The sequence below is a fragment of the Luteibacter anthropi genome (assembly GCF_023699965.1).
In the GTDB taxonomy this organism is placed as follows: domain Bacteria; phylum Pseudomonadota; class Gammaproteobacteria; order Xanthomonadales; family Rhodanobacteraceae; genus Luteibacter; species Luteibacter anthropi.
Window position 1 is genome coordinate 2,703,708 of the sequence record NZ_CP077072.1, and the last position, 461,373, is coordinate 3,165,080.

A 461,373-nucleotide genomic window follows, 5' to 3' on the forward strand; every position below is an offset into this window, starting at 1 on the left:
CGTGAGTAGTGCTGGGTCTGCGTGAATCGCGAACGAATTGATAGGCAATGCGGAAACCGGGTGTGTCGGCGAAAGCACCTGGCCCGCGCTAAGTCGCGGTCAATTTTTCGATGGCTGTATCACTACATCTTGTTTCAGTGTAGGTGTCCACGCTTCCGTGCGTGGAGAAATACGAACGATTTAATAAACTCAACGATGTCTTTTCATTTTTGATAGGTGACCGGCAAATCCTACGCAGAATGTCGAGAAGCCTAGTGCAAAAACGCCAACTCCAAGAATCATGAGGCCTAATGCTGCAACCGAAAAAGCCAGTGCTCCAAGAGAAAAGCCAATCAATGCTATGCGAAGGCCAAGTAAGCGAGGATCTTTTAGGGTTACGGAGATATCATGGGTAGACCCCCTGTGCCAGGGGTGCCCACAAAGCCAGCGCCAATGCCGACGAGTCAGCTTCGCCGGGATGTCCAAGTTGGTTGACTTGCCCCTGATTCATCGCTACTCAATCGTTGCCGCTTTTAACCTCATGACGGGAAATTTTTCCGTATTCGTCGTAGACATCCAAGATGCGGTGCTGCTTATCAGCATCGAAATTTTCCACAGAAAAAATACGGCCCCATTCTGCAGCCATGAATGTGCCAGCGATCTTTCCATCAGCGTCTACGCATGACTTCGACAATCCTACCTGTCCCCAGGAGGCATATACCGTTCTTGCGGGTTGTTGACAGACGTACCCACTCTGATGATCTAGTGCGTATTTGTTGTCCGCTCCAGAGCAGGATGCGATCGAAAGTGTTGCAATGACTAGTGATGTGAGGATTAGTTTCATTTGTATGGATCGGCCATATAGGGGCTAGGGATGGGCGATTGGCGGTCAAATGGGTCTGCTCCATTTGATGCATCGAGTGTGTCGCGAACGAAGGAATGGCAGTAGTTCATCGGTGGAATGAAGCGGCCTAGTGGTCGCCCTGGTGATATGAGTCTATTTACATTCGCTTCATCGGCGCCAGGTGCAAGTCGGCACTCCGCGCTTCTTCCGGCGCTACGAGTTCCATGGTCCACGGTTTCCACTGGTGATCCAATAAAGTCATATTGATTGCCCGCATTTGCTCCTGCCTTTGCGGTGCCCATTCCAGCTTCCTGCGTGTCCGTCTTCAGCCAGTAGTGATCGATAGGGCCGAGCTTTCCATCAAATGCGGGATCGCGGCAAACCCAAACGGACAAGCCTAAAGTATCGCTGTAGGTCAGTGGGTCGTTAATTCCATACGTGTATGTACTTTTCCCCCCAGAAAGGCCTAAGGGGTCGCTCTGTATATATCGGCCTGCAAGCGCATCATAGTCACGGTGCAAGTTGTAGGCCTTGCCCGCTTCCTTGTCGTAGTATTGCCCCGGAAAGCGCAGGTTAAGCGCGTAGCCTGTCGTCGATACCGGCCTTGCTTCGCCAAACGGATTGCTGGTGTAAGACCAATGCCAAGCCATTGCACCGGCGTTTGTTGTAACCACACGTGGCGATCCGAGCGCATCGGCATGCACATAGTTCAATGATGCGGCGCCGCCGTTGTCCAGCACGCCCACAGGAATGCCGCCGAGCCACAGATAGTCACGCGCCGCACTCTCGGTCGCCTCCGAGAGCAACTGACTCCCCTCGTCATACGCAAAGCGCGTCGTCGTCCCGTCCGCCGTCTTGCTCGTGCGCTGCTCCAGGCTGTTGTACACGTAACTGCCCACGATCTGGCCGTTACGCTGCACTACCGTCATCCGGTTACGGCCGTTATAGCCATAGCCCCATGCATCACCTGCAAAGGCGTTGCCTGTCGTATTGCCGTTGGCGTCATAGGTCCGCGATGCCGTGCCGATGCTCGTCAGCCAGTGGGTGCCGGGCTGATAACCGTAGTTGCCGGTCGCTAGACCATTGCCCGTCTTGCTGAGGCGGTCACCGGTCTTGTTGTATGTATAGGCCTCGATGGCCTGCCCAGCCGGGTCGTCCACGCTGGCGAGGCGGTATAGCGGATCGTAGCGATAGCTCTCCGAGCCAGTGCCCGCCTCACTCACCCCCGTGATGTTGCCCATCGCATCGCGGATGAAGTGCAATTCCAGGGCCGGGCTGACGATGTCGGTGATGCGGTAGTTGGCGTCGTAGGTGCGGCTGATCGTCTGGCCGTTGCCCAGCGTATAGGACTGGATCGGGCCGAACGGCAGGTAGGTCGCGTTACTGACGACGGCCTGTGTGGTGCCGCCCGGCGGCGTGACCGTGAGCCCGCTGATCTGGCCGAGGGCGTCATAGCTGTAGGTCACCACGGCGCCGCTGGGGCGGGTCTCGGTGTGGATGCGGTCGGCCAGGGTATAGCTGTACGCCACGGTGTCCGTCGCATCGCCCTGGGTCTGGCGCTTCTGGATGACGTTGCCCCGGGCGTCGTAGCAGTAGGTCGTGGTGACGGCCTGCTCCACGATGCGGGTCAGGCGGCCGACGGGAGCGGATGCGGCGCAGCCGGTGACCGTATTGGCCTCGTCGTAGTGATAGCTGGCGTTGAGGCTGGTATCGGCATAGCTGGCCGAGGTGCGCCGGTTCAGGGCGTCGTAGGCGTAGGTGGTGGTGATCCCCTTGGCATCGGTCTGGGTCAGGCGATTGCCGGCGGCATCGACGGTGAAGGTCGTGGTGCCGGTGTCCGGGCTGTGGATGCCGGTCAGGTCGCCCAGGCCGTTGTGGTCGTAGAGGGTGTTGAGGCCATCCGGGTCGCTGATGCCGGTGACGTTGTCGCTGGCGTCGTGACTGGAGATGGAGGTCGTGTTGGCGGTGGCGGGGTTCGCGCCGTTGTAGTCGTCGATGGTGCTGACCAGGCGGTTCAGTGCATCGTAGCCCTGCTTTCGCTGCATGCCCTTGGCATCGGCCGAATGCACCGGATGGCCTTCGGCGTCGTAGCCGTCGGTGGTGTCGAAGGACAGCACCGTGCGGTTGAGGGCATCGGTGACGGTCAGCAGCTGGCTGAGGCTGTTGAAGGTGCGCGAGAGCGAGCGGCGGACCGTGCCGCTGGCATCGAAGGTTTCTTCCTTCGTGCGGTTGCCGGCGGCATCCAGGGTGTAGTGCACCCGGTTGCCCTGCCCGTCGGTGATGTCGGTCAGGCGGCTGGCGTCGTCGAAGGTGTACTTGAGCGTCATGCCATCGGCATCGGTGGTCTGGATGATGTTGCCGACGGCGTCGTAGGTGAGCGTGGTGACCGACGGGGTGCCGTTGGCATCCCGGGTGGTGGTCGCCAGCCAGCCTTCGGGGGTGTAGGTCATCAGGGTCACGATGCCGTTGGCATCGGTGAGCTTGCCCGGATGGCCGTACAGGTCGTAGGCGTCGTAGCTGGTGACGTGGCCCAGGGCATCGGTGGCCGTGGCAAGGCGGCCCTGGGCGTTATAGGTGTAACGGGTGATGTCGGCCACGTCGGTACGCGGGCCGTCTACCGTTTCGACGAGGCCGGCGGCGTTGTAGGTCATGGTCGCGACGCGGTCGGCCGTGGCGGCGTGGGTCAGCGCGGAAACAAGAGCGAGCGCGAGCGGTGTCCAGCGAAGTCCTTTGGTCATCGGTCAGTCCTTGAGCGAGCGAACGGTGGTCGAGAGCGGGCGGCCATTAGCGTCGTAGGTGTACGACGTGACCCTATCGGCCGTGGTCACGGTTGCTGGGCGGAAGCTGGTGCCGTCCCAGGTCGTGGTGATCGTGCGCTCTTCGGGGGTGCTCTTCGCTTCGGTTTTCGTCGTGATGCGTCCCTGGGGGTCGTAGGTGAACGCGGTGATCCTGCCCAGTGCATTGGTTTGCGTGGCGATCTGTCCGCGTGCGTCGTAAGTGAAGGATGAGTTGCTGATGGGGCAGCCGGGCACCGGTTCGCCGGATACCGAGGTCATCCGGCGTGTACCGCCCACCGTGCCGTAGGTGTAGGTCACCACGTGTCCCAGGGGATTGGTGACCGTGGTGGTGGCGTCGTCGACGTAGGCAATGACGGTCTTGTCGGCGCCACCGGCGTGCTCGCTGGAGATCGCCCGGCCTTGGCTGTCGTAGGTCCAGGTCGCGGCGCGCACGCCCCGCTCGTCGAACAGGCCGGTGAGGAAGCGCGGGTGCTCGACATCCTCATACACGTAGCGCCGCGACGTGGTCTTGCCCTGCACTTTACGTGTCGCCTGCTGCAATTGTCCTTCGTCGCTATACGTATAGGTCACGCTTACGCCCGTCGAGGACAGCGAGACCAGCTGTTCGGAGAAGCCCTTGGTGAAGACCAGCGTATGGCCACGAGAATCCTTGACGGTGACCTTGATATTGAAGTTGGCATCGAAGCCATAGGTCAGGGTCTGGGTCAGGCCGTTGGCGCCGCGGTAGCTGGTGAGCTGGCCCTGGCCATTGAAGGTATAGACATCGTTCGCCGGAGAGCTGTAGATCCATTTCGATCCGGAACGGCTGAGGCTGCCGCGCTCCGACGACTCGCCGGTCGCCACGCTGCCCGTGACCGCGAATAGCGAGGCTCGCCCATCGTCCAAGGTCAGCGAGGCCACGCCCATGCCTACGATCAGATTCGCGCTGTACGTATGGCGCCAGCGGCCATCGGCACTGTTGTAGAACCGAGTGAAGGCCAGCTCGCCATCGGCATCCGCGAAGTCGCTCTCGCGCTGGAACTTGTTGCCGATGGCGGCGTTGATCGGATTACCCTGGCAGTCGTTCGGATCGTTGTTGGGATCGTCATCGGGATCGCCAAACTGCTTGCGAGCGAGCGCATCACCATCCAGGACGCATTCACCGGTGACGAAGTCGAAGACCTTATCGACGTCGCAGGGGCCTTCGACGACGGCGATGATGTGGGGAATGTGTTGCGGCGCTCCCTCGCCCACCCGCGCCAAGGTGTCGCAATTGTATAGATACGGGTTTCCCGACATCGGTGCGAAGGTGGGTGCCACATAGGCAAGGACGTGTGAGTTGCCCGAATTGTACTTGGCCACATCGGCCTTGTAGGCCGCCTGGCAGGCGGCATCGGCGGACGGGTAATGCGCCATGTCGTCGGCGGGTGGGAAGGATGGGGAATCCAGTGCGAACCACACCTCATCGGCATGCGCCACGTTGGCGAGTGACAGAATGATGGATACGGCGATTGCTGTGGTCTTCATGACCTCTCCCTGATGATTCGGTATCCGTGGATCAGAAGAATGATGGTGGCATCTTGGATCCGATGAAGGGCCTGCATGGGCAGGCCGGCGTGATGATTCCTGGCTGGCTGTCGTTCTGGCAGTGGAAGATGGCTAGTTTCGCAGTGATGATTTTAGTGAGTCACGCGAAAACGGCAGATTGAATGCTTATCTCTGCCCATTGCGTCCATGCGGGCGAGCCCGCACGGCGGGGCTCGCATGAGATCACGCGTGATGGGTTTTCGTCTTGAGAAAGATGGACAGGAAACGTGTCGTTGTTGAGGCGATCGTGTGTCGTTGATGAGGTGGTAGCGCGATACCGATCACATCAAGCGCAGTTGCAGGTGCGCGCCTCGCGCGCGACATGTGCGAGGCGATACGTGCGGAATGATCGATGCATCGCGATGGTGATGATGCGATGCGCTTGGAGTCATCGCTGTGTTGATGCGTGGCCGGTCGCGCGCGAGGCGCGCTCCTACAGGGGTGCGTGCAACTTGGGGTGGTTTTTCGGACTCGATCCTACAGACATGATGGAATTGATCTGATAGGGTGCGTTCGTTGCCTGTGGATCGGACGCAAGAGAAGAAGCACAGGCAACCGTCACTCACCATTGCGGTGAGAAGCATGGCCGCCCGGGTGCTGGAAACACCCGAACGGCCACTGACTCCAACCTTGCAGCAACAAGGACCAGAGCTATGTCGAAGTTTACGGCATTCCCACCCCCTCCGCTTTTATGCGGGCACCCTCACGGTAGCGATCGCGCGTTCCGGAGCGCTTCCGGCCGCGTCTGACCCCACGCGACGTCCGCCGTGTCCATGAGAAGGTTCCTCGCCGTTGCCACCCGGCGCGTAGCCGTGTGGCCGGTCCCGGCCGGCTGACGCCGCTTTCATACGCTGTCCCTGACGCCCGATCGTTCCGTGGAGGAACGGCCGTGGGAAACGCTTCCCATCGTTCGAGTGACGAGGGGTATGCCGGGAGGCATGCCCCGCCTCGATACGGGCGCACCACAAGGAGTGTCTTCATGATTGACTCGAACAGCAGCATGGGCATCGGCATGGCCCCGTTTTGTCCCGACCCGCAGGCCACGGTGGAATCCCTGCTCGACCTCATCGGCGACTGGCTCACGTATGTGGGTGGCATGCATGAGGTGCTGGCTGACATGGCGGCCGATCCCGAACCGCCGGATCGTCATCAGCTGGCTTGCATGCTGGGTACGGTGGCGTTGCTGATCCGGCAGAGTGAAAGTTGCATACGGCAGGTGAAGTGTCGCTATGTGCGACAGGCCGGCGAGATGACGGGAGGTGATTGATGGATCTGCCTGTCACTGCCATTACGGGTGCCGGGCTTGGTCTGCTGGCCGTGAACGTGGCGGTTTACCTCGATCGCATGCATGGGGTTACCCATGCCTGTCGCAGCGCGCGTGAGTTCTGTGTGGTGTCGTTTGGTTTTGCGCTGGTGGCAGCGGTGGCGTTGCTGGACCTTGTGACTGAGGTGTGGATTGATCCGCAGGAGAGTGTGGCCTTGGGTGTGCTGATGTCGGCCGGGATCGGGTTGTCGCTTACGACTTCGGCGGCGTTGGGGTTTTGTCTGGTTTCCCGGTTGTAGGTGGGGTGGCTGGGGCAATACGGTTTTATTGGGGCGGTCGCGCGCGAGGCGCGCTCCTACAAAAGCGGGGTTCGACCATGGTCCATAGGCGGGCGTGATCTCTGTGGGCTACCCTCGGGATTCTTATCCTGTAGCGGAGGCGGCGCATGGGTTACGAGGAGAGCTGGCGGCGGTCGGTGGATGAGCCCGAGGCGTTCTGGGCGGAGCAGACCCGGCTCATCGACTGGAAGGAGCCGCCCCGGCAGATACTCGATGCTTCGCGCCCACCGTTTCGCCGTTGGTTTGTTGGTGGCACCACCAATCTCTGCCATAACGCGGTGGATCGCCACCTTGCGACGCGGCCCGACCAGCTCGCCATCGTGGCGGTGTCCACGGAAACGCAGGTCACCCGTGAGATCAGCTATCGCGAACTGCATCGTGAGGTGAATGCATTTGCCGCGACGCTGCTTGCACTGGGTGTGAAGCGGGGCGATCGTGTGGTGATCTATATGCCGAATATCGCCGAGGCAGTGTTCGCGATGCTGGCCTGTGCGCGGATCGGGGCGATTCATTCCGTCGTGTTTGGTGGCTTTGCCGCGCATAACCTCGCCATGCGCATCGACGATGCCGAGCCCGTAGTGCTGATCTGTGCCGATGCGGGTATGCGCGGTGGCAAGGTCATTCCTTACAAGCCGCTGGTGGATGCGGCACTGGCTGAGGCGAATACACCGCCGGCCCATGTGCTGGTGGTGGATCGTGGACTGGATGCCGGCATGCAGATGACCGGGGGCAGGGATGTGCTCTACGTGCCACTTCGCGAGATGCATCTTGATGCCGTTGTGCCGGTGGAATGGCTTGAATCGAACGAGCCGAGCTATCTGCTTTACACGTCGGGTACGACGGGGCGGCCCAAGGGTGTGCAACGCGATGTCGGTGGTTACGCCGTGGCGCTGGCGTTGTCCATGACCACGATCTTCGATCTGCAACCCGGGCAGGCGATTTTGTGTACGTCGGATGTGGGCTGGGCCGTCGGGCATTCGTATAACGTGTATGGGCCGCTGATCGGTGGTTGTACCGCGATTCTTTATGAAGGCCTGCCTACGAATCCTGACCCCGGCATCTGGTGGCGCCTGTGCGAAACCTATGGCGTGCGCACGGTATTTTCGTCGCCGACGGGGATACGCATCCTGAAGAAGCAGGACGAGGCGTGGTTGCGCAGGTACGACCTGTCGGCGTTGCGGTGGATCTTTCTTGCGGGTGAGCCGCTGGACCAGCCGACGTATGACTGGCTGACTGAAGGCACGGGCAAGACGGTTATCGATAACTACTGGCAGACCGAGACAGGGTGGCCGGCGTTGTCTTTGATGCCGGGATTGGATTTGAAGCCGGTCAGGTCTGGTTCGCCGGGTTTTCCCACGTTCGGTTACCGCATGCGGGTGATCGACGATGCCACCGGTGAAGATAAGGCGCCGGGCGAGAAGGGTGTGCTGGTGATCGAGCCGCCGTTGCCGCCGGGTTGTCTCACGACGATCTGGCGTGATGACGAGCGTTACGTACGCAGTTACTTCGGGCATTTCAAGGAGCTGCTGTACAGCTCACTGGACTGGGCGGTGCGCGATGCCGACGGGTACATTTTCATCCTGGGGCGCACGGACGATGTCATCAACGTGGCGGGGCATCGGTTGGGGACACGGGAAATCGAGGAATCGGTGGCGACCTTGCCAGCGGTGGCCGAGGTGGCGGTGGTGGGCGTGGCCGATGGGTTGAAGGGGCAGGTGCCGGCCGTGTTCGCGACGTTGAAGCAGGATGTCGGTGGCGATGCGGGCGAGGCGGCGAGGGCCATGGAGCAGCGGGTGGTGGAGTTGCTGGGGGCTCTGGCCCGGCCGGGGTGTATCTATGTGGTGGGTGCGTTGCCCAAGACGCGCTCGGGGAAACTGCTGCGGCGCGCCTTGCAGGCGGTCGTTGAGGGGAGGGAGGCGGGAGATCTTTCGACACTGGATGATCCGGGGGCGTTGGAGGGGATTCGGCGGGCGGTGGAGGCGGGGCCGCATTGTGGGCAGCGTCGGTAGGTGTTCGGCTTCGCCGGTCGCGCGCAAGGTGCGCTCCTACAGGACGGCGTGTGCGCGATCACGCCCGGGCACGACGGCATGTGCGCGACCACGCCCGGGCAGGGCAGCTTGTGTAGGAGCGCGCCTCGCGCGCGACCGTCCGGGCGGCGACTCTCCATCTGCCCGTGCCTCCCAAGGCTTAGCCGCACCGCAACAAGGCTTAAACACTCCTTCGCGCTAAAATGGCGGTCTTTACGCGGAGAGTTCCATGGCACAGCAAACCTCGCCCGGCGCCCGTTTCCGCGCCGCGCTGGCGGAAGAGAAGCCGCTGCAGGTGATCGGCGCGATCAACGCCAACCACGCCCTGCTGGCCAGGCGGGCCGGTTACCGTGCCATCTACCTCTCCGGCGGCGGCGTGGCCGCCGGCTCGCTGGGCCTGCCGGATCTCGGCATCAACACCCTCGACGACGTGCTCACCGACGTGCGCCGCATCACCGATGTGTGTGACCTGCCGCTGCTGGTGGATATCGACACCGGCTTCGGCCCCAGCGCCTTCAACATCGCGCGCACGGTGAAGAGCCTCATCAAGTTTGGGGCCGCGGCCTGCCACATCGAGGACCAGGTGGGCGCCAAGCGCTGCGGTCACCGGCCGGGCAAGGAAATCGTCAGCGCCGGCGAGATGGCCGACCGCGTCAAGGCGGCCGCCGATGCGAAGACCGATCCGGACTTCTTCCTCATCGCCCGCACCGATGCCATCGCCGTGGACGGCGTGGAAGCCGCCATCGAGCGCGCCATCGCCTGCGCCGAGGCCGGTGCCGATGCGATTTTCGTCGAGGCCGCCTACGACCTGCCCACCTACAAGCGCTTCACCGATGCGTTGAAGGTGCCGGTGCTGGCCAACATCACCGAATTCGGCCAGACCCCGCTGTTCAGCACCGAAGAGCTCGGCAGCGTCGGTGTCGGCATCGTGCTTTATCCGCTGTCTGCCTTCCGCGCCATGAACAAGGCCGCGGAAAACGTCTACACCGCCATCCGCCGCGACGGTCACCAGCGCAACGTCATCGACACGATGCAGACGCGCGAAGAGCTCTACGACCGGATCGGTTACCACGAATACGAGCGTCGTCTCGACGCTCTTTTCTCGAAGAAGGGTTAAGGAGAGTCACGCATGAGCGACACCACCACCCAGCCGAAGGCGAAGAAGTCGGTCGCCCTCTCCGGCGTGGCAGCCGGCAACACCGCGCTGTGCACCGTCGGCCGCAGCGGCAACGATCTTCACTACCGTGGCTATGACATCCACGACCTCGCGGCCAAGGGTTCGTTCGAAGAGGTGGCCTACCTGCTCGTCCACGGCGTGCTGCCGAACTGGATGGAGCTGAACGCCTATCGTGCCAAGCTCAAGCGCTTGCGCGGCCTGCCGGCCCCGGTGAAGGGCGCGCTGGAACTGCTTCCGGCCGCGACCCACCCGATGGACGTGATGCGCACCGGTGCCTCGGTGCTGGGCACCGTGCTTCCGGAGAAGGAAGACCACAACCTCACTGGCGCGCGCGATATTGCCGACCGCCTGATGGCCAGCTTCGGCTCCATGCTGCTGTACTGGTACCACTTCAGCCACAACGGCAAGCGCATCGAGACGGAAACCGACGACGATTCCATCGCTGCGCACTTCCTGCACCTGCTGCACGGCAAGAAGCCGAGCGACCTGCATTCGCATGCGCTGGATCGCTCGCTGGTGCTGTATGCCGAGCACGAGTTCAACGCCAGCACGTTCACCGCGCGCGTCATCGCCGGTACCGGTTCCGACATGTATTCGGCCATCACGGGCGCCATCGGTGCGCTGCGTGGTCCGAAGCATGGCGGTGCTAACGAAGTGGCGATGGAAATCATTGCCCGTTACCGCGATGCGGCCGAGGCGGAAGCCGATATCCGTGCGCGCGTGGAGCGCAAGGAAATCATTATCGGCTTCGGTCATCCGGTGTATACCGTGTCCGATCCGCGTAACGAGATCATCAAGGAAGTCTCGCGCAAGCTCTGCACCGATGGTGGTAACCCGCGTCTGTTCGAGGTGTCGGAGAAGATCGAGAAGCTGATGTGGGAACTGAAGAAGATGTTCCCGAACCTCGACTGGTTCTCGGCATCGGCCTATCACATGATGGGTGTGCCCACGGCCATGTTCACGCCGCTCTTTGTCATTGCGCGTACGTCGGGCTGGAGTGCGCATGTGATCGAGCAGCGCCAGGATGGCAAGATCATTCGTCCGAGCGCGAATTACACGGGGCCGGAAGATCAGGTTTACGTGCCGATCGAGAAGCGTTGATTCGCTAGCGAGCGCACGGATCAGGGTGCGCTCTGGACCGGTCGCGCGCAAGGCGCGCTCCTACAAGGTAACCCTGTAGGAGCGCGCCTCGCGCGCGACCGGATTCAGATCGAAGCCGCCAGCCTCGTCGCCTGGTCGATCGCCCGCTTCGCATCCAGCTCCGCCGCCACATCGGCGCCACCAATCAGGCGCACGTCCATCCCACGCCCCGCCAGCGCATCATGCAGCTCGCGGTTCGGCTCCTGCCCCGCGCAGACGATCACGTTATCCACCGGCAGCACGTGCTTCTGCCCATCCATGCTCACATGCAGGCCGTCGTCGTCGATGCGCTCGTAGGTGACACCACCGAACATCTGCACCTTCTTGTTCTTCAGCGTGGCACGATGCACCCAGCCTGAGGTCTTGTTGAGCCGCGCACCGGGACGCCCCGCCGTGCGCTGGAGCAACCATACCTGGCGCTCCGGCTTCTCCGGGTGCGCCGGCATGAGGCCGCCCGGCGTCGCCATCGTCATGTCCACGCCCCATTCCTTCGTCCAACGCGTGACGTCGGTGGTGGGAGAGGGCGCGGCCTCCGTGAGGAACTCGGCAATGTCGAAGCCAATGCCACCGGCACCGATCACGGCCACCTTATGGCCGACCGGCGCGTTGCCATGCAGGACATCGAGGTAAGAGAGCACCTTGGGATGCGTTGCTCCCTCGATGTCGAGCGCACGCGGCAACACGCCCGTGGCGAGCAATACCGTGTCGTAACCGGCCAGTGTCTCGGGCGTGGCGGTGGTGCCCAGGCGCACATCCACGCCCGTGGCATCGAGACGATGGCGGAAATAACGCAGTGTCTCGTGGAATTCTTCCTTGCCCGGCACACGCTTGGCCATGTTGAACTGGCCGCCGATCTCGTTGGCGCGGTCGATCAGCGTCACGGCGTGTCCGCGCTCGGCCAACGTCGTGGAAGCGGCCAGTCCGGCCGGGCCGGCGCCCACCACGGCGATCCGCTTCTTCGCGGTCGCCGGCACGATGGTGATCTCGGTTTCATGGCACGCACGCGGATTCACCAGGCACGAGGCGCGGCGATTCTCGAACACATGATCGAGGCAGGCCTGGTTGCAGGCGATGCAGGTGTTGATGGCCTGCGGCGTGTTTGCGCGGGCCTTGTTCACCCATTCCGGATCGGCGAGCAGCGGCCGCGCCATGGACACCATGTCGGCATCGCCGTTGGCGAGGATGCGCTCGGCGACATCCGGCATGTTGATGCGGTTGGTGGTGACCAGGGGAATGCCCACTTCGCCCTTCAGTCGTCGGGTGACCCAGCTGAAGGCACCACGCGGCACGCTGGTGACGATGGTGGGTACGCGGGCTTCGTGCCAGCCAATACCGGTGTTGATGATGGTGGCGCCGGCCGCTTCGATCTTCTTGCCGAGGGTGACGATGTCGTCCCAAGGCTGGGCGTTGTCCACCAGGTCGAGCATCGACAGGCGGTAGACGATGATGAAGTCCTTGCCCACCGCCTCGCGCATGCGGCGCACGATTTCCACGGGGAAACGCATGCGGTTTTCGGCCGAACCGCCCCAGCGGTCCGTGCGCAGGTTGGTGCGCGGCGCCAGGAACTGGTTGATGAGGTAGCCCTCGGAGCCCATCACTTCCACGCCGTCGTAGCCGGCATCGCGGGCCAGCTTCGCGCTGCGCACGAAGGCGTTGATGGTGCCTTCGACACCGCGGCCGCTCAGTTCGCGTGGCGTGAACGGCGTGATGGGCGACTTGATCCGCGACGGCGCCACGGACAGCGGGTGATAGCCGTAACGGCCTGCATGCAGGATCTGCATGCAGATCTTGCCGCCTTCGGCGTGCACGGCGCGGGTGACCTTGCGGTGGCGCGCCACCTGCCAGGGCATGGCCAGCGTGCCCGACATCGGCTTCAGCCAGCCGCGCAGGTTGGGCGCGATGCCACCGGTGACGATGAGGCCCACGCCGCCACGGGCACGTTCGGCGAAGAACGCGGCGAGCTTGTCGTAGTCAGCGGCCTTGTCTTCCAGGCCCGTGTGCATGGAGCCCATGAGCACACGGTTGCGCAGGGTGGTGAAACCCAGGTCGAGCGGAGCGAGCAGGTTTGGGTAGGCCACGGGACGGATCCGGTTCAAACGATCGTTCGAATGATCCCCGTAACCGGTCGCCGGGGCAAGGGCGGCCGCAGCACGGGCGTTACGCGCTGTATCGGGGCGTTAACAGGGCGGGGGGCCGCCATGGCATGCAAAGGGCGCTCTGGCGCGGGTGCAGCGGCTTCCTGCGAAAGGCATGCAACTTGCTCGGTTGGCTCAACCGGCGCGTCGGCAGGGCACCCGGCCATTCGAAACAGGGGATTCGCATCGCTCACAGGAGACTCTTCCATGCGTAAGACGCTTATTGCCTCGGCGATTCTGCTCGCCATCGGTTTTGCCTTGCCGGCCATGGCCGACGATACCCAGACGGGATCGTCCGGTGCATCTGCCCAGCGCAAGTCCATCGCCGTGCAGTACACGGACAACTCCACGTCTACTCCGACGACGACCAATACCACCACGAACACCACCAGCGATTCGTTCAACTCCACCACGGCCGTGGCGAACAGCACGCTCAACGGCACGGTGTCCAACATCACGGTCAATCCCACGGGTAACGTCGCCACCAATGCCGGCAACGCCAGCGGCGGACGCGGCGGTGCAGGCGGCGCCGGCTACGGTGCGAAGGGCACGGGCGGCGACGGCGGCAACGGCGGCAGCAGCGGCCGGGCCGGGGCACGTGGCGCGGTGGGCGGCGATGGTTCGAGCAGCAGCGGCGATGCCGGATCGCTGACGGCATCGGCAGGCGGCAACGCCTCCGGCAACGGTGGCGCGGCCTCCGGCGACGGCGGTGGCGCTCGTTCGCGCGGCGCAGGCGGTGGCGCGCCCTCGGGTGGTGCATCGGCCAGCACGGGTGGCGCGAGCGCCAGCAGCGGCGGCGCGGGCACGTCAGGCGATGCCACGGCGACCGCGACCGGTGGCGCAGCCAACGGCGGTGCGGGTGGCGAAGCCACGGCCAGTTCCGGTGCAGCCGGTGCCGGCGCGGCGGGCGGCAACGGCTCGGGTGGTTCGGGCAGCGGCGCCAGCGGTGGTGCGGGCGGTGCCGGTGGTTCGGCCTCGGCGGCAGCCGGTGCGTTCACCGTGACCAACAACGCCGGCAGCGCGGGTACCGGTGCGGCGGGCATCTTCAATCTTGCCCAGAACAGCGGCGCGGCCTCGCTCATCCAGCAGAGCGTGAACGTGCAGGCCAACGTCAACGCCCACTGAAACCCTGATCACGAAACCACGGGGCGCATGCCGCCCCGTGGCGACGTGGAGGTAGGTATGCCATGCCAAGGTTCCGCGAAGCATGCACCGCCGTGCTGGCCCTGTTCGCCATGGGTGCGGCAGCAGGCCAGAGCCCTCCGCCCGTCACGCTGGGCTCGCCGGTACCGGTGAGCCAGTTGGCAACGATGTGCGGCGGCAGCGATACCACGAACAACATCAACACCCAGGCGCTTACCGGCGCGGTGAACGACAACCAGGCGAACAACACGGTCAGCGGGGGCAACCTGGTTTCCGGCAGCGCCTTCGGCGGGGCAGCCGGCCTGCCTACGGTGATCCAGAATTCGGGCAACAACGTACTGATCCAGAACGCGACCATCGTGACGGTGAGGATGGTCCCGTGAAAGCGAAGGGCATGCTCGGCCTGGCCCTGCTGATGGTGGCGACCGCCAGCCATGCAGGGCGGGCCGAGGTGCAGACCTCGCCGGGCACGTCGTATCCGCTGCACCTGACCAGCCTGAAAGAAGCGCGTTTCCGCAACACCATCCGGCAGAAATACGACTTCAGCTGCGGCTCTGCTGCCGTCGCGACCTTGCTCACCTATCAGTACGCGTATCCCGTCGACGAGCAGGCGGCGTTCGACATGATGTACGAGAACGGCGACCGGGCGAAAATCGGACGGGAAGGGTTCTCGTTGCTGGACATCAAGCGTTTCCTCGCCTCGCGCGGCTTCGATGCCGATGGTTTCGCCGTGCCATTGCAGAAGCTCGACGACGAGGGCATGCCGGCCATCGTCCTCATCGACGAACGCGGCTACCACCATTTCGTGGTGGTGAAGGGCTACCGCAACGGGCGCGTGCTCATCGGCGATCCGGCGCGCGGCACACGCTCGATGTCGCAGCGTCGCTTTGACGACCTGTGGAAGAACCGCATCGTCTTCGTGATCCACAACCAGCGCGACCGCGCCATTTTCAACAGCCCTCGCGACTGGGCGGTGGCGCCTGCCGCGCCGCTGGGCGAGGGCATCGAACGCAACGGTCTCGCTCCCATCGTGATGCCCAAGCGTGGACCGGGGGATATATGAACAGGCGCGTGCTCGTCGTCGGTGTCGTGCTGGTGGCGTCAAGCCTGCCGTTGCGGGCCGCCGATTTCACTCGTCAGGAGGCCTTGCCGGATGCGGCGCTCGACCAGGTGCGCGGCGGCATGGACCTGGGAAACGATGTACTCGCGTCGCTCTCACTCCAGCGCACCGTGCTCGTCAACGGCATGGAAGTGATACAGAACAGCGTATCGATCCCGGATATCGCCCACATCACCACGGATCAGGCCACGGCACTGTCCGATGCACTACGGGCCACCACGATCACCACCGGCATCGGTGGCGTATCCACCGACCTGGGCAGTTCCAGCGGTGCGCTGGTCATCCAGAACTCACTCAACAACCAGGCCATCTCGGCCACCACATCGATCGACGCATCGGTGAACAGTGCACGCATGCTGCAGAACCTGCGGCTCGGCGAGGCCATACAGGACGCGACGATCCAGTTCCGGGGGAACTAACCCATGTATCGCAATGGCAGGGTGATGCAGGCGGGCAGGCGCGCGGGCGTGTTTTCGCTTGCGGTACTGCCCATGTGGATCGGCGCATGTCTTGCGCAGGACGCCAGTATCGATCCGGCGCTGCGCGAGAAGATCGAGGCGCAGGGGCGCAAGCTCGATGCCATGCGAAGTCGCATGGCCGAGCAGTTGGCCGAGCTGGAGCAGATGAAGCGGGATCTTTCCGCGCAGGAGGCACAGTACGCCGACCTGCGCAAGGCGGTGGGCCTGAATGCATTGGACGATGCGCGCGGTGGTTCGGCCGCCGTGGCAACGGCGTCAGGTGATCCTCCGCCGGTCGGATCGCCTGTACAGGCCGTTGCAGCCAGTCCTGTTGGCAGGCGGCCTGAGCAAGACGAGCGACCGCCCGAGGTGGCGCCGATCTTCGACCAGCCCGGCGTGCTCACGCCGCGCGGCAAGCTGATCGTCGAGCCTTCCTACCAGTACGGCTATTCATCGGCCGACCGCGTGGCGCTGGTGGGCTATACGGTGATCCCGGCCATTCTTATCGGCCTCATCGACGTGCGTCAGGTGAAGACCACCACGCAGACGGCGGCGGTGGCATTTCGCTATGGCCTCACCCATCGCATGGAGCTTGAGGTTCGCATCCCGTATGTGGATACGCATACCGACACGATCAGCCGTGAGATCTTCACCGGTACGGCGCAGGACAGTCTCTACACCACCAGCAGCAAGGGCATCGGCGATATCGAGGCGACGCTGCGCTACCAGCTGAACGATGGCGGGGCCGACAAGCCGTACTACGTGGGTTGGTTGCGTGCCAAGTCGCGAACCGGTCGCGATCCATTCGAGGTGACGACCGATTGCATCACGCGGTGCCTGGAGAACTTCACCGGCACGGGCCTGCCTGTCCAGAGTCCCACGGGTAGCGGATTTTATTCGGCACAGGCGGGTGTGACGTGGCTTTACCCGTCTGATCCGGTCGTGTTCTTCGGCAACGTGAGTTATCTGCACAACTTCGAACGCCACAACGTGAGCCGCAACGTGTTGCTGGAGGGCAAGCAGTTCCTCGGCAATGTCAAGGCGGGCGATATTGCCGATGTGAGCGTCGGCATGGGGCTTTCGCTGAACGAGAAGGCCTCGATCAGTATCGGTTACGACCAGAGTTTCGTCGGCCGCACCACGCAGAACGGAAATTCCGTGCCCGGTTCGGCACGCGTGACGCTCGGTTCGTTGCTGCTTGGTGGCTCCTATCGATTCAACGACAAGGAAACACTGAACGTGACGCTAGGCGTTGGCGTGACTCGCGATACGCCGGATTCCACGGTGACGGTGCGCTTGCCTATAACGTTGTGAATGCATCTGCGCAATGTTTTCACAATGTATTCACTGAACGATTTTGCAACACTCGCAAGTTCCCGTGCACGTCTTGCACACATAAGGGCTCGTTAAGATTTCAAACGGGGGTTCGAACACACACTATAAAAACCTGCAGGGAGTTTTCTTACATGCGCACTCGTCACCATCGTTTCGGCAAGGCCACGGCTGGCCTCGCATTCGCTTCACTCGCTGTCTTCGGTGCCGCTGCGCATGCGCAGGACAGTGGTTACGCCAAGAAGTCCCAGTCCCCCGCGCTGGACAATATCAGCCTGTGGGTGGGTGGTTACTACACCAACAACGACACGAACATCGGTGCCCACACCGATATCCTCAACTCGCGCGGCAACCTGAATCTAGAGCACGACCTCGACTTCAAGAAGCACAAGACCGTGCCGCGCGTGCGTCTCGACTTCCTCATCGGTGAGCACCAGGGCTTCTCGTTCGACTACTACGAAGTCGATCGCGACCACTCCAAGACCCTCTCCGATGGCATCAACTTTCTCGGCACGCCGATCGAAGCCACCGCTCGCGTGAAGGGCGATCTCAAGTTCACCTTCGGCAGCGCCGCGTACAAGTGGTGGTTCGGTACCGGCAACGACGTGTTCGGCGTCGGCCTGGGTGCGGCTTACTACAAGGTGCACGCGAGCATCTACGGTTCGGCCACCGTCAATGGCGACGGTTTTGCCGATGGTGCCAGCGCCAACGAAAGCGCCTGGGCGCCGAACCTGCAACTGGGCTGGCGTCACGCGTTCAACGACCAGTGGCGCATGTATGTGAATGCGTCGGGCGTGAAGAAGAACGGTGGCAGCCTGAATGGCCACATCTACGACGCCGCCATCGGTCTTGAGTGGTTCCCGTGGCAGAACGTGGGCTTCGGTGCGGAGTACGCGTACACGAAGATCAAGCTCAACCAGGACAAGCGTCGTTACGACCTCGACCTGGACATGAAGCTCACCGGTCCGGCTGCTTACGTCCGCCTGCGCTTCTGATTGCCTCGTTTGCTGGATACAAAAAGGCCGCCTTCGGGCGGCCTTTTTTCTGCGTCGCGCGGACCGGATACCGCTGACCTGTAGGAGCGCGCCTGCGCGCGACAAGGTTTTCGCAGCGACCCGCCTACCGAAGGGCGAGCCAACCGTGCCGGCGATTCCTGCGGAGCGATGGATGCGTTTTCGCGAGCACCCATCGCGGATGCGATCCGCTCCCACACCTCCGGTAGCACCGTTGCATTGTAGGAGCGTGCTTGCGCGCGACCGTTGGTATCGAAACGATAATGATGTTCGCGATGACCGGTCGCGCGCAGGCGCGCTCCTACAGGGGTGCGGGCTTCTTGCGGGTGGTCAGCCAGCCGCCGCCGCATACCGCGGCTATCAGGAGTGCATCCAGCGACCAGGCGGCCCAGGGGCGTGCGTCGAACCAGGGCGCCGTCAGGTGATCGTGCGCGATCATCCTTGCCGCCGTCCAGGCGATGGCGCCGGCGCCGATGTAGACGATCACCGGGAAGCGGTTGATGAGCTTCAGGATCAACGTGGACCCCCACACCACCAGCGGCACGCTGATCGCCAGGCCGAGCACTACCAGCACCATGTGGCCCTTGGCGGCACCGGCGATGGCCAGCACGTTGTCCAGGCCCATCAGCGCATCGGCGACCACGATGGTGCGGATGGCGGCCCAGAAGCCCGGGGCCGGCGCGATAGCGGGGTCGTGGTCGTCCTGCTTCAGCAGCTTCCAGGCAATGGGCAGCAGCAGCAGGCCGCCCGCCAGCATCAGGCCCGGGAGCTTCAGCAGCCAGATCACCACGAAGGTGAGGGCGATGCGTATGGCGATGGCGCCGAAGGTGCCCCAGAACACGGCCTTGGTCTGGAGGTGCTTCGGGAGATTGCGGGCCGCCAGCGCGATGACGATGGCGTTGTCCCCGGCCAGCACCAGGTCCAGCAGCACGATGGCCGCCAGGCCGGAGAAGAATTCGGGGGTGAGGAAATCCATGGGGCAGGTCCTTCGCGCGCTGAAGACAAATGCGGCGGCGACGGGTACGCGCGCCCGTCGTCACCGCAAAAGTCTCGTTCCCGGCGCGAAAGCCGCTGCGACGACCGGGACGCGATGGAGCGTCCGTACTGACGATCGGCGCACACGAGGCAGGATGCCTCGCGGAACTACTCCCTCTTGGGCTGTAGTGGGCGGCATTGTCCTCCGTCGGTTGCGGCGCGGCAAGACTGTCTGCAAGGGGACCGGCTAAAATCGTGGGCTTTCCCAACCCCTCACGAGTGAAGTCCATGAGCGCACACGATATCCGTTCCGCCACGCGTCCCGATCCGGACCAGCCGCTGGTGGACATCGCCAACTACGTGGCCGACTACAAAATCGACTCGCAGGAGGCCTACGACACCGCGCGCTACATGCTCCTCGACTCGCTGGCCTGCTCGGCCCTGGCGATGAAGTTCCCGGACTGCGTGAAGCACCTCGGCCCCATCGTGCCGGGCGCCACCCTGGAAGACGGCGTCCGCGTGCCGTTCACCTCGCATGTCCTCGATCCGGTCCAGGCCGCCTTCGCCATTGGCACCCAGATCCGCTACCTCGACTTCAACGACACCTGGCTGGCGGCCGAGTGGGGCCACCCGTCCGACAACCTGGGCGCCATCCTCTCGGTGGCCGATTACCTCTCCCGCAAGGCGGTGAAGGAAGGCGGCAAGGCCCTGACCGTCCGTGACGTGCTGGGCTACGCCATCAAGGCCCACGAGATCCAGGGCTGCTACGCCCTCCAGAACAGCTTCAACCGCGTGGGCCAGGACCACGTGATCCTGGTGCGCCTGGCCTCCACGGCGGTCACCACGGCGATGCTGGGCGGCAACAAGGACCAGGTCACCACGGCCGTCTCGCACAGCTGGATCGACAACGGCGCCCTGCGCACCTACCGCCACGCCCCGAACACCGGCCCGCGCAAGAGCTGGGCTGCCGGCGATGCCTGCCGCCGCGCCGTCACCCATGCCATCAATGCCGTCTACCGCAACGTGGTGGGCTATCCCTCGGCCCTGTCGGCCAAGACCTGGGGCTATTACGACGTGGCCTTCAAGGGCAACGCCTTCCAGTTCGAGCGCCCCTTCGGCAGCTACGTCATGGAGAACGTGCTCTTCAAGATCAGCTTCCCGGCCGAGTTCCACGCCCAGACGGCCGTGGAGTGCGCCATGAAGCTGCACGCCCAGGTCGGCTCGCGCATCGACGAGATCGAGAAGGTGGTCATCGAGACCCAGGAAGCCGGCGTCCGCATCATCGACAAGACCGGCCCGCTGGCCAATTACGCCGACCGTGACCACTGCATCCAGTACATGGTGGCCGTGCCCCTGATCTTCGGCCGCCTCACCGCCGACGATTACAACGACAACGTGGCCGCCGATCCGCGTATCGACGCCCTCCGCGACAAAATGACCGTGGTCGAAAATCCCCAGTTCACCAAGGATTATTTCGATGCCGAAAAACGCTATATCGGCAATTCGGTTCAGGTGTTCTTCAAGGACGGTTCCAGCACGGAAAAGGTTTCCATCGATTTCCCCATTGGCCACCGCAAGCGCCGCGCCGAAGGTATCCCCGTGTTGCTGAAGAAGTTTGAGGCCGCGCTGCGGGCCGAGCTCCCGGCGGATCGGGTTGAAAAGATCCTGGCCCTTACTTCTTCTCCGGAAAATCTTGACTCAACCCCCATTCACGAATTCATGACGCTCTTCACGGCTTGATAATGGCTGTGACTCAAGTATGAACGGCGGTTTTTAGCACGTGTTCAATTGTTTGATTTTTGCTAAACTGCCGCCGCCCGTTGAAGGGGTATCAAAGCGAGGGACGGCCGAAGTCCCCGGATTCGATAAGAGTTCTACGCGCGATTTCCGTCTGGGGTGGAGCGCGGACGCGAATACCAATAATGAGGAGACACCGATGAAACGTAAGGGCTTGTTTTTGCTGATTGGTTTGGCCCTGGGCGGCGTGGGTGCCGTTCACGCGCAGGAATCCGCCGACACGGCGGGTAACGGCTATGACGGCCGCTGGTACATCGCCCCGACGGTTGGCGGTTACTACAACGACACCGACCGGAACACCAACAGCCGGCAGGTCTATTACGGCCTGGGCTTCGGTAAGTTCATCTCCAACAACGCTTCGATCGACATCTTCGCCGATCGCACCAAGCGTGATAACGATGGCAATGGCCACTGGGCCAACAACAGCTACGGCGTTGCCGCTCGCTTCTACGCTGGTGCGTGGGACAGCTGGCGTCCGTACCTGCTCGCCGGCGTGATGGGCTCGTACCACCACAACCCGTCGAACAATGGCTGGTCCCCGGCCGCTGAGCTCGGCGTCGGCGTGTCCAAGACCATCACCGACAGCTCGGACTTCCGCGTGGAAGCCGGCTACCGTTACGACTGGGACGACAAGACCGTCCGCAGCGAGAACGGCTACGGCGACTGGTTCCTGGGCTTCTCGATCGTCTCGCGCTTCGGCGAGCCGCCGGCAGCTCCGGCCCCGGCCGTTGCTCCGGCCCCGGCTGCTCCGGACTGCTCGACCCTCGACAGCGACGGCGACGGCGTGAACGATTGCGACGACAAGTGCCCGGGTACCCCGGCTGGCACGATCGTCGGCCCGGATGGTTGCCCGCAGAAGGTCGTCATCGACCTGCGCGGCGTCAACTTCAAGTTCGACCGTCCGAAGAAGGGCGAGACGAACATCGGTCCGTCGCTCCAGGAGCCGACCAGCGAGTCGCTGGGCGTCCTCGACCAGGCTGTCGACACCCTGCAGCGTTACCCGCAGGTCAAGGTCACGGTTGCCGGTTACACGGATAGCGTTGGTAAGGACGCCTACAACCAGGGCCTGTCCGAGCGTCGCGCCAAGATCGTGTTCGACTACCTGACCTCGCACGGCATCTCGGCTGACCGCCTGGAAGGCCCGATCGGTCACGGCAAGAACAACCCGATCGACACCAACGACACGGCCGAAGGTCGTTCGCGTAACCGTCGCACGGAACTGCAGGTTCAGCAGTAATCCAGGCACGATCGGTAGCTACATAAAAGAGCCCGGCGAAAGCCGGGCTCTTTTTTTGCGCCCTATCTTCTGTAGGAGCGCGCCTCGCGCGCGACCGGATACACAGCAGAAATGAACCCGCCACCCCTTCTGTAGGAGCGCGCCTTGCGCGCGACCGGGCGAGCGGGAATGTCCCATCGGTACGGCACGTCCGGTCGCGCGCGAGGCGCGCTCCTACAGGGGGATATGGTTACCAGGCGTAGCGCAGGCGGCCGTACCAGTAGGCGCCGTTGGTGCCGATGGGGGAGATCACGTCGTAGGGGAAGTTGCCGGCATAGGCGATTTCCGGGATCGACCTGCGCGGGTACTGGTCGGTGATGTTCTGCCCGCCCAGGGCCACCGAGAAGCGCTCGGTCACATGCCACTCGGCCTCGGCATCCAGCTGCCAGCGGGCGCCATAGGTCTGCGTCGGCACGTCGCCACCGCCGAAATCGAACACGCGGGTGGTCGCGCCCTGGCGGGTGAGCCGGCCCAGCAGCGACCAGTGGGGGCTGTCCCATTTCGCCATGAAGGCACCGCGCTGGCGGGGCGCCGCGCTGGTGAGCGTGTTGCGTTCTTCTAGCCCGAACAACACCGCATCGGCACCCAGGGCCGCCAGTTCCGGCGGGGTGTCCTGCACATGCCGGATGGTGTTCTTGTTGTAGCTGTACGTTGCGGTCAGTGTCAGGTTGCCGCCATAGGCTGCCTGGCGATAGTTGGTCACCAGTTCGGCCCCACGGGTGCGGGTATCCACCGCATTGGTGAAGAACGAGACGCTCTGGATGCCCTGCACGCCGAAGCGGGAGGCGATGTAGTCCTCCAGGCCATCGGGAGCGATCTTCTCGGACAGCGTGATCCGGTGGTTCACGTCGATCTGGTAGATATCCAGCGAGGCATCGAAGCCCTGGCCCAACTGGGCGGTGAGGCCCAGGCTGAAGTTGCGCGACTTCTCCGGGCGCAGCGGCCTGGCCCCCAGTCCCTGGGCCACGGGGTCGTTGACCGAAAGCACCCGGCTCTCCACCAGCTTGCCGTCGGCCCCATAACCGGTGCCGGTAGATTCGAACCCTTCCTGGCTCAGCGAGGGGGCGCGGATATTGCTGGAGATGGCGCCGCGGATGGCGAGGGCGTCGGTCAGGGCGTAGCGGCCACTGAGCTTGCCCGTCCAGGCCGAACCGAAGTCGTTGTAATGCTCGTAGCGGGCAGCGGCGTCGGCAAAGAAGCGATCCGTGACGTCACCCGAGAGATCGACATAGGCCGCGCCGACATTGCGATGCAGGTTGGCCGTGTCCTGCGGCGTGATGCCACCGCCGGCCTGGGCACCGGTCGGAGCGCCGACGGCCGGCCCTACCGCATACGATGCCGGATCGCCCGCATAGGTATTGAAACCCTCGCGGCGGAACTCGGCGCCGGTGGCCAGGGTAAACAGCTTCGAGCCCCATTCGACGGAGCGGCTGAGGTCCAGGTTGGCCGTGCCCTGGGTACTCTCGTACTTGCCGACGTGGAAGAAGGTGGGGCTGGCCGTACCCAGGGAGGCATTCACCGAGTCGCGCAGGTCGTAGTCGAAGCTGTTGCTGCCCCAGGTCAGGCTCCCATCGATGTCCCACTCGCCCAGCCGACCACGCGCACCGGCCGTCAGGTTGAGGTCGCGGTTATAGCCGAGGGACTCCGGGCGGTAGCCGTTGGGGTAGATGGACGGCACGTTGGCAGGGTCGTCCGGATAGCGGAAGTAGTTGTCGCCGATGGTGCGGCGCTGGGTATAGGTGCCGAAGGCATAGCCCTTCACGGTGTCGCCGAAAGGCAGCTCGGCATTGAACCAGCCGCTGTAGCTCTCGTTCTGGGGGTCACCCGCGGCGTAGTTGCGCTTGCCCTGCAAGGCCAGGTTGGCCGGGCTCTGGTTCTCCCAGGGCGGAATCTGGTCCGGGCCGGCGCGGTTGGTCGCATCGTGGTTGTTGCTCTCGATACCCGAGCGGAGGAATCCGCCATCGCCGCCCAGCTTCGTGCCCGCCTTGGCGCTGACGAAGCTGCTCTGGCCGTCCGTGATCTCACGCCCCAGCGGGCGGAAATTGGTGTGGAAGGCGCCGTAGCTGGTGGTCACCTCGCCGCCCTCGGGGGCGTCATCGAGGATGATGTTGATCACGCCCGCGATGGCATCGGAGCCGTACTGGGCGCCTGCGCCATCGCGCAGCACCTCGATGCGCTTGATCGCGCTGATGGGGATGGCGTTGAAATCCACGGGCGTGGTGCCGCGCCCGACCTTGGTGTCGCTGTTGACCAGGGCCGAGGTGTGGAAGCGCTTGCCGTTGACCAGCACCAGTACCTGGTCGGGACTCATGCCACGCAACTGGGCCGCGCGCACGTGATCGGAGCCGCCCGAGTTGGACTGGCGGGGGAAATTGAACGAGGGCAGCAGGTTGGTGAGAGCCTGGCCCAGCTCGCCGTTCACGGCACCGGCGGAGCGCAGGTCCTCCGGGGTCAGGACGTCCACCGGCACCGGGGAGTCGAGAACGGTGCGATCCTTCGCGTGCGTGCCGGTGACCACGACCTGCTCGAGGGTGGAGGCATGGATGGGCTCGGCCTGCTGTGCAACGACGCTCGAAGCGGGCAGGGCGAGGGCCAGGGCGAAGAAAAGACGGGTGTGACGCATGGGTGTTCCTGACAATACGGGGCCTGCGCCGCCCCGCTAAAAGGGGGGCGGCGACATGGATGGGTACGATGATTGGCGCGGCGGGTCAGCCGCGCAGGAGGGCATCCGGCCGACATCGACCGGCCACGAAACGGCCGGTGCTGATGTTTTGACGGACAGGATGCGGAATCACGTTAAGGCCCCTGTGGCGGGTATGCGTCGCGCCACTTTTCCTATTTGTTGCATTGCGGTGTACGCTGTGTCAATACATCGGACACATAGCCGTATGGACGTCCGTTTGAAATATGCAGGTGCAGAGGTTTCGATGAAGCGTTTCCGTGGTGTTCTTCTCGCCGCCGTCATGGTGGCAACATCGGCCTGCGCCGCCACGGCGCCCCAGGCAACCCATACCGCCCAGGTCGCCACCTTGAGCGGCGATGCCGCCCATCCGGGTGCCACCCAGGGCTGGGTACGCACGGAGCTGTACTTTGGTCTGGGGTTGGAAAGCGGTGGCGGTATCGATGAGGCGGGCTGGCGCGAGTTCCTCGATCGTGAGGTCACCCCGCGATTTCCTGACGGCCTGAGCGTGGTGGACGTCTACGGACAGTGGCAGGGCAAGGATCAGGCGGCACCTGAGCGGCTACGTTCGAAACTGATCGTGCTGCTCTACCCGGATTCGCCGGCGCATCGCGCCGATGTCGATGCCATCCGCGTGGCCTGGAAAACAAAGACGGGCGACCAGTCGGTGTTGCGGGTGACCCAGCCGGCCGAGGTGTCGTTCTGATGAACACGGCAGTTGCCCCGCGCCGCCGTTTCGGCGGCGGTGATCTCAATGGCGTGCTAGGTCTCGTCGTAGACAACCTCTCCCTGCTGGCCTTTCTGTCCGTCGCCCTGATCGGCATCTTCGGCATGCCGGCCGACCTGGTGTTCCGTCGCATGTTCCCGGGCACGGCCTTTGGCGTGCTTCTGGGTAACCTCGCCTATACATGGATGGCTCGTCGTCTGGCCGCCCGAACGGGTCGCGAAGACGTGACCGCCATGCCGCTGGGTATCGACGCACCCACAACCATCGGCATGGCACTTCTGGTGCTGGGCCCGGCGTTTGCGGGCTACCGCCAGTCGGGCATGGATGCCGTCGCGGCGGGCGAGGCCACCTGGCACCTGGGCATGGCGTCCCTCGTGGTGATGGGCGTGCTCAAGTTCGTGCTGTCGTTCTTCGGTGCCTGGGTCCAGCGTTCCGTACCGCGGGCCGGCCTGCTCGGTTCCATCGCGGGCATCGCCCTGGTGCTCATGGGCCTGCTGCCCCTGATCGAAATCCTGCGCGTACCGGTGGTGGGTTTCGCCGGCCTGGGCATCGTCCTCTATGCGCTGGTAGCGAAGCGGCGACTGCCGTTCGGACTGCCCGGCGTGCTTGCCGCGTTCATCGTGGGTGTCGCACTGTATTACGGCCTGGGCCCGTCGGGCCTGCTCGGCAGTGGCTACCACGCCCCCGCCGCGTGGACGTGGCGCCTGGGCCTGCCGCTGCCCAGCCTGGGCTTCCTCGATGGCCTGCCGGCCACCGTGCCCTATCTGCCGCTGATCCTGCCCTTCGGCCTGCTGATGGTGGTCGGCGGCATCAACGTCACCGAGAGTGCCCGTGCGGCCGGTGACGACTACTCCACCCGCGACATCCTGCTGGTGGAGGCACTTGCCACCCTGGTGGCGGGTATCTGCGGCGGCGTGGCGCAGACCACGCCCTATATCGGCCAGCCGGCCTACAAGGCCATGGGCGCACGCTCGGGCTATACGCTGGCGACAGGCCTCATCATTGGCCTGGGCGGTGTATTCGGCTATCTCTCCAACCTGGTCGAGCTGCTGCCGGTGGCCGTGCTGGCGCCCATCCTGGTGTTCGTATCCATCAGCATCACGACGCAGGCTTTCGAAGCGACGCCGGTGCGTTATACGGCCGCGGTGGTTTTCAGCTTTTTCCCCGCCATAGCGCGACTGCTGGCGATCAAGCTCGGCGATCCGTCCATCGTCGATCCGGCGCATTTCGCTTCGCTGTACGCGCAGAACGGGCAGGGCGTATCCGACATGGCGGTGATCGTCATCCTCGGCAACGGCTTCATCATCACCTCGATGGTGTGGGCAAGTTTCGTCGTGGCGATGATTGACGGACACGTACGCAAGGCGGCGGGCATCGTTGCGTTCGGCGGCGTGCTCACGGCGTTCGGCATCATCCACTCCGTGCAGCCGATCGGCTCGGTGTACCTGCCGTGGCTGCTCGATGCCACGTCACGGTCACTGGTATGGCAGTTCGTGTCGGCGTATGCGGCTCTGGCCGTGGTGCTGCTTGGCCTGTCGTTCGCTCCGAAACGGCATTGAGCCCGCCACACCACCAACACGCACCCATGTAGGAGCGCGCCTTGCGCGCGACCGGTTGAATCGAAACGATGATGATGTTCGCGACAACCGGTCGCGCGCAGGCGCGCTCCTACAACAGCCTGCGATCACGTTCGACAGAGGCGGCGGGGGCGGCCCTTGGCGCGACTTGATGGAGGTGAGGGGAGTGGGCGGAAAAGGCCGTAAAGCGGGGCCGGCCAGGAAGGCCGGCCGTTTTCGCCGAGGCACGGAGGCCGAGTCGAAAAGCCCCGCCCGCTCCCCGGGCCCGAAGGGGCGCAAGCCATCAAAACACTGAGCCGCGCAGCGGCTCCTCCTTTCCCGAGGGACACCGCAGGCCGGAGCGACAAGGGCCGCCCCCGCCGCCTCTGCAACGCCACGCCACAGGCGCCGAGCGCGAGGCTGATAGGCGAGCCCTTCCTACGGAGCGAAACACCACACGGGCTGCGTTTGTACGGAGCGGAACATCGCCAATGCGATCGGTTCCCATCCCTTCGGTAGGGACGGCTTTGCTTACTACGGAGCGTTACGTGTCAAACGGTCGCGCGCGAGGCGCGCTCCTACAGGGGTGGGGTTGATTTGGGGGTGGGGTGGGCCCATGGTCTGGGGTTTGCACTGGAGACTTTTCATGGCGCTTTCCGATCTCACGTCCTTGCCGGGTGTTACGGCCAAACCCGATGCGGTGACACACGGTTATGTGTTCAACCATACGATGATCCGTGTGCGCGATCTCGATGTATCGCTGGATTTCTACACACGCGTGCTCGGCTTTACGCCGGTCTACAAGAACGTGTTCGACGAAGCCGCGTTCACCATCGTCTACCTCGTGCTGGTCGGCGATACCTCGGTCATTCCCGACGACGATGCCGCGCGTCGCGAATGGGTGCTGCGCCAGCCGGGTGTGCTGGAACTCACCCATAACCATGGCACCGAAAAAGAAGCCAAGACTCCTTACCACAACGGCAACACCGAGCCGCGTGGCTTCGGCCACCTGTGCGTCAGCGTGCCGGACGTGAACGAGGCCTGCGCCCGTTTCGAAGCGCTGGGTGTTACCTTCCAGAAGCGCCTCACCGACGGGCGCATGCGCCATATCGCCTTCATCCGTGATCCGGATGAATACTGGATCGAAATCCTCCAGCCGACCCCGCTGGCGGTCTGAAGGAGCTGTATCGATGCTGTCACGCCTGTTGCCAGTGACCCGTGCCCTGCTGGTGGCGAACATCCTGGTGTATGTCCTGCAATGGCTGCTGGGTGACGACCAGACGCTGGCGCTCACGCGCTGGTTTGCCCTGTGGCCGCTCGGGCCCGATGTAGTTTTCTCCAATGCGGGCGATACGCTGGGTTTCCGCCCGTGGCAGGTGATCACCTACGGCTTCATGCATGGCAGCATCATGCACATCGTGCTGAACATGTACGCGCTGTACATGTTCGGCAGTCTGCTCGAAGGCGTGATGGGCGCGCGCCGTTTCACCATCTACTACTTCACCTGCCTGGTGGCTGCGGCTTTGGCCCAGCTGGCGGTGGTGTACTTCTTCGAACAGGGGCGCATGTACCCGACGGTAGGTGCCTCGGGTGCCATCTTCGGCCTGCTCGGTGCTTTTGCGATGCTCTTCCCGCGGGAAAAGCTGATGCTGATCCCGATCCCCGTGCCTATTTCGGCGTGGTTGTTCGTGGCGCTCTATGGTGCCGCGGAGCTGATCTTCGGCATCACCGGCACGGTGGCCGGCGTGGCGCATTTCGCCCACCTGGGTGGGCTTATCGCGGGGCTCGCATTGCTCTGGGCGTGGGGCGTGCGACCGCCGCCACGCCAGAGCGCCTGACTCCGGTCAGCGCATCGCCAGGAAGTCGGGGCTGACCACGAAGCGCACGGCGTCCAGGCGCACCCGGGCTTCGGGAATGGCCGCCAGCAGGGCATCGCGTTCCGCGGCCACGGCTTCCACTTCGGCCGCCGTGATCGACGGATTCACCGCGCGCAGGGCGAGCAGGCGGGTGTACTCGGCACCCAGTTCCTGCGTGGCCAGTTCGGCCGCTTCGTACTTGAGCACTTCCGCACGGCCTTCGGCGAGGTCCTTCGCCTGTTCCAGCATGGGCGGCACGAGCTTCGACAGAAACTTGCGGTAGCGCGCCACGTCGATGTTGCGATCCGGCGCACGACGAAGCGCCACGTCGCTGGGGCGGAAGCCCGGGCGTTCGTTGAGGCGGGTGTCCACGGTGAGCACGAGCGGCGTGGCGGGCAGGAAGCGCTCGGCATCGAGCTTGCGGTCGGCCACCACTTCCACCACGAACACCGTCTGCAACAGCACGGTGCGTACCGGAATGGCATCGTCCACGAGGAAGGCCGCATTGCCGGCCTCACCCGAAACCAGGAGATCGACCGCCGCGCTCACCATCGGATGGTCGATGCGCAGCAGGGGGAGATCCTCACGGGCCAGCGCCACCTCACGCGAGAACGTGACCGACAGCGGGCCATCCGCGAAGCCCGGCAGGCCATCGGTGGAGAGATACTGCGGATCGAGCAGCACGATATCGCGGCTGAGCTCTTCCGTATGCACGCCGTAGCCTTCGAACAGGCGCTGGATAAAGGCATCGCGGCCCGGATCGTTGTCCTCGCGCGCGAAGCTGCCGGCAAGGTCATCGGCGTGGGAATCGCGGCTGGCGGCCAGTTCGAGCAGGTGGTCGCGACCGGCATGGATCAGGGCCGACAGTTCCTCATGCGCACCGCGCGTTTCGGCGATGAGCGAGTCCAGTTCCTGGTCGCGGTCGTCGTCGCCCCGTGCGTGCTCATCGGCAAGACGCGACAGCAGTTCACCGAAGCGACGCAGCAGTTCGCGGCCATCGGCCGGGCTGCCACGGAATGCGTCGAGGCCCTCGTCGTACCAGCGCGCGAGCACGTGCTGGGCTGTCTGCGCCACCACGGGCACATGGATCGAGATGTCGTGGCGCTGGCCGATGCGGTCCAGACGGCCGATGCGCTGCTCCAGGAGATCCGGATCGAGCGGGAGATCCCACATGACCAGGCGGTGCGCGAACTGGAAGTTGCGACCTTCGGAGCCGATTTCCGAACAGATCAGCAGGCGGGCACCATCGGGTTGTGCAAAGAACGCCGCGTTGCGGTCGCGCTGGATGATGCCAAGGCCTTCATGGAAGCGGGCCACGCCCACGCCACTCTTCGTGCGCAGGGCGTCCTCGATGGCGAGCACCTTGGCCTGGCTGCGGCAAAGAAGCAGGAATTTGTCGGACGGATGGGCATCCAGCAGATCGATCAGTGCCTGGAGGCGGGGATCGTCGTTGTAGTCGAATTCGAGCGGCGATGGCGGCTGCTGGATGTCCGAGCGGAACTCGGCCAGCAGGGCATCGCGACGGCCCGGGGCAAGCACGCCCGGATCGATCGCGAGGATCTCCGGCACGCGACGCGGAAACCCACCGATGCCGGCACGGCGGTTACGGAACATCGCACGCCCGGTGCCATGACGGTCGATAAGCGCGGCCAGCAGGGCATCACCCGAACCGGGACGGTCGAGCAGGTGGGCCAGTTCGCGGTCGCCCTTGAAGCGCTCGGCAAGCAGGGCGCGCTGGTCGGCATCGAGGCTCTTGCCTTCGGCCAGCGCGCTGGCGAGGTCGGACAATGGGCCGTAGCTGGCCGATTCGGCCAGATAGGCGTCCAGGTCGCTGTAGCGCTGCGGATCGAGCAGGCGCAGGCGGGCGAAATGCCCGGCACGGCCGAGCTGTTCGGGCGTGGCGGTGAGCAGGATCACACCGGGCGTGGCTGCTGCCAGTTCTTCGACGAGGCGGTAGCGGGGGCTGGCGCCCTCGGGCGTCCATTCCAGGTGATGGGCCTCGTCGACCACGATGAGGTCCCAGCCGGCTTCCACGATCTGCTGCGCGCGGCGCGGCGCGCCCTGCAGGAAGGCGAAGTCGGCGATGACGAGTTGTTCGTCCTCGAAGGGATTACGCCCGTCGCTGGCCTGTTCGATGGCCTCGCAGCGCTCTTCGTCGAAGATGGAGAACGACAGGTTGAAGCGGCGCAGCAGCTCCACGAACCACTGGTAGACCAGCGTCTCGGGCAGCAGCACGAGCACGCGACCGGCGCGGCCCGTTGCCAGTTGGCGGGCGAGGATCATGCCGGCTTCGATGGTCTTGCCCAGGCCTACTTCGTCGGCAAGCAGCACGCGGGGCGGACGGCGGGCGGCCGCGATGCCTGCGACGCGCAACTGGTGCGGCACCAGGCCGATACGGGCCGATTCCAGGCCCCAGGCGGCCGAACGACGTGCGTCGGCGCGGCGGCGCAGGGCCTCCAGGCGCAGGTCGAAGCGTTCGTTGGTTTCCGTGCGGCCGCCGATCAGGCGGTCGTCGGCCTGGGACATGGCCTGCTCGTCGTCGAGCTGGCCTTCTTCCAGTTCGCGGCCTTCGCCACGGTAGACCAGCAGGCCCTCGCGCTCTTCCACGCGTTCCACGAGGAAGGCGATGCCCTTGCCGGACACGCGCTGGCCGGCGCGGAATTCGGCTCGTACCAGCGGGGCGCTGTCGACGGCGTAGGGACGCAACACCCCGGCCTTGGCGAAAAGCACCTGCACGCCGCGTCCTTCGACGCGAAGAATGGTACCGAGACCGAGCTCGGGCTCGGCAGTGGAAATCCAGCGTTGACCGGGTTGGAACATGCTTTGGGGGCGCCGCTACGTACAAGGGGCGCTAATTATCCGCCCCGGAGGGGGCTGTGCATACCTTTGGATGCGTTTTGCGCGTCTGGGCCGGTGAACTTGAGGGGACGGGTGGTCGCGCGCGAGGCGCGCTCCTACAGGAGGCGATGCCCAAAAGGTGATGCCCAAAAAAAGACGCCGCACTTTCGTGCGGCGCCTTCGGCGGTCAATCGCTTAACGCGCAGTTACCAGATCTTTACCTGCTTGTCGCCTTCGCGAATCATCTTCGAGCCCGGCTTGCACTGGAAGGCCGTGGCGAAGGCTTCCATGTTCGACGGGGCACCGATGGCGCGCAGCGAGGCCGGTGCGTGCGGATCGACGTTGAGGTAAAGCATCGCCTGCTTCTCGCGGACGCTGCCGCGCCACACGCGGGCCCAGTTGAGGAAGAAGCGCTGGTCCTGGGTGTAGCCGTCGATCTTCTCTTCGGCTTCCTTCGGATTCTTCTTCAGGGCTTCCTGCAGGGCGTCGTAGGCAACGTTGATGCCGCCCAGGTCGGCGATGTTCTCGCCCAGGGTCAGCTTGCCGTTGACGTGCAGGTCCGGGTGGTCCTTGAGCGGGGCATACTCGTCGAACTGGGCCACGAGCTTCGCGGTACGGGCCTCGAACTTCTCGCGGTCGTCCTTGGTCCACCAGTTCTTGTTGTTGCCCTCGCCATCGAACTGGCTGCCTTCGTCGTCGAAGCCGTGGCTGGCTTCGTGACCGATCACAGCGCCGATACCGCCGTAGTTGATCGCATCGTCACCGTTGGCGTCGAAGAACGGCGGCTGCAGGATCGCGGCCGGGAAGTTGATCGTGTTGTCGGTGGGGTTGTAGTACGCGTTCACCGTCTGCGGGGTCATGCCCCAGTCGAGGCGGTCGGTCGGCTTGCCGATCTTGGCGATGTCGTAGTGGTAGTTGAACTTGCCGGCCGCCTGCACGTTGGCGAAGAAGTTGTCGCCGCTGACTTCAAGGCCCGACCAGTCACGCCACTTGTCCGGGTAGCCGATCTTCGGCAGGAAGGTGTTCCACTTGGCGATGGCCTTCTGCTTGGTCTCGTCGCTCATCCAGTCGAGCTTCTCGAGGCGTGCCTTCAGGGCGTTGCGCACGTTGTCCACCAGCTCGTTGGCGCGCTGCTTGGCTTCCGGCTTGAACACCTTGGCAACGTACAGCTGGCCCAGGGCTTCACCCATGGAGCTGTTCACGGTGCCGAGCACGCGCTTCCAGCGCGGCTTCTGCTGCGGCTGGCCGGCGAGGGTCTTGCCATAGAAGTCGAACTTGTTGTCCTGGAAGGCCTTCGAGAGGTACGGCGAGGCGCTGTCCAGGGCGTGGAAGCGCAGGTAGGCCTGCCACGTGGACACGGGCGTGCTGGCCAGCATCTTGTCGAACTGCTTGAAGAAGCCCGGCTGCGAGAGCGAGAAGCCCTTGTCGATGGTCACGCCCTGGGCGGCGAAGAACTTCTCCCAGTTGAAGTGCGGGGTGATCTTGTCGGCATCGGCAACGGCGACGAAGTGGTACTGGTTTTCCGGCTTGCGCAGGTCCACCGGGGCCAGCGAGGCCGCGGCGAGTTCGGTTTCGAACTTCATGACCGCATCGGCCTGCTTCTTCGCGTCGGCCTCGGCCACGCCACCGAGGGTGAGCGTCTTGGCGATGTAGTCGACGTAGGCCTTGCGGTTGTCGGCCTGCTTCGGATCGGTGTAGTAATCCTTGGTGGGCAGGCCCAGGCCGTCCTGGTTCGCGTAGGCGATCTGCACCTTGGCGTTCTGGAAGTCGGCACCGGAGCCGAACGAGAACACATAGCCGTCGCCATCGTTGAAGCTGGCGTCGAGGAAATCGGCGATGTCCTTGGCGGACTTCAGCGCGTCGATCTTGGCCAGTTCCGGCTTGAGCGGATCGACGCCGGCCTTTTCGATGGCGTCTTCGTTCATGCCCGAGCGGTACAGCAGGCCGATCTTTTGTTCGATCGTGCCGGCCTTGGCGGCGTCGGCGCCCTTGTCGGCGGCATCGACGATGTCGTGCTGCGTGTTCAGGCTGTTTTCGGCGAGCTGGTCGAATGCGCCCCAGCGGGTGCGGTCGTCCGGAATCGGGTTGGCGGCCACCCACTTGGCGTTGACGAAGCCGTTGAAGTCGTTGCAGGCGTCGATGCCGGTGTCGAGGTCGGCCACGTTGAACGTGGGCGCGGCGGGCTTGGCGGCGACGGTGCTGGCGGCGGCCGGAGCGGCACTGCCGGTGGCGGCGGGCTGGTTGCCGGCGGGCGCGGTCTCCGCGTCGTTCTGCTTGCTGCATGCCGTGCCGGCCAGCGCGATGCTCAGGGCCAGCGCGAGCGGCTTCAGGTACTGCTTGGTCATGTATGTCCCTCTGTGCGTATTGCGGTTGGTACGGCGCCCCCGGCACCGGTGGGCTCCGAGCATAGCCCGGCAGGCCGTCGGGAAGGAGAATCCGTGACGAAAGTCATGGATTGGTGGCCTGTGCAGGTTTTCGCGTGTTTTGTCCTGCACCTGTCATAACGCAGGCCTAGCCTCGCCCCCACCGCATGACAGGGGATGCGGGCAAGCCATTCGGTCGACCACGTTCCGAGGAGCCATGTCATGCGCAAGCTACTGGCCGCAGGTATCGCCTGCGTGCTCACCCTGTCTGCCGCGTCCATTGCGGCGCAGCAACTCGCCCCGGCCGAATCGGCCAGTGCCCTGGGCTTCTGGCCCGGCCACGACCGCGGCCCCCACACCGCCACCCCGATCCGCCACCTGGTGGTGATCTTCCAGGAGAACGTCTCCTTCGATCACTACTTCGGCACGTATCCGTACGCTGCCAACCCGAAGGGCGAACCGGCGTTCTATGCGCGCCCGTTCACCCCGCCGGTCAACGGTTTCGACGGTCGCCTGCTGACGAAGAACCCCAACGCGCTCAACAGCGGCAACGGCGACGGTGCCATCAATCCGTTCCGCCTGGCCCGCGCACAGGCCGCCACGGCGGACCAGGACCACGGCTATACCTCGGAACAGCGCGCCTTCGACGGCGGCAGGATGGATCTGTTCCCGAAATACACCGGCCATGGCGAAGACCTGCCCGGCGCCGATCCCTCGCAGGAGGGCAAGGGCCAGGTGATGGGCTACTACGACGGCAACACCGTCACGGCGTTCTGGAACTACGCACAGAACTACGCCCTCAACGACAACAGCTACGGCACCGTCTTCGGTCCGTCCACGCCGGGTGCGATCAACCTGATCTCCGGGCAGACCGCGGGCGTGGTCGACACGCTCAACGGCACGGGTGCCGAAACCGACGATGGTCATGGCGGCCTCACCATGATCGGCGATCCCGATCCCATCGGTGACGTCTGCTCGTCGCCCACCGCGAACCAGGTCACCATGGGTGGCCACAACGTGGGTGACCTGCTCAACGACCAGAACATCACCTGGGGCTGGTTCCAGGGTGGTTTCGACCTGACACGCAGCAATGCGGACGGCAGCACGGGCTGCACGCGGCGCACGCTGTCGGCGGTGACCAAGACCACCTCCAACGATTACAGCCCGCACCACCAGCCGTTCCAGTACTACCCGTCCACGGCCAATCCGACGCATGCGCGTCCGACCTCGGTGGCGATGATTGGCAAGACCGACCAGGCCAACCATCAGTACGACATCGAGGACTTCTACGATGCCATCGACGGCGGCAGCCTGCCGGCCGTGAGCTTCCTCAAGGCACCCGCTTACCAGGACGGCCACGCGGGCTATTCGGACCCGCTGGACGAACAGGCCTTCGTGGTGCACGTGATCAACGCGTTGCAGCAGAACGGCCAGTGGAAAGATACGGCCGTGGTGATCGCTTATGACGATTCCGACGGCTGGTACGACCACCAGGAGCCGCCGCATGTGAATGCTTCGGTGGGCAATACCGATGCGCTCAATGGCGCAGGTGTCTGCAGCGGCCGCGCAACGCTGCCGGGCCTGGATGGCAAGACGCCGGCGCAGGGTCGCTGCGGCTTCGGTCCGCGCCTGCCGCTGCTGGTGGTTTCGCCATGGGCTCGGGAGAACATGGTCGATCACACGCTCACCGACCAGAGCTCGATCACCCGTTTCATCGAAGACAACTGGCTGGGCGGCAAGCGTATCGGTGGCGGTTCGGCAGATGCGCAGGCGGGTAGCCTCGGCAACATGTTCGATTTCTTCCTGCCGCGCCTGTTCGATCGTAAGCTGATCCTCGACGAATCCACGGGGCAGCCGAAGCGTCCGAACTGGCCGCACTGGCCCTTCGGGAACGGTGGGCATGGTTGATCGCCGTCGTTTCCTGACGGCGGCAGGCTGGGCAGCCGCGGCGGGATGGATCCCGTCGCGGCTGTTCGCGCATGACATGAAAGCGATGAAGACGATGCCGGCAGGACAGGTCGGTAACGGCCTGTGCATGCATGCGATGGGCGATACCACGCATATGCCGGGCCTTGTCGATCCTGCGAAGCTCGCGCCGTTTGTCGATGTGCTGCCGTTGCCGCCCGTGTTGCGCCCCGGCAAGGGACAGGTGTTGCAGGTTCGCATGGGGCAGAGCACGCAGAAGCTGCATCGCGACCTGCCGCCTACGACGTTGTGGACGTATGGGGGGCATTTCCCTGGGCCCACCATCGAAGCGCATGCGGGCGTGCCGTTCGATGTGGTCTGGGACAACGGCCTGCCGACGAAGCATTTCCTGCCGGTGGATCACGCCATCTGCGGTGCGGAGGCCGACAAGCCCGAGGTGCGCGCCATCGTTCATTTGCATGGTGCAAAGGTGCCGCACAAGGATGACGGTTATCCCGAAGACTGGTATGTGCCCGGTAAGTCGCGGCGCCACCATTACCCGAATGGGCAGGAAGCGGCCACGCTCTGGTACCACGACCACGCGATGGGCATCAACCGGCTCAACATGTATGCGGGGCTGATGGGCTTGTACCTGCTTCGTGACGAGCACGAGCTGTCGCTGGGGTTGCCCTCGGGGGAGTTCGAGTTGCCGCTGGTGCTGGCAGACCGCTGGCTTCATGCGGATGGCCGGCTTTATTACCCGGATTCGGGTGATCCGAAGGCACCCTGGGTGCCGGAGGTGTTCGGCAACCTGACGCTGGTCAATGGCGCCATCCTGCCGCGTGCTGACGTGCAGCCGCGCCGCTATCGCCTGCGCGTGCTCAATGCGGCGAACGGGCGGTTTTACCATCTGCGGTTTCGCGACGGCCGGCCGTTCCAGGTGATTGGCTCCGATCAGGGGTTGCTGGCTTCGCCGGCGACGGTGAAGTCGTTGTTCCTTGCGCCGGGTGAGCGGGCGGATCTCGTCGTGGAGTTTGCGTCTGCGCGAGGCGCCGACCTTGAGTTGATGAACGATGCGTTGCCGCTGATGCGTTTTGCCGTGGGCAAGGGCGAGGTGAAGGACGATAGCCGCGTGCCGGCGGTGCTACGGGATGTGGTGCGGTTCACCGAGGCTAGCGCCGCGAAGACGCGTGAGCTGACGCTGGATGAATACAGCGATTGTGTCGCGACGCCGATGCTGATGCTGCTCAACGGCAAGCGCTGGCACGAGCCGGTGACGGAGCGGGTAAAGCTGGGTAGTACCGAGATGTGGAACCTGGTGAACCTCACCGAGGACACGCATCCGATCCACCTGCATCTGGTGCGTTTCCAGATACTCGACCGGCGTCCTTATGACGTCGACGAGTACATGGAGAAGAAGACGATCCGCTATGTCGGGCCGGCACAAGAGCCACCGCCGCATGAGCGTGGGTGGAAGGATGTGGTGCAGGCGTATCCGGGGATGGTGACGCGTATCGTGGCGACGTTCGATGGGTATGCGGGGCGTTATGCCTGGCATTGTCATCTGGCCGAGCACGAGGCCAACGAGATGATGCGTCCCTTTGAAGTCTTCGCCTGAACGTGCGGGAGGGTGCTTTGCGCGTGACCGCTCTGGCTGGGCGCCTGTCGCGCGCGAGGCGCGCTCCTACAGGTGGGTGAGGGCTTCGGTGTCGAGGCGCAGGACGGGGTAGTCGCCTACCTTTTGCGCTGTGTACCAGGGGCTGCGTTCGAAGAAGAATGCCAGGCGTGCGCGCGGGCTGGCGGCGAAGGTGGCGTCGCTCTTCACCTTTGCGTCGAACTCGGCCTTGAGTGCCGGATTCTCCGCGATCATCTTCCTCGCCAGCGCCTCGACCACGCGAGGCTCTCCATATTCCTTCGGCTCGAAGATCGCATCCAGATACCCCCAGCGAAGCAGGGAATCCGGCGCGCGGGCATCGAGAAGATTCAACGCGAGCACGGCATCGGCATCATTGGCGCGCACGATGACCGTGCCTGCCGGCAGTTCGACATCTTCCCGGGCCGGTACGATGTTCACATCCTTCAACAGATGATGACCTTCGAACGGCTTCTCGGCCCATGCCGGCTGGGTCAGCTGGTCGTGCGTCACGCTGACCTTCGTCGCCCGGGCGATGCGTGTATAGGCAATGCCATGGGCATCGAGTCGATCGATGACCTGGGTCCACTGCGGGGGAATGGCCCAGGCCGCCGGAACCGGTGCGGACACATCCGGCAGCAGCCCCAGCCAGCTCTGGATGGCGTAGTTCTTCTTCACCGCCGGGTTGTACTGCACCCAGGTGTCGCCCGAGATATCGCTGGCGGTCTGCGTGAACGCGAAGCCTTTGAGCGTGAACGGCGAGGGCGTCGGATCTTCCTTGAAGGTCACCGGCAGCGATGCATCCGGCTTCGACGCGAGCGATGCTGCCCATGTGTCGGCGTCCTTCGACGCCCGAAGCAGGGCGGCCGGATCACTATCCACCCGCTCCAGCACGCTGCGCACGATGTCATAGGTGGCACGCACACGCACCGCATACGGCTTCAGCATATGCGTTTCGACCAGCAGGCCTGCGCGGTTGCGGATAGCGGCGTATCCGGTGGAAAAGCGCGGCCCGGAGCCAAAGTTGGCAATACCCTTGGTGATGTCGCGCCCGTCGCGGAATTCGAGATACGGCGAAGCGAGATGTCCCAGCTTCTCGTAGCGCGCGACGGCATCCTTCGCGATGGCGTCCCGCTGCCACGCGGCTATCGACGGCGGCAGCTTGTGCGCGTCCTCGGTGTACCAGGTGAGGTCGTACTGGTAGTCGGCGCCATCGGTGGTGTGGATATCGATGAGCAGGTCGGGGCGCCAGGTGTTCCACAGTTTCAGCCATGCGCGCGTTTCAGGCGCATCCGCCTTCACGTAATCCCGGTTGAGGTTGAGGTACTGCGACTGGCCGCGAAAGCCCATTTCCTTCGGGCCGTTCTGGTTGATGCGGAAATACGGCCCCGAATTCTCGTGACCATCGACGCTGTAGACGGGAATGAAGACAAGCACCGCGTGGTCGAGCAGGTGTGGCAGTCGGCCGGTGACGGCGATGTCGCGCAACAGCATCAGCCCCGCGTCCTTGCCTTCGATTTCGCCGGGATGGATACCGGCCTGGAGCAGGACGATGGGCTTGCCGGCCGCGCGCGCCTGCCCGGGCGTCAGATCACCGTCCCTTGCCGCGACCACCACCGTCATGGGGCGTCCCTCGGGCGTGGTGCCGAAGGTTTCCACACGGAGCGTGCCGGGCGCGGCGTCCGCCAGGCGATGCAGCCAGGCCAGCGTATCCGCATAGGACGGCGTGGTGCGGAAGCCGGCCGTCTCCGCTGGCGTGGTCCAGGCATCCCTGGCGGGCGCGGCAAAGGGCGCCGCGCAGAGCAGGGCCAGCAGGAGGCGGGAAGGCAGCGTCACGGTCATGGGGATATCCGGCAGGGAAACCGGCCCATTGTGTGACGTCTGGCAGGGGGTGCGCATAGGGCATCAGTTGGTTGCGGCCCGCGCATTGGCGCATCCCTAAGCAGACGCTAAGCTGGCCCCACCGATAATTCCGCGTCCCGAACGCACAGGTAGGACGCCCTTGCACATCATCCTCGTCGAAGACGACGCCCAGCTTGGCGATGCCATCCGCCGCGCCCTGGAGCGGCTGGCCTATACGATCAGCTGGTTCCGCGACGGCAACGAGGCCCTGGCTGCCCTGCGCGACCACGACGCCGACCTGGTGCTGCTGGACCTCGGACTGCCCGGCAAGGACGGCTTCGACGTACTCACCGAGGCGCGCCGCCAGCGGGTCACCACGCCGGTGATCGTGATGTCCGCGCGTGACCAGCTCGATGCCCGCATCCTGGCCCTCGATGCCGGTGCCGACGATTACCTGGTGAAGCCTTTCCACCTCGACGAACTGGCGGCGCGTATCCGCTCGCTTGCCCGACGCGTTCGCGGTGCCGCCGTGAACCGGCTGGAAGCCGGCGCCCTGTGCCTGGACCTGGGTACGTTCGAAGTGCTGTGGCACGGCAACAAGGTGGACCTGACACGCCGCGAGTTCTCCCTGTTGCAGGCGCTCATGGAGCGTGCCGGGCGTATCGTGCGCCGTGAGGTGCTGGAGAATTCCCTGTACGGGCCCGACAGCGCCATGAGCACGAGCGCACTGGAAGTGCTGGTGCACTCGTTGCGTCGCAAGCTCAGCCACGATGCCATCCAGACCGTGCGTGGCTTCGGCTACATGGTGCCGCGGGAGCCGAAGTGAGGGCGATCAGCCTGCGCACCCGCCTGCTGGCGCTCATCGTGCTGGTGCTGGCGGCCGTATTGCTTCCGCTGGGCATCCTGAGTGCCATGCGCACGCTGGAAGAAGTGGACGAACTGTCCGACGGTCGCCTCGCACAGGCGGCGCGTACGCTGGAAGTGCTGGTCGGGCGGATCGGCGTGGAGCAGTTGCGCAACCAGCGCGCCACGCCGGCACTGGTGCCCAGCTATTCGAACCATCCGCAGGAGCTGACCATCCAGGGCCGCACCTTCGAATCGGAAGTGGGCTTCCAGGTCTTCGACCGCGATGGCAGCCTGCTGCTGGCGACGGAAAACCTCTCCGGCGTGCCTCGTACGCATGCCCCCGATGGTCGATTCGAGGACGTGAGCAGCGGTCGCTACCAGTGGCGCATCTTCACGCTGATCATGGAGAACAAGGGCATCACGATCCGTGCCGGCGAGCGCTACGACAGCCGCCACGAGATCACCCATGCACTGTGGATCGAGCATGGCCTGCCCACCCTCCTGGGTCTGCCGCTGCTCGCGGTGCTGGTGGGGTGGGCGATTCACAGGGGCCTGCGGCCGCTCGGCGCGCTGGCCGAGGCGTTGGCGCGGCGCGAGCCGGGAAGCCGCGAGCCGATTCATCTGCCCGATGCGCCGACCGAGTTGAAACCCGTACTGGTGGCATTGAACGACCAGATTGGACGGCTCGAAAGCGCGCTGGAACGCGAACGACGCTTCAGCGCCGACGTGGCTCACGAACTACGCACGCCGCTGGCATCCACGATGATCAATCTGGAAAGCGCCATGGTTTCAGCGCGCCCCGACGAGGCGCAGCTGGCACTGGAAGCGGCGCGGGAATGCCTGGTATCGCTGGCGCGACGCACGGAGCAATTGCTTGCGTTGGCGCGACTGGAAGTCGGTGCCGCATCGGGACCGCGCGGGCGCGTCGATCTCGTCGAGCTGGCGCTGGATGTCATCGAAGAGCTGGCTACCGCGATCGGTGCGGGCGGTGTCGAGCTGGAACTGGTCGAGCTGCCTGAACACGTGTGGCTGGAGGGTTACGCTGTCGCCCTGGCCGCGTTGCTGCGCAACCTGCTGGAAAATGCCTTCCGGCATGTGCCGCGAGGCGGCCACGTCGGACTTTCCATTCGCGGCGATGACGCGGGCTTCGCCGTGATCGAGGTGGTAGACGACGGCCCGGGCATTCCGGCCGAACGTCGCGCAGGCATGTTTACGCGATTCCAGCGTGGCCTCGATACCCAAGGCGAAGGCTATGGCCTGGGCCTGTCCATCGTGCAGCGCGCTGCCGAACTGCACGGCGCCACCATCGAATTGCTCGATCGCGATGAAGGCACGGGGCTGCGCGTGGTCGTGCGCATTCCCCGTGCCTCCGTGGCCTGACGCTTCGCTCAGGGCGTGGGCGGAATCACGAGACAGGCGCCCGGGCCATTCGCGGGCGGGGTGGTGGGGTAGCTGCCTTCCGGCAGGATCGACACCGGCGTGGTAGCGATGAATCCGTCCGCAAAGCGGAACTCCACGAAGGTGGCGCCCCAGCCGGTATCCGGCGTTTCTTCTGTCACTTCAAGCTCGCGTTTGCCCGCGTCCAGCGGCGTGGACTGGTAACGGATGCCGCAGGCGTAGCGGAAGTCGCGGGAGGCCGGGTTCACCGCATGCCACACGGTGGCCGACACCGGCGTCTCGCTCAATGCAATGGACAGTACCGCCTTGCCATCGCGGTGCACCGTGGTGGTGTTCACGCGCGGCAGCGGCACATGCTTGTCCCAGCGCACCAGGAAAGGCAGCAAGGTGTCGTGCACGGCATTGCGGATGCCGCCATGGTCGCTGTTCGGTGCCACGCGCAGCGTTGTGCTGCCCGGCAGGTCATCCACGTACAAGTCGGTGGCATCCGGTGGGAAGAAATCGTCGCCGCTGGCGTTGACCAGGTATTTCGGTACGGCGAGGCGCCTGCGCGACGGACCATCGAGGTAGGTGTAGGGGTCTTCGATGTGCATCAGCCAGGCGAAGGCCGGGCTGCGGTACACGTCGGGACCGATGCCCTGTTTCTGGTAAGGCAGCAGGGCGATGGGATAGTCGCCGCCGTAGACCTTCTGGATGTGCTCGATCAGTGGCTGGATATGCATGGCGATCACGTAGGGCACGATTGCCGCGATGCGATCGTCGCCGACGGTGGTGAGCCACGCGGCCCAGGCGCGCTTGGACGAGCCGGTCACGATGAAGCGGGTGTTGGCAGGCAGCTTGAGTTCGCTGGTGGCCAGGTCCATCGCGCGTGTCGCGGCGGCAGCCATCGGCACATGCAGCGGCAGGGTGGATTCCGTCGTACGCATGCTGCGTACCCAGGTGGCGGCAACGAGGTCGTCTTCCTTGCGCGGTACGTCACCGGCCAGGGTCAGGTACTGGTTGGGCGCATCGCCCACGGACACCACGGCGCGGTGGGTGGTGGTGGCCACCTCGCTCAGCAGCGCATCGTCCATGTCGGACGGCGGACGTGCCGGGTCCTTGCCATTGCCTTGCAGCGTGCCGTTGTTGATGACGAGTAGCGGCGTGCCCGAGGCATCGCCGTCGGGCTGGTAGATCGTCACCCGGTGATGCCATGCGGTGGCGGCCGGATCGTTTTCCGGCCAGGTCTGCGATACAAGGTCGTACTGGCAGCGACGGCCTCCGGTGATCGGCTCGCAGCCTTGCGCTGTGTACTGCACGGGCGTGGCATGCAGGCGGTCGCGATAGGCGGGCCACGCACCTTTCGGCACGTCGCGGGCGCCGGCCCCGATCGCCACGAAACCCAGCAGGGCGGCGATGATGGCGCGTTGCAACGGTGTCGTGCGTTGGGCCTTCTGGCTAAGCATGCTTTGTCGCTCCGGGGCTGGCGTGGAGCGGCAGGATAACTTGCGATTCACTGTCACAACTTAGTAGTAAATCGCAGGAATGATCCAAAGCAATCGTAGAATCGTAATAAACCCCGGGCTTATTTCACGCTGCCCGTCGTCGATACCTTCGGCCGAGTTTCACCGGATTCATGTAGGAGCGCGCCTTGCGCGCGACCGGGGGTAACGGTATCTCCCGGTCGCGCGCGAGGCGCGCTCCTACAGGGCGTGATGTGGCGTGTGGAGGGTTATTTCAGCGGGGTGGCGATGGCGCCGATCAGGTCCTTGCCATCGCCGCGCACGAGGTGCGGGTACTTCAGGCCGTCGTGGTAGTTCACCGTGACGTGGCGGTAGTCGTCCACATCCTTGATCAGGAAGTCGATGGGCGCCGTGGTGCCCTTGGCCTCGGTGATGGCGTCCTTGAGGCCCTGGCCCGAGAAGTCCTTGCCGTTGACGGCCACGATGGTCACGCCGGGCACGAGGCCGGCCCTGGCTGCCAGGCCCTCCCATTGCGCGTCGCGCACTTCACCCTTGGCACTCACCGAAATACCCAGCGAATAGCTGAGATTGATGTTGCCGCGGGTCTTCTCCGACGTCTTGGCGAAGGCCGACGGCTTGTCGTCGTAGACCAGCTTCCAGCCGCCGCCTTCGATGCCGTGCTCCGGAAGCGCATTGCCGTGGTCGTCCAGGCGCTGACGCAGGAAGCTCTTCCAGTCGTACGGTTGCACGCTGTTGAGCGTGTTCACCACATCGTCGAAGGTATAGGTCTTCGGCACGTAGCTGCCGTTGTCCACACCATGGAATGCACGCGCGAATTCATCCAGCGTGTGCTTGCCACCGGAGAGTTCGCGGATCTTCGTATCGACGTCGAGCCAGAGCATCTGGCCTTCGGGGTAGTAGTCGGAGCTGCGGCGGTAGTTCGTCCAACCGGGGCTGGAACCGCGCGACGACAGCGGGATGCCATCGGCGGTGTCCTGCAGCGAGCGCCACGAGCGACCCGTGCGGGCGGTCATGTCGGCAGCGATACCGGCGAGCGAATCGCGCCACTGGTCCGGTGTCCAGATGCCGGAGCGCGCGGTGAGCACGCCCGACCAGTAATCGGTGAGGCCTTCGTACACCCATAGCAGGTCGTCCTGCATGGGCTCGGCAAAGGTCGGCGTCCACAGGTCGGCGGGGCGACGGAACTTGCCGTTCCACGAATGGATGTATTCGTGTGGCAGCAGCGAGCCGGCGGCGACGTTCACGTCTGCGTCGGTAAGGAAATTGGCGGGCAGGCGATCGTCGCTGGACTGGTGGTGCTCCAGACCGAAGTGGCCCGTGTGGTCGGAGGTGACCAGCAGGAAATCGTAGTGATCGTAATGGTGGGCGCCGAACAGCTTGTTGGCCTGCACGACAAGCGCACGCTGGAGCTCCACCTGCTTGTCGGTGGGCTTCACGCCGGTGGCCGAATCGCCCGTAATATCCAGGTGCACGGGAACCTTCTGTCCCGGTGCCAGATCGACGCGGGTGAAATACTTGCCCGTCATCAGAGGCGAGTCGACCAGGTTCTCGAAGCTCACCGGCTTGAAGCTGACGGTGTCGCCGCTCTGGCCCGTGGTTTCCAGGGCACTGGCGAACTTCCATCCGGAAGGCAGCTTCACGGTCGGTTCGACGGTGATCTGGCTTACGTAGTGGCCTGCCGGGTAGAACGCCACTTCGTTGAACGACAGCGGTACGTAGTTCGGCGTGGCCGGGGCAAGGTATTCGAACTGGAGATCCAGCGTGCCGACGCCGGCCGGGATGTCGAGATGGAAGGCGTACATGTCCTTCAGGTCGCGACGCCACGGGATGCGCTGGCCGTTGCCGGTGGCAATCAGGCCGGCCACGTTGGCGAGCGGACCCGCAGGGCCATGCACGCCGGGAATCCACTGCGGGTAGTAGATCGTCAGCGCGCCCTGGGTGACGGGGATGCTCTCGCGCACATGGAAGATGTGGCGCGGTGCATCGCTCAGGTCGACATTGAGCTTCAGGTTGCCGGGGTAGGGCTGGTCGACGGGTGCCGGAATGTCCTGGGCAAATGCCGGAGCGGCGAGCGCCATGGCCAGGGAAGACGCGAGTAGGGCACGGCGGAGCGGGAAGCGCATGGCTCGGATTCCGGCAAAAGAGGGAATCCCGATCTTCATGAACGATCGTTCAGCCAGCCTGTGCCAGAGGTCACGGGCCGACCACGTTTGAAACGGGGGACTACGCGGCCGTGGAGGGCATGGCTAGCATGGTGGCCGGTTTCCGCTACACGTCGTGACTTCCATGAAAGCACCCACCCTGCGCCGCTTCCTCAATGCGTGGCCTCCGTTTTTCTTCACCGGCATACGCGTGGTGAAGCTCGACGATTACCGGCATGCGCGGGTGCGCCTGAAGCTGGCCTGGTACAACCGGAACTACGTGCGCACGCAGTTCGGCGGCAATCTGTTTTCGATGACCGATCCGTTCTGGATGATCATGGTGCTGAAGAGCCTGGGCAACGATTACATCGTGTGGGACCAGGCGGGGGAGATCCGTTTCGTGGCGCCAGGGCGAGAGGATGTCTACGCGGAGTTTCACGTTGACGATGCGTTGCTGGATGAAATCCGCGCGGCGACGGCGGGTGGAGAGAAGTATCTGCGCTGGTTTGATACGGACATCCGCACCGCCTCGGGCGAGCTGGTGGCGACGGTACGCAAGCAGTTGTATGTGAGGCGCAAGAAGCGCTGAACGAGGGGGCGATTCCCCCACCCGTATACTCCACGTCGATCCTGTGAAAACGAGAACCCAGCGCCCCGGTCTACGCATGATGCGATGGTGTCGCATCGGCCTTTACGTAGGTGATGCTGTCGCGACAACCGGTTGCATCGCGCTGGGTTCCTGCGTACGCAGGAACGACGAAGGGGAGGGTGTCGCACGCAGCGACACCCGGGGCTCAGAACACCAGCGAGGCCATCTTGCGGCGGTAGGTGCCTACCAGTTCCGCATTGTCCAGCGTGGCGAAGGCGGCGAGCAGGCGCTTCTTTGCCTGGCCTTCGTTCCAGTCGCGCTGGCGCTTCAGGACATCGAGGAACTGGTCGAGACCGGCGGCTTCCTCGCCTTCGATGAGCAGACGCACGCCGAGCAGGTCACGGGCTTCCCAGTCGTCGCCGTTCGTCTCGATGCGCTGGCGCAGCTCGGCCAGTGACGGGGCGCCGGCGAGGGCACGGGCCAGTTCGAGCTGGCTGCGCAGGCGGACGGCGCGGGCATCGGTGGCGAGGTTGGCGGGCAGGGCGTCGAGTTCGGCCTGGGCCGGCTCCACGCGACCGGCGCGCATCAGCGCCAGGGCAAGATCGAGCTTGAGTTCGGCGCGCTCAGGCTCGGCCGCGATGTCCTGCTGGATGCGGTTGATTGCGTCTTCCGGGGTTTCAACGGCGGCCGGGGCCTCTTCTTCCGTACCGGCTTCGCCGGCCACGATCCCATTACGGGCGAGGAACTCACGGATCTGCCCCTCCGGCTGCGCACCGGCGAAGCCGTCGGCCATCTGGCCATCCTTGATGAGGATGACCGTGGGGATGCTGCGGACGCCGAACATGGCGGCGAGCTGCTGCTCGGCATCGACGTCGATCTTGGCAAGGCGGAACGCGCCGTTGAACTCGATGGCGAGCTTTTCGAGGATGGGGCCCAGCGATTTGCAGGGGCCGCACCACTCGGCCCACAGGTCGACCAGGACCGGGGTTTGCATCGACGCCTGGACGACCTCGCTCTCGAACCCTGCCGTGGTCGCGTCGAAGATGTGTTCGCTGGTGCTCGGGGCGCTGCTCACGGGAAAACTCCTGGGTACGATGGCTATGTGCGGAAAATCGGGTAAGCCCGCAAGCATATCAAGGCCCTGACAGCCCATCAGCGACCCGGTTGGGGGCTTCGTCATGCGCCGTTTACGCGGATTTGCGATCATACGCCACCGGGCCAGTGCGGCCTCGCGCCACTGGAACGCATGGACAAGGCCCCCTCCCTCATCGTCTGCGAACACTGCGATACCGTGTATCAGCGGCGACACCTTGCCCGGGGTGAGGTGGCCCGTTGCAGCGTCTGCGGCGCCGTCCTCGAACGGCATCAATGGCTTGGCGTCGACGGGCAGCTGGCGCTCATCCTCTCCGCGCTCATCGTGTTCGTCATCGCCAACGTGTCGCCCATCGTCACCCTGGGCCTTTCCGGCATGCTGGCCGATACCACGCTATGGGGTGCCGTCATCGCCATGTGGCAGGACGACGCCCAGGTCGTGGCGGTGCTGACGGCGCTGACCCTGTTCTTCTTTCCGCTGTCGCAGATCCTGCTGTTCGGCTGGGTGCTGTGGTTCGCCCGCCAGGGGCGCCGCGCGCCCGGATTCCGCGAGGCCATGTCGGCGCTGGTGAGGCTGAAGCCCTGGAGCATGATCGAGGTCTTCATGCTGGGCGTGCTGGTGGCGGTGGTAAAGGCCCACACCTATTTCGACGTGATTCCCGGTGCTGGCATCTGGGCCTTCGGCTTTCTCACCATCCTGATCACGGTGTTCGCGAGCCACGATCCGCGCAACCTGTGGGATATCACCCGCGAGGACGCCCGATGAGCGCGCTGCCTAGGGCCCGTGAGCTGGGCATGATGAGCTGCCATGTGTGCCGGCTGGTCACCACGTATTCGGAAGACCCGCATGCCTGCTGCCCGCGTTGCGGCAACGCCCTGCACATCCGCAAGCGCGGCAGCCTGGGGCGGGCCTGGGCGCTGCTGATCGCCGCGGCCATCTTCTACCTGCCGGCCAACCTGTTTCCGATCATGCGGACGCAGAGCCTGTTCAGCAAGGACGACAACACGATCCTGAGCGGCATCGTGGAGCTATGGCGGGCCGGTTCGCCCGACCTGGCGATCATCGTCTTCACGGCGAGCATCGTGGTGCCCATGCTCAAATTCATCATCCTGGGCTACCTGCTGGTGTCCGTGCAGCGGTCCAGCAACTGGGGTTCGCGCCAGCGGGCGAAGCTTTATCGCTTCGTGGAGCTGGTGGGGTACTGGTCGATGCTCGATGTCTTCGTCGTCGCCATTCTCTCCGCCCTGGTGCATTTCAAGGTGCTTTCCCGCGTCGAGCCGCTGCCCGGCGTGGTGTATTTCGGCATGGTCGTCGTCCTGACGATGTTTTCGGCCATGAGCTTCGATCCCCGGCTTATCTGGGACAACAGGAAATCGCAATGAGCGACACCAACCAAGGAAACTCGCCGCGCGAGGACGAGCTGCCCCAGCCGGAAGTGCGTCGCTCGAAAATCGGCATCTCGCTGATCTGGCTGGTGCCCATCGTGGCGGCCGCGGTCGGCATCTCACTGCTGGTAAGCCATTACCTGTCGGCGGGGCCGCGCATCACCGTCACCTTCCTCACGGCCGAAGGCATCGAGGCAGGCAAGACCCAGGTCAAGTACAAGAACGTGGTGATCGGCAAGGTCACCAACATGCGCCTGTCGAAAGACCGCACGCACGTCTCGGTGATGATCGACCTGGAGAAAGACGCCCACGGCTTCGCCACCAAGGGCACGCGCTACTGGGTGGTGCGGCCGCGCGTGGGTGCCAGCGGCGTGTCGGGTATCGATACCTTGCTGTCGGGTGCCTTCATCGGTGCCGATGCGGGGGCTTCCGACGATGAGCAGGACGACTTCACCGGACTGGAAACGCCGCCTGCGGTAACGCATGGCGCACCGGGTCGTCGCTTCACGCTGCATGCCGCCGATCTGGGCTCGCTGGATATCGGCTCGCCCGTCTATTACCGCCGCATCCAGGTAGGTCGCATCGTGTCCTACCAGCTCGACGAAGACGGCAAGGGCGTGTCGCTGCAGCTGTTTGTCGATGGCCCCAACGACCGCTTCGTCACCAAGGACACGCGCTTCTGGAATGCCAGTGGCGTCGACGTGTCGCTGGGTGCCGACGGCCTGAAGTTGAATACGCAGTCGCTGGCAACCGTGATTGCAGGCGGCGTGGCGTTCCAGAGCCCTGCGGGTCCGCAGCATGATGAAACGCCTGCGCCGGAGATGAACGAATTCACCCTGTTCGGCGACCAGACCACGGCGCTCGCGCCGCCGGATGGCAAAGCGCGTTATATCCGCATGCGTTTCGCGCACTCGCTGCGCGGGCTCAACGTCGATGCGCCGGTGGAACTGCTGGGCATGAAGATCGGTCGCGTCGTCTCCGTCAACCTCGACTACGACCCGAAGAGCCAGACCTTCCCGGTCATCGTGGGCGCCGTGGTCTATCCGCAGCGCCTCGGCCAGGCGGCCGACAAGCTCGCCAAGGCCGTGGGCGGTGACGAAGACCAGGCCTTCCCGAAGATCATGAGCGGCCTCGTGGCCCATGGCCTGCGTGCGCAGGCGCGTAACGGCAACCTGCTCACCGGCCAGTTGTACATCGCCCTCGACTTCGACCCGAAGGCGCCCAAGGCCACGCTCGACCCGAATGCCAAGCCGGTGGAGATCCCGACCACGCCGGGCGATTTCGATCACCTGCAGGAGCAGCTGTCGAGCATCATCGACAAGGTGCAGAAGATTCCCTTCGACTCCATCGGCAAGAACCTCGACGGCAGCCTGAAGGAGCTTCACGGCACGCTCAAGCAGGTCAACAGCGACCTGCTGCCGGAGGCGAAGAAGACGCTTCAGGGCGTGAATACCACGATGGGCACGGCCAACCAGGCGTTGTCGGAGGACTCCCCGCTGCAGCAGAACATCGGCAACACGATGGAAGAACTGCAGCGCACGATCCGTTCGGTTCGCATCTTCACCGATTACCTCGGTCGCCATCCGGAAGCCTTGCTGCGCGGTCGCGGTGCCGATGCGCCCGCACCGAAGCTCACCGCACCGTCGACCTCCAAGCAGGGCAAGGAAGAACAGCCATGACCACCATCCTCCGCCTTGTCGGCGCCACCACCCTGCTCACCGCCCTGGCGGCGTGCTCATCGGCGCCGACGCATTTCCACACGCTGGTGCCGCGCTCGGTGTCGCCCGTGACCACGGCAGCACCGTTCAACATCGATGTACAGGCGGTCAATGTGCCGCCTCAGGTGGACCAGCCGGCGATGGTATTGCGTCAGGGCGTCAGCACCATCGCGGTGATGGATGGCGAGCGCTGGGCGTCGCCGCTGGGTGACGAGATCCGCGGGGCTCTGTCGGCCGATCTGGCGGCACGCCTAGGTACCCACGACGTGCACGGCCTGCCGCGCGGCAAGGAGCCCACGGTGCGGGTACAGGTGGATGTGCGCCGCTTCGACTCCGAGCTGGGTGGCGATGCCACGCTGGAAGCCGCCTGGTCGGTCCGTGGCAAGGATCAGGCCGCCACCTGCACCTCCCGGGTGGTCCAGCCGGCCGGTGGCAGCTACGACACCCTGGTGGACGCTCACCAGCGGGCCCTGGGTCAGCTCTCCGACGAGATCGCCATCGCCGTGCGGGCGGTGGCCAACGGGCAGGCTTCGGCCTGCCGCTGATCGCCTCGGTCGTCGCTCCGCGTCTGTCGCGGTCGGGACGCCGTGCCTGTGTAGGAGCGCGCCTTGCGCGCGACCGGTTGGATCGGAAGGCATCAGCACCCCGCATCACCGGTCGCGCGCGAGGCGCGCTCCTACACCAGCCAGTCGGGCACCGGGATGCCCTTGCCGCGCAGGAAGCCGGGATTGAACAGCTTCGCCTGATAGCGCATCCCGCCATCGCATAGCACCGTCACGATGGTGTGCCCCGGCCCCAGCTCCCGCGCCAGGCGGATCGCCCCGGCCACGTTCACTCCGCTGGAGCCGCCTACGCAGTAGCCCTCGTCCCGTAGCAAGGCGTGAAGCAGGGGCACCGATTCCGTATCCTCGATTGACCAGGCCAGGTCCACGGGCGCATCGGCGAAGTTGGCCGTGATCCGGCTGCTGCCGATGCCCTCGCTGATCGACGAGCCTTCGGCCACCAGCTCACCGGTGTTGATGAAGCGCGCCAGGGCGGAGCCCGCCGGATCGGCCAGGGCCACCCGTAGCGCCGGATTCCGGGCCTTCAGCGCCCGTCCGACTCCCGCCAGGGTGCCCCCGGTGCCGGCTGCGCAGACGAAGCCGTCCACGTTCCCCGAGGTCTGCTCCCAGATATCAGGCCCCGTGTGCGCCTCGTGCCAGTCGCGGTTGGCCGTGTTGTCGAACTGGTTGGCGAACCACGCACTGCCGGGGGAGGTGGCGTTCAGCTCCCCGGCCAGCGCCCGGGCGATGTGGACGTAGTGCTTCGGGTCCTTGAATGGCACTGCAGGCACCAGCCGTACCTCGGCGCCCGTGACCCGCAGGGCATCGATCTTCTCCCGGCTCTGGGTGTCGGGCATCACGATGACCGTGCGATAGCCCCGGCTGTTGCCCAGCAGGGCCAGGCCGATACCCGTATTGCCCGCCGTCCCCTCCACGATGCTGCCACCGGGCCGGATCAGGCCACGTCGTTCGGCGTCATCCAGCAAGCCCAGGGCTGTGCGGTCCTTGACCGAGCCGCCGGGGCTGAGGAACTCGGCCTTGGCGAGGATCTCGCAGCCGGTGGCTTCCGATGCCTGGCGCAGGCGGACGAGGGGAGTGTGGCCGATGCCGGCGGAGAAGGTGGCGTGGGTGGTCATGGCGGCATGGTAAAGGGCCGGGGCGCCCGCGATAACCCGTCATCTCACATGGAGGCTGGGGCTGCCCCGGCAGGTCGCGGATTCCTGCGATGCCCATGCCTACCGGCTGGATGCCTGTGAATGGACGGATAGCAGGGTTTGGACGTCCATATGAATAATGCCCGGAAATCGCCTTAAGGCAGTGGTGCGTACAGCGCGTGGCAGCCCTCCAGGGCTTGATTCCGGGCGTGAGGTTGTCGGCATGATGGATGTATAGACGTCTAAACGGCTGTTGACACCCCATGGATCGAGGCGTATCGTCGGCTCCACTCATCGAGACCGGCTGAGGGACAGGCCCTTTGAAGCCGGGGCAACCTGCGGATTTCCGCGACGGTGCCAACTCCTGCGGGGCGTGTCGTTCACGTCAGCCGATAGATGGGATGTCCGTTACGGGCGTGCATTCGCGCACCCGCCGCGCCGACAGTCCGTATGCCGGTTCCTCGCAGGGCTCGACCCTTCACGCAGGAACCGCATGACATGTCAGCCGAGCCCGTCACCGTGATCCCTCTCTCTGAAGCGACCGTCGTCGCGGCGCCGCGTTGTGCCGCCGACCTCACCGAGCAGCGGGGCACGCGCCGCGTCTCCTTCGTTCCCAAGTACGGCAGCGACGCCGTGGCCGTGGACGTGCGCTACCTCTGGTGTGGCGCTCCCCATGCACCGACAGTGATTATCCAGGGCGGCATCTCGGCCGACCGCGATGTCTGCGCCGGGCGCGAGCGTCGCACGGGGTGGTGGCAGGAGTTGGTGGGGCATGGCGCGGCCATCGACCTGGCGCATTGCCGCGTGCTCTCCATCGACTGGCTCGTGCCGTCGGATCTGGGCGACGTGCCCTCGGTATCCAGTGAAGATCAGGCCGCCGCACTTGCGGCGCTGGTAGATGAGCTTGGCATCGGTCGTGTGCATGCCTTCGTCGGATCGTCCTACGGTGCGATGACCGGCCTGGCATTCGCCGCCAATCACGCTGACAAGCTCAAGTCGCTGGTGCTGCTGGCCGGTGCACATCGTCCGCATCCGCTGGCGACGGCGCAGCGTTCGATCCAGCGCAGCATCGTTCGCATGGGCATCGAGTCGGGGCGCACCGACGAAGCCCTGGCCCTGGCCCGCCAGCTCGCCATGACCACCTATCGCGGCAGCGAGGAATTCTCGCGTCGCTTCGCAGCAGGCCCCGAACTGCGCGACGGTCGCTTTCATTTCCCGGTGGAGGATTACCTGGAGCATGCGGGGCGTCGTTTTGTCGAACGCTTCGATGCGTCGCGCTTCCTCGTGCTGTCCGAATCCATCGACCTGCATGACGTATCGCCGGAAGCCATCTCGGTCACCACGACGCTGGTCGGCTTTCCCTCTGATCGTCTCGTGCCGCTGGCCGACCTGTGTGAGTTGCAGCGTCGCCTCGGCGGCACCGCCACGCTTGAAGTCGTGGATTCGCCCTACGGCCACGACGCCTTCCTTAAAGAAACCGCGCAGCTCGCTCCCGTGCTGCGTCACGCCATCAACGACTGTCGCGGAGACTGTTGAGCCATGACCGATTCCCGTCTTTGTACCCGTGCCGTTCGTGCCGGTATTGAATCCGATACGCAGCATGGCGCGGTCGTGCCGCCGCTGCATCTGTCCACGAACTATGCGTTTGAAGGCTTCGGTCGCAAGCGCACCTACGATTACTCGCGCAGCGGCAATCCCACTCGCGACCTGCTGGCAGAAGCACTGACCGAACTGGAAGAAGGTGCCGGCGCGGTCGTGACCAACACGGGCATGTCTGCCGTGGCGCTGGCGCTGGAACTCGTGCCGGCCGGTGCGCTGGTTCTCGCGGCGCATGATTGCTATGGCGGCACCTGGCGCCTGCTCGATGCATGGGCGAAGAAGGGTCGCTTCCAGCTGCGTTTCGTCGACTTCACCGATCCGACGGCGCTGGCCGATGGCCTTGCCGCGAAGCCGGCGCTGGTGTGGGTGGAGACGCCGTCGAATCCTCTGCTGCGCATTACCGACGTGCGTCATGTCGCCCAGGCGGCCCATGCGGTGGGTGCGCTGGTCGTAGTGGACAACACCTTCCTCTCGCCTGCGTTGCAGCAGCCGCTCACGCTCGGTGCCGACGTGGTGCTGCATTCCACCACCAAGTACATCAACGGCCACAGCGATGTGGTGGGTGGTGCGGTCATTGCTGCCGATCCCGCCGTCGCGGAGCAGCTGAAGTGGTGGGGCAACTGCAACGGACAGACCGGTTCGCCGTTCGACAGCTTCCTGACCTTGCGCGGTGTGCGCACGCTGGCCGTGCGACTGCGCGCACACGAAGAGAATGCCCGTCGCATCGCCGACCTGCTCGATGCGCACGAAGCCGTCGGCCGCATCTACTATCCGGGCCTGGCCTCCCATACAGGCCATGCGCTTGCGCAGCGTCAGCAGAAGGGCTTCGGCGCGATGCTCAGCTTCGAGGTGAATGGCGGCACGGACGCGATCGAAGCGTTCATCGATGGCCTTCGTTACTTCTCGCTGGCCGAATCGCTGGGTGGTGTCGAGAGCCTCGTCGCGCATCCAGCCACGATGACTCATGCGGCCATGACGCCGGAAGCCCGCCGCATCGCCGGTATTTCGGACAGTCTGCTGCGTCTTTCCGTGGGCATCGAGGATGGTGACGACCTGCTGGAAGATATCGGTGCGGCGCTCGATCGTGCAGCCGACGTCGCCTCGGCAGGTTCGAAACGGAAAGTCGGCGCATGAGCGCGGTGGTCGCCGTTCCCGTGGTGCCGGTCCAGCCGCATACCGCCGCCGTGCTCCTGGGCACGGGCGTCGTGGGCCGGGCATTGCTTACGTTGCTTGCCAGCGGCGCGGCGCGGGATATCCGTCTGGTGGGTGCGGCGAACTCGAAGCGCCAGCATGCGGCCGCGGAGGGTGTATCGCTGGCCGAGATATCGCAGCGGCTGACCTCCAATCGCGAGGGCAGGGACAACGCCCTGCTGCTGGCGGAGCTGGATCGCAGCGGTGCGTCGCGCAAGGTGGTGATCGATGCGACGGCCTGTACGACCGAGGCAGGGCGGCATGCCGAATGGCTTGCCGCCGGCTATCACGTCGTGACGGCGAACAAGGCGCTGGCAGGCGGGCATCTTTCCGGCTGGCGCGCGCTTCAGGCGGCTTCGGCCAGTGGCGCCGTCTATGGTGATGCCGCTACGGTCGGCGCCGGACTACCGGTGCTATCCACGCTGCGCCGCCTGCGTCGCTGTGGCGACAGCCTGCTGACGCTGGAGGGCGTGTTCTCCGGGTCGCTCTCCTGGCTGTTCAATCAGTACGACGGATCGAAGCCGTTTTCCGAGCTGCTGCTCGACGCGCGCCGGCTGGGTTTTACCGAACCGGACCCGCGTTCCGACCTTTCGGGCGAGGATGTCGCGCGCAAGTTGTTGATCATTGCGCGTAACGCGGGCTTTTCGCTGGGCAGCGACGAGGTGGAGATTGAAAGCCTCGTGCCCGAGGCTTTGCGTGAAGTCGATACGAAAACCTTCCTGGCACGAGCGAAAGAGCTTGATGCACCGCTGCGTGCACGTCACGAGCAGGCGAAGGCAAACGGGCGTGTGCTGCGTTATCTGGCCCGTCTCAATCAGCGCGGTCGTGCACGCGTGGGGCTGGTGGAGGTCGAGGCATCGCATCCGGCCGCGCGCCTGTCGGGCACGGACAACCAGTTCGCCCTGACCACCACGCGCTATCACGCCACGCCACTGGTCATCCAGGGCCCGGGTGCCGGACCGGAAATCACGGCCCAGGCCCTGCTGGGCGACGTGCTCTCGATCTGAAACGGCGCCAGATACCCCTGTAGGAGCGCGCCTTGCGCGCGACCAGTCATCGCGAAGAGCGGTCGCGCGCAAGGCGCGCTCCTACAGGAGGCACGAATCACGCCATAAAAAAGCCGCTCATGAGAGCGGCTTTTTCGTTCAACGATGCCCGGTCACTTTCGCGGCTTCATCCGCACTGGGCGGAAGATCCGGTCCGCCGTGCTCGTCGTCGTGATGGAAGCGCGCGGCCTCCACCATCGGCGTGCGCCAGCCCGTGCGGATGCCCCAGAAGTAGAACACCGCGCCGATCACGGCGATGAGCGCCAGGTCGTAGCCATACGGGATGTAGTCATGGCCACCGAAGGTCTTGCTACCTGCCCACGATACGAAGGCGATGACCGGCAGGTAGACGATCAACCACAGCGCGCCCTTGAGGTGGCGGCCGAAGTCTTCGAAACCTGTCTTGGCGGTGTAGTAGAAGTAGATCGGCAGCGCCACGACCATCAGCAGGATGATCTCGCCGGTGAGCGGCCACTTGGCCCAGTACAGCAGCTCGGTGGCGAAGATGAAGGCGAGAGCGGCCAGCACCGGCAGGCCCGGGATGCGCAGCGGGCGCTTCAGCTCCGGCGCCGTGCGACGCAGCGTCATGACGCTGATCGGGCCGGTGAGGTAGGAGATGATCGTGGAGACCGAGATCACCGCCGCCAGCGTGCCCCAGCCACGGAAGCAGAACAGGAAGATGAAGCTCACCACGAGGTTGAGCCACATCGCAGGACGCGGGATGCCGAAGCGCGGGTGGATGTGGCCGAAGATCTTCGGCAGGTGCCCGTTGCGCTCCATCGCGTAGATCATGCGCGCGGTGGTGGCGGTGTAGGTGGCACCGGTGCCGCTGGGGCTCACGAAGGCGTCGGCGTACAGCAGGATGGCCAGCCAGTTGATCATGAGCGCCGTGGCGAGCTGTGCGAACGGCGAGGCGTACTGCAGGCCTGCCCAGCCCTGGCCGAGCTGGTCGGGCGGTACGGAGCCGATGAAGGCGATCTGCAGCAGCACATAGACCACGGCGGCGAGCAGGATCGAGCCGATCACCGCGAAGGGAACGCTGCGTCCGGGGTTGCGCGCTTCGCCGGCGAGATTCACCGGACTCTGGAAACCGTTGAAGCTGAAGACGATGCCCGAGATGGCTACCGCGGTGAGGATCGACGAGATATCTATCGCGTGCGTGCCGCCCTGCGCGCCGATGTGGAAGTTCTCGGGGTGGAAGCTGGTGGAGATGAGTGCGATGGCGGTAGCTGCCGGCACCACGAGCTTGAAGATGGTGATCGCCGTGTTGCTCTTGGCGAACAGCTTCACGCTCCAGAAATTGAGGAAGAAGTACACGAACACGAGCACCACGGCGATCGCGAGGCCCGGCGGCGTCAGCTCGCCGTGGCCGTTGGTGACGACGTAGAGCTCCTTGGTCCAGGCTGCCCATTCCCACGGCCAGGAGGCCATGTACTGCACCGAGGCCTCCGCTTCGACGGGAATCACGGAGACGATGGCGATCCAGTTGGCCCAGCCGGCGATGAAGCCGACGAGTGAGCCGTGGGAGTAGTGGCCGTAGCGAACCATGCCGCCGGACTCGGGAAACATCGCGCCCAGTTCGGCGTAGCTGAGGGCGATGAACAGGATGATGACGGCGCCGATGATCCAGGCGTAGATCGCGCCAGGGCCCGCCAGCTGGGCGGCGTGCCAGGCGCCGAACAGCCAGCCCGAGCCGATGATGGAGCCGAGGCCGGTCAGCATCAGGGCGAAGGCGCCGACGTCGCGGCGGATATGGTGGTGGGACATGGAAACTCCGGTCGGACGGACCGGAAAGACCCGGCCCAGGGCGGCACAAGGGCCGGATAATGACAGCCCGGGGCTCGCCTGTCAGCCGTCCACCCCCTACGCAAACGAACGCTGGCACGATATACACTGGCCGACGCGGTAGGGCGAAAGGGGTTCGGATGCGTTCAATGAGGGTCGTCGGCGGCGTGTTGTTCATTGCCATTCTGGTATGCGGCAATGCCGCAGCCGAAGAGCAATGGAGCGACAACGGCCGCGTGGTCGATTCCGAGTCGTACGACCGTACTGCCAAGGGTTTCTACTTCACGCTGCACCCGGGTGAAGACCCGGTGGAGGCCGTGCGGCGCTGCGCCATAACCATGCGCGAACTGGGGCACCTGGCCTCGGTTTCGTGCTTTGCGTATACGAGCAAGCAGCGGTTCGATACCCGCCAGGGGAAGTTGAGAATCTGCTACACGGCCGTCGCCAACTGGTGGGGACAGGACGAGCCGGTGAGGGTCGAGACGGTAGACCGGCTGCCGCGGGCCTGTCCGATGCGGTGATTCGTAGAGGGACGCGCGACCTCATCCGAAGCGGCGAGCGGGAATGCCCGTCCCGCCGCCTGGTGTTCTCAGCACTCGATCACGTTGACGGCCAGGCCGCCACGCGAGGTTTCCTTGTATTTGTCCTTCATGTCGCGGCCCGTGTCGCGCATGGTGGCGATGACCTTGTCGAGCGACACGTGGTGCTTGCCGTCGCTCTTGAGCGCCATGCGGCTGGCGTTGATCGCCTTCACCGAGCCCATGGCGTTGCGCTCGATGCAGGGGATCTGCACGAGGCCGCCGATCGGGTCGCAGGTGAGTCCGAGATTGTGTTCCATGCCGATCTCGGCCGCGTTCTCCACCTGGGTGACGCTGCCACCCAGCGCGGCGGCCAGGCCACCGGCGGCCATGGAGCAGGCCACGCCCACTTCGCCCTGGCAGCCCACTTCGGCGCCGGAAATCGAGGCGTTTTCCTTGTAGAGGATGCCGATGGCGCCCGCCGTGAGCAGGAACTCGATCACGCCGTTCTCCGAGGAGCCCGGGCAGAAGTGCTTGTAGTAGTGCAGCACGGCGGGGACGATGCCGGCCGCGCCGTTCGTGGGCGCCGTGACGACGCTGCCGCCGGCGGCGTTTTCCTCGTTGACGGCTAGGGCGTAGAGATTGACCCAGTCGAGGATGGTGAGCGGATCGCGCAGGGCGGCTTCCGGCTGCGAGCGCAGCTCGGCGGCCATGGCCGGCGCGCGGCGATTCACCTTGAGACCGCCGGGCAGCACGCCGGGCGAGCGCAGCCCGCGGGCGACGCAGTCCTGCATGGCCTTCCAGATTTTCAGCAGGCCGCTGCGGGTTTCTTCCTCGCTGCGCCAGATGCTCTCGTTACGCATCATCAGCTGGGCGATGGTGAGGTTGTGCTCCTTGCACAGCGCCAGCAGCTGGTCGCCGGTGGAGAACGGATACGGCTGCTCGCTTGTGTCCGCCACGATACGGTCTTCGGCCGCTTCGTCCGGGTTCACCACGAAGCCGCCGCCGACCGAGTAGTAGTCGCGCGTGGCCAGTTCGTTGCCCTGGGCATCGTAGGCCGAGAAACGCATGCCGTTGGTGTGGTACGGCAGTTTCTGGCGCTTGTTGAAGACCAGGTCGGCCTTCTCGTCGAAATCGATCTCATGGCGACCCAGCACGCGAATGCGCTTCGTGCTGCGGATGCGCTCGAGCGTGGCCGGGATGGTGTCCGGGTCCACCTTGTCGGGCCACTCGCCTTCGAAGCCCAGCAGCACGGCCTTGTCGGTGCCATGGCCGCGACCGGTCATGGCCAGCGAGCCGAACAGCTCGCAGCGCACGCGGGCGACGCGGTCAAGCACGCCTTTTTCTTCCAGCCAGTGTTCGGCGAACCGTGCGCCGGCGCGCATCGGGCCGACCGTATGCGACGAGGAAGGACCGATACCGATCTTGAAGAGGTCGAAAACGCTGACTGCCATGGCTGCGAGGGGACGTTGGCTACGGGGAATAGCCGGCTATTCTACGCCTTGCCTTCCGCCAACCCCATACACCTGCGCATGTCTGCCTTCACTTTGTTCCAGCGTGACGATTGCCACCTCTGCGACCAGGCGCTTGATGTGCTGGCCTTGGCGCGTTTTCCCGATTTTTCCTCGGTATTCATCGATGATGACGAGGTGCTGGAGGCCCGCTATGGCGCGCGCGTTCCCGTGTTGCGGCGCAGCGATGGCGTGGAAATCGACTGGCCGTTCGACCCGGCAGCCCTGCAATCGATGCTCTTGTAGGAGCGCGCCTTGCGCGCGATCTGCGAGGGGCCAACCGTATCGGCGATGACAGCGGAGCGATAGATGCGGTGTCGCGATTACCCATCGCCGATGCGATCGGCCCTCCCTTCGGTAGGGGGTTTCCTCATTCGGAGACGTCACGTTGCAAACGGTCGCGCGCGAGGCGCGCTCCTACAGGGGGCGGGTTATTTGTGGAGGCGCTTCAGGATTTCCTCGCGTGCTTCGCGAAGGATCGAATCGCGGTCGAGGCCGGCCACGATATCGGCTACGGCGCGCTTGGCGCCGTGCTCGCCCCAGGATTTGCCGGCGACCAGATAGTGCTCGGCGGCGCGGCCGATGAGTACGGTGGCATACCAGCCCAGCGCCCCTTGCGCGGCAGCGGTGACCACCACCGACAGCCCGCCGCTCAGCCCCTTCAACGCGGAAGCCGCCAGCTGCATACCCCAGACGGCGCCCATGAGCGCGGCCAGCTGGGTACTGATGACGGCGACGAGGCGGCCCGATTCACTGCGGGTGAGGGGTAGGCCGTATACCCGGCTCAACTGCACGACCATGGCGGCATCCAGGCCGCCGGCCAGCAGCAGGTCGGCTACCGGGATGGGATTGAGCGCCACGGCGACGGCCTTGGCGATGCAGTACTGGCGGATGACCCCGCTGGCGACTTCACGACGCGTCGCGGCGATGCGCGCCGTGACCTGGTCGGTGAGGCGGCCGGCGAACAGGCCGGCATTGATGGCCGACAGGGCCTTGCCTTCGCGTTCGGCGATGGCGAGCAGCCGTGACTTCAGTGCGGCGACATCGGGGGCGACTTCTTCGGAAATGCGCCGTTCGTTGCCCTGGTTATCGACTTCCACGACATCGCGCGCGGCCGGCCGGGCAGCTACCGCGAGCACATCTTCGCGACGGACGAGACCCTCGGCGTGTTCGCGCAGTCGCTCGATGAGGCCATCGCGTTCGTCGTCCGAATAACGGTCGGCCTTGTTGAGCACCAGCAGCAGCGGCCGTCGCGTGCTGGCCAGCGTGCGCAAGGCGTCGCGTTCTTCACGGGTAAGATCGCCGTCGGCGACGAAGACGATGAGGTCGCTGACTTCCGCCACTTCAAAGGCGAGTTTTTCGCGATCTTCGCCACCGAGTTCGTTGATGCCCGGTGTGTCGATCAGCACGAGGCCTGCGTTGCTGGCTTCGTCGAGCTTCGCCGCATCGGCTTCCGTCGTGGTTCCGTGCAATACGCCTACGACGAAGGCATCGCGCCCGAGCAGGGCATTGCCCAGCGCGGATTTACCCGCCGACACGCGGCCGAACACGGCGACGTGCAGTTCTTCGTTCTCCAGACGGTCGAGCATGTGCTCCACGCGACGGAAATCGCCGGCCATCGCCGCGCGGACGTCGGCCGGGATCGAGGGATCGTCGAGCAGGCCACGCAGGCTCACCGCCACGGCGCCTCCGCGTTCGTCCGTCACCCCGGAGGATGACGGACGGCGGAAACGGTCGGTGAGGCCACGCAGTCGCTCGCGGAATCCCGCCATGCGGTGATTACTTCGGCTGCAGGTTCAGGTTGCCGTTGACCTCTACCTCGTTCGGAATGACCGAGGTGTCCTTGTAGTCGCCGCTGCCCACGCCGAAGTCCAGGCGCTTCACCGTGCCGGACACCGCGAGGCTTGCACCACCGGCGCTGGGCTTGAACACCACCTTGAGCTGCACCGGCTTGGTGACGCCATGGAGGGTGAGGTTGCCGTTGGCAATGACGTCACCCTTGGCATCCTTGGTGAAGCCGGTGGTGACATAGTGCGCGGTGGCGAACTTCTTGGCATCGAAGAAATCCGGGCCGGGCAGCGCGCCGTCACGATCGTTGTCGCCGGTCTTCGCCGTGGCGACGTCGACTGTTACGTCGAATTTCGAGGTGGCGAGGTTGGCCGGGTCATAGCTGATGGCGGCGTCGAACTTGCCGAACGAGCCGTCGAACTGCTGGCCCTGGAACTTGCTGCTGAAGCCCAGGACGCTGCCGGGGGCAACCTTGTAGTTCGCAGCGGAAGCTGCGAAGGGGAGCGCCAGGGCGACGGCGAGCGCAGTCAGGCGGCGGATGGACGAAGTCATGGCGTATCTCCGGGAGGGGTGGGGGTGCTCCGACGCGGGCGGCCGAAGGGCAGCATGCGGCGCAAGGTGTCGTCACGATCGATGAGATGGTGCTTCAGTGCGCCGCCGATATGTGCGACGAGCACGAGAAGAAGGAACCAGAACAGGTATACGTGCACGGTGCCCAGCGTCTGCGAAAGCTCGTCGTTCTTCTCGAACAGCGCCGGCAGGTTGAACTGCTTGAAGTACTGCAACGGGAAACCGTGCGCGGAATTGAACGCCCAGCCCGAGAGCGGAATGGCGACGATGAGCAGGTAAAGCAGGCCATGCACGGCGTGCGCGGCGAGCTGCTGCCAGCGCGGTGCGGCGTCTTCCGCCGGCCGGCGGTCCATGGCACGCCATAGCAGGCGCAGCAGGAACAGTGCCAGCACGGTAAGGCCGATCGACTTGTGCAGGGCAAACATGTTGATCTTCTGCATCGACGGCTTGAGGCCGTCCATCCAGAAGGCGAAGGCACCGTTGCCTAGGATCAGCAGCGCCGTGACCCAGTGGAAGGTCTTGGCGACGGCGCCCCAGCGGCTGGGTTCACTGCGCAGGGGCATCGGAGGTTTCCTTGTCGGAGGTGGAGCGGGCATCGCCGCCGCGGATGGCTTCGATCTCCAGCCAGACGGAGACATCGGTGCCGATTGAGTTGAGGTTGGACTTCATGCCGTAGGCCGTGCGGTCGAGCGACACCCGGGCCGAGAATCCGGCGACGGTGTGCAGGCCGTAGATGGTGCGACCGATGCGGTTCACCCGGAACGGAATATCGAGAGGCAGGGTCACGCCGCGCAGGGTCAGCTTGCCGTGGACGATGCCGTCGCTGTCGCCACGCTTTTCCACCGACTCACTGGTGAAGCGGGCCGTGGGGGCGTGGCCGGTATCGAGCAGGCTGCTGCCGCGCACGGCCTTGTCCCAGCTGGCGTCACCCATGTCCACCGAGGTGGTGTCGATGGTGGCGTCGACGGACGAGGCGGCCCAGTTGTCGGGGTCGAACCGGAGGGTGCCTTCGGTGACGCGCAGGCGGCCGAACGAACGCGAATAGCCGTTGTGGTCCACGTTGAAGACGACCTGGCTGTGCACCGGATCGAGGCGGTACGTCTGCGGCTCGGCAAAAGCCGCAAACGAAACCACGGCCAGCACGGCGGGGAGAAGGTATCGCGCGTAACGCATGCGGGGAGGGCCTGCTCCGGAAAGGGCCGCCTTGCGGCCGGTGAAGGGCAGTTTCGCCCACCGCAGGGGCCTTGTCAGCACGTTCGCGGCGAACGCATTGTTCACCTCAGCGATCCCGCAAGACCTCACGGGTGAGTTCGGTGAGCCGTTGCAGCCTTGAAGCGCTGCCATCGGCAAGCAAGGCACGCAGTTTCTGGCCGGCTTCCTCGCCATCGAGCCGGCCCCGCTCGGCCAGGGTGGCCGCCAGCGCGTGACCGAGGCTGTCAAAAATGAGGGCGTAGGCAATGGCGTGAAGCACGCCGCCGCCCAGGGTGCCCAGGCCCGGAAATGCCTTGAGCCCGTTGCCGGCAATGGCTAGGACGACAGTAGTGCCGGTGCGCACAGTCATGCGCGCCTCGCGCAGCAGCGCTTCGATCTCGATGTCGCCCACCGTGACCTCGTAGAGCCTTGCGAGGTCACGGACCAGTCCGGCAGCGAGTGCGCCCTGGACGATCAGGTCGGTACCCGGGGCCACGGCGGCCATTGCACCCACGATGGCCCGGCGCGAGTAGCGGGTGACGATGCGTTCGGCCTCGGCCGTGCGGAATGCCGATTCGCTTTCGGTGGTGCGCTCGTGCAACCCGGCCAGCACGGCGTTGGCACGCTGGGCTTCGAGGCCGTCGGCACCTTGCCTTGCAAGGCGTTCAATGGCTTCACGCAGGGCGTCGATGTCGGGTTTTCTCTGACGGCGGACATCTTCCGCCGAACCATCGGGCAGGCGGCGCGTGAAGCGCTCCTCGCCACCGGCGCTGGTGGCGACCACCGCGTCCGGCATGCCGTCGGCATGTTCGCGGACGCGGACCAGGATGGCGTCGCGTTCTGTCGTGGTCCACTGGTCGGCCTTGTTGACGGCGACGACCAGGGGCTTGCCGAAGTAGCCGAGCCAGTGAAGTTCTTCTGCCTGGCTGCGGGTGAGGTCGCCGGCACATACATACACCACGGCGTGTGCCCGCAGCGCTTCGTCACGGGCCAGGCGTTCATGGGCCTCGCCCCCGGCCTCGGCCGAGCCGGGGACATCCGCCACCACCCACTCCTGTCCGTCGGGTGAACTGCCTTCATAAAGGGTGACTTCGCGCGTCGTGCCGCCGCGTGCGTCGCTGCGGGCGGGGGCGCCGGGAACCAGCGCCGAGATGAGGGCCGATTTGCCGACGGAAATCTCGCCGAACACGGCCAGGTGGATGCGGCCGGAAAGCTGACGCCGGTCAAGTTCTGTCAGCTCGCTCAGAAGGGTCTCAACATTGACGTCACGCCCGCGCAGGCCTTCGATCCGTTCCTCGAGGGACAACCGGTTGGGCGCCTTGGCCTGTGGGCGCGGTTTCCTCGGACGTAACCAGTACAGCCCGGCGATGAGACTGCCTGCCGCGATAATCGCCAGCACCACACCGATCAGCCAGCGGATGCCGAGAGGCAACGTCATGAACCGCTGGGCCATCGAAAGCGCGCGCTCGAGCGTGGCCAGCAACAGCCATGCGAGGGCGGTGATGCCGATGGCGGCGACCAGGAGGCGGAATCGACGTGACATGCCGGCCATCTTAAGGCCAAGCGTGTCAGCTTGCGCCTACGCGCAGCCCCGTCCATGGCCGACTCTTGGCGTCCGTATCGGCGTGTGATGATGATGCTGATCGATGGGAAGAGTGGTAATGCCATACACATGCATGGCGAGATGGATTCTCGTATTCGCGGCGTTCATCGTCGCCAGGGCCCAGGCAGGCACGCCGTTGCCTCCGGTGCCCACGCCACAGTTCCGCAATTACGGCCTGCTGGAAGGCCTGCCTGGCAGCCATGTACAGGCGGTCGCCCAGGACTCCAAGGGCTTCATCTGGATCGCCACCTCCGCGGGTCTCGTACGCTTCGACGGCGTGGAGTTTTCCGTGCCACGGATCGGCGGTGAAGCCGAGCATTCCCTGGCCGTCGGCGGGGCGGTCACGATGATGATCGACCGCGACGATCGTGTCTGGATCGGTGGGAGCGGCTTTGGAGTGGGGCGATACGATCCGCTCAGCGGTTCGTTCGTCCAGTGGCGTGACGGGCTGGCCGACGACGACGTGCGCTCCATCGCCCAGACGCTCGATGGTTCGGTCTGGGTGGGCACCTCGGGCGGGCTCGACCGCATTCTTTCCAGTGGCGTCGTCGAGCATCACAGCACCACGTCGGACACGCTGAGTTCGTCCTCCATCCATGCGCTGCACGCCACAGACGATGGATTCCTGTGGATCGGCAGCTCGGGCGGCGTGGATGCCATCGATCCCCGTGGCCGGCTGATCCGCGTGCATTTCGCCGACGACACCGCTCCCACCGTGATGCATATCGACGGCCGTCCGGGTGATCTGCTGTTTTCCACCGACAAGGGCATTTTCCGTGCAGGCGTCGACAGCCGCCTGCGTCGCGATACACGGTTTCCGGCGGCACTCACGTTCGGTTCGCTGGCCGACAGTCACGGCAACCTGTGGGTGGCGACCATCGATGGCCTCAGCATGCTGGATCGCCACGGGCGGCTGAATACGATCCGTGGGGCATGGGTTGCCTCGGGCGGCCTGCCTGGCCGCAGTGTCCGCAGCATGATGGAAGACGACGAACATGGCCTCTGGTTCGGGTTGCTCGACGGCGGCCTGTCCTATCTGGGCCCGGGCTGGGAAGACTTCACGCGCTTCACCCATGTGGCGACGGATGCGGACAGCCTGCCCGCGCGTGCGGTCACGGCCGTTGCGTCACGCCGCGAATCGTCATTGTGGGTCGGCGGCTATCGCGGCTGGATCCGGGCCTTCGATCCGGCGACAGGCAAGACTTCCTCTGGGTTCGACATCGGGCCCTCCCGTATCCAGTCACTGCTGGAAACGGCGCAGGACGACCTGCTCATCGGCACGGTCGATGGCCTCTCCCAGGCCAGTCACGGTCGCGTGCGTCCCGTTGCAAGGCAGCAGATCCACCGGCCGGTCGTGGCGATGAGTCCATCACCGGACGGCCGGGTCTACGTGGCAGCGATGGGGCAGGGGCTTTTCCTGGTCGATCCCCGGACCGCGTCGGTGACGGCCGTTCCCTTTGACACCCCGTGTCGTGGCGTACTGGACACGCGACAGATGGACATCGTCGAAGGTGAGCTGTGGCAGGCCAGCGTGGCGGGCCTGTCCCGGCGCGATCATGCAACGGGAAAGATGCGTCCGGTCACCGGCGTGGCGCCGGGCCGCATCAATGCATTCGAGCCTGGCGACGAAGGATTCTGGGTCGTGCGTCCCGAGGTGATGGAGCACTACACCTGGGCCGACAATCACGCCACCCTCGATCGCAGCATCGGCGGCGCGGAAGGATTTCCGGCTCATGACATCCTCAACATCCGGCGCGACATCGCTGGCCGCCTGTGGTTGTACGGCCAGACAGGGGTATGGCGTTTTGATCCCGATCCCGGCGTGTTCCGACGTTTCGGGCTGGCCGACGGACTGGCTACGGGTGAATTCACCAATGCCGTCACAGTGCAGCTCGCCGACGGAACCATGTACGGCGCCACCCTGGGCGGTGTCGTCGGCTTTCGTCCTGACCGGCAGCGTGACCACTCCCATCGGCCATCCATCGTCGTGCTGGGTGCCAGCGTGATGCGCGACGGCGCGCGCCAGCCGCTGCCAGCCACCGATGAGGTGCTGCACATCGACTGGAGCGACAGGGATCTGGAAATCCGCGCCCGGGCCCTTTCCTACGTGGATCCCGAACGAAACCGGCTTGAACTCAATCTTGAGCATGAAAGCGGAGCGAGCCGGACAATTACGGGTACGGAAGGCACGTATCGTTTCGGCGTGCTGGCGCCCGGAAGTTATCGCCTGCTGATCGCCGGTGCTGAACGCGATCGTTTCGGTGGTGCGTCGATGGTGCCCCTGCGTTTGCAGGTTGATGCGCCGCCCTGGTTGCGCTGGTGGGCCTGGGCCGCCTATGCATCGATGATTGCCCTGATCGTCGCCCTTGTCGTACACGGCACGCGACGACGGGTACGGCAGACGATGCGGCTGAAGCTTGCCGAGCAGGAGCGCCAGCTTGCCGAACAGGCGAACTCGGCGAAGACCGAATTCATGGCGACGCTGGGTCACGAGATCCGAACGCCCATGACCGGCGTCCTTGGCATGGCGGAACTGATGGCGCAGACATCCCTGGATGATACGCAGCGCTCCTATGTCGAAGCCGTGCGACGGTCGGGAACCACGTTGCTGCGGCTCATCAACGATGCCCTGGATATCAGTCGTATCGAATCCCGCCAGCTGATCCTCGAATCCGAGGCCGTGCCGGTGCGCCCGCTGGCCGACGAAGTGGTGGCCCTGGCCTCGGCCAATGCATGCCGCAAGCAGTTGTCGCTCTCGGCGGCGGTGGACGTGGATGTGCCGGAGGCCGTGCGTGGCGACCCCGTGCGCCTGCGCCAGATACTGCAGAACCTCGTCAACAATGCGGTGAAATTCACCGAGCGTGGCGGCGTGTCGATACACATCGCGTGGGAGTGCGCCGCACTGGTGCTCATCGTGAAGGACACCGGGCCGGGCATGCCCGACGAACTGAAGACGCGCCTCTTCTCGCGCTTCTCGCAAGGTGGCTCGCCTCAGCGCGGCGAAGGGTCAGGCCTGGGGCTCGCGATCTGCCACGAGCTGTGCGTGCTGATGGGTGGAAGCATTGCCGTGGACAGCGAAGTGGGGCGTGGAAGCGCTTTCACGGTGCGCCTGCCGCTGGAAGCCTGCCCTTCGGACTTCGCACCGATGGTCGCGGCGCACCCCGCGCCCATGCGGGAGCAGCGGTTGCTGGTGGTGGAAGACGATCCGATGGTGGCCGACGTCATGCTCGGCCTGCTGCGCCAGCGCGGCTATGACGTCACGGTAGTGGGCGACGGCCTGTGTGCCATGACGGAGCTATCCCGGGCCGCTTTCGATGTGCTGTTGCTGGATCTCGACCTGCCGCTGGTCGATGGGTTTCAGGTGGCGCGGATGGTGCGCCGGCTCGAACACCTGTCGGGCCTGCCTATCGTGGCAGTCACGGCCCGCTCGGAGGGTGATGAAACGGCGGCCATTCGCGAGGCGGGCATGGATGCACTGGTGCGCAAGCCCATGACCGGCGCCGATCTTGATGCGGTGCTCGACACGCTGGCGCACTGACGACGTACGGGCGTCCTCCCGGACGCCCGCGGCTCAGCCGAATCGTCGGAAATACGCTATCGCGCCGACCACCAGGATGGACGTAGGCAACAGATTGGCAAGTAGCGGCGGCAAGCCGTACACGGTACCGAAGTTGACCATGGCGCCCTGCAGGAAGTACCAGCCGATGGCCAGCAGCACGCCGATGAACAGGCGCTTGCCGAAGCCACCGGAACGCAGCGAGCCAAACGCAAAGGGCATGGCGCAAAGCACCAGCACCAGCGTATTGAGGGCGAACAGGGCGCGGCCCCAGAAGGCCACCGCATACGCCCCGGGATTCTGTCCGTTGGCTTCCAGATAGCGCATATTGCGGCGCAGATCGGCCATGGACAGGTATTCGGGATGGATCACCGACTGCTCAAGCACGTGCGGGTTGAGGTGGGAGGTCCAGGTCTGCGTGGGCTGCTGCGTGGCATGCACGGCGGCATCGTCGATCGTGGTGGTGCGCACGTTGGACATGATCCACTTGTTGCCATCGTGGATCGCGCTGTCGCCGTGCGAGAACTCCTGCACCTGGCCTTCCGGCGTGAAGGTGAACACGCGTACGTCCACCAGTTTCACGGTAGTGCGATCGCCATCCTGCACGGCGATGGCGGATTTGGCGTTGATGATCTTGCCGGCATCGCGTGCCCACAGGCCACTGCTGGTGGCACCCAGGTTGCTCGAACGCATGCGGACCTGGATGGCCTGCGCATGCTGGTCGCCGTAAGGGCCGGCGGTTTCGCCCATGACCACCACGGCGAAGGTCATCACGGCGATGACGCCGGCCGCCGAAGCGGCGATGCGAAGCTTGGACATGCCGGCCGCGCGCAGTGCCGTGAGCTCGCCCGTGGCCGCGAGGCTGCCCAGGCCCAGCAGGCCGCCGATGAGGGCCGCATTGCTGAACATCTGGTACAGGCGACGGGGAATCGTCAGCGCGATATAGGCGATGGCGTCGTACAGCGTGAAGCCGTTCTTGCCGATGTTGCCGAGCTGGCGCACGAACTGGGTGAGGGCGTCGAAGCCCGTCAGTACCAGCCACACCAGCAGCAGGGTGCCCAGTACACTCACGCCGATGAGCCGGTCGGCGCGCTTGATCGTAAGGACGCTCATCGGGTGGCCTCCTTCGCGCGGCGCGGCGAGTTTTGTCGCCAGAACACCCAGGCCGCGATGGCGAACACGATGATGTGCAGCACCCAGATAGGTATGGGTGTGTGCAGGCGTTCCTTGATGATCTGGGCGCGGGCGATCAGCTGCCAGATCACGTAGAGGAAGTAAGCCAGCACGGCCACGAGCAGGCGGCCGTAGCGGGCATCACGCGGCGCCTGCCGAGACATGGGCAGCACCATCATCATGAGCACCAGGGTGCTCACGGGGGCCGCGAAACGGGACACCAGTTCGCCGAGCGCGTCGGCGTCGGTCGCCTTGAACAGGGCCGGCGTGGTGAGTTCGTGCGCCGGATCTTCGTCGTCATCGTCGGCGATGCTCGACAGCGAGGCGTCGTTGCGCTCGTACTTCATGCGGCGCCAGTTGTCGGTGCCCAGCGGAATTTCATACTGCCAGCCGTCGTAGAGGGCGAGGAAGCGGTTTTGCCCGTCGGCTTCCTGATACATGCGGCCGCTCTTTGCGTTGACCACGCGCACAGAGGTGCGGCCCTGGCTGTCGACATGGTCGGAGGCAAGGAAGGTCTTGCCCAGTACCGTGCCGTCGCGGCTCAGGGCATCCACGAAGATGATGCCGCCCTTGCCGGGCAGTTCGGTGAAGCGCCCGGCGTCCAGGCCCGCAGCGATGACGGACTTGTTGGCCACGGCGATGACCTGGTCGGCCTTGCGGGCGGACCACGGACCCAGCCAGAGGGACACCGTGCCCACGACGAGGGTGGCCACCACCGTCAGCATGATGACCGGGCGCAGCATGCCGCGCGGGCCCATGCCCGATGAGGCCAGCACGTGCATTTCGCTCTCGCGGTACATGCGGCCCAAGGCGATCAGGGTGCCCAGGAAGGCGGCCATCGGCAGCAGGGTGGAGAGCAGGTCGACCATCTGCAGCCCCAGCACCTCGAACATCACGCTGGGCTGGATACTGCCGTTGGCGACCTTCTGCAGGACGGTCGCAAACGCACCGCCGGCGAAGATCACCAGCAGCACGACGGCCGTCGCAATGACGCCGTAGGCAAGTTCACGCAGGAAATAGCGGTCTAGGATGCTGAGCATTTGGTAGAATTGGCGGTTCGTGCCGCGTCAGTCCTGGCCGGCAATCCTTTAGTCTAGCCTGTCCGGGCCCCGGCGGGCTTTCGCAAGGCAGTTTGCTATGACGGTTCAGTTCAGCCTCGGTTCCAACGCTCCCGAAACCACCACGACCCCCGTGGCGGTGGTCGGTGTCTACGAAGGCGGCATCCTCACCAGCGCCGCCGCGCGCATCGATACGGCCGCCAACGGCGCCATCAAGCGCCTGGTGGAAGCCGGCGACGTCACCGGCAAGGTCGGCAACGTCGTCACCCTGCTGCAGCCGGCCGGTGTTGCCGCCGCCCGCGTGCTCATCGTGGGTCTCGGCGCCCAGAAGGGCTTCGACGCCGCCCGCTACCAGCGCGTCACCCTGGAAGCGGCCCGTGCCATCGGCCGCCTGCCCGTCGCCGAGGCCGTCAGCTGGCTGGCCGAGATCGAGGTCCCGGGCCGCGACGCCGCCTGGCGCGTGCGCGTCGGCGCCCTCGCCATCGACCACGCCGCTTACCGCTACACGGCCACCGTGAAGCCTCGCGACAAGGCCCAGCCGGAGCTGACCTCGGTCACCATCGTGGCCCCGGCCGACGCCGAGCACGGCCTCACCGAGGCACGCGCCATTGCCGAGGGCGTGCGTTATGCCCGCGAGCTGGCCAACCTGCCCCCGAACATCTGCAACCCGGCCTACATCGCCAAGCAGGCCCGCGCCTTCGCCGATGCCACCGACGGCGTCACCTGCGAAGTGCTCGAGCGCGACGACATGGAACGCGAGGGCTTCGGCTCCCTGCTCGCCGTGGGCCGCGGCTCGGCCAACCCGCCGCACCTGGTTATCCTGCAGTGGAACGGCGGCAAGGAGGGCGACCGCCCCTACGCCTTCGTCGGCAAGGGCATCACCTTCGACACCGGCGGCATCAGCCTCAAGCCCGGCCCGGGCATGGAAGAAATGAAATTCGACATGGGCGGTGCGGCCGGCGTGCTGGGCGCCTTCGTGTCTGCCGTGCGCCTGAAGCTGCCGGTGAACCTGGTCTGCGTGGTGCCGGCCGTCGAGAACATGCCGGACGGTGACAGCTACCGCCCGGGCGACGTGCTCACCAGCCTTGCCGGCATCACCATCGAAGTGCTCAACACCGATGCCGAAGGCCGCCTGATCCTCTGCGATGCGCTCACCTACACGGGCAAGCGCTTCGACCCGCACACCATCATCGACGCCGCCACCCTCACCGGTGCCTGCGTGGTCGCCCTGGGCAAGCACGCCAGCGGCCTGATGACCAAGGACGAAACCCTCTCGGCCGAACTGCTCTCGGCCGGTGAGACCACTCTCGACCGTGCCTGGCGCCTGCCGCTGTGGGACGACTACCAGAGCCAGCTCGACTCCGTGTTCGCCGACGTGGCGAACATCGGCGGCAAGTATGCCGGTGCCATCACGGCCGGCTGCTTCCTGGCCCGCTTCACCGAGGGCCGTCGCTGGGCGCATCTGGATATCGCCGGCACGGCATGGGACGAAGGCCGCAAGGGTCTGGCCACGGGCCGCCCGGTGCCGCTGCTGACCCAGTGGTTGCTCGACCGCGTAGCGGCAGGCTGATCGTCGCCCGATGCCGCGCGCCGACTTCTACCTGATCGACAAACCGCGGTTCCGTGAGGATCCGATCCTGCTGGTCTGCGAACTCGCCAAGCGCGCGTTCGCGGCCCAGAAGCCCACGCTGATCCTCACGCGCGACTTCGAACAGGCCGAGGCCATCGACGAGCGCCTGTGGGACTTCGACGAAGATGCCTATGTCCCGCACCAGCTGGCTGGTGACGAAGATGACGGCAATATCGCCGTGCTCATCGTGCCCCCCGGCGTCGACACGCCGGATCGCCCCATGGTGATCAACCTGCGTGATGTATGCGCGCCGGGAGTCTTCGAACGGGTGCTGGAAGTAGTGGCTGCCGACCCGGCAGAACGCGAAGGCTCGCGAACGCGCTGGACGGAGTACAAGCGCGGCGGGTTCGAGGTGAACAAGCACGATATGTAGCAAGAGGCCGGCATTGCCGGCCTCGTCATTTCCGGCGACTGACCAGCCCTTCTGTAGGAGCGCGCCTCGCGTGCGACCGGTCGTTGCGATAACAGGAGGTCGCGCGCAGGCGCGCTCCTACATGGGAAGCGGTGCGTTTCCCGGTGGCGATGACCTGATTTGTAGGAGCGCGCCTTGCGCGCGACCGGCGTTGCGATCATGCCGGTCGCGCGCGAGGCGCGCTCCTACACGAGCGGGGCTTAGCTGCCCAGCTTGCGGGCCTGTTCCTTCAGCGCATCGACCTGGCGCGTCCAGTCGCTGATGCGCTGGCGCTCCTGATCCACGACTTCCGCTGGTGCGTTGGCGACGAAGCTGGCGTTGCCCAGCTTGCCTTCGCACTTGCGGATCTCGCCTTCGACGCGGGCGATTTCCTTGGCGAGGCGCGTCTTTTCCGCACCGACGTCGATCAGGCCTTCGAGCGGGATCAGCGCACGCATGCCACCGACCACTGCCACGGCGGCTGCCGGCTCGTCACCGTCGACCCACACCGGCGATTCGACACGGCCGAGGAAGGCGATCTGCGCGGCGAACTTCGCCGCACGGGCACGATCGGCGGCGTCGCCATCGGCGAACAGCAGCGGAATGACCTTGCCCGGTGCGATGTTCATCTCCGCACGGATGCGGCGCACGCCCGTGAGCACGCCCTTGACCCATTCGATCTCGGCCGTTGCCGTGGCATCGGCCGGCACTTCGTCGGCTTCGGGGTAGGGGCGCAGCATGATCGTCTCGCCTTCGATGCCGAGCACCGGACGCACGTTCTGCCAGATTTCTTCCGTGACGAACGGAATCAGCGGGTGCAGCGCGCGCAACAGCGTTTCCAGCACATGCACCAGCGTATAGCGCGTGGAAGCGACGGCCGCGGCATCGTTGCTGTTGAGTGCCGGCTTGGACAGTTCGAGGAACCAGTCGCAGAACTCGTTCCAGGTGAACTCGTAAAGCGCCTGGGCTGCGAGGTCGAAACGATAAGTTGCCAGCTGTTCCTTCACGGTGGCAAGCGTGTCGCGCAGGCGGGTGAGGATCCAGCGCTCGGCTTCCGTCGTGGGTGCAACCTTCTCGACCGGGCCATCGCCAAGATTCATCAGCACGAAGCGCGAGGCGTTCCAGAGCTTGTTGACGAAGGCCTTGTAGCCGCCGCAACGCTCAAGGTCGAACTTGATGTCACGGCCATGCGTGGCGAGCGAGGCGAAGGTGAAGCGCAGGGCATCGGCACCGAAGGCGGGGATGCCTTCGGCGAACTCCTTGCGGGTGGCCTTTTCGATCTTCTCGGCCATCTTCGGCTGCATCAGCCCGCGCGTGCGCTTGGCGAGCAGTTCGTCGAGCGTGATGCCATCGATGAGGTCGAGCGGGTCGAGCACGTTGCCCTTCGACTTGGACATCTTCTGGCCGTCCTTGTCGCGGATCAGGCCCGTCATGTAGATGTCCTTGAAGGGCACCTGGCCGGTGAAATGGTCGGTCATCATGATCATCCGGGCCACCCAGAAGAAGATGATGTCGAAGCCCGTGACCAGCACGTTGGTGGGCAGGTAGCGGTCGAAACCGCGCTCGGCCTGCGCCTGTGGGTCGGGCCAGCCCAGCGTGGAATGGCTCCACAGCGACGACGAGAACCAGGTCTCCAGCACGTCGTCGTCGCGGCGCAGCTTGCCGGTGTAGCCCTGCTGCGCGGCCAGCGTCGCCGCTTCCGCGTCGTCGTGCGCCACGATGATGCGGCCGTCGTCGGTGTACCACGCGGGGATCTGGTGGCCCCAGGTGAGCTGGCGGCTGATGCACCAGTCCTGGATGTTGCCGAGCCAGTGGCGGTAGGTGTTGATCCAGTTCTCGGGCACGAACTTCACGTGGCCCTGCTCGACCAGTTCGAGGCCACGCGGGGCGAGGGTGTCCATTTTCACGAACCACTGCCAGGTCAGGTAGGGTTCGATCACCTGGCCGGTGCGGTCGCCGCGCGGCACCTGGAGCTTGTGCTTCTTCGTCTCGACGAGCAGGCCCTGATCTTCCAGATCGGCCAGCACGGCCTTGCGGGCGACGTAGCGATCCATGCCGCGATACTTCTCCGGCGCCGCGTCGTTGATCTGCGCGTCGTCCGTGAGGATGTTGATCATCGGCAGGTTGTGGCGCTGGCCGATGGCATAGTCGTTGAAGTCATGTGCCGGGGTGATCTTCACGCAGCCCGTGCCGAAATCCTTCTCGACGTAATCGTCGGCGATGATCGGGATCTCGCGATCGGACAATGGCAGCTTGAGCGTGCGGCCGACGAGGTGCGCGTAGCGTTCGTCTTCCGGATGCACGGCCACGGCGACGTCGCCCAGCATGGTTTCCGGGCGCGTGGTGGCGACGACGAGCTCACCCGAGCCGTCGGCCAGCGGGTAGCGGATGGACCATAGCGAGCCGTCTTCCTCTTCGCTGAGCACTTCGAGATCGGAGATGGCGGTCTTCAGCACCGGATCCCAGTTGACCAGCTTCTGGCCGCGGTAGATCAGGCCTTCCTCGTGCAGGCGCACGAAGGTTTCGACGACGGCCTTCGACGGGCCCTCGTCCATGGTGAAGACCTCGCGGCTCCAGTCACCCGACACGCCGAGGCGGCGCATCTGGCGGCCGATGGTGCCACCAGATTCCTTCTTCCACTGCCACACGCGCTCGATGAACGACTCGCGGTCGAAGTCCGAGCGCTGCTTGCCTTCGGCATTGAGCTGGCGGGTAACCACCATCTCGGTGGCGATGCCCGCGTGGTCGGTGCCGAGCTGCCACAGGGTGTCGTAGCCGCGCATGCGGTGGTAGCGGACCAGCGTGTCCATGATGGTGTGCTGGAACGCATGGCCCATGTGCAGCGTGCCCGTTACGTTGGGCGGCGGCAGCATGATCGTGTAGGGGGTGCCCTTGCCGGACGGCTTGAAGTAGCCGTTGGCCTCCCACTGGGCGTACCACTTCGACTCGATCTGGCTGGGCTCGAAACTCTTGTCCATGCGTTGGCTCTCGGTTCGCGCCGGCAACGGCGCGCAATGACAGGCGAAAAGACGGCCATTGTAGGCGATACTGGCCGGATGACTGAACACGAAGTGGCCGCGATCCTCGGCGCGGAAGGTCCGTTTGCCCGTGAAGTACCCGGTTTCGCGCCGCGCGAGGCCCAGCAGCGCATGGCGGCGGCCGTGGCGGAGGCCATCGACGAGCGCGACCTGCTGATCGCCGAGGCCGGCACGGGCACCGGCAAGACCTTCGCCTACCTCGTACCTGCCCTGATGTCGGGGCGCAAGGTCATCGTTTCCACCGGCACCAAGGCCTTGCAGGACCAGCTGTTCTTTCGCGACCTGCCCCGGGTGCGCTCGGTGCTGGGCAGCCGCGCCAAGGTCAGCCTGCTGAAAGGGCGCGCCAATTATCTCTGCCTGCACCGGCTCGACCAGGCCGTCCGCGAGGGCAACCCGGACCGCAAAGTCGCAGGTCAGCTCTCGGCGATCCGTGCCTGGTCGGCGCGCACCCGCTATGGCGACAAGTCGGAAATGGTCGAGGTGCCGGAAGATTCCGCCCTCTGGCCACGGGTGACTTCCACGCCGGAGAACTGCCTCGGCGTGGAATGTGCGTTCTTCGACGACTGCCACGTCGTGAAGGCCCGCCGCGAGGCCATGGATGCCGACGTGGTGGTGGTCAACCACCACCTGCTGATGGCCGACCTGGCGTTGAAGCAGGAAGGTTTTGGCGAAATCCTGCCCGGCGCGGATGCCTTCATCCTCGACGAGGCGCATCAGATTCCCGAGCTGGCGGGCCAGTTCTTTTCGCAGAGCGTCAGTTCGCGACAGCTGACCGAGCTGGCGCAGGACGCCTTGACCGAAGCGCAGGGCGTGACCGGTGCCACCAGCCAGCTGCTGGAGCCGGTGGACGTGGTGCAGGACCTGGTCCGGCGCCTGCGCCTGGCGATGGACCCGTTGCCCGAGCGCGGCCCCATCGGGGCGCTCGACCGCCACGAGGCCGTGCATGCACTGCTGACCGAGCTTCGCGATGTCGTGGCGGCGCTGGCGGATCTTCTGGCAGGGCTGGGCGAACGCTCGCGCGGCCTGGCGAATGTGCATGAGCGCGCGCAGATGCTGAGCCTGCGCCTGGATCGCATCGCCGAAGAGCATTCGGTGTCGGATGTCCGCTGGTACGAGACCTGGCCACGTGGCTTCGCGCTGCACGCTACGCCCCTGGATCTCTCGGCACCATTGCGCGCCATGCGCATGTCGACGGATGCGGCGTGGATCCACACGTCGGCCACGCTCTCCATCGCCGGTGACTTCCAGCATTTTGCCCGCCAGCTGGGCATTGAAGACCCGCGCACGCTGCATGTGGAAAGCCCTTTCGATTACGGCCGCCAGGCGCTGGCCTATCTGCCGAAGGATCTCCCCGAACCCGCCGCCCGCGATTACACGGACAAGGTCGTGGCTGCGATCCGGCCGATCCTGGACGCATCCGACGGCCGCGCCTTTTTGCTATTCACCTCTCATCGCGCCTTGCGCCGTGCCGCCGAACTGATGGAGGGGCGGGTGCCCTGGCCGCTGTTCGTGCAGGGCACGGCACCTCGTCACCGCCTGCTGGAGGAATTCCGCCAGAGCGGGCGAGGCGTGCTGCTGGGCGCGGCCAGCTTCTGGGAGGGCGTGGATGTGGCAGGCGATGCCCTTGGCGTGGTGGTGATCGACAAGCTCCCGTTCGCCATGCCCGACGACCCGGTGCTCCAGGCGCGCCTGGAGGCCCTTGAGGCGGCCGGAATCAACCCCTTCATGGGCTGGCAGGTGCCTACGGCGGTGATCGCGCTCAAGCAGGGTGTGGGGCGCCTTATCCGTGACGTGCATGATCGCGGCGTGCTGGTGCTTTGCGATCCGCGCCTGTCCAGCAAGGGCTACGGCCGCTTGTTTCTGGCGAGCCTGCCGCCGATGCCGAGGACGCGCGAACTGGCGGAAGCCGTGGCCTTCCTGCAAGCCGGGCACGCGCCGGACTGAGCGGGGCATCAGGCCTCTTTCGCGTAGAAGACGATGACCGTGGCGCCCCGCGGACCGGCAGAACCCATGCTGGCAACGTCCAGGCGCTCGGCCAGCGCATCGCCCGGGCGAATCACGGTCTCGCTGCCATCCCGCTCCACCAGCCATAGCTCGCCCTCGACCAGATAGCCCGAGTCGGGCAAGGCGTCGCGATGCCAGGGCAGCGAGGCTCCGGGACCGATGGATATCCGCAGCATGCGCATCGGTGGCTGGTCGTCCAGGTAGGCGGGTGCAAGCAGCCGCTGCCGGAGTAGAAACGCATCTCCCGGCGCGGGCGACATGGCCAGGGCGAGCAGGGCACCGAGAAGGATGGCAAGAGGGATCGCAAGCTGGGCGGGCGGCATGACGGGGCCTCGCATGTGGACTGCCCCGATGCTCGCCATGAAAGCGTCCTCCTGTCATGAGAACACTCTCACGAAAACCTGCGAAGTTGCTCAGGTCTTCGCCTCTTTTCGCCCTCGATTGCCCGCGCATCGCCATTCGCGCCGCCGCACGGCAACAGGAGCAACCCACAGCATCCGGGGCGACTACCTACGAAAGGACACCGCCGATGCTTCGCTGGACGCAATCCATTACCGCCAAGGTTCTTGGCATCGGACTGCTCGCCTTGCTCATGCTGATTCCGTTGTCGCAGTCGGACGGACTCGTGCGCGAGAGACAACAGATGCGCCATAACGCATCCACCCGCGTGGCCGAAGGCTGGGGCGGGGCACAGACCCTTGGTGGCCTCGTGCTGTCGGTGCCGACGCGTACGGAGGTTCGCAGCAGCGACGGCAAGTCGCTGGGCGTGCGGGAATCCTCGGAGATCGTGCTTGCCGACGAACTGGATACCGTGGCGGACCTCGCCGTGGATCGTCGCCGGGTGGGCATGTACGAGGTGCCCATCTACACGGGGGAGGTGGCCGTCCGTGGTCGTATCCAGCCGGCGGATATCCGGCGCCTTGCCACGGGAAGCGATACGCGATGGGACAGCGACAAGGCAGAACTTCGCCTGCTGATTGCAGACACGCGAGGCCTGCAAGGCATTACATCGTTCACGGTCGACGGGCATCCGGCGCGGCTGGCGTCGTCCACGGCGCGCATGGGGCCCTATACGGTGCTGTCGGTGCCCATGCCTGTCGATCCCGAGCGCGATACACCCGTGGATTTCGCGCTGAACCTGCGTATTGCAGGTACCGAATCGTTTTCCGTACTGCCCCTGGCGCGCTCGAACAGCGTGCGCATCCGCTCGCCGTGGGTTGATCCGAGTTTCATCGGCGCCTTGTTGCCAGGCACCCGATCGGTGACGGCCAGGGGTTTCGACGCCGACTGGCGGGTGCTGGATCTCAATCGCTCCTATGGGCAGCATTGGGACGCAGGGGATCGCGACGTCTCCGAGCGACTGGAACCCTCGTCGTTCGGCGTCACGCTGTACCAGCCCGGCAGTGTCTACCAGCAGAACGACCGTGCGGGTAAATACGGCTTGCTGTTCATCGCGCTGACCTTCGTGGCGTTCTTCCTGTTCGAGGTACTGAAGGGCTTGCGCCTGCATCCGGTGCAGTACCTGCTGGTGGGGGCGGCGATGGCGAGCTTCTATGTGCTCCTTCTGGCGTTGTCCGAGCAGATCGGCTTTGGCTGGGCCTATGTCGTGGCCGCGGCCGCGGTGGTGCTGATCGTGGGTGGCTATGCCACGGCGGTGCTGCGGGCGCGCCGGGCCGGCCTGTTGCTGGGCGGCGTGCTGGCCCTGGTTTACGCCATACTGTATGGCCTGATCGGTGCGGAGCAGTACGCCCTGCTGATCGGCTCGGTCGTGCTCGTGGCAGTGGTTGCGCTCCTCATGTACCTGACCCGCCGCATCGATTGGTACGCCTATGGCGTGCCGTTCAACCCAACGCCGGAAACGCCATGAATTACCTCGCCATCGAAACCTCCACCGAAGCCTGCTCCGTCGCCCTCGTGCACGGCGATGAAGTGATCGAGCGCAGCGAGATCGCCCCCCGCAGACACGCCGAGCTGGTGCTGCCGATGGCGGACGAACTGCTGGCAGAAGCCGGGCTGAAGCGCGAGGCCTTGCAGGGCATCGCCGTGGGCCGTGGGCCGGGTGCGTTCACGGGCGTGCGCCTGGGCGTGTCACTGGCGCAAGGCATGGCGCTGGCACTGGATATCCCGGTGGTCACGGTGTCGTCGCTGGAGGCGCTGGCGCTGGAAGCCCCTGAGGACGACGCGGCCATTCTTTCCGTGATCGATGCGCGCATGGGCGAGATCTACGTGGCTGCGTGGAAGCGCGAGAACGACGGCAGCGTGACGCTGCTGGATCGCGAACGCGTGGATACCGCCGCCGCACTCATCCTGCCGGAAGCCTCGGCATGGCATGTGGTCGGCACGGGCTGGGAGACCTACGCCTCCGTGTTGCGCGAGCGTATTCATGCGCCTGTCCGCTCGTCGGAGGGCTTGCGCTATCCACAGGCACGCCACGTGGCGGAAATCGCGGCAAAGCGCTTCCGCGCCGGCGAGGCGGTGGCCCCGGAACTGGCGCTGCCGGTCTACCTGCGCGACAAGGTCGCCCTCACCCTGGTAGAACAAGGCAAAGCCTGACCCGCCGTTGTAGGAGCGCGCCTCGCGCGCGACCGTTTGATACGTGGCGTCGCCAGTTGAAAAGGGGCTCACCTACCGAAGGTGTGGGAGCCGATCACATCGGCAATTTCGCGCTCCGTAGTAAAGCAGCCCGTGTGGTGCGTCGCTCCGTAGGAAGGGCTCGCCTAACGGCCTCGCACTCGGCGCTGGCACGTGGCGGCTTAGAGGCGACGGGTGCGGCCCTTGTCGCTCCGGCCTGCGGTGTCCCTCGGGAAAGGAGGAGCCGCTGCGCGGCTCAGTGTCTTATGGCTTGCGCCCCTTCGGGCACGGGGAGCGGGCGGGGTTTTTCGACTCGGCTCCTGCCTCGGCGAAAAAGGCCGGCCTTCCTGGCCGGCCCCGCTACGCGGCCTTTTCCGCCCACTCCCCTCACCTCCGTCAAGTCGCGCCAAGGGCCGCCCCCGCCGCCTCTCCCAACGTGATCGCGGCTTGCTGTAGGAGCGCGCCTGCGCGCGACCGGTTGTCGCGAATGTCGTCAACGTCTCGCCTGGCCGGTCGCGCGCAAGGCGAGCTCCTACAGGGTGTGTGTCAGGAGAGGGCTACGGTGGCTTCGATGACGGCGCATACGTGTTCGAATGCTACGTCGTCGAGCCAGGGGCTGTTGGTGATGGTGAGCGTGCGCGCCGCGAAGTCGCGGGCGTGGGGGACGTTATCGCCACCGGGCATGCTGCCGAGGTAGTCGTAGTCGGGCAGGGCGTGGATGAACATGCGTGCCACGCCGTATCGTGATGCCCATAACCGTGCGAGCACCGCATCGCGTGTGCGTTCGTCGGGCATGCGCAACATCAGGTAAGGCCAGGTGCCGCCTTCGTCGGAGAACGCGTGCACGCCGGGGATCGATGCCAGTCGCGGCAATCGCGCGCGAGATTGCGCCGTGGTGATGTCGATGAATTGCGCCAGTCGCGGGAAGGCCCTGGCGCCGACGGCGCGGCGCCAGCGTCCCACGGTGTGCAGGGGAAAATCGGCGCTGAAGTGTTCGCCTGCCGCGCCGATGAGGTCGCCCTTGCGCAGCGAGCGGCGCATGTCGTTGCCATAGGCGAGGGCCATGCCGCGTGGGCGATACAGTGCCGTGTAGCCGAGCAGTTCGAGCGTGCGGCGCAACTCCCAGCCGGGATGCCAGCGGGCGATGCGCTTGCTGGCACGGCGAAAACGCGCGCGCCACGCCTCGTCCTGCGCGACCAGCAGGCCGCCTTCGAAGATGGACAGGCCTTTGCCGGCTGCCAGGCTGAAGAAACCGATATCACCCCGTGTGCCCGCGAAGCCGCCGTCGAGACGTGCGCCCAGCGCCTGCGCAGCGTCTTCGATGGTGAGCGCGCCGGCAGGGTGGGCGATGGCATTGGCCGTGGCGACATCAGCCAGGCGGCCGCCGAGATGGGTGGGCACCACGGCCAGTGTCTGTTCGCCGCAGGCCTCGGCGAGGCGCTGCGGGTCCATGTCGAAGTGACCGGGAAGCAGGTCGACCAGGCGGGGCACGAGACCCGCGCGGCGCACTGCCAGGGGCACCAGTGGACACGTATAGGCGGGGATGGCGACCTCCCGGCGGGAGGGCGCGTGTTCCGACAAGGCGGTCAGCGCTACCGTGAGCGCCGCCGTCCCCGAGCATTCCAGTTGGACTTCTTCAACGCCCAGCCATGTCGCCGCCTGCGCGGTGAGCGGCGCGGCGACGGAGCCGGCGAGGTCGTGCAGGCCTAGCGGCAGGCCGGCAGTGGGCGGCGATTCGCGCTCAGGCCGTAACCGCATCGCTGCTGGTCTCGTCGTCGCTCTCGGCGAAGGCCAGGCAGACGATGCCGGCGATGATCGCCACGGCGCCGATGATCTGCGGCATGCCGATCGGCTCGTGGAAGACCCACCACGACAGCACCATCACGCTGATCACTTCCAGGTGCGACGCCGCGAATGCCGGCCCGATGGGCGCGTGCTTGAGCAGGCTCATCCAGGTGAGGAAAGCGCCGATATAGCCGACCACCGCACCGTAGATCCACGGATGGGAGAACACGCGCATCACCCACTCGGTGCTCATCTCTACGGGCAGCGCATGGCTGCCGGCCATCTTGAAGCAGACGAGGTTCAGCGTGTCGAACGCCATGAGCATGGCGAAGCCGATGAGATAGAAGCGCTTCATGTACCCACACCCACGATGGCCACGCCCGCGGCCACCAGCAGGATGCCGGTGACCCGCAGCGGGCTCAGTTTTTCGTTGAACAGGAAGCGGCCCGCGACCATGATCGCCACGATGTTGATCGAGCCCAGCAGCACGCCCTCGGAGAGCGGTACCAGCGAGAGGAAGGCGATCCACACGAGGAATTCGGCGACATAACAGCCGATGCCTGTCCAGATCCACGGGCGGGCCAGCATGTACTTCCAGCGGGCGAGGCCATCGCCCGCGCGTTCATCGCTGGCGGCGGCCTTGAAGGCCAGCTGGCCACCGGTATCGAGTACGACGTTCGCGATCCACAACGCGACAACCAGACCATTCATGCGGTCAGGCTGCCATGCGTGTGGGACGTGCGTCGCGCGCGATCCGGCTGAAGAAGTCGGCGGTGCGCTCGATCAGCAGGCGACGTTCGCGGTCGACCGTGATCATGTGATAGCTGTCGCCAAGCAGAAGAATCTCAATGGGGCCGCTGACCCGGCGCGCGACGAGGTCGGCATTGCTACGGACGCTCGCGATGTCGTCGTCTACCGCATGGGCGATGAAGCACGGTGCGGTGACCTGCGGCAGGCGACGGCGCGTGTCGCGTGCCAGGGCCATCATCTCGGCCACGGCGAACCAGGGATTGCCCGGCAGGCCGGCGCTCTTGCTGTCGCCCGAGAGCATGGCCGAGCTGATCTGCGCGCGCAGGCGCTCGTCACGGATGCCGTAGGGCGGTTTTTCCTGGAAGCTCACTTTCTTGCCGATGCCCAGCGACTTGAGGATGGGCAGCAGGAAGTTGAAGCGACGCTCGATCCAGGGCATGGACCAGCCGTCGTAGCGGAACGTGGCGCCGAACACGCCCACGCCCGAGACCCACTCCGGCCGCGTGGCGGCAAGGCGCAGCGCCAGCACGGCGCCCATGGACAGGCCGGCCACGAACAGGCGGTCGACCTTGCCGCGCAGCTGCTCGGCAGCCTTCTCCACGCTGTCGTACCAATCCTGCCAGGTGGTGGCCAGAAGATCGTCTTCGGTGCCGCAATGACCCGCCAACTGCACGCCCACGACGGTGAAACCCGCGCGGTTCAGCCCCTTGCCGACGAGTCGCATCTCGGTGGGGGTGCCGGTCAGGCCATGGATGAGGAGGACGCCATCGCGCCCGCCTTCGAACTGGAATTCCGCCGTCTCGCTCACTGGACGCCTCTGCCCTTCAGGGACTTTCAATGATGACATGGTGCCATGCCTCCGGTTTCATGTGGCTTTCCGGGGCTGGGCGGGGCCTGTCAGGTGCTGTGGTGCGGCCCCGGGGCAGGGAAACGGATCTCGACACGCAGGCCACCCACCTCGCCGTGCATGAATTCCACGCGTGCGGAGTGGCGTTCGGCGATGCTCTCGACGATGGCAAGGCCAAGGCCCGTGCCGTCTTCATCGCTGCCGGGCACGCGGAAGAAGCGCTCGCCCAGCTGGGCCAGGAAGGCATCGGGTACGCCGGGGCCATCGTCTTCCACCGCCAGCACGATATCGCCGACGGCGTCTTCCACCGACACGGTGACGCTATGGCCGCGACCGGCGTAGTGGAAGGCGTTGTCCACGAGGTTGTCGATGGTTTCCTGGATCTGCAACGCATCGCCACGGATGAAGCACGGGCGTTCGAGCCCTTCGTAGCCGAGGTCCACGCCCTGCGCGATGGCCTGGTGGACGCGCATCGACACGGCCTCGGGCACGACCTGGCTGAGGTCGATGAGGGCCATGCCATCGTGGTCGGGCAGATCGGGCGACTGCGTGCGGGTGAGCGCCAGCAGCTGTGCCGAGGTGCGCGCCGCACGGGCAGCCAGGCGATGCACGTGGCGCATGGCTTCGATGCGCTGGGCGGGGTCTTCCATGCCCTCGTAGCGTTCGACATGCATCTGGATGCCGGCCAGCGGCGTGCGCAACTGATGCGCGGCATCGGCGATGAATCGCTCCTGCAGGCCGATCATGTTGCGCATGCGGGCGAACAGGTCGTCGATGGTGCGTGTGAGCGGCAGGATTTCGATGGGCACGTCTTCCTCGCCGATCGGCCCCAGGTCGTGGCCGCGCCGTCCGAGTCGCGTGGTCAGCGGTTCCAGCACGCCCAGGCCGTGGCTCACGCCGAACCACACCAGCAGCAGCACGGCGGCAATCAGCAGGGCCTGCATCGGCAGGGTGAGAAACAGGATCTCGCGGGCACGGATGTGGCGGTCGCGCAGGTTTTCCGCCACGGTGATCGTCAGGATGTCGCCGTCTTCGTGGCGGTTGGGCACGCGCATGATCGCAGCGCGCAAGGGGCGACGGCCGAGCGTGGTGTCATAGAGGCGCGGCGGCGCGTCCACGTGCACGTTGCGTTCGGGGCCGTCCAGCTCGGCGTTGCCCACAATCCGGCCGTGCCGGTCGCTGACCACCGTGTAGTAATTGCGGCCGTCGGGATCGTATTCGAGCAGGAACCGGGCCTGTTCCGAGAGCTCGCCGCTGAGTGCATCGTTGCCGATCAGCTCTGACAGGGTGAGAGCCTGGTCGGACAGGTCGGTGTCGTGGATGTGGTTGGAATACGCCAGCGCGATGAAATAGCCGATCACCGTATCGAGCACGAGCACGACCAGCACGGGCACCAGCAGGAAGGTGAGCAGGCGGCGGCGCAGGCTGGGCCGCGGCGGCCGCTGGGCCGCGTGACGGCGGTCAGGCATCCGCGGTTTCTTCGAGCAGGTAGCCCAGGCCGCGGATGGTGCGCACGCTGGTGCCGGAGCCCTGGAGCTTCTTGCGCAGGCGGTGCAGGGCGATGTCCAGGCCGTTGTCCGTGAGGTCTTCGTCCCAGTTGCACAGCGCCTCGACGAGCTGGGCGCGGCTGGTCACCTTGTCGACCCGGGTGGCCAGGGCTTCGATAAGGCCGAACTCACGTGCCGTGAGGTCGAGCGGCAGGTCGCCGATCCAGGCGCGATGACCGGGTATATCCAGGCGCAGGCGGGCGATACGGAACTCCGGCGTGCCATTGCTGGTGCGACGGCGGAGCAGTGCGCGCACGCGCGCGTCGAACTCCACCAGCGCGAACGGTTTCAGCAGGTAATCGTCGGCACCCAGGTCGAGCACGCGCACGCGCTCCTTCAGGCCCTCGCGGGCCGTCACCACCAGCACGGGTAGGCTGTTGCCGCGTTTTCGCGCGCGCGCAAGGACGTCGCTGCCGTCGAGCTTGGGCAGGCCCAGGTCGAGTACGAGCAGGTCGTATTCGTGGTCACGCAGCGCGTTGTCGGCGGTCACCCCGTCGGTCACGTGGTCCACGGCGTGACCACTTTGTTCGAGCGAGGAGCGTACGGCGGCGGCGATCGATGTGTCGTCTTCGGCGAGAAGGATGCGCATGGTGCCAAGCATACGCCGGGGCAGGGCAGGGACGCATGCGCTGGCGGCACGCTTACGGCAGGTTCGCAGGAAAGCGTTAAGTCATTAATTGCGAACGATTCGCGTTTATTTTAACATTCGCATGTTTTTGCCAATTGCCCCCGGGGACCTTCCAGCTATGCGCGACACCGTGGACCGGCAACGCCGCGCTTTCTGGATCAAACACTTGCATCGCTGGCACTGGATCAGTTCCGCCGTGTCGCTGGTGGTCTTGCTGCTGTTTTCCGTAACCGGCTTCACGCTGAATCATGCGGCCCGCATCGAGGCCGCGCCCCGGGTGGAACAGAAGGACGCCCTCCTCCCGGAGGGCCTGCGCGGCCAGCTCGTGGCACCCCAGGACACGAAGTCCGCACCGTTGGCACCTGCGATCGCGACCTTCGTCGCGGAGCGCACCGGCGCCGATGTCGCAAACAAGCCGGGCGACTGGAGCAACGACGAGGTGTACGTCTCGCTGCCGCGCCCCGGCGGCGATGGCTGGGTGAGCATCGACCGTGAAACCGGTGACGTTCACTACGAGGTCACCGACCGCGGCTGGCTCGCCTATCTCAACGACCTGCACAAGGGCCGCAATACGGGCCCGGTGTGGAGCTGGTTCATCGACGTGTTCGCGCTGGCCTGCGTGGTCTTCGCGCTCACCGGCCTGCTGCTGCTCAAGATGCATGCCGGCCAGCGCGGCATGACCTGGCCGATGGTGGCCCTCGGGTTCGTGCTGCCGCTGCTTGTCGCCCTTCTTTTCATCCACTGACGGGACATTCCATGCGTCGTTTCCTGTTCCTGGCCCTCGGGCTTGCCGCTGCACCGGCCTTTGCCGCCGACATGAATCTCACGGTGGAGATCCCCACGCTGAAGGTTGCGGAATATCACCGCCCTTACGTGGCCGTGTGGATCGAGCGCGAAGACCACAGCGTCGCCGCCAATCTGGCCGTCTGGTACGACGTGAAAAAGGCCGACGGCGAAGGCACCAAGTGGCTGAAGGACATGCGCCAGTGGTGGCGCCGCAGTGGTCGCGAACAGGCGATGCCGATCGACGGCGTCTCCGGCGCGACGCGCCCCGCCGGCCAGCACCAGCTGCGCTTCACCGGCGGCAAGCCGCCGCTGGGCACGCTGGCACCGGGACATTACGAACTGGTGGTGGAAGCGGCGCGTGAAGTCGGCGGCCGCGAAGCCCAGCGCATCGCGTTCGACTGGCCGGCCACGGCGCCGGTGCACCTTTCGGCCAAGGGTTCCGAAGAACTCGGCCAGATCAGCCTCGATATCAATCCGTAAAGGGAGACTCCGATGAAGCACGCCCTCGTTCGTGCCGCGCTGTGTGCGGCCCTCGTCCTGCCCTTCGCTGCGCAGGCGCACAAGATGTGGATGGTCCCTTCCGCCACGGTCGTCTCCAGCGACGATGCGTGGGTGACTGTCGATGCCGCGATTTCCAACGATCTCTACTACCCGGATCACTTCCCCGCACAGCTCGACCAGCTGGTCATCACCGCACCGGACGGCTCGCAGGTGAAGCCGGAGAATCCGTGGACCGGCAAATATCGCAGCGCCTTCGACCTGCCCGTGCCGCAGAAGGGCACGTATCGCCTTGCGATGGTCAACCAGGGCCTGTTCGCGAGCTACGAAGCGGACGGCCAGAAAAAGCGCTGGCGCGGCAAGGCCGACGAACTCAGGACAGGTATCCCGGCCAACGCGAAGAACGTGCAGGTGAGCGAGATGGCTTCGCGCGTCGAAACCTTCGTCACCCAGGGCAAGCCCGGCGGCGTAGCGCTGAAGCCCACCGGCAAGGGGCTGGAACTCGTGCCGGTGACGCAGCCCAATGATCTGGTGGCGGGGGAAAAGGCCAGCTTCCAGCTGCTGCTCGATGGCAAGCCCGCCGCGAACCTGAAGGTGGTTGCCGTGGCCGGTGCCACGCGTTATCGCGATGCGCAGGACGAGATGGACACCACGACCGATGCCGACGGCAAGTTCGGCTTCGCCTTCCCGAAGGCCGGCATGTACTGGGTGAACGCATCCACCGAAGACAACAAGACCACGGTCAAGGAAGCGAAGACCCGCCGCGCGGCCTACACCGCCACGCTGGAAGTGCTGCCGCAATGACAAGCGGCACTACCTCTTGTAGGAGCGCGCCTTGCGCGCGACCGGTTATCACGAGAATTCTCGGCGTTCTCGCCATGCCGGTCGCGCGCAAGGCGCGCTCCTACAGGGGGGCTGTGTTCCTTCTGCTCTTTCTCCCCGTCATCACCCTTGCCACCGAAGTGCGCCGCTTCGAAGGCGAAACCATGGGCAGCACCTGGTCCGTCAACGCGGTGCTTCCCGACGGCGCGAACGACACCGCCATCCGCAACGGCATCCAGGCCGAAGTGGATCGCGTCGTCGCGCAGATGAGCACCTACGAAGCCGAGTCCGACCTCAGCCGCTTCAACCGTGCTCCCGCAGGTACCTGGCAAACCCTGCCACCCGAGTTCTATACGGTACTCAGCTACGCGCTGTCGCTCGCAAAAGACTCCGGCGGTGCCTACGATCCGACCGTTGGCCCCCTGGTAAACCTCTGGGGGTTCGGCCCCGACAAACACCCACACGAAGCCCCGGACCCCAGCACCGTCGAAGCCGCACGCGCACGCGTCGGCTGGTCACGCATCCGCCTGGATGACGCCACCCACCGCGCCTTTCAGCCGGGCGGTATCTACGTGGATCTTTCCTCCGTGGCCAAAGGCTTCGGCGTAGACCAGGTCGCACGCTTCCTGGATCGCTCGGGCATCCGGGCCTATCTGGTGGAAGTGGGTGGCGAGTTGCGCGGCAAGGGCCGCAAACCCGGCGGCAGCCCATGGCACGTCGGCATCGAACGCCCTGGCGCGGCGGCAGGTGCCGTTGACGACCCGGATGAGGTACAGCGCGTCATCGCGCTGACCGACAAAGCCATCGCCACATCCGGCGACTACCGCCACTTCTTCGAAAGCGGCGGGCGTTTTTACTCGCACCATATCGATCCACGCACCGGCTATCCGGTGGCCCATCGTGTCGCCTCCGTCAGCATCCTTGCCGACGACTGCATGCATGCCGATTCGATGGGCACCACGATGACCGTGCTGGGGCCCGAGCAAGGCATGGCCTACGCAAAGGCCCACCATGTAGCCGTGATGTTCATCCTCTACGGCAAGGACGGACGTTTCGAAGAACGCATGTCACCGGCCTTCGCCGCTGCGTTGAAACAGGCCAGCCCATGAAGTCGGTTACAGGGCAGGCGCTTATCGGCCTTGCGCTCATGGCGGTGGTGCTGGGTTTCAGCACTCTCCACGACTTTCACGGTGCGCGCCTTGCCACGCCGGAACGCATAGCACTCGCCGCCGTCGTGGCGCTGGCATGGGGCGCATACACCTGGCGGTCCGCACGTCGCGGACTTGCGCGCCCGCCCTCGTTACCGGCATCCGGTGCGATCATGGTCATCCATGCATCGCAGACGGGTTTCGCGACAGAACTCGCAGAGCGCACGGCAAACAGCCTGCGCTCCGCAGGCAGGCAGGTCGACCTGTTATCACTCTCGCAGGTCGACGAAAAGCGCCTGCTCGCCGTCCAGCAGGCACTTTTCATCGTCAGCACCACGGGCGAAGGCGACGCTCCCGACCTTGCCACGGGTTTTCGCCGTAACGTCATGTCCACCCATCCGGCGCTTCAGGGATTGCGCTACGCCGTACTGGCACTCGGCGACCGCGACTACGAAGATTTCTGCGCCTTCGGCCACGAACTCGACCGCTGGCTGCGCGAAAGCGGCGCCAGCACCTGGTTCGATCTCGTCGAAGTAAACAACGGCGACGACGGCGCGTTACGCCACTGGCAGCACCAGCTGACGCATGTGGCAGGGGCCAGCGACAGCGCCGACTGGAAGCGCCCGGACTACGCCCTCTGGACACTGCGCGAGCGTCGCCTGCTCAACCCCGGCAGCGCCGGGCAGCCCTGCTTCCACCTCGCACTGGTTCCCGATGATCCCACCCGACTTGCCTGGGCTGCGGGAGACATCGCAGAAATCGGCCCCCGCAAAACCAGGGACGACGAGCTAACACTGCCTCACCGCGAATACTCCATCGCCTCCATCCCCGCCGACGGTGAACTCCACCTCGTCGTACGTCAGATGCGCGACGAAGGCGGGCGACTTGGCCAGGGCTCTGGCTGGCTCACCGCCATAGCCGCCGAAGGCGACACGATCGACCTGCGCATCCGCAGTAACCCCGGTTTCCATGCCCCCGACGACGCATGCCCCCTGCTGCTCATCGGCAACGGCACCGGCATCGCAGGCCTGCGCGCATTGATGAAAACGCGCATCACGCGAGGCCATCACCGCAACTGGCTGCTCTATGGGGAGCGCCACGCGGCGATCGATCGTCTGCATGTCGACGAACTGGAGCGCTGGAAGGCGACAGGCTGCATCGAACGCCTGGACCTCATCTGGTCACGCGACGCCGAAGGTCCCCGCTACGTACAAGATCATCTGCGCCAGTGCGCAGGCCACCTGCGCCATTGGATCAACCAAGGCGCATCCATCTACGTCTGCGGCAGCCTCGCCGGCATGGCGCCCGGTGTAGACAGCGCACTACGCGACATCCTGGGCCATTCCGCCGTAGAACACCTGCTAACCACCACCCGCTACCGCCGCGACGTCTACTGACCCCCACTGTAGGAGCGTGCTTGCGCGCGACCGGTTGAATCGAAACGATGATGGTGTTCGCTACAACCGGTCGCGCGCAGGCGCGCTCCTACAACAGCCTGCGATCACGTGGGGAGAGGCGGCGGGGGCGGCCCTTGGCGCGACTTGATGGAGGTGAGGGGAGCGGGCGGATAAGGCCGCGTAGCGGGGCCGGCCAGGAAGGCCGGCCTTTCCTGCCGAGGCAGGAGCCGAGTCAGGAAACCCCGCCCGCTCCCCGCGCCCGAAGGGGCGAAGCCATAAGACACCGAGCCGCGAAGCGGCTCCTCCTTTCCCGAGGGACACCGCAGGCCGGAGCGACAAGGGCCGCCCCCGTCGCCTCTGCACCGCCACGTATGAGCGCCGATGCGAGGGCGACAGGCGAGCCCACCCTACGGAGCGACGCACCACACGGGCTGCTTTACTACGGAGCGCAACATCGCCGATGCGATCGGCTCCCACACCTTCGGTAGGGGCTCCCTCAGTCGGAGACGCCACGTATCAAACGGTCGCGCGCAGGCGCGCTCCTACAGGACGTGGAGGTGGATTTTGCCGTTGTGCGTGCCGGCGTAGCGCAGGGTGGTGAGGTCGGTCACCCATTCCACGTTGTCCGGCACTTCCTCCGGGTGGTCGCCTGCGATGGCGATGACGCGGCCACCGGCCGCCAGGCCGGAGTCGATGCCGGCGCGGGCGTCCTCGAAGACGAGGAAGTCCTTCGTGTCGTTCATGCGGCTGGCGCCCAGCAGGTAGGGCTCAGGATGCGGCTTGCCGTTGGCGACCATTTCGCCAGCGACCATGCGTGGGGGAGCCTTGATACCGGCGGCGCCGAGGCGTGCGAGGGCCAGTGGCGTGTCGGCGGAGGTGACGATGGTCCATGCATCCGGCGGCAGGGATGCCAGCAGTTCGACGGCGCCGGGGATGGGGACGATGCCGTCTACATCTTCAAGCTCTTCCTTGTAGAGCTTCTCGAATTCGGCCTCGACATCGTAACCGGCCGGGGTGAATTCCTTCACCGAGTCGTACATGCGCACGCCGTGCAGGCGGGGCAGGACGTAATCCCAGTCGAGGCCGTGCGCGTCGCACCAGCGCTTCCAGATTTTCTCGACCACCACGCGGGAATCCACCAGCGTGCCATCCATGTCGAAGAGCAGCGCGGTCGTCTCGATGACCGTGCCCGATTCAAGTCGCATATTGCCTCCGGGGAAGGGGACGTTTCGCGGTATCCCGCGAAAACGCCCACGATACCGGAGTGCAGGTGAATCGTCAGTGGGCTTCCACCGCCACGTGGTTGCGCACCGCGTCGGCGAGGATCTGGTTCACCTCGCGGGTGGCCGATTCGGCCGCCTGTTGCTGGCGCTGGTTCTGCTCGGCCAGCTTGCGGGCTTCCACGGCGCGCTCACGGGCCAGGTTGCCCATCTTGAGGCCGATGAGAGCCTGCTCCTGGGCGATGGTGGCGTGGCCCTGTGCGAAGCCGGCAGCGCTTTCCGGGCTGGCAGGGTTGCTGTTGCGTTCGGCCAGTTCGGACTGTCGTTCCGACAGCTTGGACATCTGCTCGTTCAGGGCTTCCTGTTCGCGATCCAGTCGCTGCTGGCGGTCGGCTGTCTGCTGGGGCAGGTCGGTGGCCTTCGATGCCCGTGCGTAGGCATCGTGGATACGCTTCAGGTAAGCCGGGTCGCGCAACACCCATGCCTTGTTGCCGTCGCGATACCACGCGAAGTATCCGTTGTCCTTGCGCAGGGCATCGGCACGCTCGAAGTCGTGGGAGCTGCCGCTCATCACACTGATGTCGTTGTCGCGATAGATGAAGGCATTTTTCGGATCATCCGTGACGGTCACGATGTTGACGTTGCTCGACGAGGTCGTCATGACGTGAGGCGTCCTCGGTGCAGCAGGTGCCCGCGGTACGGCGGGTGCTGGCCTCGGGGCAGGGGTTGCCAGGGCCGCAGGTGCAGGGGGCGGCGGCGGTGCAGGCGCCATGGGCGGAGCAGGGGGCGCCGGAGGCACCGTCACGAACGTTGGCGTGTTGTCCGTGGCAGACACGATGCGCCAGGGGAGGGCGGCGGCCATCGTGACGACGCACACCATGGCAAGGGTCAGCGCGCGGGGCGGCGCTTCGTGGATACGACCGAGCATGACGAGCCTCCTCTTGAGGTTCAGGAAGGTGGGGGACGCCCCGGGCAGGGCGTGATGCGGGTGAGGTGACACACCCAGGCGAAGCAGCAGGCGGCCGTAGTTCTGCGCGGGACGCTGGCCACGCGACACGACCATTGCATCGCATGCGGCCTCGCGGCACAGCGCGTATTCACGTACGGCCAGGTGAGCGGCGGGATGGAAGAAGAAGATGGCGCGTGCGAGCGCGGGTACCCAGCCCAGATACAGGTCGCCCCGGCGCACATGCGCCAGTTCGTGCATGAGGGCCATGTCCAGTTCGTCCGGTGCTAGCGTGTCGTCGGCCGGCAGCAGGATCGTGTGACGGAGCAGGCCCACCACCTGGGGCGAGACGACTTCGTCGGAGACGATGAGCCGGGGGGATCGACGCAGGCCCAGTTCCCGTGCGCGTCGCGCGCAGAGAGCTTCCACGCGCACATCGTCGTGGGGCGTGGCGCGGCGAAGCAGGCCGGGCAGATGGCGGCTGCGCCAGAGCGCAAAAACGAGTTGTCCGACAATAGCCACGACCCAGCCCGTGAGCAGTGCGGTCTGCCAGGACAGCGTCGACGGCTCGCTCGTGACGGCAAGGCTGCCGATGTCCGGCATGGCGCTCATGTCGACGGGCGCGGTGACGGTGCGGGCGACCTGCTGCGCAGGAAGCAGGCGCAGGGTGAACAGGTCGGGGCAGGCGATGCCAGCCACCATCTGCGCCGACACCAGCCACCACAGCCATGCGCGCAGCGAGGCGGACAGGGAAGGAATGGCCCGGCACAGGGCGAACACGAGTGCAGCAAGCAGGAACGACTGGAGCGATGCGTGGAGCGTGCGGTGCAGGAGGGCGTCGACAAAGGCGTCCATATCAGCGCTCCTTCCGGCGTGACTGCAGGGTGCCTACGAGGGCTTCCAGTTCCGCCAGTTCGGTGTCGCTGACCTGGCCACGCTCGGCCATCCAGGCGACGAAGGGGGAGACGGATCCTTGCAGGGTCTTTTCGACGAAACGGGCGACGGCACCGGTCATCACTTCGCCGGTTTCATTGGTGGCGTTGTAGCGGAACGCGCCGTCGTGCTTGCGGCGCGTGAGGTAACCCTTGGCGCGCAGGCGTTCCATCATCGTCAGCACGGTGGAGCGTGCCAGCCCGCGCGGCTCGCCGTAGCCGGCGCAGACGTCGGCCACCGAGCTTCGCGGGGTTTCTTCGATGTACTGCAGGAGGGCGAGTTCCTGGTCGCCGATACTCTTGCGGTTCATGGCCTATCCTCTGACTACAGATGTAGGCAGAGTGCGCCTGACGACAACTGTAGTCAAGCATGACCTTCGGCACACCGGCTGTTGTAGGAGCGCGCCTCGCGCGCGACCGGTCAAGGCGAAAATCCTGACGCACTCGAAACCAGGCTGTCGCGCGCGAGGCGCGCTCCTACATGGCATGAAAAAAGCCCCCGCCAGGGGCGGGGGCTTTCAGGTGCGCCTCGATCACGCGGCGGACGAACCACCGCGGAAAGATCAGGCAGCAGCGTCCTTCAGCTTCTTGAGCGGACGGACCTTGACCTTCACCGAAGCGGGCTTGGCAGCGAAAACCTGCTCTTCACCGGTGAACGGATTCTTGCCCTTGCGCTTCGGCTTGGCCGGAACGTTGACGGCAGTGATCTTCAGCAGACCCGGCAGCGTGAAGGCGCCAGCGCCCTTCTTGTGGATCGACGCATGGATGGCGCTCTCGAGGGAGGCCAGCACGGCGGCGACGTCCTTCTTCACCACGCCGGTGGCTTCGACGAGATGCGCGACGAGCGACGACTTGGTGAAGGTTTCCTTGATCGGCTTGACGGCGACCGAGGCCTTGGCAGCCTTTACGGTCTTGGCAGCCTTGGCGGGGGCCTTCTTGGCGGTTTTCTTTGCCGGCTTCTTGGTAGTGGCCATGGTTATCCTTGTCACGTGATTCGAATGAGGCGGCCGTTCCGGCCGGTGCCCAGCGGGCGACTCACTCTAGCGTTGGTTTCGTCCGCTGAAAATAGGGTCCATGAAGTTTTTTTCCGATTTCGGTCCTTTTTTTTCGGCCTTTGTGTGACGCGTTGCGGAAAAGTCAGCTTCAGGCACCCTCGCGGGCATGTCATGCTCCTTTCTGGCGAGAACTCTGGCACGATGCATCCACGGGCGCGACGCGCCCGCAACGCCCGCCTTACACCCGACGTGTTTCGCTATGGCCATGATGCTCCCACTCGCCGACAGTCATGGTCGTACCAAGCGAAAGCTGCGGATATCGCTTACCGACCGCTGCAACTTCCGCTGCACCTATTGCATGCCCGAGCATCCGGCCTGGCTGCCGCGCGCGAGCCTGCTGGAGCGACACGAGGTGCTCAGGCTCGCCCGGCTGTTCGTCGGGCAAGGCATTACGCATATCCGGCTGACCGGTGGCGAACCCCTGCTGCGGCGCGATCTCCAGGCCTGCGTGGAAGACCTTTCCGCACTGAAGGCGCAAGGGCTGCAGCGGCTTTCCATGACGACCAATGCGTCGCTCATCGCGCCGCAGGCGGCAGCGCTGGTGGCGGCCGGCATCGACGACTTCAACGTGAGCCTGGATGCCCTGGATGCGGATACCTTCGGGCGCATGACACGCCGCGAGGTGGCGCCGGTCCTGGCTGGCATCGACGCACTGATGGCCACGGGGGCACGGATAAAGCTCAATGCGGTCGTGGTCCGTGGCGACAACGAGTCCCAGCTGCGTCCCTTGCTGTCCTGGGCCATGGCGCGGGGATTACCGCTGCGATTCATCGAATACATGCCGCTGGATGCACCCGGCCACTGGCAAAAGGATGCCGTGGTGACGGAAGCGGAAATCATCGCTGGCCTGCGTGAGGAACATCGTGTGGAGCGACAGGTGCGCAGTAGTGATCCGGCCACGCCATACCTTGTCGATGGCCATTACCCGCTCGGCATCATCTCCACGGTGTCGCAGCCGTTCTGCGCCAGCTGCGACCGGTTGCGGATCACCGCCACGGGCGAACTGTTCACCTGCCTGTTTTCGGCTACCGGAACGCCCCTCGGCATGCGTATGCGCGAAGGCGCCGATGACACGGCACTGGAGGCACTGGTACGCACGGCGGTGTGGCGCAAGGATGCCGGTTACGCGTCCCGTCCCGGTCCGGTGGACAGGGCGACCACCATGCATGCAATGGGTGGCTGAAGGCCGCCCACGGATATCTTTCGATCATGATCGTTTTCGAATTCTTCGCCAGCCTGGAGCGGCTGGCCGGCGCAAGGGAACTGCCGTTCGATGGTGTTTACGCCACCGTCGGAGAGGCGCTGGGCGCACTGGCGGCTGCACGCCCAGAACTCGCTTCCCTCGTAGAGCGATGTGCATGCGCCTCGGGGGATGTGATCGTGCGGCGTGCCGATCCGGTACCGGCTGACGGGCGCATCGCGCTGCTTCCACCCGTGGCGGGAGGTTGATGATGGAGGTTCTTTTTCATACGCCCCTGGCCGTCGAGCCCATGCTTGAGCTGCATGCCCATCCGGAATGCGGTGGCCTGGCCCTTTTCGTGGGCACCGTACGTGACCATCACGAGGGTCGTCAGGTATGGCGTCTGCGCTACACGGCCTACGAACCGGTCGCGACCAGGGTCATCCGCGAGGTGGAGGCCTCCACGAAAGAGCGCTTCGGCGTGCCGTACGTGCGCATCGCACACCGGCTCGGCGACCTCATCATTGGCGATGTGGCCATCGTCTGCGTGGTGAGGGCACCGCATCGCGCGGAAGCCTTCGAAGCCTGCCGGTATGCGGTGGATGCCGTGAAGCACGGGGCCCCGATCTGGAAGGAGGAGTTCTACGCAGACGGAAGCAGTGCCTTCGTCGAAGGTTGCTGCATCAGGGACGACGGGCACGACGTCCCTCACGTTTTACCTCGCCACCCCACGCATACGAGTCACGGATGAAAGACGTCAGCCAGAAACCGGATTCCCTTCGCGTTGCACGCGCCACGGCCACCCTGCATGCGCCAGCGGACTGCATCGACCTGCTGCGCAGCGGCGAGACGGAAAAGGGCGATGCCCTGAAGACGGCGCGCGTCGCCGGCATCCTTGCGGCCAAGCGCACCGACGAGTTGATCCCGCTGTGCCATCCGCTGCCCATCCACCGGGCTGAGGTTACCTACGAACTGGCGGAGGCCTCCGTGCGTGTCATTGCGGAGGTGCAGACCATCGGGCCGACGGGCGTCGAGATGGAGGCGCTCACGGCCGCTAGCATCGCGGCGCTCACGCTCTATGACATGCTCAAGCCGTATGCGGAGCCCGAGGAACTGCATATCGAAGCCTGCCACCTTGAACGCAAGACTGGCGGCAAATCCCAGCATCGGCGCCGGTTGTCGCAGCCACGCCAGGCGGCGGTGATCGTTCTTTCCGATACAGTGGCGGCGGGGCAGGCGCGGGACACGGCCGGTGCTTTCGTGCGCGATGCGCTGGGCGAGGCCGGGTTCACGCCGGTGGCTTACCGGGTCATCGCCGACGATGCGCAGGTGCTGCAGGGTGCCCTGCGGGGATACATATCGGAAGGCACCCCGCTGGTCATCACCGTGGGCGGCACCGGTCTTGGTCCGCGCGATGTCACCGTCGATACCGTCCGCCCCCTGATCGATACCGAGATACCGGGCATCATGGAGGCCGCGCGCGCCTTCGGCCAGCGGCGCATGCCATTTGCCATGCTCTCGCGCGGTGTGGCCGGTTACGCAGGCAACACCTTGCTCATCACCTTTCCCGGCAGTCGGGGCGGCGCCTCGGAGTCGCTCGCGGCAACGCTTCCCGGCATCGTGCACCTGCTCGATACGGTTCGCCCTGGCGAACGCCACCCGGGCGGTTATGGCGGGGAGTCCTGACGATGGCCTTGCTTCCCCTCGGACAGGCATTCGAACACTACGCGCGCACGCTGGCTCCCTTGTCCGTGCAACGTGTGCCACTGGAACTGGCACTGGGATCGGTGCTTGCGGAATCACCGAAGGCGCGCATCGCGCTGCCACGCTTTACCCAAAGTGCCATGGACGGTTACGCGGTTCGTGCCGCAGACGGCGTGGCGTCCCGCCAGCTCATTGGCACGGCCGCCGCCGGTTCCCCGGCTGGCGTGCATGTAGGCCCGGGGCAGGCCGTGCGCATCCTTACCGGAGGGATGCTGCCGGATGGCGCCGATGCGGTGGCGCGCCAGGAGATCGTCGAACGTGATGGACACGGCATCTGCCTGCGCCAGGCAGTGCGCGTCGGGGACGAAGTGCGTCGCGAGGGTGAGGAATTGCTCGCAGGCACGGTGCTGGCTCATGCCGGCCAGCGCGTCACCTCCGGCCTCGTGGCGGCGTTGGCCATGGCAGGTGTCGATACGCTGGACGTTCATCGGCGGCCGCGCATTGCCGTCCTCGTGACGGGCGACGAGGTGCTGCGCGTGGGGCACCCGCTGGGACCGGGGCAGATCTACGATGCCAACGGTCCCTTGCTGCGTTCATGGTTCGTCGAGCATGGCTATGGCGAACCGGTGGTGGCTTACGTGCCCGATGACGAAGCGGCGCTCGAAGAGGCGCTGAGTGCGGCACTGGATAGCGCTGACCTGGTGGTCACCAGCGGCGGCGTGTCGGTGGGCGATCGCGATTACGTGCCCGCCGTGGCCGATCGCCTGGGCGTGCGCGCCTCCTTCTGGAAAGTGGCGCAGAAGCCCGGCAAGCCGCTCTGGTATGGCGTGCGCGACGGCAAGGCGCTACTGGGCATGCCGGGTAACCCGGCCGCCGTGCTGGTCTGCCTGGTGGTGCACGCCCGGGCGGTGCTATCGCACCTGGAAGGCGAAACGGCTGTCCAGCCGGTATGGAGCCAGGGTGTGCTGACGGAATCGATGGACGCGGATGCCCAGCGCGACCGGCTGGTGCGCATGCGTCTGGATCTGGGCGATGGTACGGCGAGGCTGCATCTTCTGCCGAAGCAGGAGTCGCACATGCTCAGCAACCTGGCATCGGCGCACGTGCTTGCGTGGCTGCCGGCAAGGGATGAGGCGTTCAAGGCGGGCGAGCGCGTGGCCTGGGTGCCTATCTGAAACGATGCGCGGCCGGCGGCCGCGCATCGCGAAAACACGACTTACCAGGCTTTGACGTCGGAAACGACGACGGTGTAGTCCTGCATGTCAGCCGAGTAACGGAACAGGCGGCCGAGGTCGAAATCGACGCTCTTGCCCGGTTCGATGTTGGAGGTGCCGGCCGGCCAGCCCTGCTTGCTGGCGATGACCTTGCCGGAGGCATCCTTCGCGTCGATGCGGATCTGGGCAGCGGCCGCTTCCGGGCACTTGTTGACGAGCTCGCCCTTCATGCTGAAACGCGGCTGGCCAGCACCCTGCTGGATCTTGACGGCGAAGCCTTCGATGCTGAAATCCTTGGCGGCGCAGGCGGCATGCGCCGAGAACGGAGCCGCGGCGAGCAGCGCCGTGGCAATAACGAACTTCTTCATGGTTAGTCCCTGTAAGCAATGAGCAAGACATACGCCCAAAGATGGAGGGCGTTGGCAGGCGTATCGGCGGGATCAACCAGAACTTTAGGACGTTTGTGACAGGGCTTCGGCAAAGAGATCGGCAACCGGAGGCGTTTCCGGTTCGAACCAGCGCTTTACCGGGGCAAAACTGCGCCGATGGGCCTCGCAGGGCCCCAGCCGGCCCAAGGCATCGAGATGCTCGGGCACGCCGTAGCCCTTGTGCCGGGCAAAGCCATAGCCGGGGAAACGCTCGTCGAGCGCGTGCATATGCCGGTCGCGGCTGACCTTGGCCAGGATGGAGGCGGCGCTGATGGCCGGCTCGGTGGCGTCGCCGCCAATCACGGCGCGGGCCTCGCAAGGCAGGGTACGCGGCAGGCGGTTGCCGTCGATCAGCGCCATCTGCGGGGCGATGGACAAGCCCATGAGCGAGCGGGTCATGCCCGTCATGGTGGCCTGGAAGATGTTGATCCGGTCGATTTCCTCGCGCTCGACGAAGATCACGGTATAGGCCAGGGCACGTTCGACGATGCGGCCGTACAGTTTTTCGCGGGTGTCTTCGTTGAGCTGTTTGGAGTCGTTGAGCCCGCGGATGGGCCGCGCCGGGTCGAGGATCACCGCAGCCACCACCACGGGTCCGGCCAGCGGGCCGCGCCCGGCTTCATCCACCCCGGCGATGATGAGATCGCGGGCGAGCTGGCGGGTGACGTTGGGCTTGCGGGGCATCAGCGGCGGATCAGGTCGGCTATGGCATCGGCGGCACGGTCGGCCGCCTGGCCTTCCAGTCCGCCACGCAGTTCCTTGTGCAGCACTTCGAACGCTGCCACCACGGTGCCCCGTCGCTCGCTGTCGCCGAGCATCCGCAGCGTGGCCTGCGCGAGATTGTCGGCCGTGCAATCGTCCTGCATGAACTCGGGAACCAGCAGCTCATTGCCGAGGCCACAGGCACGGGCAAGGATATTGGGCAGGCTGTAGACGTCGGTCTTGAGCATGCGCAGCGCCTTGGCGATGCGGTAGCTCGTGGGCGACACGCGGTAGCCGACCACCATGGGGCGCTTGGCCAGCATCGCTTCGAGCGTGGCCGTGCCTGACGCGAGCAGCACGACGTCCGCAGCCAGCATGGCCTCGTGGGAATGGCCATCGGTAAGCAGCGGCGGCGTGCCCGGGAAGCCGGCCAGCAGCTCCTTCAGGCGCGCATGCACGCGCTCGTTGGCCGAGGGCACCACGATCCGCAGCGCCGGCATGGCACTGGCAATCTGGCGTGCCGCCTGCACGAAGATGGCGCCGATCCGTTCGATCTCGCTGGGCCGGCTGCCGGGCAGCACGGCGAGCACCGGTGCGTCCTGGGGCAGGCCCAGCGCGTCGCGTGCCGGTGCGCGGTCGGACACCATCGGAAAACGGTCGGCCAGCGGATGACCCACGAAGCGGGCGTCGATGCCGTGCCTGGCGTAGATCGGGGGCTCCATGGGAAACAGGCACAGCACGCGTTCGGCCGAGCGGCCGATCTTCTCCGCACGCTTCTCACGCCAGGCCCATACCGAGGGGCTGACGTAGTGCACAGTGGTGAGTCCGGCGTCCTTCAGGCGCTTTTCCACGCCCAGGTTGAAGTCGGGTGCATCGATGCCGACGACGATATCGGGTCGCTCGGCCAGCAGCCGCTGCACGAGCGACTTGCGTAGCCGTAGCAGGCGCGGAAGATGCTTCACCACTTCGGCGAAACCCATGACCGAGAGTTCGCGGATGTCGTGCCAGGAGTCGAAACCCCTGGCGAGCATGCGTGCCCCGCCAATGCCGACGAAGCGCGCATCGGGAAAGCGCTGGCGCAGGGCCTCGATGAGATCGGCGCCAAGCTGGTCGCCGGAATCCTCACCTGCAATCAGGGCGATGAGGGGAGAGGGGCGGGTCGGGGACATGCGGACGGGCCTCCCTGGGAAAGTATCGGGGACCGGCGCGGGTGGGCGCCGGTCCGTCGGATCAGCGGGCGATGGCGCGCTCGCTACGATCGAGGAATTCGAGCAACTGGCGCACGTCGTCGCTGGCCTCGGCCTGCGACTGCAACTGCTCGCGGGCTTCGGCCAGCGGCAGGCCCTGCATGTACAGGGTGCGGTAGGCGCGCTTGATGGCGGCGATGCGGCCGGTGTCGAAGCCGCGGCGCTTCAGGCCCTCGCTGTTGATGCCACGCGGACGGCCACGCGTTTCGTTGGCCATCATCACGAACGGAGGCACATCGGAACCCACGAGGCAGCCCATGCCGAGGAAGGCATGGGCGCCCACCTTGCAGAACTGGTGCACACCCGAATAGCCCGACAGGATGGTCCAGTCGCCGATTTCCGCGTGGCCGGCCAGGGCCGAATAGTTGGAGAACACGATGTTGTTGCCCACCTGGCAGTCGTGCGCGATGTGCACGTAGGCAAGCAGCCAGTTGTCGTTGCCGATGCGGGTTACGCCGCCGCCGTCGCCGGTGCCACGGTTGATGGTGACGAATTCACGGACGAGGTTGCGGTCGCCGATGATCACTTCCGTGCGCTCGCCCTTCCATTTCTTGTCCTGCGGCGGACCGCCGATGGAGGCGAACTGGTGGATGCGGTTGTCACGGCCGATGGTGGCAGGCCCTTCGATCACCACGTGCGGACCGATCGTGGTGCCTTCGCCAATGACGACGTCGGCACCGATGACGCTGAACGCACCGATGCTGACGTTGTCCGCGATGCGCGCGGAAGGATCGATCTGCGCGGTGGGATGAATCATTTGTCGCTCCTTGCGGCGCACATGAGTTCGCAGCTGGCAACCACGTCGCCGTCGACGAACGCCTTGGCCTCGAACAGGCCCATGCCGCGGATCAGGCGCTTCAGGGACACCTTCATGACCAGCTGGTCGCCCGGCGCCACCACGGCGGAGAAGCGGGCGTTGTCGACCTTCACCAGGTAGAACAGGGGGCTGCCGCCCTGGCCTTCGGCCTGGCTGGTGATCTGGGTGAGCAGGCCGGCCGTCTGGGCCATGGCCTCGACGATGAGCACGCCCGGCATGACGGGGTGGCCGGGGAAATGACCCTGGAAGAACGGTTCGTTGATGGTGACGTTCTTGATCGCCGTGATGGTCTTGCCCAGGTCGATCTCGGTCACCCGATCCACCAGCAGGAACGGATAGCGATGCGGCAGCAGCTGCTGGATCTGCTCGACGTCCACCGGGAGCTTCACGGCGGCATTGTGTTCGGTCATTGCCCTTTGTCCTTTTCCAACGCCGCGAGGCGGCGCGCGTACTCGTCTAGGTGTTTCATGCGTGCCGCATTGCGGCGCCACTGGCGGTTTTCCTGCAGGGGCGAGCCGGACGAGTATTCGCCCGGTTCCTTGATGGATGCCGTCACGAGGCTTTTCGCGGTGATGGTAACCCGGTCAGCCAGTTCGAGGTGTCCGAGCACGCCTGCGTTGCCGCCGATGAGGCAGTAGCGGCCGATCTTCGCGCTGCCGGCCACGGCCGAGCAGCCCGCCATGGCGGTGTGGGCGCCGATGTAGACGTTGTGGGCGATCTGGATCTGGTTGTCGAGGCGCACGTCCTCTTCCAGTACGGTGTCTTCCAGCGCGCCACGGTCGATGGTGGTGTTGGCGCCGATCTCGCAGTCGTCGCCGATGCGCACGCCGCCCAGCTGGGGCAGCTTCACCCAGTGGTCGCGGTCGAAGGCGAGGCCGAAGCCGTCGGAGCCGATCACGGCACCCGGATGAACCAGGACGCGCTTGCCGAGGGTGACGCGGATCACCAGGGTCACCCGGGCAACCAGGCGCGACTGTGCGCCCACGACGCAGCCCGGGCCGATCGTGCAATGCGGGCCCAGGATGGCGCCTTCCTCGATGACGGCGCCGTCTTCCACCACGCAGCACGGGCCGACGCTGGCGGTGGCATGCACGCGCGCGGACGGCGACACCACGGCGCTGGGGTGGATGCCACGCGGTGCGGCGGGATGTTTCTCGAACAGCGATGCGATCTTCGCGTAGGCGACGTAGGGATCTTTCGCCACCAGGGCAGCGCCCTTGCGCAGCGGCAGCGCGTCGGCATGGAGCACGACGATGCCGGCCTGCGTATCGGCCAGCTGCGAGGTGTACTTCGTATTGGACAGGAAGGTGAACTGCGACGGCGTGGCGGCGGCGAGCGTGCCTACGCCGTCCACGGTGGTGGACGGGTCGCCATGTGCTTCCAGCCCGAACCGCTCGGCCAGTTCGCCAAGCGTGAATTGCGGATTCCCGCTCACAAAGAACTCCCAAAAGAAAAGGGGTGGCAAAGGATCGCTCCCTGCCACCCCCGTGATTCTACTTACTGTTCAAGCCCTGCGCTTCACGCTCTTAGAACGTGTTGCCGAAGGTGAACTGGATGCGCTCGACGAAGCGGCTGTCGGAATCCTGCTTACGGAACGGCACGGCGAAGTTGATGATCAGCGGACCGATCGGCGCCTGCCACTGCAGCGAGAGACCCGTCGAGGCACGCAGTTCGCTGGCCTTGAACGCCTGGTAGTTGGCGTAGACGTTACCCACGTCCACGAACCAGGACACGCGGGCGGTGTTGACGTCCTTCAGGAAGGGCAGGGGCAGGAAGACCTGCGCGGTACCCAGCACCTTGAACGCGCCACCGACCGGCTGGCCGTAGGTGTAGTAACCGCCCGTGCATCGACCGTGGCTGTCCGGCACCGACGAGGCGCTGCCGCCGTCGCAGAGACGGGGACCCAGGGTGTTGTCCTGGAAGCCGCGGACGTCGCGCACACCACCGGCGTAGTAGTTTTCCCAGAATGGGAAGTCGATGCTCTGGCCTTTGGCGTAAACCTGGATCGGCTTGCCGTTCGGATCCGGATTGGGAATGTAGCCGTCTTCCTTATACGTCTGCCCGTAGGTCTTGCCGTAGCCGACCTGGCCGTCGAGGTAGAGCACGAAGCCCTTGCCGATGGGCCAGTAGTGGTTGGCTTCGCCGAAGATCTTGTAGAACTGCACGGTGGAACCCGGCAGCGCACCCTCGATGGACGCGGTGAGCTGGCCGCCGCGGGTGGGAGCCCAGTAGCTGTTGCGGGTGTCGTGCGTATAGCCGAGGCTGGACGTCCACGAATGGATGGTCTTGTTGCCCACGGCGTTCTGGTATGCCTGCAGCACGGATGGCGTGAGGCTCGACGTGTTGATCAGGTTGGAGCTGATGCCCAGGCTGGTCGACAGCGAGTCGTAATCCGAGATCGGCACCGACAGCGTCGTCTGGAACGACTTGGTGCTGTAGGTGTAGTTCGCCAGATCGGTATCGCCGTAGTCGAGCTTGCTGTAGCTGAGGTTGTAACCCAGTTGGATGCCCGAGTCGGTGAGGTACGGATTCACGTAGCTGGCGTTGACGCGCTTGTAGAACGTGCTGGTTTCAGCGCCGATCGAGAAGCGGTCGCCCGTGCCCAGGAAGTTGTTCTGGGACACCGAGGCCGACAGGATGATGCCGTTGTACTGCGAGTAACCCACGCCGAACATCAGCGAGCCGGCGGACTGTTCTTCCACCTTCACCGTGAGGTCGACCTGGTCGACCGTGCCCGGCACGAGCTGCTTGTCGATGTCGACGGTCTTGAAGTAACCCAGGCGCTGCAGACGGGTCTTCGAGCGGTCGATGGCGCCCTGGGCGTACCAGGCGCCTTCGAGCTGGCGCATTTCACGGCGCAGCACTTCGTCTTCCGTGCGGGTGTTGCCCTGGAAGACCACGCGACGCACGTACACGCGCTTGCCCGGTTCGATGAACAGGGTGACGTCGGCGGTGCGCTTGTCCTTGTCGAGCTTCGGCACCGGGGTGACCTTCGCGAAGGCGTAGCCGATGTTGGCCAGGATGCCCTTGATCGCGTCGTCGCTGGCCTCGATGGCCGCGCGGTTGAAGGTGTCGCCCTTGTGGATGAAGACGAGCTTGCGCAGGGTCTCTTCCGGCAGGATCAGCTCACCGAGCAGCTTCACGTCGGAGACGGTGTAGACCTCGCCTTCCTTCACGCTCGCATCGACGTACATGGTGCGCTTGTCCGGGCTGATCGACACCTGGGTGGAGTCGATGCCGAAGTCGGCGTAGCCGCGGTTCATGTAGTAATTGCCGAGCTTCTCCAGGTCGCCGGAGAGCTTCTCGCGCGAGTACTGGTCGTCCTTGGAGTACCAGGACAGCCAGTTGCTGGTGTTGGATTCGAATTCCTTGCGGATCGGCTTATCCGGGAAGGCCTTGTTGCCGATGATGTTGATCTCTTTGATCTTCGCGGCCTTGCCTTCGCGAATTTCAATGTCGATCGCCACGCGGTTACGGTCGAGGCGGGTCACGTGCGGATCGACCGACACGTTGTACTTGCCGCGGTTGTAGTACTGGCGGATCAGCTCCTGCTGCACGCGGTCGAGCGACAGGCGGTCGAAGGTTTCACCTTCGGCCAGGCCGATTTCCTTCAGGCCCTTGCGGAGATCGTCTTCCTTGATGTCCTTGTTGCCACGCAGGGTGAGCTTGGCGATGGCGGGACGCTCGACGACCTTGATGACCAGGATGCTGCCCTGGCGGTCGAGTTCCACATCGCTGAAGAATTTGGTCTGGTACAGGGCGCGAATCGCTGCCTGCGCCTTGTCGTCGCTGAGCGTATCGCCCTTCTCGACGGGCAGGTAGCTCAGCACTGTACCCTGCGCAATGCGGGTCAGGCCGTCGACGCGGATGTCGGAAACGACAAACGGCTCGAAGGCAAGCGCATTGGCGGACAGGGAGGCAAGCAGGATCAGGGCGGCGATACGCTTCATCGTCGATTCCGTTGGGTTAATTCCAGTCGCCGGCGGACGAGGCCGGAGACCGAAGAGGAGCACGCGCCTGGCTCATGCCCGGCGTCGTTCGGCCATGGGCGCGTGAGCGTCCAGGGCCTGGGTGATACGGATGCGCCCGATCAGGGCGCTCACGTGAGTCCGGTCCGCGCGGCGCGTGGACCCTCCTCACGAGACGAGCATTCGCTGTATGTCGTTGAAGAATGCCAGCCCCATCAGTGTGAACAGCAAGGCGAGACCCACATACTGGCCGGCGATCATGGTGCGTTCGCTGACCGGGCTGCCTTTGACCAACTCGATAAGGTAATACAGCAGGTGGCCGCCATCCAACACCGGGATGGGCAGCAGGTTCAGGATGGCGAGGCTGAGCGACACCAGGGCGAGGAAGTTGAGGAACCACCCCAGGCCGCGGTTGGCCGAGTCGTTGGCCACCTGAGCGATGCCGATGACACCGGAAAGATTCTTGGTGGAGGCCTCGCCGGAGAGCATCTTGCCGATCAGGCCGACCGTGTTGCGTGCGCCGTTCCAGGTGGCGGAGAGCGATTCGGTGAAGGCACGCACCGGGCCGTAGCGCAGCGTGGCGGCCTCGGGCGGCAGGGCGGCCACGCCGATCTGCCAGCGGGCCGGCTGGCCTTGCTCGGACGCCATGCGCGCGGTCAGCGAGATATTCATGGGCTTGCCGTCGCGCTCGATGACCAGCGCAAGCTGCGGCGACACCTTGGCCTGCTCGGAGACGAGCTTGCTGAAAGCCTCGAAGGTGGTGACTGGCTGCCCGTTGACGCTGACGATGCGGTCGTTGGCGCGCAGGCCGGCCAGCGAGGCGGGGGCGCCCTTGAGCACGCTGCCGATCACCGGGGGCATGGGAGCCATGGCGAGGCCCAGCTGCACGAAGCGCTGGCCGATGTCGCCGGAGTTGTCGAGCTTCTGCAGCGGCAGCACCACGTCGCGCTGGGCGCCGTCGGTGCCCGTCACCCGGACCGGCAGCGGCGAGGTGCCGAGCAGGGCATTGGCGAGGACGTTCATGGCGTCGCTCCAGGTGCTCACCGGCTCGCCGTCCATCGCCACGATGCGATCACCCGGGCGGATGCCTGCCTGGGCTGCGATGGTGGTGGGAGCGGCGGTGACCAGCGGGGCGACATCGGGCTTGCCCACGATGTACATCGCCCAGAAGGCGGCGATGGTGAAGATCAGGTTGAACGCCGGGCCGGCGGCCACGATGGCGATGCGCTGCCACACCGGCTTGGCCGTGAATTCCTCGCCGAGCTGGGACGGATCGACGTCGCCCTCGCGGGCGTCGAGCATCTTCACGTACCCGCCCAGCGGGATGGCGGCGATCTGGTATTCGGTGCCGTCCTTCGCCACGCGCCGCCACAGCGGCCGGCCGAAGCCTACGGAGAAGCGCAGCACGCGCACGCCACAGCGGCGCGCGACCCAGTAGTGGCCGAATTCATGGAAGGTCACCAGGACGCCGAGCGTCACCAGCAGCCAGAACACGGAACCAAGGACAGGGCTCATCAGGGAGGGTGGGTCTCGAGAAAAACGTTTAGGTGGAACGAGTTTAGCAGTAAGCGCGACGGAGAACGTCCCGCGCTGCGTGCCTTGCTTCGTCGTCGCGTCCCCTGAGGGTCTGGACATCGACCACGGGTTTGGCCGGCAGTTCCTCAAGAACGCGCTCGACGACCTCCGCGATGCCGAGGAATGGCAGGGTGCCGGCGAGGAATGCCTCGACCGCCACTTCGTTGGCGGCGTTCAGGATCGCGGTGGCGTCGCCGCCGGCACGCAGGGCCTCGAAGGCCAGCGCCAGGCAGCGGAAGGTGTCGGTGTCGGGGGCTTCGAAGTCCAGGCGGGCGTGGGCGGCGAGGTCCAGCGGGGCCACGCCTGCGCCGATGCGCTCGGGCCACGCCAGCCCGCAGGCGATGGCGGTGCGCATGTCGGGGTTGCCCAGCTGGGCAAGCATGGAGCCGTCCACGTAGTCGACCAGGGAGTGGATGAGGCTCTGCGGATGCACCACGACCTCGATGGCGTCCACCGGGGCGTTGAACAGGTGGTGCGCCTCGATGACTTCAAGGCCCTTGTTCATCAGCGTGGCGGAGTCGACCGAGATCTTCCGGCCCATGGACCACTTGGGGTGGGCACAGGCCTGGTCGGGTGTCACGGTGCCCAGGTCGGTCCTGCGCCTGCCGCGGAACGGGCCACCGGAGGCGGTCAGCACGAGGCGGCGCACGCCGGCGCCGGCCAGGTCGGGGCGGCCGCCGGGCAGGCATTGGAAGATGGCGTTGTGTTCGGAGTCGATCGGGATGAGGTCGCCGCCGCCTTCGCGCAGCGCCTGGAGCAGCAGCTCGCCGCCCATCACGATGGATTCCTTGTTGGCCAGTAGAAGACGCTTGCCGGCACGGGCGGCGGCAAGCGTGGAATCCAGGCCGGCGGCACCGACGATGGCCGCCACCACGGTGTCGCAAAGCGTGCCGGCCGCCGCTGCCGTGACCGCATCGGGGCCGGAAGCCACCTCGCAGCGTACGTTGGCGCTAGCGAGACGCCGGGCGAGATCGGCCTCCATGGAGGGATCGGCGACGATGGCCAGGTCGGGCCGGAAGCGCTCGCAGAGCCGCGCCAGCGCCTCGGTGTCCCGGTTGGCGGCCAGCACGCTGGCCCGGAAACGCTCCGGGTGTCGGGCGATGACGTCGAGGGTACTGGTGCCGATGGAGCCGGTAGCGCCCAGCACCGCGACCTGCCGCAGCGCCATGTTCAGAGCCCCAGGAGGATCTTGCCTGCCGCAAACACGGGCAGGGCGGCGAAGACGCTGTCCAGGCGGTCCAGCAGGCCGCCGTGGCCCGGGAACAGGTTGCCGGAGTCTTTCACTTCGGCATGGCGCTTGAGCAGGCTTTCGAAGAGGTCGCCCACGACGGCGGCAGCCACGGCGAGCACGCCGAGCACGAGCAGGCCGATGAGCTGGCCACCGTCACGCACGCCGAGCAGGTAGCCGCCGAGCAGGGCGACAAAGCCGCCGGAGAGCACGGCGCCATATACGCCCGCCCAGGTTTTTCCCGGGCTGATCCGCGGAGCCAGCTTGCGACGGCCGAGGAAACGACCGCTGAAGTAGGCGCCGGTATCGGCCGCCCAGACGATGACCAGGGCCAGCAGGGTCCACCAGTTGCCGTGGTCGCTGTCGTGCAGCGAGATGGCGGCGGCGAGCGTGGGAATGACCACCAGCACGCCGGCACCGAGCTTCAGCAGGCGGTTTTCGCTGTTGGGGGCCGCGGCGAAGGTGAAGTGACGCAGCCAGAAGCAGCAGCCGATCCACCAGGCCACGCCCACGAAGCTGAGCACCGTGAGCACGCCTGGCGTGCGCACGATGACCAGCGCGGCCAGGATGGCGGCGGCAAAGGCCACCACGATGCCGCGTCCCAGGGGCGTGCGGCAGCCGGCGAGCTGGCTCCACTCCCATGCGGCGCCCACGAAGACGAGGGCGACCACGGCGGCGAAAAAGCCCGTGGGCGGCACCAGGATGAGTGCCAGGACGACCGGAAGGAGGATCGCGGCGGTGATGATGCGTTGCTTGAGCATGTATGTCCGGCGTCAGCCTGTGGCGACCTGTTCGCCGGTGCGCCCGTAACGGCGCTCGCGGCGGGCGTAGTCGTCGATGGCCTCGGCGAGGCTGTCCTGGTCGACGTCGGGCCACAGGGTGTCGGTGAAATACAGCTCGGCGTAGGCGAGCTGCCAGAGAAGGAAGTTGCTGACCCGGCGCTCGCCACCCGTGCGGATGAACAGGTCGAGCGGCGGCTGGTCGGCGAGGCAGGTGAAGCCGTGCAGGCGATGCTCGTCGAGCTCGTCGGCGCTGAATTCACCGCGGGCGATGGCCTCGGCGGCGCGGCGCGCTGCCTGGGCGATATCCCAGCGGCCGCCGTAGTTGACGGCCACGTTCATGTTGAGGGCGGTGTTGCCCTCGGTGTGTTCCATGGCGGCCAGCATGCGCTTGCGCAGCTCGGGGGCGAAGGCGTCGAGATCGCCCACGAAGCGGATGCGTACGCCGTTGCCGTGCAGCTCCTTTACTTCCTTGTCGAGCGCCTTGAGGAACAGTTCCATCAGTGCCGACACCTCGGTGGGCGGGCGCTGCCAGTTTTCGCTGGAAAATGCGAACAGGGTGAGCGAGGCGATGCCGCGACGCAGGCAGAACTCCACGGCCTCCCGGACGGCTTTCTGTCCGGCATGGTGACCGAACGTGCGCGGGCGAAGACGCTGCTTCGCCCAGCGACCGTTGCCATCCATGACGATGGCCAGGTGGCGGGGAACCCGGGCTTCGGGCCTCGCTGCCATGGGTGTGGACCGATGGCGCGTCAGAGCGCCATCAGCTCCTGTTCCTTGGTCTTGACCACGTCGTCGACTTCCTTGACGTACTTGTCGGTCAGCTTCTGGATGTCGTTGTCGGCGCCTTTCTTGTCGTCTTCCGTGATCGCCTTGTCTTTCAGCAGCTTGTCGACATGCTGGATGGCGTCGCGGCGGACGTTGCGGATGGCGATCTTGGCGGCTTCGCCTTCCTTCGCCACGCTCTTGGCGAGCTCCTTGCGGCGCTCCTCGGTCGGGGGCGGGAAGTTGAGGCGGATGTCCATGCCCATGGTGGTGGGCGTGATGCCGAGGTCGGAAGCCATGATGGCCTTCTCGATCGGGCCGACCATGCTCTTGTCGAAGGGCTTCACGGAAAGCGAGCGCGCATCGGGCGTGGTGACGTTGGCCACCTGGGCCAGCGGAGTCGGCGAGCCGTAGTAGGGCACGACGATGTTGTCGAGGATGGAGGCGTTGGCGCGACCGGTGCGGATCGATTTCAGGTCGTGCTTGAGCGAGTCGATGCTCTTGCCCATGCGGGTCTCAGCATCTTTCTTGATGTCGTTGATCATGGGCTTGTTTCCGGTGGAACTGGTCAGCAGACGAGTATAGCAGGGAGCGCGGTCCGGCCTTGCCGCACCGCGCCAGGGCGCCCCTGGGAGGGGCGGGCCGGATCAGCCGGCGTCGACCAGGGTGCCTACCGGTTCGCCCTTCATGATCTTCATGAGGTTGCCCGGCTGGGTCATGTCGTAGATGCGCAGGGGCAGCTTGTTCTCGCGGCACAGGGCGATGGCGGCGGTGTCCATCACTTCGAGGCGGCGCTCGATCACCTGGTTGTAGGTGAGGTGCTCGTAGCGGGTGGCGTCCGCATGGCGCTTGGGATCGGCGCTGTAGACGCCATCGACCTTGGTGGCCTTGAGCAGCAGGTCGGCACCGATTTCCACGGCGCGCAGGGCGGCGGCGGAGTCGGTGGTGAAGAACGGGTTGCCGATGCCGGCGGCGAACAGGGCGACACGGCCCTTTTCGAGGTGGCGGATGGCGCGGCGACGGATGAAGTCTTCGCAGACTTCGTTGATCTTGATGGCGCTCATGGTGCGGGCTTCGCCGCCGAGCTTCTCGATGGCGTCCTGCATGGCAAGGGCGTTCATCACGGTGGCCAGCATGCCCATGTGGTCGCCGGTGACGCGGTCCATGCCGGACGCAGCCAGGCCAGCGCCGCGGAAGATGTTTCCGCCACCGATGACGACACCGACCTGCACGCCGGCGGCGATGACTTCGAGGATTTCCTTGGCAAGGCGGCCGATCACCTTCGGATCGATGCCGTAGTCCTCGCTACCCATGAGGGCTTCTCCGGAGAGCTTGAGCAGGATGCGGCGGTGGTTCAGCTGGTTGCTCATGTGGGGTCTCCAGATTGTGTGGGGCAAAACGCGCGTAGTGTAGCGCGCGTTCTTTGTTACAGGAACGTGAAAAACTGTCGCGGGGTTTGGTGGGGGCTTCGCTTCGTAGGGTGGGCTCGCCTGTCGGCCTCGCGCTCGGCGCGTGGGGCGTGGCGGCGGACGAGGCGACGGGTGCGGCCCTTGGCGCTCCGGCCTGCGGTGTCCCTCGGGAAAGGAGGAGCCGCTGCGCGGCTCAGTGTCTTATGGCTTACGCCCCTTCGGGCACGGGTAGCGTGCGGGGCTTTTCGACTCGGCCTCCGTGCCTCGGCGAAAAGGGCCGGCCTTCCTGGCCGGCCCCGCTACGCGGCCTTGTCCGCCCGTTCCCCTCACCCCCATCAAGTCGCGCCAAGGGCCGCCCCCGCCGCCTCTCCCAACGTAATCGCGGCGTGCTGTAGGAGCGCGCCTGCGCGCGACCGTTCATGGCGCGGCCCATCACCGTTCCCGTCCCACCGGTCGCGCGCAAGCACGCTCCTACAGTGATGCGGGGGCGTGGTGAAATACGTTGTAGGAGCGCGCCTGCGCGCGACCGTTCATGGCGCGGCCCATCACCGTTCCCGTTCCACCGGTCGCGCGCAAGCACGCTCCTACAGTGATGCGGGGGCGTGGTGAAATACGTTGTAGAAGCGCGCCTGCGCGCGACCGTTCACGGCGCAACCCATCATCGTTCCCGTTCCACCGGTCGCGCGCAAGCACGCTCCTACACGGGGGGGGGCGGGTATTCGGAGGGCGCGATCTCTCGCGGCCCTCCGGTGCTTATCGCATCAGGGGATGCTGTACGAATCCCCATAGACCTTCCAGCGCAGTGGTGTATCGAGCCCGAAGTTGCCTGCTTTCAGGAATACGCGCTGTGCCGTTTCCACGCGCGACGTGTCGGCGTGGGCTTCTTCCTGCTTCATCACTTTTACGCGTGCATCGAGAAATGCATTGAGATAGGTGGTTTCATTGCCGCCTTGCGCGGGCGTTTTTGCAACTTTCATTGCTGCCTTGCGGATGCCGCCGAAGCTGTCGGATGACGTGCCGGGGCCGTGCATCACGATGGCGTCGTAGTAGATGAACTGGCCAAGCGTGCGCAGGCCATCGGCCTTGGCCTGATTTACGGCCGGAGTGAAATACTGCTCGTCGCGGACGTTGTCCTGCGCCACCTGGAATGCGACATCCTTTGCGGCGGCACGCCAGTCGCCCGGGAAGCCGGGATCAAGGCCTGCGTGCGAGGCGGAGTTCTGGTTTGCGAGCTTTTGCAGGGCGGGAATGTATTTGGCGAGGCGATTGCCCGGCGACACGGCCTGGTAATCCTTCACCAGATCCAGCATGTCGCCGGTGCCGGAACAGAAACCGATGATGCCGGCGGTGTAGCCGCGGCCGTCCTGGATGTCTTCGATGTACGAGTACTGCGCACGCCAGTCGAGGCTGGAGTTTTCGGCACTGGAGACCAGTTGCATCGCGATCTCTTTCTTCGCGGGCGTATCGAGGTCGGCGGCGAAGACGGGGGCGGCGACGAGCGTGGCCAGGAGTGCGGCGAAAAGACGTCGTGTACGGCGAACGTGCATGGTGGCTTCCTTGTGATTTGCGCCGGGAATCGGCTCGCAAGTTATTGCGCTTGCGTGGCCTTGCGGACGCGACGGCGCTCACAGGAAATTGGTTGCGGTTCGAAGTATCGCGCTTCGTGCCGTTTTTCGCTTTTCACCTGTAACGAAGGCCGCGATGAGTGCGGCCTTCGGATTTGATCCGTGGGATCAGGGGATGTGGAAGTGCCCCTTGTTGACCGTCCAGTCGAGCGGCGTGTCGAGGTTGAGGTTTCCAGCGTTCAGGAACAAACGCTGCTCCGTATCGATGCGATCGACGTTGCCCTTGTGATCCGGTTCTTTCAGCATGATGGCTTCGCGCGCATTGAGGAATGCGGTGAGGTAGGCGGTTTCATCGCCACCTTGCGCCGGCGGCAGCGCGTTGGTGAGCGCTGCCTTGCGGATGCCGCCGAAGCTGTGGGCATCGTCGCCTTCGCCGTGCATGACGTACGCGTCGTAGTAGATGAACTGGCCGAGGATGCCGAGGCCGTCGGCCTTTGCCTGGTTCAGTGCCGGATTGAAGTAGATGTCGTTGAGTGCCTGATCCTGCGCGCCCTGGAATACCGGGTCGGCGGCCGCCGTGCGCCAGTCCTGCTTGAAGGGGTTGCCAAGGTTTTTCACCGATGACGAGTGTCGCTTCGACAGGTCGGCCAGTGTCGGCAGGTATTTGGAGAGGACATTGCCGGGTTCCAGGCTGTCGTACAGCTGGACGAGCGCGAGCATGTCGTCTTCGGCCGAGGTGAAACCGACCAGGCCGGCGGTATAGCCACGACCGTCCTCGAGATTCTGGATGTAGCCGTATTCGGCACGCCAGTTGAGGGTGGTGTTTTCCGCGCTGGAGACGAGTTCCATCGCGATTTCGCGCTTGGCTGGAGTGTTCAGGTCATCGGCGTGGGCGGCGAAGGCCCCGAACAGACCGAGGGCGAGAAGCGAGGTCTTCAGGAGCGAGGTGCTGCGTAAATGCATGTGGTTCTCCCTGTCGTTGGCGCCCGGGTTGGGCGCCCGCAAATTCTTGTGATTGCAGGCAGGGGGTGGCGCGATGGATTTCGCAGGAAATTTCTTTCGGTTCGAAGATCGGTGTTTCGGCGTGTTTTGCGATTTGGGTGCAAAGTCGCCATGAATTGTAGGAGCGCGCCTGCGCGCGACCGGATGATTCGAAACGATGTAGATGCTCGCGATCGCCGGTCGCGCGCAAGCACGCTCCTACAGATGGGGCATAAAAAAAAGGCCGCGATTGCTCGCGGCCTTTTTCTTTCAGCGGGGGAGGGTGGCTTACGCCAGGCCTGCCTGCTTCATCACTTCGGCGGCGAAGTCGTCCACCACCTTTTCGATGCCTTCGCCGACAGCGAGACGCTGCACGGCGACGATCTCGGCACCGCCCTTCTTGAGGGCTTCGGCAACGGTGACGTCCTGGTCGAGAACGTACTGCTGACCAACGAGGGTGGCTTCGGCGAGGATCTTGTTGACCTTGCCCGAGACGATCTTGTCCAGGATGTCGGCCGGCTTGGCCTTTTCCTTGTCGGACATCTTCGACAGCTCGATTTCCTTTTCCTTCTCGAGGAAGTCGGCCGGGACGTCTTCGACCTTGATGAACTTGGGGTTCATCGCGGCGACGTGCATGGCAATGCCCTTGGCCAGTTCTTCCGAGCCGCCCTTGAGGGCCACCAGCACGCCGATGCGGCCGCCGTGCGAGTAGGCGCCGATCGGGCCATCGTTGGCCACGCGGGCCATGCGGCGCACGTCGAACTTCTCGCCGATGGTGAGGGTGAGGGCCTTGGCGCCTTCCTCGACCGTGGTGTCGCCGAGCTTCGTGGCCTTCAGGGCGTCGATATCGGCGGCGCCGGATTCGAGGCCGACGTTGGCGACGTCCTTGGTGAACTGGATAAAGCCTTCGTTGCGCGACGAGAAGTCGGTTTCGCTGTTGACTTCGACAAGGAAGGCGTGGCCCGGCTTGCTGGCAACGGCGATGAGGCCTTCGGCAGCGACGCGGTCAGCCTTCTTATCAGCCTTGGCGAGGCCGTTCTTGCGCAGCCATTCCATTGCCGCTTCGATGTCGCCGTTGTTTTCGACGAGTGCCTTCTTGCACTCCATCATGCCAACGCCGGAACGCTCACGCAGTTCCTTGACGAGGCCCGCGGTGATCTCAGCCATGGTAAATCCTCAAAGGTTTGATGGGCGCCGCGGCGGTGTTGCCGCGGCGCCGGATGAAACGGAAGAGCGGTTTACGGGGTGGGGCGCTTACGCGCGGCCACGACCACCGTCACGGCCGCCTTCGCGACGCGGTGCACCCTTCTTGGCCGGGGCGCCGCGGTCGTTGCGACGCTCGCCGCGCGGGGCTTCGTCCTTGGCGACCGGGTTGCCGGCTTCGTCGAGCTCGACGAACTCGTTGGCATCGCCGCGGGCGGCGTGCTGCGGAGCGGCGGCCTTGCCTTCCAGGATGGAGTCGGCGGCGGCGCGGGCGTAGAGCTGGATGGCGCGGATGGCGTCGTCGTTACCCGGGATGGCGTAGTCGACGAGGGCCGGGTCGTAGTTGGTATCGACGACGGCGACGACCGGGATGCCGAGCTTGCGGGCTTCCTGAACGGCGATGTCTTCGTGGCCGATGTCCACGATGAACAGGGCGTCCGGCAGGCGGTTCATGTCCTTGATGCCGCCCAGCGAGTTCTGCAGCTTGTCGCGCTCGCGGCGACGGGCCAGCACTTCGTGCTTGACCAGGCGATCGAACGAACCGTCGGTTTCGGCGGCTTCGAGTTCCTTCAGGCGGGCAACCGACTGCTTCACGGTGCGGAAGTTGGTCAGCATGCCGCCGAGCCAGCGGGCGGTGACGAACGGCTGGTTGGCGCGGCCGGCTTCTTCAGCCAGGGCTTCGCGGGCCGAACGCTTGGTGCCGACGAACAGGATGGTGCCGCCCTTCTGGGCCAGGCCCGAGAGGAAGTTCATCGCGTCGTTGAAGAGCGGGAGGGTCTTCTCGAGGTTGATGATGTGGATCTTGCCGCGGGCGCCGAAGATGTACGGAGCCATCTTGGGGTTCCAGTAACGGGTCTGGTGGCCGAAATGGACGCCGGCTTCCAGCATCTCGCGCATGGTGACTTGTGCCATGGAATTACTCCTGGGCGAACCGCTTCGAGGCGGTTCTATGGGGGTTGGGACCTCCACGCATCCCCGGCTTCGACCCGGCCTGACCGCGGAGCCTTTCGCTCGGCGACGGTCTGGCAGGGCACCCCGAAGGCGGTGCCGATGCGTGTGTGGCGTTAAAAGCGAATGCCTTGCGCCCGGGCCAAGGATGGCCTCGTGCGGTTACAATCGCGCTTCGATTTGCCGCCGTGGCCACATGAAAGTGGCTTCGCCGGACAGCAAAACTCGCTAATTGTAGCCTTCACGGCCGGTCGCCCGCAAGCCGGGGTGGATTTCCGGACCGGGTGCCGCCACCTTTCAGGCTGGGCCCAATTCCCTGAGGGCAAAAGGAAAAGAGAGAAACCACCATGGCAGTCGTACCGAAGACCCCCGAAGAGATCCAGTCCATGCGCGAGGCCGGCCGCCTGGCCGCCGAAGTGCTCGCCATGCTGGTCCCGCACGTGAAGCCGGGCGTCACCACCGAAGAGCTCGACAAGCTGGCGCACGATCACATCGTGGACGTGCAGAAGGCGATTCCGGCCAACGTGGGCTACCGGGGCTTCCCCAAGACGGTCTGTACCTCGGTCAACCATGTGATCTGCCACGGCATCCCCAGCCCTTCCAAGGTGCTGAAGGACGGCGACATCATCAATATCGACGTCACCGTCATCAAGGACGGCTGGCACGGCGACACCAGCCGCATGTACTTCGTGGGCACGCCGAGCGTGCTGGCCAAGCGCCTGGTGGAAACCACCTACGAAGCCATGATGAAGGGCATCGAGGCCGTGAAGCCGGGGGCTACCCTGGGCGACGTGGGCGCCGCCATCCAGAAGCACGCCGAGGCAGCGGGTTTCTCGGTGGTCCGCGAATATTGCGGCCATGGCATCGGCAAGGTCTACCACGACGAGCCCCAGGTGCTGCACTACGGCCGCCAGGGCACGGGCCTGGAGCTGAAGCCGGGCATGACCTTCACCGTGGAGCCGATGATCAACGCCGGCAAGCCGCAGACCAAGTCGCTGCCCGACGGCTGGACGGTGGTCACGAAGGACCACTCGCTGTCTGCCCAGTGGGAGCACACCATCGCGGTTACCGACGACGGCTTCGAGATTCTCACGCCCTGGCCGGACGCCGCCTGACGATTCCCGGCGAAGGCTTCCGGGTCTTCGCCCGTTCCACCGATCCAGCCACCGAGGGGTCCTGTCGTGACGCTTCCACCGCTTCCGCGCCTGCCCGCCGTGGTTCCCCGCTCGGGCGTGTCGCCCGAAGCGCGGCGTTCGCTCCGCCAGCTGCTGGACGACGCCGATCGTGCGCTCGCCGTTGCCTTCCGCGACGGCGAGGATGCCTCGGAGCTCGCGCGGCGCCGGGCGGAGATTGTCGGCCGGGTGGTGGTCCACACCTGGGGCGCCTGTCTGGGCGACATGGCCGCCGCCACCTTGTTTGCCGTGGGCGGCTTCGGCCGCGGCATGCTTTTTCCGTATTCCGACGTCGACCTGCTGGCGATGGTCGGCGAAAGCTCGCCGCCGCTTTATCGCGCGCTTGAACACTTCTTCGCCTGTCTGTGGGACATCGGCCTGAAGCCGGGTCACGCCGTGCGCACGGTGGAGCAGTGCAGGGACCTCGCGGCGAGGGATACCAGCGTCTTCACCAGCCTGCTCGATGCGCGCCGGCTGGCCGGCTGGCCCATCCTCTCCGACGAACTGCGTGGCATCCTCGAAGACCCGGCGCTCTGGCCGCCCCGCCAGTACCTGGCTGCGCGGCTTGCCGAGCGCGATGCGCGTCACGCACGCTACGACGATACGGCGCAGAACCTGGAGCCCAACCTCAAGGACGGTCCCGGTGGCCTGCGCACTCTCGACTCCCTGCGCTGGCTGGGCCGGCGGCTTGCGAATGCGCCGGATTTCGACGAGATGGTGGCCGAAGGGCTGCTTGAACCCGTTGAAGCCGCTCGACTTGAACGCGCCGAGGAAACCCTGCGTCGCTACCGCTATGCGCTGCATCTGGAAGCCGGGCGGGCCGAAGAGCGCCTGTTGTTCGACTACCAGCGCGCCCTGGCGGCGAACCTGGGCTTCGAGGACGAGCACGCCAAGAACCTCGGCGTAGAGCAGTTCATGCAGGGCTATTACCGGGCGGCGACCCAGATCGAGCGTTCGGGGACGCAACTGGTCGAACGTTTCGAGGAAATGCTCGACCCCGATACCGAGCCACAGCCGGTCGGCGTCGATTACGTGAGGCATGGCTCGCGCATCGCCCCGCGCAATCCGAAGCTGTTCGCCCGTCGCCCCGCAGCCCTGGTGGAAATCTTCATCGCACGCCTCGACGAGCCGGGCATCACGGGTTTCACGGCCGAGACGATGCGGCGCATCCAGCATGCGGTATCGCTGCACGGCGAGGCGCTGGCGGACGATCCGCAGGTGCTGGCCGCCTTCCTGAGCCTGCTGCGTCGTGGTGCGCCGGCCGTGGATGCCCTGTGGCGGATGAACCGCCACGGCTTGCTGGCTGCCATCCTGCCCGCCTTCGGCAAGGTCGTGGGGCGGATGCAGTACGACCTGTTCCATGTGTACACGGTCGACGAGCACACGCTGCGCGTACTGCGCAACGTGGCCCGCTTTGCCGATCCGGCCGCACGGCGTGAGTTTCCCGTGGGGTGCGAAATCTGGCCCCATATCGAACGGCCCGAACGCATGCTGCTGGCCGCGCTGTTCCATGACATCGCCAAGGGGCGCGGTGGCGACCACTCCGTGCTTGGCGAGGAAGACGCCCGAGCGTTCTGTACCAAGGTGGGCCTGCCTGAAGAAGACGTCGATCTGGTCGCGTGGCTGGTTCGGCAGCACCTGCTGATGAGCACCACCGCCCAACGCCAGGACATCACCGACCCCGAAGTGGTGCATCGCTTTGCCGGCACGGTGGGTGACTGGGAACACCTGGATCATCTCTACCTGTTGACCATTGCCGACATCATCGGCACCAGTCCGAAGCTGTGGAACGCGTGGAAGGACCGCCTGCTGGCAGACCTCTATACGTCCACCCGCTTTGCCTTGCGCAGTGACGCCGCGCTGCCCGTGCATGCGGGAACGCGTGTGCGCGAATGCCGGGAGCGTGCGCTGGCGATGCTGGCCACCGACAAGGTTCAGGCCGACGATATCGCGCGGATCTGGGCCGAGTTTCCCGATTCGAGCTTCCTGCGCCATCGTCCGGAACAGATCGCCTGGCAGACCTCCGCCATCCTGCGCTCCCGTGGCGTGACGCCGCTGGTCGAAGTGCATCCCTTCTCGGTGCGTGGAAGCACCGAGCTTTTCATCTATACCTCCGACCGCGACGGCCTGTTCGCCACGGTCACGGCCATGCTCGACCGGCTGCGTTTTTCCGTGGTCGAGGCTCGCGTGCTGGTATCGACCTCCGGCATGGCGCTGGATACGTTTCTGCTGCTGGAATCCGATTCGCAGGCGCCGGCCTCGCTCCAGCGCGCCGACGAACTGCGGACCCGCATGCTGCGCGCACTGGACCAGCCTGCAGGGCAGCCACCGCCGAAGCGCAGCCTGTCGCGCCATCTTCGCCATTTCCAGATGGCACCCCGCATCGAATTCGTAGACACCGGCGAGCGCACGCAGCTGGCGCTCGTGTGCACCGACCGGCCCGGCCTGCTCGCCGCCGTGGCGCAGGCGCTGGCCGAAGCGGAGGTGCGCGTGCATGATGCGCGTATCGCCACGTTCGGTGAACGCGTCGAAGACTTTTTCCAACTGACCGATCGCAGCAATGCGCCGCTGTCTTCCGAGCACCGGGAGATCCTGCGGGCATGCCTGCTCCGCCACATCGGTTCCGACCTCCCCAGGAATGCCGTACATGCAGATGCAAACGCTTGAATCCGTCATCGAAGCCGCCTTCGATCGCCGCGCCGACCTCACCCAGAACGAAATCGAGGGTGGTCTGCGCGAGGCCGTCGACCAGGTGCTCAACCTTCTCGAATCCGGCGAGCGCCGCGTAGCCGAGCCAGACGGCAAGGGCGGCTGGACCGTCAATGCCTGGCTGAAGAAAGCCGTGCTGCTGTACTTCCGCATGAATGGCAATCGCGTGATGGATGGCGGTCCGTCGAGCGCCTTCGACAAGGTGCCGCTGCGCTTTACCGATGGCGACACCAGCGAATACGCCAACCTCGGTGCCCGCGTGGTGCCTGGCGCGCTCGTGCGCCGTGGTGCACACATCGCGAAGGATGCCGTGCTGATGCCGAGCTACACCAACATCGGTGCCTACGTCGGCGCCGGCACCATGGTCGATACCTGGGCCACCGTGGGCTCCTGCGCGCAGATCGGTGCCAACGTGCACCTGTCGGGCGGCGTGGGCATCGGCGGCGTGCTGGAGCCGCTGCAGGCCAATCCCACCATCATTGAAGACAACTGCTTCATCGGCGCGCGCTCCGAAGTGGTGGAAGGCGTGGTGGTGGAGAAGGGTTCGGTGATCGGCATGGGCGTGTTCCTGGGCCAGTCCACCCGCATCTACAACCGAGCCACGGGTGAGGTCAGCTATGGTCGCGTGCCGGCTGGCAGCGTGGTCGTTGCGGGCAACCTGCCTGCGAAGGATGGCAGCCACAGCCTGTACGCCGCGATCATCGTGAAGCAGGTGGACGAAAAGACCCGCTCCAAGACCGGCATCAACGAACTGCTGCGCAGCGGCGAGTGATCCCATGACCGTCACCCTCTACGGCCTGCCCACCTGCGATACCTGCAAGAAGGCGCGCAACTGGCTCACCCGCTTCGAGGTGGCCCATGAGTTCGTCGATTACCGCGCCAACCCAGTCCCTCCGGCCACGCTCAAGGCGTGGGCGGAGACACTGGGTGGCTGGGAGAAGCTGATCAACAAGGCGTCCACCACGTGGCGCACGCTGCTGCCCCAGCGCAAGGATCCGCGCACCGACCCCGAGTGGACCCTGTTGCTCAAGGAATATCCGGCGCTTATCAAGCGCCCGGTGGTCGTCGCGGGCGATGACGTTTCAGTAGGTTTTTCCGACAACGCCTTCAAGAAACGCTTCATGTAGGAGCGCGCCTCGCGCGCGACCCGTGGGTGCCATTTCGCCGGGTTGCGAGGCGGCGTTTTGCTGATGCGTGCCGTCGGTATCCGGTCGCGCGCAAGGCGCGCTCCTACAGGGGTATTGGTGCCGTATGGGGTGGCGGAGGGGTATGCTTTCTGTCCGCCACTCCATGACCACCGCCATGTCCGCCGTTCTCGATCTTACCCGCGACCTCATCGCCCGCCGTTCCGTCACGCCTGAGGATGCGGGCTGCCTGCCCCTCATCGCCGGTCGCCTGGCGAAGCTCGGTTTCCGGATCGAGCATCTTCGATTCGGTGACGTCGACAACCTGTGGGCCACGCATGGTACGGGCGGCCCGGTCCTGGCCTTCCTCGGTCATACCGATGTGGTACCTACGGGTCCTGAAGATCATTGGGCTTCGCCTCCGTTCGAACCGACCGAGCGCGACGGCATGCTCTATGGCCGTGGCACGGCCGACATGAAGGGTTCCGTCGCCGCCATGGTCGTGGCGCTGGAGCGCTTCGTCGCGGCTCGTCCAGCTCATCCGGGCACGGTCGGCCTGCTGCTCACCAGCGACGAAGAAGGCGTGGCATTGCACGGCGTGCGTGAAGTCGTGGAGCACTTCGAAAAAGTGGGCCAGCGTATCGATGCCTGCGTGGTCGGCGAGCCATCCGCCAAAGCGAAGCTTGGCGACCTGATTCGTGTCGGCCGGCGCGGTTCGCTCTCCGGTACGCTCACGGTGCGGGGTGTGCAGGGGCATGTGGCCTATCCGGAGAAAGCGAAGAATCCTATCCACACCTTTGCACCGGCACTTGCCGAACTGGCGGCGGAGCGCTGGGATGAAGGCAATGCGGATTTTCCACCCACGTCGTTCCAGGTCTCCAACCTCAACGCAGGCACCGGCGCGAACAACGTCATTCCGGGCGAACTCGTCGCGCTGATCAATTTCCGGTTCTCCACAGCCAGCACGGCCGATGGCCTGCGCGAACGCACCGAAGCCATCCTGGCGGCGCATGGCGTGGATTTCGGCATCGACTGGCATCTATCCGGACACCCGTTCCTGGCCACGCCCGGAGGACGTCTGCGTGAGGTCGTGGTCGGCGTGTGCCGCGAGCTGTGCGGCATCGATCCGGAGCAGAGCACGGGCGGCGGCACGAGCGATGGTCGTTTCATCGCGCCCATGGGGGCCGAGGTGATCGAGCTGGGCCCCGTGAATGCCACCATCCACAAGGTGGACGAGTGCGTCAGCATCGCGGACCTGGAAAAGCTCCCCGATCTCTACGAGGCCATCTGCGAGCGGATGCTGGCCTGACGGCTCCGCACTGCCCGACACGAGGGCGAGTCCGCCAGGCATGGTGACGCCCTGACGAAATTGCGAGCCTGTGCGGCCCGGATTTCGTCAGGAGCGTCATGAAAAGGAACCTGTTCTCCCTGGCCGTGCTTTTCGCGCTGCCCGTCGCATCCGCCGCGGCGTTTTCCGTCGACGCTACCAGCACGGCTGCCGTGACCATCGTGAATGTCGATGAGACTGATGACGTCGCCGCGGTACAACAGCGGCTGCGCGATCTGCTTGATCAAGGACGCCGCACCGTCATTCGTGGCGATCGGGCGGTTGTTGCGCGCATGCGCCCAGACTTTGTCGGCGCATGGCCAGCGACCAATACGATCCTCCTGGATCCCGCCGCAGGGCTGGGTATCCATGGCGTCGATACACAGGACATGCAAGCCGCGCACTCGATCGCTTCAGCATGGCGGTGGAGCGATGACGCTTTCGTATCAGCGGAGACACGCCAGCGCCGCGATACCCCTTCTCGCGGGCACGCGCGACACTTCAGCTTCAGCATTGCGGCTGCCTCGCCGGCGATTACATGCAGGCACATCGTTCACCAGCTCGGCACCGCCTTGTTCAGCGAATGGTTGCCGTCAGACGGCGAGCAACGCGCGCTGCGCAGGGAGGCCCGGCGCTGGTGCCAGTACGGCACGTTGCCGACGCATGTCGCCGAGCCACCGCAGTTCACCATCGCATCGGCCTGGAACCGTAACTATGGGGTACTTTCGCTGGTGTCGGAGTGGGTCCTGATCCGCAACGAAGATGCTGCGCATTCGTCCAGGACGCGCTACCTGTTCTGGGTAAAAACCGTCGGGGAAGGCGACGCCATCGGGTTTTCCCGTGAAGCCGGCAGGGACGGGGGCATCGGTGCAGATGATCGATTGCACGACATGGTGGATGCAGCCGTCCACGCCGGCTGGGGGCCGTTGCATCCGCGCGGCGTCGCCCGTGCCTGGCCGCTCGAATCGGCATTTCCGTATGCAGGGAACGTAAAGGTATTCCGCTGCGAAGCTCCCGAAGCAGCCAGGCCTGCGGGTTGTCCCATCATGCCCATCCTGCGCAAGCTTTATCCCGAAGATTCTTCAGATGGTTCTATCCCTGTGTCGCCGGGCGAAAGCATGGACATCGCGGGCGAGGCCCTGCTAGAGAAAGCCGTCGGGAGAGATGACACGCTCTCCCTGGGGATGGCCATGATTCGCCATGGACTTCGCACCCAGACGGTGAGCATGCCTTTCGTTCGTACCTTGAGCAATGCGGACACGCAGTTCTTTCGCACTACGCGCTGGACACCGGACTATCCCGCGCTTTATCGCTGGGCCACGACCGGAAGCTACGCTGGAAGCCTTGCATCGGTCACGCCGCTGGCATCGACACTCAATCCGCGATACGAGGCCATCTGGGAATTGCCCTTGGAGGGCAATGCAGCCCGCGACCTTCCCTTCCATCTGGTCTATGAGCTCGGCTGGAATGCATGCGCGAATCGCTCCGCATGTCTTGAAAGGGAAGGTAATGGCCAGATCCGGCGCCAGGCGAAAACGCGAATGGGGTGGTCGGACCACCTCGTACTGCACATTCCTGTGCAATGAAGCCTGTGATCCGGCCTTGCACCCTTACCATTCATGGAGGATTGACCGATGAAAACGAAGCTGTGGCTGGCGATGGCCGGTTTGATGGGATGTTCGGCAGCGGGCGCCGTGAGCCGGGACAACGATAGCGTTCCCGGACTGCCGATACTCAGGGTCGTCGATGGAGACGATAGCGCAGCCATACAACGTGCGGTGAACCGCTTGATCGATGCGAGCACGCCTTTTGCACTGGTGGGCGATAGCCAGATCATCGGCGAGGCGATGAAGGAGGAAATGCACGCGTGGCCGTCGACGGGCGCGTGGGTGATTGATCCGCGTGAAGGGCTTGGCGTGCATGCTATCCAGGCGGAGGACGAGCAGGCGCGTTTCGACGCATTTGCCGCGTGGATGCGAACGAAGGGCGGTGATGCGGACCCGACTGTACGTTCGGAGCGCGCCCGGTTTCACTTTCCTGGCAAGCGAAACGTGGCGCTGGAGTTTTCCGCCGGGACGCCAGGCACGGTCTGCCGTTCGTTCAGCAGGCAGATGTACGATGCACTGTTCGGCAACTCCTTGCCGGATACCATCGAGCGCAGGGCCTTCAACTCGGAGGTGCGTCGCTGGTGTCAGTATGGCGACCTCTCCTATTACGCCGGAACGACTCGCGCATTCGTGATCGAGCCATTCCAGGACACGAGGGATGCACTCCTTACGCTCAGCACCGAATGGGCTTTCATTCGAAGCGAAGACCATGCCAATCCGTCGCGAGTGTCGTATCTCATGTGGACCAAGACCGTCGGGGAGGGAGCCGGCTTCGGGTTTACCCATCGTGCGGGCAAAGATGGATACATCGACGATCGTGGATATGTCCATAATCTTTTCGACGTTGCCATTCATTCGGGTTGGGGTGGCCTGGCGGATCGACGGACGATAACGGCCTGGCCGCTGAACTCGACCTTTCCAGGCATGGCCAACACCTTTGTGTACGAATGCGATGGCCTGGATTCACACCTGCGTTACGATTGCCCCGCGCAGCCACGAGTGCGGAAACTGTATCCGCAGGATACCCATGACGGGGCCATCCTTGCCTCCAAGAGCACCAAGTTCGAGGTGGTAGGCAACGCGCGCATGTCGGTTGGGGAGAAGTCCGCTTCGCCCAAGGTGACCTTCGGCATCGATGTGATGTACGGAGCCACCCATACGTCGCAGGTGAGTATGTCGATGGCGCGTATACATACCAACGCAGACACGGTGTTTCACCGAAGCACCCGCTGGATACCTGACCTGGAAGCGATCAGGCGCTGGCATGCCTCGTATAGCTTCGGCGGCCTCGCCTGGGCCACACCGCTGGCTTCCACGCTCAACCCCGAATACGAGATCCTCTGGGAAATACCGTTGCAAGGCAACGAAGGACGGGTGATTCCCTACTACACGATCTACGAGGCAGGCTGGAATACCTGCAATGGTGAAGGTAAATGCGCAGGCTGGCAGCGTTCGCGCGACGGCCTGTTGCCTTCCAAGGCCAGAGTGGCCTGGTTTGATGCCGTCATGTTGCGATTCCCATGGCACTAGACGTATGCCATGGATTCCGCTCGCTACGCGGGCTTGCTTCATGGGCAGTACTGTGCGCGTTGCCCATGGGTAATGCTTCGGCCTGGTCCGTCGATGAACTGACCATGCCGGCCATTGCCCTGGTATCAGTCGTCGACGGCGATTCTCCGGTGGACGTGAGGAACCAGCTCAGGCTGCTGATCGATGAGGGTCGGAAAGCAGTCCTGGCCGGCCCGCCCGAGGTGCTCGCGCAGATGAAGCCTGACGGCGTACACGCATGGCCGGCTACCAACACCATCGTCCTGGATCCGGGGGCGACGCTGGGTATATTTGGTTTCAACGCAGGCGACGATGAAGAGCGCAGGAGGACATTGCGCCAGTGGCCCTGGGGCGAGGATGTCTTTCCTGTGGGCCCGGTGCGCCCAAGGCGCGAATTGCACATCCTTCCCGGACAGCGTCATGTGGAGTTCAGTCTGGTCGCATCGACTCCATCACAGGTCTGCCGCCAGTTCAGCCGGCGGATGGCCGACTCTCTATTTGGTGATGTGACGCCTTCCAGACTTCAGCAAAGAGCGTTTCGCAGGGAAGTCAGGCGATGGTGCCAGTACGGCAATCTCTCCATTCACGCGGCTGAGCCACCGGCCTTCACCATCGAGCCGTTTCGCGGTTCGAACGAGCTTCGTCTCAATCTCGTCGCGGAGTGGGCACTTATCCGCTCCGAAGATCGGGCCGATGAGGCAAAAAACAGTTACTTGTTCTGGACGAAAACCATAGGTGAGGGTGCTGGAACGGGGTTCACGCGTCGCCATGGCGAGGATGCATGGTACGACCCTGCATCGGGTGCGGTGCACAGCCTGATGGATGCAGCCATCCATTCCGGTTGGGGGCCGATCGAAGACAGGGACGTCGTCACTGCATGGCCATTGAATTCCTCTTTTCCACAGTCCGGCAATGTCCATGTGTTTCGTTGTGATTCCCCGGAGGCTTTCCGGCCAGCGGATTGTCCCTTCATGCCACTGCTGAGGAAGCTCTATCCCGACGATTCATTCGATGGCGCCGTCACCGTATCTGCCGGCGAAAGCATCAACGTAGGTGGTGATGCGAAGGTCTCCCGCTCGATGGATACAGAAGGCAAGGCCGCCCTTTCCATGACCTTCGGCCTCAACATGATGAGATCTGAATCTTCGGGTAGGCAACTGGAGATGGCCTTGACGCAGACGCGCGGCAACGGGGATGTCCGTTACTACCGCAGTATCTGGTGGCTGCCCGATATCGGTGCCATCCAGCGATGGATCGTAACGAGGGGGCATTCGGGTAGCCTGGCCAAGGCGACACCCCTCGCGGGAACGCTGAACCCGCGACACGAAATCCTCTGGGAGCTGTTGTTGACCGAAAATGGAGGGCGCCGCCTGCCCTATCATGTCGTCTACGAAGCCGGCTGGAACACGTGCGTCCATGGCACATGGTGCACGGACTATCGCAAGCCGGCCCATTCGTCGTTGCCTGCCAAGGCCAGGGTAGGCTGGTCCGACGGCATCGTCGTCAACCTCCCCGCCAGGTGATTTCCGCAGGCGAAGGCATCGTTCGCGCCCCAGGAATGACGGATACCTTTCACGATCGCGGAAAGGTCAACTGCGTTCACCCAAAGGCTCCAGCACAAGCTGATGCTCACGCTGCCCAGGCAACAACGGCGTCGCCCGCCCGCGTACCCAGTCTTCGTGCCCAGAGCCATGAAATGGCGACAAGGGATGTCCGCTTTGTCCACCAGGCATTTCCAGGTAGCTGCGGTCCTCATGCCCTGGTGAAATCCCGAACCGCTCCGAAGCACCGAACGCCGGTGCCTGTACGCGCGGCATATCGGTGTCACCCGGCAGCGGTTCGGACGGCATGTCGAGGAAACGGGCAAGCCAGTGAGGCAGCGCGGCGGAAAGCGGATGCGCGATATGCGCCGTGTTCGTCTCGCCCCAGCGTCGTGCTGCGAGGCCCCCGGTTTGCTTGCCCAGGTCGTCGGCCGTCTTGCGTGCAGCGTTGAGCAGCAGGTCGTTCCAGTCTTTCCAGCGTGGATCGAGAAGGTTCATCGGCTTCTTCTGAAGCATCTCCCATATGGCGGCTTCCGCCACGACGGCACGCGGCCAGCTGAAATCAGGGAAGCGGGCTCTGGTTTTCGCGATGAACGGCGCAAGCACGGCTTCGCGCACGTTCTGGCGGAAGGTGCGCACGAGACGGTAATCGATGCTGTCGATGTCGGCACGGCCGCCCCACATGGCGGTAAGCTGCTTCAGCGAAGCGAACTCGTCCGAATCATCCTTCGCCAGCACATCCTGCAACAGCGCCTGCCAACGGGTGAGGAACACGGCGCGATCATCCGTCTGGATAGCAAGCATGTCCGCGGGTGCGAACCGATCCTTCGCACGCAGATCGTCGCGGATCTGCCGGGCGCGTGCGCCGAGGTCGTGGCCGCCATTGCCGAGCAGGGCAAGTGCATCGCCGCCGACGGTGCGGTTGTTGGCCGTCCAGAGGCGGTGATCGTCCGGATCGACAAGGCGTGGGTAGCGATCAGCAGTGGCGATGCCCTGCCATGTACCGTCGGGGGCACCGCGCAACGGAATCGTGTTGCCGATGATGGTCCAGCCGATGTGGCCATCGCTGTCGCCAGCGACGAGGTTTTGCGGAGGCATGCCTGCTGAAGGCGCGACATCCAGCGCTTCCTTCAGGTTGGCAGCGTGTTCCAGCCCCATGATGCCGAGATTGAATGCGCGGGGCTCATGCGCGATCCACGCGAGTGCCAGCGGTGTGCCGTCGGTATCCGGTGCCACCAGAGGCCCCCAGCAGGTGTCTTCCACTTTCAGCTGCACCGGCGCGCCACCCGCGACCTCGATCGTTTCGTCGTGCACTTCGAAGGGCAGTGTCCCGTCGGACGTGCGATAACGCGCCGGATCGGTCGGGTCGCGTTCGACACGCACGAAATCCATCCAGCGGCCATAGCTGTTGGTGAATGCCCAGGCCACCTGTCCGTTCGAACCGGCTACCAGCGCAGGCGTGCCCGGCAGCGTCACGCCATTCAGGTCCCGGACGCCGCCCGGTGCGCCGGGATCGGGGTAGCGCAGGCGTGCGCGATACCAGATATCCGGCACGCGAAGGCCCAGGTGCATATCGTTGGCGACCAGCGCGTGCCCATCGGTGGTGAGTGCCCCACCTACCGCAAAGCTGTTGCTGCCTGGGAATTCGGGCAGCGGCGCGGGGGCGATGGCGGCAACGGTGGCCTTGCTGCGCAGATCGAAGCTCGTGGCGTCAGGTAGCGTTACATCAGGCGATAGGCTTGCATCGAGCGGCGCTTCCCACTGCGGGTCCGGGGCGAGCAGGGCATCGGCGAGCGCAGGGGGCAGGGCTGCCCGGAGCCGGCGGATCTCGCGTTCGCGCTGGTTCGTACCGTCTTCGTTGAGGTCGAGGTACATGGCACCCAGCACCAGCAGGGTGTCTTCCCCCTTCCACGGGCGAGGTGCCTGGCGCAGCAGCAGGTACTCCCAGGGCCGGACACGCAGCGCACCGAGTCCTGTGTTGACGCCATCACGATAGGCGTCCGCCAGCTCGCGCTGATCGGCCGGAAGCATGGCATAGGCACGTTCCGCGACCGCACGCATGCGGTGCACGCGATGGCCCGTGTCGACTTCAAGCGCGGCCTTGCCTACCAGGGCCGACAACTCGCCGGCCGCGACGCGGCGCATGAGGTCCATCTGGAAGAAACGATCCTGCGCGTGCGCGTAGCCGAGTGCCCAGGCTACGTCACGGCGGTTGTGACCCTCTACGGTCAAGGTGCCGAGTTCGTCGCGATCGAGCGTTACGGGGGCGGATGGGCCCGTGACGATGATCTTGCCGTCCAGGCGGGCAAGGCTTCCCGAAAGCAGGTACCAGCCGGCCCCTCCTGCCAGGCCGATCAACACGAGGAGGGCGATCAGCAGGCGGGAGAGGACGCGGCGAGTTTTCATGGTTTCCTGGGGAAGACGGCGATGATGCCCGCGTAGGGCTTGGTCATGAAGGCAGGGGCTCCAGCGTAGCCGGCGGCTGGCGTATAGGCTTGGGAAATCGTGCCATCGAGGAACAGCGCGTCGCGACAGCCGATCTGGTCGCGGAACAGCCGGGCAAAGGAGTGGAAGTTCACCGGGGCGCGACTGACCGCGAAGACGACTTCGTGCGATGTGCGTGCGCAGACGCCGCTGCGCCATTTCATGCTGTCGGAACCGTCGTCGAACTGGGTGTTGATTTCACCATCCACGACCAGCATGGGTCCGGACTGCGTCGCCCAGCGCGGCTTGCGTGCCGCCGCGCGGAAGGCCTCGCTGGTGCGCACTTCCGCACTGCCGTCGTCGTACACGGCGAAGACGCCGTTGGGCAGCAGGGAGAAATTGCCCGAGCGTGGATTGCCGTGCGCCAGGTTGAGCGGAACGAGGGTCTTGCCGTCCTCCACGTACAGCCCTAGCGGACGGAAGTCGCGGTCGTAGATGCCGGCATTGGTGGCGAAGGTGAGGGGACGGCCCTTGCCTTCGGTCCAGGCCTTCAGCGCTTCGATGCCGCCGAAAGGCTGGTCAGTGTCAGGGTTGCGCCAGTGCAGTTCGATGTCTTCGCGGCGGGTATCCACGGTGACGGTGAAATACGACTGGCTGTCGAACACGACATCGCGGCCTTCCACGGCATCGGCCGGGCCGGAGCAGGCGGTGGCCAGGCCCGCGAGGGCGGTGACCATGGAAAGTCGTGCGAGAAAACGGGTCATGCGAAGGGAGTACCGGCGGTGCATCCCCCGGATGTTCGCCGGGCCACCCCGCAGGTGCAAGGCCCTGGGGGCTGCCGATCGCCTGAACGGCGTAAACTCCGGGGTTTTTCCCCAGCCCTGCCATCGCCATGCCCTATACGCCCATCGTCGCCACCCTCGGCTACGTGCTGTCGCCGGACGGCCAGCGCGTCCTCATGGTCCACCGTAACGCCCGCAAGGACGACCAGCACCTGGGCAAGTACAACGGCCTGGGCGGCAAGATGGAGCCGGGCGAGGACATCGCCGCCTGCATGCGGCGCGAGATCCGGGAAGAGGCCGGTATCGAGTGCGTGGAGATGCGCCTGCGCGGCACGCTGAACTGGCCGGGGTTCGGAAAGAACGGAGAAGACTGGCTGGGCTTCATCTTCGCCATCACCCGCTTCGAGGGCGAGCCACCGGCATCGAATGCCGAGGGCAACCTGGAATGGGTGCCCGTGAATGGGCTGGATGCGTTGCCGATGTGGGAGGGCGACCGGAACTTCCTGCCGCTGGTGTTCGACGACGACCCACGGCCGTTCCATGGTGTGATGCCGTACAAGGACGGCCGCATGGTGTCGTGGAGCTATACCCGCCTCTGAGCCGCCATTGTAGGAGCGCGCCTTGCGCGCGACCGGACTGTGCGACATATCCGGTCGCGCGCAAGGCGCGCTCCTACAAAAAATCGCTTAGCCTGTGGTTTCGATGCGCTCCACGCGGCGCAGGCCGCGGGGGAGCACGTTGCCACGGGTGGCGCGGCTGCCGCCGTATTCCACCAGGTCGGCCCACTTCAGGGTGAGCTTGCGCTGGCCGGCGTAGAGCGTGACTTCGCCCTTGCCCTCGGCAACCACGGCGATACCGACCACGCGCTCCTCGCCCGAGGCCAGCTTGGCCTTGGGGATCTCGATGAGCTTGTTGCCCTTGCCCTTGTCGAGCTCGGGCAGCTCGGCCACCGAGAACATCAGCAGGTGACCTTCACCCGTGACCACGACGATGCGGTCACGCGACGGATCGGCCGTGACGGCCGGCGCGAGCACGCGGGCACCGTCGCTGAGCGAGATGATCTGCTTGCCGGCCTTCTGGCGGCCGGTAAGCGCCTCGAAGCGGGTGACGAAGCCGTAGCCGAAGTCGGTGGCGAGCACGATGCGGGTGTCGTTCTCGGCGGCCACCACGGCATCGAAGCGCGCACCGGCCGGCGGGCTGAAGCGGCCCGTGAGTGGTTCACCGTTGCCGCGTGCCGACGGCAGCGTATGCGCCGCCGTGGCATAGGCGCGGCCAGTGGAGTCGATGAAGGCCACCTGTTGCGTCGTACGGGCGCGGGCGATCGCCAGCATGCTGTCGCCGTCGCGGTAGGACAGGGCTTCGCCGTCGATCTCGTGGCCCTTGCCTGCGCGCACCCAGCCCTTCTGTGACAGCACCACGGTGACCGGTTCGGAAGCGACCAGCGCGCTCTCGTCCAGCGCCTGCGCAGCACTGCGCTCGATCAGGGGCGAGCGACGCTCGTCGCCGAACTTCTCGGCGTCGGCGCGCAGTTCTTCCTTGATGAGGCCCTTCAGCTTGGCCGGCGACTTCAGCAGCACGTTGATGCGCGCGCGCTCTTCCTCGAGCTTGTCGCGCTCTTCGGTGATCTTCATTTCCTCAAGGCGCGCCAGCTGGCGCAGCTTGGTCTCGAGGATGTAGTCGGCCTGTTCCTCGTCGAGACGGAAGCGCGCGATCAGCACGGGCTTCGGTTCGTCCTCGGTGCGGACGATGCGGATCACCTCGTCGAGGTTGAGGTAGGCGATGCGCAACGCTTCGAGCAGGTGCAGGCGGCGCTCGACACGACCCAGGCGATGATTGAGGCGGCGGGTGACGGTATCGGTGCGGAAACGCAGCCACTCGGTGAGGATGGTGCGGAGGTCCTTGACCTGCGGACGGCCATCCAGGCCGATCATGTTGAGGTTGACGCGGAAGCTCTTCTCCAGGTCCGTCGTGGCGAAGAGGTGCTGCATCATTTCCTCGACGTCCACGCGGTTGGAGCGCGGCACCAGCACGAGGCGGATGGGGTTCTCGTGGTCGGATTCGTCGCGCAGGTCTTCGATCATCGGCAGTTTCTTCGCGCGCATCTGCGCGGCGATCTGCTCGAGGATCTTCGAGGGCGATACCTGGTGCGGCAGCGCGGTGATCACGATGTTGCCGTCGTCGCGCTCGTAGATGGCGCGTGCGCGCACCGAGCCGGTGCCGTTCTGGTACATCGCGGCCAGCTCGCGGCGGGGCGTGATGATCTCGGCCTTGGTCGGGTAATCCGGGCCCTGCACGTGCTCGCACAGGTCGGCGATGGTGGCGTCCGGATCGTCGAGCAGGCGGATGCAGGCGCTGGCGACTTCGCGCAGGTTGTGCGGCGGGATGTCGGTGGCCATGCCCACGGCGATGCCCATGGAGCCGTTCAGCAGCACATGGGGCACGCGGGCCGGCAGCCAGGAAGGTTCTTCCATGGTGCCGTCGAAGTTCGGAACCCAGTCGGTGGTGCCGTGGCCCAGCTCGGAGAGCAGGAGCTCGGCGATGGGGGTCAGGCGCGACTCGGTGTAGCGCATGGCCGCGAAGCTCTTCGGGTCGTCCGGCGAGCCGAAGTTGCCGTGACCGTCCACCAGCGGGTAGCGGTAGGAGAACGGCTGCGCCATGAGCACCATGGCCTCGTAGCAGGCCGAGTCGCCATGGGGGTGGAACTTGCCGATGACGTCGCCGATGGTACGGGCGGATTTCTTCGGCTTGGCGGTGGCGGCGAGGCTCAGCTCGCTCATGGCGTACACGATGCGGCGCTGGACCGGCTTCAGGCCGTCGCCCACGAAGGGCAGGGCGCGGTCGAGCACCACGTACATGGAGTAGTCGAGATAGGCCCGCTCGGCGTAGTCCTTGAGCGGGATCTGTTCGTAATTGGCTTGCAGATTCATCGGGTTAGCTGTCCTTCTGGCGCGCCTGGGCGCGTCCTTAGCCGGAGGATGGTGCCAGAAAGGTGTCTCAGGGGTGTAGACCGGGGTGGGGGATTTTGCATATTTCCGGTGCCCCGGTACCCGTATAGCCCATTCGTCCGGATGACGACCGGGCCATGCGGCACCGTGCCGGGCACCCCATGATGGACGGACATCCTTAGGAACGAGGTAGTTATGGATCGTCGTCCTGCGCTTGCCCTGCTTGCCCTCGTCGCCGTCAGCGGCACCGCAGCCGCTGCGGAGTCATCCCCCGAAGCAGCGGTGTCCCGCTATCTCAAGGCCGAACGCGATTTCGACGTGACGGCACTGAATGCAGTCCTTGCCCCGGGTTTCGTCGAGGTATCCCCGCGTGGCCAGGTCGACGAGCACGATGCCGTGCTGTCCTTCTACGCACCCGAAAAGAAAATGCAGGCACCCCCGTCCTCCGTGAGCGCGCTCAAAGCCCGCACGTCGGGCGATGTATCCGCAGTGACGGGCGAGATCGTCTTTACCCTCGCCCCGGGGCGCGAGATGCGCTTGTCTCTCGGTGCCACCGCCGTGCGTTCGGCGGATGGCTGGCGCCTGCTTTCGGCGCAGTACACCGGCGTTCCCCCATCGCCCCCGGTAGCGCCCGCTCCGCCGAAAGCTCCGGTACCGCCGAAGCCTCCGGTCTCGGGCTGATCGCTCAGAGCGTGAAATCGACAGCCACGGGGAAATGGTCGGACGGGTAGCGGCCGTCCTTCGAGGTGGTCACCGTGGTGGCGGACTTCGCTTCCACGCCACGGTAAAGCACCCAGTCGATGCGCTTGTCGGTCTTGCCGGTGAAGTTGTGGAAGGTCGCGTCCGGTCCGTCATGGGTGGGCGCGGCGATCCATGCGTCCTTGAGGGTCTTCGTCAGCAGGGCATGCGCCTCGCTGTCGGGGCCTGTATTGAAGTCACCGGTGATGACCACGGGCACGCCCTGCGGCAGCTTGCTGATCCATGCGGCGATCTCGCGTGCACTGCGCGTGCGGGCGTCTTCATCCTGGTCGCGATAGGGAAAGTGCGTATCCAGCAGGTAGAAGCGCTTGTGGTCGGCGATGCGTTCGAACAGCGCCCAGTTCACCATGCGGGGGAAGATATTGCCCCAGGTGATGCTGGCCACTTTGTCCGGGGTGTCGGACAGCCAGAAATCGCCCGATTCGATCACCTTCAGGCGATCCTTCCGGTAGAAGATGCCCATGTGTTCGTCCTTGTGGCCGCCGTAGCGATCGCGGCCGAACCAGGTGTATCCCGGCAGGCGGGCCACCGTGTCGTCGCCCTGGGCCTGGCCCAGTTCCTGGGTGCCGATCACGTCGGGGTCGATGCGGCGGATCGTGTCGGCGAACAGGTCGCGGCGCATTTCCCAGCGATTGGGGCCGTCGGGACCGGTGATGGTGCGGACGTTGAAGCTCATCACCTTGAGGTCGGCGGCCGCGACGGGCAGCGCCAGCGTGGCGAGGGCGGCGAGGGCCAGGGATCGGAAGCGGATCATGGCGGGTCTCCTTTGGGTCAGCTTCCGACTATAGCGGTGTAACCGCGTTACATCGCCGCAGGCCCCAGGTGGGCGATTGGGGCAGAATAGGCCGTTTCCTGCGCCTATCCGGAGCCCTCATGACCGACCGAGACGACGCTGCCCCCACGCGCCGTACCAATGGCCGCCGTACCGCGCTCGCCATCGTGGCGCTGGCCTTCATCGCTTCGGCAACCACGGCCATCCTGGCTTTCACGGCGTCGGAGCGGGCGAAGAAGAGCGACGCCGCCAACCTGGCCGCCGATTCAGCCGATCTGCACAGTGTCGTCGCCGACTGGCATTTCCAGCGCCAGGTGTCGATCAATACGGCCACGCTCGAAAGCCGCCTCGCAGCCCTGGGCGCGTGGAAGCCAAGAACGCCCTGTGGTGTGCAGGCAAGAGACCATCTCAGTGCGGCGATGAAGCAAGACATGGCGGTTCCAGCGGGTGACACTCGCCCCTCTGCTTCCGCCGATCTCAAGGCGGTCCTCGATAAATCACTGCAGGAATGCGAGGCCTCGCGGGGCCGCGACGTCACCATCTGATCCCATGTCCAGCCATCCTTTCAGGCAGGTCGACGTTTTCAGCGACCGTCCCATGTCCGGCAACCCCCTCGCCGTAGTTCATGATGCCGATGGACTCGACGACGGCATCATGCAGGCCTTCGCGCGCTGGACCAACCTCAGCGAGTCGGTCTTCCTGCAATCGCCTCGTGATGCCAGGGCCGACTATCGCCTGAGGATCTTCAGCCAGCGCGGGGAAATGCAGTTCGCCGGTCATCCCACCCTGGGCGGATGCCACGCATGGCTGGAGGCCGGCGGCCGCTCTAAAGGGGGCGACGTGCTGCAGGAGTGCGGCATCGGCCTGGTCCGTATCCGGAACGAGGCAGGGGTCCTGTCGTTCCTGGCGCCTCCGCTGCTCCGCGACGAGATCTTGAGCGAAGCCGAATGCCTGCGTATCGCCTATGGCCTGGGAGTGTCCCGTCCCGACGTCGTGGCGGCCCGCTGGGTGGATAACGGCGCCGGCTGGCGCGCCGTACTGTTACGTGAAGGCGTCTACCTGGACGGCCTCTCGCCCGATCCCGTGGCCCTGGCTGAGATGAAACTGGGCGTGATCGCGCCGAGCGCCGGGCACCCTGGCGCACTGTTCGACGTGCGTGCCTTCGTCTTCGACGGTGGCGTGCTGGAAGACCCGGCCACCGGCAGCCTCAACGCCGGCATTGCCACCTGGTTCGCGCGTGAAGGCCTGGCGCCGGCGACCTATTCCATCGCGCAAGGCACGGCCATCGGCCGCGACGCCCGTCTTCACGTACTGCGCGACGGCCACCATATCTGGCTGGGCGGCCATACCGTGACGGCCATCCAGGGCAGCGTGGCACTGGGCCTGCCGTAGGGGGAAAACCTGCTCTTCGCGTTCTACCGGATATGGGCGTGCCGTGCCCGTCATATCCGATGGGAGCACGAATGGTTTCGCACGCAACATTGCCGATTCCGCACACGCACCGAAAGTGGGGTACTCTCGCTGAAAAGAGGCTTTCGGGGGCACGGTATCGCAGCATGGGGCGGAGTTCGATCGATGGCGGGCAGCCAGCAGAAAGCTCGGTCGAAACGATAAGTTTCGAACGTTTCGTACGTGAGCAGCGTAATCCGCTGCTCGGATTCCTGCGCCGGCGGGTATCGTCCGAGGAAGACGCCCAGGACATCGCGCAGGAGAGCCTGGCCAGGCTCATCCGCTATCGCGATCACGCGCCGGAAACCTGGAGCGCCTTGCTCTACCGGATCGCCATCAACGCCCTGAACGACCGGGCCAGGCGAGCCCAGACACACCATCTCACCGATCACGTCAGTCTCGACGAGAACGTGCACGCGCTGGCCTCTTCGGAGCAGGCGCACGAGCATCGGCTCGACACCCACAGGGAGCTGGCGCGCGTGCAGCAGGCGTTGTTGCGCCTTCCGCCGCGTTGCCGCGACATCTACCTGCTCAACCGCATCGACGGCATGAGCTATCCCGAAATCGCCACCCATTGCGGCATCTCGGTAAAGGCGGTGGAAAAGCAGATCGGCAAGGCACTTGCCCTGCTGCGCAAGCAGCTGGGCGAACTGGACGCCGGAAGGAACTGAGCATGACGCACGATTTCCATTCCCTGCCGGAGACGGCCGAGGCCTGGGTGGCCCGGCTGGCATCGCCGCGATGTAGCGTGAAGGATCGCGAGGCATTCTCGCGCTGGCTGCAGGAAGAACCCGGCCGCGATGCTGCCTTCGTGGAAGCGTCGCGACTGCACGACGCCGTCTTGTCCCTGCGCAACGATGCGTTGCTGCGGGCATCCAGCCGGCAGGCCCGTGAACGCACGGCCCGCGGACGTCGCCAGCGCCAGTGGCTGCGTGTCGTTGCACCGACGGCGCTGGCGGCAAGCCTGCTGCTCTGGCTTGGTTTCACGGTGGTTCCGCGCATGCTTGCCGAGCGGCCTGTCGCCCGGGTAGAGCGCATGCTCGGTGCACCGGATCGCATCGTACCCACCGCACTTCCCGATGGCACGAAGGTGGTAATGGACGCCGGTTCGGCCATGTCACTGCGCTTCGATGACGACCATCGCGTCGTCACCGTGGAGCGCGGACGGGTGGAGTTCGTCGTGGCCCATACCGGCGTGCCTTTCGAAGTGCATGCAGGTACTCATGTGATCCACGATATAGGTACCACCTTCCAGGTAAGCGACATTGAGGGCGCCGTTACCATCGGGTTGCTCGAAGGCGCCGTGTCGATCGACCGGGCTTCGTGGAGCGGTACGCGCGCGCTCTCGCCCAACCAGCAGATCCGCTTTGCCGCCGATGGCAGCACGGATGGCGTGACACCGCTGGATGCCGAGTCCGCACGCGGCTGGACGCGTGGCGAACTGGTCTTCCGGCAACACCGGCTGGACGAACTGCTGACCGAAATGAATCGCTATTCCGAGACCAAGGTACGCCTGGGCGACCGCAGCCTCGGTGCGGTGGAAGTCAGCGGAAGCTTTCATGCCGGTGACCAGCAGGCCCTGGTCAGGGCGCTCGAGGCAGGATGGTCGCTCAGGGTCGAGCGGCGGGGGACGAACGAACTGGTGCTGTATCCGGACGACGGCACGGTGAAGACGCACTGAGGAACCACCCACTGAACGCATCGCCGCCGAAAGGCACGAGCTAGCCGTATGCGCGCCGGGGGGCCGCGGATCGGCAGATACGGAAGAGCGGCATTCGGCTTGCTCATGGCGTTGTGCTGTGCGCGCAGTCTGGCCGTGGCCGCACCTGCGGACGTCAACTACCAGATCGCAGCAGGATCGCTCGATGACGTGTTGCGGGCACTCGCCCGCCAGGGCAACGTGCAACTGCTTTACGACGCAGCGCTCACATCGCTGAAGCACAGTGATGGCGTCCATGGCATGCACGAGACCGGCGATGCGTTGAAGGAAGTACTCCGTGGCAGCGGTCTGAAGGCCGTTGTGGTGGACGGCAAGACCTTTGTGTTGCGCAAGCTGCCGCCACCGCCGCCACCTGTTGAAAAGCCCTTGCATCGTATCGAGGCGCTGCCAGCCGCGACACGCCTGCTCCCGGTGGAGGTCACGGGTTCGCATATCCGCAGGACGGATGTCGAAACGGCATCGCCCATGACGGTGATCGATCGCGAGCAGATCGAGCACAGCGGCTACCAGACCCTGTATGACCTTTTGCGCGCGCAACCGGGCATCCGCGTGAGCAACTCGCCGGTGAGCACCACCGATGGCGCGGTCTACCAGAACAACGGCCTTTCCGGTGCGAGCGGTGCCGCTGCCGTGGACCTGCGCGGCCTGGGTTCGGCCGCCACGCTGTTCCTGATCGACGGGCAGCGCATGGCGGGCTATGGCCTGGCGCAGGATGATTTCAGCGTCGTCAACGACCTGAACAGCATTCCGCTGGCCCTGGTCGAACGCGTGGATATCCTGCGCGATGGTGCATCGGCCATCTACGGCTCCGATGCCATGGCCGGTGTCATCAACGTGGTGCTGCGAAAGAATGCCAGCGGTGCCACGCTCGACGGCAGCTATGGCTGGTCGGATCGTGGCGATGCACGCCAGCGACGGGGAACGGCGACCTTCGGCGGTTCGCTGGGCAATGACGGGCACGCCATGTTGAGTGTCGATTATCTCCAGCGCGATCCTTTGCTGGGCAGAGACCGTTCCTGGGCGGCCCTCACGAAAGGCCCGGCGGAAGGTGGGCGAAGCACGCCATCGGACGATAATTTCTTCCTCGACAACGCGCGGATCCTGTTCATGCCCGCGGACTGCGCGCCGGCCAAGCGCAGTCGCCTTGGTGTCTGCCTTGACGATGGTGCGGGTGTCACCAGCCTGCAGGGTGCCCTCAACAGCCGTTCGGTGATGGCCCGCCTCGATCATAGCTTCGGCAGCGTGGAGGCCTATGCGGACCTGCGCTGGACGCGCGTGGAACAGGAACAGCAGTCTGCTCCGGTGAAACAGAGCCTTCTGCTTCCCGTAGGTCATCCCGACAACAAGAGCCAGGATGACCTCGCCGTCTACGACTACTCGTTCAATGACCTGGGGCCGGTGCGGGACAACACCGTGTCGATCAGCCGCTTCCTCACCCTTGGCGCACGTGGCGCCTGGGGAGACGGGGAATGGGACGTGCATGTCAACGAACAGCACAACGACAGTTCCGACGTGCTGATGGGCCTGCTTCGCGCCGATACGCTGGCGCAGGCCGTGCAGATGGGTTCGTTCCATATCAACACCGTCAATACGACCCAGGTGCGTAACGCCATCTCACCCGTGCTCCATCGACGCGCGGAAACGACCCAGAACGGGATAAGCGGGCATGCGTCGCATCCCGTGGGCGAGCTTCCGGGCGGTACCGCCACGGTGGCGGTCGGCGTGGAGGCCTATCGCGACCGGCTGCATGACATCCCGGACCCGTTGATCCTCAGCAACCGGATTTTCCAGTTCCAGACGCCGTCGATCCGCAGCGAGAACCGCTGGAGCACGGCGGCGTATGTCGAATCGTTCCTGCCGGTGGCGCACCGCCTGGATGCGGACATCGCCTGGCGCTTCGACCGCAGCCAGGGCTACGGTCATGCCTGGTCGCCGAAACTGGGCCTGGTCTGGAAGGCGCTCGATGGCCTCAGCATCCGTGGTACCTGGGCCCGCGGCTACCGGGCTCCGAGCCTTTTGCAGCTGAGCCGGCCGACATCGCTTGCCTCGGCCGGTTTCCTCACCCAGGTGCCCAAAGGGGTGCTTCCCTGCGCGGAAGAGGCCTATGTCGACCGCTACAGCAGCTATTGCGAGCTACGCCTCAACTCCGTCAACAACCCCCAGCTACGGCCTGAGACGTCGAAGAGCTACACGCTGGGCGTGGTCTGGGCGCCCAGCGACGATGCCAGCATCACACTGGATTACTTCCGCATCCGCCGCGACAACGAGATCAACGTACTACCGATCACCTACGTGCTGATGCATCCACGGCGTTACCCACGCCTGTTCGAGCGCAACGCGGCAGGCGAGCTCGTGGCCCTGGACCAGCAGCTGGCCAACCTGGGCAAGACCGATGCCCGCGTGATCGACCTGGAAACCCGCTTCCGGATCGACACGACACGGTTGGGCCGTTTCGACATCCATGCCGATGCCAACTACCTGAAGCGCCTGGACCGCACCATCGTGGATGGCATGCCGGTGGAGCACTACGCGGGATATGCCTCCCAGCCCCGCTGGACCGCATTGCTGGGCGTGGACTGGCGCTATCGCGACTGGACCACCACCACCAACGTCCGCTACACGGGGTCGTATCGCTACGAGACCTCGTCCGGCAGCTTCCAGACCTGCCCTGTCTACCTGGCCGCTGCAGGCAAGTGCACCACGCCCGCCTTCGTGCTGGTGGATCTCAACCTGGCCTATGCGGGCATCCGGAACTGGACCATCGCATTCAACGTCCACAACCTTCTCGACCATTCGCCGGAGTACTACGGGTCGCCTGGCACGGCGTACAACCCGCTTTTCGACGACGTGGTGGGGCGGGCCTACCAGCTCAGCTTCACCTTGCGATTGCGCTGATTGTATCCGGGGGTAGGGGGGTGGGGCCCCGGTGCGTTATCAATAGTGTGCGCGGCGCTGTCCGCGGCCCGTGCGCATGTGGTGCCCCCTGGAGGCCGGCAAGGATGCCGGCCTTCTTTTCGTGCGTGCTTTTCCCCAGGCACCCGTTGCATATCCATGCGCATGCGTACTGAATGCATGCGCCGATGCTTGCATGTCGAAGCAATGTGGCCGAAGGAACAATATCGGCACGAAGCATCCACGCGATCCTTCAAAGATGCACTTCATTGCATACATGTTTCGCTTGACGTCATTGATGACGGCTGCTTTTTCCCTGCGAATTGCGATGCCAGTCACATCTAACGCATCGCGATGGCTGCATTTTGGCGTTGTGGCCGAAAACACACCCTGATTGGTATCGAAGGAAATTACCTGAACAGGTTACTTTCGGGATCCCCCTGGGAATAACCCTGTCGTCGCGAAGAAGTGGGCGCGGCGATCAAACCGGAACATAAGGACTGGCAACGGTGGGATTCATGCGAGCCAACAAGGTCCTGGCGCGGTGTCGCTGTGCGCGGCGCCGCAGGTGTACGTCACGATGCGAGCCACCGTGCGGACGGTGTTGACCGGAATCGCTTAAACCGACACATCCATGCGGAGCTGACGGTCATAAGAACGCCATGCGTGGCGGTATATGGTCGGGCAGTCCCCCTCATCACATCGCCGGATCGACGCACTGACCGAACACAGTGCGGTGAGTCCCCCTGCGCGTCGTTTTCGCGGTGAGTGATGCGAGAAACAAAAAGTTCTTATGGCTGGTGTTCGCCATTAATCAGGATGGTTATTGGAGTCTGCTTGTATGAACGAACGTCTCGTTGAGCTTCGCCGCGCCTGGCGCGCACATCTCGCCGGCCAGCCGGTACGCATCGATCTTCCGTTCGACCGGCCGCGCTCCTTGCGTGCAGGCGATGGGTTGTCGCGTTGCACGGTGGCCTGTCCTTCGGGCATGTCCGAAGCACTGATCGATACTGCGACAGCCATCACATCGACGCCCCTGGCGATCCTGGCCGGCAGCTTCGCGTACCTGTGTGCCCGGCTGGCCGGGAGCCGCGACATCGTGATCGGCGCCAACGACAATGGTGTCGATGATCCCAGCGCTTTGCCCTATCGGATCGATGCATCGTCGCCGGTCCGTAACGTATGGGAGCAGACCACGCAGGCATGGCAGTGGGCCCGCGACCACGCCGGCCTGTCGTTTGCGGAGGTAGTGTCAGCGCTGGGCCTCGACAACGATAGCGCACACCATCCGGTCTTCCAGGTTTTCTTCGCGTGGTCAGCCGGAGGCGTTGCAGCGGTTCCACCCGGAGTCGACTTTGCCATCGAGGCAAGGCAGACCGACGGTACGCTGACGCTTGAAGCGGCCTATGACGAGCGACTATTCGATACGTCGACCGTGCAACGGCTGGTATCGCTTTACCTGTCCTTCGTGACGACGGCGCTCGATGATTCCTCGGTACCACTGGACAGTGCATGGCGTGCCGGCGTGGAAGCAGTACAGGCAACGGGCAACCGCCAGGCGCTGGATCGGCTGCTGTCCGGCACACGTAGCGACACGGGCGCCTGGTATCCGCTGTCGACGGCGCAAAAGGCCATCTGGATAGAAGAACAGGCAACAAAGGGAAGCTCGTATCAGACCATATCGGTACTGCGTTGCGGCCCGGCGGTGGATCGCGCCCTGCTGGAAGCGGCCGTCGATGCCGTCATCGCACAGAACCCGGTGTTCTGGCTGGAATGGAACGATGCCGGCTGGCAGAGGCAGTCGTCGGTGCCGATGACGACACGTGTGAGTTTCGTCGACGAATCCACTGCCGGTGAGTGGGATCGCACCGAGATCATCCGCCAGTGGCATCGCGATGCCATCGCCGACATCGATATGAAAGGTGTCGCGGCGGTGTTCCATTGGGCTGACACATCGTGGGTTGTCTGGCGCCTGCACCACCTGGTGACCGACGGCTGGACGACGATCCGCACGGGTGAAAACCTGGCGAAGAACTATGCACTGCTGGCGCGCGATCCGGCACATCGTTTTGCGCCGGGTCGTCACTACCTCGACTGCCTGCCATCCGATGTGATCTACGAGGATTCACCGGCGTTCTCCGAAGATGGTGCCTTCTGGCACGATGGCTGCGCCACGTTGCCGGAGACTCCGCTGCTGGCCGCGCTGGCCGATCGTCCGCATGCCATCGACGAACCGTTCCGTGTTTCTTCGGTCACGCGAACCTTGTCGCCCGACTTGCAGGCCGCCATCCAGCGTGCGGCCGACGAAGCATCGGTCACTCCCTCGGAATGCCTGACCGCGCTGACGGCCATGTACCTGGCACGCATGGCTGGCGAGGAAGACATCGTCATCGGCGTGGCCTATCTCAACCGCACGCGCGACATGCTCGATACGCTAGGGCAGTTCGCCAAGGTGCTGCCGCTGCGTCTGTCGCCTGACGGCGAGACGATTGCTGCGCGCATCGGTGCATCGGCGGAAGCCTTCCGCCATGTGATGACGCACGGCCGCTATCCTTTCAGTGAACTGGTCAGGCAACACGGTCTCGATGCGCGCCATGTCGAGGTCAGCGTCAACACGCTGTTCCTCAAGCGCGGTATCGAGCTGGGAGGCGATCCGGCCCATCTGGAATGGCTGAGCGGTCCACAGGCCGGTTTCTCGTTCCTCTACACGCAGTTCGGGCGTCAGGCAGCCATGGGGCTGGAGCTTCGCTTCAACCTGTCTGTGTTCGACGAAGCATCGGTTGAGCGCCATGCTGATCGCCTGCTGGATTACCTGGCCGAGGCCGCTGCCGATCTCAATGCGCGTCCGCAGGACGTGGCCCTGCTGTCGCCGGACGAACGGCATCTGTTGCTGGACACCTGGAACGCCACGGGTCGGGCATACGACACCGATCGCTGCATCCATGCCTTGTTCGAAGCGCAGGTCGAGCAGAATCCCGACGCAGTCGCACTGGTAAGCAACGACGAGCTGCTGACCTATGCAGAGTTGAACGCAAAGGCCAATCGCCTTGCACACCATCTGATTGAACTGGGCGTGGGGCGAGAGCATCGTGTCGCCGTGTGCGCGCAGCGCAGTCCGGGCCTGGTGACAGCACTGCTCGCGGTACTGAAGGCCGGCGCTGCCTATGTGCCGCTTGATCCGGGATATCCCACCGAGCGTCTCGAACAGATCCTGGCCGATGTAGAGCCCGCCGCGATACTGGCCGATGGCGCGGGACGAGGCGCCCTGGGTGACCGGGCCGGAGACAGCTTCGACCTGGATGACGCAACCGTCGCGTCGACGGGGCCGGTAAGTAATCCCGCCGTGCCTGGCCTGGGATCATCCGATCTCGCCTACCTGATCTATACCTCCGGTTCGACCGGCACGCCCAAGGGTGTGATGGTCGAGCATCGTACGTTCGTCAACCTTATTGCGTGGCATGCCGAGACCTTCGGCCTTGCACCTGGCCAGCACAGCACGGCCACCGCAGGCATGGCCTTCGATGCCAGTGCCTGGGAAATCTGGCCGGCACTGGCCAGCGGCGTCACGCTGCACCTGCCACCGGCAAGGGTCAACCGCGATCCCTCCCTGCTGTTGCCATGGTGGCGCGAGCAGCCGCTGGATAGCGCGTTCCTGGTCACGCCGCTGGCCCAGCTCGCCATGGAAGGTACGTTGCCTCAGGGGCTGCGTCATCTGCTGGTCGGTGGCGACCGCCTCGGTGGCGTACCGGCTTCTCTGCCGGCCCATGTGCGGCTGACCAACAATTACGGCCCGACCGAAACGACGGTGGTGGCTACATCCGGCGCAGTCGAGGCGGGTGATGTCCAGCCGTCCATCGGTCGTCCCATCGCCAATACGCGCGTCTACGTGCTCGATGCGCACCAGCAACCGGTACCACCCGGGGCCACGGGTGAACTGTATGTCGGAGGGGCGGGCGTCGCACGTGGATACTGGCGGCGACCGGAGCTGACCTCGGAACGTTTCCTTGCCGATCCGTTCAGCGGCGTTCCCGATGCGCGGATGTATCGCACGGGCGACCTCGTCCGCTTCCTGCCCGATGGCCGGCTGGCTTATCTGGGGCGCAACGACGAACAGGTGAAGATCCGCGGGTTCCGCATCGAACTGGGCGATATCGAGGCAAAGCTCAAGGCCGTGGAGACGGTGAGCGATGCGGTAGTCGTCGCGCGCGTGCAGGCGGCGGGCGAGAAGCGCCTTGTCGCTTATGTCGTGCTGCGCGATGGTGACGATGCCGACCTCGCGATGCCTGCGCTGCGCACGCAGCTGGGCCAGCAACTGCCCGATTACATGGTCCCGTCGGCATTCGTGCGCCTGGATGCGCTACCGCTTACCGCCAACGGCAAGCTGGATCGTCGCGCGCTGCCTGCGCCGGACGACGATGCTTTTGTCCGCGGGCAGTACGAGGCGCCCCGAGGCGACGTCGAGGAAACGCTCGCCGCGACATGGCAGGCACTGCTGGATGTGGATCGCGTGGGGCGAGACGATGATTTCTTTGCTCTCGGCGGCCACTCGCTGCTGGCCGTGAAGCTGCTTGGTCGCCTGCCAACCCTGTTCCAGATCGAGTTGCCGTTGTCTGAACTGTTTGCCGCGCCCACGCTGGCGGGGTTCGCCGAGGTGGTGTCACAGCGCCTGGCCGGTACACCGACCGGCTCGGTGGTGATCGAGGGCGTATCGCGCGACGCCGTGCTGCCGCTGTCGTTCGCCCAGCAACGCCTGTGGTTCCTGGCACAACTGGATGACAACAACGAGAGTTATCACATTCCCCTCGGCCTGCGTCTTCGCGGGCCGCTGGACAAGGCCACCTGGCGTCGCGCGCTGGATACGGTGTGGGATCGACACGAAGCCCTCCGCAGCCATTTCGTGAGCGTGGGAGGCACTCCCCAGGTGCGTCTTCTTCCCCCGGGACAGGGCATGCCGTGGCGTGAGGACGACCTGCGCGACGTACCCGACCCGTCCGGGGAGATGGACCGGCTGCATGGGGAGGAAGGCCGTGCGCCGTTCGATCTGGCGACGGGGCCGCTGGTGCGCGCGCGCTGGATCGAACTGGCCGACGACGATCGCGTCTTCCTGCTGACCCAGCATCACATCATTTCCGATGGCTGGTCCGTGGGCGTGCTACTGAAGGAATTGTCCAGCCTGTACGATGCTTTCCAGCAAGGTCATGGTAATCCGCTGCCTGCACTGGATATCCAGTACCCCGATTACGCCGTATGGCAGCGTGCATGGATGAGCGGCGGCCGCCTGGCGGCACAGTCGGCATACTGGAAGCGTCAGCTGGCTGATGCGCCTGTGCTGCTGGCCTTGCCGACGGACAGGCCGCGCCCGCCGCAGCAGAGCTTCGAGGGTGCCAGCGTACCGGTATCGCTGGACGCGGTAACCACCGCGCGACTGAAGGCCTTCTCGCAAACTCACGGCGCCACCCTGTTCATGGGCGTGCTGGCCGCCTGGTCTTCGGTATTGAGCCGGCTTTCCGGGCAGGACGACCTGGTCATCGGTATTCCCGGTGCGAACCGTGGTCATGTCCAGACTGAATCCCTGGTCGGCTTCTTCGTCAACAGCCTCGCCTTGCGCATCGATCTGTCGGCTCGCCCTGACGTGGCCACCCTGCTGGATCGCGTGCGCCGCGTAACGGTGGATGCGCAGGTTCACCAGGACCTGCCGTTCGAGCAGGTGGTAGAGGCAGTACAGCCACCGCGCCATCTGGAGCACACACCGATCTTCCAGGTGATGCTCGCCTGGGATAACGATGAGATCGGCCAGTGGAACGTCGAGGGTGTCCATGGCGAGATCATGGACGTGCCCTGGATGCCCGTGAAGTACGACATCGAGCTGAATATCGGCGAGCACGAGGGATGCCTGGAGGGCAACCTGCGCTACGCCACGGCGCTGTTTGATACCGCAACGATGGAACGTCATCGCGATGCCCTGTTGACCCTGCTTGGCACGATGGTCGTCGATCCGCTTCAGCCGGTGGGAAGCATCGATATCCTGGGCACGGAAGAGCGGGCGCGCGTGCTAACGACCTGGAACGCTACAGAGCGTTCTTATCCCACTGACCTGGGCATCCACCAGCTGTTCGAGGCACAGGTGGAACGCACGCCGGGTAGCGTTGCCGTCATTACCGACGAGGAACAGGTGACCTATGGCTGGCTGAACGCGGAAGCCAATCGTATCGCACATATGCTCATCGACAAGGGCGTTGGCCCGGATGTCCGCGTAGCCGTGTATGCCGAGCGTAGTGTAAGCATGGTGGCGGGGTTGCTTGCCGTGCTGAAGGCCGGCGGCGGCTACGTGCCGCTGGATCCTTCTTATCCGGTGGACCGCCTGGAATGGATGCTGGAAGACTGCGCACCGAAGGTGCTGCTGACAACAGCAACGTTACGCGACACGTTGCAGGTGGACTCGTCGATAGTAATGCTTGAGCTGGATGATCCTTCCCGGCCGTGGAGTCATGGATCAGCTGATAACCCCAGTGTTGCGGGCTTCAGTCCTTCCAGTCTTGCCTATGTGATCTACACCTCCGGGTCGACGGGACGGCCGAAGGGAGTGATGAACGAGCACCTCGGCGTGGTGAATCGACTCATCTGGATGCAGGAAGCCTATGGGCTCACGGAGAGTGACGCCGTACTGCAGAAAACGCCCTTCGGCTTCGATGTATCGGTATGGGAATTCTTCTGGCCCTTGCTGAACGGTGCTCATCTGGTGATGGCACGCCCCCAAGGACATAAAGACCCGTCTTACCTGGCCGAAGCAATTCGCCGGCATGGCATCACCATCCTGCATTTCGTGCCGTCAATGCTTCAGCTCTTCGTGGATAGCGGGAAAGCAAGTGATTTGCCAGGCCTGCGCCACGTCATGTGCAGTGGCGAGGCGTTGCCGGGCGCGCTGGCCCGGCGTTTCCGCGAGGCCCTGCCTTCGGTTGCACTGCATAACCTGTATGGCCCGACGGAAGCCGCCGTAGACGTTACGGCATGGTCGTGCATCGGAGACGACCTGCCTGACAATATTCCGATCGGCAAGCCCGTCGCGAATACATCGATTTACCTGCTGGATGCTTATGTCCAGCCGGTGCCACAAGGCGCGGTGGGCGAGCTTTACATCGGTGGGGTGCAGGTGGCGCGAGGGTACCTCAACCGGCCGGACCTCACGGCGGAACGCTTCGTCGCCGATCCGTTCAGCGGCATTCCTGGGGCAAGAATGTATCGCACGGGTGATCTGGCCCGCCATCAGCCTGACGGCACCATCGTCTATCTGGGGCGCAACGATGACCAGGTGAAAATCCGCGGATTTCGCATCGAACTGGGGGAGATCGAAGGCCGCTTGCTCGAAAAGGACAGTATTCGCGATGCTGCGGTTGTCGCAAGGGATGCGGCGGGCGGGAAATTCCTGGTGGCCTATGTCGTGTTCAAGCCAGGCACCCATCGGGCCTCCGAGCTTGAAGTGCTTCGTGCGCAGCTGGCGCAACGACTGCCCGACTACATGGTGCCATCCGCTTTCGTCGTGCTGGATGCGCTGCCACTGACGCCGAACGGAAAGCTGGATCGTAAGTCGCTGCCCGCGCCAGACGATAGTGCTTATGCACGGGAAAGCTACGAAGCACCGCTCGGACCTGTCGAGGAGACACTGGCACAGCTCTGGCAGGAGCTCCTGGGCATCGAGAGAGTGGGCCGCACGGACAATTTCTTTGCGTTAGGTGGCCATTCGCTGCTTGCCGTACAGCATATGGAACGACTTCGTGGACAGGGTCTTTCGCTTGAGGTAAGGGCGCTTTTTGCTGCGCCGAACCTGCGCGAAGTGGCTGCGATGCTTGGCCAGAATCACGAAGTCGTGGTGCCGGAGAACCTGGTTCATCACGATACGGCCCTCATCCATCCTGCCATGTTGCCCTTGATCGATCTGACCGACGAGGATATCGAGCGGATCGTGGCAAAGGTGCCCGGCGGTGTATCGAACATCCAGGACATCTACGCGCTGTCGCCGTTGCAGGACGGCATCCTCTTCCACCATCTGATGGCGAAGCAGGGCGATCCGTACATGCTGCTCGTGGAGCTGGCACTGGCGGACAAGGATCTGCTGGATCGCTTCCTGGGTGCCGTGCAGACGGTCGTCGACCGGCACGACATCCTGCGCACCTGCTTTGTCTGGGACCAGCTCTCGCAACCGGCACAGGTCGTGTGGCGTCACGCGGCCGTGGAGGTGACGACCTGTCAGCTTGATCCGGAAGCCGGTGAGATCGGAACACAGCTGCTTGCGCTCGTGGACCCGCGCCATCATCGGGTTGACCTGGAGCGCGCGCCCCTGCTGCGCTTCGACGTCGCCTACGATGCCGCGAACGGGCGCTGGCATGTCGCGCTGCGCCTGCATCATCTCGCGAGCGATCATTCGGGCCTGGAAATACTCTTCGACGAAGTGCAGACGATCCTCGCCGGTGGCGTGGAGTCCCTCGCACCGGCCCGGCCGTTCCGCCAGCTTGTTGCCCAGGCCCGCCTCGGTGTTTCTGAAGATGCCCATGCGGCTTACTTCCGTACGCAGCTCTCCGACGTGGATACACCAAGCCTGCCTTTCGGGCTGAGCGAGGTGCACGGCGATGGACAGGCCGTGGACGAGTTCCACGAAACGCTGCCGGCGTCGTTGAATGAGCGCCTGCGCGAACAGGCGCGTCGCCATGGCGTGAGCCTGGCGAGCCTTTGCCACCTGGCCTGGGGCCAGGTCGTGGCACGTACGAGTGGTCAGGACACGGCTGTGTTCGGCACGGTGCTGTTTGGTCGCATGCATGGCGGCGAAGGGGCCGATCGTGCGATGGGGTTGTTCATCAATACGCTGCCCATTCGACTGGACCTCGACAGTACGCCTGTACTGGAGAGCGTGATGCTTACGCATCGCAAGCTCGCTGACCTGTTGCAGCATGAACACGCCTCGCTGGCTCTCGCCCAGCGTTGCAGCGGCGTGCAAGCCCCGGCGCCGCTGTTCGGTTCGCTACTCAATTACCGGCACAACCGCGAACTAGGCACGGAACTGGAGGCCATCCGTCAGCTGGGCATCGAACTACTGAGTGCGGAGGAACGCACCAGCTATCCCCTCTCGCTGTCCGTGGAAGACGGCGGCGATAGTCTGGGGTTGACCGTCCAGATCGTCCGGCCGCTGGATGCGCGTGCAGTCAGCGCATACATGCACCACGCGTTGGCCAGCCTCGCGACAGCGCTTGAGACGGCGCCGGCCAGTCCCGTGCGCGGCCTTGCGATCCTCCCGGAAGGAGAACGCACGCTGCTGCTGGAGACCTGGAACGCGACGGAGCAGAACTATCCGCAGGACTCCTTCATCCACCGCATGTTCGAAGACCAGGTGACGCGGACGCCCGATGCCATTGCGCTGATCGCCGGGGACGACCGGGTCAGCTATGCAGACCTCGACACCCGCGCGAATCGCCTGGCGCATCACCTTCTCGACCGCGGCGTACGTCCGGATGACCGCGTGGCCCTGTGCGCGGAGCGCAGCGTGGACATGGTGGTGGGGCTGCTGGCGATCCTGAAGGCGGGTGGCGCCTACGTACCGCTCGACCCGGCGTATGCGGGCGAGCGTCTTGCCCAGGTGCTCGGCGATGCACAGCCTGCCTTGCTGGTTCACGATGCCACAGGCCGGGAGGTGCTCGGTGTATTACCGGCCGACCTGTTTGCCGTCGATCTGGGCAACGATATCCCCTGGGCTGCCTTACCCGGGGACCGCCCGCAGGTGCAGGATCTGGCCCCGCACCATCTTGCCTACATGATCTACACCTCCGGTTCGACCGGCATACCCAAGGGCGTGATGATCGAACACCGGGCCGCGGTGAACTACCTGCACTGGTCTGTCGGAGCCTACGCGCCACGACGTACCGTCGTGTCGTCCTCCCTGGCGTTCGATGCAACCATCACCAGCCTCGTCACGCCGTTGCTGTGCGGTGCCGAGGTGGTGCTGCTGGGCTCGGGACGCGAGATCGATGAACTGGAAGCCCTGGTTCGCAGCGATGCCGGCCTGCTGAAGATCACGCCGAGCCATCTGGACCTGCTTGGCAAGGGATTGCGCGCCAGCGGAGCAGTTACCCACGTCGATGCGCTGGTCATCGGCGGCGAAGCCCTGCCGCCGCAGGTCGTGGGTGACTGGAAACGCCTGCAACCCGGCATCCGGATGATCAACGAATACGGTCCGACCGAGACCGTGGTCGGCTGCGCGATCTACGAGGCGACCGGTGAAGAGACGACGGTAGTGCCGATTGGTCGCCCCATCGCAAACACGCGCCTGTATCTGCTCGATGCGTATCAGCAGCCGGTGCCAATGGGCGCCGTGGGCGAGCTGTACATCGGCGGCGTGGGTGTCGCACGCGGCTACTGGAATCGTCCGGACCTGACCGCCGAGCGCTTCCTGCGCGACCCGTTCAGCGTGGTCACGGATGCGCGGATGTATCGGACGGGCGATCTCGCTCGCTATCTTCCGGATGGCAACCTCGTCTACCTGGGCCGCAACGACGAGCAGGTGAAGATCCGCGGTTTCCGTATCGAGCCCGGTGAAATCGAGGCGCATCTGCTGGCACAGGCATCGGTGCGTGACGTGGCCGTGGTCGCCCTTGGCGACGGTGCAGGTGGCAAACGCCTTGTGGCATATGTCGTGCCGGGTAACGGAAGCGACGGCGACCAGGTGATTGCCGATGCACGCGACCGGCTCAGCCATGCGCTTCCCGACTACATGGTGCCGTCGGCCTTCGTGCTCATCGATGCACTGCCGCTCACCCCCAATGGCAAGCTGGATCGCAAGGCCTTGCCCGCACCGGATGAAGCGGCCTTTGTCCGCGAACGTTACGAAGCCCCGATGGGCGAGGTCGAGGAAACGCTGGCGCGCATCTGGCAGGATTTGCTGGGCGTGGAGCAGGTCGGCCGCCACGACAACTTCTTCGCGCTGGGCGGTCATTCGCTGCTGGCGATCCAGCATATGGAGCGCCTGCGCCGGCAGGGCCTGTCGCTGGAAGTGCGCGCGCTGTTCGCGGCGCCGACCCTGCGTGAGCTGGCAGGGATGCTGGGCGGCAACCACGAGGTGGTGGTGCCGGACAACCTCATCGATCCAGGTACGACGGCGATTCATCCGGCGATGCTGCCGCTGATCGAACTCACCCAGGCCGACATCGACCATATCGTGGCCCAGGTGCCCGGTGGCGTGTCCAATATCCAGGATATCTACGCCCTTTCACCCTTGCAGGACGGCATCCTGTTTCATCACATGATGGCGGAGAAGGGCGATCCGTATCTCCAGCGGGCGCTGCTCTCCACCCGCGAGCACGGCTCGCTGGATCGTTTCCTCGGTGCCGTGCAGCAGGTCGTCGATCGTCATGACATCCTGCGTACCGCCTTCTTCTGGGACCAGCTTTCGCGTCCGGCACAGGTGGTCCTGCGGCGCACCGCGATCGAGGTGACATCGTGGACGCTGGATGAGGCGGGCGGTCCGGTCGCCGACCAGCTCATGAAGCAGGTGGACCCGCGCGAGCACCGTGTCGATCTGGGCCACGCCCCCCTGCTGCGCTTCGATATCGCGCGGGATGCGCAGGCAGATCACTGGTATGTGGTGCTGCGCCTGCATCACCTCATCATCGACCACGCGGGCCTGGACATCCTGCTCGACGAGGTGAAGACCATTCTGGCAGGGCACGGCAGCAGCCTGCCACCTGCGGAGCCGTTCCGCCGCCTCGTGGCGCAAGCCCGCCTTGGCATCGGCGAGGCGGAACACGAAGCCTATTTCCGTGCACAGCTGGCGGATGTGGAAACTTCCAGCCTGCCGTTTGGCGTTGGCGAGACCCAGGCCGACGACTACGACGTCGAGGAGTGGCATGAGGCATTGCCGCAGGCACTCAACGATCGCCTGCGTGCACAGGCGCGTCGTCATGGCGTGAGCCTTGCGAGCCTGTGTCACCTGGCGTGGGGCCAGGTGGTGGCGCGCAGCAGCGGCCAGGATACGGCCGTGTTCGGTACGGTGCTGTTCGGCCGTATGCATGCCGGTGAAGGTGCCGACCGGGCCATGGGCCTGTTCATCAACACCTTGCCCATTCGCCTGGACCTGGACGGCACGAGCGTGCGCGAGAGCGTGCAGCTGGCCCATCGCAAGCTGGCCGAACTGCTCCGGCACGAGCATGCATCGCTGGCCCTTGCCCAGCGATGCAGCGGTGTGGAAGCCCCGGCTCCGCTGTTCGCCGCCTTGCTCAACTATCGCCACAATCGTATCGAGGACTCTCGTTCAGGCGTGGATACCGGCCTCGGGCTGGATGTGCTGCATGGCGAAGAGCGGACGAACTATCCACTCACCCTCTCCGTGGAAGACGGTGGCGATTCGCTCGGCCTGACCGCACAGACCATGGCGCCGCTGAACCCGCGATCGATCTGCGCCTATATGCGGGTCGCACTGGAAAGCCTCGCTACCGCACTCGATCATGCACCGGACACACCCGTAGGCGAGCTGGCCATCCTGCCGCAGGAGCAGCGTGCCCTGTTGCTGGAAACCCGTAACGCCACGACGCGGCCTTATCCTGCGGACCGCCGCATCCACGAGGTGTTTGAAGGGTGGGTGGCTGAGACGCCTGACGCCACGGCCATCGTCGATGCGGATATCAGCCTCACCTACGACGAACTCAACCGCCGCGCGAATGTCCTGGCGCATGCCCTGATCGACTTTGGTATTCGCCCCGGAGAGCACGTTGCGATCCGCGCGGGTCGCAGCATCGGCCTGGTCGTGGCCGAACTGGCCGTGCTCAAGTGCGGTGCTGTCTACGTGCCCATCGATCCGGAGACACCCGAGGACCGTCAGGCCTGGACGCTTGCGGATGCGGATGTCCGCTGCATTCTTGTCGACGAGCGCCCGGCGGGTGAGGCGGCGGGCATTCCGGTACTTTCCATCCGTACGGCGCAATCGGCCTGCGCGCAGGATTCGAATCCTGCGCTGAGGCTCAAGGGCGATACGCCCGCGTATCTCATCTACACCTCCGGTTCCACCGGCACGCCGAAGGGCGTACTCGTTACGCATCGGGGCGTGAATCGCCTGGTGCTCAACAACGGATATGCGGACTTTCGTTCCACCGACCGCATCGCACTGGCCGCCAACCCGGCCTTCGATGCGAGCACGATGGAACTGTGGGGCGCCTTGCTCAATGGCGCGAGCCTCGTCGTGGTCGAACGACAGGTCCTGCTGGACCCGGCGGCGCTTACCGCCATCATCGAATCGTCCGGCATCAGCGTTCTTTTTGCGACGACGTCGATCTTCAATCAGTACGCGCGGGAAATCCCGCACGTGCTGGCCCGCCTGCGTGTGTTGATGAGCGGCGGAGAGCGCGCCGAACCGGCAGCGTATCGTCACATTCTCGCCCAGCCGACGGCACCGTTGCTGTTGAACTGCTATGGGCCGACCGAAACCACGACGTATGCGACCACGGCTTCCGTGACGGAAGTCGCGGAGGATGCGACGGATATCCCGATCGGTCGTCCCATCTCCAATACCTGTGTCTATGTACTGGACGCGCGTGGACAGTTGCTGCCACCAGGGGCCCCGGGCGAACTGCACATCGGTGGCGACGGTGTCGCGAAGGGTTACTGGAAGCGACCTGAGCTGACCATGGAACGGTTCGTGCCCGATCCCTTCAGCGATGTGCCCGGGGCGCGCATGTATCGCACGGGCGATCTGGTGCGTTACCTCCCGGACGGCAACCTGGTTTACCTGGGCCGTAACGACGAGCAGGTGAAGATCCGCGGCTTCCGCATCGAGCCAGGCGAGATCCAGGCCCGCCTGCTTGAACTGCAGAGCATCCGCGATGCAGCCGTCGTTGCGCGCAGCGTGGCGAATGGCGAAAAGCGCCTGGTGGCCTACGTGGTACTTCACGAAGGGATCGGCGCCGATGGCATCGTGCCCGTGCTCCGCTCCCATCTGGGCCAACGGCTACCCGCGTATATGCTGCCGTCGGCCTTCGTCATCGTGGGCGCATTGCCGCTCACGGCAAACGGCAAGCTGGATCGCCGGGCGTTGCCGGTGCCGGACGACGATGCCTATGCGCACGGCGACTACGAGGCACCGCAGGGCGAAACGGAAGAGGCCCTGGCCGGCATCTGGCAGGAACTGCTGGGGCTGAAACGGGTGGGCCGCCACGATAATTTCTTCGCCCTTGGCGGTCATTCGCTGCTAGCCATCCGGATACTGGGTCGCTTGCAGCAGGTGTTCGGTCGCTCGCTGTCGATGCGCGCACTCTTTGCGGCACCGACGGTTGCCGGGCTGGCCATTGCCCTCGATGAAGCGCCGCTACAGCATGACGATGCGGCGATGGCCGTGGTGGATCGCCACGGTACGATGCCGTTGTCTTTCGCCGAAGAGCGCATGCTGGCGACGCACCTGGCCGCCACGCACGGCGGCATGCTGAACTCATCCATGATCCTTGAGCTGACGGGGGCGCTTGTGCCCGATCGTCTGGAGAGGGCGTTGCAGGCCGTGGTCGCACGGCACGAAATCCTCCGCACCCGCTACGAGATGGGTGCAGAGGGACGCTTCGTGCCCGTGATTGCCTTGCCAGGCATGTTCCGGCTGTCGATCCGGCAGGTTGCTGATGATGGCGTTGCGCTGGCGAAGGAGCAGGCCGGCCGGCTGCCGGACTGCTTCGAGGGTCCCGTGTTTGCCGCCACGCTTCTCGTGGCAACACCCGGGCAGGCGTGGCTGGTCCTCAACATCCATCATGCGGTGACGGATGGCGTGTCGTCCCAGGCGATCTGGCGCGACGTTTGTGTTGCCTATGAGCGCGATGAACCGTCGCTACCTGCGCCCGCCCACCAGTATCGTGATTACGCCGCATGGCAGCGTCGTCACCTGGATGGTGGTCGTCTCGACGAGCTGCGTCGCGCATGGCGCGCGCAACTGGCCGGCCTGCCGGTCTGCCTCAACCTGCCATTTGATCGTTCGCGTCCGTCGGTAATGAGCGACGACACCGGTCATCTGGACATCGCCTGCCCCGCAGCGCTGGTCAGGGATATCCAGCGCGTGGCGGCCAGCTACCGGGTCACCCCCTTCGTGCTGCTGGAGACTACGCTTGCCATCGTGCTCGGCCAGTTGGCAGGCAGCCGCGATGTCGTAGTGGGTACGGTGGCCGAAGGCCGTCGCCTGCCGGGCACCGAATCGATGGTCGGCATGTTCGTCAACAGCATTGCACTGCCGCATCGCGTAGAGCTTTCTTCCCGTGTGCAGGATCACTGGACGCAAGGTGTCGAGGCCCTGATGTGGGGCCTGGAGCACGGCGACCTGCCGTTTGCCGAGATCGTCGCCGCCGTCAATCCGCAGCGCAGTGCCTCGCACGATCCGATCTTCCAGGTGTTCTGCCAGTTGCAGCAGTCGGTATCCGATGCGGATATCTCATTGGGTGACCTGGCGGTGAAGCCCGTATCGCGGGGGCTTAGCGGTCGCGGTGCCGATATCGCGATCATCTTCCGCCACGGCCAGGACAGCCTCGTCGCGGATGTCAGCTTCAGTGCCGACCTGTTCGATGCCGCGTCGATGGAAGCGATCCTGTCGCTGTACATGAGTTTCCTTGCTGGAACGGTCCGTGCACCCCAGGCCTCCGTGGGCGACGTATGGCAGGAAAGCGTGACGCGTCTGCTGTCCTCGGGACAGCACGAGGCACTCGAACGGATGCTTCATCGTCCTGCACCTGCCACGGGCGCCTGGTATCCGCTTTCGCTGGCCCAGGAGACCGTGTGGCTGCAGGAGCAGGCTGCGCCGGAGGGCAGCTCGCACCAGGCGGTGGCCATCATGCGGTGCGCGCCGTCGTCGGATCGCGCGCGACTGGACGCCGCCGCGCGTGCGCTGATCGCGCAGCACCAGTCCTGCTGGCTGGAATGGAACCGTACGGGAAGCCAGCATGAAGCACGGGTGCCGGCGACGCGTTTCGAACGCATTGTCATCGATACGCCGGCAACACCTGAAGCACAGGAGCAGGTGATACGCGACTGGCACCGTTCGCTGATGAAAGCATCCGACGACCGGCAGGGCGTGGTCGCCATGTTCCACTGGCCGGACAACGCGTGCGTGGCCCTGCGTTTCCATCACATGGTGTACGACGGCTGGTCGGTCATCCGTTACTACGAGCGGCTGGTGAAGAACTACTCCCTGCTCGAAACGAACCCGGCCCATGTCTTCACGATGGATCGTGTCTTCATCGATACGCTGAAGTCCGACCAGGCCTACCTTGATTCGGCGACGCATACGGACGATGCGCTCTTCTGGAAGGCAGCCAGCGGGAGCTGGCCGGAGACGACGCTGCTCTCGACGCTGGCCGACCGGCCTCATGCGGAGGATGAGGCCCAGCGCGTCGCTTCCGTGACGCGAGCCCTTCCGACCGTATTGCAGGATGCACTGAACCGGCTTGCCGAAGAGGCGTCGGTGTCGCTGGCCGAATGCATCACGGCATTGACCACCCTATATCTTTCCCGTGTAAGCGGGGAGGGCGATCTCGCCTTCGGCGTGGCCTTCCTCAATCGTACGAGGGACGCGCTCGATATTCCGGGCCAGTTCGCGAAGGCTTTGCCGCTCGGTCTGTCGCTGGATGCGCGGGAAGGTACGGTGGGTGGGAGCATCGCGTATATCGCGGAAGCCTTCCGCGACGTGCTGAAGCATGGCCGTTATCCCTTTGGCGATATCGTGCGTCGCCTCGGTCTCGATGCAAGGCATACCGAGGTGAGCGTGAACACGCTGTTCCTCAAGCGTGGCATCGAGCTGGAAGGCCAGCCAAGCCACATCCAGTGGCTGAGCGGACCGGAGGGCGGCCTTTCCTTCCTGTTCACCCAGTTCGGGCGGCAGGCCTCGATGGACCTCGAACTGCGCTTCAATCGAGCCCTGTTCGACGATGCGACGATCGAGCGTCATGCGGATCGCCTGCTGCATTTCCTGGCCCAGGTCAGCCTCGATCTGAACGCACGGGTGGCGGATATTCCCCTGCTGCTCGACGAAGAGCGGACACTGGTGCTGGATACGTGGAATGCGACGGAGCAGGTCTTCGCAGAAGATGCCTGCATCCACCAGCTGGTCGAAGCACAGGCACGACAGCATCCTGATCTGCCGGCCCTCGTCGGGGCCGACGAAATCGTGAGCTACATGGAGCTCAACCTCAGGGCGAACCGTCTCGCGCACCATCTCGTGGAACTCGGCGTGGCGCCGGATACCCGCGTGGCACTGTGTGCGGAGCGCAGCGTAAACCTGATAGTGGGCCTGCTGGCGGTCCTGAAGGCCGGTGGTGCCTATGTACCACTGGACCCGGCATACGCCAGCGAGCGTCTGAGCCACGTGCTGGGCGATGCCCAGCCGGTGCTGCTGCTGGCCGATGCGGCCGGCCGCGAGGCCCTGGGCGAGGTCGCCTGCCTCGCGCTGGATGCGCCGGAGGCATGGTCCACTCAGCCCTCGACGAACCCCCAGGTGGAAGGACTCACCTCACGCCACCTGGCCTACCTGATCTACACCTCTGGTTCGACCGGCATGCCCAAGGGCGTGATGGTCGAACATCGCTCCTTTGCCAACCTGATCGCCTGGCATGCCCGGAACTTCGAGCTGGCGCCCGGCCAGCGCACGACGGCCACGGCAGGCATGGCCTTCGATGCGAGCGCGTGGGAAATCTGGCCGGCCCTGGCCAGCGGCGTAACCCTGCAACTGCCGCCCCCGGCGGCGAACCGCGACCACGCCTTGCTGTTGCCATGGTGGCGCGCGCAGGCATCGGACAGTGCCTTCCTGGTGACGCCGCTGGCCCAGCTGGCGATGGAGGAACCGTTGCCGACCGGCCTGCGTCACCTGCTGGTCGGTGGTGATCGCCTGAATGCGCTGCCGGCCTCGCTGCCTGCGACGCTGACGGTCACCAACAACTACGGCCCCACGGAAACGACGGTGGTGGCGACCTCGGGCGCGGTCAACCCGGGCGATACCAACCCGTCCATCGGTCGCCCGATCGCGAACACGCGCTTGTACGTGCTCGATGCGCAGCAGCAACCGGTGCCGCTGGGTGCGGTGGGCGAGCTGTATGTGGGTGGCGTCGGCGTGGCCCGGGGTTACTGGAACCGCCCGGAGCTGACGGCGGAGCGCTTCCTTGCCGATCCGTTCAGCGCAACGGCGGAGGCACGGATGTATCGCACGGGCGATCTGGTGCGCTACCTGCCGGACGGGCAGCTGGTCTACCTGGGTCGTAACGACGAACAGGTAAAGATCCGCGGCTACCGCATCGAGCCGGGCGAGATCGAAGCCCGCCTGCGTGAACGCGAGGAAGTGCGTGACGTGGCCGTGGTGGCACGTGCCCTCGGCACGGGCGAGAAGCGCCTGGTGGCTTATGTGGTGCTGCACGAGGGCATCGATGCGGACGCGGCGATCCCGACCTTGCGCACGCAGCTCAGCCAGCAGCTACCCGACTACATGGTGCCGTCGGCCTTCGTGGCGCTGGAGGTGCTGCCGCTCACACCGAACGGCAAGCTGGATCGCAAGGCGCTGCCGCTGCCGGATGACTCGGCGTTTGCACGGGAAGCGTACGAAGCACCGCAGGGCCAGATCGAAGAGACCCTGGCTGCGATCTGGCAGGACCTGCTGGGCCTGGAGAAGATCGGTCGCCACGATAACTTCTTCACCCTCGGCGGGCATTCGCTGCTGGCCGTGCAGCACATGGAGCGCCTGCGTCGTGAAGGACTCTCGGTGGAAGTGCGCGCACTGTTCTCCACCCCCACCTTGAGCGAACTGGCCGCCTCGCTGGGTGAGCATCGCGAAGTGGTGGTGCCCGAGAACCGCATTCCGTCCGATGCGCTGGTCATCACACCGGCGATGCTGCCGTTGATCGAACTGACCCAGGCGGATATCGATCGCATCGTCGCTCGCGTACCGGGTGGCGTGGCGAACGTGCAGGACATCTATGCCTTGTCGCCGTTGCAGGATGGCATCCTGTTCCACCACCTGCTGGCGGAAGAGGGTGATCCGTACCTGCTGATCGCCCAGCTGGTCTTCCCGGATCGCGCCCTGCTCGATCGCTTCCTGGCCGCCGTGCAGCACGTGGTAGACCGGCATGACATCCTGCGTACCGGTTTCGTCTGGGATCAGCTGTCGCGCCCGGCCCAGGTGGTCTGGCGCAAGGCGGATGTTGCGGTCACCACATGGGACATCGATCCGGCGAACGGACCCATCGCGGAACAATTGCGTGCCGGCGTGGACCCGCGCCATCACCGCATCGATCTCGGGGAAGCCTCCCTGCTTCGCTATGACATCGCGCAAGACCCGCAGGATGGACGCTGGCATGCCGTGCAGCGCCTGCATCATCTGGTCGGCGATCACTCCGGCCTGGAAATCCTCTACGGTGAAGTGCGTGCCCTGCTGCTCGGTCACGGTGCAAACCTTGGGCCTGCGCAGCCGTTCCGTCATCTGGTGGCCCAGGCAAGACTTGGCATGGGGGAGGCCACTCACGAGGCTTATTTCCGTGGACAACTAGGCGACATCGACACGCCCAGCCTGCCGTTCGGCCTGGCCGAGGTGCATCGCGACGGGCAGCAGGTGGGCGAGGCGCATGCGCTCCTGCCTGCCGGCCTGAATACCCGTCTTCGTGAACAGGCCCGACGCCACGGCGTGAGCCTGGCAAGCCTGTGCCATCTGGCCTGGGGCCAGGTGGTGGCGCGGACCAGCGGGCAGGATGCGGCCGTGTTCGGCACGGTGTTGTTCGGTCGCATGCACGGTGGCGAAGGTGCCGACCGGGCGATGGGCCTGTTCATCAACACCTTGCCCATTCGCCTGGACCTGGACGGCACGCCTGTGCTGAAGAGCGTGAAGCTTACGCACCGCAAGCTGGCCGACCTGTTGCAGCACGAGCACGCCTCGCTTGCACTGGCCCAGCGTTGCAGTGGCGTGCAGGCCCCCGCGCCGTTGTTCAGCGCACTGCTCAACTATCGCCACAACCGCCCCATCGAAGGCGATGTCGTCGACAGCGACGAACTCGGCATCGAGGTGATCGGTGGCGAAGAGCGCACGAATTATCCGCTGACGCTTTCGGTGGAAGATCATGGCGATGCCCTGGGTCTCACGGCACAGGTCGTGTTTCCCTTGCGGCCCGAGGCCATCTGCGGATACATGCAGGTTGCACTGGAAAGCCTGGCAACGGCACTGGAAACCACGCCGGATGCCCCGGTCGGCGAACTGCCGGTCCTGCCGGCCGACGAACGGCATCTATTGCTGGACACCTGGAATGCAACCGCGCGCGCCTATCCGCAAGATACCTGCATTCACCAGTTGTTCGAGGATCAGGTATCGCGCACGCCCGATGCAGTCGCTGTCATCGCTGGGGGGGAGCGGCTGAGCTATGCCGAACTCAATGCGCGTGCCAACCGGCTTGCCCATGAGCTGCTCGAAAGAGGGGTGAATCCGGATGATCGCGTGGCACTGTGCGCAGAGCGCAGTGTCGGCATGGTGCTGGGCCTGCTGGCGATCATGAAGGCTGGCGGCGCCTATGTGCCGCTCGACCCTGCGTATGCGGGCGAGCGCCTCGGCCAGATGCTGCGCGATGCCGAACCGGCGCTGTTGCTATGGGACAGGGCAGGACGCGGCGTTCTGGGCGAGGCGCCGCAGACGCTGCCGCAGGTCGCGCTCGATGACGAGGCTTCGTGGTTGCAGCGGCCCGTGACGGACCCGGTGGTGCTGGGTCTCACCTCGCGGAACCTGGCCTACATGATCTACACCTCGGGTTCGACCGGCACGCCCAAGGGCGTGATGATCGAACACCGTGGCGCGGTGAATTATCTTCACTGGGCGATCGAAGCCTATGCGCCCGGCCGGGCCACCGTCTCGTCCTCGCTCGCTTTCGATGCAACCGTCACCAGCCTGATCGTGCCGCTGGTCAGCGGCGGCGAGGTGCTGTTGCTGGGTTCGGGACAGGAAATCGACGAACTGGAAGCCCAGGTGCAGGTGCAGGGCGGACTGGTCAAGATCACGCCGAGCCACCTCGACCTGCTGGGCAAGGGCCTGCGCACGCGTGGCGTGCCCAGCCATATCGACCTGCTGGTGATCGGCGGCGAAGCCCTGCCTCCGGCCGTGGTGTCGGACTGGAAGCGCCTGCAACCGGGTATCCGCATGGTCAACGAATACGGCCCCACGGAAACGGTCGTCGGTTGCGCGATCTATGAGGCCACTGGCGAAGAAACGACGGTGGTACCAATTGGCCGGCCGATTGCCAATACACGTCTTTACCTGCTCGATGCCTACCGGCAACCCGTGCCGCTGGGTGCGGTGGGCGAGCTGTATATCGGTGGCGATGGCGTGGCGCGCGGCTACTGGAACCGTCCGGAACTGACGACGGAACGTTTCCTGGCCGATCCGTTCAGCGCGGTGTCGGGCGCGAGGATGTATCGCACGGGCGATCTGGCGCGTTACCTGCCGGATGGCAATCTCGTTTATCTGGGGCGCAACGACGAACAGGTAAAAATACGCGGCTTCCGTATCGAGCCGGGCGAAATCGAGGCATGCCTGCTGGACGAGTCCAGCGTGCGCGACGTTGCCGTAGTCGCCCTGGGTGACCGTAGCGGCAGCAAGCGGCTGGTGGCGTATGTCGTTCCGCATGAGAGTGCAGATCGCCGCGGCATGGCTGCTGCCCTGCGCACGCATGCGGTTCACGCACTGCCCGATTACATGGTGCCGTCGGCCTTCGTGCTCATCGATGGGTTGCCGCTCACGCCAAACGGCAAGCTGGATCGCAAGGCGCTGCCTGCGCCGGACGATGATGCCTTCATCCGCGAGCGTTACGAAGCGCCCGAAGGCGAGATCGAGGCAACCCTCGCACGTATATGGCAGGAACTGCTCGGCGTGGAGACGGTGGGCCGCAACGACAATTTCTTCGCCCTGGGCGGTCACTCGTTGCTTGCCGTGCAGCACATGGAGTGGCTGCGTCGCGAAGGCCTTTCGCTGGAAGTGCGTGCACTGTTCGCCGCGCCGAGCCTTCGCGAACTGGCAGCGATGCTCGGCGATAACCACGAAGTGGCCGTGCCTGCCAACCGGATCGACACGGAGGCCCGGAAAATCACGCCGGCCATGCTCCCGCTGATCGGGCTGTCGCAGACGGACATCGACCGGATCGTGGAGCAGGTGCCCGGTGGGCTGGCGAACATCCAGGACATCTACGGCCTGTCGCCATTGCAGGACGGCATCCTGTTCCATCATCTGCTGGCGGAGCAGGGCGATCCGTATCTGCAACGCGTGCTGTTGTCCTTCGGTGAGCGCGAGGCGCTGAATCTTTTCCTTGCCGCCGTGCAGCAGGTGGTGGATCGTCACGACATCCTGCGCACGGCCTTCGTATGGGATCGCCTGGCCGAGCCCGCACAGGTGGTGTTGCGCAAGGCCACCCTCCAGGTGACGGAGCGGGCTTTCGATCCGGCGTCGGGCCCCGTGGCTGCGCAGCTGATGGCCAGCGTTGATCCGACGCATCATCGCGTCGATCTTTCCCGCGCGCCGTTGCTGCGTTACGACATTGCCCACGATGCCAGTGACGACCGCTGGTACGTGGTGCAACGCATGCACCATCTCATCGTGGACCACTCGGGCCTGGAGGTCCTGCTGGGCGAGGTGAAGGCGATCCTTGCCGGTCATGCGGACCAGCTCGGCACAGCCCAGCCATTCCGCAATCTCATTGCCCAGGCCCGCCTGGGCCTGAGCGAGGACGACCACGAAATCTATTTCCGCGAACAACTGGGTGACATCGATACGCCAAGCCTGCCGTTCGGCATGGCCGAGGTGCATAACGAAGGCCAGCAGGTGGCTGAGTGGCACGAAGGCCTGCCGGCATCGCTCAACGACCGCCTGCGTGCGCAGGCCCGTCGTCATGGTGTAAGCCTGGCGAGCCTGTGCCATCTGGCCTGGGGACAGGTGGTAGCGCGCACCAGCGGGCAGGAGACCGCGGTGTTCGGCACGGTGCTGTTCGGCCGCATGCACGGTGGCGAAGGTGCCGACCGGACCATGGGCCTGTTCATCAATACCCTGCCCATCCGCCTTGACGTAGGCACGACGTCCGTAGTGGACAGCGTGAAGCAGGCGCATCGCAAGCTGGCCGACCTGCTCTTGCACGAACATGCACCGTTGGCGCTTGCCCAGCGTTGCAGTGGCGTGGAGGCGCCATCGCCCCTGTTCAGCGCGTTGCTCAACTATCGGCACAATCGTGAACTGGTGGCAGAGCCTGCGGTGGACGATGGCCTGGATATCAGACTGGTTTCGGCGGAGGAACGCACCAACTACCCGCTGGTGCTCTCGGTCGAAGACCATGGCGATGCACTAGGCCTCACCGTGCAGGCGGTTCATCCCCTGAAGCCGGCTGCCATTGCTGCCTATATGCACAGGGCGCTTGAAAGCCTTGCCGACGCACTGGAACACAACCCCGGCAGGCCGGCCAGGGAACTGTCGATCCTTCCGGCCGACGAACGTCATCTGCTTCTGGAAACATGGAATGCGACGGAAAGCGCGTTCGCGCAGGACACCTGCATCCATCAGCTGGTCGAAGCACGGGCCTTGCATTCGCCCGATGTGCTCGCGCTGGTGGCCGCCGAAGAATGGGTGAGCTACGCGGAACTCAATGCCAAGGCAAACCGGCTTGCACACCGGCTGATCAGGCTGGGCGTGGCGCCGGACACCCGCGTGGCATTGTGCGCGGAGCGCAGCGTAAACCTGGTAGTGGGCCTGCTGGCGGTCCTGAAGGCCGGTGGTGCCTATGTGCCGCTGGACCCGGCATACGCCAGCGAGCGTCTGAGCCACGTGCTGGGCGATGCCCAGCCGGTGCTGCTGCTGGCCGATGCGGCCGGTCGCGAGGCCCTGGGCGAGGTCGCCTGCCTCGCGCTGGATGCGCCGGAGGCATGGTCTACCCAGCCCTCGACGAACCCCCAGGTGGAAGGTCTCACCTCACGCCACCTGGCCTACCTGATCTATACCTCTGGTTCGACCGGCACGCCCAAGGGCGTGATGGTCGAACATCGCTCCTTCGCCAACCTGATCGCCTGGCATGCCCGGACCTTCGAGCTGGCGCCCGGCCAGCGCACGACGGCCACGGCAGGCATGGCCTTCGATGCGAGCGCGTGGGAAATCTGGCCGGCCCTGGCCAGCGGCGTAACCCTGCAACTGCCGCCCCCGGCGGCGAACCGCGACCACGCCTTGCTGTTGCCATGGTGGCGCGCGCAGGCATCGGACAGTGCCTTCCTGGTGACGCCGCTGGCCCAGCTGGCGATGGAGGAACCGTTGCCGACCGGCCTGCGTCACCTGCTGGTCGGTGGTGATCGCCTGAATGCGCTGCCGGCCTCGCTGCCTGCGACGCTGACGGTCACCAACAACTACGGTCCTACGGAAACGACGGTGGTGGCGACCTCGGGCGCGGTCAACCCGGGCGATACCAACCCGTCCATCGGTCGCCCGATCGCGAACACGCGCTTGTACGTGCTCGATGCGCAGCAGCAACCGGTGCCGCTGGGTGCGGTGGGCGAGCTGTATGTCGGTGGCGTCGGCGTAGCCCGGGGTTACTGGAACCGCCCGGAGCTGACGGCCGAGCGCTTCCTTGCCGATCCGTTCAGCGCAACGGCGGAGGCACGGATGTATCGCACGGGCGATCTGGTGCGCTACCTGCCGGACGGACAGTTGGTCTACCTGGGCCGCAACGACGAACAGGTAAAGATCCGTGGCTACCGCATCGAGCCGGGCGAGATCGAAGCCCGTCTGCGAGAGCGCGAGGACGTGCGTGACGTGGCCGTGGTGGCACGTGCCCTCGGCACGGGCGAGAAGCGCCTGGTGGCTTATGTGGTGCTGCACGAAGGCATCGATGCAGACGCGGTGATCCCGACCTTGCGCACGCAGCTCAGCCAGCAGCTACCCGACTACATGGTGCCGTCGGCCTTCGTGGCGCTGGAGGTGCTGCCGCTCACCCCGAATGGCAAGCTGGATCGCAAGGCGCTGCCGCTGCCGGATGACTCGGCGTTTGCACGGGAAGCGTACGAAGCACCGCAGGGCCAGATCGAAGAGACCCTGGCTGCCATCTGGCAGGACCTGCTGGGCCTGGAGAAGATCGGTCGCCACGATAACTTCTTCACCCTCGGCGGCCACTCGCTGCTCGCCGTTCGCCTGCTCGGTCGCCTGCCCGCACAGTTCGGTATCGAACTACCGTTGCCCGTGTTGTTCACGGCGCCGACGCTGGCACAGCTTGCCGACGCCATTGCGGGTCATCTCGGCGCTGCATCGGGTGTGCAGACGCGGATCGAAGCCATATCGCGCGATGGCGCCCTGCCACTGTCCTTCGCCCAGCAACGCCTGTGGTTCCTGTCGCAGATGGACGATATCGGTGCCTCGTACCACGTGGTGCTGGGTCTTCGTCTGCGTGGACAGGTGGACAAGATATCGTGGCGTCGCAGTCTGGACCGCATCTGGTCGCGTCACGAGGCCTTGCGCAGCCGCTTCGTGAGCGTGGACGGACAGCCTCATGTCCGCTTGCTTGATGCGGGGCAAGGCATGCCATGGCGCGAAGACGACCTTGCAGGCGATGCGGATCAGGCGGCCACGTTGCATCGTCTGTTCGTCGACGATATCGACATGCCGTTCGATCTGGCCGAAGGGCCGCTGATTCGCGCGCACTGGATCTCGCTCGGAACGAACGACCAGGCCTTCGTGCTCGTACAGCATCACATCGTGTCCGATGGCTGGTCGATGGGTGTGCTCACGGAAGAACTGGCGTCGCTTTACCGCGCCTTTGCACAAGGTGCCGACGATCCGCTGCCCGCCATGGATATCCAGTATCCGGATTACGCCGCATGGCAGCGGAGCTGGTTGCAGGGCGAACGCCTTGCGATGCAGCGTGCCTACTGGAAACGGCAGTTGGCCGAGGCTCCCGTCTTGCTGGCCCTGCCGACCGACCATCCGCGCCCGCCACAGCAGCGTTTCGACGGCGCGAGCCTGCCGGTGAGCGTGGATGCCCGGACCAGCGCGAGGCTGAAGGCTCTGGCCCATGAGCATGGCGCCACGCCATTCATGGCCGTGCTGGCGGCATGGGCAAGTGTCCTGGGCAGACTGTCGGGGCAGGACGATCTGGTGATCGGTATTCCCAGCGCCAACCGTGGCCATGCACAGGTCGAGGGCCTCATCGGCTTCTTCGTCAACAGCCTGGCACTGCGGATCGACCTGTCGGACTCGCCCAGCGTGTCGGAACTGCTGGAGCAGGTGAAGCAGGTGGCCTTGCAGGCACAGGCGCACCAGGACCTGCCTTTCGAGCAGGTGGTGGACGTGGTGCAGCCACCGCGCCATCTAGATCACACGCCGGTTTTCCAGGTGATGCTGACCTGGGAGTCGGGAGACCAGGGCCAGGACGTGCTCCCCGGTGTCACCCGCGAAAGCCTGCTGGCACCGTGGAACCCGGCGAAGTACGACGTGGAACTGAACATCGGCGAGCACGACGGCCAGCTGCAGGGCGAGCTGCGCTATGCGACGGCGCTGTTCGATGCCGGCACGATGGAACGCCATTGCGAGGCCCTGCTGCGCGTGCTCGATGCGATGGCGGCGGACGCCTCGCAAACGGTCGGGCGCATCGATGTGCTCAGCGATGCCGAGCGTGGTCTGCTTCTGGATGAATGGAACACCACGAGAAGTGAGTACCCGGGCGATCTCTGCATCCACCAGGTATTCGAAGCCCGAGCAGCTCATGCACCGGAGGCCGTGGCGCTAGTTTCGGGCCATGCACGGATGACGTATGCCACGTTGAATGCGTCGGCCAATCGTGTCGCCCACGAACTGATCGCCATGGGTGTCAGGCCGGATGATCGCGTGGCGCTGTGCATGGAGCGCGGTGCCGGGATGCTCGTGGGTCTGTTGGCGATCCTCAAGGCCGGTGGTGCCTACGTGCCGCTTGATCCGGCCTATCCGGCGGATCGCCTGGGCCTGATCCTGCATGATGCCGGCCCGCGCCTGCTCGTGGCGGACGAGGACGGGCGACGTGCACTGGGTGACGAAGCGCTGGCTGGCATGACGCATCTCGATCTCGATGCGCTGTTGTCGGGCACGGACCTGAAGCCGGATCACAATCCGGTCGTCGAAGGTCTGCGCGCCGATCATCTGGCCTATGTCATCTACACCTCCGGCTCCACGGGTACGCCGAAGGGGGTGATGGTCGAGCATCGCAACTTCATCAACCATCTTCACTGGCAGGTGGGGCGCTTCGGCTTCACGTCCGACGACGTATTCCTGCTGCGCACGTCCATCGCCTTCGATGCATCGGTATGGGAACTGTGGACACCGCTGCTCGTGGGGGCGGCGGCCGTCGTGTTGCCGCGCGAGGCCATGCGCGACGTCGCGGCGATGCACCGGCATGTGGTCGAGCACGACGTGTCCATCGTGCAGCTGATTCCCTCGATGCTGCCGCTGTTCTTCCAGTGTGGGGATATCGACGGCGTGCGTCTGCTGTTCTGCGGCGGCGAACCGTTGAAACTCGATACACCCGCTCACCACGGTCATCCGATGTGGAACAAGGTGGTCAATCTCTACGGCCCGACCGAGACCACCATCGACGCCACCTCGTGGGTCTACACCGCGAACGTGACGACGGCCATTGCACCGATCGGCCGGCCGGTGGCGAATACACAGCTCTACCTGCTGGACACCTTCGGCCAGCTGGTGCCGCGAGGTGCGGCAGGCGAGCTGTACATCGGTGGCGATGGCGTGGCTCGCGGCTACCTGAATCGGCCGGAGCTGACGGCCGAACGATTCCTTGCCGATCCGTTCCATGGTGAAGCCGGTGCACGCATGTACCGGACAGGCGACGTGGCCCGCTACCTGCCCGATGGCAATCTCGAGTTCCTGGGACGCAACGACGACCAGGTGAAGATCCGCGGCTATCGCATCGAACTTGGGGAGGTCGAGGCTCGCCTGGCCGAGCACCCGGCAGTGAGCGAGGTCGTGGTGCTTGCGCGCGAGGATGCGGGCGAGAAACGCCTGGTGGCCTACGTGGTGCCGCAGCTCGATGCGCACCGCGTGGATCTGGTGGCCGCCCTGCGTACGAAGGCCAGTCGTTCGTTGCCCGACTACATGGTGCCGACAGCCTATGTGGTGCTGGACGCATTGCCGTTGATGCCCAATGGCAAGCTGGATCGCCGCGCGTTGCCCGTGCCCGACGGCGATGCCTTTGCCCGCGAGCGTTTCGAAGCACCGCAGGGTCCGGTGGAGCAGGCGCTGGCCCGTATCTGGCAGGCACTGCTTAATGTGGAGAAGGTGGGTCGCAACGACAACTTCTTCGCCCTGGGCGGCCATTCGCTGCTGGCCGTGCAGCATATGGAGCAGCTGCGTCGTGTGGGGCTGTCCATGGAGGTGCGTGCCTTGTTCGCGGCCCCGAACCTGCGTGAGCTGGCGGCGATGCTGGGCGGCCATCACGAGGTGGCGGTGCCTGACAACCTCATCGTCGAGGGCACCCATGCCATCACGCCGCGGATGCTGCCGCTGATCGACCTCGGCCAGGCGGACATCGACCGCATCGTGGCGCAGGTGCCGGGAGGTGTTGCCAACATCCAGGACATCTACGGCCTGTCGCCATTGCAGGACGGCATCCTGTTCCATCATCAGCTGGCCGGGCAGGGCGATCCATACTTGCAACGGGTCTTGCTGTCGTTTGGTGACCGGAGCGAGCTGGATCGCTTCCTGGCTGCCGTGCAACAGGTCGTGGACCGCCACGACATCCTGCGCACGGCCTTTGCCTGGGACCGCCTCCCCGAACCGGCCCAGGTGGTGTGGCGCAAGGCGACGCTGCCGGTGGCGCAGAGGACGTTCGATACCTCGGTCGGCCCGGTGATGGATCAGCTGATGGCGGCGGTGGATCCCGCCCGTCATCGCATGGACCTGACACGGGCGCCGTTGCTGCGTTACGACATCGCCCACGACGTGGAAGAAGGTCGATGGCTCGTGGCGCAGAGCATGCATCACCTGATCATGGATCACTCCGGCCTGGAGGTGTTGTTCGGCGAGATCAGGGCAATCCTCGCCGGCAAGGCCGGAACGCTGGCTGTCGCGCAGCCGTTCCGTGGTCTCGTGGCGCAGGCAAGACTGGGCCTGGGTGAGGCGGCGCACGAAGCGTATTTCCGGGAACAGCTGGGCGATATCGATATGCCCAGCCTGTCGTTCGGACTGGATGGCACGGTGCCGCCGGGCCAGCCGGTGGAGGAATGGCACGAGGCGCTGTCGCCTGCGTTGAACACCCGCCTGCGCGAGCAGGCGCGCCGTCATGGCGTGAGCCTCGCCAGCCTTTGCCATCTGGCCTGGGGCCAGGTGGTGGCGCGCACGAGCGGACAGGACACCGCGGTGTTCGGTACTGTGTTGTTCGGCCGCATGCACGGTGGCACGGGGGCCGACCGCGCCATGGGCCTGTTCATCAATACGCTGCCCATCCGCTTCGACCTGGACGACACGCCTGTGCTGGACAGCGTAAAGCTTGCACATCGCAAGCTCGCCGACCTGTTGCAGCACGAACATGCCCCGCTGGCTCTCGCACAGCGTTGCAGCGGGGTGCAGTCACCGACGCCGTTGTTCAATACCTTGCTGAACTACCGGCACAACGCGTCGCTTGCAACGGAGGCCGCAGGTCAAACAGGCCCGGACATCCGGATGCTCAGTGCGGAAGAGCGGACGAACTACCCGCTGGTGCTGTCCGTGGAAGATCATGGTGATGCGCTGGGGCTCACCGCACAGGCGATATCGGCGGTGCGTCCGCAGGCGGTGTGCGGCTACATGCGCAGCGCGCTCGAATCACTGGCCGAAGCGCTGGAAACGGCATCGGCGGGTCCGGTGGGTGCGCTGGCCATTCTTCCGCAGGAAGAACGTCGTCTCCTGCTCGATACCTGGAATGCCACCCGCCGCGACTATCCGGCGCAGGAGAGCACCTACGCGCTGTTCGCCAGGCATGTGGCCCGCGCACCGGACGCGCCGGCCATCATCGAAGGCGATGTCCAGCTGAGCTATGCGGAGCTGGACCAGCGTTCGAACGTGCTGGCCCATGCCTTGCGTGACCACGGTGCCGGCCCTGGTGATCGCATCGCCATCCGTGCAGGCCGTGGCATCGCCCTGGTCGTCGCCGAACTGGCTGTACTCCGTCTTGGCGCAGCCTATCTTCCGATCGTCCCGGAGACGCCTGCGGATCGACAGTTGTGGATGATGACCGATGGTGACGTGCGCCTGATTCTCGTCGACGAAGGGGATGTCGCTCCCGAAGGACAGGTGGTACCCAGCCTTGGCATTCATCAGCCGTTGTTCCCCGGTGAACTGTCGTCGCTGGTTGAAGGCTCCATGACGGGCGCATCGCCTGCCTATCTCATGTATACCTCGGGATCGACGGGCACGCCCAAGGGCGTGGTCGTGCCTCAACGTGGCATCAGCCGGCTGGTGCTCAACAACGGATATGCCGAGTTCGCTGCCAGCGACCGGTTCGCCCTGGCGGCCAATCCCGCCTTCGATGCGAGCACGGTGGAGGTATGGGGTGCGCTGCTCAATGGTGCCTGCCTGGTGGTTGTTTCTCGCGACGTACTGCTCGATCCGGCCCGTGTAGCGAAGACGATCGAGCAGGAAGGGATCACGGTCCTGTTTGTCACCACGGCGATCTTCAACCAGTACGTGCGCGAGATACCGCGTGCGCTGGCTGGTTTGCGGGTACTCATGTGCGGCGGTGAACGTGCCGAGCCTTCGGCTTTCCGTCACCTGCTTGCACAGGCGAAGGATCTGCAACTGGTGCATTGCTATGGCCCGACCGAAGCCACCACGTATGCCACGACATACACCGCGCGACAGGTGCCGGACGATGTGGACAACGTGCCGATAGGCCGGCCCATCGCCAACACCACGGCCTACCTGCTGGATGAGCGTGGCCAGCTGGTGCCACCGGGCGCGACGGGCGAACTGTTCATCGGTGGCGATGGCGTGGCCATAGGCTACTGGAATCGTCCGGAACTGACGGCAGAGCGCTTCCTGCCTGATCCGTTCAGCGATGTGCCGGACGCGCGGATGTATCGCACAGGCGATCTCGCGCAATTCCTGCCCGACGGCAACCTCGTCTTCCTGGGGCGCAACGATGGCCAGGTGAAGATCCGTGGGTTCCGTATCGAGCTGGGAGAGGTGCAGTCGCGCCTGCTGGAGCAGGAGGCCGTAAAGGATGCCGTGGTCGTGGCAACGCAGGATGGGGCAGGGATCAAGCGCCTGGTGGCTTATGTAGCGTTGGAACAGTCGTGGGGCCAGGAGGATGCCCTCGCGGCGCTGCGTGAGCGGCTGGCACAGGAACTGCCCGACTACATGGTGCCCTCGGCCTTCGTCCTGATGGATGCGCTGCCGCTCACGGCGAACGGAAAGGTGGATTACCGTGCGCTACCCGTGCCGGATGACGAGGCCTACGCACGCGAGCAGTACGAAGCACCGTCGGAGGGCTTGGAGAGCGTGCTGGCCGGTATCTGGCAGGGGCTGCTTGGCGTGGAACGGGTGGGGCGTCACGACGACTTCTTCGCCCTGGGCGGTCACTCACTGTCGGCCGCCCGCCTGCTCAGCCTCGTGCGCAACGAACTGCGTTGCAACCTCACCCTCGCATCGCTGTATGAGGCACCGACGCTTTCCGCCATGGCCACGCGCATCGACCTGGGCGGTGACCGCATCGAGGGCGAGGGGGCGCTGGACGTGCTCTTGCCCTTGCGCTCTACGGGCAATGGCCGTCCGCTGTTCTGCGTGCATCCGGGCGGTGGTTCGGGATGGATGTACGCCGGCCTTCTGGCACATGTACGTGATCGCCCCGTGTACGCCTTGCAGGCGCGTGCATTGAGCGAACCGGATCGGGCCGCCGGAACGATCGAAGCCATGGCGGACGATTACCTGGCGCAGATCCGCCGCGTGCAGGCGGAAGGGCCGTATTACCTGCTTGGCTGGTCGCTGGGATGCCATGTCGTGCATGCCATGGCCACGCGGCTCCAGGAGGCGGGCGAAGAGGTAGGTATCCTCGCGATGCTGGATAGCTATCCGGTGGAAGAGGCGACCGTACGCGCCGCCATTGCACAAGGGCCGTCCGAGGAATCCAACCAGGGCATGCGCGAACTCATCGTGCAGTACCTGGAGGACTTCGGCATGGCGCACCTGAGCGGCGACCTGGACGAAACCTTCTTCGAGCGTTTCATCGGACAGTACGAGCTGGCCCCGTCGTTGCTGCTTCGCTTCAGGCACAGGATGTTCGACGGCAACATGCTGTTCTTCCGCGCGACCATCAATGCGGGCAAGGTTCCACCGCCGCGTATCTGGGGCAAGTTCGTCAGCGGACGAATCGATGTACACGATATCGCCTGCGAGCATCACGAGATGATGCAACGTCCGGCGCTGAAACACATCGGGCCTGCGCTGGAGGATGCATTGAGAGCGGCCGACGGCATATCGGTGCCGGCTCGCCCGGCGCAACGGCTCAGCGACCTGGTGGTCGATGAGGAAGAAGAATAGGGAGAAAGGAATGACGGACGATGGAATACGTCCCATCGTCCGTCGGTGCGTCAGAAGCGCAGGTCGAGAGCGGGACCCTCAAGATCCATCAGGTTCACTGTCTGGCTGACACCGCAAGGCGAAGCCCGAGCAGGATGAAAAGTGCGCCGACGGTGCGATTGATCCAGCGCGAGATGGCCTGGCTGGGGCGGATGCGGTTGCCGGCGAAGCCGATCGTCAGCGCAAGCACGTGGCACCACAGCATGCCGACGGTGTTGAAGATCAGGCCGAGCACGAGGAACGCGACGGCGGTGTGTCCCTTGGAGGCATCGATGAACTGCGGCATGAAGGCGAGGAAGAACAGGGCGACCTTCGGGTTGAATACGTTGCTGATGAAGCCCTGCATGAAGATGCGCCTGCGGGCGACCGGCAGCGGCGCCTTGGGGGCGGCCTCGACGGCCCCGGCCTTGCCGCGTGTAGCAAGCAGCGTCTTCACGCCGATATAGACCAGATAGGCGGCACCGATGGATTTGACCACGGCGAAGGCCTCGGCCGAGGCGGCCAGCAGGGCCGCCATGCCGAACGCGGCAGCAGCGATATGGATGCAGGTGCCGGTACCGATGCCCAATGCCGCCATGGAGCCCGCCCGCCAGCCGGATCGCGCCGAGTGCGTGGCAATCAGCAGGGAATCGGGGCCGGGGGCGATATTCAGCAGAAGGCCTGACAGGACGAACAGGGCGAGATCGTGGATGCCGAACATGGCTGTTCCGTGGCGGTGGAGGGCGATGCATGGTGTGCCTGGCGCTTCAGATGGTCAACGGCCACGCCTGCACTAGAATGAGAAGGGCAGGCGGCCGGTGCAGTCACAAGGCCTCGTCACCCCGGGGTGATCGCCGTCTCCGTCAGGAAAGTAACCACCACAAGGACCATGCTCATGACTGTTCGCCCCGCTCTGCTGGCGCTCCTGTTCGCCGTACCGCTCGTTCTGTTCGGTTTGCCTGTACACGCTCAACAATACCCCTGCAATGGCCCAGGCCCTGGAGAAGTACTGGTCGGCATGGCTCCCGGCGGCAATGGCGTAGCTCCCACGCCTCTATGCGCACCGGCCAGCGACGCCGGTCCGGCGGCGCCCTCCGTTCGCATGCCTGATATCTACATGTCCGTGGTGACCCATCCCGATACCCGGCAGTACTGGTTCGCCAGTGGCTACGGCTCCGTCCAATGGGCGGAAAACAGCGCGATGGAGGCCTGCAAGCAGGCAATGGGCGAAGGCTGTGCCGTCAGTGACACCTGGTCAAACGATGCGCGTATCGTCGTGGTGGAAGACGTGGCGGGTAATGTCTTTGCCAAGGGTGGCGCGAGTTTCTTCAAGGCCTGGCTGTCCGCGCGAGAAGAATGCGAAAAGTTCTCCTCCGGTTGCCACAAGGTGGAGACCTTGCAGAACGTTCTGGGCGGCGGCAGGGTGGACGTATCAAAAGGGGATGGGCGCCGCCGCCCGTGGGGTGCCATTGCGAGGCCAACGACAAAAGCCCCCGAACCTCTGGATGACACGGCATGGCTTGCGACCGGCCGGGAGGGTTTCAAGGCGGCGGAAGATGCTGCCATCCAGGCCTGTGAGCAGGCGACCAAACTTGAATGTCAGGCACGGATGAGTGCAGGCAATGGCTATATAGCCCGCATCGTCAACAGCCACGGTGGAGTGCAGTGGTTCAACGCCCCTGCATTGGACATGCTCGACAAGGGCATCCGTAATACCTGCCCAAAGGGCGACACCTGTCGGCTGGTCGATACGTTCGACGTCCGGCCTCAGGGCCTGACGACCATTGAAATCAGCGTGTCGAAATCGCCCGCCCGCGGCTTTTTTTCCATGGCCCGCCCGGTCGATGACCAGGCTGACAAAACCTGGAACAAGCGGGCGCTGGTGACGGGGCAGCCGACAAAGGAGTCTGCCCAGGCTGCCGCTGTGGCCTTGTGTGAAAAGGAGAGTGGCAGCAAATGCGAAGCGTCGCCGCAGGATGGTGATCGTGGTATCGACCAGTTCGCGCTGCTCATGCGTACATCTGCTGGCGAGCCGAAGATCTTCTGGGGGACATCGGTCGATGATGCGGGAAAGCATCGTACGGAATGGTGTGATGATAAACGCATCCAGTGCCCGCAGGGCACCAGTGTGGACCTCGCGAAGAAGAACAAGGGCGTATTGGTGTCGTTCTGACGAGTCGGGCTGCCGGGCGGAACGAGGGATTGATTACTTCCGTCTGGCAGCTTTCAGCTGATATGCCGAAGGTATCAACAATATTTTGCGCCCTTCGCTTCGGATAAAGCAGTGTCTATGAGTCAGCGTTAGTGGGTGGATGAATTTCCTTCAATGGATTGATTCCGTTGTGATCGTTACGTGCAAGGCAGCTTTATTTGCCGCCGGGATACTTATATCCACGCCGCGGACGATTTACGGGTTATCTGTCCCGGCGGCGCGTTTCTATCTCACCCTCTGACACCACAGGCTCCTCACTCATGATGTTTCGCAAACTTGCTTTGGCGGCAGCCGTCTTTATGGGGTGCGTGGGCGTGTCCCACGCATCCACGGAAGAAGATGCCGCACTGAAAACGGTCAACGATTTCCTCTCCGCCATTACACGCCGCGACAAGGCAGCCATGTTGTCGGAGGCCGTTCCGCATATGGAAGTGATGAGCGCCCGTGCAAATGCCGAGGGTGGTCTGCGTCGCCTGACCATCGAACAGATTGCCGACCTCATTGTCGCGCAGCCCCCGGGCAAGATGGTGCAGACGCTTCACCATCCTGTCGTCCATGTCGACAACGATCTGGCTTCGGTCTGGTCCCCCTATACGTGGACCGACGATGGTCATTTCAGCCACTGCGCGTCTGAAGAATTCAGCCTGCTCAAGCTGAATGGCAAGTGGCTCATGGTCGGTGTGGCTGACACCGCGCGTACGGACGAGAAGACCTGCCTGAATTGATCTTCATCACGACGCCGGGAAGCGGGGATGCCTTCCGGCGTTTCACCGAAGAGACGATAGAGCGATTGTGCCTGACAGGCGATGCTCCATTCGTTGTACGTAACAGAGCGATGGCTCCGTATGTCGTTGACGTGGCTTAGTCCAGTTGCTTCAGAAGGTCCTTTACCAGATTTTCGCGAGGCATTTTTTCTACGGGGATATCGGCATCCTCGAACCAGTTGGCTCCGGCTTCAGGATGGGGTCCGCTCAGTACGACAACTCCGTTGCCCATGGTGTAACGAGCCACGGCCAGGTCGCCGTTTGCATAGGTTGCGATGCCGCGGAATCCGGGATTCGCCGTGTCGGATTCCAGCCAGGGGCCATCCTGATAGAAGATGCTTGTTTGCCGGCCAAGCCAGTGAACATCGACAGCGGCATCTTCAATGGTCTCTACGGGGAACCCGGGTCGGCCCACCTCGGAGTCCAGATCTTGCGAGACGAGATTCAGATGCGATGCATCGGCCAGGTAAGCGCCCATGCACAGGCCGAGATACCTGCCACCGTGTGTCACGTAGTCCCGCAGGGCTTTCACCCGGGCCGGCCCGAGGCTGCGAAATGCTCCGTCGATGTCCTGGCCCCCGCCAGGTTGTACGTAGATGTCGTAGCGAGCGAGGGTTGCTGCGGTGATGTCGATTTTTTCTCCGGCACCGACGAAATCGACACGGTATTCCGGCCCGCTTTTCTCGATGGCCAGCTTCGCGGCTTCCGAGCAATCGCGGCAGGACGCAGGGCCCTTGTAGACCGCGACGTGGATCAGCCGGTCTTCACGGGCCATGGCGGACGTGGAGAGGATTGCGCCGAAGATGAGGATGGCCACAGATCGCATTCGTTGCCTCGGGAGGGCAAGTCGGCAGGAAGCCTCATCATCGCTCACATCCGGGCCGTGTTGAAGCGCGACACCTCAAGGCATGGGCCATCCGCATGGGGCGGGTGTCGATTCGGCGGGCAAAAAGATGCCTTGTTCAAGGTATAAAAAAAGAGCCTGCATTTCTGCAGGCCCTTGAATAATGGTGGCTGAGGACGGAATCGAACCGCCGACACGGGGATTTTCAATCCCCTGCTCTACCAACTGAGCTACTCAGCCACGAGTGCTGCAACGCGAACGTTGCGGCGAGTTGAGCCGCGTATTTAAGCGGGTGTGAAGGCCGTCGTCAAGTATTTTCTTCGGGGGGAACGTAACCGGCCGGCTGGACCACGTCGCCGCCGAAGAAATACTTCTCCATCTCGCCCGAGAGGAAGCTGCGGGTCTTCGGGTCGAGAGGGGAGAGGCGCATCTCGTTGATCAGCATCGTCTGGTGGCTGAGCCATTGGGCCCAGGCTTCCTTCGATACGTTGTCGTAGATGCGCTTGCCCAGATCACCGGGCCAGGGGGCGAAGTCGAGGCCGTCGGCGTCGTGGCCGAGTTTCACGCAATGAACGGTGCGCGTCATGAGGATATCTCCGGAAGGTTGTCGAGCAGCGTGCGCACGGGGGCGGGCAGGCCGAGCGAGGCAAGCTCGTCGCGATTGCACCAGCGCCGGTCGGCGCGATCGGCCACGGCGGCGAGCGGGGCCGCATGGTCGAACAGGATGGGGGAAACGTCCAGCTTGTAGTGGCTGAAGACGTGGGTGAAGGCGGGCAGGGGATCGGCCTGGCGAACACGAGCCAGGGTGGCCGCTACCGCCGGGGCCGTGTCGGCGTCGACGGCTTCGGGAAGGCTCCACAGGCCGGACCACACACCCTGCGGGCCGCGACGCTCAAGCAGCACGCGCCCCCGCTTGTCGCGCACGAGCAGCATCGCGACGGAGCGCGTAGGCACCTTCTTGCCGGGCTTGACCGTGGGCAGCACGGCGGTGAGCCCGTCGCGATGCGCGATGCAGGTGGCCGCCTGCGGGCAGAGCAGGCAGGCAGGCTTGCTGCGCACGCAGACCGTGGCGCCGAGATCCATGATGGCCTGCGTGTAGTCCGCCGTGCGTTTGGCCGGGGTGTGTTCGTCGGCATGCAGCCAGAGCTTCTTCTCGATGGCGCTTTCGCCAGGAAAGCCGGCGATGCCGTGGTAGCGCGTGAGTACGCGCTTGACGTTGCCATCGAGTATGGGAAAACGCAGCCCGTGCGCCTGCGCGAGGATGGCGCCGGCAGTGGAGCGGCCGATGCCCGGCAGGTCCATCAATGCGTCGAGGTCGCGCGGCAGGTCGCCGTCGTGGCGCTCCATGCACAGGCGTGCGGCCTGGTGGAGAAAGCGTGCCCGACGGTAATAGCCAAGGCCCGACCACAGTGCGAGCACGGTGTCTTCGTCGGCTTCGGCAAGGTCGCGCAGCGTGGGCAGGCGATCGACGAAGCGCTGGAAGTAACCCATCACGGTCACGACCTGGGTCTGCTGCAGCATGATTTCCGACAGCCATACCCGATAGGCGCTGCGCGGATGCTGCCAGGGCAGGTCCTTGCGTCCGTGGTGGTCGTACCAGCGGAGCAGTTCGCGTGCAAAAACGTTCAAGGTGTGGAACCGGCCGTTGAGGCCTGCGCCGGCGTGGATTCGAAGTGCAGGCCCTTGATGTGGACGTTCCCTGCGTCGAGGCTGCCGATGTCGGCGGTGCCTACCAGCGGGGGCAGGGTAGGCGAGCCGACCCCCTGCATGCCGCTCCACCATGAGGCAAGGGCAATCGGGGGAACACGCAGGTTGGTGTGTTCGTTGTCGCCGTCGAGCTTGAGGGCGATGTAGAGCGGATCGTTCTGGTTGGCGGGTGTCACGCTCAGGGCCATGTCGTAGGGCGTGGCATCGGCCCGGGTTAGCTTGCCGGCCAGGGATGCGCCGATGTCGGCACCTCCGCGCCAGGTTGCCGTGCCCTGCAAGTCCATGCCGAAGCGCTTTTCGCTGGAGATACGCAGGCCCGTGCCGGTGAGGCTCAATACGCCATGGTCGAGCGTGGGCAGTGCTTCAAGTTCCAGCGCATAGGGGGTGTCGTCAGCGGTACGTGCCGACAGGGTCAGCACGAATCGTTTGCCACTGGCGAGACGATCGGCGTTGGCTTCGATGTTCGATAGCATCAGCCGCGTGCCACGCAGCAAGGTGCCGCGCGTAATGCGGAAGCCTGCATCGATTGTCGGCAACGTGGCGCCGGCCATGGAAGATCGCGGAGGCAGCGTGTCGAGATACGCAGACACGGCATCCAGATCGATACGCACGCCTTCCACTTCCAGGCGCGACATCGTGGCTTCGCCGCCGAGCAGCGTGTGCCATGGCAATACCAGCTTGCCGCGCGAGGCCACCAGCAGCGGCGTGCTGACGGACTGGCCGCGCAAGGTGAGGCCGTCCAGTTCCAGCGCGGGCTTGGGCCACAGGGTGGGGCTGGCGGGGCTGGCGAGGGTCAGTTCCAGTCCTGCTGCCCGGGCGCGCGATTGCAGCAGGGCCGTGAAGCGTTCGGGTTGCAGCACCACGTAGGTGGCGATAAGCGCTGCCACGAGCAGCACGAGGAACGTGCCGCCCACGACATACAACCCGATCCGCAGTCGGCGGTTCATGGCCGCGACCTTGCCCGTGCCGCTTCCACTCAGCCGCCGAGCTGGCTGGGCAGGAGGCCGTCGACGAAGGCTTCGGCGTCGAAGACGCGCAGGTCGGTGGCGGTTTCGCCCAGGCCCACGTAGCGGATGGGCAGGCCGAACTCGCGGGCCAGTGCGAACATCACGCCGCCCTTGGCCGTGCCGTCGAGCTTGGTCACGACGAGGCCCGTGACATTCGCCGTGTCGCGGAACTGGCGAAGCTGGCTGATGGCGTTCTGCCCGGTGGTGCCGTCGATGACCATCAGCACCTCGTGCGGCGCCTGGGCATCGAGCTTCTTCATCACGCGGCCGATCTTGCCAAGCTCGTCCATGAGGCCGCTCTGCGTGTGCAGGCGACCGGCGGTGTCGGCGATGAGCACGCCGGTGCCACGCGAACGGGCGGCCTGGAGGGCGTCGAAGATCACGCTCGCGGAGTCGGCATCCTGGCCCTGCGAAACCACGGGCACCTTGTTGCGCTCGCCCCAGGTCTTCAGCTGTTCGACGGCGGCGGCACGGAAGGTGTCACCGGCGGCGAGCAGCACGCTGCGGCCTTCGTCGGTATAGCGGCGCGCGAGCTTGCCGATGGTGGTGGTCTTGCCCACGCCGTTGATGCCTACGGTGAGGATCACGAAGGGGCTGTGCGTGGAGACGTCGAGCGGCTTCTCCACGGGCTTGAGCAGGCCGACCAGCTCGGCGCGCAGTGCCTTGAGCAGTTCGCCGGCATCGGAGAACTCGCGCTTGTGCATGCGCTTGCGCAGCCCTTCGACGAGGCTGGTGCTGGCCTCGACGCCGACGTCGGCGGTGATCAGCGCCGTTTCCAGTTCGTCGAGCAGGTCGTCGTCGAGCTTGGGATGGCGTACGAAGAGCGAGGTGAGGCTTTTCGCAAAGCCGCTGCCGGCCAGGCGCTCGCGCCAGCTGCGGCGCGCGGGCTGTGCGGCTTCCACCACTTCGGCCTCTTCGGCTTCCTGGGTGACCTCGGGCAGCTCGGGGGCGGGAGCCGCGGTTTCGGCAAGCACTTCGGCCACGATCGGGGCGCTGTCGATCGACACGGCCTCGGTCGGTGCGTCGATACGCTCCTCGATGGGCGCGTCCTCGGGCTTCGCGACGGGTTCGGCGGGCTTCTTTTTCCAGAACTTGAGCATTGCGCGGCGGATTCAAAGACAATGTGCGAATGCTAGCACTCCCGCCCCTACTGGCCGCTGATCGATGAACGGCTCCGGTCGTATCCGCGTCATCGGCGGAAACCTGCGCAATTCCCGGCTGGAGGTCCCCGACCTGCCGGGCCTGCGGCCTACCTCCGACCGCGTGCGCGAGACCCTGTTCAACTGGCTGCAGCCGGTTATCAGTGGCGCGCGCTGCCTCGACCTGTACGCAGGCACGGGCGCGCTGGGCATCGAGGCCCTGTCGCGCGGGGCGGGCATGGTCACCTTCGTGGAGCGCGAGCCGAAGCTCGTGGCGGCGCTGAAAGCCAACCTGGCCCGCCTGAAGGCAGAGGCCCGGGTGGTGGCCGACGATGCCGCGCGCTGGCTGAAGGCCGGCGGCAAGCCGTTCGACGTGGTCTTCATGGACCCGCCCTTTGCCGACGACGCCTGGGCCGAGGCGGCTTTGCGGCTGGAGGAGGCCGGCTGGCTGGCGGCGGATGCCTGGATCTACGTGGAGTCTCCCCGCGGTGCCTCGTTCGACCTGCCGGCCAACTGGCTACCACATCGCCAGGGGCAGGCCGGTGAAGTGGCCTACGCCCTCTATCGCCGCACCCCGGCCGATCCGTTAAGCTAGCCCGCGTTTTCCTCCGACCCCCAGTCCATGACTCCTCCGCTGGTCAATCCGCGTCTTGCCGTCTACCCGGGCACGTTCGATCCGATCACGAACGGTCACGCCGACCTCGTGTCGCGAGCGGCCCCCCTGTTCGACCGCATCATCGTGGCCGTGGCGGAGAGTCGTAACAAAGGTCCGGGTGGTCCCGGCTTCAGTCTGGACGAGCGCATCGCGCTGGCCCGCCTGGCACTGGCCGACCTGCCCAACGTGACGGTCCGCGGGTTCGACTGCCTGCTGGCCGATTTCGTCACCGAGATCGGCGCGGGGGTGATCCTGCGTGGCCTGCGCGCCGTGTCCGACTTCGAATACGAATTCCAGCTGGCCAGCATGAACCGTCACCTGATTCCCCAGGTCGAGACGCTGTTCCTGACGCCGGCGGAGCAGTACAGCTTCATCTCCTCTTCGCTCGTGCGTGAAATCGGTCGCCTTGGTGGCGATATATCCGGCTTCGTGCATCCGGCGGTGCAGCAGGCCATGCGTCAGCGCTGGCGCAACTCTTGAAACCAAAGGTGATCATCATGCGTAAGTTCGTCCTCGCCGCGTCCGTGGCCCTGACCGCCGCCCTGGCTCTCTCGGCCTGCAACAAGTCGGAAGACACCGACCAGGCAGCCACCCAGCAGGAAGCCGCCGTTTCCAAGCCGTCCGATCCGAAGGACACCAAGGCGTGGAGCCAGTTCTTCGGCCAGATCGTGCGCAAGAACATGCAGGGCATGACCGCCGATCGTCCGTTCCCGTACTTCGTGCCGGCCGGTGACGACCAGGAAGGCCAGGACGGTCGCCAGCGCCAGCTCGACAACGTGCAGGGCACCGTCGCCCGCGGCGTCACCCCGGGCAACATGCTCGTCTTCGGTGGCCCGGAGTCGGCGAAGACGGCCGACCTCATCGTCGAAGCCTTCAAGAACGCCCAGCCGGGTACGTTCAAGAACGTGATCGTGCTGTTCATCGGCGACCAGGCCGACCAGCAGCGCGTTGCCGATGCGCTGGCTTCGAGCGGCGCTACGTATCGCTTCGTCGCGATGTAATCGCGCCGGGCTTTTTGCCTGGTGGGTTCATGAGGCGCCCTTCGTGAGAGGGGCGCTTTTTTTGTGGGGTTTTGCTTTGTAGGGTGGGCTCGCCTGTCGGCCTCGCGCTCGGCGCGTGTGGCGTGGTCGCTTCTACCGAACATGATCGCAGGCTGTTGGAGGAGCGCGCCTGCGCGCGACCGGTTGTCGCGAACATCATCATCGTTTCGATATCACCGGTCGCGCGCAAGCACGCTCCTACGGGGCGGTGTTTTAGTGGGTGTTTGCGCGGTGCATCTGTGCCGTTTGTGCTTCGCCATCATGCGATAGCGCTGTTGCTGCGGCGATGGCAGCGTTTTCTGCGGAAGGGGCGACGCGGGCGAACATCTGTGATTCGAACTCGGCGACGGCTTTGTCCGGATCGGGTAGGGATACCAGCGATTGCGACAGTTCCAGCGCATCAAGCATGGCGTGGTTGACGCCTTCACCTCCGAAGGGCGACATCACATGCGCCGCGTCGCCGATCAGCGTCAGGCCTTTGCGATGTGTCCAGCAGTGTCCTACGGGCAATGCGTGAATCGGCAGCACGGCGAAGCGATCGTTGCTGGCGCGGAAGAGGTCGAGCAGGGTGTCGGCATAGCCTGCGTATTCGGTGATGAGTCCGGCACGCACCGCGGCGGGCGAGGTGAAGTCGAAGCGTTGTTCGGCCCAGCCCAAGGGCACGCGGAGGATGGCGTAGCCGCGCAGATGGGCATGGCCGTTGCGCTGCACGATCAGGCCCTTGCCATCGGCTTCCACGCCCATTTTTCCGCGCCCCACGAGCTTTGCGAGGGCCGCGTGGGCGTTGTCTGCGTCGTCGATGCCGAACTCGATGAAGCACAGTCCGCTGTGTTGCGGTTTGTAGGGCGAGAGTGCGGGGCGCACCCGGGACCATGTGCCGTCGGCGCCTACGACGAGGTCGAACGGGCCTTCGTCGCCTTCGTCGAAAACCAGGTACCAGCGATTGTCGTCGCCTTCGCGAAGATCGCGCAGTGGGCGGTGCCAGCGTATGGCATTGTCGGGCAGGGCATCCAGCAGCAGCTGTCGCAGCGCCGAACGATCAATTTCCGGACGCTGGCGACCGGTCGTGTCGCTGTCTTCGAAGATCAGGGCGCCATGCTTGTCGTAGAAGCGGGTTTCCTGGTCCTCGTAGCGGGCGACCTCAAGGAAGGGGCCCATCAACCCGGCGCGTTCGAGGGCAAGCAGGCCGGAGTCCTCGTGCAGGTCGAGCGATCCACCCTGCGCGCGGGCGCAGGCACGTTCATCGCGTTCGAAGACGGTGGCTGCCATGCCATGGCGATGCAGCAGTCTTGCCAGCGTGAGGCCGCCGGGGCCTCCGCCGATGATGGCGATCCTGGGATGGGAATTCATGGGAGCAACGATTAATATAGGGTCCTATGCAATATATATAGGCGCCTATGTAATGGCAACTGAATCACGAGGCGTCGAGCCCGGCGAAGCCATGCGACGGATAGGGCAGGTGTACCGGACGTTCGGCAAGCTGGTGGACGGACCCCTGCGCAAACTGGGCTTTTCCATGGGCCAGCTGCCGGTGATCGTCACCCTGAAGAACACCGGAGCGCTTTCGCAGACCGAGCTGGCGCGTATCGCGCAGGTGGAGCAGCCGAGCATGGCGCAGTTGCTGGGACGCATGGAGCGTGACGGGCTGGTGGAGCGGGTGCCTGATCCGGCAGACGGACGCAGTCGCCTCGTCTCGTTGACCCGGCTCGCGCAGCGCCAGATACCGCAGGGCAACGCGGTGATGGACGATGCATCGGAGCTTGCGCTTGCCGGCTTCTCATCAGCGGAAAGACACCAACTCCTGGACTGGCTGTCGCGTATCGAGGCAAACCTGGAAGGCGCCCTGGCGCAGGAGAAGGGCTGAAGGCGGTCGCTGCGTCGCTTCGCGATGCCGGCGGCAGTTCCGGTGGCCTGGCGGGGTGCTGGAGAGCCCCGGTGGGCGAGAGCCATTCGCATCGGGGCATGAAGGGCGCGCATGGGGTAAAATCGCCCCATGTCCCTGATCATCCTCGATACCTGCGTCAACTGCGACGTCTGCGAGCCCGTGTGCCCCAACAAGGCCATTTCGCTGGGCGAGGTGTACTACGTGATCGATCCGGCCCTGTGCACCGAATGCGTGGGCCACTTCGACAATCCGCAGTGCGTGGAGGTGTGTCCGGTGGAGTGCATTCCGCACGATCCGGATCACGTGGAGTCGCACGAGCAGCTCATGCTTAAGTACGAGCACCTGATGGCGAAAGCCGCTTCCTGAGCCCTCGCGGGCGTCATGCGTTAATCTCGACGGCAGCGATCCTGTTTCCGGAGAGACATCGATGACCCATGCTCCGTCGTGGCGCGTGCTTGCCGCGAGCCTTTTCCTCGTCCTTGGCGCAGGTAGCGCCACTGCCCAGGACAAGGCGCCCGATGCACCTTCGCGCGGCCCAGGCCACGCGGCCATAGCCAGCGCCAATTTCCTCGCCACCCATGCCGGCTTCGAAGTGCTGGGCAAGGGCGGTAATGCCTTCGACGCCGCCGTGGCGGTGTCTTCGACCCTCGCCGTGGTAGAGCAGCAGAGTTCCGGTATCGGCGGCGGTTTCATGGCCTTGCTGCATCGCGCGTCCGACAACAGCAACACCTTCCTCGATGCGCGCGAAACCGCGCCGAAGGCGGTGGACATGAAGGATTACATCGGCAAGGACGGCAAGCCCAATCGTGATGCCTCCACGCGTGGCCCGTTGTCCGCCGGTATTCCCGGTGAGCCGGCCGGGCTGGTCTGGATGGCGGAGCATTACGGCAAGCTGCCGCTGTCGGAATCACTGGCCCCGGCCATCCGTATCGCGAAGGAGGGCTTCCAGCCCGACGCGCGCTTCCTCAACACCATTGCCGAGCACAAGGACACCTTGCTGCGCTGGCCGGCCTCGGCCGCCGTGCTGCTACCGGGCGGCAAGCCGCCGAAGCAGGGCTGGACGCTGAAGCAGCCGGATCTTGCGAAGACGCTGGAGCGCATCGCCGCGAAGGGGCATGACGGCTTCTACAAGGGCGAAACGGCGAAGCTGCTGCTTTCCTCCACACGCAAGGCCGGTGGCAAGTGGACGACGGCCGATCTGGATGGCTACAAGGTCAAGGAGCGCCAGCCGCTCAGCGTGGACTACAAGGGCTATCGCATCGTCACCGCCCCGCCGCCGTCGTCCGGTGGCGTGGCCATTGCCGAGGTGCTCAACATCCTCGCCGGCTATGACCTCACGAAGCTCGACGCCGCCCATTCGCTGCATTACACGATCGAGGCGATGCGTCGCGCGTTCCGCGACCACAACGAATACCTGGGCGATCCGGATTTCGTGAAGATGCCGCTCGACATGCTGTTGTCGAAGCACTATGCCGACGGACTGCGCGCGACCATCGCGCCGGACAAGGCCACGCCGTCCGAGCTGCTGCCGCCCGCCATGGCGCCGGAGCCCGGCATGCATACCACGCATTTCTCGGTGATTGATGCCGACGGCAACATGGTGGCTTCCACGCTTACGGTGAACCTGGAGTTCGGTTCGGGCTTCATCGCGGCCGGTACCGGCGTGGTGCTCAACGACGAGATGGACGACTTCGCACTCGTCCCCGGCCAGCCCAATGCCTACGGATTGCGCGATTCCTGGGCCAATGCACCGGAGCCGGGCAAGCGCATGCTGTCGTCGATGTCGCCCAGCTTTGTGTTCGGTGCCGATCGCACGGCCATCATCGGCTCGCCGGGCGGCTCCACGATCATTACCCAGGTGCTGGAAGGCATCCTCGCCTTCATCGATGGCAAGAATGCCGCGCAGATCGTGGCGCAGAAGCGCTATCACCATCAGTATCTGCCGGACCGCGTGGATGTGGAGCCGGGTGCGTTCGACGACGCCACGGCCAAGGCGCTTACCGCGATGGGTCACGTGCTGAAGGATCGTTCGCCCTGGGGCTTCATGAACGTGGTCACCTGGGACCATCGCACCAACACGCTGGATGCCGCGAGCGACCCGCGTCGGCCGTCCGGTCTGGGCAAGGTCCAATAAGGCGCCTGCCATGAAGACGAAAGGACACGGCATGCACGGGCGGTCTCGAATCATCGGAGCGGGTCTCGTCATCCTGGCGCTGGCGCTTCTGTTCTGGAACGAGCGCCGGGCCATCGATTACGACCAGGCATTGGCGAAGCAGGGGCCGGCGGTGCTGGACCTTGGAGACAAGGGGCGTCCGTCGGCGGGCCAGTACGGCTCACTTACGCGCGTCAGTGGCCTGCCGAAGATCGTGGATGCGCCTCGCGACCAGGAATTCGGCGTGCGCATGGAATCGCCGTTGCTTGTTCGTCATGTGGAGATGTTCCAGTGGCGAGAGATCAGCGTTGCGGGCGATACGCACTATGAGCTGGACTGGGTGGATCATCCGGTCGAGTCGTCGCGATTCGCGAAGCCGGGCGGTCACGCCAACCCGGGTGCCTTTCCCATCCAGGGGCGTCAGTTCGAAGCGGGCGAGGTTCGCCTTGGCAACTTCCGTCTTGCCGCGCCCATCGTCCGTGCTTTTCCCGGTCGTGTGATCGTTCCACCAGAAGAGAACCACTTGCCGCCCAACCTTGCCGCCACCTTCCAGCGGTCGGGAGACTATCTCGTCACCAGCGGTAAGCCGGAAGCACCTCGACTCGGCGATCTTCGCGTAAGTTGGGAGGCGGTGCCGTTGCAGTCCATGACGGTGCTGGCGCGTATCGATGGCGATGTGCTTGCACCGGGCGACACCAGGGATACGAATCCGGGTTTCGAGGTTCAAGTGGGCGAACGCAGCCTGCGCGACGTACTGCCTGCGCTGCCCGAACGGCCGCAGGCCACGATCACATTGCGGGTGCTGGCGGGGCTGGTGGCGTCCTTCGGCGTGCTGCTGCTGGCGGCGGGCACGAGGGTAAAAGGCGATCCGCTGTTCGCTCTTGGTGTGGCCACCGTGGTCATTACCGCTGCGGGCGGCCTCCTATGGGTGACCGAGGATGCCATGGCAAGCAGCGTGTGGGCGCTGGTGGCCGTGCTCGGTGCCGGTCTCGCCATCTGGCGCACGCAACAGCGCACGCCACCCCGATCTCCTTGATATCTATCATCGCGGCGTCGCTAACGATGTTGTAGGAGCGGGCCTCGCCCGCGACCTCCCTCAGGCCGGCATGACGAAGGAAGCCTTGCTTTCGACCGGGCGAGCCATCATGGCCTGCCTGATCGAAAGCAAGGCTTTTTTCGTTTCATTCGCAATGATGAAGCGGTCGCGCGCAGGCGCGCTCCTACACGGGGCTCAGGTTATAGTTCTCCGCCGTGAGGATAGTGAGGTGGCGTATCCGTCGTGGTCCCTTCCGTGCAATCGACGCGTCGTTTCGAGGGCGTTTCGCCGGTAAGCAGATAGTGCGCGGCATGTCGCGTGGCACATTTCGCCGTGGGCTGGCCGAGGGTGGTGTGTCCCTGCAAGCCGACGCTCACCAGGAAATGACTGTTGGGCAGTTCACGGGTCATCGCCTCGGCTGCGCCGATGGGGGTTGTCCAGTCGCTGGACGAATGCATCATCACGATGGACGGCAGGCGCTTGAGTGCCTCGAACGAAGGACGGGGGCTGGGCGCATGCGGCCATGCCGCGCAGATAAGACCCATCACGGCGTCCTGGCCGCGTGGAAGGGTGGCCTGGGTGTCCATGAAGCGGACGCCCTTGCGGATGTCGTCGGGTGACGAGCGCCACACGGAGTCGTTGCAGTAGACGGCGAATGTAGCCGCGGGTCCGCCGTAGGGCAGCGTCCGGGGCGAGCCGTCGTTAAAGAAGAGTGCACCGGCGAGGGCAAACGCGCTGGTACGCATATCGCGATCGATATCGGCATGCGAATGGAAGACATGCGTTTGTAGCCGGCTGCGCAACGTGTCGAACGAGCGCTGTTGCTCCGGCATGGCGGTCCATTCGTCGGCCACGGCCAGGGCCGCGACCACATGCTCGGGAAACGATACGGCGGGTGCCCACATGCGGCGCATGAAAAGCGGCATGCCGATCAGTCGCTGTCGGATGGCTGATACGGAGGTGCCCAGGCCATAGATGTCAGGGCGCTCCACAGCGGGCTTCAGGGCATCGGCGATCATGGCCCTGTCGCGGTAGATGTGCAGGCCAGCTTTCTGGAAAAGCCAGCGTCGTTCGAAGTCCAGCGAGGCGTCGAGAAGAACGCGGCCGGTATGGGAAGGGTGCAGAGACGCATACCAGGTGGCGACCCAGGTACCGTACGAGGCGCCATACAAATGCATCACGGGGATGTCCAGGGCCGTGCGCAGGGCTTCCATGTCGGCCACCTGTGCGGAGGTATTGATCTGTGCGGCTTTCGGCCCGCAGGACTCGGCGAATGTGCGTGTCTCGGCGACGAAATCGTTCCAGGCAGCATCGTCGTCGGGATTCATCATGGCCTGGGACGCCTTGCGGCCGGTAAATGGAATGCAATCGGGCCGCGTTTCATCCGTAAGGCCTCGCGGCATGAGGGCGACGATGTCATAGCGGTCCGAAAGGAGCTTCAGGTCGCCGAGGTCAGGGTCCGTGACATCGATCGAACCCCAGCGTTGAGCCAGTTTCATGAGCGAGGACATCGGATCGGCGCCGGGGCCTCCGGGGTGGTAGAAGATCGTGCCTTCGCGAATCGCGGGTCGTGCCGCGCGCACGCGCAGCACGGGCATGCGTACGGTTGGTGATGCCGATGCCTGGTGATCGTAGGGAACGTTGAGCCAGCCGCAGTCGAATCGTGCGAGCAGTTCGGGTGTCAGCGTGGTTCCCTTGCCTGGTGCACATGCGCCCCAGGTCAGCGCCTGGGAACCACCGGTGGGCTGTGCCGTGCCTGCATGAGCAGGGAATACACAGGACAATGCGAGGAAAAGAAGGGTTTTTTTCATGAGCGCGCTCCATGCGTGGTCGATAGCCACCGCTCGCGCGGTGGAATCACAACCTAGCGCTGGAAGCTCAGCGACACAGTGGGATCAATACGATGCAGGCTGTCGCTGATCGCCGCCGGGTAACGTGGCGATGCAGGGCAATAAAGTGCATGCCCAACCGTCGTTCCAGCGAAAGCTGGAACCCAGCGCCCCGGTTCGCAAGTAAGCACGGCCACGCATCATCGGCTCTTGTGTAGGTTAGCCTCAGGCGAAAACCCATCGCACCGCACTGGGTTCCTGCTTTCGCAGGAACGACGTGAGGGACAGGCAGGGATTGCAAGCGTCACAGCCCGTCGTTCCAGCGAAAGCTGGAACCCAGCGCCCCGGTTCACCAGCAAGCACGACCACGCATCATCGGCTCTTGTGCAGGTTAGCCTCAGGCGAAAACCCATCGCACCGCACTGGGCTCCTGCTTTCGCAGGAACGACGTGAGGGATAGGCAGGGGATTGCAAGCGTCACAGCCCGTCGTTCCAGCGAAAGCTGGAACCCAGCGCCCCGGTTCACCAGCAAGCACGACCACGCATCATCGGCTCTTGTGCAGGTTAGCCTCAGGCGAAAACCCATCGCACCGCACTGGGCTCCTGCTTTCGCAGGAACGACGTGAGGGATAGGCAGGGGGGGCAAGCGTCACAGCTCGTCGTTCCAGCGAAAGCTGGAACCCAGCGCCCCGGTTCGCAAGTAAGCACGGCCACGTATCATCGGCTCTTGTGTAGGTTAGCCTCAGGCGAAAACCCATCGCACCGCACTGGGTTCCTGCTTTCGCAGGAACGACGTGAGGGATAGGCAGGGGCGTGCAAGCGTCATAGCCCGTCGTTCCAGCGAAAGCTGGAACCCAGCGCCCCGGTTCACCAGCAAGCACGACCACACATCATCGGCTCTTGCGCAGGGTAGCCTCAGGCGAAAACCCATCGCACCGCACTGGGTTCCTGCTTTCGCAGGAACGACGGGATTCAGTCGTTTGCCGAGCCGTCTGCGAATGCGTAGACGTGGTCTGCCCAGCCGGCAGCCTCGTGGTAGATCGAGGCCATGGTCTGCAGGTGCTGTGCGTCCAGTTCGTTCTCGCCTTCCAGTTCGCCCTGTTCCCAGTGGCGGATCTGGTCGAGCAGCGGAGCGAACGGGCCGACGCCTTCCAGCAGTGCCTCGCGGATTTCCAATGCGAGCGGAAGGTGTTCCAGCACGTAGGCCATCGACACGTTCATCAGCGTGTCGAGCAACGAGAACAGGCCGGCGGTAAAAGCCATTTCCTGCAGCTCGGGCTTCACGCTGCGGGCCAGCTTCTCGCACATGTGCGCGCGGATGAGGGCCAGGCGTAGCAGCTCCGGCGGACGTTCGTCCATGCCCGACACGGCCATGGTGAAGATCCAGTTGCGCATGCGGTTCACGCCGAAGAACACGGCCGCCTGTTCCACCGACTTCAGCTGGCGGGGCAGGGCGAAATAGGCCGAGTTCACGCAACCCAGCAGCTTGTAGCTGAGGATGGCGTCGTCGCGCACGATCTTGCCCAGTTCCACCGGGCCGTTGTTTTCATCCTGCAGCGCACCCATGAGGCGCAGCACGCCGAGCTTGCTCGGCGTGAGGCGGGGCATGTCCACGCGCTCGGGGCGCAGCAGGTATTTGCCCTGGAAGCCGTCGACATCCTGGTCGGCATAGTCGATGAAGGTCTCGTGCGTATCGATGCCGGTGACGATCACCTTGACGCCGAACGCATGCACGTAATCCATGTGCGCCCGGGCAGCGACGGGGTGTCGATGATCCACCGCTACCTTGGCGAACTGCACGATGCGCAGCAGTGCATCCACGCCTGCACGGCGCTCGGGATCGACCGGAAGGTTGAAGTCTTCCAGCATGAACAGGCAGCCCTGGCTTTTCAGCTCGCGCAGGCGGGTGAGCAACTGGTCGTCGAGGCCGACGTCGGCACTGATGCTGGCGCCCATGCGCGCGTTGTGCCGCAGGATGTCGGCGTGCGAAAGCAGCAGATCGCGCGACATATGCAGGAACGCACGATTGTCGCGCACCAGTCGCTTGAGGCTGCCATCGGCGATGGCGCTCAGCGTGGCCTGGGTATGCGCATGCGCGGCGGCATCGATGTCACTGCCGGCGGGGCGCGGGAAAATAAGCTCGTAGGCGAACAACGCCTGCTTGCGGTCGAGGATCGGGATACGAACGATGGGAAGGATTCCGTCGTCGTTCACCGCGTTCGGCTGGGGGTTCGCTGCCATGGATCTGGGTCGTGCGCCGTTCGGTGAGTGCTTGACGGAAAGATTATCCCTGATTCGGCGACATCAAACCTGTGCAAGCGTCGCGGAACGGAGTTTTATCCGTGCGGCCCCGTCGGGACCGTAGGTGGCACCACCCTGGGCGTCGCCGGAAATCAGCGCGAGCGCCTGGCGCACCTGGCCGATGCGCTGGCCGACGATGCGGCCGTTGACTTCATTCATCCGCCGGCATTCGAGCAGGCGGTCGATGGTATGCGACCAGCGTGGATCGTTGAGCGAGTCGACGTTGGCGGCATCGCTCAGGTGGCGGCGCTCGACGTCGAGTTTCTCGATGCGATCCAGCGAATGGCTCTTCGCACGACCGGCGACTTCAAGCGACGGCGCGTCGCCCTGGTCCAGCGCCATGCGCTCGTCTACCAGGGTAGCGTGCAACGTGTCCACTTCATGGGCGAGTTCGTCCATGACGGCGCGCAGGGCTGCGTCGAAGTCGGAGGCGTGCGAGTCGGTCATACCTTGCCGCCGAGCTGGCCTTCCATCGAAAGAAACTTGCTGGCGATCGCCTGGGCGTCGGGCTTGTAGGTGCCGTCGGCCAGCTTGGCGCGGATGGCGTCCACCTTGGCGGTGTCGATGCCGTCACCGCGGCTGGCGGCGTCGAGCGCCTTGGCCGAGTCGGTGATCTTCACGCTGTCGTCGCTGGGACGGACCGCCGTGGAGCCCTGTGCCTGGCCAGCCGAGCCTGCCTGGGCATTCTGCGAACGCAGCTGCACCGGGGGCTGTTGTGGCTGGAGACCGGGTTTGATGGTGTTGGTCATGGGTATTTCCTCGGAACGGGTGTCCTTCGAATGGCTTATCGGCGATCCGGAGGCAAACTTTAACGGGGCTCAGGCGGTGAAGTGTGACGGAATTGGGATTTCGTTCATGGCAGGACGGTGACGACCCCCGGCCCACGGACCACGGCGTCGAGCACCTTGCCGGACGAGGCGTTACGCACCCGCAGGCGCGCTCCGGCATCCCCGGCACCCATGGCCACGCCTTCGGCGCGGATGGTCACCCCATCGACATTGGCCTCCATGCTCACCGCATCGCCCACGCGCACGGCCTGGCGGCCGGCGAGCATGCCGGGGGTGAGTACGGTGCCTGCATTCAACGGGCGGGCCAGCGCGCGGCCGTCCACCTGGTCGAGGCCGGCGATATAGCCGTAGGCCAGGCTGGCGACATCGCGCTCTTCGCTATGCACGTCGCTGGCACCGATGCCGTCGCCCCGAGTCAGAGGGCGGCTGGTGACCAGCACGTTGGTGAACATCTTTACCTTGACCGGCACGCGCACCGTCCAGCCACCGGGCACGGGGCAATGCACGATGACGCTGACCCGTGCGCCCAGCGGACGATTGCCGGGCAGGGACGCCTGGAGCGGGGCGGCGCAATCGGCCAGTCGCAGGCGGCTGTCGAGAGAATCCGCCTCGGCCGTCATGCGCGCACCGGGCAGCGTGCGGTTGTTCTGTAACCAGGACACCGCCGTCGAGCGCACCGCTTCCTGCGTCGTCGCCAGCGCGTCCTGCGCGCAGCACAGGACGACGAGGGCGGCGATGGAGCTGGCCGGGCGGCTGGACATCAGGCGGCACGCTCCGCGAGCGCCGACGACAGGCCCTGCACGATGGCATCCAGTTCGCGGGTGAGGTTGGGCAGCATGTGCGAAGCGTCGGCGTGACGGCCTTCGCCGAGGGTCAGGGCGTACTGGGAGGCCAGCGCGGAGAAGCGCTCGCCCGCCGCGCGCACCGGATCGGCCGACGCGTCACCGCGACGCGAGCGCAGCTGGTCGATGCAGCGCATCAGCGGGGTGGTGTCGAGCCAGCGACGGTCGAGACCAGCCGGATCGCGGGCCGACAGTTCCAGCGCGTAGCGCAGGCCCTGGCTGGCTTCGCGGATCATCTGGCTTAGCGTGGCGACGTCCAGCTCGCCTTCGGTTTCAAGGCGTGACAGCCCCAGTCGATGGGCCAGCACGGCGGAGCGTGCGGCGGCGTCGGCCTGACGGCGCGCTTCGTTGGATGTGCGGTTGAGGCCGGACTGCGCGGCCTGCACGCCACCGATCCGTTCCTGCAGGTTGCCCATGCCGTCGCGTGCCGCATCCAGGCTTTCGCGGGCAGAGCGCACGGCGCCGTCCACGCGGCCCAGCGAGGCCTGCATGCCGGCGATGCCGGACTGGGTCTGTTCGAGGCGACGCAGGCTGTTCTGCACGGCCTCGTCGAGCTGGCCGGAGAATTCGCCCACGGCCCGGGTCACGTCGTCGATCTCGGCGGTGGCCTGGGTGGTCTTCTCGGCCAGCTGCTTGACCTCGTCGGCCACCACGGCGAAACCACGGCCGGCTTCACCGGCACGGGCGGCTTCGATGGCGGCATTCAGAGCCACGAGGTTGGTCTGGTGCGCGATGTCCTGCACCGAGGCCGTCAGCTTGCGGATGGCGGTGAAGTATTCGGAGAACTGGGCGTGGTTGCGGCTCATGCCCGACAGGGCGCTGCGCAGCAGGCGCAGCTGGCCATCGAGTTCGCCGGCGGTGGACTGGCCCTGGTTGCCGGCATCGGTCATGCCGTTGATGCCGGAGCGCGCCTGGTCGATCGCCGTCGAAATCCTGGCGCCGGCCTCCGTCAAACGACCGGCGGCATCGCGGGCGCCTTCCACCGCGCCACCGAGGTCTTGCAGCGTGACGCCCAGCGCCTGGGCGCTGGTGAGCACCATGCCCTGCTGCTCGATGGCCTGGATGGTGGTGGCCGGTGCGGTACGCGGTTCCGCGGGCTTCAGCAGGGCCCCCAGGGCGTTGGCGGCGGCCGGATACTGCGCGGCCAGCGCACGCACGCGCGCGGCATCGCCGCTGGCGGCGGCCTGGGCAAGAAGGCGGACGTGCTGACTCCAGAGCAGGGACATAGTGGTTCGCTTTTCCATAGGACGCCCACTACATCGGTCGCGGGCCTTCGGACTTGAGTCAAGCAATACCCGTGCCATCCCCACCCCTGTAGGAGCGCGCCTCGCGCGCGACCGTTTCCAGCGGTGAGGCATGACCCTGTCGCGCACAGGGGGAGGCAGGTATTGGCGAGCGTGCATGACCCGGCCTCAGCCGGTCGCGCGCAAGGCGCGCTCCTACAGGTAAAGAACGGCCGGCACCGGCCGATACGGATCTGACCCCATCGAACGTCACCTGCACTCCATGGCCCGACCGCTCCTCGACACCGTCGAAACCTTTACCCGCCTCGCGGGCCACAACCGCGTGGCCATGCTGCTGTTCCGGCTGGGTGACGGGCAGGCGTTCGGGATCAACGTGTTCAAGGTGCGCGAGGTGCTGCGCCGCCCGCGGCTGGAGCGCATGCCCAGCATGCACGCGCTGGTGTCGGGCAGCTTCGACTATCGCGGCCATACCATTCCCGTGATCGACCTGGCCGCCGCCATGGGCTATCCGCCGCTGGCCGCCGTGGACAGCGCACATCTCATCGTCACCGAATTCAACCGCTCGGTGCAGGGCTTCCTGGTGTCCGACGTCGATCGCATCATCCACGTGGACGGCGCCCAGATGGCCGCCCCACCGCCGGCCCTGGGCTATGGCTCCCGCGTGAACGCCGTGACCCGCCTGGACGGCGACCTCATTGCCATCGTGGACGTGGAGCAGGTGCTGGCCAGCGTCGATCCGCGCACCGTGGAGATCTCCGAGCGGGTGCAGAAGGCGGCCCATGTCCACCTGGCGGGAAACCGTCGCCTGCTGGTGGTGGACGATTCGCTCGTGGCCCGCACCCAGCTCGTGGACCTGTTCCGCAAGCTCGACCTGGAATGCATCGTGGCGAAGGACGGCAGCGAAGGCCTCGACCTGCTGCGCACGCTGGCGATGGGACCGGAGGCCGAGAAGGTCTCGCTCGTGGTGTCCGACATCGAGATGCCGTCGATGGACGGCTACGCCCTGACCCGCGCCATCCGCGAGGACGCCCAGCTGCGTCATCTGAAGGTGTTGCTGCATAGCTCGTTGAGCGGGGTATTCAACGAGGCGATGGTGGCCCGCGTGGGCGCCGACCGCTTCATCGCCAAGTTCCAGCCCGACGTGCTGGCCTCGGCCGTGCTGGACCTGTTGCCGACCTGACGACGGGCCACCGTCGCCTGACGGGCGTCGGAATTCCGGCACAAGCCCATCCTGTTCACCTGTAAACGGCGCTACGGCGCCGTTTTTCGTTCATGGCACGCCTCTTGCTGAAGCCCTCGGGCCAGGTCTAACGAGAGGGGCAGCGCCATGATCGACAACAAGGATCCGCTATTCGGCGTACACGCGCAGGCACTGGGCGTGTTCCAGCGCCGTGCCGAGGTCATTTCATCGAACCTCGCCAACGCCGACACCCCGGGGTTCCTCGCCCGCGACCTCGATTTCCGCAAGGTGCTGAGCGTCGCCACGGGAGCGGAGGACGGCGATCGCCTGTCGATGAGCGCCACCTCGGACGGCCATATCGGTGGCAACTCCGCCTTCGCGATGAACGAGGCGAACAAGCTCGCCTACCGCGTGGAGACCCAGCCGACCATGGATGGCAACACCGTGGACACCCAGGTGGAGCAGGCGCAGTTCGCCAGCAACGCCATCCATTACCAGGCGTCCCTCAGTTTCATCACGGGGCAGATCCACGCCATGCGCCTCGCCATCACAGGATCCAGCTCATGAGCCTGCTCAATATCTTCGACGTCGCCGGTTCCGGCATGGCTGCGCAGTCGGCGCGGCTCAACACCACCGCCAGCAACATGGCCAACGCGGACAGCGTGTCCAGCAGCGAGGCCACGGCCTACCGCGCGAAGCAGCCGATGTTTTCGGCCGTGCAGCAGCAGGTCAACGGGCAGATGGAAAACGCGGGCGTGCGCGCCATGGGCGTCACCGAAAGCCAGGCCCCCGTGCAGTCGCGCTACGAGCCTGCCAACCCGATGGCCGACACCAACGGCTACGTCTATTCGAGCAACGTCAATCCGGTCGACGAGCTGGTCAACATGATCTCCGCGTCGCGTTCCTACCAGAACAACGTCGAAGTCATGAACAGCGCCAAGCAGCTCATGCAGAAAACGCTGGACCTGGGCAAATAAGAGGTAACCAGTCATGGTCGATGCGGTCAGCGGCAACAACAGCTACGGCTCCAATCAGTCGTCTTCCAACCAGCTCCAGCAGCAGACGCTGTCGCAGTCGGATTTCCTGAAGCTCATGGTCACGCAGATGACCAACCAGGATCCGACCAAGCCGATGGATTCCACGCAGATGGTGGCGCAGATGGCGCAGTTCTCCCAGGTGGCCGCCACCCAGGAGCTGCAGCAGTCCTTCGACAGCCTGTCGAAGAACCTCACGGGCGACCAGTTCGTGCGTGCATCGGCGCTGGTCGGCCATCAGGTGATCGTGCCCTCCACGGCGGGCAAGCTCACGAACAAGGAAATGGATGGCGCCGTCAACGTGCCCAACTCGGGCACCTACGTGAACGTGCAGATCAAGGACAGCGCCGGCAACGTCGTGCGCACCATTTCCCTCGGCCAGCCGGATGCGGGCCTCGCCCAGTTCAGCTGGGACGGCAAGTCCGACGACGGCACGCAGCTGCCGGACGGCGTGTACCAGATGTCCGCGACTTCCGGCGGCAACGCGATCGATACCTTCGTTCGCGGAAAGGTGGAAGGCGTCGGTGCTTCGGGCACCGACGGTACGTACGTGCAGGTGGCCGGCTTCGGCGGTGCCCTGCTCAGCCAGATCGCACAAGTCCTGTAAGTACAGCGAGGAAATCCACCATGCCATTCGATATCGCCCTAAGCGGCATCAACGCGGCGTCCACCGACCTGGAAGTTACCGCGAACAACATCGCCAACGTCAGCACCGTGGGCTACAAGGGCTCGCGCGCCGAGTTCTCGCAGGTCTACTCGGTGGCCGGCGAAAACCTCTCGGCCACGGCCGCCGGCAGCGGCGTGCGCGTGACCAACATCGCCCAGCAGTTCGGCGACGGCGCCCTGACCCAGACCGGCAACTCCTACGATTTCGCCCTGAGTGGTGCAGGCTTCTTCACGCTGCGCGACGGTTCGGGCTATTCGTATTCGCGCGCCGGCAACTTCCACCCGGACGACAACGGCAACATCGTCAACGCCACGGGCCAGAACGTGCAGGTGTATCCGCCTACCGCCGGCGGCACCTTCGACATCTCCACGCTCACCGATCTCAAGATCACCACCGGTGCGTCGCCGGCCAAGGCCAGCGCGAACATCGGCATCACCGCCAACCTGCAGTCCAGCGCCACGGCGCCGACCGGCGGTGCGTTCGATCCGAAGAACAACGCCACATACAACAATTTCTCGACCTTCCAGGCCTACGACTCGCTGGGCGCGACGCATACCGTCAACGTCTACTACGTGAAGGACGCCACCAATCCGAACACGTGGGCTGCCCACATGACCGTGGACGGTACCGAGGTGGGTACGGCACAGCAGATGGTATTCAGCGCAGGTGGCGCAATCACCACGCCGGCCGGTGGCAAGCTCAATTTCGGTGCCGTGTCGCCGAACCCGGGCGCGGCGCCGATCAACCTCACGCTGGACATGAGCAAGGTCACCCAGTTCGGCGACCAGTTCGCGACCACGGCCATCAGCAACGATGGCAATGCGGCCGGCAAGTTCTCCAAGATCGACGTCGCGAAGGACGGCACGGTCAACGCCATCTACTCCAACGGCGCCACCATTCCGCTGGGCCAGCTGGCGATCGCCACCTTCTCGAACAACCAGGGCCTGCGCCAGCTCAACGACACCAACTGGGTGCCGTCGGCGGAATCGGGCCAGCCGATCCGTGGTGTGGCCAACTCCGGTGATGTGGGCCAGGTGCAGTCCGGCCAGCTCGAATCGTCGAACACGGCGGACCTCACGGCCCAGCTGGTGAACATGATCAAGGCGCAGCGCAACTACCAGGCGAACGCGCAGGTCATCTCCACCGACGACAAGCTCACCCAGACCATCATCAACATCCGCAACTAAGCCGGCGGCCCGGGTGCGGAGTGATCCGCGCCCGGGCCCCACCCGTCCAGCAGGGAATCCGCCATGGATCGTTCCGTCTACGTCGCGATGACCGGTGCCACGCAGATCATGCGTGCCCAGGCCGAAGTGGCGCATAACCTCGCCAACGCCAACACCACGGGCTTCAAGGCCGAATTGTCGGCTTTCCAGAGCATGCCGGTGCAGGGCGACGGCTTGCAGACGCGCATCAACGGCGTGGCCCAGGGCATGGGCTGGGACACTACTGGCGGCACGCAGAGTGCCACCGGCAATGACCTGGACATCTCCGTGCAGGGCAACGGCTGGATCGCGGTGCAAGGCCCGGACGGCAACGAAGGCTATACGCGTGCGGGCAACCTGCGCATCGATGCCGACGGTTTGTTGACGGATGCCCGTGGCAATGCCGTCATGGGCGGTGGTGGTCCGATCTCGATTCCGCAGGCTTCCAGTGTGCGGATCGGCACGGACGGCACGATTTCGGTGGTGCCGCTCGGCGATACGCCGGCCGCGGTTGCCACCACGGACCGGATCAAGCTGGTGAACCCCGGCAACGACCAGCTCAGCTACGGAAGCGACGGCCTGATGCACATGAAAGACGGCAGCACGGCACCTGCCGATGCCGATGTGCGCGTGGTGTCCGGCGCGCTGGAAGCCAGCAACGTCAACCCTTCCGAGGTGCTGGTGAAGATGATTTCGCTCTCGCGCGAATTCGAAATGCAGGTGCGTTCCATCAAAACTGCCGACGATAACGCCCAGTCGGCATCGAAATTGCTTCAGGTGGGGTAACCACCGTCGCGCGACGCAAAACCGTCGCCGGCATGTAAAGCGCGGATGCGCAGGAGTCAGCCATGCTCACGTCCCTCTGGATTGCCAAGACCGGCCTCGATGCGCAGCAGACGCGCATGGATGTCGTCTCCAACAACCTGGCCAATACCAACACCACGGCCTTCAAGCGTACGCGTGCCGAGTTCGAGGACCTGGCCTACCAGAACCGCGGCCAGGCCGGTGCGCAGACGACGGAACAGACCCAGTCGCCGACCGGCTTCATGATCGGCACCGGTGTGCGCGTGGTCGGCACCCAGAAGATGTTCGAGCAGGGTGGTTCGCAGCAGACCGATAACCCGTTCGATATCCGCATCGACGGCCGCGGCTTCCTGCAGGTGACCCTGCCGGACGGCACCGTCGGTTACTCGCGCGATGGTTCGCTCAAGCGCGACCCCAACGGCCAGCTCGTCACCAACGACGGCTACCCCATCGAGCCGGCGATCACGCTGCCGCCCAATGCCAGCAGCATGACCATCGGCAAGGACGGCACCGTCAGCGTCGTGGTGCCAGGCTCGGCAACGCCGCAGACGCTGGGCCAGATCCAGCTTGCCGATTTCGTGAACCCCGCCGGCCTGGAGCCGCGTGGCGACAACCTTTACCTGGAAACGGCCGCCAGCGGCGCGCCGCAGACCGGTACCGCCGGCCTCAACGGCCTCGGCACCATCGCACAGAACTCCCTGGAAACCTCGAACGTGAACGTCGTCGAGGAGATGGTGAACATGATCGAGACCCAGCGCGCCTACGAGATGAATTCGAAGGCGATCTCGGCGTCCGACCAGATGCTCCAGTTCATCACCCAGAAGACCTGATGAGCAACGTCATGAAGAACCGTTTCGCCCGCATTCTCGTCGCCGCATTGCCGCTGGCCGTACTCGCCGGTTGCGGCATGGTGCCGCCTACGCCCAAGCCGATGTACACGGCCACCTTGCCCGTCGATCCGGCGGTGCCCGCGCAGCCCACCGGCTCGATCTATGCCGACCAGCAGTCGATGGAGCTGTTCGCCGACCCGCGCGCGCATCGCGTCGGCGACATCCTGACCATTACCCTCGTGGAAGCGACGCAGGCCAGCAAGAAGGCCGCGACCAGCACGAACAAGAAGAACGGCAACACACTCACCTCGCCGACCCTGCTCGGCCAGGGCCTGCGCATCGGTGGCAAGACGGCCGACAGCTCGCTGTCCAGCAGCAACGCTTTTGCAGGTGACGGTTCGTCGACGCAGAGCAACCAGCTCTCGGGCCTGATCACCGTCACCGTCGCACAGCGCCTGTCCAACGGCGCACTGATCGTGCGCGGCGAGAAGTGGCTCACCATCAACCAGGGCGAAGAGCTGGTGCGTGTGTCGGGCATCGTGCGTCCGCAGGACATCGGCTCGGACAACACCGTGCCCTCCAGCCGCGTGGCCGATGCGCGTATCGAATACGTGGGCAAGGGCACGCTGGCCGACTCCAATACGCGTGGCTGGCTGTCGCGCTTCTTCGATTCGAAGTGGATGCCGTACTGATGAACGCCGTGACCTCCCGCCTGCGTGCCATCGTGCGCACCGCCATCGCCGTGCTGGCGCTTGGCGCCATCCTGCCGGTGCATGCCGATCGCATCCGCGACCTGGCCCAGGTCGGCGGCGTGCGCAGCAACCAGCTGGTGGGCTATGGCCTGGTCGTGGGCCTGGACGGCAGTGGCGACCAGACCAGCCAGGCACCGTTCACCACGCAAAGCATCGAGAACATGCTGCAGCAGTTCGGCGTGAACGTGCCGGCGAACGTGCGTCCGCAGCTGAAGAACGCCGCGGCCGTCACCATCACCGCCGAACTGCCGCCGTTCGCCAAGCCGGGCCAGCGCATCGACGTCACCGTGGCTTCCATCGGCAATGCCAAGAGCATCCGTGGCGGCGAACTGCTGATGTCGCCGCTCAAGGGTGCCGATGGCCAGATCTACGCCATCGCTCAGGGGAGCGTCGTCGTTGGCGGCGTCAGCGCGCAGGGCCGTAGCGGCTCCAGCGTGCAGGTGAACATCTCCGCCAGCGGCCGTATTCCCGGTGGCGCTTCCATCGAACGCAGCGTCGCCACGTCCTTCGACAAGGGCGGCGACATCATGCTGAACCTCAACACGGCCGACTTCACCACGGCTGCGCGCATTGCCGAGGCGGTCAACCGCAACTTCGGTTCGGGCACCGCCAATGCGGTGGATTCCGGCTCGGTGGCTGTCCGCGCACCGATGGACCCGTCGCAGCGTGTGTCATGGCTGTCCACGATCCAGGCGCTCGATGTCACGCCGGGTGATGCACCCGCGCGCGTCATCGTGAATTCGCGCACCGGTACGGTGGTGATCGGTTCGGACGTGAAGGTCGGTGCCGCCGCCGTGGCCCATGGTTCCATCCAGGTCACTATCAGCGAGCAGCCCCAGGTGAGCCAGCCGGGCGCGTTCAGCCGGGGCCAGACCGCCGTGGTGCCAAGCAGCCAGGTTGCCGTGAGCGAGGATGGCGGCCATATGTTCAAGTTCGGTCCGGGCACCAGCCTGGATGCGATCGTGCGTGCCGTGAACCAGGTCGGCGCGTCACCCAGCGACCTGATTTCCATCCTCCAGGCGCTGAAGGAATCCGGCGCGCTGCGTGCCGAACTGGTGGTGATCTGACATGGCCGCCGCCTTCGACCCGCAGAGCGTCTATACCAACCTGTCCTCGCTGGGCGGATTGCGTACGGCCGCGCAGCAGGACTCGAAGGCCGCCTTGCCGGCGGTCGCCAAGCAGTTCGAATCGATCTTCACCCAGATGATGCTGAAGTCCATGCGCGACGCCAGCAAGTCGATGGGCGACGACATCATGGGTTCGCAGGCCGGTGATGCCTATCGCGACATGTTCGACCACCAGCTGTCGCTGACCCTGTCGCAGGGCAAGGGCATCGGTATCGCCGACATGCTGGTACGCCAGCTGGGCGGGCTGACCAAGGGCAAGGGTGGTTCCAACGACGACATGTTTGCCGATGTGTCGGGCAGCGCCACCACGGCACAGGCCATCTCGTCGCCGTCCGATCGCGACAGCGGTCTCATGGATTCGCTCGAAGCCATGCTGGGCAATGCCGGCAAGGTGGTGGGTGCCGGCGCCAACGCAGTGGCCGACGCCGTGGGCAAGATGAACATCGAAGGCCCCGAAGATTTCGTGCGCAAGTTCGCGCCGCATGCCATCGAGGCCGCGCGCAAGCTCGGCGTATCGGTTCGCGCCCTGCTGGCGCAGGCCGCCCTCGAAACCGGCTGGGGCAAGCACATGCCGGTGCAGGGTGCGACGGCAAGCAACAACATGTTCGGCATCAAGGCAGGCAGCAGCTGGGATGGCCGCCGCGTCAACGTGCCGACGCTGGAATATGAAAACGGCATGGCCGTGCGCAAGAAGGACAGCTTCCGCGCCTACGACACGCCTGCCGATTCGTTCAGTGATTACGCCGACATGGTGTCCACCAGCCCACGCTATGCGCAGGCGGTGGGCCGTGGCGACGATATCGCGGGCTTCGCGAACGCGCTCACCAAGGGTGGTTACGCCACCGATCCGAGCTATGCGCAGAAGCTGGTGGATATCGCCAATGGTCCGGTGATGAAGCAGGCGCTGGCCGCGCTCAGTCACATCGCCGACCAGTTGTAACGACTTACGGGCCAACGAAACGCAACGGGATACAGAGGGTAACGACGATGGCCGATTTACTTTCCACCGGCGTGTCCGGGCTGCTTGCTTCGCAGGTAGGCCTCGCGACCGTCGGCCATAACATCACCAACTCCAATACCAGCGGCTATACGCGGCAGACCACGTCGTTCAACGCGCGTGCGCCGCAATACTACGGCAACATGTACATCGGCCAGGGTGCCGATGCGGTGTCGGTGCAGCGATCCTATAGCCAGTTTCTCACCCAGCAGGTCTGGGGCGCCACATCGGGGCAGAGCAGGGCGGCGACCTACGCCAGCCTCACCGCCTCGGTGAACAATGCCGTGAGCGGCTCGGCCAACCTGCAAAGTGCGCTGGACAACTTCTTCGGCGCCGTGAGCGACGTGGCGAATGCCCCCACCGATACGGCCAGCCGACAGGCGCTGATCGGCAAGGCCAACTCGCTGGTCTCGACGTTCCGTTCGCTGTCGTCGCAATTCCAGCAGATCGACAAGCAGACCAACCAGCAGATCAGCAGTGGCGTCGATGACGTCAACTCCCTGTCGAAGAGCATCGCCGACCTCAACGGTCAGATCCAGAAGGCCTATTCAGGTGGCGCTGTTCCCAACGACCTGCTGGACGCGCGCGACCAGGCGATCACCAAGCTCTCCGGCATCGTCGGTGTGAGCGTGACCCAGAGCAGCGATCACACGGTGACGGTTTCCATCGGCAACGGCCAGCCACTGGTCAGCGGCACCAGCTTTACCCAGCTGTCCACCGCGCCCAACCAGTACGATTCCTCGCGCCTGGAGATCCTGGGCGAGGGTGGGGCGGTGATCAGCACGCAGCTGGGCTCCGGCTCGCTCGGTGCGGCCATCGACTTTCGTACCAATGTACTCGACCCGGCACGCAACCAGCTCGGTCGCGCGGCCATTGCGATGGAGAGCGCGTTCAACAAGCAGCATGCCCAGGGTATCGACCTCAACGGCAACCCGGGCGGCGATTTCTTCTCCATCGGCGATCCGTCGGTGTACAACAGCACCTCGAACAAGGGCAATGCGCAGGTCGCAGCCACGGTGTCCGACGTGAGCAAGCTGGGCAGCTCCGATTACATCATGCGTTACGACGGTACGAAGTGGTCGGTGACCACCACGGCCGGCGTCACGGTGCCTTCCACCGGTACGGGTACGTCGGCCGATCCCATCGTCATCGACGGGCTGAAGATCACCATCCCCAGCGGCACGCCGCAGGCAGGTGATAGCTTCCAGATCCAGCCCACCCGCAACGCCGCCTCGTCCATCGGCGTGGCGATCAGCGATACGAACAAGATCGCGGCGTCCGGCCCGCTCAGTGCGGCCAAGGGTTCCAGCAATACGGGCTCGGGCAAGCTGGGCAACCTCACGGTGACCAATAACGCCGACCCCAACTTCAATAAGCCGGTGTCGATCGTGTTCACCTCGCCGACGACCTATACGGTCGACGGCGGCGCGCCGCAGAACTATACCGACCCGACGACGATCACCGGCAACGGCTGGACCCTAAAGCTCACGGGGGCCCCTGCCGCTAACGATACGTTCAATGTGAAACCGGCTACCTCCGGCAGCGGCGACAACGGCAATGCGCTCGCCATGGCGGACGTGGCCAACAAAGGTGTGCTCGACAATGGCGTGACCACGGTCGGCAAGTCCTACAGCCAGCTGATCTCCCAGGTGGGCACGGCCGGTTCGGCGGCGAACACCGCGCAGGATGCGCAGCAGACGATCCTGGACAACGCCACGTCGGCGCAGCAGAACCTGTCGGGTGTGAACCTGGACGAGGAAGCGGCCAACCTGATCCGTTTCCAGCAGGCGTACGCGGCCTCGGCGCAGGTGATCAACGCGGCGAACACGATTTTCGATTCCCTTCTTTCCGCGGTGCGAGGCTGATCATGCGTATCTCGACTTCATGGGGGCAGCAGCAGGCCGTCAATGCCATGCTGGATCGCCAGTACCAGCTCTCGCAGACCCAGCTTTCGCTCGGCAACGGCAAGGCCATCCAGTCGCCGTCGGACAACCCGTCGGCGGCCGCGCGCGCCGTGGACGTCTCGTCGGCCTCCGCGCAGAACGACCAGTACACCCGCAATATCCAGTCGGCGAACAACCGCCTGGGTACCGAGGAGCAGGCGCTGGACTCGGCCAACAACATCCTGGACCGCATCCGCACGCTGACCCTGCAAGGCATGAATGCCCCGCAGACCGACGAATCGCGCAAGTCCATCGCGGCCGAACTGCGGCAGAACCTGCAGGCGCTGGTCGGACTGGCCAACACGAAAGACGGGCAGGGCGAATACATCTTCGGCGGCACGCGCACCGGTTCGCAGCCCTTTACGATCAGCGATCTCAGCGTCAGCTATGGCGGCGACCAGGGGCAGCGCATGGTCGCCGCGGGGCCGGGTATGCAGGTTGCCACGGGTGACGACGGCAACTCTGTCTTCATGTCGATCAAGGGCGGCAATGGCACCTTTGTGACCACCGCCGCGACGACGAATACAGGTACGGCTGTGGTTGGCAGTACTTCGGTGACGGACGCGTCAGCGTGGGACAACAAGAATTATTCAATCAAGTTCACTTCGCCCACCACCTACGAAATCCAGGATGTTGCCAATCCGGCTACACCGCCAGTGACGGGCACGTATTCAGGCGACAGCGGCACCATCCAGTTCAAGGGCGTGCAGCTCAACATCACCGGCACGCCGGCTACCGGCGACTCGTTCTCGGTGACACCCTCGTCGTCGCAGGATGTGTTCTCGACCGTGGCCGGCATCATCAATGCACTGGAAGCACCGGGCGGCGGCCCGGCCATGAATAACCAGCTCAACGGGCAGCTCATGAGCCTGGACCAGGCCAAGGGCAACTTCATGAACACGATCACCCAGATCGGTGCGCGCATGAACGTGCTCGACCAGCAGACGTCCATCGGTGCCGATACCAGCCTGCAATACCAGAGCACGCTGTCCGACCTGACCGAACTGGATTACGCGAGCGCGGCAAGCAAGTTCAGCCAGCAGCAGGTAGCCCTGGACGCGGCGCAGCAGGCTTATGTGAAGCTGCAGAACCTGACCCTGTTCAATTACCTCAAATAATCGCTTTATTGAGGATGCAACGAATAAAGGGCGGCCTGTCGGGCCGCCCTTTTTGGTTATCTGGACCATGGGTCAGATAAACCTGCCGGAAATCGTGAAAATTCCCCTAAACCCGGGCGGGGAGGTGCCGATACACCCTCTGACAGCGGCTGGGCGGGGCAATCCTGCTGGGGCCCGGTCAACAAGAAGTGGATTCACTGGCAGAAAAAAGTCCTCAAGTTTCTTCCCGGCCGGCCGTAAACCTCTCTGAGGCGGAAGGCTCCACCAACGGAACCCCGCCGGACTACGCCGCATCTTTCCGGCATTTCGGTTCCGCTTAAATCAGGATCACATCCCATGTCTCTGACCATCAACACCAACATCATGTCGTTGACCGCTCAGCGCAACCTCAATACGTCGCAGACCAAGCTGTCTTCGGCCATCGAGCGTCTGTCGTCGGGCAACCGCATCAACAGCGCGAAGGACGACGCCGCCGGCCTCGCCATTGCCACGCGCTTCACCACCCAGATCAACGGCCTGAACCAGGCAGTCCGCAACGCCAACGACGGTATCTCGCTGGCGCAGACCACCGAATCGGCCCTGGACGAAGTCACCAACAACCTGCAGCGCATCCGCGAACTGGCCGTGCAGTCGACCAACGCGTCGAACTCGGACAGCGACCGCGCCGCGCTCGACGCCGAAGTGCAGCAGCGTCTGTCGGAAGTGACCCGTATCGCCACGCAGACCAACTTCAACGGTATGAAGGTGCTCGACGGTTCGGCCCAGAACCTGAGCTTCCAGGTTGGTGCCAACACGGGTGAGACGATCGGCGTGAACCTGAATACGGGCATGAAAGCCAATCAGATTGGTCAGCTGGCTACCGGTTCAATCGCCGCACCGTCCACTTTTGGCCTGAGTCTCGGGACGGGTGATCTCACGGTTGCAGTCGGCGGTGGTACCGCAGTCGGCGTGACCGGTAACTTCACTAACGTTAGCGATCTGGCTGCTGCGATCAACAAGGCCGCCGGTTCGAACGTCGCGACGATCAATAGCTCCACTGGTGAGTTGGCGATCAATGGCGGTGCGAGTGCAGTGGCGTTTGCTGGCGCCAAGACGGGTACCGGCCAGCCGCTCCAGATCGCAAATTACACGCCGCCCACTGGTACCAATCCCCCGGTGCCGACGGCCTCCACCGGTATCGCCGCCGCCACCAGCACCACGCTGGCTGCCGGCGACCTGAATATCTCGGTCGGCGGTAACACCATCGGTATCGTGGGTACCTTCAAGTCGATGCAGGACGTGGCCGACGCCATCAACTCCCAGTCGAGCAAGGGCATCAATGCCTACGTGAAGCAGGACGGCTCGCTGGCCTTTGCTTCTTCGCAGGCCATGACGATTCAGGCTAAGGCAGGTTCGGCCGCCGACACCAAGCTGGGTATTTCCACGACCGGCCAGGCCTACGGTGTCTCCACCGCCACCACCCTTGCCAATTCGGACGTGAAGACGGTCGACGACGCCAACGCCACCATCAACCGCATCGACGCTGCCTTGCAGTCGGTCTCGGGCCTCCGTTCGCAGCTCGGCGCGGTGCAGAACCGCTTCGACTCGACGATCTCGAACCTGCAGAACATCTCGCAGAACCTGACCTCATCGAAGTCCGCCATCACGGACGCCGACATGGCCCAGGAAACGGCGAACATGTCCCAGGCGCAGATCCTGCAGCAGGCCGGTGTGTCGGTGCTCGCCACCGCCAACCAGAGCCAGCAGATCATCACCAAGCTGCTCGGCTAAGCCCGGTAGCACGGCCACCCCGGGTACCCCCGGGGTTGGCAGGGTAATTGCTTAATTGTGGGCGGCGGGCTTCCGGAAGGGGTCCGCCGTCGACAAATTGGCGCCCCGGGCAGTGAGGCGTCTTCAACGGAGAAGCCTCATGGCCACCAACAGCAGCAACGGCGTCAACCTGGGTTCCAGCTCCATTGACGTTCCAACGATCGTCAGTAACCTGGTCAACCTCAAGAAAGCTGCGCCACAGAAGGCGCTCGATGCCAAGACGTCGGACAACACCACCAAGATTTCAGCGGTCGGCAATTTCAACTCAGCGCTGATTTCCCTGCAGAACGCGCTCAAGGGCTTTACCGACGGCAGCGCCTTCAACTCGCAGAAGATCACCATCGGTGACAACACGGTGCTGACTGCCAGTGCCGACGCCACGGCCAAGCCTGGCAATTTCAATATCAATGTTACCCAGCTGGCGGTTGCTCAGAAGACGACGTCCCAGGCGTATGCCAGTTCCAAGTCCGCCGTGGGTACCGGCAATCTCACGATCGCGGTCGGCAGCAAATCGATGTCGTTCAGCCTCGACGGCACGAACAACACGCTGCAGAACGTTGCCGACAAGATCAACAACGCCAAGGACAATCCGGGCGTCACTGCGGCGGTGATCAACGGCTCTGACGGCGCCCACCTGGTGTTGACCTCGAGTGCCACGGGTGCGGCGAATGCCTTCACGGTGACCTCCAGTGGCGGCGACGGCAACCTGGCCGCGCTGAACTTCAATCCCGCCACCGATGCCGCCAAGGCCACGACCCAGGCGCAGGACGCGAAGTTCACCATCGACAACACCCCGGCCACCAGCGCCTCCAACACGGTGACCAGCGCCATCAGCGGCGTGACCCTCACCCTGGCGAAGACCGGCCCCAGCTCCGTGACCCTGGCCAACGATCCATCGACGGTCACCTCGCAGATGACCAGCCTGGTCAACGCGTACAACTCGTTCATCGGCACGTACCAGACGCTGACGAAGTACGATCCGACCAACCAGCAGGTGGGCGCGCTGATCGGCGACGCCACGGTGTCGTCCATCAAGTCGCAGATCTCGAACCTGATCGGGCAGCGTGTGCCCGGCAACGGCTCGGTCGGTTCGCTCAGCGACCTGGGCGTGTCCTTCCAGGTCGATGGCACGCTCAAGCTCGACTCCACCAAGCTCACCAATGCGCTCACGAACAACCCCACGGGCGTGCAGAGCCTGTTGAGCGGCGCGAACGGTATCGGCCCGTCGCTGGACAAGATGATCACCAGCTGGACCGGTTCCAACGGCATCGTCACCCAGCGCATCGCCAACCTCAACCAGACCAAGAAGGACCTGGCCGACCAGCAGACCGCGCTGGACAGCCAGATGTCCGATTACTCCGATCGCCTGACCAAGCAGTACACCGCGCTGGACACCCTGATGACCAAGCTGCAGAGCACCAGCAGCTACATCGCGCAGCAGTTCACCGCGCTTACCAAGTCCAGCTGATCGCATCGAGGACGCAATCACCATGTCTTACGGTTATTCCCGCGGCGCTGGCGCTTACCAGCAGGTGCATATCCAGGGCGGCGTCGAGAACGCCGATCCCCATGGACTGGTCACGATGCTCATGGACGGCGCGCTGGAACGCATCCGCTTCGCGGGTGGCTGCATGGCGACCGGCAACATCGCAGGCAAGGGCGAGGCCATCTCCAAGGCGATCGAAATCGTCGGTGCCTTGCAGTCGGGCCTCAATCCCGAGATGGACACGCCGCTGGTCGAGCAGCTGAACAACCTCTACGACTACATGAGCCGTCGCCTGCTGCACGCCAACCTGCATAACGATCAGTCGGCACTCGATGAAGTGTCCCGTCTGATCGGCCAGATCCGCGAGACCTGGGTGGCGATTCCCGTCGAGGCCCGCCAGGTCGCCGGTGGCACGCCATGAACGACGTGGCCTGCTGCGATATCCACCGCGTGCTCGAACTGACCGAATCCATGCACGAGGCGGCCAGTGAATCGCGCTGGGATGAAATGACCTCGCTCGAAGCCGAGCGCGATACCGTGCTGCATGCCGGCCCCATGCGCCAGGCACCGGAAACGGTCGAGGCGCTGAAGTCCATCATGCTGCTGGATACCCTGATTACCGACCTGGTGTCCGCCGCCCGGGACGAGGCCGCTGCCGCGTGGGACGCGCATCGCCGCTCGCGCCAGGCCGTGGCCGCGTATAGTTCGCTCTGAAGCGGACACCTGGGCGGGAGGGGCGAATGGGCGAGGAAAGCTGGCAGGCATTTTCCGATCGTGTCGCGTGGGATGCACGGTTCCACGCCATCTGCGATATCGCGGCCCGTCCCGATCCGGCCGAACTGGCGCTGATCAACGACCGCAACACCAGCGTGCTGGTGGCGGTGTCGGCGCTGATGGAGCGCCGCACCGAGACGGGCGAGGAAGACAGCCCCCTGAGCCAGGAGGTGGGCCGGCTCGACGCCAAGCTCAACGTACTCATGGAAATCGTCAACCGGCTGCTGCTGCCGCAGTCGGGCCTGCCGTCACGGTTGTCGCTGCGCTTCAACGCCATCGGCGCCGTACTGCCCTGGGACGGCCTGCCCCCCGTGGGGCAGGGCGTGATGTTGCGACTGCACTTCGATGCCTGCCGTGCGCTGCCGCTGGAACTTCCGGGCGTACGCCTGCCGGGTCCGTCGGATGGTCGTGGGTTCATAGGATTCGAAGGTTTGTCCGAGGCCGTCCGCGACGGCATCGAGCGCCTGGTGTTCCGCCAGCACCGCCGCCAGGTGGCCGAGGCCAGGGCCCAGTCCCGCCCCGCCGACACACCGGAATCCCTGTAGGAGCGCGCCTCGCGCGCGACCGGGTCATGCCGCGACCTACAAGGCTTTGTGAGCCATCGACGTGACGTTTCTGCCGGTCGCGCGCAAGGCGCGCTCCTACAGGTGACCTTTTACGTCACGTGTCGGCAAAACGTCGCATGGCCTCCTGCGTCACATTCGTGACGCGTGTCGTCAGCATTGACGCGAGCGCGCCCCGGCGCGATTTCACACCCTGCCGAAAAGGATTTTGCGATCGCATGTAAGTGTGAACGGTGACGTGAATTTACGTCGTCGTGCGGCGGAATTCCGACGTTGGCACGCTCCTTGATTGTTATCCCGCAACTGAAGTCGGCAGGGGGCTCCTTCCGGAGTCCGGACTTCGCTCCAACGTCCCAAGGGGTAACAAGATGAAGTCGTCCAACTTTCTGGTTGTCGAGTCCGATCGCGCCCGTGCCGATGGCATCATGTCGGTGCTTGCCTTCCTCGGCTACCGCCCGGTGCTGGCCAGCCGCCTGCAAGCGGCGGACACCGCCGAGAGCTGGCGCGGGATCTTCGTCGGCACCGTGGAAGACGAGGCCGAGCTCGAAGGCCATGTCGCCGCGCTGGGCCGCAACGGCCGCGACCTGCCCATGCTGGTCGCCGCAGACTCCCCGCTTGCCACCGCCCTGATCGCCGACGACTCGCGCAGCCAGAGCGTGGAACTGATCGACGTGCCGCTGCGCTACGAGCGCCTGTCCGAAGCCCTGCGTGCCCTGCAATCGCGTATCCAGCCGCCGGCGGCCAGCCTGCGCATGGTCGGCCAGTCCGGTCCGATGCAGCGCGTGAACGGACTGATCCGCCAGGTGGCACCGTTCGATTCCAGCGTGCTTGTGCTGGGCGAATCCGGCAGCGGCAAGGAACTGGTCGCCCGCACCATCCATGAATGCTCCCCGCGCCGCGACAAGCCGTTCGTGGCGATCAACTGCGGCGCGATCCCGGCCGAACTGCTCGAAAGCGAACTGTTCGGTCACGAGAAGGGTGCCTTCACCGGCGCCATCAGCAGCCGCAAGGGCCGTTTCGAGATGGCCGAGGGCGGCACGCTGTTTCTCGACGAGATCGGCGACATGAGCCTGCCGATGCAGGTGAAGCTGCTGCGCGTGTTGCAGGAGCGCGTGTTCGAGCGCGTGGGTGGCAACCGTCCGCAGCGTTGCGACGTGCGCATCATCGCCGCGACCCATCGTGACCTTGAAGGCGCCATCGAGAACGGCAGCTTCCGCGAAGACCTCTATTACCGCCTCTCGGTATTCCCGCTGGAAATGCCGCCGCTGCGCCAGCGCCTGGAAGACCTGCCGGCACTCATCGGCGAATTCAACCAGCGTCTCGTGCAGCGTGGCCTGTCGTCGGTGCGTTTCTCGCCGGGTGCCATGACGGCCCTGTGCCGCCACGGCTGGCCGGGCAACGTGCGCGAATTGTCGAACCTCGTCGAGCGCATGGCCATCCTCATGCCGCACGGCGAAATCCGCGCCGTCGACCTGCCGGAGAAGTACCGTGGTGCGCAGCCGGTGGAAGAGGTGAGCGGCGCGGCCCTCATCGCCATGATGGAAGCCGAGCCGGAAGTGACCGAGACCTTTACCTATGCAGGTGAAGGCGATCCGTCGGTGTTGCCGCAGGGTGGCCTCGACCTCAAGGATCACCTGGCCGGCATCGAGATCGGCCTGATCCGCCAGGCGCTCAATTCTGCCAACGGCGTGGTGGCGCATGCGGCCAAGCTGCTTCGCGTACAGCGTACGACGCTGGTGGAAAAGCTGCGCAAGTACGGCCTGTCGGAAACCGCGCAGGCGGGCTGACGCATCCGGCCGCATCGGCCTCGGTTGGCACACCTCGTGCATCGAGTGACGCAAAGCCGATACCGCGTTGGAAAACCGTCATGACCACGATCGATGTCAACAACCTTCTCGTCCAGATGCGCCGCATCAGTTCGCAGACAGAAATGCCCGCGATACGCGGGGTTGGGGAAACGGAGCCCACCGCCAAGGGCAGCTTCGGCGACCTGCTGAAGCAATCCATTGACGGTGTGGCGAAGTCCCAGGAGAAGGCGGGTCAACTTTCCAACGCCTTCGAACGGGGCGATCCGAAGATCGATCTTGCCCAGGTGATGATCCAGGGACAGCGCGCCGACCTCGGGTTTCGCGCAATGACCGAAGTACGCAACAAGTTCGTCGATGCGTACAAAGAAATCATGAACCTGTCGATCTGACGCGAATGAGCCCCACCACAGGATTGAGCCCGAACCATGGCTGATAACGGCGTAGCTACCACGGAAAGCGGCAAGGCCACGCGCATGGACTCGTTGAAGTCCCTTGCGCAGACGCCGGCGGCGCGTCAATTGTTCATGCTGGCGGGCATCGCCGGCGCGGTCGCCATCGGCATCGCTGCGGTGTTGTGGTCGCGTTCGCCGAACTACGGCCTGCTGTATGGCGGCCTTGAGCAGAAGGATGCCGCTGCCGTCACCCAGGCCTTGCAGGCAGGCAATACCCCTTACACGCTGAGCGCTGATGGCAGCTCGATCTTCGTGCCGGCCGCCGACGTGGCGGGCGTGCGACTGAAGCTTGCCGGGCAGGGCCTGCCGCAGGGCACGGCCAACAACAATCTTCCGCAGGCCGATTCGCCGTTCGGCATGAGTGACATGGCGGAGCGTTCGCGTTACCAGTCGATGCTGGAGAGCGACCTTTCCAGCACCATCGCCGGGTTGCAGTCCGTGCGGGCCGCGCGCGTGCACCTGGCGATGCCCAAGCCCTCGGCCTTCATCCGCGACAACAAGCCGGCCAGTGCGTCGGTCGTGGTCACTCTGTATCCGGGCCGCCAGCTCGATCAGGGCCAGGTCGCCGCCATCGTGCATCTCATCGCATCCAGCGTGCCGGGCCTGGATACCCGCCAGGTATCGGTGATCGACCAGGGCGGCAACCTGTTGACCGTGAGCGATCCGGACAGCGCCCAGGCCATCGGCGACAGCCGCCTGCGCCTGTCCAACCGCATCGAGGCAACCTACACGCAGCGCGTGGAAGACCTGCTCACGCCGCTGGTCGGTGCGGGCAAGGTGCGCGCGCAGGTGTTTGCCGATCTCGACTTCTCGCAGACCGAGAAGGCCAGCGAAACCTTCAATCACGACAATCCGGCGCTACGCAGCGAGCAGACCAGCAACGAGACGCGCACTGATCCGGCCAGCAACGGCGGCGTGCCGGGTGCGCTGAGCAACCAGCCGCCCAACACAGGCGGCAACCCCACGGCGGCGAATCCCGGCAACGGCAATGCCAAGCCCGGCGCGCAGACCGCCAGCACGCAGAACAACCAGAATCCGTCGCAGTCCTCGCAGAGCGCCACGCGCAACTACGAGCTGGATCGTACCGTCAGCCACGTGACCGACCCGGCCGGCAAGGTTGCCCGCCTCACCATTGCGGTGGTGGTGGACAACAAGCAGATGCCCGACAAGGACGGCAAGACCAAGAGCGTGCCGTTCACGACGGAAGAGCTGTCGCGCCTGACCGAGCTGACCAAGAATGCGGTGGGCTTCAGCGCCGCGCGTGGCGACAGCGTCAGCGTCATCAACGAGCCTTTCCATGGTGCCGTAGCCGACGAAGCGCCGACGGGCACGCCGTTCTGGGAGCGCCCGGGCATGCTCGACCTCATCAAGCAGGGCCTTGGCGTGATGATTGCCCTGGTGGTCGGTTTCTTCGTGCTGCGCCCGATGCTGAAGGGCCTGCTGAAGCCGGCTCCCGTAGCGATGAACAACGTTGCCCTGGCCGGTCCTATTCCCAGCGTCTCGGTCATGGTGGACGATGACGACATGACGCCGGATCGCGTCACGGCCAGCACCCAGGTGCAGCTCGGCTCTCCGGCCTTGCTGGCCTACGAACAGAAGGTGGGCCTTGCCAAGCGCATGGCTGCCGAAAACCCGAAACAGATTGCACAGGTCGTGAAGAGCTGGGTGGCAGACGATGGCGGCTGAGTCGAAGGACGCCCTGACGGGCGCGCAGAGGGCGGCGATCCTGCTGCTCACCCTGGGTGAGGAAGACGCCGCGTCCATCCTCAAGCACCTGGGTGCGCGCGACGTGCAGGCCGTGGGCACCGCCATGGCCGCGCTGAAGAACGTCACCAAGGAGCAGGTCGAAACCGTACTGAACCAGCTTCAGGACGATGTCGGCCAGCATACGTCCATCGGTGTCGGCACCGAGGAATACATCCGCCGCATCCTGGTCAACGCGCTGGGCGAGAACAAGGCCGGCGGTCTCATCGACCGCATCCTGCTCGGCCGCAGCAGCAAGGGCCTGGAATCGCTGAAGTGGATGGAAAGCCGTGCCATCGGCGAGATGATCGGACAGGAGCACCCGCAGATCATCGCGCTGGTGCTGGCGCATCTCGAACCGGACCAGGCCGCCGAAGTCATCGGCTACCTGCCTGCGCGCACGCGCAGCGACGTGGTGATGCGCATCGCCACCCTCGACGGCGTGCAGCCGCATGCACTCAACGAGCTGGACGAAATCATGGAGCGCCAGTTCTCCGGTAACTCCACCAAGCTGAAGTCGGCCACGGTCGGCGGCCTGAAGGCGGCGGCGGACATCCTCAACGCGATGGAAACCGCGCGCGAGGCCGAGCTGATGTCGTCCATCCGTGGCATCGACAACGGCCTGGGTGAGCGTATCGAAGAGCTCATGTTCGTATTCGACGACCTCGCCGAGATCGACGACCGCAGCATGCAGACCCTGCTGCGCGAAGTGCCGTCGGCGCGCCTCATCACGGCGCTCAAGGGTGCCGATGCGGCGATCCGCGAGAAGATTTTCTCCAACATGTCCAAGCGCGCCGCCGACATGCTGCGCGACGACCTCGAAGTGAAGGGCCCCGTGCGCCTGTCCGAAGTCGACGCCGCGCAGAAGGAAGTGCTTGCTACCGCGCGTCGCCTGGCTGACGCAGGCCAGATCAATCTCGCCGGTGGCGGGGAAGAGTTCGTCTGATGAGCCTGACTTCCATTCTCGCCCGCGAACGCGTCGAGCGCTTTGAACGCTGGGAGCTGCCGCTGGTCAACGGCCCCGCGCCGGTGACGGTCGAGGCCGAGGCGGAAGACGACGGTCCGCCGCGCCCCACCGTGGCGGAAATCGAGGCCATCGAACGGCAGGCACGCGAAGAAGGTTTCAACGCCGGCCTCAACGAAGGTCGCGCCATGGCCAGGCGTGAACTCACGGCACAGGTGGCCCGGATCGAGGCGCTGATCGCCGCGGTGCAGAAGCCCTTTGCCGAACTGGACCACGATGTGGCCGGTGACCTGGCGATGCTTGCCACGGTGATTGCCGAGCGCGTGCTGGGTTTCGAGATCGCCACCCGTCCCGAAAAGATCGTCGAAGTGGTGCGCCAGGCCGTGGATGCACTGCCATCGGCGACGCGCCACCTGAAGATTCACCTGAATCCCATCGATGCCGCCCTCGTGCGCGAGCATCGCTCAACCCTCGATCACGAGGGCACGGTGGTGGACGATGCGGCGCTGGAGCGCGGCGATGTCCGTCTCGAAAGCGAGCATTCCCGCCTCGATGCGCGCGTGCGCACGCGTCTGGCCGCCGTGGTGGACAGTGTCCTCACGCCCTCGGTGGATGCGGAGGCCGACGAGCAGGACGAGGCCCCGTGAGCACCGACACGCACAACGCCGCGCGCAATGCACACTGGCGCGAGTCACTGACTGCCCAGGCGGCCAATGCCGCCCGCGTGCGGCCGTTGCAGGCGGAGGGCAAGCTGCGTCGCGTGGTCGGGCTGACGCTGGAAGCCGTGGGCTGCGAGGCGCCCGTCGGCGCACGCTGCATGGTCGCCTCGGCCGATGGCAAGCAGCTGGAAACGGAGGTCGTCGGTTTTTCCGATGGCCGCCTGCTGCTGATGCCCACGGGCGAGATGCACGGCGTGCTGCCCAATGCCCGGGTTACGCCCGTGGCGGCCGTGTCTGGTGTTCCCGTGGGCGATTCGCTGCTCGGCCGTGTGATCGGCCCGGATGGCGTACCGCTCGACGGACTGGGGCCCTTGCTGGCACGCGATCGCGCGCCGCTGCGCCGCGACCCGATCAACCCCATGCTGCGCCAGCCCATCGACACGCCGCTCGATGTCGGCGTGCGCGCCATCAATTCCCTGCTCACCGTAGGACGTGGCCAGCGCATCGGCCTGTTTGCAGGCTCGGGCGTCGGCAAGTCGACGCTCATGGGCATGATGACCCGCTTCACCAATGCGGATGTCGTGGTGGTGGGCCTGATCGGCGAGCGCGGCCGTGAAGTGAAGGAATTCGTCGACCACACGCTGGGCGAGGAAGGTCGTCGCCGCGCCGTGGTCGTGGCTGCCCCGGCGGATGCGCCGCCGCTGTCGCGCCTGCGTGGCGCGCAGGTGGCCACGGCGGTGGCCGAGCATTTTCGCGACGAAGGCAAGCGCGTGCTGCTGCTGATGGATTCGCTGACCCGCTATGCGCAGGCGCAGCGTGAAATCGCCCTGGCGATCGGCGAGCCGCCCGCGACCAAGGGCTATCCGCCCTCGGTGTTCGCCATGCTTCCCGCCCTGGTGGAGCGTGCAGGCAACGATGCGGAAGGGCGCGGTTCGATCACGGCGTTCTACACCGTGCTCACCGAGGGCGACGATTATCGCCATGATCCCATTGCCGACTCCGCCCGCGCCATTCTCGACGGCCATATCGTGCTGTCGCGCGACATGGCGGAGGCGGGTCACTACCCGGCCATCGATATCGAGGCGTCGATCAGTCGCGTGATGCCTGCGGTGGTGGATAAAGAACACATGCGTTCGGCGCAGCGCTTTCGCCAGGTCTATTCGGCCTATCGTCAGCAGCGCGACCTGATCGCCGTAGGCGCCTACCAGAAGGGCAGCGATCCCCGCACCGACGAGGCCATCGCGCTGTATCCACGTCTTTCGGCCTTCCTCCAGCAGGAAACCGATGTGCCGGTGGATCTTGCCGAAGCACGGCAAGGTCTTGAAGACGCCGCGAGGGCCGACTGATGCCCTCGCGTGCCGACCGTCTCCAGCCCGTGGTGGATATCGCCGCCGGCAAGGCCGAGGACGCCACGCGCGCCCTGGCCGTGCATCAGCGCGCCCTGGCCGAGGCCGAACACCAGCTCGAAGAGCTGCGCCGTTATCGCAACGAATACGCCGTGATGCCCGATGGTATCGGGGTGAGTGCCTTGCTCAACCGCCAGCAGTTCCTGCAGAAGATCGACGTGGCGATCGTGCAGCAGATGGGCGAAGTGCAGCGCCGCGGGCACGCACTGGACCGCGCCCGCACGGATTGGGCCGATGCGCGCGGTCGCGCGAAGGCGCTGGACTCGGTGACCACGAAGTACCGTGAGCAGGAACGCAAATCGCAGGATCGTCGCGAGCAGGAACAAGCCGACGAACGATCGCAGTACCGCCGTAACCCCAGGAGCGAAGGCTGACGCCTCCCCTCGTCATCCCGCCGCCATGCCAGGACTCTTTGCATGAACACCGCCAACCTCACCCTCAACGCCAATCCTCCGCAGCCGCCGTCCACACCGTCACCGGCGCCCACGGACAACTCGTCCGGCAGCCAGCGCTTCGACACCGCGATGGACGCGGCGCGTGCGGATGCGAGCAAGGCGCAGCGCGGCGATACGGCGAAGGGATCGAAGGACCAGGCATCGTCGACCACGGCATCCGCGAAGCCGGCCGATACGAAGTCGGCCAGGAAAACGGGTGACGACAAAGCCGCGAAGGCCGACAAGAGTACGAAGGACCCCAAGGACACCGATACGTCGGTGGCCAGTGCGATGCTTGCCCTGATCGGCGTAGCTCCGCAGGCGAAGACCGTTGCCACGACGAAGCCGGCAGACGCCGCCAGTGAGCTCGCGGGCAATGCACTCGGTTCACTTGCCACGACACCGCAGGCCGCGCTGGGTGCCGATGGCGTAGCGCAGGGTGCGGAGCAGGGCGCTCTGCCCGGCGTGGTTGGCATGGCGCCCGCCGGTGCCGTGGCCGATGCCGCCGCAACGACGGCAGCTCCGGCCTTTGGGGCCTTGCTTGCCGCGCAGGGTGGCAACGTCACCGCCAGCAAGGATGATCCCACCGCCATCGATCCGTTGCAGAGTCCCATGCCGGCCCTGCACGCCACACCTGCCGACGGGCAGGCCATGCAGGTGCAGGCCACGCAGCCGGCAAACTCGCCGCAGTTTGCCCAGGAACTGGGCGAGCAGATCGCATGGATGGGCAGCGGTCAGGTCAAGGAGGCCCGCATCAAGCTGCACCCGGAAGAACTCGGCAGCATGGATGTCCGCGTGAACATGGATGGGGGCAAGGTCAACGTTGCCATCATCGCCCAGCATCCCGCAGCCGTGCATGCCGTGCAGCAGACGCTCTCGCAGCTTGACAGCATGCTGGCCCATCACGGCCTGTCGCTCGGGCAAGCCGATGTCGGCCAGCGGCAGGCGGGGCAGGGCGACGGCAATGCGTCGGCCACGGCCTCGCCGCAGGGCAACGGGGGCAGCGATGCCGACGCCGCACCGGCCACGCTGGCGACAACGGCCGTATCGCGTGGCCTGCTGGACGAGGTGGCTTGACGTCACACTGACGTCGGCAGTCAATTTTTCGTCGCACCCTTGATGCTGCCCGTGACGCGAACGGCGTCACAGCGCGATGAAGGAGTGGGTGCTTAGCTTTCTCAGGCTGGCACGCCACTTGCTAAAACACCGGCAGGGGCGTCATCGTCCCTGCCGTTTCCGTTACGGTACCAGAGAGGTTTTTCCGCATGGCTGCAGCACCCAAAGACACCGCCGAAGGCGCAACCGCCCCGAAGAAGAAGGGCAAGGGCAAGCTGTTGCTTGTCGGTGCGCTGATCGTTCTCGTGGCGGGCGGGGCGGGTGGTTACTTCATGATGAAGTCGGGGCACGGCAAGCCGGGCGAAACGACGACGGCAGACGCCAACCGCTCCAGGCCGGCCATCTATCTGCAGCTTGACCCGGCCTTCGTGGTGAACTTCCAGGACGACACCGCCCTACGCTTTCTCCAGGTGGGCGTGAACGTCATGTCGCACGATGCCGATGCGATCGCCGCCGTGAAGGAGGCTGATCCCGAGATCCGCAATGCCCTGCTCATGCTGTTTTCGGCGCAGGACGTGAAAACCCTTTCCGACGTGAAGGGCAAGCAGAAGCTGCAGGCCTCGGCCCTGGCCGAAGTGCAGCGCATCCTCAAGGAGAAGATCGGTCGTCCCGGCGTGGATGCGGTCTACTTCACCAGTTTCATCATGCAGTAACGGGAAAGCCGCGGCGATGAGCGACATCCTTACCCAGGAAGAAATCGATGCCCTGCTCGCAGGCGTGGAAGGCGGGTCGGTGGATACCGATATCGATCTTCCGCCACCCGGCGGCGTGATGGACTACGACTTCACCCAGCAGGATCGCATCGTCCGCGGCCGCCTGCCGACGCTGGAAATGGTCAACGACCGCTTCGCGCGTTACTTCCGCACCAACCTGTTCGGCGTGCTGCGCAAGTCATGCGAGGTGTCGGTGCTTGGCGTGAAGATGACCAAGTTCAACGAGTACGTGCACTCGCTGGCCGTGCCGAGCAACCTGAACCTCGTGCGTATCAAGCCGCTGCGCGGCACCGCGCTGATGGTGTTCGAGCCGCGCCTGGTGTTCACCGTGATCGACAACTTCTTCGGAGGCGACGGTCGTTACCACGCCCGCATCGAGGGTCGCGATTTCACGCCCACCGAGAACCGCGTCATCCAGATCGTGCTCCAGGAAGCCTTCGCCGCCATGTGCGAGGCCTGGGCGCCGGTGCTGAAGATGCAGTTCGAATTCATGAACTCGGAGATCAATCCGCAGTTCGCCAATATCGTGAGCCCGACCGAGACGGTGGTGGTGTCGCGCTTCCACATCGAGCTGGATGGTGGTGGCGGTGAAGTACATCTCACGCTGCCTTATTCGATGGTTGAGCCGATCCGCGAACTGCTCGATGCCGGCGTGCAGAGCGACCGGGCGGAGCGTGATGATCGCTGGATCCAGAGCCTGCACGAGGAAATCCTCGATGCGGAGGTCGAGGTGACCTCGCTGCTGGCGGAGGCCAGGCTCACCATCGGCGACTTCCTGCATCTGCGCAAGGGCGACGTGATTCCCATCAACCTGCCGGATCTCGCGACGGTGTTCGCGGAGGACGTGCCGATCTTCCGTGGCCGCATGGCCAACGCCAGCGGCAACAAGGCGGTGCGCTTCGAGACGCTGATGCGCCGTAGCACCCAGCGCCCGGCGGCCTTGCCCATCGAGCCGATGACCGACCCGGCCTGACCCGCGCGAGATATGCATGACCGGCTTTTGTAGGAGCGCGCCTTGCGCGCGACCGGGTGTCACAGCATATCCGGTCGCGCGCGAGGCGCGCTCCTACAGGTCGGGTTAGCGGCGGAAGCGAACGTAGGCGCGTTTGGCCAGGTACAGCAACTGGCCCGCAAGCCCCTTGTCCTGAGCCTTCAGCAATCGGGTGTTTTCCTCGTAAAGCACCTTGATGTGGCCGTCGCGCTGCGAAATGAGTCCGCGGATCGTCGCCACGTCGACGGCGCTCAGGGTATGGCCTTCCGCCAGCTGATCCGGTAGCTGCCGCTTCACGTAATACGTGGTGTGCCGGTCGGCGATTTCCTCTTGCGGACGATCCTTCGTGTAGAAGTACAGGGCGACCGAACGACGGGTGAGGTTCATGTGTTCGGCCGGCAGGGCAATCTGATCGAAGGCGTGCCAGGAGCGTTCGGAGGTTTCGAAGATCACGCAGCGATTGAACACCGGCGCCACCGATTGCGTCGGCGTGGCCTCCACATGGGGATCGCGGAACAACTCGAGGTTGCCGCCCCAGGCATTTTCCCACAGCGGGTTGAGGTAGATGATGAGGTTGATGCGGCGGTGCCAGCGTTCGCTGGGATGGAAATTGAAGTCGACGTGGGGGTCGAGGCTCATTCCGTTGCGATTTTCATGGGTACCTCCACCCAGGTACCACGGATCGTAGAGCAGGTCGTCGATGCCGGTCAGGCGACCGACGGCGGCAAGAAATTCGGGGCTCTTGATCGCATCGTCCAGGCGCTCGTAGGAGGCACCGATCGGGCGAACCTTGCCCAGCGTGGATTTGCCGCCAGGGCGGCCGTCGTCGCCGATGAAGTTTCCCTGTTCGAACGTAGGAAACTCGGCGAGCAATTGCCCTATGAAGCCAGCGTCGAGGAAATTGTCGATCACCACATGGGGAAAGGGATCCGCCGAAAGAAAGGCGGCGCGATGAGCGTCGGCGTCGGTGATGACGCGGGGATCGAGGATGGTGGTGCCGCGTTGTCCGTCCATGAGTTCCGATGGCTGTATGGCAAGAGGCGCATTCTATGCCGAGGCATCGTATTCGTCTTCGTATCGGCCGGCCCCACGCAGGGGTGACGGTTGACCGTCATGGCGACTAACTGCCGTCGAGCGTCAGCTTTCTGGCGAATCCGTGAAGGCCGGCATGCAGCCACTTCGCCAAGTGGTCGGCAAGCAAGGAAAAATTGACCCCCGGCGCGGTGACGGCCGTATGGCACGCGGCTTGCTTTATGTCCGGCGTATCCACGCAACGTCATCGGAACGGACATGAACGAACCCACCTTGAGCCCCGAAAACCAGGAAGGCGCCGACGCCGACGCCGACGCTACCGCCACGCTGGGCGGCCTCGGCAACGAGGTGAACCTCGACGTCATCCTCGACGTGCCGGTCACCATGGCGATGGAAGTGGGCCGCACCAAGATCAGCATCCGCAACCTGCTCCAGCTCAACCAGGGCTCCGTCGTGGAACTCGACCGCGCTGCCGGCGAGCCACTCGACGTGTTCGTCAACGGCACCCTCGTCGCTCACGGCGAGGTCGTGGTGATCAACGAGAAGTTCGGTATCCGGCTGACTGACGTGATCAGCCCGGCCGAGCGCGTCCGCAAGCTGCGGTGATCCCCATGCGTCGCATCGTTGCCGTCCTTGGCGGCTTCCTTCCCTGTGCCCTGATGGCGGCCCCGGTGGCCGCTCCGGCGGTGGATTCGGGCGCGGAACTGGTCCGCGTGCTGATCAGCCTGCTGGGTGTCGTGGCGCTCATCTTCTTCGTGGGCTGGCTCAGCCGGCGCGCGCAGGTGCGGATCCGCCCGGGTGGCCGGAAGATCCGCGTCGTCGAATCGATGCCGGTCGGCGTCAAGGACCGGGTCATGTTGATCGAAGTCGGGGGCAAGCAGCTGCTGGTGGGTGCGTCGCCGGGCGGTGGCCTGCGCACGCTGCACGTGCTCGATACGCCCGTGGCCGAGGATGCCGTGCCGCCGCAGGCACCGGCGATCCGTGGTTTCCGCGACGTGCTTGCCCAGTGGAAGCGCCCATGAAGCGCTGGCTGGTCTTTTTCCTGTTCCTGCTGGCGCCGGCGGTGTCATTTGCCGCCGATCCGCAGGGCATTCCGCTGGTGAACGTGGCACCGGGCGCCAATGGCGGCCAGCAGTGGTCGCTGTCGATCCAGATGCTGGCGCTGATGACGGTGCTTACCGTCCTGCCGGCCATCCTGCTGATGATGACCTCGTTCACCCGCATCGTCATCGTGCTGGGGTTTCTGCGCCAGGCGCTGGGCACCAACAGCACGCCGCCGAACCAGGTGATCATTGGCCTGTCGCTGTTCCTCACGTTGTTCGTGATGTCGCCGGTGCTCAACAACGCCTACGACGCGGGCATCAAGCCGTACATGGACGGCAGGATGACCGTGCAGGAAGCCGTGCCGCTGGCGGCCGCGCCGTTCCATCACTTCATGCTGGAACAGACCCGCGAGCCGGACCTGCAGCTCTTCACGAAGCTGGCCGGTGACGAGCCCTATGCCGATCGTGAATCCGTGCCGTATCGCGTGGCGCTGCCGGCCTTCGTCACCAGCGAGCTGAAGACCGCGTTCCAGATGGGCTTCCTGCTGTTCATCCCGTTCCTCATCATTGACCTGGTGGTGGCCTCGGTGCTGATGTCGATGGGCATGATGATGGTCTCGCCGATGATCATCTCGCTGCCGTTCAAGATCATGCTCTTCGTGCTGGTGGACGGGTGGACCCTGCTGCTGGGCACGCTGGCCGGAAGCTTCTACCCATGACGCCCGAATCGGTCATCGGCTTTGGCCAGCAGGCGCTGCACATCGCCATGCTGGTCGGCGCGCCCCTGCTGCTCACCGCGCTGGCGGTGGGCCTGATCATCGGCATGGTGCAGGCCGCCACGCAGATCAACGAGCAGACCCTGAGCTTCATTCCCAAGCTGATCGCGATGTCGCTGGTGATGATCATCACCGGTCCGTGGATGCTGCGCACCCTGGTGCAGTTCACCCGCACGCTCATCGAATCGCTGCCCCAGGCGGTGCGCTGATGCCGTTCGACATCGGCCAGATCGAGGCGTGGGTGGGCAGCGCCTGCTGGGCGATGGCGCGCGTCTCCGGCCTGATGCTGGTGGCTCCTGTCCTTGGCGCCACCACGATTCCGGCGCAGATCCGCATCGGCCTCACCGTGCTGCTTACCGTCGTGCTCGCACCGCTGGCGCCGCTGGATATCCGTCCGCTGTCAGCGGCAGGCGTGGCCACGCTGGCGCAGCAGATCATCATCGGTGCCGCGATCGGTTTCGTGCTGAAGCTGGTGTTCGAGGCCGTATCGTTCGGTGGCCAGTTCGTGTCCCAGGCGATGAGCCTGGGCTTCGCCGAAGTGGTCAACCCGGGCGTCGGCGGCAGCACGCCTGTGCTCAGCCAGTTCTACACGATGATGGTGACCCTGCTGTTCCTCGTGATGAACGGCCACCTGCAACTGATCGACCTGCTCGCGGAAAGCTTCCGCAGCCTGCCCGTGGGCGAACAGGGCATCGGTGCCGATGGCCTGTGGGTGGTGCTGAGCTTCGCCACCCACCTGTTCGGGGGCGCGGTGCGCGTGGCCCTGCCGGCACTCACCGCCGTGCTTGTCGTCAACCTCGGCTTCGGCGCCATCAGCCGTTCGGCACCGTCGATGAACCTGTTCGCCGTGGGCTTTCCCATCACCATCTGCCTGGGCATGGTCGCCGTGTGGCTGGCCCTGCGTGGCCTGCCGAGCGCGTTCGACTCCCTGCAGACCGCCGCGTGGGAAACCATGCGCGGCCTTATCGGGAGGTAGTCGCGATGAGCGAGCAGTCCGACAAGGAAGACCGCACCGAATCGCCCAGCGAAAAACGCCTCCGCGAAGCCCGCGAGAAGGGCGAGCTGCCGCGTTCGCGCGATCTTTCCACGGCGGTGGTGGTGCTCTCCGGCGTGGCAACGCTTATCGCCTCGCGCGAGAAGATGGCCGAGCACGCCGCCAACATCATGCATGTAGGCCTGCGTTACCACCGCGACGATCTGCTGGGGCCCGACGGCTTGCGTCATGCGCTCGCCACGGCGGCACTGGAAGGGCTGAAGCTGCTTGGCCCTGTGTTCGTGGTGACCATGGTGGCCTCCATCGCGGCACCGGCCCTAATGGGCGGACTCAACTTCTCGATGCAGGCCCTGGTGCCGAAGTTCGACCGCCTGGACCCGATCAAGGGCTTCGGGCGCCTGGTTTCCGTGAATGGCCTGGTGGAACTGGGCAAGTCCGTGCTGAAGCTGTTGCTGATCGGCGGCGCCCTGGTGTGGTTCCTGCGCCGCAGCACGCTGGACATGTTCTCGGTAGGCAGTGGTCCGGTCAGCGAAGGCATTGCCAAGGCCTTCGGCATCTTCGGCCATGCCTCGCTGGTTTTTGCCTGCGCTTTGGGCGTGATCGCGCTGGTGGATGCGCCATGGCAGAAGTACAGCTTCACCACGAAGATGAAAATGACCAAGCAGGAGGTCAAGGACGAGCACAAGGAGAGCGAAGGCTCGCCGGAGCTGAAGTCAAAAATCCGTCAGGTGCAGCAGCAGATGGCGCGCCGCCGGATGATGCAGGACGTGCCCACGGCCGACGTGATCATCGCCAACCCGACGCACTTCGCGGTAGCCCTCAAATACGACGAAAACCGCATGGGAGCGCCACGCGTGGTGGCCAAGGGCGTGGACGTGATCGCCCAGCAGATCCGCGAGATCGGTGGCGGTGCGAAGGTTCCGGTGGTGGAAGCCCCGCCGTTGGCACGAGCCTTGTATCACACGACGGAAATCGGACGTGAAATCCCCGCGGCGCTGTATGTGGCCGTGGCCCAGATCCTGGCCTACGTGTTCCGGTTGAAGCAGGCGATTGCCATGGGTGATCTCCCGCCCGATCTGCCGACGCAGGACATCGATCCGGAACTGCTCGGTCCTTACCGCATGGATAACTGAAGACATGGCAGCCTCCACGAACCTCATGGGCACCTTCCGCCAGATCGGCCGCCGCGGCGTCGCGGCGCCGGTGGCGATGCTGATCATGCTCGGCATGATGATGCTGCCGTTGCCCCCGTTCATGCTGGACCTGCTGTTCACCTTCAACATCGCGTTGTCGCTGGTGATCCTGCTGGCCACCATGTACGTGATGCGGCCGCTGGAGCTGGCCTCGTTTCCCACCGTGGTGCTGTTCGCCACCTTGTTGCGCCTGGCGCTGAATATCGCCTCCACCCGCGTGGTGCTGCTGCACGGTCATAACGGCCCCGGTGCCGCCGGCAAGGTGATCGAGGCCTTCGGCGAGTTCGTCATCGGCGGTAACTTCGCGGTGGGCTTCGTGGTGTTCGCGATCCTCACCATCATCAACTTCGTGGTGGTGACCAAGGGCGCCACCCGCGTGTCCGAAGTGACCGCGCGCTTCACCCTCGATTCCATGCCCGGCAAGCAGATGGCGATCGATGCCGATCTCAACGCCGGTCTGTTGACGCAGGAGCAGGCGCGCGAGCGCCGCCAGGAAGTGCGCGAGGAAGCCGACTTCTACGGTTCGATGGATGGTGCCTCCAAGTTCGTACGCGGCGATGCGTCGGCCGGCATCCTGATCCTCGCCATCAACATCATCGGCGGCTTCTTCATCGGCATGCTCCAGCACGGTCTGTCGGCGTCCGAGGCTGCGCGCACTTATACGCTGCTGACCATCGGCGACGGCCTCGTGGCCCAGGTGCCGGGCCTGATGCTCTCCATCGCCACGGCGGTGATCGTCACCCGCGTGTCCAAGTCGCAGGAGATGGGCAAGCAGGTGATGGGCCAGCTGTTCGGCCAGCCCAAGGCGCTGGGCGTGGCGGCCGCCGTGCTCGGCACGATGGGCCTGATTCCGGGCATGCCGAATATCCCGTTTCTCATTCTCGCCGCCGCCGCTGGCTTCGGCGCATGGAAGCTGCACCTCAACCAGCAGGGCGGTGCCGCGGGTTCGACTCCCGCCTCCGCGCCCGGCACCGAGCTGGCGCTGGAAGCGGCGCCGCCGGCCGAGCGTACCGAGCTGTCGTGGGAAGACGTGGCCCAGGTGGACACCATCGGCCTGGAAGTGGGTTACCGCCTCATTTCGCTGGTGGACAAGGCGCAGGGCGGCGAGCTGATGGCGCGGATCAAATCCGTGCGCCGCAAGCTGTCGCAGGAGCTGGGTTTCCTCGTGCCCTCGGTGCATATCCGCGACAACCTCGACCTCGCGCCGCATGCTTATCGCATCTCGCTGATGGGCGTGCCGATGGGTGAAGCGGAGATCCACACCGAGCGCATGCTCGCGATCGATCCGGGTCGCGTGCACGGCACGGTGAACGGTATTGCCACGCGCGATCCGGCCTTCGGCCTGGATGCCGTGTGGATCGAGCCGGGCCTGCGCGAGCACGCCCAGACCCTCGGCTACACGGTGGTGGATCCGGCCACGGTGATCGCCACCCACCTGTCGCACATCCTGCAAAACCACGCCCACGAACTCATCGGTCACCAGGACGTGCAGCAGTTGCTGGACCGCCTGGCCCAGCAGACGCCGAAGCTGGTGGAAGACCTGGTGCCCAAGCGCCTGTCGCTGGGCGCCATCGTGAAGGTGTTGCAGAACCTGCTGGCCGAGCGCGTGCCCATCCGTAACTTCCGCGGCATCGTGGAATCGCTGGCCGAGCATGCCGGCCAGAGCCAGGACCCGGGTGTACTCGCCGCCGCCGTGCGCGTGACGCTGGGTCGCCAGATCGTGCAGGAGATCGCCGGCCTGGGTACCGAAGTGCCCGTCATTACTTTGGCGCCGGACCTGGAGCAGATCCTGTTGCAGTCGTTGCAGGGTGGCGGCCCGGCGGGTGCGGCGGTGGAACCGGGACTGGCCGATCGCCTCCAGCAGAGCGTCGCCGATGCTACCCGCCGCCAGGAAGCGGCCGGCGAACCGGCCGTGTTGCTGGTTTCTCCTGCATTGCGCCCCTGGCTGGCCCGCTTTACGCGACATGTGGCCCAAAACCTGCATGTGCTTGCCTATAACGAGGTGCCGGACAACCGCCGCGTCAAGCTGGTGACGGCCCTCGGGCGCTGAGCATTGAGACACCGTTCGCCGATTCGCCGGCCGGACGGAACGAACATGGTGGTGTCCTCGAACCTGGGCACCGCGACGTAAGACAGGATCGAACGCATGAAAATCAAACGATTCGTTGCTCCCGACATGCGCCAGGCCATGCGCCAGGTACGGGACGAGCAGGGCCCGGATGCCGTGATCCTGTCCACGCGTCGCATGGACGACGGCATCGAGATCATCGCTGCGCTCGACTATGACGAGGCGCTGGTTCGCGAAGCCGGTTTCGCCTTCGACAACGTCGAAGAGAAGGCCGCCAGGCAGGCCCAGGCACCGTCGCCGATCCGTGCGATCCGTGAGGACCGCGACAGCGAGCGCGCCGCCCGCCTCGACCAGGCCCGCGCCGCGACGGCCGCCGTGGTCGAGCGTGCCGTGAAAAACCCGAACAGCGCCGCCCCGCAGCGGCAGTCCAGCGCCGCGCTGGCCGCCAGCGTCGCCGACGTGGTGCGTGCCGCCACGGTGAATCCGCAGAACGACATCGCCGTTACCGGCATGCGCGCCGAGATCAACCATCTGCGCGAAATGCTCGAAGTGCAGCTGTCCGCCCTGGCCTGGAACCAGATGGATCGCCAGCAGCCGCTGCATGCCCGCGTGCTGCGCGAGATGACCCGCCTGGGCATCGACGGCGACGTGGCGCGTGCCCTGTGCGCCGAGCTGCCCGCCGACATGACCGTGGAGCAGGCGCGCTACCTGCCGCTGGGCCTGCTGTCGCGCAACGTGCGCACCACCGGCCGTAACTTCGACACGGTGGGTGGCGGTGTCACCGCGCTGGTGGGCACCACCGGCGTGGGCAAGACCACCACCATCGCCAAGCTGGCCGCCCGCGCCGTGATGCGCCACGGCGCTTCGCGCGTGGCGCTGATCAGCACCGACCAGTACCGCATCGGCGCCGGCGCCCAACTGGAGCACTATGCCCGCCTGCTCGGCGTGCGCGTGTTCAACGCCAACGACGCCACCAGCCTGCGCAACGCGCTGCTCCAGCTGCGCGGCAAGCACACCGTGCTGGTGGATACGGCCGGCCTGGCCGGCAACGACCCGCGCCTGCAACAGCAGTTCGATACCCTGCGCGCCATGGCCGACGTGCGCACCTGCCTGGTGCTGGCCGCCAACGCGCAGTCCCAGGCCATCGACGACGCCATCCGCGCCTATGCGCCGCTGGGGCCGCAGAGCGCCATCCTCACCAAGCTCGACGAGGCGCCGCTGGTCGGCGGCGTGCTCTCGGCCGTGATCCGCCATGGCCTGCCGCTGGATTACACCACCGATGGCCAGCGTGTCCCCGAGGACATCGCCTCGGCGGATGCACGCAAACTGGTCTGTCTCGCCGCCCAAAGGGTGAAACAGCGCACAGAAGAGCCCGACGACGCCATACTTGCCGATCGGTTCGGCATGCCGGCGACGGCGCTGGCATGATCAGGACGACCCGACCCGTGACCTCGGCATCTGCAAACGCATACTCTTCCCCGGCAGCGAAATCCTTCATGAGCACACACGTCGACAACACCCAGGCTGCCGGACTCGAATGGCTGTCCGACCGTCGTCCTACCCGCAGCATCGCGATCGCGGGAGGCAAGGGTGGCGTGGGCAAGACCACGGTGGCGGTCAACCTCGGCATGGCCCTGGCGATGGGCGGCCGTGACGTGCTGCTGCTCGATGCCGACCTGGGCATGGCCAACATCGACGTGCTGCTGGGCCTGCAACCGGTGCGCCACCTGGGCCACATGCTCGAAGGCGCCTGCCGCATCGAGGATCTGGTACTGGAAGCCGCGCACGGGTTGAAGGTGATCCCGGCCACTTCGGGCACCCGACGCATGGCCCAGCTGCCCAATATCGAGCACGCCGCGGTGATCCGCGCGTTCGACGAATACCCGCTGGCCCCCGAATACCTCATCGTCGACACCGCCGCCGGCATCTCCGACAGCGTGTCGATGTTCGCCGCCGCCTCCGACGAGGTGGTGATCGTGGTCTGCGACGAGCCGGCCTCCCTGACCGACGCCTACGCGCTGATCAAGGTGCTCTCGCGCGAGTTTGCGGTACACCGCTTCCGCATCGTCGCCAACATGGTCCGCCATGCCCAGGAGGGCAAGGCGCTGTACGAGAAGCTGTCCCGGGTGACCGGCAGGTTCCTCGACGTATCGCTCGACTTCATGGGCATGGTGCCGCACGACGAGTACCTGCGGCAGGCCATCCGCCGCCAGTCGGCGGTGGTGGATGCCTGGCCGAGCAGCCGTTCCGCGGTCGGATTCAAGAATCTGGCCAGGTCGGTCGATACATGGGGTGAACCCGAAACCCGGGCACAGGGACGCATTGGCTTCTTTGCCGAACGTTCCCACTTGGGAGGAGGGCTGCCGTTGTGAGCGTGGCGAGCGAATACCTTGAAATTACTCGTGTTCCCGCGGACCAACTGGTAAAGACCCATGCGCCGCTGGTACGCCGTATCGCCTATCACCTGATGGGCAGGCTGCCGCCGAGCGTGGACGCGAACGACCTCATGCAGGCCGGGATGATCGGTTTGCTTGAAGCCGCAAGAAATTATTCGCCGACTCGCGCGGCCAGCTTCGAAACCTATGCGGGCATCCGCATACGTGGCGCCATGCTGGACGAACTGCGCAAGACGGACTGGACTCCGCGCTCCGTCCACCGGAAGTTGCGCGAGGTAGCGGAGGTAACGAGGCAGATCGAAAACGAGACGGGTGGCGACGCCGACGACGCGGAAGTGATGAAGCGGCTGGGCATCGACGCCATGGAGTACAACCAGATCCTGGCCGACGCGGCGAGCGCGCGTTTGCTGAGCCTGACGGCGCCCGAAGGCGACGAGGGCGCAGCCATCGACGTCGCCGATCCGGATGCTGCCGGACCGGAAGGCACCTTCGAGCAGGACGGCATGCGCGATGCGCTGGCGCAGTCCATCGATGGCCTGCCCGAGCGCGAAAAGCTGGTGATGTCGCTGTACTACGATGAAGAGCTCAACCTGAAGGAAATCGGTGCGGTGCTGGGTGTAAGCGAATCGCGGGTGTGCCAGATCCATGGCCAGGCCCTGATCCGCCTCCGCGCTCGCATGTCGGGTTGGAAAGAAAAGCATTGACGGCATCCGGGGGTGCCGTCGCCGGGTAAGAAACGCGCAGGTACAGGCGGAGAGACGTTTTGGACAAGAACATGAAAATCCTCGTGGTGGACGATTTCTCCACCATGCGGCGCATCGTCAGGAACCTGCTGGTGGAACTGGGCTTCACCAACGGCCTGATCCAGGAAGCCGAAGATGGCAACGCCGCGCTGGCGCTGCTGCGTTCGCAGTCGTTCGACCTCGTGGTCACCGACTGGAACATGCCGAACATGACCGGTATCGAGCTGCTTCGCGCCATCCGTGCCGATGCCGCCCTCAAGGCGATGCCGGTGCTGATGGTCACGGCGGAGAACAATCGCGACCAGATCATCGCCGCCGCACAGAGCGGCGTGAACGGCTATGTGGTCAAGCCGTTCACTGCGGTCACGCTGAAGGAAAAACTCGACAAGATCTTCGAACGCCTCGCCGCGGCGGCAGGCTAAGGACACCGCATGAACTCCACGATTTCCGCCGGCCAAGAGGTCGCTCCCGAACTGCGTGACCTGCTTGAGGCCGATGATCCGGCCGCCGTTGAGCAGGCGCTCGATCGCCTGATCCGCAGCCGCGAACAGCACCTGTTCCTCGCCCTGGGCCACCTCGCGCGCGACCTGCACGAGTCGGCCCGCCGTCTCGCCGCCGACATTTCGCACGACGGCAACCCGGGCAACATGAGCGACGCGCGCAAGCACCTGCTCGACGTGCTCGAAATGAGCTCGCAGGCCGCCCATCGCACGCTCGATTTCAGCGAAAAGCTGCGTCCGCAGGCCCAGTCACTGGCCACGCAGGCCGACGAAGTGCTGGTGCTCGACCCGGCCGACCCGTCGTTCGCTTCCAGCGCCCGTGCGCTGGCCGTGCGCGTGGGCGACTTCGCGCAGAGCGCCGACATCGGCCTGGGCGAGATGGTCGAGGCGCAGTCCTGGCAGGATCTCTCCGGCCAGCGCGTGGCCCGCGTCGAAGCCTTCATGGCCAAGGTCGAATCCTCGCTGGTGGAGCTGGTGCGCCTCACCGGTTCGCTGGCGGGCGGTGCGGCTCCGGCGGCGGACAAGGTCAGCCAGGACGAAGTGGATCGCCTGCTCAGCGAATTCGGTTTCTGAGCGCGCCATGAGCGTGGAGCTGGACAACGAGCTGCTCAACGTCTTCCTGATCGAGGCGCGTGAACTGCTTGAGAGCCTGGGCGAACAGCTCGTGGACCTTGAGTCCTCGCCCGGTGACGTCGATCTGCTGAACGCGGTGTTCCGTGCGTTTCACACCGTAAAGGGCGGTGCAGGCTTTCTCGGCCTGCACGCCATGGTGGAGCTGTGCCATCGCGCGGAGGATCTCCTCAACGAGGCGCGCAACGGTGCCATCGTGCTCGATGCCGGTTTCATGGATGCGTTGCTGGAATCGCTGGACCTCCTCAACGACATGATGCGCGCCGCCGACGGCGGCGTGCCCATCGAGGCCGCGCCGCGTTCGCTGCTGGATCGCCTGGTGATTCCCGGCCGCGTGGCCTCCGCACCCCCGGCCGCGCTCGCGCAGCCGGTGACCGCATCGGTCGCGGCGACAAGCGTGGCCGTGCCGAGGCCGCACGATCCCATCGAAGACGAATTCGAGGCCATGCTCGATGCCGCGCGCGCCGACCGGGCGCCGGCACCGGCTGCGTCGGGCACGATCAGCGACGACGAATTCGAGGCCCTGCTCGATTCGCTTTATGGCACGGGGGCTCCCGGTGCCGATGCAGGCGCGGCCGTGCCCGTGGTGGAAGCGGCCGCGCCTGTCGCGGACAGCAACGCCATCAGCGACGACGAATTCGAAGCCCTGCTCGATTCCCTGCACGGTACGGCCGCGCCGGGCGCGAACAGTGCCGTGGCGCCAGAACCGGTGCCCGTGGCAGCACCTGTGCCGGTTCCGGCGCCCGTGCAGGCGGCCTCGCCCGTGGCACCCGTCGTTGCGGCTGGCGAAGCAGCACCTGCCAGGGCCGCCTCCGAAAAGCGCACGGCCTCCACCGCCGACACAACCGTCCGCGTCGATACGCATCGCCTCGACAACCTCGTGGATGCGGCCGGCGAACTCGTGCTGGTGCGCAACCGCCTGACCAACCTTGCGCCGCGCGGCACCAACGATCCGATGGAACGTGCCATCGGCGAGCTGGAGCGCGTGGCCGAAGATCTCCAGAACGCCGTGCTGCGCATGCGCATGCAGCCGGTGGGCAAGCTGTTCTCGCGCTTCCCGCGCATCGTTCGCGACCTCGCCCGCCAGCTGGGCAAGGAGATCGAACTGGTGACCGAGGGCGAGGAGACCGACATTGACCGCACCGTGGTGGAGGCGCTGGCCGACCCGCTGGTGCATCTGCTGCGCAACTCCGTGGACCACGGCATCGAGATGCCGGACGTGCGCGCCCGTGCGGGCAAGCCGCGCTCGGGCACCGTACGCCTGGCCGCCGGTCAGTACGGCGACCGCATCGTCATCACGGTGACCGATGACGGCAAGGGCATGGATCCCGAGGTCCTGCGCCGCAAGGCCGTCGAAAAGGGCCTGATGGATGCCGAGCAGGCCGCGCGCCTGGAAGAACGCGAATGCTACGAGATCGTGTTCCGCCCCGGCTTCTCCACGGCCAGCGAGGTGTCCGACATCTCCGGTCGCGGCGTGGGCATGGACGTGGTCCGCACCAAGATCGTCGAACTGGGCGGCACGCTGTCCATCGACTCGCGCGTAGGCCATGGCAGCACCGTGCGTCTTTCGGTGCCGCTGACCCTGGCGATCCTGCGCGTGCTCATGGTGCGCGTGGGGCATCGCCTGCTGTCGCTGCCCATGTCCAATGTCGCCGAAGTGTTCGAGCTGGCGGACGGACAGGTGCAGAAGCTCGACGGCCGCATCGTCGCCAACCATCGCGGTCGCGCGCTGCCCCTGGCCGATCTCGGCCGCTGGGCCGGCACCGAAGGGCAGGGCGGTCATGTCGTGGTGGTGCAGATCGGTCATCAGGTGCTCGGCTGCCTCGTCGACGAAGTGCTGGGCCGCGAAGACGTCATGGCCAAGCCGCTTGGTCCGTTCCTTAAGGATGTGCCGGGCGTGGCGGGTGCCACCATCACCGGCGACGGCCGTATTTCGCTCGTGCTCGACCTGGCGGGGTTGGCCGATGACAGCGGACAGGTGCTGCCAACACTAAGGATGGCTGTCTGACATGGATATCGTGAGTGTCGTCGGCACGATCCTGGCCTTCGTGGTCATCATCGTGGGTACCATCCTCAAGGGATCGAGCCTCGACGCCCTGTGGAACCCCGCTGCCTTCGTCATCGTCTTCCTCGGCACTTTCGCCGCACTGCTCGTGCAGACGCCCGGCGCCGTGCTCAAGCGCGCCTGGAGCATGCTGCCCTGGGTGTATCGCCCGCCGGATATCGAATCGGAAAACCTCGTCAGCCGCATCATCGGCTGGAGCGAAATCTCCCGCCGCACGGGCCTGCTGGGCCTGGAGCCGGCCATCGAGCGCGAAACCGATCCCTTCATCCGCAAGGGGCTGCAACTGCTCGTGGATGGCACCGAGCCCGATGCCATGCGTTCGGTGCTGGAAGTGGAGGTGTACTCGCGCGAGCACACCGACATCGAGGCGGCCAAGGTTTTCGAGAACGCGGGCACTTACTCGCCGACCATGGGCATCATCGGTGCCGTGATGGGCCTGATGTCCGTGATGCAGAACCTTGCCGACCCCAGCAAGCTCGGCCACGGCATCGCCGCCGCCTTCGTCGCCACCATCTACGGTATCGGCCTGGCCAACCTGCTGGCGTTGCCGATGGCCTCGCGCCTGAAGGGCCTGGCACGACGTCGTTCGCAGATGCGCGAAATCCTGGTCGAAGGACTGGTTTCCATCGCCCAGGGTGACAACCCGCGCCACATCGAGAGCAAGCTGCAAGGATTCCTCTCGTGAAACGTCGTCACCACGAAGAGCACGTGAATCACGAGCGCTGGGCGATCCCCTACGGCGACCTGATCACCTTGCTGCTCGCGCTGTTCGTGGTGATGTACGCGGTATCCGCCGTGAACGAGACCAAGTTCCGCGTGATGGCGCAGTCCATCAACGAGGCTTTCAACGGCACAGGCAAGGTGATCGAGCCCATCCGCGATTCGACGCCCGCCGCGCAGGTGCCGCTGCCCGACCAGTCGCGTGCGCCCACGGCCTCGCCGATAGCGAAGATCGACGTACCCATTCCGCCGCGCAACCTGCCGCTGCCCGGCCACGAAGGCGCCGCCACCGAACACCAGGACGGCAAGCTGCGGCAGACCGCCACCAGCGCCGATGCGAATACCAGCGTGGGCAAGACCGAGCAGAACACGCTCAGCCAGATTTCCGACGAAGTGAAGCGGGCGATGAAGCCGCTGATCGACAAGAGCCTGGTCAGCGTGCGGCAGACGCCGGACTGGCTCGAAATCGAAGTGCGCACGGATATCCTCTTTCCCGTTGGCGTGGCGAAGCTCCAGCCGCAGGCGGAAGACGTGCTGCGTCGCCTGGCCGGCATCCTCGCGCCGTTCCCGAACGCCATGCGCATCGAGGGTTATACGGACAACACGCCCATCGCCACGTCTACGTTCCCGTCCAACTGGGAGCTGTCGGCCGCGCGCGCAGCTACGGTGGCGCGACTGCTCACCCTGACCGGCGTCGATCCGCACCGCGTGGGCATCATCGGCTGGGGCGAATATCGCCCGACCGCCGACAACGCCACGGCCGACGGCCGCAATCACAATCGCCGCGTGCTGATCGTCGTGATGAGCGACAAGGCGGCACCGGCGCGTTTCTATAGCGATGCGGATCGTGTGGATCTGGCTCAGCGTGGCGCGACCGAAGCGCCGGCTGCTGCTGGCGCTACACCGCCTGCCGCGGCATCGGGCACGGCGACGTCAGCCGCAACCTCATCCCCCGAACTGGTCGCCCCCACCGCGGGTGCCGCCCGGTTCGCGACGGAAGGGGAGGCACACTGATGCGCGTCTGGGCCGTATCCAACCAGAAAGGCGGCGTGGGCAAGACGACCACCACGGTGGCGCTGGGCAGCATGCTGGCCGAATCCGGCAAGCGCACGCTGCTGATCGACATGGACCCCCACGCATCGCTGTCGGGCTATATCGGTGTCGAAGGCGGTGCGCACGGCAGCGTCTACGATCTCTTCGGAGTCACCGCCAATCCGCTGCCCGTGCGCACGCTCGTGCACGGCACGCAGTGGGAGCGGCTGAGCGTGCTGCCCGCATCCGCGGCGATGATCACGCTCGATCGCCAGCTCGGCACCCGCCAGGGCATGGGCCTCGTGCTCTCCCAGGCGCTGGCCGAACTGGCCCCCGATTTCGACCATGTGCTGCTGGACTGCCCACCGACGCTCGGCGTGCTCATGGTCAACGCACTCGCCGCCAGCGACCGCCTGCTGGTGCCCACGCAGACCGAAGCGCTGGCGCTCGCCGGCCTGGAGCGCATGCTGCGCAGCCTGTCGATGATCGAGCGCTCGCGCGGCAAGCCGCTGCCACGCACCATCGTGCCGACGCTGTATGACGCACGCACCCATGCCTCGCGCGCCTGCCTCGAACAACTGCGCGAGCAGTATGGCGATGGCGTGAGCCAGTCGGTGATTCCCACCGACACCCAGATCCGCGAAGCCAGCGCCGCCGGTGTGCCGCTGGCCTCCTGGCCCGCCGCACGTCGCGGCGGTCTCGCCTACCGCCAGCTGCTCGACGAGCTGCTGGCCATGCCCGTGCCGTCGTTGACGGACGCGGCCGCATGATCCGCGCCATGCAAGACGCCGAGCAGATCGTCGCAGGTTATCTCGCCGAGCTGCTCACGCCGCTGCCGGTGCCCGAACCGCCCGCGGAAGTGAAGGTCGTCGCCATCCAGACCTGGAGCGACCCGCTGCCGCCGCCGACTGCCACGGGCCAGACGCGTTACCTGCTGTGCGTCGCTGCCGGCGTGAAGCTTGCGGTGCCGATGGATGACGTCACGCACATGCTGCCGATGCCGCCGCTGTCGCCACCCAACAGTGCCAATCCGATCTGCCTGGGGCGCTGGCGCCATCCCAGCGGAGAAGCCCGCGTGGCCGACCTCGGCGCGATCCTCTCGCCCGACATGTCCGGCGCACAGGCCGATACGCTGGTGATCCTGGGCAATCGCGCGTGGGCCCTGGCCTGCGCCGTCAACGACGAGCCGGTGGTGCTGGAAGGCGAAGGCATCCAGTGGCGCCACGGCGCGACGTCGCGTCCCTGGCTGGTGGGCATGTCCAAAGAACCGAAATGCGGCGTGATTGGCACCGCCGCACTGATTGAATGGCTGGAACAGGAGCTTGGGCCATGACCGTCACCGTATCCGACGACCGTAGCACCTGGCTCGGTTTTTCACTCAAGGGACAGCGCTACGCCGTCGCCCTTTCCGCGGTGCGTGAAGTGATCCGCCCCGGCGACATCACCCCCGTACCCGGCGCACCGCACGACGTGCTCGGCATCGTCAACCTGCGCGGCCAGATCGTGCCCGTGCTCGACGGCCGCCGCCGCTTTGGCCTGGAAGGGCAGGTGGATGCACAGCACGCCGACGGGCAGCGCGTCATCGTCTTCGACGACGCCGGCAGCGTAGTCGGCATGCGCATCGACCTCATCGGCGACATGCTCCACCTCGGCGACGACGAAGTCTCCCCTCCGCCCCCCGGCCGTGCCGAACGCCGCGACGACCCGGTGAGCGGCGTCGTCACCCGAGAAGACGGCTTCATCGCCCTGGTCGACGTCCCCCGCCTCTGCCGCGCCTGATGCCCTCACTCCTGTAGGAGCGCGCCTCGCGCGCGACCGGTCATCGCGACAATCATCACAACATCGCCACGACCGGTCGCGCGCAAGGCGCGCTCCTACAACAAAGCGGCCCGTGCTACCGTTCAGCCCGTCCACCCGGAGCCCCATGACATGAACGCCGCCATTGGTTACGTGCTCATCGCACTCGCCGTCCTCAACCTGGTCGGCCTCCTGTTCCTGATCCTCCGCACGCGCAAGACCCAGACTCCGGCGCAGCCGGTTGCTCCCGAGGCCCTGCACGAGACCCCTGCAACGGTAGACCCCACGCCCGCCATCGAGCCCGACCAGCTCGACAGCATGCTGCGCCGCCTGGAACACCGCCTGGGCGACATCGAAGACCAGGTCCGCCGCACGCCCAACGTCAGTGTCGCCAACGAAGGCGGCGTCAACACCGACCGCGCCCTGGCCCTGGCCCAGCGCCTCGCCCGCCAGGGTGCCTCGCCCCAGGACATCGCCGAAACCTGCGGCCTGTCGCTCACGGAAGCGGAACTACTGCATCACCTGCACGCCGGCCGCTGACCCTCCCGTGTCGAAGCCGATACCGGTACTCGCCGGGATTCCAACACTAAGCGCAAATCAGGCGGCGTGAAGCCCGCCTACCCGAAGTCCCCCGTCGTTCCTGCGAAAGCAGGAACCCAGCGCGTGGCATACGGCTTTAGCGATAACACCCCCTACGCAATCACCGCGACCTTCCGCCATTAACCACGCGCATAACAAAGCCCATTAGCCAACCCAAGCCCCATCAGCAACGAAGTGCTGAAAACCAGCTCAACGCCCTCCAGCGGTAATCGCTCAACCTGCGTAATGGCCATTATTAAAACAATAAGTGCAAACGCCCGCCACCCGGCATGGACCAGCACTTGCCACCCTTCGATCCATGGCTCGCGATAGAACGTACCTCTGTGCGCCATCCAGAAGGTCCTCCGCCTCCACATACGCATCTGCACCAACAGCACGATGGCGGAGATCGTCGTACATGCAGCCGCCATATAGATAAAGAACGAGATTTCATGCATATGCTTCTCGCACGTGAAGTGCGGAGCAAATGCGGCGAAATAAACGGCGTACGAGCAAACAAGCCAAGGCCTGATCCAGCGATTTTTCACTGAAGTGCACCACTTCTCTGCAATCGCCCTTTTTTGGCAAGGCTGAGTTCTGTGTATGCGATTGCAAAGGCAAATATCACCAGTGGCGTACCGTGCAGAAGCGCCGTCCGATAACCATGTTCGGCATCCACCAGCAGGCGCGCCATGTCGGCTACGACAAAGAAAAGGGCGAAACCGGTTGCCCACCTGAACTTAATGTCTTCAAGCTTGCGCATTTCAGCTTCCCATGGGTGCTTTCGTGCGTATCGAAGAGTCGCGAGTACGATGAGGAGGAGAGCGGTCACCGTGATTACGATGTAGGAGGAATCATGATCAGGGTCTTCGCAGAAGATATGAGGAAGAATAGGCGCCGTAATGCCGGCAAGCACCATCATCATTCGTCGTAGAGGAGTGATGGTGGAAGATTTCGGTATGTTCATGTCGATCGTCCTTGTTACTGAAACATCCGGAATAACCGGTAAATAATTACTAATAGGGCCATGATGTGCCCGGCGATTCGTGCTCTTGGCCTGCCAGATAACAAGCAGCCCATGGAGAACCCTTGGATATGTGAAAGGATGATTTCTCCTTGTGAGTAGCACATGGCATCAACTCGGCGGACGCAATCGGGTATTCGATCAGATAGCTTGGCGTGTGGATGTAGGAGATATCTTCAGGTCATGAAGGCGGAGCGACGTGCCTACGGATATCGATGGATTTTCGGGGGTGATTGCGGTGCGGGTGGTTTCCGCACAGGGCAAGGAACGGTTAAAAATTGACGCATGGCAAGATAGATCGTGACGTAACGATTGCCGTGTAGGAGCGCGCCTGCGCGCGACCGGTCATCGCGAACACCATCATCGTTTCGATTCCACCGGTCGCGCGCAAGCACGCTCCTACAGGGATGCGATATCGCACGATGGAGCGCCGATGCGACCGGCGCCACCTCACGACTAACCTGGCGTAACTACTGTCGTGTAGGAGCGCGCCTGCGCGCGACCGGTTATCGCGAACATCTTCATCGTTTCGATGCATCCGGTTGCGCGCAAGGCGCGCTCCTACAGGGATGGCGTGGCGCTGGATGGATATCGAAACGATTGGCGCCAAAGCCGATGCAACGTCATCGTGTTTGCTGGCAAACCGAGGCGCTGGGTTCCTGCGTGCGCAGGAAGGACGGGGGCGATTTTTGAGAATATTTCCATACCCAAACGCGTGCGCAATTTGGTACGGTGTGCGCGTTGTCTGCTCGTTCGTTGATGGCTCGGCAGACAACCATCGCTCGACGTATCGAGAAAGACGCGGAACGGAGGTGCTGGACACACCTCCGCCCGCTGACCAAACCAACTGAGTTAGGAGTTGATTATGGCTGTGCCAAATCTTAAGGCATTCTCACACCCACCGTCTGTCCCGGACGGTCCAGGGACGTCCTAAACACCTGTCAGGACGCGGCTAACGCCCGAGTTCGTCCTGATTTCTCACGGTTTCTGGCTCTGCCGTCCTACCCGGCGCGTAGCGCCCTGCCTGTGAGAAAACCGGACAAAACGCGGGAATGGTGAGATCTCGTCGCCCGAGTCGATGAGGGGCACGGCCCTTGGCGTGCCCCGCTCGGAAGGCGGCGTACCAGGGAAAAACCAAACCATGAGTGATCCGAAAGACGATGGCGTCCTCGGCGAGGGGAGCTTTGGCCTGAATACCGAGGCCAGTATGGACACGCTGATGAATGATGCGACGGCGTGGCAGGCGTATGCCGAGGCGATGCAGTCGGTGCTTACCGAGTACATGGCCGAAAGCGAATTGCCGAATCAGCGGTGTGTCGCCAGAGCCATGTCCGGTGTGAACGTGCTTTATCGCATGAGCCTGCAATGCACCAAGCAAGCGAACGTGCGGCGTATGTGGGATGAGGTGCGCGCGTTGGGAGGGGCTAAGTGATGGCGCAGCGTGTCGAGATCGCCAAGGCCATGTGTGGGGTGGTGCTGCTGGGCATCAATATCGCCGTCTTGATGGGGAAGCGCGAGGATGGCGATCCGCTATCGAAGGGGGCGAAGTGGAATGTGGCGTTGGCGTTTAGTGCATTCGTGGTCGGCGCGTTGGCCGTGGCGGTGTTTGCGTCGGAGTCGTGTACGGTGATTAAGCCGGTGTGGACGTGGACGTTGGATATCGCCGGGGCGACGTTGTTTGGGGCGACGATGGCGGCGTTGTGGTTGGGGTGGTTGGCGCCGGGGCCACGATAAGCATCGCGATACGTGATTGTGTAGGAGCGCGCCTTGCGCGCGACCGGTCAGGGTGAACCATCGAATCATTCGTGAAAACCGGTCGCGCGCAAGCACGCTCCTACACAAGCAGTGCGCGTCACCAAGAAACCGTGCGCCGGTTTTTATCCGCACCAATACCTCAGCGTTGGGGAGAGCCGGCGGGGGCGGCCCTTGGCGCGACTTGATGGAGGTGAGGGGAGTGGGCGGAAAAGGCCGCGTAGCGGGGCCGGCCAGGAAGGCCGGCCCTTTTCGCCGAGGCACGGAGGCCGAGTCGAAAAGCCCCGCCCGCTCCCCGTGCCCGAAGGGGCGCAAGCCATAAGACACTGAGCCGCGCAGCGGCTCATCCTTTCCCGAGGGACACCGCAGGCCGGCGCGACAAGGGCCGCCCCCGTCGGCTCGTTCTTAGTCACGTTCGAGCGCCGAGTAGCGATCCCGGTAGGCGAGCCCTCCCTACGAAGCGAAGACTACAGAGGCTGCTTTCCTACGGAGCGTCAATCGCCGATGCGATCGGCTCCCACCCCTTCGGTAGGAAGCCGATCGCATCGGTTGGGACGTAACGTTTCAACCGATCGCGCGCGAGGCGCGCTCCTACAGGGGAGTTGCTAGCGTTCCAGGCGGTAGTTGAGGCTGGCGCGGGAGAAGTCGGTGGCGTTTTGCGCTTCGAAGTTCCAGCGGTGGCTGAGGATGTAGCGCAGGGTGATGACCTGGCCGGGGTCGAAGAGGCCGACGCCGTAGCTGAGGTAGAGGCGGGGGGAGAGGTATTTGCCTACCGTGAAGGCCGAGGTGCCGCCCAGCGCATCGTTGTTGCTGACGCCAATGTCATCTACGCCGATCTTCGAGCCCACGCTCTTCGCCAGCAGGTCGCCTGCCGCCGAGCCCAGAGCCTGTGCTGCCGCGCCCACCATGTTGCCTTCGCCACCCTTCACCTGCGACAACGGCTTGCCGGTCACGAGGTAGGAAAGGGCGTCCGACTGTTCCATCACCGGGTTCGAGAACACCGTGAGTACCGGGCGCTGCGCCGTGCCCGAAACGTACAGGCCCACCTTCTGGCCATCGTCGATGGTGGCATTCGGATTCAGCGTGCGCGCCGCGCGGATGTTCAGGCCCGGATTGTCGATGGGCGTGGAGGCGAACAGCAGCTGGCCTTGCTCGATACGCAGATCCTGACCGTACGCCTTGTACGTGCCATCGACGCCGATCTGGCCCTGGCCCGTGGTGGCACGGCCCGGGCGCTCGCGGACATCCAGCTGGCCCGTGATGCGGCCATCGATGCCGAAGCCCACCAGATGCACCTTCTGACCCAGGTCCACGCGGATATCCGCCGTGATCGGCGAAGCCTGCGCCGCGGCTTCCTGCTGCTTCTCGTCTACCACCACGACATCACTCGATGCCTTGGTCGCGCCCGCACCCGGCAGCTTCTCGACGTTGACGTCTGCCATGTCGATGTTGAGCTTGCCGCTCACGTTCATGCCCTTGGCATCCTGCACGATCAGGATATCGGGCGAGATCACCGCCTTCGCGGCAGGAATATCCACCGCGGTGAACTTCGAGCCCTCCACGCCCACGCGCATCTGCGCACCTTCGCCGAGGGCGGCATTGCCCTTCACCGAGAGCGTGCCGTCACCCGAGCGGATGGTGCCGTCCACGATGAAATTCTTCGCATCGGTCGTGTTGACGCTGATGCGTCCGTCCTTGAGCTTCAGGCCGGCGCTGGGCACTTCCGCCGCAAAACCATCCAGCACGGCACTGCCCGTAACGGCCGGTGCGGCAACCGTGCCTCCCAGGCCGAAGTTGCCATGCAGGCCGCCCTTCACCTCGGCCAGCTCCGTGGTGAACAACTCCACGAACGACAGGCTCTTCAGCTGAAGCGAGATGTTGCCGCCGAGTGCCTGCTGGGCGCCGCTGATCGATACGTTGCCCTCGATGCTGCCGCCATCATTGATCGCGGCACGCAGGGTCAGGCGCTGGTTATCCGGGGCAAGCTGGGCATTGGCGCTGAGGTTGTCGTACACCAGCAGCGGACGATCCGCGTGATCGGTATACGCCACCGAACCATGCGTGCTGGTGATGTTCGCCTGGCCCGACAGCGCGCCGGCTGCCGTGCGGCGTACATTGCCGTCGCCTTCAAGAATGCCCTCGGCGCGGATCGGCGTATTCGATGCTTCCGCCAGCGACATCAGCAGGGCCAGCGGCACGCGACGCAGGCGGTAGCTTGCGTCGAGATTGCCCGCCTTGTCCTGCTTGCCCGCAACGCACAGCAGCGGATCGCCTGCCGTAAGGCACAGATCGCTCATGCTCGCCGCGCCATCCTTCCACGCAAGCTGGCTCGCGTTCTGTAGGCGCCAGCGGGGCAGGCCCTGGAAATCGATATCCAGCCGGGAAAGGCTGCCGTTCCACGCACCATCTTTCAGGGAGCCGGAAAGCGTCAGGTCGGCAGCCAGTGGACGGCCCTTCGCTTCGACGGTGAGCTGATGTTTCTGTTCGTTACCGTCGGCGTTGATGGCGATACGGTCGAACACGAGTCCACTGGTCACGGCGTTGTTGCCGATCACGACGAGCTTGCCACCGGGCTTGCCGATATCCGGCACGTCGGCATCAACGCTGAGCGCGTCGATCTTCTGCCCGGCGTAGACGATGGCATTGCCGCGCAGGTTCGCCTTCACGGCGAGATCGGGCCAACGTCCCTTCACACCCACATCGCCCTGCACACGGCCACCGGCATCCGGTAACCAATCGCCCAGCGATGCGATGGCGAGTTTCAGCGTGGCATCGTTGGCCGTGTCGCCCTTTGCATCGAGGCGGATCGTGCTGCCGCCGGAGGCGAGGTCGAGATTGCCGTTCACCACCTCGTTGGGTTTCAGTTCGAGCTTGCCGCTGCCACGCAGCGGACGCTTGCGAAGCGTACCGTCGAGCTTGCGCAGGTCGAGGGTGCCCAGCGGACCGTCCTTCGCGAGATGGCCTTCGGTGGAAAGATCGAGATTGAGTGCACCGCTCCATTCGGCAAGCAGCTGCCCGGGATCGAAGCGCTGCCCCTTCAGGTCGAGCTTCCACGCCATCTCGGGCTTCAGCGTGATCGTACCGCTGGCGGCGAGATCGCCGTTGGGCTGCTTCAGTTCAAGGGTGTGCAGGTCGATGGCTTCGGGTTTGCCATCGAGATCGAGGGTGAACTTGCCTACATGGCCAGGCGGTCCGATATCGACATCACCCCCGGCGTGATAAGCCTCGGCGCCGCCCTTGAAGGTGAGCGTGCCTGCACTGGCAAGATCCTGACCGGCGACGTTGGCGGGAACGAGGACGTCCTTCCAGGTAAGCGCCAGATCGGCGGTCAGCGGCTGGGCGGCGATTTCCACCGTGCCCCTGGCCGTAAGCGAGCCCTTCACCTGCGGCGAGTCCACCGTGAGTTCTTCGAGGGTGAGACGCTTGTAGTCGTGATCGAACGACGCCTTCATCGGTGCGAGGCGCACGCGGTAATCGTTGAGATCGAGATTGCCGGTGAGGTTGGCACCATAGCGGTCGCCCGAGCCTTCCACGGCCAGCCCAAGCGACTGCAACGAACTGTCGCCGATCAGCGGCTTGGGATCGAAGTCCGGCGCGTTGATCTTCGCCGTCCAGGCGAAGTCGCCACTTTGTACGAGGTTTGCATCCACCTGGGCCACGAAGGGCAGGCGCAGCTTCACGATGGTGTGCGCTTTCTTGCCGTCGCTATGGGCTTCCACGTCGCCGGCGTATTCCACATCGCCGAGCTTCCAGGAGAACGATGCCTTGCCGTCGCCGCTGTAGCCCTTGCCGACGGCGAGCTTGCCTCCAAGGTCGGCGTGGCCATCCGGGGCACGCAAGGCGAGCGTCTTCAGTTCGAGACCGTTGCCGGTCCACGAGCCGGCGAGGTCGAGCGAAGTGGATTCGAACAGCGGCTGCCCGGCCTGCGTGACCTTTACATGGCCCACGCGCACCTTGTCGAACACCATGTCGAGCGGCGGCTTCAGCGAGAACGGTTCGGAAGGCTGGTCGGGCTCGGGCTGGCTCGCCGGCAGGGCGACGTCCACGCCATCCACGCTCAGGTCGAACACATGCGCACGCTTGCGCAGCAATGCTCCAAACGCGTAATCGACATGCGCCGTAGCCACGCGCACGTCCATGCCCTTGCCATCGTTGTAGCGCACGCCCTTCAGGTCCAGCGGGCCGGCGAGGCGGCCCTCGGCCTGTTCGAAGGAGAGGGCGTTATCGGTGAAGCCCTTCGCGCGCTCCAGCGCGAAGCGCAGGCCGGATGCCGTGCCCACCAGCCACCACACGCCGATGACCACTACCAGCAGCAGGACACCCAGGGCGATGCCGGCGCGGATCAACCATTTCATGCCGGTGCTCCTCACAGGTCGGGCCCGATGACGACATGCAGATGGATGCCGTGTTCGTTCTTGTCACCCACGGGTACGGCCACGTCGGCGCGGATCATGCCCACGGGGGAGAGCCAGCGGATGCCGAGGCCCGTGCCCACGCGGGGGCTGTAATTGGTGCCGGTGAAGGCGTTGCCTGCATCGACGAAGGCAGCCATGCCCCAGTTCTTCGTGAAGTAATGTTCCACCTCGGTGCTGCCCACCAGCAGGCCTTCGCCACCGATCACGCGGTTGTACTGGTTGCGCGGGCCGATGCTCTCGAAGTCGTAGCCGCGCACGGAGCGGTCGCCACCGGCGAAGAAGCGCAGCTGCGGCGGCAGGTCGCTGAAGTTGTTTGTCCAGATCTTCCCGGCCGTGCCGCGCAGGATCAGGCGGTTGTTGCCCCAGAACGAGCGGATCCACTTCGCATCGCCCATGACCTGCGAGAAGCTTGCGTCCGAAAGCAGCGTGCCTGCCGTGCTGCGCGCGGTCAGCGTGAGCGACCAGCCGTTGCGCACGAAGGTCGGGTTGTCGCCGCTTTTGCGGGCCAGGGTGATTTCGGGGTAGAGCAGGGTGCTGCGTCCCCGTTCGAGCCCGAGTGCGTTATCGCCTTCGCCACCGCGCTTGCCCACGGTGAAGGTGCCTGAAAGCGCATTGATGCCGATGGTGCGCTGCCAGCCGTGCCACATGCGGGTTTCGTTGGCCACCAGCTGCAATGTGCGCGACTTCGACGTGACGGTGTTGGCATCACGGAAATTCGCGCCGAAGTTGAAGCTGCGCTGGTTGGTGCCGGGCATGGGTATCTGGTACAGCGTGGACAGCGTTTTCAGGCGCTGGGCCAGCACCAGTTCGTTTTTCCACTTGTGGCCGCGGTCGTTGATCCAGCGTTTCTCGATGCCACCGCGCACGCCGGCGCCGGTGTCGGTGCCGAAGAACGGGCCGCCGGTATAGACGGTGCGCTTGGCAGGCGCGAGATCCACATCGATGTCGATATGGCCTTCCTTTGCGTTGTCGGTATCGGGGATGACGTTCACCACCGAGAAGTAGTCGGCACCGTTGAGGGCCTGCTGCAACTGGAGCAGCTGGCTCTGCGAGAAGTAGTCGCCGCTCTTGAACGGTACATAGCGTTCGAGGAAGCCATCGCGGAATTGCGAATTCTTGAAGTGGATGGTGCCGTAGCGATAGCGCTGGCCGGCGTCCCACTTGAGCTGGATGGCCGCGCTGTGTTCCGCGCGATTGACCTCGACGCGCCGGGTGACCAGGCGCGCATCGAGAAAGCCCGTGGCGGTGAGCTGGCTGCTGATGGCGTCGCGTGCGGCATCGTACTGGCCGTCGTTGAGGCGCTGGCCCTTCAGGTCGTTCATGGCGCGCACGAAATGACGCACGGAAGGTACCTTCCCGGCCACCTCGTCCATCTCCACCGATACGCTCTGGATGACGACGGGCACGCCCGGTACCACGTGCAGCGTCACCTGCCAGTCGTTGCCCACCTGTTTCAGGTCGCCCGTGGCCGTGGCTTCGTAGTAGCCGTAAGGTCGCAAGGCGGCCTGCACCTCGTCGGGTGCCTTTTCGTAGAGGCGGCGTACCTGGGCGGCGGTGACATCGCGCTTGGCGTACTGGCTGAGGCCCACGCTGGCGACGATGGCGCCTTTCAGGTTGTCGTCGACACCGTCGACATTCAGCACGACGCCCGCGTGTGCGAGCGTCGGCAGGAGGAACCACGGCAGAAGCAGCAGTCCATGGCGTCTTGGTAGGCGCATGAGCGTCCTGGTCCGATCGTGTTCCAAGGCCGTGCACGAGACACGGCCGCTAGCGGGGGCGCGCCTGGCATCCCCTGACAGTGTGTGTCTGGACGTAACTTACCCCGCGACGTGCGGAAGTGTCGATAGTGCAATTGGCGGAAACATGAACGCCGAGAAGGATTTGAGTGCGGGATGTGAAGACGGCCTCCCAAGGGAGGCCGTCTTCATGGTGTTGCTGCAAGGCGTTGGATCAGCCCGCTTCGTCACCCGAACGGAAGGCGATCCATGCGCCGACCATGGCCGACACGTAGGGAATCGACTGTGCCGCCAGGATGAACATCCACAGCGTGCTCTCGACGTAGCTGGTGCCGTAGTGCGTGGCCATGCCGATGATGGCCAGCAGCAGGGCCACCGCCATCAGTACTTCCTCGCGCACGGGGCTGAATGCGGCGAAGCTGCTGCCACCCATGCGACGGCTCTTGGCCGTGACGACGAAGGCCGTCTTCTCGCGGGTGAGGCCATGCAGGATGCCGCGCGCGATGGCGTGCGACAGGCCCATGCTGGCCACGGAGGCCATGATGGTGTCGTACCAGCTGCACGGGACACGCGCACGGTAGAGCACCACGCCGAAGATGGCCTTGGCGAAGAAGAAGCCGATCACGGGGATCAGGAACAGCTGCATCGGCAGGTTGAAGTAGTCCGGTGCGGCGATCATGCCGGCGGTCCACAACAGGCCCATCATCGTGAACACGTAATGCAGCGCGTCGGCGAACCAGCTGAACCAGCCCGTGAGGAAATGGAAGCGCTGGCCTGCCGAAAGCGGGCCCTTGCGGGTCATCCAGCTCCAGCGGCCCTTGAGGATCTGCATGGCGCCGAAGGCCCAGCGATAGCGCTGGCTCTTGTACGCCTTGAAGTCGGCCGGGGTGAGGCCCTTGCCCATCAGTTCGTCCACGTACACCAGCTCGTAGCCGGCGTGCATGAGGCGCAGGCCCAGCTCGGCGTCTTCGCAGATCGTCCACTCCGACCAGCCGCCCGTGCCTTCCAGTGCGGAGCGACGGACCATGGTCATGGTGCCGTGCTGGATGATGGCGTTGCGCTCGTTGCGGTGGTGCATGCCGATGCGGAAGAAGCCGTCGTATTCCCAGGCGGTCATGCGGCGGAAACGGTTCTTCTCGAAGTCGCGGTGCGCCTGCGGGCACTGCACCACGGCCACCTTCGAGTCGTGGAAGTAGCCGGTGAGGGTGGAGAGCCAGTCTTCGCGCACCACGTAGTCGGCATCGATGACGGCCACCACTTCGGCGCGCTCGTCCGTGGCCGTGAGGCCGAAGTTGAGGGCACCGGCCTTGTAGCCCGGCCAGGGTTCGAGGTGGAAGAAGCGGAACTTCGGACCCAGCTTGGCGCAGTATTCCTCCACCGGCTTCCAGACGTTCGGGTCCTTGGTGTTGTTGTCCAGCACCAGGACTTCGAAGTTCTCGTAGTCGAGCGCGGCCAGCGAGTCGAGGGTGATCTGCACCATCTCCGGCGGCTCGTTGTGGCAGGCCAGGTGGATGGACACGAAGGGCTGGCGTTCCACCGGGTCGGGCGTGAGCATGCCGGCATGGCGCACCCAGCTGCGTCGCCAGAGCACCTCGGTAAACTCGAAGCCGTTGATGAGCAGGATGCCGAGGATGGCCACCTGCGCCGGGAACAGCAGGATCAGCATCGCCCAGTCGAAGGGGCTCAGGTAGAAATTGAAGGGCAGGGTGGCCGACCAGACGATCAGGCCGCAGGCCAGCTGCACCAGCCCCATGAAGAACAGGCGTCCGGTGAGCTTGAAGCGACGGAAGCGGCTGCCGAACCACACCATGGGCACGAAGGCCAGCAGGGAGGCGGCCAGCGCCTTCCAGGGCCACTTCACGTCTTCGGTGACCGGGCCGGTGAAGGGGAATTTCAGCTGACGGTTGGCATCGAACATGCCCCAGTAGGCACCGGTGCGGCCTTCGCCGAGGTTTTCCTTCCAGGGCTGGTCGATGGCTTCCAGCACGTAGTAGTCGTCGATGCCCTTGCGCTTGGCGACATTGAAGAACTCGCGCAGGAAGATCGCCTCGTTCGAGACGCTGGGGTAGGCGTACTTGTAGCGGTCGCCGTTGGACGGCCAGCCGATTTCGCCGATGACGATGTGCTTGCCGGGGAATTGATGCTGCAGGGCCTGGTAGCTGCCGTCGGTGTTGTTGCTGCCGTCGGGGTTGCGGGTGCCGATGGAGTCGGCGACACCGGCGCGGGCCTCGATGCCGTTCCAGTAAGGGAACAGGTGCACGGTGATGAAATCGACGTGGTCGGCCAGTTCGGGGTTCTGGATCCACACGTGGAACGGCTCGGCGATGGACACCGGCTGGCGTACGGCCGCGCGCACGCGGTCGAGGTAGGCCATCATCTGTTCGGGCTTCAGGTCGCCACGGAACAGCACTTCGTTGCCGACGATGACGCGGCTGATGGTCTTCGGATAGCGATGGGCCTGGGCGATGAGGGCCTCGATCTCGCGCTCGTTGTTTTCCAGGCGCGTGTCGATCTGGGCGCCGGCCATGACGTCGAGGCCTTCCTTGTCGGCCAGACGGATCGTCTGCGGGTTCTCCAGCATCGAGTAGGTACGGATGCGGGGTGAGTATTTCTTGACCAGCTGCAGGTCGCCGTCGATCTGCGGATCGGTCGATACATCGCCCTTGATGGGGTTCTGGTAGCGCTGGTAGGCGGTGAACGCGAAGCCGGGGATGGGCTGTTTCCAGTCTTCCGGGCCGTTGGGCAGGTTCGCGACGTACCAAAGCCCGACATTCAGCGCGGCAACGAGGATCGCGAGGATCAGCGCGGTGAAGATCGGGTGGCTCTTTTCGGTCTTGGTGGCAGCGCTCAAAACAATCCCCGGACCGGTCGGCCCCCGAGTGGTTCGCAATGACGAGGTAATCGGGGGAGCTTAACGAACGGTGAGGGGCGGCTCAACGCCGGGCTGAATGGCCGGTCAGGCTGAACTCAGTGAAATGGGCCTGCTGAAGGTCCGGTCGCGCGCAAGGCGCGCTCCTACAGGGGCGTCGAGGCTGGGGCGGTCGCGCGCAAGGCGCGCTCCTACAGGGGTTCCGTAGCCTTGTAGGAGCGCGCCTTGCGCGCGACCCCTACAGGGCGGCAACCAGGCCGGCATCCAGGGGACAGCCGGCCCGACATCTCCTTACTTGAGCAACGAGCGCAGCATCCACGCCGTCTTCTCATGGGCCTTCAGACGGCCCGTGACCATATCGGCCGTGCCCTCGTCGCCGACCTTGTCGGCCACCTTGATCACCTCGCGGGACGTGGCGGCGGCGATGTCATGGCCCTCGACCAGCTGGGTGACCATGTCCTTCCAGTCCGGCACGCCGGCTTCTTCCTTGATCTTGGTCAGCTTGCCGAACTCGGCATACGAACCCGGGGCATACACGTCGAGGATACGGATGCGCTCGGCCACTTCGTCCACGGCCAGCCACAGTTCGTTGTACTGGGTCTCGAACATGGTGTGCAGGCTGTTGAAGTGCGGACCGGTGACGTTCCAGTGGAACTTGTGGGTCTTCAGGTACAGGGTGAACGTGTCGGCGAGCAGCTTGGACAGCTCCTTGGCAGCCGCTTCGCGGTCTTTCTTGTCGATGCCGATATCGATCTGTTTAGCCATTTTCGACTCTCCGTGGGGTTCTGGGTAGAAATCTTAACGAGTGGCCCGATACACGTGAAATGAAACGTTCTGATCTCATCGATAGGCGCACGCTATTATTTGCGTTCCCATGAGTACCTCTACAACCCCCTCCCGCCCCGTATCCCCCCCTCCGCGCCTGAAAGAGCTGCGCGACGCGTTGTCGCAGGTGTCCAGCCGCGACGTCGGCCGCCTGCTGGGGCGCTGGCGTGGCCTGTCGCGCAAGCCCGATCCGGCGAAACTCGATGCACTGGCCCGCGACATCGCCGCTTCCGCCGCAAAGCGGGCGGCCCGCGTGGCCGCCAAGCCCGTCATCAACGTGGATGCCTCGCTGCCCATCGCGGCCCGGGCCGACGACATCGTGAAGCTCATCCGTGACAACCAGGTGGTGGTGATCGCGGGCGAGACCGGCTCGGGCAAGACCACCCAGCTGCCGAAGCTGTGCCTGGCCGCCGGCCGTGGCGAGGCCGGCCTCATCGGCTGCACCCAGCCTCGACGCCTGGCTGCCCGCTCGGTGGCCACCCGCGTGGCCGAGGAACTGGGCACGCCCATCGGCGACAAGGTGGGTTTCCAGGTGCGCTTCACCGAGAAGGTGTCCGAGCAGGCCCTGGTGAAGTTCATGACCGACGGCATCCTGCTGGCGGAGACCCAGTCCGATCCCTGGCTGTCGGCCTACGACACCATCATCATCGACGAGGCCCACGAGCGCAGCCTCAACATCGACTTCCTGCTGGGTTACCTCAAGCGGCTGGCCGAGCGGCGCCCGGACCTCAAGATCATCGTCACCTCGGCCACCATCGACACCGAGCGCTTCGCGGCGCACTTCGGCGATGCGCCCGTGATCGCGGTCGAGGGCCGTACGTATCCCGTGGAAGTGCGCTATCGCCCGCCGGGCGAGCGGGGCGAGGGCAACGTCGCCCAGCAGATCGCCGATGCGGTGGACGAGATCACCCGTGAAGACCCGCGCGGCGACGTGCTGGTCTTCCTGCCGGGCGAGCGCGAGATCCGCGACACCCACCTCCTGCTGTCGCGCAAGCAGTACCGCGAGACCGAGGTGCTGGCGCTGTATGCGCGGCTGTCGGCCAACGAGCAGGACCGCGTGTTCAAGCCGGGCACGAAGCGCCGCATCGTGCTTGCCACCAACGTCGCGGAAACCTCGCTGACGGTGCCGCGCATCCGCTACGTCGTCGACCCGGGCACGGCGCGCGTGAAGCGCTACAGCCAGCGCGGCCAGCTCGAACGTCTGCACATCGAGCCGGTATCGCAGGCTGCCGCCAACCAGCGCAAGGGCCGCTGCGGCCGCGTGGGGCCGGGCATCTGCTATCGCCTGTACGACGAAACGGAATTCAGCCTCCGCCCCGAATACACCGATCCCGAACTGCTGCGCTCGTCGCTGGCCAACGTCATCCTGCGCATGCTGGCGCTGGATCTGGGCGAGGTGGACGACTTCCCCTTCCTTGAAGCGCCCGATCCGCGCGTCGTGGCCGACGGCTACCGCCGCCTGGCCGAGATCGGCGCCATCGACGACGATCGCCGCCTCACGGAAACCGGCCGCACGGTGGCGCGCCTGCCCATCGACGTGCAGCTGGCACGCATGCTGGTGGAAGCCCGCAAGCTCGGCAGCCTGGCCGACCTGATGACCATCGTGGCCTTCCTCAGCATCCAGGACCCGCGCGAGCGGCCGCCGGAAGCACGCGGGCAGGCCGATGCGGCCCATGCGCAGTTCGCCGATCCGAAGTCCGACTTCGTGGGCGTGGTGAACCTGTGGAAGGCGTATCTGACGGCGGCAGAAGACCTCACCTCATCGAAGCTGCGCGACTGGTGCTCGCGGAATTTCCTGAGCTTCATGCGCATGCGCGAATGGCGCGAGCTGCACCGTCAGCTCGCGCTGGTCACCCGCGACCTGGGCTGGGACAAAGCGGAACCCGCTCCTGTAGGAGCGCGCCCTGCGCGCGACCGCCCAGGGCGAAATGGCGCCAGGGCAGCAAGCCCCAACCGCTCTGTTGGCGAGGCCGCCGAGTCTCCGGTCGCGCGCGAAGCGCGCTCCTACAAGGGGGCGGAGGGTTTGGAGGGGGATGCCTTGTTCGAGGCCATTCACCGCAGCCTGCTGGCCGGGCTGCCCACGCAAGTGGGCCACAAGGACGACAAGGGCGTGTTCCGCGGTACGCGCGAGCGCCGATTCCAGGTGTTCCCGGGTTCCGCGCTGGCGAAAGCGCCGCCTGCGTGGGTTTTCGCCGCGCAGATCCTCGATATCGGCGGCAAGGTGTGGGCCATGATGTGCGCCCGCGTCGATCCCGCCTGGGTCGAATCACAGGCCGCCCATCTGGTACGTGCCACGGCGCGCGATCCGCACTGGTCGCGCAAGCGTGGCACGGTGGTGGCCTATGAGCAGGTGACCTTGTTCGGCCTCGTGCTGGTCGAGCGTCGCCCCGTGACCTTCCATCGCCAGGACCCGGCGCTGGCGCACGAGATCTTCGTTCGCGAGGCGCTGACCCGTGGCGAACTGGATAGCCGTGCCGATTTCGTGCGCGCCAACGTGCGCGTGCTGGAACAGGCTCATGACATCGAAGCCAAGCAGCGCCGTGCCGGCCTGCTGCGTTCGGATGAGGCGCTGGCCGCGTTCTTCGACGGCAAGCTGCCTGAAAATATCGCCGACACGCGTGCCCTCGATGCGTGGTACCGCAAGGCCGCACCGGGCGAACAGGCCGCACTGCGCTGGACGCTTGCCGACGTGATGGACAACGGCGCGGGCCTCGATCCCAAGGCGTTCCCGGCATCGCTGGACATCGGCCAGCATCGCTATCGCCTGGAATACCGTTTCGTGCCGGGCGATCCGGCCGACGGCGTCACCATGCACGTGCCGCTGGCCTTCCTCAACGCGTTGCCCGCCGCCCGTTGCGAATGGCTCGTGGGTGGCCTGCTGGTGGACAAGGTGGCCGAGATGATCCGTGGCCTGCCGAAGGCACTGCGCCGCAACTTCGTCCCTGCACCGGACTTCGCGAAAGCCTTCTTCGAAGCCGAGGCACCGCGTGACGAGCCGCTGGCGAAAGCGCTGGCGGCCTTCCTCAAGCGCACCACAGGCGTAGCCATCGATGCATCGGCCTTTGCCGATGCCGAGCCGCCGGTGCACTTGCAGATGCGTTACCGCGTGCACGACGAGAACGGCCGCACCGTAGCCGAAGGCCGTGACCTGGCCGCGATCCGCAACCAGTGGGAAGGCAAGGCGCGCGAAGCGTTCTCGCGCAAGACCGATGTCGAGCTGACCCGCGAAGACATCGTGGCATGGGATTTCGAATCCATTCCGCGCGAAGTGCGTTCCGAGGCGGGCCTCAAGGCCTATCCGGCGCTGGTGGACCTGGGCGAAGCCGTCGCGCTGCGCGTGTTCGAGCGCGCCGACGAAGCGGCCGAGGCCCATGTCGGCGGCGTCGAACGCCTGTTGCGCCAGGCGCTGGCGCCCGAGTTCAAGCGCGCGCGTCGCCAGCTGCCCATCGGCAATCCGCTGTCGCTGAAATACGCGCCACTGGGTAGCGTGGACGGCTTGCGCGAGGATCTCGTGGAAGGCGGTTTCGCCGACCTGCTCGCCACGCACAAGCTCGACGTGCGCACACAGGGCGAATTCGAGGCGCTGCGTACCGAGCTGGGCCGCGAACTGTTCGGCGCCGCGATGGAGCGGCAGAAACTCGCCGAACCCATCATCGAGGCGCAGGCCGAACTGAAGCCGTGGATGGAACCACCCCTGATGGGCTTTGCCAAGGCCAGTTACGACGACCTGCGCGAACAGCTCACCGCCTTGTTGCAGCCAGGCTTCCTGCGTGAACTACCCACCTCGCGACTGGCCCATTTCGCTCGTTACCTGAAGGCGATGCGCCTGCGTGGCGAACGCCTGCGCCAGGACCCGGCGCGCGATCAGTCGCGTATGCTGCAAGTGCTGCCGTACTGGCGGGCGTTGCTCAATGCGGGCGGCACCGCGTGGGATGCGCAGGCATGGAGCGAATTGCGCTGGTTGCTGGAGGAATGGCGCGTATCGCTGTTTGCCCAGGAGATGAAGACCGCGGAGCCGGTATCGGCGAAGCGGTTGGCGCGTGCACTGGAATCGGCTGAGGCGGCGACACGATGAAGACGGCGAGAGACGGGACCCCCAGCGAGGCGAAGCAACTGCCTTCACCGCTCACCGATGCGGCTCGCGAGGCGTGTTCCGTGTTGCCGGTGGCTGCCCGTGCCGAAGGCGAGACCATCATCGAACTGCTGCACCTGCTCGGCTGTGACGATGAAACCTGCGCGTCGGCGCTGTGGTTCTCGTTGTCGCGTGGCATGCCGGGTGCGGCCGACCAGGCCATGGCCGGCTGGGCTCCGTCGCTGAAACGCCTGGTGGACGGGCAGGGCGAGGCCGAAAAGGTCTGGGCGCTGCATGCACAGCGCGGCAAGGCCAGCGGCGCCGAAGGCCTGCGCCGTCTGTTGCTGGCAATCATCCGTGACCTGCGGGTCGTCTTCGTGCTGCTCGCCCGCCAGCTGGCGGCGATGCGTACGGCCATGACGCTGCCCGATCACGAGCGTCGCGAACTGGCGCAGCTCACCTCGGACATCCATGCACCGCTGGCGAACCGCCTGGGTATCTGGCAGCTCAAGTGGGAGCTGGAAGACCTGGCATTCCGCTACCTGGAGCCAGATACCTACCGCCGTATCGCGCGCCTGCTCGATGAACGCCGCGCGGACCGGGAGCACTTCATCGCAGCCAGCCTGGCGCAGTTGCGTGACATCCTGGAGCAGTCGGGCATCCGTGCCGACCTGGCCGGGCGGCCGAAGCATATCTTCTCCATCTGGAAGAAGATGAAGAAAAAGGGGCTGGAATTCTCCGACCTCTACGACATCCGTGCCGTGCGCATCCTCGTGGACAACGTGGCCGACTGCTATGCCTCGCTGGGCCTCGTGCATAGCCTGTGGCCGCATCTGCCGGGTGAATTCGACGATTACGTCGCGCGACCCAAGGGCAACGGTTATCGATCGCTGCATACCGCTGTGGTCGGTCCCGAAGGCAAGACGCTGGAAGTGCAGATCCGCACCCACGAGATGCATCGCGCCAACGAGCTGGGCGTGGCCGCGCACTGGCGCTACAAGGAAGGCGGCGGTGCAGATGCCGAGTTCGAGGCGAAGATCGCCTGGATGCGCAAGCTGCTGGAGCCGCGTGGCGAAGGGGAAGACGACGCCGATCTCGCCGCCGGTTTCGCCACGGAGCTGATGGAAGATCGCGTATACGTGCTCTCGCCCAAGGGCGAGGTCATCGACATGCCGCGTGGCGCTACCGTGCTCGATTTCGCTTACCACATCCATACGGAGGTGGGGCATCGTTGCCGTGGCGCCAAGATCAACGGCCGCATCGTGCCGCTGACCACGTCACCGCGTAGCGGGGATCGTGTGGAAATCCTTACCACCAAGGTGTCAGAGCCCAGCCGCGACTGGCTGTCGTCGCATCATGGTTATCTCAACACCACGCGCGCGAAGGAGAAGGTGCGTTCGTGGTTCCGGCGCACGGCGCACGACGCGAATATCGTGGCGGGCAAGCTGTCGCTGGAAAAAGAGCTGCGCCGTCTTGCGCTGGACGACGTGGATCTGGCGAAGCTTGCCACCACGTTCAAGCTGAAGAGCGTCGAGGAACTGTTCGTCACGGTGGCGCTGGGCGAAGTCTCGCTGGGGCAGGTGGCCCGCGCGCTGCAGGAGCCGGTCGAGCCGGAGATCACGCAGTCCACCGCACCGGTGGCCTCGCGTGTGGCGCAGCGTGATCGGGGTGCGTTGTCCATCGAGGGCGTCGGCAACCTGCTCACCACTCTGGCCCGCTGCTGCCAGCCGCTGCCGGGCGACCCGGTGCGGGGGTTCATCACCAGGGGGCGTGGCGTATCGGTGCATCGTGCCGACTGTGCCGCGCTGGCTCGCCTGGCCCGGAAGGACCCCGATCGCGTGATCGAGGTGAACTGGGGGCGGGTGGAGGTGCAGAACTACGAGGTGGACATCGAGCTGCGCGGGTACGACCGCAAGGGTTTGCAGAAGGACGTGGCGACCACGATCAGCAATGTTGGCCCGCATATCGTGGCCTCGTCGAGCCGCGTGCATGTGCGCACGGGCGAGGTGGAGATGCGTTTTACGCTGAGGGTGAAGGATTACGAGCAGCTGTCGATGTTGCTGGGGCGACTGACCGCGCTGCCGAACGTGGTGGATGCACGGAGGGTGGGCGGTCGTTGAGCGCACCAGGCGTGTCGCCTTGACCGGTCGCGCGCAAGGCGCGCTCCTACAGGGTGGCTTTGGGCGGGTCGCGGGGGCGGGCTCCTGCAGGGTGGCTTTGGACAGGTGGCGCGCGGGCGGGCTCCTCTAGGGCGGCTTTGGCTGGGTCGCGCGCAAGGCGCGCTCCTACAGGGCGGCTCTGGACGGGTCGCGCGGGCGGGCTCGTGCAGGGCGGCTGGTGTAGGAGCGCGCCTTGCGCGCGACCGGTCAGGCGGAAATCACCACACGGCGCTTTCTGACCACCATCAACCCGCCAGCACCAGCCGGCCGCCCAGGTCGAGGATCGGCTGTGCCACCAGGATGCGCGCCAGGAACAACCCCAGCAGCACCACCGTCGGTGAGAAATCCAGCCCGCCGATGGTCATGCGCCCACGCAGCGGGCGCACCAGCGGCTCGGCCAGGCTCGACAGCAGGCGCGCTACCGGGTGGTAGCGATCGCTCGAAAACATGCTCATCAGCGACCACGCGAAGACGATCACGATCCATGTCAGCAGGAAGAAATCGAGCAATTCGGCAAAACCCATCACGAGGATGCCGACCGGCGCGAGCGGAATGCCGCCCAGGGCCAGCACCAGCAGTACCTTCACGCATTCCAGCACCAGCGCGATCACCAGGGCGCCGGTGTTGATCCGGCGGAAGTTCGGCAGCGCCTTGCGCAGCGGACGCAGCACTGGATTGGTGAAGCGGTAGATGAACTGGCAGATCGGGTTGTGGAAGTCCGCACGGCAGGCCTCGGCGAGGATGCGCAGCACGAACAGGGTCACTAGGGCGCCGAAGGCAAACTGCAGGATCAGGGCGCCGGCGTTGGTCAGGTAATTCACGTGTTCGATTCCATGGATTCGGAGAGTTCAACGCCACGCTGGCGGGCCGCGTCCACGGCACGCGCCACGACGGCGGGAAAATGGTCAACCTGGAAACTCTCCAGGGCGGCCTGGGTGGTGCCGTTGGGCGAGGTGACCCGCTTGCGCAGGGTGGCTGCCGTCTCGCCGCTCTCCACCAGCATACGGCCGGCGCCCAGCGCCGTCTGCGCGGCAAGGGCCCGCGCGGTCTCCCGCGACATGCCCTGGGCGAAGGCCGCGTTCTCCAGCGCCTCGACCATGAGGAAGAAATAGGCCGGGCCGGAGCCGGAGATGGCCGTCACGATGTCCAACTGGTCTTCGTCAGGCACCCAGACGGTGAGCCCGGCGGCATCGAGCACATGCTGGGCCTCGGCACGTTGCGGCGCGCTGACCCGGGCATTGGCGTAGAGGCCGGTAGCCCCCGCACCGTACATGGCGGGCGTATTCGGCATGCAGCGGACCACTGGCAGGGCGGCATCCAGCCAGCGTTCGAGCTGGGCGATGCGGATGCCCGCGGCGATGGAGATCACCACCGGGCGGTATTTCTGCACCACCGGGCGCAGCGCCCGGCATACCTCGGCCATGACCTGCGGTTTCACGGCCAGGACGAGGATGGAGGCTCCCTCGGCCGCGTCGAGATTGTCGGTGTAGGTGGCGACGCCGTACTCCCGCGAAAGCTCCTGGAGGGCTTCTGCGCGCGGTTCGGCCACGGCGATGCCGCCGGGCTGGGCGCCATGGCGGATCATCCCCGCGATGAGGGCCTGGGCCATATTGCCGCCGCCGATGAAGGCGATCCGATTCATGGTGGGTGTGCTCCGTTCGAGACGCTTTTCACATTGGGCAAAGCATATATGCCCCGCGCCTTGCCGCCGACCCCCGGGCATGCTTACCTATGCCCCTTCAAGATAGGGGACACCGATGGACATCGCCGAACTCCTTGCCTTCTCCGTGAAGAACAAGGCCTCCGACCTGCACCTTTCTGCCGGTCTCCCGCCGATGATCCGCGTGGACGGCGACGTGCGCCGCATCAACATCCCCGCGCTGGAGCACAAGCAGGTCCACGCGCTGATCTACGACATCATGTCGGACAAGCAGCGGCGTGACTATGAGGAATTCCTTGAGGTCGATTTCTCGTTCGAAATCCCAGGCCTGGCCCGCTTCCGCGTCAACGCCTTCAACCACAACCGTGGTGCCGGCGGCGTGTTTCGTACCATTCCGTCCGAAGTGCTCACCCTGGAAGACCTGGGCGCACCGCGCATCTTCCGCGAGCTGATCGAGCAGCCCCAGGGCCTGATCCTGGTCACCGGGCCCACGGGCTCGGGCAAGTCGACCACCCTGGCGGCCATGGTCGATCACATCAACAAGACCGAATACGGCCACCTCCTCACCGTGGAGGACCCGATCGAATTCGTGCACACCTCGCAGAAGTGCCTCGTCAACCAGCGCGAAGTGCACCGGGACACCCACGGTTTCAACGAGGCGCTGCGTTCCGCGCTGCGCGAAGATCCGGATTACATCCTTGTAGGCGAACTGCGCGACCTGGAAACCATCCGCCTGGCGCTTACCGCCGCGGAAACGGGCCATCTGGTGTTCGGCACCCTGCATACCTCGTCGGCCGCCAAGACCATCGACCGTATCATCGACGTGTTTCCGGCGGGCGAGAAGCCCATGGTGCGCTCCATGCTTTCCGAGTCGCTGCGCGCGGTCATCTCGCAGTCACTGCTGAAGAAAGTGGGCGGCGGTCGCCTGGCGGCGCACGAGATCATGGTAGGCATCCCGGCCATCCGCAACCTCATTCGCGAAGACAAGGTGGCGCAGATGTACTCCGCCATCCAGACCGGCCAGCAGTACGGCATGCAGACCCTCGACCAGAACCTGCTGGACCTGGTGAAGCGCGGCCTCATCACACGCCAGGAAGGCGCGATGTACGCGAAAAACAAGGAAGCCTTCCGCTGAGCGGAAGTCGTCCTCCCCACTCCCGAGCCGTGCCCAAGCCATGAGCGACTTCGATTTCACCTCCTTCCTCAAGCTGATGGTGCACAAACAGGCCTCCGACCTGTTCATCACCGCCGGCGTCGCGCCTTCCATGAAGGTGCAGGGGCGTATCGTGCCCATCACCCAGAGTCCTTTGTCCGCGCAGCAGGCGCGCGACATGGTGCTCAACGTGATGACCCCCAACCAGCGCGAGGAGTTTGAGAAAACCCACGAATGCCAGTTCGCGATCAGTGCCTCGGGTATCGGCCGTTTCCGCGTGTCGTGCTTCTACCAGCGCAACTGCGTGGGCATGGTGCTGCGAAGGATCGAGTCGAAGATCCCCACCGTGGACGAGCTGAGCCTGCCGCCGATCGTGAAACAGCTGGCGATGACCAAGCGCGGCATCATCATCTTCGTGGGCGGTACGGGTACCGGTAAGTCGACCTCGCTGGCCGCGATGATCGGCTATCGCAACCAGAATTCCACCGGTCACATCATCACCATCGAGGATCCCATCGAATACGTGCACCGGCACGAGGGTTGCATCATCACGCAGCGCGAACTGGGCATCGATACCGACAGCTGGGAAAACGCGCTCAAGAACACCCTGCGCCAGGCCCCTGACGTGATCATGATCGGCGAAGTGCGCACGCGCGAGACGATGGAACACGCGATCAACTTCTCGGAAACCGGCCACCTTTGCCTGTGCACGCTGCATGCGAACAATGCCAACCAGGCACTGGACCGCATCCTGCACTTCTTCCCCGAAGACCGTCGCCAGCAATTGTTCATGGATCTTTCGCTGAACCTCAAGGGCATCGTGGCCCAGCAGCTGATTCCCACGCCGGACGGCAAGGCGCGTCGCGTGGCGGTCGAGGTGCTGCTGGGCACGCCACTGGCGCAGGACTACATCCGCCAGGGTGAGGTGCACAAGCTGAAGGAACTGATGCGCGACTCCAACCAGCTGGGCATGCGCACGTTCGACCAGAGCCTGGTCGAGCTGTATCACGCGGGCGAAATCAGCTACGAAGATGCGCTACGCCACGCCGACAGCACGAACGAGGTGCGCCTGCGCATCAAGCTCGCCCAGGGCGGCGACGCACACACCCTGTCGCAGGGCCTCGAAGGCGTGGAAATTGAGAAAACCGACGACCGCAACGGCTTCGGCGGCATCCTCCGCCGCTGACCCTGGCCTCGCCTCGACCTCTGCCTTTGCCGTTGACCCTGGCCCCGCCTCGACCTCTGCCTTCGCCGCTGACCATATGACCCTGTAGGAGCGCGCCTTGCGCGCGACCGGTTATTGCGACAACCCCGGTCGCGCGCAAGGCGCGCTCCTACAAAAAAAGGCCGAAAAAAAGGGCGCCGCAAGGGCGCCCTCAAGTCGATCACCAACTGTATTTCTTATTACTTGGCCGCAGCCGACACGGTCAGGCCGCTGGCATCGACGCTCTTCACGCCCTTGATCTTCTTGGCGATCGCCTCGGCGTGGCTCTTTTCCTTCGCCGTGGCAACGGTGCCGGTCAGCGTCACGACGCCTTCGGTGGTGCTCACGGAGATATCGCTGCCCTTGACGCTCTTGTTGGCGGCAAACTCGGACTTCACCTTGGTGGTGATCCAGGTATCGTCAGCCTTGCCGGCGACCGTCTGGTTGTCGCCCTTGGAAGCGGCAGCGGCGGAGTCCTGGGCATACACCTGCGCGAACGGGACCGTGCCGAGACCGGCGACGAGGGCGGCAGCAAACAGGGCCTTGCGGAGGTTGGCATGGTTCATGGGTGAACTCCTTTACGCACAATGAGGTTGGCGAGCGGGGCCACACGATGTGGCTACCGTAGTCGCGGTAGCTATGGAACCAGCGCATTCGTGAACGATCTGTCGCCATCGCAGCACGTTGTTCAGTTTTGTGGGTGCGCACCGTACCGATAACAGGACATGCCATGTAGGAGCGCGCCTTGCGCGCGACCGGTCATCGCGACAACCCGGTCGCGCGCAAGGCGCGCTCCTACATGGCAGGTAAAGAAAGAGGGCGCCCATGGGCGCCCTCTCAAAGCTCTGCATTTCAGGCAGAAAGCGGCTTACTTGTATTCCACCGAACCGGTGAACACGAGGCCCTTGTCTTCGATGTGGGCTTCGCCGGACACCTGCTGCACGCGGGCGGCCTGGGCCTTCATCGCATCGAACTGGGCCTTGGAGCGGTTGGCGGCGTTCGCGGCGGAGGACTGGTCTTCCGGAGCGTCGTCGGCCTTGGCGGCATCGTTCATTGCGCTGGCGTACGTCTGGGCCTTTTCGGCCATCACGTCGACCCACGAACGGTACATGTCGCCATTGAGGTGCAGGCGGCTCACGCGGCCGGCATCGCCCGTGGTGGCCTTGAGCACGTCGTCGAGCTTGGCGTCTTCGCCTTCGCCCACGCCGATGGCCACGGCCTGGTTGCTCATGGCGGCCCAGGCCGGCATGCCGAACGAGGCAGTGACGTTCTGCGGCAGGGCGGTGGGCTTGCCGTCGGCGGCCAGCTTGAAGTCGCCGCCGAGCACGGCCTGAGCCATGGCGACGAGACCGGCCGGGTTACGCGTGCCGAGCACGATGCGACCGGTGACGGCCGGGAGCTGGGCGGGCGGAACAGCCGGCTTGAACGAGTCGAGCACGATGCGGATGCCGCGGACGTCGCCGAACGGCGGGATGGCGGCCTGCTGCATGGTCTGGCCGAGCTTGGCGTAGCTGTCGTTCATGCTGGCGAAGGCCGGGCATTCGAACGGCTTGGCGGCAACGGCTTCGGCCTGCGAGGTGAAGAACGTGCGGATCTGCTCGACCGGCAGCGCGAGGCTGATGTCGAACGGTGCGGTGGCATCGGTGCCCAGGCCCGGCAGCTCCACCTTCAGGCCCGAGAAGGCCTTGGTGATGTCGTCGGCCAGGGCCACGTCGACGCGCTGGTCCTGGTGCTTGGTGTCGAGGCGGGTGTAGCCGAAGCTGAGCGACGGCACGCGCGCGGCGATGCGGGTGGCTTCGGTCTGGCAGGAAGCCGGGATCTGCGGTTCCGGCTCGCCGGTCTTCTTCGCCTGCTGCTTGACGAAGGTGGAGAACAGCGGGTCCTTGCCACCGGCGACCAGCGGCAGCAGGCGGGTGAAGTCGATCTGGCCGACCACGTAATCCTTGTAGCCCTTGTCCTTGGCGAGGTCGGTGAGACGGCCGTCGTCCTGGATGTTCTTCTCGGGACGATCGGCGCCCAGCGCCTGACGGATCTGCGGCTGGCCGGCGTCGGCCGGGAGCAGCGTGGCGACGGCCTGCTTGCCCACCGTGGCGATCACCAGCTGGATGCCGGAATCGGACAGGGTGACGTGGCGGTACGACTGGCCACCGGCATCGGCGGTGTCGAGCTTCTTGCCGTAAGCGGTTTCGAGACGACCCACGAAGGCGTCCCATGCGGTCGTGTCGGCCAGCGACACGCGCAGGACCGGCGCCAGGCCGAGGCCGTAGATAGCCGAGCCCGTCTTGATGTCGAGGCCCATGTTCTTCACGGCGTCCTCGGCGGACTTGCCGTCGAACTCGGCGGCGAAGGCGCGCAGGAGGTTGGCACCGTCCTTGTTGCCCTTGGCTTCGAGATCCTGGGCGAACGACTTCATCTGGGTGACCTGGCCCGGCAGCTCGCTGTTGGCCTGGGCCATGATGGCGCCGTAGGCGTCATCGTCGAGCTTGTCGAGGGTGCCTACCACGTAGGGCGTGTCGGCCGGCACGAAAGCCAGCGGTGCATCCTTGTCCTTATGGCCGCAGGCCGCCAGCAGCACGCTGGCGATGCCGAGGGCGAGAAGTCGCTTCGTCGGTCGCATCATGTATCCCGTTGTTCAGGTTGGTCCCTTGGTCCGGCCATTATGCCGGAGAGCGCAGGCGGATTGGCGCCTCCACCGGACGCGCGGAGATCCTTGTTCAGTCGCTGCCCGTTTTAGGCAAGAACCTTCCAGGCCCTTACCTGCCCATGACTTCCGCCAGTACCGCCATGCGCACGAACACGCCATTGCCCACCTGCTCAAGGATGCGCGACTGGGCGCCGTCGGCCACGTCGGTGGCGATCTCGATGCCACGGTTGATGGGGCCGGGGTGCATCACCAGGCAGCCCTTGGCGGCACGGGCGAGGCGACGGGTATCGAGGCCGTAGCGCTCGAAGTAGGCGGCTTCGTCGGGAAGGTCGGTGGACGCCATGCGCTCCTTCTGCAGGCGCAGCATGATGACGGCATCCACGCCCTCGATGGCTTCGTCGAAATTCTCGTGATACGTGACGCCCTTCAACTCCCCCTCGGGTGGCAGGAGGGATGCCGGGCCCACGATGCGGATGTCCTTGGCGCCAAGGGCGGTCAGCACATGCACATCGGAGCGCGCTACGCGCGAGTGGCGCACGTCACCGCAGATGGCGACCTTGACCTTGCGCATGTCGGGGTGATGGTTGCGGATGGTGAGCGCGTCGAGCAGGCCCTGCGTGGGATGCGCACGGTTGCCGTCGCCGGCATTGACCACGGAGACGCCGCTCATCGCATGCTTGACCAGTTCCTCCGGCGTGCCCGATACCTTGTGGCGCACGATGATCGCGTCCAGGTGCATGGCTTCCAGCGTGTGCAGGGTGTCGAAGAGTTCTTCGCCCTTGCTGGTGGAAGACAGGCCGATGTCGAAGTTGATGACGTCGGCGCCCAGCCGGCGCGCAGCCAGTTCGAACGAGGTGCGTGTGCGCGTGGAGGGCTCGAAGAACAGGTTGAGCACCGTGCGGCCGGCAAGCAGGTCGAGCTTGCGCGTGCCGTGCGCGGTGGCGTCGCGCATGCTGTTGGCACGGTCGAGGATGCGTTCGACGGCTTCGCGCGGAAGGTTCTCGAGGGTGGTCAGGTGGCGCAGGCGATGTGACATGACTTCCTCAAGCGGGAGGTGGAACGGATCATTCTTGGATGAGGTACGACTCGAGGATGACAGCGGCAGCCTCGGCGTCGATGGATTTCGCATCGGAGCGTTTGCGTGTGCCGGCGGCGCGGCCAGCGGCGAAGCGGCGCGCGGCTTCCTGCGAGCTCATGCGCTCGTCGGTGAACACGACCGGAAGCTTGTAGCGATCCGTAAGGCGCTGGGCGAACCGGCGCGCGGTGCGCGTCATCGGTTGCTCCTTGCCGTCGTTGTCGAGCGGCAGGCCCACCACGAGCTCTTCGGGCAGCCAGTCGGTGCGCAGGGCATCGAGGGCTTGCCAGTCGGGCTGGCCATCACGGACGGGAATCGCGGCAAGTGCGCGGGCCGTGCCGGTGAGCCGGTTGCCGACGGCAACGCCGACGATTTTGGTGCCGACGTCGAATCCGAACAGACAGCTCATGGGTCAGGCGTGACCGGCGTAGCCGGTAAGCTGGAAGGGATCGTGCACGCCCATCGTGCGCGTGGCGGCATGCCAGCGTTCGTCGATGGGGGTATCAAAGACGATGTGCTCGTCGGCGCGGGTGGTGAGCCACGCGTTGTCCATGACCTCCTGTTCCAGCTGGCCGGCATCCCAGCCGGAGTAGCCCAGCGTGACCACGGCACGGCGCGGGCCTTCGCCCTTGGCCATGGCCACGAGGATGTCGCGGGAGGTGGTGACGGACCAGTCCTTGTTGACCCGGTAGCTGGAATCCCAGTGACCGTGTTCGCGATGCAGCACGAAGCCGCGCTCCTGCTGCACGGGGCCGCCGATGAGAACCGGGTAGTCGGCGATCTCGGGATCTTCGCAGTGCAGTTTCATCTGGGCCAGTACATCGCCCAGGCGGTATTCGGAGATCTGGTTGATGAGCAGGCCGACCGCGCCGTCTTCGCCGTGCTGACACAGGAAGGCCACGCCGCGTGCGAACGGCGCCTCGGTGAGCGAGGGCATCGCGATGAGGAATTGTCCCGCGAATGTGCTGGCGTTGGTCATGGGGCCATTGTAGCCGCTAAGGGCGCTGGCGTGCGCCGGGATTCAGGCCGCTTCGCGTAGGGTGTGCCCATGGTCAAAAGGAGGCACATTCATGCGAAACATGATGTTTGGGAAGGGTTTTCTTGCCGTTTGCGTCGTGCTGTCGCCCGCCATGGCGCAGGCGTCGTCACCGGCGGCATGGACGGCATATGAACGCACGGTGGTGGATGCCTGCGTGGCGGCCAGCGGGCTGAAGGATGTGAAGCCCGTGGGCGGCACGATCCAGTACGACGACCGGGTACCGGTGACGGCGCTGGTGCTGGCGGGGACGTATCCGCAGAAGCATATGAAGGGTGCGCCGGGGCGCGAGTTGTGCGTGTGGGACCGGGCGGCGAAGAAGGCGTACGTGAGTGAGGTGGATCAGTTGTTGCCTGGCGGCAGGTAGGGGGGCGTAGCGGTGGTGCCGGTCGTGCCGGGTGCCGCTTGGACCGGTCGCGCGCAAGACGCGCTCCTACAGGGTGATTTTGTAGGGGCGCGACCGGCCCGAAGCGCAATCCGTGTAGGAGCGCGCCTCGCGCGCGACCGGCCCGAGGGGCCGTACCCATCAATAATTCTTGAGCACATTCCCCGGCAAAAACTGCCAGGTGCGGGTGATGTACAGCTCATCCACCCGGCTCTTGTCGGCAGGCAGTGCAGGGAAGGGCGCCGATAGCCGGACGATGCGCTGGGCGGCATCGTCCAGCAGCTTGTGGCCCGAACTCTTGATCACGTCGATGCTCTTGATCGAGCCATCCCGGCTGAGCCCCACGGTAAGCACCAGCTCCCCATACACCCCCTGCCGCCGGGCTTCGTCGGGGTAGTTGAGGTTGCCCACGCGCTCCACGCGACCCACCCAGCCCTTCATGTAGGCCGCGTAGGCGTATTCACGCGTATTGGACGAAATGAATTTCTTTTTCGGTCGCTTGGCATACGCCTCGGACTGGTCGCGCACCTCGGCGGCGAGCTTCGCCATCTCCAGCTTGCGCTGCACCTCTTCGTCCGACACCGGCAAGGGCTGAGGCGCCTGCTCGCTGCGCTCCTTGTGGGTATCTACGGCAAAGGCCGATTCACCCGACGTGGTGAGCAGCTGCGTCGGCGAGCTTTCGTGCGGGGCCGGGGCCTGGGCTTCCTTCGGCTCCGGCGTCACGCCCCGGTTGGGCGTGGGCAACGGGCCGGACACCGGCTCGGCGGGACGCCGCGCCTTGTCGTGTTCACCGCCGCCGCTGTTGCTGGCCTGGGCGAGGAAGTCGGCCTTGTCCGGCTGCTCGGCGTTGGCGACGTCCACGAGGGTGACGTCCAGCGTCGGCAGGCTGGGCTTGGGCTTCTCCGCCTCGAAGGTGATGCCGAGGATGACGACACCGTGCAACAGCAGCGAGAACAGCAGCGTGGCGCCGAAGAGGTCGGCGCCGGTGGTGCGGGTGGTCATCAGGCCTCGATCGCGTCGAAGAGCAACCCCGCGATGTTAATGCCGAACTGGGCGTCCAGTTCGCGGATGCAGGTCGGAGATGTGACGTTGATCTCGGTCAGGTAGTCGCCGATCACGTCGAGCCCCACGAAGCGCAGGCCGCGGCGGCGCAGTTCGGGCGCCACCTGGGCGGCGATCCAGCGGTCGCGCTCCGAAAGAGGGATGCCTTCGCCGCGGCCACCCGCGGCGAGGTTGCCGCGGAACTCGTCACCCTGCGGAATACGGGCCAGCGCATACGGCACCGGCTCGCCGTCGATCAGCAGGATGCGCTTGTCGCCCTTGGTGATCTCCGGGATGTACTTCTGCGCGATGGCGAAATGACGGTTGCCGTCGAGCAGGGTCTCCAGCATGGAGTTGAGGTTGCTGTCGCCGGCCTTCACCCGGAAGATCCCGCGGCCGCCCATGCCGTCCAGCGGCTTGAGCACCGCCTCACCATGCTCGGCCACGAAAGCCTTCAGCTCGCCGCGATCGCGCGAGACCAGGGTCGGCGTGATGCACTGGGGGAACTGCAGGGCGAACAGCTTCTCGTTGCAGTCGCGCAGGCTGCGCGGGTCGTTCACCACGTTGCAGCCGGCTTTCTGGGCGGCTTCCAGCACCATGGTGTCGTAGATGAACTGCTCGTCCACCGGTGGATCCTTGCGGGCCAGCACCACGTTGATCTCGCCCAGGGGGCGCCACACGGCCTCGCCCAGGGTGAACCAATCGGCCGGGTCTTCCTTCACCGTGAGCGGGCGCAGGCGGGCCCAGGCCTCGCCTCCGCGCAACGCCAGGTCGCCCTGCTCCATGTAGAAAAGGGTGTGGCCGCGGCGCGTGGCCTCCAGCAACATGGCGAAGGTGGAATCCTTGGCGATCTTGATGGCGCGGATGGGGTCCATCAGGACGGCGACGGTCAGGGACATGGCGGAGGTCCGATTCGTGAAGACGGGCAGTTTAGTTGGGGCGGCCCGGTTTAAGAACAATTCTCCTTGACGCCACCCGACCCAACCTTTAAACAGCGGACCCAAGGACCGCCACCAGAGTGGTCCCGCGGGGTCTTGCGACCCCGGACTTTCGACCTGGCGCACGAAATGACCGGCGACGACCGGCTATGCTGCGGCGGGATTGCGGTTTTTTGGTGTGGTACGGGGGCGTAGTGAACGACAACGAACGTGGTACCGACCTGACCGGCTTGAAGGTCATGGTCATCGACGATTCGAAAACCATCCGACGCACGGCCGAGACCCTGCTGAAGAAGGAAGGCTGCGATGTGCTGACCGCGGTCGATGGCTTCGAGGCCCTGGCGAAGATTTCCGACCAGAAGCCCAACATCATCTTCGTGGACATCATGATGCCGCGCCTGGACGGCTACCAGACCTGCGCGCTCATCAAGAACAATGCCCAGTTCCGGGGTACGCCCGTGATCATGCTGTCCTCCAAGGACGGCCTGTTCGACAAGGCCCGGGGTCGCATCGTCGGCGCCGAGCAGTACCTCACCAAGCCGTTCACCCGCGACGAGCTGCTCGGCGCGATCCATCGCTACGCAACGGCCAACTGATCCCACTTCAATGTCATGCAACCACGTCCAGGGGGACGAGTGGCAAACATCCTGATTATCGACGACTCGCCCACCGACGTCCGCGTGTTCACCACGCTGCTCGAAAAGGCGGGTTTCTCCGTTTCAAGCGTGGACAATGCCGAAGCCGGCATCGACCGCATCCGTTCGAGCAAGCCCGACCTCGTCATCATGGACGTCATCATGCCCGGCATGAATGGCTTCCAGGCTACGCGCACCCTGAGCCGGGACCCGGCCACGGCCGACGTACCGGTGGTGATGATCACCACCAAGTCGATGGAAACCGACCGGGTATGGGGGCTGCGCCAGGGCGCCAAGGCCTTCATCACCAAGCCGGTGAACGAGAAGGAATTGCTCTCGACCATCAACGGGTTGCTCTCGCAGCGCACGCACTGAGGACACCATGAGCGAGAACGCGGCACTTACCCCCTTCGAGCTCCTCGCCTATTACGAGCGCGCCTGCGTGGCCCATGCGGCCGGCACGCCCGAACAGGTGGAGGACACGGGCCTGTGGCGCGGCATCGGCTTTCGCGTGGGGCGTCGCCATTTCGTGAGCGGCATCGACGAGATCAACGAACTGCTCGCGGTGCCGCCGCTCACCAACGTGCCCGGCACCCAGCCGTGGCTGATGGGCGTGGCGAACGTGCGTGGCAATCTCGTGCCGGCGATCGACCTCGGGCGCTTCCTTTTCGACGAGCGCACGCCGTCTTCAGAGCGTGCGCGCCTGCTGCTGGTGCGCCAGCACGGCGGCACGGTGGGCCTGCTGGTGGACGAAGTGTTCGGCCAGCGGACTATGGACGAAGGTCGTCGCGACGAGGGCGAACAGGAGACCGACCCGCGCGTGGCGCGGTTTGTCTCCGGGAATATCCAGCTCGGCGAGCAATCGTTCGGGCTATTCAGCATGAGCCGTCTGGTTCGTGCGCCGGATTTCCGGCAGGCGGCGCTCTAGGGCGTCCCAGGTGGGGGGCGGCACGGCCGTGTGGCCGGGCTGTTACAGGAACGCGGGAGGTGGCCCCTGTCGGGCCGCTTCGTCTGGCCAGGTTTGCGTGAGGTGGTGGTTATGAGTACGACAGCAAGCGGCGCAGGCCGGGAACGCGGGTACACGATCGTCATCGTGTTCCTGCTGCTGGCGATCGGCCTGGCGTCGGTCGACTTCTGGTGGCTCAACAACAAGAACGGCGAGGATCGCGAGGCCATTGCGCTCACCACGCAGGTGCAGGTGTTGTCGCAGCAGACCGCGAAGTACGCGCTGGAGGCCTCCGATGGCAACCGCGACTCCTTCCGCGAGCTGGCCGCCACCCGCAACACCATCGATTCGGCGGTGCAGCGCCTGGTGAAGGGCGATATCAAGACAGGCATGCCGGCCTACGCCGACGACAACGCCACGCAGTCGGGCCGCACCATCGGCAACCTGGCCAATGCCTGGCACCAGCTCGATGCGGACATCGGCAAGATCCTGAACAACAAGGACCTGGTGCTCTCCTCCGGTGAGCGTGCCGACCTGTTCGCCAAGCAGATGCCGCTGCTGAACGCCCGCGCGGACGAGGTGATGAACATCGTCCAGCAGAAGAATGCCTCGGTGGAGCAGACCTTCACCCTGGCGCGCTGGATGCTCATGGCCGACCGCATGATCCGCCGCGTGCAGGAGATCCTGCAGGGTGGCGATGCATCGCAGTCGGCAGCGGATGGCCTCTCGCGCGACGCACAGCTCTACGGCTCGGTGCTGAAGGGCCTCATCGACGGTAACCCGGACGGCGGTGTGCGCGCCATCGGCGACACCAACGCGCACAAGATCCTCGACGGCATGCAGGGATCGTGGGCGGAACTGGTGGATCCGGTAACCCAGCTCGTGGCCGCCTCGCCCAACCTCCAGGACGTCAAGCGCGCCGGCAACCAGGCCTCACTCGATTCTCAGACCGTGCTGTTGCGCGCGAACGAAGCGGCCGACCAGATCGCCAGGCTGCCGCTCACCCGGCTGTTCCCGAACGTGTGGTGGGGCCTGCTGGGTGCCATCGGCGCCGTGCTCTTCGCGCTGCTGCTCGTCTACAACCTCGTGCGCGACCAGCGTCGCCGTTTCGAGACCACCTCCGAACTCAACCAGCGTAACCAGGTCGCGATCATGCGGCTGCTGGACGAGATGGGCACGCTCGCCGAAGGCGACCTGACCATCAAGGCCACAGTGACCGAGGACATCACGGGTGCCATCGCGGACGCCATGAACTCCGCGGTGGACGAGATGCGCAACCTCGTCACCACCATCAACGAGACCGCCGTGCGCGTGTCGGCGGCGGCCCAGGAAACCCAGGCCACCGCGATGCACCTGGCCGACGCGGCCGAGCAGCAGGCGCAGCAGATCACCTCCGCCACCTCGGCGATCAACCAGATCGCGACCTCGATGGATACGGTGTCGAAGGATTCCGCAGAGTCGGCCGACGTGGCGCAGCGCTCGGTGCAGATCGCGTCACGCGGTGCCGAAGTGGTGCGCGAGACCATCCAGGGCATGGACTCCATCCGCGACCAGATCCAGGAAACCTCCAAGCGCATCAAGCGCCTGGGCGAGTCGTCGCAGGAAATCGGCTCCATCGTGGAACTCATCAACGACATCGCCGAGCAGACCAATATCCTCGCGCTGAACGCGGCCATCCAGGCCGCCTCGGCCGGTGAGGCCGGTCGCGGCTTCGCGGTGGTGGCGGACGAAGTGCAGCGCCTCGCGGAACGCTCCGCGAGCGCGACCAAGCGCATCGAGACCCTGGTGCAGACCATTCAGTCCGACACCAACGAAGCGGTGAGCTCGATGGAGCAGACCACCGCCGAAGTGGTGGCCGGTGCCCGTCTGGCCGAGGACGCGGGCACGGCACTGGGTGATATCGAACGCGTGTCGAACGATCTGTCGGCACTGATTCAGAACATTTCCGCGGCGGCACGCCAGCAGTCGGCAGCGGCGACGGATACGTCGGCGACGATGAACGTGATCCAGGAGATCACGTCGCAGACTTCGCTGGGCGCGAGCCAGACAGCCGAATCGATCGGTAACCTGGCACAGCTGGCGAACGACCTTCGCCTGTCCGTCGCGAACTTCAAGCTGCCGGGCTGATCGCAGTGAGACTTCAAGACCACAACGAATTCACCACGCTGCACTGGGTCAAGGCGGAACTGGACGACGCCCTGGCCAAGGCGCGCCAGGCCCTCGAATCCTATGTCGAGGACCCGCGCGATACCTACGTGATGCACACCTGTGCGGCCGACCTGCACCAGGTGCACGGCACGCTGCGCATGGTCGAGCTGTACGGCGCGGCCATGGTCGTGGGTGAGATGGAGGCCCTGGTGGCCGCGCTCATCGACGGCGATGTGGCCCAGCGTGACGAGGCCTATGCGGCGCTCATGCGCGGCATGATGCAGATGCCCGATTACCTGGAGCGCCTGCAAAGCGGCCATCGCGACGTGCCCGTCGTCCTGCTGCCGCTGCTCAATGATCTGCGTGCCAGCCGTGGCGAACAGCTGCTGCACGAGTCCGTGCTGTTCACGCCGAACCTCGATGCCGTGTTGCCGACCGGCGCGCCGGGTGCCGATGATCGCGCCGTGACCGAAGCGGCCCGCGGCGAGATCGCCGAACTGCGCGTGCGTTTCCAGCAGCAGTTGCTGGCCTGGTTCCGTGGACAGGGGGGCGAGCGCCAGTTGCTTGGCATGCGCGCCACGCTCGACAGCATCGCCGCACGTTGCTATTCGGTGCCGGGTCGTCGCCTGTGGTGGATTGCCGCCGGCGTGCTCGAAGGCTTGGAGCGCGGCGTATTGCGCGGTCATGAGAAGGACGTGCGCCAGCTGATCGGTCGTGTCGATCGCTCCATCCGCGAATTGCTCGATCGTGGTGAGGATGCCCTGCTGGGCGGCGACGCTGACGATCTCGCGCGCAAACTGCTTTATTACGTGGCCCAGGCCAGCTCGGGCAGCGACCGGATCGACGAACTGCGCCGCACCTATCGCCTCGACGGCCTGCTGCCGCGCGAAGCGGAACTGGAACATGCCCGTGGTTCGATGTCGGGTCACAATCGCGCCCTGCTCGATACCGTGTCAGGTGCCATCAAGGAAGACCTGCTTCGGGTGAAGGAAGCACTGGATCTGTTCCTGCGCCGGTCCGACAGCGACCCGGGCCAGCTTGGCCAGCAGGTGGACGTGCTTGAGCGTGTCGGTGACACCCTGGGCATGCTGGCGCTGGGCGTTCCGCGTCGCGTCGTGGGCGAGCAGCGCCGTATCCTCGGTGAAATTGCCGCTGGCGTGCGTGCGCCGGACGAGGAGTCCCTGCTCGATGTCGCGGGCGCCTTGCTCTATGTGGAAGCATCGCTCGACGATCACATCGACCGTCTGGGTGCCGAAGGCGAAGCACTGGTGGGCGAGGGCGGTTCGTCGCCCCTGCCGCGCAGCGAGGCCCGCCAGATTCTCGCCACCCTGATGCGCGAGGCCACGGCGAATACATCGAAGGTGAAGGATGCCATCGTCGCCTTCGTCGAGTCGTCGTGGTCACATGGCGAGCTGGAAGGCACACCCGACCTGATGGCGGAAATCGGCGGTGCCCTGCGCATGCTGGGTGCCAACCGGCCGGCAGAGCTGGCCGACGGCATCGGCCTGTTCATCCATCGCGAACTGCTGGGCGACCGCCGCGTGCCGAACAGCACGCAGATGGACCGCCTCGCCGATGCCCTGGCTGCGCTGGAGTATTACCTCGAAGCCGCGCGCGAACACCGCGGTGGCCTGGAGCACATCCTCGACGTCACGCAGCAGAGCCTTGCCGAACTCGGCTACTGGCCCGTGCCATCGCAGGAGCCGGTCACGGAGCTGGGCGCGCAAGCGCTGGAAGACATCGAGTCTGCTGCCATCGAGCATATCGCCGTGCCGTCCACCAGCGTGGACGAAGGCGAGACGGTATCCAGTTTTGCCGACAGCTTCGACCTGATCGACGAGCCGCCGACCGACGAAGAGGTCGAGGCGATGGCTGGTGCGCCGTCGCCGGTATCCAGTCATCCGCCCGAAGCGCCTCTCGTGGCGGATGCGCCGGAAGAGGACTGGGTCGAGGTGGAGGAAGAGGTCGAGCAGGAAGTCGGTGGCCATGGCATGGCCGAGTTCGCCGGATTCCAGATCACCATCGATGGCATCGACGAAGAGATTCGCGAAATTTTCCTGGAAGAAACCCAGGAGGAAATCGACAACCTTCGCGCGGCATTCGCGCAGTGGGAGCAGGAACCGGAGAAACTCCAGGCCCTGACGCCGATCCGGCGTTCGTTCCACACACTGAAGGGGTCAGGCCGACTGGTCGGCGCGCGTCTTCTGGGTGAATTCGCCTGGAAGGTCGAAAACATGCTCAACCGCGTGCTGGAGGGCAGCATCGCACCCCACGAGGGTGTGCAGGCGCTGGTCCGCCATGCGATCGATGCGTTGCCCGAACTGAAAGCCGCGCTGGAAGGTGCCGGTGCCCCCGAGGCGCCGATTGCCGCCATCATGGAAACCGCGGATCGTCTTGCGATGGGCGACAACGCCTTCGTCGAGGATGTCGCGAAGCATTCCGTGCATACCGTGCGCACGCGGGTGAAGCGCCGCGTACCGCGCGACACCATTGCAGCCGTTCCCGTTGCTGCCTTTGCGTCCTATGGACAGGTGCAGGCGGAAGAGGCTGTTGTGTCGGAGCCGTCGTTCCCCGAGCCGGCGCTGCCGCCGGTGGATGCCGTGCTGCTGGATATCCTGCGTACGGAAGTAGCGCAGTACCTGGCCGTGATCCGTACGAACCTTGCAAAGGCAGGTGATGGCGAACTGCTGATCGACGATGCGCTGTTGCGCGCCGTGCATACCTTGCACGGCGCCATCGGCATGGTCGATATCCCGCTGCTGATCCAGGTACTTGCCCCGCTCGAGGGCCTGGTCAAGCGCGTGCGCGCTTCGGGTCATCCGCTGCGCCGCGATGGTGTGCAGGTGCTGGCCGAAGCGGCCGATCTCGTCGACCACGTGATGGCGTTGTTCGATACGCCGCAAGCACCGGTTCCCGATGTATCCTCGCTGGCGTCGCGTATCGCGGCGTTGCGCGACGAACAGCCGGAAGCGACGGTGGCTCATATTCTTTACGAGCCGGATCCTTCGCTTTACGACGAGGACGTGAGCGACGTTGTTGCGCCCGAAGCGCAGGATGACGAACTCACGGCGCAACTTGCCGATGAACTGGCGCATCGCGACGAAGATCTGCCGCCCATCGACCTGCCGCCGTTGCAGCCGGTCGTGGAAGAGGGCGACCTCACCGCCGATTTCATTGCCAGCCTGGGTGATGATTTCGCGGAAGATCGCCCGGAAGGCGAGCTGAAACCCATCCTCGCCTACGATCCGGCACAAGCTGACGAGTGGTACAAGCTCGACACGGCAACGTCCATCGCGCCCCTTGTCGGCGACAGCGAGGTCACGCCACCCGAAAATACCGAAGAAACGGCACCCGCATTTGTAGGAGCCGACCTCGTCGGCGACCACGACGCCCCACCGCCAGAAGATACCGAAGAAACGACACCCGCCGCTCTTGTAGGAGCCGACCTCGTCGGCGACCATGGCACCTCACCGCCGGAAGATATCGACGAGACAGAACATTCCGCTCCGCAGGAGTCGCCGACGAGGTCGGCTCCTACAGAGAGCGGGGTGTCGCCTTATGCGGATATCGATCCTGACCTGCTCGAAGTGTTTGTCGAGGAAGGGCGAGAAATCCTCGACCACGCCGACGGCGCACTGGCCGCCTGGCGTGCCGACCCGCAACAGCCCGACCACGTCGCCTCCCTGCAGCGAGACCTGCACACGCTCAAAGGCAGCGCACGCATGGCAGGCATGGCCGCGGTAGGCGATCTCGCCCATGCCATGGAAACCCTGCTTGACGCGGTAGCCGCCGGCCAGCGCGAGAGCGATCGTGCCGCCATCGAAGCCACCGAGGGCGGTTTCGACCGCCTGCACGGCATGGTGCAATCCATTGCCCAGGGCCGTCCCATTGCACTGGCCGATGCGGACATCGAACCGTTCGCCCGTCTGGCCGGTGCGCCTATCGCGCCTGACACCGTCACGGCGGAAAGTTACCGCGACGAACGCATCGCCGCGATGCCGCCTGCGCCCATGCGCGACCTGCCGGACCTTCTCCCCGAGTTCGAGGAAGAGGATCTCCAGCGTGGTTCGCAGGAACAGATCCGCGTACGCGCCGACATGCTCGACACGCTGGTGAATCACGCGGGCGAAGTGTCGATCTATCGCGCACGCCTGGAGCAGCAGACGGCGAGTTTCCGCACGGCGCTCACCGAACACGAACAGACCGTGGATCGCCTGCGCAGCCAGCTGCGCATGCTGGAAATCGAAACCGAGGCGCAGATCATCGCGCGCTACCACCAGGAACACCGGGACAGCGGTTCCTCCGCGTTCGATCCTCTCGAGCTGGATCGCTTCTCGCAGTTGCAGCAGTACTCGCGTGCACTCGCCGAATCGGTATCCGACCTGGTGTCGCTGCAGACGATTCTCGACGACCTGACCCGGCAGTCGGAAAACCTCCTGCTCCAGCAGCAACGCGTGAACGCCGAGCTTCAGGAAGGCCTCATGCAGACCCGCATGCTGCCCTTCGATGCAATGGTGCCCAACCTGCGCCGCACATTGCGCCAGGTGGCGGGCGATGTGGGCAAGCGCGCCCAGCTGGTGGTCGAAGGCGCCAACGGCGAAATGGACCGCAACATGCTTGAGCGCATCAAGGCGCCCTTCGAGCACATGCTGCGCAACGCGGTCGCCCATGGCATCGAGACCCCAGAGGCTCGCGAAGCGGCCGGCAAGTCGCCCGAAGGCACCGTCCGCATCCAGGTTGCCCGTGAAGCAACGGAGATCGTCGTACGCCTGTCCGACGACGGCGCGGGCATGGACCGCGATGCCATCCGCGAAAAAGCCGTCGAGCGCGGCTTGCTGCGAGCCGATACCCGTGTTTCCGACGAGCAGCTGTATCGCCTGATCCAGGTACCGGGTTTCTCCACGGCCGAAAAGGTGACCCAGGTCGCCGGTCGCGGCGTGGGCATGGACGTGGTGGCCAACGAGATCAAGCAGCTTGGCGGCACGCTCGACATCGAGTCGCACAGAGGGCAGGGCACGACCTTCGTGATGCGCCTGCCGTTCACCCTGGCGGTGACCCAGGCGCTCATCGTACGCATCGGCGAAACCAGTTTCGCCATTCCCATGACCTCCGTGCATGGCGTATCGCAGGTGGAGCCGAACGAGCTTGCGCATCGCATGGCGGACGATGAGCCGGTGTTTGAATATGCCGGCGAAGACCATGCCATCCACGATCTGCCTCAGTTGCTGGGCCTGCACACCATTTCGTCGTCGGAAGAAGGCGAAATTCCGCTGCTGATGGTGCGCGCGGGCGACCTGCGAGCGGCCGTGCGCGTGGATGCCGTGCTCGGCTCGCGCGAGATCGTGGTCAAGCCGGTGGGCCCGCAGGTAAGTTCGGTGCCAGGCATCCTCGGCGCGACGATCATGGGCGACGGCTCGGTGCTGGTGATTCTCGACCTGGCACCGCTGGTGCGCCATGGCGTGGCCCGCCGTGCATTCGAAGCCGAAGCCGAACTGCCGCATGCGCCGCGTGCGCAGGACGAAATCCGCGTCAAGCCGCTGGTGATGGTGGTGGACGATTCCATCACCATGCGCAAGGTCACCGGCCGTGTGCTTGAACGTCATGGCTTCGAGGTGATGACCGCGAAGGATGGCGTGGACGCGCTGGAGAAACTAAACGAACGCGTTCCCGACCTGATGTTGCTCGACATCGAGATGCCGCGCATGGATGGCTACGAACTGGCGACACAGATGAAGGCAGAAGACCGCCTCTCCGGCGTACCTATCGTGATGATCACCTCGCGTACGGGCGACAAGCATCGCCAGCGTGCGTTCGATATCGGCGTGGCGCGCTACATCGGCAAGCCCTACCAGGAAGGCGACCTCATCGTGCAGATCAACGAACTCCTGGGAGGGCGTCATGGCTGAGCGTGGAACGGCTGTCGCACTGCTTTTCGACGATGCGACGCTTTCCGCGCATCTGCGCGATGCCCTGTTGGAGCATGGTGCCAGCATCGTCTATGCCTCCGACCTGGCCTCGTTCGCACCGGCCGAACTGGTGGGGGCCTCGCCCGATGTCGTGGTAATCGACCTGGACAACCCGGGTGACGACGACCTGGATCGCCTCTACGACACGGTTGAAAGCGGCCACCCGAGGCTGGTATTCAACGATGCGGACGTCAGCCGGCGGCTGAGCGGCTGGGATCGTGCACGCTGGGCCAGGCATCTAGCGGCCAAGCTCGTGGGTGGCATGGTGCTCGATCCACCCCGGCCCGAGGATGCGCGTTCGATCGAGCCGCGCGTCGACGCCGCCGTCGCACCGCCCGCGCGGGTCGAGGACGTCTTCATGGCGTCGGTAACGGATGATCTGGCCATCATTGGCAGTCACGGTTACGTCGGCGAATCCGGAGACTTCGGCGAGCCCTCGTCAGTGACGGGCGCTCTCGTGGACGAGCCGGATTTCGCCACGCCTCTTTCGATGGATGATGACGCGCCTGGCGGCGATACCAGCCACCTTGCCGCCGAGCTGGAAGCCTTGCTGGCCGACGGCGAGCTGTCGTTGCCGGGTCACGAGTCGCTTGAAGAGGTTCCGTCGGCGCCGGTCGAGCTCAGCGAGCTGGCGTCGCTGGGATTATCGTCCTTCGAACTGATCGATGAGTTACCGGCGACCGCGCCGGTGGAGAGCCGCCAGTTTGACCTCTCCGCACTTACGCTGGACGCTCCGGACGACACCGCGGCTTCATCGGTGCAGATCGAAGGCCGCTCTACCGAGTATGTTCCGCCCCCGGTCCCGGAATGGGACCTGGTAGACCACGATGCCGTTACCGCCCATCCTGCCGAGCCGCGACCGGATGCCGCCGAATTCGGTATCGAAACCCTGAGCGCCGTCGAATTCCTGGCCCATGACGTCGTGGATGACGGCAGCGTGGATATCCGCCCTGGCCTGACCCTTGAACTGATGTCGATGGAAGAGGCCGTGGCACCCACGGCGCGGCAGGGCGATTACGTGCACGAGATGTTCCTCGACGAAAACGCCCGGGCCGTCCGTCGCATCGTGGCGCTTGCGGGTGCCACCGAAAGCGTGTCGGCGGTCGCAGCGTTTCTTTCCGCGCTTCCGAAGGGGCTTCCCGCTGTCCTGCTTGTGGTGGTCCATCACGACGGTGAAAGCGCACAGCTTGTGGCCGGACTGGGCAAGGGCCGGCTTGCGACGCACGGCACGCATGTGTCGCACGGTGATGTGCTTGTTGTTGCACGTGGCGAGCACGTGCAGATACGACGCGACGGCAGCGTAACGGTCAGTGCCGATCATCTGGCGACGGGCCCGTCGATCGACGGTGTGCTCAGCAGCGTCGCCGGCAGTTTCGGCAAGGATGCACTGGCGATCGTGTTCGCCGGTCGTGGCAATGATGCCGTGGCGGGTGCGCAGGCCATCTACGATGCGGGTGGCCGCGTGTGGGTCGAGACCATTCCGGTCGAAGACGATTACGGCCAGATGGTGGCGGGAGTCCGGGAAGAGCGCGTGGCCGGTTTCGCGGGCGACGTCGCCACCCTTGCACGCAAGCTGATCGAGGAATTGCCATGAGTGAGCCGCTTCCCCGCGAAATCCGTTGCGTGCTGATTCCCAGCGGTGGCATCCGCCTGCTGCTGCCGAATGCGGCCGTAGCCGAAGTCATTACCCTGGCAGGGGTGGAGCCGGCGCCCGGTGCCCCCGCGTGGATGCACGGTGTCATCGAATGGCGCGGCTGGCGCATTCCGCTGGTCAGCTTCGACCATGTGGCCGCCCTGCCGGAGGACAGCCAGGCGCAGGTCACCCGCGTTGCGGTGCTCAAGGCCATCGGCCAGCGCCCCGACATGCCCTACGTGGCCGTGCTGACCCACGGTTTTCCCCGCCTGACGACGCTCAACGCGGAGCTGCTGCTGCCCACCCACGACGGCAACGACCTGCCTTTCGGCGTTCGTGCCCGGGTGCTGGTGCGTGACGACATGGCCGTCATCCCGGACCTCGAAGCCGTCGAGGCCGCCCTGGCCGGGGTCATGGAGCCCGCCTGAGGGGCGAATTCGGCCGGACACAGAAGCTTCGCAAGGTCCCCCGCACTGTCGTCGGGGGGCGCGACGCGCTATTCTGGCCGCTTTCCCTGGCAAGTTTGACGCCAATCCTGGGCTGAGCTATCACGGCAGCACACCCCCCGTCCCGCCAGGGAAGGATGCCCCCTTGAACGACAGGTCCGAAGTGCGCCAGGTTGCCTGGCACGAACAGATTGCGGTGGCTGCGGCCTATGCCGCGGTCTGGGAGGTTGCGCGGTACTTTTCGTTCTCGCACTGGATGCTCCCGGCGGGCATCCGGCTTGCCTGCCTGCTGCTCGTGCCCCGGCGTTACTGGATCGCCCTCGTGGCGGGCGAGGCGCTGCCCGTGATGACCAATGGCCTGATGCTCATTCCGCAGTTCGGCTGGTGGTATGGGCTGTTCGCGTCGTTCCCCGTCATCATTCCCTGTATTCCGGTCATGCTCTGGTTGCGCAGGCGTGCCTCTTTGTTCCTGCCCGATGGCTCGGTCAATATGCTGCTGTTCGGCACGGCATCGCTCGTCTGCGCCCTGCTGGCCGCCATCGTGAACGACGTGATGCTGGCGGGAGCCCTCTGGCCAACGGAGCCGGGGCAGGCCGTTCCGTATGTCCGCCTGCTACAGGCCTTTTTCGCCTACCTGCTCGGTAGTTATCTTGGCGCGCTGACCCTGGCCCCGAGTCTGGTGGCGCTGCGTATTCTGGTGCAGCAGAAAGACCTGCGCACGATCTGGCAGGGCCCGCTTGCACGTGATCTGGCGCTGGCGGCGGGATTCCTCGCCATCGGTGCCTTCGGTGCCGCGCATCTCGATGGCGCCGCCCTGATGGCCTGCCGCATCGCCATGGTGCTGCCGGTGCTTTTCGTGGCCTTGCGCCACGGCTGGCACGGGGCTGCCTTGTGCGGCACGCTGGCCAGTGTCGCGCTGGCCACCACGTCGGCGATCGTCCGCGATCCTGCCATGATCCAGGCGCAAGCCGTTTTCGCGGCGGTGCTCTCCACGATCCTCATGGTGGCTTCCCGGCGCATCGTGGCGACCATGCCTTCGCCAGCCACGCTTCCGCTGCGTGACTGACGAAAGCGACCTGCATCCTGGCGATTACTGGGACGGCGACGTGGCGTTGAAGTGGGCACCGCATTCCTCGGGTCCCTTGGTGCATTCACCCTGGATGGCCTGGAAGATCACGGTTCCCGACGGCTGCGGATAGGCGATCACCTGTACGTCGTCAGAGCGATACACCGTCTCCCCATTGGCATCCTGTGCAGGCGCGGATGCTGCCTGCGACGCCGTGGCAAGGCGGGTCGTGTCCGCACCCATCGGAAGAGCAAAGACCTGGCCGCCGGCCACGCCGAATGCGGCGCGCACGATGCCGTTGAGGTCGTTGATCTGCACGTAGCGGACACCTGCGCGCTCGAACTGGTAGACATGGAAATGGCCGCTGGCGCTGACGTCGGCGGTCGCCGGCCGGGACTGGCCAAGCCCTGCCGTGCTCGCCGTGGAGGAATCGGCCAGGGCCGGTGCGGCGATCGGCAGGAGCATGGCCAGGAGTGAAAGACGGATGCGCTTGTTCATGGGTCTGGTTCCTGTTCGGGTAGGCCACGGCGGGGTGCCGGGGCACGGGTATCCTAGGTCGGATGCACGTATCGGGTCGTTTTCGTCAGCGAAATGCGGCGTAACGTGGTGGTTACATACCTTTTTGCCGCAAAGACGCATATAAGGAATTTCCGAATCGGCATATCGGCGCGTCAGACCCTCTTGACGAGTAATTGAGAATCATTATCATCAACTGCGCACCCCCACCGCGGAGTACCTTGCCATGTTGATGAGAACGCTTCCCCTGAACGACAACGCCTCCCGCGACAAGGTCGTCCCGCTGCGTACCGCACCGGCCGCCGCCCGTCGCATCGAAAGCAAGAACCTGCTCGATGGCTCTCGCGAACTGGTCATCGAACACCAGGGTGCGGAGTACCACCTGCGCCTCACGCGCAACGACAAGCTCATCCTCACCAAGTAACAACCCAGATCTCCCCGCCGCCAAGCCAGCCGTCCCTCCCGCACGGCCCAGCCAGGCACTCCAGAAGACGAACCGTCACCGGGAGACGCCCATGTTCGGTTGGCTCGCATCCTTCGGCGTGCACGCACGCCATCGCTCCGCCTCCACCATCCGCTGGCTCGCGGTCTCCCCCCGTACGCTGGTCGAGGGGCTGGGACAACTGGGCGGGGTGCTTTATCTCGCGCCACGCCCCGTCACCTGCCCGGCCGGTGCGCCGGTACCTGTGGGTTGCCTGGTGGAATCGGCCGACCTCGCACCACTGCTGGCTACACGCCACGTCGGCCTGACCTGTGCCGTGACGGCAGAGGGACCGCGCGAATGGATCGACTGCGTGAGCGCCGATGGCGACACGCTGGCCCGTATCTACCTGTTGCCGGATACCGATTACCTTGCCTGGGATGGTCTCTTCGCCGGTGCTATCGTTGTCGATGCACCCTCCCGGCGCGTCCCGGATCGCGCTTGGCTGCGGGCTTGCCGCGCCCGGGTGTTGAGCTTCCAGCGACGCCGCCTCGTCGGATTCGACGTGCTGGGCGCGCAGGATGTACGCATTTCGTCGCTGGGTCGCGGTGTCGCGCGCGACATCGCCGTGTCCGAGTCGGTCGCCATCACCGTGTAGGAGCGTGCTTGCGCGCGACGGGCTCATCGCGATGCCCGGTTGCGCGCAAGCACGCTCCTACGGGACCGGCTGTTGTTGTGTCCGGTCGAGAGTGTCCGCGGACACACTGTCCTGGGCGCCATGCGTTGGCGCCCAATCCCTTCATTGTTGGCATGCTCCCTGCTTGGTCTTTCGTAAAGACCTTCAGGGACAGCCCATGATCCGCGACACCTCTGCCCAGGACCGCCTCGTTGAAGTGCGCCCCAGCCGGCGCCGCAAGCTGCTACTGGCCGGCGGCGGCGTGGCAGTGCTGTGTGTCCTGGCGCTGACCGTGCCGAGGCTGTCGTCGTTGTTCTCTGCCGAAGCCTCGGTAAGCCAGTCGAGGCTCACCATAGCCACCGTGACCCGCGGGCCCTTCGTGCGCGATATCGCGGCGGAGGGCAAGGTCGTGGCGGCGGTGAGCCCTACGCTCTACGCGACATCACCCGGTGCCGTCGTGCTGAAGGTGCACGCAGGTGACGTAGTGAAGAAAGGCCAGGTGCTGGCGAGTATCAGCAGCCCCGAACTCACCAATAAACTTCTCCAGGAGCGTTCATCGGCCGATGCGATGCAGGTGGATTACCTGCGTGCGCAGATCGAGGCGCGAAAGAAGCGCGGTGAATTGCAGAAGACCCTGGACAACGCGCTCATCGACCAGACCGCCGGCCAGCGTGACCTCAAGCGTTATCAGACCGCCTATGACAAGGGAGCCGTACCGGTGATGGACGTGGACAAGGCGAAGTCGACGCTCGACAAGGCCAACGTCGCCGTGCTGCACGCGAAGTCGGACATGGGCATGGACAACGACAGCCTCACCTTCGATGTGCAGGCCAAGAAGATCGCCCATGAGCGCCAGCTGCTCATGGTCAAGGAGCTGGAACGCCAGGTGGACGACCTCGACGTGAAGTCGCCTGTGGACGGCCAGGTGGGTCAGCTGTTCATTGCCGAGCGCGCCACCGTTGCCAAGGATGCCCAGCTGCTGAGCGTCATCGACCTGTCGGCGCTCGAAGTGGAGATGAAGGTTCCTGAAAGCTTCGCGCGTGACCTCGCCATCGGCATGCCGGGCGAAATCGCAGGCAACGGCAAGACCTGGACGGGCAAGGTGAGTGCCATTTCCCCTGAAGTGGTCAACGGTGAAGTGGCCGCCCGGTTGCGCTTTGACGGCAGCACGCCGCAGCAGCTGCGCCAGAGCCAGCGTCTTTCGGTGCGTGTCCTGCTGGATCGCCGTGAAAACGTGCTGACGGTGCAGCGCGGCTCGTTCGTCGACGAGAGCGGCGGTCGCTACGCCTACCTGGTCAACGACGGCATGGCTGATCGCCACGATATCCGTGTCGGTGCAAGCAGCATCGACAAGGTCGAAATACTTGACGGGCTGAAGGAAGGCGACCGCATCGTGGTCTCCGGCGCCGATGCCTTTGGCAATTCGAAACACGTCGCGATCGGCCGCTGATCGCATCATCGATACCGTATTCAACCGAGGGAACCGCCATGCTCAAGATGAACCATCTCGCCAAGGTCTACCGCACGGAAGTCGTCGAGACCTATGCGCTGCGCGATTTCAACATCGACGTGAAGGAGGGCGAATTCGTGGCCGTGACGGGGCCGTCGGGTTCCGGCAAGACCACCTTCCTGACCATCGCGGGCCTGCTGGAGACGTTCACCGGGGGTGAGTACCACCTCGATGGCGTGGAGGTGAGCAAGCTCGACGACAACGCCCGTTCGCGCATCCGCAACGAGAAGATCGGTTTCATCTTCCAGGCGTTCAACCTCATTCCCGATCTCAACGTGTTCGACAACGTGGAAGTGCCGCTGCGTTACCGGGGAATGAAAGCGGCCGAGCGAAAGCAGCGCATCATGGATGCACTGGAGCGCGTTGGCCTGGCATCCCGAGCAAAGCACTATCCGGCCGAATTGTCCGGCGGCCAGCAGCAGCGCGTCGCCATCGCCCGTGCGCTTGCCGGATCGCCGCGCCTGCTGCTGGCGGACGAACCGACGGGCAATCTCGATACGCAGATGGCCCGTGGCGTGATGGAACTGCTGGAAGAAATCCATCGCGAGGGCGCCACCATCGTCATGGTCACCCACGATCCCGAACTGGCCGCCCGTGCACAGCGAAACGTGCATGTCATCGACGGCCAGGTCGTGGATCTCGCGGAGGAGCCGCGTTTCCATACCCACGCTCACGTGGCACACCCCTGAGCAGCTGAAGCCGCTTGTAGCGTTTGAGGAAACACGATGTTTGTTTATTACCTTGAGCTGGCCGTGCTCAGCCTGCGCAGGAACAAAGGTCTTACGATCCTGATGATCCTGGCTGTCGCCATGGGTATCGGCGCCACCATGACCACGCTCACCGTGGTGCATGTGCTTTCCGGTAATCCGCTGCCAGGCAAGGAGGATCGTGTTTTTCGCGTGGCCGTCGATGCCGAGCCGATCACCACCTACCAGGAAGGCACCCCTCCGCTGGATCAGGTCACCTGGATCGACGGCATGAACCTGTTGCGTGAGGCCAGGGCCGATCGCCAGGCGCTGATGACCGGCGGCAACGTGGCCGTTACGCCGGCCGACGGCTCGCTGGATCCGTTCTACACGGGCTCTCGTTACAGCACGGCGGACATCTTCCCGATGTTCGATATCCACTTCATCTACGGAAGCGGCTGGACGGCCCGGGACGATGCAGCGCGTTCCCGCGTGGTGGTCATCACCCGTCGCCTCAACGACAAGGTATTTCATGGCGAAAACAGCGTGGGGAGAGATCTTCGAGTTGGCGATGCAAGCCTGCGGGTGGTGGGCGTGATGGAGGACTGGGATCCCCAGCCGCATTTCCATGACCTGGACGTTTCCAATTACGGCAACGGGGAGCAGATCTACCTGCCACTGGGAACCTCGCGCGACTTGGCCCTCACGCATTCGGGCTCGGTCAACTGCTACGGCAACGGCCGGTCGTCGGAAGCCGAGATGGAAACGCAGTCGTGTACGTGGCTGCAGTACTGGGTGGAACTGGATTCCGCGGAAAAGCGCGACGCCTACCACGAGTACCTGATCAATTATTCACGTGGACAGCATGACCACGGCCGCTTCGAGAGGCCACCCAATGTTCGCCTGTATGACGTCATGGCCTGGCTGGATTTCAAGAAAGTCGTGCCCGGCGATGTGAAGCTGCAGGCATGGCTGGCGTTCGGGTTCCTGCTGGTGTGCCTGGTCAATACCGTGGGCCTGATGCTGGCGAAGTTCCTCCGCCGGTCAGGCGAGGTCGGCGTGCGCCGCGCCTTGGGCGCCACTCGCCAGGAGATTCTTGGCCAGTTGCTGACCGAGGCCGGCATGATCGGCGTGGCGGGTGGCATCGGTGGCCTGGTGCTGGCCTTGCTGGGCTTGTGGCTTGTGCGCATGCAACCTGACAGTTACGCCGGGCTGGCTCATCTGGATTTGTCCATGCTCGTCCTGACGTTCGTGTTCGCGGTCGCCAGTACCGTCGTCGCCGGCCTGCTGCCCGCATGGCGCGCATGCCGCATCGCACCCGCCCTGCAACTGAAGACGCAGTGATGTCCATGGATATTCTTCCCATCCTTGCCAGCCTGCGTCGCCACAAGGTAACGGCCATCCTGCTCGTGCTGGAGATCGCGCTCACCTGTGCGATCGTCTGCAACGCGGTATTCCTTATCGGCCTCCGACTCGATCGCATTCATACCGTGAGCGGCGCGGCCGATAACGAAGTGACGATCCTGCGGATGTCGGGTATCGGCAGGAACAGCGATGCCCAGGCACGTACCCTCGAAGACCTCGCAGCCCTGCGTGCGGTACCCGGCGTGAAGTCAGCCGCCTTGCTGGCACAGACGCCTTTCGGGTATTCGGGCTCCAGTTCGTCGATCAAGCTCACGCCGGATCAGAAGCTGCCCACGGTGACGGTGTCTTCGTACTACGGCGAAGGCATCGTTCCTGCGCTGGGACTGGAGCTGACGAGCGGGCGCGATTTCGATGCCGGTGAATATCACTGGTTGACCGACATGAACGCAGGCAAGGCCGGATCCTCGCCGCGTGCCGTCATCCTCAGCGAAACGTTGGCCCAGCGCCTGTTTCCCGGGGAGAACGCGCTGGGCAAGGATATCTACGTCTACGACGAGCCTTCGCGGGTGGTGGGTATCGTGCGCCATCTGGTCACGGCGCAGGAGTGGGCGTCCGGACAGCAGGACTACTCGATGATCCTGCCGGTTCGCGTCAGCCCGGATGCGGGCGTGGGCGGAACCTATGTCATGCGGACGACGCCCGACCAGCGCGACAAGGTGCTGGACGCGGCTGTGGCGAAGCTGAAGGCGCTGGACCCGCGCCGTGTGCTCACGAGGAAAACCACGCTGGAAAAACAGCGTGAGACCTTCTTCGCGGCGGACCGGGCCACGGCAGGCTGGCTCATCGCCACCTGCATCGCGCTGCTGATCGTCACCGCGCTGGGTATCGTGGGGCTGGGCAGCTTCTGGGTGGCGCAGCGGCGCCGCCAGATCGGTGTCAGGCGGGCGCTGGGGGCGCGCAAGATCGATATCCTGCGTTACTTCCAGACCGAGAACTTCCTGCTGGCGACTTTTGGCATCGTGATCGGCATGGTCCTGGCCTATGGCATCAGCCTGTTCCTGGTGATCCAGTACGAACTACCCCGGCTGCCCGTGCTTTACCTGCCCCTTGGCGCGGTGATCCTCTGGCTGCTCGGCCAGCTTGCGGTACTGTCGCCGGCCCTGCGTGCGGCATCCGTTCCGCCCGTCGTGGCGACCCGTAGCTGAACGACTGGACCGGGCAGATACGCTCCGCTACCGTCCGTTCAAACCTTTTGTCGCCGGGGTGCATCGCACCCCCATGCCCAGGATCAAGATGCGCACCGTACTCATCGTCGACGACAACCCTGCCGTAGGCGAGGCCCTGTCACTGGCGTTGTCGCTTCGCGACATCCGCCCGCTCGTGGCTTCCACGCCGGAAGACGGGCTTGCCATGCTGCTTCGCGAGCGCATCGACGTGGTAATCCAGGATATGAACTTCACGGCGGATACCACCTCGGGTGAGGAGGGCGTGGCGCTCTATCGTTCGATACGTGCACGTCACCCCGACCTGCCGGTGATCCTGCTCACGGCATGGACCCACCTGGAAACCGCCGTGGAACTGGTCAAGGCTGGCGCTACGGATTACCTGGCCAAGCCGTGGGACGACAACAAGCTGCTCACCACGGTCGAGAACCTGCTCGAACTGTCGGAGTCCACGCGTGAGGTGACACGCGCCCGCGTGGAGCGCCGCCGTCGCCGCGAAGCACTTGAGAGCCGCTACGACCTCGATGGCCTCGTCTTCGCCTCGGAGGCCATGGGGCGCACCATCGAGCTGGCCTGCCAGGTGGCGAAATCGGAGGTGCCCGTGCTCATCACGGGTCCCAACGGGGCAGGCAAGGAGCGTATCGCCGCGATTGTCCACGCCAACTCGGCCGTCCGCCGCGGCCCCTTCGTGGCCGTCAATTGCGGTGCGCTGCCCGGTGAACTGATCGAGGCCGAACTGTTCGGTGCGGATGCCGGTGCCTATACAGGGGCGAACAAGGCGCGCGAAGGACGCTTCGAAATGGCCGACGGCGGCACGCTGTTCCTGGATGAAATCGGCAACCTGCCGCTGCCCGGCCAGATGAAACTGCTGCGGGTGCTGGAAACCGGCCAGTTCGAGCGCCTGGGTTCGGGCCGCACCCGCCAGGTGAAGGTGCGCGTCATCAGCGCCACCAATGCCGACCTGAAGGCCATGATCGCCGCGGGCACGTTTCGCGAAGATCTCTACTACCGGCTCAACGTCATTGAAGTGAACCTGCCGCCCCTGGCGGAACGCAGCGACGACATCCTCCCGCTGGCGGAGTTCTTTCTCGATGGCAAGGCAACGCTCAGCGAGGATGCCCGTGAATCCCTGCTTGCCCATGCGTGGCCGGGCAATGTCCGCGAGCTGAAGAACGCCATCGCGCGTGCCGCCTTGCTGGCATCCGACGGACGTATCGAACCGGTGCATCTCAATCTCCCCGTGCCTGCCGCCGTCGTAAGCCGCAACCTCGACGAGCCCAGTCGCGAAGCCGTGGAGGCGGCACTGGCATCCGCCGGTGGCGTGGTCAGCCGGGCCGCCAGCAGCCTGGGTCTGTCCCGCCAGGCGCTGTACCGGCGCATGGAGCGCTACGGCCTGGTGCTCTGACCCGCACCATGAAGCCCTTTTCGCTCGAAGGACGCATGACCCTCATCGTCGCGGGCTCCGCGGCCATGGGGGCTCTCGTGTTCGCGGGCGTATCCATCTGGCCGTTCCCACAGCTGCTGACCTGGATTCGTGAGGCACCGGTCAAAGGCGGCCCCGTGCATAAGCTGGCTGCCGAGCCCGTGGACATCGCCACCGCGCTGGTGATCTGCGCCCTGGTGCTGTTGCCGCTTTCCGCCTTGGCGGCACACGCCATCGTCGAACCGCTGCGCCGCCTGCTGCGGGCCCTGGAAAGCGCGGTGGCGAGCTACCGTGACGGCGACTTCAACATGTCGATCGGCACGAAGCGACGTGATGAACTGGGCGATCTCATCCGCGTACACAACGAACTGGGCCAGACACTGCGCGACCAGCGCCAGCACCTGGCCCAACGCGAGTTGCTGCTGGACACCGTGGTGCAGAACACGCCGGTGGCACTCGTGCTGACCGACGGTGCAGGCAAGGTCACCTATGCCAACATCGCCGCCCGCCAGTTGTTCAACCAGGGCAAGACACTCGCCGGACTCGACTTCGATACCTTGCTGGTCGACATGCCGGAAAACCTGCGGGATGCTGCCGCGGGTGGCGAGGACGCCTTGTTCACCGTGGAAATGGAGGGTAGCGAAGAGACCTTCCACCTTTCCCAGCGTGGATTCCGCCTGCAAGGGCGGCCTCATCGCCTGCAACTCTACCGACGCATGACCCGCGAGCTCTCCCGCCAGGAAGTGCACACATGGAAACGGGTGATCCGCGTGATCAGCCATGAGCTTAACAATTCGCTGGCGCCCATCACCTCGCTGTCCCACTCGGGCGCGGAACTGGCGCGGCGTGGTGACCTGGAACGCCTGCCGGGGGTATTCGCCTCCATCGGCGATCGCGCCCGCCATCTGCACGGCTTCATCGCCGGGTATGCGAGTTTCGCCAAGCTGCCCGTACCGCAGTCGCGCTACGTGCCGTGGGAGCCGTTCCTCGAAGGCCTTTCCCTGCATGCGCGCTTCCGCGTTGCGGCATCGTTGCCGGAGCAACCCGGCTGGTTCGATCCCAGCCAGATCGAGCAGGTGCTGATCAACCTCATCAAGAATGCCCACGAAGCCGGTGGCGACCCCGACGGCGTCACCCTGGCTGTCCATGGCCTGGGGCGCGACATGCTCATCGAGGTATCCGACCGGGGCCCGGGCATGAGCGAGACCGTGCTTGCCCAGGCCCTGCTGCCGTTCTATTCCACGAAACGCTCCGGTACCGGCCTGGGACTGGCCCTGGCCCGCGAAATTTCCGAGGCCCACGGAGGGCGGATTTCACTGGCCAATCGGGAAGGGGGCGGCCTGCGCGTGAGCATGGTGTTGCCCGGCGGTCCGCCCTGACACGGTTCGCCTATACTCCCTGACGTTATCCACGGGAGAGGGAGCAAAGCGGTCATGGGAGCTTTCGTAGCGCTGGTCATTGTGGTCGTGGTGATGATCGTCATCGCCAAGCTGGTCCGTATCGTGCCCCAGGGCTACGAGTTCACGGTCGAGATGTTCGGCAAGTACACCGGCACGCTCAGCCCGGGCCTGCATTTTCTCATCCCGTTCGTCTATTCCATCGGGCGCAAGATGAACATGATGGAGCAGGTGCTCGACGTCCCCTCGCAGGATGTCATCACCAAGGACAACGCCGTGGTCAAGGTCGACGGCGTGGTCTTCTACCAGGTGCTCGACGCCGCCAAGGCGGCCTACGAAGTATCCAACCTGGAAGCCGCGGCCCTCGCGCTCATCATGACCAACATCCGCACGGTGCTGGGCTCCATGGACCTCGACGAAAGCCTGAGCCAGCGTGACGCCATCAACGCCAAGCTGCTGGGCGTGGTCGACGAGGCCACCCACCCCTGGGGTGTCAAGGTCACCCGCATCGAAATCAAGGACATCTCGCCGCCGCGCGATCTGGTCGATGCCATGGCCCGGCAGATGAAGGCCGAGCGCGAGAAGCGCGCGAACATCCTCGATGCCGAGGGCTTCCGCCAGGCGGCCATCCTCAAGGCCGACGGCGAAAAGCAATCGGCCATTCTCGAGGCCGAAGGCAAGAAGGAAGCCGCCTTCCGCGAAGCCGAAGCTCGTGAGCGCCTCGCCGAGGCCGAAGCCAAGGCCACCACCATGGTCTCGGAGGCCATCGCCGGTGGCGACGTGAACGCACTCAATTATTTCGTGGCTACCAAGTACGTCGAAGCGCTGGTCGAGATGGCCAAGTCGCCCAACCAGAAGACCCTGCTATTGCCCATGGAAGCCACCGGCATCCTTGGCTCGCTTGCGGGCATCGCCGAACTGGCAAAGGATTCGCTGGCAAGCCAGCAGAAAGCCCATCCTGAGCTCCCGCCCCGCACGCCGTCGCTGCCACGCTGAATGCCATGAGCGATATCGCCTTGCATTACCTCTGGTGGATCGTCGCGCTGGCGCTCATTGCCGGCGAAGTGATGCTGCCCGGCTATTTCATGTTGTGGATCGGTATCGCGGCGGCGGCCATGGGCATTGTCGTCTTCGCCGTACCCGATCTCGGGCCACTGGCGCAGGCCGTGCTGTTCACGGTGTTCGCCTTTGCTTCGTGCTTTGCCTACTGGAAGCTCGTGCGTCCTCGCATCGACCGCACTCCGTCGGGCAACGAGCGACTCAACCGGCGCGGCGAACAGATGATCGGGCAGCGCTATGTGCTTTGCGAGCCGATTGTGCAAGGGCGAGGCAAGGCACGTGTCGGTGATGGCATGTGGCTGGTCTCCGGCCCCGATCTGCCGCTGGGGGCCTCGGTGGAAGTGATTGGCGTGGACGGAACCACCCTGCGCGTGAAGGCGGTGGACGTTGCCTGAGGCCGCCCCGCTCAGCGTACCGGTGAGCTTCGCCACCACGGCGATCAATACCCGCATCGCTTTTCTCGCCGAACTGGCGAGGCGTCTTCACCAGTACGGCACCACGGCTCCGCGTCTCGAAACCGCCATTGCGCGTTCAGCCCAGCGGCTGGGTCTTGCCGCCGATGTCTGGTCCAGCCCCACGGCCATCATCGTCTCGTTCGCGGATCTGGCCCAGGGCGAGGACGGCGTGGCCCAGGTCACCCAGGTCATGCGCCTGCCACCGGGCGACGTGAACCTCGCACGCCTTTGCGAAGCCGATCGCATCGCTGATGCCGTGATCGACGGCCAGCTTGAACTGCGCGAAGGTTTCCATCTGCTGCGGAAGCTGGGTGCGCCGGATTCCTTCCGGGAAAAGCTCGGCCTGGTTGCCAGCTATGGCCTGTGTGCGGCAAGCGTCGTGGCCCTGCTGTTGCATAGCGCATGGCCCGATCTCATCACGGCGGGCGTCATCGGCGTGATCATCGGCTGCATCACGGTGGCCTCGGGCAATCGTCCGCGACTGGCCGCTGCCAGCGAAGCCATCAGTGCCATGGTGGCGACGATCATTGCCACGCTGGTCAGTGCCTATATCGTACCGCTGGCCATGAAGTCGGTCGTGCTGGGAAGTCTCATCGTCCTGCTCCCCGGCATGGCGCTCACCACGGCGGTGCGCGAAATATCCAGCCAACATCTGGTGGCGGGTACCGCGCGCATGGCCGGTGCCGTGGCCACGTTGCTCAAGCTCACCTTTGGTGCCGTTGCGGCCAGCCAGCTGTGTGAGGCCGCCGGTATCGATCCGCGCAACTACGCATTGCCGCCGTTGCCTGCCTGGGCTGATTGGCCTTCATTGATCCTGGGCGCATTCTCCTTCGCGATCCTGTTCCGGGCCGCACGCAAGGATTGGCCGGTGGTGATGGGTGCCGTGATCCTCGGTTACTTAGCCACGCGATGGGGCGGCAGCATTTCCGGTTCGTTGCCGGGTGCACCGTTCGGTGTTTTCGTGGGTGGGCTCATGCTGGGTGCATTGAGCAATGTCTACGCTCGATATGCACAACAACCGGGCGCAGTGATCCGTGAGCCCGGCATCATCCTGCTCGTTCCAGGGTCGGTGAGTTTTCGAAGCGTATCCTACCTTCTTGATCGCGATGCTACGTTGGGCGTGGATACCGGCCTGTTGGGGATCACGCTACTGGTATCTCTCGTGGCAGGGTTGCTTTTCGGTGACCTGCTTGTAGCGCCTCGTCGATCCCTATGACAGTCCATTAGAAGCCTGTCGTCCAACGATACACATGCTGCCTTCGAAAGAACGGCATCAAGAGTTTTCATGACGTCAGTAGTTGCCTTTTTTTCATGTGGTGCGCCTACGCCAAAAGCGATATGGCATTCATGAATAGCCATGGCATGTACTGAATAAGCGTGCAGCCGCACGCCTATGCAGTTTCATGGAGTAAGCCATGACGAATCGAAATGTGGATGCCAGCTATGCACCGCCAGCGATAGAAAAAGATTTGCCTCTCGTGGGCAATCGGTCGCATTTGATGGGTGAGACGCCAGGGTTTACGTTTTCTGTGTCACTGGCCGGGCGAAGTACGGGCGACACCATCAATGTTTATTGGGATGGCGAGCTCATTGAGAGCCGTCAGGTCGCCTGGTACAACTTCTGGATGAGTTTTGACGTCCCGCCTGATGTTCTTCAAAAGCATCCAGGCAAGATCGAGGTCTGCTACTCAGTCACGCCCGTTGGTTCGAAGCCATCTGACACGGACAGGTTTTCACCTGCGCTGGAACTGGACGCCAAATTCACGCAGCCCGGTGGCGAGGACCCCGCTCCGGGAGATACGCCATACATCAACGAATCGCTTGCTCCGATCCAGGGGGTGGAGAATTTTGTATACGGCAAAGACGCAGTACTTACGATTCCTCCGTGGAAATTCATGGAATCCGGAGCGACAGTCACCGTTTTCTGGGGATTGATACCTGTGGTTGTGGACAGTAGTAGCATCGTTGTCGGGCAGCCGGTCAAAGTGACGATTCCGTGGGAAACCGTGGAAAAAGCACCGAAAGGTGACGTAGCGGTGAGCTACAGTATTCGTGATCGCGTGGGCAATGAATCTGGACGCGCACCCGCTGTGACAATTGGGGTGAACCCGCCTAGCCTTCTGCCGATGCCGGCATTTGCAGCAGTCAATTCAAAAGGGCAACTGGACTTGGCGCAGTTGCGCAATGTGTCCTCGGCGACGGATTACCCGGGAACTGTTGAAGTGCGTGTGGAATACCCCGGTCCAAAGGCGGGTGACACCATTGTTTTCGGTTTGCGAGGGGTGACTGCTGAGGGAATGTCGATCGGGCCTTTGCTTGCCAGCCAAGTTGTTGGTCCTGACGTTTCAGATGACCCCCAGTTGCCGCCGGGACCGGTACCAAAGACGTATAGTTTTCTTTTTGATCTCGATGAGCTGAGTTTCTTTGCCGGCGGATGTGTTCTCGCTGCCTACTTTGTCATTCGCGATGGAGAGGTGATGGAGTCTGCTACGCGCATTCGTGATGTGGTGGGCGACCGGGTAGGCGCTCCTTCGCCTGAAGTGGCGCAGGTCGTGGCTGGTGTCATTGATCTCGCCAAGGTTGACTCCTCGTTGCAGGTGACCTCGCTCACCTTGCCGCCCTGGAATGATGTCGGGCTCACCGCGCTACTGACGGTGAGTTCGTCGGGTAGTCCGCCGATAAGTTTCAATCAGACGCAACCCGTGGCAGACAAAGGGGTAGATGATAAGCTGGTGTGGTCGATTTCCACTGATCAGTTGTTGCCTGCTGTAGGTCAATTGATTCGGTTTAGCGTGAGCTATCGTGATGATGATGGCCGTTCGTTCAAGTCGTCCGAAACAATCATTCCGCTTTTCCAAAGTGCAAAACCTGTTCAGTGGCCTGTTCCGTCCGTGGTCGGTTCCAAGGACGGGGAGCTTAATCTAGACAATGCGCCGTCAGCTACCGTGCGCGTTGCCTTGGCTTGTAACGATTTATTCAAAGTGAACGATAGCGTTGCCTTGCTATGGCAAGAAATGCGTTTCGGACCGCAAGTCATCACATCGGTCGGTCAGATTCTGATTTTTGATATTCCGATCGATATTGTTCGATCTAACGCGGCCCAGACAATTACGGTGTCCTACGAGGTCTCGCGAGGAGCCACAATTGCCGGGCCGAATCCGCCTGTCAGCATGTCATTGCGTATTGCTGCATCTACGATTGGTCTTCTGCCTGTTCCTTTTGTTGAAGGAGCAGTCAATGGAGTCGTGTCGCCCGAAGCAAGTGGTCGAGGGTTGAACGTTGGCACTCCTGATGCCGCGGATATCCGTACCGGAGACACCGTGACGTTCGAGATCAGGCCAGATGGTGGGGATTGGCAGCGCGTCGATCTGACGGGTGGAAACGTGATTCCCGTTGCTGCCCTGTTGCCCATGCTAGGTAGTTCGTTCAAGCTTCGCTATACCGTCAACCGAAATGGGGCAACGAAATCTTCAGAGATCGCTCTCTTTCGATTGGATGCTTACGCAAAGGGTGATGTGAGGCTGCCAAAGCCCTATATCGTAGAAGCCAAGCCAAAACCCGGTGGCGTAGGCAACCCGTATCTCGATATGCGTCAGCCGCTCGGAAAGAACGCACACGTTGTGGTTCCGCCGTGGCCATTTATGCGAGCAGGGCAGCTCATCACGATTGCTGTCTACGGATTCTATGGGTCGCCGGTACTTCCGATATCTCTCGCGCTTGTAAAAAATCGGGTTGTCACTGATGCGGAAGTGAACTCGGGCGTCCTGGTTGACCTGCCAAGTGACTGGCTTTTCCTTCAGCCAAAGGTCGACGCGACGGATATCCGTATCGGCGTAGTGATAGAGCGGCCGCTTGCGGGGGAGGGGGTCCGATACATGACGCTGCCCGAAGCCGTGATCAATCTTACGAGCCTTGATCAGGCTGGGGCCGGTACTTGCCTGCCAATCGATCCCACCAATCCGGTGGACCCCATCAACCCCACCAATCCCACCAACCCCACCAACCCCACCAACCCCACCAACCCCACCAACCCCACCAACCCCACCAACCCGGGCGGCGATGGTCGACCCATGGCAATAGATTATGCATCGGCGCTTGATATTCCAGAGGCCACGGCAGGAGATTACTTCTCAGGTGGTCCGGCGCAGACGTTTTCCCTGGATATGCGGGGTCTCAATAAGGATGCGACGTTGGTGGTTCGTGCGTGGCTTAACATGCGAAAAGACCAGGTGGCGAAGGTCTCTTTCAGTCATGTTGATGGCGATACGGGAAGGAGCGATATTCTCAGGTTGGCTCCGTATACCGTTTCTTCCGCCGATATTGGGAATGATCTGCGCTTCGCAATTTCACTTGCGTGGATCAAGCGTACGCGTGTTGAGCCGTCCGCCACGTTCTTCGTAACGGTGAGTGTCGATGATGGTGCATTGACGCTTCGCGCCAATGTCAGGCTCAAGAATCTTGAAAACATCCAGGGTGACGGTAGAGGTGGTGATTCTGGAAGTCCAGGTGGTTCAGGTGGGCGTGGCGGTAAGGAATTCGACCTGGTGAATTTCAAGCAGGTGGGTTTCTTAACCGCGTGGTACGGCAAGGATGAGCTACGCATGTATGCACGCTCAGAATCATCACTCGATTCGTTGGTGGATATCGATTGGAATACATCTTATCGATATGGGCCAAGCGTGCTCGGCAAGGACTACGCAGCTTACAGCAGGCGGGCTTATGGCTACAGAATTACCGAGGAACCCTTCGTCTATTTTGGTGCCGAGGTAGAGCCAGGACGCTTGTATGCGGTATATCTGTATGGGGACTGGCAGGCATTGAGGCTGGTTTCGTCAGATTTCGCGGCGCCCGTTGTGTTCAAGGCGTATGGCCCCAGTGCGTCGGCTTCCAATGCCCCGATGGGGGTCGCCTATTTCAAGACTAATCAACGCCACATCGTCATCGGTCTGCAGGCCATTCGCGCCAATGGCAGGAGTGCCAGCGGCGGCTTTCGTCTGGCGGGTATCAATTTTGCTCAGGTATTCCCATTCAGGGCGGGGGCGGGGGAAGTCGTGCCACGACCTGATCGAGCGTCGACGAAGCTTCCTGGACAGCCAGGCTGAAAGCATCAGGAGCCCTGGCAGAGGCCAGGGCTTCTTCGAATATCGAAGATGGCCTTAACATTTGGTTGTGCGAAAGGTCTTGGGCATGTCGCTAATTCATCAATCGAAAAGGCCCTGGTTTAAACCAGGGCCTTTTTGCGAATTAACCCAACTCAAGCCGAATCAGCCGATGAGCAGGTCTTTTTCCTTCTTGCCGGCCTTCAGCGCATCGTTGAACCAGCGCGGACGCTTGCCACGGCCGGACCAGGTGTTTTCCGGATTGGCCGGATCACGGAACTTGGCGGCGACGGTGGTGCCGGCGCGCTTCGATTTGGCGCCACCGCGCGACGGAAACACGTCGTCGAGAGTGACGCCTTCCTTCTTGAGGATGGCCTGGATCTGCTCGCGTACCTTGGAAGTCCGTTCCTTCGACAGCTCACCCTGGCGGGCCTGTGCCTTGGCGATCAGGTCGGTGAGCTGATTATGATTGAGATTCTTGATATCGACGGCCATTAGGGTCTCCCGAGTGGTGCAACGCAAAAAGATGATGGGCTCCTGATCGTTCCCCGCGATTGATCGCCGAATGGAGCCGCGCGGGGATTTTTAACCAAAAGGCATCCAAAAAGCAAAATGCCCGGTCACTGACCGGGCATTTTCTTTCTTAAATAGGCCATTACCGACATCAATAATCGGAAATAACGGATGCGGGTTTTAGCCGAGCAGGGCGAAGAGCTCGTCACGGCTGACGTTGCGGGCCTCCGCATCCGTGCGGGCACGGTACTCGAACGTGCCGCCTTCGAGGCCACGGCCGCTCACCACGACCCGATGCGGGATGCCGATGAGTTCCATGTCGGCGAACATCGGCCCCGGGCGCAGGCCGCGATCGTCGAGCACGGTTTCCACGCCGCGCTCGGCCAGGTCGCGGTAGAGCGATTCGGCCGCTTCGGTGACGACCGGATCGTTCTTCGGATTGATCACGCAGACGGCCACGCGCCACGGCGCCATGCTGTCGGTCCAGATCATGCCGTTGTCGTCGTGGCGCTGTTCGATGGCGGCCGCCACGATGCGGCTGACGCCGATGCCGTAGCAACCCATGTACATGGTGCGCATCTTGCCCTGTTCGTCGAGTACGCCCGCACCCATGGCTTCGGCATACTTCTGGCCGAGCTGGAAGATGTGGCCGACCTCGATGCCGCGTGCAAAACGGATGGTGCCCTGGCCGTCGGGCGACGGATCGCCTTCGACGACCTTGCGGATATCCGCCACGCGGGTGACCCGTGCATCGCGCTCCCAGTTGGCCCCGGTGTAGTGGGTGCCGTCCTGGTTGCCGCCGCAGACGAAGTCGGCAAGCACGGCCGCGCTGCGATCGACGATGACCGGGATACCCTCGGGCAGGCCTACCGGACCGATGAAGCCGGGACGGGTGCCCGTGGCGGCGAGGATTTCTTCCTCGGTGGCCAGTTCGGATTCGTCCGGCAGCTCGGCGAGATGCGCTGCCTTTACTTCGTTGACCTCGTGGTCGCCGCGCACGCACAGGGCCACCAGGCCTTCCGCGCCGCGGACGAGGATGGTCTTGACCGTTTGCGCGGCGGACACGCCGAGGTGTGCCGTGACTTCCTCGATCGTGCGCTGGGTGGGCGTATCCACCCGCGTGAGCGCGGCGCCCGGGGCAGGGCGCTCCGTGGTGGGTGCCAGGGCTTCGGCCTTTTCGATGTTCGCCGCGTAGGGCGAGGCATCGGAGAACGCGATGGCGTCTTCGCCGGAATCGGCGATCACCTGGAACTCATGGCTGGCGCTACCGCCGATGGCGCCGGTATCGGCGTCCACCGCGCGGAACTCCAGGCCCAGGCGGGTGAAAATGCGCGAGTAGGCGTCGTACATCACCTTGTAGGTTTCGCCGAGCGATTCCTGGGTGACATGGAAGGAATAGGCATCCTTCATGAGGAATTCGCGCGCGCGCATCACGCCGAAGCGCGGACGGATCTCGTCGCGGAACTTGGTCTGGATCTGGAAGAAATTCAACGGAAGCTGCTTGTAGCTCTTCAGCTCGTTGCGCGCGAAGTCGGTGATGACTTCCTCATGCGTCGGGCCGTAGCAGAACTCCTGCTCCTTGCGGTCCTTGATCTTCAGCAACTGGCCGCCGAATTTTTCCCAGCGGCCGGTTTCTTCCCACAGCTCGCGCGGCTGCACGGATGGCATCAGCATTTCGACGGCACCGGCACGGACCATTTCCTCGCGGACCACGCCCTCCACCTTGCGCAGCACGCGCAGGCCAAGCGGCGTCCAGGTGTACAGGCCCGAGGCGAGCTTGCGGATCATGCCGGCGCGCAGCATCAGCTTGTGGCTGGCGACTTCCGCGTCGGCGGGGACTTCCTTGACGGTGGCGAGGTGGAACTGGCTGAGGCGCATCTGCGGCGAATCCGGGGTAAAGAAGTCGATTATAGGGTGGGCGACGGTCTTCAGGCTTGGCAGTAGACCGTCATTTCGGCCTGGGCCTTCTTCAGTTCGCTCTGCCGCGTGGCATCGTCGACCGGTTTGACGCCACCCTTGCCGTCGTCCATGGTCAGGTTCTTTTCCGTATTGAGTGCCTGGACGTTTTTACGTATCTGGTCACAGAGCTTCGCCCTGTTGGCCGGCGTGTCTTCGTTACCGGTCGCGGCAGGTTTTGCCGGTGCAGGAGGCGTGGTGGGTGTGGGCGCGGGCGCCGGCTGGGCGGAATCACCAGCGGCCGTCTTGATTTTCTCATACCGGGTGTTTCCCGGAGGCGGCGCATCGGCGTAGTGGGTCACGCCCTGGGCGTCCTTCCACTTGTAAGCCTGGGCGACGGCCAGGGGACAGGCGATGACGAGCAGGGCGGCGACGAGGCTGCGGCGCATGACGGGCGGTCCGGCGAGGGGGTGACGCACACAAGTAGCATCGGCCTGACGGAGCCGCAAGCGACGCAGGTCGCGCTTTGCGGGACCCACGCCTGACGCTTCGTGACGCCTGGGCTACACTGGAGGCCCATTTCGAGCCACTGGACCATGAGCGAACCGATCCAAGCCCGGGGGCCGCGCCATCGCGGCATCTACCTGCTGCCCAATCTCTTCACCACCGGAGCCATGTTCTCCGGCTTCTACGCCATCGTTTCCGCGATCGGCGGTCATTATGCGACGGCCGCCCTGGCGGTCTTCGTGGCCGGCATCCTCGACGGCATGGATGGCCGTGTTGCCCGTCTCACCAATACGCAGAGCGAATTCGGCGTCCAGTACGACTCCTTGTCCGACCTGGTCAGTTTCGGGCTGGCACCTGCCCTGGTGATGTACACCTGGGCGCTGTCCTCGCTGGTCGATTACGGACCGGTCTGGGGCAAGATCGGCTGGGCGGCGGCGTTCATCTACGCCGTTTGTGCCGCGCTTCGCCTGGCGCGTTTCAACACCCAGGTGGGGGTGGCCGACAAGCGCTACTTCCAGGGGCTGGCCAGCCCGGCGGCTGCCGGCCTGTGCATGTCCTTCGTCTGGACGATGGAAAAGTTCGACGTACCCGGCCCGTCGGTGGCCTTTTTCGCCATGCCGCTGGCCGTCATCGCGGGTCTGCTGATGGTGAGCAACGTCCGCTATTTCAGCTTCAAGGCATGGCCCAAGGGTGATCGCGTGCCCTTCATATGGCTGATCGCGGCTGTGCTCATCGTCGTGTTGCTGCTGATCGACACCGCGCGCGTGTTGTTTGCGGGCATGGTGATCTACACGATCTCCGGTCCGGTGATGACCATCTGGGGTCGCGCGACGCATCGTCGTCGTGCCCGTCGTCACGCCCGGACGCCGGAGTAAGCGGATGATGCAGCCCCGTCGTGAGCGCCTCCTCAAGGCCATGGGCGTCACTCCGTGGCGCCTGCGTGCCGCGGGTGCCGTTTCCGTGGCAGAGGCGGAGGCGGCGAACGAGGTGCCGTTTCCTGTCGAAGGGGTTCATTGCATCGTCATCCTCCCGTCGGGATGCAGCGAGCGCGAACTGGACCTCGTCGGGCGCGCGCTGCGGGCGTTCGGCCCTTCAACAGGCAGGGCTGCGCGTCTGGAGGTGGGCTCCCAGGGGCTCGGACAGGTGCCGGTGGCAGCCGCCTATCTCGTCTTCGGCGAGGAGCAGGCCCGAGCACTGGGCCGTGACCTGCCTGCCTCCGTCATGAGCGCCGCACAGATCGTGCTGCTCGATACGCCTTCTGCGCTGCTCACCAGCGGTGCCGCCAAGCGCCGGTTGTGGAATGCGCTGCGCGCGCTTGGACGTGCCTTGCCGAAGGAGTGACGCCGATGGTCGCCGTGACTCGCCCTTCTACGGAAATTCGCGCGATGCGCCGGGACGACGTCGACGCCGTTTCGGCCATCGAGCATGCGTCGTACGAGTTTCCCTGGAGTTCGGGCATTTTCCGCGATTGCCTGCAAGCCGGTCACAACTGCTGGGTGATCGTGCATGACGGCGAGATTGCCGGCTACGGCATCCTGTCGGTTGCCGCGGGCGAGGCGCATGTACTCAATATCTGCATCGGCGAGGCCCATCGCGGGCTCGGCTATGGACGCCGGATGATGCGGCGCCTGCTCGATCTTGCCCGCTGGTATGGGGCCGAGCGGGTGTTTCTTGAAGTACGCCCGTCCAATCCGGTGGCCAAGGTGTTGTACGAGACACTGGGCTTCGCCGAGATTGGTCGACGGCCTGCGTATTACCCTGCCAGGAACGGGCGCGAAGAAGCCATTGTCATGGCTTTGGATATGTTGCCGGGCGAGTGATCGGGCTGGTCGCGCGCGAGGCGCGCTCCTACAGAAAGACTTCGGGGCGGTGTGGGATGGCTTTGGGCTGGTCGCGTGCGGGCGCGCTCCTACAGGGTGGCTTGTGTAGGAGCGCGCCTTGCGCGCGACCGGTTTCAGCCTTCCCGCAACAGTGCCATCGGCGAGGTACGCAGCACCCGTCGCGTGCCCAGCAGGCCAATGCCCATCACCACCAGCGCGGCCAGCACAGCGGCCCCCACCAGCGGCCACAACGGCGGCACGAAATGCTCGATACGGAATACCGCCTTGCCCAGCCATAGCCCGGCACCGGTGGCGCCCAAAGCTGCAGTGAGACCCGAGACTAACCCCAGCAAGGCAAACTCGCACGCAGCCGCCGCACGCAGCTGACGGCGTGTAGCGCCCAGTGTGCGCAGCAGCGCAGCCTCCTTGCGCCGCTCCTGCGCGCTGGCCGCCAGCGCAGCAGCCAGCACCAATGCACCGGCCAGCAGGCTGAATCCAAGCACCCAGCGCACGGCGGCCCCCACCCGGTCCACGATTTCACGAACCCGGTCGAGCAGCGCATCGACGTCGATCAGACTGAGATTGCCGTAGCTGCGCGACAGCTGCGAAAGCTCATCGGCATGCCCACGGGGCAGGTAGAAACTGGTGAGCCAGGTATGCGGAAGTTCGCTCGCGTGGGTCGGATCGAGCATGAGGAAGAAATTGACCCGGAACGAGCTCCAGTCCACCTGGCGGACGCTGGTCACGCGCGCGTTCACCGTGCCCTCGCCGACCTCGAAGCCCAGCGTATCGCCGAGCTTGAGGTGAAAACGGTCCCGCCAAGAGGTATCGATCGACACTTCGGCCTGCGCAGGCGATGACCCCGGCCACGTGCCCGCCACGATCCGGTTCGACGGCGGCAGCTCGTCACTCCACGACAGCCGTAGCTGGCGGTCGGCCGAATCCTTTGCCTCGTCGCTGTCGAAGGCGATGCTGTCCACCGGTTTGCCGTTGATCGTCGTCAGCTTGCCCACGGCCAGCGGCATCATGTTCATCTTGCTCGCACCCATGTGGGCCAATGCCGACGAGAACGCGTCGCGCTGATCGTCCTGCAGGTTCAGGGCAAACCAGTTCGGGGTGTCGGCGGGAAGCTCGCGCCGCCAGCCGTCCAGCAGCGAGGGGGCGATCACGGCAAGCAGGAGCAACGCGCACAGGCCGAGCGACAGGGCCGTGGCTTGCACCAGCGAAAGGCCACGGCGCCGCGCCAGAGCGGCCAGGCCAAGCCGCAGCGCGGGATGCGCACCGGGAGCGACCCGTCGCGCCACCACCAGCAGCAGGCCGGCCAGGCCCGCTGCCACGACGGCGACGCATGCGAGGCTTACCGCCAGGATGCCGGCCAGCCGCACCGAATCGCTCTGCATCCAGATCAGCAGGACGGCGGTCAGCAGGGGAACGAGGTACAGGCCGTCGAAACGGCGCACCCTGCGCTGCATCGATTCGCGGAACACGGCCACGGGTGGCACCTCGGCCAGCCGAACGAGAGGCGGCAGGGCGAAACCGGCCAGCACCGCGAGGCCCATGGCTGCAGCGGCGAAGGCAGGGCCCAGTGGCAGTGTGGTCGGGATGTTGTCGAACAGCTGCCGGGCGAAGTACCAGGCGCCTTCCGACAGGCCCAGCGCGATAAGCATCCCCAGCCCCGCGGCAGGAATGGCGAGCATCGCCAGGGTGGTCACCAGCAGGGCGGCAACGCGGCGCTTCGGTGTGCCCAGGGCGCGCAGCAGGGCGACCTCACCGGCCTTGCGTCGCGCGTAACGAGCGGATGCCAGGGCGATGGCGACACCTGCAAGCAGGGCCGAGAGCAGGGCCGTCAGGCGCAGGAAGGCGCTGGCGCGGTCGAAGGCGCTGCGCATGCGTTCCTGCATCTTCTCGGGGGTGATCAGTTCTCCACCCGCTGGCAGAGGGGCGCTTTCGACGGCGGAACGCCAGCGCGCGACATCCCCCGGGTCACCCGCGACCAGCAGGCGATGACGGGCACGGCTGCCGACGGAGAGCAACCCGGCCTTGTCGGCGTCGTCGAGGTTCATGACGGCGCGCGGCGCCAGCGCGAAGAGTTCCCCTCCATCGGGCTGGCGCACGAGCTCGGCGGCCAGCCTGAGGTCGTGGCCGCCGATCTGCACCGTCTGCCCCACGTGGATGCCCAGGCCGACCATGGCGCGGTGGTCGAGATAGACCTCTCCGGGGCCGGGACCATGGGCGTCGCGTTCATGGCCATTCGCGTCCTGTACGACCAGCGAACCGCGCAGTGGATAGGCGGCATCGCTGGCGAGTACATCGAGCAACTGGCTGTGCTCGCCCACGAAGGCCACGCTGCGGAACTGGGCTCCTCGCGTCGAACGCAGACGGTCATCCTGTGCCGAGCGTTGCAGTGCCCCGGGGAGCGGGGCGGGAGCCGTGATACCGACGTCGCCGCCGATGAGTTCAGCGGCGCTGGCGAGAATGCCCCGCTCAAGCCGGGTGGAGAGAGTGGCGACCACGCCCAGCGCGATCACCGCCAGGACCAGCGACGCCGCGAGGGTGCGCAGTTCCACCAGATGCCATTCACGCCTCAGCGTCCGCAGGGCGAGCCGGCCGACGTTCACGCGGCCACCCCGAGGCGACCCTCGCGCAACTCCGCCGAGCGGGCGCAGCGCGCTGCCAGGCGGGGATCGTGGGTGACCAGGATCAGCGTGGTCGCATGCTGGCGGTTCATGTCGAAGAGCAGGTCTCCCACATGCTCGCCCGTGTGCTGGTCGAGATTGCCGGTGGGCTCGTCCGCGAAGAGGATGCGCGGACGATGCACGAAGGCGCGGGCCAAGGCCACACGCTGCTGTTCGCCACCGGACAGCTGGGCCGGGTAATGCCGACGCCGTGCGCCCAGCCCCACGGTATCCAGCGCCGCATGTGCCCGCTCGCGGGCGGAATCGTCGCCTTCCAGCTCCAGCGGCAGCATCACGTTTTCCTCGGCCGTGAGGGCCGGGAGCAGGTGGAATGACTGGAAGACAAAGCCCACCAGACGGCGCCGCACGGCCGCGCGGGCTTCCTCATCCATGCTTTGAAGGGCCTGGCCATCGATGCGGATGCTTCCTGACGAAGGCACGTCCAGCCCGGCCAGCAGGCCCAGCAGGGTGGTTTTGCCCGACCCGGAGGCGCCGACGATGGCGAAGCTTTCCCCGGCGTGTACTTCCATGTTCACCCCCGAGAGGATGTCCAGCTGTCCCTCCGGACCGAAAACCGACTTGCTAACATCCCTTACTTCGAGAAGAACACGGGAAGAATCGTTCATGCGTCGTAGCCTGATGGTCCTGTTGCTGTTCGTCTGGTGCGCCATCGCCTCCGCGGCGGACGCGCCACGCAAGGTACTGGTGCTCGGGGACTCGTTGTCGGCGGCGCACAACATCCCGGTGGAAGCCGGGTGGGTACGTCTGCTGGACGCGCGTACTTCGAAGATGGCGACGCCCTGGACAATGGTCAATGCCAGCATCAGCGGCGAAACCTCGCTGAGCGGCCGTAACCGCCTCAACGCCTTATTGGGCAAGGAGCGTCCGGGCATCGTGGTGATCGAGCTGGGCGCAAACGATGGCCTGCAGGGGTTGCCGCTGGGGCAACTGGCCGGCAACCTCGATGCGATGATCGACGCGGCGAAGAAGGCCGGCGCCCGTGTCCTGCTGCTGGGCATCGAACTGCCGGTGAACTACGGGCCGCAATATCGCGACGGCCTGCGCAAGGTCTACACCGACGCCGCCACGAAGCACAGCGTGCCCCTGGTGCCCTTCCTGCTCGATGGCGTGGCGCTGGATCCGGCCCTGATGCAGGACGACGGCCTTCATCCCACGGCCCGTGGTGAGCCCCGGGTGGCCGACAATGTATGGAAAGCGCTTGCGCCGATGTTGAAGTAAACGACGAAACGTCGACGTTCTCCTACCCAGAATGAACACTTGTTTTCGGTCTTCACGCTGTTCTCACCGGTCCGGCCGTTAACTCTTCACATTTGTGAATCAGCGAAAGGAGTGGAGCGATGAGCACACGCGACGAACAGTCTGGCCTGATCCTCCTCGTCGAGGACAATCGGCAGATCGCCGAGATGGTGGGTGAATTCCTGGAGCGCCGGGGCTACTCGGTCGACTACGCCGCCGACGGCGTGAGCGGCCTGCATCTGGCCGTGTCCAACAGCTACGACGTGATCGTGCTCGACCTCATGCTGCCCGGCATGGATGGTCTGGATGTCTGCCGCAAGCTGCGCAAGGACGGCAAGAAGTCCACGCCGGTGCTCATGCTGACGGCCCGCGACACGCTGGAAGACAAGCTGGTCGGCCTGGAAGCCGGCGCCGACGACTACCTCATCAAGCCCTTCGAGGTCCGTGAGCTGGAGGCCCGCCTTCGTGCCCTGATCCGCCGTGATCGTCGCCAGGTGTCCTCCGAGGTGCTCACCGTGGGCGATATGACCCTGGACACCGCCACCTTGCGCCTGACCCGCGCCGGCCAGGAACTCACCGTCTCGCCCATCGGCCTGAAGCTGCTGGCGATCCTGATGCGCGAGTCGCCGCGGGTGGTCAGCCGCCGCGATATCGAGCGCGAGATCTGGGGCGATACCCTGCCGGATTCGGATACCCTGCGTTCCCACCTGTACAACCTGCGCCGCGTGATCGACAAGCCGTTCGATCGCCCGTTGCTCCACACGATTCATTCGGCGGGCTATCGCCTGGCCGACCTCGACTCCGAAGTCGCGGCAGCGTCGCAGCACGTGGGTTGATGCGGATGAGGGAACGGATGTAACCGATGGAAGAGGGCCGTTCGCAGGGGACCCGGCGTCGGCGCGGATCATTCCGCGCTCGCATTGCCGTCGTTTTCGGATTGCAGACGCTGGTGGTCGTGATCGCCTCGATCATGGCGGCCAATAACGTGGCGCCTTTGGGCGCCGCGGTAGCGATCATGCTTTGTTCCGCTGGCCTGGCCTGGCTGGCGGTGTCACGCGAGTGGCTGCCCATCGCCGCGCTGGCCCGCCTGCTCGATGGCTGGGACCCCGATCGTCCGGACATGGATCGCCTGCAGGACGAGGGCGGCAAGCGTTCCGACACGGACGTGTCGTCGCTGATTCGCGGTCTGCACGGGCTGGCCTCGCGCATCGAGGGCTTCGGCGAGCGCGAACGTAACTTCACTCGTGACGCCAGTCATGAACTGCGTAGTCCGCTCACCGTGATCAAGATGTCCTCGGACATGCTGGCCGACGAGACGGATCTATCAGAATTCGGCCATCGTTCGCTGGAGCGCATCCGCCGCTCCACGCGCGAGCTGGAATCCCTGGTGGAAGCGTTTCTGATTCTCTCGCGTGAGTCCGACCAGGGGCTCTCGGAAGAGGATTTCGTCGTCAACACGGTGCTTCGCCAGGAAGTGGATCACGCGCGGGAGCTGATTGCCGGGCGCCCGGTGGAGCTGATCCTCGACGAGCCGGCCACCTTTGCCCTGCATGCCTCGCCGCGGGTATTCGCCGTGCTGTGCGGGCAGCTGATCCGCCACGCGTTGCAGCAGACCGACCAGGGCACCATCGTGGTCACGGTGATGCCGGGCAGTGTCAGCGTGATCAACCCGGCAGTGGATGCGCCGGAACCGGGCAGTCGCCGACACGCCTCGGTAGACCGGCACGGTTTCGACCTCGCCATCGCCCGACGCCTGTCGGATCGTTTCCAGTGGCCGCTGGAACTGCGGGCCCTCCCCGGCGCCAGCCGCATCGCAAGCGTCCGCTTCCCCAACCCCCAGCCCGTAGAAGCGTAATACCCGATCTCTGTAGGAGCGCGCCTTGCGCGCGACCCGGGATCTACGAGAAGCGCATCGACCTCCTGTAGGAGCGCGCCTTGCGCGCGACCTGGGGCTTACGACATGCCCGGTCGCGCGCAAGGCGCGCTCCTACAGGGTTAGTCGAGCAGTTTGGCGATGCGGGCCTTGTCCAGCGCCCCGCTTGCCGCCTTCCTGCGACCATCGGCATGAATCACCAATGTGCGCGGCGTCTCACCACCCCAGGTCTGGTCGATGAGGAAGTCGATCCGGTCGGGCGTGGCCTCGGCGTAGGCCCGCGAAGGCACGTCGTCGAGCTTCGCCGCATGCAGGCGATTTTCCAGCGCGGATGCCCTGGACATCGGATCGGTCGCCACGAAAACGAGTTCCACCTCGGCATGCGAGCGCTGCCAGTCTCGCAACGCGGCAAGGTTCTGCTCGCAGTAAGCGCAATCCAGCGACCACAGGGCGATCACCCGCGTGCCCTTGGCCGGCTGCGCAAGCAGGGCTGGCACATCGGCAATGGCAAGCGGCGTGGGCGCAGCCGCATGAACCGGCACCACGACAGCGAAGGCAAGCAGACCCATCAGGCGTTTCATTGCAAAGCCTCCGTGGGAACGAGCCGGAACTGACCTTCGGGATTCCATGCCACGAAGGCACGGTGGTCCCAGAGCACGAGCTTCGGCCAGCCCGATGCGCCGTCGGTATGGGCGATCTGGCGTGGCTCGCCGAAATGCACGCCGCCATCCGTAGACTCGCGCAACATCAGGTCGAGTCCTTTCGCCGTCATCTGGTGCCATACGATCCAGACGTGCTTCCCATCCACCGTCAGGTCTGCATGGGATGCGCCGAGGGTGGCAACCGCCATCTGCTGCAGGGGCTCCTTGCCCGGCACGAGCTGTCCATAGGTGATGGTGGGCTTGCCGGCGGTCACGCTGAACCATACGGCGTGGCGAGTGCCAGCGGCATCGATGGCAAGCGAAGGGCCATGATGCGGGCAGCCTTCGATATGCCACTGCGTAAACGTGGCGCGCTGCACCTTCAGCTTATCGTCGGCTATGGGCAGCGGCGTAAAGGCATGGTCGCGGATATTGTCGCCATAGATGGCGCGGAAGAAGGCATCGACGCTGCCGTCGGGTGCTCTGGCAAGAGCGATACGGCAGCATTCGCAGCTCTGGTCGATGATCTTGCGTTCGGGCGCGAAGTGTTCGCCGCGGTCGGTGGACCAGCTGTAATAGGTGGCCGCACCGAGATACGGCTTGCCCGATGCTTTTGCCGCTTCGAGATCGCGCTTGTCGATCCAGGCGACGGTGATGTTTCCCTTGCCATCCACGGCAAGCGAGTCGAAACGGTGCGTGATGTCCGCCTTGTCCGTGTGGACGGTACGCGGCGTATCGAAGTGCGTGCCCCCATCCAGCGAACGCGAGAAACGCACGTAACCCGACCACGGCGTCTTCTGCGGCTGTGACCAGGTCACATACAGCTCACCCTGCGGGCCCAGTGCGATCTTCGGGCGATTCTCTCCCTCGGCGTAAAGCGCCTCACCGATGGGATTGACGATGGTGGACTGCGTGAACTGTCGCCCCATGTCTTCGGATCGGCGTACCCTGACATGCTCGCCCACGGTGTCCACCACCCACAGGTGCCCGGCCGGGTCGATGGCCGCATCGAAACCCAGCGGCGCTTCATGACCCATGGTCATGCCATGCATGTCGTCCGCCTGGGCAGCGACAGTGAACAGCAGGCCGGCGAGCATCAGGCAACGGCGCATGTTCAGTGCTCTTCGGGACGCTCGCGGACGGGATGCTTGCTGAGCTTGCGCTGCAAGGTGCGACGATGCATGCCCAGACGGCGGGCGGTTTCGGAGATGTTGCCTTCGCATTCGGTCAGCACGCGCTGGATATGTTCCCATTCCAGGCGACGCAGGGGCAGCGGGGCATCCGGGGCGTCCACGAGATCGTCGATATCGGCCGGGCCGGCGTCGCCGTCGAGCAGCGCACGCACCACGGCATCGGCATCGACCGGCTTGGCGAGGTAATCGTGCGCGCCGCGCTTGATCGCCTCGACGGCCGTGGCGATGGATGCATAGCCCGTGAGCAGCAGCACGCGGATATCGGGCACCAGCGATTGCAGCTCGGGAATGAGGCGCAGGCCGTTCTCGTCGCCCAGCTTCAGGTCGAGCACGCAGTAGCGGGGCTGGTGACGGCGGGTGAGCGCTCGCGCATCGTCGGCGTTGTCGGTGGTGATCACCTCGAAACCGCGCGAGGTGAGGGCACGTCCGAGCACGCGGGCGAAGGTGGCGTCGTCATCGACGATGAGCAGGGGACGGCCGGTAGGGGGGACGAGGTCGTTCATGTCGGGTCTCCAATGACCGTAAGTGGCAGGCGCAGGCGCATCTGGGCGCCATGGCCGGTATTGCTGGCGGCAAGTTCGCCATCGAGGCGCTCTGCCGTGGCCTCGGCCAGCGCCAGTCCGATGCCGAGCCCGGTGTCTTTCTGCGACAGGCCTAGCGTACCCAGTTCGTCGAACTCGTCGAAACCCGGGCCCTCGTCCGTCACCACCAGCTCCAGCCAGCGGCCGTCGGTGTGGATGGCGAGCGAGACGAAGGTGCTGTCGTTCAGGGCCGAGGCGTCGGCCGCATTATTGAGCAGGTTGATCAGGGCGTGGCGCAGCCCGGGCGGCGAGCGCAGGGCCAGCCGCGCGGCGGCCTCGTCCACATCGAGCTGTACGTCGGCTTCCGGGCGCAGGAGCTGGAAACGCTCCATGCAGCTGTGAATGAACTGGTCGAGGGTGGTCTTTTCCGGCACCTGGGAGAGCTGGGCCTGGCCGAAGGCCACCATCTCGCGGAGGATCGTCCGGCAGCGCTCCACCTGGCCTTCGAGCAGGTCGAGGTCGTCGCCCAGCGCGTTGTCGCCCGCATGCTCGCGGCGGATCTCCGGGAGCAGGGTACGCATGGTGCCCAGCGGGGTGTTGAGTTCATGGGCGGCACCCGCCGCCTGCGTGGCGATAGCCAGGATGCCCTCGTCGCGCAGGGCGCGCTCGCGAATGCGCTGCACTTCGTCCTGCTGGATGCGGATGGCCTTGGCGAGGTTGCTGATGAACACGCCCAGCAGCACCGCCATGATCACGAAGTTCACGCCCAGGCCGGCGACGTAGAGGTCGAAGTCCATGCCCTTGTTGCCCAGCGAGGGCAGGGGCAGGTGATAAGGCACCAGCAGCACGTAGGCCACGCCAGTGAGAATCGCCACCAGCGACACGCCGGCGATGGACAGCGCGGCGGCTGACAGGCCGATGGGCACGAGCAGCAGCGTCACGAAGGGGTTGGATGCGCCGCCGGTGAAATAGAGCAGGTAACCCAGCACGAGCGTATCGAGCGCGATGTGCACGATCGCCTCGCCCTCGGTCATCTTCCAGGGCATGCCCAGCCGGAAGGACGCCGCGGCGGCGAAGACGGCCAGCACGCAGACACCGATCATCAGGGGCAGCAGGGGGATGTCCAGGCGCAGCAGGGTGACGCAGGACAGGATCGCGACGCTCTGGCCGGCGATGGCGCACAGGCGCAGCCAGGCGAGGGTTCGCGCAAGCGCGAAGGGACCGGAGCGGGACGATGGGGAATGCAGGTGGTCGCTCACGGTGGTCTCTCATGGTCGAAGGGCCGCCCGGGGGCGGCCCTTCGCGGGCATTACAGGTCTTCGTTGTGTACCGGCGGCACCGGCGGCACGCCAGCCAGCGCGTGATCCAGCGACAGCTTGCGCATCAGCGGCAGCATCACCACGGCGATGACAGTGCAGGCGACACCGACGAAGCCCAGTTTGTTGAACAGGCTGGTGTAGATGGGCAGGGACTCGAGCGGATTGTTGAAGCCGCTCGGGATGGCAGCGAAGTTGGCGATCACGCTACCGGTGTACTGCGAAACGCCGACGGCGACGTAGTAGGCACCCATCATGAAACCGCCCATGCGCGCCGGCACGTAGCGGGCGATCATGGCAAGGCCGAGGCCGCTCACCAGGATTTCGCCGAGCGAGTAGAAACCGTAGCCCCACACCATGTACCAGGACGAGATCTGGCCGTCGACGGCGGTCAGGGCGCCCAGGCCGTACATGAAGAAGCCGGCGGCGACGGCGACGAAGCCGAGCGCGAACTTGGCGGCCACGGGAAAGTCTTTGCCCTGCCTGCCGAGCGCGTTGTAGATCCAGACGAGGATCGGCGAAAGGATGACGATCCAGATGGCGTTCAGCGACTGGAACTGCTCCGGAATCCAGCGGAAGAGCTGGATGCCGAACAGGCTGAAGTCGAGATCGACGTTGCGCTGCGCGAACAGGTTCAGCGAGGTCGACATCTGCTGATAGAAGATGAAGAAGAAGATCGTCTGCACCGTGAGCAGCAGCGCGGCGATGAGGCCGGCGCGCTCGCCCGGTTCCACCGAGCGGATGAGGTGCACGAAGATGCCCAGGATCACCACGCCTGCGATGTACACGCAGATCTTGGCCACTTCCTGGTACTGCAGGATGAACGTGGAGGCCGCGATGATGGCGATGCCACCGAGGATCACGCCGAGGATGTTCTTCGCGACCAGCGGACGCTCATCGGGCGCGGAGCCGATGTGGGCCAGCGTGCGGCGCATGAAGTAATAGTTGACCAGGCCCAGCATCAGGCCGATCGAGCAGACACCGAAGGCGGTGTGCCAGCCCATCGCGTCGCCGTAGTGGGCGCCGACGTAGTCGCGGATCCAGGGGGTGAGCAGCATCGAGATCGTGGAACCGATGTTCACCGCCATGTAGTAGATGGTGAATGCGCTGTCGATCTTGACCTCGTCACCTTCGTAGATCTTGCGTACGAGGTTGCCCGCGTTGGGCTTGAACAGGCCATTGCCGAGGATGATGACGCCCAGGGCGGCATACAGGAACAGGCTGTTGTTGGTGGGAATCCACAGCAGCACATAGCCGATCATCAGGACCACGGCGCCGGTGAGCATCGCGCGACGCGTGCCGATGAACTTGTCGCCGATCCAGCCGCCGATGGCGGGGGTGGCGTAGATGAGGGCTGAGGCGGCACCCCAAATCAGGTTCGAGTCGGCTTCGGGAAAACCGAGCTTCTTGACCATGTAGGTGACCATCAACACCTGCATGCCGTAGAAGCCGAAGCGCTCCCACATTTCGATAAGGAAGACCGTGCTGAACGACCTGGTCTGTGAAACGGGTGGATTCTGAATTGCCATGTAGATTCCGGACACATTGAGACAGCGGGCCACTTCTGGAGCGTGGCTCCCGTTGCCATGACCCTGAACGGGCCATAACCTTTCAAGGTTACCGCAAATGGTCCGCCGGGTTGTGCTGCACCGCCAGAGGGGCGCGGCGATTCGCCACGCAGGCAGGCTTAAGCCGGTCGAAAGCTGGCCTGTGGCATAGTATTGGGCCGACCACAGCGACTTCTTCCGCCATGCCGCACGTTTTCCCGATCCACCGGCCAGCGGCCGGAGCCCGCTGACCCATGGCGACGACCGTTCCGCGTGGGCCGAAGCAGATTTTCGCCGCCTTCCAGTGGTCCATGAAGGGGCTGCGGGCGTGTTTCCGCCACGAGGCCTCGTTCCGTCTCGAGGTGTTTCTTGCCGTGGTCATCGTGCCGCTTGGCCTGTGGCTGGGCAACGGCGCCGTCGAGAAGATCCTGCTGATCACCTTCCCGATCCTGGTGCTGTCCGCCGAACTGCTCAATTCGGCCATCGAGGCGGTGGTGGACAAGGTAAGCCCCGAGTTCCACGAGCTGGCGGGCCGGGCCAAGGACATGGGCTCGGCGGCGGTCTTCCTGCTGCTGGTCATGGTCGCCCTCACCTGGGCCCTGATCCTCGCCCCCCGGTTTTTCTGAACCCCGCCCTGTAGGAGCGCGCCTGCGCGCGACCGGCGGTGTCACAAGACCAGGTCGCGCGCAGGCGCGCTCCTACGTGTCATAGCCCCTCTACCCCGTAGGAGCGCGCCTTGCGCGCGACCGGATGTGACGGCAGCCCCGTCGCGCGCAGGCGCGCTCCTACAACAGCAGGTATTTGCGTTACCTTGTGGGTGTAAACCCCAAGGAACCGCCGCCATGAAGACACTGCTCCGTACCTTTGCCCTCGTCCTTGTTGCCGGCTTCCTGTCCGGCTGCGGCTACAACGCCATCCAGCGCGAGGACGAAGCCGTGAAGGCGGCCTGGTCCGAGGTGCTCAACCAGTACCAGCGTCGTGCCGACCTGGTGCCGAACCTGGTCAATACCGTGAAAGGCTATGCCCAGCACGAAGAGCGTGTCCTTACCGAGGTTACTGCCGCCCGCGCCAGGGTGGGCCAGGTCCAGCTGTCGCCCGAGCAGGCGAACGATCCCGAAGCCCTGGCGAAGTACCAGGCGGCGCAGGGCCAGCTGTCGGGCGCCCTCTCGCGCCTGCTCGTGGTCAGCGAGAACTACCCGCAGCTCAAGGCCGATGGCTCGTTCCGTGACCTTCAGGCCCAGCTTGAGGGCACCGAGAATCGCATCACCGTGGCCCGCAACCGTTATGTGCAGGCGGTGCAGTCGTACAACACCCTGATCCGCTCGTTCCCGAACAACCTCACGGCCAAGGTCATGGGTTACCAGGTGAAGCCGAACTTCAGCGTCGAGAACGAGAAGGCCATCTCCACGGCGCCCACGGTCGACTTCGGCGGCAGCCCGGCTCCGGCGGCTTCGGCCGGTCACTGATGCGTTATCTCTGGGCGAAGTGGCTGTTCGTCGTCGCCCTGCTGGTGCCGTCGCTGACGGCGCTGGCGGACGACGCCAGCGTGCCGAAGCTCGCCCGGCACGTCACGGATCTCACGGGTACGCTCACGGCCGCCCAGGTCGACCAGCTCGATGCACGCCTGGTCGATCTGGAAAAAACCAAGGGTGCCCAGGTCGTGGTGCTGATGGTGCCCACGACCCAGCCCGATGATCTTGAGGATTACTCACTCAAGGTAGCCGAGACCAACAAGGTCGGCCGCAAGGGCAGCGACGATGGGGTGCTGCTGCTTCTGGCGAAGAACGACCGTCGCGTGCGCATCGAGGTGGGTTATGGCCTCGAAGGCGCGCTGCCGGATGCCATCGCTGCGCGGATCATCCGCGAGTACATGGCGCCCAGGCTGCGCACCAACGATTACTTCGGCGGCATCACCGAGGCGCTTAATGCGATTACCCAGATCGTGCAGGGCGAAGCGCTGCCGGCTCCGGTGGCGCCCGATGAAAGCCATGAGCGCCGTCGCGGCGGGGCAGGGCACCTGATCGTTCCCCTGCTGTTCGGTGTGCTCTTCCTGCGCGGCATCCTGGGCGGTGCGCCGCTGGGTGTGCGTGCGCCCATCGGTGGCGTCGTCACGGGTGGCCTCGGCTGGCTCTTCCTCAACTCCATGCTCGGCGGCGTGATAGGCCTGGTGGCGGGTGCGCTGTTCATGGCCATTCCGCTCGGAAGCGGTCGCTCCATTGGCGGCGGTGGCTGGGGTGGCGGCGGCTTTGGCGGCTGGGGCGGCGGCGGTGGTTTCGGTGGGGGCGGTGGCTTCGGTGGTGGGGGAGGCGGTGGCGGTTTCAGTGGCGGCGGCGGCAGCTTCGGCGGCGGCGGCTCGTCGGGGAGCTGGTGATGAGCATGCGACGGATCACGCAAAACCTGTTCGGCGAATGGTTCCGCATGGGGCGCGCCTTTCCTGCCGACGTGTTGGACACCATCACGAAAACCGTGAGCGAAGGCGAGGCCACGCACCGGGGTGAGCTGCGCGTGGCCATCGAGTCGCGCCTGCCCATCGTGGCCGTGGCTCAGGGCATGACGCCACGTGACCGCGCGGCGATGCTGTTTTCACATCTTCGCGTGTGGGACACGGAAGAAAACTGCGGCGTGCTGCTTTACGTGCTGCTCGCCGAACACCGCATCGAGATCGTCGCCGATCGCGGCATCGCCAGCCGCGTATCGACGGCCGAGTGGGAAACCATCACGGCCCACATGCGCGACGAATTCGCCGGCGAACGTTTCCGCGAAGGCGTGTTGACCGGGGTGGCCGAAGCCGGCGCATTGCTCGCCACGCACTATCCCGGCGACGGCGCCACCCGCGAAAACCAACTCCCCGACCGCCCCCTCATCCTGTAGGAGCGCGCCTCGCGCGCGACCGGTTGTCGCGAACATCATCATCATTTCGATTCAACCGGTCGCGCGCAAGCACGCTCCTACAACGCAACCTGGCGATAAGGTTTCCGTGTAGGAGCGCGCCTCGCGCGCGACCGGTTGCCGCGAGCATCATCATCGTTTCGATTTATCCGGTCGCGCGCAAGCACGCTCCTACAATGCAACCTGGCGATAAGGTTTTCATGTAGGAGCGCGCCTCGCGCGCGACCGGTTGTCGCGAGCATCATCATCGTTTCGATTTATCCGGTCGCGCGCAAGCACGCTCCTACTGGGTGGTTCGGGGCATAAAAAAACCAGCCCGCGTTGCCGCGGGCTGGTTTCTTTATCAACTACAGATGCTGCTTACAGGCTGAAGTCGTACTGCACCATCAGGCGGAAGTAGCGCGGCGTCTGGTAGTAGGTCGGCACGCGGTACGTCGAGGTGTACAGCTTCTGGCCGGCGGCTTCGCCGATTTCGTTGATGGCGATCGGCTTGCTGTTGTTCAGCACGTTGATCGCATCAAGCTGCACGGTCACGCCCTTGGCGTAGGCCGGGGTGTAGACGACGTTCGGGCTGAGCGTCCAGGTCCAGGGCAGGCGCTTGCCGTGGCCACGCTGGTCGACCTTGCCTTCGCAGTAGAAGTACGACGACTGATAACCCTCGATGCCGTAGGGGATGCCGCTGCCGCCGCCGAAGCAGCTCGACGGACGACCCGACTCGACCAGCATGTTCAGGCCCACGGACCATTCCGGGGTGAACTTGTAGCCGCCGTACATCTTGAAGCTGTGGCGACGATCGTTCGGCAGCCAGCCGTTCGAACCGTTCATCAGTTCCGGGTAGTCGAACGCGCTGGTGGTACCGGTGTCGGTCTGGGCGTTGTCGGACTTCACCAGGCCTTCGGTGTTGCCGTAGTTCTTCGCCCAGGTGTACGAGGCGTTGACGTACCACTTGTCGGTGGCCTTCTCGGCGGTCAGCACGACCGACTGGTAGCTACGCTTGGCCTTCGGACCGAACTTGTTGCCCGGGATCGTGACGTTGCGAAGCTGGCCGCTGCCGTCGAGATCGACGTCGAGGGTGAGCTTGCTGCCCGGGTTGTAGATGTAGCAGCCCGGCATGTTCGACGGCGGGGTGAACTTGTTCGGGCCGACGTCCAGGCCGAGCGACTGGCCGTAGGCGTAGAACGGACGCCAGTCGCAGGTGTCGTCGATGGCGTTGTTCAGGCGACGGTAGATGGCCTTGGCGCCCACCACCCAGTCGTTCACGAAGTCGTTGTCGCTGGTGATGCGGTGCTGCACGCCAAGGATGTATTCATCCTGCGAGTACGGCTTCAGGTCGCGGCTGGCCACCGAACGCGGGTCCGGCGTGGTGCCGTTCTCGCCGTTGACGATCTTGACCGGGCCGAGGGCCGAGCCGAGCACCGGTTCGCCGCGCTCGTTGACCTGGCCGTAGTTGAAGTCCTGCTGCGTGTAGTACGACGCGGTGGCGGCGCGCAGGGCGACGTTGGCGGCGATGGGCAGCGAGTAACGGCCGGCGGTACCGAAGATCTTGGTGGTGGAGTCACCGAACAGATCCCACGAGAAACCGAGGCGCGGCTGCCAGATGTTGCCCTGGCGCACGAAGTTCTTGCCATCGCCGTTCTGGTTGTTGAACGAGTCGTTGCGCACGCCGATGTAGGCGAGGAACTTGTCGCTGACCTGCCAGTTGTCCTGCAGGTACCAGGACTTCTGCTCGACACGGACGGAGCCGCCGGTGCGGTAGTTCTGCACCTGGACGAAGTCGCGGCCCTTCTGGTTGTACAGGGCGCCGTCGGTATCGGTCTGGTAGTAGTACAGCACGCCACCGGCGTAGCTCTGGCCACCGGTCGAGCGCCAGTTTTCCTTGCTGAAGCCGCCGGCGATGTCGTGGTCGCCGATCTTCCAGTCAAGGTCGATGCGCCATGCCGTACGCTGGTCTTCACCGTTGAAGATGTCGGTGGTGGACGCGGTGTAGCACGAGCCGTAGGGCTGCGAGGTGCCGTTGTTGGCGCTGTCGCGGCGGTCGAGCACGTACGGGCAGCCGGTGCGCGGACCGTTGATGTCGCCGTTGTAGCGGGTGTGGATGCCGCTCGGGCTGATGTAGTCCGACGAGTTCTTGCTCTTCATCTTGCCCCACTGCGCGGTCGCGGTGAGGTCGTCGGTGATGTAGCTGGTGTACTTGAAGATGTTGACGTCGCCACCGGTCTTCACACGACGCTGGCCACGGTAGTTCGTGGTCGACGGCACGCCGTCGGCGCCGTAGTTGGCCGTGAAGTAGTTGTTCGTCGTGTGCTTGGTGTTGTTCATCCCCGTGTACTCGAGGATGTTGCTGTCGTTGATGTTCCAGTCCAGCTTGATCAGGTAGAACGGATCGCTGTACGTGTTGCGCTGCGCGGCCTGGGTGGAGTTGCCCTTGCCCGTGCCCGGAGCGGTCGGGTAGAGCGTTTCCGATGCCTTGTGCGACTGGAAGATGCCGTAGAAGAACAGCTTGTCCTTGACCAGCGCACCGCCGAGCCACGCCGAGTAGACGTTGTCGTTGTTGGAGTTGCGGTCGTAGTTGCGGAACAGCGTGCCGTTCTTGCGGTAGGTCTTGTCTTCGTTCTCACGTGCCCACGCCGGGGTGTACACCCAGCTGGCGCCGCCCTTCCACTCGTTGGTGCCGCGCTTGGTGATGACCGAGGTCACGCCGCCGGTGGAGAAGCCGTACTGGGCGCCGTAGCCACCGGTCTGCACGTCGAGCTGCTGGATGGCCTGGAACGGCACTTCCGAGAACGACAGGTTGTTGTACAGGTTGGTGACGTTGAAGCCGTTGACGTAGTAGCTGTTCTCGGCGACCGAAGCGCCACCGAACGACGGCAGGTTGCCCAGGCGCGAGTCGCCCTTGGTCGTGCCCGGGGTCAGTGCGGCCACGTCGACGACGTTGCGCGGCACCGGCAGCTTGTCGAGCTGGTCGGCGGTGAAGCTGGTGCGCGACTCGACCGAGGCGACGTCGATGGAGGCCAGGGCGTTGGCCGACACGGTCACGGTGTCGAGTGCCTGGGCGCTGGCGTTCTCGGCGGCCGGCGCGGTGAAGTTCACCTGCGAGGACTGGCCGGCGATGACGTTGATGTCACGCGTGGTGACGGTCTGGCCGTTCTGCTGCACGTTGATGCGGTAGTTGCCCACCGGCAGCGACGACGCGCGGTAGCGGCCGTCTTCACCCACGGTCACGGTGCGCACGGCGCCCGAACCGAGGTTCTGGATCTGGATGGTCTGCGAGGCAGAGGCGGCGCCGTAGATGTCGCCGACGGTGCTCTGCGCATAGGCCGAACCTGCGAGCATGCAGGTGGCGAGCGCCGACACGAGCGCGGTGCGCTTCAGCATGGTGCTGCTAATCATGGTCAAAAGTCTCCCTGGCCCTGCTTCGCAGCAAGGCTGAACAGCTTGGTTAGCGCCGCGTGCGGCACTCGTTTGTGGGTAACGAAGGGTCTGGGTGTGGGGACACCCGCGTCGCACCAACCCTCGGGCGCATGGCGACGTAACATGAACATAACGCGACCGTCACCGGTCCGCAAGAGTTTGCGCGTATATCAGTCAAATGATGGGCGATATACGCGTTTTCGGACTATCGGCGTAGGAAAAGCCTGATTTATCGCAAGTTATGGCGCTTAAGCGGCCATTTCTCAGAACTTCTGCTGATATCCGACGTAGAAGTAGCGGTCAATATCGAAGCCGGGGTTGTACGGCGGGCTGCCGTTACCTGCGCTGGATACGTTGTAGTAGAGCGGCCCCTTGCGGGCGAAGACATTGTTCACGCCCAGCCGGAAGCTGGCGTTCCACGGGGCCTGCCAGCGCAGCTGGAGATCGTGGAAGGCCACGGCGCCCTTGTTGCTGACGCCGGGGGCGCCGGAAAGAGCGTTGATGACCTCCGGGTTGCTGCATTCCACGGCAGGCGACCAGCAGGAGTCCTTCAGGCCTGAGAAATAGCGCACCGTCCACGTGGCGCCGAAGCGTTTCCAGTTCCAGTCGAGCGACAGGTTGGTGCGCAGGCGATAGAGGCCCTGCATGTTGTCCATATAGCCCGCCAGTTGTCTGGGTGCCGAGCCGGCGCTGGTGGCTTGCGAGTAATCCTTCAGGTAGGTGCTGTCGGACGAAAGGGTGAAGTCGCCGTATCGCGTGCTGGGCAGGCGATAGCGGATGCCCAGGTCGTAGCCTTCCGTGCGCAGGGTGCCAAGATTGGCGAGGCTTTCGTTCAGCGAGGCGATCTGGCCATCCGCGGTACGGGTGAAGCGCCCGCAGTAGGTCGGATCGTTGCGGACATAGCAGTAGTTGAGGATATCGGCGGCCAGGATCGGCGTGATGACGTCGCGGATCCGGATCTTGTAGTAATCGAGGGTGACGTCCAGGCCGTCGAGGTAGCTCGGGCTGTAGACGAGCCCTGCCGTGCGCGTGATCGACGATTCCGGCTTCAGCGCCGGATTGGCGCCGGTGCGGAAGGGCACCGGATTCTGGCCACCACCCGTGGAGCCGATGACGGCACCGCTCTGGTCGATCTGGCGATAGCGCGTGGGTACGCCCGTGGCTGCACAGCGCGCCCGCACCGAGGCATCACTGGCGGCGGCGCCATAGGCGCTGTCGCACGGGTCGAGGAAGCTTTCGAAGCTTTCGCTGGTGCCGGCGTAAAGGTCGGCAACGGTGGGGGCGCGGAAGCCTTCCGCATAGGTGCCGCGCAGCAGCAGGTCGTCGAACGGCTTCCAGCGGAAGCTGTACTTGCTGCGCGTGCCGCCACCGAAGGCACTGTAGTGCGAGTAACGCGATGAGGCATTCACCGCCAGCTCGTGCGCGAAGGGCAGGTTGGCGAGCAGCGGGACGTCGAATTCGAGATAGGCCTCGTTGACGATGTAACCGCCCCGGGTCGGATCGCTCGCGAGCTGGGTGGTGTCGCCGGCCGAATCGGCGGGGTAGGGCGTGTAGCGACCGTTCTCGTTGCGGTGCTCCAGGCCGCCTGCCAGGCGCAGCGTGCCCGCGGGAAGATCGACGAGGCCGCCGGTCAGGTTTGCCGTGAAGTCATTGGTGCGAGTGACCTGGTGCGAGGTGCCGGTCGAGCTGACGTAGTTCCACACGGCATCGCTGGTGGCGCCCGGTCCTGCCAGGATATTCCAGGGTAAGCAGCCGGCAGCGCGGTCAGCCGCGCTGGCACAGGCGACCTGGCCATCGACGACAGCGGTGGCGCCCAGTGCCTTGCGGGCATTGACGAGGTTGATGTTGCCGCTGGCCGTCAGTCGCGAGCGTGCCTCGGAATACGCGTAGGTGACGTCCCAGTTCCAGGTGTGGTCGTTCCACTGGAAGGTGCCCTCGGCGCCGATGTCGCCATGCAGGGTCTTGTTCTGCGACCAGTTGATCCGGGGCACTTCCACGGTGCGGCGGAAGAATGCCGTTTGGTAGCCTGGAAACGGGTTGTACGCATTGGCGGGGTCGATATACAGGCCGCCGTCGCGTGCCGAACTGGTTTGCAGCGGGTAGCCCGCAGTGCGCCAGCTGGAATCGCGCACGCCATAGCTCGCCATGCCGCGCAGCGCGATGTCGTCGGTGAGGTTGTAGCGACCGGTGCCGAACAGGTTGCGCAACTTGCTGCCCGCCCGGAACGTCATGTCACGTGCAGTGGCGTATTTGTCGGCGTTGCTGGAGGCATCGTAGGGGTGGTAGTCGGCGAGACTGGCCGGATTGCCTGCCAGGCCACCGGGATGATCGATGACGTAGCGGTTGGGGGTCCACAGGCCGTCCGCGCCATAGCGCCCCGCGCCCGGCGTGCCCGGTGCACGCGGATCGACCACGCCGCCGTAGGCGCCCATGCTGTAACCGGCATCCGGATGGCGAGGGCCAGACGAGTAGCGCGTGAGGTCGCGCTTGCTGTCCATGATGGGATCGCCGTCTTCGTAGCTGGCGCCCAGGATCAGCGACGAGCGTTCGGTGCTGCGCCCCCAGGTGAAGTGGCCGTTCTTCTGGCTGCCGTCGCCCTTGCCGTTGACACCGTAGAGCACGTCGGCCGAGGCACCCTCGAAGCGATCGGTGGTGATGATGTTGATCACGCCACCGATGGCATCGGAGCCATAGATGGAGGAGGCGCCATCCTTGAGTACTTCGATGCGCTCGACGATGGACACCGGAATGGTGGATAGGTCGGTGAGGCCGCCCTGGGTGGTGGTCCAGCGCCGGCCGTTGACCAGCACGAGGGTGCGCACGGCACCGAGATTGCGCAGGTTGGCGTAACGTCCGCCCGCGTCGTTGCTCGACGAAAGTGAATCCTGCGAGGTGACTTCGGGGGTGGCCGCGAAGGGCATGCGGCCGACGATATCGCCCAGGCTGGTGAGCCCGGTGGCCTGGATGGCCTCCCGGTTCATGGTGAATACGGGCTGCGCGGTCTCGACATCGGTGCCACGGATACGCGAACCGGTGACCGTGACGTTCACCGGTGCGAGCATGGCGGCGGGCGACTGATCCTGCTGCGCGTACGCAGGGCTGCCGGCCAGGCCGGCAGCGAGCGCCAGCACCAGCGCTGAGCTTCGGCCCCCGCCGAAGTGGCGCCCGTGCCTGGAACTGTCGTACATAACCCCGAAAACCTCCCGATCCCCCGCCAGCCCTCACCCGGGGTCGACGATCCCGGGACCATAGCGCGTGCGGCGGGGGTGCGGCAACTGCCGCCGGTTGGGTCAGGGCGCCGTGGGCGCCTGTCCGGCCGGCGTTCCGATGTTCTTGTCGAGGAAGGCCTGAAGCTTCGTATAGAACGCCTCGACATTCTCCGGCTTGACGAAACCGTGGCGCTCGCCGGAGCGGGTGAGGGCTTCGTAGGGTTTGTGTGCCGTGTCCAGCGCGGCCTTCATGGCCTTGAACTGGGCGTAAGGTGCGCGCTCGTCGTCCTCGCCGTGAACCAGCAACACCGGCACGGTGATCTTGTCCGCAAGGTGGGTGGGGGAGTTGGCGTTGAGGTCGGCCTCATCGCGCCCGATCACGGTGGTGAGGTAGCTGCGCCCCGACTTGCGGTCCTTGATGTCGCCCTTGTTGTACATCATGTCCAGGTCGTAGATGCCGGCATAACCGACGGCGCACTTGAACAGGTCCGGCGCGCGCACGGCGGTCATCATGGCCGAATAGCCGCCGAAGCTTGCCCCGTAGACGCATACGCGCTTCGGATCGGCGTAGTTCTGCGCTATGGCCCACTTCACGCCATCGATCAGGTCGTCCTGGATGCGGTTACCCCACTTGAGCCAGCCGGCCTGTTCGAAAGCGCTGCCCCGGCCGCCCGAGCCGCGATAGTTCACCTGGAGCACCAGGTAGCCACGGTTGGCGAGGAACTGTGCATCCTGGTCGTAGTACCAGGTATCCGAAATGCCGTGCGGGCCGCCATGCGGCAGCAACACCATGGGCAGGCTGGTTTCCGGCTTGTCCTTGGGGAAAGTCAGGATGGCCTCCAGTTCCATGCCGTCGCTGGCCTTGAAGCGCAGCGGACGACGCTCGGCCATCTTCGCCGGGTCCATCCACGGCGTGACGGCGAACAGGTTGCGCACCTTGTAGTTATGCGTGTCGATCAGCATGTAGCGGCCGGGGTCGCGGTCGCTGGATACCGAGAACAGCAGCTGCGTGCCGTCTTCGCTGAAATCGACGAAACGCACGGCGCTGCCAGGAAATTTCTGGGACAGCGCACGGTGCAGCTTGGACACGGTTTCGTTCTGGTCGAAGTAGGTCACGCTGGGCACGCCCGTTTCCGACACGATGCCGAAGGGGCGCAGCGGCGCGGCGGTCCACAATCCACTGGGCGTGACCTGGCTGAAGCTGTCGCCGCCCAGGCGCTTGCGATTGCCGCCGTCCTCGTCCTGCTCGTCGAACTCGCTTCCCTTGCCGTCCGGGCTGTACATGGCGTAGATGCGCTGGCTGCCGCTGACCTGGGCAACCGGAAGGAAACGCTGGCCGGTGATCTCGGGGCCGAGTTTCGTCCAGCCACTGCCGTCGCGGTGGAACACCACGTATTTATAGTCGTCGTCGGTGCCGAAGGCGAAGCGGGGGTCACCGTTATCCGTCAGCATGAAATTCAGGCCGCTGATGCCGATGTCGGCGATCTGCCTGCGCGTGCTGCTGGTTGCGTCCACGTCATAGATCGTGCTGCGGTTCTGGTCGCCCCACGACGTGGTGCGCATATAAAAATGGCCGTTGGTCTTTGGCGGCGTGCCTTCGATCTCGCCCCAGCCACGATCGAGCGCGCGCGTGGCGGATCGCTTGCCGACGCTTTCGTAGCCATAGAGGTAATCCGGGTTCTTGCCGTCCATGTCCACGGCCATCAGCTCGCCGGTATAGCGCGTGCTGCCGATCGAGCCATCCTGCTTGCCGCGGGCCACGACGATGCGCGTCGGACTGACCCAGGCCATGGTCGCGGGTAGTTCATACGGCGGCATGCGGATGAGCGACTTCGGCTGGCTCATGTCGTCCACGGCATAGACGGCGATGCCGTGACTCTTGCCATCCTGGTCGTGATAAATCACGGACAGGTATTTGCCATCCGGCGAGAGGCGGGGCGAGGTCAGTGGCAGGCGCCGGGCAAAGTCGGTGACCGGGATGGTGTCGGCTGCACAGGCCATGGAGACGGCGAGGCACAACCCGGCAAGCAACGGCCGGGCGAAGCGGTACGTCATGGTGTTCCCCCTGTTGGACTTCCTTGAAGCGCCGTCCCCCCGGACGGCGCAGGGCACGGGTATATCCCATTCGCCGATGACCGGCAAGGCAGGCCGGACAACGGGGGAGGCGGTACACTTGGCGCCTGTTCCGATCTGGTTTGCCCATGGCCGCTCCGTTCGTCGTCGATATCGACCCCGTCGCCTTTTCGCTGGGCCCCATCCAGGTGCACTGGTATGGCCTGATGTACCTGGGCGGCTTCCTGGGAGGCTGGGCACTGGGCGAATACCGCCGTCGCCAGGGTCGCCTGCCGGTCAACTCCGACCGCTTCGGCGACCTGATGTTCTACGCCATGATGGGCGTGGTGGTGGGTGGTCGCGTCGGCTACATGCTGTTCTATACGGCCATCAACTGGATCTGGACCGACCCGCTCGCGATCTTCCGCGTCTGGGACGGCGGCATGTCCTTCCATGGTGGCCTGCTCGGCGTACTGGCGGCGGGCCTGTGGTGGTCGCGGCGCAACGGGGTCAAGTTCTTCGATGCCGTGGACTTCGTCGCTCCCCTGGTTCCCGTGGGCCTCGGCCTGGGGCGCCTGGGCAACTTCATCAACGGCGAGCTGTGGGGCAAGCCCACCGATCTGCCGATCGGCATGATCTTCCCGCATGCACCCGACGCGCTGCCGCGCCATCCGAACCCGCTGTACGAGTTTGCGCTCGAAGGCGTGGTGATGTTCGTGGTGCTGTGGGTCTTCTCGATGAAGCCGCGCCCTCGTTATGCGGTGTCCGGCATGTTCGCGCTGCTGTATGGCGTGTTCCGCTTCATCATCGAATTCGTGCGCGTGCCCGATGCACAGCTGGGTTACCTCGCCTTCGGCTGGGTCACCATGGGCCAGATCCTCTCGCTGCCGCTGATTGCCGTGGGCATCCTGTTGCTGGCCATGTCCCGGCGCGCGCCGTATGCGCCTGTCGCGCAGCCCGTCGCGACGGCCAGCTGATACCGTATCGCCATGCAGCCTTATCTCGAACTTCTCCGCCACGTCCTCGACCACGGCACGCTCAAGTCGGACCGCACGGGCACCGGCACGCGCAGCGTGTTCGGCTGGCAGATGCGCTACGACCTGTCGAAGGGTTTTCCGCTGGTCACCACGAAGAAGCTGCACCTGCGCTCCATCGTGCATGAGCTGATCTGGTTCCTGAAGGGCGACACCAATATCGCCTACCTCAAGGAAAACGGGGTCAGCATCTGGGATGAATGGGCTGATGCGAACGGCGACCTGGGGCCGGTCTATGGCCGCCAGTGGCGCGCATGGCCCACAGCCGACGGCAAGGTGGTGGACCAGATATCCTGGGTGATCGACGAGATCCGCCGCAACCCGGATTCACGCCGCCTCATCGTTTCGGCATGGAATGTCGGCGAGCTGCCGAAGATGGCACTCATGCCGTGCCACACGATGTTCCAGTTCTACGTGGCGGATGGAAAACTCTCCTGCCAGCTTTACCAGCGTTCGGGCGATATTTTCCTCGGCGTGCCGTTCAATATCGCCAGCTACGCACTGCTTACCCACATGATTGCGCAGGTCACAGGTTTGCAGCCAGGCGACTTCGTGCACACGCTGGGCGATGCGCACCTGTATTCGAATCACATCGAGCAGGCGGAGAAGCAGCTGGCGCGCGAGCCGCGCAAGCTGCCGAAGCTGGTATTGAATCCCGATGTGAAGTCGATCTTCGATTTCCGTTTCGAAGATATCGCCATCGAGGATTACGAGCCGCACCCGGCGATCAAGGCACCGGTCGCGGTCTGAGTTTCGCCGTCAGGCTGCCGCTTCGGCGGCGGCGCCTGCAAGAAAGGCCATCGACGCATCGATTACCGACGGGTGGTCCACCATGCGGTTGTGGCCAAGACCTTCCGTCGTCATGAGGCGTGCGCCCGGCCACAGGCTGGCATAACGCTCGCCTTCCTCCCACGGTGTTTCCCGGTCCAGGCGGTCGTGGATGACCAGGGCTGGCCGGTCGATGCGGGTGACGCGGCGCTCGGCATTGAAGTCGTCGAAGCTGACGCTGCCCGTGAGATTGCGCAGCCAGCTTTCGAAGTGTGGGAATACGCGCCTGGAGACATTGAGCAGGCGGAAAGTGCGAAACACGCCATTGACCGGCACCGCCATCGGCGCCAGCAGTACGTAACGACCAGGATGCCAGTCGTTTTCCTCGGCGAAGGGAATCGACATGGCGCCTAGTGAGTGCCCGATGTAGGCAGCAGGACGACCATAGTGGCGACCCACGATACGCAGGATGTCAACGAAATGCGGCATGGAGCTGACGTCGCCATCGCTCAGGCCGTGACCCAGCTGGTCGAATCCCACCACGGCGTATCCCATGGCGCGAAGACGCGGCACCCAGGCGGCGAAGCGCAGGCCATAGCTCGACCAACCGTGCCCGAGCAGCACGAACGGCTCGGTTTCCGGCGAGCCCCAGGTGTAGGTGGTCACCTTCTGGCAGTTCACCGTGAGTTCGCCGACCTGGACGCCCTTGGTGGTCGCCATGGCATCGACCGCGCGCTGGCGTCCGATCTTGTCCGGCGTGACGAAACGGCGGGCGAGTGCGCGACCCGTGCGGGCCGGTGCGACGCGGCTTGCTACGCCGAAGAAAGCCCGGGCAAGCCGGAGCCGGAGGGGTGGGGACGATTTTTTCACGGTGGGGAAGTCCGCGATGAAAAGGAACTTGACACTGTCAAGATCGAATCAGTCTGTCATTATGGTCTTGTCATCGTCAAGATCGATTGCGCATCCCAAGCGCGGCCCATGCGTGGAATAGTCAATGCCTGAAAGAACCAGCACATCGCGATATCACCATGGCGACCTCGCGGCGGAGTTGCGCCGCGTGGCGTGGGATATCGTGGGTGAATCCGGCGTTCGCGGGCTCTCGCTGCGCGAATGCGCGCGTCGTGCGGGCGTATCCCATGCGGCTCCGACGCATCACTTCGGCTCGCTGGAAGGGCTTCTGGTGGAAGTGGCGGCCGATGGCTACGAACGCATGGCCGCCACCATGGATGAAGACGTCGAGCGGGCGGGGCATCGTCTGGTGGGGTGTGGGCTGGGCTATGTGCGTTTTGCCACCGAGTATCCCCAGCAGTTTCGCCTGATGCTCGGCACCGACCGTGGCGGTGGCGACTGCCCGCGCCTGCGCGAATCGGCGGCGCTCGCGCTGTCACGCCTGCGCGAAGCCATCCGTGAAGCCTGGACACTGAAACACGGTGAAGCGCCCGGCGACGACGTGCTGGAAGAACGTACCGTGCTGGGCTGGGCGGCTGCGCATGGCTACGTCCTGCTCGCCATTGACCGGCAGTTGTTGAGCACGACCTTGCCGCCAGCACGCAAGGTGCTCTGGCCCATGCTCGACGCCTTGCTGCAAGCCTGATCTGCGCCTGTCGATACCCGTCGGCGTGATGCCTTACACGGTCCGGGTCGCTTCTACGGGAGGCACGCGCGATGCCCTCATGGCGGGTCCCAGCACCGCCAGCTGCCCAAGGCACAGCAGGCCGAGGATGGCCGTCACCACGTAGAACAAGCCGAGCCGGCTGATCTCGAATTCGCTCATCATCCAGCGATTGAGGGCGAAGGCCAGCACAACGCCGACGATGAGGCCCGCCATGGCGATCAGGCTATTTTCTGTAAGGAAGTACACCAGGATGTCGCGACGGGTGGCACCCAGGGCACGCCGGATGCCGATCTGACGGCGGCGCTGGCCTACCCAGAAGCTCGTGAGTCCGACGATGCCAGCGGCGGTCACCAGCAGCAGGACCACGCTGATGCCACCAAGCATCCAGGCCAGCCCGCGGTCGGCCTTGTAGGCACGCTCGCGTACCTGCTGAAAGGTGAGCACGCCATTGGGCTGGGGAATGACGCGTTGCATGCTGAAGGTCTTCAGTGCCTCGGGGACGCGCTTCACCAGCGACGGGAGCTGTCCGGGCTGCGCACGCACGATCAGGAGCATCCCCCGCTGAGTCATGCGCATCGGGACGATGATGCTTTCCTGCCAGGTCTTGTCGTCGCCCTGGTCGAGAGACGGCGCATGCATGCGTTCCACGATACCGATAATGGTGCTGGGGTGTGCGCCAAGGTTGCCGATGTACATCTGTTTGCCCAGTGCGTCGCCGGCCGGAAAGGCATGGTCGGCAAAAGCGCGGGTGAGAATGATCGCGGCGGCGTCCGGCGTGCCGTTCTCCACCATGGTGGTGACGTCGCTTGCCTGGAAATTGCGGCCTGCGATGAGTTTTAGTCCGAGTGTCGGCAATAGGTGCTCGTCGCCGAAGACAATGGGAATGCCGCGTGTACCCACGTTCGCTCCCGTGGGTGTGAGCCGGACACCACTTCGCCAGCCGGAGCCCGCCAGTGGCATCGTGTTGGTGGCGACGGCATCGGCCACGCCGGGCAGTGCGCGCAGCATGGCGATGTCTGCGACTTGCCGGGTAACGAACTCGGTGGGCGGTGCCACCCATTTGTTGTTCACCACCATGAGATCAGACTCGGCGATGCCGGTGTCGCGGCTCATGCGGTCAAGGCGATTGTGGATGACATAGGCGGCGTTGCAGATCACGGCGAGGGTAAGCGCGATCTGCGCGGCAATGAGCAGGGCGCCTGCCTTGTGGTAGCGCAGTGCGGACAGGATGGGACGAATGGGCATGTTCATCTTCTTAGCCTGCCTTGAGTTGCCATGCCGGTTGCACGCGCGATGCGCGCCACACGGGGTAGAAGGCCGCGAGCAGTGTGCTGGCCAGGGCCACGAGCACCGTGATGCCGAGCAGCGAGAGATTCATGGCCGCCAGCTTCGCCACGACGGGCGAGAACACCAGTTGCAGGCAAAGCGTGCCCAGGCCCGTCAGGAGGATACCGAGCAGGCCCCCCGCCAGGCCGACAGTCGCCGCTTCCAGCATGAATTGCGCGTAGATCGCCCGGCGCGAGGCACCGAGTGCGCGCCGCACGCCGATCTCGCCGGCCCGGCGCATGAACTTCGCCAGCAGCAACCCGATCACGTTGACCAGGCAGATGCCCAGGAACGCGACAGAAATCACCAGGCCCATGCGTGCTTCCGGCGGGACGACGCGGCGGTAGGCGAGCCAGCTCATCACATCGCGCAGTCGCACATTAGGGTCCCAGTGGAAACGCCCGGCACGATTCTGTTCGAGCGAATAGTCCCTGAGAAACTGGCGGTAGGCTGCCGCGCTTGCCGCGTCGGGAAGCTCGACCCAGTAGCTCACGAAGATGCATTCTGAGCGCACGAAGTTATCCCAGCCCGGTGCCGACGGCTTGTTGCAGGCGTTGCCACCTTCCGGATTTCTTCCGTCGGCAATGGCCCGCCCGAAGGGCATGTACATCTCGCCCAGGTCGCCGAAACCATTGCCTGCATCGAGGTCGAAGAAGCGTGGGCGCATCTCCATGCGACGGGTCACGCCGACCACGCGGAAGGTCTTGCCGTCCAGGTTGATTTCCCTTCCCACGCTGTTTGCTCCACCGAACACCCTGTCGTTGAGGTCTTCGGCGATCACCACCACGGGGGCTTCGGCTTCGTCATCCTGCACGGACCACGGGCCGCCATAGACGAACTTCATGTCGAACATGGGAAAGACATCCGTTTGCACCGCATAGCCGCGCACCGGCCATGCAAGCTGGCCCGGCTTGTCGAAGACGACGGAAGCGCCGATCGGATAGAGCGCTGTTTCGCGCAGCGCCCGGTGGGCGTGCTTGAGTGCCAGGGCATCGCGCCAGGTAATCCACGGCATCGGATCGGCACCGGGATCGTCCGGGTCGGGGCCATAGTTGTCGATCTGGGCGATGAACAGCTGGGAGGATTTCTGCGGAATGGGATCGCCCGATGTCGCACGGAACACCGAGTAGCAGGTCATGGCGGCCGCGACGCCGACACCGATGACCACGATCATCAGCGCCGTCAGCACGGGGCTGCGCCTGAGGCTTCGGAATCCCAGCTGGGCGTAGTAAGCGAGCATGGTGGTGCCTTCCCCTGGTTGGCTGACGATCAGTGCAAAGCAAGGGCTGTGCCATGCCCCGGAGCGCCCCTGGACGCCTGCCGGACCCGGCATCCCCATGTCCGCGGACATTGTCACTCGGACAGGCGGACGGCCCTGCGCCTGCGCCCGGGCCATTTCAACTTAAACAATTGTTAGTTCCGTCTCAGGGCCCGGAGGACTACTATCCGCACGCACCGTCCCCATGTCGGTACGTACCGTCCCCACTTTGCGAAGGAAGTTCCATGGCTGTTCACCTGGTTGCCGCGCTCGACGAAAACTTTGCCATCGGCAAGAAGGGCGGCTTGCCCTGGCATCTTCCGGACGACCTTAAGTACTTCAAGGAGCTGACCTCGGGGCGCGCCGTACTGATGGGACGCAAGACGGCCGAGTCCATTGGTCGGGCGCTTCCGGACCGCGTGAACTACGTGCTGTCGCGCAAGGGCGAGGCACCGTACCCGGGCCAGATCACCGTGCGTTCGGTCGCCGAGGCACAGGCCAGCTGCGGCCACACGGGCCTTATGGTCATCGGTGGTGGCGAGGTGTATCGCGAGGCACTGCCTTATGCGAAGGAACTGTACCTGACTTACGTCTACCACGCCTTCGATGGTGCGGACGTCTTCTTTCCCGGTGTGGATTTCAAGCACTGGACCGAGGTCTCGCGCGTGCATCACGCGAAGGACAAGGATCACCCGCATTCGTTCGACATGGTCAAGTACGTCTACAACGGATGATGGACGTCGTCGCCGGTATCCTCATTGACGGTGCCGGCCGCATCCTCATCGCGCAACGTCCGCCGGGCAAGCACCTGGCGGGCATGTGGGAATTCCCCGGCGGCAAGCTGGAACCCGGCGAGGCGGCAGAGGCGGCCCTGGTGCGCGAGCTCGACGAAGAGCTTGGCGTGGCCGTCGATCCGCTGTCGTTCGAGCCCCTGATCCGCGTGCCGTGGTCGTATGGCGGCCGGGCGATGCGGCTTGAAGCCATTCTCGTACGGGCATGGAGTGGCGAGCCCGCGGCGCTCGACGCGGCCGTGATCGAATGGCAGCTACCAGAGGCCATTGATCCGGGCATCCTGGCCCCGGCTGACCGGCCCATCCTGGCTGCATTGAAGCTGCCCGCGCACTATCCGATCACGCCCGCCGACGTTTCGGTGAATGAGGCCGTGACGCTGGTGCGTGTTGCGCTGGCGCGTGGCGAGCGGTTGATCCAGTGGCGGGTGCCTTCCGCGTCGTCGTCGGACAGCCGGGAGGCCATCGAGGCCTTGCTGCCCGAGCTTCGCCGTTTCGGTGCAGCGCTGGTGCTGAGCCGCGATATCGAGATGGCGCGTGAACTTGGTCTTGGCGTGCACCTGGCTTCTGCGCAGTTACGTCAGCTGGGCGCGCGTCCGCTGCCCCTGACCCAGTGGGTCGGGGCCTCATGCCACGACGCGGAAGAACTGGCCCTGGCCTGTCGTCTGGGCTGTGATTTCGCCACGCTGTCGCCGGTGATGGCGACGAAAAGCCATTCGGATGCCGAGCCGCTGGGCTGGCCCCGGTTTGCGCAGATGGCAGAAGCAGCGTCGCTGCCGGTGTTCGCGCTGGGTGGTATGGGGCCGGATGATCTCGTCGATGCGCGGATGCATGCCGGGCAGGGCGTCGCAGGCATCCGAGCCTTGATGCCCTTGTAAGCGCACACCTTATGTTGCCCTTGTAGGAGCGCGCCTTGCGCGCGACAGCGTCCCAGGTGGGCGATCGATCCCGGTGTTTCGCTCCGTATCGGTCGCGCGCAAGGCGCGCTCCTACAGGAGCGATGCCGTCTGGTTTGAACTATCGGGCCTTCAGGCGAGCCACCAGGGCCTTCATCACCGCCTGCGTTTCCTCCGAGAAAAACGCATCGATGAATGACGGATCGAGCAGGCCGTTCGTGTCGCCCCACACGTCGACCAGGTCCTTGCGCGCGATGGCACGGGTGGCGAGCATGGCCCTGGGCGGCAACTTCAGCATGTCGCCGAGCCAAAGCGCGGCGCGTGTGACCACCTGCTCGACGGCAGCGAGTTCATCGACGAGGCCGATGGCATGTGCCTGCTCCGCATCGACCATGGCGCCAGCGACCAGCAGCCGTTCGGCGCGATGCGTGCCGACGAGGCGGCGCATGGCGAACTGGATGGGCTCCGGCACGGCCATGCCTACCTGTACTTCGTTGAGGCCGATCTTGTACACGCCGTGCGCCATGATGCGGTAGTCGGCGAACAGTGCGAGCACGGCACCACCGGCCGGGCTATGGCCTGTAATCGCCGCTACGGTCGGGACGGGCGAGGCGGCGATGGCGCCGCAGAGTGCGAAGAAGGCGTTCCAGAATTCGCCCACGCCAGCATGGTCGCGTTGCAGCAGCGAAGGGACGTCGACACCGGCGGAGAACATGCCTTGCGTGCCCGACAGCACGATACCGCGAGCGCCGTTGGCCGGTGCGGCTTCGATCGCCTCGCGCAGTGCGTTTACCAGGGTGAGGTCGAGCGCATTGACCGGCGGCCGCGCCATGCGGATTTCGTGGATGCCACCGTCGTGGGGAAGGATATCGAGCATGGGGCCTGTCCGATGGGTTGGGTGATGCTTCGATTATGGCGGCTGTGGCTATGGAGCGCTGCACCCCTCACGGTCGCGCGCAAGGCGCGCTCCTACAAGTCACCGCAGCCCTTGTAGGAGCGCGCCTCGCGCGCGACCGTCGGATGCCGCCCCCGCACAAGAACCACAGCGCCCCCATGTAGGAGCGCGCCTTGCGCGCGACCGGCCCGTCCAGGTCACTCCTTGGGCAGATCCGCATCCGTCCAGCTATAACGCACCGAATAATCGAGCGTCGCCGTGCCACCGGCAGGCACATCCACCTTGAACTCCAGCTGTTCCGGGCTGGTCTTCGTCGGCTTGATCGACGATGAGGTGACCGTCCACGAACGCCAGCGGTTCGGATGCTCGTGCACTGTCACCACGCGCTTCGTCTTGCCGGCATTCGTAAAGGTCAGGCGGAAGCTCTCATCGATGCGATGCTCCGGCGCGCTGGCGCTGAATGTCGTCTGCTCGCGCGTGACGCGCAGGTCGAAGGCATTGCCCAGCGTAACGGTGGCATCCTTGTTCTTCGGCGTATCGTCGATCCGGCCTTCGCCCAGCAGCTCGGCATTGCCATCGCGATCCGCGGTGAGCACGCGAACGTAACCAGCCGGCAGGCTGTCGAAGGCCTTGAAGCTTACCTGCGAGACGACGGGCGCATTGCTGGGCGCATCCAGGTTGCGTTCCATCTGCGGACGCGGCGGCATGTAGCCGAAGCCCCTGTTGGCGTCGTATACCGCCTGCAGTTCGCAATCGATCGTGCGGCTGTCATAGAGCGGCGTCTGGGTGACGCTGCCGTCCGGCAGGTCGACCGCAGCGGGCAGCGTGTAAGTGCGCAGGTCGCCCAGTGTGGCCTGCTCGGGCATGGCATCCGCCATCGCTGCCATCGCAGGCGCGGGTACGCCGCGGGCCATGAACATTTTCGGCTGCGGGCCGGACTTGGCGCGATTGGCATCGCCGGCGATGAGCTTGAGCGAGACGTCCTTCCAGTCGCGGCCGCTGCGATTGGCGATGCTCGCCGAGGCATCGAAGTTCATCCGGCAGCTGTTGCCCGCTGCCAGTGTCGCGACATACGCGCCGCGCCAGCCGAGGCCGGAGGTCGGGTAATCGAGCTGGGCAGCCGTATTGCCGGACGAGCCGCCGGTGACGCGCACCTGCAGGGTCGAGCCGCGGGCGATATCGGCCGCGTCGGTGACGCGCAGGGCCGAGTATTCCTTGACCACGCTGGTGCCGTTGCTGGGATCGCGCACCACGAGAGCGTTGCCTCCCTGCACCAGCTTGCCGCTGGCGATGGGCTGGCCGGCGCTGCCGATGACCGTGATGTCGTGGCCGACGAGGCTGTTCACGGCGGCGTCGAAGCCCTGTCCTAGCAGCAGGCGCTGCGAGACGACGCGCGTGCCCTTGCCGGGAAAGCGCAGGCTCAGCGCCTCGCTGTCGAGGGCGGAAGGCAGGCCGCCGATGGAAAGGTCCTGGGTGCCACCGGTGAGGTTGAACGAGCGGCGTTCGTGGACCACGGCATAGCCGTCGCCCGATACGGCATCACCATTGGTGGCGAACAACTGGTCGCTGTCGGCGCGGTACAGGGTGAGCGCGGTGCGCTCGTCGGCGGCGAAAGCGGGGAAGGCGACCGCAAGGGCGACCGCAAGGGTGAGGGGACGACGCAGCATGTTTCTCTCTCTCCATGGATGCCCGTCCGGGGATCATACCGAGGAGAGATGAACACTGTAGGAGCGCGCCTGCGCGCGACCGGGGTGACGACAAGGCTTAGAGCCATCGCACCCCCCGGTCGCGCGCAGGCGCGCTCCTACACGAAATCAGGCGGGAATCGCGTCCTTGACGGCCTGCGGCACGGGGACCGGGCGGCCGGTCTTCGTGTCGATCCACACCATGGTGACGCTGCCGTCTGCATGGATGCGGGTGGCGTCGTCGGCATCCATGATGCGGTGGCCGATGGTCATCGAGCTGGTACCCAGGCGGTTGAGGTACAGCTCGATCTCGATATTGGCCGGCCACTCGATCGGCAGGCGGTAGTTGATCTCGCTGTGCGCCATCACCGGTGCAGCCTCCGGGCTGTACCAGTTGCCGGGAAGGTCCTTCAACCATTGCAGACGGGCTTCCTGGAGGTACACCAGGTAGTTCGAATTGTTGACGTGGTTGTAGGCGTCGAGGTCCTGCCAGCGGACGTCCATCGGAGCGATGAACAGCGGCTTGGGCGTGGTCGCGGTGTCGTGGCTCATGCGGTCTTTTTCTTCTTCGCGGTCTTGGCGGTTTTTACCGGCGGGGCAGCCTTGGTTGTCGCTTTCCTGGCGACAGCAGGTTTCGCGGCAGCAGGCTTCGCAGCGGCTGACTTGGTAGTAGTCGATTTTGCGGTAGCCGCCGTGGCTGCCGGCTTTGCCGGCTTCAGGTGCGGCAGCAGGAAGCGCCCGGTATGCGATGCCTTCGTGGCGGCCACTGTTTCCGGCGTGCCGCTGACCAGGATGCGTCCGCCGCCCGCACCGCCCTCGGGACCAAGGTCGACCAGCCAGTCGGCTGTCTTGATGACGTCGAGGTTGTGCTCGATCACCACCACGGTGTTGCCGTGCTCCACGAGCTTGTGCAGCACGTCGAGCAATTGCTCGATGTCGTGGAAATGCAGGCCGGTGGTGGGCTCGTCGAGGATATACAGCGTGCTGCCCGTGTCGCGCTTGGACAGCTCCTTCGACAGCTTCACGCGCTGGGCTTCACCGCCGGACAGCGTCGTGGCGCTCTGGCCGAGCTTGATGTAATCGAGGCCGACCGCACGCAGCGTTTCCAGCTTGCGTGCAATCACCGGTACATTCTCGAACAGCTTGAAGGCGTCTTCCACCGTCATGTCGAGCACGTCGGCGATGGTGTGACCCTTGTAGAGCACTTCCAGCGTTTCGCGGTTGTAGCGCTTGCCATGGCAGACGTCACAGGGCACATACACGTCCGGCAGGAAGTGCATCTCCACCTTGATCATGCCGTCGCCTTCGCACGCCTCGCAGCGTCCGCCACGCACGTTGAAGCTGAAGCGGCCCGGCGTATAGCCGCGCGAGCGTGCCTCGGGCACCTGCGAATACAGGTCACGCAACGGCGTGAACAGGCCGGTATAGGTAGCCGGGTTCGAGCGCGGCGTGCGGCCGATGGGGGACTGGTCGATGTCCACCACCTTGTCGAACAGGTTCAGTCCTTCGATGGATTCGTACGGTGCCGGCTGCTCGCTGGCGCCGTTGAGTTCCATCGCCGCAATACGGAAAAAGGTGTCGTTGATCAGCGTGGACTTGCCGGAGCCGGACACACCCGTGACACAGGTGAAGGTGCCGACGGGCAGGCGCACGTCGACGTCCTTCAGGTTGTTGCCGCTGGCGCCCTTGAGTTCGATCCACTGGCCGTCACGTGCTTCGCGACGCTTCTTCGGCACCTCGATGCCACGTTCGCCGCTGAGGTACTTGGCGGTGACGGAACGCGGCGATTTCATCACCTGCTCCAGCGTGCCCTCGGCGACGATGTCGCCACCATGCACGCCGGCACCCGGGCCGATGTCGAGGATGTGGTCTGCGGCGCGGATGGCGTCTTCATCATGCTCCACCACGATCACGGTGTTGCCGAGGTCGCGCAGGCGGGTGAGGGTACCGAGAAGGCGTTCGTTGTCGCGCTGGTGCAGGCCGATGGACGGCTCGTCCAGCACGTACATCACGCCCACGAGGCCGGCGCCGATCTGGCTGGCCAGGCGGATGCGCTGCGCTTCGCCACCCGACAGCGAATCGGCCTGGCGGTCTAGCGTGAGGTAGTTAAGGCCCACGTCGTTGAGGAAGGTGAGCCGCTCGCGGATTTCCTTGACGATCTTCACCGCGATCTCGCCGCGCCAGCCGGGCAGCTTGAGCCTGGCGAAGAACTCCAGCGCCGATTCGATGGCCTGCGAGGTGATCTCGGGGATGGCCTTATCTGCCACGAAGACGTTGCGCGCCGACGGATTCAGGCGCTGGCCGCCGCAATCCGGGCACGGATGGTCGGCGATATAGCGGCTCAGTTCCTCGCGCACCGCCACCGATTCGGTTTCGCGGTAGCGGCGTTCGAGGTTGGGCAGGATGCCTTCGAACTTGTGCTCACGAGTGACCTTGCCGCCACGTTCGGTGACGTAGCGGAAGGGGATCACGTCCTTGCCCGAGCCGTTGAGTACGGCGTTCTGCACCGACTTCGGCAACTGCCGCCAGGGCGTTTCCGGATCGAAGCCGTAGTACTTCGCCAGCGAAACGATCATCTGGTAGTAGTAGGCATTGCGGCGATCCCAGCCACGGATCGCGCCGCCGGCCAGGCTCAGCTCCGGATGGTTCACCACACGGGCCGGGTCGAACACCTGGGTGACACCCAGGCCGTCGCAGGTGGGGCAGGCGCCCACGGGCGAGTTGAACGAGAACAGGCGCGGTTCCAGTTCCGGCAGCGAGTAGTCGCATAGCGGGCAGGAGTAGCGCGACGAGAACAGCTGTTCCGGCGCCTTGGCATCGTCCATGTCCACCAGGATCACGATGCCGTCGCCGAGGCGCAGGGCGGTCTCGAACGATTCGGCCAGGCGCTGCTTGATGTCCTCGCGCGGACGGAAGCGGTCGATCACCGCCTCGATGGTGTGCTTCTGGCGCAGGGTGAGCGGCGGCACGGCGTCGAGGTCGTACACCTCGCCGTCCACGCGGGCGCGCACGAAACCCTGCGCGCGCAGCTGTTCGAACACCTGCACGTGCTCACCCTTGCGCTCGCGGATCACGGGCGCCAGGAGCATCCAGCGCTTGTCGGCATCCAGGGCCAGGGCCGTGTCCACCATCTGGCTGACCGTCTGGGCTTCCAGCGGAATGCCGTGCGTCGGGCAGCGCGGCGTGCCGACACGCGCGTAGAGCAGGCGCAGGTAGTCGTACACCTCGGTGATCGTACCGACGGTGGAGCGTGGGTTGTGGGAGGTCGACTTCTGCTCGATCGAGATGGCCGGGGAGAGGCCTTCGATCGTGTCCACGTCCGGCTTTTCCATCATCGAGAGGAACTGTCGCGCATAAGCGGACAGGGACTCGACGTAGCGACGCTGGCCTTCGGCATAGATGGTGTCGAAAGCCAGCGACGATTTGCCGGACCCGGACAGCCCCGTGATGACAATGAGCTTGTCGCGGGGCAGGTCGAGGTCGATGTTCTTGAGATTGTGCGTGCGGGCGCCGCGGATGCGAATGCTGTCCATGTGCCGACGTAGATGGGGGAAAACGAGGACTATACCAAGGGTGTCCAGCCCGCATCCGTGGCAGATATGTGACGATTCCTCACAAACCTTTTGCGGCCGATGCGGTTCTGTCCGGATTACCCCCTTCCATGGCGGCCCGGCTACCATGGGCCGCCCCGGGAGGGGTACCACCCATCCGAAGAGGACAGACCATGCGCAAGTGGACAGGGATCGCGACCGGCCTCGTGCTGGCGGTGTGTACGGCGGGGCAGGCCATGGCGGCCCAGCCCAGCGAGCAGCAGGTGAGAAAGCTGATGGACGTGGTCGGCATGGGCCGCATGCTGAGCCAGATGAACAGCCAGATGGCCGGCGTGATGCAGAACGCGCTGCCCTGCGTGCCCGCCAGCTACTGGCAGGGCTTCGTGGATGCCAATGCCACCAACCAGCTGATCGGCCGCATGGTGCCGGTCTACCAGAAGCACTTCACCGACAAGGAAATCGATGAGCTTCTGAAGTTCTATTCCACCCCGACCGGCCAGAAGGTGATCCGCGAGATGCCTGCGACCATGGCCGAGGGCATGCAGATCGGCAAGGCCTGGGGCCAGGAGCGCGGCCAGCAGATGATCGCCCAGCTGCAGAGCCAGGGCACCCTGAACGCCCAGGGCCAGTGCCCGGCCACCGGCGCCGCCACGAATCCGGCCCCGGCCCCCAAGAAATAATAGGAGCCCTGTAGGAGCGCGCCTTGCGCGCGACCGGGATGGCGGTGGCGTTCATGTTTGCGTGCGCCCTGACCCGGGTCGCGCGCAAGGAGCGCTCCTACATATTGATTCGTAAAGCTTTTTCCTGGAGCGGCCCGTTTTGCCGCTCCCGCCTCCGCGACTTAACCACCTGATTGACCTTGCCTTTTCCCTGCCGCTATAATTCGCGGTTCGTAACACCTGCAACACCCCAAGAAGAACTACAGAAACCAGGAAACAACCATGAGCTACGCAGTCATCAAGACCGGTGGCAAGCAGTATCGTGTGATGCAGGGCGAAGTCCTGCGCGTCGAGCTGCTCCCCGCCGATGTCGACGCCACCATTACGTTCGACCAGGTCCTCCTCGTCGGCGAAGGTGAGTCGATCACCGTTGGCGCCCCGCTGGTCGCCGGTGCCACCGTCAGCGCGAAGGTCCGCGCACACGGCCGCGCCGATAAGATCCGCATCGTCAAGTTCCGTCGTCGTAAGCACTACAAGCGTACGCAGGGACATCGTCAGCATTACACCGAAATCGAGATCACGGGCATCAACGCCTGAGTCGCCGGAGGATATGAGTCATGGCACATAAAAAAGGCGTAGGTTCCAGCCGCAACGGTCGCGATTCGAACCCGAAATACCTCGGCGTGAAGATCTACGGCGGTCAGGCTGTCGAAGCCGGTAACATCATCGTTCGTCAGCGTGGCACCAAGTTCCACGCCGGCGTGGGCGTCGGCCTCGGCCGCGACCACACCCTGTTCGCGCTGGTCGACGGCACTGTGTCGTTCAAGACCCGCGGCGACAAGGGCCGCAAGTTCGTCGACGTCGTCCAGGCGTAAGCCTCCACGATGCGATAGCGAAGGCCCCGCCCATGGCGGGGCTTTTCGTTTGTAAGGCCCTTCCATCCTGCCGACCCTGTCGGCGCTTTCAGTAGGTTGCCCCATGAAATTCGTCGACGAAGCCCAGATTCGAGTCCATGCCGGTGACGGCGGTAACGGCTGCGTAAGCTTCCGTCGTGAGAAGTTCATCCCCTTTGGCGGCCCTGACGGTGGCGACGGCGGCGACGGTGGTTCCGTCTGGCTGATCGCCGACGAAGGCATCAATACCCTGATCGATTTCCGGCACCAGCGCTCCTTCAAGGCAAAGCGCGGGCAGGGCGGCATGGGTAGCCAGATGTACGGCAAGGGTGGCGAGGACATCCAGATCCGCGTGCCGGTCGGCACCGTGGTCACCAATGTCGATACCGACGAGGTGATTGGCGATCTCACGGCCCATGGCCAGCGCCTCAAGGTGGCCGAGGGTGGTCGTGGCGGCCTTGGCAACATCCATTTCAAGAGCTCGGTCAATCGTGCTCCGCGCAAGTCCACGCCGGGTACGCCGGGCGAGGTGCGCGACCTCAAGTTCGAGCTGCGCCTGCTGGCCGATGTCGGTCTGCTGGGCTTCCCGAATGCCGGCAAGAGCACCTTCATCCGCGCCGTGTCGGCAGCGACGCCGCGCGTGGCTGATTACCCCTTCACCACGCTGCACCCGAACCTGGGTGTGGTGCGTATCGGCACCGACCAGAGTTTCGTGATTGCCGATATCCCCGGGATCATCGAGGGTGCGGCCGATGGCGCCGGCCTGGGTATTCAGTTCCTACGCCATGTGTCGCGCACGAGCCTGCTGCTGCATGTGGTGGATATCCAGCCGATCGACGGTTCCGACCCGGTCGAGCAGGTGCGCACCATCGAGAGCGAGCTTCAGCAGTTCGACGCCGAGCTGGTCGAGCGCCCGCGCTGGCTGGTCATCAACAAGTCCGACGTGTTCTCCGATGAGGAGGAATTGCACGCGGTGGCCAACGATATCGTGGCCCGCCTGGAGTGGAAGGGCCCCTGGTTTCTCGTCTCTGCGGCCAGTCAGGCCGGCACCTGGGATGTCTGCCTCAAGGTGCAGCAGTTCTTCGACGCCGAGTACGCCGCCCGCCGCGAACGCACCGAAGCGGCCGACGACGTGCGCATGCGCGGCGAATAAATCCAAAACCCCTGTAGGAGCGCGCCTTGCGCGCGACCGGTTGGAATATGGCGCCCTGGATCAGGGGTGTCGCCTGCCCGGTCGCGCGCAAGGCGCGCTCCTACAGATTCAGGCAACAAAAAAGCCGGCTTGCGCCGGCTTTTTTGCTATAGCGATGTCGCGCAGGCGATTAAGCCAGGTCGCGGATCTTCGCGTTCAGGCGGCTCTTGTGACGAGCGGCCTTGTTCTTGTGGATCAGGCCGCGGGCGGCGTAGCGGTCCATGACCGGCACGGCGACGGCGTAGGCCGAAGCAGCGGCGGCCTTATCCTTGGCGTCGATCGCCTTGACGACCTTCTTCAGTGCGGAACGCACCATGGAACGCGCGCTGACGTTGCGCAGACGGCGCTGCTCCGACTGACGCGCACGCTTCTTCGCGGACTTGATGTTGGCCAAGGTAAAGCTCCAGAGTTCGGTTGGTTATAAAAAAGACACCCATTGTGCGATCAAAAATGGGGCGCGTCAATAGGTTAGCCCCTCACGGGAAGGGCTGGGGCGGAAAGGCTCCGCCTGTCCGTGAATTTCCAGACTGCAGACTGTCCCCCGCCCGGCCGCCGCTGTCAAACTAGGGGTTTGCGACGGCCTGTCTGGTCGTCCCGACCGGCCCCATCAGGTAACCGTTGCACGGATGAAAACCCCCAGCCTTTTACGCGGCATGCTGTCCTTCAGCGGCATGACCATGGTCTCCCGTGTGCTCGGCCTCGTCCGCGACATGGCCATCAATGCTTCGTTCGGCGCCAATGCCGCCACCGACGCGTTCTGGGTGGCCTTCCGCATTCCCAACTTCATGCGCCGCCTGTTCGCCGAGGGTTCGTTCTCCACGGCGTTCGTGCCGGTGTTCACGGAGGTGAAGGAGACCCGTCCCCACGACGACCTGAAGCGGCTGATGTCGCAGACGTCAGGCACGCTCGGTGGCGTGCTGCTGGTGGTGGTGGCGCTGGGTGTGATCTTTGCCCCGCAGGTCACGGCGCTCTTTTCGCCCGGTGCGGTGGAGACCCCGGAGAAGTTCGGCCTCACCATCGACCTGCTGCGCCTGACCTTTCCCTTTCTGCTGTTCGTCTCCCTGACCGCCCTCTGCGGTGGCGCGCTGAACAGCTTCCATCGCTTCGGATTGCCGGCGCTGACACCGGTGATCCTCAACCTGTGCATGATCGGCGGCGCGCTGTGGCTGGCGCCGAAGCTGCACACGCCGATCATGGCGATGGGCTGGGCCATCCTCGTGGCGGGCGTCCTCCAGCTCGCCTTTCAGTTGCCGGCCCTGCGCCAGCTCGACCTGCTGGCCCTGCCTCGCTGGGGCTGGCAGTCGCCGGACGTGCGCCGGATCATGAGCCTGATGGTGCCGACCCTGTTCGGTTCCTCGGTAGCCCAGATCAACCTGCTGCTGGACACGGTGATCGCCTCGCTGCTGGTGGCCGGTTCGCAGAGCTGGCTGTCGCAGGCCGACCGTTTCCTGGAACTGCCGCTGGGCGTGTTCGGCGTGGCCCTGGGTACCGTGATCCTGCCCTCCTTGTCCCGCCACCACGTGGCGACCGACAAGGACGGCTTCTCCCGGGCGCTCGACTGGGGCCTGCGCACAACCCTGCTCATTGCGGTGCCGGCGATGTTCGCCCTGATGATCCTCTCCGTGCCGCTGGTGGCGACCATTTTCCAGCATGGTCGGTTCACCGCCTTCGACACGCGCATGGCCTCCATGTCGATCTCGGCGCTCAGCTTCGGCTTGCCTGCATTCGCCCTGGTGAAGGTCGTGCTGCCGGCGTTCTACGCCCGCAAGGACACCCGTACACCGGTGCGTGCCGGCGTGGCGTCGCTGGTGTCGAACATGGTGTTCAACGTGATCTTCCTGGCCCTGCTGTTCTTCCTGTGGGCCACGCCGGCGCAGAAGGCCGGTTCGTGGTTCGAGGCGATCTCCACCATTCCGGGTCTGCACATGGCGCTGGGCATGGCCAGTGCGCTGGCCAGCTACCTGAATCTCGTGCTGCTGTGGCGCTGGCTGGGCAAGGCCGGTGTATATACCCGCCAGCCCGGCTGGGGGCGTCATGTGCTGCGCCTGGCGGTGGCCTGTGGCGTGATGGTGGCCGTGCTTTTGCTCGGCCTGCACGTCTGGCCCGAATGGAGCGATGTCGAGAAATGGGAGCGGGTATGGCGTCTTGCCATCCTGGTCGGGGCAGGTGGCGGCGCCTATGTGGCCGCCCTGTTCGCCATGGGCTTCCGCCTGCGCGACCTGCGGGCGCGATGAGGGCGTCCGCCTCGCATTGTGCGGCGCAATGGGGCCGTTATACTGGCCCGATGGCTTTTATTCCGCATCGATTCCAGGACGCCCGCGTATGACCCTGCGACTCCACCGTGACGTCGACGGGCCCTGTCTTGCGCCTGAAGGCAGCGTCGTGGCGATCGGCGCCTTCGACGGCCTGCACCTGGGGCACCAGGCGATTCTTGCCGAGGTGCGCCAGCGCGCGGCCGAGCGAGGTCTTGCGGGGGCGGTCATCACCTTCGAGCCGTTGCCGCGAGCCTACTTCTCGAAGGAGCCGGTGCCGCGTCTGTCTGGTGTCCGCGAGAAGGCTGAGGGCATGGGCGCGGCCGGTATCCGCGAACTGCTCTCGTTGCGCTTCGACCAGGCGCTGACCGAAATGTCCGCCGAAGACTTCGTCCACAAGGTGATCGTGCAGCGCATGGCCGCGCGCGAGGTCTGGGTAGGGGAGGACTTTCGTTTCGGTCACAAGCGCGGCGGCGATTTCGCCCTTTTGCAGCGGATGGGTGCCGAACTGGGTTTCACCGCCCATGCCGTGGCTCCCGTTCTCGTCGATGGCGAGCGGGTCTCGTCGTCGAAGGTGCGCACGCTGCTTGCCGAAAGCCGTTTCGCCGACGCGGCGACCCTGCTGGGTCGTCCTTTCGTCATCGATGGCCACGTCGAGCATGGTCAGCAGCTTGGCCGTACGCTTGGCTACCCCACGGCCAACATCCACCTGCGCGAGCGCGTGAGCCCCATCCAGGGCATTTTCGCGGTGCGCATCGGGGTGGGTGACGGCCCGTGCAGCTGGCCCGGCGTGGCAAGCCTCGGTTTCCGGCCTACCGTAAACGAAGTGCGCGAACCGCTGCTTGAAGCCCATCTGTTCGATTTCTCCGGCGACCTCTACGGCCAGCGCATCGGCGTGGAGTTCGTGCGGAAACTGCGCGATGAAGAAAAGTTCGACGGCCTCGATGCCTTGACCGCACAAATGCGCAAGGACGAGATCGCCGCCCGACAGGCCCTTGGGATGAACCCCATACTTGTCGATGCATGACGTGATACGCGGCCGGACGGCCGCGACCCGACACCACCACGGTTCCCAGCGATGACCCAGGATTACAAGAACACCATCAACCTGCCGCAGACCGCGTTCCCCATGCGCGGCGACCTGCCCAAGCGCGAGCCCGAATGGCTGGCCACCTGGGAGCGCGTCGGTCGTTATGCGCAGATCCAGGAAAAGACCGCCGGCCGCGACAAGGTGTTCGTGCTGCACGACGGCCCCCCGTACGCCAACGGCGCCATTCACCTGGGCCATGCGGTCAACAAGGTGCTGAAGGACGTCGTGGTCAAGTCGAAGCTGATGGCCGGCTACCGCGCACCTTACGTGCCGGGCTGGGATTGCCACGGCCTGCCCATCGAAATCGCCATCGAGAAGAAGTTCGGCAAGGCGGGCGACAAGCTCGACGCCGCCGCCTTCCGCCAGAAGTGCCGCGAGTACGCGCTGGCCCAGATCGACCTGCAGCGCGGCGACTTCAAGCGCCTGGGCGTGCTGGGTGATTGGGAAAAACCCTACCGCACCCTCGATTTCACCTATGAAGCCGACATGATCCGCGCACTGGCGCGCATCGTGGACAACGGCCACGTGGTGCGCGGCGCCAAGCCCGTGTACTGGTGCTTCGACTGCGGCTCGGCGCTGGCCGAGGCGGAAATCGAATACGGCGAGAAGACCTCGCCCGCGGTCGACGTTGCCTACGACGCAATCCATCCGAAGGAAATCGGCGCCGAGTTCGGTGTGGATGTGGGCGACGCCATCGTTGCGATCCCCATCTGGACCACCACGCCGTGGACGCTGCCGTCCAGCCAGGCAGTGTCACTCGGTGGCGAAATCGAATACTCGCTGGTCGAAGGCCCGGCGCGTGACGGCAGGCGTGTGCTGCTGGTGCTGGCCTCGGCGCTCGCCGGCAAGGCACTCGCCCGTTATGGCGTGGAAGAAGTGACCGAACTCGGTCGCGTGCAGGGCGCCGTGCTTGAAAACAAGCTGCTCCAGCATCCGTTCTACGACCGCAAGGTGCCGGCAATCCTCGGTGACCACGTGTCGGCCGAAGACGGTACCGGTGCCGTGCATACCGCACCCGATCATGGCGCGGAAGACTTCGCCGTGGGCCTCAACTACGGCATCGGCACGCTCAACTACGTGGACGGTCGCGGCGTGTATCGCAGCGACGTTCCGCTGGCAGGCGATGTAGCGCTGGCCGGCCAGCACATCTGGAAGGCCAACGACGTCATCGTCGACCTTCTGCGTCCGCGCGGCGTGCTGCTGGCGGCAGCCAAGCTCACCCATAGCTATCCGAACTGCTGGCGCCACAAGACCCCGGTGATCTACCGCGCCACGCCACAGTGGTTCATCAGCATGGAAGAAGCCAGCCTGCGTCGCACGGCGCTCACCTCGATCAAGAGCGTGCGCTGGGTGCCGGGCTGGGGCGAAGAGCGCATCGCCGGCATGATCGACGGCCGTCCCGACTGGTGCATCTCGCGCCAGCGCACCTGGGGCGTACCCATCACGCTGTTCATCGACAAGAACACGCATGAGCCGCATCCGGATTCCGTTGCGCTGATGGAGAAGGTCGCCAGGCACGTGGAGAGCGAGGGCATCGATGCGTGGTTCACCCTTGACGCACGCGAACTGCTCGGCGATGACGCCGACAAGTACGAGAAGGTGACCGACGTCCTCGACGTGTGGTTCGACTCCGGCGTGAGCCACCATGCGGTGATCGGCGCACGTCCGGAACTGCAGGCCAACGGCGCCTCCGAATACAAGGTGATGTACCTCGAAGGTTCCGACCAGCATCGCGGCTGGTTCCAGTCGTCGCTGCTCACTTCGGCGGCCATCCACGGTCGCGCGCCTTACGATCATGTGCTTACCCACGGCTTCACCGTGGACGCGCAGGGCCGCAAGATGTCCAAGTCGCTGGGCAACGGCATCGAGCCGCAGGACATCATGAAGACCCTGGGTGCGGACATCCTGCGCCTGTGGATCTGCTCCACCGACTACCGCAACGAGATGTCGCTGTCCGACGAAATCCTGAAGCGCGTGTCGGATACGTATCGCCGCATCCGCAACACGGCGCGCTTCCTGCTGGGCAACCTCGACGGCTTTGACCCCGACAAGCACCTGCTCGCCACCGAGGCCTGTCTCGACCTGGACCGCTGGGCGGTGCAGCAGGCGGCTGACACGCAGGCGGCCATCGTGGCGGCATACGAGCGTTACGACTTCCCCGAGATCGTCCAGCGCGTACAGAACTTCTGCACCAACGAACTGGGTGCGTTGTACCTCGACGTCACCAAGGATCGCCTCTACACGATGCCGACCGACAGCAAGGGTCGTCGCAGCGCACAGAGCGCGATGTACCGCATCGTCGAGGCCATGGTGCGCTGGATCGCGCCGATCCTGAGCTTCACCGCCGAAGAAATCTGGCAGAGCCTGCCCGGCTCGCGTGACGAATCGGTGCTGTTCAACACCTTCTACGAGGGCCTGGATGTACGTCAGGATGGCGACCAGCGCGGCTGGTGGTCGAACCTGATCGCCATCCGCGACACGGCCTCGCGCGTGCTCGAGAGCATGCGCAAGGCCGGCCAGATCGGCGCCTCGCTCGATGCGACACTGACGATCCATGCCGACAAGGCCGTGCAGTCGGCCCTGGCTGAATCAGCTGGGGAGCTTCGCTTCTTCTTCATCACCTCGGATGTGATCCTTGCACCGGTCGATGGTCGTCCGGAGTCGGCGGAGAAGGTGGAAACCGAACTCGGCGAGGTCTACGTGTCGGCCAGCGTCAACGACGACACCAAGTGCGTCCGCTGCTGGCACCATCGTCCCGACGTCGGCGCGGATCCCGCTCATCCGGAACTCTGTGGCCGTTGCGTCGAGAACGTGGCGGGGCAGGGCGAGGACCGTCGCTGGTTCTGATCCGGCGTCGTCCCCCATACCCGCGCCACCGGATGGCGCGGGTCGCTCCCGTAACCCATGGCTGACCGAATGACCCTACGTCCCAAACCCAATGCCCTGTCCTGGCTGTGGCTCGCCGCGGCCATGATCGTGCTCGACCAGCTGACCAAATGGTGGGCCCTGTCGGCCCTTCAGCCCGCCGAGACACCGCATCCGGTGATTCCGGGCATCCTCAACTGGACGCTCACCTTCAACACGGGCGCCGCCTTCAGCTTCCTGGCGGACAGCGCTGGCTGGCAGCGCTGGTTCTTCGCCCTGCTGGCCGTGGGCATCAGCGCCACGCTGAGCGTGTGGCTGTCGCGTACCGCGCGCAACGACTGGCGCACGGCCCTGCCGCTGGCCCTGATCGTCGGCGGCGCCCTGGGCAACCTGATCGATCGCCTGCACGCGGCCAAGGTCACGGACTTCATCCAGGTTTTCCTGGGCAGCTATCCGTTTCCGGTGTTCAACGTGGCCGATTCGGCCATCAGCGTGGGCGCCGTGGCACTGATCGTGTTCAGCATCTTCTCCGGCTCCCAGAAAAAGCCCTGAGCCTCCCTGTAGGAGCGCGCCTTGCGCGCGACCGGGGCGGAGCCTTTCGACACACGGCTCCGCCCCGGTCGCGCGCAAGGCGCGCTCCTACGCAAGCCAGCATCGCATCGGCGATTTTCCCGGCAGGAACCCTCGCCCGGCACCTGCTGAGCCAGCCATGCGATAATGCGCAGGCAATCCACCAGCGGCCCTGGCCGCCACGAGGCACCCCTTTGGATATCCTCCTCGCCAATCCCCGCGGCTTCTGCGCCGGCGTCGACCGCGCCATCGCCATCGTCGAGCGCGCGCTCGAATCCTACGGCGCGCCGATCTACGTTCGTCACGAAGTCGTCCATAACCGCTACGTCGTCGAGCGCCTGCGCGCCGACGGTGCGATCTTCGTCGAGGAGCTGGACGAAGTACCGGACAACTCCACGGTGATCTTCAGCGCCCATGGCGTGCCCAAGGCCGTGCGCGAGGAAGCCGACCGCCGTGGCCTGAAGGTGTTCGACGCGACGTGCCCCCTGGTGACCAAGGTCCACATGGAGGTCGCCCGCCTGGGGCGTGCAGGCTACGACGTGATCCTGATCGGCCACGCAGGTCATCCGGAGGTCGAAGGCACCATGGGGCAGTGGAATCCGGTCAACCCCGGCACGATCTACCTGGTCGAATCGGTCGACGATGTCCTTCGTCTGGAACCGGGCCAGCCCGACAAACTCGCCTTCGTCACCCAGACCACGCTATCGGTCGACGACACCATTGCCATCATCAAGGCCCTGCGCGAAAAGTTCACCGCCATCGAAGGCCCGCGCAAGGACGACATCTGCTACGCCACGCAAAACCGCCAGGACGCCGTGCGCCGTCTCGCCGACGCGGTAGATCTCGTGCTGGTCGTGGGCTCGGTCAACAGCTCCAACTCCAACCGCCTGCGTGAGCTCGCCGAAAAGCAGGGCGTCACCTCCTACCTGATCGATGGCGCCGAGCATATCGAAAAGGCCTGGATCGACGGCAAGACCCGCATCGGCGTCACCGCCGGCGCCTCGGCCCCCGAGAAGCTCGTGCGCGAGGTCATCGCCCGCCTCCAGTCGTGGGGCGCCGGCAGCGTGCGCGAACTGGACGGCGAAGCCGAGAACATCACCTTCGCCCTGCCGAAGGAACTGCGACTGGCAAGCTAAGGCTTGCGTCCCGGCTTCGGGTTACCTACAATTCTGCCTCTCGCCGGAATAGCTCAGTTGGTAGAGCGCGTCATTCGTAATGATGAGGTCGTAGGTTCGATTCCTATTTCCGGCACCAAAGACCAGTCCAGGGGCGTCCATACGAGTCCATGAGACGCAACTAAACCAGCGGAAACGCTGGTTTTTTTGTGCCCAGGCGTCCTGTGATGTCCAAGGGCATCCAGCCAGGCATGTGAGTAAGCGTGTGAGTAAAGTTCGCTCATCACCGCTACTCAAAGGGCGTTACTCACGAGGAGATACGCATGAACGGATCGAAACTTGGTGCAGTATTCGCCGTACTCGCGTGCGTAGTCGCGGGCTGCGCAAGTCAGCCCAAGGGGCATGTTGTTTCCACGGGGCCTGGCATCGTGGTTCAGGAGACGAAGCCGGCCGGTTATCCGACCACCCGCATCGAGAAAGATGGTCTGGGGAACTGCACGCGAATCGAAGAGGATTTCACCCCGGGGCTGACGGTCCAGGGAAACAAGACGTGGAACAAAGTCTCGAAGATCACAAGCCTCGGTATCAATTGTCCAGCGTGATCGAACTGCGCAGGCTATTTACTTCGCATCCATGATTGCCTGTTCGAGTTCTGCATGCGCATTATCGACTTTGCGCTGTCGCTCGGCGATCTTCGCAGGGCTCTTGCCCTGATCCCGGGCTTCTTTAAGATCAAGCTGCTTTTTGGCCAGTTTGTCCTGCGCCTTGGATATCTTTTTAGCCGCATCACTACGAAGTGACTCGTCGGTGCAATGAGCCTCCACCTCTGCCAGCGCTCTTTGCAGCCCTTGCGCGCGCGCCGGATTCGCATGCGCCCGGGCATACGTGATTTCGCCCTCGATCACTTGCCGCTTGGCATCGCACCCACCCGACTGGGCGGTGGCCGCAGATGAGGCCACGATAAGGGCGAACATCATCCAGGGAATAACGATTTTCACGGAAGACTCCTTCACGCAGGCCGTAGGGGCGCCAGCATCGCACGCCCCCGATTTCGCCGCCCGGATTCAGCGGCAGCGGCTGGACAGGTAGGTGGCAACCTCAGCCTCCGCTGCCGATGTCTGCTCCGGTGTCAGTTGACTCGCAAGACTGTCGCGTTCCGGTTTCGCAATCAGTGCCGGCTTGAGGGTAGCGAGCTCGGTCTGGAAAGCGTATGCCTTGGCGGCGTCTTTCTCATAAAGCGAGCCGCCCTTCAGGCGTTGGTCGTAAAGCGTGCGAAGTGCATCGACATTGCATGATTGAGCCAGGGTCTCCAGATAGTTCCTGGATTTGCCAACCACCTCATACTTGATTGAGGTGCTTGCCCTTGTGCCAAGAAGACGTTTCTCCTCATCCATTGCGGAGGTCGCGTAGACGTACGTGGCTTCGGGTAATCCGCCTTCGGCGGCAGTAGTGAGCCAGGAGAACGCCGAGTCGAGGTCTGCCTGGGTCACTCCCTTGCAGTAGGCATCTGCCTCCCCGCCCGGAGATTGCTCCCTGAGGTCGCGGCATTTGCGGAGTCCTTCATAGAGCGAAGCTGCTTTGGCCGATGCGTCGGCCGTGCCCGTGGAGGCCTGTTTCTTCAGCAGGGGGATCTGCTGGTGAAACAGTGTGTCCGGAGCGGGGATGCCATTGAACGAAAAGGCTTTCGGGTACGCATCGCTACGGTTCGATGCGTCGGGAAGGGCCTGGGCGGCCCACGGAATCATGGCGCCGACAATGGCCAGAAAAATGAACTTCATACGTCTTCTCCCTGACTGCATGGTGTGAAGGATCTGCGGTTCGTTTCGAATATTACAGCTGGTCTGGACGCAGTCTGTAGGTGATCCCCTACAAGTAGCGCATGGCATAGGGGGGCGATGGGAAGGCTAAGCATTGTCTGAATGACGTCACGGATGGGGTAATACGCTCCCGGATTCGCGAGGTAAGCTCATTCACAGGATAGCCAGGGATTTCGGTCATGCGACGTTGGATCATGGTATTTGCGCTCCTCGCAGCTTGCGTGGCACACGCGGAGCATTCGCCCCAGCAGCAGGAGGAGGCGAGCAAGATCGTCGACCGTGACCTGAAGCGCATGAAGAATACGGGACAGGAAACCCGGCGACTCAACGACATGATCCAGCGGGCCAGCCCCGATCAGAAACACGAGTACGGAAAACTCGTGAAGCAGCGGGACTTGCAGACACCCGGTACGCCGTGGGAAGCCCCTTCTGCATTGAACGCGCCTTCGCCTGTCATCGAGCCCAGCCATCCTGCCTGGCATGCTCCTGGGAATGCGGAGCTTCCCTACAGGTCGCCAGGCCGTAGCCCCGCTGTGAAGGAGAGCCTTCAGGCCACGCGGTCGGCGTGTGAGGCCAGTACGCATCCGGAGCACGACGCAACGTGCCAGGCGTTGTCGACGAGCAGCGGCTACTGATGGGGATGCAAATGATGAAAATCGTCACTTCATGGACGCCCGTAACCTGTCATGTCGTTGGGCATCGACGATTCATGGCAGCAGGGCTGCTGCGTTAGTCCATCTGGCACATGTCGATACGGTGCAGGGGGAAAACCATGGGCGCTTCCCTGTACCGAGTACGAATCGCATGACATCTTCTGCCCCCGGCGCCTCGCATGCCGGGCCCAAGAAAGCGCGTATCCCAGGCCTCGATCTCATCCGCGGGGTGGCTATCCTTGGCATCCTTGCGGTGAATGCCGATGGCTTTGCCGTGCCCATTTCTGCATCGCTCAAGCCGGAATACTGGCCGTTTCCCAACCAAGGATGGACAGCGTTTTCCTATTGGGTCATGGACGCGTTCTTCCATGAGAAGTTCGTGACCCTGTTCTCCATGCTGTTCGGTGTGTCGTTGTTTCTGGTCGGCGGTGAGCGTAGCGACACCACGCGCGGTCGCATACTCGCACGGCGGCTTGCTGCATTGTTGTTTTTCGCCATGTTGCACGGCTTCGGTATCTGGTGGGGCGACATACTTTCCCTGTATGCCGTCACGGGTTTCATCATGTTCTTCGGCCGGTCGTGGAAGCCACGTACCCTGATGGCGGCCGGTGTGTGTCTGTTCCTGCTTCTTTCGCTCAGGTCGCTGCCGCATGCCGGGGTGGCGCCTACCACCGTTGCGCCAACGGTTCAGGTGGCCACGATGCCTGCGCCTTCCGATAATGCCGTCATCGAGCGCAAGGCGCACATCGCTTCGCAGATCGAATCGGCCAGGTCGTCCTGGGCCGGTGCCTATCGCAGCAATACGCAGTCCTACCTCAAGGTGTTGCATGGTGACATCGACCTGATCCCGTCGACGCTCGCACTCATGATGATCGGCCTTGCCCTGTTCAAGTACGGGTTCTTTGCCGGAACGATCGACAACCGGCGCTACCTGGCGCTGCTGCTGATTGGAAGCATGGCGCTCGTCGTAGTGGGCTGGTTGACATGGCAGAAAGATATGCTTGGCGTTTCCATCAAAGGCAGCGAGTTCATCGAGGTGATTCTTTCGCCATGGGTGGCACTTGCCTATGCTTCCGGCCTCATCCTTCTTGTGAAGGGTGGCGCGAAGCGTCTTTTCTCGCCACTCGTGGCAGCCGGGCGCATGGCCTTCACCAACTACCTCACCCAGTCGTTGATCATGACCACCATCTTCTACGGTGGCCGTGGCGGGCTGATGGGTGAAGTTGATCGTCCGGCACTTTGGGCGATGGTGATCGGCATCTGGTGTCTTCAGCTTGTGTGGTCGCCACTATGGATGGCGCGCTTCGAGATGGGGCCGTTTGAATGGGTCTGGCGTTGCATGACGTATGGTCGTCGTGTCCCGATCCGCAAGGCCGCCTGACCGAAGGGCAGGGATGCCCTGAAATTGCCCTTATTTGGCCATCGGAGTCGCCACTTGCCGCTGCAATCTTTGCGCTCCCCCAATCCAGGATGTATTGCGATGATGATGCAAGTCTTTCGTGGCGTGGCCCTGTCCCTCGTGGCGGGTTCGGCACTGGCCGCGGTCCCCGCCGGGAATCTTCGCGCATCGCTGGAGCAGGTCGCCAACCAGGCACGCCCGGGCACCATGGGTATCCTGGTGATGGACCCGGCCAGTCACGAGACCATCAAGATCAATGATGGCCGGAGCTACCTGATGATGAGCGTCTTCAAGGCGCCGGTGGCCGCCACCGTGCTCGACCAGATCGACCACGGCAAGCTCTCGTTCGATCAGAAGGTGCACCTGACGCCCGCGGACGTCGTCGGCGGGTCGGCAGTGCCTTCGCTGGGTGTACGGCTGAAGTCGGGACCGCTCGACGTCACCATCGATGAACTGCTGCATGCGGCCGTCACGCAAAGCGACAACACGGCCGTCGATGCCCTGATACGGGTGCTGGACGGCGGCAAGACCGTTACGACATACCTGGAAAGCAAAGGTGTGCGCGGCATGCGTATCGACATGGGCGAACGCGAGCTGGGCGCCATGCTTGAAGGCCTGAAGCCGGGCGAGGCGCCTCCGGCCAATGAGTCATCTTCCGCCGGCGACCTGCGGGAAAAGAAGGGATTTGAAGCGGTGCTTGCCAGCAAGGTGAATTCGACCACGCTGGATGGGGCTGGTTCGTTTCTTGATCACCTGCAGGCGGGCCAGTTGCTGCCCCCCGCATCCACGAAACGCCTGCTTGACATGATGACAGCCCAGGTTATCCCCAATCGCATCCGCGCGGGGCTGCCACAGGGTTTTCAGCTTGCGGACAAGACAGGTACGGCATTGACGTATGCCGACCGCATTGGTGCCTGGAACGATATCGGCGTGATCACCGGGCCGGATGGGCGCAAGAAAATCGTTGCCGTATTCCTCAGTGACTCGCCCGCCGATCGCAAGCAGGCGGATGCGTGGTTCGCGGAAGTGGGGCGCCTTGTTGCGGCATCGATGAAGTGAGCACAAGGTGCCATCGCATGGCGATGGCACCTTGTAGGCTTACTTAGAAACGATATTCCATGCTGGCGGCCCAAAGGTTGGTGCCCACCGTTGTATGGTTGAATCGCGGTGCGAAGTGGTCGTAAGTGATTTGCAGGTCGAGCTTCGGCGTGAGGTGGTAACCGGCGCCCACGCCCGCGTAGTAGCGCGTGCTGTAGGTGGACCTGGTGAAGTGGTCCTTGTCGTAGTCGCCGTCGAAGGTGCCGTACGCGGTTACGGATGCCTTGAGGCGATAGCGGGCGACACCAGCGCGCATCAGCACGAAGAAGTTGTCCGTCATGTCCCATTTGGCATTCGCACCAAGCAGGAGAGCCTTCGTGGCCGCCTTGCTGCGATAGCTTGTGGATATCGAGTGGCTGGCTCCAGTCATATCCGCGAACTGGTAAGCGTAGCCACCGGAGAACTTCCGGTTGCCCAGATCCTGGTATCCGCCTTCAAGCCCGAGGTAGAAAGACGGCGCTACCGTCCAGCGGTATCCGCCCGTGATTCCATAGGCGAATTCGCCGTGGCCGCTATTGCGGGCCTGGCCCGCCGAGCCCTGCACGAATGCACCGCTGCTATCTGCATGTGCTGCTGACATCGACCCAATGGCAGCCAATGCTGCTGCCACCAACCATTGCTTTTTCATATGCCCTGTTCCTTTTTTTTTCTGAAAACCGCGCACGTCCTGCGTGGCGCGTCGAATCTTAGGAACGTGATTCGTAAATTCCTGTAGGGGATCGCCTACACGAAGTACTCAGAATCATCTGGTATTCATTAAGCAAACTGGAAGCTGACGCGCAGTTCCGCATCGGATGGAAAACGCTTGAAAAAGTGATCGGTTTATGGGGTAGGGGGAGTGACCCCGAGTTGCGTTGGTACGAGAACGAGCCAGCGCAAAAGGTATCCGGTCAGGTGGCAAAGCCCTTCGATGGCGACATCCAGCAACTTCGTCGCGCGCGCCTGCGCCTGATCCTCGATGAATTACGCGTCGAGGGAGCTCCCAGCCTGACGGCTCAGGCGCTTGCACTTGGCATTCATGCCTTCGATCTGGCGGAAATCGTCGAGGGTGCGGATATCGAGGACCGTATGGCACGGGATATCGAGTGGGCCATGAACCTGCGCAGCGGCTGGCTGGACGACGAATCCAGTCTCTGAATCCTGTATGGCAGGTCAGGCCGTCGCAAGCGGCCGGCGCGCTTGCCACGCCATGAGCGCCCCTACCAGCACATAGAACATCGCGCCGAATACCCAGGTTGCGCCGGGCCATGTCGTGCGTGTCAGCGCATAACTCGTGCTGACGACCAGCGGGCCGACGATACCCATCAGGCTTGCCACGCTGGCCAGCATGCCCTGAAGTTCACCCTGCCGCGCTTGGTCTACTTCCCGCGAGAGCATGGCCTGCAAGGCAGGAAGTGCCATGCCGCCCGCGGCGAAGAGGGGCAGCAGCACAAAGGGGATCCACGACCGCGTGGCAAAAGAAATAAGCAGCATGCCAAGCGCATCCGCAGCGAGCCCCGTTAGCAACGCCCTGCGTTCACCAAACCGCTCGACGATGGCCCCCGTCCCGAACGCCTGCGCCAGCGCATGGCATGCACCGTATCCCGCGAGCGACAACCCGGCGACGGACAGCGACCAGCCAAGCCGGTCCTGGCCGTAGAGGATCCACAGGGTGGCGGGAATCTGCGACACCAGCGCCAGCAGAGCGAACACGGTAACCAGCTGTACCAGCATCGGACCACCGGCCAGGCGATGCAGGGTGGTAAATGGGTTCATGGCCTTCAGCGAGAGACGAGGCCGGCTTTCCGCAGGCCGGGATTCCGGCAGCAGGAAATAGGCGAACAGTGCATTGGCGCCATTGAGGATGGCGGCGGCTACGAAGGGAGCCCGCAGGTGCCAGTCGCCCAGAAGGCCGCCTAGCACGGGGCCGGCAATGAAGCCGATGCCGAACATGGCGCCCAGTTGCCCGAAGCGCTTCGCGCGAAGCCCTGGCGCCGTGATGTCGGTGAGCAATGCCGTGGCCACGGCCATGTTGGCCCCGGTGGCACCGGCGAGCAGGCGGCCTGCATAGAGCCAGCCCAGCGAGGGCGCCAGGGCCATCAGCACATAGTCCGCAGCGGCTCCCGCCATCGAAACCAACAGGACCGGACGTCGGCCGAAGCGGTCGCTCAGGGCTCCAAGGACCGGAGCACAAAGAAATTGCATGAGCGCATAGGCAGCCATCAGTCCGCCGTAATGGAAGGTGCGCAGGTCGGCAGACGTGAGCGTGCGTAGCAGGCCCGGCAGGATGGGCATGACCAGTCCCAGCCCGATGGCATCGAGCAGGATGGCCGCGAGGATGACGGGAAAGGCGAAGCGCATGTCGAGATCTCTATCAATGATAGGGAGACATGGTGCCACCATTTCCCTATCATTGATAGGGCATGGCTGAATCCACATCATCCCGCCCCTCGCAGCCCAGCCGCCGGCTTGGCAAGGACGACGTCGTCCGTGGTGCCCTGGCCTTGCTGAACGAGATAGGCATCGACGCCCTCAGTACGCGGCGGCTGGCTGAATACCTTGGCGTGCGGTCACCGACGCTGTACTGGCACTTTCCCAGCAAGGAGGCCTTGCTGGAGGCCATGGCCGAGAGCGTGATGCTGGAACGCCAGGCAGCACAGCAGCCACCGTCGGCGGGCGCGTACTGGAAAGACTGGTTCATCGAAAACGCAGTCAGTTTCCGCGCGGCGCTGCTGGCCTACCGGGATGGAGCCCGGCTGCATGCCGGGTCACGCCCGCGACCGGGCCAGTTCGATTCCATCGAGGCAAGAGTGGCTGCTCTTCGGAAGGCGGGCTTCGAGCCCGGGGAGGCGGTGCGCCTCATGATGTCGGCAGGCCGTTTCGTGGTCGGCTGGGTGCTGGAAGAGCAGGCGACCCCCATGGACGACGGTCACGAATCGCCCGTGGCCGATCACCACCCCCTGTTGCAGGAAGGGTGGGCAACGCTGGCGGCCATGGATCCGGATGCCGCCTTCGTCGACGCCGTCAGCCTGCTGGCCGACGGCGCGGAGGCGGCGATGCGCCGCCGGAAAGGCGACTGATTCAGGCGGCCAGGCGAGCCTGCGCGCCCAGGTAGCGCAGGCCGATGGACAGGGCCATGTCGTAGCCGGCCATGGCATCACCGGGCACCACGACGCTCACGAGCGACGGATGCGCGGGCGCAAGCATGGAGGCGTCCGCCTCGTCGCTGCCGTCGTGGATTTCGATGTAGGGAACGTCCAGCGATGAAAGCGCGCGGCGGAGGGGGATGACGTCCGCTTCCGGGACATCGGCAGCATCCACGTCGAGCAGCACGAGCTCGGCATGATCGATCAGCGAGCGATCGAGATATCCCGTCAGTTCGACGAAGTCGTTGCACGGGCGCCAGAGCAGATCCATGCCGGCCGCCTGCGCCCGCTCCCACAGACGCCACATGGCGCCTTCGGCAAGATGTACGGGCTGGTTGTGGCATGGACCGGTGATGACGACGATCGACATCGGGGGAACTCGCTGGAAGGGGAGTTCAGTATCCGGGGGGATTCCGTAAAAAAGCTGCCCGTACCAGGGCCGTTCGGGGTAACGGTTGCGTAAAGAGACCTGGCTCGTGGTGCAGCGTGGCAGGGAAATGCTAATTTGCCCGCTTTCGCCAAAAGAGCTGGACATGGACGCACCGCAAGACACCTTCCGCACAACCCGGCTGCATCTGGATTCCCTGGTTTCCGCGGATGCGGAAACCCTTTTCGCCTATCGTGGCGATGATGCGGTAGCCCGTTACCAGGGGTGGCGTCCGAAGGATCTTGCCGAAGCACGACGCTTCATCGATGAACAGCAATCCACCCCCTTCCGCCGGCCTGACAGCTGGGCCCAGCTCGCCATCCGCGACAGGGATACCGGTGAGCTGCTGGGTGATCTGGGCGTGCACTTTCCCGCCAGCACGGATGACGCCATCGAGTTCGGTGTATCCCTGCGGCCGGACCGCCAGGGAAAGGGTTACGCCAGGGAGGCAATGAGCGCGATGCTCGACGCATCCTTCAGCGACTGGGGTTACCGTCGCGCCGTGGGCTCCGTCGATCCACGCAATGTGGCCAGCATCGCATTGCTGAAGTCGCTCGGTTTCCGTCAGGAGGCCCACCACGTCGAAAGTTATTTCTTTCGCGGGGAATGGGTGGACGACATGATCTTTGCGATGCTGGCACGGGAATGGCGCTCATCTTCCCGATGAAAGGGTAACCATGCGCCAAAACGGCAAGTTATGCCGATATGAACGCCGATCGCCGGAAATGCATACGCCCCCTTCATCGTGGCGATGAGACACACGGGGCGCAGACGATCACGGTCATCGGCAAACGATGGCCCCCGACCGCGGGACGACATCATGGAAACGCCAGTGCACTACAGGGGATACGACATCCTCTGCAGCGAAAGCGGTTACACGCTTTTACTTCAGGACGTGGAAGTGGAGTCGGTGGCAGTGCGTGACGCCAGCGGCAAGGTCAGGAACTGCACCGAGCTTGCCGACATCCTTGCGCTGGCCCGTCGTGCCGTGGACAACCGCCTGAAAACCTGTGGCTCAGGCGGATGCCAGCCGGGCGAGGGCGGATGGGCTCGGCGGTGAGAGGTGGCCAAGCGGGGCGGCGGGAATGAAGCGCCAGTCGCCCAGTCGGCGGGGAAGGCGATGGGCAGGGCCGGCTTCCCGCAGGCCGTGGACGGCATCTTCGGGGGTATCGTAACGGCCTACTTCGCGGTCGCCGAGCAGGGCGCGCCAGCGACGACCGTGTCGCACGATACGGAACAGGACTTCAGCGGCGGTGTAGACATATTGCGCGAGCACGGAACGACACTCCTTCGACAGCACGGCTATTGTCGCTGGTCGTTCGTGACCGCTTCGTTATCCGTGGGCTACGTCGGCGTGTCGTCATCGGCCGCCCGTTTTGTCAGGCCCCCGTTGGATGCCTGGGGTTCAGCTGCCTAGCTGCGTCACAAGTAAGCTGACGGTAGGGCATTTTATGGCCCGTAGTTCGCTATCGTCGTATGGCGACGTGCTGCGTACTTCCTGGAGGAGTGCGTTGGCTTGGGCGATACCGTTCAGGTAGGCAGTTGAACGGGTGGCCCCGGGGGATAGCCGCTCCAGGCCTGCGTTCATCCGATCGATAGCCGACGGTGGCTGGCCACAGAGCAGGCTGCCGAGCGCGGAGGCCATGCCTACCTCGGACATGTCGATATTATCCGCGGTCACAGAGGCTCGCTGAGCCCACGTCATGGATGACATGGCCAGGAGTACGGTGAAGCTGACGGTCGAGCATATGGGAACTCTCACGAAGGCGCCTTGAGGGATGGCAGACGACATGGTGCCGCATCCCCGGAAGGCTGCCTAGTTCCGCCTGTCGGATGAGTACTACCGATTGTCGGTGGATCCGGGACAGAGCAAGCGGCATGGCTTACGCTCGACCGGCACAGAAGGGGAGGGGGTCGTGAGTCATTTGAATGGGCGCCGCAAGGCGCGCGGTGTGTCGCTTATCGAAGTAATGATGGCGGTGCTCATCTTTACGGTGGGCCTGGTGGGGCTGGCCGGTCTTCTGGTTGCGGCGACGAGGTCGAACCAGTCCGCTTTTGTCCGAAGCCAGCTGACGTTTCTTGCGGGAAGCATGGCCGACCGCATGCGCGCCAATCCGATCGGCCTTTGGACGGGTGCCTACAACTCCAAAGCCTACCCGGTGACGGGAAAGCTCCCGAAATGCGATGCCACCGCGGCCTGCTCCCCAGCCAGCGTCGCTACGCGGGATCAGATCCTCTGGAGCAGCCAGCTTTCATCGTTTGTGCCGGGGCTGGGGACGAGTTCGATCCAGTGTGACACGAGCTCGGCAGGGTACGACGCGTCCGGAGCGGTCAATCTGCGGCCGCCCTATGGTGGGCGATGCACCATGATCATCACCTGGGCGGAACGGGGCATCGCCACGGGCGGTGGTGACGACAATACCGCCAGCACATCCCTTCAATCCTTTACCTGGGTCTTCGAGCCATGAGGCATGTCGCCCTTTCATGTCGCACAGCTGGACTCAGCCTTATCGAACTGCTGGTGGCGCTTGCCCTTGGCCTGCTGGTTTCTGCAGGCATCATCACGATTTTCCTGTCGACATCGGCGAGCAACCGCGTGCAGACGCAGATGGCGCGCATGCAGGAAGATGGCCGTTTCGCCATCGGGCAGTTGATGGATGATCTGAGTTCCGCCAACGGGTTTTACTGCAACAACACGGGGGGTGTCGCCACGCCGACATCATCCGGTGTCTTTCTCGATGGCCTGCGTAGTCCGACGATTTACGCGAAGAGCTTCCTGGCGTCGCTATCCGACAATACGGCCAGTTGGGGTGCCACGTCCGGCACCATCACTTACCCTAAGGCGCCGACCGCCAAGTACGATATGCCGTCTTTTCTGTATATGCGCGGCTATAACTGTACGGGGAGTGCGGACTGCGCCCCGGTCGCGCCGAGCTTTCTCGGCGGCACGGCGGCGACGGCGGGAACCGCATTGGGAAATCGCGTGATCGGCACGGATGTGCTTACGGTGCGTTTCCTGGATGGCTCCAGGGGATGGCGCCTGGGAGGCACGAGCACCATCGTGCCAAATACGGCGGATGGTTCGATTGCCTCGATCAAGCTCGTTCCCGCAACGGGCGAACCTGCCGTTACGGCATTCGGCAGCAACATGGCTCTGCTAGCTGACTGCTCGACGGCCCAGGTATTCGCCGTCACAGGGAAGGGAACCTCCGCTCTCGTTCCTGATGATGCCAATAATTTCGGCAAGCCGATTGCGTTACAGCCTCAGTCGGCTCCGCGGCTCTTCGACTTCGTCAACGACATGCGGAATGTCACCTATTACGTGCAGGTGGTCAGCGATGACGGTACGGAGACCGGACAAAAGACGGGCGCCCTCATGCGCCGGGTCAATGGCACCACAGTGCCCGTTCCCGATCAGGAACTCATCCGGGGTGTGGAGCGGCTGACGTTTCGCTACGGCATAGAGGATTCGTCGGGTGGTGTGCGATATCTCACGGCGGACCAGGTGGACAGTCGCATCAGCAACGCGATTGCCTGCCCGCCGACCACGAAAGGACAGACCGTGACGGACCCCGGCTGCCTGTGGCGGGCAGTCAAGAGTATCGAAGTATCATTGTTGATGGCAGGCACCAACACGCTCCCCATGCTGTCGTCGCCGGAGTTGTCGTTCGTTTATACCCCCGATTCGTCCGACGGCACGAATGCGCCGGTGACGCCCTCGGTAACCGACACCGGCAAGCTTGCCATTCAGCCATCCGCACAGGGATTCAGCGACCAGCGCTTGCGTCGCCAGTTCAGTGCGCTGGTGATGCTGCGCAACTACAACCCTTGAGCGACAGGCCCATGACATACCCTTTCCGAGTTATAGCCCGGTCTTCAGCACAGCGAGGCGCCGTGCTCATGGTGGCGCTCATCTTCCTGCTGCTCATTACGATTCTTGCGGTGGCGGCATCGGGAAACTCGCTCCTGCAACTTAGGCTTGCGGGTGGCCTGCGTAGTTCGCAGCTTGCCGACTTCGGTGCAGAGTCTGCCTTGCGAGGTGCCGAATGGCGCTTGTGGACCGCTACGGGTACCAGCAACCTCATCGCATGCACGACCAGCGGCCCGCTTTGCTACAGCTACGATGCGTCGCAGCCCAATGCAACCGTGGAGACCTTCCGCAACTCCAAGGGATGGGTGTCCGCCGGAAGCACCACCTATGCCGCAGGTACGCTGACGGCGAGTAGCGCGGATAAGACATTCCAGCTGAGCAAGGACCCTGTTTACATCATTGAAGACCTTGGCCTGGAATTGCCACCAGGCATCGGCACCCAGCATGAATCGGGCCAGAGTTCGTCGGGCGCCGGAAACACAGGCACGGATTCGCATGTGTATCGCGTGACGGCACGCTCTACCGGCCCCAACCCCAATACCGTTCGCGTCATCGAAACGACGTTCGCGGCCAAAGTGAACTGACGGAAGCCTCTCGTGGAAAGCAGACTCACCTTGCATCGGGCCAGTGCGTTCGTAGTTTCGTTCGCGGTCGTCCTGTTCGGGGGATGGAGCGGCGATGCGCTCTCCCGTACCACCGATCTCTCGCCGACGCCACCTGACCTGACCACGACAGTGGCACCGAATGTGGCCGTCACGTTCGATGATTCCGGGTCAATGGCGAGCAATTTCATGGGGGATACACGTCCCTTCGATGGGAACAACTGGACCAATGACCCATGGAGGTGTGCCGGTGTCATTGACCCTCGTGTATCCGACAAGGACGATCGCCGATCTTCGGCGATGAATGGTGTTTATTACAATCCGAACATCAATTACACGCCCCCTGTTTACGCTGACGGTACAGCGTTTCCGAATGCGGATGCGACGCTGAGCAACGTATGGCTCGATGGCATCGATGTGAATCGACCGACCAATGCATCGAAAGCGTCTTCCCCTTCATATTATGGGAACGTCAATGGCTCGAATTCTTCCAGTGACAGTCGTACCACCAACATGCTTGGAGTCATCAAGGGTGGCAGAAACCCGGCGGATAATCGTTGGGGATGTAATTCGGGGACCAACGGCCCATTCGATGGGAATACCCCGGATGCCAATGGTCTTAAACCCACGGGTGGCCCGTACTATTATCGACTGAAGAGCGGGGTAAATATTACCAATGCCGACGGATCGATAAAGACGTCCACGCTTTATGTTTCATCCAACTGGGAGCCCGTGGCCGTAACTACGGACCAGTATCAGAATTTCGCGAACTGGTATGCCTACTACCGTACCCGCAATCTGATGACGCGCACGACGTTGTCACAGGCGTTCTCGAAGATCGGGGACACGATTCGTATTGCCTGGCAGAGCATGACGAATTCACAAGCTCCGGGAGTAACGTTCAATAGCACGACGACGATGCAAAATATCGGTGTACTGAACAGCACCGTTCGTCAGAATATGTATAACTGGATATTTCAGGTGGCGGGTGCCTACACGACACCTGCACGTGCGGCCACGATTCGTGCAGGCAATCTGTTTGCAAGGTCGCTTACGAAGGATTCACTGGATCCGTACTGGAACGGTGCTACGGGTACGGATTCCGCGGACCTGGTGTGTCGTAAGAACTTCCATATGCTTGTCACGGATGGGTATTGGAACGAGAGAGATCCTAGCCCGCCAGCGCCTGGTAACGGTGTTGCAGCCCTGAGTAGCGCCACAACCAGTAATTCTGCTCAGACACTGCCGGACAACACGGCGTATAGTCCCACCGCTTCCGTGTCGAAAATCTACGGCAACGTAGCGTCGGGTGATCCGGCAATCTATACGACGTCGATGGCCAATATTGCCTGGTATTACTGGGCAACGGACCTTCAGCCGAAGCTGACTAATGGTGTCAAACCTTATTGGCAGGATCTGAGTGCGCCGACGGGTGTCAAAGTGGACCCCAACAACCCTGGTGCCACGCCGGCCGTGTACTGGAATCCTGCGAACGACCCTGCGACATGGCAGCACGTTTCCCAGTTTTACGTGACACTTGGTGTGGCCGGTACGCTTGATTACCCCAACGATTACACGGCCCTGCTGAACGGCACGAAGGCATGGCCTTATCCGGTTAACAACTCTGGCGAGGCGGTGGACGATACCTGGCACGGCGCCGTCAACAGTCGCGGTGGCTTTTTCAATGCATCCAATCCGGCAACGCTGGTTGCCAGCCTCATTAACATCATCAACTCGGTGATCGCGGCATCGTCGAGCGCCGTGTCGGCGACGTTGAACACTGGCGTGCTGGGGGCCAATTCGCTTACCTATACGCCCGGTTTTCAGTCTTCGGACTGGACGGGATCCTTCACTGCATCGCGCGTGCTTACCAACGGTTCGCTGGGCTCCGTGGTCTGGCAGGCAGGCCCCAAACTGGACGCAAGGCAGTCTTCAGGTCGACTTATTGCAACATCCAGCGGGCCGGGCACGGGTACGGGTATTCCGTTCACCGATGCTTCCATCAAGCAGAATGCTGCCACCCTTTATGCGATCCTCAATTCGTCTGACGGCAGTGGCAGTACCGGTAGCCAGGATAAACTCGCGCCCAATCGTATTGCCTGGATCGGCGGCTCAAGGGTGGATGAAGGTGTGCTTCTGCGTGCCCGCAGCACGGTACTCGGCGCCATCGTGAATTCTCAGCCTGTCTACGTGAGTTACCCCTCCGGTGGGTATCGTGATTTCTTCCCCCCCTCCGCCGACGGCACGGCGGCGCCCGAGACGACGGCATATCAGGGCGATGCCACGAAGGCATATTCCCAGTTCGTGGCGAACAACCTCACAAGGGCTCCCACGGTGTACGTGGGTGCGAATGACGGCATGCTGCATGCATTCGATGCAACCGACGCCGCGTCCGGTGGCTCTGAGCGTTGGGCGTTTGTTCCGTCAGCTGTCTACGGCAACCTGGTCAGCCTGAGTGCGAAGCAGAAGACATCGGACGCTCCGATCCAATACAACCCGACCGTCGACGCATCGCCGATCTATAGGGATGTTTATTTCAGCCAGGGCGGGGCAGGTGCGCAAGGCTGGCATACGATTCTTGTCGGTGGCCTTCGTCTGGGCGGTCGTGGCGTCTACGCTCTGGACATTACCAATCCCGTGGCAGGTTCGACCTCGGACGTTGCGAGCAAGGTTCTCTGGGAATTCACCAGTACCAGCAAGGATGGAACCACCAATACGGGTGCGAACCTGGGCTACACCTTTGGAACGCCGAACGTCGGGCGGCTTTCCAATGGAAAATGGGTGGTGCTCGTTCCGGCAGGGTATTTTCCAAGCAGTACCGATCCGGCGCCGGCAGCGGCATCCAACATGTACAGCTCGCTGTTCGTTCTCGATGCACAGACGGGTAAACTACTAAAGGAATTCAAGACTCCCACAACCTATAACGGGGCTTCGGTGGAGAGCTGGGGCCTGGGTTCTCCCGTGCTGGGTGATTACAACAATGATCAGATCGATGACGTCGCATTTGCTGGCGATCTGGCGGGCAATCTTTGGCGTTTCGATCTCACCAATCTCACGGCAGGCAATGTCGATCTTTTGTATCAGCCTGCCTCTGTGGGCGACCAGCCTATCACCGTCATGCCGCGTCTTTTTCCCGACCCGACATCGCAGTATTTCATCGTGGTGTTCGGCACAGGCAAGTATCTGGGTCTGGAGGACCGGACCACGGTCAACGCGAAGACCCAGGCGGTCTATGGCATCCGGGATCCGGGACTTGCCACCGGCGCGCCCTCGCTTCCGGTCAAGCTTGCCAGTCTCCTCCAGCAGCAGCTTGCTGAAGACACGACAACCGGCGCACGTGGACTGACACGCAATACGATCACAGCATCGTCCAAGGGCTGGTACTTCAATCTCAATATCAGCGGCGTACTGGGCGAGAAGGTGGTGGCAACGCCGGTGGCATTGTTCGACACCAATCGTGTGATCATCACGACGTTGATTCCAACCTCCGCGGATCCATGCGATCCGGGGCGTGCCGGTGCCTTGATCGTGGCCGATGCCGCCAGTGGCGGTGCGGCGGATGGTGTCTCGGGTAACGGCAGCTTTGCCAGCGGCTATTATTTTGCCGGAGGCCGGCTGAAGAACGTGGCGGCCTCGGGAGGCATCACCGTTGCCACGCTTGTCGGCGGCGGTACGCTTGTTCTTCCAGGGACGACCCCGGCGGGTGGTACGTCGGGCAAGAATTCCAATACGACGCTCACCAAACCCATCTGGCGGCGACGCTCATGGAGAATCCTCAATGACCAGTAAGCGACTGTACGGCTTCACCCTTATCGAGTTGATGATCGTTGTCGCGGTCATCGCCGTGCTGGTTGCCATCGCTTATCCCGCGTATTCGCGGTACGGCTACCGGGCGCGCCGGTCCGACGGACAGGAATTCCTTCTGCGTATTGCTGCGGCGCAGGAGCGCTACTACGCCACGTTCAATCGTTATGGGGGCGATCCTGTGACAGGTGATCTGAAGTTTGCGTCGGTGAAGTCAGACAAGGGGTACTACACGGTGGCCATTTCGTCGACTGATCTTACCCAGAGTTATACGGCTACCGTAACGCCGGCTGGTGTGCAGGCGAAGGATGCCTGCGGGGCGCTGAGTATCGATTCGTCGAACAACCGGACCCCGCTGACCACCGATGCCACGAAGAACTCGAACGGACGTTGCTGGTGACAAGCCATGGGGATCGTTCAATGAGCCGGCAAGACAAAGCGACGGGATTCACCATCCTTGAATTGATGGCGACGCTTGTCATAGCTGCGATTCTCCTGGCGATTGCGCTCCCTGCATTCAAGTCCGGGCTCAGGCGTAGCGCGGTGGCGAACGCGGTGAACTCGATCCAGGCCGACACACAGTTCGCGCGGGGGCAGGCGGCAAGTCAGCATCGCTTCGTTTCCATCTGCCGAAGCACTACGGGAACGGCCTGCAATGCGGCAGCCTCCTCTCCTTTTGATTATGACGCCGGCTGGATAGTCTATGCCTACGATGTCACTGCCTCCGGGGCCAACCAGACGTATTCTTCGACGGCATCGGGCATGAAGATCCTGCGTTATACGCCCAGGAATGTGGGTGTCTCCCTGCGGGCCTCGGATGGAAACGTCGTGACCTTCAACCAGACCGGCCAGTTCGTGACATCGGGTACCCGTACCCAGGTCAGCTTTACCGCATGCGCCCGGGCCAACAACGGTGACTCCACCGGGAGCACGGCGGGTCTCAGCCAGGCAGGCCTTCAAGGATCGGTGCTGACGCTAAGGGCTTCGGGGTCGCTGGCACTCACGGTTCTGCCCGTCGGCGGCCCGTGCACCCCGTCATAAAAAAGGGACTTGCGGAGGGTAGGGCTCATACATATAATGGCGCGCTCGATGGGCGGTTAGCTCAGCGGTAGAGCACTGCCTTCACACGGCAGGTGTCACAAGTTCGATCCTTGTACCGCCCACCATCGAATCCTGAAAACCCGGCCCCGAGCCGGGTTTTCTTTTGCCCGTGATCCTAAGCCACCAGCCAGCTCCCGACGCTTACAATGCGCCGGTTACGACATCCGGACACCGCCATGCATGAAGCCCTTGCCGACCTCCATCTCCTGACCCTCACGCCGTGGAAGATCATCGGCTGGGTGGGCACGCTGCTGTTCACGGCACGCTGGTTCGTCCAGTTCTATGCCACGAAGAAGAACAAGCGGGTGACGGTGCCGATGTCCTTCTGGTACCTGTCGGTCAGCGGCAGCGTGCTGACCCTTGCCTACTTCATCTGGGGCAAGAATGATTCGGTGGGCATCATCCAGACCGCGTTTCCGATGCTGGTCTCGTTCTATAACGTGTTCGCGCATTTGAAGAATCGCGATGCGAAGGAAGTCGTCAAGCCGGGCGGGCCTGAGGACAACTGAGCCTTTGGGGGTTCTTGCCTCGTAGGCGGGCTCGCCTTCGGCGCCTCATGGCGACCTTGTAGGAGCGCGCCTCGCGCGCGACCGTTCATGGCGCAATCCGTCATCGTTTCGATTCAACCGGTCGCGCGCAAGCACGCTCCTACAACGAGGGCGGTGTCGCGAGGTGGATCGCCGATACGACTGGCTCCTGCTCCTTCGGTATTCACCTGCCAGGCAGGGCCGCATGCGCCCTGTCTTCAGTCGGGATCGTAATCCAGGTATGGCGCGAGCCAGCGCTCGGCCTCCACGCGATCCCAGCCCTTGCGCTTTGCATAGTCGTCGACCTGTTCCCGGGTGACACGACCCACTACGAAGTACTGGCTGTCCGGATGCGAGAAGTACCAGCCTGACACGGCGGCGGTGGGGTACATGGCGAAGCTGTCGGTCAGTTCCACCGTGGTGCGTGACGTGGCGTCAAGCAGGTCGAAAAGGGTGCGCTTTTCGGTGTGATCGGGGCAGGCCGGGTAACCGGGTGCAGGGCGGATGCCGCGATAGGTTTCGGCGATCAACGCGTCGTTGTCCAGGCATTCTTCGGGCTCGTAGCCCCAGAATTCCTTGCGCACGCGCTCGTGCAGGCGTTCGGCGAAGGCTTCGGCGAGGCGGTCGGCCAGTGCCTTGAGCAGGATCGACGAATAGTCGTCGTGGTCTGCTTCGAAACGGGCCACATGCTCTTCGATGCCGATGCCGGCGGTGACGGCGAAGCCGCCGATCCAGTCCTGTCTGCCGCTATCTTTCGGTGAAACGAAGTCCGACAGGCAGAAGTCCGGGCGCTCCACGGGCTTGTCCACCTGCTGGCGCAGATGATGCAGCGTCACGAGTGGTTTGCGCTGGCCGGGCTCGGCATAGACCTCGATATCGTCACCTGTTTGCGCTGCCGGCCAGAAGCCGATGACGCCCTTGGCCGTCAGCCATTTTTCAGCGATGAGCCGATCCATCATGGCCTGGGCATCGCGGTATAGCTCGCTTGCCTGGGTGCCGACGACATCGTCGGTGAGAATGTCGGGAAACCTGCCAGCCAGTTCCCACGCATTGAAGAACGGTGACCAGTCGATATAGCGGCGCAATTCGGCGAGGTCGTAATCGTCGAAGACCGTGATCCCTGGATTTTTCGGGGTGGGCGGTATGTACGACGACCACTCATCGCGATAACGCTGGTCCCGCGCCTTGGGGAGCGTCACCAGTTGCTTGCCGGTGCCGCGGTTCTTGTGGCGCTCGCGCACTTCGGCGTACTCGGCGCGGACCTTTGCCATGAAGTCGTCGATGAGGTCCTTGCTGACCAGCGACTGCGCCACGCCTACCGCGCGCGAGGCATCCTTCACCCATACGGTGGGTGCCTTGTAATGGGGCTCGATACGCAGCGCCGTGTGCGCGCGCGAGGTGGTGGCGCCACCGATCATCAAAGGAAGATGAAAGTCCTGGCGCTGCATTTCGCGGGCGACCTGGCTCATTTCTTCCAGTGATGGCGTGATGAGACCGGAGAGTCCGATGATGTCGGCCTTTTCCGCCCGCGCCGTGTCGAGGATCTTCTGCGTGGGCACCATCACGCCGAGGTCGATCACCTCGAAGTTGTTGCACTGGAGTACGACACCCACGATGTTCTTGCCAATGTCGTGCACGTCACCCTTGACGGTGGCGAGTACGATGCGGCCGTTGTTCTTGCCCGCGTCGCCCGTTCGCTTCTTTTCTTCCTCGATGAAGGGAATCAGGTGGGCCACGGCCTTTTTCATCACGCGTGCCGATTTCACCACCTGCGGCAGGAACATCTTGCCCGCACCGAAGAGATCGCCGACGACATTCATGCCCGCCATCAGGGGGCCTTCGATGACGTCGAGGGGGCGCCTGGCCTGCTGTCGTGCTTCTTCGGTGTCTTCGACCACGAACTGGTCGATACCGTGGACAAGTGCGTGGCTCAGGCGTTCCACCACGGGCTTGTCGCGCCAGGCGGCGGATTCGACCGTGACGCCACCCTTGCCGCCCTTGTACTTGTCGGCGATGTCGAGCAATCGCTCGGTTGCATCGGGTCGACGGTTGAGTACGACATCCTCGACGCGCTCGCGAAGTTCCTCGGGAAGATCGTCGTAGATGGACAGGGCACCGGCATTGACGATACCCATGTCCATGCCAGCGGCAATGGCGTGGTAAAGGAAAACCGAATGAATAGCCTCGCGTACGGGGTTGTTGCCGCGGAACGAGAAGGAAACATTGGAAACACCGCCCGAGATGTGCGAGGCGGGAAAGCGTCGTTTCAGCTCGCGCGTGGCTTCGATGAAGTCTACGGCGTAGTTGTTGTGCTCCTCGATACCGGTCGCGACGGCGAAGATGTTGGGATCGAAGATGATGTCTTCAGGCGGAAACCCGAGTTCATCGACCAGCAGTTCATAGGCGCGCGAGCAGATCTCGACCTTGCGCTCCCTGGTATCGGCCTGGCCAACCTCGTCGAAGGCCATGACCACCACGGCAGCGCCGTACTGGCGTACCTTGCGGGCGTGTTCGAGAAACAGCGCTTCGCCTTCCTTCATGGAAATGGAATTGACGATGCCCTTGCCCTGCATGCAGCGCAGGCCGGCCTCGATGACACTCCACTTCGACGAATCCACCATGATCGGCACGCGGGCGATATCCGGCTCGGACGAGATCAGGTTCACGAAGCGCGTCATCGCAGCCTCGGAATCGATCAGGCCTTCGTCCATGTTGATATCGATGATCTGCGCACCGTTTTCCACCTGCTGGCGGGCGACCTCCACCGCTTCCTCGTAGCGTCCTTCCTTGACGAGCTTGCGGAACTGGGCTGAGCCGGTGACGTTGGTACGTTCGCCAACGTTGATGAAGTTCAGGTCCGGGGTGAGGACCAGGGGCTCAAGGCCGGAAAGTCGGGTATAGCGGATGCTCATGCGGCTTGGTCGGTGGCCTGGCGGATGCGCGGCGGGTAGGGCGCCACCGCAGCAGCGATGGCCGCGATATGGGCGGGCGTGGTGCCACAACAGCCGCCCACGATGTTGAGCAGGCCGTTGGCGGCGAAATCGCGGATGGTGGCAGCCATGCTTTCGGGCGATTCGTCGTATTCGCCGAAGGCATTGGGCAGGCCGGCGTTTGGGTGCGTGCTGACCGCCGCGTTCGCGATACGGGCCAGCATTTGCACGTGTGGGCGCAGGTCTTCGGCGCCCAGTGCACAGTTGAGGCCTACCGATAACGGGCGGATGTGCTCGACTGAATAGAAGAACGCCTCGGCGGTCTGGCCCGACAGCGTGCGGCCGGATCGATCGGTGATGGTGCCCGAGATCATCACGGGTACGCGTGCGCCGAGTTCGTCGAACAGCTCGGACAGGGCAAACAGGGCCGCCTTGGCGTTGAGCGTGTCGAAGATGGTCTCGACCATGATCGTGTCCGCGCCGCCTTCGATGAGGGCACGCGCCGATTCGATGTAGTTGGCCTTCAGTTGCTCGAAATCGATATTGCGGAAACCGGGATCGTTCACGTCGGGGGAAATGGACGCCGTGCGACTGGTCGGCCCCAGCACGCCGATGACGAAACGCGGGCGGTCCGGTGTTTTCGCCGTCATGGCGTCGCAGGCAGCGCGAGCGATACGGGCGCCTTCGCGATTGAGTTCAGGCACCAGGTGTTCGAGGTGGTAATCGGCCTGGCTGACGCGCGTGGCGTTGAACGTATTGGTTTCGATGAAATCCGCACCGGCTTCGAGGTAGGCCTCATGCACGCCGCGGATGATCCCGGGCTGCGTGAGCAGCAACAGATCGTTGTTGCCCTTGAGATCGCATTCACCGGGATGATCGTGTTCGTGTAGGCTGTCATGGCCGTGCGCGAAGCGTTCGCCGCGATAACCGTCTTCATCCAGGCGATGACCTTGCAGCATGGTGCCCATGCCGCCGTCGAGAATCATGATGCGTTCGGAAAGGCCTTTCTCGATGAGGGCCACGCGATCGGGATGAAGCCAGGTCAGGGTACTCATGGCGATACTCCGGTTCAGGACTTGCGCGCGAGGAGGCTGATCACCTCGAAATGCGGCGCGCGGCGTTCCCGGCTGAGACGATTGCAGCTGACCACGTCCAGGCCGGCGTTACTCGCCAGGGCGGACAGACTCCTGGGGCTGAAGCCGAGGTTGCGGTGGTCGAACGGTTCCACGACGGCGCGGTGGTCGTGTTCGCCAAGCGTCACGGCGAGTACGCGACCACCGGGCTTGAGCACGCCCGCCACCTGACGAAACACCTCGTCCGGATGTTCCGAGTAGGTGAGCGCGTGCATCAGCAGCACCAGGTCGAAGCGCTTCTTGCCCAGGTCGAGCGCATGCATGTCGCCGAGGCGCACCTCGACATTGGGGAAATCCGCCAGACGCTGGCGTGCGGCATCGACCACGCGGTCGGAGCTGTCGATGCAGAGGATGGAATGGGCATGGGGCGCCAGGAGTTCGGCGGTGACGCCGTCGCCTGAGGCGATGTCCAGCACGTCGCCGGTTTCCAGCAGCTGGAGCAGCGCGCGGCCCAGGGTTTCCCAGGTGCGGCCGGGGGAATAATGGCGCTCCATATCGCCCGCCACGGTATCCGCCCAGCCTTCGGTGCGCGCGCGCTGGGCAAGCACGGCCGGCAGGCGCTCGGCATCTTCTCGCAGCAGGGCATCGCTCAGGGTGTCGCGCAGCGAGGCCACCAGGACGGCCAGGGTAGGATCCGCCTCGCCGTTGGCCCGATAATACGCAGACACGCCGGCGCGCCGGTCGCGCACGAGGTCGGCTTCCTTGAGCTTGGCCAGGTGCGTGGACACGCGGGGTTGGGCCAGATGCAGCACGGCAGCCAGTTCCGCCACGGTGAGTTCCTCGCGATCCAGCAGGGCCAGAAGGCGCACGCGGGTGGGGTCGGCCAACAGGCGCAGCACCGTAGATGCCGTTGACAGATCCATCCTTCATCCTTTTATCGCGATACAGAGATGCATAAGGATGAGGCCGTGCCCTCCCAGCGTCAAGGCCGCATGCTGCGCTGCGGCGCGGCAAGCCCTCGAACGACCGTTAGAATGACGGGCTTGCCTCCACCCCAAAAGACTTTGCCGTCCCAAAGGCGGCGCTAGGAGTACCCATGGATTTCCGTTTTACCGACGACCAGCTGTCGATCCAGTCCATCGCCCGTGATTTCGCCCAGAAGCGCATCGTCCCCGTGGCCGCCGAACTGGATGCGAAGGGTGAGTTCCCGCTTGAGAACATCCGGGAGATGGGCCAGCTGGGCCTGATGGGTATCGAGGTGCCGGAAGAGTACGGCGGCGCGGGCATGGACCCGGTGGCCTACGTACTCGCCATGGTCGAGATCGCCGCAGCCGACGCCGCTACCTCCACCATCATGTCGGTGAACAATTCGCTGTTCTGTAACGGCATCCTGAAGAACGGCAACGAAGAGCAAAAGCAGAAGTACGTGCGCGCCATCTCGTCGGGCGAGGCCATCGGCGCCTACGCGCTGACCGAGCCGCAGTCGGGTTCCGATGCATCGAACATGCATACCCGCGCGGTGAAGAACACCGATGGCGACTGGGTCATCAACGGCAAGAAGAGCTGGATCACCTCTGGCCCCGTCGCCCGCTACATCGTGCTGTTCGCGGTGACCACGCCGGGCATCGGCGCCAAGGGCGTGTCGGCCTTCATCATCGACACGCAGCGTCCCGGTTTCCTGGCCGGCAAGACCGAGCCGAAGCTGGGCATCCGCGCTTCGGCCACCTGTGAAATCGAATTCCACGACTACGTCTGCCCGAAGGAAGACCTCCTGGGCGACGAGGGCAAGGGCTTCTCCATTGCCATGGGCGTGCTCGATGCCGGCCGCATTGGTATCGCCTCGCAGGCGGTGGGTATCGCACGTGCCGCGTATGAGGCCACGCTCCAGTGGTCGCGTGACCGCAAGGCTTTCGGCTCGCCGATCGGCACGTTCCAGATGACCCAGGCGAAGATCGCCGACATGAAGTGCAAGCTCGACGCGGCCCTGTTGCTGACGCTGCGCGCCGCGTGGACGAAGGGCCAGGTCGAGAAGACCGGTGGTCGTTTCGGCACCGAGGCTTCGATGGCAAAGCTCGTGGCCTCGGAAGCCGCGATGTGGATCACCCATCAGGCGGTGCAGATCCACGGTGGCATGGGGTATTCGAAGGAGATGCCGCTGGAGCGTTATTTCCGCGATGCCAAGATCACCGAGATCTACGAAGGCACCAGCGAGATCCAGCGCCTGGTGATCGCGCGTGCGGAGACGGGGCTGCGTTAAGCGCCAATGATTCGAGGATGTGACAGAGCCCCGGTTCCCGACCGGGGCTTTTTTGTGTCACCCGCCCCTGTAGGAGCGCGCCTTGCGCGCGACCGGATGGTCGCGATAACCGGTCGCGCGCAAGGCGCGCTCCTACAGGGGCAAATCGAGGGGTGAGGTGTGGTGGGTTGCGCCGGTTCGGGCCTCAGGGCGTGACCGCCCTGGCCATTTCCGTACCCATGCTGCGGAACAGGCCCAGGGGATCGGTGCCCATCGCGTGCAGGTTGTTGTGGTTGCGACCGGGAAGGATGCGCACGTCGGCGACGCCAGGCAGCGCGGCCAGGCGACGCACGCCGGCGTCCAGGTAATAGTTGTCTTCTGCACCCACGATGACATGGAGCTTTCCGGCCACGCGTGCATTCGGATGTGTCCGCAGACGCTCCACGATGTCGTAGCGGCGCCAGGCATCGGCGACATCGCTGTCGACCTTGCCGCTGCGTCGGTCGAACAACGGCATCGGGCGGCCGTCGTCGCCGCGCGGCGAGAAGGTCCATTCGAAGCTGCCCAACTGCCCGCCGGTGTCGCCGAGTACGCGCTCGATCAGGGCGACATCCTTGAGGCGGGCGGCAACCTGGTTGTTCTTGCCTCGTGCGGCTGGTGTCGGTGTGCCATCGGGCTGGCGATAGGCATTGGCGTCGTGGGCGTAGATATCGACGTTGAGCCAGCTGTGGAAATCGATGGGATCGGGTCCGGTGGACCACGCTCCACCGAAGAAATCCGGATGGTTCACCTGCAACCAAAGCGAGGACCAACCCCCGGACGAATGCCCCGTGAGAAGGCGAGTTCTTGGCGTGCGGTCGACGGCGTAGTGGGATTCGATCCACGGCACCAGTTCGGTGATGAAGGCGGTTTCCCAGGGGCCGTCGTTGACCGAGTCGACGAACTGGTGCGTGCCGCCGTGTACCGAATAATCGGGGAATACCCAGACCATGGGGGGCAGGTCGCCGCGATTCATCAGCAGGTCGATCAGCGTAACGTCGAAGGTGAGGCGGGTGACGTCGCCGCTATAGGTGGATAGCGAGTAGACCGTTGGAAAGTGCTTACGTCCGTCGTAGCCGGGAGGCAGAAGTACCCACCCCTTTTGCGTCACGGGACGCCCGGCAAAAGCGCTGGCCGCTGCACTGGTGAATGAGAAGGCGCGGGCCTGGGCGCGTGCATGCGGTACGGCGTCGAGAATGAAGGGCTGGGTGCGTGGATCGAAGGTCCATGGCACCGATGCGGGTACGGTGCGATCAAGCTTCACGGTGATGGCCGGAGCATCCTTACCCAGGTGAACGCGAGTGACCGGTCCTGTGAGATCGCCGCCGCCGCGTCCGTAGTGGCCGTAATCGCGGCGCGTGTCCAGCAGTGCCTGTACCCAGTAATCGCCGGCCGGCATGTCCGAAAACGGACCGGGCCACGCCGTATCGTCGGCGTCCACGCGAACGGTTTCGTCCTGGGCCAGATCGTCGATGTCGCGTGCGGCAATCGCCACGTGATCCGGTGGAGAGAACGATTCGATATCGATCGCGTCAGGTGGGACCGTGGTGGACGGGTCCACGCGCTGGGTGAACACGATCAACCGCCCTGAAACGGATTTTGGCGTCGAGGCGGACAGGCGTACCTGAATATCGGTTGCCGCGGCAGGCGCGGCAACCAGGGCAACGAGTGCTAGCAGGTGGCGCATCGGCGGCATGGTGGTGTTCCCCGTGACTCGCGTCTGATGACACCCCCTTGAAAGCGCGAGGGCATGTGCCATCGGTCAGGGAGGCGGCCTGAATGCATCGACGACGCCGCTGCGAATGCCGGCCTTTTCAGCGTTCCGGCTTGGAAGGCATGTGCGTGTTCATGTACTCGCGCAGCACATGATTGATGCGGGTCTGGTAGCGCTGGCCGCTGCTGCGGAAAAAGTCGAGCACGTCCTTGTCGATGCGCAGGGTGACCTGTTGCTTGTTCTGCAGCTGGGCGAAGCCGCCGGGCCGCCACTGGCCGTCGTCGACCTGGGGCGGGATGTCGCTGAAATCGATGGTGCGCCCTTTCAGGGCATCGAGCTCGGCGATCTGTTCCGCGCCAAGGGGCTCCGGACGATCAGGGTCGAGCGTGTATCGAACGATGTTTCCAGTAGGGGATGGCTTCATGGCGGGTGGCTTCGCGAGCTGAGATCAGTCGGACGGCATCGTGGCGCAAGGTGTACACGACGACGAGGAGATAACCCTGGACGAGCCCGAGGGTGACGAATCGATCCTCGGTGTGGTCGCCCTTGTCGTGACGATCGAGGGCATGGGCATCGAGGAAGACGGCAAGGGCAGAGCGGAAGGACACGCCATGTTTCGCCTTGTTGGCGAGGGCCTTCGTTTCGTCCCATTCAAAGTGAATGGCCATCAGTGGATGGCGATCCAAATGTAACTACATTTGTAGCTACGTTGCAAGCTGAAAAATGCTGGCACGTCGGCTCCCGGCGAATGGACAGGCCGGAAATCGTGGCTCACGGGCAGCGTGTCGTCGGCCGGGGACGGGGCCTGCGCCAGGTAGGTGCGGCCCAAAAAAGAAGCCCGGCTTTCGCCGGGCTTCTTCGTGTTGCTTACGGTCGGTCGGTGCCCCGTCGGGGGTCCGAATCGAACGCGGTCAGGTCACCGACGTTGGGAGCGTGGGGACCGACGTTCACCGGGCCGGGAGCGTTGCCGCCGCCGTGCGGATCGTGGTCGTCATCGCCACCGTGGTGCGGCATCTTGTGCGACACCTCGTCGAGCTTGTCGCCCAGCAAGCGGCGGACCACCACGTAGAACACGGGGATCAGCAGCAGGCCGAGGAAGGTCGCGAAGATCATGCCGCCGATCACGCCCGTACCGATGGCGTGGCGGGAGTTGGCGCCGGCACCGGTGGAGATCGCGAGCGGAAGCACGCCCAGGATGAAGGCCAGCGAGGTCATCAGGATGGGGCGCAGACGGAGGCGGGCAGCGTGGATCACGCCCTCGCGCAGGGTCTTGCCCGACTGCTGCTGTTCCACCGCGAATTCCACGATCAGGATCGCGTTCTTCGCTGCCAGACCGATGACGGTGATGAGGCCGATCTTGAAGTAGATGTCGTTCGGCAGGCCGCGCAGCATCGAGAACACGACGGTACCCAGCATGCCCAGCGGCACCACCAGCAGCACGGCCACCGGAATCGACCAGCTTTCGTACAGGGCGGCAAGGCAGAGGAACACGATCACGATCGAGAGGACCATGAGCATGGTGGCCGAGTTGCCCGACAGGATTTCCTGGTAGGACTGACCGGTCCAGTCATAGCCGAAGCCCTTCGGCAGCTTGTCGTTGACGATGCCCTCGACGATGTTCATCGCCTGGCCGGTGGAATAACCCGGCGCGTTGTTGCCCACGATTTCCACGGCCGAATAGCCGTTGTAGCGCGTGAGGCTGGGCGACGCCATCTCCCACTTCGAACTGACCACCGACGACAGCGGAACCATGTTGCTGTCCGTGGACGTCGACGAGCTGGCCACCGAACCACCCGTGGCGGCCGACGAAGCCGTACCCGTGGCGGGCAGGCCGCTCGGGGTGAAGATGTGCTGGAAGGCGTCGGTGCCCATGCGGTAGGGCGCGTCGGCCTGCAGCATCACGCGCTTCACGCGTCCGCCGTAGGAGAAGTCGTTGATGTACACCGGAGCCAGGGTGAGCTGGATCGCCGTGTAGATATCGCTGACGGAAAGGCCCATGGTCTGTGCCTGGGTACGGTCCACATGCAGCTGCAGCAGCGGTGCGTCTTCCAGCGTGTTCGGACGGATGCCGACCAGCGCGTGGTTCTGCGATGCGGCGCCGAGCAGCATGTTGCGGGCCTGGGTGAGCTCCGCGCGCGACTGGCCGGCACGGGCCTGCAGGTACATGTCGATACCGCCGAACTGCGACAGACCGCGGATCGTGGGCAGGTTCACCACGAAGATCGTGGCGTTGCGCACGGCCTGCATCTTGCCGTTGGCCTGCATGATGAACTTCTCGGCCGTGAGGTCACGGTCGCCCCAGTCCTTCAGGCGGATGAAGGTCATGCCGACGTTTTCGCCGCTACCCACGAAGCTGAAGCCCGAGATCTGGAAGATGCCGTCCACGGCAGCGTCCTTCAGCAGGATCTGGCGCATGTCGCCCATCACCTTCTCGGTGCGCGCGATGCTCGAACCCGGGGGCAGCTGCACGATCGCCAGCGCGTAGCCCTGGTCTTCGTCAGGCACGAAGCTGGTGGGCAGGCGGGTGAACAGGAAGCCGCAGAGCACCGCGATCAGCACGAACACGATCATCCAGCGCGGGGCGTGACGGATCGCGCCACCGATGTGACCCGAGTAGGTGTGGGTCACGCGGTCGAAGATGTCGTTGAACTTGCGGTAGACGATGTTCTTCGGCTTGTCGTGCTCGTTCTTCAGGATGGTGGCGCACAGCGCCGGGGTGAAGGAAAGCGCGAGGAAGGCCGAGAAGCCCATCGACACGGCGATGGTCAGCGCGAACTGCTTGTAGATGATGCCCGAGGCGCCCGGCTGCAGGGCCGAGGGCACGAACACGGCCGCCAGCACCACGGTGATTGCCACGACGGCGCCGGTGATCTGGCCCATCGCCTTGCGGGTGGCTTCCTTCGGAGAGAGGTGCTCCTCCGTCATGATTCGTTCGACGTTCTCGATCACGACGATCGCGTCATCCACCACGATACCGATGGCGAGCACCATGCCGAACAGGGTCAGCTGGTTGATGGTGAAGCCCAGCGGCGACAGACCGAGGAAGGTGCCGAGCAGGGCGACCGGGATGACCAGGGTCGGAATGATCGTGGCGCGGAAGTTCTGCAGGAACAGCAGCATCACGAGGAACACGAGGATGATCGCCTCGACGAGGGTGTGCACCACTTCCTCGATCGAGATCACCACGAACTTGGTCGTGTCGTACGGAGCGAACCAGGTCACGCCGTCAGGGAAGCTCTTGGCGAGCTCGTCCATCTTGGCACGCACGGCGTTGGCCACGTCCAGCGCGTTCGCGCCCGGCAGCAGCTGCACACCGAACGAACCGGTGGACTGGCCGTTCCACGATGCGTTGAAGCCGTAGGTCTGCGGACCCAGCTCGACGCGGGCGACGTCCTTCAGGAGCACCACGGTACCGTCGTTGTTCGCACGGATGATGATGTTGCTGAATTCTTCCGGCGTGGTGAAGCGGCCTTCGGCGGACACGGTGGCACTGAAGCCCTGGCCGTCCACGGCCGGGTCTGTACCGATGGAGCCCGCGGCGAACTGCACGTTCTGCGTGCTGAGCGCGTTGCGCAGGTCGCTGGCCGAGAGGCCGTAGCCACGCAGCTTGTCCGGGTTGAGCCACACACGCATGCCGTACTCGGCACCGAGCTGGCGGGTGCTGCCGACGCCCGGGATACGGGCCACCTGGTCGAGCACCTGCGAAGACACGATGTCGGTGAGGCGGTTGCCGTCGATGGCCGGGTTGGACGAGGTCAGCGCCACGAACATCAGGAAGTCGGGGTTGGACTTGGCCACCACGACGCCCTGCTGGGTCACTTCCTGGGGCAGGCGGGGCGTCGCGAGCGACACCTTGTTCTGCACCTGGACCTGGGCGATGTCAGGGTCGGTACCGGTTTCGAAGGTCAGCGTCACGGTGGCCGTACCGGCCGAGCTGGACTGCGAGCTGAAGTAGAGCAGGTGGTCGATACCGGTCAGCTGCTGCTCGATGACCTGCGTCACGGTTTTTTCGGTCGTATCCGCGCTCGCGCCCGGGTACGTGGCGGTAACCACGACCTGCGGAGGCGCGATGTTCGGATACGACTCGATACCCATGTTGAGCAGGGCGATCGTGCCGCACAGGCTGATCAGGATCGCAACCACCCACGCGAAGATGGGGCGGTCGATGAAGAAACTCGGCATGACGAAACTCCCTTACTGCTTGCCGGCAGGAGCGCCCGGAGCACCCGCCTGGCCCGGCGCACCGTCCGCCGGAGCGGCCTGCGCGGGCGACGGTTTGACCGGCGCGTTTTCCCTGGCCTTCGGCAGGCCCTGGACGATGATCTGGTCGCCCGGCTTCAGACCGCCGGTGACCACCCAGTTGGAACCGCTCAGGCGATCGGCCTGGATCGGTCGACGGACAGCAGCGGACGGGACGGTTTTCTCTTCACCCGTCTGCGGGTCCTTCGACTTGCCTTCGCCGACCACCAGCACATAGGCCGAGTTGGCGTCACGCAGCACGGCGTCCTGCGGCACGAGGAACACGTTGTGCAGGCTGCCGAGGTTGGCCTTCACCGTCACGAACTGGCCCGGAAGCAGGCGCAGGTCAGGGTTGGCGAGCTGCGCACGCAGGTTCACCGTGCCGGTCTGCGGGCTGACCGTGGCCGACGAGAAGTCGAGCACGCCCTGTTCGGCATAGTCGGAACCGTCCGGCAGCTGGATGCGCACCGAGGACTTGTCGGTGGGCGACAGCGTGGCGTTGCCGGCCGCGGCGGCGCGGCGCATGGTGTCGAGGTCGGCCACGGACACGCTGAAGTTCACGTAGAGCTTGTCGATCTGGTCGACCTGGGTGAGCAGGGTGGTCTCGTTCTGGCCCACGAGGGCGCCTTCGGTGACCTGCTGCTGACCGGCACGACCGTCGATGGGCGAGACCACGTCGGTGAAGCCGAGGTTGATGCGGGCCGCCTGCACGGAGGCCTCGCTCTGCTTCACGGCGGCATTGGCCGTGCGCTCAGTGGCCTCGGCGGTATCGAGGTCCTGGCGGGAGACATAGTTCTTGCCGATGAGGCCGCGCGCACGGTCGGCCTGGGCCTTGGCGTTGACCGCCGTGGCCTTGTTAGAGGCGAGCTGGGCAAGCTGCTGGTCGAGTTCGGCCTGCAGCGGCTGCGGGTCGATCTTGAAGAGCTTCTGGCCTGCCTTGACGTCGGTGCCTTCGTCATACAGGCGGTGCAGCAGGATGCCGGGCACGCGGGCGCGTACGTCAGCCGTACGCAGGGAGGACAGGCGACCGACCTGGTCCTGGACCAGCGGAACGTCCTGCGGCTGTGCGGTGACGACACCGACCTCCGGCGGAGGCGGCATCTGTGGGGCTTCCTGCTTGTGGCAGGCGGCGAGGGCAGCAATCAGGCCGGCGGCCAGCAGGGAGGTGCGCAGGGGCAGGGGTTTCATGAGAACTCCGTTCCGTTTCCAGGTTTCTTGTTCGTTCGCGCCGCGGCATCCGGGTGGATGTCGTAAGCGTGCATAAATACTGTTACCGCGTGCCGTGCCCATTCGTCCTGGGCTCTCTGACCCCTGGCGCGCATCCCGAACAGGCGCCGGTCACCTTCCAGCCCGTGAAGCATGGACAGGAAGAGCTCGGCGGCCACGTCCGGGTTTTCCCGGCGCATCCTGCCCTGGTCCATCGCCTCGGCCATGCAACGTGCCAACCGGGCCGCGATGAGGTCGATCGCGGTACGGAAAAAGGTTTTCGCCGCGGCGGGAAACCGTGGCGCTTCCGCGATCAGCATCCGGCCGAGCGCAACGTTGTCGTGGTCCATCACGTGGGTATGGTGCGCCTGGGCCAGGGCTTGCAGCGTATCCGAGAGGTTGCGGCCCTCGGGCGCCAGGCTGGCATGGAGAGGCAAGACGAGTTGTTCAACGGCGGCGTGGAACAGGGTGTCCTTGTTTTCGTAATAGGCGTACACGGTCTGTTTGGACACGCCTGCCTCGCGTGCCACGGACCCCATGCTTACGCGGTAACCGTCGCGCAGGAACAACGTACATGCGGCCTGGAGAACCCGCTTCTGGCGATCCGGGGCGGGGCGCTCATCCAGGTTCGTCATTTCGCATACCTGCTGGACTATACCGTCCAGTTTAGAATCTCCCTCCGTCCAGCGTCAACGGGCCTTTCGTGCGGCTGAACACGATTTGTTGCGTTGCAAGCTCCTGATTCGTTAAAGGGGCGTGAGCCTTGTCGTCTGTTACAACGACGGTTATGCCGCGATGCAGTGAAACATGGTGCCCGCAATCCCATGAGACGGTGTGGCTAGGACAGGGTGCACAGAGCTATGCTTTGACGGTTTCTACCTCCCCCCACACCGATATCCGCCCATGAATGCGATTCGCGCAGCCGAACACGGCCAGTTCCATGACGTCGTCTTCGATGAACTGAAAAAAATCGACTATCCCGCGGAGCGCCTTAACGAGGCGCGCTTTTTTATTGAGGCCTTCTTCGAGCGTATCGCTCCTGCCGATTACGCCCTCCACGCCCCCGGGCGCTGGGCTGCCCTTATCGCGGACCTGCTCTCCTTCGCCCGTGAGCGCACCGCCGGCCAGGCCAAGCTGCGGGTATACAACCCGGGCGTCTCCGGTTCACGTGCCGTGATCGAAGTCGTCACGGACGATATGCCTTTCCTCGTCGACACCGTGTCGATGGTGGCCGCCGCCCATGCGGAAATCCATGCCATCGTCCACCCCGTGGTACCCGTGGTCCGCTCGGCCGCCGGCGTTCTGGAGTCGCTGGGTTCGGGCGAGAAGACCGAGTCGATCATGCGCTTCGAGATCGACCGCCTCGACGACGCCCAGATCGAAACCCTGCGCGGCCAGCTCGAAACGGCCCTGGCCGATGTCCGCGAGACCGTGGCCGACTGGAAAGCCATGCGCGGCCGTATGGTCGAGGTCGCCGACGACCTCGGCAAGCGCGCGCTGCCGTACACGGCCGACGAAGTGCGCGAAGCCACCGAGTTCCTGCGCTGGGTCGCCGACGACCACTTCACCTTCATGGGCTACCGCGAATACGTGGTCACGGCCGAAGGCGACGATGAGGTACTGAAGACCGTCGACGGCTCAGGCCTTGGCATCCTGCGCGCCGCGGAGCGCTCGCTGGCGCCGCGCTCCCTGCGCACCCTGGTAGCCTCGGAGATGCCGCGCTCGGGTTCCACCGACGCCATCATCCTCACCAAGACCAACGCCCGCTCGCCGATCCACCGTGCGGGCTACATGGATTACATCGGCGTCCTCAAGTTCGACGACAAGGGCCGCCCGGTGGCCGAACAGCGCTTCCTCGGCCTGTTCTCCTCCAACGCCTACATGGCCCACCCGCAGCACGTGCCGCTGGTGCGCGACAAGTGCGAGGCCGTGATGGCCCGCTCGGGCCTGAAGCGCGATTCGTACTCGGGCAAGTCGCTGCGTCACATCCTCGATACGCTGCCGCGCGACGAACTGTTCCAGTGCAGCACCGATGAACTCTTCGCGCTGTCCATCGGCCTGCTCGAACTGGCACAGCGCACGCGTACGCGCCTGTTCATCCGTCGCGACAGCTACGGCCGCTTCTTCTCGTGCCTGGTCTACATTCCGCGCGACCGCTTCAACACCGCCGTGCGCGAGCGCGTGGAAGGCGTGCTGCGTGAAGCGTTCCACGGCGAGCACGTGGATTCCGCCGTGCTGATGGGCGAGGCCGCCCTGGTGCGCCTGCATGTCGTGGTGCGCCCGCGCATCGGCGACCACCCGGTCTACGACGCCGCCGCCATGGAAGCGCAGATCGCCTCCATTGCCCGCAACTGGTACGACGAGCTGCGCGACCGCCTGGTCGAGAGCATGGGCGAGCAGCAGGGCATCATCCTTGCCAATCGCTATGGCAAGGCATTGCCGGCCGGCTACGTCGACGAAGTGTCGCCGCAGGTCGCTGCCACCGACGTGGCAGCGCTGGCGGGCCTCGATGGCCCCGACGCCATCAGCATGTCGTTCTACCACCCGCCGCATCGTCCTGAAGAACTTCGCTTCAAGGTCTACCGTTCGGGCTCGGACATCGCACTCTCCGAAGTGCTGCCGCAGCTGGAAAACCTCGGCCTGCGCGTGCTCACCGAGCACATGTACGAAGTGAAGCAGGGCGAAAGCGCGCTCTACATCCAGGATTTCGAAGTCCAGCCGGTCGGTCGCCTCGCCTTCGAGGTGGAGCAGGTCGGTACGATCTTCGAAGACGCCTTCGAGCAGATCTGGCGGGGCAATGCCGAGAACGACGGCTTCAACCGCCTCGTGCTGGGGGCCAAGCTCAACTGGCGCCAGGTTGCTGTGCTGCGTGGCTACTGCAAATACCTGCTGCAGACGGGCGTGGCCTTCTCGCAGGCGTACATGGAAGACGCCCTCAACCGTTACCCGGCTATCGCCGGCCTCATCATCGAGCTGTTCAACGCGCGCTTCGATCCACGCCGCGAAAACCTCGACGAGAAGGCCCTGGCCTATGCCGAGGGCATGCTTTCGCACGAGATGCACGCGCTGATCGACCATGACGTCCTGGCGGCCCAGCCTGCGCTCATCGGCAACCTCGTCGCCTCCCTGGCCCGTCCGCGCGACGAACAGGCGGTGGCGGTGGAAGAAGCCATCAATGCGCTGCTCGACAACGTCTCCAGCCTCGACGAAGACCGCATCCTGCGCAGCTACATCGCGCTGGTGCACGCTACCCTGCGTACCAGCTTCTTCCAGGCCTGGGACGGTGCGTTCCGTTCCTACGTCAGCTTCAAGTTCGATTCGCACCAGGTGCCCGACCTCGCCAAGCCGGTGCCGTTCCGCGAGATCTTCGTCTACGCCCCGCGCGTCGAGGGCATCCATCTGCGCTTCGGCTCGGTGGCCCGTGGCGGCCTGCGCTGGTCCGATCGCCGCGAAGACTTCCGCACGGAAGTGCTGGGCCTGGTGAAGGCGCAGATGGTGAAGAACACGGTCATCGTGCCGGTCGGCTCGAAGGGCGGCTTCTTCGTGAAGCGTCCGCCGGTGGGCGGCGATCGCGACGCCCAGCTGGCCGAAGGCATCGCCTGCTACCGCATGTTCATCAATGGCCTGCTCGACATCACCGACAACCTCGTCGAGGGCAAGGTGGTGCCGCCGCACGATGTCGTGCGCCATGACAACGACGATCCGTATCTCGTGGTTGCCGCCGACAAGGGCACGGCCACCTTCTCGGATATCGCCAACGCCATCTCCACGGAGCACGGCTTCTGGCTCGACGACGCATTCGCCTCGGGCGGCTCCTACGGTTACGACCACAAGGGCATGGGCATCACGGCCAAGGGTGCATGGGAGTCGGTCAAGCGCCACTTCCGTGCGATGGGCCGCGACAGCCAGAGCCAGGATTTCACCACGGTGGGCGTGGGTGACATGTCCGGCGACGTGTTCGGCAACGGCATGCTGCTTTCCGAGCACATCCGCCTGCTGGCCGCGTTCGACCATCGCCACATCTTCCTCGACCCGAACCCCGATGCGGCGAAGAGCTTCGTCGAACGCCAGCGCATGTTCGCGCTGCCGCGCTCGTCGTGGGATGACTACGACAAGTCGCTGATCTCGGCCGGTGGCGGCGTGTATCCGCGCAGCGCCAAGTCGATTCCGGTCTCGGCCGAAGTGAAGGCCGTGCTCGGCATCCGTTCCGATGCCACGCACATGGCACCGAATGACCTGCTCTCGGCCATCCTCAAGGCCCCGGTCGACCTGCTGTGGAACGGCGGTATCGGCACCTACGTGAAGGCCACCAGCGAAACGCATGCCGATGTGGGCGACCGCGCCAACAACGGCCTGCGCGTCAACGGCAACGAGCTGCGCTGCAAGGTCATCGGCGAAGGCGGCAACCTGGGCATGACCCAGAAGGGCCGCATCGAAGCCTCGCAGGCCGGTGTGCTGATGAATACCGACTTCATCGACAACTCCGCCGGTGTGGACACCTCCGATCACGAGGTGAACATCAAGATCCTGCTCAACGATGCCGTGCAGCGTGGCGAGCTCTCGTTCGACGGCCGCAACAAGCAGCTGGCCGAGATGACCGACGAAGTGGCCCGCCTGGTGCTGTGGGACAACTACCGCCAGAACCAGGCCATCACGCTCATGGAGCACCAGTCGGTCCGCCGTCTGGGTTCGATGGCGCACTTCATCACCACGCTGGAGGCCGAAGGCCTGCTCGATCGCCAGGTCGAGTCGCTGCCGAGTCAGGCCGAGCTTGCCGAGCGCAAGCAGAAGGGCCAGGGCCTTACCCGTCCGGAACTGTCGGTGCTGCTGTCGTACGACAAGATCCGCCTGTTCCAGCAATTGCTCGATTCCGACGTACCGGAAGATCCGTACCTGTCGCGCGAGCTGGTCCGCTACTTCCCCGTGCCGTTGCACGAGAAGTACGCCGAGCACATGCAGCGCCATCGCCTGAAGCGCGAGATCATCGCCACCGCGGTGACCAACTCGACGATCAACCGCATGGGCGCCACCTTCATGATGCGCATGCAGGAAGACACGGGCCACGGCCCGGCGTCGATCGCCAAGGCCTACACGGCTGCGCGCGAAATCCTGGATGCCCGTGAACTGTGGGCCGAGATCGAGGCGCTCGATGGCAAGGTGGCCGAAGACACCCAGATCGACGCCATCCTGCATATCTGGTCGCTGCTGCGTCATCTCACCCGCTGGCTGCTCAGCCGTCCGGGTGGCTCGCTCGACATCGCCGCCAACGTCGACCGCTATGCGGCCGAGGTGACGGTGCTGCGCAAGTCGCTGCCCGATGCCCTCACCGATACCGGTCGTGCCGATTTCGGCGCCAGCCAGGAGAAGTGGGAAGGCCTGGGCGTGCCCTCGTCGCTGGCGCTGCGGCTTGCCCGCATCCCGGTGCTGCGCGCGGCGCTCGACATGGTCGAAGTGTCGAAGCAGAGCGGCAAGGACATGGCCACGGTCGCCAAGGTCTTCTACGAACTGGGCGAGGCGCTCGACCTCGAATGGCTGCGTGGACAGATCGAGGCGCTGCCGGTGGAAGGTGCATGGCATGCGCAGGCCCGCGGTTCGCTGCTGGACGAGCTCAATGCCCAGCATCGTGCCCTGGCCGTGCAGGTGCTCGCCGTGGCCGGCGATCGCACCGACGTCAGCCCGGTCAAGGCCTGGCTGGAACGCGACGACGCCACGCTGAAGTACACCCGTACGATGCTGGCCGAAATCCTCACCCAGAACGCGGACTACCCGATCGCCTCGGTTGCCGTCCGCCGCCTGGCCCAACTGGCCCAGATCCCGGTCTAACGGCCAGGGATGGGGCTTCGTGCCCCATCCTTCTTGTAGGAGCGCGCCTTGCGCGCGACCGGTACGAAGCCATGAACCACAGGCTCCGTACCGGTCGCGCGCAAGGCGCGCTCCTACAGCGCTATCGTTTCCCTGTTCGCAGGCGCTAAGCTGGGGGTCGGACCCTAGCCAGCACATTCATGCGCCTAGCCTTCGTAGCCAGCGAAACCGACGTTGCCCAACGTGCCCGAGCCGCGCTCGTGAAACGCTATGGCAGTGTCGAGCCCGGTGACGCCGACATCATCGTCTCGCTCGGTGGCGATGGCTTCATGCTGCGCACGCTGCATACCTATCGCTCGCTGGCCGTGCCCTTCTACGGCATGAAACTCGGCCGGCTGGGTTTTCTCATGAACAAGCACGATCTCGACGCGCTCGCCGAGCGCATCGAACGGGCGCATCCGGCCGTGCTGCATCCACTGGAAATGCACAGCACCTGCTGCGATGGCGTCGAACATCGTGCGCTGGCGTTCAATGAAGTGGCGCTTTTGCGGCAGAGCAACCAGGCCGCCCACCTGCAGGTTCGTTTGAACGGCGAGGTAAAGCTCGACGAGCTGGTCTGCGACGGCATCCTGGTCAGCACGCCGGCGGGCTCCACGGCTTACAACCTGTCTGCCCATGGCCCCATCCTCCCGCTCGACGCCAACGTGCTGGCGCTTACACCCATCAGCCCGTTCCGTCCGCGCCGCTGGCGCGGGGCGATCCTTCCGCACGCCACGAAGGTCGGCTTCGACACCAAGGACCCGAACAAGCGTCCGATCAGCGCCACGGCCGACTTCCACGAGGTGCGCGACGTGCGCGCCGTCGAAGTACGCCAGTCGCGCCGCAACTCGGTCCGCCTCCTGTTCGACCCCGAACACAACCTCCAGCAGCGCATCCTGGACGAGCAGTTCGCTCCGTAGCCATGCTTTATCGCCGATGCGATCGACTCCCACCCCTGCGGTAGCTCGCTTACCGAAGGCGTGGGAGCGACACGTAGATACCCTGTAGGAGCGCGCCTTGCGCGCGACCGGATCAGCGCGAAACCCCGGTCGCGCGCAAGGCGCGCTCCTACAGGGCGGTGATGGGCGTTACGATAAGTACAGCACGCCCACGGAACCACCCCGCATGACCCTCGCCCCGGCCCCACCCAACGCACACGCCGCCTCATCCGCCAACGACAACCGTCTCGTCGTGGCGATCTCCTCGCGCGCCCTGTTCGACATGGGTGACAGCCACGACCTGTTCGAACGCGAAGGTATCGACGCTTTCCGTGCCTACCAGATCGAACACGAGGACGAGCTGCTCCAGCCGGGCGTGGCCTTTCCCCTCGTACAGAAACTGCTCGACCTGAACCGTCTTTCCGGTGACGTGCCACCGGTCGAGGTGATCCTGCTGTCGCGCAATTCCGGCGATACCGGCCTGCGCATCTTCAACGCCATCCAGCATTACGGCCTGGACATCTCCCGTGCGGCGTTCACCAGCGGAGCGCCCACGTCCGACTACATCGCACCTTTCAAGGCCGACCTGTTTCTTTCAGCGAATGCCGAAGACGTGGGCCGGGCGCTGCGCGCCGGTGTCGCCGCCGCCACGATCCTGCCTTCGACGGCCGCACCGCGATCTTCCGAGCAACTGCGTATCGCCTTCGATGGCGATGCCGTCATCTTCGGCGATGAGGGCGAACGTGTGTCGAAGGAACAGGGCCTGGACGCCTTTCACGCCAGCGAGACCGCCCGTTGGGCCGAGCCACTGTCCGGCGGCCCGTTCCGGGGCTTCCTGTCGGCCCTGCATCGTTTGCAGGCGGCGTTTCCCGCAGAGGATTCGCCGATCCGCACGGCCCTGGTCACCGCGCGTTCTGCGCCGGCGCACAAGCGCGTGATCCTTACCTTGCGCAAGTGGGGCGTCCGCATCGACGAGGCGTTGTTCCTGGGCGGTCGCGACAAGGGGCCGTTCCTCGATGCCTTCGGCGCGGACATCTTCTTCGACGATTCCCCGGCCAACGTGGAATCCGCCCGCCGCGTAGTCGCCACCGGCCACGTCCCCCACGGCGTCTCAAACCTGTAGGAGCGCGCCTTGCGCGCGACCGGTCGTCGCGAAACGCCGGCCGCGCTTCTAAACGATGTTGGTCCACCGCCACCATTGCGTGCGCTTTTCCTCGCGCACGAAAGTGAACAGGCCGGCGCCCAGAATCATCACGATGCCGACCAGCATCGGCCAGTCCAGGTGATCGTGGAAAAACAGGTAGCCGAACAGGATGGCCCAGAGCATCTGGCTGTACTGCGTCGGCGCCACGCGATTGGCCGGTGCCTTCTGCGTGGCAAGCATCAGTAGCACCGCTCCGGCGGCGGCCAGCAGGCCGTAGCCCAGTACCAGCACCCACTGGTGGACGTCGGGCCAGACGAAATGCGGCAGCATCATGATGAAGCCGGCGATCATCGGCCCGACCACGCCTGCTCCGTAAAGGGTAATGCGCTTCTCCGTGGCGCCGGCCATGCGCAGGGCGATGATCGACAAGGCACCCGCGATGCCGCAGATGATCGCCGCCACATGCCCCGTGCTGAGTTCGCGGAAGCCGGGGCGCAACACCACCAGCACGCCGACGAAACCCACCACCACGGCCGACCAGCGCCGCCAGCCCACCTGCTCGCGCAGGAAGATCACCGACAGGATGGTCACGAAGATCGGCAGCAGGAAGATCAGCGAGAACGCCTCGGCCATGGGCAGCGCCGTGAAGGCCATCACCGACGTGACATTGCCGATGGCGCCGGCCATGGCCCGCAGCAGCCACAGGCCGGGCATCTTCGACACCACCACCTCGCTCCAGCGGTCGCCGGGCTTTTTGAGGAAGGGCAGGGCAGCCAGCGCGAGGATGGCGCCGAAGAACACCGTCTCGTAGGGCGGCAGGGTGCCTTCCAGTGCCTTCACGAAGGCGTCGCTCCATGCATAGGCGGCGTAGCAGGCGAAACCGAGGAGCACACCTTTGAACATGGGAGGTTCCGGTCAGCCGGGAGGTTGCCCATTATGCAAGCGCTTTCGGTGTGCGTGTCTTGTCAATCCGCAGCGGAAAGCACGGAGCCGACCACCGTCAGCGGAGCGTCGCCCCGGACGATATGAAGCCGGGTGTCGTCTTCTGGCGTTCCATGCGCCAGAAAGCCGCGGAACGGCGGTGGTGCAACGAGGCTGCCGTCCTCCATCGACCAGACCTGATGGGCCGCGCCGCCACGACATTCGCTCCAGCGGATATCGTCGGCCGCCTTCACCGTGAGGCAATGACCCAAGGCATTCGTGACGGTGGCCGCGCTGCCCGGCGGGGGCATGCGGACGCGGGCGATGTCTCCCCGCCACGTGAGCACCCGGAGACCATCGTCACGCCAGTGAAGAGCCCCCGCGATGCCACGGGCTTGCACGATGGCGTGGATGGGACGGTCCGTGGCGTTGTCCAGTGCGACGAAGTCGCCATTGGCCTGCTCGAACACGAGCGCGCCTTCCCACGCAGGCGGCACATCGCCGGCCATGGCGACGGAAGAGGCGGCAATGCCCGTGGCGAGACAGATCAATGCGGTACGCAGGGATGGCATGGGGCGGATGTCCTGTGGGCAAAATGGCAGTGTCGTCGGTGGGCCCGGTGCCGCAGCAGCGGTGCACGCTGAAAACCATGTAGGCCCATGAAGCCGATTTGTTGCGCCCCGCCATGACCGCGCCATGGTGCAGGTCTACAATCAGGGGCTTTTCCGGCTGCCCTTCGCGAGTACCCGTATGGCCCATCGTCTCGACCCGCTCGATCTCTACGACGTCCGTTCGCTGCTTACCGAAGAAGAGCGGATGGTCCAGGACACCGTTGGCCGCTTCGTCGATGAAAAGGTGCTGCCGATCATCGGCGACGCTTTCGACAAGGGCCGCTTCCCCGCCGAACTGGTGCCCGAGATCGCCTCCCTGGGCCTGCTGGGCGCGACGCTGCCCGAGGAATACGGCTGCGCCGGCATGAACGCCGTCAGCTACGGCCTGATCTGCCAGGAGCTGGAACGCGGCGATTCGGGCCTGCGCAGCTTTGCCTCGGTGCAGAGCTCGCTGTGCATGTATCCCATCTACGCCTACGGCTCCGAAGAGCAGAAGCGTGAATACCTGCCGCGCATGGCCGCGGGCGAGGTCATCGGTTGCTTCGGCCTCACGGAGCCCCATGGCGGCTCCGACCCGGCCAACATGAAGACGGTGGCGCGCAAGGACGGTGGCGACTGGGTGATCAACGGCGCCAAGATGTGGATCACCAACGGCAACCTGGCCCATATCGCCATCGTCTGGGCGCAGACCGACGACGGCATCCAGGGCTTCATCGTGCCTACGGACACCAAGGGCTTCGCCGCTCAGGAAGTCCACAAGAAGATGAGCCTGCGCGCCTCGGTCACCTCCGGCCTGTTCTTCGACGACGTGCGCGTGCCGGACAGCGCGCGCCTGCCGAACGTGAAGGGCCTGAAGGGCCCGCTCGGCTGCCTCACCCAGGCCCGTTACGGCATCACCTGGGGCCCGATCGGCGCCGCGCAGGCCTGCCTGAAGGAAGTACTCGACTACACCGCGCAGCGCATCCTGTTCAATCGTCCGCTGGCCGCCAACCAGGCCGTGCAGGTGAAGCTGGCCGACATGGCCCGTCGCATCACCACGGCGCAGCTGCTGTCGCTCCAGCTCGGTCGCCTGAAGGACGCCGGCACCATGCAGCCCACGCAGGTCTCGCTGGCGAAGTGGAATAACGTGCGCATGGCGATCGATATCGCCCGCGACTGCCGCGACATCCTCGGCGGCGCAGGCATCACCACCGAGCACTCGGCCATCCGTCACGCCCTGAACCTCGAATCGGTCATCACCTACGAAGGCACCGAAACGGTGCACCAGCTGGTGGTGGGCCGCGAACTGACCGGCATCAACGCGTTCTGAGGCCAATCGCCATGCATGGACTGCGCATCGAGACCGATCGCCTGATCCTCCGGCCCACGGCGGCGGAGGATTTCGACGCCTGGGCCGAGTGCCTGGGCGATCCGGAGGTCATGACCTTCCTCGGTGGGGCGCAGTCGCGTGCGCTGGCGTGGCGCAACTTCATGACCATGGCCGGCAGCTGGGCGATCCTCGGTTTTGGCATGTTCTCGGTCATCGAGCGCTCCACGGGACGCTGGATGGGCCGTCTCGGCCCCTGGCAGCCGGAAGGCTGGCCGGGGCACGAGATCGGCTGGGGCCTCAACCGCGAAAGCTGGGGCAAGGGCTATGCCACCGAAGGTGCGGCAGCCTCCATGGACTGGGCGTTCGACAACCTGCCGTGGACCGAGATCATTCATTCGATCGATCCGGAAAACCATGCATCGATCGCGCTGGCCAGGCGGCTCGGTTCTACCCTGAAGGGGCCGGGCAAGCTTCCGGAGCCTTCCGCCGATCACCGGATCGACCTGTGGGGACAGACCCGCAACGAGTGGAAAGCCCGCCGGCGTTAGTCCCCGCTTTCATCACTGATTCCCTTTCCCCCGGAAGTTCGTCCATGTCCGTTCCGCATCCCATTCCCGCACGTCACAAAGGTTTCAATCGCGCCGAGATCGTCGACCAGAACTTCGTCGAGTTCGTGCAGTTCTGGCAGGGTGACGTCGCCCAGGCGCCGCGTGACGACGAACCCGTGCTTCCCGGCAGCGCGCTGGATGCGCGCGGCTTTCGCGAGCTGCTCGAATCGCAGCTGATCAGCCGCCACCTCGATCTCATGGCGCGCGTGTTGCGCGTGCAGAACAAGGTGTTCTACACCATCGGCTCGTCAGGTCATGAAGGCAACGCGATGGTGGCCCGGCTCACCCGGCATACCGATCCGGCCTTCCTGCATTACCGCAGTGGCGGCTTCATGGCCGAGCGATTCCGCAAGCTGCCCGGCATGGACCCGGTGATGGATTCGGCGCTGTCCTTCGCGGCCAGCAGCGAAGACCCTGCCTCTGGCGGACGACACAAGGTATGGGGCAGCAAGCCGTTGTGGGTGCTTCCGCAGACATCCACCATTGCCTCGCACCTGCCCAAGGCATTGGGGACGGCCATCGCCATCGAGCAGGCCGGGCGCATCCGCCATACGCTGCCGATTCCGGGCGATTCGATCACGGTGTGCTCGTTTGGTGACGCATCGTCAAACCACGCCACGGCGCAGACGGCTTTCAATGCGGCAGCGTGGACGGCCTATCAGAAGCTTCCCGCACCCGTGCTCTTCGTCTGCGAGGACAATGGCATCGGCATCTCGGTGAAGACGCCGACGGGGTGGGTGGCGAACAATTTCGAACGACGCGCGAACCTCGATTACTTCTACGCCGACGGCCTGGACCTGGCCGGCGGCTACGCGAATGTGCAGCGCGCTGTTGAACACTGCCGTACGACACGGCGCCCCACCTTCCTGCATCTCAACACCACTCGCGTGATGGGACATGCAGGCACCGATTTCGAGATCGAGTGGCGCTCGGTGGAAGAGCTGGTCGCCCTGGAAGCGACCGATCCGCTGTTGCGCAGCGCGACCATTGCACTGGCTTCGGGCCTTTACGACCGGGACAGCCTGCTCAATCTCTATTCCGATGTGCGCAAGCGATGCTTCGCGGCGGCGGAAGACGCCGACAGCCGCCCCAGGCTGACCTCGCTGGCCGATGTCATGAAGCCACTGGCGCCTTATACGCCGGATGCGGTGCGGGCCGAAGCGGAGCGCGCACCGGATGAAACCGAGCGTGTGCGGGCATTTGGTGGTGCCGAGAAGCTGCCCGAAAAGCAGCCGCCGCGCCACCTTGCGATCCAGATCGGTCAGGCGCTGCACGATCTGATGGCCAAGTACCCCGAGAGCCTGCTGTTCGGTGAGGACGTGGCGCAGAAGGGCGGCGTGTATACGGTTACCAAGGGCCTGCACAAGGCGTTCCGCAACGCACGCGTGTTCAACACGCTGCTCGACGAGACCATGATTCTCGGCCTGGCGCAGGGCTACGCCAACATGGGCATGCTGCCGCTGCCCGAGATCCAGTACCTTGCGTATTTCCACAACGCCTGCGACCAGATCCGCGGCGAGGCGTCGTCGCTGCAGTTCTTCTCCAACGACCAGTACCGCAACCCGATGCTGATGCGCGTGGCGTCGCTGGGTTATCAGCGGGGGTTTGGTGGGCATTTCCACAACGACAACTCGATCACCGCGCTGCGCGATATTCCCGGCTTGGTGGTGGGTTGCCCCAGCCGTGGTGACGACGCGGCGACCATGCTGCGCACCATGGCGGCGCTGGCCAAGGTGGACGGCCGCGTCACCGCCTTCCTCGAACCCATTGCGCTGTACATGACCAAGGACCTCTACGAGGCCGGCGACGGGCAGTGGCAGTTCACGTATCCGGCACCGGGCGAGGCGATGCCCCTGGGCGAGGGCCGGGTGTACGGCGAGGGTGCTGATGATCTGGTGATCTTCACCTTCGGCAACGGCGTACCCATGAGCCTGCGTGCGGCGAAGCGCATCGAGGCCGAGCATGGCTGGAAAGTGCGTGTGGTCGACCTGCGCTGGCTGGTGCCACTCAATGACGCCTTCATCGCAGCGCAGGCCGCCACGGCGAAGCGCATCATCGTGGTGGACGAAGGTCGCAAGAGCGCAGGCGTGGGCGAGGGCGTGATCACCGCCATCGTCGAAGGCGGTTTCGGTGCAACGCCGCTACGCCGCGTGGTGGGCGCCGATACATTCACCCCGCTGGCCGGCGCGGCCTTCCTCGTGCTCCCCGGCGACGACGACATCGTAACCGCCGCCAAATCCCTGTAGGAGCGCGCCTCGCGCGCGACCGCACAGGCGGCGGCCCGTCGAAAGGAGGCCCGGCGCACGATCGATCACCCGGTCGCGCGCAAGGCGCGCTCCTACAGGGCAGATTGCGACCTGGTTGGGTTCTTGTAGGAGCGCGCCTCGCGCGCGACCGTACAGGCGACGGCCCATCAAAAGGGAGCCCAGCGCGTGATCGATCACCCGGTCGCGCGCAAGGCGCGCTCCTACAAGGGTCAGGTGGGCGTGGGGGCGGCCATGACTCCGAAGCGCTCAAGCAACAAGGTCTGCGCATCCCGCACCGGCTGCCCACTTGCCGGCTGCAGCAAGGCATAACTGCCGTCGGCCTGCTGTAACCATGCGGAATGATTGTCGTTGAGGTAGTAATCCAGCTCGCGGCGCACACGCTGCTGGAGCTTCTTGCCCTCGATGGGGAAACAGGTTTCCACGCGGCGTTCGAGGTTGCGCTCCATCATGTCCGCGCTGGCGAGGTAAAGATCCGGCTCACCATCGTTGTGGAACCAGTAAACGCGGCTGTGTTCAAGGAAGCGTCCGACCACCGAGCGCACCCGGATGTTCTGCGAAACGCCCGGAATGCCCGAGCGCAGGCAGCACATGCCACGCACGATCAGCTCGATCTTCACGCCAGCCTGGCTGGCGCGGTACAGGGCGCGGATCATCTTGGGATCGGTGATCGCGTTGACCTTGCAGATGATCTCGGCCTTCTTGCCCGCCACGGCATTGGCGGCCTCGCGGGCGATCAGATCCAGCAATGTCTTCTTCAGGGTGAACGGCGCATAGAGCATGCGCTTCATCTTCAGCGCCTTGCCCATGCCGGTGAGCAGGCGGAACAGGCGATGGACGTCGTCGCAGAGGGCTTCGTCGGAGGTCAGCAGGCTGTAATCGGTGTAGAGGCGCGCATTGCCTGAGTGGTAGTTGCCCGTGCCCAGGTGGGCGTAGCTCACCAGTTTGCCATTCTCGCGGCGTTGCACGTAGGCCAGCTTGGCATGCGTCTTCACGCCCACCACGCCGTAAGTGACCACGGCACCGGCCTGTTGCAGGCGCGATGCCAGGCTGAGGTTGGATTCCTCGTCGAAGCGGGCGCGCAGCTCCACCACGGCCGTCACCTCCTTGCCCGCACGCGCGGCTTCCACCAGCGCATCCACGATTTCGGAGTTGGCACCGCTGCGATACAGCGTCTGCTTGATGGTGAGCACCTGCGGGTCTTTCGCGGCCTGCCGCAGGAAATCCACCACGGGCGAGAAGGATTCGAACGGGTGATAGAGCAGTACGTCCTGCTTGCCGATCACCGAGAACATGTCTTCCGCGGCGGTGAGCGCCTTGGGCAGTGCCGGCACGAAGGTGGGGTATTGCAGCCGGGCGTACTCGGGCTTCAGCGTCATCTCGAACAGGCGGGCGAGGTTCACCGGCCCGTTCACTTCATAAAGCGAGTCGGCGTCGAGCGAGTACTGCTTCAGCAGGTAATCGACCAGCGGTTTCGGGCAGTTGTCGGCCACTTCAAGACGCACCGCATCGCCATAGCGACGCGAGAACAGTTCACCACGCAGCGTGCGGGCGAGGTCTTCCACGTCTTCCGGGTCGATCGACAGATCGGCGTTGCGGGTGAGGCGGAACTGGTACGAACCCAGTACGCGCATGCCGGGGAACAGATCGTCGGCATGCGCATGGATGATCGACGAGAGCAGCACGTAGTTGTCGCCGTCTTCGCAGACGTCGGACGGCAGACGGATGAGTCGCGGCAGGATGCGGGGGGCCGGCACGATGGCAAGGCCCGAGTCGCGACCGAAGGCATCGGTGCCCTCCAGCTGCACGATGAAGTTGAGGCTCTTGTTGACCAGGCGCGGAAAGGGGTGCGTGGGATCAAGGCCGATGGGCGTGATCAGCGGTGCCACTTCGTGGCGGAAGTAGCGGCGCACCCAGAGCTTCTGCTTGTGCGACCACTGGTTGCGGCGCACGATGCGGATGCGTTCCTCTTCCAGCGCGGGAAGAATTTTTTCGTTGAGTATCTGGTATTGCCGCTCGATCTGCCGGTGGGCGATCTCGGAGATTTCGGCCAGCACGCGACGCGGGGGTATGCCGTCGGCGCCGATCACTTCATGGTCGAAGGCAATCTGCTGCTTCAGCCCCGCCACGCGGATCTCGAAGAACTCGTCCATGTTGGACGAGAAGATGAGCAGGAATTTCAGGCGCTCGATCAGCGGCTTGGTTTCGTCCAGGGCCTGGTCGAGCACGCGGATGTTGAATTGCAGCTGCGACAGCTCGCGGTGAATGTAAAGCGCCGTGTCGTTCAGATCGACACCGGGCTGCTCCGGCGGTGCGGGCAGGCGGGGCGCGGGGGCCTTGAGCGTGGCGTTCGACTCGGTGGGGGGCGTCATCGTATCCAGGGCAGCGGTCCTCATCGCAGATCGCGACGAACCCATGTTACGCCGCCCGGCGAGCTTATGACTGCGCTTTTACATCGCCGTGACATCATGGGCCGGAATCGGCTTGATATGGCAGTGGAATGAGGTGACGTGCCGGTGAAGAGCCGATGATGCGTGCTCGCGCCTGCTGGTGGACCGGGGCGCTGGGTTCCTGCTTTCGCAGGAACGACGGCTACAGGATTGATATTCCCCGCCTACCCCTCTCGTCGTTCCTGCGAAAGCAGGAACCCAGCGCCGTGCAGCGGGTTATCGCAAGGGCGTCAGTTCGTCTGCAAACCGCGAAGTTCGACCAGATCACCATCGATCCGCAACACCGACCCGTGGTCGTACCAGTCACCGAGCACGATGCGTTGCGCGGGCGCACCATCGAGCGTGAAGTCATGAACGGCAGGACGATGCGTATGTCCATGGACCAACCGGCGAACGCCAGCCTTCCGCATGGCATCTTCGACAGCCTGCTGGTTGGCATCCATGATGGTCTCGTCCGTGCTCCCTGTCTTCGCCTTGCTGTCGTTGCGCGCGTTGGCGGCAAAGGCACGGCGCGCCTCCAGCGACATGGACAGGATCTGCTGCTTCCACGCATCCGTGCGCACTTGTGCGCGCACGGTCTGATAGGCGACGTCATCGGTGCACAGCACGTCGCCATGCATCAGCAGGGTAGGCGTGCCTTCGATGTCGTGAACCACGCCATCGTCCAGCAACGTCAGGCCGGCGCGTTCGGCGAATGCATGGCCGAGCAGGAAATCACGATTGCCCACCATGAAATACACGGGCACGCCGGTGTCGCGCAGGGCGCGCGTGGCCTGAGCGATGCGGGAGGGAAGCTCCGCGTCGTCGTCGTCGCCGATCCATGCCTCGACGAGGTCGCCCAGGATGTAGACGGCGGATGCCGCGCGGGCTTCGTCGGAAGCAAGGTAGCGCTCGAACAGCGCCGTAATCTGCGGGCGCGCGTCGTCAAGGTGCAGGTCCGCGATGAACAGCGTGCTCATGCGGAGGTCTTGTCGTTTTTCTTGGTGTTCTTCTTCGGCGCGGCCGGCTTGGCCGATTCCGCGGCAGGCGCAGGTGCCTTGCTAGTGGAAGCGGCGGCCGGTGCCGCCTTCTCCTCGCCCACGACATAGGCCGAATCGATGATCACCAGGGGATTGGGCACATCGCTGACAAAGGGTCCCTGCGCACGCGTGGGCAGCTTGGCGATCTTGTCGACGGTGTCCATGCCCGAAACCACCTTGCCGAACACGGCGAAGCCCCAGGTCAGGCCGCTCTGGTTGCTCACGTAGTCGAGGCGACGGTTGTCCACGAGGTTCACGAAAAACTGCGAGGTGCCCGAGTTGGCGTCGGCACCACGTGCCACGGCCACGGTGCCACGCAGGTTCGACAGACCGTTGTCGGCTTCGCTGGGCACCGGCGCGCGCGTGCGGCGCTGGGTGAGGTCGCGGCTGTAGAGGCCGCCCTGCACCATGTAACCGTCGACGACGCGATGAAACACCGTGCCGTTATAGAAGCCATCACGCACGTACTGAAGGAAATTGGCGACGCTCTTGGGTGCCTTTTCCGGATACAGCTCCAGGGTGAAATCGCCCTGCGTGGTGTGCATCGTCACTCGGGGATGTTCCACGGGCCCCTGGGGCGCCGGGGAGGCCGGCTTGGCCGCCTGTTGGGCCAGCGCAGCGGCGGGCAGGGCGAGGAGGAGGCTGGCGAGGACGGCTCTTAGCATGGGTAACCGGTGCTTACGGCTGAACAATCCCGCCATGATACGCCCGTTTGCGCTGGCGGCCCTGAACTGTCTCATTCGGTGACGATCTCGAGTTCCAGGCCCAGTTCGGCCATGGGTTCGCGCTCCTGCTCGAGGTCGGCCTCGGTGAGCGGGTGCTGGTCGAGCCAGTCGGCAGGCAGCGACAGGCGCAGGCGCTGGCGGGTGGCGGCCACCCGGATGCGCGGCAGGGCATCCGCGCGGCGGGCACGGCGGAACAGCACGCCTAGGCGCAGGATCGCGGTGATATGCCGGGCCAGCACGCGGTAGCGGGCCGGCAGGGCGGAAATCACGGACTTCTCGGGCTTGCGCCGGTGGCATTCCACGATGGCGGCAAGCAACTGCTGCTCCTGCCGCGAGAAGCCGGCCATGTCCGCGTGGCGCAAGATGTAGGCGCCGTGGCGCTGGTGCTGGCTGTGCGCGATGGCGAGGCCCAGCTCATGCACCCGGGAGGCCCAGGACAGCCATTCACGGCCGTCGTCGTCGAGCTTCCACACCTTGGCCAGCTGGTCGAACAGCGACAGGGCCGTGGTCTCCACGCGGCGCGCCTGCGCACGGTCCACGCCGTAGCGGCTGGCGAGCGAGTCGATGCTGGCCATGCGTGGGTCGGTGCCGGCCGAACGGCCGATCAGGTCCCACAGCAGGCCTTCGCGCATCGAGCTTTCCGACACACGGAGTCGCTCGATGCCCAGCGCCTCGAAGGCAGCCTCAAAGATAGCGACACCGCCGGCAAACACTTCGGCCCGATCCTCACCGAGGCCCGGCAGCTTGAGCATGCCGGACGATCCTTGCTCGATCAGGGCCTCGCGCACGACGGCCAGGGCCTCCGGCGTGACGCCGTCGTCCGAGAGCTTCATGGCCCGCACCACCGAGCCGATGGACTTGGCCGTGCCGGACGAACCATAGGCATCGGCCCAGCCAGCCTCGCGGTATTCCTCGGCGAACTGCTGCAACAGCACGCCGATTTCGCGACGGGCCTTCTGCCAGCGCTTGCGGGTGATCTTGCCCCCGGGGAAGAAGCGCATGGTGGAGGCGATGCAGCCTACCTGCACGCTTTCGGTATGCAGTGGCGACGTGCCCCTGCCGATGATGAATTCGGTGCTGCCGCCGCCGATGTCGATCACCAGGCGATGGTCGCGGGACGCGGGCAGGTCGTGGGAGGCACCCAGGAAGATCAGGCGGCCTTCCTCGCGTCCAGACACGATTTCCACCGGGTGCCCCAGCGCGGCCTCGGCAGCGGACAGGAAGGCATGAGGGGAGGCCAGGCGTCGCACGGTATTCGTGGCCACGGCGCGCACGTGCAGGGCAGGGATGCCCGCGATGCGCTGGCCGAAACGGGCGAGGCTGGCCAGGGCGGCGGCGCGGTGGTTGGCGTCGAGCGTGCCGTCGGGCCGCAGGCCTACCGCCATGCGCACCGAATCGCGCAGCCGGTCGATGACGCGGGGCTCGCCGTGTTCGTAGCGGGCCACCACCATGTGGAAGCTGTTGGAGCCTAGGTCGACGGCGGCGAGGAGTTCGCCCTCGTTGATCTGGGATTTACCGGATGTGGGCAAGGGAAATGTCCGCGGCAGCTTTAAGGGCGGATTTTGTCACGCATCGCCCCATCATTGTAGGAGCGCGCCTTGCGCGCGACCGGTTATCGCGAAAACCGGTGGATCATTCGCAACATCCGGTCGCGCGCGAGGCGCGCTCCTACAGGGAGCGTTTTCGGCTTTTGGGCATCGCAGACAGGGCGAACAGCAGGATGCACAGGAAGCCGAACACCCAGTAATCCGTGGGCGCGGGGCCCCACCAGTGGCGGTGCCAGGGCACGTTCTCCGGGTTGAATCGTGCAAGCCCGAAGGCCGGGTTGAGGATGAACCACAGGCCGTCTTCGGCCACCCAGAACAACATCACGCAGGCCAGGATGCGCACCTGGGCGCGCCAGCTCCAGAAACCGCGAAATATCATCGGAAAGTGAAAGAACAACGCGATGAAGGGAAACACCCACGCGTGATAGCCGGTCATGGGCCGGCCACCCCAGAACAGGTCGAGCATCCAGTTGTTCTCGACCCGCCAGGTGGGCAGGCTGGTGGCCCAGCCGTGCGGGCCCTCGATCTCGACCTCGACGTGGGCAAACATGAAGGCGAGCAGGAAAGTGAACGCCGCCGTCGCCAGGACCGAGACGATGCGACGACGGGGCGAATGACTCATGAAGCATCCAGCCGGGCAAGCACCGTGTCGATGACGGCACGTGCTGCGTGGGGCCGGCCGATGGCGCGTGCGCGTGCTGCCATCTCGGTCCGTCGTGCGGGATCCTGCTGCAAGGCGCGCAGGCGCCACGCCAGCGCTACATGGTCGATGGCCTTCCACGCCGCGCCTTGTTCCAGCAGGTAGTCGGCGTTGCGTTCTTCCTGCCCGGGGATCGGTGCATTGACGATCATCGGCAGGCCCATCGACAGGCATTCCGAGGTGGTCAGGCCACCCGGCTTGGTGATGGCCAGGTCGCTGCACGCCATCAGGCGTTCCACATGGCGGGTGAAGCCCTGCGGAAACAGCCTGCCTGCATGCCGGCCTGCGGCCAGGGCACGCAAGCGTTCCAGTAGTTCGGCATTGCGGCCCGCCAGCACGATCAGCTGGAAGCCCTCGGTTTCCTTGAGCAGCGAATCCGCCAGTTCGTCGAGCGCGCCCACGCCGGCGCCGCCACCCATGATGAGATAGGTAGGCATCTCCGGATCGAGGCCGAAGGACACCGCCAGCTCGCGGCGATCATGGGTTTCGGCGAAGGCCGGCATCACGGGGATGCCGCTGTCGTGCACGCGATCGGCCGGCAATCCCACGGCACGCATGCGGTGGGCGATCTCGGCACTGGCGGCGAAATAGCCGGTCATCTCCGGTACCACCCACATGCGGTGCAGGTCGAAGTCGGTGACCTGCAGGTACACCGGGGCGGTGACGCGCCCCTTGCGGATCTGCCGCATCAGCATCTCGGCCGGCAGGAAGTGCGTGCACACGATGGCCTCGGGCGCGAACTCGGCGATGGCCGTGCGCAGGCGCCGCGTGTTCAGGCGTTCAATCGTGCGCCGCATGCGCTGGGTGACGGCGTCGGGGCGCGTGTCGCCCGTGATGCGATAGAGCATGCCCCACAGTCGCGGATAGCGCGTGATGAGGCTCAGGTAGAAATCGGCATAGATGCGGCGGAAGCTCGATGGCACATAGTCCATCACGTCGAGGTGCTTCGCCTCGACGTTGCGTCCTTCGCCGGCCAGTGCCTGCACCGTGGCTTCCAGCGCTTCGGCGGCACGTACGTGGCCGGCACCGGCAGAAACCGACAGCAGCAGGATGCGCCGGTTCATCCGCAGTACCGTGTCAGCAGGGCTTGCTGGGCGCTGTGTGGAAGCTCACCGGTAGCGGGTTCGCAGCGTGTATACCGCCCATCCGCGTCCAGGGACCAGGCCTGTGTATTGTCGCGCAGGTAGTTGTCGAGGGTTTCGTCGTACACGCGTCTGGCCAGGTCCGGTTCGAGGATGGGCACGCCGATTTCGATGCGGCGCATGAGGTTGCGTTCCATCCAGTCGGCGCTGGCGCAATACAGCTCGGGTTCGCCGTCGTTGCCGAACCAGTACACGCGGCTGTGCTCCAGGAAGCGACCGATGATCGAGCGCACGCGGATGTTTTCCGATACGCCCTTGATGCCCGGACGCAGCGTGCACGCGCCACGGATGATGAGGTCGATGCTCACGCCGGCGATGGAGGCGCGGTAAAGCGCCTCGACCACATGGGCTTCGTTGAGCGCATTGAGCTTGGCGACGATGCGGGCGGGGCGGCCGTTCTTCGCGTGGTCGATCTCGCGCTCGATCTTCGCCATCACGCCGCTGTAAAGCGTGAAGGGCGAATGCAGCAGGCGCTTCAGCTGGATCATAGGCCCCAGCCCCGAAAGCTGCTGGAACACCTTGTGGATGTCCTCGCCGATTTCCGGGTTCGAGGTCATCAGGCCGATGTCGGTGTAACCGCGGCTGTTGCCCTGGTGGTAGTTGCCCGTGGACAGGTGCACGTAGCGGCGCAGGCCGGTGCCCTCGCGGCGCACGATAAGCAGCATCTTTGCGTGGGTCTTGTAGCCCACCACGCCATATACCACCTGCACGCCGGCTTCCTGAAGGCGGTTGGCGAGGCCGATGTTGGCTTCTTCGTCGAAGCGCGCACGAAGCTCGATCACCACGGTGACGTCCTTGCCGTTGCGCGCGGCTTCCACCAGCAGGTCAACCAGCGGGGAGTCCTTGCCCGCACGGTACAGGGTCTGCTTGATGGCCAGTACGCCCGGGTCCTGCGAGGCACGTTTCAGCAGCTCCACCACGGTGGCGAACGATTCGTAAGGGTGGTGCAGCAGGATGTCCCGCGCACCGAGCACGTCGAATTCGTTCACGCCCTTGCCGAAGTCGGGGCACAGGCGCGGGGTGAAGCGGGGGAATTTGAGTTCCGGCCGGTCGATCTGGTCGTAGATGACACCGGCGCGGATGATGTTGACCGGTCCGTCGCAGCGATAGACGTCGTGTTCTTCCAGCTGGAAGTTGTCGATCAGCATCTCGGTGATCGCGCGCGGGCAATCGGCGCCTACTTCCAGGCGCACCGGTCGCGCGTAACCGCGTCCGGCCAGTTCCTCGCTGAGCGCACGGGCAAGGTTCTCGACCTCGGTTTCTTCCACCACCAGCTCGCTGTTGCGGGTAACGCGGAACTGGTAGCTGGCGCAGACCTCGAAGCCGGGGAAGATTTCATCGGCGAACGCCTGGAGCACCTCGGCAAGGAAGACGAAATCGCCTTCCGCCCCGGACACCTCGGCAGGCAGGTGGATGATGCGCGGCAGCGAGCGCGGCGCACGAACCAGTGCCATATGGCCTTCGCGCCCGAAGGCATCGCGGCCCTTCAGCACCACGGCCAGGTTCAGTGTCTTGTTGAGGATGCGTGGGAACGGATGCGCCGGATCGAGGCCCAGTGGCGAGAGCACCGGCATGATCTCGTTCTGGAAATAGCCCAGCAGCCAGCGGCGCTGCTTGTCGGTCCAGCGGTCACGGGTGAGGAAGCGGATGCCCTCGTCTTCCAGTGCTGGCCCCAGTTCCTCGTGCCAGATCGTGTAGACCTCGGCCACCAGCTCCAGCGTGCGCTCGCGGATGCGGGCCAGGATCTCGCCCGAGGACAGTCCGTCGGCACCCGGCGTGGCGGCACCCAGCGCATGCTTGTGCTTGAGCACGGCCACGCGCACCTCGAAGAATTCGTCGAGGTTGTTGCTGACGATGGTGAGGTAACGCAGCCGTTCCAGGACGGGCACATCCGGGTCGCGCGCCTGTGCGAGCACGCGGAAATTGAATTCCAGCGCCGACAGCTCCCGGTTGATGTACAGCCCGGGCGCCCCGAGGTCGACAGACTCGCTCATTCTCTTTGCTTTTCCTCTCACGACAGCCGATGGTGACGCAGCGGCCATCATGCCGGAAAGCGGCGACGCAGCAAGACGGAGCCGGGCATCCGCCATGGGATTCGTTTAGATTGCGCCACCACCGGCCAGCTCCTGCGGCCGGCTGCCGTCAACCAGACGGTCGCTGCCGAATACGCAGGCGAAGGTGGAGCCCTTGCCCGGTTCGCTCTCGATGGAAAGTCTTGCCTGGTGAAGGTTCAGCACGTGCTTGACGATGGACAGGCCCAGGCCGGTGCCGCCGGAGTCGCGCGAGCGGCTGGAAGAAACCCGGTAGAAGCGTTCGGTGAGGCGGGCGATATGGGCGGCCGGAATGCCGAAGCCTGAATCCTGCACCGCGAAGGTGGCGCCGTCGTCGGTCTGGCTCCAGCGGATGGCGATGCGCCCGCCCGTGGGGGTATAGCGCACGGCATTGCTCACCAGGTTGGAGAATGCGCTGTGCAGGTCCTTCGGCGAGCCCATCAGGTCGAACGGCGTGGAGATGTCCAGGGACACGGTGTGGCGGCCCTGGCTGAGCGCCTCGGCCTCCTTGCGCAGGCTGGCGAGCAGGGGCGCCATCTGTACGTGCTCTTCGGCCACGTGGTCCTGGGTTTCCAGGCGCGACAGGGTGAGCAGGTCTTCCACGATCTGGCCCATGCGCTTGGACTGGGCGCGCATCTCGTCGAGCACGGGGGCCAGTTCGGGCACATCTTCGGGATCGAGCAGTTCGAGGTAGCCGTGGATCACCGTCAACGGGGTACGCAGCTCGTGCGACACGTTGGCGACGAAGTCGCGGCGGATCTGTTCGAGCCGGGTGAGGTGACTGGTGTCCCGCGCCAGCAGCAGGCGCTGGCGGCTGCCGAAAGGCAGTAGCGTGGCCGTGACGTGGCGATTCGGATGGCCCGGTGCGGTGACGTCGTTCAGCGGCTCGCGCGCGCCTTCCGTCCACCAGTCGGCCATATCGGTATTGCGGAGCAGGTCGGTCATGACGCGGCCGCGATCACGCGTGCGCTTCAGGCCAAGCAGTTCCTCCGCCGCATGGTTGAACCAGCGGACGTGCAGCGAATGGTCCAGCAGGACCACCGCGTCCGGGAGTGTCCCGGCCGCGCTGCGCAGGTCGCGCAAGCGGGATGCGATACGGCGGGTGCGAGTCATCAGACGGTCATGCTCAGGGTGGGGCGTCGTAGGTGTTTGCAACATTGGCCCGGACTTATGACGGAACAGCGACAGCAGAGCGACGATTTCCACGACAGCGGCGCAGGTCACGCCGGCCAGGGTCGCTTCCACCAGCGCACCCGCGATGCCGCCCAGCAGAAGCAGGGCGGCACACGCGACGGGTAGTCGCCAGGAAGTCAGGAAACTAGGGGGCATATCGGAGCGGCCGTTGACGGTCTGGTGTTGCCACCATAACGCGGCGACCCCGCACTAGCCTAGGTATTGGCAGAGAACCGGTAGCCAGCGCCACGGACGGTCTGCACCATCTCGTCGAGCTTCCACGGTTCCAGCGTCTTGCGCAGGCGGCGGATATGCACATCGACCGTTCGTTCTTCGACATAGACGCTTCCGCCCCACACGTGGTCGAGCAGCTGGGCCCGCGAATACACGCGTTCCGGATGGGTCATGAAGAAGAACAGCAGGCGGTATTCGGTAGGGCCGATGGGCACGGCTTCCTCGCCGGCGAACACGCGGTGCGCGGGTCCGTCGATGCGCAGGCCGCCCAGCTCCACCACGCCCGAACCGTCGTCGCCCTGGCTGCGCCGGAGCACGGCCTTGATGCGGGCGATGAGTTCGCGGGTGGAGAAGGGCTTGATGACGTAATCATCGACCCCGGCCTCCAGCCCGTTCACCCGGTCCATCTCCTCGCCGCGGGCGGTGAGCATGATGATGGGGATTTCCCGGGACAGTTCCTCGCGACGCAGGCGTCGGGCCAGTTCGAGACCGCTGGTGCCTGGGAGCATCCAGTCGAGCAGGATCAGGTCTGGCACCCGCTCGGAAATGGCCATCTGGGCGGCGCGGGCGTCGGCGGCGTGAGCCGCGTCCATACCCGCCTTGCGAAGCGCGAAAGCGACCATGTCGCGAATCGAAGCTTCGTCTTCCACGATAAGAATGCGTTTGTGCACGCTTTGGACCGCTCGTTGGCTGTGACGGTCATATTGCAGCCATGCTGTGTTACACCGCAATGACAATGGTCACAATCAGGGTCTCAATTATGACTGCGACGGTGCGGGCGAGCCCCCTGTAGGAGCGCGCCTCGCGCGCGACCGGACGAGCGATTACGCGGCCGCTGACGCGGCCGGTCGCGCGCAAGGCGCGCTCCTACAGGGGGTGGTGCAGCTGGCTGCGGCCGTCGGGGTTGTCATCCGTGGCCACGCGTTTCTTGCGCAGCTCAAGCAACAGCGGCGTGAGGTCGCTGATGCGCGCCTGGATGCGCGAGCGCTGGTAATAATCGAGATCGTCGCGCTTCAGCAGCCGCTTCAGCTGCTCCATGGCATCGAAGGGGCGCCCGGCCAGATACGCACTATCGGCATAAGCCTCGGCAGCGCGCACGCTATCGCCCGAGCGCTCGCTGGCAAGGCCATAGGTGCGGAAAAACTCCGGGTCGTCGCTGTCGTCGAGCAGCGGACGCATCATGGCCGCGGCCGTGCGTGCGTCATCGCTACGGCCCGTACCGGCCAGTGCCTTTGCATAGCCGAGGATCACCGCCTTGTTGCGCGGCGAATTCGCATGCAGCGACTTGTAGATGGCCATGGCGTCGCCGTTGCGGCCGGCATCGACATAGGCATCGGCCATGGTCAGGCGAAGGGCCAGGCTGTTCGGCTGGCTGTTCAGCAGGGGCTGCAACTGCTCCACCGCCTGATTGCCGTGATTCGTGCGGATCAGCGCCAGCGCATAGCCATAGCGGTTGGCAGCCGTGTCGAAATCCTTGCGCTTGAGGTTGGTGGCGTAATACGTCGCCAGTTGCTGTGCATCGCCCGAGAGCACGCGCACGCGTTCCCGCATGAGGGAATAGGTGTCGGCGGCGCTGCCCGGCACGACCTTGCCGCCCGCCGTGACCAGGGTGGTAGGGTCTTTCACGTACAGCACCGGCGCCGTGCTTTTCTCCCAGTTGGCCTTGTCGATGGTCGGCTGGGCCGGACGATTGGCGAGCTTTTCTTCCAGCGTGCGGGCGCGTGCCTTGGCTTCGCTGATACGGGTCAGCGTCACCGGGTGGGTCTGCAACAGGGCGGGCAGGGATTCCTCGCCCTGGCCCACGCGCAGGGTGTCCTGCATGCGACCGAAGAAATCCGCCATGGCATCCGGGTTGAAGCCGGCATTGCCGAGGGTCTGGATGCCCACGCGGTCGGCCTCGGCTTCGTCCTTGCGGGTGAAGTTGATCTGGCGCTGCATGAGCAGGCCCTGTCCGCCCATGAGTACGGCGGGCGCTGCGTCGCCACCACCGCCCGCACCGGCGGCGATGGCGCCCAGCAGCACCAGGGCCATGAGCGGCGCATTTTTCTTCGAATCCTCGAAGGCGCGGTACAGGTGGTTCTGGTTGATATGGCCGATTTCGTGAGCCATGACGCCGGCCAGCTCGCTTTCGGTCTGGGTGATGTTGATGAGGCCGGCATTGACCCCGACGTAGCCGCCGGGCGCCGCGAAGGCGTTGATCTGGGTGTCCTTCACGATGAAGAAGGTGAAGTGGTCCTTCGGTCGCTCGCTGGCGGCCACGAGGCGAAAGCCCAGGTCGTTGATGTACTGGTCGAGCAGCGCATCGTCGAGGGTCATGTCAAGCGCATGCATCTGGCGCAGCATCATCGCGCCGTATTGCTCGGCCTCGCGCGGGCTGATCAGCGCGTTGGCGGAGCTGCCCAGGTCGGGCAGGCGCACGTTGTCCTGGGCGCCCGCCACGAAGGTGGCGGCGGCCGTGACGGCGAGGATGGCGAGATGGGGCAGGAGCGTACGCATAGGTCCGACGACGATACCATTCCTGGCGACGGGTTGACCGCCCCCGGCGGGGGCTGGAGGGCTTGGACAACGGTGCTGCGCCGAGGTTCGCCGCCTTGTAAAATGCCCCGTCCGGGGCCACTTTGGACCCTATCGAGCTACAGAGAAACGGCATCATGTCCACACCCGATATCACCATCTATTCGACGGCGGTCTGCCCGTACTGCGTGGCCGCCAAGAACCTGCTCAAGGCCAAGGGCCTGGGCTGGAACGAGGTCCGCATCGACACCGATCCCGTCCAGCGTGACGCCATGCTGGAAAAGAGCGGCGGCCGCCGGACGGTGCCGCAGATCTTCATCAACGGCACGCACGTGGGTGGTTTCGACGACCTCGCCGCCGCCGATCGCAGCGGCCGCCTGGCCGAGATCCTCGGGGCTACGCACTGATGGCCGGTGATCGCATCGAGGAGTTCACCGCGTTCCGCAAGCGGATGAACGAACGCATCCTGTCCGAAGACAACCAGGTGGTGCGCCGCTTCTTCGCCCTGGATACGCAGACCTACCGCGAAGGCGCGCTCGACGTAAAAACCAAGGAAATGCTGGGCCTCGTGGCCTCCATGGTGCTGCGTTGCGACGACTGCATCAGCTACCACGTGGCGCAGTGCAAGGAAGCCGGCGTCAACCGCGATGAATTCTTCGAAGTGTTCAGCGTGGGCCTCGTGGTGGGCGGTTCCATCGTGATCCCGCACCTGCGCCGTGCGGTGGATTTCCTCGATTCGCTCGAAGGCGGCGAAGCCGCCGACGCAGGCTCCTGCGCCGACCATCCGGGCACCTGAGCCACCGCCCTCCGGGGCGGCATCCTTGAAGGAAGTGGGTCGGATCGCCGATAATCAGGCGATTTTTCTCCCCGCGCAGGCCTTTGCATGCGCTCCCGCGATCCGCTTCCCTTCAGGAGTATCCCCATGAGCAAGACCATTGCCGTTATCCCCGGCGACGGTATCGGTCCCGAGATCATGGACGCGACCATCCGCGTCCTCGATGCGCTCGACTGCGGCCTTACCTACGACTTCGTGGAAGCCGGCGTGATTGCCCTCGAAAAGCATGGCGACCTGCTGCCGCAGGGCACCATCGATGCCATCGAGAAGCACAAGGTCGCCCTCAAGGGCCCCCTGACGACCCCGATCGGCGGCGGTTTCACCTCGATCAACGTCACCCTGCGCCGCAAGTTCGACCTCTACGCGAATGTGCGTCCGGCAATCAGCTTCCCGGGCACCAAGGCGCGCTACGACAACATCGACATCATCACGGTGCGCGAGAACACCATGGGCGCGTACATGGCCGAAGGCCAGACGCGCGAAGGCACCGGCGAGAACGAAGTGGCCGTGTCGGTGATCCGCAACACCCGCCCGGGCATGGAGCGCATCTGCCGCTACGGCTTCGAAATGGCCAAGCAGAAGGGTCGCAAGAAGGTCACGGCCGTGCACAAGGCCAACATCATGAAGACCTCGTCGGGCCTGTTCCTCGACGTGGCGCGTGAAGTGGCGAAGGACTTCCCGGAGCTCGAGTTCCAGGAAATGATCGTCGACAACGCCTGCATGCAGCTGGTGATGAACCCGTACCAGTTCGATGTCATCGTCACCACGAACCTGTTTGGCGACATCCTCTCCGACCTGTGCGCCGGTCTCGTCGGCGGCCTGGGCCTCGCCCCGGGCGCCAACATCGGCAAGGACGCGGCCATCTTCGAAGCCGTGCACGGTTCGGCTCCGGACATCGCGGGCCAGAAGAAGGCCAACCCCTGCGCGCTGCTGCTCGCCGCGGCCGACATGCTCGACCACCTCGACATGGTCGCCAAGGCCACCCGCCTGCGCAACGCGATCAGCGACGTGATGAACGCCCGCGACCGCACCACGCCGGACGTCGGCGGCACCGGCACCACCGATACCTTCGGTGACGCCATCGTCGAGCGCATTCGCGCTACGGCCTGATGTAACGAAAAGCCCCGCGAAAGCGGGGCTTTTTTCATGCAGGAGCGGTCGCGCGCAAGGCGCGCTCCTACAAGGTCATCGCGGTACTGTAGGAGCGCGCCTGCGCGCGACCGTCCCACGAAGTACCACCCAGTCAATCCGTGACCCTGTAGGAGCGCGCCTCGCGCGCGACCATCCCACGAAGTACCACCCAGTCAATCCGCGCCTCTGTAGGAGCGCGCCTCGCGCGCGACCCCCTCAGAAAACCTCACCCCCGCACAAACGGATACGGCGCGAGAAAAATCACCCAGATCGCCAGCACGATCCCGATGTACTTCACCACGCGGAACAGCTTCGGATTCGCCTTCTTGAATCGCCGCGAACGCTCGCGGCTACGCTGGTTCAAGGCAAACATGCGATTGACGAAGCCCACCTGCTCCTTGCCGTCGTCACTGTTCGGCGAAGCGGTGATAGACCCCATGAACGCACCCACACGCTTGTTCACCGCCGTCATCAGGCGGCTCTTCAGCGGCCGCTCGACGTCGGCGAACAGGATCACGCGGGTCTGGTCGGTACGATTCTCTGCCCAGTGCACGTAGGTTTCGTCGAACACCACATCCTTGCCATCACGCCAGGCGTGCATCTCACCATCGACGAAGATGCGGCAGTCATCCGAATTCGGCGTGATAAGACCCAGGTGATAACGCAGCGAACCGGCAAACGGATCGCGATGCGGATTGAGCTTGCTCCCCGGCGGAAGCAGGGCAAACATCGCTGCCTTCACGCTGGGGATGGAGTTGAGCAGCTTCACCGTTTCAGGGCACAGCGTTTCCGCCGAGGCGAGCGGCTCGCCGTACCACTTCAGGTAGAAGCGCTTCCAGCCCTGCTTGAAGAACGAATTGAACGAGGCGTCGTTGTGCTTCTCGGCGGAGCGGATATAGCCCTCGTCGAATAGATGCATGGCCTCTTCGCGGATCTTCTGCCAGTTGTTTTGCAGAAGATCGAGCTGCGGAAAGCCGCGACGATCCAGGATCGGTCGTGCAGGCACGGCGGAGAACGCGTACATCAGCAGGTTATACGGCGCGAACACCGCCGAATGATCCACGAGCTGGCGATCGAAGCGCAGGCGCGAGCGGCCACGCAGGTGCACCAGCAGCACGCACAGCGCGAACAGGATCAGCACGTAGAGGACGATGAAGCGGGGTCCCAGGAAATTCATGGAGTAGGGCTCGGCATGGACAGGCGATACGTGCGGCCGCAGGCGGCCTGTATCAACGCCGATAGGATACTCCGCCCTCAGTGGTCCAGCACGCGCGCCGGGCCGCTACCGGCCTGCCAGGCACCCCGGAAGGCCTTGTTGACCCATGCGATGGCGGCGCGGACAGCGGCGTGCGGCGATTTGCCCCTGGCCAGCCCGGCGGCTACTGCCGAGGCCAGGGTGCAGCCGGTGCCGCGGGCTTCGTAGGGCAGGCGGTCGTGACGGAACTCGATGACGCCGCTTGCGTCGTAGTAGCGGTCCACGAGCTGGCGGCCCCGGCCGTGGCCGCCCTTTAGCAGTACTCCGCGAGGGCCCAGGGCGAGGAGGTCGGCTCCGGCTTCGTCCACAGCCTTGCCGATCGCGCGGCCCAGCAGGGCTTCGGCTTCAGGCAGGTTGGGGGTGAATACGTCGGCAAGCGGGATCAGTTGGTTCACGAGTGCATCCAGGGCGTTCTCGTCGAGCAAGCGGGTGCCGCTGGTCGAGATCATCACGGGATCGATAACCAGCCGCGCGGGTTGTCGCCTTGCTATTTCCGACGCCACCAGGCGGGTGGTTGCCGCAGTTCCCAGCATGCCGGTCTTGACAGCGGCGATAGGGAAATCGGCGAACACGGCATCGATCTGGCTGCGAACATGACGAGCCGGGAGGCGATGTACAGCAGTTACGCCAAGGGTGTTCTGCGACGTGACGGCGGTGATGGCCGTCAAGCCATGGGCGCCCAGGGAGTGGAAGGTTTTCAGATCTGCCTGCACGCCCGCGCCGCCACCGGAATCGGAGCCTGCGATGGTTAGGATGTTGGGTTTCATCGGTGTGCGCGGGATTCGTAGGTGGCGCCTGGCAACTATGGAGACCGAGGCGCTGGGCTCCAGCGTTCGCTGGAACGACGGGTGATGTGATTGTAGTCACATAACTAACCCTCGCGTCGTCCCTGCGAACGCTTCGGACCCAGTGCGGTGCGGTGGGTTTTCGCGAGAGGGCCACCTACACACAAGCCGATGCAGCGTGGCGGTGCCTGCTGGTGAACCGGGGCGCTGGGTTCCTGCGTTCGCAGGAACGACGGGCTACAAGCTTGCGATTCCTTACCCGCCCCCTCACGTCGTCCCTGCGAACGCAGGGACCCAGTGCGGTGCAGTGGGTTCTGGCGAGTGAGTCACCTACACACGAGCCGATGCAGCGTGGCGATGTTTGCTGGTGAACTGGGGCGCTGGGTTCCAGCGTTCGCAGGAACGACGGGCTACAAGCTTGCGATTCCTTACCCGCCCCCTCACGTCGTCCCTGCGAACGCAGGGACCCAGTGCGGTGCAGTGGGTTTTCGCGAGAGGGTTACCTACACACGAGCCGATGCAGCGTGGCGGTGCTTGCTGGAGAACCGGGGCGCTGGGTTCCTGCCTGCGCAGGAACGACGGGCTGCAAGAGTGCGGTACCCTTTCTACCCCTCACGTCGTCCCTGCGAACGCAGGGACCCAGTGCGGTGCAGTGGGTTTTCGCGAGAGGGTCACCTACACACAAGCCGATGAAGCGTGGCGGTGCTTTCTGGTGAACCGGGGCGCTGGGTTCCTGCGTTAGCAGGAACGACGGTGTCAGAAAAGGTCGGGGTAGAGGTCTCGCCAGGATGGGTTCTCCCCCTCGATCAGTTCCAGTTTCCAGGCACGTTTCCACGCCTTGAGTTGCTTCTCCCGCAGGATGGCTGCCTCCATGGTCGGGTGCGTTTCGAACCACACCAGCCGGCTTGCCCCGTACCGTGCCGAAAAGCCATCCACGAACTTGCCGCGATGCTGCCACACCCGTTTGACGAGATCGCTAGTAACTCCAAGGTAAAGGGTGCCGTTCCGGCCGCTGGCCAGTAGATAAACGCACGGAATCCGTTCCACGAAAAACTCTCCCTGTCAGTAAGGGCCGCGGGCTTCATGCCCGCGGCCATATGGTTTGATTTACAGCGCTTCGGATGCGAAATCCGCCAGCCTCGACCGCTCGCCCCGGCGCAGCGTGATGTGCCCCGAGTGCGACCACATCTTGAAACGATCCACGGCATAAGTAAGGCCCGACGTGGTCTCGGTAAGGTAGGGCGTATCGATCTGCTCCACGTTACCGAGGCACACGATTTTCGTACCCGGACCTGCGCGCGTGATCAGCGTCTTCATCTGCTTCGGCGTGAGGTTCTGCGCCTCGTCGATGATGAGATAGCGGCTGAGGAAGGTGCGCCCGCGCATGAAGTTGAGCGAACGGATCTTCACCCGTGAGGCCAGCAAGTCGTTGGTGGCCTGGCGACCCCATGAGCCGCCTTCTTCCGGGTTGGCGAGTACTTCGAGGTTGTCGGTCAGTGCGCCCATCCAGGGCGTCATTTTTTCCTCTTCCGTGCCGGGCAGGAAGCCGATGTCCTCGCCCACGGACACCGTGGCGCGGGTCATGATGATCTCTCGGTAGCGCTGCTGGTCCATGACCTGGGCAAGGCCTGCGGCCAGCGCCAGAAGGGTCTTGCCCGTGCCTGCCGTACCCAGCAGGGTGACGAAGTCCACGTCCGGGTCCATCAGCAGGTTCAATGCGAAGTTCTGCTCGCGGTTGCGCGCGGCGATGCCCCAGACGCCATGTGCGGCGTGGCTATGATCATCGAGCAACACCAGCTTGGCACGGCGCGCGTCCTCGTCGCCGGTGATTTCCAGCACGCGCAGTTCGACATCATTTTCGCCGGGCATGTAGAGGCACTGGTGTGGATACCAGGGCTCATCCTCATGCACGTCCATTTCATAGTACGTACGGCCGCGCTCGTTCCACGAGCGCAGTTCCGGGTGCCTGCTCCAGAAATCTTCCGGAAGCGCATCCGCGCCCGTGAACAGCAGGGCGAAATCGTCGAGCGCGCGATCGTTCTCGTAATCCGCGGCATCGATGCCGAAAATCGACGCCTTGATGCGCAGGTTGATGTCTTTCGTAACCAGGGTGACCGGGCGATCCGGAAACTGGTCGCGCAGGTCGATGACGGAGGCGAGGATCTGGTTGTCCGCCTTGCCGTTGCCATGGCTGGCACGCTGCTGGAAGAACAGCCGGCCCACCGCGCCGCGCTTGAGCTTGATGCCCTGCGGGTTGGCCAGTTCGAGTCCGTCCTTAAGGTTGCCGCCACGCTCGATCAGCTCGTTGATGAAACGACTGACCTGGCGACCGTTGCGCGAAACCTCGGAGCCGCCTTTCTTCTTCTCGTCAAGTTCCTCCAGCACCGTCATCGGGATGAACACGTCGTGCTCCTCGAAGCGGAACAGCGACGTCGGATCGTGCAGAAGCACGTTGGTGTCGAGGGCGTAGATGCGCTTGCTTCCGTTCATGCGGAAGTGACCTCATGCGGAGGTTGCAATACCCGGCCGCGCGGCGACGGCCGGGGGAGGGAGCCGCGTGACGCGGTGTCCGTCACGCGGTGGGAACACTCTCGAGCACGGCCTGCGCGTGACCGGGGATCTTCACGCCCCGCCACTCGGCGGCAAGCTTGCCGTCGGGGCCGATGAGGAAGGTGCTGCGGACCACGCCCATGTAGCGCTTGCCGTAGAGCACCTTTTCGTGGATGACGTCGAAGGCCTGGCACCAGGTTTCGTCGGCGTCGGAAACGAGGGGGTAGGGCAGTTCCTGCTTCGCTGCGAAGTTCGCGTGCGAGCGCACCGAGTCGCGGGAGACGCCGATCACTTCGGCACCCCGCGCCTGGAACTGCGCATATAGATCACGGAAGTCCTTCGCCTCGTTGGTGCAGCCCGGGGTGCTGTCCTTGGGGTAGAAGAACACCACGACCCATTGGCCGGAGAGGGAGGAAAGCGACAGGCTGCTGCCGTCGCCGAGCGTGCCCTGGAGTTTCGGTACCTTCTTGCCCTTGCCGATCATGCGTAGGTTCTTTTTATCCGTTCAGAATTTCACCGGGTCCATGATGGCGTCGAGATTGAGGCCATCGCAAAGCTCGAGGAAGTCGTCGCGCAGCGCGGCGATGTGGGTCTCCGACGGGATACCGATGGTGATCTGCGCCTGGAACATCTCGGCGCCGGTCTGCATGGCCTGGTAGCGCATCGACGACAGCTGCTCCACGCTGATGTCCCGGCGCGAGAAAAACTCGATGATCTTGACCAGGATGCCCGGCCGGTCGGCGGCGATCACCTCGACCAGGTAGGGCAGCAGGTGGGTCGTAGGCTCGCGCGGCGCCGTGCGGTAATGGACGATCTGCAGGTCTTCGTCGCGGGCAAGCTTGCCCAGCGCCGTTTCCAGCTTGGCCACGGCATCCCAGGCGCCGGAGGCGAGCAGCATCACGGAGGTATCGTTGCCGATGGTGGAGACCCTGGCATCGGCCAGGTTGCAGCCTGAGTCGGCGATGCGCTTGGCCAGCGCCAGGATGGGCGCGCGGTGCGCCGGCGACAGCGTCGAGATGAGGAGCTGATTATCGGTGGCGGCGCTGCGTGCTGCGGAACGATTCAAGGCTTTACTACCCATGGCGCGACCTGCGGGGCGCAGGGCGTCGCTACGGGCCCGAGCTTAACGGGGGGCATCCTGCACTAGCAAGCCGGACCCCTGAAAAGGGTGCGAATTGGCCGAATGGACGTGTCGGGGCCTGCCCGGTAACATGCGAAGCGCTGGTTACTCAACGGGTTTTACCTTGGATATCTCCGGAAGCATCACCGCGCTGGCGACGCCGTTCGCCGCGGACGGTTCCCTCGATCTCGACGCGTTCGGCCGCCTGCTCGACCAGCAGCTGGCCGGCGGCACCCAGGCCGTGGTCGTCGCAGGCTCGACGGGCGAGTCCCACTTTCTCGAGCACGACGAATACAAGCGTCTGCTCGCGTTTGCGGTGAAGCACGTCAATAAACGCATTCCCGTCATCGCCGGCACCGGCGAAGCGGGCACGGCGAAAACGATCGCCACCACCCGCCTGGCGAGGGACCTGGGCGCCGATGCGGCGCTGGTCGTGGCGCCGTTCTACGTGCGTCCCACCCAGGAAGGCATCCGTCGGCATTTCCTGGCCGTGGCCGACGAAGGTGGCCTGCCGGTCGTCCTCTATAACGTGCCGCCGCGCACTGGTTGCGACATCGCCCCGGAGACGGTGGCCGTGCTCCGCGAGCATCCGGCCATCATCGGCATCAAGGAAGCCCGGGGCGATGCCGAGCGGATCAAGGCCCTTGCGGAACTTGTGCGCCCGGATTTCGTCTACCTGAGCGGCGACGACGGTTCGGCCCACCAGGCCATGCTGGCCGGCGCTGCGGGCACCATCTCGGTGGTGGCCAATCTCGTGCCGGGGCCGTTCCGTGAATTCTGCGATGCCGCCCGTTCGGGCGACGCAGGGCGCACGGCCGCTGCCACGGCGCGGCTGGCGCCGCTGATCGACGCTCTGAACTGCGCCCCGAACCCGATTCCCGTCAAGGCCGGCCTGGCCGCGCTGGGACTGGGTTCGGCGGCACCCCGGTTGCCCCTGGTCGAGCTGGAGCCCGGCCCGGCGCTGAACCGGGTGCGCGAAACGCTCGCGGCTCTGGCACCATTGGCCTCCGCCGCCTGAAGCCATTCCATTCAACGGATCCAACGGAACTCTCGTTCATGAAGAAAACCTCGTACGCGCTGGTCGTCCCGGCACTGCTCCTGTCCGTCCTGGTCGTCTCCGGCTGCGGCGCGTTCCGCTCCAAGAAAGACTGGGACAAGGCCCAGCAGGAGGCTCCGCTGGAAATCCCGCCGGGTCTCGATACCCCGTCCACAAGCGCCGCCCTGGTGATTCCGGACGTCGGTTCGGGCGCCGGCGCCCAGACTGTTGCGCCGGTATCGGATGGCTTCGTGCTAGCCGACGACGTCGACGCCGCCTACCGCCGTATCGGCGAGGCGCTGGGCGTGGGCGACCTGGGCAGCGTCACGGCTCACGATGATGAGGCCCACACCTACCAGGTGGCGGTGAACGGCGGCATGCCGACCGAGAAGCCGGGCCTGTTCCGCCGCATGTTCGGCGGCGGCAAGAATCGCGATGCCGACAGCGGCTCGTCCTCGAAGTCGGGCGGTGGCAAGACCCGCAACGTCGTGGTGGCCGTCAATGCCAGCGGCAGCGGCAGCGAAGTGCGCGCACAGGGCGATGCCGATGGCGTCCGCCGCGTGGTCGATGCACTGAAGTCGCGACTGGGTGCCAAGTAAGCCGGTTGTCCAGGCGCTTCGAATGGATCACGAGAACGCCGCCCATGGGGCGGCGTTCTTTTTTACGATGTTCAAGGACGCGCCTCCCGATGTTGCCGGAAAGACCCTGAAAGCACCTACAACCAATGGCTGGTTGCGATGGCTCGGGGAATGTCGGGAAATGGAATGACCTGGTGGTTGGCAGGGATGGCGTGGCAACGGCCGCACGGAGGCGGAGAATGAACCATTCAGTGCTGGCAAGGCATCTGGTGCGCTGGGTGATGGTTGCCCTCGTGCTCTGCATGGCAGGGTGCGTGACTACGCGACCCCCTGCCACGCCGAGCAGTGAGTCGGGCAGCCTTTCGGCCATTTCGCCCCATGCGACGGTCAGGGAGGATGGCCCGACCGTAGAGCGCCACCTGCGCTCTCGCTTCGCCGAAACCTTTGACGGCTGCAAGGCGTCGTCCGGTGTCCTGTGGCCTACCTTCCTGTGCAGCGGCATCCTCATGCGCGGCACAGGCGACTACGGAGCTTTCTACCCCTGGAACCCCAAGCCAGGTAGCGATGTCTCGTTTGTATGGCTCAGGCAGGACTCGAACTTTCTCGGTTCGTGGGTGACGAACGGTTTTATCTTCCTGCCCAAGTTCTATGCCGACAAATTCGGTGATTATTCCATTCATGTGAACTGCGCATTTGCCGACGATTCGTACACATGGATCCGGGGTAATCGCGGGTGCGGTGCAACGAGTAGCTATCCCGGCGAAAGTGGCCCCTGTCATACGGTCGGCGTCACGACGGCCGAGCAATACCGGGCCAAGTACCAGCCATCGAACTGGTTCAACGAAAGAATCTGCGGCTTCGACATGCGGCAGGCCAGCGGCCTGAATACCCGCGAAGCGTTTTACCAGATGCGCCGGGTCATGAGCATGATGGGGGGTGCCAGTTTCAACCGCTGGAATGAACTGGTCGTCGCAGAGTGGCCACAGAATCAGGCAAAACTTCCGCTTGAGGCTTTCTACTACATCAGCAATCCCACCAAATGCGGTGGTGGAGGGACCAGTCCCTGTCCCCCGTGGACGACGGGCCGGGCATTGGCACAGAGGGACCAGAGAAACCTGGTTGCCGTCACCGGGCGGTGGATTCCCATCATCCGCATCACCCTTGCTGCATCTGTCGGTGCGCCGGCGGGTTTCATCTATGACCCTGCGGATCAGGGACTTGCGCCTTGATTCAATACATAGTGATCCGGATGATCATGCCGGCGTGGGTGACTGCCTCGGCGAACTTCGAATATCGCGTCGAGGATCAGGGTGTGCTGAACTGACGTTTACGAGCGCCTTAACCAGTCGACTGCACGTATTGATCCTTGAGGCGATGTGCGAAGCCGTACCGGAGATGAAACGAAAAACGACCCGTAAGGGTCGTTTTTCCTGGATCAACGCTCGAGATACTTGAGCTTGTCGGGTACGCCTTCCCAGTCCTTGGCATCGGCAAGGCTGTCCTTGCGCACCGTGAGAACCGGCCATTCCTTTGCCAGATCGGCGTTCAGCGCTACGAACTGCTCCTGGCCGCCAGGGACGTCATCCTCGGGGTAGATGGCATTGATCGGGCATTCCGGCTCGCAGAGGGTGCAGTCGATGCACTCGTCCGGGTTGATGACCAGGAAGTTCGGGCCTTCGTGGAAGGCATCGACAGGGCAGACCTCGACGCAATCCGTATGCTTGCACTTGATGCAGTTGTCGGTGACGACAAAGGTCATTACGGAGGTTCGATGCCAGAGGAAAATGGCGCTCCCTACGAGGTTCGAACTCGTGTTCCAGCCTTGAGAGGGCCGTGTCCTGGACCACTAGACGAAGGGAGCGGGTCGTACTCAGCGTACGAAGCGCGCTAGTATACCCAACTTCCGGCGTTCGGCAACGGTTTTTTTCCGGGTCGTCGGCAGGCGGTGAATTCGTTACATTTAACCCATTCGAACCCGACACCGGCCGCCGGTCGGGACCACTTGACCGGACGCCTACGCGACCGCCAGGACCACAACCGCTTGAATCCCGTATCCAGGAGCGACGTTCCGCCGGTACCGCGTATCGTCCCGCGAGAACAGCACTCCATCTCCCGCAAGAACATCAGCAAGGCCGCTTTGCGCGTCCTGTACCGGCTCAATGAAGCCGGCTACGACGCGTACCTGGTCGGTGGCGCGGTGCGCGACCTTCTGCTCGGTGGTCATCCCAAGGACTTCGACGTGGCGACCAATGCCACGCCGGAACAGGTCAAGGGCTTATTCCGCAACTGCCGCCTGATCGGCCGCCGGTTCCGCCTCGCGCATGTTGTGTTCGGACCCGAAATCATCGAGGTGGCCACCTTCCGGGGCACCGGTGAAGACGGCGACAGTGGCGGCGACCGCCACATCGTCGACGGCCGTATCGTCCGCGACAACATCTGGGGCAGCATCGAGGAAGACGCGATCCGCCGCGACTTCCGCGTCAACGCCCTCTATTACGACATCTCCGATTTCAGCGTGCGCGATTACGTCGGTGGCATGCAGGATCTCGAAGACCGCTCCATGCGGCTCATCGGCGATCCGGAGCTGCGCTATCGCGAAGACCCCGTGCGCATGCTGCGCGCGGCGCGGCTGGCGGCGAAGCTCGACTTCACCATCGATCCCGCGGCCTCGGCACCGTTTGCCACCCTGGGGCATCTGCTGACGGAAGCCTCGCCGGCCCGTCTGTTCGACGAATCGCTGAAGCTGTTCCTGGCCGGTCATGGCCTGAAGAGCTTCAAGATGCTCGAATCGTGCGGGCTGCTGAAGTTCATGTTCCCGGCCACGGCGCGGGCGCTTGAGCGTGGCGACCACGCGCTGCGCGCACTGGTGGAGCAGGGCCTGGCGAATACGGATGCCCGCATCGCCGACGGCAAGTCGGTTACGCCGGCCTTCCTCTACGCCGTGTTGCTGTGGGGCGAGGTGCGTGACCAGGCTCGCGGCTGGATCATGCAGGGCATCGACGATAGCGATGCCTGGCAGCGGGCCGCGGCGCATGTGGTGGGCGAACAGTGCCAGCGCGTCGCCATCCCGCGTCGCTTCACGCTGACAATGGAAGAAATCTGGGCTTTGCAGCCCCGTTTCGAGCATATCCATCGCAAGCGCGTGTTCCGCTTGCTGTCGCACCCCCGTTTCCGTGCGGCGTTCGACTTCCTGCTGCTACGTGCCCATGAATCTGCGCGCATGCGTGAGCTGGGCGAGTGGTGGCATCACGCACAGCAGCTGCCGCCGGAAATGCTGGCCGCCGCCCTGGGTGGCGGTGGCGTGCCGGTGAGCGAGAGCACGGTGTCCGCCAGCGGGCCGGCGCGCAAGCGTCGCCGCCGGCGCAAGCCGTCAGGCAAGGGCAAGGGCGACGCAGGCGGTTCGTGAGCGTCATTGCGCTGATTGGCCTGGGCGGCAACCTGGGCGACGTACGTACGCGTCTGGACGCGGCCATGGAGGCGCTTGCCGCCATGGCCGGCATCACCCTTGTCGCTCGCTCCCGCTTCTATCGCACGCCTCCCTGGGGCAACGTGGATCAGCCCGACTTCGTCAATGCGGCCATGGCCGTAGAGACGTCGCTGGAGGCTCACCAACTGCTCGATGCCATGCTTGCCACCGAGCGCGCCTTCGGGCGCACGCGAGATGGCGAGCGTTGGGGGCCGCGCACCCTCGACCTCGACCTGCTTGCCTATGGCGACGCGATCCTCGACGACGAACGCCTGAGCGTGCCTCATCCGCGCATTCGCGAGCGGGCCTTCGTGCTCCTGCCGCTGGGAGACATCGCCTTTGATGCTGTCCTGCCCGGTATGGGGCGGGTGAGCGACATGCTCGATGCCATCGATTCCACCGGATGTGAGCTGCTGCCGTAAGCCGTGTCGGCCCGTGAGTTGAGCCCCGGCGATTACGGGAGGACAATTCCCCTTTCCCCCAACGAGGCGACAAGAGCGTGTACGTTGAAAAAACGAGTGCGCCGGCGCGTAAGCCGGTGACCGTGCCGGGCCTGAAGGCAATGAAAGCCGAGGGCCGGAAGATCGTGATGCTCACCGCCTACGACGCGAGTTTTGCCGCCCACCTTGAAATGGCCGGGGTCGATGTCGCCCTGGTCGGCGATTCGCTGGGCATGGTGGTGCAGGGCAGGTCGAGCACGCTGCCGGTCACCGTCGACGAGATGGTCTATCACACCGCCGCCGTGGCGCGCGGGCTGTCGTCCACGCTGCTGGTGGCCGACCTGCCGTTCATGAGCGACCGCGATGTGCCCACCGCGATGGCCTCCGCCACGCGACTGGTCGCCGAAGGCGGCGCGGCCATGGTGAAGATCGAGGGCGCGGGGCGCATCTGCGAGGTGATCGCCGCGCTGGTCGAGCGCGATATCCCGGTATGCAGCCACCTGGGCCTCACTCCGCAGTCCGTGAACCGTTTCGGCGGCTACAAGGTGCAGGGCAAGGGCGAGGAGGCCGCGGCGAAGCTGCTGGCTGACGCAAAGGCCGTGGCCGAGGCGGGTGCAGGCATGATCGTGCTCGAATGCGTGCCATCCGCCGTGGCCGCTAAAATCACGGCCGAGGTGGACGTGCCGGTGATCGGCATCGGTGCCGGAATCGACTGCGACGGGCAGGTGCTGGTGGTGTACGACATGCTGGGCCTCACGCCCGGCAAGCGCCCGAAGTTTTCCAAGGATTTCCTGCTGGGGCGCGACTCCATCCAGGGCGCCATCGCCGCCTATGCCGGGGACGTACGTGAATCCCGTTTCCCCGGTCCCGAACACAGCTTCAGCTAGAGAGTCCAACCGACGATGCAGACCGTTACCGACGCCGCCGCCCTTCGCGCCACGATCCGTGGCTGGCGTTCCTCCGGGCAGGCCGTGGGCTTCGTGCCCACCATGGGCAATCTCCATGCGGGCCATCACTCCCTGCTGAAACTGGCCCGCGCCCGTGCCGACCGCGTGGTGGCCAGCGTCTTCGTCAACCCGACGCAGTTCGGCCCGGGCGAGGATTTCGAGCGCTACCCGCGCACGCTCACCCAGGATCAGGTGGGCCTGGCCGAGGCCGGTTGCGACATCCTGTTCGCGCCGGAAGTAGCCACCATGTACCCCTTCGGTGCTGCCGCCAGCGCTAGCATCCATATCCCGGTGATCACCGATACTTTGGAAGGCGCCCATCGCCCGGGCCACTTCGACGGCGTGGCCACGGTGGTCACCAAGCTGTTCAACCTGGTGCAGCCGGATTTCGCCGTGTTCGGCCAGAAGGACTTCCAGCAGCTGAAGGTCATCGAGCGGATGGTCCGCGACCTCAGCCTGCCGGTGAAGGTCATGTCCGGCGCGACCTTGCGCGAAGACGATGGCCTGGCCATGAGCTCGCGAAACCAGTACCTGTCGGCTGCCGAACGGCAGCGGGCGCCCCAGATCCACGCCACGCTGACCCAGATGCGCGACCTGTTCCACCAGGGCCACGCCTGGCAGGCTCTGGAGCAGGCCGCGAAAGCCCGCCTGGAGCGGGCCGGCTTCGTCCCGGACTACGTGGCCATCCGTCGCGCCGAGGACCTGGCCGAGCCTGGCGCTGAAGAGCGGGAGGGTCTGGTGGCCCTGATCGCGGCCCGGCTGGGCGCCACCCGCCTCATCGACAACCTGCCGTTCGACTGAAAACCTTCACGAACCGGTACTTGCGTTTCGAACGAGAACACCCCATAAAGCGCCCGACAGAGGAGCCCATTCGCGACGGCACGGGCAACCTCCGTTAGAATGGGCGTTTTTGCAATCGCCACTTCCCCAGAGACCGCCATGCAGCTCAACATGCTCAAGTGCAAGATCCACCGTGCCACGGTGACTCACGCCGAGCTGAACTACGAAGGTTCGATCGCCATCGACGGTAACCTGCTCGACGCCGCGGGCATCCGCGAGTACGAGCAGATCCACGCCTGGAACATCAGCAATGGCGAGCGCTTCGTCACCTATGCACTGCGCGCGGAAGAGGGCTCCGGCATCATCTCCGTCAACGGCAGCGCGGCCCGTCGCGTCTCCGTGGGCGACCTGGTGATCATCGCCGCCTTTGCCGGCCTGTCCGAGGCCGAACTGGCCAAGTACCAGCCCGACCTGGTCTACGTGGACGCCGACAACCGCATCACGCACACGAATCACTCGATTCCGAAGCAGGCGGCGTAACGTATCGGGTGTCCCGCGCTCTACGGGACACCGTCGTTCCTGCGAAAGCAGGAACCCAGCGCCCCGGTTTGCCAGTAAACACGGCCACGCCACATCGGCTTGTGAGCAGGTGGCCCTATCGCGAAAACCTGCCTCGCCGCACTGGGTTCCTGCTTTCGCAGGAACGACGAGCCCAGGGGTGAGGCCATGGGCAGGGCACGCGCGCACTGGGGGTTCCTGCTTTCGCAGGAACGACGAGCCCAGGGGTGAGGCCATGGTGCAGGGCACGCGTGCACTGGGGGTTCATGCTTTCGCAGGAACGACGAGGCAGGTGCTCCGGATCAATCGTGAGCTTTCCGCACGATCCACACAATCCACTTACGCTGCACTGCGGTAAGATCGACGCTTCCCTCCGTCGCAGCCAAAGTGGAAGCCATGGATTCAAAGCACGCCCCCCTGCCTTCGTTCGAAGAGCACGCTTCACGCCTCTCCCATACCCACCTTCGCACGCTCGTCAACGATGACGCCCGTGCCGCTCGCTTGCGCAAGCGTGTGGGTCCCATCCTGCTCGACATCACCCGGCAGAAGCTCGATATCGCCGCGCTCGATGCGGTGGGCCACTACATCGAAGGCGCCGGCTGGCAGGCCGCGCGCGACGCGATGTTCGAAGGCAAGCACATCAATACCTCCGAAGATCGCGCCGTGCTGCACACCGCACTGCGCGGTGGCGCGTCGCGTCATCCGGCGGCGCCGGCCGACGTCCGCAAGGAAGTCGCCGATGCGCTCGACCAGATGGAGCTTCTGGTCAATGCCGTCCACAAGGGCGAAGGCGCGTCGGTAGGCCTCATCGGTGGCGTCACCGACGTGGTGAACATCGGCATCGGTGGTTCGGATCTTGGCCCCCGCCTTGCCGTGCATGCGCTGGAGCAGTTCCACGTCAAGGGCATCACCAGCCACTTCCTCACCAATGTCGATGGCCAGGCCGCCGCCGACCTGATGAAGAAGCTCGATCCCGCGCACACGCTGGTGATCCTGGTTTCCAAGAGCTTCAACACGCAGGAAACCCTGCTCAACGGCGGCGTGTTCCGCGACTGGATCCTCAAGGCCAACAACGGCGACGAGGCGAAAACAGCCAAGCACTTCATCGCCGTCAGCTCCAACGTCGAGGCCGTGCAGAAGTGGGGTGCCTCGCAGATCCTGCCGATGTGGGACTACGTGGGTGGTCGCTTCTCGCTGTGGTCCGCGGTGGGTGCGTCGATTGCCTTCTCCATCGGCATGCAGGGTTTCCGTGACCTTCTTGCGGGCGCTGCCGAGGCCGACGATCACTTCCGCACCACCGGATGGCAGGACAACGTTCCGGTGCTGCTCGCCATCGCCGAGCTGTGGAACCGCAACATCCTTGGTCGCTCAAGCCGTGCGGTGGTGCCGTACGTGGATTATCTGGGCGACCTGCCTTCCTATCTCCAGCAGCTGGAGATGGAAAGCCTTGGCAAGCACGTGCACCCGGACGACGGCAGCGAAGTGAAGGGCTCCACCGTGCCGGTCGTGTGGGGCAGTATCGGTACCAACGCACAGCATGCGTATTTCCAGGCACTGCACCAGGGTACCGACACCGTACCGCTGGAATTCATCGGCGTGGTGAAGCCGGCGCACACACTGCGCGAGAACCAGGACGTACTGCTGTCCAACCTGCTCGCACAGGCCGCCGCGCTGTCGCTGGGCAAGACCTTCGAAGAGGCCCTGGCCGAAGCGAAGACGGGCAGCGAAGCCGAGCGTCGCGCGCTCGCCGCACAGCGCACCTTCAAGGGAGATCGCCCGAGCACGGTCTTCATGCTCGACGCACTCACTCCGCATTCGCTGGGCGCGCTCATCGCGCTCTATGAGCACAAGGTGTTCATGCTCGGCCACCTGTGGGGCATCAACGCGTTCGACCAGTGGGGCGTTGAGCTGGGCAAGGTGATTGCCAAGCAGATCTATCCGTCGCTTGCGAACGACAAGAGCGCCGGTGATTTCGGTCAGTTCGACGGTGCCACGCGTGGACTGATTGAGGCGATCCGCGACCGGCGCTGATTTAGCGGTCATCGTGCTCTTGTAGGAGCCGACCTTGTCGGCGACCGGGAAGCACAAGGCCCATCCGGTCGCCGACAAGGTCGGCTCCTACAGAAGAGAGGCCCGGCATGACCGGGCTTTTCTTTGCTTGCAAAAATTACCTATTAATACCTATATTTGCTATATAGGTATCAATAGGTAATTATGGAGCATCCGTGACCAGCTTCCACACCGTCGAAGACGCCGCCACCCGCCTTGGACTGCACCCTCGCACGGTCCATCGGATGATCCGCGAAGGGCGCCTGCGCGCCACCCGTATCGGCAAGTCCTACCGCATCCTTCCGGCCGACCTGAATGCCTTTGCGGGGGTCGAGCCGACGAATGTACCGTCCATGCCTCCGCGCGCCACGGCAATCGTCGACGTTCCCGACACGGATCCGGCCACCGCCGATCGCCTGACGGTGGCAATGCAGGGCATGTGGATATCGCGTGGCTCCGATCGGGAAGCGATGCAGTTCACCGCGACCTACGATGCGCCCTGGCGCCAGTTGCGTTTCGTTGCGGTGGGGGCGCCTGCAGAGGTGGCGGCGTGGACAGAAAGCGTCGCTCACTTGCTGGAGGGGCTGCAATGAATGCGCGCACGCTTACCCCGGAACTGCGCGAAGCCTACCTCGCGCAGCTGGATACATGGCCCGAGCCCTGCGACCGCAGGACCATCGAAACGCGTCAGGGTGCAACCTTCGTGCTCAGCTGTGGTGATGAATGCGCGCCACCGCTGATCGTGCTGCATGGCGCACTTACCAATACAGCCAGCTGGATGTTCGACGCTCAGGAATGGGCGCCACACTTCCGCGTGCATATGATCGACGTGATCGGCGAACCGGGGCTCAGTGCCGCGTCCCATCCCGCGCTTCATAGCGATGCCTGGGCCGCCTGGCTGGACGATGTGCTGGATGGCCTGGGTGTGTCCAGCGCCAGCTTCGTCGGCATGTCGTTCGGTGGCTGGCTTGCGCTCGACTATGCGTGCCGCCGACCGTCTCGCGTGTCCTGTCTTGCCTTGGTATGTCCATCAGGTATCGGACCGCAGAAGGCCTTCCTCTGGAAGGTGCTACCGCTGCTCCTGCTGGGGCGCTGGGGAGCGGCAAAGATACGCGATATGGTCATGGGGCATGTGCCTGGAAAATCGTCACCGCGGGCCAAAGAGCTGATGGACTTTCTTCAGCGTATACGCACCTCGGTACGCCCGCGGCCTATGCGTCTGCCCATCATGAGTGACAAGGCATTAGCGGGTCTGGCAATACCTCTGCTGGCGATCGTGGGTGGGCGTGATGTGATGCTGGATTCGCATGCAACCCGGCGGCGTGTCATGGCGCTCGTTCCGGCCGGGCGGGTGCATTTCGTGGAGGAAGGGCGTCATTACCTGCCGAAACAGGCCGGGACGGTCCTCTCTTTCCTGCGAAACCCCATGTAGGAGCGCGCCTCGCGCACGACCGTTTCTACCGTCGACGCAGGGGGGGGCAGGCGCGGTCCTGCTGATGAGGCCATCAGACATCGGCCTCCCGCCACAACAATGGCGGATATCCCTAGTGGAAGAGGGCTTCACTACCCGGCGGCAAAGCACGAAAAAAATCGATACGCTTTGAACTACAGGTAGATCTGTGGCCGGATTTGCATGGCTTCGCCTACGCCAAAGGTGGGATCGCATATCCGTCGCATTGCGATCAAGAATGGCATCGACAAGCCCAGGGCTGGGAGGCCTTCGTCATCATGGACGTCTTTTGTCGTTTTGCCTTTCTCTGTGTACTTGTCGTGCTGCTTCAGGCGTGTAACGACAACTCCCAGGCTAGCCATCCAGAAGCGGGCAAGCCTGCGCAAGCGCAGCCACTCGAAGATGGTAATGACGTAGCCCGTCATCTCCAGTCCCGCTACAACGAGACAATGCCGAACTGCGACAATAATCCTTCGGGCGCACCCACGGATTGCAGTGGTCTTTTGCTCCGTGCCACCGAATACTCACCGCAGTACCATTCCTGGCAGCCCAATCCGGCAACTGCCAAATGGGGAGTTTCCTTCTCGTGGCTGAGGAAGGATAGTGACTTCAAGGATACACATGGCACGAACAATGGCTTCATCGTGTATCCGGAGAAGTACGCACTGTCCAACGGCCTGACGCCAGTCGTGGTGGAATGCATCTACCCGCAGGACGCGTGGACATCCGGGCCTGATCGGTGCACGTCGCATGCCTATTCGTCGGGGAGTCCAGCGCCTACGATCCCTCGTTGCCAGGATCTCAAGATCTACACGAGCGATGAATGGCTGAAGGCCGGGTACCTGGACAACGAGCGTCAATGTGCCTTTGACGTGCGCCCATCCCGTAGCAGCCGGGCCACCGTTGTCATGTATTCGGTGGATATCCGGCACCGCAGTAGCACGACGCTGGGCTACCGGCGAAATGAGGCCGTTATCGCGAATTGGTCCGCTATGCCTGATGCAAAGTTTCCCATCGAGGCATTCTTCTACAAGCCGGATACATTGCCTGGAAAGCCTGCGCCGCTATCCAGCGCCCAGAATGATCAATGTGACTTCTACAGGACGGTGGGTAAGTGGATTCCCATCATTCGCTGGGATGGCACGGCGTTGCCGGTGGGTGCTGCAACCTTTTCCTTCCGGGCCCAGGACCAAGGGAGTGCTGAATCCTGCAAGGCACCCGTGCCCAACCCCGGGGAAGATGTGGCGCGTCACCTGCAGTCGCGTTACGACGACACGGCGACCAGCTGCCCCGGACAACAGAATCCGTCGCTCGTGTCGTGCTCAGGCGTATTGATGCGGGTGGGCTGGGGGGTGGCATGGGGTCGGAATACGCATGGCTGCCTCGATCCTCAGACGTTTTTTCTGGCGTCGGGCTCGACTGGGTGCGCCATGACGCCAACGCTATGTACCTGCGATCGCCTGTAGGAATCGTTTTCTTTCCATCGCGGTATATCAAGCCGCCCCAACGGGACGTGATTTTTGCTTCATGCGTGTATCCCGACCATGGTGCGTCCGAAGGTTCCAGCTGGCGTTGCGGCACGGTATGTCAGAAGCGTTCGCCGCCTGTAACGAATGCTGCGGACTGGGTGAACCGCTTTTCAGGAGGCACCGATCAATGCGCCTTCGACCTGGAAGGTGCCGATGCCGCAACGATCTGGCCGCAAATGATGACAGCCCGCAGGGTCAAGGCATTCAGAATCGCGACCGACGTGATCGTGAGGGCATGGCAAGGCCGCGATATCGAGGTTCCCGTGGAGGCTTTCTACTGGGCGAGTGACGATGCCAAGGCATTGGAAATCGCGAAGTGGATGCAGGCCAAATACAAGGAGCTGACCCAGTTGTGGATCCCCATCATCAGGGTCGGCATGCCGTCGTCCATGGATAAAAGAATGACGTTCACCTATCGCCGTGAAGACCAGGGCATTGCTCCCTAGCGACCGGTGCGCAGTACCTCTGAAGTCATCGAAGGAATGAGATGTCATGGAAGGCAGTATCCGCATGATTGGACTGGTCGCGAGCCTGGTTTTCTGTCTGTTGGCTGGGGGGCGTTCAGCGGCTGATTCCGGTGCACCGCATACGCCGGAAGCCCGTATGGGGATCACGGAAGCACCGCGCAACGATGTGCGGGCAACGGATGAACTCGGGGAGGATGTCGCCCGTCATCTGCAGGCTCGCTACGATGAAAATCGGCAGGACTGTGGCAGCAAGACGGCTCCCGCACCGGTGTGTTCGGGTTTGCTGGGTCGATCCACAACGTACGATGACAGCTATAACAGCTGGATGCCTAACCCCGTCACGGATGCGGGTGGCGTCGTATTCTTCTGGCTTCGCCAGGATGCCAATTTCCTGAGTGCCGGGTCTTCATCGAATGGCTTCTTTGTCTACCCTCGCAGCGTCAGTGACGGAAAAGGAATGACGCTGCTTGCGCTGCGCTGCGGATTTCCACTGGAGGCCGGGTCGAAGGGAGATGATCGGTGCCATTTCAAATGGGCGCCTTGCCACCAGATGAGGCCGCCGGTGATGACGGCGATCGAGTGGATTGCAACGTTTCAACAAGGCACCGATAAGGAGCCCGACGATCAGTGTGCCTTTGCTATTGAAATGGGCCTGCCGGACACAGCCAGTGCGTGGATGCAGCTGGTTGGCGTGCGCCAGCTCTTGCAGTCGAAAATACGTGATGAAGTCATCGTCAAGTCGTGGCGCGGTACAGATGAATCAGCCATGCCAGTCGAGGCATTCTTCTACCGGACGGCTTCGGGTAGTGATCCTGGCAAAGCTCGCGAATCTGCGCGGAAAGACCAGCTGAAATTCAGGCAGGTCACTGGACGGTGGGTTCCCGTCATCCACTGGGTCGCTTCTGATTCGGTGATCGGCGGTGCAAGGTTAACCTATGACGCAGCAGACCAGGGCGTGTTTCCCGGGGAGGGCGACGGACGGTCCGTTGCCCGCTATATGCAGAGCCGTTACGACAGTGGCCTGGCGAGTTGTCCTGGCCCTTCGGCTTCGCCATCGTATGAATGCTCCGGCCTGCTTATTCGTTCGACGATGTATTCCGATCTTTATTATTCATGGCGGCCAAACCCGGCAACGGCCGACTGGGGCGTCTCGTTTTCCTGGTTGCGCAAGGACTCGAATTTCTCCGATAGCTACCCTACAGGGAACGGTTTTGTCGTGTATCCGGTGGCTGATGCACAGCGCCTCGGGCTAACGACGTTCAGCGTGCGCTGCGCCTTTCCACGGGACGCCTGGTCCGCGAGCCCGGATCGTTGCTTGTGGCATCAGAATGGAAATGGTCCAAGGACCATGACAAAGCTTTGCCATCTTCACGATCCGCCGATCCTGACGGCAGCGGAGTGGAAGAGGGCTGGCTACGATGATGACGAGAATCAGTGTGCTTTTTCTGTTGAGGGCGCTTACGCCGGTCGCGTCGATGCATGGCGTCAGATGGTCGAGGTGCGCAAGCTGGATTCGGTAAGGTGGCGGAACGAAATCATCGTCAAGGCATGGACCGGCCTGGACGATACAAGCCTGCCCATCGAAGCCTTCTTCTACCGGCCCGAGTCGCGCCCCGACAAGCCCGATCCCCTGGCCGGTGCCCGGCAAGACCAGCGTGACTTTTACAAGCTGACGATGCGCTGGGTTCCGGTCATCCGTTGGGATCCCACGGACTCCACGCAAGGCGGCGCGAAGTTTTCGTACCGGGCAGTGGATCAGTTGATACCCCCGCAAACGTCCTCCGGGCGATCAGTGCCTGCGGGATCCATCCACTAGCGCTTATTGACGAATAAGGTGCCGCATGAAAAAGGAATTTTCGAGAATACTGGGGGTGCTCGCCTTTCTCGGCTTGCTGAGCGCGTGTACAACATCCCCCGGTGTAGCACACAGGCCGTTGGCTACGGAGGCGACGGATGTAGCGGGGGCTCCTATCGAGACCGGTGAACAGGTGCTCAGGCATCTCCGGGACCGCTACGGACAGTCGGTGGCCCGATGTGTCGATGACAACAATGCGCCTGCCTTCGTCTGCTCGGGAATCCTGCTTCGATCCACGACGTATCCGTCGGGCAAGCGATACGCATGGATGCCGAATCCCAATTCTACCGAAGCGGAAGGCGTTTCCGTTTCCTGGCTGAGGCAGGACTCCAACTTCTGGAATCCGTTCCCTTCATCGAATGGCTTCATTATCTATCCCAAGCATTGGTCGGAAAAATATGGCATGACGTCCCTTCGGGTTCGCTGTGCCTTTCCCCAGGATGCATGGTCGCAGCCGCCGGATCGTTGCCACTGGCTCGAAAAAACCGTTCCGCCGACCCAGCCCAGGGTGAACCGGCCACTGTGCCACTTGCAGCGGCCCAAGCCGATATGGACGGGTCAGGAGTGGAAGGATGCCGGGTTCTACGACGACACCTATCAATGCGCCTTCGGCCTGGAAAAGGACGGCGTGATGGTGGATACCACAAGTGCATTCATGGCCATGGTGGCGGCGCGTCTCCTTGTCGGCACCCATAACCGGAACGAATTGATCTTCGTTGATTGGCGAAGGACCAGCGCGGCAGCGTTTCCCATCGAAGCGTTCTTTTATCAGAACGCAAAAGCGGAGCCCGGCTACCAGGACCCCTTGACCAACGCGAAGGCCGATCAGTGCATCTATGAAGAACTGACGCACCGGCGTGTGCCATTGATCCGCTGGAACATGAACAGAACGGGCTTGCAGTCGTTCGACTACATCGCGAGCGACCAGGCGTCTGCTTCGGAATGCCGCGCTCTCGTGCGTCGGTGGCAGGAAAGCTGAAGTTTCCGGGTCTGGTCTGGATTGACTTCACCATGGATGATGATCGTGACCAAAAGACTCGCGGTATGGATCTGCTTCATTGTCGTCATGCTGGGGAGTGCCTGCGTGCGTCATTCGCCACCGGCACAGCCGCCTTCCGTTCTGGTGGAGGCTGTGCCGACGGCAGGGCCTCCTGAGGAGAAGGGCGACGATGTCGCGAGGCATCTGCAGGGTCGTTATAACGAAAGCCGGCAGGACTGCGGCGGAAAGACCAGTCCCGCCTTTGTGTGCTCGGGTATTTTGCTGAGGTCGACGACCTGGGGCACTGGATACCACTCGTGGATGCCAAATCCTGCAACGGCATCCTGGGGCGTGACGTTCTCCTGGCTGCGGCAGGACGCTAACTTCGATGATTCCGGTGCCACCGCCAACGGATTTATCGTCTATCCACGCAGCTATGCGGATCCAAGAGGGTTCGAGAAGCTGTATGTGCGGTGCGGCTACCCACAGGATGCGAAGTCGACCGGACCTGATCGTTGTTACGTCAAATGGGCGATTTGCCAGGACATGGTGCCTCCCATCACCACGTCGGTGGCGTGGATGAAGGTCTTCACCAAGGATACCGACCAATGCGCATTCGGGGTCGACCGCAATCGGCAGGACAAAGCAGCCATCTGGATGCAGGTCGTAGGCGTAAGGCATGGTCGGCAGGTCAACAAGCGCGATGAGATCATCGTTGATTCGTGGGACACGATCAGCGACGAGAAATGGATGCCCATCGAGGCATTCTTTTACCGGACCAACCCCGATCCCGGCATGCCCAATGCATTGCAGTCGGCACAGAAGGATCAGGAGGAATTCAAGAAAGTCACCAAGCGCTGGGTGCCGGTTATCCGGTGGACACCATCGGCCAATGTGATTGGCGGCGCGAAGTTCGAATATCGCATCGCCGATCAGAAGGTGTTGCCGGGGCCGGAGACGGGTGCGGACGTTGCCAGGCATCTGCAATCCCGCTATGCCGATCCGGCGAAACAGTGCGGGAGCGCTACGGCGCCGGCCTTTGTGTGCGCAGGCATTCTTCTTAGGTCGACCAACTATTCGGCGGGTTACCACTCATGGCTGCCCAATCCTGGATCGGCTCCCTGGGGTGTATCGGCGTCCTGGTTGCGGCTCGATTCGGATTTTGTCGGGAATTATCCGTCTGGTAACGGCTTCATCATTTATCCCGCGAAATATATCGACTCCTCGGTCTACGATTCCATCGAAGTGCGATGCGGTTACCCAAGGGATGCGGGCACCGGAGGGCCTGATCGTTGTAGGACGATATGCCAGAAATTGCCAAATCCCATTACGACGGCCGCTCAACACCAGGCGGCTTACGGGGGTAGATATGGTTGCCCATTTGGTGTTGAGAAAGGTACCGCCAATAGTGCCGATGCCTGGATGCAGGTAGCCATCATCCGGAAGAACGTTGGCCTGGAGGGCTCAACGGCATACAACGAAATCATTCTCGCTGCCTGGTCGCAGACCATTGGCGCGCGCATGCCGGTCGAAGCCTTCTTCTATCGATCCAATACACCGGCTTCTCTTGCATCTGCACGCCTCGATCAGCAGGACTTCAAGAACGCGACGGGGCGCTGGGTCCCGATTATCAAGTGGACGGTCAGTGCTGCCGGAGCACCCGGTACGGCCAGCTTTTCTTTCGACCCGAACGATCAGACAGTACAGCAGTAGTTGATCGGACTGGATAGCTCATCACAAGGAGGAAGAGACATGATCAGGATGTGGTTTCGTGGTTTCACCGTTTCATTACTGGTCGTCATGGCGGCCTGCTCGACGCAGCCTGTTCATTCGCCCGAACAGCCTGTAGTGCATAGGGGCGATCAGCCGGTTGTCCACAATGCTGAAGTCGCCGGTATGCCGGCGGAGGGTGAGGCCGGGGTGCAATCATCCGGGGAGCCGGCACCAGTCGCGCTAGCTCTTCCCCAGGAAACCGGTGCCGATGTACTGAGGCATATCCGGACGCGGTACGCGGGTACGGAGACATACTGCGGTACATCCACCATACCTGCTTTTGTCTGCTCAGGGATCATCTTTCGTTCGACGCGCTTTCCCACGGCAGGGCGCTATTCCTGGATGCCGAACCCGTCGTCGTCGACCACCGTAGGCGTGTCGTCGTCGTTTCTTCGGCAGGATGCCAACATGTGGAATCCTTATCCGTCGTCGAACGGGTTTATCGTGTATCCGAAAACGTACGCCGATAAATACGGTGCTACCAATTTATACGTACGTTGCGGGTATCCGCAGGATGCGTGGACGGCAGAGCCGGAGGCGTGCACGCATCATGAAAGACCAGGCAGTCACACGGTCACCCAGCTATGCCACCAGTACAGTCCGGCGATACTCACGGCCCAGCAGTGGTACAACAAGGGTTTCAGCGATGACGAAAACCAGTGTGCTTTTGGTTTCGTAAAAGGCGCGGGCATGACGGATACGGCGGCAGCCTTCATGGCGATGCTCGGGGCACGAAAGCTTCTAGGCACGGTCAACCGCAATGAAATCATCCTGGATGACTACCGTTCCAGTGACCCGAAGGCCTTTCCGCTGGAAGCATTTTTCTATCAGGACACGGTGGCGGAGCCTGGATATCAGGATCCCCTGACAAATGCGAAGGAAGACCAGAAAATCTACTGGAATCTCACCCATCGGTGGGTTCCGATCATTCTTTGGACCGTCAACAAGACCGGTGCACAGACGTTTGACTACCGCGCGGCTGACCAGGCCGTCAAGGAGCCTGGCGGTGGTGGCAGTTCACCGGGGGAAGACGTAGCCCGCCATTTGCAGGCTCGCTATGACATGAAGGATCCGCAGTACCAGACGTGCAAGAATGGCGCTGCCGCTTTCGTATGCAGTGGGGTCATGATCCGGGGAACCGGTAACCTGCCGCCCCCTAACAAGCCCTGGATGCCCGCGCCGGGATCGACCAAGGGCGTGTCGTTCAGTTGGATGCGGAAGGACTCCATCGTAACCACGCTCTATGTGTCCAACGGCATGATTACGATGCCTGCCCAGTTTCTTGAGGCTGGCAAGTCGAATCTCCAGGTGTTATGCGGTTACATCATGAATGCAAGCACAAACGGCATGGCGAACAAGTGCCAGAACGATTGCCAGTCACGGGGTATCACCACCGTGGCGCAGTTCAATGCAACGTTTCCGTCGGGCGCGGGTTGCCCTTTCAAGGTGGCCAAGGGTACGGCCAATGCCGCGCAGATGTGGGACCATATTGCGACGATCCGGAGAGGTCGTAACTACACCGCCTGGAACGAAATCATCATTGATAATTATCTTTCCATGGCAGATAGGGCCGTGCCGGTCGAGGCGTTCTACTATCTGACTGGTGCTACCGCAAGTAAGGGGTATGCGCAGACAGACCAGAAGAACTACAAGAATGTAACCGGCTTATGGGTGCCAGTCATCATGGTGAACCTGACGGCGGGTGGCGCGACTTTCACCTACAATGCAGCCGATCAGGCGATCACGAACTGATCGCTTGAGCAACAACCATATACGGGGCTGTCCCGGGCATGAGTTTCATGCGCTGAAAGAAAAAACGCCGGCCATCCTAGGATGACCGGCGTTTTCTTCAGGAACTACAGGGTCAGACTTCCAGCGTCGCGAGATCGCCCTTTTCTTCAAGCCACTGCTTGCGATCGCCTGCGCGCTTTTTCGCCAGCAACATATCCATGAGCTTCAGGGTGCCGTCGTCGGTTTCGACCGTAAGCTGCACGAGGCGGCGCGTGTCCGGGTGAATGGTGGATTCGCGCAGCTGCGCCGGGTTCATCTCGCCCAGGCCCTTGAAGCGGGTGACCGAGACGGCGCCCTTCATCTTTTCGCGCTCTACCTTCTCCAGCATGAGGCGCTTTTCTTCCTCGTCGAGGCAGTAGAACACCTGCTTGCCCACGTCCACGCGGAACAGCGGCGGCATCGCCACGAACACGTGCCCCTCGCGCACCAGCGACGGGAAGTGGCGCAGGAACAGCGCCGAGAGCAGGGTGGCGATGTGCAGGCCGTCGGAGTCGGCGTCGGCCAGGATCACCACCTTGCCGTAGCGCAGGCCCGAGAGGTCGTCCTTGCCCGGGTCGCAGCCGATGGCGACGGCGAGGTCGTGCACTTCCTGCGAGCCGAGCACGGCGCCGGATTCCACTTCCCAGGTGTTGAGGATCTTGCCGCGCAGCGGGAGGATCGCCTGGAAGTCCTTGTCGCGGGCCTGCTTGGCCGAGCCACCGGCCGAATCACCCTCGACCAGGAACAGCTCGGTGCGGGTGAGGTCGGTGGCCGCGCAGTCGGCCAGCTTGCCGGGCAGGGCGGGGCCCTGGGTGATCTTCTTGCGCACCACCTGCTTGGCGGCCTTCAGGCGCGCGCTGGCGCGCTCGATCGCGAGCTGGGCGATCTTCTCGCCCAGGTCCACATGCTGGTTGAGCCACAGGCTGAAGGCGTCATGCACCACGCCTTCGACCACGCCGGCGGCGTTGCGTGACGACAGGCGCTCCTTGGTCTGGCCGGCGAACTGGGCGTCCTGCAGCTTCACGCTGAGCACGAAGGCCAGGCGCTCCCAGACGTCCTCCGGGGCCAGCTTCACGCCGCGCGGCAGCAGGTTGCGCAGGTCGCAGAACTCGCGGATGGCATTGGTGAGGCCCGAACGCAGGCCGTTCACATGCGTGCCGCCCTGGGCGGTGGGAATGAGGTTGACGTAGCTTTCCTGCACCAGCTCGCCTTCGGGCAGCCACGCCAGGGCGACATCGAGCGCGTCGGTGTCGCGTGCGAAGTGCTTCACGAACAGGTCGGAAGGCAGGGCCTCGGCGCCTTGCAGCTCACCGCGCAGGTAGTCGGACAGGCCGTCCTCGAAGTACCACTCGACGGTTTCGCCTGTGGACTCGTCGGTGAGGCGCACGGTGAGGCCGGCGCAGAGCACGGCCTTGGCGCGCAGCAGGTGCTTGAGCTTGGAGACGAGGATGCGCGGGGAATCGAAGTACTTCGGGTCGGGCCAGAAGCGCAGCGTGGTGCCGGTTTTCTTCTTCGGCACCGTGCCGATGACTTCCAGCTCGCTCGCACGGTCGCCGTCGGCGAAGCTCATGCGGAATTCCTGGCCTTCGCGACGGATGGTGACGTCGACCCGGTTGGACAGCGCATTCACCACGGAGACGCCCACGCCATGCAGGCCGCCGGAGAAGGCGTAATTCTTGTTGGAAAACTTGCCGCCCGCGTGCAGGCGCGTGAGGATCAGCTCGACGCCGGGCACCTTTTCTTCGGGGTGGATGTCCACGGGCATGCCGCGGCCGTCGTCGCTGACTTCCACCGAGCCGTCGTTGAACACGGTGACGTCGATGGTCTTCGCGTGGCCGGCCAGCGCCTCGTCGACCGAGTTGTCGATGACTTCCTGCGCCAGGTGGTTCGGGCGCGACGTGTCGGTATACATGCCCGGCCGGCGCTTGACCGGGTCCAGGCCACTGAGGACTTCGATGTCTGAGGCGTTATAGCGAGTATTCATGGGGTGTCGCGGTCATTCGTAGCCGGGCAGGATGGGCGACGCCCACCGGATCGGTCAAGCCTCACAGGTTGCCGTATCACCCGATGAGACCAGCCCGGGCGATCCCCCCCTGTAGGAGCGCGCCTCGCGCGCGACCGGGACAACGATGTGTATCAACTTCGATCCACCTTTGATGGCATGTGGCCTTGTCGCCCTGCCGGTCGCGCGCGAGGCGCGCTCCTACAGGGGCGCGCAGTGCCATTCGAGCCACGCACGATCCTCGCCCTCAAGCAACGGCGACAGGGCCGCCCGTACGGTGGCGTGGTAGTCGTCCAGCCAGGCGCGCTCCGAGGGCTCCAGCAGGGCCGGTTCCAGGGTGCGCCGGTCGAAGGGGCACAGGGTCAGGGTTTCGAAGGCCCGGAACTCGCCGAACTCGGTGGTATCGGCCTGCACCACCACGGCCAGGTTTTCGTGGCGGATGCCGTGCCGGCCCGGTTTGTAGAGGCCCGGCTCGATCGAGGTGATCATGCCCGTCTCCAGCGGCACCAGCGCGCCGCCGGCCACGGGCGGCCGGATGCCGTGCGGGCCTTCGTGGACATTGAGGAAATAACCCACGCCATGACCCGTGCCGTGGCCGAAGTCCATGCCGGCCGCCCAGAGCGGTGCGCGGGCCAGGGCATCCAGCTGCGGGCCGCTGGCGCCTGCGGGAAAGCGGGCCCGCGACAGCGCGATCATGCCCTTGAGCACCAGGGTGGAGTCACGGCGCTGCTCGTCCGTGACCGGCCCCAGGGCCAGCATGCGGGTGATGTCGGTGGTGCCGCCTAGATACTGGCCACCCGAGTCGACCAGCAGCAGGCCTTTGGCGGCCAGCGGGCTGAAGTGAGCAGGGGTGGCGCGGTAATGGGGTAGGGCGCCGTTGGCCTGGTATCCGGCGATGGTGGAGAAGCTCTCGCCCACGAAGCCGGGTTGCGCGGCGCGGGCCTCACGGACGAAGGTGTCCACGTCCAGTTCGGTGACGGCCTTGCCTGCCGCCAGCTCCGCCTCGATGCGGCGGAAGGCCCGGGCCAGGGCCGCGCCGTCGCGGCGCATGGCCTCGCGGATGTGGTCCAGCTCGTCGCCCGTCTTGCGTGCCTTGCGGGCGGTGGACGGGGCGGGCGCGTGGACCTGCCTCACCCCCGCCGGCAGGCCTTCGAGCACGGCGACCACGACTTTCGCGGGATCGATCATGAGCACGGCATCGCCCGGCAGGGCTGCGATGGTGGAAGCGGCCCTGCCGTACCCGGCGATGGCGATGCCATCGGTCGCGAGGGCGGTCTTCACGTCTGCCGGCAGCTTGGCGGCGTCCACGAAAAGGGTGGCGCTATCGATGCCGACCAGCAGGTGGGCCAGGAACACCGGGTTGTAATCGACGTCGGCACCGCGCAGGTTGGTGAGCCAGGCCACGTCGTCGAGGCTGGACACCAGATGGTGCGTGGCCCCGGCCTTGCGCATGGCCTCGCGTACGTGGCCCAGCTTCTCGGTGCGGCTCACGCTGGCGAAGGGAGCCTCGTGGGCGTATACGGGCGCGTCGGGGCTGCCCGGACGCTCCGGCCACGCGAGGCCGGGCAGGTCGAGGTCGGTACGCAGGCGGCCGCCGCGCTTCTTCAGCCGTTGGGCCAGGGCGTCGGCTGAAGTGACGGCCACGCTGTCGCCGGCCAGGGCGACGCTCTCGCCTTCACCGATCCTTTCGGCCAGCCAGGTGGCGTGATCGGGCGTGTTCCCGGTATTGAGCTTCATCAACGGCAGGCCGCTGCCCGCCAGTTCGGTCTGTGCCTGGGAGAAGTAGCGCGAATCGGTCCACAGGCCACCGCCATCGGCCGTGACCACCAGCGTGCCGGACGAGCCGGTGAAGCCCGAGAACCATTCCCGGGCCTGCCAGCGTGAAGGCAGGTATTCGGACAGGTGGGGATCGGCCGTGGGCACGACCACGGCGGCGACGCCTTCACGGGCCATGGCGTCGCGCAGGGCCTGGAGACGGGCGGAAACGGGAGAGGTGTGGGTACTCATGCACCCGATGGTACGACGATGCACGCGCGGGGTGGAGAACGTTCAGCCAACCCCTCGCGAGCGGGGACGCACTCGGGTAAAATACAAATTTCCAGCACTGGCTGCTCGCATGACTCCCCTGATTTTCGTCACTGGCGGTGTGGTGTCTTCCCTCGGGAAAGGCATCGCAGCGGCATCGCTCGCGTCCATTCTCGAGGCGCGCGGTCTTTCCGTCACCATGATGAAGCTCGATCCGTATATCAACGTGGATCCGGGCACCATGAGCCCCTTCCAGCATGGCGAGGTCTACGTCACCGACGACGGTGCCGAGACCGACCTCGACCTGGGTCATTACGAGCGTTTCGTCCGTACCCGCCTCACCGGCAAGAACTCCATCACCACCGGCAAGATCTACGAATCGGTGATCCGCAAGGAGCGTCGCGGCGATTACCTCGGTGCCACCGTGCAGGTCATCCCGCACATCACCGACGAGATCAAGCACGCCATCCACGAGGCCACCCGTGGCTTCGACGTGGCCCTGGTCGAGATCGGCGGCACGGTGGGCGACATCGAGTCGCTGCCCTTCCTCGAAGCCATCCGCCAGCTGCGCATCGAGCACGGCCCGGAAAAGTGCATGTTCGTGCACCTCACCCTGGTGCCGTATATCAAGGCCGCGGGCGAGATCAAGACCAAGCCCACCCAGCATTCGGTGAAGGAGCTGCGCTCCATCGGTATCCAGCCCGACGTGCTGCTGTGCCGCTGCGAAGAGCCGCTGCCGGACGGCGAGCGCCACAAGATCGCGCTGTTCACCAACGTGCCGAAGAACGCCGTCATCAGCACCATCGATGTCGACGTCATCTACAAGCTGCCCATGTGGCTGCACGACCAGGGGCTGGACGACCTCGTCATCAAGCGCCTCGGCCTCGATGCCGGCCCGGCCGATCTCTCCAGCTGGATCCGCACGGTGGAAGCCGTGGAGCATCCGCGCGACGAGGTCAACATCGCCATCGTCGGCAAGTACGTCGAACACAAGGATGCCTACAAGTCGCTGGGCGAAGCCCTGCGCCATGGCGGCATCAAGCAGGCCACCCGCGTGAGCCTGCAGTGGGTCGATTCCGAGGAAGTGGAAGCCCGTGGCGCCAAAGAGGTGCTTGGCGGCGTGGATGCGATCCTCGTGCCGGGCGGTTTCGGCAAGCGTGGCTTCGAGGGCAAGATCCTCGCCGCGCAATACGCTCGCGAAAACGGCGTGCCGTACTTTGGCATCTGCTACGGCATGCATGCCGCCGTGGTCGATTTCGCCCGCAACATTGCCGGCCTCAAGCAGGCCGATTCCAGCGAGAACGATCGCAACACGCCCGACCCGGTCATCGGCCTCATCACCGAGTGGACCACCGCCTCGGGCGAAGTCGAAACGCGCAGCGAGCGCTCCGACCTCGGCGGCACCATGCGCCTGGGTGCGCAGGAGTGCCGCCTCAAGGCCGGCACGCTGGCCCGCGAGATGTACGGCGAGGAAGTCGTCCGCGAGCGTCATCGTCACCGCTACGAATTCAACAACCGCTATCGCCAGTCCTTCGAAGACAAGGGCCTCGTGATCTCGGGCAAGTCCATGGACGACCTGCTGGTCGAAGTGGTCGAACTGCCGCGCCAGACGCATCCGTGGTTCCTCGGCTGCCAGGCGCATCCGGAATTCACCTCCACCCCGCGCGAAGGCCATCCGCTGTTCATCGGTTTCGTGCGTGCCGCGCGCGAATTCAAGGCCGTGCGCGACGGCGAGAAGCTCGCCGCCCGCTCCGAGGAGTCCGCTGCATGAAACTGTGTGGTTTCGAGGTTGGCCTCGACCAGCCGCTGTTCCTGATCGCCGGACCCTGCGTCATCGAGTCGATGCAGCTGCAGCTCGATGTCGCGGGCAAGCTCAAGGAAATCACCGACCGCCTCGGCGTCAACTTCATCTTCAAGTCCAGCTTCGACAAGGCCAATCGTTCCTCGGGTGCCAGCTTCCGTGGCCCGGGACTCGAAGAAGGCCTCAAGGTGCTGGCCGAAGTGAAGAAGCAGATCGGCGTGCCGGTCATCACCGACGTGCACGAATACACGCCGATGAACGAGGTCGCCTCGGTCGTCGATGTACTCCAGACCCCGGCCTTCCTCTGCCGCCAGACCGACTTCATCCAGAACGTGGCCCGCGCCGGCAAGCCGGTGAACATCAAGAAAGGCCAGTTCCTCGCCCCCTGGGACATGAAGAACGTGGTGCAGAAGGCCTTCGATGTCGGCAACCACGACATCCTGGTCTGCGAGCGCGGTGCCAGCTTCGGCTACAACAACCTCGTCTCCGACATGCGTTCGCTGGCGGTGATGCGCGAAACCGGTTGCCCCGTGGTGTTCGACGCCACCCATTCGGTGCAGCTGCCGGGCGGCCAGGGCACCAGCTCGGGCGGTCAGCGCGAATTCGTGCCGGTGCTGGCCCGTGCGGCGGTGGCCGTGGGTGTGTCGGGCCTGTTCGCCGAGACGCATCCGGAGCCGGCCAAGGCCCTCAGCGACGGTCCCAACGCCTGGCCGCTCGACCAGATGGAAGAACTCCTCGAAACGCTCCTGGAGCTCGACCAGGCCGTGAAGCGCCGCGGTTTCAAGGACCACGCCTGACGATGTGCATGCCCGCGCGTCGTCCGTACTGGCTCACGCGCGTCGCATCGTCTTATATTCCCCCTGTCTCCGGCCGCGGCGCGCTCATGCGCGCCGCGGCCGTGTTCCGTCATTCCACCTCGTAACGGGAAGCGCATGACCACGTCCATCACCAAGATCCACGCCCGCGAAATCCTCGATTCCCGCGGCAATCCCACCCTCGAAGCCGAGGTCACCCTCGCCGACGGTTCGTTCGGCCGCGCGGCCGTGCCCAGCGGCGCGTCCACCGGCACCCGCGAAGCGGTGGAGCTGCGCGACGGCGACACATCCCGCTACGGCGGCAAGGGCGTGAAAAAGGCGGTCGAAAACGTCAACACCACCATCGCCAAGGCGCTGGCCGGTTACGACGCGGCCGACCAGAAGGGCCTGGACGGCAAGCTCATCGCCCTGGACGGCACCGACAACAAGGGCAACCTGGGCGCCAACGCGCTGCTGGGCGTTTCCATGGCCGCCGCGCATGCCGTGGCCGCTTCGAAGAAGCAGGCCCTGTGGCAGTACCTGATGGTGGACGGCGGCGGCTCGCTGCCGGTGCCGATGATGAACATCATCAACGGCGGCGCCCATGCCGACAACAACGTCGACGTGCAGGAGTTCATGGTGCTGCCCGTCGGCGCGCCGAGCTTCGCCGAGGCACTGCGTTACGGCGCCGAGATCTTCCACGCGCTGAAGTCCGTGCTCAAGAAGGCCGGCCTCAACACCGCCGTGGGCGACGAAGGCGGCTTCGCGCCGAACCTGAAGTCCAACGTGGCAGCGCTCGACACCATCCTCGAAGCGGTGAACGCGGCCGGCTTCAAGATGGGCAGCGACATCCTGCTGGGCCTCGACGTGGCCAGCTCCGAGTTCTTCAAGGACGGCAAGTACGACCTCGAAGGCGAAGGCAAGGTCTTCACGCCGGAACAGTGGGTGGACACCCTGGCCTCGTGGGCGAAGCAGTATCCGATCGTCACCATCGAAGACGGCATGGCCGAAGGCGACTGGGATGGCTGGGCGCACCTCACCAAGGTGGTCAACGGTGGCATCCAGCTGGTCGGCGACGATCTGTTCGTGACCAATCCGAAGATCTTCCAGGAAGGCATCGACAAGAAGATCGCCAACGCGATCCTCATCAAGGTCAACCAGATCGGCACGCTCACCGAAACGCTCGAAGCCATCGCCATGGCCGACCGCGCGAAGTACGCCGCCATCGTCTCGCACCGCTCGGGCGAAACGGAAGACACCACCATTTCCGACATCGCCGTGGCCACCACCGCCACGCAGATCAAGACCGGCTCGCTCTGCCGTACCGATCGCGTTGCCAAGTACAACCAGCTGCTGCGCATCGAGGAAGCCCTGGGCGCCAAGGCGAAGTACGCCGGTCGCCACGCGTTCCCCAACCTGTCCAAGCTGCCGGGCTGAGCCAGGCCTTGAGCAACGCGGCCATCCTCCGCTGGGTCGGTCTGATCCTGGTCATGATCCTCATCGCGCTGCAGCTCAAGCTGTGGGTCGGCGGTGGGGGCATGGCCGAGGTGGATTCCCTGCGGGCATCGGTCAAGAAACAGACCGACGAGAACGCATCGTTGCAGACGCGCAACCAGGCCCTGGCCGCCGACGTGGAAGACCTCAAGCACGGCGAGCAGGCGACGGAAGCGCGTGCGCGCCAGGAACTGGGCCTCATCAAGCCCGGCGAGACGTTCTACCAGGTGGTGGAGCCGGGGGCCGCGACCAGCGCGCCTCCGCCTCCGCCGCCCGTTACCGGCGGCCAGTGATGGATGCGCTCTGGTGCGTATTACCGGCCGCCGGCAAGGGCGTCCGGGCCGGCGGCGACCGGCCGAAGCAATACCAGGCGGTTGCCGGGCGACCGCTGATGGACCACACCCTGGAACGGCTGGCCGCGCATCCGCGCATCGCCGGCCTGCTGGTGGTGATCGCGGCCGACGACGAACACTTCGCCGCCACGGACCACATCCTGGGCAAGCCGCTGCTTACCGCCATCGGCGGCAGCGAGCGCAGTTATTCCGTGCTGGCAGGCATCGACGCCTTGCCGGCCGACGTATCCGACGACGCCTTCGTGCTGGTGCATGACGCCGCGCGACCCTGCGTGCGCGCCGCCGACATCTCGCGCCTGATCGACCTGGCCGGCGAGGCCGGTGGCGGTCTGCTTGGGGCGCCGTTGCGCGACACCCTGAAACGTGCCGATGCCGGTTGTCACAGTGTCGCCACCGAACCGCGCGATGGTCGCTGGCGTGCCTTCACCCCGCAGATGTTTCGTCGCGGCGAGCTGGCGCGTGCACTTCGCCTTGCCGCGACCGACGGTATCGTGGTCAGCGATGAAGCGATGGCGATGGAGCGGGCAGGGCACGCGCCGCTGCTCGTGGAAGGCTCGGAAGACAATATCAAGGTAACCACGCCCGCGGATTTCGCGCTGGCGGAGTTCCTGCTGGAGAGAACACGATGATCCGTATCGGACAGGGATTCGACGTCCACACTTTCGGGCAGGGCGACCACGTGATGCTCGGCGGCGTGCGCGTGTCGCACACGCACGGCCTGCTTGCCCATTCCGATGGCGATGTCGTGCTGCATGCGCTGTGCGATGCGCTGCTGGGTTCGCTGGCGCTGGGCGACATCGGCAAGCACTTTCCGCCCACCGACGAAAAATGGCATGGCGCCGACAGCCGCAGCTTCGTGCGTGCCGTTCGCGACATGTTGCGCGAGCGCGGTTACGCGCTGGTCAATGCCGACATCACGGTGATCTGCGAGGCACCCAAGGTGAATCCGCACGCGCAGGCCATGCGTGAGGCGATCGCCGAGGATCTCGCCACCGACACCGACCGCATCAGCATCAAGGCCACCACCACCGAGACCCTGGGCTTCACCGGCCGCCGCGAAGGCATCGCCGCGATGGCCAGCGTGCTCGTGGAGCGCCTGTGAGCGAGGCCGAGACCCGGTCCTCCGGGCCTCGCCTGCACGGCAGGCCGGAGGCGATCGTCGCACTGTTGCGGCGGCGCACTGGCCTGCTGGAATCCTCGGCCGGCGACGATGCGCTGGCGGAGGTCGATGCCGAGCTTCAGGCCCGGCTCGACGAACTGCACCCGGCCGACCTCGCTGATGTTCTCGAAGCGCTGCCGCTGGAAGACCGCCTCGCCGTCTGGCAACGGGTGAAGTCCGACCAGGACGGTGAAATCCTGCTCGAAGTGTCCGACTCGGTCCGCGAATCGCTCATCGCGGACATGGACGACCGCGAAATCCTCGCCGCCGTCGAACCGCTGGACGCCGATGAGCTGGCCGACCTCGTGGACGACCTGCCCACCGAGGTGCTGCCGGAACTCATGGCCAGCCTCGACGCGCAGGAGCGCGAGCGCGTGCAGGCGGCCATGTCCTACGAGGACGACCAGGTCGGCGCGTTGATGGATTTCGACATGGTCACCATTCGCGAGGACATCAGCCTCGAAGTGGTGCTGCGTTACCTGCGCCGCTTCGACGAACTGCCCGCGCAGACCGACAAGCTCTTCGTCGTGAATAACGAGAGCGTGCTGACGGGGGTGCTGCCGTTGCACTGGCTGCTGGTGAATTCGCCGGACAAGATGGTCCACGAGATCATGGCGCCGGACGTGAACACCTTCCGTCCCGAAGACGACGCCTACGACGTGGCCCAGGCGTTCGAGCGCTACGACCTCGTCACCGCACCCGTCGTCGATGCCAACATGCATCTCATCGGCCGCATCGCCGTGGATGCGATGCTCGACTTCATCCGCGAGGAAAGCGAAACCGAGGCGCTGTCGCGCGGCGGCCTGCGCGAGGAAGAAGACATCTTCGCTTCGGTGTGGAAATCGGTGCGCAACCGCTGGGCGTGGCTGGCGATCAACCTCGTCACCGCCTTCATCGCCTCGCGCGTCATCGGCCTGTTCGAGCATTCCATCGAGAAACTGGTGGCGCTGGCGACGCTCATGCCCATCGTGGCCGGCATCGGTGGCAACTCCGGCAACCAGACCATCACGATGATCGTGCGTGCCATGGCGCTGGAGCAGGTCGGTGTATCGCAGGTCCGCCGCCTGTGGCGCAAGGAACTGGGCGTGGCCCTGTTCAACGGCGTCGTGTGGGGCGGTGCCATCGGCGTCGTTGCCTACCTGCTTTACGGCAGCGCCTCGCTCGGTGTCGTGATGACCGCCGCGATGACACTCAACCTGCTGCTGGCCGCCTTCATGGGTGTTGGCATTCCCATGCTGATGGTGAAGCTCGGGCGCGATCCTGCGCTGGGCTCCAGCGTTCTCATCACCGCCGTCACCGACAGCGGTGGTTTTTTCATCTTCCTCGGGCTTGCCACCCTGTTCCTTCTGTAAGGCGTTTTATCCATGACCGACGATGTCCTGCCCCATGCCTTCGGCGTGCCGCCGCTGCGCGCCCGCCTGCGTTCCACGCCGGACGACTTCCGTGTGGATGAAATCCTGGGCTACGAGCCGGATGGTGCAGGCGAGCATGTCTTCCTGCGTGTGGAAAAGCGCGGCGCCAATACCGACTGGGTAGCACGCGAAGTAGCGAAGTTCGCCGGCGTGCCGCCACTCAACGTGGGCTTTGCGGGCATGAAGGATCGCCATGCCGTCACCACGCAGGTCTTCACCGTGCAGCTGCCGGGCAAGGCGGAACCGGACTGGACCACGTTCCCGCATGCTGACGTTACGCTGACCTCGCTTGGCCGGCACTCGCGCAAGATCAAACGCGGCGCGTTGCGGGGCAATCGTTTCGTGCTGGTCCTGCGCGATATCGAAGGTGATCGTGCGGCGGCCGAGGAACGTCTTGCCTCCATCGCGGCACGTGGCGTTCCCAACTACTTCGGCGAACAGCGCTTCGGCCTCGGCGGTCGCAACGTCGAGCAGGCCAAGGCCATGTTCGCCGGCCGCCGCGTGGATCGCGACAAGCGCTCGATCCTGCTGTCTGCGGCTCGCTCGCACATCTTCAATGGCGTGCTGGCGGAGCGCGTGCGTGCGGGCAACTGGGATACGCAGATGGAAGGCGAGATCTGGGGCCTCGATGGCTCGCGCTCATGGTTCGGGCCCGAGGCATTCAACGACACGCTGGCCGAACGCGTGGCCCGCTTCGACATCCACCCCACGGGGCCATTGTGGGGGCAGGGTGAAACGCCGGCGGGCGATGCGGCAGGCGAGCTGGAACGCTCGGTGGCGGCCCGCGATCCCGATATCGTCACGGGCCTTGCCGGTGCCCGCATGGACCAGGAGCGCCGCGCACTGCGTCTGAAGCCCACCGACCTGTCCTGGCGCTGGCTGGACGATGGCGCCCTCGAAGTGCAGTTCGCCCTGCCGTCCGGCGCCTACGCCACCACCGTCATGCGCGAACTGATAACCGAACCCTGACCCCCGCGCGATCAACCTGACGAAAACACGTCTCCCTGTAGGAGCGCGCCTCGCGCGCGACCGTTATGAAACGGTGAACACACGATTCCACCCCGGTCGCGCGCAAGGCGCGCTCCTACAGGGATCTGGCACCACGCTGGCGAACATCGCCTGAGGCTATCCGGACGTTGTAGGAGCGCGCCTCGCGCGCGACCGGATATCACCGGGCGCACGGACCTGTACCGGTCGCGCGCAAGGCGCGCTCCTACAGGGGGGCGGGCGCCACGCTGGCGAACACCGCCTGAGGCTACCCGGACGTTGTAGGAGCGCGCCTCGCGCGCGACTGGATATCACCGGGCGCACGGACCTGTACCGGTCGCGCGCAAGGCGCGCTCCTACAGGGCTCTGTGTCTTTACCATGTGCGGCGTATAGTCCGGGCAGATCCGAGGAGTGCTGCATGACTGAACCGACATCACGCAAAACCTTGGGCCCGCTTCGCTATATCAAGGCGCGGCCACGACTGCTTATCGCGGCAGTGGTTGCCATCGCTGCCGGTGTGCTCATGGTGTCGCTCGGGCTGCCTGTGCGGCTGTCGCTCCTGCTCGGGTTCGATCTTGGGGCGGTGGTTTATCTCGTTTCCATCATCGTGATTTTCCGTGAGGCCAACGCAACGCATATGCGGCACCAGGCGCGGCTACAGGACAGTGGTCGCTGGACGACCTTGCTGAGCGGGGTGGCGTTGTCCACCGTGGTGCTCGCCGCGGTCAGCACGGAACTGCAATCGTCGGGGAAGGGCGGGGTGATGGATATCGCCGTGGCGGCACTGACGATCGTGCTCTCATGGACGTTCATGAATACGCTCTTTGCGTTGCACTACGCGCATGGGTACTACGGCGATTTCGGCAAGCAGCACCAGGGCCTCGATTTCCCCAAGACGGATGACCCGGATTACTGGGACTTCGCCTATTTCTCCTTCACCATCGGCATGACGTTCCAGGTTTCCGACGTGCAGATCACCACGCGTTACCTGCGTCGCGTGGCCCTCATGCACAGCGTCATCGCCTTCTTCTTCAACGTGTTCATCATTGCCATCAGCGTGAACATCGCGGCAGGCAAAGCCTGACAGAAGCCTTGTAGGAGCGCGCCTTGCGCGCGACCGGTATGAAAATGTGAGCTCACGACTCCAGACCGGTCGCGCGCAAGGCGCGCTCCTACAGGGATCTGGCGCCACGCTGGCGAACATCGCCTGAGGCAACCCGGGCGTTGTAGGAGCGCGCCTTGCGCGCGACCGAATAACACTGGGCGCCCGGACCTGTACCGGTCGCGCGCAAGGCGCGCTCCTACGGGGATCTGTGTGCTCGTACGCATAGCACTACGCTGGCGGATACGGCCACCATCGCCACCCACTCGGCAGGGTGCGGCCAGCGTGATTCCCACAGGAATCCGTAGAGCAGCGCGAACAGGGTTTCGAACAGGATCATCTGGCCGACGAGCGTCAGTGGCAGCAGGCGGCTCATGCGATTCCACAGGCCATTGCCCACGATGGAGGCGAACACCGCCACGCCCGTGCTCACCGCTGCAAATCGCAGCCATGCGGCCATGTCATGTGCGCGCGGATCGAACCACAGCGCAGCAGGCACCAGCAGCAGTGAGAGCGCGCCGGTTGCGACGCCGGTCAGCAGGTTCCAGTCATGCGACGACACGTGCTCAAGCCGGGCCAGCCACCGCGCGTTGCGGATGGCGTAGATCGTCCAGGAGACAAGGGCGATCGCGGCGCAGGCCAGGCCGGCGATGCGTTCGAACGATGTGCGGGTGCTCGTGGTGTCGCCAAACGATTGCCAACCGATGCAGGCAATGGCGACGACGCTGAGCAGCAGGGACGGTGCCAGCCTTCGCAGTGGCACCGCGCCATGATCGCGGCTTCCGATCAGCGTGATGCAGACAGGCAGGAAACCGATCACCAGCGACGTGACCGCGACACCACCCCATTGCACGGCGGCAGCGACGGCGACGTAGTAAACGATGTTACCGAGCAGTCCCAGCCCCGCCAACGTGCGCCAATGCGATGCCGTTACCCAGCCACGCAACGCAGGCCAACGCGGTAGCAAGAGCACCACGGATATCGCGCCGTAGACGAGATAGCGACCGGCCGCCAGTTGCAGAGGCGAGAAATCGCCCACCAGTTCCGGCGCCAGGAATACGGCACCCCAGAGGGCACCGGCAAGCACACCGCAGGCGATACCGAGCCAGGTTTTCGTCGTGACCGCCATGCATGCCTCCGTCCAGGCCAGTCAGGATGCCTGAAGCAGCATGCGCATGGCTTGGCGGGGACTACATGTTTTTGGGCACGGTCTCGCGATGGACAGCACGGAATAGTCCAGACCAGTAGATTGCCCCTCACCTGTAGGAGCGCGCCTTGCGCGCGACCGGTGATGCGAAGGAAGTGATGGCTTTCGCGGCAACCGGTCGCGCGCAGGTCGCGCTCCTACAGGTGAAGTCACAGCTTCAGTGCGAGTTACCCGTTTTCCGGCCCGTTCTCGCGATGACGGCGGCGATACGCGGCAGGCGTGATCCCCATGGCATCCCGCATGGCACGAGTGAGAGTGCTCTGGTCGGCAAAGCCACATGCCGTGGCGATGCGGGCGATGGCCTCGTCGCCACGCACCAGTTGTTCGCTGGCACGCCGCAGGCGCAGATTCGCCAGCCACGCCCGGGGCGTTGTGTCCAGCTCGCTGCGGAACAACTCGTGCAGGCGGCTGACGCTCATGGCGCCGCGTGCGGCCATGTCGGCGGCTGTCCAGGGTTGGTGAGGTGCGTTCTCGACGTCACCCAGGATGCGGGCAAGCCGGGATACGGGGCGGGGCGCCTCGCGGGTGAGTGCGTCCAGCAGCAGGGGTACCCATAGCGACAGCGCCTCGGGCGTCTGTCGGCCCTCGTCCAGGGTGATCCGCATGTATTCCACGAGCGCCATGGCCGCTGGCGTCATGGGCACGAAGGGACGTTCCGCCAGGCGGCTGGTGATATTGCCGGGCAGCAGGGACGCATCGAGATCCACGATCAGCGAGCGGTTGGGCACCTCGCCCACCGTGGTATGGCGGGTATCCTGGGCCACGAAAGCCGCCATGGCCGCACCGGCCCGGCCTTCACGGCCATCGATATCCAGCGACACCAGCCCGCGCACGGGCAGCACGATCTGGGCGTACTCGTGCCGGTCGCTGCCGGTGTCGCCGTCGTAGCTGCGGACGCTGAGGTGGGGATGCGGAGCCATGGGCCATTCTAAGCCCGCCGTGGCCCGGCTGCCGAACCGGCATTTTTCTTATTGACGCGATGCGGCAATCGGAACGATCTTCCCCTTGCCCGGCGCGCCGGGCGGATACGAGCAAGGGGGAAACCATGCATATCCATCCATTCCTGAGGGCGGCGGGGGCCGCGCTCCTGTTCGCGCTGGCCACGGGCCAGATCGATGCCCGCACCGTGGAAGAGGCGCCGCCGGATACGGTCTGCACCCTCCTGGGCACGGCCTTGCGCTATGTCGATACCACGGTCACCGTGCGTGCGGTGGCCAGCTCGCAGGGCAAGACGGCAATCCTCAGCGACGGCCAGTGCCAGGGACAGATCGCGCTCAATATCGACGAAGCCAACAGCCACAAGCGCGATGTCTCGGCTTTCCGCCGTGCCATCACCTCGGCGGGGGCACAGGCCAGCGCGACGGTCTTCGGCCGCTTCCACCCCACCGCCAACGCGGGCACGCCATACGCCATCGACGTATACAGCGTGCGCGACATCGCCGAAGTGAAGTAAGGCGAGCGCTTCCTGTAGGAGCGCGCCTCGCGCGCGACCGATTATCGCGAACCCATTCATTCATTCGCTTCGCCCGGTCGCGCGCAAGGCACGCTCCTACACCAGCTTTTGCCAGGCGCGTGGATGCCAGCCGATCCACAAGGTGATGGCAAGCATGGGCAACACGGCCCAGGACAGCGCCGTGGCACCCACGCCGTCGAGGATCACGCCACCCAGCAGGCCGCCACCGGCCACGGCGGTGTTCCAGCCCGTGACCAGTAGCGACTGGGCCACGTCCGCCGATTCCCCGGCGTTACGACTCAGTGCCGTCTGGAGCAGCGCCGGAGAGCCGCCAAAAGCCAGCCCCCACACGCCGAGCGCCGCGGCCAGCACGGCAGGCGATGCCGGCCACAGGGCAATCGCCGCCGTGGCACCGAGAAAACCGACGATGCCCAGCAGCACCAGCGTGCGCATCATCCGGTCACCCAGTGCACCGGCGACCCAGATGCCAACGATAGACGCCACACCGAACAGCATCAGATAGCGATCCACCTTATCGCCCACGCCTGCCACGGCAAGCACGGGTGCCACATAGGTGTAGAGCACGTTGTGCGCAAGCACGAACACCAGCATCGTACCCAGCACCTGCGCCACGCCCGGCAGGCGGAAGACACGGCGCAGATCGAGCGGCCCGCCGTCACGCTGGCCGGCGAAGTCGGGCAGCGTCGCACGTACCCATACCAGCAACACGAAGCTCAGCATCGACATGATGCCGAAGCTCCAGCGCCAGCCTATCTGCTGGCCGAGCAGGGTGCCTGCCGGGATGCCCAGGGACAGCGCCAGCGGCGCGCCAGCCATGGCGATCGCCATGGCGCGTGTCTGCTGCGAGGGCGACACCATGCGCGTGGCATATCCGGCGAGCAGCGCCCACAACAGGCCCGCACTCACGCCGGCAATGAGCCGCGCCACGAGGATGAGCGGATACGACGACGACATCGCCGTGATGGTATTGGCGAAGAGAAACCCCGCCATGGCCGTCATCAGCAACGGCTTGCGACCCAGGTGCCGCGTGGCCGCCACCAGGGGAATCGCCGTCAGCAGCGAGCCGATGGCGTAAATCGTCACCAGCTGGCCCACCAGTGCCTGGCTGATGCCGAGGCTGGCGCTCATGGTCGGGAGCAGGCCGGCCGGCAAGGCTTCGGTGATGATGGTGATGAAGCCGCCGCTGGCCAGCGCAATAAGACCAGCCAGCGGAAAAGGCGCTGTGTCGGCGACGGGCGCTTCCGGGGCAGCGCAGAGGCTGCCGTCGGGACCGATGGACGGCTCACCGAAGGGTTGGGGAGACATGGCGGATACTCGGGTAAAGGAATACCTGCCACCTTAGGAACTCCCTCATTCGGGAAAAAGGCGGGTACAGTTCCCCAGTATCCGGACATATCTGTCCGCAATGGGAATCCGCCATGGACAGCCTGGGCAGCCTCCAGACCTTCGTACGCGTGGCCGATGCACGCAGCTTCGTGGATGCCGGCCGCTCGCTGGGTGTCACCGCCGCCGCCGTGGGCAAGGCCATCGCGCGGCTGGAACAGGACATGGGCGTGCGCCTGTTTCATCGCAGCACGCGCAGCGTGGCGCTCACCGCCGAAGGGCAGCTCTTCCTGGTGCGCTGCCGGCGCATCCTGACTGAAGCCGAGGCAGCGAAGGCCGAGCTGTCCGAGCGGCTTGGCACGGCGCAGGGACGTTTGCGCATCAGCCTGCCCACCGTCAACGACCTCACCTTGCCACTGCTTGCGGAGTTCGCGAAACGCTATCCCGACGTGGTGCTCGATCTGGATTTCACCGATCGCGTGGTGGACGTGATCGACGAAGGTTTCGATGCCGTGATCCGCGTGGGCAAACCGACGGACTCACGACTTGCAGGGCGTTACCTCGGCAGTTTCAACCGGCACCTCATCGCATCGCCGGCCTACCTGCAAGCACACGGCGAGCCAAAAAAACCGGAAGACCTGCTCGCCCATCACTGCATGCACTATCGCTATCCGAGCACGGGACGACTGGAAACCTGGCCGCTGCGCTACGACGGCCCCGAGCTGCGCATCCCCGAATCCCTCATCTGCAACGATATCCAGACGCGTATCTGCTTTGCCGCGCGCGGCTTCGGCATCGCCTTCGTGCCGGATCATTCGTCGCGTGGCGCCTTGCAGCGTGGCGAGGTGGTGACCTTGCTCGACGACTACCTCGACGCATCCAGCTGCTTCAACCTGCTGTGGCCATCGGGACGGCACGTGCTGCCGAAACTGCGCGTTTTCATCGATTTCGTCAGCGAGCACATGTTTCCTTGCCCCGAGTCGGCGTGGCGGAAAGTCGCAGCCGACTGACATCGCATCAAGCCGTCACATCGCCCGGCCGTTAACGGCGCACACCACATGGACAAGGGAACGGCAGGGCGATGAAGAAGATCATTACGCGGTGGCTTGCGCGCTGGCTGCATGAAACCGCACCTGCGAAGGAGGCCACGTCGGTGGACGAGAGTGCCTTTCGCACGCTGGAACAGACGCTGGAGCAGGCACTCGACGCAGTAGTGACGATTGATGCCGCAAACAACGTTATTTTCTACAACGCATCGGCGGAACACCTGTGGGGCTATCCACGGGCAGACGTACTGGGCCGCAACGTCTCGATGCTGGTGCCGTTTGCATTGCGCGCCGGTCACGATGCCTTGATCGATGCCAATCGCGAAGGCCAGCCCGACCGCATCGTGGGCACGAGCCGCGAAGTGCAGCTTGAGCGTGCCGATGGCACAAAGCTATGGGTATCGCTGGCGATGTCGCGCATCCGTCTGGACCATGGCATCTACTACACGGCCTTCGTACGCGACGTGAGCGCGGACGTGGCGCGTCGCGATGCCCTGCGATTGCTGTCGATGGTGGCGGATCACACGGACAACGCCGTCATCATCACCGATGCATCCGGTATGACCGAGTATGTGAATCATGGCTTCGAGCGCATGTCGGGCTTCGCACCCGAAGACATCATCGGCCGGCGCCCGGGTGATGTCTTGCAGGGCAGGGCAACCAACCCGCATACGGTAGCGGCGGTGCGTCAGCGCCTGCATGCAGGCCAGGCGATCTACGAAGAAATACTCAACTACCGCAAGGATGGCGAACCCTACTGGGTATCGATGGTGATCAATCCCGTGCGGGCGGACGGCGGAGCCATCGAAAAATTCGTCGCGATCATGGCGAACATCACAAACTCCAAGCTGCGCAGCGAGGAAGACCGCATCCGCCTCCAGGCCATCGACCGCAGCAACCTCGTTGCCGAATGGGCACTGGATGGCTGCTGGCTGACGGGCAACCCCCTGTTGCGCGATTTGCTGGGCGGCGAAGCACCGCGCGGCAACGCCAACATCCTCGAAGCCGTGGGCGCCTCGGGCCGCGCGGCATTGGACGACCAGCGCGACGCGCCGGCATCGATGGTGCTGGAGCGTCACGACGGTGGCGACCTGCGCGTCACGGCCACGGTAAGCGTCATCCGCGATTCGGAAGGCCGTTCGGCAAGGCTGGTGATGCACGGCCAGGATGTCACCGCACGTCACGATACCGACAGCCACGTCCTCGACCTCACCAGCCGCGTGGAGACCATTGCGTCGACTGTCTCGAAAATCTCCTTCCAGACCCACGTCCTTTCCCTCAACGCCGCCATCGAGGCAGCACGCGCAGGTGCCGAAGGCAAAGGCTTCGGCGTGGTGGCAGAAGAAGTCCGCGTCCTGGCTGCGCAATCAAAAGAAGCTGCCGACCGCATCAGCCGCCTCCTGGCCTCCGCCCGCCTGCGCCTGGAAGAACTGTAGGAGCGTGCTTGCGCGCGACCGGTTGTCACGAAAACCATCAACCCATTCGTACCACTGGTCGCGCGCAAGCACGCTCCTACAGAAGCAGGTGGTCGCAATGTGTGGAGCGTGAGCAGGCTGTCGCGACGTGCGGCGAGCAAGCAGCTTGCGGCAGCGTGGGGAGGGCCGCCCCCGCTGGCTCGTTCTTAGCCACGTTCGAGCGCCGAACGCGAGGCCGTAAGGCGAGCCCTTCCTACGCAGCGAAGCCTCCAAAGGCTGCTTTACTACGGAGCGTCCATCGCCGATGCGATCGGCTCCCGCCCCTTCGGTAGGTTCCCCCTCGGTAGGAAGGCCCCTTATTCGGAGATGCCGCGTATCAAACGGTCGCGCGCAGGCGCGCTCCTACACAAGGACGACTTCTACGTGTTGGTCGCGGAGGGAGGCTACGTGGGTCTTGCTGGCGCTGGTGTCGGTGATGATGACGTCCAGGTCGGCGATGGGGGCGATCACCGCGAGGCTGCGCTGGCCGAGCTTGCTGGAGTCGCAGACGGCCACCACCTCGCGTGAGGCCTTCACCATCATCGCGTTGAGCGAGGCTTCCTGCGGGTCGGGTGTGGTCACGCCGACGGTGGCGTCGAGCCCGTCTACGCCGAGGAACAGGCGGTCGGCCGAAAGGCGGGATAGGGCGCGTTCGGCATCCAGGCCCACCAGGGAGTACGACGTCTGCCGCAACATGCCGCCCAGCATCATCACGCGGACGCTGGGCAGGCCGCTCAGTTCCAGTGCGATATTGAGCGCATTGGTGATGACCGTGAGCGAGCCCCACTTGCGCTGGCGGATGCAGCGCGCGATCTCCACCGTGGTGGAGCCCGAGTCGAGGATGATCGTCTCGCCATCGCCGATCATCCGCGCGGCGGCCTCGCCGATACGGCGCTTCTCTGCCAGCCGGCGGGTTTCCTTGATCGGAAGCGGCGTGTCCTGCTGGGAAGCGTCCTGCGGCACGGCGCCGCCGTGCGAACGCTTGAGCAGGCCGGCCAGTTCCAGGGCTTCGAGATCACCGCGTACCGTCACGGCAGATACGCCATAGCGGCTGACGAGGTCATCGACGGTGACCCGGCCTTCCTGGCGTACCCGGTCGACGATGGCGCGTCGCCGTTCCTCGATCAGCAGCTTGGTGGGGCGCGTCGTTCCGCGTCGTTCGGTCATGTCGTGGTTTCAGTCCAGGCGCAGCAGGCGCGCGGCGTTGTCGTGGTACACCTTGCGCAGGATAGCCGAAGACAGGCCCAGGCCGTAGATCGACCAACGCCCCTGGGGCGGCGAGGCCGATGGCGCGTAGTCGAAATACTCGTCTTCGGTTTCGAGGAAGCGATAGTAGATCTCGTAAAGCTCGTCGCAGAGCAGCTGCTGCGGCACCGAATCGCCATAAGGCGGCGGCACCGCATCCGTGCCGAAAAGCACGCGATCCTGATAGCGCTCGATGAAGGCACGGCTGCGCCTGGGCTGGCGTCCCAGTTCACCGATGCGCGCGCTGATGTCCACCATGGTGTTCGGATAGCGGGCCAGGGTGGCTTCCAGGTCATCCAGCCGTTCGCCCTGGTTGCCCACGTGCAACAGCACGAAGGTGGTGCGTGGATGGCGTTCGATCACGCGGTCGCGCGCGGCCATGAGCTGGGCATGGCTGGGATAGTCGGCGCCGTAGAACGACCAGTCCGGATGCTGGGCCAGTTCCTCGTAGCGCTCGTTGTGCCGGTCGGTGGGTGTGAAGAACGCCAGCGGATCGGCCGTGTGCAGGAACACGGGCAGGCCGAAGGCGGCACAGGTTTCCCACATGGGATCGAAGCGGTGATCGTCGAGGCCCACCAGCGCGCCGCTGTCGATGCCTTCGCGCAGATACAGGCCGAGTGTCTTCAGGAGCTTCAGTCCGCAGGCACCTGCCAGCGCGGCATGTTCCAGTGCATCGGCTTGCAGGGCAGGGTAGTTGCCCTCGCCGAACAGATGAAACGACGGTTCCGTCATGGTGAGGAAGCGCCCCGGTGCGGCATGGTTGAAGCGGGCGATGGAGTCTTCCAGCCCCCGGCCTACGCCGCCGGTAAGGTTCACCATGCAGCGGATGTGCTTGCGGTCCATCAGGGGCAGCAGCGCGGCCGGGTCGGCGAACTGCAGCATGTCTTCGCCAAGCGACACGCCGCCGCGCGTGTTGCGCATCCATGTGAGATGGGTATGCACGTCGATCACGGGGAAGCGTGGCACCTCCACGCGAGTGGCCGTGCCGCCGAGCATGCTGCGAGGGGCGAAATCCACCAGGCGCAGGTCGGCGGCGACGGGCGCCGTTTCGAGCGGGTTCTTTCCGGAGGCCCGTGCCGCCTCCGCCTGTGCTTTGGACACAGGCGGGGAACAGCACAGACAGCCGGCCCAGGCTTCGTCGTGGCGCTCGTCGGTCACTGGCCGGTTCCTATCGCGGATAACGCTTCATGATCTCATGCACCTGGCGGGTGAGCGCCACGGCCTGCTCGAACGGACGCAGCCACATGTTGCGGCCGAACATCACGCCCGTGGCACCCGACTGCATGTAGAACTCCACCTTGCGCAGCACGGCCGCGTCGTCGTCGTTCTTCTCGCCACCGGAGAACAGCACGATGGTGCGGCCCGCCGAGCGGACCACGCGCGACGTACGTGCCGCTGCGTCTTCGACCAGCGTGTCGTAGGGCGCAGGAGCGCCGTCACGACGATCGTCCGGCTCGTGCAGCTTCACGATGTCGGCACCTACTTCCAGGGCCACGCGCGCAGCGTAATCCTGCGCATAGAGCGAACCCTTGCCGCCCTTCGCGTCGATGGCCGAACCGCGCGGATACGACCACAGCACCAGCGGCATGCCGTAGCGGTCGCAGTCTTCGCGTACCTGACGCAGCTGGCGCAGTTCGTCGTGCTGACGGGGCGAGCCCACGTAGAGCGTATAGCCCACGGCATCGGCGCCCAGGCGCACGGCGTCTTCCACCGAGGCGAACTGCGGCGAGGTTGCATCGCCGTCACCGGCGATATTGGTCTTGCCGTTGAGCTTCAGGATGAGCGGCACGCGGCCGGCATGCTGGCCCATGTACTTGGTGGCCAGGCCGATGCCCAGCGCGATGGCGGAAAAGCCACCGGCCTCGGCCAGGCGGAACTGGTAGGTCGGGTCGAGGGCGGGCGGATGGGGGAAGAAATCGGTGGGACCATGCTCCAGGCCCTGGTCCAGTGGCAGCACCAGAAGGGTGCCGTTGCCCGGGCCATGGCCGTAGAGAATGCGTTGCAGGCGGGTCCGCTTGCCGGGGGGCAGGTCGAGGTTCGCGAGCGTGGGGGTTTCGGTCGAAAAGGCTTGCATGTCGGTTTTCCTCGGATATACCCTGCAATCGTAAGTTTCGTTATCTTTCGTTTTTAAGCGTACCGAAGTCAAGCCCAAATGACAGTCCAACCTCAACATGTGGTTCCCGAACTCGCCGCGCTGCGTGCTGCGCCCGAGGCCCGCCAGCGTGAGCTGGGCTATGCCGACACCCTGCGCGAGATTCTCCAGCAGCCTGCCACATGGCGGGTTACGGCCGGTTCGCAGGCCGTCGCGCACCGTGAGCTGATCGAGCGCGTGCTGGCGTTCCGCCCCGAGCACGTGGTCATCACCGGCTCGGGCAGCTCGGTGTATGTCGGCGAGGCGGTGGCCCCCGTGCTCCAGGCCGAGCTTGGCGTGCCCGTGCGTGCCATCCCGGCCGGCGACCTGCTCACGCACCGCGTGGGCGTGCTGGCCGAGGGGCGTGGCCTGCTCGTGTCCATCGCCCGCTCGGGTAATAGTCCCGAAAGCGTCGGCGCCGTGGATGCGGTGCTTACCCATGCGCCGGCATGGCACCACCTTGCCATCACCTGCAACGCAGACGGGGCCCTGGCTACGCGCTACACCGACGACCGGCGCGTGGATGCCATCGTGCTCGACGAGCGCACCAACGACCGCAGCCTGGTGATGACCAGCAGTTTCACCAACATGCTGCTGGCCGCCAGTGAAGTGGCGCCGGGTGCCGCCGCCCCGGCCGACGGCGTGGCGGCACTGGCCGAGCGCGTGGTCGATATCTATGCCGACGCCCTGGCGTCCATGGCCTCCAGCGGGCGCGACACCGCCGTGTATCTCGGCAGTGCCGGCGCATTCGGTGCTGCGCGCGAAGCGGCGCTGAAGATGCTGGAAATGAGTGGCGGCGACACCGTGACTCTCGCCGAAACCTTCCTCGGCTTCCGCCATGGCCCCATGGCGTGGCTCAACCGCAAGGGTCTGCTTGTGGCCTTCCTGTCGGGAGATGTCGCGACGCGCGCCTACGAAAGCGACCTGCTGCGCGAACTCAACGCCAAGAACCTGGGCGCCACGCGTGTCGTGGTGGGACAGGACATCGACCCCGAACTCGTCGGCGCGTCCGGTCTTGCGATCGATCTGCCGGGCCTCTACGACCTGCCGCCTGCACAGCAGTTGCTCGTGCATACCTTCGTGGGCCAGTGGCTGGCCTTCTTCCGCTGTCTCCAACTCGGCCACAAGCCGGATACGCCGTCCGAAGGCGTGCTGACGCGCGTGGTGGGCGAATTCGCGCTGCATATTCCGGAGGCGGACGCGTGAAGCCCGTCCTCGTTGCCGGCGAACTCAACGTCGACCTGATCCTGACGGGCATGGACAGCCCGCCGGTATTCGGCGGAGAGATCCTGGCCAGCGGCCTGTGCCAGACGCCCGGCAGCTCGTCGATGATCTGCGCGATGGGGCTGGCACGGCTGGGTGCTCCGGTGCGCTTCGTGGGCCGCGTGGGCGGCGACGAGCGCGGACGTTATTGCACCGAAGCCCTGGGACGTGCAGGCATCGACGCCTCGGGCGTGATTATCGATCCGTGGCTTGAAACCGGTCTCACCATAGCGCTGTCGTCGGCGCGCGACCGCGCGCTGGTGACCTATCCCGGCGCGATCGCGGCATTGAAGGCGGAAGATGTAAACGACGCTTCGTTGCAGGATGCCTCGCACCTGCACGTGTCGTCGTATTTTCTTCAGCGTCGCTTGCGCGAAGGGCTTGCCCACCTGATAGCCCGTGCGCGACTGGCGGGCCTCAGCGTTTCGCTCGATCCGGGTTACGACCCCGAAGGCCTCTGGCAGGCGGGCATCCGCGATGTGTTGCCCCTGGTCGATATCTTCCTGCCCAACGAGGTGGAGGCGCTGGCGATCACGGGTGCCGCTGACGTAGAGACCGCATTGCGTGAACTGGCGGCGTTGTGCCCGACGGTTGTCGTGAAAACCGGTGCCAAGGGGTGTATCGGCATTGACGAGGATGGCGAAATCCATCGTGTGTCTGCCTTCACCGTCAAGGCAATGGATACCACGGGGGCGGGCGACAGCTTCGACGCCGGTTTCCTGCACGCGTGGCTCAACAGCCGCCCCCTCGACGAATGCATGCGCTGGGGGGCGGCCTGCGGTGCGCTGTCCACGCGCGCACTGGGCGGCACGCCAGGCCAGGCCGATGAGGCCGAGGTGCGCTCGATGCTCGCTGGTGTGACGGCATGATCACGGTCGCGGGGTTCAACAGCGCCATCGATCGCACGATCGACCTGGATGCGTTGCGACCCGGCGAAGTGCAGC

Annotated in this window: 377 protein-coding genes, 4 tRNA genes and 1 riboswitch (1 of these 382 cut by a window edge); of the genes, 231 read left to right on the forward strand and 150 right to left on the reverse strand. The window is 64.7% G+C overall.

Annotated elements, in window-relative coordinates:
* Window positions 1–496: 496 nt before the first annotated feature.
* The 3 genes from KR767_RS21330 to KR767_RS11895 all read right to left on the reverse strand — a co-directional run bounded on the left by KR767_RS21330 (window position 497) and on the right by KR767_RS11895 (window position 5,127).
* Window positions 497–625: a hypothetical protein gene (locus KR767_RS21330; protein ID WP_284732839.1), complete on the reverse strand. Its 129-nt coding sequence runs from the start codon at window positions 623–625 to the stop codon at window positions 497–499.
* A gap of 194 nt (window positions 626–819) precedes the next feature.
* Window positions 820–3,561 (reverse strand): RHS repeat-associated core domain-containing protein, encoded by a 2,742-nt coding sequence (locus tag KR767_RS11890; protein WP_250876461.1) that lies wholly within the window; start codon window positions 3,559–3,561, stop codon window positions 820–822.
* A 3-nt stretch (window positions 3,562–3,564) separates the two neighbouring features.
* A complete protein-coding gene (locus tag KR767_RS11895; RefSeq protein ID WP_250876462.1) occupies window positions 3,565–5,127 on the reverse strand; it encodes a DUF6531 domain-containing protein in 1,563 nt (520 codons plus the stop codon).
* Window positions 5,128–5,153: 26 nt separating this feature from the next.
* Between KR767_RS11895 and KR767_RS11900 the strand changes: the two genes are divergently transcribed.
* The 6 genes from KR767_RS11900 (at window position 5,154) to prpC (ending at window position 11,094) form a co-directional block, all read left to right on the forward strand.
* Window positions 5,154–5,309: a hypothetical protein gene (locus tag KR767_RS11900; protein ID WP_250876463.1), complete on the forward strand. Its 156-nt coding sequence runs from the start codon at window positions 5,154–5,156 to the stop codon at window positions 5,307–5,309.
* Window positions 5,310–6,166: 857 nt separating this feature from the next.
* The gene (locus KR767_RS11905) at window positions 6,167–6,454 is read left to right on the forward strand and encodes a hypothetical protein (RefSeq protein WP_250876464.1); all 288 of its coding nucleotides are present in this window, start codon (window positions 6,167–6,169) and stop codon (window positions 6,452–6,454) included.
* Entirely contained in the window at window positions 6,454–6,750 is a 297-nt protein-coding gene (locus tag KR767_RS11910; RefSeq protein WP_250876465.1) for a hypothetical protein, read from the forward strand. Before KR767_RS11905 ends, KR767_RS11910 begins: the two co-directional genes overlap by 1 nt.
* 146 nt (window positions 6,751–6,896) lie before the next feature.
* Window positions 6,897–8,798, forward strand: a complete 1,902-nt coding sequence (prpE, locus tag KR767_RS11915) for a propionate--CoA ligase (RefSeq protein WP_250876466.1) — start codon at window positions 6,897–6,899, stop codon at window positions 8,796–8,798.
* A 247-nt stretch (window positions 8,799–9,045) separates the two neighbouring features.
* Complete coding sequence (prpB, locus tag KR767_RS11920; protein WP_166947695.1) at window positions 9,046–9,933, forward strand: methylisocitrate lyase; 888 nt, start codon at window positions 9,046–9,048, stop codon at window positions 9,931–9,933.
* Between the two features lie 12 nt (window positions 9,934–9,945).
* On the forward strand, window positions 9,946–11,094 hold the full coding sequence (prpC, locus tag KR767_RS11925) for a bifunctional 2-methylcitrate synthase/citrate synthase (protein WP_166947696.1): 1,149 nt from the start codon (window positions 9,946–9,948) through the stop codon (window positions 11,092–11,094).
* 104 nt (window positions 11,095–11,198) lie between these two features.
* Here the strand turns inward: prpC and KR767_RS11930 are convergent, their stop codons facing one another.
* Window positions 11,199–13,211 carry an NADPH-dependent 2,4-dienoyl-CoA reductase gene (locus KR767_RS11930; RefSeq protein WP_250876467.1) on the reverse strand — a complete coding sequence of 671 codons (2,013 nt, stop codon included), beginning with the start codon at window positions 13,209–13,211 and terminating at the stop codon, window positions 11,199–11,201.
* A gap of 264 nt (window positions 13,212–13,475) precedes the next feature.
* Here KR767_RS11930 and KR767_RS11935 point away from each other — a divergent pair, with 264 nt between their 5' ends.
* The 6 genes from KR767_RS11935 (at window position 13,476) to KR767_RS11960 (ending at window position 18,316) form a co-directional block, all read left to right on the forward strand.
* The gene (locus tag KR767_RS11935; RefSeq protein WP_166947700.1) at window positions 13,476–14,393 is read left to right on the forward strand and encodes a hypothetical protein; all 918 of its coding nucleotides are present in this window, start codon (window positions 13,476–13,478) and stop codon (window positions 14,391–14,393) included.
* Window positions 14,394–14,455: 62 nt separating this feature from the next.
* Window positions 14,456–14,794: a hypothetical protein gene (locus tag KR767_RS11940; RefSeq protein WP_243853146.1), complete on the forward strand. Its 339-nt coding sequence runs from the start codon at window positions 14,456–14,458 to the stop codon at window positions 14,792–14,794.
* Window positions 14,791–15,474, forward strand: coding sequence for a C39 family peptidase (locus KR767_RS11945; RefSeq protein ID WP_250876468.1), 684 nt, complete (start codon window positions 14,791–14,793; stop codon window positions 15,472–15,474). Before KR767_RS11940 ends, KR767_RS11945 begins: the two co-directional genes overlap by 4 nt.
* Entirely contained in the window at window positions 15,471–15,950 is a 480-nt protein-coding gene (locus tag KR767_RS11950) for a hypothetical protein (RefSeq protein ID WP_250876469.1), read from the forward strand. Before KR767_RS11945 ends, KR767_RS11950 begins: the two co-directional genes overlap by 4 nt.
* A gap of 3 nt (window positions 15,951–15,953) precedes the next feature.
* Window positions 15,954–17,303 (forward strand): acetate kinase, encoded by a 1,350-nt coding sequence (locus KR767_RS11955; protein ID WP_250876470.1) that lies wholly within the window; start codon window positions 15,954–15,956, stop codon window positions 17,301–17,303.
* Window positions 17,304–17,455: 152 nt separating this feature from the next.
* Entirely contained in the window at window positions 17,456–18,316 is an 861-nt protein-coding gene (locus KR767_RS11960; RefSeq protein ID WP_250876471.1) for a porin family protein, read from the forward strand.
* Between the two features lie 319 nt (window positions 18,317–18,635).
* Here KR767_RS11960 and KR767_RS11965 read toward each other — a convergent pair whose 3' ends face one another.
* Window positions 18,636–19,310 (reverse strand): TerC family protein, encoded by a 675-nt coding sequence (locus KR767_RS11965; RefSeq protein ID WP_250876472.1) that lies wholly within the window; start codon window positions 19,308–19,310, stop codon window positions 18,636–18,638.
* Window positions 19,311–19,597: 287 nt separating this feature from the next.
* Between KR767_RS11965 and KR767_RS11970 the strand changes: the two genes are divergently transcribed.
* Both KR767_RS11970 and KR767_RS11975 read left to right on the forward strand, forming a co-directional pair.
* Window positions 19,598–21,049 carry a bifunctional 2-methylcitrate dehydratase/aconitate hydratase gene (locus KR767_RS11970; protein WP_250876473.1) on the forward strand — a complete coding sequence of 484 codons (1,452 nt, stop codon included), beginning with the start codon at window positions 19,598–19,600 and terminating at the stop codon, window positions 21,047–21,049.
* Between the two features lie 196 nt (window positions 21,050–21,245).
* On the forward strand, window positions 21,246–22,343 hold the full coding sequence (locus KR767_RS11975; protein WP_166947710.1) for an OmpA family protein: 1,098 nt from the start codon (window positions 21,246–21,248) through the stop codon (window positions 22,341–22,343).
* 229 nt (window positions 22,344–22,572) lie between these two features.
* Here KR767_RS11975 and KR767_RS11980 read toward each other — a convergent pair whose 3' ends face one another.
* Complete coding sequence (locus KR767_RS11980; RefSeq protein ID WP_250876474.1) at window positions 22,573–25,005, reverse strand: TonB-dependent receptor plug domain-containing protein; 2,433 nt, start codon at window positions 25,003–25,005, stop codon at window positions 22,573–22,575.
* A gap of 304 nt (window positions 25,006–25,309) precedes the next feature.
* Here KR767_RS11980 and KR767_RS11985 point away from each other — a divergent pair, with 304 nt between their 5' ends.
* The 4 genes from KR767_RS11985 to KR767_RS12000 all read left to right on the forward strand — a co-directional run bounded on the left by KR767_RS11985 (window position 25,310) and on the right by KR767_RS12000 (window position 29,183).
* The gene (locus tag KR767_RS11985) at window positions 25,310–25,768 is read left to right on the forward strand and encodes a DUF3574 domain-containing protein (RefSeq protein WP_166947714.1); all 459 of its coding nucleotides are present in this window, start codon (window positions 25,310–25,312) and stop codon (window positions 25,766–25,768) included.
* Complete coding sequence (locus tag KR767_RS11990) at window positions 25,768–27,348, forward strand: hypothetical protein (protein WP_250876475.1); 1,581 nt, start codon at window positions 25,768–25,770, stop codon at window positions 27,346–27,348. The genes KR767_RS11985 and KR767_RS11990 overlap by 1 nt, the downstream gene beginning before the upstream one ends.
* Before the next feature lie 643 nt (window positions 27,349–27,991).
* The gene (gene gloA / locus KR767_RS11995; protein ID WP_250876476.1) at window positions 27,992–28,522 is read left to right on the forward strand and encodes a lactoylglutathione lyase; all 531 of its coding nucleotides are present in this window, start codon (window positions 27,992–27,994) and stop codon (window positions 28,520–28,522) included.
* Window positions 28,523–28,535: 13 nt separating this feature from the next.
* Complete coding sequence (locus tag KR767_RS12000) at window positions 28,536–29,183, forward strand: rhomboid family intramembrane serine protease (RefSeq protein WP_166947720.1); 648 nt, start codon at window positions 28,536–28,538, stop codon at window positions 29,181–29,183.
* A gap of 6 nt (window positions 29,184–29,189) precedes the next feature.
* On the opposite strand, the gene rapA is transcribed toward KR767_RS12000, so the two are convergent.
* Window positions 29,190–32,021: an RNA polymerase-associated protein RapA gene (gene rapA, locus KR767_RS12005; RefSeq protein WP_250876477.1), complete on the reverse strand. Its 2,832-nt coding sequence runs from the start codon at window positions 32,019–32,021 to the stop codon at window positions 29,190–29,192.
* 224 nt (window positions 32,022–32,245) lie between these two features.
* On the reverse strand, window positions 32,246–34,384 hold the full coding sequence (locus KR767_RS12010) for a M13 family metallopeptidase (protein WP_166947727.1): 2,139 nt from the start codon (window positions 34,382–34,384) through the stop codon (window positions 32,246–32,248).
* Window positions 34,385–34,624: 240 nt separating this feature from the next.
* Between KR767_RS12010 and KR767_RS12015 the strand changes: the two genes are divergently transcribed.
* Window positions 34,625–36,310, forward strand: a complete 1,686-nt coding sequence (locus KR767_RS12015; protein WP_250876478.1) for a phospholipase C — start codon at window positions 34,625–34,627, stop codon at window positions 36,308–36,310.
* Window positions 36,303–37,925, forward strand: a complete 1,623-nt coding sequence (locus tag KR767_RS12020; RefSeq protein WP_250876479.1) for a multicopper oxidase family protein — start codon at window positions 36,303–36,305, stop codon at window positions 37,923–37,925. Before KR767_RS12015 ends, KR767_RS12020 begins: the two co-directional genes overlap by 8 nt.
* Window positions 37,926–37,991: 66 nt before the next feature.
* On the opposite strand, the gene KR767_RS12025 is transcribed toward KR767_RS12020, so the two are convergent.
* Entirely contained in the window at window positions 37,992–39,782 is a 1,791-nt protein-coding gene (locus KR767_RS12025; RefSeq protein WP_250876480.1) for a M14 family metallopeptidase, read from the reverse strand.
* 160 nt (window positions 39,783–39,942) lie between these two features.
* On the opposite strand from KR767_RS12025, the gene KR767_RS12030 reads away from it, so the two are divergent.
* Window positions 39,943–40,608 carry a response regulator gene (locus tag KR767_RS12030; RefSeq protein ID WP_166947731.1) on the forward strand — a complete coding sequence of 222 codons (666 nt, stop codon included), beginning with the start codon at window positions 39,943–39,945 and terminating at the stop codon, window positions 40,606–40,608.
* The gene (locus KR767_RS12035) at window positions 40,605–42,008 is read left to right on the forward strand and encodes an ATP-binding protein (RefSeq protein ID WP_166947733.1); all 1,404 of its coding nucleotides are present in this window, start codon (window positions 40,605–40,607) and stop codon (window positions 42,006–42,008) included. The genes KR767_RS12030 and KR767_RS12035 overlap by 4 nt, the downstream gene beginning before the upstream one ends.
* 8 nt (window positions 42,009–42,016) lie before the next feature.
* Here KR767_RS12035 and KR767_RS12040 read toward each other — a convergent pair whose 3' ends face one another.
* Complete coding sequence (locus KR767_RS12040; protein ID WP_250876481.1) at window positions 42,017–43,471, reverse strand: PhoPQ-activated protein PqaA family protein; 1,455 nt, start codon at window positions 43,469–43,471, stop codon at window positions 42,017–42,019.
* A 266-nt stretch (window positions 43,472–43,737) separates the two neighbouring features.
* Window positions 43,738–45,612, reverse strand: coding sequence for a M61 family metallopeptidase (locus KR767_RS12045; protein ID WP_250876482.1), 1,875 nt, complete (start codon window positions 45,610–45,612; stop codon window positions 43,738–43,740).
* 163 nt (window positions 45,613–45,775) lie between these two features.
* Between KR767_RS12045 and KR767_RS12050 the strand changes: the two genes are divergently transcribed.
* Entirely contained in the window at window positions 45,776–46,219 is a 444-nt protein-coding gene (locus KR767_RS12050; RefSeq protein ID WP_250876483.1) for a DUF4442 domain-containing protein, read from the forward strand.
* A gap of 205 nt (window positions 46,220–46,424) precedes the next feature.
* Here the strand turns inward: KR767_RS12050 and trxA are convergent, their stop codons facing one another.
* The gene (trxA, locus tag KR767_RS12055) at window positions 46,425–47,294 is read right to left on the reverse strand and encodes a thioredoxin (protein ID WP_250876484.1); all 870 of its coding nucleotides are present in this window, start codon (window positions 47,292–47,294) and stop codon (window positions 46,425–46,427) included.
* Window positions 47,295–47,465: 171 nt separating this feature from the next.
* Between trxA and KR767_RS12060 the strand changes: the two genes are divergently transcribed.
* Genes KR767_RS12060 through KR767_RS12075 form a run of 4 tightly spaced genes read left to right on the forward strand, consistent with a single transcriptional unit; the run spans window position 47,466 to window position 50,960 of the window.
* Entirely contained in the window at window positions 47,466–48,077 is a 612-nt protein-coding gene (locus KR767_RS12060; protein WP_166947741.1) for a paraquat-inducible protein A, read from the forward strand.
* Window positions 48,074–48,694 (forward strand): paraquat-inducible protein A, encoded by a 621-nt coding sequence (locus tag KR767_RS12065; protein WP_166947743.1) that lies wholly within the window; start codon window positions 48,074–48,076, stop codon window positions 48,692–48,694. Before KR767_RS12060 ends, KR767_RS12065 begins: the two co-directional genes overlap by 4 nt.
* Window positions 48,691–50,376: a PqiB family protein gene (locus KR767_RS12070; RefSeq protein ID WP_166947745.1), complete on the forward strand. Its 1,686-nt coding sequence runs from the start codon at window positions 48,691–48,693 to the stop codon at window positions 50,374–50,376. The genes KR767_RS12065 and KR767_RS12070 overlap by 4 nt, the downstream gene beginning before the upstream one ends.
* Entirely contained in the window at window positions 50,373–50,960 is a 588-nt protein-coding gene (locus tag KR767_RS12075) for a PqiC family protein (RefSeq protein ID WP_166947747.1), read from the forward strand. The genes KR767_RS12070 and KR767_RS12075 overlap by 4 nt, the downstream gene beginning before the upstream one ends.
* Window positions 50,961–51,091: 131 nt before the next feature.
* On the opposite strand, the gene KR767_RS12080 is transcribed toward KR767_RS12075, so the two are convergent.
* Entirely contained in the window at window positions 51,092–52,093 is a 1,002-nt protein-coding gene (locus KR767_RS12080) for a cysteine synthase A (protein WP_250876485.1), read from the reverse strand.
* Window positions 52,094–52,399: 306 nt separating this feature from the next.
* Window positions 52,400–52,514, forward strand: a riboswitch (SAM riboswitch).
* Between the two features lie 95 nt (window positions 52,515–52,609).
* On the opposite strand from KR767_RS12080, the gene metX reads away from it, so the two are divergent.
* From metX to KR767_RS12095, 3 genes are read left to right on the forward strand one after another with little or no spacing between them, the layout of a single operon-like run.
* Window positions 52,610–53,647, forward strand: a complete 1,038-nt coding sequence (gene metX / locus KR767_RS12085) for a homoserine O-succinyltransferase MetX (RefSeq protein ID WP_250876486.1) — start codon at window positions 52,610–52,612, stop codon at window positions 53,645–53,647.
* 3 nt (window positions 53,648–53,650) lie between these two features.
* The gene (metB, locus tag KR767_RS12090; RefSeq protein ID WP_250876487.1) at window positions 53,651–54,844 is read left to right on the forward strand and encodes a cystathionine gamma-synthase; all 1,194 of its coding nucleotides are present in this window, start codon (window positions 53,651–53,653) and stop codon (window positions 54,842–54,844) included.
* Window positions 54,841–55,908, forward strand: a complete 1,068-nt coding sequence (locus KR767_RS12095) for a homoserine dehydrogenase family protein (protein WP_250876488.1) — start codon at window positions 54,841–54,843, stop codon at window positions 55,906–55,908. The genes metB and KR767_RS12095 overlap by 4 nt, the downstream gene beginning before the upstream one ends.
* A 138-nt stretch (window positions 55,909–56,046) precedes the next feature.
* Here the strand turns inward: KR767_RS12095 and KR767_RS12100 are convergent, their stop codons facing one another.
* Window positions 56,047–57,714, reverse strand: coding sequence for an APC family permease (locus KR767_RS12100; RefSeq protein ID WP_166947757.1), 1,668 nt, complete (start codon window positions 57,712–57,714; stop codon window positions 56,047–56,049).
* Between the two features lie 167 nt (window positions 57,715–57,881).
* On the opposite strand from KR767_RS12100, the gene KR767_RS12105 reads away from it, so the two are divergent.
* Window positions 57,882–58,253: a hypothetical protein gene (locus tag KR767_RS12105; protein WP_250876489.1), complete on the forward strand. Its 372-nt coding sequence runs from the start codon at window positions 57,882–57,884 to the stop codon at window positions 58,251–58,253.
* Window positions 58,254–58,321: 68 nt separating this feature from the next.
* Here KR767_RS12105 and KR767_RS12110 read toward each other — a convergent pair whose 3' ends face one another.
* Window positions 58,322–59,704: an L-serine ammonia-lyase gene (locus tag KR767_RS12110; RefSeq protein WP_166947761.1), complete on the reverse strand. Its 1,383-nt coding sequence runs from the start codon at window positions 59,702–59,704 to the stop codon at window positions 58,322–58,324.
* Between the two features lie 78 nt (window positions 59,705–59,782).
* Between KR767_RS12110 and KR767_RS12115 the strand changes: the two genes are divergently transcribed.
* Window positions 59,783–60,007: a glutaredoxin family protein gene (locus KR767_RS12115; protein ID WP_250876490.1), complete on the forward strand. Its 225-nt coding sequence runs from the start codon at window positions 59,783–59,785 to the stop codon at window positions 60,005–60,007.
* 185 nt (window positions 60,008–60,192) lie between these two features.
* Here the strand turns inward: KR767_RS12115 and KR767_RS12120 are convergent, their stop codons facing one another.
* The 5 genes from KR767_RS12120 to KR767_RS12140 form a co-directional block, all read right to left on the reverse strand.
* A complete protein-coding gene (locus KR767_RS12120) occupies window positions 60,193–61,533 on the reverse strand; it encodes a GTP-binding protein (protein ID WP_250876491.1) in 1,341 nt (446 codons plus the stop codon).
* 7 nt (window positions 61,534–61,540) lie between these two features.
* Entirely contained in the window at window positions 61,541–62,101 is a 561-nt protein-coding gene (locus KR767_RS12125; RefSeq protein WP_208392502.1) for a YceI family protein, read from the reverse strand.
* Window positions 62,098–62,682 carry a cytochrome b gene (locus tag KR767_RS12130; RefSeq protein WP_250876492.1) on the reverse strand — a complete coding sequence of 195 codons (585 nt, stop codon included), beginning with the start codon at window positions 62,680–62,682 and terminating at the stop codon, window positions 62,098–62,100. Before KR767_RS12130 ends, KR767_RS12125 begins: the two co-directional genes overlap by 4 nt.
* Window positions 62,666–63,292, reverse strand: coding sequence for a YceI family protein (locus KR767_RS12135; RefSeq protein ID WP_250876493.1), 627 nt, complete (start codon window positions 63,290–63,292; stop codon window positions 62,666–62,668). Before KR767_RS12135 ends, KR767_RS12130 begins: the two co-directional genes overlap by 17 nt.
* 106 nt (window positions 63,293–63,398) lie before the next feature.
* Window positions 63,399–64,853 carry a GTPase gene (locus KR767_RS12140; RefSeq protein ID WP_250876494.1) on the reverse strand — a complete coding sequence of 485 codons (1,455 nt, stop codon included), beginning with the start codon at window positions 64,851–64,853 and terminating at the stop codon, window positions 63,399–63,401.
* Window positions 64,854–64,986: 133 nt separating this feature from the next.
* Here KR767_RS12140 and KR767_RS12145 point away from each other — a divergent pair, with 133 nt between their 5' ends.
* Window positions 64,987–68,451, forward strand: coding sequence for a hybrid sensor histidine kinase/response regulator (locus KR767_RS12145; RefSeq protein ID WP_250876495.1), 3,465 nt, complete (start codon window positions 64,987–64,989; stop codon window positions 68,449–68,451).
* A gap of 33 nt (window positions 68,452–68,484) precedes the next feature.
* Here KR767_RS12145 and lptG read toward each other — a convergent pair whose 3' ends face one another.
* Together lptG and lptF are read right to left on the reverse strand one after the other, a co-directional pair.
* Window positions 68,485–69,582 carry an LPS export ABC transporter permease LptG gene (gene lptG, locus KR767_RS12150; RefSeq protein WP_166947775.1) on the reverse strand — a complete coding sequence of 366 codons (1,098 nt, stop codon included), beginning with the start codon at window positions 69,580–69,582 and terminating at the stop codon, window positions 68,485–68,487.
* Window positions 69,579–70,682 carry an LPS export ABC transporter permease LptF gene (gene lptF / locus KR767_RS12155; RefSeq protein ID WP_166947777.1) on the reverse strand — a complete coding sequence of 368 codons (1,104 nt, stop codon included), beginning with the start codon at window positions 70,680–70,682 and terminating at the stop codon, window positions 69,579–69,581. Before lptF ends, lptG begins: the two co-directional genes overlap by 4 nt.
* Before the next feature lie 97 nt (window positions 70,683–70,779).
* Here lptF and KR767_RS12160 point away from each other — a divergent pair, with 97 nt between their 5' ends.
* Together KR767_RS12160 and KR767_RS12165 are read left to right on the forward strand one after the other, a co-directional pair.
* Window positions 70,780–72,270: a leucyl aminopeptidase gene (locus tag KR767_RS12160; RefSeq protein ID WP_250876496.1), complete on the forward strand. Its 1,491-nt coding sequence runs from the start codon at window positions 70,780–70,782 to the stop codon at window positions 72,268–72,270.
* Between the two features lie 10 nt (window positions 72,271–72,280).
* Window positions 72,281–72,703 (forward strand): DNA polymerase III subunit chi, encoded by a 423-nt coding sequence (locus KR767_RS12165; RefSeq protein WP_166947781.1) that lies wholly within the window; start codon window positions 72,281–72,283, stop codon window positions 72,701–72,703.
* A gap of 239 nt (window positions 72,704–72,942) precedes the next feature.
* On the opposite strand, the gene KR767_RS12170 is transcribed toward KR767_RS12165, so the two are convergent.
* The gene (locus KR767_RS12170; RefSeq protein WP_250876497.1) at window positions 72,943–75,699 is read right to left on the reverse strand and encodes a valine--tRNA ligase; all 2,757 of its coding nucleotides are present in this window, start codon (window positions 75,697–75,699) and stop codon (window positions 72,943–72,945) included.
* A 78-nt stretch (window positions 75,700–75,777) separates the two neighbouring features.
* Here KR767_RS12170 and yoaA point away from each other — a divergent pair, with 78 nt between their 5' ends.
* Complete coding sequence (yoaA, locus tag KR767_RS12175; protein ID WP_250876498.1) at window positions 75,778–77,703, forward strand: DNA repair helicase YoaA; 1,926 nt, start codon at window positions 75,778–75,780, stop codon at window positions 77,701–77,703.
* A gap of 8 nt (window positions 77,704–77,711) precedes the next feature.
* On the opposite strand, the gene KR767_RS12180 is transcribed toward yoaA, so the two are convergent.
* The gene (locus KR767_RS12180; protein ID WP_250876499.1) at window positions 77,712–78,125 is read right to left on the reverse strand and encodes a cupin domain-containing protein; all 414 of its coding nucleotides are present in this window, start codon (window positions 78,123–78,125) and stop codon (window positions 77,712–77,714) included.
* 167 nt (window positions 78,126–78,292) lie between these two features.
* Between KR767_RS12180 and creD the strand changes: the two genes are divergently transcribed.
* On the forward strand, window positions 78,293–79,630 hold the full coding sequence (gene creD / locus KR767_RS12185) for a cell envelope integrity protein CreD (RefSeq protein ID WP_250876500.1): 1,338 nt from the start codon (window positions 78,293–78,295) through the stop codon (window positions 79,628–79,630).
* Entirely contained in the window at window positions 79,627–80,316 is a 690-nt protein-coding gene (gene tsaB, locus KR767_RS12190) for a tRNA (adenosine(37)-N6)-threonylcarbamoyltransferase complex dimerization subunit type 1 TsaB (protein ID WP_250876501.1), read from the forward strand. Before creD ends, tsaB begins: the two co-directional genes overlap by 4 nt.
* A 564-nt stretch (window positions 80,317–80,880) precedes the next feature.
* On the opposite strand, the gene KR767_RS12195 is transcribed toward tsaB, so the two are convergent.
* The 6 genes from KR767_RS12195 to KR767_RS12220 form a co-directional block, all read right to left on the reverse strand.
* On the reverse strand, window positions 80,881–82,092 hold the full coding sequence (locus KR767_RS12195; protein ID WP_250876502.1) for a DegT/DnrJ/EryC1/StrS family aminotransferase: 1,212 nt from the start codon (window positions 82,090–82,092) through the stop codon (window positions 80,881–80,883).
* Window positions 82,076–82,474, reverse strand: a complete 399-nt coding sequence (locus KR767_RS12200) for a DMT family transporter (protein ID WP_166947794.1) — start codon at window positions 82,472–82,474, stop codon at window positions 82,076–82,078. The genes KR767_RS12195 and KR767_RS12200 overlap by 17 nt, the downstream gene beginning before the upstream one ends.
* Window positions 82,471–82,830: an EamA family transporter gene (locus tag KR767_RS12205; RefSeq protein ID WP_166947796.1), complete on the reverse strand. Its 360-nt coding sequence runs from the start codon at window positions 82,828–82,830 to the stop codon at window positions 82,471–82,473. Before KR767_RS12205 ends, KR767_RS12200 begins: the two co-directional genes overlap by 4 nt.
* A 4-nt stretch (window positions 82,831–82,834) precedes the next feature.
* Window positions 82,835–83,677 (reverse strand): alpha/beta hydrolase, encoded by an 843-nt coding sequence (locus KR767_RS12210; protein WP_166947984.1) that lies wholly within the window; start codon window positions 83,675–83,677, stop codon window positions 82,835–82,837.
* Between the two features lie 89 nt (window positions 83,678–83,766).
* Window positions 83,767–85,185, reverse strand: a complete 1,419-nt coding sequence (locus tag KR767_RS12215) for a sensor histidine kinase (protein WP_250876503.1) — start codon at window positions 85,183–85,185, stop codon at window positions 83,767–83,769.
* Window positions 85,178–85,852, reverse strand: coding sequence for a response regulator (locus KR767_RS12220; protein WP_166947800.1), 675 nt, complete (start codon window positions 85,850–85,852; stop codon window positions 85,178–85,180). The genes KR767_RS12215 and KR767_RS12220 overlap by 8 nt, the downstream gene beginning before the upstream one ends.
* Before the next feature lie 157 nt (window positions 85,853–86,009).
* On the opposite strand from KR767_RS12220, the gene KR767_RS12225 reads away from it, so the two are divergent.
* From KR767_RS12225 to KR767_RS12245, 5 genes are all read left to right on the forward strand, one after another.
* Window positions 86,010–86,636: a PepSY-associated TM helix domain-containing protein gene (locus KR767_RS12225; protein ID WP_250876504.1), complete on the forward strand. Its 627-nt coding sequence runs from the start codon at window positions 86,010–86,012 to the stop codon at window positions 86,634–86,636.
* 11 nt (window positions 86,637–86,647) lie between these two features.
* Window positions 86,648–87,157 carry a DUF2271 domain-containing protein gene (locus KR767_RS12230; protein ID WP_250876505.1) on the forward strand — a complete coding sequence of 170 codons (510 nt, stop codon included), beginning with the start codon at window positions 86,648–86,650 and terminating at the stop codon, window positions 87,155–87,157.
* Between the two features lie 12 nt (window positions 87,158–87,169).
* Entirely contained in the window at window positions 87,170–87,979 is an 810-nt protein-coding gene (locus KR767_RS12235; protein WP_250876506.1) for a DUF4198 domain-containing protein, read from the forward strand.
* A gap of 182 nt (window positions 87,980–88,161) precedes the next feature.
* Complete coding sequence (locus KR767_RS12240; RefSeq protein ID WP_250879155.1) at window positions 88,162–89,106, forward strand: FAD:protein FMN transferase; 945 nt, start codon at window positions 88,162–88,164, stop codon at window positions 89,104–89,106.
* Entirely contained in the window at window positions 89,103–90,542 is a 1,440-nt protein-coding gene (locus KR767_RS12245) for a sulfite reductase subunit alpha (protein ID WP_250876507.1), read from the forward strand. Before KR767_RS12240 ends, KR767_RS12245 begins: the two co-directional genes overlap by 4 nt.
* A gap of 542 nt (window positions 90,543–91,084) precedes the next feature.
* Here KR767_RS12245 and KR767_RS12250 read toward each other — a convergent pair.
* From KR767_RS12250 to KR767_RS12265, 4 genes are all read right to left on the reverse strand, one after another.
* Window positions 91,085–91,747 (reverse strand): HAD-IA family hydrolase, encoded by a 663-nt coding sequence (locus KR767_RS12250; RefSeq protein ID WP_166947812.1) that lies wholly within the window; start codon window positions 91,745–91,747, stop codon window positions 91,085–91,087.
* A 73-nt stretch (window positions 91,748–91,820) separates the two neighbouring features.
* Window positions 91,821–93,563 (reverse strand): M56 family metallopeptidase, encoded by a 1,743-nt coding sequence (locus KR767_RS12255; protein WP_250876508.1) that lies wholly within the window; start codon window positions 93,561–93,563, stop codon window positions 91,821–91,823.
* A gap of 1 nt (window position 93,564) precedes the next feature.
* Window positions 93,565–93,951, reverse strand: coding sequence for a BlaI/MecI/CopY family transcriptional regulator (locus tag KR767_RS12260; RefSeq protein ID WP_250876509.1), 387 nt, complete (start codon window positions 93,949–93,951; stop codon window positions 93,565–93,567).
* 252 nt (window positions 93,952–94,203) lie between these two features.
* On the reverse strand, window positions 94,204–94,614 hold the full coding sequence (locus tag KR767_RS12265; RefSeq protein ID WP_166947818.1) for an HU family DNA-binding protein: 411 nt from the start codon (window positions 94,612–94,614) through the stop codon (window positions 94,204–94,206).
* Window positions 94,615–94,894: 280 nt separating this feature from the next.
* On the opposite strand from KR767_RS12265, the gene moaA reads away from it, so the two are divergent.
* Genes moaA through KR767_RS12290 form a run of 5 tightly spaced genes read left to right on the forward strand, consistent with a single transcriptional unit; the run spans window position 94,895 to window position 98,754 of the window.
* Window positions 94,895–95,878: a GTP 3',8-cyclase MoaA gene (gene moaA / locus KR767_RS12270; protein WP_250876510.1), complete on the forward strand. Its 984-nt coding sequence runs from the start codon at window positions 94,895–94,897 to the stop codon at window positions 95,876–95,878.
* Window positions 95,879–95,904: 26 nt separating this feature from the next.
* On the forward strand, window positions 95,905–96,144 hold the full coding sequence (locus KR767_RS12275) for a MoaD/ThiS family protein (RefSeq protein ID WP_250876511.1): 240 nt from the start codon (window positions 95,905–95,907) through the stop codon (window positions 96,142–96,144).
* A complete protein-coding gene (locus KR767_RS12280; protein WP_250876512.1) occupies window positions 96,144–96,626 on the forward strand; it encodes a molybdenum cofactor biosynthesis protein MoaE in 483 nt (160 codons plus the stop codon). The genes KR767_RS12275 and KR767_RS12280 overlap by 1 nt, the downstream gene beginning before the upstream one ends.
* Window positions 96,623–97,561, forward strand: coding sequence for a bifunctional molybdenum cofactor biosynthesis protein MoaC/MoaB (gene moaCB, locus KR767_RS12285; protein ID WP_250876513.1), 939 nt, complete (start codon window positions 96,623–96,625; stop codon window positions 97,559–97,561). The genes KR767_RS12280 and moaCB overlap by 4 nt, the downstream gene beginning before the upstream one ends.
* Before the next feature lie 2 nt (window positions 97,562–97,563).
* Window positions 97,564–98,754: a molybdopterin molybdotransferase MoeA gene (locus KR767_RS12290; RefSeq protein WP_166947827.1), complete on the forward strand. Its 1,191-nt coding sequence runs from the start codon at window positions 97,564–97,566 to the stop codon at window positions 98,752–98,754.
* A 41-nt stretch (window positions 98,755–98,795) separates the two neighbouring features.
* Here KR767_RS12290 and KR767_RS12295 read toward each other — a convergent pair whose 3' ends face one another.
* The 17 genes from KR767_RS12295 to rpsB all read right to left on the reverse strand — a co-directional run bounded on the left by KR767_RS12295 (window position 98,796) and on the right by rpsB (window position 116,372).
* The gene (locus KR767_RS12295; protein WP_166947829.1) at window positions 98,796–99,161 is read right to left on the reverse strand and encodes a hypothetical protein; all 366 of its coding nucleotides are present in this window, start codon (window positions 99,159–99,161) and stop codon (window positions 98,796–98,798) included.
* Window positions 99,162–99,245: 84 nt separating this feature from the next.
* A complete protein-coding gene (rnhB, locus tag KR767_RS12300) occupies window positions 99,246–99,905 on the reverse strand; it encodes a ribonuclease HII (protein ID WP_250876514.1) in 660 nt (219 codons plus the stop codon).
* A complete protein-coding gene (lpxB, locus tag KR767_RS12305) occupies window positions 99,905–101,092 on the reverse strand; it encodes a lipid-A-disaccharide synthase (RefSeq protein WP_250876515.1) in 1,188 nt (395 codons plus the stop codon). The genes rnhB and lpxB overlap by 1 nt, the downstream gene beginning before the upstream one ends.
* A gap of 61 nt (window positions 101,093–101,153) precedes the next feature.
* Window positions 101,154–101,927: an acyl-ACP--UDP-N-acetylglucosamine O-acyltransferase gene (gene lpxA / locus KR767_RS12310; protein ID WP_166947835.1), complete on the reverse strand. Its 774-nt coding sequence runs from the start codon at window positions 101,925–101,927 to the stop codon at window positions 101,154–101,156.
* Window positions 101,924–102,397, reverse strand: coding sequence for a 3-hydroxyacyl-ACP dehydratase FabZ (fabZ, locus tag KR767_RS12315; protein WP_166947837.1), 474 nt, complete (start codon window positions 102,395–102,397; stop codon window positions 101,924–101,926). The genes lpxA and fabZ overlap by 4 nt, the downstream gene beginning before the upstream one ends.
* Window positions 102,394–103,422: a UDP-3-O-(3-hydroxymyristoyl)glucosamine N-acyltransferase gene (gene lpxD / locus KR767_RS12320; RefSeq protein WP_250876516.1), complete on the reverse strand. Its 1,029-nt coding sequence runs from the start codon at window positions 103,420–103,422 to the stop codon at window positions 102,394–102,396. The genes fabZ and lpxD overlap by 4 nt, the downstream gene beginning before the upstream one ends.
* Window positions 103,423–103,513: 91 nt before the next feature.
* On the reverse strand, window positions 103,514–105,937 hold the full coding sequence (bamA, locus tag KR767_RS12325) for an outer membrane protein assembly factor BamA (protein ID WP_250876517.1): 2,424 nt from the start codon (window positions 105,935–105,937) through the stop codon (window positions 103,514–103,516).
* Between the two features lie 186 nt (window positions 105,938–106,123).
* On the reverse strand, window positions 106,124–107,470 hold the full coding sequence (rseP, locus tag KR767_RS12330; RefSeq protein ID WP_250876518.1) for an RIP metalloprotease RseP: 1,347 nt from the start codon (window positions 107,468–107,470) through the stop codon (window positions 106,124–106,126).
* A 43-nt stretch (window positions 107,471–107,513) separates the two neighbouring features.
* Window positions 107,514–108,698: a 1-deoxy-D-xylulose-5-phosphate reductoisomerase gene (locus KR767_RS12335; protein ID WP_250876519.1), complete on the reverse strand. Its 1,185-nt coding sequence runs from the start codon at window positions 108,696–108,698 to the stop codon at window positions 107,514–107,516.
* A 2-nt stretch (window positions 108,699–108,700) separates the two neighbouring features.
* Window positions 108,701–109,519 (reverse strand): phosphatidate cytidylyltransferase, encoded by an 819-nt coding sequence (locus tag KR767_RS12340; RefSeq protein ID WP_166947844.1) that lies wholly within the window; start codon window positions 109,517–109,519, stop codon window positions 108,701–108,703.
* 12 nt (window positions 109,520–109,531) lie between these two features.
* Window positions 109,532–110,269 (reverse strand): polyprenyl diphosphate synthase, encoded by a 738-nt coding sequence (gene uppS / locus KR767_RS12345; RefSeq protein WP_166947846.1) that lies wholly within the window; start codon window positions 110,267–110,269, stop codon window positions 109,532–109,534.
* 20 nt (window positions 110,270–110,289) lie between these two features.
* A complete protein-coding gene (gene frr / locus KR767_RS12350) occupies window positions 110,290–110,847 on the reverse strand; it encodes a ribosome recycling factor (protein ID WP_166947848.1) in 558 nt (185 codons plus the stop codon).
* A 102-nt stretch (window positions 110,848–110,949) separates the two neighbouring features.
* Entirely contained in the window at window positions 110,950–111,672 is a 723-nt protein-coding gene (pyrH, locus tag KR767_RS12355) for a UMP kinase (RefSeq protein ID WP_166947850.1), read from the reverse strand.
* An 800-nt stretch (window positions 111,673–112,472) separates the two neighbouring features.
* A complete protein-coding gene (locus KR767_RS12360; protein WP_250876520.1) occupies window positions 112,473–113,258 on the reverse strand; it encodes a chitosanase in 786 nt (261 codons plus the stop codon).
* A gap of 186 nt (window positions 113,259–113,444) precedes the next feature.
* Window positions 113,445–114,239 carry a chitosanase gene (locus KR767_RS12365; protein WP_250876521.1) on the reverse strand — a complete coding sequence of 265 codons (795 nt, stop codon included), beginning with the start codon at window positions 114,237–114,239 and terminating at the stop codon, window positions 113,445–113,447.
* A 306-nt stretch (window positions 114,240–114,545) separates the two neighbouring features.
* On the reverse strand, window positions 114,546–115,424 hold the full coding sequence (tsf, locus tag KR767_RS12370; RefSeq protein ID WP_250876522.1) for a translation elongation factor Ts: 879 nt from the start codon (window positions 115,422–115,424) through the stop codon (window positions 114,546–114,548).
* Between the two features lie 87 nt (window positions 115,425–115,511).
* Entirely contained in the window at window positions 115,512–116,372 is an 861-nt protein-coding gene (rpsB, locus tag KR767_RS12375) for a 30S ribosomal protein S2 (RefSeq protein WP_166947858.1), read from the reverse strand.
* Window positions 116,373–116,755: 383 nt separating this feature from the next.
* On the opposite strand from rpsB, the gene map reads away from it, so the two are divergent.
* The 8 genes from map (at window position 116,756) to KR767_RS12415 (ending at window position 127,418) form a co-directional block, all read left to right on the forward strand.
* Window positions 116,756–117,523, forward strand: coding sequence for a type I methionyl aminopeptidase (gene map, locus KR767_RS12380; RefSeq protein WP_166947860.1), 768 nt, complete (start codon window positions 116,756–116,758; stop codon window positions 117,521–117,523).
* A 66-nt stretch (window positions 117,524–117,589) separates the two neighbouring features.
* Complete coding sequence (gene glnD / locus KR767_RS12385; protein WP_250876523.1) at window positions 117,590–120,247, forward strand: [protein-PII] uridylyltransferase; 2,658 nt, start codon at window positions 117,590–117,592, stop codon at window positions 120,245–120,247.
* Entirely contained in the window at window positions 120,234–121,061 is an 828-nt protein-coding gene (gene dapD, locus KR767_RS12390) for a 2,3,4,5-tetrahydropyridine-2,6-dicarboxylate N-succinyltransferase (protein ID WP_166947988.1), read from the forward strand. Before glnD ends, dapD begins: the two co-directional genes overlap by 14 nt.
* Window positions 121,062–121,065: 4 nt before the next feature.
* Complete coding sequence (locus KR767_RS12395) at window positions 121,066–121,416, forward strand: Spx/MgsR family RNA polymerase-binding regulatory protein (RefSeq protein ID WP_250876524.1); 351 nt, start codon at window positions 121,066–121,068, stop codon at window positions 121,414–121,416.
* 175 nt (window positions 121,417–121,591) lie between these two features.
* Window positions 121,592–122,722, forward strand: coding sequence for a succinyl-diaminopimelate desuccinylase (gene dapE, locus KR767_RS12400; RefSeq protein WP_250876525.1), 1,131 nt, complete (start codon window positions 121,592–121,594; stop codon window positions 122,720–122,722).
* 125 nt (window positions 122,723–122,847) lie between these two features.
* The gene (locus tag KR767_RS12405) at window positions 122,848–124,326 is read left to right on the forward strand and encodes a hypothetical protein (protein WP_250876526.1); all 1,479 of its coding nucleotides are present in this window, start codon (window positions 122,848–122,850) and stop codon (window positions 124,324–124,326) included.
* Between the two features lie 48 nt (window positions 124,327–124,374).
* Window positions 124,375–125,877, forward strand: coding sequence for a hypothetical protein (locus tag KR767_RS12410; RefSeq protein ID WP_250876527.1), 1,503 nt, complete (start codon window positions 124,375–124,377; stop codon window positions 125,875–125,877).
* 104 nt (window positions 125,878–125,981) lie between these two features.
* Window positions 125,982–127,418: a hypothetical protein gene (locus tag KR767_RS12415; protein ID WP_250876528.1), complete on the forward strand. Its 1,437-nt coding sequence runs from the start codon at window positions 125,982–125,984 to the stop codon at window positions 127,416–127,418.
* Between the two features lie 66 nt (window positions 127,419–127,484).
* Here KR767_RS12415 and KR767_RS12420 read toward each other — a convergent pair whose 3' ends face one another.
* Window positions 127,485–129,842 (reverse strand): penicillin acylase family protein, encoded by a 2,358-nt coding sequence (locus tag KR767_RS12420; RefSeq protein ID WP_250876529.1) that lies wholly within the window; start codon window positions 129,840–129,842, stop codon window positions 127,485–127,487.
* The gene (locus KR767_RS12425) at window positions 129,839–130,624 is read right to left on the reverse strand and encodes a phosphodiester glycosidase family protein (RefSeq protein ID WP_250876530.1); all 786 of its coding nucleotides are present in this window, start codon (window positions 130,622–130,624) and stop codon (window positions 129,839–129,841) included. The genes KR767_RS12420 and KR767_RS12425 overlap by 4 nt, the downstream gene beginning before the upstream one ends.
* Before the next feature lie 128 nt (window positions 130,625–130,752).
* On the opposite strand from KR767_RS12425, the gene KR767_RS12430 reads away from it, so the two are divergent.
* A complete protein-coding gene (locus KR767_RS12430) occupies window positions 130,753–131,241 on the forward strand; it encodes an NUDIX hydrolase (protein ID WP_166947876.1) in 489 nt (162 codons plus the stop codon).
* A gap of 87 nt (window positions 131,242–131,328) precedes the next feature.
* Here KR767_RS12430 and parC read toward each other — a convergent pair whose 3' ends face one another.
* A complete protein-coding gene (parC, locus tag KR767_RS12435) occupies window positions 131,329–133,569 on the reverse strand; it encodes a DNA topoisomerase IV subunit A (RefSeq protein WP_250876531.1) in 2,241 nt (746 codons plus the stop codon).
* Between the two features lie 213 nt (window positions 133,570–133,782).
* Between parC and KR767_RS12440 the strand changes: the two genes are divergently transcribed.
* Window positions 133,783–134,268: a nuclear transport factor 2 family protein gene (locus KR767_RS12440; RefSeq protein WP_250876532.1), complete on the forward strand. Its 486-nt coding sequence runs from the start codon at window positions 133,783–133,785 to the stop codon at window positions 134,266–134,268.
* Between the two features lie 4 nt (window positions 134,269–134,272).
* Here KR767_RS12440 and KR767_RS12445 read toward each other — a convergent pair whose 3' ends face one another.
* Window positions 134,273–135,100 (reverse strand): endonuclease/exonuclease/phosphatase family protein, encoded by an 828-nt coding sequence (locus KR767_RS12445; protein ID WP_250876533.1) that lies wholly within the window; start codon window positions 135,098–135,100, stop codon window positions 134,273–134,275.
* A 119-nt stretch (window positions 135,101–135,219) separates the two neighbouring features.
* Here KR767_RS12445 and KR767_RS12450 point away from each other — a divergent pair, with 119 nt between their 5' ends.
* The 6 genes from KR767_RS12450 to KR767_RS12475 all read left to right on the forward strand — a co-directional run bounded on the left by KR767_RS12450 (window position 135,220) and on the right by KR767_RS12475 (window position 173,715).
* Window positions 135,220–135,663, forward strand: coding sequence for a hypothetical protein (locus KR767_RS12450; protein ID WP_250876534.1), 444 nt, complete (start codon window positions 135,220–135,222; stop codon window positions 135,661–135,663).
* Between the two features lie 52 nt (window positions 135,664–135,715).
* On the forward strand, window positions 135,716–136,510 hold the full coding sequence (locus KR767_RS12455; RefSeq protein WP_250876535.1) for a PhzF family phenazine biosynthesis protein: 795 nt from the start codon (window positions 135,716–135,718) through the stop codon (window positions 136,508–136,510).
* Window positions 136,511–136,674: 164 nt separating this feature from the next.
* Window positions 136,675–137,238: an RNA polymerase sigma factor gene (locus tag KR767_RS12460; protein ID WP_166947886.1), complete on the forward strand. Its 564-nt coding sequence runs from the start codon at window positions 136,675–136,677 to the stop codon at window positions 137,236–137,238.
* A gap of 2 nt (window positions 137,239–137,240) precedes the next feature.
* Window positions 137,241–138,248: a FecR family protein gene (locus KR767_RS12465; RefSeq protein ID WP_250876536.1), complete on the forward strand. Its 1,008-nt coding sequence runs from the start codon at window positions 137,241–137,243 to the stop codon at window positions 138,246–138,248.
* A gap of 135 nt (window positions 138,249–138,383) precedes the next feature.
* Window positions 138,384–141,182, forward strand: coding sequence for a TonB-dependent receptor (locus KR767_RS12470; protein WP_250876537.1), 2,799 nt, complete (start codon window positions 138,384–138,386; stop codon window positions 141,180–141,182).
* 838 nt (window positions 141,183–142,020) lie between these two features.
* Window positions 142,021–173,715 carry a non-ribosomal peptide synthase/polyketide synthase gene (locus KR767_RS12475; RefSeq protein WP_250876538.1) on the forward strand — a complete coding sequence of 10,565 codons (31,695 nt, stop codon included), beginning with the start codon at window positions 142,021–142,023 and terminating at the stop codon, window positions 173,713–173,715.
* Window positions 173,716–173,809: 94 nt separating this feature from the next.
* On the opposite strand, the gene KR767_RS12480 is transcribed toward KR767_RS12475, so the two are convergent.
* Window positions 173,810–174,454, reverse strand: coding sequence for a LysE family translocator (locus tag KR767_RS12480; protein ID WP_250876539.1), 645 nt, complete (start codon window positions 174,452–174,454; stop codon window positions 173,810–173,812).
* 174 nt (window positions 174,455–174,628) lie between these two features.
* Here KR767_RS12480 and KR767_RS12485 point away from each other — a divergent pair, with 174 nt between their 5' ends.
* Both KR767_RS12485 and KR767_RS12490 read left to right on the forward strand, forming a co-directional pair.
* Complete coding sequence (locus KR767_RS12485; RefSeq protein ID WP_250876540.1) at window positions 174,629–175,906, forward strand: DUF4189 domain-containing protein; 1,278 nt, start codon at window positions 174,629–174,631, stop codon at window positions 175,904–175,906.
* A 353-nt stretch (window positions 175,907–176,259) separates the two neighbouring features.
* Window positions 176,260–176,670, forward strand: a complete 411-nt coding sequence (locus KR767_RS12490; RefSeq protein ID WP_250876541.1) for a nuclear transport factor 2 family protein — start codon at window positions 176,260–176,262, stop codon at window positions 176,668–176,670.
* Between the two features lie 136 nt (window positions 176,671–176,806).
* Here the strand turns inward: KR767_RS12490 and KR767_RS12495 are convergent, their stop codons facing one another.
* The 6 genes from KR767_RS12495 to ftsY form a co-directional block, all read right to left on the reverse strand.
* Entirely contained in the window at window positions 176,807–177,535 is a 729-nt protein-coding gene (locus KR767_RS12495; RefSeq protein WP_425602669.1) for a BPL-N domain-containing protein, read from the reverse strand.
* 182 nt (window positions 177,536–177,717) lie between these two features.
* Window positions 177,718–177,793, reverse strand: a tRNA-Phe gene (locus KR767_RS12500).
* A 67-nt stretch (window positions 177,794–177,860) separates the two neighbouring features.
* Entirely contained in the window at window positions 177,861–178,139 is a 279-nt protein-coding gene (locus KR767_RS12505; RefSeq protein ID WP_166947900.1) for an oxidative damage protection protein, read from the reverse strand.
* Window positions 178,136–179,182 (reverse strand): A/G-specific adenine glycosylase, encoded by a 1,047-nt coding sequence (gene mutY, locus KR767_RS12510; protein WP_250876543.1) that lies wholly within the window; start codon window positions 179,180–179,182, stop codon window positions 178,136–178,138. The genes KR767_RS12505 and mutY overlap by 4 nt, the downstream gene beginning before the upstream one ends.
* A complete protein-coding gene (locus KR767_RS12515; protein WP_250876544.1) occupies window positions 179,179–180,207 on the reverse strand; it encodes an AsmA family protein in 1,029 nt (342 codons plus the stop codon). Before KR767_RS12515 ends, mutY begins: the two co-directional genes overlap by 4 nt.
* A gap of 29 nt (window positions 180,208–180,236) precedes the next feature.
* Window positions 180,237–181,367, reverse strand: a complete 1,131-nt coding sequence (ftsY, locus tag KR767_RS12520; protein WP_250876545.1) for a signal recognition particle-docking protein FtsY — start codon at window positions 181,365–181,367, stop codon at window positions 180,237–180,239.
* Between the two features lie 64 nt (window positions 181,368–181,431).
* Here ftsY and rsmD point away from each other — a divergent pair, with 64 nt between their 5' ends.
* Genes rsmD through KR767_RS12535 form a run of 3 tightly spaced genes read left to right on the forward strand, consistent with a single transcriptional unit; the run spans window position 181,432 to window position 183,062 of the window.
* Entirely contained in the window at window positions 181,432–182,001 is a 570-nt protein-coding gene (gene rsmD / locus KR767_RS12525) for a 16S rRNA (guanine(966)-N(2))-methyltransferase RsmD (protein WP_166947906.1), read from the forward strand.
* Window positions 182,002–182,028: 27 nt separating this feature from the next.
* On the forward strand, window positions 182,029–182,541 hold the full coding sequence (gene coaD, locus KR767_RS12530) for a pantetheine-phosphate adenylyltransferase (RefSeq protein WP_250876546.1): 513 nt from the start codon (window positions 182,029–182,031) through the stop codon (window positions 182,539–182,541).
* A gap of 17 nt (window positions 182,542–182,558) precedes the next feature.
* The gene (locus KR767_RS12535; protein WP_166947910.1) at window positions 182,559–183,062 is read left to right on the forward strand and encodes a hypothetical protein; all 504 of its coding nucleotides are present in this window, start codon (window positions 182,559–182,561) and stop codon (window positions 183,060–183,062) included.
* A gap of 252 nt (window positions 183,063–183,314) precedes the next feature.
* On the opposite strand, the gene KR767_RS12540 is transcribed toward KR767_RS12535, so the two are convergent.
* On the reverse strand, window positions 183,315–184,451 hold the full coding sequence (locus KR767_RS12540) for an FAD-dependent oxidoreductase (RefSeq protein WP_250876547.1): 1,137 nt from the start codon (window positions 184,449–184,451) through the stop codon (window positions 183,315–183,317).
* Between the two features lie 52 nt (window positions 184,452–184,503).
* On the opposite strand from KR767_RS12540, the gene KR767_RS12545 reads away from it, so the two are divergent.
* The 4 genes from KR767_RS12545 to KR767_RS12560 all read left to right on the forward strand — a co-directional run bounded on the left by KR767_RS12545 (window position 184,504) and on the right by KR767_RS12560 (window position 188,174).
* Complete coding sequence (locus KR767_RS12545; RefSeq protein ID WP_250876548.1) at window positions 184,504–184,965, forward strand: MarR family winged helix-turn-helix transcriptional regulator; 462 nt, start codon at window positions 184,504–184,506, stop codon at window positions 184,963–184,965.
* A 129-nt stretch (window positions 184,966–185,094) separates the two neighbouring features.
* Window positions 185,095–185,352, forward strand: coding sequence for a YfhL family 4Fe-4S dicluster ferredoxin (locus KR767_RS12550; RefSeq protein WP_250876549.1), 258 nt, complete (start codon window positions 185,095–185,097; stop codon window positions 185,350–185,352).
* Window positions 185,353–185,413: 61 nt separating this feature from the next.
* A complete protein-coding gene (ggt, locus tag KR767_RS12555) occupies window positions 185,414–187,120 on the forward strand; it encodes a gamma-glutamyltransferase (RefSeq protein WP_250876550.1) in 1,707 nt (568 codons plus the stop codon).
* Between the two features lie 10 nt (window positions 187,121–187,130).
* Window positions 187,131–188,174: a TMEM43 family protein gene (locus tag KR767_RS12560; protein WP_250876551.1), complete on the forward strand. Its 1,044-nt coding sequence runs from the start codon at window positions 187,131–187,133 to the stop codon at window positions 188,172–188,174.
* Window positions 188,175–188,374: 200 nt separating this feature from the next.
* Here the strand turns inward: KR767_RS12560 and KR767_RS12565 are convergent, their stop codons facing one another.
* The 6 genes from KR767_RS12565 to KR767_RS12590 form a co-directional block, all read right to left on the reverse strand.
* Window positions 188,375–189,985 (reverse strand): alpha/beta hydrolase, encoded by a 1,611-nt coding sequence (locus KR767_RS12565; RefSeq protein ID WP_250876552.1) that lies wholly within the window; start codon window positions 189,983–189,985, stop codon window positions 188,375–188,377.
* 990 nt (window positions 189,986–190,975) lie between these two features.
* Window positions 190,976–192,244 (reverse strand): EAL and HDOD domain-containing protein, encoded by a 1,269-nt coding sequence (locus tag KR767_RS12570; RefSeq protein WP_166949686.1) that lies wholly within the window; start codon window positions 192,242–192,244, stop codon window positions 190,976–190,978.
* 63 nt (window positions 192,245–192,307) lie between these two features.
* Window positions 192,308–192,751: a flagella synthesis protein FlgN gene (locus tag KR767_RS12575; RefSeq protein WP_166949688.1), complete on the reverse strand. Its 444-nt coding sequence runs from the start codon at window positions 192,749–192,751 to the stop codon at window positions 192,308–192,310.
* Complete coding sequence (gene flgM / locus KR767_RS12580) at window positions 192,748–193,053, reverse strand: flagellar biosynthesis anti-sigma factor FlgM (protein ID WP_166949689.1); 306 nt, start codon at window positions 193,051–193,053, stop codon at window positions 192,748–192,750. Before flgM ends, KR767_RS12575 begins: the two co-directional genes overlap by 4 nt.
* 104 nt (window positions 193,054–193,157) lie before the next feature.
* Complete coding sequence (flgA, locus tag KR767_RS12585) at window positions 193,158–193,853, reverse strand: flagellar basal body P-ring formation chaperone FlgA (RefSeq protein WP_250876553.1); 696 nt, start codon at window positions 193,851–193,853, stop codon at window positions 193,158–193,160.
* On the reverse strand, window positions 193,853–195,160 hold the full coding sequence (locus tag KR767_RS12590) for a methyl-accepting chemotaxis protein (protein ID WP_250876554.1): 1,308 nt from the start codon (window positions 195,158–195,160) through the stop codon (window positions 193,853–193,855). Before KR767_RS12590 ends, flgA begins: the two co-directional genes overlap by 1 nt.
* 280 nt (window positions 195,161–195,440) lie before the next feature.
* On the opposite strand from KR767_RS12590, the gene KR767_RS12595 reads away from it, so the two are divergent.
* The 27 genes from KR767_RS12595 (at window position 195,441) to fliM (ending at window position 221,735) form a co-directional block, all read left to right on the forward strand.
* Window positions 195,441–196,358 carry a chemotaxis protein gene (locus KR767_RS12595; protein ID WP_166949693.1) on the forward strand — a complete coding sequence of 306 codons (918 nt, stop codon included), beginning with the start codon at window positions 195,441–195,443 and terminating at the stop codon, window positions 196,356–196,358.
* 147 nt (window positions 196,359–196,505) lie between these two features.
* On the forward strand, window positions 196,506–196,925 hold the full coding sequence (flgB, locus tag KR767_RS12600) for a flagellar basal body rod protein FlgB (RefSeq protein ID WP_250876555.1): 420 nt from the start codon (window positions 196,506–196,508) through the stop codon (window positions 196,923–196,925).
* Complete coding sequence (flgC, locus tag KR767_RS12605) at window positions 196,922–197,335, forward strand: flagellar basal body rod protein FlgC (protein ID WP_166949696.1); 414 nt, start codon at window positions 196,922–196,924, stop codon at window positions 197,333–197,335. Before flgB ends, flgC begins: the two co-directional genes overlap by 4 nt.
* Before the next feature lie 13 nt (window positions 197,336–197,348).
* Window positions 197,349–197,999, forward strand: coding sequence for a flagellar hook assembly protein FlgD (locus tag KR767_RS12610; RefSeq protein ID WP_166949698.1), 651 nt, complete (start codon window positions 197,349–197,351; stop codon window positions 197,997–197,999).
* Between the two features lie 20 nt (window positions 198,000–198,019).
* On the forward strand, window positions 198,020–199,246 hold the full coding sequence (gene flgE / locus KR767_RS12615; RefSeq protein WP_250876556.1) for a flagellar hook protein FlgE: 1,227 nt from the start codon (window positions 198,020–198,022) through the stop codon (window positions 199,244–199,246).
* Window positions 199,247–199,309: 63 nt separating this feature from the next.
* Window positions 199,310–200,050, forward strand: coding sequence for a flagellar basal-body rod protein FlgF (flgF, locus tag KR767_RS12620; RefSeq protein ID WP_166949700.1), 741 nt, complete (start codon window positions 199,310–199,312; stop codon window positions 200,048–200,050).
* A gap of 62 nt (window positions 200,051–200,112) precedes the next feature.
* Entirely contained in the window at window positions 200,113–200,898 is a 786-nt protein-coding gene (flgG, locus tag KR767_RS12625) for a flagellar basal-body rod protein FlgG (RefSeq protein ID WP_166949702.1), read from the forward strand.
* Window positions 200,898–201,590: a flagellar basal body L-ring protein FlgH gene (gene flgH, locus KR767_RS12630; RefSeq protein ID WP_250876557.1), complete on the forward strand. Its 693-nt coding sequence runs from the start codon at window positions 200,898–200,900 to the stop codon at window positions 201,588–201,590. Before flgG ends, flgH begins: the two co-directional genes overlap by 1 nt.
* On the forward strand, window positions 201,590–202,717 hold the full coding sequence (locus KR767_RS12635; RefSeq protein WP_250876558.1) for a flagellar basal body P-ring protein FlgI: 1,128 nt from the start codon (window positions 201,590–201,592) through the stop codon (window positions 202,715–202,717). Before flgH ends, KR767_RS12635 begins: the two co-directional genes overlap by 1 nt.
* A 1-nt stretch (window position 202,718) precedes the next feature.
* The gene (flgJ, locus tag KR767_RS12640; protein WP_250876559.1) at window positions 202,719–203,717 is read left to right on the forward strand and encodes a flagellar assembly peptidoglycan hydrolase FlgJ; all 999 of its coding nucleotides are present in this window, start codon (window positions 202,719–202,721) and stop codon (window positions 203,715–203,717) included.
* Between the two features lie 47 nt (window positions 203,718–203,764).
* Window positions 203,765–205,639: a flagellar hook-associated protein FlgK gene (gene flgK, locus KR767_RS12645; protein WP_166949707.1), complete on the forward strand. Its 1,875-nt coding sequence runs from the start codon at window positions 203,765–203,767 to the stop codon at window positions 205,637–205,639.
* A gap of 2 nt (window positions 205,640–205,641) precedes the next feature.
* Window positions 205,642–206,835: a flagellar hook-associated protein FlgL gene (gene flgL / locus KR767_RS12650; protein ID WP_250876560.1), complete on the forward strand. Its 1,194-nt coding sequence runs from the start codon at window positions 205,642–205,644 to the stop codon at window positions 206,833–206,835.
* Window positions 206,836–207,171: 336 nt separating this feature from the next.
* Entirely contained in the window at window positions 207,172–208,605 is a 1,434-nt protein-coding gene (locus KR767_RS12655; protein ID WP_250876561.1) for a flagellin N-terminal helical domain-containing protein, read from the forward strand.
* A 139-nt stretch (window positions 208,606–208,744) separates the two neighbouring features.
* Complete coding sequence (gene fliD, locus KR767_RS12660) at window positions 208,745–210,112, forward strand: flagellar filament capping protein FliD (RefSeq protein ID WP_166949710.1); 1,368 nt, start codon at window positions 208,745–208,747, stop codon at window positions 210,110–210,112.
* 22 nt (window positions 210,113–210,134) lie between these two features.
* The gene (gene fliS, locus KR767_RS12665; RefSeq protein ID WP_166949711.1) at window positions 210,135–210,551 is read left to right on the forward strand and encodes a flagellar export chaperone FliS; all 417 of its coding nucleotides are present in this window, start codon (window positions 210,135–210,137) and stop codon (window positions 210,549–210,551) included.
* Window positions 210,548–210,844: a flagellar protein FliT gene (gene fliT, locus KR767_RS12670; protein WP_166949712.1), complete on the forward strand. Its 297-nt coding sequence runs from the start codon at window positions 210,548–210,550 to the stop codon at window positions 210,842–210,844. The genes fliS and fliT overlap by 4 nt, the downstream gene beginning before the upstream one ends.
* Before the next feature lie 26 nt (window positions 210,845–210,870).
* Window positions 210,871–211,449, forward strand: a complete 579-nt coding sequence (locus tag KR767_RS12675; RefSeq protein WP_166949713.1) for a PilZ domain-containing protein — start codon at window positions 210,871–210,873, stop codon at window positions 211,447–211,449.
* A 386-nt stretch (window positions 211,450–211,835) separates the two neighbouring features.
* The gene (locus KR767_RS12680) at window positions 211,836–213,254 is read left to right on the forward strand and encodes a sigma-54 dependent transcriptional regulator (RefSeq protein WP_166949714.1); all 1,419 of its coding nucleotides are present in this window, start codon (window positions 211,836–211,838) and stop codon (window positions 213,252–213,254) included.
* A gap of 80 nt (window positions 213,255–213,334) precedes the next feature.
* On the forward strand, window positions 213,335–213,664 hold the full coding sequence (gene fliE / locus KR767_RS12685; RefSeq protein WP_166949715.1) for a flagellar hook-basal body complex protein FliE: 330 nt from the start codon (window positions 213,335–213,337) through the stop codon (window positions 213,662–213,664).
* A gap of 36 nt (window positions 213,665–213,700) precedes the next feature.
* Window positions 213,701–215,413 carry a flagellar basal-body MS-ring/collar protein FliF gene (gene fliF / locus KR767_RS12690; protein WP_166949716.1) on the forward strand — a complete coding sequence of 571 codons (1,713 nt, stop codon included), beginning with the start codon at window positions 213,701–213,703 and terminating at the stop codon, window positions 215,411–215,413.
* A 13-nt stretch (window positions 215,414–215,426) separates the two neighbouring features.
* Window positions 215,427–216,416, forward strand: coding sequence for a flagellar motor switch protein FliG (gene fliG, locus KR767_RS12695; protein ID WP_243853260.1), 990 nt, complete (start codon window positions 215,427–215,429; stop codon window positions 216,414–216,416).
* A complete protein-coding gene (locus KR767_RS12700; protein WP_250876562.1) occupies window positions 216,416–217,081 on the forward strand; it encodes a flagellar assembly protein FliH in 666 nt (221 codons plus the stop codon). Before fliG ends, KR767_RS12700 begins: the two co-directional genes overlap by 1 nt.
* Window positions 217,078–218,439 (forward strand): flagellar protein export ATPase FliI, encoded by a 1,362-nt coding sequence (gene fliI / locus KR767_RS12705; RefSeq protein ID WP_166949722.1) that lies wholly within the window; start codon window positions 217,078–217,080, stop codon window positions 218,437–218,439. The genes KR767_RS12700 and fliI overlap by 4 nt, the downstream gene beginning before the upstream one ends.
* Window positions 218,439–218,873, forward strand: a complete 435-nt coding sequence (fliJ, locus tag KR767_RS12710) for a flagellar export protein FliJ (protein WP_166949724.1) — start codon at window positions 218,439–218,441, stop codon at window positions 218,871–218,873. The genes fliI and fliJ overlap by 1 nt, the downstream gene beginning before the upstream one ends.
* A gap of 42 nt (window positions 218,874–218,915) precedes the next feature.
* Entirely contained in the window at window positions 218,916–220,010 is a 1,095-nt protein-coding gene (locus tag KR767_RS12715) for a flagellar hook-length control protein FliK (RefSeq protein ID WP_250876563.1), read from the forward strand.
* A 188-nt stretch (window positions 220,011–220,198) separates the two neighbouring features.
* Window positions 220,199–220,702: a flagellar basal body-associated FliL family protein gene (locus KR767_RS12720; RefSeq protein ID WP_166949728.1), complete on the forward strand. Its 504-nt coding sequence runs from the start codon at window positions 220,199–220,201 to the stop codon at window positions 220,700–220,702.
* Between the two features lie 16 nt (window positions 220,703–220,718).
* Window positions 220,719–221,735 carry a flagellar motor switch protein FliM gene (fliM, locus tag KR767_RS12725; protein WP_166949730.1) on the forward strand — a complete coding sequence of 339 codons (1,017 nt, stop codon included), beginning with the start codon at window positions 220,719–220,721 and terminating at the stop codon, window positions 221,733–221,735.
* A gap of 105 nt (window positions 221,736–221,840) precedes the next feature.
* Here the strand turns inward: fliM and KR767_RS12730 are convergent, their stop codons facing one another.
* The gene (locus KR767_RS12730) at window positions 221,841–222,767 is read right to left on the reverse strand and encodes a 2OG-Fe(II) oxygenase (protein WP_250876564.1); all 927 of its coding nucleotides are present in this window, start codon (window positions 222,765–222,767) and stop codon (window positions 221,841–221,843) included.
* A gap of 276 nt (window positions 222,768–223,043) precedes the next feature.
* Between KR767_RS12730 and fliN the strand changes: the two genes are divergently transcribed.
* From fliN to KR767_RS12825, 19 genes are all read left to right on the forward strand, one after another.
* Entirely contained in the window at window positions 223,044–223,391 is a 348-nt protein-coding gene (gene fliN, locus KR767_RS12735) for a flagellar motor switch protein FliN (RefSeq protein ID WP_425602673.1), read from the forward strand.
* A 5-nt stretch (window positions 223,392–223,396) separates the two neighbouring features.
* Complete coding sequence (gene fliO, locus KR767_RS12740) at window positions 223,397–223,807, forward strand: flagellar biosynthetic protein FliO (RefSeq protein ID WP_250876565.1); 411 nt, start codon at window positions 223,397–223,399, stop codon at window positions 223,805–223,807.
* Window positions 223,804–224,547: a flagellar type III secretion system pore protein FliP gene (gene fliP, locus KR767_RS12745; RefSeq protein WP_166949734.1), complete on the forward strand. Its 744-nt coding sequence runs from the start codon at window positions 223,804–223,806 to the stop codon at window positions 224,545–224,547. Before fliO ends, fliP begins: the two co-directional genes overlap by 4 nt.
* Entirely contained in the window at window positions 224,544–224,813 is a 270-nt protein-coding gene (gene fliQ / locus KR767_RS12750; RefSeq protein ID WP_166949736.1) for a flagellar biosynthesis protein FliQ, read from the forward strand. The genes fliP and fliQ overlap by 4 nt, the downstream gene beginning before the upstream one ends.
* Window positions 224,813–225,580 carry a flagellar biosynthetic protein FliR gene (gene fliR, locus KR767_RS12755; RefSeq protein ID WP_243853254.1) on the forward strand — a complete coding sequence of 256 codons (768 nt, stop codon included), beginning with the start codon at window positions 224,813–224,815 and terminating at the stop codon, window positions 225,578–225,580. The genes fliQ and fliR overlap by 1 nt, the downstream gene beginning before the upstream one ends.
* Before the next feature lie 5 nt (window positions 225,581–225,585).
* The gene (gene flhB, locus KR767_RS12760) at window positions 225,586–226,731 is read left to right on the forward strand and encodes a flagellar biosynthesis protein FlhB (RefSeq protein ID WP_166949738.1); all 1,146 of its coding nucleotides are present in this window, start codon (window positions 225,586–225,588) and stop codon (window positions 226,729–226,731) included.
* Window positions 226,732–226,735: 4 nt separating this feature from the next.
* Entirely contained in the window at window positions 226,736–228,841 is a 2,106-nt protein-coding gene (gene flhA / locus KR767_RS12765; RefSeq protein ID WP_284732841.1) for a flagellar biosynthesis protein FlhA, read from the forward strand.
* A gap of 96 nt (window positions 228,842–228,937) precedes the next feature.
* A complete protein-coding gene (gene flhF, locus KR767_RS12770) occupies window positions 228,938–230,287 on the forward strand; it encodes a flagellar biosynthesis GTPase FlhF (protein ID WP_250876566.1) in 1,350 nt (449 codons plus the stop codon).
* 68 nt (window positions 230,288–230,355) lie between these two features.
* On the forward strand, window positions 230,356–231,231 hold the full coding sequence (locus KR767_RS12775) for a MinD/ParA family protein (protein ID WP_166949744.1): 876 nt from the start codon (window positions 230,356–230,358) through the stop codon (window positions 231,229–231,231).
* The gene (locus tag KR767_RS12780) at window positions 231,228–231,959 is read left to right on the forward strand and encodes an RNA polymerase sigma factor FliA (RefSeq protein ID WP_166949746.1); all 732 of its coding nucleotides are present in this window, start codon (window positions 231,228–231,230) and stop codon (window positions 231,957–231,959) included. Before KR767_RS12775 ends, KR767_RS12780 begins: the two co-directional genes overlap by 4 nt.
* Window positions 231,960–232,018: 59 nt before the next feature.
* On the forward strand, window positions 232,019–232,420 hold the full coding sequence (gene cheY / locus KR767_RS12785; RefSeq protein ID WP_166949748.1) for a chemotaxis response regulator CheY: 402 nt from the start codon (window positions 232,019–232,021) through the stop codon (window positions 232,418–232,420).
* 9 nt (window positions 232,421–232,429) lie between these two features.
* The gene (locus tag KR767_RS12790; RefSeq protein ID WP_250876567.1) at window positions 232,430–233,071 is read left to right on the forward strand and encodes a protein phosphatase CheZ; all 642 of its coding nucleotides are present in this window, start codon (window positions 232,430–232,432) and stop codon (window positions 233,069–233,071) included.
* A 7-nt stretch (window positions 233,072–233,078) separates the two neighbouring features.
* Window positions 233,079–235,136 carry a chemotaxis protein CheA gene (locus KR767_RS12795; RefSeq protein WP_250876568.1) on the forward strand — a complete coding sequence of 686 codons (2,058 nt, stop codon included), beginning with the start codon at window positions 233,079–233,081 and terminating at the stop codon, window positions 235,134–235,136.
* 1 nt (window position 235,137) lies between these two features.
* Window positions 235,138–235,878, forward strand: coding sequence for a flagellar motor protein (locus KR767_RS12800; RefSeq protein WP_166949754.1), 741 nt, complete (start codon window positions 235,138–235,140; stop codon window positions 235,876–235,878).
* The gene (gene motD / locus KR767_RS12805) at window positions 235,875–236,927 is read left to right on the forward strand and encodes a flagellar motor protein MotD (RefSeq protein ID WP_250876569.1); all 1,053 of its coding nucleotides are present in this window, start codon (window positions 235,875–235,877) and stop codon (window positions 236,925–236,927) included. Before KR767_RS12800 ends, motD begins: the two co-directional genes overlap by 4 nt.
* Window positions 236,927–237,715 carry a ParA family protein gene (locus KR767_RS12810; RefSeq protein ID WP_166949758.1) on the forward strand — a complete coding sequence of 263 codons (789 nt, stop codon included), beginning with the start codon at window positions 236,927–236,929 and terminating at the stop codon, window positions 237,713–237,715. The genes motD and KR767_RS12810 overlap by 1 nt, the downstream gene beginning before the upstream one ends.
* The gene (locus tag KR767_RS12815) at window positions 237,712–238,278 is read left to right on the forward strand and encodes a hypothetical protein (RefSeq protein WP_166949760.1); all 567 of its coding nucleotides are present in this window, start codon (window positions 237,712–237,714) and stop codon (window positions 238,276–238,278) included. The genes KR767_RS12810 and KR767_RS12815 overlap by 4 nt, the downstream gene beginning before the upstream one ends.
* Window positions 238,275–238,724, forward strand: a complete 450-nt coding sequence (locus KR767_RS12820) for a chemotaxis protein CheW (protein WP_243853255.1) — start codon at window positions 238,275–238,277, stop codon at window positions 238,722–238,724. Before KR767_RS12815 ends, KR767_RS12820 begins: the two co-directional genes overlap by 4 nt.
* Window positions 238,725–238,874: 150 nt before the next feature.
* The gene (locus KR767_RS12825) at window positions 238,875–239,282 is read left to right on the forward strand and encodes a DUF2802 domain-containing protein (protein WP_166949764.1); all 408 of its coding nucleotides are present in this window, start codon (window positions 238,875–238,877) and stop codon (window positions 239,280–239,282) included.
* A gap of 179 nt (window positions 239,283–239,461) precedes the next feature.
* On the opposite strand, the gene KR767_RS12830 is transcribed toward KR767_RS12825, so the two are convergent.
* Together KR767_RS12830 and KR767_RS12835 are read right to left on the reverse strand one after the other, a co-directional pair.
* Window positions 239,462–239,869 carry a hypothetical protein gene (locus tag KR767_RS12830; RefSeq protein ID WP_250876570.1) on the reverse strand — a complete coding sequence of 136 codons (408 nt, stop codon included), beginning with the start codon at window positions 239,867–239,869 and terminating at the stop codon, window positions 239,462–239,464.
* A complete protein-coding gene (locus tag KR767_RS12835; protein ID WP_250876571.1) occupies window positions 239,866–240,288 on the reverse strand; it encodes a hypothetical protein in 423 nt (140 codons plus the stop codon). Before KR767_RS12835 ends, KR767_RS12830 begins: the two co-directional genes overlap by 4 nt.
* Window positions 240,289–241,486: 1,198 nt before the next feature.
* On the opposite strand from KR767_RS12835, the gene KR767_RS12840 reads away from it, so the two are divergent.
* Together KR767_RS12840 and KR767_RS12845 are read left to right on the forward strand one after the other, a co-directional pair.
* On the forward strand, window positions 241,487–241,777 hold the full coding sequence (locus KR767_RS12840; protein ID WP_166945524.1) for a hypothetical protein: 291 nt from the start codon (window positions 241,487–241,489) through the stop codon (window positions 241,775–241,777).
* Window positions 241,777–242,079 carry a hypothetical protein gene (locus KR767_RS12845; RefSeq protein WP_250876572.1) on the forward strand — a complete coding sequence of 101 codons (303 nt, stop codon included), beginning with the start codon at window positions 241,777–241,779 and terminating at the stop codon, window positions 242,077–242,079. The genes KR767_RS12840 and KR767_RS12845 overlap by 1 nt, the downstream gene beginning before the upstream one ends.
* Before the next feature lie 623 nt (window positions 242,080–242,702).
* Here KR767_RS12845 and KR767_RS12850 read toward each other — a convergent pair.
* From KR767_RS12850 to KR767_RS12865, 4 genes are all read right to left on the reverse strand, one after another.
* Window positions 242,703–246,452, reverse strand: a complete 3,750-nt coding sequence (locus KR767_RS12850; protein ID WP_250876573.1) for a translocation/assembly module TamB domain-containing protein — start codon at window positions 246,450–246,452, stop codon at window positions 242,703–242,705.
* 11 nt (window positions 246,453–246,463) lie between these two features.
* On the reverse strand, window positions 246,464–248,230 hold the full coding sequence (locus KR767_RS12855) for an autotransporter assembly complex protein TamA (RefSeq protein WP_166949774.1): 1,767 nt from the start codon (window positions 248,228–248,230) through the stop codon (window positions 246,464–246,466).
* A gap of 232 nt (window positions 248,231–248,462) precedes the next feature.
* On the reverse strand, window positions 248,463–251,099 hold the full coding sequence (locus KR767_RS12860; protein WP_425602674.1) for a glycosyltransferase: 2,637 nt from the start codon (window positions 251,097–251,099) through the stop codon (window positions 248,463–248,465).
* Window positions 251,100–251,408: 309 nt separating this feature from the next.
* A complete protein-coding gene (locus KR767_RS12865; RefSeq protein WP_166949776.1) occupies window positions 251,409–251,882 on the reverse strand; it encodes a Dps family protein in 474 nt (157 codons plus the stop codon).
* Between the two features lie 109 nt (window positions 251,883–251,991).
* Here KR767_RS12865 and hrpA point away from each other — a divergent pair, with 109 nt between their 5' ends.
* Both hrpA and KR767_RS12875 read left to right on the forward strand, forming a co-directional pair.
* Window positions 251,992–256,017 carry an ATP-dependent RNA helicase HrpA gene (gene hrpA, locus KR767_RS12870; RefSeq protein WP_250876574.1) on the forward strand — a complete coding sequence of 1,342 codons (4,026 nt, stop codon included), beginning with the start codon at window positions 251,992–251,994 and terminating at the stop codon, window positions 256,015–256,017.
* On the forward strand, window positions 256,014–258,134 hold the full coding sequence (locus KR767_RS12875; protein WP_166949780.1) for a RelA/SpoT family protein: 2,121 nt from the start codon (window positions 256,014–256,016) through the stop codon (window positions 258,132–258,134). Before hrpA ends, KR767_RS12875 begins: the two co-directional genes overlap by 4 nt.
* A 284-nt stretch (window positions 258,135–258,418) precedes the next feature.
* Here KR767_RS12875 and KR767_RS12880 read toward each other — a convergent pair whose 3' ends face one another.
* Together KR767_RS12880 and proC are read right to left on the reverse strand one after the other, a co-directional pair.
* Window positions 258,419–258,994, reverse strand: coding sequence for a YggT family protein (locus KR767_RS12880; RefSeq protein ID WP_166949782.1), 576 nt, complete (start codon window positions 258,992–258,994; stop codon window positions 258,419–258,421).
* Window positions 258,991–259,815, reverse strand: coding sequence for a pyrroline-5-carboxylate reductase (gene proC, locus KR767_RS12885; RefSeq protein ID WP_250876575.1), 825 nt, complete (start codon window positions 259,813–259,815; stop codon window positions 258,991–258,993). The genes KR767_RS12880 and proC overlap by 4 nt, the downstream gene beginning before the upstream one ends.
* A gap of 115 nt (window positions 259,816–259,930) precedes the next feature.
* On the opposite strand from proC, the gene KR767_RS12890 reads away from it, so the two are divergent.
* Window positions 259,931–260,968 (forward strand): type IV pilus twitching motility protein PilT, encoded by a 1,038-nt coding sequence (locus KR767_RS12890; protein WP_166949786.1) that lies wholly within the window; start codon window positions 259,931–259,933, stop codon window positions 260,966–260,968.
* Between the two features lie 40 nt (window positions 260,969–261,008).
* The gene (locus KR767_RS12895; protein ID WP_166949788.1) at window positions 261,009–262,172 is read left to right on the forward strand and encodes a PilT/PilU family type 4a pilus ATPase; all 1,164 of its coding nucleotides are present in this window, start codon (window positions 261,009–261,011) and stop codon (window positions 262,170–262,172) included.
* A gap of 218 nt (window positions 262,173–262,390) precedes the next feature.
* Here the strand turns inward: KR767_RS12895 and KR767_RS12900 are convergent, their stop codons facing one another.
* The 5 genes from KR767_RS12900 to KR767_RS12920 all read right to left on the reverse strand — a co-directional run bounded on the left by KR767_RS12900 (window position 262,391) and on the right by KR767_RS12920 (window position 266,888).
* Window positions 262,391–262,756 carry a BON domain-containing protein gene (locus KR767_RS12900; RefSeq protein ID WP_166949790.1) on the reverse strand — a complete coding sequence of 122 codons (366 nt, stop codon included), beginning with the start codon at window positions 262,754–262,756 and terminating at the stop codon, window positions 262,391–262,393.
* Between the two features lie 302 nt (window positions 262,757–263,058).
* Entirely contained in the window at window positions 263,059–264,810 is a 1,752-nt protein-coding gene (locus tag KR767_RS12905) for a hypothetical protein (protein WP_345779876.1), read from the reverse strand.
* A gap of 133 nt (window positions 264,811–264,943) precedes the next feature.
* Window positions 264,944–265,870 (reverse strand): aspartate carbamoyltransferase catalytic subunit, encoded by a 927-nt coding sequence (locus KR767_RS12910; protein WP_250876576.1) that lies wholly within the window; start codon window positions 265,868–265,870, stop codon window positions 264,944–264,946.
* Window positions 265,871–265,898: 28 nt separating this feature from the next.
* Entirely contained in the window at window positions 265,899–266,318 is a 420-nt protein-coding gene (ruvX, locus tag KR767_RS12915; RefSeq protein ID WP_166949793.1) for a Holliday junction resolvase RuvX, read from the reverse strand.
* Between the two features lie 3 nt (window positions 266,319–266,321).
* Window positions 266,322–266,888, reverse strand: a complete 567-nt coding sequence (locus tag KR767_RS12920; protein ID WP_250876577.1) for a YqgE/AlgH family protein — start codon at window positions 266,886–266,888, stop codon at window positions 266,322–266,324.
* Window positions 266,889–266,979: 91 nt separating this feature from the next.
* On the opposite strand from KR767_RS12920, the gene KR767_RS12925 reads away from it, so the two are divergent.
* Window positions 266,980–267,312, forward strand: a complete 333-nt coding sequence (locus tag KR767_RS12925; protein WP_250876578.1) for a hypothetical protein — start codon at window positions 266,980–266,982, stop codon at window positions 267,310–267,312.
* Between the two features lie 159 nt (window positions 267,313–267,471).
* Here KR767_RS12925 and KR767_RS12930 read toward each other — a convergent pair whose 3' ends face one another.
* Complete coding sequence (locus tag KR767_RS12930; RefSeq protein WP_166949797.1) at window positions 267,472–268,332, reverse strand: energy transducer TonB; 861 nt, start codon at window positions 268,330–268,332, stop codon at window positions 267,472–267,474.
* Window positions 268,332–269,270, reverse strand: a complete 939-nt coding sequence (gene gshB, locus KR767_RS12935; RefSeq protein WP_250876579.1) for a glutathione synthase — start codon at window positions 269,268–269,270, stop codon at window positions 268,332–268,334. Before gshB ends, KR767_RS12930 begins: the two co-directional genes overlap by 1 nt.
* 278 nt (window positions 269,271–269,548) lie before the next feature.
* Here gshB and pilG point away from each other — a divergent pair, with 278 nt between their 5' ends.
* The 8 genes from pilG (at window position 269,549) to KR767_RS12975 (ending at window position 282,149) form a co-directional block, all read left to right on the forward strand.
* Entirely contained in the window at window positions 269,549–269,905 is a 357-nt protein-coding gene (gene pilG, locus KR767_RS12940; protein ID WP_166950074.1) for a twitching motility response regulator PilG, read from the forward strand.
* A 39-nt stretch (window positions 269,906–269,944) separates the two neighbouring features.
* Window positions 269,945–270,319: a response regulator gene (locus KR767_RS12945; protein WP_166949801.1), complete on the forward strand. Its 375-nt coding sequence runs from the start codon at window positions 269,945–269,947 to the stop codon at window positions 270,317–270,319.
* A gap of 7 nt (window positions 270,320–270,326) precedes the next feature.
* On the forward strand, window positions 270,327–270,872 hold the full coding sequence (locus tag KR767_RS12950) for a chemotaxis protein CheW (RefSeq protein WP_166949802.1): 546 nt from the start codon (window positions 270,327–270,329) through the stop codon (window positions 270,870–270,872).
* 111 nt (window positions 270,873–270,983) lie between these two features.
* Complete coding sequence (locus KR767_RS12955; protein ID WP_166949804.1) at window positions 270,984–273,017, forward strand: methyl-accepting chemotaxis protein; 2,034 nt, start codon at window positions 270,984–270,986, stop codon at window positions 273,015–273,017.
* Between the two features lie 5 nt (window positions 273,018–273,022).
* Window positions 273,023–278,944 carry an Hpt domain-containing protein gene (locus tag KR767_RS12960; RefSeq protein WP_250876580.1) on the forward strand — a complete coding sequence of 1,974 codons (5,922 nt, stop codon included), beginning with the start codon at window positions 273,023–273,025 and terminating at the stop codon, window positions 278,942–278,944.
* On the forward strand, window positions 278,937–280,598 hold the full coding sequence (locus KR767_RS12965; protein ID WP_250876581.1) for a chemotaxis protein CheB: 1,662 nt from the start codon (window positions 278,937–278,939) through the stop codon (window positions 280,596–280,598). The genes KR767_RS12960 and KR767_RS12965 overlap by 8 nt, the downstream gene beginning before the upstream one ends.
* On the forward strand, window positions 280,595–281,065 hold the full coding sequence (locus KR767_RS12970) for a chemotaxis protein CheW (protein WP_250876582.1): 471 nt from the start codon (window positions 280,595–280,597) through the stop codon (window positions 281,063–281,065). Before KR767_RS12965 ends, KR767_RS12970 begins: the two co-directional genes overlap by 4 nt.
* A gap of 163 nt (window positions 281,066–281,228) precedes the next feature.
* Window positions 281,229–282,149 (forward strand): MASE1 domain-containing protein, encoded by a 921-nt coding sequence (locus tag KR767_RS12975; RefSeq protein WP_250876583.1) that lies wholly within the window; start codon window positions 281,229–281,231, stop codon window positions 282,147–282,149.
* A gap of 24 nt (window positions 282,150–282,173) precedes the next feature.
* On the opposite strand, the gene KR767_RS12980 is transcribed toward KR767_RS12975, so the two are convergent.
* On the reverse strand, window positions 282,174–282,647 hold the full coding sequence (locus KR767_RS12980) for a hypothetical protein (protein WP_250876584.1): 474 nt from the start codon (window positions 282,645–282,647) through the stop codon (window positions 282,174–282,176).
* Window positions 282,648–282,891: 244 nt separating this feature from the next.
* On the opposite strand from KR767_RS12980, the gene hemP reads away from it, so the two are divergent.
* The 12 genes from hemP (at window position 282,892) to KR767_RS13040 (ending at window position 297,982) form a co-directional block, all read left to right on the forward strand.
* Window positions 282,892–283,089 carry a hemin uptake protein HemP gene (hemP, locus tag KR767_RS12985; RefSeq protein ID WP_166949814.1) on the forward strand — a complete coding sequence of 66 codons (198 nt, stop codon included), beginning with the start codon at window positions 282,892–282,894 and terminating at the stop codon, window positions 283,087–283,089.
* Between the two features lie 91 nt (window positions 283,090–283,180).
* Window positions 283,181–283,744 carry a hypothetical protein gene (locus KR767_RS12990; protein ID WP_250876585.1) on the forward strand — a complete coding sequence of 188 codons (564 nt, stop codon included), beginning with the start codon at window positions 283,181–283,183 and terminating at the stop codon, window positions 283,742–283,744.
* Between the two features lie 196 nt (window positions 283,745–283,940).
* Window positions 283,941–285,212 carry an efflux RND transporter periplasmic adaptor subunit gene (locus KR767_RS12995; RefSeq protein ID WP_250876586.1) on the forward strand — a complete coding sequence of 424 codons (1,272 nt, stop codon included), beginning with the start codon at window positions 283,941–283,943 and terminating at the stop codon, window positions 285,210–285,212.
* Between the two features lie 38 nt (window positions 285,213–285,250).
* Window positions 285,251–285,961, forward strand: a complete 711-nt coding sequence (locus KR767_RS13000) for an ABC transporter ATP-binding protein (RefSeq protein WP_166949820.1) — start codon at window positions 285,251–285,253, stop codon at window positions 285,959–285,961.
* A gap of 36 nt (window positions 285,962–285,997) precedes the next feature.
* Window positions 285,998–287,302: an ABC transporter permease gene (locus KR767_RS13005; protein ID WP_250876587.1), complete on the forward strand. Its 1,305-nt coding sequence runs from the start codon at window positions 285,998–286,000 to the stop codon at window positions 287,300–287,302.
* A 5-nt stretch (window positions 287,303–287,307) separates the two neighbouring features.
* Window positions 287,308–288,528 (forward strand): ABC transporter permease, encoded by a 1,221-nt coding sequence (locus KR767_RS13010; RefSeq protein ID WP_166949824.1) that lies wholly within the window; start codon window positions 287,308–287,310, stop codon window positions 288,526–288,528.
* Between the two features lie 88 nt (window positions 288,529–288,616).
* A complete protein-coding gene (locus tag KR767_RS13015; protein WP_166949825.1) occupies window positions 288,617–289,951 on the forward strand; it encodes a sigma-54-dependent transcriptional regulator in 1,335 nt (444 codons plus the stop codon).
* A gap of 35 nt (window positions 289,952–289,986) precedes the next feature.
* Complete coding sequence (locus KR767_RS13020; RefSeq protein WP_250876588.1) at window positions 289,987–291,348, forward strand: sensor histidine kinase; 1,362 nt, start codon at window positions 289,987–289,989, stop codon at window positions 291,346–291,348.
* Window positions 291,349–291,402: 54 nt separating this feature from the next.
* Window positions 291,403–292,362 carry an SPFH domain-containing protein gene (locus KR767_RS13025; protein WP_166949829.1) on the forward strand — a complete coding sequence of 320 codons (960 nt, stop codon included), beginning with the start codon at window positions 291,403–291,405 and terminating at the stop codon, window positions 292,360–292,362.
* A gap of 5 nt (window positions 292,363–292,367) precedes the next feature.
* A complete protein-coding gene (locus tag KR767_RS13030; RefSeq protein WP_250876589.1) occupies window positions 292,368–292,820 on the forward strand; it encodes an NfeD family protein in 453 nt (150 codons plus the stop codon).
* A complete protein-coding gene (locus KR767_RS13035; protein WP_250876590.1) occupies window positions 292,813–294,096 on the forward strand; it encodes a threonine/serine exporter family protein in 1,284 nt (427 codons plus the stop codon). The genes KR767_RS13030 and KR767_RS13035 overlap by 8 nt, the downstream gene beginning before the upstream one ends.
* A gap of 199 nt (window positions 294,097–294,295) precedes the next feature.
* Window positions 294,296–297,982 (forward strand): hypothetical protein, encoded by a 3,687-nt coding sequence (locus KR767_RS13040; protein ID WP_250876591.1) that lies wholly within the window; start codon window positions 294,296–294,298, stop codon window positions 297,980–297,982.
* Window positions 297,983–298,144: 162 nt separating this feature from the next.
* On the opposite strand, the gene KR767_RS13045 is transcribed toward KR767_RS13040, so the two are convergent.
* The 3 genes from KR767_RS13045 to KR767_RS13055 all read right to left on the reverse strand — a co-directional run bounded on the left by KR767_RS13045 (window position 298,145) and on the right by KR767_RS13055 (window position 300,837).
* Window positions 298,145–298,474 carry an H-NS histone family protein gene (locus tag KR767_RS13045; RefSeq protein ID WP_166949834.1) on the reverse strand — a complete coding sequence of 110 codons (330 nt, stop codon included), beginning with the start codon at window positions 298,472–298,474 and terminating at the stop codon, window positions 298,145–298,147.
* A gap of 198 nt (window positions 298,475–298,672) precedes the next feature.
* A complete protein-coding gene (locus KR767_RS13050) occupies window positions 298,673–300,370 on the reverse strand; it encodes a proline--tRNA ligase (protein ID WP_250876592.1) in 1,698 nt (565 codons plus the stop codon).
* A gap of 50 nt (window positions 300,371–300,420) precedes the next feature.
* Window positions 300,421–300,837, reverse strand: coding sequence for a DUF4124 domain-containing protein (locus tag KR767_RS13055; RefSeq protein WP_250876593.1), 417 nt, complete (start codon window positions 300,835–300,837; stop codon window positions 300,421–300,423).
* Window positions 300,838–300,984: 147 nt separating this feature from the next.
* On the opposite strand from KR767_RS13055, the gene pssA reads away from it, so the two are divergent.
* Genes pssA through rimI form a run of 3 tightly spaced genes read left to right on the forward strand, consistent with a single transcriptional unit; the run spans window position 300,985 to window position 302,715 of the window.
* Window positions 300,985–301,770 carry a CDP-diacylglycerol--serine O-phosphatidyltransferase gene (gene pssA / locus KR767_RS13060; RefSeq protein ID WP_166949840.1) on the forward strand — a complete coding sequence of 262 codons (786 nt, stop codon included), beginning with the start codon at window positions 300,985–300,987 and terminating at the stop codon, window positions 301,768–301,770.
* Between the two features lie 4 nt (window positions 301,771–301,774).
* The gene (locus KR767_RS13065; RefSeq protein ID WP_166949842.1) at window positions 301,775–302,236 is read left to right on the forward strand and encodes a DNA polymerase III subunit psi; all 462 of its coding nucleotides are present in this window, start codon (window positions 301,775–301,777) and stop codon (window positions 302,234–302,236) included.
* A gap of 5 nt (window positions 302,237–302,241) precedes the next feature.
* Window positions 302,242–302,715 (forward strand): ribosomal protein S18-alanine N-acetyltransferase, encoded by a 474-nt coding sequence (rimI, locus tag KR767_RS13070; protein WP_166949844.1) that lies wholly within the window; start codon window positions 302,242–302,244, stop codon window positions 302,713–302,715.
* A 134-nt stretch (window positions 302,716–302,849) separates the two neighbouring features.
* On the opposite strand, the gene KR767_RS13075 is transcribed toward rimI, so the two are convergent.
* Window positions 302,850–305,333 (reverse strand): ABC transporter permease, encoded by a 2,484-nt coding sequence (locus tag KR767_RS13075; protein ID WP_250876594.1) that lies wholly within the window; start codon window positions 305,331–305,333, stop codon window positions 302,850–302,852.
* Window positions 305,330–306,016 carry an ABC transporter ATP-binding protein gene (locus tag KR767_RS13080; RefSeq protein WP_166949848.1) on the reverse strand — a complete coding sequence of 229 codons (687 nt, stop codon included), beginning with the start codon at window positions 306,014–306,016 and terminating at the stop codon, window positions 305,330–305,332. Before KR767_RS13080 ends, KR767_RS13075 begins: the two co-directional genes overlap by 4 nt.
* On the opposite strand from KR767_RS13080, the gene KR767_RS13085 reads away from it, so the two are divergent.
* The 3 genes from KR767_RS13085 (at window position 306,015) to KR767_RS13095 (ending at window position 308,502) form a co-directional block, all read left to right on the forward strand.
* Window positions 306,015–306,629 carry an arylesterase gene (locus KR767_RS13085; protein ID WP_250876595.1) on the forward strand — a complete coding sequence of 205 codons (615 nt, stop codon included), beginning with the start codon at window positions 306,015–306,017 and terminating at the stop codon, window positions 306,627–306,629. The two genes, KR767_RS13080 and KR767_RS13085, sit on opposite strands and share 2 nt — an antisense overlap.
* Before the next feature lie 119 nt (window positions 306,630–306,748).
* Window positions 306,749–307,483: a response regulator transcription factor gene (locus KR767_RS13090; protein WP_166949851.1), complete on the forward strand. Its 735-nt coding sequence runs from the start codon at window positions 306,749–306,751 to the stop codon at window positions 307,481–307,483.
* 26 nt (window positions 307,484–307,509) lie between these two features.
* A complete protein-coding gene (locus KR767_RS13095) occupies window positions 307,510–308,502 on the forward strand; it encodes a sensor histidine kinase (RefSeq protein ID WP_166949853.1) in 993 nt (330 codons plus the stop codon).
* A 140-nt stretch (window positions 308,503–308,642) separates the two neighbouring features.
* Here the strand turns inward: KR767_RS13095 and KR767_RS13100 are convergent, their stop codons facing one another.
* Genes KR767_RS13100 through KR767_RS13120 form a run of 5 tightly spaced genes read right to left on the reverse strand, consistent with a single transcriptional unit; the run spans window position 308,643 to window position 313,720 of the window.
* Window positions 308,643–309,101: a TlpA family protein disulfide reductase gene (locus KR767_RS13100; protein WP_250876596.1), complete on the reverse strand. Its 459-nt coding sequence runs from the start codon at window positions 309,099–309,101 to the stop codon at window positions 308,643–308,645.
* Complete coding sequence (locus tag KR767_RS13105; protein ID WP_250876597.1) at window positions 309,098–310,273, reverse strand: NHL repeat-containing protein; 1,176 nt, start codon at window positions 310,271–310,273, stop codon at window positions 309,098–309,100. Before KR767_RS13105 ends, KR767_RS13100 begins: the two co-directional genes overlap by 4 nt.
* 2 nt (window positions 310,274–310,275) lie before the next feature.
* On the reverse strand, window positions 310,276–310,857 hold the full coding sequence (locus tag KR767_RS13110) for a response regulator transcription factor (RefSeq protein ID WP_166949859.1): 582 nt from the start codon (window positions 310,855–310,857) through the stop codon (window positions 310,276–310,278).
* Window positions 310,854–312,134, reverse strand: a complete 1,281-nt coding sequence (locus KR767_RS13115) for an ATP-binding protein (RefSeq protein ID WP_250876598.1) — start codon at window positions 312,132–312,134, stop codon at window positions 310,854–310,856. Before KR767_RS13115 ends, KR767_RS13110 begins: the two co-directional genes overlap by 4 nt.
* Before the next feature lie 50 nt (window positions 312,135–312,184).
* Complete coding sequence (locus KR767_RS13120) at window positions 312,185–313,720, reverse strand: peptide MFS transporter (RefSeq protein ID WP_166949861.1); 1,536 nt, start codon at window positions 313,718–313,720, stop codon at window positions 312,185–312,187.
* Between the two features lie 272 nt (window positions 313,721–313,992).
* Between KR767_RS13120 and KR767_RS13125 the strand changes: the two genes are divergently transcribed.
* From KR767_RS13125 to KR767_RS13140, 4 genes are all read left to right on the forward strand, one after another.
* On the forward strand, window positions 313,993–314,364 hold the full coding sequence (locus KR767_RS13125) for a diacylglycerol kinase (RefSeq protein WP_250876599.1): 372 nt from the start codon (window positions 313,993–313,995) through the stop codon (window positions 314,362–314,364).
* Between the two features lie 216 nt (window positions 314,365–314,580).
* Complete coding sequence (locus KR767_RS13130) at window positions 314,581–315,204, forward strand: LemA family protein (protein ID WP_250876600.1); 624 nt, start codon at window positions 314,581–314,583, stop codon at window positions 315,202–315,204.
* Window positions 315,204–316,109, forward strand: coding sequence for a TPM domain-containing protein (locus KR767_RS13135; RefSeq protein ID WP_250876601.1), 906 nt, complete (start codon window positions 315,204–315,206; stop codon window positions 316,107–316,109). The genes KR767_RS13130 and KR767_RS13135 overlap by 1 nt, the downstream gene beginning before the upstream one ends.
* Window positions 316,109–316,609 carry a TPM domain-containing protein gene (locus KR767_RS13140; RefSeq protein WP_250876602.1) on the forward strand — a complete coding sequence of 167 codons (501 nt, stop codon included), beginning with the start codon at window positions 316,109–316,111 and terminating at the stop codon, window positions 316,607–316,609. The genes KR767_RS13135 and KR767_RS13140 overlap by 1 nt, the downstream gene beginning before the upstream one ends.
* A 378-nt stretch (window positions 316,610–316,987) precedes the next feature.
* Here the strand turns inward: KR767_RS13140 and KR767_RS13145 are convergent, their stop codons facing one another.
* The 3 genes from KR767_RS13145 to KR767_RS13160 form a co-directional block, all read right to left on the reverse strand.
* Window positions 316,988–320,017, reverse strand: coding sequence for a TonB-dependent receptor (locus KR767_RS13145; RefSeq protein ID WP_250876603.1), 3,030 nt, complete (start codon window positions 320,015–320,017; stop codon window positions 316,988–316,990).
* A 284-nt stretch (window positions 320,018–320,301) separates the two neighbouring features.
* Window positions 320,302–323,226, reverse strand: a complete 2,925-nt coding sequence (locus KR767_RS21335; protein ID WP_284732844.1) for a TonB-dependent receptor domain-containing protein — start codon at window positions 323,224–323,226, stop codon at window positions 320,302–320,304.
* 102 nt (window positions 323,227–323,328) lie between these two features.
* The gene (locus tag KR767_RS13160) at window positions 323,329–325,302 is read right to left on the reverse strand and encodes an alpha/beta hydrolase family protein (protein ID WP_250876604.1); all 1,974 of its coding nucleotides are present in this window, start codon (window positions 325,300–325,302) and stop codon (window positions 323,329–323,331) included.
* Between the two features lie 146 nt (window positions 325,303–325,448).
* Here KR767_RS13160 and lgt point away from each other — a divergent pair, with 146 nt between their 5' ends.
* Window positions 325,449–326,276 carry a prolipoprotein diacylglyceryl transferase gene (gene lgt, locus KR767_RS13165; protein WP_250876605.1) on the forward strand — a complete coding sequence of 276 codons (828 nt, stop codon included), beginning with the start codon at window positions 325,449–325,451 and terminating at the stop codon, window positions 326,274–326,276.
* 12 nt (window positions 326,277–326,288) lie between these two features.
* On the forward strand, window positions 326,289–327,083 hold the full coding sequence (locus KR767_RS13170; protein WP_250876606.1) for a thymidylate synthase: 795 nt from the start codon (window positions 326,289–326,291) through the stop codon (window positions 327,081–327,083).
* A gap of 9 nt (window positions 327,084–327,092) precedes the next feature.
* Here KR767_RS13170 and KR767_RS13175 read toward each other — a convergent pair whose 3' ends face one another.
* Entirely contained in the window at window positions 327,093–327,971 is an 879-nt protein-coding gene (locus KR767_RS13175; RefSeq protein ID WP_250876607.1) for an alpha/beta hydrolase, read from the reverse strand.
* Between the two features lie 124 nt (window positions 327,972–328,095).
* On the opposite strand from KR767_RS13175, the gene KR767_RS13180 reads away from it, so the two are divergent.
* Window positions 328,096–328,695 carry a TetR/AcrR family transcriptional regulator gene (locus tag KR767_RS13180; RefSeq protein ID WP_250876608.1) on the forward strand — a complete coding sequence of 200 codons (600 nt, stop codon included), beginning with the start codon at window positions 328,096–328,098 and terminating at the stop codon, window positions 328,693–328,695.
* Window positions 328,696–328,728: 33 nt separating this feature from the next.
* Here the strand turns inward: KR767_RS13180 and KR767_RS13185 are convergent, their stop codons facing one another.
* Together KR767_RS13185 and KR767_RS13190 are read right to left on the reverse strand one after the other, a co-directional pair.
* On the reverse strand, window positions 328,729–329,961 hold the full coding sequence (locus KR767_RS13185) for an ABC transporter permease (protein ID WP_250876609.1): 1,233 nt from the start codon (window positions 329,959–329,961) through the stop codon (window positions 328,729–328,731).
* Window positions 329,962–329,971: 10 nt separating this feature from the next.
* Window positions 329,972–331,282, reverse strand: coding sequence for an ABC transporter permease (locus tag KR767_RS13190; RefSeq protein ID WP_166949885.1), 1,311 nt, complete (start codon window positions 331,280–331,282; stop codon window positions 329,972–329,974).
* Between the two features lie 263 nt (window positions 331,283–331,545).
* On the opposite strand from KR767_RS13190, the gene KR767_RS13195 reads away from it, so the two are divergent.
* Both KR767_RS13195 and KR767_RS13200 read left to right on the forward strand, forming a co-directional pair.
* Entirely contained in the window at window positions 331,546–332,034 is a 489-nt protein-coding gene (locus KR767_RS13195; RefSeq protein WP_166949887.1) for a dihydrofolate reductase, read from the forward strand.
* The gene (locus tag KR767_RS13200) at window positions 332,031–332,966 is read left to right on the forward strand and encodes a Nudix family hydrolase (RefSeq protein WP_250876610.1); all 936 of its coding nucleotides are present in this window, start codon (window positions 332,031–332,033) and stop codon (window positions 332,964–332,966) included. The genes KR767_RS13195 and KR767_RS13200 overlap by 4 nt, the downstream gene beginning before the upstream one ends.
* A gap of 139 nt (window positions 332,967–333,105) precedes the next feature.
* Here KR767_RS13200 and KR767_RS13205 read toward each other — a convergent pair whose 3' ends face one another.
* The 4 genes from KR767_RS13205 to uvrA all read right to left on the reverse strand — a co-directional run bounded on the left by KR767_RS13205 (window position 333,106) and on the right by uvrA (window position 339,097).
* A complete protein-coding gene (locus KR767_RS13205) occupies window positions 333,106–333,861 on the reverse strand; it encodes an enoyl-CoA hydratase/isomerase family protein (RefSeq protein WP_250876611.1) in 756 nt (251 codons plus the stop codon).
* 215 nt (window positions 333,862–334,076) lie between these two features.
* Entirely contained in the window at window positions 334,077–335,546 is a 1,470-nt protein-coding gene (locus KR767_RS13210) for a DUF4139 domain-containing protein (protein ID WP_250876612.1), read from the reverse strand.
* A gap of 147 nt (window positions 335,547–335,693) precedes the next feature.
* On the reverse strand, window positions 335,694–336,116 hold the full coding sequence (locus KR767_RS13215) for an acyl-CoA thioesterase (protein ID WP_250876613.1): 423 nt from the start codon (window positions 336,114–336,116) through the stop codon (window positions 335,694–335,696).
* Window positions 336,113–339,097, reverse strand: coding sequence for an excinuclease ABC subunit UvrA (gene uvrA / locus KR767_RS13220; RefSeq protein ID WP_250876614.1), 2,985 nt, complete (start codon window positions 339,095–339,097; stop codon window positions 336,113–336,115). The genes KR767_RS13215 and uvrA overlap by 4 nt, the downstream gene beginning before the upstream one ends.
* Before the next feature lie 191 nt (window positions 339,098–339,288).
* Between uvrA and KR767_RS13225 the strand changes: the two genes are divergently transcribed.
* The 4 genes from KR767_RS13225 to cgtA all read left to right on the forward strand — a co-directional run bounded on the left by KR767_RS13225 (window position 339,289) and on the right by cgtA (window position 341,820).
* Entirely contained in the window at window positions 339,289–339,795 is a 507-nt protein-coding gene (locus KR767_RS13225) for a DUF2059 domain-containing protein (protein ID WP_166949897.1), read from the forward strand.
* Window positions 339,796–340,056: 261 nt separating this feature from the next.
* A complete protein-coding gene (gene rplU / locus KR767_RS13230; RefSeq protein ID WP_166949899.1) occupies window positions 340,057–340,371 on the forward strand; it encodes a 50S ribosomal protein L21 in 315 nt (104 codons plus the stop codon).
* 20 nt (window positions 340,372–340,391) lie between these two features.
* A complete protein-coding gene (gene rpmA, locus KR767_RS13235) occupies window positions 340,392–340,649 on the forward strand; it encodes a 50S ribosomal protein L27 (protein ID WP_072321611.1) in 258 nt (85 codons plus the stop codon).
* 103 nt (window positions 340,650–340,752) lie between these two features.
* Window positions 340,753–341,820: an Obg family GTPase CgtA gene (gene cgtA / locus KR767_RS13240; RefSeq protein WP_250876615.1), complete on the forward strand. Its 1,068-nt coding sequence runs from the start codon at window positions 340,753–340,755 to the stop codon at window positions 341,818–341,820.
* 169 nt (window positions 341,821–341,989) lie between these two features.
* Here the strand turns inward: cgtA and rpsT are convergent, their stop codons facing one another.
* Window positions 341,990–342,253: a 30S ribosomal protein S20 gene (rpsT, locus tag KR767_RS13245; RefSeq protein WP_090052307.1), complete on the reverse strand. Its 264-nt coding sequence runs from the start codon at window positions 342,251–342,253 to the stop codon at window positions 341,990–341,992.
* A 232-nt stretch (window positions 342,254–342,485) separates the two neighbouring features.
* Here rpsT and murJ point away from each other — a divergent pair, with 232 nt between their 5' ends.
* The 7 genes from murJ to KR767_RS13280 all read left to right on the forward strand — a co-directional run bounded on the left by murJ (window position 342,486) and on the right by KR767_RS13280 (window position 350,353).
* The gene (murJ, locus tag KR767_RS13250; protein WP_166949903.1) at window positions 342,486–344,093 is read left to right on the forward strand and encodes a murein biosynthesis integral membrane protein MurJ; all 1,608 of its coding nucleotides are present in this window, start codon (window positions 342,486–342,488) and stop codon (window positions 344,091–344,093) included.
* A gap of 88 nt (window positions 344,094–344,181) precedes the next feature.
* The gene (locus tag KR767_RS13255) at window positions 344,182–345,138 is read left to right on the forward strand and encodes a bifunctional riboflavin kinase/FAD synthetase (protein ID WP_166949905.1); all 957 of its coding nucleotides are present in this window, start codon (window positions 344,182–344,184) and stop codon (window positions 345,136–345,138) included.
* A 51-nt stretch (window positions 345,139–345,189) separates the two neighbouring features.
* Window positions 345,190–348,048: an isoleucine--tRNA ligase gene (ileS, locus tag KR767_RS13260; RefSeq protein ID WP_250876616.1), complete on the forward strand. Its 2,859-nt coding sequence runs from the start codon at window positions 345,190–345,192 to the stop codon at window positions 348,046–348,048.
* A gap of 69 nt (window positions 348,049–348,117) precedes the next feature.
* Complete coding sequence (lspA, locus tag KR767_RS13265) at window positions 348,118–348,618, forward strand: signal peptidase II (protein WP_250876617.1); 501 nt, start codon at window positions 348,118–348,120, stop codon at window positions 348,616–348,618.
* Between the two features lie 212 nt (window positions 348,619–348,830).
* Window positions 348,831–349,772, forward strand: coding sequence for a 4-hydroxy-3-methylbut-2-enyl diphosphate reductase (gene ispH, locus KR767_RS13270; protein ID WP_250876618.1), 942 nt, complete (start codon window positions 348,831–348,833; stop codon window positions 349,770–349,772).
* Window positions 349,773–349,814: 42 nt separating this feature from the next.
* Window positions 349,815–349,890 (forward strand) — tRNA-Thr (locus KR767_RS13275).
* Between the two features lie 184 nt (window positions 349,891–350,074).
* Complete coding sequence (locus KR767_RS13280) at window positions 350,075–350,353, forward strand: hypothetical protein (RefSeq protein ID WP_250876619.1); 279 nt, start codon at window positions 350,075–350,077, stop codon at window positions 350,351–350,353.
* An 18-nt stretch (window positions 350,354–350,371) separates the two neighbouring features.
* Here the strand turns inward: KR767_RS13280 and KR767_RS13285 are convergent, their stop codons facing one another.
* Together KR767_RS13285 and KR767_RS13290 are read right to left on the reverse strand one after the other, a co-directional pair.
* On the reverse strand, window positions 350,372–350,749 hold the full coding sequence (locus KR767_RS13285) for a DUF1090 domain-containing protein (protein WP_250876620.1): 378 nt from the start codon (window positions 350,747–350,749) through the stop codon (window positions 350,372–350,374).
* Between the two features lie 66 nt (window positions 350,750–350,815).
* The gene (locus KR767_RS13290) at window positions 350,816–351,529 is read right to left on the reverse strand and encodes a hypothetical protein (RefSeq protein ID WP_250876621.1); all 714 of its coding nucleotides are present in this window, start codon (window positions 351,527–351,529) and stop codon (window positions 350,816–350,818) included.
* 218 nt (window positions 351,530–351,747) lie between these two features.
* On the opposite strand from KR767_RS13290, the gene KR767_RS13295 reads away from it, so the two are divergent.
* The 3 genes from KR767_RS13295 (at window position 351,748) to bla (ending at window position 354,679) form a co-directional block, all read left to right on the forward strand.
* The gene (locus KR767_RS13295) at window positions 351,748–352,203 is read left to right on the forward strand and encodes a hypothetical protein (RefSeq protein WP_250876622.1); all 456 of its coding nucleotides are present in this window, start codon (window positions 351,748–351,750) and stop codon (window positions 352,201–352,203) included.
* A 169-nt stretch (window positions 352,204–352,372) separates the two neighbouring features.
* On the forward strand, window positions 352,373–353,602 hold the full coding sequence (locus tag KR767_RS13300; RefSeq protein ID WP_250876623.1) for a DUF418 domain-containing protein: 1,230 nt from the start codon (window positions 352,373–352,375) through the stop codon (window positions 353,600–353,602).
* Window positions 353,603–353,701: 99 nt separating this feature from the next.
* Window positions 353,702–354,679 (forward strand): class A beta-lactamase, encoded by a 978-nt coding sequence (gene bla, locus KR767_RS13305; protein WP_250876624.1) that lies wholly within the window; start codon window positions 353,702–353,704, stop codon window positions 354,677–354,679.
* Window positions 354,680–354,722: 43 nt separating this feature from the next.
* Here bla and KR767_RS13310 read toward each other — a convergent pair whose 3' ends face one another.
* Window positions 354,723–355,346 carry an outer membrane protein gene (locus tag KR767_RS13310; RefSeq protein ID WP_166949922.1) on the reverse strand — a complete coding sequence of 208 codons (624 nt, stop codon included), beginning with the start codon at window positions 355,344–355,346 and terminating at the stop codon, window positions 354,723–354,725.
* A gap of 266 nt (window positions 355,347–355,612) precedes the next feature.
* On the opposite strand from KR767_RS13310, the gene KR767_RS13315 reads away from it, so the two are divergent.
* Window positions 355,613–355,855: a hypothetical protein gene (locus tag KR767_RS13315; protein WP_166949924.1), complete on the forward strand. Its 243-nt coding sequence runs from the start codon at window positions 355,613–355,615 to the stop codon at window positions 355,853–355,855.
* A gap of 15 nt (window positions 355,856–355,870) precedes the next feature.
* On the opposite strand, the gene tet is transcribed toward KR767_RS13315, so the two are convergent.
* The gene (gene tet, locus KR767_RS13320; protein ID WP_166949926.1) at window positions 355,871–357,058 is read right to left on the reverse strand and encodes a Tet(A)/Tet(B)/Tet(C) family tetracycline efflux MFS transporter; all 1,188 of its coding nucleotides are present in this window, start codon (window positions 357,056–357,058) and stop codon (window positions 355,871–355,873) included.
* A 62-nt stretch (window positions 357,059–357,120) separates the two neighbouring features.
* On the opposite strand from tet, the gene KR767_RS13325 reads away from it, so the two are divergent.
* Window positions 357,121–357,777, forward strand: a complete 657-nt coding sequence (locus KR767_RS13325) for a TetR/AcrR family transcriptional regulator C-terminal domain-containing protein (protein ID WP_250876625.1) — start codon at window positions 357,121–357,123, stop codon at window positions 357,775–357,777.
* 1 nt (window position 357,778) lies between these two features.
* Here the strand turns inward: KR767_RS13325 and KR767_RS13330 are convergent, their stop codons facing one another.
* Window positions 357,779–358,213: a hypothetical protein gene (locus KR767_RS13330; RefSeq protein ID WP_166949929.1), complete on the reverse strand. Its 435-nt coding sequence runs from the start codon at window positions 358,211–358,213 to the stop codon at window positions 357,779–357,781.
* 163 nt (window positions 358,214–358,376) lie between these two features.
* Between KR767_RS13330 and KR767_RS13335 the strand changes: the two genes are divergently transcribed.
* Window positions 358,377–358,937, forward strand: a complete 561-nt coding sequence (locus KR767_RS13335) for a GNAT family N-acetyltransferase (protein WP_166949930.1) — start codon at window positions 358,377–358,379, stop codon at window positions 358,935–358,937.
* Window positions 358,938–359,090: 153 nt separating this feature from the next.
* Window positions 359,091–359,330: a hypothetical protein gene (locus tag KR767_RS13340; RefSeq protein ID WP_166949932.1), complete on the forward strand. Its 240-nt coding sequence runs from the start codon at window positions 359,091–359,093 to the stop codon at window positions 359,328–359,330.
* Here the strand turns inward: KR767_RS13340 and KR767_RS13345 are convergent.
* Window positions 359,286–359,546 (reverse strand): hypothetical protein, encoded by a 261-nt coding sequence (locus KR767_RS13345; protein ID WP_166949933.1) that lies wholly within the window; start codon window positions 359,544–359,546, stop codon window positions 359,286–359,288. The genes KR767_RS13340 and KR767_RS13345 overlap by 45 nt on opposite strands.
* Window positions 359,547–360,186: 640 nt before the next feature.
* Here KR767_RS13345 and pilV point away from each other — a divergent pair.
* From pilV to KR767_RS13390, 8 genes are all read left to right on the forward strand, one after another.
* Window positions 360,187–360,738, forward strand: coding sequence for a type IV pilus modification protein PilV (pilV, locus tag KR767_RS13350; RefSeq protein WP_250876626.1), 552 nt, complete (start codon window positions 360,187–360,189; stop codon window positions 360,736–360,738).
* Entirely contained in the window at window positions 360,735–362,102 is a 1,368-nt protein-coding gene (locus tag KR767_RS13355; protein WP_250876627.1) for a PilW family protein, read from the forward strand. The genes pilV and KR767_RS13355 overlap by 4 nt, the downstream gene beginning before the upstream one ends.
* 68 nt (window positions 362,103–362,170) lie before the next feature.
* Window positions 362,171–362,725: a pilus assembly PilX family protein gene (locus KR767_RS13360; RefSeq protein WP_250876628.1), complete on the forward strand. Its 555-nt coding sequence runs from the start codon at window positions 362,171–362,173 to the stop codon at window positions 362,723–362,725.
* 12 nt (window positions 362,726–362,737) lie between these two features.
* The gene (locus KR767_RS13365; protein ID WP_250876629.1) at window positions 362,738–366,532 is read left to right on the forward strand and encodes a pilus assembly protein; all 3,795 of its coding nucleotides are present in this window, start codon (window positions 362,738–362,740) and stop codon (window positions 366,530–366,532) included.
* Window positions 366,522–366,947, forward strand: a complete 426-nt coding sequence (locus KR767_RS13375; protein ID WP_284732845.1) for a type IV pilin protein — start codon at window positions 366,522–366,524, stop codon at window positions 366,945–366,947. Before KR767_RS13365 ends, KR767_RS13375 begins: the two co-directional genes overlap by 11 nt.
* 20 nt (window positions 366,948–366,967) lie before the next feature.
* Window positions 366,968–367,588, forward strand: coding sequence for a GspH/FimT family pseudopilin (locus KR767_RS13380; protein ID WP_250876630.1), 621 nt, complete (start codon window positions 366,968–366,970; stop codon window positions 367,586–367,588).
* A 50-nt stretch (window positions 367,589–367,638) separates the two neighbouring features.
* A tRNA-Val gene (locus KR767_RS13385) sits at window positions 367,639–367,713 on the forward strand.
* A 111-nt stretch (window positions 367,714–367,824) separates the two neighbouring features.
* On the forward strand, window positions 367,825–368,157 hold the full coding sequence (locus tag KR767_RS13390) for a lipid-A-disaccharide synthase N-terminal domain-containing protein (protein WP_250876631.1): 333 nt from the start codon (window positions 367,825–367,827) through the stop codon (window positions 368,155–368,157).
* A gap of 236 nt (window positions 368,158–368,393) precedes the next feature.
* Here KR767_RS13390 and metH read toward each other — a convergent pair whose 3' ends face one another.
* Genes metH through KR767_RS13405 form a run of 3 tightly spaced genes read right to left on the reverse strand, consistent with a single transcriptional unit; the run spans window position 368,394 to window position 373,101 of the window.
* Window positions 368,394–371,087, reverse strand: a complete 2,694-nt coding sequence (metH, locus tag KR767_RS13395) for a methionine synthase (protein WP_250876632.1) — start codon at window positions 371,085–371,087, stop codon at window positions 368,394–368,396.
* Window positions 371,084–372,160: a homocysteine S-methyltransferase family protein gene (locus KR767_RS13400; RefSeq protein WP_250876633.1), complete on the reverse strand. Its 1,077-nt coding sequence runs from the start codon at window positions 372,158–372,160 to the stop codon at window positions 371,084–371,086. Before KR767_RS13400 ends, metH begins: the two co-directional genes overlap by 4 nt.
* A 14-nt stretch (window positions 372,161–372,174) precedes the next feature.
* Complete coding sequence (locus KR767_RS13405) at window positions 372,175–373,101, reverse strand: ArsR/SmtB family transcription factor (RefSeq protein WP_250876634.1); 927 nt, start codon at window positions 373,099–373,101, stop codon at window positions 372,175–372,177.
* Window positions 373,102–373,274: 173 nt separating this feature from the next.
* Between KR767_RS13405 and KR767_RS13410 the strand changes: the two genes are divergently transcribed.
* Window positions 373,275–374,435: an acyl-CoA dehydrogenase family protein gene (locus KR767_RS13410; protein ID WP_166949950.1), complete on the forward strand. Its 1,161-nt coding sequence runs from the start codon at window positions 373,275–373,277 to the stop codon at window positions 374,433–374,435.
* A 184-nt stretch (window positions 374,436–374,619) separates the two neighbouring features.
* Here the strand turns inward: KR767_RS13410 and KR767_RS13415 are convergent, their stop codons facing one another.
* From KR767_RS13415 to KR767_RS13440, 6 genes are all read right to left on the reverse strand, one after another.
* Window positions 374,620–376,149: an alpha/beta hydrolase gene (locus KR767_RS13415; RefSeq protein WP_250876635.1), complete on the reverse strand. Its 1,530-nt coding sequence runs from the start codon at window positions 376,147–376,149 to the stop codon at window positions 374,620–374,622.
* 118 nt (window positions 376,150–376,267) lie between these two features.
* A complete protein-coding gene (locus tag KR767_RS13420; protein ID WP_250876636.1) occupies window positions 376,268–376,591 on the reverse strand; it encodes a BrnA antitoxin family protein in 324 nt (107 codons plus the stop codon).
* On the reverse strand, window positions 376,542–376,835 hold the full coding sequence (locus tag KR767_RS13425; RefSeq protein WP_166949954.1) for a BrnT family toxin: 294 nt from the start codon (window positions 376,833–376,835) through the stop codon (window positions 376,542–376,544). Before KR767_RS13425 ends, KR767_RS13420 begins: the two co-directional genes overlap by 50 nt.
* Before the next feature lie 199 nt (window positions 376,836–377,034).
* The gene (locus KR767_RS13430) at window positions 377,035–380,349 is read right to left on the reverse strand and encodes an efflux RND transporter permease subunit (protein WP_166949956.1); all 3,315 of its coding nucleotides are present in this window, start codon (window positions 380,347–380,349) and stop codon (window positions 377,035–377,037) included.
* A 12-nt stretch (window positions 380,350–380,361) separates the two neighbouring features.
* Window positions 380,362–381,594, reverse strand: coding sequence for an efflux RND transporter periplasmic adaptor subunit (locus KR767_RS13435; RefSeq protein WP_250876637.1), 1,233 nt, complete (start codon window positions 381,592–381,594; stop codon window positions 380,362–380,364).
* A complete protein-coding gene (locus KR767_RS13440) occupies window positions 381,591–382,247 on the reverse strand; it encodes a TetR/AcrR family transcriptional regulator (RefSeq protein ID WP_166949959.1) in 657 nt (218 codons plus the stop codon). The genes KR767_RS13435 and KR767_RS13440 overlap by 4 nt, the downstream gene beginning before the upstream one ends.
* Before the next feature lie 268 nt (window positions 382,248–382,515).
* On the opposite strand from KR767_RS13440, the gene KR767_RS13445 reads away from it, so the two are divergent.
* The 3 genes from KR767_RS13445 to KR767_RS13455 all read left to right on the forward strand — a co-directional run bounded on the left by KR767_RS13445 (window position 382,516) and on the right by KR767_RS13455 (window position 389,514).
* The gene (locus KR767_RS13445) at window positions 382,516–387,435 is read left to right on the forward strand and encodes an NAD-glutamate dehydrogenase (protein WP_250876638.1); all 4,920 of its coding nucleotides are present in this window, start codon (window positions 382,516–382,518) and stop codon (window positions 387,433–387,435) included.
* Window positions 387,436–387,614: 179 nt separating this feature from the next.
* Window positions 387,615–388,373: an NAD kinase gene (locus KR767_RS13450; RefSeq protein WP_166949963.1), complete on the forward strand. Its 759-nt coding sequence runs from the start codon at window positions 387,615–387,617 to the stop codon at window positions 388,371–388,373.
* Between the two features lie 205 nt (window positions 388,374–388,578).
* Window positions 388,579–389,514, forward strand: a complete 936-nt coding sequence (locus KR767_RS13455) for a 5'-nucleotidase (protein ID WP_250876639.1) — start codon at window positions 388,579–388,581, stop codon at window positions 389,512–389,514.
* A 48-nt stretch (window positions 389,515–389,562) separates the two neighbouring features.
* On the opposite strand, the gene KR767_RS13460 is transcribed toward KR767_RS13455, so the two are convergent.
* Both KR767_RS13460 and KR767_RS13465 read right to left on the reverse strand, forming a co-directional pair.
* Window positions 389,563–390,438 carry a DMT family transporter gene (locus KR767_RS13460; protein WP_166949966.1) on the reverse strand — a complete coding sequence of 292 codons (876 nt, stop codon included), beginning with the start codon at window positions 390,436–390,438 and terminating at the stop codon, window positions 389,563–389,565.
* Window positions 390,439–390,500: 62 nt separating this feature from the next.
* Window positions 390,501–391,028: a hypothetical protein gene (locus tag KR767_RS13465; protein ID WP_250876640.1), complete on the reverse strand. Its 528-nt coding sequence runs from the start codon at window positions 391,026–391,028 to the stop codon at window positions 390,501–390,503.
* Window positions 391,029–391,206: 178 nt separating this feature from the next.
* Here KR767_RS13465 and KR767_RS13470 point away from each other — a divergent pair, with 178 nt between their 5' ends.
* Genes KR767_RS13470 through KR767_RS13480 form a run of 3 tightly spaced genes read left to right on the forward strand, consistent with a single transcriptional unit; the run spans window position 391,207 to window position 395,230 of the window.
* On the forward strand, window positions 391,207–392,376 hold the full coding sequence (locus KR767_RS13470) for an acyl-CoA dehydrogenase family protein (RefSeq protein ID WP_166949968.1): 1,170 nt from the start codon (window positions 391,207–391,209) through the stop codon (window positions 392,374–392,376).
* Between the two features lie 5 nt (window positions 392,377–392,381).
* Window positions 392,382–392,924, forward strand: a complete 543-nt coding sequence (locus KR767_RS13475) for a GNAT family N-acetyltransferase (protein ID WP_425602751.1) — start codon at window positions 392,382–392,384, stop codon at window positions 392,922–392,924.
* 44 nt (window positions 392,925–392,968) lie between these two features.
* Window positions 392,969–395,230 carry a thiamine pyrophosphate-dependent enzyme gene (locus KR767_RS13480; protein ID WP_250876642.1) on the forward strand — a complete coding sequence of 754 codons (2,262 nt, stop codon included), beginning with the start codon at window positions 392,969–392,971 and terminating at the stop codon, window positions 395,228–395,230.
* 230 nt (window positions 395,231–395,460) lie between these two features.
* On the opposite strand, the gene ppk1 (KR767_RS13485) is transcribed toward KR767_RS13480, so the two are convergent.
* The 8 genes from ppk1 (KR767_RS13485) to phoR form a co-directional block, all read right to left on the reverse strand.
* The gene (ppk1, locus tag KR767_RS13485; protein ID WP_250876643.1) at window positions 395,461–397,620 is read right to left on the reverse strand and encodes a polyphosphate kinase 1; all 2,160 of its coding nucleotides are present in this window, start codon (window positions 397,618–397,620) and stop codon (window positions 395,461–395,463) included.
* Window positions 397,621–397,928: 308 nt separating this feature from the next.
* Window positions 397,929–398,657 (reverse strand): UDP-2,3-diacylglucosamine diphosphatase, encoded by a 729-nt coding sequence (locus tag KR767_RS13490; protein WP_250876644.1) that lies wholly within the window; start codon window positions 398,655–398,657, stop codon window positions 397,929–397,931.
* On the reverse strand, window positions 398,654–399,382 hold the full coding sequence (locus KR767_RS13495) for a peptidylprolyl isomerase (protein WP_166949974.1): 729 nt from the start codon (window positions 399,380–399,382) through the stop codon (window positions 398,654–398,656). Before KR767_RS13495 ends, KR767_RS13490 begins: the two co-directional genes overlap by 4 nt.
* Window positions 399,383–399,453: 71 nt before the next feature.
* Window positions 399,454–400,971, reverse strand: coding sequence for a Ppx/GppA phosphatase family protein (locus tag KR767_RS13500; protein WP_166949975.1), 1,518 nt, complete (start codon window positions 400,969–400,971; stop codon window positions 399,454–399,456).
* Between the two features lie 139 nt (window positions 400,972–401,110).
* Complete coding sequence (locus tag KR767_RS13505; RefSeq protein ID WP_166949976.1) at window positions 401,111–401,611, reverse strand: hypothetical protein; 501 nt, start codon at window positions 401,609–401,611, stop codon at window positions 401,111–401,113.
* Entirely contained in the window at window positions 401,608–402,753 is a 1,146-nt protein-coding gene (locus KR767_RS13510; protein ID WP_250876645.1) for an MGDG synthase family glycosyltransferase, read from the reverse strand. Before KR767_RS13510 ends, KR767_RS13505 begins: the two co-directional genes overlap by 4 nt.
* Entirely contained in the window at window positions 402,750–404,825 is a 2,076-nt protein-coding gene (gene ppk1 / locus KR767_RS13515; RefSeq protein ID WP_250876646.1) for a polyphosphate kinase 1, read from the reverse strand. Before ppk1 (KR767_RS13515) ends, KR767_RS13510 begins: the two co-directional genes overlap by 4 nt.
* A 105-nt stretch (window positions 404,826–404,930) precedes the next feature.
* A complete protein-coding gene (phoR, locus tag KR767_RS13520; protein WP_425483499.1) occupies window positions 404,931–405,995 on the reverse strand; it encodes a phosphate regulon sensor histidine kinase PhoR in 1,065 nt (354 codons plus the stop codon).
* A gap of 57 nt (window positions 405,996–406,052) precedes the next feature.
* On the opposite strand from phoR, the gene KR767_RS21340 reads away from it, so the two are divergent.
* The gene (locus tag KR767_RS21340) at window positions 406,053–406,181 is read left to right on the forward strand and encodes a hypothetical protein (protein ID WP_279588216.1); all 129 of its coding nucleotides are present in this window, start codon (window positions 406,053–406,055) and stop codon (window positions 406,179–406,181) included.
* 89 nt (window positions 406,182–406,270) lie between these two features.
* On the opposite strand, the gene phoB is transcribed toward KR767_RS21340, so the two are convergent.
* Both phoB and KR767_RS13530 read right to left on the reverse strand, forming a co-directional pair.
* Complete coding sequence (gene phoB, locus KR767_RS13525; RefSeq protein ID WP_166949978.1) at window positions 406,271–406,960, reverse strand: phosphate regulon transcriptional regulator PhoB; 690 nt, start codon at window positions 406,958–406,960, stop codon at window positions 406,271–406,273.
* A gap of 196 nt (window positions 406,961–407,156) precedes the next feature.
* Window positions 407,157–408,785, reverse strand: a complete 1,629-nt coding sequence (locus KR767_RS13530; RefSeq protein ID WP_250876647.1) for a M48 family metalloprotease — start codon at window positions 408,783–408,785, stop codon at window positions 407,157–407,159.
* Window positions 408,786–408,940: 155 nt separating this feature from the next.
* Here KR767_RS13530 and grxC point away from each other — a divergent pair, with 155 nt between their 5' ends.
* The 3 genes from grxC to KR767_RS13545 all read left to right on the forward strand — a co-directional run bounded on the left by grxC (window position 408,941) and on the right by KR767_RS13545 (window position 410,748).
* Entirely contained in the window at window positions 408,941–409,210 is a 270-nt protein-coding gene (gene grxC / locus KR767_RS13535; RefSeq protein WP_166949981.1) for a glutaredoxin 3, read from the forward strand.
* Window positions 409,210–409,599, forward strand: coding sequence for a carboxymuconolactone decarboxylase family protein (locus KR767_RS13540; protein WP_166949982.1), 390 nt, complete (start codon window positions 409,210–409,212; stop codon window positions 409,597–409,599). The genes grxC and KR767_RS13540 overlap by 1 nt, the downstream gene beginning before the upstream one ends.
* A gap of 126 nt (window positions 409,600–409,725) precedes the next feature.
* Window positions 409,726–410,748, forward strand: a complete 1,023-nt coding sequence (locus KR767_RS13545; protein WP_166949983.1) for an isocitrate dehydrogenase — start codon at window positions 409,726–409,728, stop codon at window positions 410,746–410,748.
* 247 nt (window positions 410,749–410,995) lie between these two features.
* Here the strand turns inward: KR767_RS13545 and KR767_RS13550 are convergent, their stop codons facing one another.
* From KR767_RS13550 to KR767_RS13575, 6 genes are all read right to left on the reverse strand, one after another.
* Window positions 410,996–411,922, reverse strand: a complete 927-nt coding sequence (locus KR767_RS13550) for an aspartyl/asparaginyl beta-hydroxylase domain-containing protein (RefSeq protein WP_284732884.1) — start codon at window positions 411,920–411,922, stop codon at window positions 410,996–410,998.
* A gap of 101 nt (window positions 411,923–412,023) precedes the next feature.
* A complete protein-coding gene (gene thiD / locus KR767_RS13555; protein ID WP_250876648.1) occupies window positions 412,024–412,791 on the reverse strand; it encodes a bifunctional hydroxymethylpyrimidine kinase/phosphomethylpyrimidine kinase in 768 nt (255 codons plus the stop codon).
* Between the two features lie 774 nt (window positions 412,792–413,565).
* On the reverse strand, window positions 413,566–413,856 hold the full coding sequence (locus KR767_RS13560) for a GIY-YIG nuclease family protein (RefSeq protein WP_166949988.1): 291 nt from the start codon (window positions 413,854–413,856) through the stop codon (window positions 413,566–413,568).
* Between the two features lie 60 nt (window positions 413,857–413,916).
* Window positions 413,917–415,299, reverse strand: coding sequence for a PhoH family protein (locus tag KR767_RS13565; protein ID WP_166949989.1), 1,383 nt, complete (start codon window positions 415,297–415,299; stop codon window positions 413,917–413,919).
* 82 nt (window positions 415,300–415,381) lie between these two features.
* Entirely contained in the window at window positions 415,382–415,843 is a 462-nt protein-coding gene (locus KR767_RS13570) for a peroxiredoxin (RefSeq protein WP_250876649.1), read from the reverse strand.
* A 21-nt stretch (window positions 415,844–415,864) separates the two neighbouring features.
* On the reverse strand, window positions 415,865–416,440 hold the full coding sequence (locus tag KR767_RS13575) for a glycine cleavage system transcriptional repressor (RefSeq protein ID WP_166949992.1): 576 nt from the start codon (window positions 416,438–416,440) through the stop codon (window positions 415,865–415,867).
* A gap of 163 nt (window positions 416,441–416,603) precedes the next feature.
* On the opposite strand from KR767_RS13575, the gene dapA reads away from it, so the two are divergent.
* From dapA to KR767_RS13595, 4 genes are read left to right on the forward strand one after another with little or no spacing between them, the layout of a single operon-like run.
* A complete protein-coding gene (dapA, locus tag KR767_RS13580; RefSeq protein ID WP_250876650.1) occupies window positions 416,604–417,497 on the forward strand; it encodes a 4-hydroxy-tetrahydrodipicolinate synthase in 894 nt (297 codons plus the stop codon).
* A gap of 38 nt (window positions 417,498–417,535) precedes the next feature.
* On the forward strand, window positions 417,536–418,114 hold the full coding sequence (locus tag KR767_RS13585) for a hypothetical protein (protein WP_250876651.1): 579 nt from the start codon (window positions 417,536–417,538) through the stop codon (window positions 418,112–418,114).
* 22 nt (window positions 418,115–418,136) lie between these two features.
* Window positions 418,137–418,283: a hypothetical protein gene (locus KR767_RS13590; protein ID WP_250876652.1), complete on the forward strand. Its 147-nt coding sequence runs from the start codon at window positions 418,137–418,139 to the stop codon at window positions 418,281–418,283.
* A 49-nt stretch (window positions 418,284–418,332) separates the two neighbouring features.
* On the forward strand, window positions 418,333–419,322 hold the full coding sequence (locus KR767_RS13595) for a hypothetical protein (RefSeq protein WP_250876653.1): 990 nt from the start codon (window positions 418,333–418,335) through the stop codon (window positions 419,320–419,322).
* A 206-nt stretch (window positions 419,323–419,528) separates the two neighbouring features.
* Here the strand turns inward: KR767_RS13595 and fdxA are convergent, their stop codons facing one another.
* Both fdxA and KR767_RS13605 read right to left on the reverse strand, forming a co-directional pair.
* Window positions 419,529–419,852, reverse strand: a complete 324-nt coding sequence (fdxA, locus tag KR767_RS13600; protein ID WP_166949997.1) for a ferredoxin FdxA — start codon at window positions 419,850–419,852, stop codon at window positions 419,529–419,531.
* A gap of 26 nt (window positions 419,853–419,878) precedes the next feature.
* Window positions 419,879–419,954, reverse strand: a tRNA-Glu gene (locus tag KR767_RS13605).
* A gap of 180 nt (window positions 419,955–420,134) precedes the next feature.
* On the opposite strand from KR767_RS13605, the gene pcnB reads away from it, so the two are divergent.
* The 14 genes from pcnB (at window position 420,135) to KR767_RS13675 (ending at window position 436,138) form a co-directional block, all read left to right on the forward strand.
* Window positions 420,135–421,499: a polynucleotide adenylyltransferase PcnB gene (gene pcnB / locus KR767_RS13610; protein WP_166949998.1), complete on the forward strand. Its 1,365-nt coding sequence runs from the start codon at window positions 420,135–420,137 to the stop codon at window positions 421,497–421,499.
* Window positions 421,496–421,981 (forward strand): 2-amino-4-hydroxy-6-hydroxymethyldihydropteridine diphosphokinase, encoded by a 486-nt coding sequence (gene folK / locus KR767_RS13615; RefSeq protein WP_250876654.1) that lies wholly within the window; start codon window positions 421,496–421,498, stop codon window positions 421,979–421,981. Before pcnB ends, folK begins: the two co-directional genes overlap by 4 nt.
* A gap of 140 nt (window positions 421,982–422,121) precedes the next feature.
* Entirely contained in the window at window positions 422,122–422,886 is a 765-nt protein-coding gene (gene panB, locus KR767_RS13620) for a 3-methyl-2-oxobutanoate hydroxymethyltransferase (RefSeq protein ID WP_250879161.1), read from the forward strand.
* A 15-nt stretch (window positions 422,887–422,901) separates the two neighbouring features.
* A complete protein-coding gene (gene panC, locus KR767_RS13625; RefSeq protein ID WP_166950002.1) occupies window positions 422,902–423,747 on the forward strand; it encodes a pantoate--beta-alanine ligase in 846 nt (281 codons plus the stop codon).
* 138 nt (window positions 423,748–423,885) lie between these two features.
* Window positions 423,886–424,266 carry an aspartate 1-decarboxylase gene (gene panD, locus KR767_RS13630; RefSeq protein WP_166950004.1) on the forward strand — a complete coding sequence of 127 codons (381 nt, stop codon included), beginning with the start codon at window positions 423,886–423,888 and terminating at the stop codon, window positions 424,264–424,266.
* Between the two features lie 414 nt (window positions 424,267–424,680).
* On the forward strand, window positions 424,681–426,315 hold the full coding sequence (gene pgi / locus KR767_RS13635) for a glucose-6-phosphate isomerase (RefSeq protein WP_250876655.1): 1,635 nt from the start codon (window positions 424,681–424,683) through the stop codon (window positions 426,313–426,315).
* A gap of 194 nt (window positions 426,316–426,509) precedes the next feature.
* Window positions 426,510–426,926, forward strand: coding sequence for a helix-turn-helix domain-containing protein (locus tag KR767_RS13640; RefSeq protein ID WP_250876656.1), 417 nt, complete (start codon window positions 426,510–426,512; stop codon window positions 426,924–426,926).
* Entirely contained in the window at window positions 426,923–427,765 is an 843-nt protein-coding gene (locus KR767_RS13645) for an alpha/beta fold hydrolase (RefSeq protein WP_250876657.1), read from the forward strand. The genes KR767_RS13640 and KR767_RS13645 overlap by 4 nt, the downstream gene beginning before the upstream one ends.
* 197 nt (window positions 427,766–427,962) lie before the next feature.
* Window positions 427,963–429,249, forward strand: coding sequence for a hypothetical protein (locus KR767_RS13650; RefSeq protein ID WP_250876658.1), 1,287 nt, complete (start codon window positions 427,963–427,965; stop codon window positions 429,247–429,249).
* A gap of 161 nt (window positions 429,250–429,410) precedes the next feature.
* Window positions 429,411–429,758: a hypothetical protein gene (locus KR767_RS13655; protein ID WP_250876659.1), complete on the forward strand. Its 348-nt coding sequence runs from the start codon at window positions 429,411–429,413 to the stop codon at window positions 429,756–429,758.
* Window positions 429,759–429,804: 46 nt separating this feature from the next.
* Window positions 429,805–431,595 carry a hypothetical protein gene (locus KR767_RS13660; RefSeq protein ID WP_250876660.1) on the forward strand — a complete coding sequence of 597 codons (1,791 nt, stop codon included), beginning with the start codon at window positions 429,805–429,807 and terminating at the stop codon, window positions 431,593–431,595.
* A 25-nt stretch (window positions 431,596–431,620) separates the two neighbouring features.
* Window positions 431,621–432,613, forward strand: a complete 993-nt coding sequence (locus tag KR767_RS13665) for a hypothetical protein (protein ID WP_250876661.1) — start codon at window positions 431,621–431,623, stop codon at window positions 432,611–432,613.
* Window positions 432,614–432,658: 45 nt separating this feature from the next.
* The gene (locus tag KR767_RS13670; RefSeq protein ID WP_250876662.1) at window positions 432,659–434,326 is read left to right on the forward strand and encodes a hypothetical protein; all 1,668 of its coding nucleotides are present in this window, start codon (window positions 432,659–432,661) and stop codon (window positions 434,324–434,326) included.
* Between the two features lie 39 nt (window positions 434,327–434,365).
* Window positions 434,366–436,138, forward strand: a complete 1,773-nt coding sequence (locus tag KR767_RS13675; RefSeq protein ID WP_250876663.1) for a hypothetical protein — start codon at window positions 434,366–434,368, stop codon at window positions 436,136–436,138.
* Window positions 436,139–436,250: 112 nt separating this feature from the next.
* Here KR767_RS13675 and parE read toward each other — a convergent pair whose 3' ends face one another.
* Both parE and KR767_RS13685 read right to left on the reverse strand, forming a co-directional pair.
* Window positions 436,251–438,140 carry a DNA topoisomerase IV subunit B gene (parE, locus tag KR767_RS13680; RefSeq protein WP_250876664.1) on the reverse strand — a complete coding sequence of 630 codons (1,890 nt, stop codon included), beginning with the start codon at window positions 438,138–438,140 and terminating at the stop codon, window positions 436,251–436,253.
* Window positions 438,141–438,359: 219 nt separating this feature from the next.
* Window positions 438,360–440,165 carry an aminopeptidase P family protein gene (locus KR767_RS13685; protein WP_250876665.1) on the reverse strand — a complete coding sequence of 602 codons (1,806 nt, stop codon included), beginning with the start codon at window positions 440,163–440,165 and terminating at the stop codon, window positions 438,360–438,362.
* Window positions 440,166–440,274: 109 nt separating this feature from the next.
* On the opposite strand from KR767_RS13685, the gene pyrG reads away from it, so the two are divergent.
* The 9 genes from pyrG (at window position 440,275) to KR767_RS13730 (ending at window position 449,268) form a co-directional block, all read left to right on the forward strand.
* A complete protein-coding gene (gene pyrG, locus KR767_RS13690; protein WP_166950027.1) occupies window positions 440,275–441,954 on the forward strand; it encodes a CTP synthase in 1,680 nt (559 codons plus the stop codon).
* Window positions 441,951–442,781 carry a 3-deoxy-8-phosphooctulonate synthase gene (gene kdsA, locus KR767_RS13695; RefSeq protein ID WP_250876666.1) on the forward strand — a complete coding sequence of 277 codons (831 nt, stop codon included), beginning with the start codon at window positions 441,951–441,953 and terminating at the stop codon, window positions 442,779–442,781. Before pyrG ends, kdsA begins: the two co-directional genes overlap by 4 nt.
* 135 nt (window positions 442,782–442,916) lie before the next feature.
* Window positions 442,917–444,215, forward strand: coding sequence for a phosphopyruvate hydratase (eno, locus tag KR767_RS13700; RefSeq protein ID WP_250876667.1), 1,299 nt, complete (start codon window positions 442,917–442,919; stop codon window positions 444,213–444,215).
* 23 nt (window positions 444,216–444,238) lie between these two features.
* Complete coding sequence (gene ftsB, locus KR767_RS13705; protein ID WP_166950088.1) at window positions 444,239–444,565, forward strand: cell division protein FtsB; 327 nt, start codon at window positions 444,239–444,241, stop codon at window positions 444,563–444,565.
* The gene (ispD, locus tag KR767_RS13710; RefSeq protein ID WP_166950033.1) at window positions 444,565–445,254 is read left to right on the forward strand and encodes a 2-C-methyl-D-erythritol 4-phosphate cytidylyltransferase; all 690 of its coding nucleotides are present in this window, start codon (window positions 444,565–444,567) and stop codon (window positions 445,252–445,254) included. The genes ftsB and ispD overlap by 1 nt, the downstream gene beginning before the upstream one ends.
* Window positions 445,251–445,727 (forward strand): 2-C-methyl-D-erythritol 2,4-cyclodiphosphate synthase, encoded by a 477-nt coding sequence (ispF, locus tag KR767_RS13715; RefSeq protein WP_250876668.1) that lies wholly within the window; start codon window positions 445,251–445,253, stop codon window positions 445,725–445,727. The genes ispD and ispF overlap by 4 nt, the downstream gene beginning before the upstream one ends.
* A complete protein-coding gene (gene mgtE / locus KR767_RS13720) occupies window positions 445,724–447,136 on the forward strand; it encodes a magnesium transporter (protein WP_250876669.1) in 1,413 nt (470 codons plus the stop codon). The genes ispF and mgtE overlap by 4 nt, the downstream gene beginning before the upstream one ends.
* A 12-nt stretch (window positions 447,137–447,148) precedes the next feature.
* Window positions 447,149–448,165 carry a tRNA pseudouridine(13) synthase TruD gene (gene truD / locus KR767_RS13725; protein ID WP_250876670.1) on the forward strand — a complete coding sequence of 339 codons (1,017 nt, stop codon included), beginning with the start codon at window positions 447,149–447,151 and terminating at the stop codon, window positions 448,163–448,165.
* Between the two features lie 437 nt (window positions 448,166–448,602).
* Window positions 448,603–449,268, forward strand: a complete 666-nt coding sequence (locus KR767_RS13730) for a DUF1345 domain-containing protein (protein ID WP_250876671.1) — start codon at window positions 448,603–448,605, stop codon at window positions 449,266–449,268.
* Window positions 449,269–449,485: 217 nt separating this feature from the next.
* Here KR767_RS13730 and KR767_RS13735 read toward each other — a convergent pair whose 3' ends face one another.
* Together KR767_RS13735 and KR767_RS13740 are read right to left on the reverse strand one after the other, a co-directional pair.
* Window positions 449,486–450,415, reverse strand: a complete 930-nt coding sequence (locus KR767_RS13735; protein ID WP_250876672.1) for a DMT family transporter — start codon at window positions 450,413–450,415, stop codon at window positions 449,486–449,488.
* A gap of 245 nt (window positions 450,416–450,660) precedes the next feature.
* Window positions 450,661–451,413, reverse strand: a complete 753-nt coding sequence (locus tag KR767_RS13740) for an AraC family transcriptional regulator (protein ID WP_166950045.1) — start codon at window positions 451,411–451,413, stop codon at window positions 450,661–450,663.
* A gap of 125 nt (window positions 451,414–451,538) precedes the next feature.
* On the opposite strand from KR767_RS13740, the gene KR767_RS13745 reads away from it, so the two are divergent.
* Window positions 451,539–451,946 carry a hypothetical protein gene (locus KR767_RS13745; RefSeq protein ID WP_250876673.1) on the forward strand — a complete coding sequence of 136 codons (408 nt, stop codon included), beginning with the start codon at window positions 451,539–451,541 and terminating at the stop codon, window positions 451,944–451,946.
* Window positions 451,947–452,042: 96 nt separating this feature from the next.
* Here KR767_RS13745 and KR767_RS13750 read toward each other — a convergent pair whose 3' ends face one another.
* Window positions 452,043–453,272, reverse strand: a complete 1,230-nt coding sequence (locus KR767_RS13750; RefSeq protein ID WP_250876674.1) for an MFS transporter — start codon at window positions 453,270–453,272, stop codon at window positions 452,043–452,045.
* 113 nt (window positions 453,273–453,385) lie between these two features.
* Between KR767_RS13750 and KR767_RS13755 the strand changes: the two genes are divergently transcribed.
* Together KR767_RS13755 and KR767_RS13760 are read left to right on the forward strand one after the other, a co-directional pair.
* Complete coding sequence (locus KR767_RS13755) at window positions 453,386–454,300, forward strand: LysR family transcriptional regulator (RefSeq protein WP_166950051.1); 915 nt, start codon at window positions 453,386–453,388, stop codon at window positions 454,298–454,300.
* A 71-nt stretch (window positions 454,301–454,371) separates the two neighbouring features.
* Complete coding sequence (locus KR767_RS13760; RefSeq protein WP_250876675.1) at window positions 454,372–455,772, forward strand: PAS domain S-box protein; 1,401 nt, start codon at window positions 454,372–454,374, stop codon at window positions 455,770–455,772.
* Between the two features lie 381 nt (window positions 455,773–456,153).
* On the opposite strand, the gene agaR is transcribed toward KR767_RS13760, so the two are convergent.
* From agaR to KR767_RS13775, 3 genes are read right to left on the reverse strand one after another with little or no spacing between them, the layout of a single operon-like run.
* Window positions 456,154–456,957, reverse strand: a complete 804-nt coding sequence (agaR, locus tag KR767_RS13765) for a transcriptional repressor AgaR (protein WP_166949262.1) — start codon at window positions 456,955–456,957, stop codon at window positions 456,154–456,156.
* Window positions 456,958–456,966: 9 nt separating this feature from the next.
* The gene (locus KR767_RS13770; protein WP_250876676.1) at window positions 456,967–458,193 is read right to left on the reverse strand and encodes an amidohydrolase family protein; all 1,227 of its coding nucleotides are present in this window, start codon (window positions 458,191–458,193) and stop codon (window positions 456,967–456,969) included.
* Between the two features lie 10 nt (window positions 458,194–458,203).
* The gene (locus tag KR767_RS13775) at window positions 458,204–459,109 is read right to left on the reverse strand and encodes a class I fructose-bisphosphate aldolase (protein ID WP_166949264.1); all 906 of its coding nucleotides are present in this window, start codon (window positions 459,107–459,109) and stop codon (window positions 458,204–458,206) included.
* 78 nt (window positions 459,110–459,187) lie between these two features.
* Between KR767_RS13775 and KR767_RS13780 the strand changes: the two genes are divergently transcribed.
* The 3 genes in view from KR767_RS13780 to KR767_RS13790 are tightly spaced (each overlapping or abutting the next) and all read left to right on the forward strand, a layout consistent with a single transcriptional unit that may run on beyond the window.
* A complete protein-coding gene (locus KR767_RS13780) occupies window positions 459,188–460,372 on the forward strand; it encodes an SIS domain-containing protein (RefSeq protein ID WP_166949265.1) in 1,185 nt (394 codons plus the stop codon).
* Window positions 460,369–461,298, forward strand: coding sequence for a carbohydrate kinase family protein (locus KR767_RS13785; RefSeq protein WP_250876677.1), 930 nt, complete (start codon window positions 460,369–460,371; stop codon window positions 461,296–461,298). Before KR767_RS13780 ends, KR767_RS13785 begins: the two co-directional genes overlap by 4 nt.
* Window positions 461,295–461,373: the 5' end (the start) of a 1-phosphofructokinase family hexose kinase gene (locus KR767_RS13790; protein ID WP_250876678.1), read on the forward strand. Its footprint extends 845 nt past the window's final position; the window shows 79 of its 924 coding nt (coding positions 1–79); it begins with the start codon at window positions 461,295–461,297; its stop codon lies off the right edge, out of view. The genes KR767_RS13785 and KR767_RS13790 overlap by 4 nt, the downstream gene beginning before the upstream one ends.

Excerpts from the sequence above, each read along its gene's own strand:
- KR767_RS21330 (WP_284732839.1), bottom strand. The coding sequence starts at position 625 with ATGGCTGCAGAATGGGGCCGTATTTTTTCTGTGGAAAATTTCGATGCT.
- KR767_RS11890 (WP_250876461.1), bottom strand. The coding sequence starts at position 3,561 with ATGACCAAAGGACTTCGCTGGACACCGCTCGCGCTCGCTCTTGTTTCC.
- KR767_RS11895 (WP_250876462.1), bottom strand. The coding sequence starts at position 5,127 with ATGAAGACCACAGCAATCGCCGTATCCATCATTCTGTCACTCGCCAAC.
- KR767_RS11905 (WP_250876464.1), top strand. The coding sequence starts at position 6,167 with ATGATTGACTCGAACAGCAGCATGGGCATCGGCATGGCCCCGTTTTGT.
- KR767_RS11910 (WP_250876465.1), top strand. The coding sequence starts at position 6,454 with ATGGATCTGCCTGTCACTGCCATTACGGGTGCCGGGCTTGGTCTGCTG.
- prpE (WP_250876466.1), top strand. The coding sequence starts at position 6,897 with ATGGGTTACGAGGAGAGCTGGCGGCGGTCGGTGGATGAGCCCGAGGCG.
- prpB (WP_166947695.1), top strand. The coding sequence starts at position 9,046 with ATGGCACAGCAAACCTCGCCCGGCGCCCGTTTCCGCGCCGCGCTGGCG.
- prpC (WP_166947696.1), top strand. The coding sequence starts at position 9,946 with ATGAGCGACACCACCACCCAGCCGAAGGCGAAGAAGTCGGTCGCCCTC.
- KR767_RS11935 (WP_166947700.1), top strand. The coding sequence starts at position 13,476 with ATGCGTAAGACGCTTATTGCCTCGGCGATTCTGCTCGCCATCGGTTTT.
- KR767_RS11940 (WP_243853146.1), top strand. The coding sequence starts at position 14,456 with ATGCCAAGGTTCCGCGAAGCATGCACCGCCGTGCTGGCCCTGTTCGCC.
- KR767_RS11950 (WP_250876469.1), top strand. The coding sequence starts at position 15,471 with ATGAACAGGCGCGTGCTCGTCGTCGGTGTCGTGCTGGTGGCGTCAAGC.
- KR767_RS11955 (WP_250876470.1), top strand. The coding sequence starts at position 15,954 with ATGTATCGCAATGGCAGGGTGATGCAGGCGGGCAGGCGCGCGGGCGTG.
- KR767_RS11960 (WP_250876471.1), top strand. The coding sequence starts at position 17,456 with ATGCGCACTCGTCACCATCGTTTCGGCAAGGCCACGGCTGGCCTCGCA.
- KR767_RS11965 (WP_250876472.1), bottom strand. The coding sequence starts at position 19,310 with ATGGATTTCCTCACCCCCGAATTCTTCTCCGGCCTGGCGGCCATCGTG.
- KR767_RS11970 (WP_250876473.1), top strand. The coding sequence starts at position 19,598 with ATGAGCGCACACGATATCCGTTCCGCCACGCGTCCCGATCCGGACCAG.
- KR767_RS11975 (WP_166947710.1), top strand. The coding sequence starts at position 21,246 with ATGAAACGTAAGGGCTTGTTTTTGCTGATTGGTTTGGCCCTGGGCGGC.
- KR767_RS11980 (WP_250876474.1), bottom strand. The coding sequence starts at position 25,005 with ATGCGTCACACCCGTCTTTTCTTCGCCCTGGCCCTCGCCCTGCCCGCT.
- KR767_RS11985 (WP_166947714.1), top strand. The coding sequence starts at position 25,310 with ATGAAGCGTTTCCGTGGTGTTCTTCTCGCCGCCGTCATGGTGGCAACA.
- KR767_RS11990 (WP_250876475.1), top strand. The coding sequence starts at position 25,768 with ATGAACACGGCAGTTGCCCCGCGCCGCCGTTTCGGCGGCGGTGATCTC.
- gloA (WP_250876476.1), top strand. The coding sequence starts at position 27,992 with ATGGCGCTTTCCGATCTCACGTCCTTGCCGGGTGTTACGGCCAAACCC.
- KR767_RS12000 (WP_166947720.1), top strand. The coding sequence starts at position 28,536 with ATGCTGTCACGCCTGTTGCCAGTGACCCGTGCCCTGCTGGTGGCGAAC.
- rapA (WP_250876477.1), bottom strand. The coding sequence starts at position 32,021 with ATGTTCCAACCCGGTCAACGCTGGATTTCCACTGCCGAGCCCGAGCTC.
- KR767_RS12010 (WP_166947727.1), bottom strand. The coding sequence starts at position 34,384 with ATGACCAAGCAGTACCTGAAGCCGCTCGCGCTGGCCCTGAGCATCGCG.
- KR767_RS12015 (WP_250876478.1), top strand. The coding sequence starts at position 34,625 with ATGCGCAAGCTACTGGCCGCAGGTATCGCCTGCGTGCTCACCCTGTCT.
- KR767_RS12020 (WP_250876479.1), top strand. The coding sequence starts at position 36,303 with ATGGTTGATCGCCGTCGTTTCCTGACGGCGGCAGGCTGGGCAGCCGCG.
- KR767_RS12025 (WP_250876480.1), bottom strand. The coding sequence starts at position 39,782 with ATGACCGTGACGCTGCCTTCCCGCCTCCTGCTGGCCCTGCTCTGCGCG.
- KR767_RS12040 (WP_250876481.1), bottom strand. The coding sequence starts at position 43,471 with ATGCTTAGCCAGAAGGCCCAACGCACGACACCGTTGCAACGCGCCATC.
- KR767_RS12045 (WP_250876482.1), bottom strand. The coding sequence starts at position 45,612 with ATGCGCTTCCCGCTCCGCCGTGCCCTACTCGCGTCTTCCCTGGCCATG.
- KR767_RS12050 (WP_250876483.1), top strand. The coding sequence starts at position 45,776 with ATGAAAGCACCCACCCTGCGCCGCTTCCTCAATGCGTGGCCTCCGTTT.
- KR767_RS12060 (WP_166947741.1), top strand. The coding sequence starts at position 47,466 with ATGGACAAGGCCCCCTCCCTCATCGTCTGCGAACACTGCGATACCGTG.
- KR767_RS12065 (WP_166947743.1), top strand. The coding sequence starts at position 48,074 with ATGAGCGCGCTGCCTAGGGCCCGTGAGCTGGGCATGATGAGCTGCCAT.
- KR767_RS12070 (WP_166947745.1), top strand. The coding sequence starts at position 48,691 with ATGAGCGACACCAACCAAGGAAACTCGCCGCGCGAGGACGAGCTGCCC.
- KR767_RS12075 (WP_166947747.1), top strand. The coding sequence starts at position 50,373 with ATGACCACCATCCTCCGCCTTGTCGGCGCCACCACCCTGCTCACCGCC.
- KR767_RS12080 (WP_250876485.1), bottom strand. The coding sequence starts at position 52,093 with ATGACCACCCACGCCACCTTCTCCGCCGGCATCGGCCACACTCCCCTC.
- metX (WP_250876486.1), top strand. The coding sequence starts at position 52,610 with ATGTCAGCCGAGCCCGTCACCGTGATCCCTCTCTCTGAAGCGACCGTC.
- metB (WP_250876487.1), top strand. The coding sequence starts at position 53,651 with ATGACCGATTCCCGTCTTTGTACCCGTGCCGTTCGTGCCGGTATTGAA.
- KR767_RS12095 (WP_250876488.1), top strand. The coding sequence starts at position 54,841 with ATGAGCGCGGTGGTCGCCGTTCCCGTGGTGCCGGTCCAGCCGCATACC.
- KR767_RS12100 (WP_166947757.1), bottom strand. The coding sequence starts at position 57,714 with ATGTCCCACCACCATATCCGCCGCGACGTCGGCGCCTTCGCCCTGATG.
- KR767_RS12105 (WP_250876489.1), top strand. The coding sequence starts at position 57,882 with ATGAGGGTCGTCGGCGGCGTGTTGTTCATTGCCATTCTGGTATGCGGC.
- KR767_RS12110 (WP_166947761.1), bottom strand. The coding sequence starts at position 59,704 with ATGGCAGTCAGCGTTTTCGACCTCTTCAAGATCGGTATCGGTCCTTCC.
- KR767_RS12115 (WP_250876490.1), top strand. The coding sequence starts at position 59,783 with ATGTCTGCCTTCACTTTGTTCCAGCGTGACGATTGCCACCTCTGCGAC.
- KR767_RS12120 (WP_250876491.1), bottom strand. The coding sequence starts at position 61,533 with ATGGCGGGATTCCGCGAGCGACTGCGTGGCCTCACCGACCGTTTCCGC.
- KR767_RS12125 (WP_208392502.1), bottom strand. The coding sequence starts at position 62,101 with ATGACTTCGTCCATCCGCCGCCTGACTGCGCTCGCCGTCGCCCTGGCG.
- KR767_RS12130 (WP_250876492.1), bottom strand. The coding sequence starts at position 62,682 with ATGCCCCTGCGCAGTGAACCCAGCCGCTGGGGCGCCGTCGCCAAGACC.
- KR767_RS12135 (WP_250876493.1), bottom strand. The coding sequence starts at position 63,292 with ATGCGTTACGCGCGATACCTTCTCCCCGCCGTGCTGGCCGTGGTTTCG.
- KR767_RS12140 (WP_250876494.1), bottom strand. The coding sequence starts at position 64,853 with ATGTCACGTCGATTCCGCCTCCTGGTCGCCGCCATCGGCATCACCGCC.
- KR767_RS12145 (WP_250876495.1), top strand. The coding sequence starts at position 64,987 with ATGGCGAGATGGATTCTCGTATTCGCGGCGTTCATCGTCGCCAGGGCC.
- lptG (WP_166947775.1), bottom strand. The coding sequence starts at position 69,582 with ATGAGCGTCCTTACGATCAAGCGCGCCGACCGGCTCATCGGCGTGAGT.
- lptF (WP_166947777.1), bottom strand. The coding sequence starts at position 70,682 with ATGCTCAGCATCCTAGACCGCTATTTCCTGCGTGAACTTGCCTACGGC.
- KR767_RS12160 (WP_250876496.1), top strand. The coding sequence starts at position 70,780 with ATGACGGTTCAGTTCAGCCTCGGTTCCAACGCTCCCGAAACCACCACG.
- KR767_RS12165 (WP_166947781.1), top strand. The coding sequence starts at position 72,281 with ATGCCGCGCGCCGACTTCTACCTGATCGACAAACCGCGGTTCCGTGAG.
- KR767_RS12170 (WP_250876497.1), bottom strand. The coding sequence starts at position 75,699 with ATGGACAAGAGTTTCGAGCCCAGCCAGATCGAGTCGAAGTGGTACGCC.
- yoaA (WP_250876498.1), top strand. The coding sequence starts at position 75,778 with ATGACTGAACACGAAGTGGCCGCGATCCTCGGCGCGGAAGGTCCGTTT.
- KR767_RS12180 (WP_250876499.1), bottom strand. The coding sequence starts at position 78,125 with ATGGCGAGCATCGGGGCAGTCCACATGCGAGGCCCCGTCATGCCGCCC.
- creD (WP_250876500.1), top strand. The coding sequence starts at position 78,293 with ATGCTTCGCTGGACGCAATCCATTACCGCCAAGGTTCTTGGCATCGGA.
- tsaB (WP_250876501.1), top strand. The coding sequence starts at position 79,627 with ATGAATTACCTCGCCATCGAAACCTCCACCGAAGCCTGCTCCGTCGCC.
- KR767_RS12195 (WP_250876502.1), bottom strand. The coding sequence starts at position 82,092 with ATGCGGTTACGGCCTGAGCGCGAATCGCCGCCCACTGCCGGCCTGCCG.
- KR767_RS12200 (WP_166947794.1), bottom strand. The coding sequence starts at position 82,474 with ATGAAGCGCTTCTATCTCATCGGCTTCGCCATGCTCATGGCGTTCGAC.
- KR767_RS12205 (WP_166947796.1), bottom strand. The coding sequence starts at position 82,830 with ATGAATGGTCTGGTTGTCGCGTTGTGGATCGCGAACGTCGTACTCGAT.
- KR767_RS12215 (WP_250876503.1), bottom strand. The coding sequence starts at position 85,185 with ATGCCTGACCGCCGTCACGCGGCCCAGCGGCCGCCGCGGCCCAGCCTG.
- KR767_RS12220 (WP_166947800.1), bottom strand. The coding sequence starts at position 85,852 with ATGCGCATCCTTCTCGCCGAAGACGACACATCGATCGCCGCCGCCGTA.
- KR767_RS12225 (WP_250876504.1), top strand. The coding sequence starts at position 86,010 with ATGCGCGACACCGTGGACCGGCAACGCCGCGCTTTCTGGATCAAACAC.
- KR767_RS12230 (WP_250876505.1), top strand. The coding sequence starts at position 86,648 with ATGCGTCGTTTCCTGTTCCTGGCCCTCGGGCTTGCCGCTGCACCGGCC.
- KR767_RS12235 (WP_250876506.1), top strand. The coding sequence starts at position 87,170 with ATGAAGCACGCCCTCGTTCGTGCCGCGCTGTGTGCGGCCCTCGTCCTG.
- KR767_RS12240 (WP_250879155.1), top strand. The coding sequence starts at position 88,162 with ATGGGCAGCACCTGGTCCGTCAACGCGGTGCTTCCCGACGGCGCGAAC.
- KR767_RS12245 (WP_250876507.1), top strand. The coding sequence starts at position 89,103 with ATGAAGTCGGTTACAGGGCAGGCGCTTATCGGCCTTGCGCTCATGGCG.
- KR767_RS12250 (WP_166947812.1), bottom strand. The coding sequence starts at position 91,747 with ATGCGACTTGAATCGGGCACGGTCATCGAGACGACCGCGCTGCTCTTC.
- KR767_RS12255 (WP_250876508.1), bottom strand. The coding sequence starts at position 93,563 with ATGGACGCCTTTGTCGACGCCCTCCTGCACCGCACGCTCCACGCATCG.
- KR767_RS12260 (WP_250876509.1), bottom strand. The coding sequence starts at position 93,951 with ATGAACCGCAAGAGTATCGGCGACCAGGAACTCGCCCTCCTGCAGTAC.
- KR767_RS12265 (WP_166947818.1), bottom strand. The coding sequence starts at position 94,614 with ATGGCCACTACCAAGAAGCCGGCAAAGAAAACCGCCAAGAAGGCCCCC.
- moaA (WP_250876510.1), top strand. The coding sequence starts at position 94,895 with ATGGCCATGATGCTCCCACTCGCCGACAGTCATGGTCGTACCAAGCGA.
- KR767_RS12275 (WP_250876511.1), top strand. The coding sequence starts at position 95,905 with ATGATCGTTTTCGAATTCTTCGCCAGCCTGGAGCGGCTGGCCGGCGCA.
- KR767_RS12280 (WP_250876512.1), top strand. The coding sequence starts at position 96,144 with ATGATGGAGGTTCTTTTTCATACGCCCCTGGCCGTCGAGCCCATGCTT.
- moaCB (WP_250876513.1), top strand. The coding sequence starts at position 96,623 with ATGAAAGACGTCAGCCAGAAACCGGATTCCCTTCGCGTTGCACGCGCC.
- KR767_RS12290 (WP_166947827.1), top strand. The coding sequence starts at position 97,564 with ATGGCCTTGCTTCCCCTCGGACAGGCATTCGAACACTACGCGCGCACG.
- KR767_RS12295 (WP_166947829.1), bottom strand. The coding sequence starts at position 99,161 with ATGAAGAAGTTCGTTATTGCCACGGCGCTGCTCGCCGCGGCTCCGTTC.
- rnhB (WP_250876514.1), bottom strand. The coding sequence starts at position 99,905 with ATGCCCCGCAAGCCCAACGTCACCCGCCAGCTCGCCCGCGATCTCATC.
- lpxB (WP_250876515.1), bottom strand. The coding sequence starts at position 101,092 with ATGTCCCCGACCCGCCCCTCTCCCCTCATCGCCCTGATTGCAGGTGAG.
- lpxA (WP_166947835.1), bottom strand. The coding sequence starts at position 101,927 with ATGATTCATCCCACCGCGCAGATCGATCCTTCCGCGCGCATCGCGGAC.
- fabZ (WP_166947837.1), bottom strand. The coding sequence starts at position 102,397 with ATGACCGAACACAATGCCGCCGTGAAGCTCCCGGTGGACGTCGAGCAG.
- bamA (WP_250876517.1), bottom strand. The coding sequence starts at position 105,937 with ATGAAGCGTATCGCCGCCCTGATCCTGCTTGCCTCCCTGTCCGCCAAT.
- rseP (WP_250876518.1), bottom strand. The coding sequence starts at position 107,470 with ATGAGCCCTGTCCTTGGTTCCGTGTTCTGGCTGCTGGTGACGCTCGGC.
- KR767_RS12335 (WP_250876519.1), bottom strand. The coding sequence starts at position 108,698 with ATGGCGCTGCGGCAGGTCGCGGTGCTGGGCGCTACCGGCTCCATCGGC.
- KR767_RS12340 (WP_166947844.1), bottom strand. The coding sequence starts at position 109,519 with ATGCTCAAGCAACGCATCATCACCGCCGCGATCCTCCTTCCGGTCGTC.
- uppS (WP_166947846.1), bottom strand. The coding sequence starts at position 110,269 with ATGGCAGCGAGGCCCGAAGCCCGGGTTCCCCGCCACCTGGCCATCGTC.
- frr (WP_166947848.1), bottom strand. The coding sequence starts at position 110,847 with ATGATCAACGACATCAAGAAAGATGCTGAGACCCGCATGGGCAAGAGC.
- pyrH (WP_166947850.1), bottom strand. The coding sequence starts at position 111,672 with ATGAGCAACCAGCTGAACCACCGCCGCATCCTGCTCAAGCTCTCCGGA.
- KR767_RS12360 (WP_250876520.1), bottom strand. The coding sequence starts at position 113,258 with ATGCACGTTCGCCGTACACGACGTCTTTTCGCCGCACTCCTGGCCACG.
- KR767_RS12365 (WP_250876521.1), bottom strand. The coding sequence starts at position 114,239 with ATGCATTTACGCAGCACCTCGCTCCTGAAGACCTCGCTTCTCGCCCTC.
- tsf (WP_250876522.1), bottom strand. The coding sequence starts at position 115,424 with ATGGCTGAGATCACCGCGGGCCTCGTCAAGGAACTGCGTGAGCGTTCC.
- rpsB (WP_166947858.1), bottom strand. The coding sequence starts at position 116,372 with ATGGCACAAGTCACCATGCGCGAGATGCTGGAAGCCGGCGTCCATTTC.
- map (WP_166947860.1), top strand. The coding sequence starts at position 116,756 with ATGGCAGTCGTACCGAAGACCCCCGAAGAGATCCAGTCCATGCGCGAG.
- dapD (WP_166947988.1), top strand. The coding sequence starts at position 120,234 with ATGCAAACGCTTGAATCCGTCATCGAAGCCGCCTTCGATCGCCGCGCC.
- KR767_RS12395 (WP_250876524.1), top strand. The coding sequence starts at position 121,066 with ATGACCGTCACCCTCTACGGCCTGCCCACCTGCGATACCTGCAAGAAG.
- dapE (WP_250876525.1), top strand. The coding sequence starts at position 121,592 with ATGTCCGCCGTTCTCGATCTTACCCGCGACCTCATCGCCCGCCGTTCC.
- KR767_RS12410 (WP_250876527.1), top strand. The coding sequence starts at position 124,375 with ATGAAAACGAAGCTGTGGCTGGCGATGGCCGGTTTGATGGGATGTTCG.
- KR767_RS12415 (WP_250876528.1), top strand. The coding sequence starts at position 125,982 with ATGCCGGCCATTGCCCTGGTATCAGTCGTCGACGGCGATTCTCCGGTG.
- KR767_RS12420 (WP_250876529.1), bottom strand. The coding sequence starts at position 129,842 with ATGAAAACTCGCCGCGTCCTCTCCCGCCTGCTGATCGCCCTCCTCGTG.
- KR767_RS12425 (WP_250876530.1), bottom strand. The coding sequence starts at position 130,624 with ATGACCCGTTTTCTCGCACGACTTTCCATGGTCACCGCCCTCGCGGGC.
- KR767_RS12430 (WP_166947876.1), top strand. The coding sequence starts at position 130,753 with ATGCCCTATACGCCCATCGTCGCCACCCTCGGCTACGTGCTGTCGCCG.
- parC (WP_250876531.1), bottom strand. The coding sequence starts at position 133,569 with ATGAATCTGCAAGCCAATTACGAACAGATCCCGCTCAAGGACTACGCC.
- KR767_RS12440 (WP_250876532.1), top strand. The coding sequence starts at position 133,783 with ATGGATCGTCGTCCTGCGCTTGCCCTGCTTGCCCTCGTCGCCGTCAGC.
- KR767_RS12445 (WP_250876533.1), bottom strand. The coding sequence starts at position 135,100 with ATGATCCGCTTCCGATCCCTGGCCCTCGCCGCCCTCGCCACGCTGGCG.
- KR767_RS12450 (WP_250876534.1), top strand. The coding sequence starts at position 135,220 with ATGACCGACCGAGACGACGCTGCCCCCACGCGCCGTACCAATGGCCGC.
- KR767_RS12455 (WP_250876535.1), top strand. The coding sequence starts at position 135,716 with ATGTCCGGCAACCCCCTCGCCGTAGTTCATGATGCCGATGGACTCGAC.
- KR767_RS12460 (WP_166947886.1), top strand. The coding sequence starts at position 136,675 with ATGGGGCGGAGTTCGATCGATGGCGGGCAGCCAGCAGAAAGCTCGGTC.
- KR767_RS12465 (WP_250876536.1), top strand. The coding sequence starts at position 137,241 with ATGACGCACGATTTCCATTCCCTGCCGGAGACGGCCGAGGCCTGGGTG.
- KR767_RS12475 (WP_250876538.1), top strand. The coding sequence starts at position 142,021 with ATGAACGAACGTCTCGTTGAGCTTCGCCGCGCCTGGCGCGCACATCTC.
- KR767_RS12480 (WP_250876539.1), bottom strand. The coding sequence starts at position 174,454 with ATGTTCGGCATCCACGATCTCGCCCTGTTCGTCCTGTCAGGCCTTCTG.
- KR767_RS12485 (WP_250876540.1), top strand. The coding sequence starts at position 174,629 with ATGACTGTTCGCCCCGCTCTGCTGGCGCTCCTGTTCGCCGTACCGCTC.
- KR767_RS12495 (WP_425602669.1), bottom strand. The coding sequence starts at position 177,535 with ATGCGATCTGTGGCCATCCTCATCTTCGGCGCAATCCTCTCCACGTCC.
- KR767_RS12505 (WP_166947900.1), bottom strand. The coding sequence starts at position 178,139 with ATGACGCGCACCGTTCATTGCGTGAAACTCGGCCACGACGCCGACGGC.
- KR767_RS12515 (WP_250876544.1), bottom strand. The coding sequence starts at position 180,207 with ATGAACCGCCGACTGCGGATCGGGTTGTATGTCGTGGGCGGCACGTTC.
- ftsY (WP_250876545.1), bottom strand. The coding sequence starts at position 181,367 with ATGCTCAAGTTCTGGAAAAAGAAGCCCGCCGAACCCGTCGCGAAGCCC.
- rsmD (WP_166947906.1), top strand. The coding sequence starts at position 181,432 with ATGAACGGCTCCGGTCGTATCCGCGTCATCGGCGGAAACCTGCGCAAT.
- coaD (WP_250876546.1), top strand. The coding sequence starts at position 182,029 with ATGACTCCTCCGCTGGTCAATCCGCGTCTTGCCGTCTACCCGGGCACG.
- KR767_RS12535 (WP_166947910.1), top strand. The coding sequence starts at position 182,559 with ATGCGTAAGTTCGTCCTCGCCGCGTCCGTGGCCCTGACCGCCGCCCTG.
- KR767_RS12540 (WP_250876547.1), bottom strand. The coding sequence starts at position 184,451 with ATGAATTCCCATCCCAGGATCGCCATCATCGGCGGAGGCCCCGGCGGC.
- KR767_RS12545 (WP_250876548.1), top strand. The coding sequence starts at position 184,504 with ATGGCAACTGAATCACGAGGCGTCGAGCCCGGCGAAGCCATGCGACGG.
- KR767_RS12550 (WP_250876549.1), top strand. The coding sequence starts at position 185,095 with ATGTCCCTGATCATCCTCGATACCTGCGTCAACTGCGACGTCTGCGAG.
- ggt (WP_250876550.1), top strand. The coding sequence starts at position 185,414 with ATGACCCATGCTCCGTCGTGGCGCGTGCTTGCCGCGAGCCTTTTCCTC.
- KR767_RS12560 (WP_250876551.1), top strand. The coding sequence starts at position 187,131 with ATGAAGACGAAAGGACACGGCATGCACGGGCGGTCTCGAATCATCGGA.
- KR767_RS12565 (WP_250876552.1), bottom strand. The coding sequence starts at position 189,985 with ATGAAAAAAACCCTTCTTTTCCTCGCATTGTCCTGTGTATTCCCTGCT.
- KR767_RS12570 (WP_166949686.1), bottom strand. The coding sequence starts at position 192,244 with ATGGCAGCGAACCCCCAGCCGAACGCGGTGAACGACGACGGAATCCTT.
- KR767_RS12575 (WP_166949688.1), bottom strand. The coding sequence starts at position 192,751 with ATGACCGACTCGCACGCCTCCGACTTCGACGCAGCCCTGCGCGCCGTC.
- flgM (WP_166949689.1), bottom strand. The coding sequence starts at position 193,053 with ATGACCAACACCATCAAACCCGGTCTCCAGCCACAACAGCCCCCGGTG.
- flgA (WP_250876553.1), bottom strand. The coding sequence starts at position 193,853 with ATGTCCAGCCGCCCGGCCAGCTCCATCGCCGCCCTCGTCGTCCTGTGC.
- KR767_RS12590 (WP_250876554.1), bottom strand. The coding sequence starts at position 195,160 with ATGTCCCTGCTCTGGAGTCAGCACGTCCGCCTTCTTGCCCAGGCCGCC.
- KR767_RS12595 (WP_166949693.1), top strand. The coding sequence starts at position 195,441 with ATGGCCCGACCGCTCCTCGACACCGTCGAAACCTTTACCCGCCTCGCG.
- flgB (WP_250876555.1), top strand. The coding sequence starts at position 196,506 with ATGATCGACAACAAGGATCCGCTATTCGGCGTACACGCGCAGGCACTG.
- flgC (WP_166949696.1), top strand. The coding sequence starts at position 196,922 with ATGAGCCTGCTCAATATCTTCGACGTCGCCGGTTCCGGCATGGCTGCG.
- KR767_RS12610 (WP_166949698.1), top strand. The coding sequence starts at position 197,349 with ATGGTCGATGCGGTCAGCGGCAACAACAGCTACGGCTCCAATCAGTCG.
- flgE (WP_250876556.1), top strand. The coding sequence starts at position 198,020 with ATGCCATTCGATATCGCCCTAAGCGGCATCAACGCGGCGTCCACCGAC.
- flgF (WP_166949700.1), top strand. The coding sequence starts at position 199,310 with ATGGATCGTTCCGTCTACGTCGCGATGACCGGTGCCACGCAGATCATG.
- flgG (WP_166949702.1), top strand. The coding sequence starts at position 200,113 with ATGCTCACGTCCCTCTGGATTGCCAAGACCGGCCTCGATGCGCAGCAG.
- flgH (WP_250876557.1), top strand. The coding sequence starts at position 200,898 with ATGAGCAACGTCATGAAGAACCGTTTCGCCCGCATTCTCGTCGCCGCA.
- KR767_RS12635 (WP_250876558.1), top strand. The coding sequence starts at position 201,590 with ATGAACGCCGTGACCTCCCGCCTGCGTGCCATCGTGCGCACCGCCATC.
- flgJ (WP_250876559.1), top strand. The coding sequence starts at position 202,719 with ATGGCCGCCGCCTTCGACCCGCAGAGCGTCTATACCAACCTGTCCTCG.
- flgK (WP_166949707.1), top strand. The coding sequence starts at position 203,765 with ATGGCCGATTTACTTTCCACCGGCGTGTCCGGGCTGCTTGCTTCGCAG.
- flgL (WP_250876560.1), top strand. The coding sequence starts at position 205,642 with ATGCGTATCTCGACTTCATGGGGGCAGCAGCAGGCCGTCAATGCCATG.
- KR767_RS12655 (WP_250876561.1), top strand. The coding sequence starts at position 207,172 with ATGTCTCTGACCATCAACACCAACATCATGTCGTTGACCGCTCAGCGC.
- fliD (WP_166949710.1), top strand. The coding sequence starts at position 208,745 with ATGGCCACCAACAGCAGCAACGGCGTCAACCTGGGTTCCAGCTCCATT.
- fliS (WP_166949711.1), top strand. The coding sequence starts at position 210,135 with ATGTCTTACGGTTATTCCCGCGGCGCTGGCGCTTACCAGCAGGTGCAT.
- fliT (WP_166949712.1), top strand. The coding sequence starts at position 210,548 with ATGAACGACGTGGCCTGCTGCGATATCCACCGCGTGCTCGAACTGACC.
- KR767_RS12675 (WP_166949713.1), top strand. The coding sequence starts at position 210,871 with ATGGGCGAGGAAAGCTGGCAGGCATTTTCCGATCGTGTCGCGTGGGAT.
- KR767_RS12680 (WP_166949714.1), top strand. The coding sequence starts at position 211,836 with ATGAAGTCGTCCAACTTTCTGGTTGTCGAGTCCGATCGCGCCCGTGCC.
- fliE (WP_166949715.1), top strand. The coding sequence starts at position 213,335 with ATGACCACGATCGATGTCAACAACCTTCTCGTCCAGATGCGCCGCATC.
- fliF (WP_166949716.1), top strand. The coding sequence starts at position 213,701 with ATGGCTGATAACGGCGTAGCTACCACGGAAAGCGGCAAGGCCACGCGC.
- KR767_RS12700 (WP_250876562.1), top strand. The coding sequence starts at position 216,416 with ATGAGCCTGACTTCCATTCTCGCCCGCGAACGCGTCGAGCGCTTTGAA.
- fliJ (WP_166949724.1), top strand. The coding sequence starts at position 218,439 with ATGCCCTCGCGTGCCGACCGTCTCCAGCCCGTGGTGGATATCGCCGCC.
- KR767_RS12715 (WP_250876563.1), top strand. The coding sequence starts at position 218,916 with ATGAACACCGCCAACCTCACCCTCAACGCCAATCCTCCGCAGCCGCCG.
- KR767_RS12720 (WP_166949728.1), top strand. The coding sequence starts at position 220,199 with ATGGCTGCAGCACCCAAAGACACCGCCGAAGGCGCAACCGCCCCGAAG.
- fliM (WP_166949730.1), top strand. The coding sequence starts at position 220,719 with ATGAGCGACATCCTTACCCAGGAAGAAATCGATGCCCTGCTCGCAGGC.
- KR767_RS12730 (WP_250876564.1), bottom strand. The coding sequence starts at position 222,767 with ATGGACGGACAACGCGGCACCACCATCCTCGATCCCCGCGTCATCACC.
- fliN (WP_425602673.1), top strand. The coding sequence starts at position 223,044 with ATGAACGAACCCACCTTGAGCCCCGAAAACCAGGAAGGCGCCGACGCC.
- fliO (WP_250876565.1), top strand. The coding sequence starts at position 223,397 with ATGCGTCGCATCGTTGCCGTCCTTGGCGGCTTCCTTCCCTGTGCCCTG.
- fliP (WP_166949734.1), top strand. The coding sequence starts at position 223,804 with ATGAAGCGCTGGCTGGTCTTTTTCCTGTTCCTGCTGGCGCCGGCGGTG.
- fliQ (WP_166949736.1), top strand. The coding sequence starts at position 224,544 with ATGACGCCCGAATCGGTCATCGGCTTTGGCCAGCAGGCGCTGCACATC.
- fliR (WP_243853254.1), top strand. The coding sequence starts at position 224,813 with ATGCCGTTCGACATCGGCCAGATCGAGGCGTGGGTGGGCAGCGCCTGC.
- flhB (WP_166949738.1), top strand. The coding sequence starts at position 225,586 with ATGAGCGAGCAGTCCGACAAGGAAGACCGCACCGAATCGCCCAGCGAA.
- flhA (WP_284732841.1), top strand. The coding sequence starts at position 226,736 with ATGGCAGCCTCCACGAACCTCATGGGCACCTTCCGCCAGATCGGCCGC.
- flhF (WP_250876566.1), top strand. The coding sequence starts at position 228,938 with ATGAAAATCAAACGATTCGTTGCTCCCGACATGCGCCAGGCCATGCGC.
- KR767_RS12775 (WP_166949744.1), top strand. The coding sequence starts at position 230,356 with ATGAGCACACACGTCGACAACACCCAGGCTGCCGGACTCGAATGGCTG.
- KR767_RS12790 (WP_250876567.1), top strand. The coding sequence starts at position 232,430 with ATGAACTCCACGATTTCCGCCGGCCAAGAGGTCGCTCCCGAACTGCGT.
- KR767_RS12795 (WP_250876568.1), top strand. The coding sequence starts at position 233,079 with ATGAGCGTGGAGCTGGACAACGAGCTGCTCAACGTCTTCCTGATCGAG.
- KR767_RS12800 (WP_166949754.1), top strand. The coding sequence starts at position 235,138 with ATGGATATCGTGAGTGTCGTCGGCACGATCCTGGCCTTCGTGGTCATC.
- KR767_RS12810 (WP_166949758.1), top strand. The coding sequence starts at position 236,927 with ATGCGCGTCTGGGCCGTATCCAACCAGAAAGGCGGCGTGGGCAAGACG.
- KR767_RS12815 (WP_166949760.1), top strand. The coding sequence starts at position 237,712 with ATGATCCGCGCCATGCAAGACGCCGAGCAGATCGTCGCAGGTTATCTC.
- KR767_RS12820 (WP_243853255.1), top strand. The coding sequence starts at position 238,275 with ATGACCGTCACCGTATCCGACGACCGTAGCACCTGGCTCGGTTTTTCA.
- KR767_RS12825 (WP_166949764.1), top strand. The coding sequence starts at position 238,875 with ATGAACGCCGCCATTGGTTACGTGCTCATCGCACTCGCCGTCCTCAAC.
- KR767_RS12835 (WP_250876571.1), bottom strand. The coding sequence starts at position 240,288 with ATGAACATACCGAAATCTTCCACCATCACTCCTCTACGACGAATGATG.
- KR767_RS12840 (WP_166945524.1), top strand. The coding sequence starts at position 241,487 with ATGAGTGATCCGAAAGACGATGGCGTCCTCGGCGAGGGGAGCTTTGGC.
- KR767_RS12845 (WP_250876572.1), top strand. The coding sequence starts at position 241,777 with ATGGCGCAGCGTGTCGAGATCGCCAAGGCCATGTGTGGGGTGGTGCTG.
- KR767_RS12850 (WP_250876573.1), bottom strand. The coding sequence starts at position 246,452 with ATGAAATGGTTGATCCGCGCCGGCATCGCCCTGGGTGTCCTGCTGCTG.
- KR767_RS12855 (WP_166949774.1), bottom strand. The coding sequence starts at position 248,230 with ATGCGCCTACCAAGACGCCATGGACTGCTGCTTCTGCCGTGGTTCCTC.
- KR767_RS12865 (WP_166949776.1), bottom strand. The coding sequence starts at position 251,882 with ATGGCTAAACAGATCGATATCGGCATCGACAAGAAAGACCGCGAAGCG.
- hrpA (WP_250876574.1), top strand. The coding sequence starts at position 251,992 with ATGAGTACCTCTACAACCCCCTCCCGCCCCGTATCCCCCCCTCCGCGC.
- KR767_RS12875 (WP_166949780.1), top strand. The coding sequence starts at position 256,014 with ATGAAGACGGCGAGAGACGGGACCCCCAGCGAGGCGAAGCAACTGCCT.
- proC (WP_250876575.1), bottom strand. The coding sequence starts at position 259,815 with ATGAATCGGATCGCCTTCATCGGCGGCGGCAATATGGCCCAGGCCCTC.
- KR767_RS12890 (WP_166949786.1), top strand. The coding sequence starts at position 259,931 with ATGGACATCGCCGAACTCCTTGCCTTCTCCGTGAAGAACAAGGCCTCC.
- KR767_RS12895 (WP_166949788.1), top strand. The coding sequence starts at position 261,009 with ATGAGCGACTTCGATTTCACCTCCTTCCTCAAGCTGATGGTGCACAAA.
- KR767_RS12900 (WP_166949790.1), bottom strand. The coding sequence starts at position 262,756 with ATGAACCATGCCAACCTCCGCAAGGCCCTGTTTGCTGCCGCCCTCGTC.
- KR767_RS12905 (WP_345779876.1), bottom strand. The coding sequence starts at position 264,810 with ATGATGCGACCGACGAAGCGACTTCTCGCCCTCGGCATCGCCAGCGTG.
- KR767_RS12910 (WP_250876576.1), bottom strand. The coding sequence starts at position 265,870 with ATGTCACATCGCCTGCGCCACCTGACCACCCTCGAGAACCTTCCGCGC.
- ruvX (WP_166949793.1), bottom strand. The coding sequence starts at position 266,318 with ATGAGCTGTCTGTTCGGATTCGACGTCGGCACCAAAATCGTCGGCGTT.
- KR767_RS12920 (WP_250876577.1), bottom strand. The coding sequence starts at position 266,888 with ATGACCAACGCCAGCACATTCGCGGGACAATTCCTCATCGCGATGCCC.
- KR767_RS12925 (WP_250876578.1), top strand. The coding sequence starts at position 266,980 with ATGCGAAACATGATGTTTGGGAAGGGTTTTCTTGCCGTTTGCGTCGTG.
- KR767_RS12930 (WP_166949797.1), bottom strand. The coding sequence starts at position 268,332 with ATGACCACCCGCACCACCGGCGCCGACCTCTTCGGCGCCACGCTGCTG.
- gshB (WP_250876579.1), bottom strand. The coding sequence starts at position 269,270 with ATGTCCCTGACCGTCGCCGTCCTGATGGACCCCATCCGCGCCATCAAG.
- pilG (WP_166950074.1), top strand. The coding sequence starts at position 269,549 with ATGGTCATCGACGATTCGAAAACCATCCGACGCACGGCCGAGACCCTG.
- KR767_RS12950 (WP_166949802.1), top strand. The coding sequence starts at position 270,327 with ATGAGCGAGAACGCGGCACTTACCCCCTTCGAGCTCCTCGCCTATTAC.
- KR767_RS12955 (WP_166949804.1), top strand. The coding sequence starts at position 270,984 with ATGAGTACGACAGCAAGCGGCGCAGGCCGGGAACGCGGGTACACGATC.
- KR767_RS12965 (WP_250876581.1), top strand. The coding sequence starts at position 278,937 with ATGGCTGAGCGTGGAACGGCTGTCGCACTGCTTTTCGACGATGCGACG.
- KR767_RS12970 (WP_250876582.1), top strand. The coding sequence starts at position 280,595 with ATGAGTGAGCCGCTTCCCCGCGAAATCCGTTGCGTGCTGATTCCCAGC.
- KR767_RS12980 (WP_250876584.1), bottom strand. The coding sequence starts at position 282,647 with ATGAACAAGCGCATCCGTCTTTCACTCCTGGCCATGCTCCTGCCGATC.
- hemP (WP_166949814.1), top strand. The coding sequence starts at position 282,892 with ATGTTGATGAGAACGCTTCCCCTGAACGACAACGCCTCCCGCGACAAG.
- KR767_RS12990 (WP_250876585.1), top strand. The coding sequence starts at position 283,181 with ATGTTCGGTTGGCTCGCATCCTTCGGCGTGCACGCACGCCATCGCTCC.
- KR767_RS12995 (WP_250876586.1), top strand. The coding sequence starts at position 283,941 with ATGATCCGCGACACCTCTGCCCAGGACCGCCTCGTTGAAGTGCGCCCC.
- KR767_RS13000 (WP_166949820.1), top strand. The coding sequence starts at position 285,251 with ATGCTCAAGATGAACCATCTCGCCAAGGTCTACCGCACGGAAGTCGTC.
- KR767_RS13005 (WP_250876587.1), top strand. The coding sequence starts at position 285,998 with ATGTTTGTTTATTACCTTGAGCTGGCCGTGCTCAGCCTGCGCAGGAAC.
- KR767_RS13010 (WP_166949824.1), top strand. The coding sequence starts at position 287,308 with ATGGATATTCTTCCCATCCTTGCCAGCCTGCGTCGCCACAAGGTAACG.
- KR767_RS13015 (WP_166949825.1), top strand. The coding sequence starts at position 288,617 with ATGCGCACCGTACTCATCGTCGACGACAACCCTGCCGTAGGCGAGGCC.
- KR767_RS13020 (WP_250876588.1), top strand. The coding sequence starts at position 289,987 with ATGACCCTCATCGTCGCGGGCTCCGCGGCCATGGGGGCTCTCGTGTTC.
- KR767_RS13025 (WP_166949829.1), top strand. The coding sequence starts at position 291,403 with ATGGGAGCTTTCGTAGCGCTGGTCATTGTGGTCGTGGTGATGATCGTC.
- KR767_RS13030 (WP_250876589.1), top strand. The coding sequence starts at position 292,368 with ATGAGCGATATCGCCTTGCATTACCTCTGGTGGATCGTCGCGCTGGCG.
- KR767_RS13040 (WP_250876591.1), top strand. The coding sequence starts at position 294,296 with ATGACGAATCGAAATGTGGATGCCAGCTATGCACCGCCAGCGATAGAA.
- KR767_RS13045 (WP_166949834.1), bottom strand. The coding sequence starts at position 298,474 with ATGGCCGTCGATATCAAGAATCTCAATCATAATCAGCTCACCGACCTG.
- KR767_RS13050 (WP_250876592.1), bottom strand. The coding sequence starts at position 300,370 with ATGCGCCTCAGCCAGTTCCACCTCGCCACCGTCAAGGAAGTCCCCGCC.
- KR767_RS13055 (WP_250876593.1), bottom strand. The coding sequence starts at position 300,837 with ATGCGCCGCAGCCTCGTCGCCGCCCTGCTCGTCATCGCCTGTCCCCTG.
- pssA (WP_166949840.1), top strand. The coding sequence starts at position 300,985 with ATGAGCGAACCGATCCAAGCCCGGGGGCCGCGCCATCGCGGCATCTAC.
- KR767_RS13065 (WP_166949842.1), top strand. The coding sequence starts at position 301,775 with ATGATGCAGCCCCGTCGTGAGCGCCTCCTCAAGGCCATGGGCGTCACT.
- rimI (WP_166949844.1), top strand. The coding sequence starts at position 302,242 with ATGGTCGCCGTGACTCGCCCTTCTACGGAAATTCGCGCGATGCGCCGG.
- KR767_RS13085 (WP_250876595.1), top strand. The coding sequence starts at position 306,015 with ATGCGTCGTAGCCTGATGGTCCTGTTGCTGTTCGTCTGGTGCGCCATC.
- KR767_RS13080 (WP_166949848.1), bottom strand. The coding sequence starts at position 306,016 with ATGAACGATTCTTCCCGTGTTCTTCTCGAAGTAAGGGATGTTAGCAAG.
- KR767_RS13090 (WP_166949851.1), top strand. The coding sequence starts at position 306,749 with ATGAGCACACGCGACGAACAGTCTGGCCTGATCCTCCTCGTCGAGGAC.
- KR767_RS13095 (WP_166949853.1), top strand. The coding sequence starts at position 307,510 with ATGGAAGAGGGCCGTTCGCAGGGGACCCGGCGTCGGCGCGGATCATTC.
- KR767_RS13100 (WP_250876596.1), bottom strand. The coding sequence starts at position 309,101 with ATGAAACGCCTGATGGGTCTGCTTGCCTTCGCTGTCGTGGTGCCGGTT.
- KR767_RS13105 (WP_250876597.1), bottom strand. The coding sequence starts at position 310,273 with ATGCGCCGTTGCCTGATGCTCGCCGGCCTGCTGTTCACTGTCGCTGCC.
- KR767_RS13110 (WP_166949859.1), bottom strand. The coding sequence starts at position 310,857 with ATGAACGACCTCGTCCCCCCTACCGGCCGTCCCCTGCTCATCGTCGAT.
- KR767_RS13120 (WP_166949861.1), bottom strand. The coding sequence starts at position 313,720 with ATGGCAATTCAGAATCCACCCGTTTCACAGACCAGGTCGTTCAGCACG.
- KR767_RS13125 (WP_250876599.1), top strand. The coding sequence starts at position 313,993 with ATGGCGACGACCGTTCCGCGTGGGCCGAAGCAGATTTTCGCCGCCTTC.
- KR767_RS13130 (WP_250876600.1), top strand. The coding sequence starts at position 314,581 with ATGAAGACACTGCTCCGTACCTTTGCCCTCGTCCTTGTTGCCGGCTTC.
- KR767_RS13135 (WP_250876601.1), top strand. The coding sequence starts at position 315,204 with ATGCGTTATCTCTGGGCGAAGTGGCTGTTCGTCGTCGCCCTGCTGGTG.
- KR767_RS13140 (WP_250876602.1), top strand. The coding sequence starts at position 316,109 with ATGAGCATGCGACGGATCACGCAAAACCTGTTCGGCGAATGGTTCCGC.
- KR767_RS13145 (WP_250876603.1), bottom strand. The coding sequence starts at position 320,017 with ATGATTAGCAGCACCATGCTGAAGCGCACCGCGCTCGTGTCGGCGCTC.
- KR767_RS21335 (WP_284732844.1), bottom strand. The coding sequence starts at position 323,226 with ATGTACGACAGTTCCAGGCACGGGCGCCACTTCGGCGGGGGCCGAAGC.
- KR767_RS13160 (WP_250876604.1), bottom strand. The coding sequence starts at position 325,302 with ATGACGTACCGCTTCGCCCGGCCGTTGCTTGCCGGGTTGTGCCTCGCC.
- lgt (WP_250876605.1), top strand. The coding sequence starts at position 325,449 with ATGGCCGCTCCGTTCGTCGTCGATATCGACCCCGTCGCCTTTTCGCTG.
- KR767_RS13170 (WP_250876606.1), top strand. The coding sequence starts at position 326,289 with ATGCAGCCTTATCTCGAACTTCTCCGCCACGTCCTCGACCACGGCACG.
- KR767_RS13180 (WP_250876608.1), top strand. The coding sequence starts at position 328,096 with ATGCCTGAAAGAACCAGCACATCGCGATATCACCATGGCGACCTCGCG.
- KR767_RS13185 (WP_250876609.1), bottom strand. The coding sequence starts at position 329,961 with ATGCCCATTCGTCCCATCCTGTCCGCACTGCGCTACCACAAGGCAGGC.
- KR767_RS13190 (WP_166949885.1), bottom strand. The coding sequence starts at position 331,282 with ATGCTCGCTTACTACGCCCAGCTGGGATTCCGAAGCCTCAGGCGCAGC.
- KR767_RS13195 (WP_166949887.1), top strand. The coding sequence starts at position 331,546 with ATGGCTGTTCACCTGGTTGCCGCGCTCGACGAAAACTTTGCCATCGGC.
- KR767_RS13200 (WP_250876610.1), top strand. The coding sequence starts at position 332,031 with ATGATGGACGTCGTCGCCGGTATCCTCATTGACGGTGCCGGCCGCATC.
- KR767_RS13205 (WP_250876611.1), bottom strand. The coding sequence starts at position 333,861 with ATGCTCGATATCCTTCCCCACGACGGTGGCATCCACGAAATCCGCATG.
- KR767_RS13210 (WP_250876612.1), bottom strand. The coding sequence starts at position 335,546 with ATGCTGCGTCGTCCCCTCACCCTTGCGGTCGCCCTTGCGGTCGCCTTC.
- KR767_RS13215 (WP_250876613.1), bottom strand. The coding sequence starts at position 336,116 with ATGAGCCACGACACCGCGACCACGCCCAAGCCGCTGTTCATCGCTCCG.
- uvrA (WP_250876614.1), bottom strand. The coding sequence starts at position 339,097 with ATGGACAGCATTCGCATCCGCGGCGCCCGCACGCACAATCTCAAGAAC.
- KR767_RS13225 (WP_166949897.1), top strand. The coding sequence starts at position 339,289 with ATGCGCAAGTGGACAGGGATCGCGACCGGCCTCGTGCTGGCGGTGTGT.
- rplU (WP_166949899.1), top strand. The coding sequence starts at position 340,057 with ATGAGCTACGCAGTCATCAAGACCGGTGGCAAGCAGTATCGTGTGATG.
- rpmA (WP_072321611.1), top strand. The coding sequence starts at position 340,392 with ATGGCACATAAAAAAGGCGTAGGTTCCAGCCGCAACGGTCGCGATTCG.
- cgtA (WP_250876615.1), top strand. The coding sequence starts at position 340,753 with ATGAAATTCGTCGACGAAGCCCAGATTCGAGTCCATGCCGGTGACGGC.
- murJ (WP_166949903.1), top strand. The coding sequence starts at position 342,486 with ATGAAAACCCCCAGCCTTTTACGCGGCATGCTGTCCTTCAGCGGCATG.
- KR767_RS13255 (WP_166949905.1), top strand. The coding sequence starts at position 344,182 with ATGACCCTGCGACTCCACCGTGACGTCGACGGGCCCTGTCTTGCGCCT.
- ileS (WP_250876616.1), top strand. The coding sequence starts at position 345,190 with ATGACCCAGGATTACAAGAACACCATCAACCTGCCGCAGACCGCGTTC.
- lspA (WP_250876617.1), top strand. The coding sequence starts at position 348,118 with ATGACCCTACGTCCCAAACCCAATGCCCTGTCCTGGCTGTGGCTCGCC.
- KR767_RS13280 (WP_250876619.1), top strand. The coding sequence starts at position 350,075 with ATGAACGGATCGAAACTTGGTGCAGTATTCGCCGTACTCGCGTGCGTA.
- KR767_RS13290 (WP_250876621.1), bottom strand. The coding sequence starts at position 351,529 with ATGAAGTTCATTTTTCTGGCCATTGTCGGCGCCATGATTCCGTGGGCC.
- KR767_RS13295 (WP_250876622.1), top strand. The coding sequence starts at position 351,748 with ATGCGACGTTGGATCATGGTATTTGCGCTCCTCGCAGCTTGCGTGGCA.
- KR767_RS13300 (WP_250876623.1), top strand. The coding sequence starts at position 352,373 with ATGACATCTTCTGCCCCCGGCGCCTCGCATGCCGGGCCCAAGAAAGCG.
- bla (WP_250876624.1), top strand. The coding sequence starts at position 353,702 with ATGATGATGCAAGTCTTTCGTGGCGTGGCCCTGTCCCTCGTGGCGGGT.
- KR767_RS13310 (WP_166949922.1), bottom strand. The coding sequence starts at position 355,346 with ATGAAAAAGCAATGGTTGGTGGCAGCAGCATTGGCTGCCATTGGGTCG.
- tet (WP_166949926.1), bottom strand. The coding sequence starts at position 357,058 with ATGCGCTTCGCCTTTCCCGTCATCCTCGCGGCCATCCTGCTCGATGCC.
- KR767_RS13325 (WP_250876625.1), top strand. The coding sequence starts at position 357,121 with ATGGCTGAATCCACATCATCCCGCCCCTCGCAGCCCAGCCGCCGGCTT.
- KR767_RS13330 (WP_166949929.1), bottom strand. The coding sequence starts at position 358,213 with ATGTCGATCGTCGTCATCACCGGTCCATGCCACAACCAGCCCGTACAT.
- KR767_RS13335 (WP_166949930.1), top strand. The coding sequence starts at position 358,377 with ATGGACGCACCGCAAGACACCTTCCGCACAACCCGGCTGCATCTGGAT.
- KR767_RS13340 (WP_166949932.1), top strand. The coding sequence starts at position 359,091 with ATGGAAACGCCAGTGCACTACAGGGGATACGACATCCTCTGCAGCGAA.
- KR767_RS13355 (WP_250876627.1), top strand. The coding sequence starts at position 360,735 with ATGAGGCATGTCGCCCTTTCATGTCGCACAGCTGGACTCAGCCTTATC.
- KR767_RS13360 (WP_250876628.1), top strand. The coding sequence starts at position 362,171 with ATGGTGGCGCTCATCTTCCTGCTGCTCATTACGATTCTTGCGGTGGCG.
- KR767_RS13375 (WP_284732845.1), top strand. The coding sequence starts at position 366,522 with ATGACCAGTAAGCGACTGTACGGCTTCACCCTTATCGAGTTGATGATC.
- KR767_RS13380 (WP_250876630.1), top strand. The coding sequence starts at position 366,968 with ATGAGCCGGCAAGACAAAGCGACGGGATTCACCATCCTTGAATTGATG.
- KR767_RS13390 (WP_250876631.1), top strand. The coding sequence starts at position 367,825 with ATGCATGAAGCCCTTGCCGACCTCCATCTCCTGACCCTCACGCCGTGG.
- metH (WP_250876632.1), bottom strand. The coding sequence starts at position 371,087 with ATGAGCATCCGCTATACCCGACTTTCCGGCCTTGAGCCCCTGGTCCTC.
- KR767_RS13400 (WP_250876633.1), bottom strand. The coding sequence starts at position 372,160 with ATGAGTACCCTGACCTGGCTTCATCCCGATCGCGTGGCCCTCATCGAG.
- KR767_RS13405 (WP_250876634.1), bottom strand. The coding sequence starts at position 373,101 with ATGGATCTGTCAACGGCATCTACGGTGCTGCGCCTGTTGGCCGACCCC.
- KR767_RS13410 (WP_166949950.1), top strand. The coding sequence starts at position 373,275 with ATGGATTTCCGTTTTACCGACGACCAGCTGTCGATCCAGTCCATCGCC.
- KR767_RS13415 (WP_250876635.1), bottom strand. The coding sequence starts at position 376,149 with ATGCCGCCGATGCGCCACCTGCTAGCACTCGTTGCCCTGGTTGCCGCG.
- KR767_RS13420 (WP_250876636.1), bottom strand. The coding sequence starts at position 376,591 with ATGAAGCCATCCCCTACTGGAAACATCGTTCGATACACGCTCGACCCT.
- KR767_RS13425 (WP_166949954.1), bottom strand. The coding sequence starts at position 376,835 with ATGGCCATTCACTTTGAATGGGACGAAACGAAGGCCCTCGCCAACAAG.
- KR767_RS13430 (WP_166949956.1), bottom strand. The coding sequence starts at position 380,349 with ATGCCGAGTTTCTTCATCGACCGCCCCATCTTCGCGTGGGTGGTTGCG.
- KR767_RS13435 (WP_250876637.1), bottom strand. The coding sequence starts at position 381,594 with ATGAAACCCCTGCCCCTGCGCACCTCCCTGCTGGCCGCCGGCCTGATT.
- KR767_RS13440 (WP_166949959.1), bottom strand. The coding sequence starts at position 382,247 with ATGACGAACCTGGATGAGCGCCCCGCCCCGGATCGCCAGAAGCGGGTT.
- KR767_RS13445 (WP_250876638.1), top strand. The coding sequence starts at position 382,516 with ATGAATGCGATTCGCGCAGCCGAACACGGCCAGTTCCATGACGTCGTC.
- KR767_RS13450 (WP_166949963.1), top strand. The coding sequence starts at position 387,615 with ATGCGCCTAGCCTTCGTAGCCAGCGAAACCGACGTTGCCCAACGTGCC.
- KR767_RS13455 (WP_250876639.1), top strand. The coding sequence starts at position 388,579 with ATGACCCTCGCCCCGGCCCCACCCAACGCACACGCCGCCTCATCCGCC.
- KR767_RS13460 (WP_166949966.1), bottom strand. The coding sequence starts at position 390,438 with ATGTTCAAAGGTGTGCTCCTCGGTTTCGCCTGCTACGCCGCCTATGCA.
- KR767_RS13465 (WP_250876640.1), bottom strand. The coding sequence starts at position 391,028 with ATGCCATCCCTGCGTACCGCATTGATCTGTCTCGCCACGGGCATTGCC.
- KR767_RS13470 (WP_166949968.1), top strand. The coding sequence starts at position 391,207 with ATGGCCCATCGTCTCGACCCGCTCGATCTCTACGACGTCCGTTCGCTG.
- KR767_RS13480 (WP_250876642.1), top strand. The coding sequence starts at position 392,969 with ATGTCCGTTCCGCATCCCATTCCCGCACGTCACAAAGGTTTCAATCGC.
- ppk1 (WP_250876643.1), bottom strand. The coding sequence starts at position 397,620 with ATGACGCCCCCCACCGAGTCGAACGCCACGCTCAAGGCCCCCGCGCCC.
- KR767_RS13490 (WP_250876644.1), bottom strand. The coding sequence starts at position 398,657 with ATGAGCACGCTGTTCATCGCGGACCTGCACCTTGACGACGCGCGCCCG.
- KR767_RS13495 (WP_166949974.1), bottom strand. The coding sequence starts at position 399,382 with ATGCTAAGAGCCGTCCTCGCCAGCCTCCTCCTCGCCCTGCCCGCCGCT.
- KR767_RS13505 (WP_166949976.1), bottom strand. The coding sequence starts at position 401,611 with ATGAGTCATTCGCCCCGTCGTCGCATCGTCTCGGTCCTGGCGACGGCG.
- KR767_RS13510 (WP_250876645.1), bottom strand. The coding sequence starts at position 402,753 with ATGAACCGGCGCATCCTGCTGCTGTCGGTTTCTGCCGGTGCCGGCCAC.
- ppk1 (WP_250876646.1), bottom strand. The coding sequence starts at position 404,825 with ATGAGCGAGTCTGTCGACCTCGGGGCGCCCGGGCTGTACATCAACCGG.
- phoR (WP_425483499.1), bottom strand. The coding sequence starts at position 405,995 with ATGACTCGCACCCGCCGTATCGCATCCCGCTTGCGCGACCTGCGCAGC.
- KR767_RS21340 (WP_279588216.1), top strand. The coding sequence starts at position 406,053 with ATGACGGAACAGCGACAGCAGAGCGACGATTTCCACGACAGCGGCGCA.
- KR767_RS13530 (WP_250876647.1), bottom strand. The coding sequence starts at position 408,785 with ATGCGTACGCTCCTGCCCCATCTCGCCATCCTCGCCGTCACGGCCGCC.
- grxC (WP_166949981.1), top strand. The coding sequence starts at position 408,941 with ATGTCCACACCCGATATCACCATCTATTCGACGGCGGTCTGCCCGTAC.
- KR767_RS13540 (WP_166949982.1), top strand. The coding sequence starts at position 409,210 with ATGGCCGGTGATCGCATCGAGGAGTTCACCGCGTTCCGCAAGCGGATG.
- KR767_RS13545 (WP_166949983.1), top strand. The coding sequence starts at position 409,726 with ATGAGCAAGACCATTGCCGTTATCCCCGGCGACGGTATCGGTCCCGAG.
- thiD (WP_250876648.1), bottom strand. The coding sequence starts at position 412,791 with ATGAAACCCAACATCCTAACCATCGCAGGCTCCGATTCCGGTGGCGGC.
- KR767_RS13565 (WP_166949989.1), bottom strand. The coding sequence starts at position 415,299 with ATGAACGGAAGCAAGCGCATCTACGCCCTCGACACCAACGTGCTTCTG.
- KR767_RS13570 (WP_250876649.1), bottom strand. The coding sequence starts at position 415,843 with ATGATCGGCAAGGGCAAGAAGGTACCGAAACTCCAGGGCACGCTCGGC.
- KR767_RS13575 (WP_166949992.1), bottom strand. The coding sequence starts at position 416,440 with ATGGGTAGTAAAGCCTTGAATCGTTCCGCAGCACGCAGCGCCGCCACC.
- KR767_RS13585 (WP_250876651.1), top strand. The coding sequence starts at position 417,536 with ATGAAGAAAACCTCGTACGCGCTGGTCGTCCCGGCACTGCTCCTGTCC.
- KR767_RS13590 (WP_250876652.1), top strand. The coding sequence starts at position 418,137 with ATGGATCACGAGAACGCCGCCCATGGGGCGGCGTTCTTTTTTACGATG.
- KR767_RS13595 (WP_250876653.1), top strand. The coding sequence starts at position 418,333 with ATGAACCATTCAGTGCTGGCAAGGCATCTGGTGCGCTGGGTGATGGTT.
- fdxA (WP_166949997.1), bottom strand. The coding sequence starts at position 419,852 with ATGACCTTTGTCGTCACCGACAACTGCATCAAGTGCAAGCATACGGAT.
- panB (WP_250879161.1), top strand. The coding sequence starts at position 422,122 with ATGAAAGCCGAGGGCCGGAAGATCGTGATGCTCACCGCCTACGACGCG.
- panC (WP_166950002.1), top strand. The coding sequence starts at position 422,902 with ATGCAGACCGTTACCGACGCCGCCGCCCTTCGCGCCACGATCCGTGGC.
- panD (WP_166950004.1), top strand. The coding sequence starts at position 423,886 with ATGCAGCTCAACATGCTCAAGTGCAAGATCCACCGTGCCACGGTGACT.
- pgi (WP_250876655.1), top strand. The coding sequence starts at position 424,681 with ATGGATTCAAAGCACGCCCCCCTGCCTTCGTTCGAAGAGCACGCTTCA.
- KR767_RS13645 (WP_250876657.1), top strand. The coding sequence starts at position 426,923 with ATGAATGCGCGCACGCTTACCCCGGAACTGCGCGAAGCCTACCTCGCG.
- KR767_RS13660 (WP_250876660.1), top strand. The coding sequence starts at position 429,805 with ATGGAAGGCAGTATCCGCATGATTGGACTGGTCGCGAGCCTGGTTTTC.
- KR767_RS13665 (WP_250876661.1), top strand. The coding sequence starts at position 431,621 with ATGAAAAAGGAATTTTCGAGAATACTGGGGGTGCTCGCCTTTCTCGGC.
- KR767_RS13675 (WP_250876663.1), top strand. The coding sequence starts at position 434,366 with ATGATCAGGATGTGGTTTCGTGGTTTCACCGTTTCATTACTGGTCGTC.
- parE (WP_250876664.1), bottom strand. The coding sequence starts at position 438,140 with ATGAATACTCGCTATAACGCCTCAGACATCGAAGTCCTCAGTGGCCTG.
- KR767_RS13685 (WP_250876665.1), bottom strand. The coding sequence starts at position 440,165 with ATGAGTACCCACACCTCTCCCGTTTCCGCCCGTCTCCAGGCCCTGCGC.
- pyrG (WP_166950027.1), top strand. The coding sequence starts at position 440,275 with ATGACTCCCCTGATTTTCGTCACTGGCGGTGTGGTGTCTTCCCTCGGG.
- kdsA (WP_250876666.1), top strand. The coding sequence starts at position 441,951 with ATGAAACTGTGTGGTTTCGAGGTTGGCCTCGACCAGCCGCTGTTCCTG.
- eno (WP_250876667.1), top strand. The coding sequence starts at position 442,917 with ATGACCACGTCCATCACCAAGATCCACGCCCGCGAAATCCTCGATTCC.
- ispD (WP_166950033.1), top strand. The coding sequence starts at position 444,565 with ATGGATGCGCTCTGGTGCGTATTACCGGCCGCCGGCAAGGGCGTCCGG.
- ispF (WP_250876668.1), top strand. The coding sequence starts at position 445,251 with ATGATCCGTATCGGACAGGGATTCGACGTCCACACTTTCGGGCAGGGC.
- truD (WP_250876670.1), top strand. The coding sequence starts at position 447,149 with ATGACCGACGATGTCCTGCCCCATGCCTTCGGCGTGCCGCCGCTGCGC.
- KR767_RS13730 (WP_250876671.1), top strand. The coding sequence starts at position 448,603 with ATGACTGAACCGACATCACGCAAAACCTTGGGCCCGCTTCGCTATATC.
- KR767_RS13735 (WP_250876672.1), bottom strand. The coding sequence starts at position 450,415 with ATGGCGGTCACGACGAAAACCTGGCTCGGTATCGCCTGCGGTGTGCTT.
- KR767_RS13740 (WP_166950045.1), bottom strand. The coding sequence starts at position 451,413 with ATGGCTCCGCATCCCCACCTCAGCGTCCGCAGCTACGACGGCGACACC.
- KR767_RS13745 (WP_250876673.1), top strand. The coding sequence starts at position 451,539 with ATGCATATCCATCCATTCCTGAGGGCGGCGGGGGCCGCGCTCCTGTTC.
- KR767_RS13750 (WP_250876674.1), bottom strand. The coding sequence starts at position 453,272 with ATGTCTCCCCAACCCTTCGGTGAGCCGTCCATCGGTCCCGACGGCAGC.
- KR767_RS13755 (WP_166950051.1), top strand. The coding sequence starts at position 453,386 with ATGGACAGCCTGGGCAGCCTCCAGACCTTCGTACGCGTGGCCGATGCA.
- KR767_RS13760 (WP_250876675.1), top strand. The coding sequence starts at position 454,372 with ATGAAGAAGATCATTACGCGGTGGCTTGCGCGCTGGCTGCATGAAACC.
- agaR (WP_166949262.1), bottom strand. The coding sequence starts at position 456,957 with ATGACCGAACGACGCGGAACGACGCGCCCCACCAAGCTGCTGATCGAG.
- KR767_RS13775 (WP_166949264.1), bottom strand. The coding sequence starts at position 459,109 with ATGCAAGCCTTTTCGACCGAAACCCCCACGCTCGCGAACCTCGACCTG.
- KR767_RS13780 (WP_166949265.1), top strand. The coding sequence starts at position 459,188 with ATGACAGTCCAACCTCAACATGTGGTTCCCGAACTCGCCGCGCTGCGT.